This window comes from Streptomyces sp. JL2001, assembly GCF_050917515.1.
In the GTDB taxonomy this organism is placed as follows: domain Bacteria; phylum Actinomycetota; class Actinomycetes; order Streptomycetales; family Streptomycetaceae; genus Streptomyces.
On sequence record NZ_CP169421.1, the window covers coordinates 4,790,172 to 5,244,638 of the forward strand.

The following is a 454,467-nucleotide window of genomic DNA, read 5'->3' on the forward strand; positions in this document are numbered from 1 at the left end:
GCCGCCTCGGGGGTGCGGATCTTCGGGCAGGTCCAGCCGAGGGTCTGCTTGAACAGGCGGAAGGTGTGCTCGATGTCGAAACGCCGCAGGTATGCCTGCCAGAGACGGTCGGTGTCCGCTGCGTCTGCGTCGGTTCCCGACCACCACAGCCAGACCGGCTTCGGGGTGGCGCCGCTGGGCAGATGCTGGATGTCCAGACGGATCACCGTCCCTTCGACGATCGGGAGGGTGCCGTCGGCCGCGGCCCAGGACGAGCGGTGGGTGAGCTTGGGGTGGAGCCGGTTCCAGGAGCGTGCGAGGGCGGTGCCGTAGAGGCGTGTGTCGGTGACGGTGTCGGTGTCCGGGGTGCCCCAGGTGTCGGGCTGTCCGAAGACGAACTCGCCTCCGTGCCGGGGCGGCCGGCCCCTGGTGTGAGGCTGCCGGGGCGGTGCCGGGCGACGCAGGACACGGTCCGAGCGCATCCGGGCCAGCACCTGCACCGGCAGATCCTTGAGGAGGAAGGCGAGGCGGGGTGCGTCGTATCCGGCGTCCGCGATGATGAGGACGTCCGGGTCCCCGGCCTGCCACTGGCCTGCGGTGATGAGCCGCTCGACCAGGTCGCGCAGCTGTCGGGCGGTGACGGTGGCGGTGTCGTCCCCGGGCGCCAGACGCAACGCGTCGAGCGGCGCGGTCCATGAACTTCGGCCGGGTTCCAGTGCGCAGACGATCGAGTAGGGCCAGCCGGGAACGGGGATGTGCTGGTCCTTGCCGCGGCCGTAGGTGTGGCAGAGGATCCGCTGCGGTGAGGTGTGGGCGTCCGGCCGCAGCCAGCAGGTGACGTCGACGGCCAGGACGATTCGGCCGTCGACTGCTCGTGGCAGCGGCACCGAAGCCAGGGTGTGTCGCATCCGGTCGGCGTCGATGCGGCCCTGGGCGAGGGCGGCGTAGAGCCCTCCGTGCCCGCGTCGGTGTTCGCCCACCAGCGACAGTTCGGCCAGTGATCTCACCGGCCCGTCCCCGCACAGAACTGCATCCGTCAGCTCGAACAGAGCGTCCGAACGGGAGGTGAGACAGGAGTAGAACTCGCCCCGGAAGCGTGACAGATCCGCCAACGGCTCTCGCCGGGCATCGTGATGCTGCAGACTCATCCTCACGGCCTTCGTGCTGGACGTGTGTGTTCCTTGGTCGGAGCACATGTTCAGACGAAGGCCGCTTCCGTGTAAGGCGGTTACCGAACCGAGTGATCAAGTACGACCCACCGTTCGACAACGCACGTTAAAGATCAAGCTAAGGGCTGTCCCGTAATCCGCGGTGGGTTGGCGCACGGCGTCGGATGCGGTGCATCGCAAGGCGGAGGATCGCTCTCATACTGGGCGTATTCGGGCGATCCGACAACGCGGCGTGGGGGCACCCCCGGCCGAAGGCTGGGGGAGTGCCGTAGCCGGCGTCGTGCGCCCGCCGGGGATGACGGGACAGCCCTTAGGGCGTGTCCGGGCTCAGGGGGCAGCAGGAGGAGGGGCGTCGCACCCGCGGACGCCCTCCGCCCCACCGTCCTCCCGGCCCGTCAGCGCCGGCGCATCGCGCCGAGCAGGCAGCCGAGACCGGCCACCGTCAGGACCGCACGGACGAGGTTCCAGGCGACCCAGGGAGCCTCGAAGTCCGCGCGGGCCGTCGTCGGGTCACCGGCGGCGGCGAGCGCGTCGTTCAGGGGGACACTGGCGGCCGAGGTGACCACGAACACCGCCAGGCAGAGGACCAGCGCCGCGAGCACCGGGCCCCGCGCCCGCGTCCGACGCAGCTGCCAGGCCGAGACCGCCGTGAGGATCAGCGCCCCGAAGAACGCCGTGAAGAAGACCGGGTTCTGGATCACGTCGTTGATGTTCCGCATCACCTCGACGAAGACCAGGTCGTCGCTGCGCGCCAGCGCCGGCATCACGGAGCAGACGTACGCGAACCACACCCCCGCGACCAGCCCCGTGGCCCCCGTCGCCGCGGCCAGTACCGTGCCGGCCGCCGTTCCGGCCTTGCCGTGCGTCTCGTTCGTCGTCATGTCCCCAGTCAAGCGACGGCCCGCCGCCGTGGACATGGGTCAGCGTCCCGGTCCCATACGCCGGCGTCTACGGTGGCCCCCGTGACCACCGACGCCGTACGCATCCGGCCCGCCGAGCCCTCCGACGCCGCGGCGCTCGCGGCCGCCCTGCTGCGCAACCGCGCGCACATGCGCCCCCGGGAGCCGTACCGGACCGAGGCGTACTACACGGCCGAGGGCCAGGCGGAGCGGCTCGCCGACGGCGGCCGGCGGTGGTTCGCCGTGTCCACGGAGGCGGGGGAGGAGTCCGAGGTGATCGTCGGGTCCGCCATCCTCTCCGGCATCGTCCTCGGGCCCTTCCGCAGCGCCTCCCTCGGCTACTGGGTCGACGGGCGGTACACCGGCCGCGGTCTGGCGAGCGCGCTGGTCGAGGAGGTCTGCCGCGCCTCCCGCGAGGAACTCGGCCTGCACCGGATCGAGGCCTGCACCATGTTCGACAACCTCGCCTCCCAACGCGTCCTCGCCAAGAGCGGGTTCGAGCGGATCGGAACCGCGCCCCGCTACCTCCACATCGACGGGGAGTGGCGCGACCACCACATCTTCCAGCGCATCCTCCACGACGACCCTCCGCCCCGGGGCTGAGGGCCGGCCCCCCACCCCCGGCGTGCGCGCGACGCCCGCCGGCCCCCGCGCGTCTCGCCCTCTAGCCGGACCCGGCCCGCGCGGGCACTCTGGTCGGGAGCCCGACGCGGGCCCCGCCGGGCTCCCGACCGCGAGGTGGTGACAGGGGCATGACCGTACGGTTCGACTCCGGGCGGATCTGCCTGGACCTGGCCGCCCTGCCGCTCGACCGCGGGGACCATCTCGACCGCTTCCTCCACACCGCCGGACTCGTCCCGGCCGCCACTCCGTTGCGCTCCCTCGACGCCCTCTGGGTCGTCCACTTCCGCGAACTGCGCGACTGCGTCGCCGATGTCGTCCGCGCCCAGCTCGAAGGGCGGCGCGCCGACCCCGCCCTGGAGCGGCTCAACACCCTCGCCGCCGCCTCCGCGCCACCCGCCCCGCGCGCCGTCCGCGCCGAGACGGGTCTGCTCGTCCGGGTGCTGAGCGCCGAACCGGACTGCCGCTCCCTGCTCGCCGCCGTCGCCCGCGACGCCGTCGACCTGCTGACCGACCCGGCCGCCCGCGCACTGCTCAGGCAGTGCGAGGGCGACAACTGCCGCCGATTTTTTCTCGACACCTCGCGCGGACGCCGGCGCCGCTGGTGTTCCAGCGAACTGTGCGGCAACCGCGAGCGTGTTGCCCGGCATCGGGCAGCGCGACGTGGAAAGAGCGCCGCCTGAGTCCCTCCAGGACCCCGCGCCGGAACCCGCTCGAAAAAGTTCGCGCGCCATTGAGAAGAACCCGCGCCCGGTGCGTACCTCTGCACGACAAACAGGGTCTCGACCGGGAGGTTCAGGTGCGCAAGGATGCGGCCGTGGCCGATGACCGTCCGCATCGGGCCCGGCATCGCAACGAGGTGACCCGCATTCGACCCGCCGTCCCAGACGAAGAGTTGATGCGGGCCCTCTACCGCGAACATGCCGGACCGCTGCTCGCCTACGTACTCCGTCTCGTCGCCGGTGACCGCCAGCGCGCCGAGGACGTCGTACAGGAGACGCTCATCCGTGCCTGGAAGAACGCCGGCCAGCTCAACCGGGCTACCGGCTCTGTCAGACCCTGGCTGGTGACGGTCGCCCGGCGCATCGTCATCGACGGCCACCGAAGCCGGCAGGCCCGGCCTCAGGAGGTCGATCCGTCACCGCTCGAGGTCCTGCCCGCGGAGGACGAGATCGACAAGGCGCTGTGGCTGATGACGCTCTCTGACGCACTCGAAGATTTGACGCCCGCTCACCGGGAAGTGTTGGTCGAGACCTACTTCAAGGGGCGTACGGTCAACGAGGCGGCCGAGAGTCTTGGTATACCCGCCGGGACCGTGCGGTCCCGGGTGTTCTACGCACTGCGGTCCATGAAGCTCGCGTTGGAGGAGAGGGGGGTAACGGTATGACGTCGCCACATGATGCGGCGGGCGCGTATGTGCTCGGCATCTTGGACACCGACGATGCCGCCGCGTTCGAAGCTCATCTTGGGGGCTGTGAGGTGTGTGCCGCGCATCTCGAGGAGTTCGCCGGGATGGAGCCGATGCTGGCCATGCTCGCGGACACGCCGTCCCCGTCCTCCGGGGCCCGGCTCCGGGACGCCGGCCTCTCCGGCATCGACCCCTACGCGGACGGCGCCTTCGACGCCTTCGCCCCCCGCCCGCCCGTGCCCCTGGCCGCCCGCAGGAAGGGCGAGCCGCCGGTCGGTGCGCTGCCCGACCCGAAGCTCCTCGACCGGCTCGTCGACGAGGTCGGCGCCCACCGGGCCCGCACCCGCCGCCGCACCTTCTTCCTCGTCGCCGCCGCGGCCGTCCTCGTCATCGGCGGACCCGCCGTCGCCGTGGTCGCCACGTCCGGCGGGGGGACGAACAACGTCGCCGCCGACCCGCACCCCACCAGCCCCGCCGAGGACGCCTTCTTCCAGCACATGGAGGAGAAGTTCCAGGCCACCGACCCGACCACCCTGGTCAGCGCCACCGTCGGGGTGGAGAAGAAGGGCTGGGGCACCCACGCCGTCCTCGAACTCAAGAACGTCAAGGGTCCGCTGAAGTGCCGGCTCGTCGCCGTGTCCAAGAGCGGGGACGAGGAGGTCGTCACCTCCTGGGCCGTCCCGAAGTGGGGCTACGGCATCCCCGGCGCCGTCACCGAGGCCGCGAGGAACCCGCTCTACGTCCACGGCGGAGCGGCCATGAACCGCAACGACATCGACCATTTCGAGGTCCGCACCTTCGACGGCGAGCGCCTCGTGGAGGTCGACGCCTGACATAGGCCCCTTCTGTGGCATAAGCTCGACGGCTGCCCAGTGCACGTCAGAAGGGGGCCTCGGTGGCCGCGCAGGAAGCCGTCGGTGTGGTCGACACGGTCCGTGACCGCGAGATCGGCATCGAACAGGAACATCTGGACCAGGTCTATCGCCGCCTCGAGGAGAAGATCCACGAGGCGGAGTTCCTGATGAACGACGCGGCGAAACGAGGCCAGGTCGGCACGCCCGGCGCCCTCGCCGAACGCGACGCCCAGGTGTTCCGGGCCGGTGTCCACCTGAACCGGCTCAACAACGAGTTCGAGGACTTCCTGTTCGGCCGGATCGACCTGCTGAACGGCAAGGACGGCAAGAAGGGACCCGACGGCGCCTACACGTCCGTCGAGCCCGCCGAGGACGCGGTGCGGTCCGACGGGTCCCACCAGTACGCGGAGATCGGCGAGACCCTCCACATCGGCCGGATCGGCGTCCTCGACTCCGACTACGCGCCGCTCGTGATCGACTGGCGCGCGCCCGCCGCCGCGCCGTTCTACCGCTCGACCCCGGTCGACCCCGGCCGCGTGGTGCGCCGCCGCGTCATCCGCTCCAAGGGCCGCAAGGTCCTCGGCGTCGAGGACGACCTGATGCGCCCCGAGCTGCGTGCCACCCTCGACGGGCGCGAGCTCGCGGTGATCGGCGACGGCGCCCTGATGGCCGCCCTGGGCCAGGCCCGCAGCCACACGATGCGCGACATCGTCTCCAGCATCCAGGCCGAGCAGGACCTGGTCATCCGCGCGCCCGCCGCCTCCGTGACGTACGTGGAGGGCGGCCCGGGCACCGGCAAGACGGCGGTCGCCCTGCACCGGGCGGCCTACCTGCTCTACCAGGACCGGCGGCGCTACGCGGGCGGCATCCTGATCGTCTCCCCGACCCCGCTGCTCGTCTCGTACACCGAGGGCGTCCTGCCCTCCCTCGGCGAGGAGGGCCAGGTCGCGATCCGCGCGGTCGGCAGCCTCGTCGACGGCGCCGAGGCCACCGCCTACGACGAGCCGGCCGTGGCCCGCGTCAAGGGCTCCTCCCGCATGGTCGCGGTGCTGCGCAAGGCGGCCCGCGGCGCCCTGGAGACCCCCGCGCCCCTCGGCGGCGCGACCGGCCGGGGGAGGGACACCGACCAGCTCTCCTTCGACGAGGACGAGACCCCCGCCGCTCCCGCCGGCACCCCCACCCTCCTGCGCGTGGTCGCGTTCGGGCGCCGCATCGAGCTGGAGGCCGACGAGCTCCGGCGGATCCGGCACAACGTCCTCGGCGGCTCCGCCCCCGTCAACCTGCTGCGCCCCCGGGCCCGCCGGCTGCTGCTCGACGCGCTGTACTCCAAGTCCGGCTCCGCGGGCCGGCACAGCGACCCCGAGCTCGCCGCCGAACTGCGCTCCTCCTTCGACGAGGACGTCTCCACCGAGGACTCCTTCGTCGCGTTCCTCGACGCCTGGTGGCCCGAGCTCACGCCCCGCCAGGTCCTCGACGCGATGGCCGACGAGAAGCGCCTCGGCCGCTGGGCCCGGCGCGTCCTGAACCCGGGCGAGGTCCGGCGCCTGGCCCGCTCCCTGCGCCGCGAGGCCCTGTCCGTGCACGACGTGGCGCTGCTCGACGAGCTGCACACCCTGCTCGGCGCACCGGCGCGACCGCGCAGGAAGCGGGAGTACGACCCGCTGGACCAGCTGACGGGCCTGGAGGAGCTGATGCCCGTCCGCGAGGAGACGCAGCGCGAGCGGGCCGAGCGGCTCGCGGCGGAGCGCACCGAGTACGCGCACGTCATCGTCGACGAGGCCCAGGACCTCACGCCGATGCAGTGGCGGATGGTCGGCCGGCGCGGGCGCCACGCGACCTGGACGGTCGTCGGCGACCCGGCGCAGTCCTCCTGGTCCACCCCGGACGAGGCGGCCGAGGCGCGCGACGAGGCCCTGGGCAGCCGCCCGCGCCGCCGGTTCGAGCTGACCGTGAACTACCGCAACCCGGCGGAGATCGCCGAACTGGCCGCCAAGGTGCTCGCGCTGGCGATGCCCGGCAAGGAGTCGCCGCGGGCGGTCCGCTCCACGGGCGTCGAGCCGCGCTTCGTGGCGGTCCCGGACAAGGCCGACCTGGCCGGAATCGTCCGCTCCGAGGCGCACCGGCTGCTCGAACAGGTGGACGGTACGGTCGGTGTCGTCGTCGCCATGAACCGGCGCGAGCAGGCCGCCCGCTGGCTGGCCGACCTCGGCGACCGCGTGGTGGCGCTCGGCTCGCTGGAGGCCAAGGGCCTGGAGTACGACGCCACGGTGGTCGTCTCGCCCGCGGAGATCGCGGACGAGTCGCCGGCCGGCCTGCGGGTGCTGTACGTGGCCCTGACCCGGGCCACCCAGCAGCTGACGGTGGTGTCCGGGGCCCGGGACGTGCCGGACGCGGACGGCGTCCCGGACCTGCTCAGGGACTGAGCGGACGGCCCGCCCTGGGCCGTGAGGGGCTGATTTCAAGTCAACCTGCGCCGTAGGAATCACTTGCCAGGGTGGTTTGTTAGCCTTGTCGTGGCACCGGCTCGATCCAAGCCCCCGGGCCCAACCTTCGTCCCTCAGAGGGACCACTTGCCGCGAGGCGAGCATGGCGGGTCGGTGCCACTCAGGACACTCTTCGTGCGTATGTACGAAGAAGAGGCCCCTGTCACCACTGGTGACAGGGGCCTCTTCTGTTTCCGGTCGGCTTCTCGTATGGTGGAAACTACTTTCCGAAAACAAAATGACCGCATTACCTGCTACCGACAGGTAGGTGCGACCATCGGAGGGCGCCGCCGGGCAACCAGCCGAGGCGGCGTAGCAATGAAGCTAGGGAAAGCGAAGGAACTCGGCCATGGCAACGGCGCCCAGCGTCTCGTACTCGATGACGGTCCGGCTGGAGGTTCCCGCGAGCGGGACCGCGGTCTCCCAGCTCACCACGGCGGTGGAGTCCCACGGCGGTTCCGTCACCGGCCTCGACGTGACCGCCTCCGGCCACGAAAAGCTCCGGATCGACGTCACCATCGCCGCGACCTCCACCGGGCACGCCGACGAGATCGTCGAGCAACTGCGGGGCATCGAGGGCGTCGTCCTCGGCAAGGTCTCGGACCGTACGTTCCTGATGCACCTCGGCGGCAAGATCGAGATGGCGTCGAAGCATCCCATCCGCAACCGTGACGACCTCTCCATGATCTACACCCCGGGCGTGGCCCGGGTGTGCATGGCGATCGCCGAGAACCCCGAGGACGCCCGGCGCCTGACCATCAAGCGCAACTCCGTCGCGGTCGTGACGGACGGCTCCGCGGTCCTCGGCCTGGGCAACATCGGCCCCATGGCCGCGCTGCCCGTCATGGAGGGCAAGGCGGCCCTCTTCAAGCGCTTCGCCGGCATCGACGCCTGGCCGATCTGCCTCGACACGCAGGACACGGACGCCATCGTCGAGATCGTCAAGGCGATCGCCCCCGGCTTCGCCGGCATCAACCTCGAGGACATCTCGGCGCCCCGCTGCTTCGAGATCGAGGCGCGGCTGCGCGAGGCCCTGGACATCCCCGTCTTCCACGACGACCAGCACGGCACCGCGATCGTCGTCCTCGCCGCCCTGACCAACGCCCTGCGCGTGGTGGGCAAGGGCATCGGCGACGTACGGGTCGTCATGTCGGGCGCCGGAGCGGCCGGTACGGCGATCCTGAAGCTGCTGATCGCGGCGGGCGTCAAGCACGCCGTCGTCGCCGACATCCACGGCGTGGTCCACGCGGGCCGTACGGACCTGGTCGACGCGGCCCCCGGCACCCCGCTGCGCTGGATCGCCGACAACACCAACCCCGAGGGCGTCACCGGCACCCTCAAGGAGGCCGTGGTCGACGCGGACGTCTTCATCGGCGTCTCGGCCCCGAACCTCCTGGGCGCGGACGACGTCGCCGCCATGGCGGATGGCGCGATCGTGTTCGCGCTCGCGAACCCGGACCCCGAGGTCGACCCGGCGATCGCCCGTCAGACGGCCGCCGTGGTGGCCACCGGCCGTTCGGACTTCCCCAACCAGATCAACAACGTGCTGGTCTTCCCGGGCGTCTTCCGCGGTCTGTTGGACGCTCAGTCCCGGGCCGTCAACACGGACATGATGCTGGCGGCGGCCACCGCCCTCGCCGACGTCGTGACCGAGGGCGAACTGAACCCGAACTACATCATCCCCTCGGTGTTCAACGACAAGGTCGCGGGCGCCGTCGCGGGTGCCGTCCGCACGGCCGCGAAGGCGGCCGGCGCGGGTGGGGAGACCTCCTCGAACGGGCTGTGACAGGCCCCACGTCAGCCCGGTGGACGGCGCGTCGCGAGTCGCCGCGCCGTAAACCCGCCTTTAGGGTGGCTGTTCGGCTCCAAAGAGTTTCGGCGGAGTCGACGGAACGTCACCATGCCGGAGGCCGTGGCGCTTTTCGTGTGACCCCAGAGGGTGCCGGATTGGCGTTCCCGCCGCTGGTGGGGGCAGGATGCCTATTCGGGCGCGAGGGTCTGTACAGCAGACCCGGGTCCGGGGACTGTCCGAGGGCCCTGGCAGCATCGGCTTCGATCTCACGCCTCACAGGCAAGAAGAACACGGGAGTAACAACATGAACCGCAGTGAGCTGGTGGCCGCCCTGGCCGACCGTGCCGAGGTGACCCGCAAGGACGCCGACGCCGTGCTGGCCGCTCTCGCCGAGACCGTCGGCGAGGTCGTCGCCAAGGGCGACGAGAAGGTCACCATCCCCGGCTTCCTGACCTTCGAGCGCACCCACCGTGCCGCTCGCACCGCTCGTAACCCGCAGACCGGCGACCCGATCAACATCCCGGCCGGCTACAGCGTGAAGGTCTCCGCGGGCTCGAAGCTCAAGGAAGCCGCCAAGGGCAAGTAAGTGCCCGAGGGCCTCTGAGCGGGTCTGAAGGCGACGGAAGGGCGGCCACCCTGTCAGGGGGTGGCCGCCCTTCCGTTCGTCCGCGTACGGGCCCTACACCAGGGCGCTGCCCGGCAGCTCGACCTTGGCGCCGAGCTCGACGAGCTTCTCCATGAAGTTCTCGTAGCCGCGGTTGATCAGCTCGATGCCGTGGACGCGGCTCGTGCCCTGCGCCGCCAGGGCCGCGATCAGGTACGAGAAGCCGCCGCGCAGGTCCGGGATGACCAGGTCCGCGCCCTGGAGCTTGGTCGGTCCGGAGACGACCGCCGAGTGCAGGAAGTTGCGCTGGCCGAAGCGGCAGTCCGAACCGCCCAGGCACTCGCGGTACAGCTGGATGTGCGCACCCATCTGGTTGAGCGCCGAGGTGAAGCCGAGCCGGGACTCGTAGACCGTCTCGTGCACGATGGAGAGGCCGGACGCCTGGGTCAGGGCCACCACGAGCGGCTGCTGCCAGTCCGTCTGGAAACCGGGGTGCACGTCCGTCTCCAGGTGGATCGCGTTCAGCGAGCCGCCCGGGTGCCAGAAGCGGATGCCCTCGTCGTCGATCTCGAAGGCGCCACCCACCTTCCGGTAGGTGTTCAGGAAGGTCATCATCGAGCGCTGCTGAGCGCCGCGCACGTAGATGTTGCCCTCGGTGGCCAGCGCCGCCGACGCCCAGGACGCCGCCTCCAGGCGGTCCGGGAGCGCCCGGTGGGTGTAGCCGTCGAGGCGGTCGACACCGGTGATCCGGATCGTCCGGTCGGTGTCCATCGAGATGATGGCGCCCATCTTCTGCAGGACGCAGATCAGGTCCTCGATCTCCGGCTCCACCGCCGCGTTGGAGAGCTCGGTGACGCCCTCCGCGAGGACGGCCGTCAGCAGCACCTGCTCGGTCGAGCCGACCGAGGGGTACGGCAGACGGATCTTGGTGCCGCGCAGCCGCTGCGGGGCCTCCAGGTACTGGCCGTCCTCCCGCTTCTCGATCGTCGCGCCGAACTGGCGCAGCACGTCGAAGTGGAAGTCGATCGGCCGGCCGCCGATGTCGCAGCCGCCCAGGCCCGGGATGAAGGCGTGGCCGAGGCGGTGCAGCAGCGGGCCGCAGAAGAGGATCGGGATCCGCGAGGAACCCGCGTGGGCATCGATGTCAGCCACGTTGGCGGACTCGACGTGTGTCGGGTCGAGGACCAGTTCACCGGGCTCGTCGCCGGGGCGGACCGTGACGCCGTGCAACTGCAGCAGGCCGCGCACCACCCGGACGTCCCGGATGTCGGGCACGTTGCGCAGCCGGCTGGGACCGCTGCCGAGCAGGGCGGCGACCATTGCCTTGGGCACGAGGTTCTTCGCGCCGCGAACGCGGATCTCGCCCTCCAGCGGGGTTCCGCCGTGGACAAGCAGTACATCGTCTGTGCCGGTCATGGATCTCGCGTTCCGGAGTCGTCGGGCAGGGGCCAGGGAAATAGGGTAAGGGCCGATCACCCCCGTTCCGGTAGACCGAGGGGCCCCCGCAGATGTAATGAATTCGGCACAACACACTCTGTTCACGCGATCTTGCGGAGCGTCACCGTCCGTTTGTGGATCTTCGTGGCCGTCGCAGCCGCCCTGAGCTGCGCCGGGTGCGCGCCGTCCGCCCGTCGTGCCCGAGAAGCTCCGCGAACGCCGAAGATGCGGGATCATGTGTCGCATGACCGAGGTGTCCTCGCTCACAGGGCGACTGCTCGTCGCCACCCCCGCCCTGGCGGATCCGAATTTCGACCGCGCGGTGGTGCTCCTCCTCGACCACGACGACGAGGGGTCGCTCGGCGTGGTCCTGAACCGGCCCACTCCGATCACGGTCGGTGACATCCTCGCGTCCTGGGCCCCGCTCGCCGGGGACCCGGGAGTGGTCTTCCAGGGCGGCCCGGTCTCGCTCGACGCCGCGCTGGGTCTGGCGGTGATCCCCGGCGACGAGGGGCCGCTGGGCTGGCGCCGGGTGTACGGGGCCATCGGCCTGGTGGACCTGGAGACCCCGCCCGAGCTCCTCGGCCCCGCCCTCGGCTCCCTGCGGATCTTCGCCGGCTACGCGGGCTGGGGCCCCGGCCAGCTGGAGACGGAGCTCGGCGAGGGCGCCTGGTACGTCGTCGAGTCCGAGCCGGGCGACGTCTCCTCGCCCTCCCCGGAGACGCTCTGGCGCTCGGTGCTCCGCCGCCAGCGCGGGGAGCTCGCGATCGTGGCGACGTACCCGGACGATCCCTCGCTGAACTGAGCCGGCGCGGCCCTCCGGACCCGTCGGACCGGCCGGGCGCGGGTACCCGGGGAGCCCCAGTACCCTTGGCTGTTATGAGCACTCTCGAGCCCGAGCGCGGGGCAGGTACGGGAACCCTCGTCGAGCCGACGCCGCAGGTGTCCCACGGTGACGGCGACCACGAGCGCTACGCCCACTACGTCCAGAAGGACAAGATCATGGCGAGTGCCCTCGACGGCACTCCCGTGGTGGCACTGTGCGGCAAGGTCTGGGTACCGGGGCGCGACCCCAAGAAGTACCCGGTCTGCCCCATGTGCAAGGAGATCTACGAGTCCATGGGTCCCGGCGGGGACAAGGACAAGGACAAGGGCGGCAAGGACAAGTAGCACTTCCCTCCGCCACGGGGACGGCCCCCGGCACGCGTACTTCGGTACGTGTGCCGGGGGCCGTTCTCGTGGGGCCGGCGCCTGCCGCGCGTTGCACGGGGTGCGTCGGCTGGTCACAGAGTGGTTGAGACCACTTGTCGGGCAGGGGGCCCGGCTCTAACCTCCAGCGTGTTGTGCAGCACGAAACGCCCGTTGCGCATGCTGCAACGATGATTGGTGGGAGCCCCGTATGAAGCCTGCTGCCCGAATCGCCGCTCCGGTCACCGCACTTGTGCTGGCCGGCCTCACCGCCACCGCCTGCGCCCCGCAGACCTCCGACGGCAGGGCCGCCTCGGACGAGAAGTCCGGCACCCTGCGCGTCTGGCTCTTCCAGGAGGTCAACAACAAGCCCAAGGAGCAGGTCGTCGACGCGGCGATCGCCGCCTTCGAGGCGCGGCACGAGGGCACCGACGTCCAGGTCGAGTACATCCCCGTCGACACCCGCGCGCAGCGCATCAAGGCCGCCTTCAACGACCCCGGGTCCGCCCCCGACCTCGTCGAGTACGGCAACACCGACACCGCCGGCTACGTGAAGGACGGCGGACTCGCCGACATCACCGCCGAGTTCGGCGCCTGGGCCGACGCCAAGGACACCGACCCCACCGCCAGGTCCTCCGTCACCGTCGACGGCAAGGTCTACGGCGCCCCGCTCTTCGTCGGCGTCCGCGCGCTCTACTACCGCACCGACGTCCTCGGCGAGCTCGGCCTCGCCGCCCCGAAGTCGCAGGCCGAGCTGATCTCCACCGCCAAGAAGATCCGCAAGGCCAGGCCCGAGCTGTACGGCCTCGCCGTCGGCGGCGCCTACACCTACGGCGCCCTGCCCTTCGTGTGGGCCAACGGCGGCGAACTCGCCACCGGGAAGGACGGGTCGTACAAGGCCGCCGTCAACAGCGAGTCCGCGCGCAAGGGCATCGCCGCGTACACCTCCCTGTTCGGCGACGACAACTGCCCGGCCGCCAAGTGCGCCCAGATGGGCGGCAACGCGACCGTCACCGCCTTCGCCTCCGGCAAGGCCGCCATGGCCATCGGCGGCGACTTCAGCCACGCGGCCGTCGAGGCGGGCACCGTGAAGGGCAAGTACGCCGTGGTGCCGCTGCCCGGCGTCACGCCCGGCTCGATCGCCCCCGCCTTCGCCGGCGGCAACAACCTCGGCGTCCTGAAGAGCACCTCGCACCGCACCCTCGCCGTCGACCTCATGAAGTCCCTGAGCGGCAAGGAGACCCAGGGCAAGCTCTTCGACGCCATGGGCTTCCTGCCGACGTACACCGACGTCCGCGCGGACGCGGCCCGCAAGCAGCCCTTCGTGAAGCCGTTCATCGACACCCTCGGCGCGGGCGCCAAGTTCGTCCCCGCCTCGCCCGGCTGGGGCCGGATCGACGCCTCGCTGGTGCTCCCGACGATGTTCCAGGAGATCGTCAGCGGCCGTAAGGACGTCGCCGCGGCCTCGGACGACGCCGCCCGGAAGATGGACGCCGCGTTCACGGCCGCGGGCAGCTGACGATGAGCGCCCCGAACGGCACGAAGCCGGCCGCCGCGGCCGGGGACGACACCGCGTCCCGCGCGACCGTGACACCCCCCGCCGTCGCGGCGGGCGGCCCGGTCCCCGGCCCCCGCAAGGGCTCCGGGGGCCCGGCCGGCCGGCCCCGCACCACCGCCGGCCCCCGCTCCCGGTCCGGCTGGACCCCCTGGCTCTACCTGCTCCCCGCGCTCGTCGTCCTCGGCGGGCTCCTGGTCTACCCCATCTACCAGCTCGGGCTGATCTCCTTCCTGGAGTACACCCAGGCCCAGGTCAGCGGCGGCGCCCCGACCTCCTTCCAGGGCTTCGGCAACTACACGGCCCTCTTCTCCGACCCCCAGTTCTGGCAGGTCCTCCTCGCCACGGTCCTGTTCGCCGCCGCCTGCGTCGTCACCACGCTCGCCGTCGGCTGCGCCCTCGCGGTGCTCCTGACCCGCGTCCGGGCCGTGCCGCGCCTCACCCTGATGCTGGCCGCGCTCGGCGCCTGGGCCACCCCCGCCGTCACCGGCTCCACCGTCTGGGTCTTCCTCTTCGACCCCGACTTCGGACCGGTGAACCGGGTCCTCGGCCTCGGCGACTTCTCCTGGACGTACGGGCGCTACAGCGCCTTCGCGCTCGTCCTCCTCGAGGTCGTGTGGTGCTCGTTCCCGTTCGTCATGGTCACCGTCTACGCCGGCATCAAGGCCATCCCGTCCGAGGTCCTGGAGGCCGCCGCCCTCGACGGCGCCTCGCAGTGGCGGATCTGGCGCTCGGTCACGGCACCGATGCTCCGGCCCATCCTGGTCGTCGTCACGATCCAGTCGGTCATCTGGGACTTCAAGGTCTTCACCCAGATCTACGTGATGACGGGCGGCGGCGGCATCGCCGGCCAGAACCTCGTCCTCAACGTGTACGCGTACCAGAAGGCGTTCGCCTCGTCCCAGTACAGCCTGGGCTCCGCGATCGGCGTCGTCATGCTGCTGATCCTGCTCGCCGTCACGCTGGTCCACCTCCGCCTGATGCGACGCCAGGGAGAAGAACTGTGAGCGCACCGCACCTCCGGCTGCCCCGCCGCCCCGGACGGCTCGCGGCGGAGGCGGCCGCCCTGCTCGTCGCGGCCGCCGTGGCCTTCCCGCTCTACTGGATGGTGCTCTCGGCCCTCAAGCCCGCCGGCGAGATCCAGTCGACGCACCCGAGGCCGTGGACCCTGTCCCCGTCCCTCGACTCCTTCCGGCGCGTCTTCGAGCAGCAGGACCTCGGCCGGTACTTCCTCAACTCGCTCGTCGTCGCGAGCTCCGTCGTCCTCGCCTCCGCACTCATCGCCTTCCTGGCCGCCACGGCCGTGACCCGTTTCCGGTTCCGCTTCCGGACGACGCTCCTCATCATGTTCCTGGTCGCCCAGATGGTGCCGATCGAGGCGCTGACGATCCCGCTGTTCTTCCTGATGCGGGACCTCGGCCAGCTCAACACGCTGGGGTCGCTGATCCTGCCGCACATCGCGTTCTCCCTCCCGTTCGCGATCTGGATGCTGCGCGGTTTCGTGAAGGCCGTCCCGGAGGCCCTGGAGGAACAGGCCCAGATCGACGGGGCGAGCCGCACCCGGTTCCTGTGGCAGATCCTCTTCCCGCTGGTCTTCCCCGGGCTCGTGGCCACGAGCGTCTTCTCGTTCATCTCGACCTGGAACGACTTCCTCTTCGCCAAGTCGTTCCTCATCAGCGACACCTCGCAGTCCACGCTGCCGATGGCGCTGCTGGTCTTCTTCAAGCCCGACGAGAACGACTGGGGCGGAATCATGGCGGGATCGACCGTGATGACGATCCCGGTGCTCGTCTTCTTCGTCCTCGTCCAGCGCCGGCTGGTCTCGGGACTGGGCGGCGCCGTGAAGGACTGACAGGAAGGGACGCGTCCGCGTCCCCCGCCGTCCCCGCGCCCGTTCGCCCCCGCGCCCCGGCCGCCCCGTGGGCCACGCCCCGCCTCGAAAGGCCGATGCCATGCACGACGACCACCAGCCGCCCCTGATCCCCGCGCCCTCCCACGTCGGCACGCCCCGGACCGCGCCCGGCCGGATCGCGCTGGACGCCGGTACCCCGCTCGACGCCGGACCCGGCACCGAGGGCGTGGCCCGGTGGCTGCGCTCCGCCCTCGGCGCGGCCACCGGCCTGCCGTTCGCCCCCGGCGGCGGACCGCGCGCCGTCCGGCTGCGCGTCGACCCCGGGATCGAACGGGCCTCGGGACCCGAGGGCTACCGGCTGTCGACCGACGGCTCCGTCGAGGACGCCGCCGTCCTCGTCGAGGGCGGCAGCGCCGCCGGCGTGTTCTGGGGCGTCCAGACGCTCCGTCAACTGCTCGGGCCCGACGCGTACCGCAAGGCGCCGGCCGGCCCCCACGGGCGGGTCTGGGACCTGCCCCGGCTCACCGTCACCGACGCCCCCCGCTTCCGCTGGCGCGGGCTCATGCTCGACGTCTCCCGGCACTTCATGCCGAAGGACGACGTCCTGCGCCAGCTCGACCTCCTCGCCGCCCACAAGCTCAACGTCTTCCACTTCCACCTCACCGACGACCAGGGCTGGCGCATCGAGATCCGACGCCACCCCCGGCTCACCGAGATCGGCTCCTGGCGGGCGCGCACGAAATGGGGCCACCGGGCGTCGCCGCTGTGGAACGAGACGCCGCACGGCGGCTTCTACACCCAGGACGACATCCGCGAGATCGTCGCGTACGCCGCCGAGCGGCACATCTCCGTCGTCCCCGAGATCGACGTCCCCGGCCACTCGCAGGCCGCCATCGCCGCGTACCCCGAACTCGGCAACAGCGACGTCGTCGACACGGCCTCCCTCGCCGTCTGGGACACCTGGGGCGTCAACCCGAACGTCCTGGCCCCCTCCGAGACCACCCTGCGCTTCTACGAGGGCGTCTTCGAGGAGGTCCTCGACCTCTTCCCGTCGACCTTCGTCCACATCGGCGGCGACGAGTGCCCCAAGGACCAGTGGCGGCGGTCCCCGGCCGCCCAGGCCCGCATCGCCGAACTCGGGCTCGCCGACGAGGACGAGCTCCAGTCCTGGTTCGTCCGCCACTTCGACCGCTGGCTCGCCGACCGCGGCCGCCGCCTCATCGGCTGGGACGAGATCCTGGAGGGCGGCCTGGCCCCCGGCGCCGCGGTGTCCTCCTGGCGCGGCTACGCGGGCGGCATCGCCGCGGCCGAGGCCGGCCACGACGTCGTCATGTGCCCCGAGCAGCACGTGTACCTGGACCACCGGCAGGCGCCGGGCGACGACGAGCCGATGCCCATCGGGTACGTGCGCACCCTGGAGGACGTCTACCGCTTCGAGCCCGTACCGGCGGGCCTCTCGCCCGAGGCCGTCGCCCACGTCCTCGGCACCCAGGCCAACGTCTGGACCGAGGTCATGGAGAACCGGGCCCGCGTCGACTACCAGGTCTTCCCGCGCCTCGCCGCCTTCGCCGAGGTCGCCTGGTCGGCGCTGCCCGCGCCCGCCGACCGCGACTTCGCGGACTTCGAGCGGCGCATGGCCGCCCACTACCGGCGCCTGGACGCCCTCGGCGTGGACTACCGCCCGCCCGCCGGCCCCTCGCCCCGACAGCGGCGCCCCGGCGTGCCGGGGCGGCCCATCGACGGGGCGCCCCCGAACGTGTGAGGCTCCCCGGGCAGCCCTTCACCCAACGGCGGCAAAACGGATGTTCCACTCCCTGGCGGACGTCCTGGACGGAACCGTCCTTCGCGGACCCTCGCGTCGGACGGGTCGGAAGATGTGCCAGAGTTGCCACGTCCGGGCTGTGTGCACGTACGGTACGGCCACACAGGCGCGACAGCCGGGGACGAGTCGGGGACCGCCGGGGACACCGGGAAGGGGCAGCGGGTTGACCACGCACGCACCACAGACGGCGCAGTCCGTGACGCTGCCCGCCTCGCTCGACGAGGCCGTGGCGGCGCTCACCGCCATGCCCGCGGCCGTGCCCGTCGCGGGCGGCACGGACCTGATGGCGGCCGTCAACAAGGGCCAGCTCAGGCCGGCCGGACTCGTCGGCCTCAGCCGGATCAACGAGCTCCGCGGCTGGCAGTACCAGGACGGCCACGCCCTGCTCGGCGCGGGCCTCACCCACTCCCGGATGGGCCGGCCCGACTTCGCCGCCCTGATCCCCGCCCTGGCCGCCGCCGCGCGGGCCGCCGGCCCGCCCCAGATCCGCAACGCGGGCACCCTCGGCGGCAACATCGTCACCGCGGCCCCCGCCGGCGACTCGCTGCCCGTCCTGGCCGCCCTGGAGGCCGACCTGGTCGTCATGGGCCCGCTGGGCACGCGCGAGATCCCCGTCTCCCACCTGCTGGCCGGCCGCGACCTGCTGGCACCCGGCGAGCTGGTCGCCTTCGTGCGGGTGCCGCTGCTGCACGCCCCCCAGGTCTTCCTGAAGGCCACCGGCCGCACCGGCCCCGCCCGCGCCACCGCCTCCGTCGCCGTCGTGCTCGACCCCGCCCGACGCGGGGTGCGCTGCGCGGTGGGGGCGATCGCGCCGATGCCGCTGCGCCCGCTGGAGGCGGAGCACTGGATCGCCACCCTGGTGGACTGGGACGGGGACCGGGGCCTCGCACCGGAGGCGCTGACGGCGTTCGGCGAGTACGTCGCCGCCGCCTGCATCCCCGACCCGCCGGGCGACGAGCAGCTGCCGCCCGCCGTACTGCACCTGCGGCGCACGGTCGCCGCGCTGGCCCGACGGGCACTGGGGAGGGCGCTGTCGTGAGCAACGACCGGCACAGCAACGAGCACCACGACGGCGGGGACGAGTACGGGGGCGGCTGGCAGCCGATCCCGCAGAGCGAGGGCTACGACGGCGAGGCCACGGCCTTCGTGCAGCTGCCGCCCGACTTCATGCTCGACGGCGTCCCGCTGGAGGCGCCCGGCCACGGCTACGTACCGCCGATGATCACGCCGCTGGTGCCCCTGAACCCCGACCCGGGGGCGACGGGCCAGTGGAACTTCACCACCGACGCCCCCGAGGCGCCGTCCGAGCCGGAGCGTGACCCGCAGGCGACGGGTCAGTGGAACTTCACCACCGATGCCCCCGAGGCGCCGTCCGAGCCGGAGCGTGACCCGCAGGCGACGGGTCAGTGGAGCTTCCCCGAGGCGGCCGAGGCCGAGTCGGCGTCCACCGGACAGTGGCGCATCCCGGTCGTCTCGGACTCCTCGGACGAATCCGGCGAGTACACGGCGTCGATGCTCGCGCAGTACGCGAGCAGCGCGCCCGCGACCCTGCCGGGCGGCGCCCCCGCCCCCTGGGCCGTGCCGGACGCGGACGCGGCGGAGCCGGAGAACGCACCCGGACACGCGCCGGACCCCGCCCCCGAGCACGTCGAGGAGCACACCACCGACCCGGCGGAGCGCCCGGACGGCCCGGAGGGCCTCACGGTCGAGCCCGCGGCGGAGTTCGCACCCGAGCCCGCGGCCGAACCGTCGTACACCGAGGAGCCCGCCTTCCCGGACGACGCCACCGCCGCCCTCCCCACCACCAGCAGCGCGGACAGCGACGAGCACCCGCACACCTCGTACACCCTGCGCGTCAACGGCGCCGACCGGCCCGTCACGGACTCGTGGATCGGCGAGTCCCTGCTCTACGTCCTGCGCGAGCGCCTCGGCCTGGCCGGGGCCAAGGACGGCTGCTCGCAGGGCGAGTGCGGCGCGTGCAACGTGCAGGTCGACGGCCGGCTCGTCGCCTCCTGCCTCGTCCCCGCGGCGACCGCGGCCGGCAGCGAGGTGCGCACCGTCGAGGGCCTCGCCACCGACGGCGAACCCTCCGACGTCCAGCGCGCCCTGGCCCGCTGCGGCGCCGTCCAGTGCGGCTTCTGCATCCCCGGCATGGCCATGACCGTCCACGACCTGCTGGAGGGCAACCACGCCCCCACCGAGCTGGAGGCCCGCCAGGCCCTCTGCGGCAACCTGTGCCGCTGCTCGGGCTACCGCGGCGTCCTCGACGCCGTGCAGGAGGTCGTCGCCGAGCGCGGGGCCGCCGCGGCGGCCGAGTCGACCGACGAGGCGCGCATCCCGCACCAGATCCCCCACCCGCACGACGGAGGCATGGCGTGAGCATCGACGCGACCACCGCCACCACCACGGCGCCCGACCCCCAGCAGGAGCTCCCGCCGCACGGTCTCGGCGCCTCGCTCCCGCCGTCCGACGCCCGGGCCAAGGCCGAGGGCACGTTCCCGTACGCCTCGGACCTCTGGGCCGAGGGACTGCTGTGGGCCGCGCTGCTGCGCTCGCCCCACCCGCACGCCCGGATCATCTCCGTCGACACCACGGCCGCCGCCGAGATGCCCGGCGTCCGCGCCGTGGTCACCCACGCCGACGTCCCGGGAGCGGCGACCTACGGCCGCACCGTCGCGGACCGGCCGGTCTTCGCCTCCGACCTCGTACGCCACCACGGCGAGGCCATCGCCGCAGTCGCCGCCGACCACCCGGACACGGCACGCCTCGCCGCCGCCGCCATCGCCGTCGAGTACGAGGTCCTCGAACCCGTCACCGACCCCGAGAAGGCCTTCGCGGCCGAGGCGCTGCACCCGGACGGCAACCTCATCCGCCACATCCCGCTGCGCTTCGGCGACGCGGAGGCGGCCGGCGAGGTCGTCGTCGAGGGCCTGTACCGGATCGGCCGCCAGGACCCGGCACCGATCGGCGCCGAAGCCGGACTCGCCGTCCCGCGCCCCGACGGCGGCGTCGAGATCTACACCGCCTCCACCGACCCGCACACCGACCGCGACCTCGCCGCCGCCTGCTTCGGCCTCTCCCCGGACCAGGTCAAGGTCGTCGTCACCGGCGTCCCGGGCGCCACCGGCGACCGCGAGGACCCCGGCTTCCAGATCCCGCTCGGCCTGCTCGCCCTGCGCACCGGCTGCCCCGTCAAGCTCAGCGCTACGCGCGAGGAATCCTTCCTCGGCCACGCCCACCGCCACCCCACCCTGCTGCGCTACCGCCACCACGCCGACGCCGAAGGCCGGCTGGTGAAGGTCGAGGCACAGATCCTGCTCGACGCGGGCGCGTACGCCGACGCCTCGTCCGAGTCCCTGGCCGCCGCCGTCTCCTTCGCCTGCGGCCCCTACGTCGTCCCGCACGCCTTCATCGAGGGCTGGGCCGTCCGCACGAACAACCCGCCGTCCGGCCACGTCCGCGGCGAGGGCGCGCTGCAGGTCTGCGCCGCCTACGAGGCGCAGATGGACAAGCTCGCCTCGAAACTCGGCATGGACCCGGCCGACCTCCGCCTGCGCAACGCCCTGGCGACCGGCGACATCCTGCCCACCGGCCAGACCGTCACCTGCCCCGCACCCGTGGCCGAACTCCTCTCCGCCGTACGGGACTTCCCGCTCCCCGCCCTGCCCAAGGACTCTCCCGAGGACGACTGGCTGCTGCCGGGCGGCCCGGAGGGCGCGGGCGAACCGGGAGCGGTGCGCCGCGGCGTCGGCTACGCCCTGGGCATGGTCCACATGCTCGGCGCCGAAGGGACGGACGAGGTCTCGACCGCGACCGTCAAGGTCCACGACGGGGTCGCGACCGTCATCTGCGCGGCGGTCGAGACGGGTTCCGGCTTCTCGACCCTGGCGCGCCAGATCGTCCAGGAGACCCTCGGCATCGAGGAGGTCCACGTCGCCTCGGTCGACACGGACCAGCCCCCGGCCGGCCCCGCGACCCACGGCCGGCACACCTGGGTCTCGGGCGGCGCCGTCGAGCGCGCGGCGAAGATGGTCCGCACCCAGCTTCTCCAGCCGCTGGCCCACAAGTTCGGCATGTCCACCGAACTCCTCCAGATCACCGACGGCAAGATCACCTCGTACGACGGCATCCTGTCCATGACGGTCGCGGAGGCCATGGACGGCAAGGAACTCTGGGCCACCGCCCAGTGCCGCCCGCACCCCACCGAGCCGCTCGACGAGTCGGGCCAGGGCGACGCCTTCGTCGGCCTCGCCTTCTGCGCCATCCGCGCGGTGGTGGACGTCGACGTGGAGCTGGGCTCGATCCGCGTCGTGGAGATGGCGGTCGCCCAGGACGTCGGCCGCGTCCTCAACCCGGCCCAGCTCGCCACCCGCATCGAGGCCGGCGTCACCCAGGGCGTCGGCGCGGCCCTCACGGAGAACCTCCGCACGGCCCGCGGCCTGGTCCGTCACCCCGACCTGACGGGCTACGCACTCCCGACATCCCTGGACGCCCCGGACATTCGCATCGTGAAACTCGTCGAGGAGCGCGACGTCGTGGCCCCCTTCGGCGCCAAGGCGGCGAGCGCGGTCCCGGTGGTCACGGCCCCCGCGGCGGTGGCTTCAGCAGTGCGCGCCGCGACCGGACGCCCCGTCAACCGCCTCCCGATCAGGCCGCAGGCGGCGGTTGCCGTACCCAATTCGTAACCATGTGATCCGCGTTGCTTGTGCAACCGGGAGGTGCGTCCTGACACTCCTTCTCGGTACAGTGAACTCCTAGGCTCGACTCGGCCTTTGCTGGTTGTCGGTACACGGGGGAGGGTGGTGCACATGCTGGCACCGATGGCGGACGGAGGAGGCGGCGCGTACATGCGCGCCGTGGCCTACAACTCCGAATCCATGCTGGAGTTCAAGAAGGGGATCGACGAGCTGATCGTCTCGCTGACCGAATCCCCCGCGGGCACGAAGAACATGGCGGCGGACCCGGTCTCCCGCAGCCAGTTCGGTGGTGGCGGAGGCGCGTGGATCGAGGCGTCCGGCATCTTCTCCTCGTACGACAACGTGCTCAGGGAGCTGACCAAGCTCTCGGGTCTGCTGGGCGACTGCCTCGAAGGCATGGGGATCGCCGTGACGATGTCGAAGGACGGCTTCGAGCAGACGGACGACGACATCCGCCGGCGGATGCTGGCGATCAGTCAGCGCACGCAGACCGCAAAGGAAGAGGCCGACAAGGCCGCGGGCCGCACCACGGGCACGACGGACGGCTCCGGGACGGCGCAGCCGGGCAGCGAGACGACGACGGGCGACGGTTCGCTCGGCTAGTCCGCGGACACGGACTTCGAGGACGACGGGGACACGGGGAAGAGGCGACAGATGATCCCATCAGACGGCGGCGGAGGCGGCAGCGCGACCAACTTCCGTTCCATGTCACACGAGCAGATGCTGGCGTGGCTGGACGAGGCCAGCAGCTTCTACGTCCAGGACGCGGCCGACCGCCTGACGAAGGCGGCGACCAAGATGCGCGACATCGCCAAGACCCTTCGCGACCGCCCGGGCCGGGTGGAGTGGAAGGGCGAGGCGGAGAAGGCGTTCATGGAGTGGGCGGACAGCCTGGCCAGCAGCACGCACAGCCTCGCCGACTACAGCGACGACGCGTCGTTCTGGATGAGCCAGGCGTCGGACGCGATCGCCCTGGCGCAGAGCGCCATCCCCCGGTACACCTCCCACGCGCAGGCAAAGGAGAACCTGGAGGCGGCGCGGAAGTTCCACAACGACCCCGACTCCCAGCAGATCGCGGCCAACGCCCGCTCCCAGATGGCGGACGTCGAGGGGAAGGCCCTGACGCCGGAGGAGGTCGCACAGCGCCTCGCGGCGAAGGCGGAGGCGAACCGGCAGGCGGCCGCCGACGAGATGGAGAAGCTGTCGGGGTCGTACCAGTGGTCCGACCACCAGATGCAGAACCTGGTGGTGCCGACGCTGCCGCCGCCGCCGGCTGCGTTTGTGCCTGAGGACGTCGGCGCTAAGGACGGGCAGTCGACATACTTCGGGTCCACGTCAAGCGGCGATGGTCGACCTTCGGCGGACTCGGGCATTGCTACCACGCGCTCTCAGGACGGCCGAGCGACACCCGATGCGAGCATTGTTCCTCCGTCAGGTGACAAGACCGGACCGACTCATGTAGTCCGCCCCGAGGTTCCTGCTGATCTTGGGATCGACAGTGTCGGGACCCTGCCGCCTCCGACGACGACCGCTCCTCCGCAGACTTCGGTGACGCCGCCCGTCAGCAAGCCTGACGGCTTCACGCCTCCGATGACCACGCTGCCCGGGCAGATCCCGCCGGCAGTGACGGGTGGTACCCGGGCTAACACGCCTCCCATGGCCTCGCGTGCACCGGTGGGCCCTGGTCGCACGGGCCCCGGAACCACCGGACCTCTCGGGATGCCGCGCGAGGGCATCAGTGGCGGACGCGCGGTTCCTCCCAACAGTGGTCGGGCGACGACGGGCATCCCGCGCAGCACCGTGATCGGTACTGAGCGGGGCACGGGCCCGAACTCGGGCATGGGGCGCGGCCCCATGGGCGGAATGGGCGGTACTCATCCCATGGGCGGGCAGAACGGCATCAGCGGCGGACGTCGCCTCGCCGTCGAGACCGGCGGCGTCGTCGGCGCCCGTCCGCAGCAGCCCGGCGCTGCCGGCTCTCGTCCCTTCACGCCCGGAGGCTCCGGCCTGGTGCGTGGTGGTGCGCAGGGCGAGTCCGGCCATGGCGCCGGCCAGACCGGGCGAGGCGGCATGATGCACGGCGGCTCGCAGGCTGCCGGATCCCGCCGTGACGAACGTAATGGAGAGCGCCCGGACTACCTCGTCGAGGACGAGGAGACCTGGCAGCAGGGTGGCCGGCCTGTCGCCCCGCCCGTCATCGACTGAGTCAGAGGAAGTAAATGCGCGCCAGCAGTATTCGTTGGGGTAGTGGTCGGTCTGTCGCATCGGCCGCCTTGGGGATGCTGCTGGTGGGCATTGCATCCGTTCCTGCCCATGCCGAGTCCGTCCGGGCTCAGCAGTGGCACCTCGACACCATGAAGGCCGAAGAGATCTGGGCCATCAGCAAGGGCGAAGGCGTCACTGTCGCGGTTATCGACAGTGGTGTGGACAAGTCCAACCCTGACTTGCGTGGCAGGGTGCTGGCGGGCAAGAACCTTGCGCCCGACAAAGCTGGTGACGAGTTCACCGATTACACGGGGCACGGAACCGGTATGGCTGGCCTCATCGCCGGTACCGGCGAGAGGGACGGAGGGAACGGTGCCTTCGGGTTGGCCCCCTCTGTCAAGATTCTTCCGATTCGAGTGCCAGGCTCAGACCGGGGAAATCAGAATCAGCAGGATGCCAATGATGACTTCAACAGGTACATGCCTGAGGCGATCCGTTTCGCTGCAGATTCCGGTGCCAAGGTAATCAGCATCTCTCAGGGTGCCACGGCAGGCTCGCAGGAACTCACGGACGCCGTGAAGTACGCATTGGGCAAGGGTAAATTGGTCTTTGCCTCCGTAGGTAACAGTGCTGGTCAGGGCAATCTGGTTGAGTACCCAGGTGCGACCCCTGGTGTAGTCGGTGTCGGGTCTATCGACAAGAAGCTGACACGATCGAAAACCTCTCAGTACGGCTCTCAAGTCGACCTGGTGGCGCCTGGAGAGGACACGATCCACGCTTGCGGGGGAGGCACGGGGCTATGCAAGACGACCGGCACCAGTGACGCCACCGCCCTCGCCTCCGCCGCCGCCGCCCTCGTCTGGTCCAAGCACCCCGACTGGACCAACAACCAGGTGCTCAAGGCGATGCTCAACACCATCGCCGGTCCAAACACCGGCGAGAAGCGCAACGACTTCATCGGCTACGGCGCCATCCGGCCCCTCCGGGCGCTGAAGACCCCGGGTGACGTCGGGCCCGCCGACGTCCGGCCCATTCCCGACCTCGACGCCGCCGGCAGTGCGTCACCGTCCGCCGCGCCCTCCGCGTCCGCGTCGGCCTCGAAGGCTCCCGCGCCCGGGCCCGTTGCGCAGGCGGAGAGTGACGAGGGTGGGAACACCGGCCTCTGGATCGGTCTCGGGATCGGCGCCGCCGTCCTCATCGGCGCGGCCGTGGCCGTTCCGGTGATGCGTTCCCGGCGGAGCTGATCATCGGGTCATGGTCGGTGTCATAGCCCTCTTCTTCGTTCTCGCGGCCGTCTTCGTCGTCCTCGGGTGTGTCGACCAGCGGCGCCTGTACTGGCGCCTCAGCGCCTGGCGGTATCGCGATCCCGCGGCCAACGAGCCTTCGGACGCGGCGAATCGGGTGGGACGGTTCGCCGCGCTCCTCCTCGCCGGTGTGTGGGTCTTCGCCGGGTGCCGGGCGATGGACTTCGCCGACGGCGACTCGTGGACGCGGGAGGAGATGCGGACCGTCGTCGTGGCCGCCGCCGAGACGATCGAGGCCGACGCCCATCCGTCCGGTGCGACCGATTCGATGCTCACGGAGGCGCTGCGGGACGCCTCGGAGGGCGAAGGCCCGTACTACCGGCTTGACGTGAGCACGGCGGACGCCCGGGAGGGTGAGGGCGACCGTTTCCAAGTGAGCACCACCGACGGGGAGTTCCCCTTCTGTCTCGCCTTCACGAAGAAGGAGTCGGGCGGGTTCGCCGTGCCCGGGGCCGACGGTTCCACCACGGTCGTGCCCGAGTACGACCTCACCTCGTCGGTCGACGAGGGCACCTGCTGAGCGCCAACCGAAACGAATTCGCAGCGATCACCGGAACGGAAGATCATGTCGTTCGACGAAGAGTGGGCAAGCGCACGAGCCAGCGCGGTACAGCATCAGGAAACCCGCATGAGACTCAACGGGATCCCGCCCGAGGACGGTGCGACGGGCAAGAAGCTGCACGTCGACTCGTCGGAGCTGCGCGGCAGAGCGGGCAAGGCCGACATCGTGCGAACGGACTTCGCCAAGGCCGACAACGATGCAGCCAAGGAGACGGGGCAGATCCAGGCCGGTCTCAAGGGCTTCAGGTCCGGGCCCGCCTTCAAGACGTTCTCCACGCGGTGGGAATCGCAGATGAAGTACGTCGACGGTCTGCTGCTGAACGGTGTCGCGGGGAAGCTCCGCGAGTCCGCCGCCGAGTTCGACGCCCGTGAGCGGACCGAGAAGGCGCGGCACAGCAAGGACGACGGCAAGGCCGGCAACGACTCCAACCGCAATCTCGCCTGAGCGATCGAGGAGATCCTGGATCCATGCTCGACTACAAGACCCTTCTCGATGCCGATCTCGACGCGCTGTCGGAGGCGGTGGGGAAGTGGAGCAAGCTCCCGGAGGAGTTCCGGAAGGCCGGCAGACTCTACGACAACACGGTCGAGAAGGGGCTCGCCGAGTCCGACTGGAAGGGTGAGACCCGCGATGCCGCGCTTGAGCAGGTCTCCCTCGTCGGCAAGCAGATAACGGCCGCGTCCGACGAGGCGGCGGACGTGCACCGGCTGCTGAGGGACGCCTACGACGTCTTCTCCGAGGCGCAGTCCAAGCTCAAGACGATCAGGTCGGACGTCGAGAAGGACAAGAACCTCTCGATCAAGCCGGACGGCGAGGTCTGGTTCGACCCGCCGGCGGACACTCCGACCGAGCACCTGGCGTCCATGAACAAGGGGTACCAGGAGACGATCCAGGCGTACCGGACGAGCATCCGCAACCAGGTGACGGCCGCGCAGGAGGCGGACGACATCCTCTACTGGGCGCTGAGCCAGGACTACAACGGCCGCGGCAAGGGCTTCGACTCGAACACGTACGACAGCCTGAAGGGCGCCAGGGAGGGCAAGGCGCAGGCCGACAAGGACCGCGACGCGCTGACCGAGCTCGCCAACGTCAAGCGGCCGTACACCCTCGACGAGATCAAGAAGATCAACGGTCTCCTGTCGAAGCACGAGGGCGACCCGTACTTCGCCGAGCAGTTCGCCACCGGCCTGGGGCCGAAGAAGACGCTCGAGTTCTGGACCCGGATCGCCGATCGTCAGCAGTTCGGCGACGACATGACCAAGGAGTCGGCCAAGATCCAGAAGAGCCTGGGGTACACCCTGGCCACCGCCTCGCACTCCGACAGCAAGGCGATGGAGGAGTGGAAGAAGGGGATGATCGACCTCGGCGGCAAGCGCGTCGACATGGTCGACATGAACATGGGGACGATGACCAAGGGGCCGTACGGCTACCAGGTCATGAGCAGCCTCATGCGCAACGGCGAGTACGAGAAGGACTTCCTGCACGACTACGGCAAGAGCCTGATCGACTTCGAGAAGGACCACAAGGGCACCGATCCCAAGAAGCTCTGGCAGCCCGACGGCTACGAGACGTTCCTGAACTTCGGCGCCGGCACGGACCACGGTCTCGACCCCATGGCCGGCTACATGGAGGCGCTGGGGCACAATCCCGACGCCGCGAAGGAGTTCTTCGGCGCCAAGGGCTGGGAGAGCTCGGGCAAGGACCCGGACGACATGGATCCGGAGCTCAAGTACCTGATGGAGGACCGCAAGTGGCCGGACATGCCCAACAACAAGGGCAGTGACGACTTCGACGAGCTCGGGCACGCCATCGAGGCGGCGACCCTGGGCGTTCCGTACGACCAGCCGGACCTCGGTCTCCGCCGTGACGACATGACGGCGAACGTCGCCGAGCAGGTGATGGTGTACGTGGGCGACCAGCCGAAATACCTGGACGACCACAAGGGCATGGCCGACAGCCTCGCCAAGATGGGCGCGGGGTACATCGACGACCTCAACTGGGCCTCGTCCAACTTCGGCAACGCCTACACGGGCCAGGATCTGCGGGACTCCGCCTTCGGCCACGACGGGCCGGGGCACATCGACCTGTCGCACGACACGGCGGCCTCCTTCCTCGCCGTCGCGGGCGGGGACGAGGACGGGTACAAGATCCTCTCCATGGCCCAGCAGGAGTACACGGCCAGCGGCCTGCGCGCGCACCCCGAGCCGAACGGCGAGGTCGCACAGGTCATCGAGACGGGCGCCAAGATGCACGGCATGCTCGACCAGGCCCGGGCCAACGACATCCACGCCCACTACGGGGAGGCCACGAAGGCGGCGGAGCAGAAGCTCGCCGAGGCCGCGGAGTGGAAGAAGTTCGGCGTCGGCGCCGCCGTGGCGGTGGGCGTCGGGGCCGTGGCCCTCCCCTTCGCCGGCGCGGCGGCGGGCGGCGCGGCCGTGGCCGCCTTCGCCGTCCCCCAGGTGGCAGGGGCGGTCGCCGGTGCCGGCATGACCCAGTTCGGCATCGACATCAACCGGGAGCTGGAGAAGAACGGCCCCGACTTCTCGGTGCAGGAGCACATGAAGCTCCGGGAGTACGCGGAGCTGGGTTCGGCCCGCGCGGTGACGCCGATGGACGCCTACATCGCCGCCAACAACCTCGACGGCACCGAGTGGGCGCGGAAGATACACAGCGGCGTGGAGGGCAAGTACAACGACGGCGGGGACGCCGTCAACCGTGTCACCCCGGACCCGAAGGGATGACGGCGCGGCGGCACACCCCCCGGCGATCCCGTCTGCTCGTCGGGGGTCTCGTGCTCGTGCTCGCGTCGGCCGGTTGCGGAGGCGCCGGCGAGGAGGCCGGGTCCGGGAAGGACACCGTGCCCGCGGCCCGGGTGTGCGGGGGGCTGTCGGCCAGGTCCGCACAGGCGCTGGAGCAGATCTCCGAGACGAAGGCGTTCACGTACCGCTCCCACGGGACGGCGCCGACGCTCAAGGGTCTCCTCCACGATCCCGAGCGCCGGGGCGGCGGTGAGCTGACCGAGTGTGTGATCGAGCCGGACGTCGCCGACCCCGACGAGAGCCCGTCGAAGATGACCGTGCTCTTCGAGGAGGTCGAGAGCCTGCCGGCGCCGCAGCCCGCGGAGGTCGCGCTGGCCCGCCTTCCGGTCGGGCTGCGCGCCTACGGCGACTCCGGGAGCGCCGAGCTGTGGTTCGCCTGCGAGGTGCCCGGGGTCGGCAAGCCCCTCGTCCACGCGCAGCTCGTCTACGGACCGCGCCCGAGGGAGAAGAGCCCCAAGGAGGCGAACGTCCGGGTCCTGCAGGATCTCGCCCGCCGGTACGCCGTCGCGTTGGGCTGTCCCGACGCCGGTGGTGTGCCGGCCTACTGAGGCCGAGGGAACGCCGGCGGACGTGACCGGCGGTCACCCCGGGCGGGCGCGGTGCCCCCGCACCCGCCCGGGGAGCGCCGTCGGTCCGGCCGCGGTCCCCCGGCGCGAACGCCGTCAGGCCTTGCCGAACACCGGCATGGCGAGCACCCGGCCGCCGCGGTCCACGAAGACGCGGTTGCCGTCGCTCGCCATGGCGTACGGGCCCTCGCGCTTCATGGTCAGGGTGAAGAGCCAGTCATGGGTCTTCTTGTCGACGACCCGCACGTAGTCCTCGTCCGGGCCGGGGAGCCAGGCCGTCGTGCCCTCGACGGCCGGGGCCGTCACGGTGCTGCCCACGCCTTCCAGGACCTCGTACCAGTCCGTGGTCGGGGACTTGCTGTTGACGAGGGTGCCGTAGCGGTAGGCGTTGTAGCTGTCCACCGCGTAGACGCGATCCTCGTCGACCGTCGGGCTGCCCCAGCCCACGCCGGCGTTCCTGGAGCGCTCGTCGGCGCTCTCGGTCCACACGACGTCGCCCTTGTCCAGCTTGCGCGCGGTCAGGGAGGAGCCGCCGAGGTACACGGTGTCGTCCGAGATCGCCGGGACCGGGCCGTTCGTGCCCTGGCTCTTCACGCTCCACCTGGTCGTGCCCGTCGCGGTGTCCACGCAGGTCACCTGGCCGGTCCGGTCGTGCACGACCAGCCGGCCGCCGCCCGCCGCCGCCCGTGCCGGGATCGCCGAGCGGGGGGACGGCATCGGGCGGGACCAGGTGACGGCGGGGTTCCAGGCGTCGACGGCGCGCAGTTCGTTGCCGGCGGTGATCAGATAGACGTGGGTGGCGTCGGCCGCCAGCAGGTGGTCGGCGTCGGCGTCCGTCGACCAGACGTGCCGGCCCGTGGACGCGACGAAGGCGTGCACGGCCCGCTCGTCGTCCACGGCCACGACCAGCCGGTCGGCGACGGAGACGAATCCCGCGTCGGCGTCGATGTCCTTCGCCCGCCACCGCTCCTTGCCGTCCGTGACGGACAGGGCGAGCAGCCCGCCCGTCTTGGCCTGGACGATCACCACGTCGCGGACGGGCAGCGGGACCTGTCCGTTCGCCGCGGTCACGTCGAGCGGCCCCCACAACGCGGCCGGTGCCTCACCCGGCTTGACGTCGATCAGCGAGAGGAACGCGGCCGCGGGGGTCGGGACGGCCTGCGGCACGTCGTGCGTCGGGCTCCGCTCCTCCCGGGTCAGCCACCAGGCCGCGCCGCCGCCCCCCGCCGCGAGCACACCCGCGCCCGCCGCGGCCAGGCCCAGGAAGCGCCGCCGGGTCGGGGTGCCCGGCACGACCGTGTGCCCGGACGCGGTGAGCCGCTTGGTCGCGGCCTCGCGGCGGGCGATGTCCTCGGCGAGGGGGCCCTTGCGCCAGGCGCGGACGGCGCCCTTCGGCGGTGCGAAGGCGGCGGCGATCTGCGTCGGCGCCGGCCGCAGCGCCGGGTCCTTGGCCAGGCAGGGTCCGATCAGGTCCCGCAACGCCGGCGGGACCCCGTCCAGGTCGGGCGTCCCGTGCACGACCTCGTACTGGACGGCGGCCACGTGCGTCGCGTCGAAGGCGCGCCGGCCGCTCGCCGCGAAGACCAGGACAGCGCCGAGCGAGAAGACGTCCGACGCCGGGCCGACGCGTTGGCCGAGGACCTGCTCGGGGGCGCCGTAGCCGGGTGTGACGGGGATCTGGCCCGTCGTCGTCAGCGTCAGGCCGTGCTCCGGGCGGGCGATGCCGAAGTCGATGACGCGGGGGCCCGAGGACGTCAGCACGATGTTCGCGGGCTTGAGGTCGCGGTGGACCAGGCCGGCCGCGTGGATGTCGTGCAGCGTGCGGGAGAGGTAGTGGGCCAGGGCACGGACCGTGGGCTCGTCCATCGGCCCGTAGGTGCGGACCGCCTCGTCCAGGGTCGGGCCGGCCAGGAACTCGGCGGCGATCCAGGGCCGTCCGCCCTCGGTCTGCGCGTCCAGGACCCGCGCCACGCCCTTGCCGGTGACGGCGCGGGCCATCTCCGCCTCGCGGACGAAGCGTTGGGCGAGGTGCCGGTCGTGGGCGAGGTCGGGGCGGAGCACCTTCACGGCGGCGGGACGGCCGGAGCCGTCCCGGCCGAAGTACACCTTGCCCATGCCGCCCTCGCCGAGGACGCCGAGGAGGCGGTACGGGCCGAGCCGGAGCGGGTCGCCGGTGGCGAGGGACTGCATGGTCACTGCGTTGCCTTCTGCTTCGAAGTCGTCCGGTGGGGAAGTCGGCCGCCCGGCGTGGTCCGGCGGCCCGGGGGCGGGTCACGCCAGCGGCAACGCGACCACCGACGTCTCGCCGGCGCCGAAGATCCGCGTCCGCTGCCTGTCCACCAGATAGCGGGTGGCGTCGGTGGGGAAGACCCAGGCCGACTGCCGGGTGCCCAGGTCGATCGCGTTCAGGCCGCCGTTGACCGGGGCGTACACGTACGCCTTCCCCACCACCGGCCGGGCGCCGAGCACCGGAGTGAGGTCGCGGGTGGGCGGCTTCTCCTCCCACAGCCGCCGGCCGGTGCCGGCGTTCACGCAGATCAGGCCGCGGTCGCCCTCGGTGGCGTAGACGGCGTCGCCGGAGACGGCCGGCACGCCGTAGAGCGTCTTCGCCCTGCCGGTCTCCCAGGCGAGGCCGCCGTCGCCGATGCGCACGGCGCGCAGCTTCTGCCCCCCGAGGTACACGTGCCGGCCGTCCAGGGTGAGTTCACCCGGGATGAGGGAGTAGTCCTCGTCGGCCATGGGGAAGCTCCGCTGCCACAGCGGCCGGCCGGTCCGCAGGTCCAGGGCCTCCAGCCGGAAGGTGCTGAAGTCGCCGCTGCGCCGCCCGATGATCAGCCGGCTGCCGGAGATCTGCGCGAGGAACCGGCGCACCCCCTCGTGGGAGACGGGCCGCCGCCAGGCCTCCTTGGCGGTACGGAGATCGATGCCGACGAGGTGACGGTTCCGCTCCCGTTCGTCGAGGCTGTCGTCCCCCTTGCCCAGTCGGCTGTACGCGACGACCATTCCGGCGCCGGCCGTCAGCAGGTACGTGCTGAGCGCGGAGCCGTCGAATCCCTTGAGATGGACGGGGCGTGCGGCCTCGGCACCGTCCCGGGGGCGGAAGGTGCGGATCGCCAGCCCGTTCTCGAAGTCGATGTTCTGCGAGTCGTAGTAGTACGTGCCGTCGGTGGTCACCTGCTGCGGTTCGATGGCCAGGTTGTCCTCCCAGAGCTGCCGGCCGGTCTTCGGATCCAGCACCCGGAAGGAGGCCGTCTCCTCGAAGCCGACGACGTCGCCCGCGAGCATCGGGAAGGTCATCTGGTCGCGGTCGTAGGAGTCGACCTGCCAGAGCGGCCGCGGCGAACCGTCCGAGCCGTTCGGGGCCGGCGTGGTCGTCGTCGCCGTCGGGCCGGGCGTGCCCCCGCCCTGGCCTCCGCCGCCGTCACGGGACGACAGCCAGGCCCAGGCCCCGACGCCCGCTCCGGCCACGCCCAGCACGGAGCCGCCGGCCGTGGTGAGCAGGCGGCGGCGGGACGGGCCGGAGCCGGGCGCCGTCGGGGTGAGCGCCGAGTCCGCGGGGGGCGGCAGCCGGTACGGCTGGTGCAGCCAGACGTCCGTGGCACGGCGCGCGATGTCGGCCAGGACGAGCGGCGGGAGGTGGTCCGCGAAGTCGCCGTGGCCGTCGTGGAGACGCGCGGCCAGCTCGGCCGTGGTGGGGCGGGCCGCCGGGTCCTTGGCCAGGCAGTCCGCCAGCAGGGGCGCCAGGTCCGGCGGGACGCCGCCGAGGTCGGGATCGGCATAGCGGACGCGGTAGAGCAGGTCCGCCGGGGAGCCGGTGCCGAACGGGCCGTGGCCGGCGGCCGCGAACAGCAGGACGCCGGCGAGCGCGAAGACGTCGCCGGCCGGGGTGTGCTCCTGGCCGCCCGCCTGCTCGGGCGACATGAAGGCGGGGGTGCCGGCCGCCGCGCCCGTACGGGTCAGCCGGTCGTCGCCGGCCGCGCGGGCGATGCCGAAGTCGATGATCTTCGGCCCGTAGGCGGTGACCAGCACGTTGGACGGCTTCAGGTCACGGTGGACGACGTCCGAGGAGTGGAGCTGGCCGAGTGCCCCGGCCAGCGCCGCGCCCAGGGCGCGCACCGAGGGTTCCGGCAGCGGGCCGCACAGCGAGACGGCGTCGTCGAGCGGCGGCCCGAGGACGTACTCGGTGGCCAGCCAGGGCGTCTCGGCCCGCGGATCCGCGTCGAAGACGGCCGCGCCGTGCCGGGCGCCGATGATGCGGGCCGCGTCCGTCTCCAGTTGGAAGCGGGTGCGGAAGTCGGCCTCGGTGGCGAGCCGGGCGTGCATGGTCTTCAGCGCGACCGTGCGGCCGCCGGGCGAGCGGGCCAGGTAGACCGTGCCCATGCCGCCGGAGCCCAGGCGGGCGAGGAGGCGGTACGCGGCGATCGCGACCGGGTCGTCGTGGGTGAGGGGTGACAGCATCGGCTAGTTCCCGGGCAGTTCGGCGGCGAGTATCTCGGACGACTGGCGGGCGAGCGCCGCCACGAGCCGGCCGGGCAGCCAGCCGGGACTCAGCAGCGACGCCGCCGAGCCGAGGACCGTCTCGTGCGGGGTCGGCGGCGCCAGGTCGGCGAGCAGGGCCGCGGCGGTCGGTCGGGCCGCCGCGTCGCGGGTGAGACAGGCGGACACGAACGGGCGCAGGGCGGGCGGGAGTTCGGAGCGTTCCGGCACGGTGTGCCCGGTGGCGGCGTACGCGAGGACCGCGCCGAGCGCGTAGACGTCGCCCGCCGGCCGGGGCCGTCCGCCCGCCGTCTGTTCCGGTGCCAGGGTGCCGGGTTCGAGACCGGGCAGTCCGGCCCGCGGCTCTCCCTCCGGCGCCGCCGCGCGGACCGCGCCGAAGCAGCCGAGCCGCGGTCCGTCGGCCGCGAGGAGGACGGCGGAGGGCGAGACACCGGCGTGCGTGACGCCCTGCGCGTGGGCGGCGGCCAGGGTCTCGGCGAGCGCGGTGCCGACGGCCCGGACCGTTTCCTCCGGCAACGGCCCGCCGTGGACGGCGAGGGCGACGGGCAGCGGGAGCGCGGGCAGGTAGGGCGTCGCGTACCAGGGGGAGGCGTGGGTGTCGGACACCTCGGTCACCGGGGCGATCCAGGGGCCGAGCAGCCGCTGCCCCGCCTGTGCCTCCGCCAGGAAGCGCGCGGGATCGGCGCCGGGCAGCGGGGCGTTGAGCAGCACCGTACGGCCGCCGTCGGCGTTGCGGGCGACGAACCGGCGGCAGGGCGTGTGGCCTTGGGGCAGATCGAGACGGGTGATCAGCCGGTACGGGCCGATCCGCCGCGCGGACTCCTCGTGCGGGCGCGGCCGTTCCACGTGCGAAACCCCCCTGTCGTTCGCCCTGCCGGTTACGAGGGCAACAGGAGCCTACTCAAGGGGAAGGAGGGGACTGGCGGCGGTGGGGGAGGGGCCCTGTGGAGAGGGCGCGGGAACGCCCCGGCGCGTCCGCGGCGCGGGCCGGGAACGGCGGGTCCGGTCGTCCGCGCACGTCGGGCGCCGAGGGACCGGCGGCGGGTGCGGAGAGACCTGCGGCGGCCGGTTCGGGACGTACCGGCCGCCGCAGGGTCGTCGCGCGCCTGCCGGCGGGACTCCGGCACACGCGCAGCGGTCCTGCGCGGATCCTCCAGAGACCGTGATCGGAATCGAACCGACGTAACTCGAGTTGCAGTCGAGCCCCTGAACCACTCGGGCACACGGTCGTGTTGTGCTCTGGAACGACCGTAGGGCGGGGGCGGAAGGGGCTCAAGGGATCCGGGCGGGCCGCAACACGACTGCCACACGCCGTTCACGACCGTCCCGGCAGGGACGGGCCCGGCCTACGACCAAGGGACGAGGGGATCGCGACTCCCGACAGGGGCCATTTGCTCGTTCGGCCCTTACTCTGAAGGGCATGAGCGCCTTGGAACCCCGCGACGCCGACGTCGCCCCGTTCAGAGAAACCGCAGGTCCGGCCCTTGCGGACGGATCAGTGCTGGACCGGGGGCACCGGGCGCTCAGTATCGGCATCGTCTCCGTCGTCCTGCTCATCGCCTTCGAGGCGACCGCCGTGGGAACGGCCATGCCCGTCGCCGCGCGCGAGCTGCACGGCATCCCCCTCTACGCCTTCGCCTTCTCCGCGTACTTCACCACCAGCCTCTTCGGCATGGTCCTGGCCGGGCAGTGGTCCGACCGCGCCGGGCCGCTCGCGGCGCTCACCACCGGCATGTCCGCCTTCGCCGCCGGCCTCCTGCTCTCCGGCACCGCGGGCACCATGTGGCTGTTCATCCTCGGCCGCGCCGTACAGGGCCTCGGCGGGGGACTGGTGATCGTCGCGCTCTACGTGATCGTCAGCCGGGCGTACTCCGAACACCTGAGACCCGCGATCATGGCGGCGTTCGCGGCGGCCTGGGTCGTCCCCTCCGTCGTCGGACCCCTGGCCTCCGGGACGATCACCGAGCAGCTCGGCTGGCGCTGGGTCTTCCTCGGCATCCCGGCCCTGGTCGCCTTCCCGCTGGCCCTCGCCCTCCCGGCGATCCGCCGCACCGCCTCGGGCCCGGCCGATCCGGCCGCTCCGGTCCCGCCGTACGACCGGCGGCGCATCCGGCTCGCGCTCGCGCTGTCCGTGGGTGCCGGGCTGCTCCAGTACGCGGCGCAGGACCTGCGCTGGCTCTCGCTGCTCCCGGCCGCCGCCGGGGCCGCGCTCCTCGTCCCCGCCGCGCTCGGGCTGCTGCCGCGCGGCACGTACCGGGCGGCGCGCGGGCTGCCGTCCGTGGTGCTGCTGCGGGGCATCTCGGCGGGCTCCTTCATCGCCGCCGAGTCCTTCGTACCGCTGATGCTGGTCACCGAGCGCGGCTTGAGCCCGACGCTGGCCGGCCTGTCGCTCGCGGTCGGCGGCGCGACCTGGGCGCTGGGTTCGTACGTGCAGTCCCGGCCCTGGACGGAGCCGTACCGCGAACGGCTCGTGGTGATCGGCATGCTGCTCGTGGCCGCCGCGATCGCGACAGCGCCGACGGTCCTGATCCACTCGGTGCCGGTCTGGATCGTCGCGGTGGCCTGGGCCTTCGGCTGTCTCGGCATGGGACTGGTGATCGCGTCGACGAGCGTGCTGCTGCTGAAGCTGTCCGCCCCGGAGGAGGCGGGCGCGAACTCGGCGGCCCTCCAGATCTCGGACGGCCTGTCCAACGTGATCCTGCTGGCGGTGGGCGGCGCGGCGTTCGCGGCCCTCGGCGGCGGGGCGCTCGGGCACGGGGTGGCGGGCGAGCCGGGGGCGGCGTCCCACCCGGCGGCGTTCGCGGCCGTGTTCCTGCCGATGGCGGGCGTGGCGGCGGCCGGGGCATGGGTGGCGACCCGGTTGGGCGGCCCGGCCCCACGGCGGTGACGCCCGGCGGGGGCAGCCGCGGCGTGGCGAGGGCGTCGCCGTGGACGGGGGCCGAGAAACCGGTCGCTCGCGTGGCGCGCCGAAACTAGCCTGAGGCCCATGATCCGTCCGACCGTCACCCTTCCCGTCGGCGACGAGCTCGCCGACCTGGCCGATGCCCGCGGCATCGGAGTCGAGGAGCTCGCCGCCGAGGCACTCCGCCGCCACGTGGCCTCGGAGGCCGCCGTCGTCCGGGAGAACGCCGTACGGCTGGCGGTGCGGCACGCCCCGCTGCTGCGGAGGCTCGGCGAATGAACAGTCGCTTCCTCACGCTCGCCGAGGTGACCGAGATCGCCGGGATCGCCTTCGGCGGCGACGCGGAGCCCGAGCTCAGGGCGCCCGGGCTGCTGGAGTCCGCCGTGTACCGGCCGCGGGCGCGGATGTTCGGCCGGAGCGCCTACCAGGACCTCCACGAGCAGGCCGCCGCGCTGCTGCACGCCGTCGCCACGAACCACCCCTTCGTCGACGGCAACAAGCGCGCGGCCTGGCTCTCGGCCGCCGTCTTCCTGGCGGTCAACGGAGTCGATCTCGCCGACGTGGACCAGGACCGGGCGTATGCCCTGGTCATCGACGTGGCCGGTGGCGCGCTGGGGGACATTCCGGGCATCGCGGAGCGTCTGCGGGAGCTGTGAGGACGGTCTCACGACCCCCCGCCACGGCCTCGTCCGGGCGGGGTCGCGGTGGCCGCACCGGTAAGGTGGCCCGGTTGTCATATCTGGACGAGCGTCGAACCGGAGACCGTGACTACTACCGCCACCTCCTCCCATCACCTCTCTCCCGCCTTCCCCGGCCGCGCCCCCTGGGGCACCGCCAACAAGCTGCGAGCCTGGCAGCAGGGCGCCATGGAGAGATACATCCAGGAGCAGCCCCGGGACTTCCTCGCGGTCGCGACCCCCGGAGCCGGAAAGACCACCTTCGCGCTGACCCTCGCGTCCTGGCTGCTGCACCACCACGTCGTGCAGCAGATCACCGTCGTCGCACCCACCGAGCACCTGAAGAAGCAGTGGGCCGCGGCGGCCGCGCGGATAGGGATCAAGCTCGACCCCGACTACAGCGCCGGACCGCTCAGCAAGGAATACCAGGGCGTCGCCATCACCTACGCCGGTGTCGGCGTCCGCCCGATGCTGCACCGCAACCGCTGCGAGCAGCGCAAGACCCTCGTCATCCTCGACGAGATCCACCACGCCGGTGACTCCAAGTCCTGGGGCGAGGCGTGCCTGGAGGCGTTCGACCCGGCCACCCGCCGGCTCGCCCTGACCGGTACGCCCTTCCGCTCCGACACGAACCCGATCCCCTTCGTCACCTACGAGGAGGGCAACGACGGGATCCGGCGGTCCTCGGCGGACTACACCTACGGCTACGGCAACGCCCTCGGCGACGGCGTCGTGCGCCCCGTGATCTTCCTCAGCTACAGCGGCAACATGCGCTGGCGCACCAAGGCCGGCGACGAGATCGCGGCGCGCCTCGGCGAACCGATGACCAAAGACGCCATCTCCCAGGCCTGGCGCACCGCGCTCGACCCGCGCGGCGACTGGATGCCGAACGTCCTGCGCGCCGCCGACCGGCGACTCACCGAGGTCCGGAAGGGCATCCCGGACGCCGGCGGGCTCGTCATCGCCTCCGACCAGGACTCCGCCCGCGCCTACGCCAAGCTGATCCGCGAGATCACCGGTACCAAGGCCACGGTCGTCCTCTCCGACGAAGCCGCCGCGTCCAAACGGATCGACGAGTTCAGCGAGAACAACGACCGCTGGATGGTCGCCGTCCGCATGGTGTCCGAGGGCGTCGACGTGCCTCGCCTCGCCGTCGGCGTGTACGCCACCACCATCTCGACCCCGCTCTTCTTCGCCCAGGCCGTGGGACGTTTCGTGCGTTCCCGCAGGCGCGGCGAGACCGCGTCCGTGTTCCTTCCCACGATCCCCAACCTCCTCGGCTTCGCCAACGAGATGGAGGTCGAGCGCGACCACGTCCTCGACCGGCCGAAGAAGGACGGCGAGGAGGATCCCTACGCCGAGTCCGAGAAGGAACTGGCGGAGGCCGAGAAGCAGCAGGACGAGGACACCGGCGAACAGGACATGCTGCCCTTCGAGGCGCTGGAGTCCGACGCCGTCTTCGACCGCGTCCTCTACGACGGCGCCGAGTTCGGCATGCAGGCCCACCCGGGCAGCGAGGAGGAGCAGGACTACCTCGGCATCCCCGGGCTCCTCGAACCCGACCAGGTGCAGCTGCTCCTGCAGAAGCGCCAGGCCCGGCAGATCGCGCACAGCCGAAAGAAACCGGACACCGAAGCGGATCTCCTGGAGCTGCCCGCCGAGCGACGGCCTGTCGTTTCGCACAAGGAACTGCTGGAGTTGCGCAAGCAGCTCAACACGATGGTGGGCGCGTATGTCCACCAGAGCGGCAAACCGCACGGCGTCATCCACACCGAACTGCGCCGGGTCTGCGGCGGTCCGCCGAGCGCCGAGGCGACGGCCGGACAGATCCGGGAGCGGATCAAGAAGGTGCAGGAGTGGGCGACCCGCATGCGCTGACCTGCGGAAACTCTGAAAACTCCGGACAGGTGGGGCCCGTGCGCACGACTGCGCACGGGCCCCGTTCGTCACTCGGGTGAAAAGGTCCGGAGGGTCCGTGACACCGCTCGCGAGGGCGTTCGCGGGCGCCCGGAACACGGGACCGACATAGTCGATCTTGTCCGCCGAAGTCGTCGATCCGACCGACTTGGATCCCGAACCGTCTCTATCCGGTCGCCCGCGCCCGGATTCTGGACGAGGTCTTCCGCTGAGCGGAGTGGGTCGCTACTGTCCCCCGCAATGCAAACGCCCCGTGGCAGCGCCGCCGCGGAGCGCAGCCGGTGCGCATGGCCTGCCGGCGGCCTCTGACGTGCGTCGCCGACGGGACCGGTGTCGCAGCTTTCGTTTGAAGGACCGCCGTCACTCACTCCGAAGGAGAGGGCGTCGTGACCGCGGAAACCTCCCAGACGCTCGACCGGGGCCTCAGGGTCCTCAAACTGCTCGCCGACACCGACCACGGCCTGACCGTCACCGAGTTGTCCAACAAACTCGGTGTCAACAGGACCGTCGTCTACCGTCTGCTCGCCACACTCGAACAGCACGCCCTCGTACGACGCGACCTGGGCGGCCGGGCCCGCGTCGGCCTCGGCGTGCTCCGGCTGGGCCGCCAGGTCCATCCGCTGGTGCGCGAGGCGGCGCTGCCCGCGCTGCGCTCGCTCGCCGAGGACATAGGGGCGACGGCCCACCTGACCCTGGTCGACGGGGCGGAGGCGCTCGCGGTCGCGGTCGTCGAGCCGACCTGGACCGACTACCACGTGGCCTACCGGGCCGGATTCCGGCACCCGCTGGACCGGGGCGCGGCGGGCCGCGCCATCCTCGCGGCGCGCCAGGGCAGCCTGATCGACCCCGGCTTCACCCTCACCCACGGCGAGCTGGAGGCGGGCGCCAGCGGCGCCGCGGCGCCGCTGGTCGGGATCACCGGCATCGAGGGCAGCGTGGGCGTCGTGATGCTCGCGGACGCGGTGCCCGAGCGCGTGGGCCCCCGCGTCGTCGACGCCGCCCGCGAGGTCGCGGACGCCCTGCGCTAAGGGCTGTCCGGACCGCCTGGCACGGCCTCTCGGACAGGCCCTGCCAGGCCCCGGCCCGGATGAGGGATTCCGGCGCGCACCGCATGGACCCCGGCCGGTGGACTCCGGTACGCACGTGGTCTCCGGCCCGCCCGGGTCCGCGTCCGGATGCGGCCGGGCCCCGGCCGCCCGTGGCTCCCCGGCGACGGTCACGGGGCGCCCAGTAGATTGGTCGCGTGCTCTCCAGTCTCACGCGTCCCCGTGCTCTCGCGCTCTGCGCCCTGCCCGTCGCCGCGCTCTTCGCGGTCGCCGGTCTGGCGCCGCTGCCGTACGCCATCGCGCAGCCCGGCTCGACGGCCGATGTGCTCGGGGTGGACAAGGGCCGGCAGGTGATCACCATCAGCGGCGCGCCCGTCCGTCAGACGGAGGGCAAGCTCCTGATGACGACCATCGTCGCCACCGGGCCGAGCGTGGACAACGACCTCGCCGCGGTCGCCGACGCCTGGTTCCGCACCGACCGGGCCGTCCTGCCGCGCGACTCCGTCTACCCGCCGGGCAAGTCGGACGCCGAGGTGGAGAAGCACAACCTGGGCCAGATGAAGGAGTCGCAGGACGCCGCGATCCTCGCCGGCCTGGGCTATCTCAAGCTGGATCCCAAGGACGTCAAGGTGACCCTGCACCTCGCCGACATCGGCGGTCCGAGCGCCGGATTCCTGTTCTCGCTCGGCATCGTCGACAAGCTCGACGGCGACGGATCCGGCGGCGACCTCACCGGCGGCCGGACCATCGCTGGCACCGGGACGATCGAGCCCGACGGGACCGTCGGCGCGGTCGGCGGGGTCTCGCTGAAGACCCAGGCCGCCGGACGGGACGGCGCGACGGTCTTCCTCGTCCCCAAGGCCGAGTGCTCCGACGCGCAGGCGGAGCTGCCCCAGGGGATGCGGCTGATCCCCGTGTCCACGCTCAGCGACGCGGTGACGTCCCTGAAGGCGCTGGAGAAGGGTCTGGAAGACAAGGTTCCGAGCTGTTGACCGGGCCGGCGGCGGGCGGCGGGCTCGCGTCCATCCCGCGCCAGGACGGGAAGACCGCCGGGGCGAGCGTCGCGAGGAAGTAGATCCCGCCGACCGTGAGCAGCGCGGGGGCCGCCCCCACCCGTTCGATCAGGAAGCCGGCCGCGAGCCCGCCCAGCGGCGTCGTCAGGAGCACTCCGGCCGTGCTGGCACCGGAGACCCGGCTGCGCAGGGCGTCGGGGACCTGCTCGTAGACGATCGTCGTGAGGATCGGGTTCAGCACGCCGGCCCCGAACCCGGCCAGGGCCATGGTGACGAGCAGCGGCGGTGTGGTGTCGCTGACCGCCGCCACGACGAACGGCGGCGCGCCGCACAGCAGGAAGCCGGCGGTGAAGACGGGCCGACGCGGGAGTCGGTGCCCGACCGCGCCGTAGAGCAGGGCGCCGAGCAGCGCGCTGCCGGCGAAGACGGCGACGAGCAGCCCGAGCGCGGCGGAGCCGCCGAGCTCCTCCCGGGCGTGCACCGGCAGGAGGACCGAACTCCAGCTCTGGTTCAGGCCGTTGGTGACCATCACCATCAGCGTGATGCCGAGCAGCAGGCGGGAGCGGAACAGGAAGGCGTACCCCTCGCGCAGGTCCGCGCGGTAGCCGGAGAGCGAGAAGCCGGTGGCGTCGCGCCGTGGCTCGGCGGCGGCCACCTTCCGTATGCCCGCCAGGACGAGCGCGGCGGAGAGCGCGAAGGTCGCGGCGTCGACGAGCAGGACCGTGTCCGCCCCGATGAGGGCGACCAGGACGCCGGCGAGGGCGGCGCCGGTCATTCTGGCGCCGCGTGCCACGGCGTCGTACAGGCTGGCGGCACGGGGGAGCGGGGTCGCGGCGAGGCGGGCCAGGTCGGGGAGGAGGACGTACCGGGACATCTCGCCGGGAGCGTGGAACAGGCCGGTCACGGCCATCAGCGCGCACAGCATCCAGAACTCCAGCAGCCCCGTGTGGTGCAGGAGCGGGATCGCGGCGAGTGCGAGCGCGCAGACGAGGTCGGAGCCGGCGCTGACCCGGCGGCGGCCGATCCGGTCGACGACCGGGCCGCCGACGATGGCGGAGACCACGACGGGGACGGCCGCGCAGAACGCGACCAGACCCGCCTTCCCCGGGCTTCCCGTGAGGTCGAGCGCGAACCACGGGACACCGATCAGCGTGAGTGAGTTGCCCGTGATCGATATGGCGTTGGCGGCCAGGAGGGCCGTCAGCGGAGTGCGTCCCCCCGGCGCGTTCATGCCGCGACCGTGTATACCCCGGCGCCCTCGCGGGTGGGGGTCACGGCGAGCTTGAGCCCCCACTCGACGAGCTTCCAGCCCAGCTGGACACGGACGGGGGTGGACGGCAGCGAGACGGCCGCCTCGTGGTGCAGTGCGGTGGCGTTCAGGTGGTGCAGCTGGAGGTGAATGTCGGCGTGCATGACTCCGGGTCCTTCCGTGCATGACTGAGGTACCCGTGACCGCGCCGGCCACGGATCGGTACGCGTGCTGCGTGCTGCGTGCTGCGGTGCGAGGGCCGGGGGCTTCACGCCCCGCGGCCTGTCGCCGCGAGGCGCGTGATCGGCGCCCGGACCGCGCCGCGGGAGCGTGGCTCAGTGCTCCCGCTGGGGGAAGGCGTGCAGGTGCATCCGTACGCGGTGGGCGTCGGGGGCCTCCGCGTCGGCGTCGTCGCGGTAGCTGTCGATGAGCTCGTGCACCTTCTCGTTGAGCTCGCGCAGCTTCTCGGGCGCCAGCCGCAGCGTGAAGTCGCTCATGTCCGAGGCGCCGGCCCACGCGTCGTCCCAGTCGCGGCGCGTCCCGAGCCAGGTCGACAGCTCCTGCGTGTGGATCGTCGCTATCTCGTGCAGGAAGATCTCCACCGCGCCCTGCACCTCGGGATCGGGGTTCTTGTAGAGCGCCGCGTCGAAGGCCGTCCCCTGCTGGGCGGCCTTCCACCACCGCTCCCGGCCCTTCCCCTGGGACGGGTCGTCCTCGACGAAGCCGTGGGCGGCGAGCTGGCGCAGGTGGTAGCTCGTGGCGCCGCTGGACTCGCCCAGCCGATCGGCCAGTTGGGAAGCCGTGGCCGGCCCGTGGTGCCGGAGGGCGCGCAGCAGCTGTATGCGCAGGGGATGCGCCAGTCCGCGCAGGGATCGCGGATCCAGTGTGCGGCTCAGGAACTCTTCGGGCTTGGACATGACTCAAGACTAGAGTTGCAAAGAAGTAGTTGCAAGAGGTTCTTTGCATAGGATCTTTGCATGTTCCGCCGAGGCGTCCCGGCAGGCGTCGGCGCCCGTCCCGGACACCGCCCCGCCGCCCGGGCGACGGCCTACGGCGACTCGTCCCCGGCCGCCTGCTCGACCAGCGGGATGATCCGCAGCGGTACGGGGTTCTCCATGACGATCGCGGTGGACGCCCGCACGATCCCCTCGAAGCCCACGACCCGGTCGATCACCCGCTGCAGGTCCGCGTTGGAGCGGGCGACCAGCCGGCAGAGCATGTCCCCGTGCCCGGTGGTCGTGTGCAGTTCGAGCACCTCGGGCACGGTCGCCAGGTGCGCTCGCACGTCCTGTCCCTGACCCTGCTTGATCTCCAGCGTCGCGAACGCCGTCACGGGATAGCCGAGGGCGGCCGGATCGACCTGCGGTCCGAACCCGCGGACGACGCCGCTGGACTGCAGCCGGTCGAGACGGGCCTGGACCGTCCCGCGGGCGACGCCGAGCCGGCGCGACGCCTCCAGGACGCCGATCCTCGGTTCCTGCGCGAGCAGCACGATGAGACGGCCGTCCAGATGATCGATCGCCACGGCGACCTCCCGATGGTCATGATGTACAGATAGCCCGCCCATACTGACCAGTCGCTGTGCAGATTGCCCACCCCTGCGACGAACTATTGCGCAGCTTGTGGATCGGCGGGACTCTGCCGTTATGGCAGACAACTCGATGACCATCGACCCCACCCCTTCCACGGCGCGGCAGGCCGATCCCTTCCCCGTGAAGGGAATGGACGCGGTCGTCTTCGCCGTCGGCAACGCCAAGCAGGCCGCGCACTACTACTCGACGGCCTTCGGCATGAAGCTCGTGGCCTACTCCGGACCGGAGAACGGCAGCCGCGAGACCGCCAGCTACGTCCTCACGAACGGCTCCGCCCGCTTCGTGTTCACCTCCGTCATCAAGGCCTCGACCGACTGGGGCCGCTTCCTGGCCGAGCACGTCGCCGAGCACGGTGACGGCGTGGTCGACCTCGCGATCGAGGTGCCGGACGCGCGTGCCGCGTACGCCTACGCCGTCGAGCACGGCGCCACCGGCATCACCGAGCCGTACGAGCTCAAGGACGAGAACGGCACCGTCGTCCTCGCGGCCATCGCCACCTACGGCAAGACCCGCCACACCCTCGTCGAGCGCTCCGGCTACGACGGCCCGTACCTTCCCGGCTTCGTCTCGGCCGACCCGATCGTCGAGCCGCCGGCCAAGCGCACCTTCCAGGCCATCGACCACTGCGTGGGCAACGTCGAGCTCGGCCGGATGAACGAGTGGGTCGGCTTCTACAACCAGGTCATGGGCTTCACGAACATGAAGGAGTTCGTGGGCGACGACATCGCCACCGAGTACTCCGCCCTGATGTCGAAGGTCGTCGCCGACGGCACGCTGAAGGTCAAGTTCCCGATCAACGAGCCGGCGATCGCGAAGAAGAAGTCGCAGATCGACGAGTACCTCGAGTTCTACGGCGGCGCCGGCGTCCAGCACATCGCCCTCGCCACCAACGACATCGTCGCGACGGTCCGCGCGATGCGGGCCGCGGGCGTCGCGTTCCTCGACACCCCGGACTCGTACTACGACACCCTCGGCGAGTGGGCGGGCGAGACCCGCGTGCCCGTCGAGACCCTGCGCGAGCTGAAGATCCTCGTCGACCGCGACGAGGACGGCTACCTGCTGCAGATCTTCACCAAGCCGGTCCAGGACCGTCCGACCGTCTTCTTCGAGATGATCGAGCGCCACGGCTCCATGGGCTTCGGCAAGGGCAACTTCAAGGCCCTGTTCGAGGCGATCGAGCGCGAGCAGGAGAAGCGCGGCAACCTCTAGGGCTTTCGCCTGATCGGCAAGCCCTCAAGCACCTCGGCACAGCCGAAAGGGCGCCCGGCCTGGGACTCCAGGCCGGGCGCCCTTTTCGTCGGGGCGTGCGCGTCAGGACGCGGAGGCGCTGTTCGCCGCGGGCGTGCCGGCCAGGATCGTCTCCTCCACCGCTTCGTACCGCATGCGCTGGTCGGCCGGGTCCCGTTCGTGGAGCACCGTGCCGAGCCAGCCCGCGAGGAAGCCCAGCGGGGCCGAGAGGATGCCCGACGTGGTGAACGGGAACCAGTTGAAGTCCTGGTCCGGGAAGATCGCCTGGGGCGATCCGGACACCAGGTTGCTGCCGGTCATGAGGATGAACGCGGAGGCGCTGCCCACGATGAGGGTGCAGAGCAGTCCCGTACGGGAGTAGCGGCGCCAGAAGAGGCTGTAGATGAGGGCCGGTGCGACCGCGGACGCGCCGATGCAGAACGACAGGGTGAGCAGTGCCTGAAGGTTCAGATGCCGTGCACCGGCGGCGATCGCGATCGCCACGAGCCCGACGCCCGCCGCGGCGGTCCGGGCGATGGCCATCTCCGTGGAGCCCTTCAGCTGCGCCTTGCGGCGCAGCCCGTGCGTGACGAGGTCGTGCGCCAGGGTGTTGGCGCAGGCGAGGGTGATCCCGGCGACCGAGGCCAGCAGGGTCAGGAAGATGGCCGTCGCCACGGCCGTGAACAGCAGTGTCTCGACGGTCGTCTGGTCCGCGCCCATGACGGCCTGGCTGACCATGAGGAACGCCGTCTTGCCCTGCGGGTCGCCGGCGACGATCCCCTGGTGGCCGACGATCGCCGCCGCGCCGAAGCCGATGACGGCGATCAGCAGACAGGTCACGACGACGGTCGACACGGCCCAGGACATCGAGCGCCGCACGGCTGCCGCGCTGCGCGCGGTGAACATGCGCATGGTGATCTGCGGCAGCACCGCGGCGCCGAGCACGACCGTCAACTGCGTGCTGATCATGTCGAGTTCGTTGCCGCCGAACTGCAGACCGGAGGCGAGATAGGCGTCTCCCGCCCCGCTGCCGCGCTTGGCGGCGTCCAGCAGGGAGGGCAGGCTGAAGTCGAAGCGGTTGAGGATGAGCGCGGCGATCGCGAGGGACGCGCCGAGCAGGGCGACGGTCTTGACGATCTGGATGAAGGCGGTGCCCTTCATGCCGCCGATCGCCGCGTACGCGATCATCAGCAGGCCCAGGAACACGATCGCCCCGGTCTTGAAGCCGTCCGCGTCGAAGCCCAGGACGACGGAGAGGAGATCGCCGGCGCCCGCGAGCTGGAAGATCACCAGCGGCAGCAGTGCGGTCAGGGTGACCGCGGCCGTGGTGATCCGCACGGCGGGGCCGGGGAGGCGCCGGGTGAAGACGTCGCCGATCGTGAACCGGCCGGCGTTGCGCAGCGGTTCGGCGAGCAGGAACATCATCAGGACCAGCGAGAGCAGGGTGCTCAGGGCGAGCGTGACGCCGTCGTAGCCGACGAGCGCGATGATGCCGATGGTGCCGAGTACGGTGCCGGCGGAGATGTAGTCGCCGGCGATCGCGAGGCCGCTCTGCATGGGGGAGAGCGAGCGGTAGCCGGTGTAGAAGTCGCCCAGGTCGTCACGATCGGGGCCGGTCATCACGCACAGCAGCAGCGTGACGGTGATGACCGCGATGAACGCCATCAGCGACATGGTCTGGGCCTCGGAGCTGAAGCTGGTCATGCGCGCGCACCTCCGGTGGGCCGCTGCCACGCGGGACGACCGGAGCGGTTCTGGCGTTCCGGCCGGGGCGCGGCGGCCGCGGCCGCCTGCTCGGCGCGTTCACGGATCGCCGCGGCGAGAGGGTCGACGTTGTTGCGCGCGATCCGCTCGTACAGCGCGATCGCAGCCAGCGCCACGGGCAGCTGGAGGAGCCCCAGGACCAGACCGGTGGTCAGACCACCGGTGATGGTGCCGGTCATCAGCGAGGGGGCGTAGCCGGACAGGAAAAGGAAGAGGACGAAGTAGCCGAGCGCGGTGAAGGTGGCGACGCGGCGGAGCCTTCGGTAAGCCGACCCGAGCCGGTGCAGATCTTCACGATCGTCGGTGGCGGCGGGCGGCTGCGGCTGCGGGGACGTGTCCCAGGGCTGCTGCGCGGAGTCCCAGCCCTGCGGCGAGGAGTCCCACGCTCGCGGGGACGAGTCCCAGGCTGTCTGTGGATCGGTGTCCCAGGACGGCGATCCACCCTCCCAGGACTGCGACGCCGCGTCGTGGCGGTGCCGCCCGGCATTCGGGTGCTGGGGTACGGGCGGTGGGCCGGGGAAAGGCTGGTGGTACGACATCGATCTTGCTCCTTGGCGCCCCGGGGAACGGGCGGGTGGCGCTGGTGGTCCGCGTACGTTACTCATGGGTATAGCCCTTGCGTAAGGGGTTTCCGACCGTTCGGTATGTCGGTTCGGTGACGATCCTGTGCGCATGGCGACGGAACCCGTGGTAACCCCGGTTGTGGATCTTTCCGCAGGTCACGGGTGGGTCTCGGGCCGCCCCCGGGGCCGGGCAGGCCGCTCGGCACGACCGGTCCGGCGACAGCCCCCTTCCGTGCGGGCCGCTTCCGGGCCCGCGCGTGCCCGCGCGTCCCCGCGCCGTCGAGCTCGCGCCCTACGGCGCCTTCGGGCTCCGCTGCGGAGTGGCCGGCTCCGCCCCGGGCACCTTCCCGCCCGACGCCGCACCGCCCGCACCCCCGGACCCCGAGCGTCCACCGGACCCCGAGCCGCCCCCCGACCCCCTGGTGGACGGACTCCCGGCCGCCACCGTCGCCCCGGACAGCTTCGACGCGGACGGCTTCGGCGCCGGGCGCAGCTCCTCCGGCAGGTCGTCCGGCGGGTCGCCGAGCGCCGCCACCGCCTCCCGCGCCCGCGGCGCGAGCAGCGGCGAGAAGTACGGGTTGATGCGCATCGCCTCCTTCAGGTGCCGGCGGGCCGGCCCGTACTGCTCCACCTCCCGCTCGATCACACCTCGGTGGTACGCGAAGAGCGCGCTGCGCATGCCCTCGTCGGTCGCCCGCTTCGCGTACGGCAGGGCCTCCTGCGGCTGTCCCGCCCGGTACAGCGCCCAGCCCAGCGCGTCGGCCACGTGCATGGACCCGTGCCCGCGCGCCCACTCCGCCTTCAGCCGCCGCACCGCCGCCGCCGGGTCGCCGTGGTCCGCCTCGTACAGTCCGAGCACCACCAGGCCGTTGGCGCCGTTGCGCCAGGCCGTCGTCCGCAGCCGCTCGTACGTCGCCCGGGCGTCGCCGTCCAGGCCGATCGACTCGTACAGCTCGCCGGCCTCCAGGACGTACTCCGGCAGGGGAAGCTTCTCCAGCACCGTGCGGTAGTCGCGCACCGCCTCGTCGGTCCGGCCGAGAGCGGCGAGCGCCCGTGCCCGGCCGGCCAGCGCCGGCCCGTGGTCGGGCGCGAGCCGCAGCGCCACGCCGTACTCGGCGAGCGCCTCCTCCGGCTCGCCCCGCTCCCACGCCAGGTCGCCGAGCCGGGCGAGTGCCGCCGCCTTCTCCGGCACCGCGGCCGCCCGCGCCACCGCGTCCTCCCCGTCCGCCCAGGCGTCCTCGCGCCAGCCGTGGTTGCGGTGGACCTGGGAGGCGCGCGCGCTGACCGTCGCGCCGTGGTGCAGCTTCTCCAGCGTGTCCATGGCCTTCTGCGCGGACTTGTAGTCCCCGATGCCGTTGTACGCGTCGATCAGCACGGGGTACGTCGACCAGCGCTCGGGGTTCGCCGTGCGGACCTTCTCGGCCCAGGTCCGGGCGGTCTTCCACTCGCCCCGGGCGTTGGCCAGTGCTCCGAGGCCCAGCTGCGCGTCCAGGTTCCCGCTCGCGGCCGACCGCACGTCCAGCGAGCGCCGCAGGGCCCGCTCGGCCCGCGGATAGGACGCGGCGTCGCCGAGGCGGGCGGCCCGCTCCGTGTACGCCGCCCCGAGTACGGCCCACGAGGCGTCGTCGTCCTCGTGGTCCGACAGCCACTTCTCCCGGTCGGCGATCAGCGCGGTCAGATCGGGCAGGGCCGCGGGCGCCCCGGCCTGGGCCGCGATCATCGCCCGCCCGGCGGGGCTGGAGGCGGACGGCGGGCCGTCCTCGAACAGGTCCGACAGGAGTGCGGGGAGGTACATCAGTCCCGTGGCCGCGACCGCCGCGCCCAGCCCGGCGACGAGCACCGTCCTCGACAGGTTCTCCCTCTTCATGGCGCGCTTCATGGCGTCACTGTGGGGCAGTACGAAGAGCACACGAAGCGTCCACTCCGCTCGGTGAAGCCGAAGGCCCGCCGGGTTCACACCGATGGCCCCGGGTGCCAGGCTGGACGCATGGACGATCTTCTGACGCGGATCCACGAACGACTGCGCGCGGGCCTGCCGGCCGAGGCGCTGCACACCGACCCGGACGTGACCGGCTCCTACGCCCGGGACATGGCGAGCTTCTGCGACGCGGGCACTCCCGCCGCCGTCGTGCTCCCGCGCACCGTCGAGCAGGTGCAGCACGTCATGCGCGTCGCGACCGACCTGCGGGTGCCGGTCGTCCCGCAGGGCGCCCGCACCGGCCTGTCCGGGGCGGCGAACGCCTCCGAGGGCTGCATCGTGCTCTCGCTCGTCAAGATGGACCGGATCCTGGAGATCAACCCGGTCGACCGGATCGCGGTGGTGGAGCCGGGCGTGGTGAACGCCGTGCTGTCACGGGCCGTGAACGAGCACGGCCTCTACTACCCGCCGGACCCGTCCAGCTGGGAGACCTGCACGATCGGCGGCAACATCGGCACCGCGTCCGGCGGACTGTGCTGCGTGAAGTACGGGGTGACCGCGGAGTACGTCCTCGGCCTGGACGTCGTCCTCGCCGACGGCCGGCTGCTCACCACCGGCCGCCGGACCGCCAAGGGCGTCGCCGGATACGACCTGACCCGGCTGTTCGTCGGCTCCGAGGGCAGTCTCGGCATCGTTGTCAGGGCGGTCCTGTCGCTCCGGCCCCGGCCACCGCAACAGCTGGTGCTCGCCGCCGAGTTCCCCTCGGCGGGCGCCGCCTGCGAGGCGGTCTGCGCGATCATGGAGCGCGGCCACACTCCTTCGCTACTGGAGATCATGGACCGCACCACCGTGCGGGCGGTCAACAAGATGGCGAACATGGGGCTGCCGGACACGACCGAGGCGCTGCTCCTGTGCGCCTTCGACACTCCCGATCCGGGCGCGGACCTCGCCGCCGTCGGGGAGCTGTGCGCGGCGGCCGGCGCGACCGAGGTCGTACCGGCCGAGGACGCCGCGGAGTCGGAACTGCTGCTGCAGGCGCGCAGGCTGTCCCTCACCGCCCTGGAGACGATCAAGACGGCGACGATGATCGACGACGTGTGCGTGCCGCGGACGAAGCTGGCCGCGATGCTCGACGGCACGTCCGCCATCGCGCGCAAGTACGACCTGACCATCGGCGTCTGCGCGCACGCGGGCGACGGCAACACCCATCCGGTGGTCTGCTTCGACCACGCCGACGAGGACGAGTCGCGGCGGGCGCGGGAGTCCTTCGACGAGATCATGGCGCTGGGCCTGGAGCTGGGCGGCACGATCACCGGCGAACACGGCGTCGGCGTGCTGAAGAAGGAGTGGCTGGCCAGGGAGTTGGGGCCGGTGGGGCTCGAACTCCAGCGCGGCATCAAGCGGACCTTCGACCCGCTCGGCCTGCTGAACCCCGGCAAGCTCTTCTGAGGCGCTCGGCTCACTCCTCACCGTCCTGCGACTCGTCCGACGGCCACGGATCGCGCAGCCACAGCTCGTCGGCCACCACGGTCGTCGCGAGCAGTCCGGCGAGCCCCTCGTCCATGCCGAGGCGCTCGGACTCGGTGCCCGGCGGGACGGCGCGCAGGGTCCGCTCCAGCCAGGCGGACACCTGCGTGGCGGGGGCTTCGAGCAGCGCGTCGCCGTCGGGTGACGACAGGGCCATCAGCACGACGTTGCGGCCGTCCACCTTCGTGGGCCAGATCCGCACGTCCCCGTGACCGCAGGGCCGGAAGACGCCCTCGACGAGCAGCTCGCGGGCGAACGTCCAGCCGACGGGGTGGTCCGAGCCGATGTGGAAGACGACGTGGACGGCATAGGGGTCGTCGGTGCGGTAGGAGAGCCGGGCCGGTACGGGGATGCTGCGCTCGGGCGAGAGCACCAGCTTCAGCTCCAGCTCGCGCTCGACCACGGAGTGCCCGGTGGTGTCGGTCCGCTCGGCGGCCGCGGTGTCCTCGGCGCGCGTGACGTTCTCCGCGTGCGCGGCGTTCTCGGCCTGCCCGGCACGGTGCCCGCCGTTCTCGGCGTGCTTGTCGTTCTCGGTGTTCTGCACGGTGCGACGTCCTCTCCGGTACGGGGCCCCGCGTGGGCCCGTACCGGAAGAGACAGGGGTGGCCGCCGGCCATGACGCGACTTCGGGAACTTTTCTCGGGAACTTTCCCCGCGGCCCGCGACGCGGGATCCGCACAGGGTCCGCACGACCTCCGCACAGGGTCCGCACGCCGAGCGGGCGGGTCCGGGGCTGACTCGCCTCCCGCTTCCGCCACGCTGTGTGACGGGGCGTCGGCCGAGTCGGAGACCTACCGGAAAGCCCCGGCCCGAACGTGACGCTGAGTCGCGGGAATCGCGGTATGTCCCTCGAAGGCGGGCTTTCTCTCGGGCTCTATCTTCCCAGCGCCGCGTTCTTCGTTACTGTCCTCCTTGGGCCGGCGGCCCGATGGTCGAAGCAGCGTTGTAACGGAACGGAGTCGGGGCAGTGGCTACTCCTCCTGGAGGCGGCGGAGAGGTACCGCAGGCCGGGTACTACCCGGACCCGTCCATTCCCGGGTACATCCGGTACTGGAACGGGGCCGCCTGGGTGCCCGGGACGAGCCGGCCCGCGCCGGGGGACGGCGAGGCGCCGCCGACGGCGCCCGCGCCGTCGGCAGCGGGACCCGCACCGATGCCGAGCCCGGCACCCGCACCGGCACCCGCACCGGCACCCGTGCCGGCGGTCGAGGAGACCGGTCCCCACTTCTTCGACGAGGATCCGCTCGCCCCGGAGCGCCCGGCGCCCGAGCCGGCCTCCGCCTGGCAGGCGGACGTCAACCGCCAGACCGGTTTCGGCGGTGAGCGCGACCAGCGGGTCTCGTGGGGCTCCCCGGAGGCCGACCCCCGCCACCCGTCCGCGAACCCCGGCCCGGCGCAGGGCGACGACCCCCGGATCCCCGGTCAGGACCCGCGGGCGGCCGCGGAGCCCGAGGCACGCCCCGCGACCGGTCCGGCCGGGCACCGGGCACCCTCGTCGCCCGCCCGGCTGGGCGGCATGCCGGTGACCCCGGCGTCGGCCGACCCGACGGGCGGCGCGCTGCCCGGCGTACGGCAGGCGCAGCCCCGCCCCGCGGGCGAGGGCGCCATGACGATGCGTTCTCTCGGCTCCCAGGGCCGCCAGGGCGCCCAAGCGGCCCAGGGACTCCAGGGAGCGCAGGCACCTCAGGCGCCGGCGGCTCCCCAGCCGGCGCAGCCGTCGCCCCGCCCCGAGCAGGCGGCGCAGAGCCCGGCGGCGCAGGCCGGTCCGTCCCCGGCGCCCGTCACGACCGGCACCGGTGGCGGCGCCCCGTCCTGGCCCCAGCAGGTGCACCGGCTGGCCCAGCCCACGCCCCAGGCGTCCCCGGCGGCCGGCGCCCGGACGGCCGACCCCGAGCAGCCCGTCCTGCCCTGGAAGCCGCCCGTCGAGGACCCGTTCCTCCAGGCCGCGCGGGCCCAGGCCGCCGCCCGTCCCGCCGGTCTCGGCAAGCGGCTGGCCGCCCGGCTCGTCGACACGATCCTCTTCGGGGCGATCACCGGGGCGGCGGCGTTCCCCTTCGTCACCAAGGCGCTCGACCACATCGACGGCAAGATCGAGGCGGCCAAGCAGACCGGTACCACCGTCCAGGTGTGGCTCCTGGACGGCACCACCTCCCTGAACCTCGGGATCGCGCTCGCCCTCTTCCTCGTGCTGGGCGTGCTCTACGAGGCGCTGCCCACGGCCAAGTGGGGCCGCACGCCGGGCAAGAAGCTCTTCGGCCTCCAGGTGCGGGACATCGAGGCCCACGAGCCGCCGACCTTCGGCGGGGCCCTGCGCCGCTGGCTCGTCTACGGCGTCCTCGGGCTGCTCGTCCTCGGCGTGCTCAACGTCCTCTGGTGCCTCTTCGACCGCCCCTGGCGCCAGTGCTGGCACGACAAGGCGTCCCACACCTTCGTGGCCGCCTAAGGGCTGTCCGGGGCCCCTTCGGCGGTGTCCCGGACCGGGACGCGCACGACGGCCCGTTCGGCGGTCCCCCGGACGGGCGGCGAATCATTGCGGGGCCCCGGCCGGCGGGATGCACTGCCCCCATGAGCAACGACCAGCCGACGTCCGGCCAGCCGCCCGAGGACGACCCGTTCCTCAAGAAGCCGCAGGACCCCACGCCACCGTCGGCGGGGTCGGGTTCCCCCTACGGGAGCGGGCCGCCCGAGGGGCAGGGTGCCGAGGGCCCACCACCTGGAGGTCCGCCCCCGGAAGGCCCGCCTCCGGGTGGTCCGCCGCCCGGGGGCCCGCCGCCGGGCAGCCCGTACGGATCCCCGTACGACAACGCTCCGCCGCCCCCGCCGTACGGCTCCCAGCCCTACGGCGGCGGAGGAGGCTACGGCGGCGCCGATCCGCTCGCCGGGATGCCGCCGCTCGCCGACTCCGGCCGGCGCATCGTCGCCCGTCTCATCGACTGGCTGATCGTCGCCATCCCGCTCGCGATCATCGGCATCCCGTTCGACGTCTACAAGCGGGCGACCGACAACGACGCCGACTTCAGCGACACCGTCAACAGTTTCAACGGCGGAAGTCAGCTCGTCTTCCAACTCATCACCATCGTGGCGTATGTCGGCTACGACACATTGATGGTCGCCAAGGGTGGACAGACCCTCGGCAAGAAGTGGCTGAAGCTGCGGGTCGCGATGCTCAACGACGGTTCCACGCCGCCGACGAACGCCTCGCTGATCCGCGCCTCGGTCCTGTGGCTGCCCGCGCTGATCTGCTGCGCCTGCCTGTGGCCGCTGCTCCTGCTGATCCTGATCCTGGTCGACAAGCCCTACAAACAGGGCCTGCACGACAAGGCCGCCAAGACCGTGGTCGTCACCGTGCCGCAGTAGGCCGACGGCGGAGCTACGAACCGATCCGGGTATCGGCCCCCGCGCCCGCGTGGACGGCCGGCACCCGGATCTCGGCGTTCCGGGGGGTCCGCTGGGCGGGTACGGACGGCTGCGGCACCGCGGGCGCCTGGCGCCGCACCGGCACGGCCACCACCACGAGGACCCCGATGAGCAGTCCGGCCACGCTGATCGCGATGATCCCCAGGGTCGTCGTGGTCCTGGACAGCAGGAGCAGCGCGGCGGTCGAGAAGACGACGGTGGCCGAACCGTAGGCGAGCTGTGCGGTGTTCGGACGCGGCATGACGGGTACCGTCCCTCGAGGCATCGGGTGCGTCGGTTGCATCGGTGGTGGATCGCTCTCCCCGGCCACCGCAGGGCGGTGCCGTCGGTCGAGCGACTCTACGACGGTGGATGCCCGAGAGGAACCGTTGGTAAGCGTGACCTAACCCACGGTGCCGGTGCACGGGGGGCGCACGGAGTCACCGAATCCGCCAACCGGCCGCCAGGGTGCGCCGGTTGCCTGTTCGGATGGCGTTCGGATGGCGTTCGGTATCCGGAAAGGCGCTCCTGCATAGTGCAGTTGGCCTGTTCAAGTCAAGATCTGTCTTTTCTCTCTTAACTCCGGTCGAATGTCGTCACTTGTGACGCGCGACCCCGCCCGCGGACACCCCACCTCAGGTCCGCGGACATCGGGCGCCGGGGAGGACAACATCAAGTGACCAACAGACGACGGGCGATCAGAGCGTCCGCAGTCGTCGTGGCGCTCGCGGCTACCGCCGCCACCGCCTCGACCTTCACGACCGCCTGGGCGGGCAGCAACGCCCAGGCGAACCCTGCCGACGTGCGGCAGGACCCGGCACCGGGCAACGGTGCGGACAAGACCAAGGTCGACCACGACCTCGACGGTCCGTTCAGCAAGCAGCAGGAGGCGCAGCGCAAGGCCGCCCTCGAGCAGGTGCTGAGCGGCGAGTCCAAGGTCGAGCGCCGCGGCGGTTCCCAGGTCGTCAAGCTCGACAGCAAGAAGTACGTCGAGCTGGGCCGCGAGAAGACCGACAAGATCTTCACGATCCTGGTCGAGTTCGGCGACAAGGTCGACACCAGCACGCTGGTGAACCGCGCCGACGACGACACGGACGAGCTGAAGCCGAAGTTCGGCGGCACGCCCGGCCCCCTGCACAACCAGATAGCCGCGCCGGACCGTGCGAACGACAACTCCACGGCCTGGCAGAAGGACTACAACCAGAAGCACTTCCAGGACCTGTACTTCGGCACCGGCAAGGACGCCAAGGGACAGCCCAAGCAGTCGCTGAAGACCTACTACGAGAAGACCTCGTCCGGCCGGTACTCGGTCGACGGCGGCGTCTCCGACTGGGTCAAGGTCGAGTACAACGAGGCCCGCTACGGCTCGAACTACTGCGGCCAGAGCAACTGCGCCAACGTCTGGGACGCCGTCCGCGACGGTGTCACGGCGTGGACCGCGGACCAGAAGGCCAAGGGCCGTACCGACGCCCAGATCAAGGCCGACCTGGCGCAGTACGACCAGTGGGACCGGTACGACTTCGACGCCGACGGCAACTTCAACGAGGCCGACGGCTACATCGACCACTTCCAGATCGTCCACGCGGGCGAGGACGAGTCGGCGGGCGGCGGCGTCCAGGCGACCGACGCCCTGTGGGCCCACCGCTGGTACGCCTACGGCACCAACGCGGGCAAGACCGGTCCGGCGAACAACAAGGCCGGCGGTACCCAGATCGGTGACACCGGCATCTGGGTCGGCGACTACACGATGCAGCCCGAGAACGGCGGCCTCGGCGTCTTCGCCCACGAGTACGGTCACGACCTCGGTCTGCCGGACCACTACGACACCGCGGGCGGCGAGAACTCCACGGGCTTCTGGACGCTGATGTCGTCCGGTTCGTGGCTCGGCACCGGCAAGGACGCGATCGGCGACCTGCCCGGCGACATGAACGCCTGGGACAAGCTGCAGCTCGGCTGGCTCAACTACACCAAGGTGAGCAACACCCAGCGCGGCAAGAAGAGCACCCACACCCTGGGCGTCTCCGAGTACAACACCAAGAACCCGCAGGCGCTCGTCGTCGAGCTGCCGAAGAAGCAGGTCACCACCGAGGTCGTGCAGCCCGCCGAGGGCGCCACGCAGTGGTGGAGCAACATGGGTGACGACCTCAAGAACACCCTGACCCGCTCCGTCGACCTGACCGGCAAGACCTCGGCCTCCCTGGCGCTCCAGGGCTGGTACGACATCGAGCTGGACTACGACTACCTCTACACCGAGGTGTCGACGGACGGCGGCGCCAACTGGACGGCCCTCGACGGCACCGCCGACGGCAAGGCCATCCCGCGTGACGCGAGCGGCGCCCCGGCGCTGACCGACGTCTCGGGTGCGCACAAGAGCCTCGTCTACTCGCTGGACGCCTACGCGGGGAAGAAGTTCGACCTCCGCTTCCGCTACCAGACGGACGGCGGCGCGGGCGGCAAGGGCTTCACGGCCGACGCCATCACCCTCACCGCCGACGGTGCGCCCGTCTTCGCCGACAACGCCGAGAACGGTGACAACGGCTGGGTCGCCAAGGGCTTCTCGCGCGTCGGCAAGGGCTTCACGAAGGAGTACGAGCAGTACTACCTCGCGGAGAACCGCCAGTACGTCTCCTACGACGCGACCCTCAAGGTCGGCCCGTACAACTTCGGTTTCACGGGTGACAAGTCGAGCTGGGTCGAGCACTACCCGTACCAGAACGGCCTGCTGATCTGGCTGTGGGACACCTCGCAGAAGGACAACAACACCTCGGTCCACCCGGGCCAGGGTCTCGTCCTTCCGATCGACGCCCACCCGACGCCGCTGAAGTGGACGGACGGCACCCTGCTGCGCAACCGCATCCAGGCGTACGACTCCACCTTCGGCTTCGCCCGGACCGACGGCATCACGCTGCACAAGGCCGACGTCGCGGTGAAGATCAAGTCGCAGGCCGGCAACCCGGTCTTCGACGACCGCAAGGGCACGTACTGGTTCAAGGAGACCGAGCGGGCCGGTGTCCAGGTAACTGACACCAACACCAAGATCGCGGTCGTCAAGGAGCCGAAGAACGGCCAGACGATCACCGTCCAGGTGGGTCCGTCGACGAAGTAGTTCGTATCGTCGCAGGTCAAACCATGATCGGCCGTCGCCCTCTAGCGGGCGGCGGCCGATCGTGTTTAGGTGCGTCAGACGGATTTCTTATTGACAGTGGTTCACGGGGGAGTGGTCTCGGCATGCCCGGTGGAGGGTTCTGCAAGTTGCCAGGTGGGAGTGTCGTCGTCGCGATAGGGCTGCCCAGCCCGGCCGGCGACGGTGCCATGGTCCGCTTCCTGGTCCACGCCTCGAACCGGTCCCGCGCCCTGACCAGGCTGCGGAACCTGGGGCTGCGCGCGGTGTACCTCCGGGGGAACGCCGAGCCGCCGACCCCGGACGAGATCACGGCGGTGCTGCACCACCCGGAGGGCCTGCTCTGGAGATCCAACCCGGGCACGGCCCAGGAGCTGTGGCACCCGGTACGGTCCCTGCCGACCGCGAGCTGAGGGCCGTCCCGGAAGATCCCGCCCGGCTCGCGGGGCCCCGGTACGCACGAGCGCGGGACGCCCGGCGGTCAGACCGTCGGCGTCCCGGTCAGCCCGACCCCGGCGGCGCGCAGCTCGCCCAGCGCCTTCTCGGTCGTCTCCTTGGCCACCCCCGCGGTCAGGTCCAGCAGGACCTGCACCCGGAACCCCTCGCGCGCGGCGTCCAGCGCCGTGGCCCGCACACAGTGGTCGGTGGCGATCCCGACCACGTCGACCTCGCTCACCTCCCGCTCCCGCAGCCATTGCGCCAGCGTCATGCCGTTCTCGTCGCGCCCCTCGAAGCCGCTGTACGCCGCCTCGTACGCGCCCTTGTCGAACACCGCCTCGATGGCGCCGGAGGCGACCGCCGGAGCGAAGTTCGGATGGAAGCCGACGCCCTCCGTGCCCGCGACGCAGTGCACGGGCCAGGAGGTGACGTAGTCCGGCTCCTGGCCCGCCGGGGCGAAGTGGTCGCCCGGGTCCACGTGGTGGTCGCGGGTCGCCACCACGTGCTGGTACGCCGCACCCGCCGCCTCGCCGACCAGGTCGGTGATGGCGGCGGCGACGTCCGCGCCCCCCGTCACCGCGAGGCTGCCGCCCTCGCAGAAGTCGTTCTGAACGTCCACAACGATCAATGCGCGGTGCATGGCGGGTGTCCTTAGCCGGTGGGTGGGAGGAGGTGTCGGCGGGTGGGGCGAGGGGCGGGTTCGAGCCTAGAGACTTCCCCGCCCCTTCGGGAGGGGGCGTTCCGTCGCGGCGCGCGCGGATCGCTACACGTACTCCGTCGGGAGCACCGGCTCGCCGCGCGACAGCTGGATCGCCGACATCGGCAGCCCGGCCCGGGCCGCGATGTGCCGCGACCTGGCCGCCTCCAGCGGTTCGCGGGCCACCACGTCGCCGCCCTTGACCAGCTCCACCAGCAGCCGGTTGTCGGCGAGCTCCGGCGGGACCGCGCCGGTGCCGATGACCTCGGTCTCGGCGATCCCGTCCGCGTCCGTCCGCCGCGCCGCCCACTTGCGACCGCCGATGGACGACTTGCCGCCCACGGACTTCTTCGCGACGGCCGTCAGCGGCGCCTTCGGGTCGGCCGAGGTGGCACGGGCGACCAGCTTGTAGACCATCGAGCAGGTCGGGTGCCCGCTGCCGGTGACCAGCTGGGTGCCGACACCGTAGGCGTCGACCGGCGCGGCGGCCAGCGAGGCGATGGCGTACTCGTCCAGGTCGGAGGTCACCACGATCTTGGTGTCACGGGCCCCCAGCTCGTCGAGCTGCGCCCGCACCCGGTGCGCCACGAGGAGCAGGTCGCCGGAGTCGATCCGTACGGCCCCGAGCTCCGGCCCGGCGACCTCGACGGCGGTGCGGACGGCCTCGGCGACGTCGAAGGTGTCGACGAGCAGGGTCGTCCCCCGGCCGAGCGAGTCGACCTGGGCGCGGAAGGCGTCCCGCTCGCTGTCGTGCAGCAGGGTGAAGGCGTGCGCGGAGGTGCCGACGGTCGGGATGCCGTAGCGGAAGCCCGCCGCCAGGTCGGAGGTGGAGTCGAAACCGCCCACGTAGGCGGCCCGGGAGGAGGCGACGGCGGCCAGCTCGTGGGTGCGCCGCGCGCCCATCTCGATCAGCCGCCGGCCGCTCGCGGCCGCCGACATCCGGGAGGCCGCGGCCGCGATGGCCGAGTCGTGGTTGAGGATCGACAGGATCACGGTCTCCAGCAGCACGCACTCGGCGAAGCTGCCCTCGACCCGCAGGATCGGCGAGCCGGGGAAGTACACCTCGCCCTCGGGGTAGCCCCAGATGTCGCCGGAGAAGCGGTAGCCCGCGAGCCACTCGAGCGTGGGCTCGTCGACGATGCCCTGTTCGCGCAGGAAGCCGAGGACGGCCGGGTCGAACCGGAAGTTCTCGACGGCGTCCAGGACGCGTCCGGTGCCGGCCACCACCCCGTAGCGCCGCCCCTCGGGCAGCCGCCGGGTGAAGACCTCGAAGACGGAGCGCCGGTCGGCGGTGCCGGCCCGGAGGGCCGCCTGGAGCATGGTCAGCTCGTACTGGTCGGTGAAGAGCGCGGTCGACGGCACGTCCACCGGGAGCCCAAGGTCCGCAGCGTTCATGTCAGCGATGCTACCCCGAATACTCGTCAGAGTGACGATTTCTAGGGACGCGCCCCTGACCCGTTTGTGCGACAGGCCACGGAGAGTGGCAGCATGGGGTGAGTGAGCGTCGCGCCTATTGAGATCGAACAGACGGAATCGGCTGAAGAGACCTTCGCCGTCGTCGAGCCGGACGTCCCGTGGGTCACCCTCGTCCACAACGACCCGGTCAACCTGATGAGCTATGTGACCTACGTCTTCCAGACGTACTTCGGTTACTCCAAGGACAAGGCGCACAAGCTGATGCTCGACGTGCACCACAAGGGCCGCGCGGTGGTCTCCAGCGGCACCCGCGAGGAGATGGAACGGGACGTGCAGGCGATGCACGGCTACGGACTGTGGGCGACCCTCACCCAGGACCGCGGCTGATGGCCGGCCGGTTCGAGGCGCTGCCCGGCGGCGGCGCGGCCGTCGCGCTCGACGAGGTCGAGGTCTCCATCCTCCGCTCCCTCGCCGTCCAGCTCATGGAGCTGATCGGACCGGGCGACGAGCCCGTCGAGGGCGAGGACCCGCTCGCCGCGCTCTTCGCCGAGGGCCCGAGCGAGCCCCCGTCCGATCCCGCCCTCAAGCGGCTCTTCCCCGACGCCTACGGCGACGCGGACGAGGAGCAGCGGGCGGCGGCGGCCGACTTCCGCCGCTACACCGAGAACGACCTGCGGGCCCGCAAGCGCGAGGACGCCCTGAAGGTCGTCCGCAGCCTGGACACCCTCACCCCGGTCGGCGAGGGCGGGGCCGTCCTCAAGCTGACGGCTGACGAGTCGCGGGCCTGGCTCGGCGCGATCAACGACCTGCGGCTGACCATCGGGACCCGCCTGGAGGTCACCGACGAGGACGGGGGAGAGGGGCTGTACCGGCTCCCGGACTCCGACCCGCGCAAGCCGATGGTGATGGCGTACCTGTGGCTGGGCGCGCTCCAGGAGTCGCTCGTCGAGACGCTGATGCCGTAGGCGCCCCCGGGGGAGCCCGCCTGGCGCGGCGCTCCCGGGCGCTCCCCGGCGGTCCATGTCCTGCCCCGGCCGCCACCGGCCGTCCCGTCGGTCCGAAGCGGGGCCGACGGGACGCTTCCGGCCCCCCGCACGAGCCTCTTCCGTTCGCTCAGCGGACGCTCAAATCCGGATAACGAATACGTCACCAAAGTGTTCTAGCTTGCCGTGTTGAGTCCTCTTCGTCCGCTTCTTCCTGTGGCGTGCGCCACAGTAGTGCCCGTCGATCGACGTTTCACGCGTGATAAATCTTCACGACCGCCCGGGGACGCCACCCCTGTCCCCGGGGGCGCTCGAGCCGGCTGACCGCCGGTAGCACTCCATTCCACATCCGGGGGGATCAGGACCTGATCCGCGGCCAGACGCAGTCGGCGCGGATCAGCATGGAGAAAGGCGCACCACCATGACCTCAGTGCAGGTCGACAAGCAGCACGACGGCACCGACGGGGCCGTGGGCGGCGGCGAGGGCTACCAGCGTGGCCTCGGCGCCCGGCAGATCCAGATGATCGCCATCGGCGGTGCCATCGGCACCGGACTCTTCCTCGGCGCGGGCAAGGCCATCTCCAAGGCCGGCCCCAGCCTGATCCTGGCCTACGCCATCGCGGGCCTGGTCATCTTCTTCATCATGCGGGCCCTGGGCGAACTGCTCATGTACCGCCCGGTGTCGGGCTCCTTCTCGGAGTACGCCCGCGAGTTCGTCGGCCCCTTCTGGGGGTACGTGACCGGCTGGACGTACTGGCTCTTCTGGGTCGTCACCGGCATCACCGAGGTCACCGCGGCCGCCAAGTACATGGCGTTCTGGACACACGGGAGTTTCCCGCAGTGGGCCTTCGCGCTGATCTTCACCGTCATCCTCTACGGCGCGAACCTGATCTCCGTGAAGCTCTTCGGTGAGCTCGAGTTCTGGTTCTCGATGGTCAAGGTCACCGCGATCGTCGGCATGATCCTCATCTGCGCCGGCATCCTCACCATCGGCTTCTCCGACGCGGCCGAGACCGCCTCCGTGGCGAACCTCTGGAACGACGGCGGCTTCTTCCCCAAGGGCCTCGGCGGCACGCTGATGACCCTGCAGATCGTGATGTTCGCCTTCCTCGCGGTCGAGCTGGTCGGCGTCACCGCCGGCGAGTCCAAGGACCCCAAGACCGTCCTGCCCAAGGCGATCAACACCGTCCCGTGGCGCATCGCCGTCTTCTACGTCGGCGCCCTCATCATGATCCTCTCGGTCGTGCCGTGGTCGGAGTTCCAGCCGGGCGTCTCCCCGTTCGTCGCCGCCTTCGAGAAGATGGGCCTCGGCATCGGCGCCGCCATCGTCAACTTCGTGGTGCTGACCGCCGCCCTGTCGTCCTGCAACTCGGGCATGTACTCCACCGGCCGGATGCTGCGCGACCTCGCGCTGAACGGCCAGGGGCCGAAGTTCCTCACCAAGCTCACCGCCAACGGCGTCCCGCTGCTCGGCACGACGGTCTCCGCCGCGCTGATGCTGGTCGGCGTGTGGATCAACTACGTGGCGCCGGGCAAGGCCTTCGACTACGTCGTCTCCTTCGCCACCATCTCCGGCATGTGGGCCTGGATCATGATCCTGGTCTGCCAGATCCGCTACCGCGCCAAGGCGAACCGCGGCGAGCTGCCCGAGTCCGGCTTCAAGGCCCCGGGCGCCCCGTTCACCAGCTGGTTCGCGCTCGCCTTCATCGGCATGGTCATCGTGATGATGGGAATCGACCCCGACTCCCGCGTCGCGCTGTGGCCCGGCGCGCCGGTGTGGGCCCTGATCATGGGCGTCTCGTACCTCGTGCTGAAGGCCCGCAACCCGCAGGGCGCGGCGTTCGTCAAGCGCTCCTGATCTCCGCCGTCTCGGCATTCGGGCCGTCGCGTACCACTCCTCGGTACGCGGCGGCCCGCCCGCTTATCCTGTCGACCATGCTGACCATCACCCGGGCCCTGTACGACCAGATCGTGGAACACTCCCGCGCGGACCACCCCGACGAGGCCTGCGGCGTGGTCGCGGGCCCGGCCGGCACCGGCCGCCCCGAGCGCTTCATCCCGATGCTGAACGCCGCGCGCTCGCCCACGTTCTACGAGTTCGACTCGGCCGACCTGCTGAAGCTGTACCGCGAGATGGACGACCGGGACGAGGAGCCCGTGGTCATCTACCACTCGCACACGGCGACCGAGGCCTACCCGTCCCGCACGGACATCTCCTACGCGAACGAGCCCGCCGCCCACTACGTGCTCGTCTCCACCGCGGACACGGACGACGCCGGCCCCTTCCAGTTCCGCTCCTTCACCATCGTCGAAGGCGTCGTCACCGAGGAAGAGGTCCAGGTCGTCGAGGCGTACGCGCAGACCCCCGGAGCCTGAAGCGCCTCAGCCCTCCGCACGCCGACGACGTGATGAGAGACTGACCGGACATCAGGGCGGCAGGACCCAGGAAGCCGGTGCGAATCCGGCACGGTCCCGCCACTGTGACCGGCTCCCGCCCCGGGAGCCGGAAGCCAGGAACTGACCTGCCGCCTTCTCACCACCGACCGGGGACGTGGAAATCCCCGTCAGGAGGCACGTCCGTGTTGACCCGGCGCCGTTCACCGCTGCCCGCCCTCGTCCTTCTCCCGCTGCTCGCCGCCTGCTCCGCGCCCGCCGCGCAGCAGCCCCCGGACCCGAAGGCCGCCCCGGGATTCCCCTACACCGTCGCCAACTGCGGTGTGCAGACCACCTACCAGGCCCCGCCGCGACGTGCCGTGACGATGAACCAGCACGTCACCGAGGTCATGCTGGCCCTCGGCCTGGAGAAGTCCCTCGTCGGCACCGCCTACCTCGACGACCGCGTCCTGCCCGCCTACAAGAAGGCGTACGACTCCGTCCCGGTGCTCGCGAAGGAGTACCCGTCGAAGGAGGCGCTGCTCGCCGCCGGCCCCGACTTCGTGTACGGCGGCTACGCCTCCGCCTTCGACGCCAAGGCCGGCCGCGGCCGCGACGACCTCAAGGCCGCGGGCATCAGCACCCGGCTGAACACGGAGTACTGCCCCTCCGGCGCCTCCTCGCTCACCGACCTCTACCGGGAGGTCGACGAGGTCGCCCGCACCTTCGGCGTCCCCGAACGCGGCCGGAAGTGGACCGCCGAGGCCCGCAAGACCGTCGCCGCCACCGAACGCCGCCTGAAGGACGTGCCCCCCGTCTCCGTCTTCGTCTACGACAGCGGCGACAAGACCGCGTTCACGGCCGGCGGCACCGGCATCGGCAACGAACTGATCACCCGCGCCGGCGGCCGCAACGTCTTCGCCGACCTCGCCAAGCCCTTCGGCGACGCGACCTGGGAACAGGTCGTCGCCCGCCGGCCCGACGTGATCGTCATCTACGACTACGGCTCCACCACCGTCGAACAGAAGAAGAAGCGCCTGCTGGAGGACCCCGCCCTCCGCGACGTCCCGGCGATCAGGAACCAGCGCTTCGCCGTCATGCCGCTCTCGGACACGGTCCTCGGCGTCCGCGTCCCCGCCGCCGTCGACAAGCTCGCCGCCCAGCTCCACCCGGACCGGTGACCGCGCCCCCGAAGGGGGACGCCCGGCAGCCCGCGCACCCGCCCCTCCGGGTGGGCGCGCGGGCCGCCGCACGCCCACCCGCCGCCGCCCCCGTCCCGTACGGGCTCGTCGTCGCCGGCCTCCTCGCCGCCCTCGCGTGCGCCGTCGTCGCCGGGGTCGCGCTCGGATCCGTGACCATCCCCGTCGCCGAGGTCACCCGCATCCTCACCGGCGACGCCGCCCCGTCCCCGTTCCGCACCATCGTCCTCGACGTCCGGCTGCCCCGCGTCCTGCTCGGCGCGGTCGTCGGCGCCGGCCTCGCCGTCGTCGGCACCGTCCTGCAGGCACTGGTCCGCAACCGCCTCGCCGACCCCTTCCTCCTCGGGATCTCCTCCGGGGCGTCCACCGGCGCCGTCCTCGTCCTGGTCCTCGGCATCGGCAGCGGCGCCGGCATCACCTCGACGCTCGCCCTGCCCGCCGGCGCCTTCGCCGGCGCCCTGCTCGCCCTGGTCCTCGTCTACGCGCTGGCCCGCCGCGGCTCCACCATGACCGGAGCCCGGCTCGTCCTCGCCGGCGTCGCCGTCTCCTACATCCTGTCCGCGCTGACCACCCTGCTCCTGGTGCTCGCCGGGCGGCCCGAGCACTTCCAGGAGGCGATGTTCTGGTCCCTCGGCGGCCTCGGCAGCGCCCGCTGGGACACCCTCCTGCTGCCCGCCGCCGCCCTCGCCGTCGGCGTCGGCGCGCTGCTCACCCTCGCCCGCCCGCTCGACCTCCTCCTCGTCGGCGAGGAGGGCGCGACCGTCCTCGGCCTGGACACGGCCCGCTTCCGCGCCGCCGTCTTCGTCCTGGCCTCGCTCGTCACCGCCGTCATGGTCGCGGCCAGCGGAGCCGTCGGCTTCGTCGGGCTGATGGTCCCCCACGCCGCCCGGATGGCCGTCGGCGCCCCGCACCGCCGCCTCCTCCCGGTGGCCGCGCTCGGCGGCGCGCTCGCCCTGGTCCTCGCCGACCTCGCCGCCCGGACCGTCGCCGCGCCCCAGGACATCCCCGTCGGCGTCCTCACCGCCCTCACCGGCGGCCCGTTCTTCCTCTGGCTGATGCGCCGCCGCCCGGAAGGGAGCCCGCTGTGACCGAACTGCGCACCGAGGCACTGTCGTACGGGACACGGCTGCGGGCCGTCGACGTACACGCCCGCCCCGGCGAGACCGTCGGCCTCGTCGGCCCCAACGGCAGCGGCAAGACCACCCTCCTGCGCTGCGTCTACGGCACCCTGCGGCCCACCTCGGGCCGGGCGCTGCTCGACGGCGACGACCTGCACGCCCTCACCCCGAAGGCCCGCGCCCGCCGGATCGCCACCGTCCCGCAGGACGCCTCGACCGAGTTCGAGCTGACCGTCCGTGAACTCGTCGCCCTCGGCCGCTCCCCGCACAAGCGCTTCTGGGAGGGCGACACCGGCGACGACCTGGAACGGGCCGAGGCCGCCCTCGCCCGGGTCGGCATCGCGGACCTCGCGCAGCGCCCGTACCCCGGCCTCTCCGGCGGCGAACGCCAGCGGGCCCTGGTCGCCAGGGCCCTCGTCCAGGACCCCGCCCTGCTGGTCCTCGACGAGCCGACCAACCACCTCGACATCCGCTACCAGCTGGAAGTCCTCTCGCTCGTACGCGACTTGGGCACCACCAACCTGCTCGCCCTGCACGACCTCAACCTCGCCGCGGCCTACTGCGACCGGCTCTACGTCCTGCAGGACGGCCGGATCGTCACCCACGGGCCGCCCGCGGAGGTCCTCACCCCCGGCCTGCTCGCGGGCGTCTACGGCGTGGACGCCGAGGTCGTCCCGCACCCCGTCACCGGCACCCCGACCGTCCTCTACCTCCCGGCCGGGCACCCCGCGTCCACCAGCCGAGCATGAGATGTCCGTCATGTGAGATCACATTCCGGAACCCGGACCGGGAATCGATACGATGACCGCATGGTTTCCCATGACGTGAGCGAACAGACGCCGGGCACACACCTGCCCGCCCCGGTCGCTGACGCTCCCTTCGCCTCCGCGTTCCTCGGAGTCTTCGGAGGCGGAGCGGCGCGACTGCACGTCGACCTGTGCCGCGTCGCCGGCGCGACCTGTACGTCCCGCGCTGCGCTCTGACCCGACGAGAACCCGGCCCGAGCGCACATCCCCGCACCACCCCCTCCGCGCGGGGGCCCCAGCCGCGCGCCCACCACGCCCGTTCCCGACAGGAGCCCACGCCATGGCCATCGAGGTCCGCATCCCGACCATCCTCCGCACCTACACCGACGGCGCCAAGGCCGTCGAGGGCAGCGGTGAGACCCTCGCCGAGCTCTTCGCCGACCTGGAGTCCCGCCACACCGGGATCGAGGCCCGCATCGTGGACGGCGGCACCCTGCGCCGCTTCGTCAACGTCTACCTGAACGACGAGGACGTCCGCTTCCTGGACGGCATCGACACCAAGCTCACCGACGGCGACAACGTCACGATCCTGCCGGCCGTCGCCGGCGGCATGGTCTGATCCACATGCGTTACGACTCCCCGCTGGCGGCCGTCGGCAACACGCCGCTGGTCCGCCTGCCCCGGCTCTCGCCCTCGGACGACGTCCGCATCTGGGCGAAGCTGGAGGACCGCAACCCCACCGGCTCCGTCAAGGACCGCCCCGCGCTCCACATGATCGAGCAGGCGGAGAAGGCGGGCCGGCTCACCCCCGGCTGCACGATCCTCGAACCGACCTCGGGGAACACGGGGATCTCCCTGGCCATGGCGGCGAAGCTCAAGGGCTACAAGATCGTCTGCGTCATGCCGGAGAACACCAGCGAGGAGCGCCGACAGCTGCTCGCCATGTGGGGTGCCGAGATCATCTCGTCCCCCGCGGCGGGCGGGTCGAACACGGCGGTACGGGTCGCCAAGGAACTCGCGGCCGAGAACCCCACCTGGGTGATGCTCTACCAGTACGGGAACCCGGACAACGCGGGCGCCCACTACGCCACCACCGGCCCCGAGATCCTCGCCGACCTGCCGTCCATCACCCACTTCGTGGCCGGCCTCGGCACCACCGGCACCCTCATGGGCGTCGGCCGCTACCTCCGCGAACACAAGCCGGACGTCAAGATCGTCGCCGCCGAGCCGCGCTACGACGACCTGGTCTACGGCCTGCGGAACCTGGACGAGGGCTTCGTGCCGGAGCTCTACGACGCCTCCGTCCTCACCACCCGCTTCTCGGTCGGCTCGGCCGACGCCGTGACCCGGACCCGGGACCTCCTCCAGCAGGAGGGCATCTTCGCCGGCGTCTCGACCGGCGCCGCCCTCCACGCGGCCATCGGCGTCGGCCGCAAGGCGCTCAAGGCCGGCGAGAGCGCCGACATCGCCTTCGTCGTCGCGGACGGCGGCTGGAAGTACCTCTCGACCGGCCTCTACACGGCGGCGACGACCGAAGAGGCCATCGAGACCGTCCAGGGCCAGCTCTGGGCCTGAGCCCCACCCGCACCCCCCGTCACGAGAGATGGCGGACCTGGTCCCAGACCACCGGGTCCGCCGTTCCCACTCTCCGGCGGAAACCGCCCACCGCGACCTGACGCAGCTCGTCCGTCTCCAGGAAGCTCGGCCGCCCCCGCGCGTCACCCACCGCACCCGGCGGCAGCGCGATCACACCGGGCCGCTCGTCGTGGTACTTGCTCGTGATCTTCGCGACCAGCGCCCGGTCGCCCTTCAGCGACAGCACCAGACACGGCCGGTCCTTCGAACCGGGCCCGTCCTCGTAGGGCACCTCCGCCCACCAGATCTCCCCCGGCCGGGGAAGCGAACCGGGCCGGCGCCCCGGCGCCCTGCCCGGCGGCCGGCCCCGCCCACCGGGACCCCGCCCACCGGGACCCCGCGCACCGGGACCCCGCGCACCGGGACGCCGGGCCGCGCGCCTGCGGCCGTCCGCCAGCGCCACGGCCAGTCCGATCACCAGAACGGCGACCAGCGCCGGCCACCAGGACATGTCCATACCGCATGACGTTACCGGCGGCCCGTCTCCCGCGCCCTGCCGCCCCAGGTCCATCCGAACCGGTGACAGCGCCCGTGAGTTCGCACACAACGCACCACTGCGGAGGAGCGACGGGCACTCACGCACCGTACGCTCGACAGATCGCACGACCTCCCCCTCAGCGACTGTCCCGCACCCGTCCACGGACGCCCTTCCACGGAGGTTCACGCTCCATGAAGCTCACCGTCGTCGGCTGCTCCGGGTCGTTCCCGTCCGCGGATTCGGCCTGTTCGAGCTACCTCGTCGAGGCCGACGGCTTCCGGTTGCTTCTCGACATGGGCAACGGCGCCCTGGGCGAGCTGCAACGCCACATCGGTCTGTACGACCTCGACGCCATCTTCCTCAGCCACCTCCACGCCGACCACTGCATCGACATGTGCGGCTACTTCGTCGCCCGCTACTACCGCCACGACGGCGGCCGCTGCGACGCGATCCCGGTCTTCGCCCCCGAGGGCGCCGAGCAGCGCCTGACCACCGCGTACGCCGACACCCCCTCGGACAAGGCGATGAGCGAGGTCTTCGACTTCCGGACCCTGACCTCGGGCTCCTTCGACCTCGGCCCGTTCCGGGTGCGCACGGAGAAGGTCGTCCACCCCGTCGACGCGTTCGGCATCCGCCTGGAGCACGAGGGCCGCTCCCTCACCTACTCCGGTGACACGGGCGTCTGCGACGCGCTCCACGAACTCGCGGACGGCACGGACCTGTTCCTGTGCGAGGCCTCCTTCACCCACGGCAAGGAGGACATCCCGGCGCTCCACCTGAACGGCCGGGAAGCGGGCGCCGAGGCGGCCCGCTCCTCGGTGGGCCGGCTGGTGCTCACCCACATCCCGCCGTGGACGGACGGGGAGCTGAACCTGGCGGACGCGCGGGCGGTCTTCTCCGGCCCGGTGGAGCTGGCGCACCCGGGCGCGGTCTACGAGCTCTGATCCCGCGGCCCTCCGCGCCGGCCCCGCACACGGCCCGCGGCGGAGCGGCGGGTGCGGCGACCGGCGCGCACGGAACGGCGAGGCCGGGCACAGGACGGCGAAGGCCCCCGGGACCAGGACGGTTCCGGGGGCCTTCGTACGAGGTCACGCGAGGCCTACGCCTTGGTGAGGTCCTCGACCTCCTCGTCGGGCTCGCGGCCCGGCGTCGGCAGGTTGAACTTCTGGATCGCGAAGCGGAAGACCACGTAGTAGACCACCGCGAAGACCAGACCGATCGGGATGATCATCCACGGCTTGGTGGCGAGGTTCCAGTTCAGGCCGTAGTCGATGAGGCCGGCGGAGAAGGTGAAGCCGGCGTGCACGCCCAGGGCCCAGGTGACGGCCATCGATATCGCGGTCAGCACGGCGTGGATCGCGTAGAGGGCCGGCGCGATGAACATGAACGAGAACTCGATCGGCTCGGTCACACCGGTGACGAAGGAGGTCAGCGCGAGGGAGACCATCATGCCCATGACGGCCTTGCGGCGCTCCGGGCGGGCGGAGTGCGCGATGGCCAGGGCGGCGGCCGGGAGGCCGAACATCATGATCGGGAAGAAGCCGGACATGAACAGACCGGCGCTCGGGTCACCCGCGAAGAAGCGGTTCAGGTCGCCGTGGACGACCTCGCCGGCGGCGTTGGTGAAGTCGCCGATCTGGAACCAGGAGACGGTGTTCACGAACTGGTGCATGCCGACCGGGATCAGCGCGCGGTTGATGAGGCCGAAGAGGCCGGCGCCGCCGGAGCCGAGGCCCGTCATCCACTCGCCGAAGCTGGAGATGCCGTTGCCGATGGGCTCCCAGACCAGGCCGAACAGGACGCCGACGGCGGTGCCGACGAAGGCCATGATGATCGGGACGAGGCGGCGGCCGTTGAAGAAGCCGAGCCAGTCGACCAGCTTGGTGCGGTGGTACCGCTGCCACAGCACCGCGGCCAGCAGACCCATGAGGATGCCGCCGAGGACACCCGGGTTGTTGAAGGTCGCCGCGACGTCGACGCCCTTGTTCTCGGTCGTGTTGACCACGGCCTCGGTCACCGGGAACGCCTTCAGGACGTTCGCGTAGACGAGGAAGCCCACCAGCGCGGCGAGCGCGGTGGAGCCGTCGGCCTTCTTGGCGAAGCCGATGGCCACGCCGATGCAGAAGAGCATCGGCAGGTTGTCGAAGACCGCGCCGCCTGCGGTGGCGAACACCGAGGCGACCTTGTCCCAGCCGAGGCCGTCGGCGCCGAAGACGTCCGGCTGGCCGAGGCGGAGCAGCAGACCGGCAGCCGGCAGCACGGCGATCGGCAGCTGCAGGCTGCGACCGACCTTCTGCAGGCCCTGGAACAGGCCGGATCCGCGCTTCTTCGCGGGAGCGGCGGCCTGGGCGGTGGCCGTACTCATCAACTTCCTCCAGTAAGGCAAGGCGCCGCCAGAGGACAGTGAAAGGGGGCGACGGCGGCGTCTCGTGGAACGCGGTGGTCTGGACCGCGTGGTCTACACCAATGAGTGGTGTAGACCAGTTGTAGCACGTGTGACTTAGATAAGGAACCTTCGAATTTTGTGGGCTGAGCCATAGCCGGACATGGACGGCAAAAGGCCCCCGGACCATGAGGTCCGGGGGCCTGGCGCGGCTCCGCGAAAGGGGACGAAAGCCCCGGCTCCGCAGGGGGAGGCGGCCCCTACGCCTTGGTCACGTCCTGCTCCATCTGCTCCGCCACCTCATCCGGCTCGCGGCCGGGCGTCGGCAGGTCGAACTTGGTGATCGCGAAGCGGAAGATCACGTAGTACACGGCCGCGAACGCGAGACCGATCGGAATGATCAGCCAGGGCTTCGTCGCGAGATTCCAGTTGATCACGTAGTCGATCAGACCGGCCGAGAAGCTGAAGCCGTCCCTCACGCCGAACGCCCAGGTCACGGCCATCGAGACGCCCGTGAGGACGGCGTGGATCGCGTACAGCGCCGGCGCGATGAAGAGGAACGAGTACTCGATCGGCTCGGTGATGCCGGTGACGAACGACGTCAGCGCCACCGAGAGCATCAGGCCGCCGACCTCCTTGCGGCGGTGCGGCCGCGCGCAGTGCGTGATCGCCAGCGCCGCCGCCGGCAGGGCGAACATCATGATCGGGAAGAAGCCCGTCAGGAACTGACCGGCGTCCGGGTCGCCGGCCAGGAACATGGGGATGTCGCCGTGGACCGTCGTGCCGTCCGGCTTGGTGTACGTGCCGAACTGGAACCAGATCGGCACGTTGAGGAACTGGTGCAGGCCGATCACCAGCAGCGCGCGGTTCGCCAGACCGAAGATCCCCGAACCCCACGAACCGAGGCCCACCAGCCAGTCGCTGAAGTTCTCCAGCCCGTCGCCGATCGGCGGCCACACCCACAGACACAGCGACGCGAAGGCGATCGCCACGAACGTCATGATGATCGGCACCAGCCGGCGGCCGTTGAAGAAGCCCAGCCAGTCCACCAGCCTCACCCGGTGGTACCGCTGCCAGAACCACGCCGCGAGCAGTCCGATGACGATGCCGCCGAAGACACCCGGATTCTGGTACGTGTACCCGCTGAACGCCTGCTCGGGAGCGAGGCAGCCGCCGTTGATGTCCACCGTGCCCTCCGGGCACGTCTCGGGGAACTGGCGCAGCACGTTGTAGTAGACGAGGAAGCCGACCGTCGCCGCGAGCGCGGTCGAGCCGTCCGCCTTCTTGGCCATGCCGATCGCCACGCCGATGCAGAACAGCAGGGGCAGGCCCAGGTTGCCGTCGAGCAGCGCGCCGCCCGCGCCCGCCATCACCTTGGCGACGTTGTCCCAGCCCAGGCCGTCGGCGCCGAACACGTCGGGCTGACCGAGGCGGTTCAGGATGCCGGCCGCCGGGAGCACGGCGATGGGCAGCTGCAGGCTGCGGCCCATCTTCTGGAGCCCCTGGAAGGCGCTGCCCCAGAACGGCTTCCTCGCAGGTGCTGGTGCTGCGGCGCTGTCGCTGCTCATCCGCATCCTCCCTCGGCCGGAACCGGTCGCCCCGACGGTCGTTGCACACTGGTGTAGACCAGTTGCGATAGGCTCTCGGAGCCCGCTGCGGGCAGGGCGCCGGTGATCGTCATCATTCGGTAGAAGGCGGTTGCCCGCTCGCGAAGTTGGGCCAACCGTGGGTTACCGTGACAAAGCGGACCTTCGGTGCGCCGAGACTCACGTTCTCCGAACGGAACGGACAGGGAGAAACACATGGCCAGCAAGGCTGAGAAGATCGTCGCCGGGCTCGGCGGCATCGACAACATCGAAGAGGTCGAGGGCTGCATCACCCGACTCCGCACCGAGGTCATCGACCCCACCAAGGTCGACGAAGCCGCACTCAAGGCAGCCGGCGCCCACGGCGTCGTCAAGATGGGCACCGCGATCCAGGTCGTCATCGGCACCGACGCCGACCCCATCGCCGCCGACATCGAAGACATGATGTGACACCCGCTCACCACCGAGCCGAGCCCACCCGAGCCCAGCCCGCACCCCACGCCGGCCCCCCTCGCACCGCTCACCCGCTCACCTGAAAGAGGGCCCGCTCCCACACCGGAACGGGCCCTCCTTCCTGTGCGGCTAGGCTCCCCCCATGTCTCGAATCGACGGCCGTACCCCCGAACAGCTCCGCCCCGTCACCATCGAACGCGGATGGAGCAAGCACGCCGAGGGCTCCGTCCTCATCTCCTTCGGTGACACCAAGGTCTTCTGCACCGCCTCCGTCACCGAAGGCGTCCCGCGCTGGCGCAAGGGCAGCGGCGAAGGCTGGATCACCGGCGAGTACTCCATGCTCCCCCGCGCCACCAACACCCGCGGCGACCGCGAATCCGTCCGCGGCAAGATCGGCGGCCGCACCCACGAGATCTCCCGCCTCATCGGCCGCTCCCTGCGCGCCGTCGTCGACTACAAAGCCCTCGGCGAGAACACCATCGTCCTCGACTGCGACGTCCTCCAGGCCGACGGCGGCACCCGCACCGCCGCCATCACCGGCGCCTACGTCGCCCTCGCCGACGCCATCACCTGGGCCCAGGCCAAGAAGCTCGTCAAGCCCGGCCGCAAGCCCCTCACCGGCACCGTCGCCGCCGTCTCCGTCGGCATCGTCGACGGCACCCCCCTCCTCGACCTCCGCTACGAAGAGGACGTCCGCGCCGAGACCGACATGAACGTCGTCTGCACCGGCGACGGCCGCTTCGTCGAAGTCCAGGGCACCGCCGAAGCCGAGCCCTTCGACCGCAAGGAACTCAACGCCCTCCTCGACCTCGCCTCCGGCGGCTGCGCCGAACTCGCCGAGATCCAGCGCCAGGCACTCGAAGGAACTCTCTGAGCCACGAAGGCGTCATTGACAACACGGGCGCACGGCCAGAACCGTGCGCCCGTTCCGTACCCAGGGGAGGACCCGACTTGAAGCGCCGACTCGCACTCGCCGTGGCCACAGCCGCCGCACTCACCAGCCTCGTCGGCTGCGGAGCCCTCGACAAGGCACTGGACTGCGTCCAGACCGCCGACGCGATCGCCACCAGCGTCGACAAGCTCCAGCAGGCCGTCTCGAACGCCTCCAACGACCCCACCCAGCTCAACGAGGCGCTCAACGACATATCCACCGAACTCGGCAACCTCAAGGACACCACCGACAACGCCGACCTCTCCAAGGCCGTCGACGACCTCACCAAGGGCGTCGACTCCGTCCGCACCGCCGTCAACAACGGCGACACCACCCCGGACATCAAGCCCATCACCGACGCCGCCACCGAGATCGGCAAGGTCTGCACCCCCGGTTAGCCCACGAACCACCGCGGGCGGCCCGGACCCGATAATCGAGGACATGACCCGCCTCATCCTCGCCACCCGCAACGCCGGGAAGATCACCGAACTCCACGCGATCCTCGCCGACGCAGGACTCACCCACGAACTCGTCGGCGCGGACGCGTACCCGGAGATCCCCGACACCAAGGAGACCGGCGTCACCTTCGCCGAGAACGCCCTCCTCAAGGCCCACGCCCTCGCCCAGGCCACCGGCCTGCCCGCCGTCGCCGACGACTCCGGCCTCTGCGTCGACGTCCTCAACGGCGCCCCCGGCATCTTCTCCGCCCGCTGGGCCGGCACCCACGGCGACGACCGCGCCAACCTCGACCTGCTCCTCGCCCAGATCGCCGACATCGACACCCCCCACCGCGGCGCCCACTTCGCCTGCGCGGCCGCGCTCGCCCTCCCGGACGGCACGGAACGCGTCGTCGAGGGCACGATGCCCGGCACCCTGCGCTTCGCCCCGGTCGGCACGAACGGCTTCGGCTACGACCCGATCCTCCAGCCGGAGGGCCACGAGGTGACCTGCGCGCAGCTGACGCCGGCGGAGAAGAACGCGATCAGCCACCGCGGCAAGGCGTTCCGGGCGCTGGTGCCGGTGGTGCGGGAGTTGTTGGGCTGAGGGGGGTGCGGAAAAGGCCGCGACCTTCGAACCTGGGATTCGAAGGTCGCGATGGGTGCGGTCGGAGGGATTCGAACCCTCACGGGTGTTACCCCACTGGGACCTAAACCCAGAGTGTCTGCCATTCCACCACGACCGCTCGCCGCCTGCCATGGTAGCGGGCACCCGCCCGCGGCCGCCCGGGTGTTGTTACCGGGCGGTCCGCCGGCCGCCTCCCCGGCACCAGGTGCTCGTGATCGCGTGGCAGTTCGGGCAGAGGAGCCGCAGGTTGTCGGCGCGGTCGTCACTCCAGTCGCCGTTGATGTGGTCGACCTCCAGAGTCATCGGCCTTCCGTGCCACACCGGGCCGGTGCCGCAGTGCGCGCATCGCTCCGGGACCCCGAGCTCGGCAAGAGCGCGGCGCAGGTGGGACGACCGGGTCCTGCGCCTGCCCTCGTGCTTCACCAGCATGCTCCCGGCGCCGAGACGTGGCGTGGTGCCCGGCCCGCCGCGCCGGTGCGCCACCCCCAGGAAGTGCCCGGTGGCCAGGCCGTCTTCGGCGATCCACCGTTTCAGGGTCGCCCGCTGGTGGGTGTTGTCCGGTCGGCCGAGGAGCCGCAGAGCGCCCGCCAGAGAGACGGAGCGGGCGACGGCGTCGCGGAGTTCCTCCGCCGAGGGGCGGGATCCGCGCTTCCGGTAGCCGCTGCGGCGGAGGTGGGAGGCGTCGATGCCGTGGTATGCGAAACGGCGCCACAGGTAGCCGCGCAACTGTCCGTACGGACGGGTGCCGAAGAAGGCGATGACCTCGTCGATGTCCCGGCACCGCGCGGCGGCTTCGAGCAGCCGTTCACGGGTGTAGCGGATCGGCTCGCTCACGAAGTCACGCTCCGGGTCCGGCGCTTGCCTCGTCCTCGATAGGTGTCCGTCGTCGAGTGGCAGTTGGGGCAGAGCAGCCGCAGGTTCTCGACCCGGTTGTTGCGCCAGTCTCCGTCGGCGTGGTCGACCTCCAGGGGGAGCGGGTGTCCCTGCCACAGGGGCCCGGTTCCGCAGAGCGCGCAGCGCTCCGCGACGCCCAGCGCCGTGAGGGCGTGCTTGAGGCGCCTGCTCGACACCCGTCCCGCGTCCGGAGCCTGCTCCCCGAGCATCGGCTCCGGCACCCGGCGACGGGGCACGGGAGCCCCGGACGGAGTCCCGAAGTGCGAGGTGTCGATGCCGTACCGCTTGATCCGCCGACTGATGTGGGCGTGATGGCCGCCCACGACGTCGAGCCCCAGTCGCCGCAGCACGTCGCAGACGCTGGTCGACGCCGCGACCACCGGCTCCAGCACCTCCCGCGTCCACCGCACCCCCTCCCGCTCGAAGTGCGAGGTGTCGACCCCGAGTCGGCGCATGCGGTCGTGGACGTACCGGCGCGAGGTGCTCCCGGGGTCCACCCCCAGCTTCTCCAGCGCCTCCGACAGCGTGCGGGACGACGCGGCCGCCCTCGTCAGGCGCTCCCGTGTGTACGGACTCACCGGCATCCCGGCTCCCCTCCGGTGCTCCGGCCACCTGTTCGTGGCCTCGTACGGAGTAACGAGCCGAATATCGGACGGTCACGTCGGGAACGCGCCGCGGCCCGCCCCGCCGGGTGGGCGGTGCGGGCCGTCGGGTGGGGCGGTGGCCGGTGGCCGGGGTCAGATGCCGAGGTCCTTGATGATCTTGGCGACGTGGCCGGTGGCCTTCACGTTGTACAGCGCCCGCTCGACCTTGCCCTCCTCGTCGACGACGACCGTCGAGCGGATGACGCCCGTGACCGTCTTGCCGTACAGCTTCTTCTCGCCGAAGGCGCCGTACGCCTCCAGGACCGTCTTCTCCGGGTCGCCGACCAGCGTGACCTTGAGGGACTCCTGCTCGCGGAACTTCGCGAGCTTCGCCGGCTTGTCCGGGGACACGCCGATGACGTCGTAGCCGGCGCCGGCCAGCAGGTCGAGGTTGTCGGTGAAGTCGCAGGCCTGCTTCGTGCAGCCCGGGGTGAGCGCGGCCGGGTAGAAGTAGACGATCACCTTCCGGCCCTTGTGGTCCGCGAGCGAGACCTCGTTGCCGTCCGCGTCGGGCAGCGTGAAGGCGGGGGCGGTGTCACCGGGCTGAAGTCGCTCGCTCATGGCTCTCCTCGGAGTATGTACGCGTACACGACCGAGCCTAATGGGGGCCTGGGACGGACCAGGGGCCGCGAAGCTGAGAGACTGTCCGTCAACGACCGATTACGACTACGGAGGCAGCGCGGTGTCGGACGCCAGGACCCCTGCGCAGATCGAGGCGGACATCGTCCGCCGGCGCGACCAGCTTGCCGTCACTCTCGACGAGATCGGCATTCGGGTGCACCCGAAGACGATCATCGGCGACGCCAAGGCGAAGGTGACCTCCACGGTCGACCACACCGCCGGCCGCGCGTTCGCCGCCGTGAACCGGACGGTGTCCGGAGTGAAGGCCCGCTTCACCTACGAGGACGGTCAGCCGCGGCTGGAGCGGGTGGTGCCGGTGGCGCTGGTCGCCGTGGCACTCGTCGGCCTGCTCGCGGCCTCGTCCCGCAGGCACAAGGGATGACCCCTCCCGAGTACGGGCGACACGCCCGGGCGGGTAGGTTCGAGTCGTGAGCGAGAACACCCACGACAAGTTGCCCATCCGGATGCTCCATGACCGCGTCCTGGTCCGGACCGACTCTCCCGAGGGGGAGCGGCGGTCGGGCGGCGGCATCCTGATCCCGGCCACGGCCGCGGTCGGCCGCCGGCTGGCCTGGGCCGAGGTGGTCGCGGTCGGCCAGAACGTCCGTACGGTCGAGATCGGCGACCGGGTCCTGTACGACCCCGAGGACCGTGCCGAGGTCGAGGTGCGGGGCATCGCGTACGTCCTGATGCGGGAGCGCGACCTGCACGCGGTGGCCGCGGACCGGTTCGAGGGGTCCACGGACTCGACGGGCCTGTACCTGTAGGCCGGGCACCGCGGGCCGGCGTCCCGTCCGGGGGCCGGCTCCTCGCGGGCCGGTGCCGTGCGACCCGGGTCCTGCGGGGCCGGGGTCGGCTTCGCCGTAAGGCCTGGTGACCGTTGTCACCAGGCCTTTTGTCTGCTTCTTGCTAGGCTGGAGCCACCCGACGAGACGCGCCGTACCGGGCCTCGTGTGCTCTGTTCGCACGATACGCAAAGACGACGCACCCCTGTTGATACGTCTCGCGGAGGTTCGTCGTCATGGCCTGGGTCCTTCTCATCGTGGCCGGTCTGCTCGAGGTCGGCTGGTCGATCGGCATGAAGTACACCGACGGGTTCACGCGGCTGGGTCCCAGCCTGCTCACCGGCGCCGGGATCGTCGCCTCGATGGTGCTGCTGTCGCAGGCCGCCAAGACGCTGCCGATCGGTACGGCGTACGGCGTCTGGGTCGGTATCGGCGCGGCCGGTGCGGCGGTGCTCGGCATGGTGGTGCTGGGTGAGCCGGCGACCGCCGCCCGGATCTTCTTCGTCTGTCTGCTGCTGGTCGCCGTCGTGGGGCTGAAGGCGACCTCGGGACATTAGGTCCTGTCCGGGCGATCTTCTCGGGCCCGCGACGACGGCTGCGGCACCTCGCGGCGTTGTCGGAGTCGCCCGAGTACGCCCAGTACGAGGGCGATCCTCCGGCTTGCGATGCACCACATCCGACGCCGCGGCCGGTCCTCGAAGATCGCCCGGACAGGACCTAGGTCCGAACGGCTCCTCGGGCCTGCCCGGCCGGATGGTCCCGCCCGGTCGGGGGTTTCCGCGTGGTTCGGCCGTCACCCGCCCGGCGGTGCCGGGAGTGGGGGCGGTGGGGGTGCCTGGGGTGGCTGGAGCGTGTCCTGGGTGGAGCCGGCGGTGCGGGGCGGCCGGGTGTCCGTGTTCGTGGCGGGGGAGCCGGTCGTCCCGGTGCCGCCGCGGGTCCTGTCCGCCGGGCCGGCGCCGTCCTGGGTGCCCGGGTCGCGCGGGGGCTGACGGGGGCGTGCGGGGTGCGGCGGGCCCTGGGCCTGCTCGTCCGCCGCGCCCTCTTCCTCGTCCTCCGCGGGGTCGTCGGCCCGGCCGTCCGCGGGGTCGGGGCGCGTCGCGTCCGGGGCGGGCGGTTCCTCGGCGCCTTCGCCGAGTTGGAGCTCGAACTCCCTGGGTTCGGTGCCGGCCAGTGCCTCCCGGGTGAACTGGGCCCAGATCTCGGCGGGTGGGCCGCCGCCGTTGACGCGGGCCATGCCGAGTGCTCCGTACAGCGACTTCTGTTCGCCGGTGTCCGGGTCCTGGCCCATGATCGTGACGACGGTCGCCAGGTCGGGGGTGTACCCGGCGAACCAGGCGGCGCGGTCCTCCTCGGCGGTGCCGGTCTTGCCCGCGGCGGGGCGGCCGGCGGCGCGTGCCGCGGTCCCCGTGCCGGTCTCCACCACGCTGCGCAGGATCGCCGTCGTCGTGTCGGCGGCCTCGCGGGTGACGGCCTGGGTGCCCTCGGTGTCGGGCAGGTCGAGTTCGTGGCCGTTCCTGCTGATCGAGTCGACGAGGGTGTAGTCGCCGTGGCGGCCGTGGTTGGCGAGGGTGGCGTAGGCCTCGGCGAGGTCGAGGACGCTCGCGGTGGCGGGTCCCAGGGCGATGGAGGGGGAGGCGTTCAGGTCGGGTGTGGTGGCCGGCAGTCCGAGGGCGACGGCGGTGTCCCGGACTCTCCCGGGGCCGACGTCCACCGCCATCTGCGCGTACACGGCGTTCACCGACTGGTCGGTGGCGGTGCGGACGGTGATGTCGCCGTAGGAGGCGTCGTCCTCGTTGGCGGGGTCGTAGGGTTCGCCGGGCCAGCCGTCCACGAGGCGGCGGTTGGTGCCGTCGTAGTAGGTGTTCGGGGTGATCGGGCGGCCGTCCTGGGTCTGTGCGGCGGTCTCGACGGCCGCGGTGAAGACGAAGGGCTTGAAGGTGGAGCCGACCTGGTAGTCGCGGCGGGTGGCGTTGTTGACGTACTGGCGGGTGTAGTCGATGCCGCCGTAGAGGGCGAGGACGCGTCCGCTGGCCGGGTCGACGGCCGCTCCGCCGACGCGGACGTAGCGGTCGGTCGGGTTGCGTGCCGGGTCGAGCCGGGAGGTGACCTGTTCGTGGACGGCGGCGACGAAGGCGTCCTGCTTGGGCCGTTCCAGGGTGGTGGTGATCCGGTAGCCGCCGCCGGCCAGGGTCTTCTCGTCGATGGTGCGGGTGAGGTAGTCCTCGACGGCCTGGACGATGTAGCCGCGCTGGCCGGAGAGGCTGGTCGTGGGGCGGGCGGTGTGCGGGGTGGGGAAGGCGGCGGCGGTGCGGGCCGTGGGGCTCAGCCACTTCTCCTTGACCATGCCGTCCAGGACGTAGTTCCAGCGTGCGAGGGCCTTGGGCCGGTTCTCGGGGTGCGTGGCGATGTCGTAGGCGGTGGGGGCGTTGAGGAGTGAGGCGAGGTAGGCGCCTTCGGCGGTGTCGAGGGCGTGGGCGTCCTTGCCGTAGTAGGCGCGGGCGGCGGCCTGGATGCCGTAGGCGTTGCGGCCGAAGTAGCTGGTGTTGAGGTATCCCTCGAAGATCTCGTCCTTGCTCTTCTCGCGGTTGAGCTTGATGGCGATGAAGAACTCCTTGACCTTGCGGGTGACCGTCTGTTCCTGGCCGAGGTAGTAGTTCTTGACGTACTGCTGGGTCAGGGTGGAGCCGGACTGCTTGCCCTTGCCGTTGAGGGTGTTCCAGGCGGCGCGGACCATGGCTTTGGGGTCCACCGCCCGTTCGGAGTAGAAGTCGCGGTCCTCGGCGGCGAGTACGGCGTGCTGGACGCTGTGGGGGACCTGGTCCAGGCGGATGTTCTCGCGGTTGACCTCGCCGTCGCGGGCGATCTGGGTGCCGTCGCGGTAGAGGTAGATGTTGGACTGGGCGGTCGCGGCGGAGTTGGCGGGCGGGATGTGGACGAGCAGGTAGCCGGCGAGGAAGGCGCCGGTCAGCAGCAGGGTGCCGAGGAGGAACGTGCCGAGCAGGGTCCGCAGGACCCGTCGTCGCCGGGGTGGCCGGCGGGGCGGGGCCTTGGTGGCGGCCTTGGCCGGCGCTGTGGCGTGGGGGGGCCTGGTGGGGACCGTGGGGTCCTTTGGCTTCCAGCCGGGCCGCGGTGGCTGGCCGTCGCTCATGTGGGGAGCTCCCGTACCGGACGAAGGGGATGGCCTCCCCATACTGCACGCAACGTGACAGAAGCCAGGATTGCGACTCGAAAAGCACTCGCGGTGGCGGGGTGGGATCGCTAGGGTCGTGCGCTTTGGTGTCGCCGACGGGGCGTCAGGGAGGAGGCGGCATGCTGCGGCTGTACGCGACGGTCGCCCAGGGCGGGTTCCGGCGCCATGCCACGTACCGCTTGGCCACGGCGGCGGGGGTGTTCACCAACACCGTCTTCGGGATCGTCCTGTCGTACACCTACATCGCCCTGTGGGACGAGCGGCCGCATCTGGGCGGGTACGACATGGCCGAGGCGCTGGCCTACGTGTGGATCGGCCAGGGGCTGATCACGGTCTGCGGGCTGATGGGCGGCGGGTTCGAGGAGGAGCTGATCGAGCGGATCAGGACCGGGGACATCGCCGTCGACCTGTACCGTCCGGCAGATCTGCAGGCCTGGTGGTTCTCGGCCAACGCGGGCCGGGCGGCCTACCAGCTGCTCGGTCGGGGGGTGGCTCCGATGGTGGTGGGCGCGCTCGTGTTCGACATCGCTCTGCCGGAGCGTCCGGTGACCTGGATCGCCTTCGTGCTGGCCGTGGCGCTGGGCTCGGTCGTGAGCTTCGCGATCTGGTACCTGGTCGCGATGAGCGCCTTCTGGCTGATGGACGGTCAGGGGGTCGTGCAGGTGGTGTGGCTGGGCGGGCTGTTCTTCTCGGGGATGCTGCTGCCGCTGAACGTGTTCCCGGGGGCGCTGGGCGAGCTGGCCCGGACGCTGCCCTGGGCGTCGATGCTGCAGATCCCGGCGGACGTGTTCCTGGGGAAGTACGAGGGTCCGGAGCTGCTGGGGGCGTACGGCTTCCAGGCGGGCTGGGCGGTGGTGCTGCTGGCGGCCGGGCGGCTGGCGCAGCGGCTCGCGACGCGGAAGGTGGTGGTGCAGGGTGGCTGAGTCCCCGGCCCGTGGCGGGGCGGTGACCGGGTTCCCGGCCGGGGACCGCGGCCGGTGCGGGGTTCCGTGTGAGGAGGGGGCGGCCGTGTTCCCGCCTCGCGGTGGGGTCGTCGCCGAGTCGTGGCGTACGTACCGGATGGTCGCGGGGATGTGGATCCGGTCGACGACGACGTACCGTTCCTCGTTCGCGCTGACCCTGTTCAGCAGTTTCACGGTCACGCTGTTCGACTTCGTCGTCATCCTGCTGATGTTCGGCCAGGTGGAGGGGCTCGGCGGGTTCTCCTTCGGCGAGGTCGCCTTCCTGTACGGGACGACCGGTACGTCCTTCGGTCTCGCGGACCTGACGATGGGCTCGCTGCAGCGCATGGGCAAGCGGGTGCGCGACGGCTCGCTCGACACGTTCCTGATGCGGCCCGCGCCGGTGCTCGCGCAGGTCGCGGCGGACAAGTTCGCGCTGCGCCGGCTGGGCAGGGTGGCGCAGGGGGCGCTGGTGCTGGTCTGGTCGCTGGTGGTCCTGGACGTGGACTGGACGGCGGCGAAGGTGCTGCTGGTGCCGGCGATGGTGCTGTGCGGCACGGTGATCTTCTCGGCGGTGATGGTGGTGGGGGCGTCGGCGCTGTTCCTGGCGCAGGACGCGGCGGAGGTCACCAACTCCTTCACGTACGGGGGCAACACGCTCCTGCAGTACCCGCCGACGATCTTCGCGCAGGATCTGGTGAAGGGGGTGGTCTACGTCGTGCCGCTGGCGTTCGTGAACTGGCTGCCGGCGTTGTACGTCCTGGGGCGGCCGGCTCCGGCCGGGGTGCCCGGGTGGGCGGCGTTCCTGTCGCCGGTGGTCGCGGCCGTGTGCTGCGCCCTCGCGGGCCTGGCGTGGCGCGCGGGGCTTCGTTCGTACCGATCGACAGGGAGCTGAGGCATGGCCTTCATCGAGCTGGAGGACGTCGAGAAGGTCTTCACCGTCCGGCGCCGGGCGGGCCTGGTCCGCCGGGAGAAGCGGGAGGTGCGGGCGGTCGACGGGATCACCTTCGGGGTGGAGCGCGGGGAGATGGTCGGCTACATCGGGCCGAACGGTGCCGGCAAGTCGACGACGATCAAGATGCTGACCGGGATCCTGACGCCGAGCGGGGGCCGGCTGCGGGTCGCCGGGATCGATCCGTCGCGGGAGCGGACCCGGCTGGCGCAGCGTATCGGGGTGGTGTTCGGGCAGCGGACGACGCTGTGGTGGGATCTGCCGCTGCGGGATTCCTACCGTCTGGTGCACCGGATGTACCGGATCCCGGACGACCGTTTCGCCGCGAACCTGGGGCGGTGCGTGGAGCTGCTGGAGCTGGGCGAGCTGCTGGACGTGCCGGTGCGGCAGCTGTCGCTGGGGCAGCGGATGCGGGGCGACATCGCGGCGGCCCTGCTGCACGATCCGGACGTGCTGTACCTGGACGAGCCGACGATCGGCCTCGACGTGGTGTCGAAGGCGCGGGTACGGGAGTTCCTGCGCGAGCTGAACGCCTCGCGGGGGACGACGGTCCTGCTGACCACCCACGATCTGACGGACATCGAGCAGCTGTGCAAGCGGGTGATGGTGATCGACCACGGGCGGCTGATGTACGACGGGACGCTGGCCGGGCTGCACGCGGTGGGGGAGGGCGAGCGGCTGCTCGTGGTGGACCTGGAGCGGGAGTCGGCGCCGATCGAGGTGGCGGGGGCGCGGTTCGTCCGCGCGGAGGGCCCGCGGCAGGTCCTGGCGTTCCCGTCGTCGGCGTCGGCGGCGCCGATCGTGGCGGCGGTGGCGGCGGCGTATCCGTTGGTGGACCTGTCGGTGCGGGAGCCGGACATCGAGGCCGTGATCGCGAAGATGTACGGGGAGGGCGGCGGGGCACGGGAACTCGGGGTGCGCGCGGGGAGTCCCTGATGTAGGGAGGTCAGGTGATGAGCGAGACGAGGACCGAGGCGGGGGACGGGCCGCCGGGCGCGGCCGGCGGCGATGGCGGGCCGGCGGGCGCCTCCGTGTCGCGGAGGCCGCTGGCGGCGTTCGCGTACACGGCGGCGGACGCGGAGAAGAGTCGCGGCGTCCGCCGGATGAAGACGTTCGCGACCGGGCTGCTGCTGTTCGTGGCCGTCGTCTACGTCCTGGCGACCTGGGCGAAGAACGAGGGCTGGGGCGCCTGGACCGGGTACGTGGCGGCGGCGGCGGAGGCGGGCATGGTGGGCGCGCTCGCCGACTGGTTCGCGGTGACGGCGCTCTTCCGGCGTCCGCTGGGTCTGCCGATCCCGCACACCGCGATCATCCCGACGAAGAAGGACCAGCTGGGTGCTTCTCTCGGGTCGTTCGTGGGCGAGAACTTCCTGTCGGCGGACGTCGTCCGCGGCCGGCTGCACGGTCTGGGTGTCGCCGGCCGGCTGGGTGCCTGGCTGGCGGAGCCGGCGCACGCGGACCGGGTGACGAGGGAGCTGGCGACGGCGCTGCGCGGCGCGCTGACGGTGCTGCGGGACGCCGACGTGCAGGCGGTCGTCGGCGAGGCGATCACCCGGCGGGCGGAGGCGGCGGAGATCGCGCCGGGCCTCGGCAAGACGCTGGAGCGGATCGTCGCCGACGGTTCGCACCGCCGGGCGGTGGACCTGGTGTGCGCGAAGGCGTACGACTGGCTGGTGTTCCACGGGGACTCGGTGATGGACGCGGTCCAGGGCGGGGCGCCGGGCTGGACGCCGCGTTTCGTGGACCGCCGGGTGGGCGAGCGGGTCTACAGGGAGCTGCTCCGTTTCGTGACGGAGATGCGGGACATGCCGGGCCATCCGGCGCGGGCCGCGATCGACCGTTTCCTGAGGGACTTCGCCGCGGACCTCCAGGCGGACACGGACACGCGGGCGCGGGTGGAGCGCCTGAAGTCGGAGCTGCTGGCCCGGCCGGAGATCCAGGACGTCATCGCCTCGGCCTGGTCGTCCGTGCGCGGTCTGATCATCGCGGCGGCCGAGGACGACCGGAGCCAGCTGCGGCTGCGGGCCCGGGCCTCGCTGATGTCCCTGGGCGGCCGGCTGGTGACGGACGGCCGCCTCCAGGCGAAGGTGGAGGGCTGGGCGGAGGACGCGGCGGCCTATGTGGTCACCACGTACCGGGGTGAGATCACGTCCCTGATCAGCGACACGGTCGCCAGCTGGGACGCGACGCAGACCTCCCGGAAGATCGAGGCGAACATCGGCCGGGACCTGCAGTTCATCCGGATCAACGGCACGGTGGTCGGCGCGCTGGCGGGTCTGCTGATCTACACGGTGAGCCACGCGCTGGGCGGGTGAGTTCCGGCTCACCCGCCCGGCGACTGTGGGGAGGTGCCGTCCAGTACGGACGCGGGGTCCGGGGCGTTCAGCCGGGCGCCCGGTCTTTTTCCTCGGGGGGTGCGGCGGGCGGCCGCGGGCGGCTCTGCGGGGGTCCGGCGGGAGGTGGCTGGAGGCCCTGCGGGGTTCCGGCCGGAGGTTCCGGGGGTGGTGGGGCCGGGAGGCCCTCCGGGGTCCCGCGGGCGGTTGGCCGGGAGGCCCTTCGGGGTCCCGCGGGCGGTCAGCGCCGGCCGCGGGTGGCGCCGACGGAGGCGGCGGCGACGGCCCCGGCCACGCCGAACACGGCGGGCCAGGCGCCGACCTTCTTGGCGAGCGGATGGGAGCCGGCGAAGGCGGCGACGTAGGCGACGGTCAGGGCGGCCGCGGTCCGGCCCCCGGCGACCTGCCGCCACTCCCGCGCGGCGACGGCCCCGGCCCCGGCGAGGACGACACCTCCGAGGGGCCGCTTCCCGGTGTACCGGGCGACGGCGTAACCACCGACGAGGCCACTCGCCGCCACGACCGCCGCAGGAATCCTCGCCATGACGCCGTCCCTCTTCCTCATACGCTCGAACCGGTCCCGGCCACGCTACGCCCGCGGGTCGCCGTGACCGCGGGCGGGCTGCCGGAAGACGCGGGGGAGGGAGCCTGGGGGCACCGCGCCCGACGTCAGTCCTCCTCGCCCCCGTGGCACTCCCCGTACCCGCGCCCCGAGCCGCACCAGCAGGCCGCTCCGGTGGACGGGGGCCAGGCCGTCGCGCGGCCGCGGGCCGCGAGCGTCGTGGCGTACTGGGGGAGCAGGTCCGCGTTCGCCGGGGAGGAGGCCTCCGAGGCGGCGAAGGCCTCGTACGAGGGGACCGTCGCCGGGACGATGCCGAGGTTCGGGGTGCCCGCCGCGGCGAGTTCGCGCAGGGACGCCTCGATGTCCGTCAGGTGGGCGCGGTACGTGGGGTACTCGGCCTCCAGCTCCGGGTAGGCCGCGAGCAGTTCGTCGAGCTCCGCCTCCGGCCAGTGCAGCACGGCCACCGGGAACGGGCGGGACAACGCCGTGCGGTAGGAGCCCAGTTCGCTGCGGAGGCGGGCGATCTCGGCCTGGAGTTCGGCCGGGTCGGAGGAGCCCAGCGACCACAGGCGCTTCGGGTCGTGGAGTTCGTCCAGGGCCACGTCCGCCGTGTGCAGGGTGTCCGCCAGGGTGTCCCAGTCGTCGTGCGGCAGCGCCAGCATCCGGCGGACCCGGTGGCGGGACAGCAGCAGCGACTGGGTGGCGTACGGGAGGGTGTCGCCCGCCGCGCCCGCCGGGGCCAGCAGCCGGGCGGCCTGGGTGAAGGTCGCCTCCGACTCCTCCAGCTCGTCGTGGGCCTCCAGCGTCTCGGCGACGATCTCCCACGGGGAGGCGTCCGGCGGCGCCGCGGCCCGGACGCCGTCGATGATCGCGCGCGCCTCCGCCTCGTGGCCGTACTCCCACAGGTTGGCCGCCTTCAGGGCGCGGATCAGGTGCGCGTCCTGCGGGGCCGACGACAGGAGCGAGTCGTACAGGCTGGTCGCCTGTCCGCGGTCGCCCGCCAGTTCCAGGTGGGCCGCCGCGCGGAGCAGCAGCGGCTCCCGGTCCTCGGGGTACTGCGCGGCGGTGCGCAGCAGACGCTCGGCTTCGGTGGCGTGGTCGGCAGACGTGTCGGGGCGCATGAACAACACCGTACTGCTGTACGGCCCTGGAGAGTTGGTGCCTCAGCGCTTATCGTGCCCCGCGTGCGGGACAGGGTGCCGGTCGTCGTCCAGGCGCGCGGGGTGCGGAGCGCGCCCGCCCGCGCCCTGTGGGTCTGTGCCGAGGCGATCGTCACCTGCGGTGTCGTCCTGTTGCTGCTGGTCGTGCACCAGTTGTGGTGGACCAACCGGGAGGCCCGAGCCGAGGCGGGGGAGCGGGTGCGGCTCCTGGAGCGGGAGTGGGCAGGGCCACAGTCCGCCGTTCCGTCGCCCGCCGGACCCGCGCCGACGGTCGGCCCGGACGCACCCGCCCCGGTGCCGGACGCTTCCGCCGCGCCCCCGGCGACCGCGCCGGCCTCCTCCGCCGCGTACGCCGTGCTCCGCATCCCCCGCATCGGCCTCAGTGCCCCGGTCGCCCGGGGCGTCGACAAGAAGGGGGTCCTCGACAAGGGGTACGTCGGCCACTACCCGCGTACGGCGGCCCCCGGCCGTCCCGGCAACTTCGCGCTCGCCGGGCACCGCAACACCCACGGCGAGCCCTTCCGGTACGTCAACCGGCTGGAGCGGGGCGACGAGATCACGGTGCGGACCCGCACCGCCACGTACACCTACCGGGTCGACCAGGTGCTGCCGCGCACCGCGCCGCGGGACACCGGGGTGATCGCGCCCGTGCCGCGTTCGCTGGTCAGGCCGTCGTACGGGTACTCCGCGCCGGGCTCCTACCTGACGCTCACGACCTGCACGCCGGAGTTCAGCTCGGCGTACCGGCTCGTCGTGTGGGCGAGGCTAGTCTCGTCGGAGTGATCAGACGCAGGCCCCAGCTGTTGTGGCTCCTCCTCCCGTACGTGTTCTTCGCACTGGCCCTCCCGCTGGTGAACCGGGTGCCGCTGCTGCCGCTCTGGCTGCTGGGCGCGACCGTCCTCACGCCCGTCGCCGTCGGCCTGGCCTGGCGCGGGGACCGGGCCCGGCGCGCGGGCGCGGCCGTCGAAGGGGAAGGGCGAGGGGGCCGGGAGCGGTGAACGCCGTCGTCGCCACCTCGGTCCTCGGGTTCTTCATGGCCCTGACCGTCGTCCTCGGTCTGCTCGCCGTGCGCCGCGGGAGCGGGGCGGGCGGCCTCGCCGAGTGGTCGGTGGGCGGGCGTTCCCTCGGCCCGGTCTTCATCTGGGTCCTGATGGCCGGCGAGGGCTACACGAGCTTCAGCTACCTCGGCGCCGCCGGCTGGGGCTACGACTACGGCGCCCCGGTGCTGTACGTCGTCGCCTACATGTCCTGCGGCTACGCCGTCGGGTACGTGGTGGGCCCGATGCTCTGGGGCTACGCCCGCAAGCACGGCCTCGTCGCCCTCACCGACACGGTCGCCCACCGCTACCGGCGGGCCTGGCCGGGCGCGGCCGTCGCCGTCCTGGCGACGATCTTCCTGCTGCCGTACATCCAGCTCCAGATCACCGGCATGGGCGTGGTCGTCTCGACCGTCTCGTACGGGACCATCCCGCTGAACGCGGCCTACGCGCTGGCCTTCGCCGTCACCACGGGCTTCGTCGTCGTCAGCGGGCTGCGGGGCAGCGCCTGGGTGTCCGTCCTCAAGGACGCCCTGGTGATCCTCACCCTGGGGTTCCTCGCCGTGTACGTCCCGCTGCACTACTTCGACGGCTTCGGGGGGTTCTTCACCCGGCTCGTCGAGGAGCGCCGGGAGTGGCTGGCGCTGCCGGGGCACGGCGGCGAGCGGAGCGGGTACGGGGTCGGCTGGTTCGCCTCCACCACCGTGCTCAACAGCCTCACGGTCGTCATCTTCCCCACGACGGTGGCCGGCTACCTGGGCGCCCGCGACGCCGACACCCTGCGCCGCAACGCCGTCTGGCTGCCGGCCTACAACGTCCTGCTGTTCGTCCCCATGCTGCTCGGCATGGCGGCCCTCTTCGTGGTGCCCGGCCTGGTCGGCGCCGAGTCGAACCTCGCGCTCTTCGAACTGGTCGTGGACGCCCTGCCCGCTTGGGCGGTCGGGATCGTCGGGGTCGCCGCCGCGCTCTCGTCCATCGTGCCGATGGCGGTGTTCATGCTGGTCATCGGCACGATGTGGGGGCGGAGCGTGCTCTCCCTGGTGCCCCGGCTGAGGGAGCGCGAGAAGGGGCTCTCGCAGCTCGTGGTGGTACTGGCCGGGGGGCTCGCGCTGGTGATGACGTACACCGCCCCGAACACCCTCGTCCGGCTCTCCCTCATCTCCTACGAGGGGATGGCCCAGCTCCTGCCACTGGTGCTGCTGGGGCTTCTGTGGCGAAAGCTGACGCTGGCGGCGGGGGTGAGCGGGCTCGTGGTCGGGGTGGGCGTCGTCTGCGTGCTCGTGTTCGGCGGGAACGACCCCGTGTGGGGGGTGAACGCCGGTCTGGTCGCCCTCGTCGCCAACCTCGTCGTGACGGTCGCCGTCACCCTGCTGGGACCGGCCGACCGTGACGAGCGGCCCGACGAGGACGTCCTCGGCCACGAGGAGTTCACCGACGCCGCGCTGCCCGGACCACCCCGAGCGTGACCGCAGCCAGAGCGCCTTGCGAAAAGCAGCGTGCTCGTCCCTCTCGAACCCGGTCGTGTATAACGGCTGGGAGGCTGCCGGAATCCCGGAGGCCCTGAGAAGCCCCGAGGAAGCCCCGGCACCAGGCCGTGGGCGCCGGCGGGCGAACCGAGAGGAGGCGGTGGTGGTCCGAGACGTGTTCCCGCGTGTCATCGCCCCGCTCTTCTTCCTGCTCGCCCTCGCCGACCTGCTCCTCTCCGACGGCGCGAGCGTCTCCGCCGCCGTCGCCCTCGCCGCGACCACCGTCGTCTGCGCCCTCATCGGCGCCTCCGTCGCGCCCGCCGTGCCGCCCACCCGGGTCCGCACGGCCCTGCGCGACCGCGAGCAACGCACCGCCTTCCTGCCCCAACGCGACCCCGACGCCTCGGGTCGCCGCAGGCCCCGGGCACCCGGCCGTCCCCTCCCGACGGCCGCGTAGAGGTACCCGCAACGCCCGAGTACCCCGCGGTTCCGTCATGCCGACCACGCTCCACGTCCCGGCACGACGAGAGACCCCCGGAGGGCTCCCATGTCCGTTTTCGCCACCCTGGTCGAGCAGCTCGCCGACCTGCTGCAGCCGCTCTTCGCCACCACGGCGACCGCCGCCGCGATCGTGCTCTTCACCGCACTCGTACGACTCGCGATCCACCCCCTCTCCCGGGCCGCCGCCCGCGGCCAGAAGGCCCGCACCCGGCTCGCCCCGCAGCTCGCCGAACTCCGCAAGAAGCACGCCAAGAACCCCGAGCGCCTGCAGAAGGCGATGATGGAGCTGCACGCCGAGGAGAAGGTCTCACCGCTCGCCGGCTGCCTGCCCAGCCTGCTCCAGATGCCGGCGTTCTTCCTGATGTACCACCTCTTCTCCAGCGGCCGGATGACCGGGCACACCCTCTTCGCCGCCCCGCTCGGCGACCACTGGGCCGACGCCCTCTCCCACGGCGGCGTCCTCGGCCCGGCCGGCCGGGTCTACCTCGTCCTCTTCGCGATCGTCGCGGCCGTGGCCACCTTCACCTTCCGCCGCACGAAGCGGCAGCTGGCGGCCGCGCCGCCGGCCGCCGACGCGCAGGCACCCGGCGCCGGGGCCATGGCGGCCATGTCCAAGGTGATGCCGCTGTTCTCCTTCTTCACCCTGATCTCGGTGGCCGTCATGCCGCTCGCCGCCGCCCTCTACATCGTCACCAGCACCACCTGGACCGCGGTCGAGCGGGCCTTCCTCTACCGCGACATGCCGGCCGCGGGGGCGCTCGCTACCGCCGCGTAAGGGTCCAGGTTGTGAACGGGGTATTGCGGACTGGTCGGAAGTCTTGGAGGATCGACCAATCCTCCGATGGCCGCACTCCATCGGCCGGGGCTCGTACGGGCCCGCTCCGGGCCCACCTCGACCACAGGGAGAAGACCATGAAGCTGCTGCGTGTCGGCCCGGCAGGCGCCGAGCGTCCTGCCCTGCTCGACCAGGACGGGACGCTGCGCGACCTGTCCGCGCTGGTCGGCGACATCGACGGGGGAGTGCTCGCCGACGGCGCGGCACTCGACCGGATCCGCGCCGCGGCCGGCGCAGGGGTGCTGCCCGCGCTCGACGCGACCGGGCTGCGCGTCGGCCCGCCGGTCGGCCGGATCGGCAAGGTCGTGTGCATCGGGCTGAACTACCACGGCCACGCAGCCGAGACCGGCGCGGCGACCCCGGCGGAGCCGGTCGTCTTCCTCAAGGCCGCCGACACGGTCGTCGGCCCGGACGACACCGTGCTCGTACCGCGCCGCAGCACGAAGACCGACTGGGAGGTGGAGCTGGCGATCGTCATCGGCCGCACCGCCCGCTACCTGGAGTCCGCCGAGCAGGCGCAGGCCCACATCGCCGGCTACGCGGTCGCCCACGACGTCTCCGAGCGCGAGTTCCAGATCGAGCGCGGCGGCACCTGGGACAAGGGCAAGAACTGCGAGACCTTCAACCCGCTCGGCCCCTGGCTCGTGACCGCCGACGAGGTGCCCGACCCCCAGGCCCTCGGCCTGCGGCTCTGGGTCAACGGCGAGCTGAAGCAGGACGGCAGCACCGCCGACCAGATCTTCCCGGTCGCGGAGGTCGTCCACTACGTCAGCCAGTTCATGACGCTCCACCCGGGAGACGTCATCAACACCGGCACCCCGGCGGGCGTCGCGATGGGACAGCCCGAACCCAAGCCGTACCTGCGGGCCGGCGACGTGGTGGAGCTGGAGATCGACGGCCTCGGACGCCAGCGTCAGGAACTCAAGGACGCCTGACCGGACGCGGATGCGCCCGCGCGTGAGCCGGGGGGCTCACGCGCGGTCCGGACAGCCGGTGTGCGCCGGGGGTGTTCGCGTTCACTCCGCGGCGGCGCCGCCGGCCGAGGCCCTGAGCCGCCCCAGCGCCTCGACCACGAGCGCGTGGTCCTCCGCCTGGGGCAGGCCCGAGACGGTGACCGAGCCGATCACGCCCGCGCCCTCGACCACGACCGGGCACGAACCGCCGTGGGCGGCGTACCGGTCGGGGTCCAGACGCGAGGACTGCTCGAACGTCGTGCCCTTGGCGCGGAACCGGGCGCCGACCAGGTACGAGCTCTCGCCGTACCGCTCGACGACCCGCCGCTTCCGGTCGATCCAGGCGTCGTTGTCCGCGCTCGACCCGGGCAGCGCGCAGTGGAACAGCTGCTGCGCGCCGCGCCTGATGTCGATGGCCACCGGCGCGCGCCGTTCGCGGGCCAAGCCGACCAGCAGCGTGCCGAGCGCCCAGGCGTCCTCGTACGTGAAGCGGGACAGGGTCAGGCCGGCCTCCAGCGCCTCCAGCTCGGCGACCTCGCTCATGCGCCGACCTCCACGGTGACGCCTTCGCGGGCGGACCGCTTCGCCGCCTCCAGGACGTCGAGGGCCGCGGCGGCCTCGTGCGCCGGGACCGGGTTGTCGCCCGTACCGCGCAGCGCGGCGGCGATGGCCGCGTAGTACGCCGGGTAGTCGCCCGGCAGGGTCTCGACCGGGGTGCCGCCGCCCGTCAGCGGGGACTCCCCGGCGCCGATCGTGCCCCACATCGACTCCGGTTCCAGACCCCAGGGCGCGCCCGGGACCGGACGCAGCCCCTCGCGCAGCGCCGCCTCCTGCGGGTCCAGGCCGTACTTCACGTAGCCGGCGCTCTCGCCCAGCACCCGGAAGCGCGGACCGAGCTGGGCGGTCGTGGCGCTCATGTACAGGTGGGAGCGGACCCCGTTCGCGTGCGTGATCGCGAGGAAGGTGTCGTCGTCGGTCTCGGCGCCGGGACGGCGGACGTCCGACTCGGCGTACACGCGCACGGCCGGTCCGAAGAGGACCAGGGCCTGGTCGACGACGTGGCTGCCGAGGTCGTAGAGCAGGCCGCCGATCTCCTCCGGCGAGCCGGACTCGCGCCAGCCGCCCTTGAGCTGGGGCCGCCAGCGCTCGAAACGCGACTCGAACCGCTGGACCCGGCCGAGGGCGTTCTCCGCGAGGAGCGCGCGCAGGGTGCGGAAGTCGTTGTCCCAGCGACGGTTCTGGAAGACCGAGAGCAGCAGGCCCCGCTCCTCGGCGAGCGCGGCGAGCGCGCGCGCCTCCGCGGCGGTGCCGGCGACCGGCTTGTCCACGACGACGGGCAGGCCGGCTTCGAGGGCGGCGGTGGCGACCGGGACGTGGGTCTTGTTCGGGGAGGCGACGACGACCAGGTCGAGCTCCTCGGCCCGGGCCAGCAGGTCGTCGGGGGAGTCGGCGAACCGCACGCCGGGGTGCGCGGCGCGGGCCTGCTCCCGGCGCTCGGCGTTGCCGGTGGCGACCGTGTCGAGGACCAGGCCCTCGGTGGCGGCGATCAGCGGGGCGTGGAAGACGGAGCCCGCGAGGCCGTAGCCGACGAGTCCGACGCGGAGGGGGGTGCGGGGGTCGGTGCTGCCAGTCATGGACGCCACTTAAGCAACGCTGTTGCCAAAGTGCAAGCGCAGGAGACAATGGCGAGGTGAAGAACGACTTGGGTGGAGCGAACCTACCGGCGCTGCGCAGCCACAACGCGGCGCTGGTGCTCGATCTGCTGCGTGGCGCGGGGGAGGCGGGGATCAGCCGGCTGGAGCTGGCGGAGCGGACCGGGCTCACCCCGCAGGCGGTCAGCAAGATCACGGCGCGGCTGCGGGCGGAGGGCCTGGCCCGCGAGGCGGGCCGGCGCGCCTCGACCGGCGGCAAGCCCCGCACGGTGCTGCGGCTCGTCCCGTCGGCGGCGTACGCGGTGGGGCTGCACCTCGACCGCGACGAACTGACCTCCGTCCTCGTCGACCTCGCCGGCACGCCGGTCGTCACCCGCGACGCCCCGCTGGACCTGGGCGCGGGCGCCCCGGCCGTCCTGTCGGCGGCGGCACGGGAGGTACGGGAACTGCTGGCGGGAGCGGGACTCGCACCGGTACCGGGGGAGGGGGCCGGCGCACCGGGACCGGGCGGCGGGTCCGGCCCCGCGCCGGACGGCCCGGCCGCCGGCGCCGCCCGCGACACCGACGGCGACACCGACATCGCCCCCGCCCGCGACACCGACCCCGACGGCGACGCCCCTTCCGGCGGCCGGGCCGGGGGCGGTCCGTCCGTCGTGCTGGGGGTGGGGGTCGCCATGCCCGGTCCGCTCGATCACCCGGCCGGGGCGCCGGGCCGGATCACCGGCCATCCCGAATGGGACGGCTTCCCCGTCCGCGACGTACTGGCCCGCGAGCTCGGGCGGACCGTCGTCCTCGACAAGGACACGAACGCCGCCGCGCTCGGGCTCGCCCTGCGGTCGCCCGCGGCGGACTCGTTCGCGTACGTCCATCTCGGTACCGGCCTCGGTGCCGGGCTCGTGCTGGACGGCCGCCTGCTGCGGGGGGCCAGGACGGGGGCGGGCGAGCTGGGGCACCAGACGGTGCAGCTCGACGGACCCCCGTGCGACTGCGGCGGGCACGGCTGCCTGGAGGTCCTGTGCCTGGCGGCCGTCGCCCGCGGTGACCTCGCCGAGGCGGCCCGGGTCCTGGGCACCGGCGCCGCCGGGCTCGTCCGGCTCCTCGACATCGACCGCGTCCTCCTGGGCGGTCGGGCCGTCCTCGCCGCCCCCGACACGTTCGAGCGCGGCACCCGCGCGGTCCTCGCGGCACTGGGCCTGCCCACCGAGGTCGCCGTCACCCCGTACGCCGTCGCCGAGGGCGCCGCCCAGCTGGTGCTGGCTCCCGTCTTCGGCAAGTAGCCCCGACGGGGGCGTGCCCGGCCACGGACCGAGCGGCCCCGACCGGGCCCCGTGCCCCGGCGTTCCGAAGCCGCCCCCGCCGGCCGAGGATGCCGAGGCGTCGAAAATACGCTGATCAGGTGGAATGGCCGGGCCGTGCGAGGGGGTCCGCCGCGTCGCTCCCGTGCCCGCCCCGCGGCCCGTGGCAGCGTCGCGGCCGTCCCGTCCGCCCGCGAGCAGCAAAGGCACCCCGCCCATGCGACTGCGCAATGCCCTCGCCCTCGGCGTGACCGCTGCGACGGCCGGAACCGCCGTCCTCGCGCTCGCCGTCCTCCCCGCCGCGGCCGAGCCGGGCGCTGGCCCCGGTCCCAGCCCCCGATCCGACTCCGGCCCGGGTCCCGAAGCCGAACAGCGTGACCAGCCGCCCACCTGCGGCAAGGCCACCGACACCGAGTTCCCCCTCGACACCCGGATCCACGGCGGCCCCGCCGACTACGCCCCGGGTGGCGCCCCGGCCACCTGGAACATCGATCTCACCAACACCACGACGGAGGCCTGCGACGGCATCCATCCGGTCCTCGTCCTCGCCGACCGCCATCGGATGCTCCAACCCGCCCAGATCCGCCTCGACTTCTACGACGCGGCGGCCCGGCGCTGGCGGCCCGTCCCGTTCGAGGGGACCGAGGAGCACGAGAACATCGGCGTCCTCACCGGCTTCCCCGGCTTCGCCGTACCCGCAGGCGGCACCGTCACCGTGCCGGTCCGGCTCGCCTTCCGCGCCGACACCGCCCCCGACGAGGTCGTCGCCAACGCGGCGATCGTGCAACGCCGTGGCGACGACGGCGACTGGGTGGGCGAGTCCGAGGCCTACCGCCTCACCATCGACCCCGCCGCACCGTCCGCGGAACCCGGCCGCGCGGAACCCGGCACCCCCGTGCCCGCCCCGGCGACGGCCACCCCGTCCAGGGGTGCCGCCCGACCGTCGACCGCCCCGGGCGAACTCGCCCTGACCGGACGGGACGTCGTCGCCATCCTGGCCCCCGTGGCCGGCGCTCTCGTCCTCGGCGGCGCCGTCCTGGTGCTGGTGGCGCGCCGCGGCCGTCGCCCACGACGGGGCGTGCCCCGCCGCTGAGGAGGCCGCCCGCGGAGGGCCGGATCCTGCCGGCCCGAGGGGGACGGCCCCGTGCCGGGGGGAAGGCGGCCCCTGCCGCCCTCCGCCGCACCCGCGACGACCACCGGTACCGGATGATCGGCGGGGTCAGGATCAGGACATCCTGACTAGTCTGGGGACGTCGCCACAGCGCTGTCGCGGCGTTCCCAGCACCGCACGCATTCCGTACGGCAGGAGTTTCCCGCACATGGCAGAGCGCAAGCCGATCGAATCCTGGCTGACCGACATGGACGGCGTCCTCATCCACGAGGGTGTCCCGATCCCCGGCGCCGACGCGTTCATCAAGAGGCTGCGGGAGACCGGGAAGCCCTTCCTGGTCCTCACGAACAACTCGATCTACACCGCGCGCGACCTGCACGCCCGGCTGGCCCGCATGGGCCTGGACGTGCCCGTGGAGAACATCTGGACCTCCGCCCTCGCCACCGCGCAGTTCCTCGACGACCAGCGTCCCGGCGGCACGGCCTACGTCATCGGCGAGGCGGGGCTGACCACCGCCCTGCACGACATCGGTTACGTCCTGACCGACCACGACCCCGACTACGTCGTCCTCGGCGAGACCCGGACGTACTCCTTCGAGGCCATGACCAAGGCTGTCCGGCTGATCAACGCCGGCGCCCGGTTCATCTGCACCAACCCCGACGAGACCGGCCCCTCGCTGGAGGGACCGCTCCCCGCCACCGGCTCGGTCGCGGCCCTCATCACCAAGGCCACCGGCAAGGCCCCGTACTTCGCGGGCAAGCCGAACCCGCTGATGATGCGTACCGGACTCAACGCCATCGGCGCCCACTCCGAGTCCAGCGCCATGATCGGAGACCGGATGGACACCGACATCCTGGCCGGTCTGGAAGCGGGCATGCAGACCTTCCTGGTGCTCACCGGTCTGACGACCCAGGCCGAGGTGGACCGCTACCCGTTCCGGCCGTCCAAGATCGTCGACTCGATCGCGGACATCGTCGACCGCGTCTGACCGTCCGCCGGGGGAGCCGTCCATGGGCCGGAACCCCCTGTTCGGAGGCGTGCCGGGCCCCTGCGGATGCGAAAAGGCCGGAACCGGGTGAACCTGCCAGTACCAGGAGGTCACGATGCGTTCAGGTCCCATTGCTCTCCGTGCCGCAGGGGCGGCCGCCGTACTCGTGCTGGCGTCCACAGCCGGCACCGCGTACGCCCATGACGGCGTGAAGATCACCGTCACCCCGTCCACCGCCCGGCCGGGTGCCGATGTCGACGTCCGTGTCACGGGCTGCAAGGGCACCACGGGCGCCGCCAAGTCCCAGGCGTTCGTCGCCGACGCCGAACTCACCGGGCGGGACGGCGGCGACTACCCGCTGTTCGGCGACACCACCGTGAAGTCGGACCTGAAGGACGGCACCTATCGCGTGAGCGTGACCTGCGACGGTCACAGCCACCGCGACGTCGGCACGATCCAGGTCCAGGGCCACCACCAGCCCACGCACCACCCCACGCACGAGCCGACGTACTACCCCAGCCCCCTCGCGCCGGTCCGGGCCGGCGGCGGAGGCACCGCGGCGTTCGCCGTGCCGGCCGCGCCGGGTGTCGCCCAGACCGCCACCGGAAGCGGCCTCGGCACCCCGTACACCCTGGTGGGTCTCGCCGGCGCCGGGATCGCCGCGGTGGCCGTCGCCGTCCGCAGCGCGCGCCGCCGCCGCGCGGACGCGGCCTCGGCCGCGGACTGAGGATGTCCGCCGGAACGCGGACCGCGGGAACCGGCCGGCTGATCACCGGCGTGGCCTGGGCGCTCCTGGTCCTGGGGCTGTGGCTGTGGGGCCGGGAGGCGACCGACGGCCCGGGCGGCGCGGCGGCTCCGACCACCGGCGACATCGCCGCGGCCGGCCGCCCGCTCGGCGTCCCGCTCCCCCCGGCGCACGCCCCCGTGGGGCCCGCGACGCCGAGCCGGGTCGAGGTCCCCTCCCTCGGCATCGCGGCGCCGGTCGTCCCGCGCGGCCTCGACGACACGGGCGCGGTGGACCCGCCCCCGTACGAGATGCCGCAGTCGGTCGGCTGGTTCGACCGCGGCACCCGGCCGGGCGCGGACGGGTCCGCCGTCTTCGTCGGCCATGTCGACACCGAGACCCGGCCGGCCGTCTTCTACGGTCTGAGCTCCGCCCGCCCCGGCGCCGAGGTCCGCGTCACCCGGTCGGACGGCTCCGTCGCCGAGTTCACCGTCGACGACGTGCGGGTCGTCCCCCGCGACCACTTCGACGCGCACGAGGTGTACGGGCAGCGCCGCGCCGGCCGGGCCGAGCTGCGGCTGATCACCTGCGGCGGCAGCTTCGACCGCGCGGCGGGCGCCTACACCGCGAACGTGGTCGTCTCCGCGTACCTCACGGGTGTGACGAAGGGCTGAGCCGCTTCCGGAGCCGTGGTGCGTCCGTTCGTCCGCCGGCTCCGTGCCTGTCCGCCCGTCGCCGCCGGCCCCGCGCCCGTCCGTCGCGCGCCGGGCCGGGGGCCGGTCCCCAGCCTGGCCCGGGCCCGCTTCCTCGTCCGGGCCCGCTTCCTCGTCCGGGTCGCGGGCTCCCCGTCGCGCGCCGCCGAGCCCGGCCGGCGGCCCACGTCCCGTGCGTCCGCCGGCCGGGCCGGTCCTCGACCGCGGGCATCCGGAGTGCGGGAGGAATCCGGCGCCGCCGCGGGAGGTCGGGGTTCCGGACACTGTAGGGCGCTCGCCGCAGCCGGCCCAGACGTCGGCCGGTCGAATCGGGCCGTTATCCGTCTCGGGCCGGTCGATCGGCCCGTTACTCGTGTCGGCCGCTCGATCGAGCCCTCCTCCGGCCCGGCTGGTCGATCGGGCCCGGGCCGAGGGGGCGGTGGGGCTTCGCGGCAGGGAGGGGAGGCGCGGGAGACGTTCCAGGAGACAGGTCCTGCCCTCCGGGTCCGGGAGCGGGAGAACGACCGAGGCCCCCTCACCGATGGTGAGGGGGCCTCGACTGCGCGTGCGCCGCCAGGGACTCGAACCCCGGACCCGCTGATTAAGAGTCAGCTGCTCTAACCAACTGAGCTAGCGGCGCTTGCTGACCTGCGTAACTCTACCCGACGCTCGAGAGTGCTCCCGACCATTACCTGCCGCTTCCGGCCTGTCGGATGGTCGTTTTGTAGCTTCGATCCGTCAAAATGCGATTTGTCCAGACAGTTGAGACACTGGCGCCCGTGCAGGAGCGCCGGAGGATCTCGACGAGTGTGGAGGGGAATCGCATGAGTGTGCCGATCTTCGAGGAGTTCGAGCCCGCCGACGACTGCGCGTGCGCGGGCTGCGGCCGGCAACGGCGCGACCTGGCCCTCGCGCTGCCCGTCCGCGCGGGCGGTCACCCGGCGGCGCGCGGTGCGCGGCGCGCGCTGGTCCTGATGACGGCGGCCGGCGTGGTGCTCGGCGGCGGCGAGGCGAGCGCCCTCGCCCGGCCCTCGGGTCCCACCGTCCCGACCGCCCCCGCCGACGACGGCCCCGGACCCGACACCCCCCAGGGCGGCGCCGGTCCGCTGCACGGAGCGCCCGGCCCCGGCGGGAAGCCGGCGTCGCCCGCCGCCTACCCGACGACGGGTCAGGTCCCGGCCGCGTCGCTGCGCCGCTCCACCCGGACCGAGATCATCAACCGGGCGAAGCGGTGGGTGACGGCACAGGTCCCGTACTCGATGGAGAAGTACTGGACGGACGGATACCGGCAGGACTGCTCCGGCTACATCTCGATGGCCTGGAGCCTGAGCGCCAACGAGTGGACCGGCAGCCTCGACAAGTTCGGCGAGAAGATCGACCGCACGGAGCTCCAGCCCGGCGACATCCTGCTCTTCCACAACCCGGCCAATCCGACCGAGGGTTCGCACGTCACGATCTTCGGCGGCTGGACCGACTACACCCACACCTCGTACATCGCGTACGAGCAGACGAAGCCGCGCACGCGGCGGCAGGCCACGCCGCTGGCGTACTGGAACAACTCCGACCGCTACGTCGCCTACCGCTACAAGGGGATCACCGTGGGCGCCACCGCCGGAGGCGCCGCCTCCGCGACGGCGTACCCGGGCGCGGCGATGTTCGGGCCCGGCGCGAACAACGCCTACGTCACCCGGCTCGGGCGCCTGCTCGTGGCGCGCGGCGGCGCCCGGTTCTACGGCCAAGGCCCCGGCCCGCGCTGGTCCGAGGCGGACCGCCGGGCGACGCAGGCGTTCCAGCAGGCGCAGGGGTGGAAGGGCGTGGAGGCGGACGGTCTGCCGGGGGCTCAGACGTGGCGGCTGCTGGTGACCGGGCAGGGCCGCGCCATCGGCGGTTCGAGTGGTTCGGGGGGTTCGAACGCGAATGAGGCGGGGTTCCCCGGGCGTGGCTACTTCCGTCCGGGGCAATCCAGCGCATATGTGGAGAAGCTGGGCAAACAGCTGGTGAAGCGGGGCTACGGCAAGCACTACCTGTCGGGTCCCGGTCCGCGCTGGTCCGAGGCGGACCGTCGCAATGTCGAGGCGTTCCAGCGGGCGCAGGGATGGCTCGGCGGCGCGGCCGACGGCTACCCCGGCCCGGAGACCTGGCGGCGCTTGTTCCGATGACCCCAAGAGCATGAGGTGGACCGCATGACCGCATCGAACCCGAATCCCTTGGGCCCGCCCGGAGACTCCGGCCCCGCGGCCACGCGCGACGCGGCGCGCACGGCACGCCGTCTGACGGAGGAGCCCCGCACCCCGCGCGCGTCGGCCGGCCCGCCCGGCGGGGATACGGGTGCGGCCTCGCCGTCCGCCGTGACGACGGGTGCGGCTCCTGCGGATGCGGGACCTCGGCCCGCCCCGGTGACGGGCGGAACCGGTGCGGCGAGCGGTGGCGGGCCGGACGCGCCCGCATCCGGCGGCGGGGTGAGTGGCTCCGTGGGTACGCCCGTCGGGGCGGCGATGGCGGCGATGTCGGTGGGTGCGGCGCTCACGGTGGGGCGGCCGGTCGGTGCGGAGAGCGCGGATCGTGCGGCGAACGCGGCGAGCGCCGCGAGGCCGGGCGGCGAGGAGCCCACCGAACCGGGTGAGTCGGCCAGGACGGGTGAGCCGGCCAGGACAGGTGAGCCGGTCAAGACGGGCGACGATCGGAGCCGGAGCGCAGGTGGGCCGGTCGGAACGGAGACCCGGCCCGGCGTGGAACCGCGGGCGGCGGCCCGAGGCGTCGACGGAGCCGCGCCTGACGGGACGCCGGCGGACCCGGTCCGTCGTGCGGAGCCGATGACGGCCGGTGCGGAGCCCGGGTCGGACACGCCCCCGGGCGCGTCGGCCGATTCGGTACGGGCGGGCGGAACCGACGGGCCCCGGGGCGCGACGGGCGGATCGGCCGGCCGCCCGGCGCCCGGAGCTGTCGGCGGATCGGCCGGCCGCCCGGCGCCCGGAGCTGTCGGCGGATCGCGTGGCGTCGGCCCGGTGGCGGGTCCCGACGGCTCCGCGTCCGGGCCCGGCGGCGTTCCGGCGGCCGACCGTGAGCGGACCGCCCGCGCGGCGGCCACCACCGGCGCGGGCACCCCGCCCGGCGCCGACCGGCCGACCGGCTCCACCACTCCCGCCACTCCCACCGCCCCGGCCGACTCCCGTCAGCCGGCCGCGGGCCGCGCGCACGACGGTCCGGCGCCGGCCGTCCCGCCGGCCGTCCCGCCGGCCGCCCCCGCGGTCGCCAAGGCGCCGACGGGCGCGGTCGCCGACGCGACGGCGCGCCCGGCCACGCCCCCTTCTGACGCCGCGTCGACGCCGGTGTCCGGCCGGGAGCGTCCCGCCGCGGGGGAGGGCGCCGCCACTCCCGCCGAGAAGCCCGCCGCCGCGCCGGACCGACCGCTCACCGGTTCCCGTGCGGCCGCCGCGCCCCTGTCCGGCCGGACCCCGGCCCCGCCCCGTTCGACCGACCCGGCCCCCGCGGGCACGCCGGCCACGTCGCCCGCCCGGCCGGGCACGCCGGCCGAGGCGCCGGCCTCGTCCACCCCTGGCGCCCCGGCCGCGGCCCTCGCCGTCTCGTCGCCGACCGACCACGTCCGGGACGTCACCGCCGAGACGGCGCGCACCGCGGCCGACGCCGTCGCGGCCAAGGCCGACACGGCGACCGGCCCGTCCGCGCCGGCCACCCCCTCCGCCGACCGGTCCGGCACCACGCCGTCCACCCCGTCCACCCCGACCGCCCCGACCGCCACGTCCGGCGACCGGTCCGGCGGGCCGCGGACCGGCTCCCGCGAAGACGCCGCGTCCGGCCACGTGGCCTGCGGGCGGCGCGAGTTCATCCGGGTCTCCGACATCGGGCGGATCATCGACGCCCCCGGCGGGGTCATCGCCGTGCCCGTGGCCGCCGAGCAGGCCAAGGCGCCCGCGCCGGCGCCCGTGCGGACCGGACCCCGGCGGAAGAACGTGATCGGGACCGAGACGACCGGTTCGATCCCCGTGCACCTCCTCTTCCGGGACGAGCCCGATCCCTCCGCGGCGAGCGTCGGCGTGGCCGACGACGGCGGCCCCGCCACCGTCGCCATGGCCACGCTCGCGCCCTCCCCGGTCCCCGCCTCCGCCGCCCCGCCGGCCTCCGCGTCCCGGGCGAGGATCCCCAAGCCCGCCCGCGCCCGGTCCGCCCGCCCCGCGCCCCCCGCCGACCCCGGGCTCGTCGAGCGTCCCGGGCCCGCCCTGCCCGGCTGGATCGGGGTCGCCGCCGGGTTCCTGGCGCTCGCCGGGTGCGCGGCCGTCGTGTGGTGGGCCGGTGCCGTGCCCGATGCGCTGGGCCGGATGCTGCGGCTGCCGGTCCGGCCGTACCAGGGCATCCACCTCGGCCAGTGGGCCCTGCTCGCGCTCGGGGTGCTGGCCACCCTCTTCACGTTCGGGGGCCTCGGCCGCGGCCGGGTCGGCCACGCCTACGTCCTCACCCTCTTCGGCGACTACCGGGGTACCGTCCGCCGCACCGGGCTCCTGTGGATCAGCCCGCTGCTGCTGCGCCGCAGGGTCGACGTCCGGCTGCGGCACTGGCGCAGCGAGCCGCTCTCCGCGGTGGACGCGAAGGGCACCGCGCTCGACGTGGTCGTCCTCGTGGTCTGGCGCATCCGGGACACCGTCCGGGCCGCGCTGGGGGTCGACGGGCACGAGGCGTACCTGCGTGAGCAGGTCGAGGCGGCCATGGCGCGCGTGCTCTCGCAGCTTCCGGCGGACGCCTTCCACGAGGACGCCCCGACGCTGCGCGACGCGGAGGCGGTCGGCGAGGCGCTGACCCGGATGCTCTCGGCGGAGTGCGCCCCGGTCGGGGTCGACGTGTTCTCGGCGCAGCCGACCCGGATCGAGTACGCCCCCGAGATCGCGGCGGCCATGCAGCGCCGGCGGATCGCGGCGATCGACGCGAAGCACCGGGACAGCGTGCTGACCGCCGTCGTGGACGCGGTCGACGACGTGGTCCACCGCCTGACCGCGCGTGGTCTGGTCGAGCTGGACGACTACGAGCGCAAGGCGCTGGTCAAGGACCTGACGGTGGCGTTCTACACGGGCCGTACCGCGCCGGGGGACGGCGCGTGAATCCCGCGATTGGTATGGACATGTTCAACTTCCGTCAATACCTTGGTACTTGGTCTAGACCGGAATAGGTACCGCCGCACCACCCACGGCCGAATCATTCGCACGCGTGCAGCACGGGTCACAGAACTCCCCCACGTTCTCCTGGAGCGACAGCATGCGCAAAAAGACAGGTGTGGCCGCGGTGGCGCTCGGCGTCGCGGCCGCCTCCCTCTTCGCCACGAGCAGTGCCGGCAGTCACGGCTACACCGACTCCCCGATCAGCCGGCAGAAGCTCTGCGCCAACGGCACGGTGACCAACTGCGGTTCCATCCAGTGGGAGCCGCAGTCGGTCGAGGGTCCGAAGGGCTTCCCGTCCGCCGGACCCGCCGACGGCAGGATCTGTTCCGCCGGTCTCACCCAGTTCGCCCAGCTCGACGACCCGCGCGGCGGCAACTGGCCCGCCACGCAGGTCACCGCGGGCCAGAGCTACAGCTTCCGCTGGCAGTTCACCGCCCGCCACCGCACCACCGACTTCCGGTACTACATCACCAGGAACGGCTGGGACCGGACCAAGCCGCTCACCCGGGCGGCCCTCGACTCCCAGCCCTTCCTGACCGTCCCCTACAACAACCAGCAGCCGCCGGCCACGCTCTCACACTCCGGGACCATCCCGGCGGGCAAGACCGGCAAGCATCTGATCCTGGCCGTGTGGACGATCGCGGACACCGCGAACGCCTTCTACGCCTGCTCGGATGTTCAGTTCTGACGGCTAGTCAGCTACCGTCCGGCGCATGACCGTGGCGGAGCTCGTGCAGCGTCAGTGGGGCGATCACCGGATCGGGCTGAGGAGCCGGGCGTCGGTCCTCACCCACCACCAGGTCGCCGCCGGAGCCGCCGCGCGGGCCGCGCTGCTCGTCGAGCTGTTGCCCCGGGGTGCCGAGCCGCACCTCGGGGTACTCCTCGACAACACGCCGGAGTTCCCCCTGTGGCTGAGCGCGGCGGCCCTGGCCGGGGCCGCCGTCGCCGGCATCAACCCCACCCGGCGCGGAGCGGAACTGGCCCGCGACATCGTCCACACCGACTGCCGCGTCCTGGTCACCCAGCGGGCGTACCTTCCCCTGCTCGACGGGCTCGCCCTGCCGGGCGTACGCATCCTGGTGACCGACACCGACGCCTACCGCGCCCTGCTGCTGCCGTACGAGGGCGCCGAGCCGGGCGAGGCCGTCGTCCGCCCCGTGCACCCCGGCACCCGGATGCTCCTCTACTTCACCTCCGGCTCGACCGGCGCGCCGAAGGCCGCGATCTGCAGCCAGGGCAGGCTCGCCGCGGCCGGGCGCTCCCTCGTCTCCCACTTCGGGCTGGGCCCCGACGACGTCCACTACGTCTGCATGCCGATGTTCCACGGCAACGCGGTGATCGCCGACTGGGCGCCGGCGCTCGCGGCCGGCGCGGGCGTGGCGCTGCGGGACCGCTTCTCGGCCTCCGGCTTCCTGCCCGACGTCCGCGCGTTCGGAGCGACGTACTTCACCTACGTGGGGCGCGCGGTCCAGTACCTGCTGGCCACCCCGACCGGTCCGGACGACCGCGGCCACCGGCTGCGGCTCGGGTTCGGCACCGAGGCCGGGGCGGTGGACGCGGCCCGCTTCGAGGCGCGGTTCGGCGTACGGCTGGTCGAGGGGTACGGCTCCTCCGAGGGCGGTGCGGCGATCCAGCGGACCCCGGACACGCCGGCCGGCGCGATCGGGCGGGCGGCGCCGGGGGACGACCTGGCGGTGGTCGACGCCGCCTCCGGCAAGGAGTGCGAGGAGGCACGCTTCTCCGCCTCGGGCGCCCTGCTCAACGCCGGCTCGGCGATCGGCGAACTCGTCAACCGAGGCCGGAACCCGTTCGAGGGCTACTGGCGCAACCCCGAGGCGGAGGCCGCCCGGCTGCGGGACGGCTGGTACTGGACGGGCGACCTCTTCTACCGCGACGCGGAAGGCTTCCTCTACTTCGCCGGACGCACCGACGACCGGCTCCGCGTCGACAGCGAGAACCTCGCCGCGGCGGTGATCGAGCAGATCCTCGCGCGCTGGGAGCGCGCGGCGGGCGTCGCGGTCTACGCGATACCCGACCCGGTGGCCGGCGACCAGGTCATGACGGCGATCGCCCTGCGGCCGGGCGCCGCCTTCGCTCCCGAGGCGTTCGCCTCGTTCCTCGCCGCCCAGCCGGACCTGGGGACGAAGATGCCGCCCCGCTTCGTCCGCATCGTGCCGGAACTCCCGCTGACCGCCACGAACAAGATCCACCGCGTCGCCCTGCGCCGCGCCTCCTTCCTCTGCGAGGACCCCGTGTGGTGGCGCCCGGCCCCGGACGCCCCCTACGAACCGGTGACCCCGGCCGTCCTCGACACCCTGCGCGCGCGGTACGCCGCCCAGGGCCGCAGCCCGTCACCGACCGTGCCCGCTCCCGAGGGGTAGGGCCAGGCATACCCCCGCACGCCCGCCAGACCCATGGCCCGGGCCGCCGGCCGCCGCCTACGGTGGGCGCCATGGAGCCCCGTACCCCCTGGCAGGCCCTCACCCGGCCCCGGTATCCCCGCACCGCCTGGCCCTGGCGGTCCGCCGCGTACCTCGCGAGCGGGGTGGCCACCGGGCTGCCCGCCCTCCTGGTGCTCCTGCTCCTCCTCCTCTTCTCCCTCCTCCTCGTCGGACTGCCCCTGCTCCTGCTCGCCGGGATCGCCCTCGGCGGCATCGAGCGGCGGCGGATCCGGCTCGTCGAGCACGAGCCCGCCGCCGATCCGCACCGGACTCCCGACGCCCCGGGGCTCGGCGCCTGGCTGCGCCTCCGGGTGCGCGAGCAGGCCACCTGGCGGGAACTCGCGTACGCCGTCCTGCACGCCACCCTCCTGTGGCCGCTCGACCTGATCCTCCTGGCCGTCGCCCTCGGCCTGCCCGTCCTGCTGATGTGCGCCCCCCTGCAGCTCGCGCTCGACGGCGAGGAGGCCAAGGTCGTCAAGGCCTACCTCGTCACCTCGTATCCGCAGGCCTTCGCCGCGGCCCTGCTCGGCGCGGTGCTGCTGGTCGCCCTGCTCTACCCGCTCGCCGCCCTGGCAGGTGCCCGCGCCGCGGTCAGCCGCGCACTGCTCGCCCCCCGCGAGACCGAACTGAGGGACCGGATCAGCGAGGTCACCGCCTCGCGCGCCCGGCTCGTCGCCGCCTTCGAGGCCGAGCGCCGGCGGATCGAGCGCGATCTGCACGACGGCGCCCAGCAGCGCCTCGTCGCCCTCACCATGACCCTCGGCCTGGCCCGGCTGGACGCGCCGCCGGGGCCGCTCGCCGACCAGCTCGGCAAGGCCCACGCGGAGGCCGGCCTGGTCCTCACCGAGCTGCGTGAGCTGATCCACGGCATCCATCCGCAGGTCCTGGCCGACTACGGTCTGGACGCCGCCCTCACCGACGCCGCCGACCGCTCCGCCGTCCCCGTCACCACCGACATCCCGCCCGGCCTGCCCCGGCTGCCGACCGCCGTCGAGAGCGCCGGCTACTTCGCCGTCTGCGAGGCCCTCGCCAACATCGGCAAGCACAGCGGCGCGACCCGCGCCGGACTCTCCGTCCGGTACGCCGCCGAACGGCTCCGGATCGAGGTGACCGACGACGGCGCGGGCGGCGCCGACCCCGCGGGCGGCAGCGGCCTCACCGGACTCGCCGACCGGCTCGCGGTCCTCGATGGCACACTGACGATCATCAGCCCGACCGGCGGCCCCACCCTCCTGCGAGTGGAGATCCCTTGTCCCGCACCGACCGCTCCCTCCGCGTCGTCCTCGCCGAGGACAGCGTCCTCCTCCGTGAGGGCCTGATCGGTCTCCTGGCACGTTTCGGCCACGAGGTCGTCGCGGCGGTCGGCGACGCGGACGCGCTGGGCGAGGCGGTCGCCGCGCACCGGCCGGACATCGTCGTCACCGACGTCAGGATGCCGCCGGGTTTCCAGGACGAGGGGCTGCGCGCCGCCGTCGCCCTGCGCGCCGAACACCCCGCGCTGCCCGTCCTCGTCCTGAGCCAGTACGTGCAGCGGACCTACGCCGCCGACCTGCTGGACGCGGGCGACGGCACCGGCGTCGGCTATCTCCTCAAGGACCGCGTCGGCCAGGTCGAGGAGTTCCTCGACGCCCTGACCCGCGTCGCCGACGGCGGCACCGTCGTGGACCCCGAGGTCGTGCGGCAGCTGCTGCGCCGGCACCGCGATCCGCTGGAGGCGCTGACCCCTCGCGAGCGCGAGGTGCTCGCCCTGGTCGCGGAAGGGCACTCGAACGGGGAGATCGCCCGCCGCCTCGTCGTCACCGAGGCCGCCGTCGGCAAGCACATCGGCAACATCCTGGGGAAGCTGAACCTGCCGCCCGCCGAGGACACCCACCGGCGGGTCCTGGCGGTCCTCACCTACCTCCGCGCCTGAGGCGCGACCCGGGCCGGGCGCACGGGCCGGGCGCACGAAGAAGCCCCCCGCTTGCGCGAGGGGCTTCTTCCGTCTGTGCGCCGCCAGGGACTCGAACCCCGGACCCGCTGATTAAGAGTCAGCTGCTCTAACCAACTGAGCTAGCGGCGCCTGCTGACAGAGAAAATACTACCTGGTCCGCGGGGGTGCTCCCGACCACGCCGATGCGGCACCCTTTCGGCCGTTTCGGGCGGGATCCCGGGGCCCCGCCGGCCGGGGAAGGGCCCCTCGCGTCCCGATCCTGTCCGGGCGCCCGGACAGGGTTCAGATCGCCAGCGAGAGGACCACCGGAGCCGCCCTGCGGTTCAGGGTGTCCGCCGCCGAGCGCAGCCGGTGGGCGTGCTCGATCGGCAGGGAGAGCGCGAGGCAGCCCACGGACGCGCCCGCGGTCAGCGGCACCGCCGCGCAGACCGTGCCCACCGCGTATTCCTGGAGATCCAGTACCGGAACCGTCGGCGGCTGGCTGTCGAGCTTGGAGAAGAGCACCTTCTCGTTCGTGATCGTCCGCGAGGTCAGCCGGGCGATGCGGTGCCGGGACAGGTGGTCGCGGCGGCCGTTCTGGTCGAGCTGGGTCAGCAGGCACTTGCCGACCGCGCTGGCGTGCGCCGCCGAGCGGAAGTCGACCCACTCGTTGACCTTGGGCGTGCGCGGGCCGTCGGCGAACTGGGTGATCTTCACCTCGCCGTCGATGTACCGGCTGATGTAGACGGCCGCGCCGACCGAGTCGCGCAGTTCGGTCAGCGTCTCCTGGAGCTTGCGCTCCAGCGCCTCGCGCCGGGTTATGCCGGAACCCAGCAGGACCAGCGAGTCGCCGATCACGTAGGCGCCGTCGCTGACCTGCTCGACGTACCCCTCGCGCCGCAGCATGAGCAGCAGGGAGGCCAGATGGGCGGTCGGCAGACCCGTCTCCCGCGCGATCTGGACGTCCGTCACCCCGCCGCCGTGCCGTGAGACCGTCTCCAGCACACGCAGGGCGTATTGCACCGAGTGGAACGGCGCGGTGGGCTCGGGCTTCAGCGCCACGGTTTCCCCCTACCAGGTTGTGACCGCAAGCTTCCGTACTTCCGTACCACGATAGCCGTCAAGCGCCGTTTCCGGGGCGGCTGTTGGCGAGAATAATGCGCAGCTCCACGGCCCTAAGCTGGGCCTCGCCACCCTGGCATATGCCAGGGTCACACTTGTCGCACAGAGTGTCAGGTCAGGGCATCGCCCGAGCGGCCTCGGGCGGGCGTTCGAAGCCCGAAGTCGAGAAGATTTTTTTCGGAGAAACGGACTCGATCACCCCCGGAAGCCTCCCCGATCACCGCCGGGAGCCTCCCCGATCCCCTCCGGGGAATAACCGGAGACACCCTCCTGTTGTGCTCGGGCGTACGTATGTCACTGCGCAGAAGGGCCCACGGTGAGCGACGCGATTCGAGGCACGGGACACGGGGAGTCGGCCGTTCCGCTGTCCGTACTGGACCTGGTGACGGTCGGCAGGGGGAGGACCGCGACGCAGGCGCTCGCCACCGGCGTCGAGCTCGCCAAGCTCGCCGAGCGGCGTGGCTACCACCGCCTCTGGACGGCCGAGCACCACTCCATGCCCGGTGTCGCCTCCTCGTCGCCGGCCGTGATCCTTGCCCACCTCGCCGCCCACACGAGCCGCATCCGGCTCGGATCCGGCGGCGTCATGCTGCCCAACCACGCCCCGCTGGTGATCGCCGAGCAGTTCGGCACCCTGGAGGCCCTCGCGCCGGGCCGGATCGACCTCGGGCTCGGCCGCGCCCCCGGGACGGACGGGGCGACGGCCGCCGCACTGCGCCGGACCCGGACCCTGAACGAGGGCGCGGACGACTTCCCGCAGCAGCTGGCCGAGTTGACCAGCTTCCTGGACGACGACTTCCCCGACGGGCACCCGTACGCCCGGATCCACGCCGTACCGGGTCCGGTGCAGGGGCCGAAGGGCCGGCCCCCGGTCTGGCTGCTCGGCTCGTCCGGCTTCAGCGCGCGGCTGGCAGGGATGCTCGGTCTGCCGTTCGCCTTCGCCCATCACTTCTCGGCCCACAACACCATCCCGGCGCTGGACCTCTACCGCGACTCCTTCCGCCCCTCCGAGGTGCTCGATGCGCCGTACGCGCTGATCGGCGTCTCGGCGCTGGCCACCGACGACGCGCGGGAGGCCCGCCGCCAGGTCCGCACCGGCGCGCTGTCGATGCTCCAGCTGCGCACCGGCCGTCCCGGCCTGATCCCGACGCCCGAGGAGGCGGAGGCGTACGTCTTCAGTCCCGCCGAGCAGGACTTCGTGGACGGCTGGCTGGCGAACATCGTCCACGGCACGGCCGACGAGGTGCGCTCGGGTCTGGACGACCTGCGCAAGCGGACCGGCGCCGACGAGCTGATGATCACGGCCCACGCGCACGGCGGCGATGTGCGGCTGCGGAGCTACGAGTTGATCGCGGACGCCTACGGCCTGCCGGAGGACCTCGGGTAAAACCTGGGTTTCCGCGGGGTGTTGGTTCAGCCTCGAACGACCCGGCCGCGGAGTCCTAAGCGAACCTTAAACCGCTCGTCACATGTAGTGGCGGGCGGTTCCGCTTTGTGCTGCACCTCTCTGACAAGGGCTTTCACGCGCGAATTGGTCTAGTCCTCAATCTGGTTCAGACCATTGACGTGCTGTTCGTGCGGGGGCTATCACTGCTCCAGTTCCTGTACGGCACCACCCCCAGTACTCCCTCGGAGGCCGCACGTGCACCCCCGCAGACGACCCCTCATCGCCGCGCTGGTGAGCTCCGCGCTCGCCGCCGGCGCGCTCGCCGTGACCGCCGGGCTCGGCTCCGCCCAGGCGGCCGACGCCGCCGCCCCCTCGTCCGGGGGCGTGAAGATCGCGTACTACGACCAGTGGAGCGTGTACGGGAACGCCTTCTATCCCAAGCACCTCGACACCCGGGGCATCGCGGGCAAGCTCGACATCATCAACTACTCGTTCGGGAACATCCACCCGACCGACCTCACCTGTTTCGAGGCCAACAAGGCGGCCGGCGACGACGCCAACCCCAACGCCGGTGACGGCGCGGGCGACTCCTACGCCGACTACCAGCGCTCCTTCTCGGCCGCGGACAGCGTCGACGGCGTGGCCGACAAGTGGGACCAGCCGATCGTGGGCGTCTTCAACCAGTTCAAGGAGCTGAAGGCGAAGCACCCCAACCTGAAGATCAACATCTCGCTGGGCGGCTGGACGTACTCCAAGTACTTCCACGACGCGGCGCTCACCGACGCGAGCCGCAAGAAGCTCGTCGCCTCCTGCGTCAAGCAGTACATCGCGGGCGACCTGCCGGTCGAGGGCGGCTACGGCGGGCCGGGCACGGCGGCCGGCATCTTCGACGGCATCGACATCGACTGGGAGTACCCGGGCTCGCCCGACGGCCACCTGGGCAACCACTACGGTCCCGAGGACAAGGCCAACTTCACCCTGCTGCTCGCCGAGTTCCGCAAGCAGCTGGACGAGTACGGCGCGGCGCACGGCGGCAAGAAGTACCTGCTGACGGCGGCGCTCCCGGCCGGCCAGGACAAGATCAAGAACATCGAGACGGACAAGATCGGCGCGTACCTCGACTACGCGAACATCATGACGTACGACATGCACGGCGCCTGGGACGGCGACGGGCCGACGTACCACCAGTCCCCGCTGTACTCGGGCGCCAACGACCCGACGGACGCCATCAAGCCGGGCACCGAGAAGTACTCGATCGACAACGCCATCGACTCCTGGATCGACGGCAAGCCGGCCTACGGCATCGCGGGCGGCTTCCCGGCGAACAAGCTGACGCTGGGCTACGAGTTCTACTACCGCGGCTGGAAGGGCGTCCCGGCCGGGTCCGCCAACGGCCTCGCGCAGCCCGCGACCGGCGCCTCCGCGGCCCGTCCGGTCAGCCAGCAGGCGGGCATCGCCCACTACAAGGAGCTCGGCGGCATCGTCGACAACGCGGCCACGACCTTCTGGGACGACCAGGCCAAGTCGGCGTACTTCTACAAGGACGGCGAGTTCTTCACCGGCCTCGACCAGCGGACCATCCAGGCCCGTGCCGACTACGGGCACCAGCGCGGTCTGGCGGGCGCGATGATGTACTCGCTCCTCGGCCTGGACGCCAACGCCACCCTCTTCAACCAGATCGTGACCGCGGTCGGTTCCTCCCCGACGAACCCGACCACGCCGCCCACCACGCCTCCGACCACGCCGCCGACGACGCCTCCGACCACCCCGCCCACGACCCCGCCGACGACGCCGCCGACCACCGGCTGCACGTCCCCGGCGTACGTGGCCGGCACGGTCTACACCGGCGGCGCGCTGGTCTCCCACAAGGGCCACACCTGGAAGGCGCAGTGGTGGACCCAGAACGAGGAGCCGGGTACGACCGGCGAGTGGGGCGTCTGGAAGGACCAGGGCGCCTGCTGACCACCGGCTGACACCCCCTCATGACCGCTGCCCCCGCCCGGATGTCCCTCCGGCCGGGGGCAGCATCCATGTGCCGCCCGGGGCGGGCGGCCGGGTTCAGGCCGGCATGGGTGCGGCGCCGATCAGGGCCGCGATGCGGTCGGGGGTCACCGCCCGGGAGTACAGCCAGCCCTGGCCGGTGTCGCAGCCGATGCGGCGCAGCCGGGTCGCCTGGCCCGAGGTCTCCACGCACTCGGCGGTCACCGTCAGACCCAGCCGGTGCGCCAGCTGGACCAGCGCCTCCACGATGAGCTCGTCCGCGGGGTTGGGGTGCGCCTCGTCCTGGAAGCCGCGGACGAAGGAGCCGTCGAGTTTGAGGGCCGAGACCGGCAGCCGGCTCAGATAGGCCAGGTTCGAGTAGCCCGTTCCGAAGTCGTCGATCGCGATCTGCACGCCCATGTCGCTGAGCGCCTGGAGCGCCTGGAGCGGCCGGCCGGCGGAGCCCATCACCGCGGACTCGGTCAGCTCCAGCTGGAGCAGGTGCGGTGCCAGCCCTGTCTCCGCCAGGATGCCCGCCACGTCCGCCACCAGGTCGGAGTCCCAGACCTGGCGCACGGCCACGTTGACGCTCACGAAGAGCGGCCGTTCCCGGGGATGGTCCTGCTGCCACTGCCGGGCCTGGCGGCACGCGGTCCGCAGCACCCACCGGCCGAGCTCGACGATCGAGCCGTCCTCCTCGGCGATCCCGATGAACCGATTCGGCGGGAGGGGGCCGAACTGGGGGTGGTTCCACCGCACCAGCGCCTCCACACCGCGCACGGTCCCGTCCGACAGCCCCACCAGCGGCTGGTACTCGAGGGCGAACTCGTCGCGCTCCACGGCGGGGCGCAGGGTCGAGCTGAGCGCCTGGCGGGTCATCCGATGGGCGTTGCGCTCCGGGTCGAAGAGGGTCCAGCGGGCCTTGCCGTCGGCCTTCGCCCAGTACAGCGTCGTGTCCGCGGCCTGCATCAGCCCCGTCGCCGTCGTCCCCGAGGCGGCCCGCTCCACCACGCCGATCGAGGCGGAGACGGAGAGCCGCTGACCGGCCAGGTCGAAGGGCCGCTGGAGCGCGGTCAGGACGGACTGCGCGAGGTCCGCGAGCTGCTCCGTGCCCGCCGAGTCCTCGACCAGGATCGCGAACTCGTCGCCGCCGAGGCGTGCCACCAGGTGTCCGCCGCTGCGGGTGTACCCGTCGCTGTCCGCGCATTCCGTCAGCCGGGAGGCCACGGCGGCGAGGAGCCGGTCGCCGACCCGGTGCCCCAGCGTGTCGTTGACGGCCTTGAAGCCGTCCAGGTCGAGGTAGCAGAGACCGATCCGCCCTGTTCTGCCATGCCCGTACGACTCGTAGGACTCGTACGACTCGTACGACGATCCGCGGTCCGTGGGTTCGTCCGGGCAGGGGACGGCCTCCGGCTCTCCGTGCTCCGCGGCCCCGTCGAGGGCGGCCGCCAGCCGTTCGAAGAACAGCGTCCGGTTGGGCAGCCGGGTCACCGGGTCGTGCATCTGGAGGTGTCGCAGGCGGGCCTGGAGCTCGCGCCGGTCGCTGATGTCGGCGATCGAGAGCAGGACGCGCGGACTCTCGGGTACGGGGGCGACGGTGACCTCGGCCCACAGGGAGCGCCCGTCGGGGTGCTTGAGCCGGCGGGTGCAGCTGAGGCGGGAGCGACGGCCGCGCAGCACCTCGTGGTACGCGTGCCAGGTGCGGGCGTCGGAGGCGAGGTCGACGAGATCTGCGGCGGCCTGTTCCCGGAGCGCTCCGGCCTCGGTGCCGAGGAGGGTGCCGAACGCGTCGTTGGCGGAGATCACGAGGCCGTCCTCGTCGACGACGGCCATCGCCAGCTGGGCGGCCCGGAAGGCGGCGCGGTAGTCGCGCGCCTCGGCCTCGGCGCGGCACCCGGCGGTGGCACGGAGTCCTGTATCGGAGGTATGCCCCACCTCGGCGGGGAGCCCGGCGCCCGTGCGGCCTTCGGCGGTCGGGAGCGAGCCGGGACCCGCATCGGTCGAGGGGTGAGGATGACGCTCCGTGATCAGAGGCGTGTGCTCCCGTGCGGGCGAGAGCTGGGCGTGCACCGGTCCTTCGGGGGTTCCGCTCACCGCTCGCTCCCGTAGTGCAGTCGGGGCCGTACAGATGTGGTTCGGGATGGTCGGCCTTGAAAGTGTGCCGATCATAGAGGTAGCCCGGGGGGCCGTTCCAGCTCCGTGGGGCCCTCCCGTCCGGCGCGGGCCGCGAGCGGCTCGGCCGAGCAGCCCCGGCCGATCGTTTCTGCGCGGCTCTGACACGGGACGACGCCACCGTGACCGAATGTGACTTTCCGTGAGCTGGTGACGTGCCGTGTCGCGTCGACCCCGTGTCGCCCGCTCACCCGACTGGGGCAGCGGAAAAGTGCGAAACGCGGCAAAACGGCACAGGGTGGGTGGGGTGTCCCCTATTCCGGAGCCGGAGGTCCACGTGAGGGGTCAGCAGACACCCGGGGGAGTGGAACGACCGCGGCTGCGCGCCGTGTCGGCGGCGTTCACCTCCCTCGCCGCGCTGGCCGCGACCGGTCTCGTGGCGGGCCCTGCCGTGGGCGCCTCCTCGGCCGGGCCCTGTGCACTGCCCCGCACCTCCGCCCATCACTCCCTGGGCCTGGACACCTGGAACGGCTCCTACCCCAAGCCCGTCGACTCCCTCGACGCCGTCATGATCTTCCTGTCCTTCCCGGACTCCACCCCGCTGATCACCCCCGACGAGCTGGCGGCCGACTACTTCCCCGGCACCGACGACTTCTTCCGGCGCGCCTCCTACGGACGCTTCTCGCTGCTCCCGGACGTCCGCCGCGAGTGGACGCGGATGCCGCAGCCGTCCTCCGCGTACGACATAAGGCGTGACTGGGACGCGGGCCGGCGCACCGCGTACCTGCGCGACGCGATCGCCGCGGCGGACGACCGGGTGGACTTCTCGCGGTACGACATCGTCTACCTGGTCGCCGACCCGGACGCGCCGGGAGTGGACTCCGACGCCACGAAGGTCGTCAACCTGGACCACCCGATCGACGTCGACGGCACGGAGATCAAACGGGTGGTCACCGTCTTCGAGCGGCACCCGCCGGACCGCAACGTGCTGGCCCACGAGACCGGGCACGTCTTCGACCTGCCGGACCTCTACCACCGGCCGGTGGACGGCAAGGGGGACTGGGACACCCATGTGGGCGACTGGGACGTCATGGGCAGCCAGTTCGGCCTGGCCCCCGACCTCTTCGGCTGGCACAAGTGGAAGCTGGGCTGGCTGGAGCGGAACCAGGTGACCTGCGTCCAGGGTCCCGACGCGCGGCTGCTCAGCCTGGAGCCGATCGCGGCGGCGCCGGTGGCCGGCGGCACGGTCGGCAACCGGCTCGCGGTCGTGCGGACCGGCTCGGGCAGCGTCCTGGCGATCGAGGCGCGCGGTGCGACGGGCAACGACCGGGACACCTGCACCGAGGGCGTGCTGATCTACCGGGTGCGGAACGAGGCGGCGTCCGGCGACGGTCCGATCGAGGTCGTGGACACCCATCCGCACACCGAGGCCTGCTGGGACCGCTCGGTCTACCCGCCGCTCGCGGACGCGCCGCTCGGCGTGGGCGAGACCTTCACCGTGCCGGAGGACGGGACGCGGGTGGAGGTCGCCGACCGGACCCGGGCGGGGGTCTGGACCGTGAAGGTGACGGTGGGCGAGGAGGGTTCCTGAGCACGTCCGCGGAGGCTCGGGCCGGCTCCCTCCGGGAGGCGTGCCCGGTGCGGAGGGACACGACAAGAAGGCCCCCCGCTCGCGCGGGGGGCCTTCTTCGTCTGTGCGCCGCCAGGGACTCGAACCCCGGACCCGCTGATTAAGAGTCAGCTGCTCTAACCAACTGAGCTAGCGGCGCCTGCTGACGTCGTAGACCTTAGCATCCTGATCGGCGCGAGGAAAAATCGATACCCGCACGTCGGCGGCGGAGGCCGCGCGGACCGCCCGGACGCAGGCCCAGAGCATGACCTCGGGTCCCGGGAGCCAGGGGCTGCGCGTGTCGGGGGCGACGACCCAGCGGGGGCCGGCCGGGTCGAGCGGGGTGAGCGGCGGGATGGTGACCGCGTCCCCGACGCCGTGACACAGGGGGCGCGGGACGGCCTCCCCCCACTCCTCCCAGTCGAGCAGGGACGGCAGTCGCTGGGCGGTCCCCGGGGCGGCGAAGAGGAGCATCCGGCCGCGGTGGACGGCGACGGGGCCCGAGCCGGGGCCCTCCGCCCAGAGGCGTTCGAGCATCCGGCGCCCGAAGACCGTGTCCACGTTCACGACGTCGAAGACCGTGCCGCAGGGCAGCACCGCGGGGGCGGTGGGCCGGGCCTCCCACTGGGCGAGCGCCGAGCGCGGGTAGCCGGCGGCGGAGGCGAGCCAGCCGGCCCCGCAGGACGTGACGCGGGCGGTGTGGTGCCGTCCCTCGTCCCGGTCCCGCAGGAACCCGAAGACGTCGGACCGGTCGGTGCGGCGCTCGTCCGTGCCGTACGGGGCCGGGCTCAGGGGGGATTCGTCTCGCAGCCATGCGGTCATGCATCCAGATGTACCCGGAGTGACCGCTCCGTTCCCGAGGGTTGAAGAATCCCGGACAGGGCGGGGGTGAAGGGAGTATCTTTCGCCCCGGCATATGCCCGCTGTCATCGCCGCGGGCGTGCGCCGGGCGCGCCGCCGGGCGGTGGGGCACGCGGGTGGCGGCGAGTGGCGGCGAGCAGGTCCGGCTGGACGGACCTGGTGGGCGGACCCGCTGGACGGACCTGGTGGGCGACCGGCCCGGCGGACGGACCCGCTGGACGGGCCTGACGGGCCGGCCGGTGCGCGGGCCCCGTGCCCGGCTCAGTCCTCCGCGGGCCGCCCGCCCGCCCGGATCAGGTCCCGGCCGAACTCGATCATCTTCCGGGCGTAGTCCTCGGTCCACTCGGCCCGGGCGGCGACGTCGGCGGCCGTCAGCCGGTCGAACCGGCGCGGGTCGGCGAGCTGCGCCGCCGCGATCGCCTGGAACTCCACGGCCCGGTCCGTCGCCGCGCGGAAGGCCAGGGTCAGCTCGGTCGCCCGGGACAGCAGCTCCCTCGGGTCCTCCATCGACTCCAGGTCGAAGAAGTGCTCCGGGTCGGCGGTCGCCTCGGCAGGCTCGAAGATCAGCGGTGCGGGCCGTAGCCTCCGCTGGCCGTTGCGCTCCGCGGATTCCGCCATCGTTCGTCTCCTCCTCGCACGCACACGGCCCGGACACCCGGGCCGCTCTTCCATTGTGGCGCCTGCGCGCAAGAGGGCCTCGGGGACGGCCCGTGGACCGAGCCCGGATTCCGGCCCGGTCCCCGAGCCGGCTCTCAGGCGTCGAGTCCGCGGAGGAAGGCCGCGAGGCCGCCGAAGAACTCCCGCTCCGCGTCCACCTGCCGGGCGTGCCGGGCGGTGTCGGTCGTGTGGGGGAACTCCTCGGGCGGCAGTGCCGTTATGGCGGCCGTCCCCGCGCCGGACAGCGCCCCCAGGTGCTCGAGCTGGATCGCGCCGATGACGTACGCGAGGAGTCCGCGCAGGGCCACGACCCGCCGCTCGCCCGTGAGGCCGGCCTCGGCGAGGAGCGCGAGCACCGCCTCCGACCAGCGCAGGACGCCGGGCGAGCGGTGCCGGTGGGTGACCGTCAGCAGGACGACCCCGGGGTGGGCGCCGACCGTGTCGCGCAGCCGCCGCACCAGCACGGTGACCCGGTCCCGCCACGGCGTGTCCGGCGCGGGCGGGCTGGTGTCCACGGCCCCCAGGACCAGCTCGACGACGAGCCCCTCGAGCTCGTCGCGGTCCGCCACGTACCGGTAGAGCGCCATCGTGCTCGTCCCGAGCTCCTTGGCGACGGCGCGCATGGAGAGGCCGGCGAGCCCGTCGCGGTCGATGACGGCGAGGGCGGCGGAGGCCAGCTGGGCCTGGGTGAGCGAGCGGGGGCGCGGCATGGCTTGACAGCGTACGGCATACGCCTACGCTGTTGGTGTACGCCGTACTCCTACGCGAGAGGTGTCCCATGAACCTGCCCGGCAGGCTGCTGGAGCCCGGCTCCGCCGCCCCTGTCCGCGTGCTCGATCCCGTCCTCGGGCCCCGGCTGGCCGTCCCCGACCCGGAACGGCTGATCCACCTCCAGTTCCGGCGGTTCGCGGGCTGCCCCGTCTGCCACCTGCACCTGCGCTCGGTGGTCCGGCGGCACGAGGAGATCGAGGCCGCCGGGATCCGCGAGGTGGTGGTCTTCCACTCGCCGGAGGAGGAGCTGCTGCCGCACCTCGACGACCTGCCCTTCGCGGTCGTGGCCGATCCCGACAAGCGCCTGTACGCCGCCTTCGGCGTGGAGTCCTCGCCGCGGTCGCTGCTCGACCCGCGGGCGTGGTGGCCGGTGGCCCGCTCGGTGACCCTCGGCGTCGTGGCGCTGCTGCGCGGCCGGCAGAAGCCGCCGGTCGCTCGGCCGAACGGGGGACGGCTCGGTCTCCCCGCCGACTTCCTGATCACCGACGAGGGCCTCGTCGCGGCCGCGAAGTACGGCGAGCACGCCGACGACCAGTGGCCGGTCGACACGCTCCTCTCCCTCGCGGCCGCCGCCCCACGCCCGGCCGCCGCGACCCCCTGAGGACGCCCCGGGGCCGGACCCCCGGCGCGTCGGGCGGGTCAGGGGGTCCAGGTGACGCGGTGTTCGGACAGGTGGGAGAGCACCGCGTGGTTCGCCTCCCAGCCGTCCGGGAACTTCACCGTCACGCCCAGCTGCACCGGCTCCGTGGAGGGGTGCTCGTCGAGGAGGTCGGCCACGCCCTCGCGGCACACCACGATGCAGGCGTGGCGGTGGCGGGAGGCCAGGACGCAGAGCCGGCCCGTCTCCAGATGGAAGGCCGTGGCGTCGGGGCGGCCCGAGAGCGGGTGCAGGACGACCGTCACGTCGTACTCGCGGCCCTGCAGGCGGTTCGCCGTGTCCACGGTCACGCCCGCGACGCCCAGTTCCCCGAGCGCCGCCCGGACCGCCGCCGCCTGGTCGCGGTGGGCGGTGCCGACCGCGATCCGGTCCGCGGTGAGCGGTACGGGGTCGGGCCCCCGTTCCGAGACGGCGGCGCCGCCCCGGTCGAGCAGACGGCGCACCACGAGCGCGACCGCCCGCACCGCCTCCGGGTCCGTGCGCGGCGTGTGCCGGGCCGGCAGCTCCAGCAGCCCCCACCCCGACGCGGCCGCCTCGTCGAGGACCCGGTCCGGGCCCGAGCCGTCCGACGGCACGCCGAAGGAGAGCCGCCGGTCCCCGTGGTCCGTGCCGCTGCGGAACGGCGTGTACGGGTAGAAGGCGTCGGACACCAGCGGCGCCGCCGACGCCGGCAGCCGCCATGAGACGGGCAGCCGGTGCTGGGGCAGCTCCGGGTTGTGCGCGAGCAGCGTGGAGACCGCGCTGGCCGACGGGTCGTACGAGAGCCCCGCCCACTGGTCGGCGCCGACCACCGAGAACGGGTCCAGCTGACCCGGGTCGCCCACGAACAGCGCCCGCTCGAAGAGGCCCGCCACCGCGAGCAGCGCGTCCGAACGCATCTGGTACGCCTCGTCCACGATGGCGTGCGCCCACGGCTCGACGTTCTTCACGTGGGCCCACTTGGCGGCCGTCGAGATGACCACGTCCAGACCCGCGAGATCGCCCGCCTTCGCCGACTTGCGTACGTTGTCCAGGTCGTCGAGCGCCCGGTCGTAGGGGTCGCTGTCGTTGGAGTGCAGGCGGCCCACCGGCAGTTCCGGCTCCTTCTCCGCCAGTCGCAGCACGAGGTCGTCCACCTGCGCGTTCGTCTGCGCGACGACCATCAACGGACGTCCGGCCGCGGCCAGTTCGAGTGCGGCGCGCACCACCAGCGTCGATTTGCCGGCACCGGGCGGGGAGTCCACGACCACACCGCGGGCGTCCCCGTGCAGCGTGTCGGCGAGGATGTCCGCGGTCGCCCGGGTCGCCGCGGCCGACGGGTCGAAGGGCGCGGGGCTCACAGCAGGTCCTCCGTGGTGACGGTGTCGGGCGGTTCGGCGGCGTCGGACCGCGGCGGCCCGCCGTGCGTCCAGGGCGTCTCCTCCGGGTCCGGCAGCTTCGCCCCCACCCGCTGCTCGTGCTCGAACAGCGTCCAGGCGATCCGTTCGCCCTTCTGCGGCACCGAGCCCTCCGCGGGCTCCTTGGACCGTCCCATCCGGTCGGTGATCCGCAGGACCAGCGAGCCGTCGGCCTCGTACCGGACGAACTCCGCCGTCTGCGGCCTGCCTTCCAGCGAGCGGTAGACCTTCACCTTCGCGCCGCCCTCGGCCGGGGACGCGCCCGGTGCGCCCAGGTGCGGCCGGTCGTCCGTGCGGACCGTCAGCAGGGGCCGCGGCGACGGCCGCTTCGACTCGGACCAGGCCATCGTCACCTCCACCACCTCGGCGACGAACGCCTCACCCGACAGCCGCCGCCCGGCGAGCACCAGCGGATCGTCGAGGGCCTCCTGCGCCTCCAGCTGGCCCTGGGCCTGCTCGCGCGCCGCCAGCTTCCGGGCCGCCGTCACCGCGTCGTCCCGGCGCGGCTGGGGCGGCTCGCCGGCCGTCACCCGGTCGCGGTGCCCGGTGAAGGACCAGCGGTCGCGGGTCCAGCGGTCGGCCACCCGGGCGCCCTCCGGCAGCTCCCGCAGCAGGTCGAGGGCGCGCCACACCGCGTGCCACGTCGGCGCCAGCTGCGAGGCGATCAGCCGGCGGATCTCCCGCTCCGCGCCGTGCAGTTCGCCGAGCCGGTCGTCCGCCGTCTCACCGTCCTCGGCCGCGCCCAGGGCCTGCCGGGCGCGGTCGAAGCGCTCGACCGCGGGTGCCAGCAGCCGGTTGTCGAAGGCCGGGTCGGTCGCCGGACCCGCCGGCGGGCACACCAGCTGTCCGTCCCGGTCCCGGCCGAGTTCCGCCCGCAGCGCCGCCTGCGCGCCGGACTCGGACCCGTCCGTGTCGATCCACGCGAGCAGGGCGCCCAGGTGCTGGTCCTCCAGGGACGACTGACCGGTCGCCCAGTGCCGGTTGAGCAGGTCCGTCGCCGACAGCAGCAGGGACGAGCCGGGCACCCGGGCCCGCTCGCCGAAGTGCGTCAGCCAGCGGCCCAGCAGCGGCACCCGCGGCGGCGCGGGGAAGGGCGTCTCCGGGTCCTGCTCCACGGTGCGCCGGAAGCGCATGGACCGGCCGAGCAGCCGGACGTACTCGACGCCCGCGCGGCTCGGCACGATCAACTGGGGCGCGTCCGCGCACAGTTCCACCTCGACCTTGACCTTCTTGCCGGTCTCCGGGTCGGTCTCGTTGCGCTCGGCGGCCTCCACGCCGTCGGTGAACCCGTCGATGTACGGCAGGACCTCCTCGGCCAGGTCGGCGAGGAACGCGAACCGCAGGTCGCGGTCGCGCGGCTGGGCCACGACGAGGAGCCGCGGCTCCTCGCGGTCGGTGCCGACCAGCGCCCCGAGCGGTGCGCCCGCCTCGCCGGCGGTGGTCAGCGGGACGAGGACCAGCGGCCGCTCCGCCACGTGCCGGTGCCGGACGGTGGCGAGCGGCTGCGCCCGCCCCGACTCGACGGCCTCCAGCCGGGCGAGGGTGGAGATCAGCGACATGCCGGGCCCCCCGGGTCCTGTCCGGGCACACCGCACGCGGCCGCGGGCCGCGCCCCCGTGTCGGCCCGCAGGACGTGACGCCTCACCATCCGAGCGCCTCCTGTCCGGGGATCCGGGACGCGCCGGCCGCCGCCAGCGCCTCGCCGCGCAGGGCCTGCGCGCGGCGCAGGGCTCCGACGGTCGGGTCGTCCGCGTCGCCCGCCTCGCCGCGGGCCGCCGCCAGGACCTCGCCGATCGTGGTCAGACCGCCCAGTTCGCTGCGCGCCGACCGGCCGAGGGCCTCCACCGCGCCCGCGAGCCGGGCCCGCTCGCGACAGTGGAAGGCCAGCTCGCAGGCGGACAGGCACTCCGGCGCGTACGCGTGCGGGACCGACTCCACCGCGGCCCTCAGCTGTTCGGTCGAGCAGCCCTCCACGTCGAAGGTGACGCCCTCCGGCACCATCGCCGCGATCTCCTCGATCCGGGTCAGCCGGGCCAGTTGGCGCCGGGTGACCGACAACTGCTTGCGCACGTCCACGACCGAGGCGGTCGGCAGGTTGGAGAAGTCCTTGGGGCAGACGAGCAGCACCGAGTGGGCCACCTCCGCGCCCTCCGTCAGCGCCGCCACCCGCTCCAGCGCCAGCACGTACACCGCCGCCTGCCGGGCAGCCGCCCCCACCTTCGAGGCGTCCGCCGCGCCGTCGATCATCGGGAACGACTTGATCTCCACGACCGTCCACCGCCCGTCGGGGTGGACCACGACCGCGTCCGGCTCCAGGTAGGCGGCCGAGCCCGCCACCTCCAGGGCCAGCATCGGATGGTCGAGCAGGGCCCAGCCGCCGGCAGCGGTCGCCTCGCGCAGCGCCAGCGCCGTACGGGCCGCCCGCCCCTCGGGTCCGGCCGCCGCCAGGTCCGGTGCCCCGACCGCCCCCGGCTCGTCGATCCCGAGCAGTCGCAGCAGCTCGCGCCCGCCGTCGGCCTTGACCTTCGCCTCGAAGGCGTTCCCCCGCATGAAGGCGAACTGCGACTGACCGAAGGCCGCGGGCGAGCCGAGCTTCGACGCGAGCGCGGCCTTGTCGACCCCGGCGCCGTCGAGCAGCGCCCGCCGCTTGCAGCCCGGGTTGGCGGCCAGCGCCGCCAGCGCCCGCGCGTCCAGCGGGTGCGGCGCCGTCGCCGGCCCGCGCAGCTCAGCGAGCTTTCCCCACACTCGCGGCGTCGCCGGAGCTGGGGAGACCCCATGCGGTCGTGTCGTCTGCGGAGTCGGTGGAGCTCCGCTGCCCAGGGATGCGCTCACCCGCGGAAGTCTCGCATCCGCCACCGACAATCGGGGATGGTACGGGTGCCTCGCCGCCCGGGAGGGTGGTGCGGACCCGGTCCGCGAGCCGCAGCGCGGGTGCCGTCAGCAGCAGCCCGAGGCCCATCACGGCCGCCCCGGCGACCGCGTCGAGGAAGTAGTGGTTCGCCGTGCCCATCACCACGATCACGGTCAGCAGCGGGTAGGCGACACCGAGGGCCCTGAACAGCGGCGTGCGCCCGTGGCGCCACAGCATCACCCCGCACCACAGCGCCCAGCCGACGTGCAGGCTCGGCATCGCCGCGTACTGGTTAGTCATCCCGCCCATCCCGCGCGGGGCGCTGGCCTCGGCGCCCCACCAGCCGTACGCGCTGAACTGCGCCATGGTGTCGACGAATCCGTGGCCCGCGTCGAGCAGCCGCGGCGGGCAGGTCGGCAGGAGCGTGAAGCCGACCAGGCCGAGGAGGGTGGACAGCATCAGCCAGGTCCGGGCGGCCCGGTAGCGGCCGGGGCGGCGGCGGAAGAGCCAGACCAGGACGGCCGGGGTGACGAGGTAGTGCAGGGAGGCGTACGCGAAGTCGGCGGGTATCCCGAGGGCCGGGGTGCTCGTGAAGAGGCGGTTGAGGGGGTGCTCGGCGTTCAGGTGGAGCGCCTGCTCCAGCCGCAGGATCGCCAGACCGTGCTCGACGGCACCGCCCGTGTCCCCGCGGGCGAGCAGCCGGCCGCCCGAGTACGCGGCGTACACCACGGCGATCAGCGACAACTCGGCCCACCAGCGCGGCCGGCGCGCGGCTCTCTCGGTCATACGTGTGTTCCCCCTCGGCTCGGCCTAGGGGACGCCGTGCGGAGGCGGGAGGTTGCCCGGACGTCGACGCCGGTTCACGTGCGGGATGATGGAGGGGCACCTGCCACGTGACCCCCAGGAGAGCCTTCATGGCACCGCGCATCCTGCTCGCCCGGCACGGCCAGACCGAATGGTCGCTGAGTGGCCGCCACACCGGCAGGACCGACATCCCGCTGCTCGACGAGGGCCGACGCGGCGCGAAGCTCCTCGGGGAGCGCCTGCACCGGGCGCCGTGGAACGGCCTGCCGGACCTGGAGATCCGCACCAGCCCGCTGCTGCGCGCGCGGGAGACCTGCGACCTCGCGGGCTTCGGCGAGCGGGCCCGGGACTGGGACACCCTGATGGAGTGGGACTACGGGGCCTACGAGGGCCTCACCCCGGACGAGATCCAGGAGCGCCGGCCGGGCTGGCTGCTCTGGCGCGACGCGGTGCCGGAGGGCGAGAGCCTGGAGCAGGTCACGGCCCGGGCGGACGAGGTGGTGGACTGGGCGCGGTCGGCCGACCGGGACGTGCTGGTCTTCGCCCACGGCCACATCCTGCGCTCCATCGGGGCGCGCTGGCTCGGTGAGCCCGTCTCCTTCGGCTCGCGGATCCGCCTCGACCCGACGAGCCTGTCGGTGCTCGGCTGGGCGTACGGAGAGCCGGCGATCGAACGCTGGAACGACACGGGCCACATGGAGTAGGCGGGCCGGCCGCGACGGCCGGTCCCTCCCCGGGACCGGTCCGGCCGGCTCCGGTCATCCGGCTCGCGGGCCAACCGGTCGCCGTCCCGCCCCGGGTCAGAGCGTCCGCGCCCCGTGGCCCGCCAGCACCCGCCGGGTGTCCGCCAGCATCGCGCGGATGCGCGAGGACTGGACGTCGCCCAGCGCGTCCACCACCCGCCGCGCCTCCGCCGCCGCCTCGTCGTGCCGGCCCGCGTGGGCCAGGTCGCCCGCGAGCTGGGCCCGGTACAGGGCGAGGTTGCGCGCGAAATGCGGGTTCTGCAGGACCGTCGCGCGATGGGCGTGGCGGGCCGCGCGGCCCCGGTCGCCCAGCGCCGACCAGCACTGCGCCTCCAGCGCCTCCAGCTCGGGCTCGCCGAAGAAGGACATCCACTCCGGATCGCCGTCGGAGGAGCCCTTCGCGAAGTGGGCGTGCGCCCGGCCCAGCGCCTGCTCGCAGGCGGTCCGGTCGCCGAGACCCGCCCAGGCCCCCGCCTCCCGCAGGGAGAGCAGCGACAGCAGCCGCGCCGAGGACAGGGGCCGGGCGGCCCGCAGTCCCGCCTGGGCCGCCCGGACCGCCTCCCGGTACCGTCCCGCGTCCCTGGCCAGGAACGACGTGTTGCAGAAGGCGTGCGCCTCCAGGGCGGGGTCGCCGGCCACGCGCGCGGTGGCGAGCGCCTCGGCGTAGTGCGAGCGGGCGTCGTCGAAGCGACCCGAGTCGTGGGCCAGCCAGCCGACCGACAGGGAGAGCTCCCCGGCGCCCGCGTGCAGCCGGTCCTCGGTCGAGCGGCGGGCCGCCGTGCCCTTGTCGAGCAGGGCGTAGGCCGCCCGCAGCGGCTGGGCGGCCGACTGGTAGAGCCCGTCGGCGCCGTGCCGGTCGTCGAGCACGCGGATCTGCCGTACGGCGTCCTCGACGGCCTTCACCTCGGCCTCGCCGATCCGGTGCGCTCCGCGGGGGGCCGGGATCGCGGCGGCCGGTCCGCCGAGTCCCAGCGACGCGACCGCCACCGTGGCGGTACCGCTCGTCATGAATGCGCGACGCAGCACGTCGCTCTCCTCATCGTTCCGGGTCGTGATGGCGGGCGCCGTGGCCGGGCGCCGTCCGCGTACCGCCTCCCGTGCCGAGAAGCCCAGGTCCGCCAGGCTCAGGCCGGGGAACATGTGCAGGAACACCCGCTCGTACGCGTAGTTCGGGCAGCGGATCTCGCCCGCCTCCACCCGCCCGATGTAGCGGGCGTCGCAGGCGACCTGCTCGCCGATCTCCCGCGCGGCCCTGCGGACCGCCGCGGCGAACTCCGCCGGCGAGTGCTGTCCGCGGAGCCGGCGGAAGGCGAGATTGGGAACTGCCCGTGACAACGCCATGGCCGAGCCCTCTCCTGTGCAGCCGGTGTTCCGGCGGGGCAAGAACGTACCTGCTGTGACCGCCCGCACACGCAGAGTTTGGCTACAAATCGGATATCTCGCTCGCGATCTGCCATGAACTGCCATCCTTTGCGGCGGCGTGCCGCCGTAGCTGTTGACGCCCCCGGGCGTTGAACCATGCGGAGAGACGGAACGTGTCTCCTCAGGAGCGAGGAGGGGTCCCCTTGTTGGAGATCGGATCGCAGTCGACCGCGCGCCACGCGCCCACCCCGGACGCGAGCGCCTCGCACGGCGAGCCCTGTGACCTGGTGACCGTGCCGGCCCGTCAGGGCCTGGAGGCCGTCGACATCCTGCGCCGCGGCGGGGCCCCGGTGGTCGGCCCGGTCCTGCACGACGGAGCCTGCGACACCCTCGGCTTCCTGGTGCCGCCCGGCACGGCCGAGGGCTGGGACATGCCCGGCAGCGCCTGTACGCAGACCTCCGGGCGAGGTCTGCGCATCCCCGAACTCCCAGAGCTGCCCGATCCGGCGGCGGGTGGCGCGCCGCGGCCCGCGGGCTGGCTGCTGCCCCCCGAGGGCGCCGGTCAGGTCACCGACCCGGAGGTGCTGCGCGAGGCCCTCGGCCAGGCGGCCCGTCTGATCGAAGCGGCGGACGGCTGCCGCTGAGGGAGTCTCGCCGCGGCTCCCGGAGCCGTGCCCGGTCCCGCGGCGGGCTCGTCGGGCGGCGTACCGGCGCACGGGCCGATAATGGGGCTCGTGGCAAGAAACAAGCAGCGTGAACGGGCGGCGGGCGCCGTCGCCGTCGCCGTCGTCGAGACCGTCGACGGCGGACTCGCGGAGCTCATACCCGACCGGGAGCGCCCCCGCGGCTGGACGCTGCTGATCGACGGTGCCCCGCAGTCGCACGTCGACCTCGACGACCCGGCCCACCTCTCCTTCGAGTACCAGCGCCGGCTCGGCCACATCGCCGATCTCGCCGCCCCGCCGAACCGGCCGGTCCAGGCCGTGCACCTCGGCGGCGGAGCCTTCACCCTCGCCCGGTACGTGGCCGCCACCCGGCCCCGCTCCACCCAGCAGATCGTGGAGCTCGACGGCTCCCTGGTCCAGCTCGTACGCCGGGAACTCCCCCTCGACGCGGGCGCCCGGATCCGCGTCCGCTCCACCGACGCGCGCGCCGGGCTCGCCAAGGTGCAGGACGGCTGGGCGGACCTGATCATCGCCGACGTGTTCAGCGGAGCCCGCACGCCCGCGCACCTGACCAGCACGGAGTTCCTCACCGAGGTTCGCCGGGTGCTCCGGTCGGGCGGCTTCTACGCGGCCAACCTGGCCGACGGGCCGCCGCTGACCCACCTGCGCGGCCAGATCGCCACCGCCGCCACCGTCTTCCCCGAACTGGCGCTGGTCGCCGACCCGACCGTGCTGCGGGGCCGCCGCTTCGGCAACGCCGTCCTGCTCGCCTCCGACCGGGAGCTGCCGGTCGCGGAGCTGACCCGCCGCGTGGCGACCGACCCGCACGCCGGGAGGGTCGAACACGGCCGTGCGCTCGCCGACTTCACCGGGGGAGCGACGCCGGTGACCGACGCCAGCGCCAAGCCCTCGCCCGTGCCGCCGGCGTCCGTCTTCCGCTGAGGCCCGTGAGGCCCGTGAGGCCCGTGAGGCCCGTGAGGCGCGCGGGGCCCGCGAGGGTCAGCGTTCGTCGATCTCGACGCGCGGCGCGGTGTCGTGCCAGACGCAGAAGACGGACAGTTCGCGGCCGTCCCGGGTGAACGTCACCCGGATCCAGGTCGGCTGCTTCCAGACCTGCATCTGCCAGCCCGAGGCCGGGGTCGCCGACACCAGTTCCGCCGAGGTCGCGCCGATGTCGAAGACGACCCGGCCGCCGTCGACGGCGTAGCTCTTCACGTCGCCCGCGCCGCTGCCGCCGCCGTCCGGACCCGGGCCGTTCGACGACGCGGGTGCGCTCGGCCGGCGCGAGGGGGCCGCGGACGGCGAGGACGACGGGGTGCCGCTCCCGCCCGGCGAGGCCGTCGCCGTGGGGGTACCGGGCCGCCCGGTCGCGGAGGCGAGCGGCTCGCCGCCCCCGGTGTCCGGATCCTCGGAGTGACCGACGGGAATGGGCAGGGCGCGCGGCGGGTCGTAGACCGTGCCCGCCAGCACCGTGTGCACACCCCACCAGGAGAGGGTGACCGCCGCGCCCGTGGCGAGCGACCACGCCATGGCGTGAACAAGTCCTCTTCGCATCCGGGCCATAGTGCACCACCGCGTGCGCCGGCGTCCCGGAGGGTGGACCTTCCCTCGGCTTCCCCCGTATGGCGTACGGTGCGGCCCATGGCAAGTGTGCTCGTGGTCGAGGACGACCAGTTCGTGCGCTCCGCCCTCATCCGGCATCTGACCGAGGCCTCCCACACCGTACGGAGCGTCGGCACGGCCCTGGAGGCGTTGCGCGAGGTCGCCCATTTCCGTTTCGACGTGGTCATCCTGGACCTCGGACTCCCCGACCTGGACGGGGCCGAGGCGCTCAAGATGCTGCGCGGCATCACCGACGTCCCCGTGATCATCGCGACCGCGCGGGACGACGAGACGGAGATCGTCCGGCTCCTCAACGACGGGGCCGACGACTACCTCGTCAAGCCCTTCTCCGTGGAGCACCTCTCCGCGCGGATGGCCGCCGTGCTGCGCCGCTCGCGGGCGTCCGCGGGCGAGGCGCCGCCGTCGCGGGTGATCCAGGTCGGCGGTCTCTCGATCGATCCACTGCGGCGGCAGGCGGAACTCGACGGGACCACCCTGGACCTGACCCGGCGGGAGTTCGACCTGCTGGCCTTCCTCGCGGGACGGCCGGGCGTCGTCGTGCCGCGCAAGGAACTGCTCGCCGAGGTCTGGCAGCAGTCCTACGGGGACGACCAGACCATCGACGTGCATCTGTCCTGGCTGCGGCGGAAACTGGGTGAGACGGCGGCCCGTCCGCGCTATCTGCACACCCTGCGCGGGGTGGGCGTGAAGCTGGAGCCGCCGCGGGGGAACGCGCCGTGAGATGGGCCCTCGTCAAGGTGTCGCTCGCCGTCACCGCCATGGTCGTCGTCGCCTTCGCCGTCCCGCTCGGCCTCGTCGTCAAGGAGATGGCCCGCGACCGGGCGTTCTCCAACGCCGAGCGGCGCGCCGCCGGCCTCGCGCCCGTCCTCGCGATCACCACCGAACGCGAGGAACTGGACCGGGCCGTCGCCACCACCGAGGACGGCGCCGCCGGGCGGATGGCCGTCCATGTCCCCGCCGCCGACGAACCGGGCGGCAAGGCGCTGGAGATCGGCACCCGGCGCGCCGCCGAGGACGATCTGCGGATCACCCGCGAACTGGGTCGCGCCACCATCACCGAGGTGCCGGGCGGCTCCGTGCTGCTCCAGCCGACCGCGCTCGGCTCCGGCCAGGTCGCGATCGTCGAACTCTTCGTCCCCGAGGGCGAGGTCAGCAACGGCGTCGCCACCGCCTGGCTGGTGCTGGCCGGTGTCGGCATCGCCCTGATCGTCGGATCCGTCGCGGTCGCCGACCGGCTCGGCGTCCGGATGGTCCAGCCCGCCCAGCGCCTCGCGGGCGCCGCCCACGACCTGGGCGAGGGCCGGCTCGGCGCCCGGGTCCCCGAGGAGGGGCCGCCCGAGCTCAAGTCCGCGGCGATCGCCTTCAACTCCATGGCCGACCAGGTCGTCCAGCTCCTCGCCAACGAGCGGGAGCTGGCCGCCGACCTCTCCCACCGGCTGCGGACCCCGCTCACCGTGCTCCGGCTCAACGCCGCCTCGCTCGGCTCCGGTCCGGCCGCCGAGCAGACCCGCCACGCCGTCGAGCAGCTGGAGCGCGAGGTCGACACCATCATCCGTACCGCGCGCGAGGCCAAGCCCCAGACCCAGGCCACCGGTCCGGGCGCCGGTTGCGACGCCTCCGAGGTCGTCCGCGAGCGGATGGACTTCTGGTCCGCGCTCGCCGAGGACGAGGGCCGCAAGGTGCGGGTCGCGGGCGTCGACCGCCCGGTCCGGATCCCCGTCGCCCGCCCCGAACTGGTCGCCGCCCTCGACGCGCTGCTCGGCAACGTCTTCCGCCACACCCCCGAGGGCACCGCCTTCTCCGTCGACGTGCACAACGGCGACGACGCCGTCATCGTGCTCGTCTCCGACGCCGGCTCCGGCATCGCCGACCCGGCCGCCGCGCTGACCCGCGGCAACAACGGCCACCGGGACGGCTCCACCGGCCTCGGCCTGGACATCGTGCGCCGGATGGCCGAGTCCACCGGCGGCGACGTCCGCATCGGTCACTCGGTGCTCGGCGGCACCGAGGTCCGCATCTGGATCGGGCTCGACGGACGCGGAACCGGTGACCACGGCGGACGGCGCGGCCACCGCACGGCGCGCCGCAGACGAGGCAGCGGCACGGGCAGCCGGCGGGCCGACGCCTCCTGAGCCGCGACCCCGCCGCGGGCCCGAACCTTTCGTCCCCCCGATGCCTCCCTTAAGCGGAGCCTAAGAATCCCAACCACCGGGCCTGCAGGCGGATTTGTCCGTCTCCGGCTCGCTAGCGTGCTGCCGCACCCCACCCCCGCACACAGAGGCAGGCACGCGATGGGCACCAGCTCGCACCGGCGCAGGACGACCGGCAGGACCAAGGCCGTCGGAGCCGTCGTCGCCGCCGCGGTGATCGGCGGCGCGGTCTTCGCGCTCACCGGCACCGCCCAGGCGGCGTCCGTCGGCGCCGCCTACACCAAGACCAGCTCCTGGGAGGGCGGTTACACCGGCCAGTACGTCGTCACCAACGAGACCTCCGCGGTGCAGAAGGACTGGACCCTGGAGTTCGACCTGCCCGCCGGGACGAGGATCGGCTCGCTGTGGAACGGCGACCACACCGTCTCCGGGCAGCACGTCACGGTCCGGCCCGCGAGCTGGAACAAGGAGCTGGCCCCCGGCCAGTCCGTCACCGTCGGCTTCGTGACCTCGGCGAGCGGCCAGGCCGGCGACCCGACGCACTGCCTGATCAACAAGTCCGCCTGCTCCGCGGGCGGCGCCACCCCGACCCCGAGCGGCCGCCCCACCGGGCAGCCCACGGCCACCGTCGCCCCCACCGCCTCCGCGACGCCCAGCGCTCCCGCCACCCCGACCCCGACCCGGACGGCCACCGCGAGCCCCACCCCGACGGCGACCGCGACCGGTGCCCCGGGCACCGCCGCGAAGTACGCGCCGTACGTGGACACCTCGCTCTACCCGGCCTACGACCTGCTCGCCACCGCCGACGCCACCGGTGTGAAGGAGTTCAACCTCGCCTTCATCACCTCCGGCGGCTCCTGCGCGCCCCTTTGGGGCGGCGTCACCGACCTCGCGAGCGACCGGGTCGCCTCCCAGATCGGCGCCCTGCGCGCCAAGGGCGGTGACGTCCGGGTCTCCTTCGGCGGCGCCGCGGGCCACGAGCTGGCCCTGAACTGCTCCGGCTCCGCCGACCTCGCCGCGGCGTACGGCAAGGTCGTCGACCAGTACAAGCTCACCAAGGTCGACTTCGACATCGAGGGCGCGGCCCTGCCGGACACCGCCGCCAACACCCGCCGCGCCCAGGCGATCGCCCAGCTCCAGAAGACCCACCCCGGTCTGAACGTCTCCTTCACCCTGCCGGTCATGCCCGAGGGCCTGACCCAGCCGGGCGTGGACCTGCTCGCCGACGCGAAGAGGAACGGTGTCCGGATCGACGCCGTCAACATCATGGCGATGGACTACGGGCCCGCCTACAGCGGCGACATGGGCCAGTACGCGATCCAGGCCGCGACCGCCACCCAGGCGCAGATCAAGGGTGTCCTCGGGCTGTCCGACGCGGCAGCCTGGAAGGCCGTCGCCGTCACCCCGATGATCGGCGTCAACGACGTCACGACCGAGGTCTTCAAGGTCGACGACGCCACCCAGCTGGTCGACTTCGCCAAGTCCAAGGGGATCGGCTGGCTGTCCATGTGGTCCTCGACCCGCGACAAGCAGTGCGCGGCCGGCGCCGTGAACCACGCCGACGCCACCTGCTCCTCGATCCTGCAGCAGCCGCTGGCGTTCACCAAGGCGTTCGGCGCCTACCGGTAGCCACCACCCTCCCCCCACACCGCGCGCTCCGGCCGGACCACCCCACCCCCGGCCGGAGCGCGCCTCCGTGTCCCGAAGGCCCCCTCCGGACCCGTCAGCCCTTCACCGCGCCGCGCATGATCCCGCCCACGATGTGCCGTCCGAAGAGGACGAACACGACCAGCAGCGGCAGCGTCCCCAGGAGGGCGCCCGCCATGATCACCGCCTGGTCCGGGACGTAGCCCCGCCCGAGACCGGCCAGGGCCACCTGCACCGTCGGACTGCCGCTCTGCGTCAGGGCGATGACCGGCCAGAAGAAGTCGTTCCAGGCCGCCACGAAGGTCAGCATGCCGAGCACGGCCATCGCCGGACGGGCCGCCGGGAACACCACGTGCCAGACCGTCCGCAGCGCCCCCGCCCCGTCCACCCGGGCGGCCTCGACCAGTTCCGGGGGAAGGGCCTCGACCAGGTGCTGGCGCATGAAGAAGACTCCGAAGGCGGAGGCCAGCGCGGGCAGGATCACCGCCTGGAGGCGGTCCGTCCACGACAGCTCGGCGATCAGCATGTACAGCGGCACGGCGCCCAGTTGGGGCGGCACCGCCATCGTGCCGATCACGACCAGCAGCAGTCCGGTGCGGAACCTGAACCGCAGCCTGGCGAAGGCGAAGCCCGCCAGGGTGGAGAACAGCACCGTCCCCGCCGTCACCGTTCCCGCCACGACCGTCGTGTTCAGCAACGCCGTGCCCAGGTTGGCGTCGGTCCAGGCGATCGACAGGTTGTGCCCCAGGTTCCCGCCGAAGCGGAAGGGCGGCGGGGTCCGCGCGAGCCGGGTGGAGTCCGTCGAGGCGGCGACCGCCGTCCACACGAGCGGGAAGAGGGACCCGATCGTGACGGCCGCGAGCAGGGCGTACGTGAGCGGTCCGGCCCGCCGCGCGGTCACGAGGCGTCACCGCGCCAGGGGCCGTACCGGCGCACCGCCCCCGCCACCGCCCCGACCAGCAGCAGGATCAGGAGCATGGCCCAGGCGATCGCCGAGGCCCGTCCGAGATGCAGGTTCACCCAGCCCTGCTCGTACAGGTACAGCCCCAGCGTCTGGAACTGGTGGTCCGCCCCGCCGGTCGCCCCCGCCCCGCCGCTGAACAGCAGCGGCTCGCCGAAGAGCTGGGTCGCCCCGATCGTCGACACCACGACCGTGAACAGCAGCGTCGGCCGCAGTCCGGGCAACGTGACGTGGACGAACCGCCGTAGACGCGAGGCCCCGTCCAGCGCCGCCGACTCGTACAGCTCCCGCGGGATCGCCTGCATCGCCGCCAGGTAGATCAGCGCGTTGAAGCCCGTCCAGCGCCACACCACGATCGCCGACACCGCGCACCGGGACGACCAGGTTCCGTTCTGCCAGTCGACGGGCGGCACCCCGGCCAGCCCCAGGGCCCAGTTGACCATTCCGTAGTCCCGTCCGAAGAGGAGCACGAACACGAGGGTCGCGGCGGCCACCGACGTCGCGTACGGGGTGAGGGCAGCGACCCGGAAGAAGGCCCGGCCGCGCAGCCGCCGGTCGAGGAGTTCCGCGATCCCGAGCGCGAGCAGCAGCTGCGGGACGGTCGACATGACACCGAGGAGGACGGTGTTCTTCAGCGCGTTCCAGAAGAACTCGTCCCGCACGAGCCGGGAGTAGTTCCGCAGCCCCACCCACTCCATCTCGGTGGGCGCCGTCAACTCCACCCGGTGCAGCGAGGCCCAGCCGGTGTAGAGCAGCGGGAAGAGCCCGAAGGCCGCGAAGAACAGGAAGAAGGGGGCCACGAAGGCGTACGGGCTCCAGCTGCCGTCCCGGCGGCCCCGCCGGGCCGCGTGGGCGGCCCGCCCGGGGCTCTTCCGTGCCGGGGCGCCGGTCCCGTCCGCTGTCATCCGGGTCACCGGTCCAGGGCGTTGTCGATCGTCCTCACCGCCGCGTCCCACGCGGCCTGCGGGGACTTCCCCCGCTGGTCGACCTGGAGCATGCCGACGTCCGCCAGGTTCTGCGCGATGAGGCCGTCCTTCGGACCGAGGACGGTCACCGGGACGCCCCGGGCGGCCCGGGAGAAGATGGCGCCGATCGGGGCGTCGCCGAAGTACGGGAGTCGTGCCCGTGCGACGGCCGGCAGCGGGTAGGCGGCCGAGGCGCTGGGGAAGTTGCCGCGGCGCCGGAAGAGCGTCACCTGCTGCGCGGGGGCGGTCAGCCAGGCGGCGAGCCGGGCCGCCTCGGCCGGATGCCGGCCTGCCGACGGCACGACGAGGAAGGAGCCGCCCCAGTTGCCCGGCCGGGGCGCCTGGGCCACGTCCCACCGTCCGCGGCCGGCCGGCCCCGCCTTGTCCCGGATGTAGCCGAGCATCCAGGCGGGGCAGGAGACGGTGGCGAAGGCGCCGTTGGCGAACGCCTGGTCCCAGGCCGGGGTGAACTGCTGGAGCCGGGCGGTCAGGCCCTCGGTGGCGGAGGCGGCGGCGATGTCCCAGGCCTCGCGTACGGCGGGGCTGGTGTCGTAGACGACCTCGCCCCGCTCGTCGTAGAACCGGATGGTGCTGCCGCCGGTGATGGCGTTCATCACACCGGACGCCGAGTCCACGAAGGCGACGCCGGGGGGAGCGCTTTCCCGGAACCGGCGGCCGGTCTCCAGGAACCTCCGCCAGTCCCCGGCCCACAGCCGGCCGACGGCGGTGCGTTCGGTGGGCAGTCCGGCCCGGGCGAAGTGGTCCTTGCGGTAGCAGACGGCCTGCGGGCCGATGTCCGTGCCGAGGCCGAGCGTCCGGCCGTCCGGGGCGGTGCCCTGGGCCCACTTCCAGGGCAGGAACGCGCCGCGGTCCACGCCGGGCGCGGTGCCGAGGTCTTCGAGCCGGTCCCCCTGCGTGGCGGTGATCTCGGCGATGTTGTCGACCTCGACGGCCTGGATGTCCGCGAGGCCGGATCCGGAGCCGAGGTGGGTGAGGAGCTGCGGGTAGTAGTTGGCGTTGCGCTCGATCGAGGTCTGCCGGATGACGACGTCGGGATGCTCCCGGGTGTACGCGTCGTAGAGGCCGGCCTCCTGGAACCCGAAGGCGCCGAAGACCCCGACGGTCAGGACGGTCCGGCCGGCGGCCTCGTCGGGGTCCTCGGCGCAGCCGGCGAGCAGTGCCGCGCACAGGACGACGGCCAGGGCGGCGGCGATGCGGGTCCTGCGCAGGGCGGCCTCCTCGTGCGCGGCCTGGTGACCGACGCCACGTTAGGCGCCGGGCCGCCACCCGCGACGGGGGCGCCGCGTGTCTCACCCGAAGGGACCCGGAAACGACCGAGGCCCCGGTTCTCGCGAACCGGGGCCTCGACCTTCAGGGTGAGTAACGGGACTCGAACCCGCGACATCCTGGACCACAACCAGGTGCTCTACCAGCTGAGCTATACCCACCATGACCGGCGGTTTTCCCGAAGGTTTCCCCGACCGGCCGAGAAGAAGTCTACAGGGTCCCGACGGGTGCTCGCGCCCGCATTACGGCGAGCGCGAGCGGCGGCTCATTCCGCGGGCAGGACGTGCCGTGCCGCGATCTGCTTCGCCGTGTCGGAGTCGGGACCGGGCTGCGGGACGAAGATCGCCTCGCGGTAGTAGCGCAGCTCGGCGATGGACTCGCGGATGTCGGCGAGCGCGCGGTGGTTGCCGTTCTTCTCCGGACTGTTGAAGTACGCCCTCGGGTACCAGCGGCGGGCCAGCTCCTTGACCGAGGAGACATCGACGATCCGGTAGTGGAGGTACTCCTCCAGTGCGGACATGTCGCGCGCGAGGAAGCCGCGGTCGGTGCCGACCGAGTTCCCGCACAGGGGAGCCTTGCGGGGCTCCTTCACGTGCTCGCGTACGTACGCCAGGACCTGGGCCTCGGCGTCGGCGAGGGTGGTGCCCTCGGCGAGCGCGTCGAGCAGGCCCGAGTTCGTGTGCATCTGCCGCACGATCTCCGGCATGGTCTCCAGGGCGGCGTCCGGCGGACGGATCACGATGTCCACGCCTTCGCCGAGCACGTTCAGTTCCGAGTCGGTGACCAGCGCGGCCACCTCGATGAGTGCGTCGTCCGTCAGCGAGAGCCCGGTCATCTCGCAGTCGATCCACACCATGCGATCGTTCATGCGTCCTACCTTAGGGGGTGGCCTGCGGATCGGACCCTGCTCGCGCCGCGGGACGCCCGCCGGCCGGACCCGGGCGCGCGTCACCCCGGACGCCGACGGGCGCCCGGGGTGGTGTCCCCGGGCGCCCGTCGTGGGACGCGCCGCTCGTGGTGCGCGCCCTACGAGGTGCGCTGGCCCGGCAGGGCCGGGCGGCCGGGGGCGTACAGGTCCGACTGCGGCTTGCCCGGCTCCGGGCCGCGCCGCATTCCCGGCGCCACCTGGGCGGGCACGACCGGGTCCAGGACCGCGGTCACCGTGTCGCCCTGCGGGCGCCGGGCCCGGTAGGCGGCCCGGTAGGCGGCCGGCGAGGAGCCGAGCTGCCTCCGGAAGTGGCCGCGGAGCGCCACCGGGGAGCGGAAGCCGCACCGGCCCGCGACCTCGTCGACCGAGTAGTCGGAGGTCTCCAGCAGCCGCTGCGCCTGGAGCACCCGCTGGGTGATCAGCCACTGGAGCGGGGCCGAGCCCGTCAGGGAGCGGAACCGGCGGTCGAAGGTCCGCCGTGACATGTACGCGCGGGCGGCGAGCGTCTCCACGTCGAACTGCTCGTGCAGGTGCTCCAGCGCCCAGGCGACGACCTCCGCGAGCGGGTCGGCGCCGATCTCCTCGGGTAAAGACCTGTCGAGGTAGCGCTCCTGACCGCCGGTGCGCCGCGGCGGGACGACCAGCCGGCGCGCCAGGGCGCCCGCGGCCTCCGTGCCGTGGTCGGTCCGCACGATGTGCAGACAGAGGTCGATTCCGGCCGCGGTGCCCGCCGACGTCAGCACGTCCCCGTCGTCGACGAAGAGCTCCCGCGGGTCCACGTGGACCGACGGGTAGCGCTTGGCCAGCGTCGGCGCGTACATCCAGTGCGTGGTCGCGGGCCGGCCGTCCAGGAGTCCGGCGGCGGCCAGGACGAACGCCCCGGTGCACAGCCCGACGATCCTGGCGCCCTCCTCGTGTGCCCGGCGCAGCGCGTCCAGCGCCTCCGGCGGCGGCGGCGAGGTGATCGACCGCCAGGCCGGTACGACGACGGTGCCGGCCCGGCTGATCGCGTCCAGGCCGTACGGCGCGGTGAGTTCCAGCCCGCCGGTGGTGCGCAGCGGTCCGTCTTCGCCGGCGCAGACGAGCAGCCGGTAGCGGGGCACGCCGGCGTCCTGCCGGTCGATGCCGAACACGGAGAGCGGGATGGAGCTCTCGAAGATGGGGCCGCCACTGAACAGCAGCACCGCGACGACTTCGCGCCGGCGCCGCCCGGACAGTTTCCGTGCGGCCTCCGGTGCGGTGGAGTCCTGGCTCATGACGCTAAGCCCCCCTCGGTGTTCGCGTCTCCCTGGTCCTGTCGCTCCTGCACGTTTCCCCTCGGTTTTGCACGAGACCCCAGTCTTCGATACCCATGATCGAATCTACTGTGTCCGGCGCCGCCGGAGTGACAAGTTCTCCAACCGGCACATTGTCGACATGGCAACTTGGCGCGAAGCATTCGATCACGAAGCGTTCCACTCGCGCGTCGTGCGGGGAAGCGGGTGGCCTGCGACTGGCCCGTCCCCATGGGGCGTGTGCGCCTGCCGCAAGGCTTTCGTGCCTGGTGGTGCCGGGGTTGGGGGGACATTCCGCCAAGGACTCGCCGGGGTCGGGAAGTTGGCCGAAAACATACGGGTGCGTCTGTGCGAGCTTGTCAGCTCCAGGGGGAGGTCGTCAGTCTTGCCGGTCGTTCGGCCGACGGTTCCGCCGTGATCCCGTGCCGCCGCCGGAGCGCCGGCCGCCCGCGCCGGCCGCCTCGGCGCGCAGCCCCCGCTCCGAGCGCCGCAGCAGCAGCCGGCAGGCCGCCGTCACCGCTGCGAGGCCCAGGGCGGCGCCGGCCGCCCCGCCCAGCGAGGTGCCGTAGACGACGAGGACCACCGGAACGAGGACGCAGCAGAAGGCCGCCCACCTGACGACCTCCCCGGCCGATTCCGCGGCCGCGCCGCCCCCGCCCCCGGCGCCGCCCGTCCGTCCCGCCGGTCCGGGCGAGCGCGCCGGGTCCACGGGCCCGGCCGGCCCCGCGGGCGCAGGTCCCGTCCGGCGGCGGCTCCCGCGCCGGCCCGAGGAGGCGGGTCGGGCGGCGGACTGGTGGACGGTGGCCGAAGGTGCGTGCACGGGCGGGCTCCCTGCTGCGGTGGCTGGACCGGCGGGCCGGTGACTGGACCTGTGGCAACGAGGAACGGAACGTTCCGGTCACTGTCGGCGGCGTCCGTTCGGCCCCGTACGGGGACACCTGTAGGACACATCCGGCATTGCCATATCGGGACGGGCTCGTGCATGCTCCCTGCAACGCCGTGTGACGGCCGGGTGTGGCACGGCCACCCCTGGGCAGGAGGAGAGTGTCGCCGTACCCTTGGGGGTATGGGGTTGGGAAGATGATTCCCGGACACAGCTCCGCCGCCAACCGTTGTTCCGCACGTCGTACTTTCCCGTTCCTTCCCACGAGGACCTTCTTCGCCGAGACACCGATGGCCGGTCACGAAATCCCCGAACCCGCGGACCGCAAGCGCGTCGCCGACTCCACGGTCGACCCCCTCGCGGTGGAACAGCCACGCCACCCCTGTGATCCCGCCTTCCGGCACGGGGTGGTGGTCGGCTTCGACGGCTCCACCTCCAGTGAGAGAGCCCTCGCCTACGCCATCGGCATGGCCCGGCGCTCCGGATCCGGCCTGATCATCGTGCACGTGGCCAACCGGCTGCCGACCACCGTCTGGGCCGGCTGCGAGCCCCCGGTCTTCGTCGACGTGCCCGACCACCGCACCGAGGTGCTCGGCCTGGAGCTCGCCTGTGCCGACTACCTCGCCGAGGTGCCCTGGATCCTCGTCGAGCGGGGCGGCGACATCTGCCACGAGCTGGAGGAGGTCGGCCGGGAGTACTCGGCCGACGCGATCGTGGTCGGCTCCACGCACGGCATCGTCGGGCGGATCTTCGGCTCGGTGGCCGGCCGGCTCGCGAAGCGCGCCCAGCGGCCCGTGGTCGTCATCCCGTAGCTCCACAGCTCCGCAGCTCCGTGGCTTCACGGCCTTGTGGCTCCCTGGCTCCGAACTCCCTCTCCGCCGGACCGGCTTCGACCCGTCATCGGCCGACGATCTGTCAACTCCCGCTGTTCGGCCATAAATCTGGCCATCCTCAGGTGAATTGTGCGCTTGTGAAGGGTAGATAAGGCTCACCGGAACAAAGCAGCCCAAGCAGCACAACTGCGTACCTGAAGGGAGCCCGCCGTGGACAACGAAGTCGCCGCGGGAAACACCACCTCCACGCTCGGCCATCTCGCCCTCGGACTGACCCTGCTGGCCTTCGGCATCGGCAGCACGGGCGTGATCGACAACGTCGCGGCATCGGATGCCGCCGGCCTCGCCACCTGGGTCGGCGGGGTGGCGCTGTTCCTCGTCGGTCTGCTCGCCCTGCGGGCGGGCAACGGCGGCGAGGGAACGGCCTATTCGGCGCTCGGCGCCTTCTGGTTCACGTGGGGCACCGGAGTGGGAGGCGACGCCGGCTCGTCCGAAGCGGCCGGGCTCTTCCTGCTGCTGTGGGCGCTCCTCGCGCTCACCCTGACCGTGGCGGCGTCCGGCAGCGGACTGCTCGGGCAGGGCGTGTACGGGCTGCTGTGCGTCGCGCTGCTGCTGCTCGGCACCGGCGCGCTCATGGACAACGGCGGGCTCGCCAAGGCCGGCGGCTGGGTCGCCGCGGTCGCCGGTCTCGCCGCCTGGTACGGCGCGACGGCCGCGGTCGCCCACTGGCCGACCTCGGTGGGACGGCGTGCCGCGGGCCGGGGAGTGACGGCCACCGGCTGACGCGGCTCCGAAGGGCCCGGCGCCGCCGGGCGGTCCATCCGGCCTCGGGGTCGGCTCGGGTGGCCCGCGGGCGGACCGGGCCCGCGAAAGAAGCGGTCCCCGCGCACGGGTGGCGTGCGCGGGGACCGCTTCGTGTCCGGTCGGGCGTCCGGGGACAGGCCGGGCGCCCGACCGTGGCCGAGACTCCGGGGGACAGGCCCGGAGACCGCTACTCGACCGTGACGGACTTGGCCAGGTTGCGCGGCTTGTCGATGTCGCGGCCCATGGCGAGCGCCGTGTGGTAGGCGAGGAGCTGGAGCGGGATGCCCATGAGGATCGGGTCCAGCTCGTCCTCGTTCTTCGGGACGACGATGGTGTGGTCGGCCTTCTCCTGCGGCTGGTGCGCGACGGCGAGGATGCGGCCGCTGCGGGCCTTGATCTCCTCCAGGGCGGCGCGGTTCTTCTCCAGCAGGTCGTCGTCCGGGACGATCGCGACCGTCGGCAGGGCCGGCTCGATCAGCGCGAGCGGGCCGTGCTTCAGCTCGGAGGCCGGGTACGCCTCGGCGTGGATGTAGGAGATCTCCTTGAGCTTCAGGGAGGCCTCCAGCGCGACCGGGTAGCCGCGCACGCGCCCGATGAACATCATCGACTGGGCGCCCGCGTACTCCTGGGCGAGCTTCTTGATCTCGTCCTCGGACTCCAGGATCTCGCTGATCTGCGCGGGCAGCCGGCGCAGGCCCTCGATGATCCGCTTGCCGTCGGTCACCGACAGGTCGCGGATGCGGCCCAGGTGCAGGGCGAGCAGCGCGAAGGCGACGACGGTGTTGGTGAAGCACTTGGTGGAGACGACGCAGACCTCGGGCCCGGCGTGCACGTACATGCCGCCGTCGGCCTCGCGGGCGATCGCCGAACCGACGACGTTGACCACGCCGAGGACGCGGGCGCCCTTGCGCTTGAGCTCCTGGACGGCGGCCAGCACGTCGTACGTCTCGCCCGACTGGGAGACGGCGATGTACAGGGTGTCGGGGTCCACGACCGGGTTGCGGTAGCGGAACTCCGAGGCCGGCTCGGCGTCCGCGGGGATGCGGGCCATGGACTCGATCAGGCCGGCGCCGATGAGGCCGGCGTGGTACGAGGTGCCGCAGCCGAGGATCTTGATCCGGCGGATGCCGCGGGCCTCGCGCGCGTCCAGGTTGAGACCGCCCAGGTGGACGGTGGAGAAGCGGTCGTCGATCCGGCCGCGCAGCACGCGGTCGACCGCGTCGGGCTGCTCGGAGATCTCCTTGTGCATGTACGTGTCGTGGCCGCCCATGTCGTAGGAGGCGGCCTCCCACTCCACGGTCTCGGGCGTGGCGGTGGTGGACGCGCCGGAGGTCGTGTACGTGCGGAAGTCGTCGGCCTTGAGGGTGGCCATCTCGCCGTCGTCGAGGGTGACGACCTGGCGGGTGTGGGCGATCAGGGCGGCGACGTCGGAGGCGACGAACATCTCCTTCTCGCCGATGCCGAGGACGACCGGGGAGCCGTTGCGGGCCACCACGATGCGGTCGTTGAACTCGGCGTGCATGACGGCGATGCCGTACGTGCCCTCGATGACCTTGAGCGCCTCGCGGACCTTCTCCTCCAGCGTGGTGGCCTGGGAGCGCGCGATCAGGTGGGTGATGACCTCGGTGTCGGTCTCGGAGGCGAAGACGACGCCGTCGGCCTCCAGCTTGGCGCGCAGCTCGGCGGCGTTGTCCACGATGCCGTTGTGGACGACGGCGACCTTGTTCTCGGGGTCCAGGTGCGGGTGCGAGTTCACGTCGCTGGGGGCGCCGTGGGTGGCCCAGCGGGTGTGGGCGATGCCGGTGGTGCCGGTGAAGCGCTTGGGGACACGGGCCTCCAGGTCACGGACCCGGCCCTTGGCCTTCACCATCTTCAGGCCCGCGGCCTTGGGGCTGGTGATCACGATGCCCGCGGAGTCGTACCCCCGGTACTCCAGTCGCTGCAGGCCCTCCAGCAGCAGCGGGGCCACGTCACGCTTTCCGATGTAACCGACGATTCCGCACATAAAGTCTGAACCCCTCCAGGATTTGGGTATGTGCCCGGGTGTGGACGAACCGGCCCGCTCAGCCGTAGACGATGCGGCGCAACTGCCGGAGCGAGAGCTCCGGTGGCGCCACCGCGCGATGCGGCAGTTCCGCCGCGATGCGCTCGAAGATCTCGGCGTTCACCGCTCCACCGGACTGCAGTTCGCGGTGGCGGCGGCGGACGTAGTCCTCGGTCGACTCGTCGAAGTACGCCAGCACGTCGAGCACCACCCGGGCGGCCTCACCGCGCTGGAGCGCGGTGCTGCGCACCAGGTGGTCGATGAGGTCGTCATGCGACGGGCGGCGATCGAGCACCCGTGCATACTGCGGGGTGCCTCACCCCGTTCGCAAGAATTCTGCCCGATTTCGGGCAAGCGTGAGCGTGATCACGGGTCCGGACGGGCTAATTGGTCTACACCTTGACCGCTGCTGGGGTGCACGGTACGCATGGTGACTGTTCGGATACGTAAAGCCCGCAGTCGCAGCCCATCGAAAGGGACCACGCCCGTGCGACAGCTCAGAACGTTTCCGCGTCTTCTCGGTGCCCTGCTCCTCGCGGCGGCCGGCGTCTCGTCCGTCGGAGCCGTACCGGCCTCCTCCGCTCCTCCCGGCCCCTCCTCCGCGGCGCCCTTCGCCGAGCGGGACGCCGTCCCCCGGCCGCTCGGCCGGATCGTCCCGGTGCCCGCCTCCGTCACCCCGGGCGGGGCGCCGTACGCGCTCACCGCCGCCACCCGCATCCGGGTCGACAGGAGCTCCCGCGAGGCCCGCGCCGTCGGCGGCTACCTCGCCGGGCTCCTGCGGCCCTCCACCGGCTTCCCGCTGCCCGTCGTCGACGACTCCGCCGGGCGCGGCGGCATCCTGCTGCGCCTGCGCGGCGGTGAGACCGCGCTCGGTGCGGAGGGGTACCGGCTGGAGTCCGGCCCGGGCGGCGTGACCCTCACCGCCCACCGGCCCGCCGGCCTGTTCCGCGGAGTCCAGACGCTGCGCCAGCAGCTGCCCGCCGCCGTGGAGCGGGACACCGTGCAGCCGGGACCCTGGACCGTGGCCGGCGGCACCGTCACCGACACCCCGCGCTTCGCCCACCGGGGCGCGATGCTCGACGTGTCACGTCACTTCTTCACCGTCGACCAGGTCAAGCGCTACATCGACCAGCTCGCCCTCTACAAGATCAACACACTGCATCTGCACCTCTCCGACGACCAGGGCTGGCGGATCGCCGTCGACTCCTGGCCCCGCCTCGCCGCGCACGGCGGCTCCACCCAGGTCGGCGGCGGCCCCGGAGGCTTCTACACGAAGGACGACTACCGGGAGATCGTGCGCCACGCCGCCTCCCGCTACCAGGAGGTCGTCCCCGAGATCGACATGCCGGGACACACCAACGCGGCCCTCGCCTCCTACGCCGAGCTCAACTGCGACGGGATCGCCCCGCCGCTCTACACCGGCACCTCCGTCGGCTTCAGCTCGCTGTGCGTGGCGAAGCCCCGGACGTACGACTTCGTGGACGACGTGATCCGGGAGCTCGCCGCGCTCACCCCGGGGCGCTACCTCCACATCGGCGGCGACGAGGCGCACTCCACCAGCCACGCCGACTACGTCGCCTTCATGGACCGCGTGCAGCCGGTCGTCGCGAAGTACGGCAAGACCGTCATCGGCTGGCACCAGCTCACCGGCGCCACCCCCGCACCGGGGGCCCTCGCCCAGTACTGGGGCCTGGACCGCTCCTCGGCGGCCGAGAAGGCACAGGTGGCGCGGGCCGCGCAGAACGGCACCGGGCTGATCCTCTCCCCGGCCGACCGGGTCTACCTCGACATGAAGTACACCAAGGACACCCCGCTGGGCCTGTCCTGGGCCGGCTACGTCGAGGTCCGGCGCTCCTACGACTGGAACCCGGGGGCCTATCTGCCGGACGTGCCCGAGTCGGCGGTCCGGGGCGTCGAGGCGCCGCTGTGGACGGAGACGATCTCGCAGAGCGCGCACATCGACCGCATGGCCTTCCCGCGCCTGCCGGGCGTGGCGGAGCTCGGCTGGTCGCCCGCGGCCACGCACGACTGGGAGACCTACAAGGTGCGCCTCGCGGAACAGGGGCCGCGCATGACGGCGCTCGGGATCGACTACCACCGCTCGCCGCAGGTTCCCTGGCCGGCCGACTAGTCGGAAGCGGGGCAGCGGGGCAGGACAAAGCGCATGTCCGGCGGAGGACCGTACTCCGCCGGACATGCGCCGGTCTATCGGGCGAACCGCGCGATCGGGTTCACCAGGTCGCCGACCAGCTGGAGCGCCGCCGACGGGTCCGCCAGGTCCACCATCTGCCGGTTGTTGCGCAGCTGGAGCCGGTTCAGGGCGGAGAGCGCGAAGGTCTCGGCGAACACGTCGTACTGCGCGAACCTGTCCGCGAGCTCCGGCATCGACTCCTGGTAGCCGCGGACGCACTCCGCGACCGTCCGCCAGAAGTCGTCCTCGTCCAGGACGCCCTCCGCCGCCAGCGTGGCGCCGAGGAAGCGGAAGAAGCAGTCGAAGACGTCCGTGAAGACCGACAGCAGCTTCATGTCCTCGGGGACCTCGGCCCGGACCCGCTCCACGGCCGGCGGCAGCACCGCGTCCGGGTCCATGACGCAGATCTCCTCGGCGATGTCCTTGAACACCGCCCGCGCGACCGCGCCCCGCTCGTCGAGGACGAGGATGACGTTCTCGCCGTGCGGCATGTAGACCAGGTCGTACGCGTAGAAGCAGTGCAGCACCGGCAGCAGGTACGCGTCCAGGTAGCCGCGCAGCCACACGGTCGGGGCGAGCCCCGAGTCCTTGATCAGGGCGCCCGCGAAGGACGCGCCCGCGTGGTCGACGTGGAGGAGCGAGGCCATCGTCGCGAGGCGCTCGCCCGGCTCCAGGGACGCCACCGGGGACTCCCGCCAGAGCGCGGCGAGCATCTTGCGGTACGGCGAGTACCGGTCGGTGGCGGCCTCGTACTCCAGGTGCCGGTAGCCGATCGCGGCCCGCTCGCGGATGATCGAGAACCGCGCCGCCTTCAGGACGGAGTCGGCCTCGATCAGCCCGGCCAGCCAGTCGTTGATCGCCGGGGTGGCCTCCATGTACGCGGCCGACAGCCCGCGCATGAAGCCCATGTTGAGGACCGACAGCGCCGTCTTGACGTAGTGCTTGGCCGGGTCCGAGGTGTTGAAGAAGGTACGGATCGACTGCTGCGCGAGATAGGCGTCGTCGCCCTCGCCCAGGTAGACGAGACGCTCCTGCGCCACCTCGGCGGCGAAGGTCACCGACAGCTTGTTCCACCACTGCCAGGGGTGGGCCGGCATCAGCAGGTAGTCGGCCGGGTCCAGGCCCCGCTCGGCGAGGGTGGCGGCGAAGCCGTCGACCGCCCGGTCGCCCAGCTCGGCGCGGATGAAGCTGTCGTACGCGAGGCCGGCGCCCGCCGTGAAGGTGGTGCGGTCCCGGCGCGCGGCCAGCCAGATCAGGTGGATCTCGTTCGCCGCCTCCGGCGCGTAGGCGCGGAACTCGTCCACGCCGAAGCCGAGCCGGCCGTTGTTGGCGACGAAGCAGGGGTGACCCTCGGTCATCCCGGTCTCGATCTCCTGGAAGTCCGCCCGCGCCAGCTCGGCCGCGGTGACGAGCGGCTTGGTCGCCTTGAACGCGGTGCCGGCCAGGGTCGAGGAGATCTCCTCCAGGTACACCGGCAGGATCTCGTCGCTCAGGCCCAGCGCGCCGCGCAGCTCGGTGATGAACTGCAGGGCGTCCAGCGGCAGCCGCTCGCCGCCCCGGTGCCGGCTGATGGACTCGGGGAGGATCTGCCAGTGGTCGAGCGCGAAGCGGTCGGCGGTGAAGCGGTACTCGGTCGCGCCGTCGTCGCTGAGGACCGCGTAGCGGCTCTCGCCCAGCTCCCGCGGGTCGATCAGCCGCTCGTGGGCGAACTCGGCGAGACCCTTGCGGATCAGCGCGCGGTTGGCGTCGGCCCAGCGCTCGGGCGTGAGGTGTGCGACGGGGTTCACAGGGCGGCTCCCACGGCGGCGTCGAACTGCGCGCGCGTGCAGAAGCTGAGCAGCGCGTCCTTCTCGGGCTTCCGGATCTCCCGCTCCGGCACGAAGCCGACGGCCGCGTTGAGCGCGTGGACGGCGGTGTTGCGCACGTCCGGCTCCACGACGACACGGGCGGTCGCCGGGTCGTCGAACAGCTCGCGCATCACGGCGGTGATCACGAGGCGGGTGAAGCCGTGCACGGGCGTGTCGGTGGGCGCGACCAGGAAGTGCATGCCGACGTCGCCGGGCTGCGGCTCGTACAGGCCGACCAGCTCGACGTGGCGCGGGTCGTAGCGCTCCATGAGGACGGCGGGCTCGTCGTCGACCAGGCCGATGAAGACGTCGTGGTGCGGGTTCGCGGCTATCGCCATGTACTCGCGCTCCACGTCCTGGAGTTTCGCGTCCTGCATCATCCAGAAGGCGGCCTTGGGGTGGGTGACCCACGGGTGGATCAGCTCGGCGTCGGCCGGCGGGTCGAGCGGGCGGAAGCGGACGGTCATACGGAGAACTCCTGGAACGCGATGGTCTTCTCGACGGGGTAGTAGGCCGAACCCAGCATCTCCCCGATGATGTAGGCGTTGCGGTACGCGCCCATGCCCAGGTCCGGCGAGGTGATGGAGTGGGTGTGCACGCCGGCGTTCTGGAGGAAGATGCCCCGGCCCGTCGTGTCGATCGCGTAGTTGCGCGCCACGTCGAAGCGGCCCTGCCCGTCCCAGTTGATCCGGTCGCGGACCGGCTCCAGGAAGGCGGGGACGGCGTAGCGGTAGCCGGTGGCGAGGATCAGGCCCTCGGTCTCCACCGTGAAGTCCTTCTCCTGCTCCTCCTGGCGGAAGCCCAGGGTGTACGTGCCCGTCGCGTCGTCGTACGCGGCGGAGCTCAGGGCGGAGTTGGTGAGCAGCCGGGTGGGGACCGGGCCGGCCAGGTTCTTCTGGTAGAGCAGGTCGAAGATGGCGTCGATCAGCTCGCCGTCGATGCCCTTGAACAGGCCCTTCTGGCCGCTCTCCAGGCGGTAGCGGGTCTCCTCGGGGAGGGCGTGGAAGTAGTCCACGTACTCCGGGGAGGTCATCTCCAGGGTGAGCTTGGTGTACTCCAGCGGGAAGAAGCGCGGGGAGCGGGTCACCCAGTTCAGCCGGTAGCCGTGGACGTCGATCTCCGAGAGGAGGTCGTAGTAGATCTCGGCCGCGCTCTGGCCGCTGCCGACCAGGGTGATCGACTTCTTCGCCTGGAGGGCCTCCTTGTGGGGGAGGTAGCGCGAGTTGTGGATCAGGTCGCCGCCGAGCTCCCGGCAGGGCTCCGGGACGTAGGGCGGGGTGCCGGTGCCCAGCACGATCCGGCGGGCGCGGAACGTCTCGCCGGCCTCGGTCCGCACCACGTACACCTCGTCCGCCTCGTCGAACCCGACCGAGGCGACGGTCGTGGAGAAGCGGATGGAGGACAGCTTCCCGGCCGCCCAGCGGCAGTAGTCGTCGTACTCCGTGCGCAGCGGATAGAAGTTCTCGCGGATGTAGAACGAGTACAGCCGGCCCTTCTCCTTCAGGTAGTTGAGGAAGGAGTACGGAGAGGTCGGGTCGGCCATCGTGACCAGGTCGGACATGAAGGGCGTCTGGAGGTGCGCGCCCTCCAGGAACATGCCCGAGTGCCATTCGAAGTCCGGCTTGGACTCGAGGAAGAGGCCGTCCAGCTCGTCGATCGGCTCGGTCAGGCAGGCGAGTCCGAGGTTGAACGGACCGAGTCCGATGCCGATGAAATCAAGAGGCTGCGTGGACAAGGTTCTCTCCCAGGTACTGCTCGGCGTGGCCGGCTATCAGATCGAGGACGGCGGCGATGTCGGCCGGGGTCGTCTCGGGGTTGAGCAGGGTGAACTTCAGGTACTGGCGGCCGTCGACCTTCGTGCCGGCGACGACGGCCTCGCCCGAGGCGAACAGCGCCTTGCGGGCGTAGAGGTTGGCCCGGTCGATCTCGGCGGGGGAGGTGACGGCCTCGGGGATGTAGCGGTAGACGAGGGTGGACAGCTGGGGCTCGACGACGACGTCGTAGCGCGGGTCGGCGACCAGCAGGTCGAAGCCGGCCCCGGCCAGGTCGCAGACCTCGTCGAAGAGCTCGCCGACACCGTCGGCGCCCATCACGCGCAGGGTCATCCACAGCTTCAGCGCGTCGAAACGGCGCGTGGTCTGGAGGGACTTGTCGACCTGGTTGGGGATCAGCTCGGCGACGCTGCGGCGGGGGTTGAGGTAGTCCGCGTGGTAGGTCGCGTGGCGCAGGGTGGCGCCGTCGCGGACCAGGACGGCGGAGGAACTCACCGGCTGGAAGAAGGACTTGTGGTAGTCGACGGTGACCGAGTCGGCGTGCTCGATGCCGTCCAGGAGGTGGCGGCGGGTGCGCGAGGCGAGCAGGCCGCAGCCGTACGCGGCGTCCACGTGCATCCAGGCGCCGTACTCGGCGGCCAGCGCGGCGATCTCGGGCAGCGGGTCGATGGAGCCGAAGTCCGTGGTGCCGGCGGTGGCGACGATCGCCATCGGGATCAGGCCCTCGGCGCGGCAGGTCTCCAGCTCGGCGGCGAGGATGACCGACTGCATGCGCTTGTCGCGGTCGACGGGGACGGAGACGACGGCGTCGCGGCCGAGCCCGAGGAGCGTGGCGGACTTCTGGACGCTGAAGTGGCTGCACTCGGAGGCGAAGATCCGCAGGCGGCTCAGGTTGTCGGTGCCGGCCTCCTCGCGGGCGAGGAGCAGGGCCTGGAGGTTGGACTGGGTGCCGCCGCTGGTGAAGACGCCGTCCGCCGCCGGTCCCAGGCCGATGCGGCCGGTGGTCCAGTCGATCAGTTTGCGCTCGATGAGGGTGCCGCCCGCGCTCTGGTCCCAGGTGTCGAGCGAGGAGTTGACGGCCGAGAGGACCGCCTCGCCGAGGACGGCGGGGATGACGACCGGGCAGTTGAGGTGGCCCAGGTAGCGCGGGTGGTGGAAGTAGACGGCGTCGCGGAGGTAGACGTCCTCCAGCTCGTCGAGGGCCGCGGAGGCGTCGCCCAGGGGCCGGTCCAGGTCCACGGCGTCGATGACCGGGGCCAGCTCGGCCGGCGTGACACCCGTGAACGGGCGTCGCGTCGTGGCGAGTTTGTCGGCCACCCGCTCGACTCCTTCGGTGACGGAGCGTCGGTAGCTCTCCGCCGTGGCGTCATTGAGCAGGTGCGCGCGCATGCAGGGTCCTTCCCGGGTACGGGACTCGGTCGCTCCCTCCGGCATGGGGAGGGGCGAGAGGCGACAACAAGCTTAGGTTAGCCTAACCTAAATTGAGTTCGCAACGATCCCTCGCCCCTCTTGCGTCACAGCAGTTGGCGTCCCGGGGCGCCCGTCCGGGAAGGGCGGGGGACGCCCGCGACGGGACGTGCCGTGCCGGTCGTGCCGGATCGGGGTGGTGGCGCCTCGTGGCGCGCCGGAGCCGGCGGCCCGCGTGTGTTCGCGAGCCGGCGGGCGGGTGCCCCGGGGTGGGGCCTACGCCTCTTCCTGGGTCTCGTCCGGCACCTCGCGCAGGGCGTCCTCCGACAGCCCCTTGCGCCAGTAGCCGACGAACGTCACCCGGCGCCGGTCCAGTCCGCGCTCCCCGACGAAGTGGCGGCGCAGCGCCTTCACCGAACCCGACTCGCCCGCGATCCACACGTAGGGGGCGTCGCCGGGCAGCTCGGTGCCGCGCACCGCCTCCACGGCGGACGGCGCGCCCTCCTCGCGGACCAGCCAGGTGATCGTGGCGTCGGCCTCGGTCGTCAGCTCCATCCGGTCCCCGGCGTACGGCACTTCGAGATGGACGTGGGCCCGCGTGTCCGCGGGCAGCCACTCCAGGATCGCGGCGGCGGCCGGCAGGGCCGTCTCGTCCGCCCAGATGACGACGGAGTCGGCGTCGGCCGGAAGCTGGAAGCGGACGCCCGTGTTCGCCGGCACGGCCGGGCCCAGGACGACCACCCGGTCGCCCTTCGCGGCCTGCTGGGCCCAACGGCAGGCCGGGCCGCCGTCCTCGTGCAGCGCGAAGTCGATGTCGACCTCGTCGGGGGCGGTGCGCTGCTCCCTGACGGTGTACGAGCGCATCACGGCGCGCTCGTCGGCGGGCAGGGCGCGCCAGGCGCCGAGCACCGCGTACAGGTCGTCCGTGTCGAGCGGCGGCAGGACCGGCTCCGGCTGACCGGGGTGCGGCAGGAAGAGCGAGAGCGACTGGTCGCGGCCGCCCGAGGCGAAGCCCTTCAGGTCCTCCCCGGTGAAGGTGATCCGGACCAGTGAGGGGCCGAGCCGCCTCGTCCGGTCGACCTGCAGCGGGAAGAAGCGGAAGGGAACGGTCTCAGTGGTCGTCATCGGGGTCGGGCCACCTTCTGGGCGGGCTGGATCGATCGGGTGGGATCGACCCGACGGGAGAGATCGAAGGTAGGTTAGCCTAACCTCATGTGGATCTGAACGGGTGGGGTGCGGATTCCGTGGCCCCGGGAACGCGACCGTGCCCGCCACCCGGAGGGCGACGGGCACGGAGGACGGCCGGGCGGCGGGCACCGTCAGGCGGGCAGGCCCAACTCGCGGGCGATCAGCATGCGCTGGACCTCGCTGGTGCCCTCGCCGATCTCCAGGATCTTGGAGTCGCGCCACATCCGGGCCACCGGGTACTCGTTCATGAAGCCGTAGCCGCCGTGGATCTGGGTCGCCTCCCGGGCGTTGTCGACCGCCACCGTGGAGGAGTACAGCTTCGCGAGCGCCGCCTCCTTCTTGAACGGCTCGCCGAGCACCAGCCGCGACGCCGCGTCGCGCCAGCCGATGCGGGCCATGTGCGCGCGCATCTCCATGTCCGCGATCTTGAACTGGATGGCCTGGTTCTCGCCGATCGGACGGCCGAACGCCACCCGCTCCTTGGCGTACTTCACCGACTCGTCGACACAGCCCTGCGCGAGGCCCGTCGCGAGTGCCGAGATCGCCACCCGGCCCTCGTCCAGGATGCGGAGGAACTGCGCGTAGCCGCGGCCCTCCTCGCCGAGCAGGTTCGCCGCCGGGACCCGCACGTCGTCGAAGGACAGCTCGCGGGTGTCGGAGGCGTTCCAGCCGACCTTGGAGTACGGGGCGGCGACGGTGAAGCCCGGGGTGCCCGAGGGGACGATGATCGAGGAGATCAGCGGCCGGCCGTCGGCCTTGCGGCCGGTGACCGCCGTGACCGTCACCAGACCGGTGATGTCCGTACCGGAGTTGGTGATGAAGCACTTCGAGCCGTTGATGATCCACTCGCCGGTGGACTCGTCGCGCACGGCCGTGGTGCGGGTGCCGCCCGCGTCCGAGCCGGCGCCCGGCTCGGTCAGGCCGAACGCGCCCAGGATCTCGCCGGAGCACATCCGGGGGAGCCACTCGCGCTTCTGCTCCTCGGTGCCGAACAGGTGCAGCGGCATCGCGCCCAGCGAGACGCCCGCCTCCAGGGTGATGGCGACGGAGGAGTCGACGCGGGCCAACTCCTCGAGGGCGATGCCCAGGGCGAGGTAGTCGCCGCCCATGCCGCCGTACTCCTCGGGGAAGGGCAGGCCGAACAGGCCCATGCGGCCCATCTCGCGGACGATCTCGTACGGGAACTCGTGGCGCTCGTAGTAGTCGCCGATCTTCGGGGCGACGACGTCGTGGGCGAACTCCTCGACGGTGCGGCGGAGTTCCTCGTGCTCTTGGGAGAGCCGGTGGTCGAGCGACATTGCTAGGACTCCTTGTGGGAGAGCGCGCGGACGGTACGGGAAGGGCTCGGTCGGCCCAGTTGGTCGGCCATCCACACGCTCGTGGCGGTGAGGGCGGCCAGATCGACCCCGGTCTCGATGCCGAGGCCGTCGAGCATCCACACGAGGTCCTCGGTGGCGAGGTTGCCGGTGGCGCTCTTGGCGTACGGGCAGCCACCGAGGCCGCCCGCGGAGGCGTCGACGGTGGTGACGCCGCACCGGAGCGCGGCGAGGGTGTTCGAGAGCGCCTGGCCGTAGGTGTCGTGGAAGTGCACGGCGAGCCGTGAGGCGGGCACCCCCGCCTCGGCGAGCGCGGCCAGGAGCTGCTCCACGTGGCCGGGGGTGGCGACGCCGATGGTGTCGCCGAGGCTCAGCTCGTCGCAGCCCATGTCCGCGAGCGCCTTGGTGACCCGGACGACCTGCTCCACCGGGACGGCCCCCTCCCAGGGGTCGCCGAAGCACATCGAGAGATAGCCGCGGACCTTCAGGCCGTGCTCTATGGCCCGCGTGACGGTCGGCCGGAACATGGCCAGCGCCTCGTCGACGGTCCGGTTGAGATTGGCCCGGGCGAAGGACTCGGTGGCCGAGGCGAAGACGGCGATCTCCCGGGCACCGAGCGCCAGCGCGCGGTCGAGGCCGCGCTCGTTGGGCACCAGGACGGGCAGCCGGGCGGGCACGCCGGCCAGCAGCGGGAACAGCTCCTCGGCGTCGGCCAGCTGGGGCACCCACTTGGGGTGCACGAAGCTGGTCGCCTCGACGGTGCCGAGACCGGCGTCCGCGAGGCGGCGCACGAACTCGGCCTTGACCGCGGTCGGCACGACGTTCTTCTCGTTCTGCAGCCCGTCGCGGGGCCCGACCTCGTGGATCCGGACCCGGGCGGGGAGCCCGGGGGCGGGCACGCGCATGGGCAGGCCCGTGGTCATGATTCCTCCCTGGGGGTCACCACGGCGAGGATCTGGTCCATGGCGACGGTGTTGCCGGGTGTGACGTCCAGCTCGGTGACGGTGCCGGCGTGCGGGGCGGAGATGACGTGCTCCATCTTCATCGCCTCGACGACCAGCAGGCTCTGTCCGGCCTCGACCTCGTCCCCGACGGCCACCTTCACGACGGTGACCGTGCCGGGCATCGGCGCGGCCAGCGTGTCGGCCCCGCCGCGCGCGGCGCCGGACAGGGCGCTGGCGACCGGGTCGTGGTCGATGACGTGCCAGGCGTCGCCGTCCCGGCCGAGCCAGGTCCCCTCGGGGGAGTCGGCGCGGTGGAAGTGATGGGTGAGCCCGTCGAGGCGCACGGAGACGTGGTGCGCGGAGATCTGCCCGACCCCCGCCGCCGTCGGCTCCGCCGCGGACTCGCCGAGCGCGAGCTCCGCCTCCGCCGACGTGCCCCGCACCCGCATCGTCACCGGGTCCTGGCCCGGGACGCGGAAGGGACGCGGAGTCCAGGCCGGCCGGCCGCCGAGACGCCAGCCGCTGCCGGCGTCGAAGGGGTCCGTCCAGCCCGCGGGCGCGCCGGACGACGGCGGGAACTGCCGCAGCAGGGCGGCCGCGGCGTACACCTCGTCCGGTACGCCCTCGGGGACCAGGCCGTCCGCCTCGCGCTCCACCAGACCCGTGTCCAGGTCCCCGGCCACCACGTCCGGGTGTGCCAGCAGGCGGCGCAGGAAGCCCGCGTTGGTCGGCACGCCCAGGGTGACCGTGTCCGCCAGGGCCGCGCGCAGCCGGCGCAGCGCGGTGGCGCGGTCCGGCGCGTGCACGATGACCTTCGAGAGCATCGGGTCGTAGAGGCTGGAGACCTCCGTCCCCTCGCTCAGACCGGAGTCCGTCCGCACCCCGTCGCCCTGCGGCTCACGCAGGGACAGGACCGTGCCGCCGGACGGCAGGAAGCCGCGCGCCGGGTCCTCCGCGCAGATCCGGGCCTCGATCGCGTGGCCCGTCAGACGCACGTCGGACTGGCCGAAGGACAACGGCTCGCCCGCGGCGACCCGCAGCTGCCACTCCACCAGGTCCACGCCCGTGATCAGTTCGGTCACCGGGTGCTCGACCTGGAGGCGGGTGTTCATCTCCATGAAGTAGTACGAGGAGGGGTCCACGCCCGGGACGATGAACTCGACCGTGCCGGCGCCCACGTAGCCGCAGGAACGGGCCGCCTCGACCGCCGCCGCGCCCATCGCGGCGCGGGTCTCCTCGTCGAGCAGGACGCTGGGCGCCTCCTCGATGATCTTCTGGTGGCGCCGCTGGAGCGAGCACTCGCGCTCCCCGAGGTGCACCACGTTCCCGTGGGCGTCGGCGAGGACCTGGATCTCGATGTGCCGGGGACGGTCGATCCACCGCTCCACGAGCAGGGTGTCGTCGCCGAACGAGGACCGGGCCTCGCGCCGCGCCGCCGCGATCTCCTCCGTCAGCGTCGACAGGTCGCGCACCAGGCGCATGCCCTTGCCGCCGCCGCCCGCCGAGGGCTTCAGCAGGACCGGAGCGCCCAGTTCGCGGGCGGCTGCCTCCAGTTCGGGATCGGCCGCGCCCGGCACGACGGGCACGCCCGCCGCCTTCACGGTCTCCTTCGCCCGGATCTTGTCGCCCATCAGCGAGATCGCGGAGGCCGGCGGGCCGATGAAGGCCAGGCCGGCGTCCGCGCACGCCTGCGCGAAGGCCGCGTTCTCCGCGAGGAAGCCGTAGCCGGGGTGGACGGCCTGCGCGCCGGTGCGGCGGGCGGCGTCCAGCAGGCGCTCCACGGAGAGGTAGCTCTCCGAGGCGGGCGCCGGGCCGAGCCGGACCGCCGTGTCGGCCTCCCGCACGTGGCGCGCGTCCCGGTCCGCGTCGCTGAAGACGGCGACGGAACGGACGCCCATGGCCCGCAGGGTGCGGATGACCCGGACCGCGATCTCGCCTCGGTTGGCGACCAGGACTGTGTCGAACATGGTCATCTGTCACTCACATCCGGAAGACGCCGAAGGCGGGGTCGGCGAGCGGGGCGTTGGCGCACGCGGTGAGCGCGAGGCCCACCACCTGCCGGGTCTCCATCGGGTCGATGACGCCGTCGTCCCACAGCCGGGCACTCGCGTAGTAGGCGCTGCCCTGCTGCTCGTACTGTGCGCGGATCGGGTCCTTGAAGGCTTCCTCGTCCTCGGCGGGCCAGCTCTCGCCGCGCCCCTCCAGCTGGTCGCGCTTGACCGTCGCGAGCACGGAGGCGGCCTGCTCGCCGCCCATCACCGAGATCTTGGCGTTGGGCCACATCCACAGGAAGCGGGGCGAGTACGCCCGGCCGCACATCGAGTAGTTGCCGGCGCCGTAGGAGCCGCCGACGACGACCGTCAGCTTCGGCACGCGGGTGCACGCCACCGCGGTCACCATCTTGGCGCCGTGCTTGGCGATGCCGCCCGCCTCGTAGTCCCTGCCGACCATGAAGCCGGAGATGTTCTGGAGGAACAGCAGCGGGATGCCGCGCTGGTCGCACAGCTCGATGAAGTGCGCGCCCTTCTGGGCGGACTCGGAGAACAGGATGCCGTTGTTGGCGACGATGCCCACCGGGTGGCCGTGGATCCGGGCGAAGCCGGTGATCAGCGTCTGGCCGTACTCCGACTTGAACTCCTGGAAGCGCGAGCCGTCGGTGATCCGCGCGATGACCTCGCGGACGTCGTAGGGCGTGCGGGAGTCCACCGGTACCGCGCCGTAGAGCCCGGCCGGGTCGACCTTCGGCTCCTCGACCGGCTCGACCGACCACGGCAGCGGGCCGCGGTCGGGGAGCGTCGCGACGATGTTGCGGACGATCCGCAGGGCGTGGGCGTCGTCCTCGGCGAGGTGGTCGGTGACGCCGGAGGTGCGGGAGTGCACCTCGCCGCCGCCCAGCTCCTCGGCCGTCACGACCTCGCCGGTCGCCGCCTTCACCAGCGGGGGTCCGCCCAGGAAGATCGTGCCCTGGTTCCGCACGATCACGGCCTCGTCGCTCATCGCCGGCACGTAGGCGCCGCCGGCGGTGCAGGAGCCGAGGACCGCGGCGATCTGCGGGATGCGGGCGCCGGACATCCGCGCCTGGTTGTAGAAGATCCGGCCGAAGTGCTCGCGGTCGGGGAAGACCTCGTCCTGCATGGGCAGGAACGCGCCGCCCGAGTCGACCAGGTAGAGGCAGGGGAGACGATTCTCCAGCGCCACCTCCTGGGCCCGCAGGTGCTTCTTCACCGTCATCGGGTAATAGGTGCCGCCCTTGACGGTCGCGTCGTTGGCGACGATCACGCACTCGCGGCCCGAGACCCGGCCGATGCCGGCGATGACCCCGGCGGCGGGCGCCTGGTCGTCGTACATCCCGTTCGCCGCGAGCGGGGCCAGCTCCAGGAAGGGCGAGCCCGGATCCAGAAGCGTGTCCACACGGTCCCGCGGCAGCAGCTTGCCGCGCGCGGTGTGCCGGGCGCGGGCTTTCTCGCCGCCGCCGAGCGCGACCGCCGCGAGCTTGGCGCGCAGTGTCGCGGCCAGCTCGTGGTGGGCCGCCTCGTTGGCCTGCCAGGCCGGCGACGCGGGATCCGCCGCGCTCGTCAGCACAGGTGCCTGCTGCATCCCTCGAGCTCCCTTGCTCGGTTAATGAGCGTTAACGTATGCCCATCAGGTTAACGACCGCTAACCGCATTGTCTAGAATCGGACGCATGACCACCACCGCCAGGACCGACGCCCCGACGCGACGCGAGCAGATCCTCAAGGAGGCTGCCCGCCTCTTCGCCGAGCGCGGCTTCCACGGTGTCGGGGTCGACGAGATAGGGGCGGCCGTCGGCATCAGCGGCCCCGGGCTCTACCGGCACTTCGCGGGCAAGGACGCGATGCTCGCGGAACTGCTCGTCGGGATCAGCGAGCGGCTGCTCGACGGCGGACGGCTGCGGGCGGGCGAGGCGGCCGGCGACCCGCGCGCGCTGCTCGGCTCGCTCATCGACGGCCACATCGACTTCGCCCTCGACGACCGGCCGCTGATCACCCTGCACGACCGGGAGCTGGACCGGCTCAAGGACGAGGACCGCAAGCGGGTCCGCCAGCTCCAGCGGCAGTACGTGGAACTGTGGGTGGCGGTGGTCCGCGAGCTCTACCCGGCGGCGGGGGAGTCGGAGGTACGGGCCGCGGTGCACGCGGTGTTCGGCCTGCTGAACTCGACGCCGCACCTGGCCGCGCTCGGGCGCACGGCCATGGAGGAACTGCTGCGGCGCCTGGCGCACGGCGCCTTCGGCGCGCTGGCGGCCTGAGGGAGCGTCTCCCTGGGCGGAACCGACTGCCCATCGTGACCGCCGGTCGCGCAGAATGAGCACCATGCCGATACTCAGCCGCCCCGCCCTTGTCGAGCACCTCGTCCGGACCCGGATCGCGGGGAACGTCGCCACCCCGCGTGACAACAACCTCTCCCACTACCGCAAGCTCGCCAACGGCGACCGGCACTACTGGCTCGGCCTGGAGCTCGGCGACCGGTGGACCGACGAGCAGGACGTGCTCGCCGTCATGGCCGAGAGGTGCGGCGTCGACGACGACCCCGCCCACCGCGCGGGGCAGGACACGATCGACCCCGAGCTGACCGTCGACGCCCTCGACCGGGCGGCCGCCAGGCTGCGCAAGGCCGCCGCCGGCAAGGAGCGGGTGCTCTTCGCGACCGGTCACCCCGGTGCCCTGATCGACGCCCACAGCCGGGTCGCCGCCGCCCTGCGCGCCCGCGGCTGCGACATCGTCCGGATCCCCGGCGGGCTCGTCGCCGACGAGGGCTACGTCGTGCAGTTCGCCGACGTCGCCGTCTTCGAGCGGGGCGCCAGCCTCTGGCACACCCACTCCCCGGAGCCGATGAACGCGATCCTGGACGCGCTCGGCGAGGACGGCCGGCCCGATCTCGTCGTGGCCGACCACGGCTGGGCCGGCCGCGCGGGCCAGCGGGGCGTCGACTCCGTCGGGTACGCCGACTGCAACGACCCCGCCCTCTTCATCGGCGAGGCCGAGGGGACGATGCAGGTCACCATCCCGCTCGACGACCACGTGGTGGACCCGCGCTTCTACGAGCCGATGACGGCGTACCTCCTGGACGCGGCGGGCCTGGGCGACTGACGCCCGGGGCCGCGGGCCCGGACGCCGGCCACCGTCCCCGGGGGGCCGGCGGCGCGGACGCCCCGGGCCGGGGTCGTACGGCCGGGGTTCTCAGGCACCCGGGCTGCCGGGGCCGCCCGCCCCGCGGCGGGTCACCCCCGGGGTCGGGTCCAGATACACCCGTGCGATCGCCGGCATGCGTTCCCGGAGCTGTTCCTCGGCCTCCTCGCACGCCCACTCGACCTGTGCGGCCGAGGCCACGTCCCGGAAGTCGACCTTCGCCGCGATCATGACCTCGTCCGGGCCCTGGATGAGCGTGGTCAGCTCCAGGACGCCGATGATGTGCGGGACCGAGAGCAGCTCCTCGCGGACCGCCTCGCGCATCGGGCGAGGCAGCGGGCGGCCGATCAGCAGCGCCGCGTTGGAACGGCCGAGCTCCCAGGCCACGTACACGAGCAGGGCGCCGATGAGGATCGAGGCGACCCCGTCCCACACGCTCGAGCCGGTGATCTGGCCGCCGAGGAGGCCGCCCGCCGCCAGCATCAGCCCGGCGAGCGCGGCGGAGTCCTCCATCACCACGGCCTTCACGGTGGTGTCCGGAGTCAGCCGCAGATAGCGGCCCAGGGGTGCCCGCGCCTCCGCCGCCTCACCCCTGACCTGCCGCAACGCGGTCCGCAGCGAGAGGCCCTCCAGGACGAAGGCCACGCCGAGCACGAGGTAGGAGACGAGCGGATCGCCCAGCTCCTCGCCGTGGACGAGGGTGTGGACGCCGTCGTAGACGGAGAAGACCGCGCCGCCGACGAAGGTGGCGACGGCGGCGAGCAGGGCCCAGACGTACCGCTCGCCGGAGTGGCCGAGCGGATGGTCCTCGTCGGCCGGCTTCGCGCTCCGCTTGAGCGCCGCCAGCAGCATGACCTCGGTGACCGTGTCGGCGACCGAGTGGGCGGCCTCGGAGAGCATCGCGCTCGATCCGCTGATCAGCCCGGCGACGGCCTTGGCGGCGGCGATCCCGAGGTTCGCCGCCGCCGCCACGATCACCGTGAAGACACTCTCGCCCTGTTCCGCCATGCACCGGACGGTACGTCCGGGCGTCAGCGCGGGACGCGAACGACACCCTCCTGGATGACCGAGATGGCCAGCTTCCCGTCCTGGGTGTAGATCCGGGCCTGGCCGAGCCCGCGCCCGCCCGAGGCGGACGGCGACTCCTGGTCGTACAGCAGCCATTCGTCGGCGCGGAACGGCCGGTGGAACCACATCGCGTGGTCCAGCGAGGCCCCCACCACGTCGCCGACCGCCCAGCCGCCCCGCCCGTGGGCGAGCAGCACCGAGTCGAGCAGCGTCATGTCGGAGACGTAGGTGGCCAGGCAGACGTGCAGCAGCGGATCGTCGGCCAGCTTGCCGTTGGTGCGGAACCACACCTGCGAGCGCGGCTCGCGCGGCTCCCCGACACTGCCCCACGGGGGCACGTCGGCGTACCGCAGGTCCACCGCGGCCCGCGCGTCGACCAGCCGCTGGGCGATGTCCGCGGGCAGATGGCGCGGCAGCATCTCGGCGGCCGTCGGCAGACTCTCCGGATCCGGCGCGGCCGGCATGTCGTACTGGTGCTCCAGCCCCTCCTCGTACGCCTGGAACGACGCGGAGAGGTGGAAGATCGGCTGCCCGTGCTGGACGGCGACCACCCGGCGGGTGGTGAAGGAGCGGCCGTCACGGATGCGGTCGACCGTGTAGACGATCGGCGCGCCCGGGTCCCCGGCCCGCAGGAAGTAGGCGTGCAGGGAGTGGGCGAGCCGGTCCTCGGGGACGGTCCGCCCGGCCGCCACCAGCGCCTGGGCGGCCACCTGGCCGCCGAAGACGCGGGGGACGACGGCCGAGCGGGACTGGCCCCGGAAGAAGTTCTGCTCGATCTGCTCCAGATCGAGCAGATCGAGCAGGGCGTCGAGAGCCTCGGGCACTTAGAGACCCATCGACTTGGCGATGATCGACTTCATGATCTCGCTGGTGCCGCCGTAGATGCGGTTGACGCGGTTGTCGGCGTACAGGCGGGCGATCGGGTACTCGTTCATGTAGCCGTAGCCGCCGTGCAGCTGGAGGCAGCGGTCGATCACGCGGTGCGCGACCTCGGTGCAGAAGAGCTTGGCGCTCGCGGCCTCGGCCGGGGTCAGCTCGCCCGCGTCCAGGGCCTCCAGGGCGCGGTCGGCGACGGCCTCGGCGGCGTCCACCTCGGCCTTGCAGGCGGCCAGCTCGAACTTGGTGTTCTGGAAGTGGGCGACCGGCTTGCCGAAGACGGTGCGCTCCTGCACGTACTGCTGGGCGAACCGGACGGCGGCCTTGGCCTGCGCGTATGCGCCGAAGGCGATGCCCCAGCGCTCGGAGGCCAGGTTGTGGCCGAGGTACGAGAAGCCCTTGCCCTCCTCGCCGAGCAGGTCCTCGACCGGCACCTTCACGTCGACGAACGCCAGCTCGGCGGTGTCGGAGGTGCGCAGGCCGAGCTTGTCCAGCTTGCGGCCGATGGAGTAGCCCTCGGACTTGGTGTCCACGGCGAACAGGGAGATGCCGAAGCGGCGGTCCTGCTCGGTGGGGGCCGAGGTGCGGGCGCAGACGATCACACGGTCGGCGTGCACGCCGCCGGTGATGAAGGTCTTGGCGCCGTTGAGGACGTAGTGCGTGCCGTCCTCGGAGAGCTTCGCCGTGGTCTTCATGCCCGCGACGTCGGAGCCGGTGCCCGGCTCGGTCATCGCCAGCGCCCACATCTCCTCGCCGGAGACGAACTTCGGCAGGTAGCGCTTCTTCTGCTCGTCGGTGGCGAGCATCTTGATGTACGGGAGGGCGAGCAGCACGTGCACGCCGGAGCCGCCGAACTGCACGCCGGCGCGCGCGGTCTCCTCGTAGAGGACGCCCTCGAACTTGTGGGTGTCCAGGCCCGCGCCGCCGAACTCCTCGGGGACGTTGATGCCGAAGATGCCCAGCTCGCCGAGCTTGGCGTAGAAGTCTCGCGGCGCCTGGCCCGCGGCGAACCACTCGTCGTAGACGGGGACGACCTCGGCCTCGATGAAGGCGCGGATGGTCTCCCGGAACGCCTCGTGGTCCTCGTCGAATACGGTACGGCGCACGGTGCGACTCCTCCGGTGTGCGGGCCTTGTCTAAGCGCTTGCTCAGCCTGTCGTCAACGAAGTTACCCAGCGGTCACCCACCCTGTCCAGACTCCTCGGCTGTGATCCAGGCCCTCTCCACGGAGTCGTACGCGTGCAGGGGCCGCCCTTTCGCCCCGCTCGTCCGAAAGGGTGCGCCGTCCTCGTCCCCGATCCGGACCGTGCCCCGGCGCCCCTCCGAGCTCCACTCCAGCTCCAGGTACCAGCGGCAGTCGCACCCCGCCGCCCCCGCCGAGACCAGCAGCTCCTCCGGCTCGGCGGCGCTGACCGCGTACGGGAAGGAGACCGCCGGGAGCTTCCGGCCCTCCTCCCCGGTGGCGTCGTACCCGTCCAGCGCCCGCGCCACCGGCCGCGGCCGGTCAAGGTCCACCTCGAAACGGCGCGGCGTCACCGCCCCGCCGCACCCGTCGTCCGTCCGGTACGCCGCCCACGGCAGCGGCGCGCCCCGCTCCACCACCCGCACGTGCAGCGCCTGGAGCACCACCGCCGCCGCGCCCTTCCCCTGCACCGACACCCGCACCAGCGTCTCCCCGCCGTCCACGGCCCCCTGCGCCGCCGCCCAGCTCCGCGCGTCGGCCGCCTCCGGCGGGGGAGGGGGCGTCCGCTCCACGAGGTAGGTGTGCCCGCACCCGTTCTTCCAGAGGTGCGAGGCGACCGTCCACGTCAGCGGCGCCGGTGGTTCGGCGGCCCGCTCCCGGGTCTTCCCGGGCAGGAGTACGGCTCCGAGCGTCACCGTCCCCACGAGCGCCAGCGCCACTCCGACCACGCCCACCCACCCCCACCGGCGCCTCCGCCGCTCGGACGGGAGGCCCGGCACGCGCGCGTGCACGGGTTCCAGCTCGGGCGCGGGCTCCGGAGCCGGGGCGGGTTCGGGCTCCGGAGCCGGCTTCGCCGTCCGTTCCGGGCCGGGCTCGGGCTCCTCGTCGGGCTCGGGCGCCGCGTCGGGCTCGGGCGTCGGAGGGCGACGGGTGCGGTCCGCGCGGCTCCAGGCCACCTCCAGGGCCCGCCGCTCCTCCCCATCCGCCCCGCACAGCAGGGCGAGGCGGTCGACCACGGCGAACTCCTCCGGGACGGTCGCGCCCGAGCAGTAGCGGTGGAGGGTGGACGCGCTGACGCTCAGGCGCCGGCCCAGTGCCTCGTAACTGCGCCCGTCCCGCGCCTTCAGCGCCCGCACGAGCCGCGCGAACTCCTCGACGGCGGCGTCCTTCGGCATTCCATCCCCCTCGACCCTGCGTCCCACGCTTCATGTCCTTGCACGTCAGTGGGGGTGGGATGGTTCCGGGACGGGTGGAGGGCGCGTCGTCGTTGCCCGAGGCGGGTGGGGGCCCGACGCTGGTGGAAGCACTGACCGAACGACCCGACGGGGGATCCACCACCATGAACAAGCTCCGTACCGCATGCGCCGCCACCGCAGCTGCCGCCCTGGGCCTCGCCGCCCTCGCCACCGCCCCGGCGCAGGCCGCCGCCCTGCCCGCCTTCCTCGCCGCCTCCCAGATGCCGCCGTCGTCGACGCCGTGGACCGCCACTCAGGTCTTCAGCGGCGTTCCGGAGAACGGCGGCGCCCTCTGCGCCCCGTACAAGATCCCGGCGCAGAACACCCGCTACCGCGAGTTCACCACCGAGCTCGACACCAACGGCGTCCAGATCACCACCGTCGCCCGCACCGAGGCCGACGCCGTGAAGCTGGTCGACACCCTCCGCACGGCCCTCGCCGGCTGCGGGCCCCTGCTGGAGCGGCAGAACCCGGGCCTGCACGCCGTCAGTGCTTCCCACGGCAAGCTCGCCGTCGAGGAGGGTGCCTGGATCTACAGCCTGGACACCGCCGACCCGCAGATCGGCAGCACCGACATCCACCTCTTCTCCGTCGGCCGCGACGGACGCACCGTCACCCTCGTCCGCTGGGGTCAGATGGGCGACCTCAAGGACGCCCCGCTGACCGCCTTCCGCACCACGACGAAGACCGCCGTCAACAAGCTCTACTGACCCGGGGGCTCCCCCAGGGGCCGACCACGGCTCGACATCGCGCAGCTGCAAGCCGGGGGCCGCAGGCTGCGGATCCGGTTCGGGGCTACCCCGCGCTGAGGGCGAACCACAGCTCCATCCGTACGTCCGGGTCGTCCAGGTCCCGGTCCAGGAGCGCGGCGCAGCGGGTGATCCGCTGCCGGACGGTGTTGCGGTGGATGTCCATCGCGGTCGCCGTCCGATCCCAGCTGCCGTGCAGCGACAGCCACGTCCGCAGCGTCTCCCGGAGCGGCTCGGTCAGGGGAGCGAGCAGGGAGCGGGCGTGGGAGGCGGCCTCGGCCGGGTCCACCAGGGCGGCGATGCCTCCCGGCCGGTGCCGGACCAGCGGCGTCCGGGTGGCCTCCGCCCGGCGCAGGGCCCGCGCCGCCTGCGCGTCGGCGGCGGCGAGCTCCTCCGCCTCGGCGGGCGCGCCGACCCCGAGGGTCCAGCCGGGCTGCTCGGTGACGGGGGCGGAGGCGGGCAGCAGCAGGCGGACGGTCACGGGGGTGTCGTCACGCCGGCTGCCGTCCGCCTCCGCCCCGCCGTCGCTCGTGTCCACCAGCGGCGTCCCCAGGGCCGCCGCCAGTGAGGCCGCCGCGAACGGGGTGCCGTCGCCGCCCCGCGCGTGGACCACCGTCCACGGGCCGGCGCCCAGGCCGCCCACGACCCGCGCCGGTGCCGCGCCGAGCAGCAGCCGGACCAGGGCCCCGTCCCGTACCGTCGCGTCCGCGCCCCGGTGCGGGGCCGTGAGCAGGGAGAGCAGCACCACCGCGACGCCCACGATCGTGTGGTCGCCGGGGTCGCGCCGCTCCGTCGCCACCCCGAGCGACAGGCCGTCCCCGCCGCCCAGCGCGTACGCCGCCAGCCGGAGCCCGCCGCCGTCCCCGCCGGCCGAGGCCGGCCCTCCCGGATGCGGCCCGAGGACCCCCACCAGCTTGCGCAGGGCCCGTGCCGCCTCCGCCGGGACCTCCCGGCCGGCCGCCGTCGACTCCGTACCGTCCGCCCCGAACAGCACCGCCCGGCCGCCGAGCCGCGAGGCCAGCGCGCCGAGCACCGCGGGGACCGGCGACGGCCGGGCCGCGGCCGTCGCCAGCGACTGCTGGGCCTCCGTCACCCGGCGCAGCTCGTGCAGCCGGGCCTCCGCCATCAGCCGCCACAGCGCCCGCGCCACCGCCGTGAACGGGGTCTTCGGCGGCACCTCGACCAGCGGGAGACCCTGGCGCGCACAGGCCTCGACGAGCTCCGCGGGGACCGTGTCGTACACCGGCGTCACCCCGAAGCCGAGCGCCGCCGCCCCCGCCTCCACCACCCGCGCGACGTAGTGCGCCGGGTCGGTGAGCAGGACGCCCGCCGTCATGAGGAGCTCGCCGCCGAGGAGGTACGGATACGGGTCGGCCATCTCCGAGGTGTGCACCCAGTGCAGCGGGACGTCCTCGGACCCGGCGAGCAGCCGGAGACCGAGGTCCCGGCGGGCCAGCAGCGCGGCGAGCGGGACCGGGGGCGCCGGGGGAGTGGAGGCCGGCTCCGAGGGGGTCGTGGAGATCATGCGCGTCATGGGCCTTTCGTACATCCCCCGCCCGGACAGTGGAGGAAACGTACACTTCATCGTCGCTTTCCGGCCACCTACTGTCGTGCCATCCACAGGCCGCGGGTACGGGCGGATGTCCCCGTGATCAGCCTCTGGTCAGCCCCTCGGGCCTTCGAGGATTCGAGGTCACGAGGTCTCCCCGCACGACACGCCACCGAGGTGAACGAAGGAGGGCCCGCCCCATGGCCGTCGACTACTCAGTGATCGTCCTGTACTTGGCCGGCATGCTCGCGATGGGCTGGTGGGGCATGCGCCGCGCCAGGTCCAAGAGCGAGTTCCTGGTCGCGGGCCGCCGGCTCGGGCCCTGGATGTACTCGGGGACCATGGCCGCCATCGTCCTCGGCGGCGCCTCCACCATCGGCGGCGTCGGCCTCGGCTACAAGTACGGCCTCTCCGGCGCCTGGATGGTCTTCGCCATCGGTCTCGGCCTGCTGGCCCTCTCCGTCCTCTTCTCCGCGCGCATCGCGCGGCTGAAGGTCTACACCGTCTCCGAGATGCTCGACCTGCGCTACGGCGGCCGGGCCGGCGTCATCTCCGGCGTCGTCATGTGGGCGTACACGCTGATGCTGGCGGTCACCTCGACCATCGCCTACGCGACGATCTTCGACGTCCTCTTCGACCTGCCCCGCACCGTGGCGATCGTCCTGGGCGGCGCCATCGTCGTCGCCTACTCGACGCTCGGCGGCATGTGGTCGATCACGCTCACCGACATGGTGCAGTTCGTGGTGAAGACGATCGGCGTGCTGATCCTGCTGCTGCCGATCGCGGTGGTGAAGGCCGGCGGCTTCGCCGAGATGAAGGCCCAGCTGCCCACCGAGTACTTCGCGCCGCTGGGCATCGGCGGCGAGACGATCTTCACCTACGTGCTGATCTACACCTTCGGCATGCTCATCGGCCAGGACATCTGGCAGCGGGTCTTCACCGCGCGCACCGACAAGGTGGCCCGGTGGGGCGGCACCGTCGCCGGCACGTACTGCCTGCTGTACGCCCTCGCCGGCGCGGTCATCGGCACGGCGGCCAAGGTGCTCTACCCGAACCTGCCCAGCGCCGACGACGCCTTCGCCACCATCGTCAAGGACGAGCTCCCGATGGGCGTGCGCGGACTGGTGCTCGCCGCCGCCCTCGCCGCCGTCATGTCGACCTCCTCCGGCGCGCTGATCGCCTGCGCCACCGTCGCCAACAACGACATCTGGTCGCGGCTGCGCGGCGTGGGGCCGGCGCAGGGGGAGGACCACGACGAGGTGAAGGGCAACCGCCTCTTCATCCTGGTCATGGGAGTCGCGGTGATCGCCATCGCGATCGCGCTCAACGACGTCGTCCAGGCGCTGACCGTCGCGTACAACCTGCTGGTCGGCGGTCTGCTCGTGCCGATCCTCGGCGGCCTCCTGTGGCGCCGTGGCACCGTGCAGGGCGCGCTGGCCGCGGTCGCCGTCGGAGGGCTGTCGGTCATTGGCCTGATGTGGTCTTACGGAATCTTGGCAAATGAGCCTGTTTACTATGGATTGTTGGCATCGCTTGCCGCCTATGTGATCGTTTCTCTGGCGACCCGCCCGACGGACGCCGCCGTGCTCGCCCACTGGCGCGCCCGGCTGGCGGGCCAGGAACCGGACGCGGCCGAGCACACGGAGCCGGAGACCGTACCGGCGCCCGTGACCGGCTGACCCACGAACCACCGGACGGGATCCGTCCGGACGTCAACCCCCACCCCCAGGAGGACCCGACCATGAGCAGCAGCGACCAGAACGCCTTCCGCGGCCCGACCGACTCGTCCCGCATCCCGCGGTACGCCGGTCCCGCGACGTTCGCCCGGCTGCCGCGGCTCGACGAGGTCGGCACCGCCGACGTCGCCGTGGTCGGCGTCCCCTTCGACAGCGGCGTCTCCTACCGTCCCGGCGCCCGCTTCGGCGGCAACGCGATCCGCGAGGCGTCCCGCCTGCTCCGCCCGTACAACCCGGCGCAGGACGCCTCGCCGTTCGCCCTCGCGCAGGTCGCCGACGCCGGTGACATCGCCGCCAACCCGTTCAACATCAACGAGGCGGTCGAGACCGTCGAGGCCGCCGCCGACGAGCTGCTCGGCACCGGGGCGCGCATGATGACCCTGGGCGGCGACCACACCATCGCGCTGCCGCTGCTGCGCTCGGTCGCCAAGAAGCACGGCCCGGTCGCGCTCCTGCACTTCGACGCGCACCTCGACACCTGGGACACGTACTTCGGCGCCGAGTACACCCACGGCACGCCGTTCCGCCGCGCCGTGGAGGAGGGCATCCTCGACACCGAGGCGCTGTCCCACGTCGGCACCCGCGGCCCGCTCTACGGCAAGCAGGACCTCACCGACGACGAGAAGATGGGCTTCGGCATCGTCACCTCGGCGGACATCTACCGCCGCGGCGCCGACGAGGTCGCCGACCAGCTCCGCCAGCGCATCGGGAACCGCCCGCTGTACATCTCCATCGACATCGACTGCCTGGACCCGGCGCACGCGCCCGGCACCGGCACCCCCGAGGCGGGCGGCATGACCTCCCGCGAGCTGCTGGAGATCCTGCGCGGCCTGTCCTCCTGCAACCTGGTCTCGGCCGACGTCGTCGAGGTCGCCCCCGCGTACGACCACGCCGAGATCACCGCCGTCGCCGCCTCGCACACCGCGTACGAGCTGACGACGATCATGTCCCGCCAGATCGCCGCGAACCGCGCCGCCGGCGAGGAGCAGGCCGCCCGCTAGTCCGGCCCCGGCCCCCGGCCCCCGCCGCCCGGCGGCGCACCTCCCGGCTCCGCCGCGACCCGGTGGTGCGCCGACCGGGGACGGCGCACCGCACCCGGCGCACGCCGGGCGGTCGCGGGGCGGCCCGCCCGGCGTGCGACCGCCCGCCCCACGCCACCGGGCGCACCCCGCCCGCCGCACCCCGCCGCGGGACCCGGCATCGTGGGGTGCGCGGCCGCCTCGCCCGCCCACGCGCCGCACCCGACCGACCACGCCACCCCGAGGGGATGTCATGACCCACGACCACGACCTCGTGCTGCGGCCCTCCGCCGCGCAGACCGAGGCCGCGCTCAACCCGCCCGCCGGGCGGAACGGCGGCGACCTCGTCGTCGAGACCCTCTCCGGCCTCGGCGCGACCACGGTCTTCGGGCTGCCCGGGCAGCACGCGCTCGGCATGTTCGACGCACTGCGCCGCTCCTCGCTGAGCTACGTGGGTCTGCGCGTGGAGAACAACGCGGGCTTCGCCGCCGACGCGTACGGCCGGATCACCGGCGAGGCGGCCCCGCTGCTGCTCTCCACCGGTCCCGGCGCGCTGATGTCGCTGGCCGCGCTCCAGGAGGCCGCCGCGGCCTCCGCCCCGGTCCTGGCGATCGGCTCCCAGGTCCCCGTCGCGGGACTCGGCGGCGGCCGCCACGGCTACCTGCACGAGCTGCGCGACCAGCAGGCGTCCTTCCGGGACGTCGTGAAGTCCGTGCACACCGTCCGTACGCAGTCGCAGATCCCGTCGGCGATCGCGGCGGCCTGGGAGTCGGCGCTGACCGCCCCGCACGGGCCGGTGTGGGTGGAGATCCCGCAGGACGTGCTGCTCGCCGAGACGACCCTGCCGGTCGTCACGGCGATGGACGCGACGCCGGAGGAGGTCGTGCCCCGGCCCGAGCTGACGGCGGTGGCGGCCCACCTGCTGGCGCACGCCGAACGCCCCGCGATCATCGCCGGCGGCGGCGTCGTGCGCGCCGACGCCTCGGGGAAGCTGCTCGCGCTCGCCGAGCGGATCGACGCGCCCGTGGTCACCACCTTCGGCGGCAAGGGCGCCTTCCCGTGGGAGCACCCGCTCTCGCTCCAGTCCTGGCTGGAGGACCGGCACACCACCGACTTCCTGGAGGACGCGGACGTCCTCCTCGTGGTCGGCTCCGGCCTCGGCGAGCTGTCCTCGAACTACCACACCTTCGCCCCGCGCGGCCGGGTGATCCAGATCGAGGCCGACGCGGGGAAGCTGGAGTCCAACCACCCGGCCCTCGGCATCCACGCCGACGCCCGGCTCGGCCTCTCGGCGCTCCTGGAGACCGTCCCGGAGCGCACCGACGCCGGCGCGCCGCAGCGGGTGGCCTCCGTCCTGGCCAAGGTCCGGGACCGGATCGCCGCCCAGGACCTCGGCCTGGAGCAGCGGATCGTCGCCTCGGTCCGCGAGGCGCTGCCGGACACGTCCCCGAGCTTCTGGGACATGACGATCCTGGCCTACTGGGCCTGGTCCGCCTTCGACGCACGCCACCCGAACACCATGCACTCCGCCCAGGGCGCCGGCGGCCTCGGCTACGGCTTCCCGGCGGCGCTCGGCGCGGCGGCGGCCGACCCGACCCGCCCGGTCCTCGCGGTCTCCGGCGACGGCGGCGCGATGTACTCGATCGCGGAACTGGCGACGGCGAAGCAGTACGGCTCCGACGTGACCTGGCTGATCGTCGACGACGGCGGCTACGGCATCCTGCGCGAGTACATGACGGACGCCTTCGGCGAGGCCACGGCCACGGAGCTGGCCCGCCCGGACTTCGTCGCCCTGGCGGAGTCCTTCGGCGTCCCCGCGGTCCGCACGACGCCGGAGTCGCTGACGTCGGACCTCGCGAAGGCCCTGGCGACCCCGGGCCCGTCGGTCGTGGTCCTGCCGGCACTGCTGCGGATGTTCGAGCCGACGCACCTGTGACGGGGGCGGCGCCGTTCCCGGCCCCGGGGGGCGCCCCGCCGACCCTGCCGGGCTCGGGGCGCGACAGCGGGACACCCCGTGACCCGTCCGTGGACCTAGGTCTGCGGACCGGTCTTCGCCCCCGCTTTGTTGCGGCGGGATGAAATCACCGGCCGCCGTCGTTGGTGCCTTCCGGCAGACCAGGACGAACGGGAGGCGCCACGTGGCGGCGGTGGGGCACAAAGAGCAGGGCTGGGCGCGCAGACTGACCGGATACGCGTGGCGGTACCGCGCGAACGTGGTGCTCGCGCTCGGGTCCTCGCTGGTCGGCATGGCCGTGCTGGCCCTCGTACCGCTCATCACCAAGGTGATCATCGACGACGTGATCGGCAAGGGCACCCGCTCCCTCGCCGTCTGGACCGGGCTCCTGCTGGGCTCCGCCGTCCTCGTCTACCTCCTCACCTACGTCCGCCGGTACTACGGCGGACGCCTCGCCCTCGACGTCCAGCACGACCTCCGCACGGACATGTACGGGACGATCACCCGGCTGGACGGCCGCCGCCAGGACGAGTTGTCCACCGGCCAGGTCGTCGGCCGTGCCACCAGCGACCTCCAGCTGATCCAGGGCCTGCTCTTCATGCTCCCGATGACCATCGGGAACTTCCTGCTCTTCCTCATCTCCCTGGTCGTGATGGCCTGGCTGTCCCTCCCGCTCACCCTCGTCGCGCTCGCCGTCGCCCCCGCCCTCTGGTTCATCGCCCGGCGCAGCCGCACCCGCCTGCACCCCGCCACCTGGTACGCGCAGGCCCAGGCCGCCACCGTCGCCGGAGTCGTCGACGGATCCGTCACCGGCGTCCGGGTGGTCAAGGGATTCGGCCAGGAGGACCAGGAGACCGGCAAGATCCGGGACGCCAGCCGCAAGCTCTTCGCGGGCCGGCTGCGCACGATCCGGCTGAACGCGCGGTACACCCCGGCGCTCCAGGCCGTCCCCGCCTTCGGCCAGGTCGCCGTCCTCGCCCTCGGTGGCTGGCTCGCCACCCGCGGCCAGATCACCCTCGGCACCTTCGTCGCCTTCTCCTCCTACCTCGCCCAGCTCGTCGGCCCGGTCCGCATGCTCGCCATGGTCCTCACCGTCGGCCAGCAGGCCCGCGCCGGTGTCGAGCGCGTCCTGGAGCTCATCGACACCGAGCCCACGCTGCAGGACGGCTCGAAGGAGCTCCCGGCGGACGCCGAGGCCACGGTCGAGTTCGACGACGTGAGCTTCGCGTACGAGGACGGCCGGCCCGTCCTCGACGGCTTCTCCCTGGAGATCCGCTCCGGCGAGACCGTCGCCGTCGTCGGCGCCTCCGGCAGCGGCAAGTCCACCGTCTCGCTCCTGCTGCCGCGCTTCTACGACGTCACCCGCGGCGCCGTCCTCGTCGGCGGCCACGACGTCCGTGAACTCACCCTCGACTCGTTGCGGGCCGCCATCGGGCTGGTGCCGGAGGACAGCTTCCTGTTCTCCGACACGGTGCGCGCCAACATCGCGTACAGCCATCCGGACGCCACCCAGGAGCAGATCGAGACGGCCGCCCGCGCCGCCCAGGCGGACCGCTTCATCGCCGAGCTGCCCCACGGCTACGACACCAAGGTCGGCGAGCACGGCCTGACCCTCTCCGGCGGCCAGCGCCAGCGCGTCGCGCTGGCCCGCGCGATCCTCGCCGACCCGCGGCTGCTCCTGCTCGACGACGCCACCTCCGCGGTCGACGCCCGCGTCGAGCACGAGATCCACGAGGCCCTCGCCTCGGTGATGGCCGGCCGCACCACCCTCCTCATCGCCCACCGCCGCTCCACCCTCGGTCTCGCCGACCGGATCGCCGTCCTCGACGAAGGCCGGCTCGCCGACATCGGCACCCACGAGGAGCTGGAGAAGCGCTCCGCGCTCTACCGCAAGCTGCTCACCGACCCCGACGAGCTCGGCGGCGTCTCGCCCGGCCGGCTCACCCCCGTCGAGATCCCCGAGGACCGCAGGCTCCGCGAGGAGATGGAAGCCGAGTTCGACGTCGAGCGCGGCATCACCACCGCCCTGTGGATCCGTGAGGAGGAGGCCGAGGAGGCCGCCGCGCCCGGCGCCACCCCAGAGCTGCTCGCCGCCGTCGAGGCGCTCCCGCCGGCCACCGACACCCCCGACATCGACGAGGCCCGCGCCGTCACCCCCGAGGACTCCTACGGGCTGCGCCGGCTGCTGCGCGGCTTCGGGCTGCCGCTGCTCCTCAGCCTCGGTCTGGTCGCCGTCGACGCCGGCATGGGGCTGCTGCTGCCGATCCTGATCCGCCACGGCATCGACGACGGGGTCAACCGGCTCGCCCTGGGGGCCGTCTGGACCGCCTCCGTGCTCGCCCTGCTGGCCGTCCTCGTCCAGTGGGTCGCGCAGACCGCCGAGATCCGGATGACCGGCCGCACCGGCGAGCGGGTCCTCTACGCCCTGCGGCTGAAGATCTTCGCCCAGCTCCAGCGGCTCGGCCTCGACTACTACGAACGCGAGCTGACCGGCCGGATCATGACGCGGATGACCACGGACGTGGACGCGCTGTCCACGTTCCTGCAGACCGGTCTGGTCACCGCCTTCGTCTCCGTCGTCACCTTCTTCGGGATCATGGGCGCGCTGCTCGTGCTCGACGTCGAGCTCGCCCTCGTCGTCTTCGCGACGCTGCCCGTCCTCGCCGTCGGCACGTACTTCTTCCGCCGCTCCAGCGTGAAGGCGTACGAGCTCGCCCGCGAGCGGATCAGCGTCGTCAACGCCGACCTGCAGGAGTCGGTCTCCGGACTGCGGATCGTGCAGGCGTTCCGCCGCGAGCGCGACGGCGTGGCCCGCTTCACCGAGCGCAGCGACGACTACCGCGACGCGCGGGTCCGCGGGCAGTGGCTGATCTCGGTCTACTTCCCGTTCGTCACCCTGCTGTCGTCCGTCGCCGCCGCGGCCGTCATGATCGTCGGCGCGAACCGCATCGAGGCGGGCACACTGACCACCGGCGCCCTGGTCGCCTACCTGCTCTACATCGACCTGTTCTTCGCGCCGGTGCAGCAGCTCTCGCAGGTCTTCGACGGCTACCAGCAGGCCACCGTCTCACTGGGACGGATGCAGGAACTGCTCCGCGAGCCGACGTCCACGGCCGCGGCCGACGAACCCCTCGACGTGCTCTCGCTGCGCGGCGAGATCGCCTTCGAGGACGTCTCCTTCGCCTACGGCGACGAGGAGGAGGCCCTGACCGGGATCGACCTGCGCATCCCGGCCGGCCAGACCGTCGCCTTCGTCGGCGAGACCGGCGCCGGCAAGTCGACCCTGGTCAAGCTGGTCGCCCGGTTCTACGACCCGACCGGCGGCCGGGTCACCGCCGACGGCACCGACCTGCGCGACCTGGACCTCACCTCCTACCGCCACCGGCTCGGGGTCGTGCCGCAGGAGGCGTACCTCTTCGCCGGCACGGTCCGCGACGCGATCGCCTACGGCCGCCCCGACGCGACCGACGCCCAGGTCGAGGCCGCGGCCCGCGCGGTCGGCGCGCACGAGATGATCGCGACCCTGGACGGCGGCTACCTCCACGAGGTCGCCGAGCGGGGCCGCAACCTCTCGGCCGGGCAGCGCCAGCTGATCGCGCTGGCCCGCGCGGAACTGGTCGACCCGGACGTACTGCTCCTGGACGAGGCGACGGCGGCGCTCGATCTGGCCACCGAGGCCCAGGTCAACCAGGCCACCGACCGGCTCGTGGGCCGCCGCACGACCCTGGTCGTCGCCCACCGCCTCACCACGGCCGCCCGCGCGGACCGGGTCGTCGTCATGGCCGACGGCAAGGTGGCCGAGGACGGCACGCACGACGAACTGCTGGCCCGCGGCGGCATGTACGCGGAGCTGTGGCGGACCTTCATAGGCGAGGAGGAGCCGGAGCGGGTGTGAGTACCCGGACCCGGGGAGCTGAGTAGGCCGGCGCATGGCGGCCTCCCCGGGTACGGGATGGAATCGGCCCATGAGCACCGAGCACTCCGCCCCCGTCCCCGACGGCCCCGACCGCGCCCCGGCCGGCGCTGCCCCGGCCCCCTCGGCCGAGGCCGTCCGCCTGCGCACCCGCTCCCTCTGGGCCGGCCTCCTGCTGGTGCCCGCGACGGTCCTCGCCGGCATCCTCGCCCTCGCCTCCGAGAACGCCGCCCGTTGCGTCGGCTACCGCGAGGGCTGCTCCACGACCCCGTCGTGGTTCTACCTGGCGACCCTGGCGGTGGCCGCCGCGGCCTGGATCCACACCCTGTGCACCCCGGACACCACGCCCCCGGCCGCGTCCCGCAAGGCCGCGTTCTGGACCCTGATCGGCGCGGAGTGCGTCTTCCTGCTGCTGGTCCTCACGTCGACCGGCTGAGGGCCGTCCCGCCCTGTCCGCCGCTCCCTCCCGGCACGAGCGGCCGGTCGGGCCCGCCCGGCACGCCTGCGCCGCGCCGATCCCGCCGGGCGAGCCGCCGACGCCGGTTTCCGGACGGTTCACGGAGCGTGCCACCGGCACGATCCGCGCCGGAGGCAACCGCCTGAGGCTCCCGTGCGTCGTACGCACGTACGGCACAGAGGTGGGAGGGATACACGTGTTCGGTGAGACGAGAGCGGGAGCGCACGGTGTGCGGCTGCTCGGGCAGGTGACGGCGGTCCTGCTCACCGCGGGCGCCCTGGTGATCGGAGGGCCCGGCGCCGCGTCCGCGGAAGCCGCCTCCGTGTGCAGCGGGCGGCCCACCAAGACCGTGCCCTTCGCCACCGGCGAGCTGCGCCTCTACAAGACCCGGCAGTACGTCTGCGCGCTGACCGTCGCCAAGCGCCCCGGCGCGCGGCGCGCGATGGCCGTCTCGCTCCAGCCGCGGGGCGGCCGGCCCGTCGTCGACAGCGGGCGGTTCAGCCGCCAGGCCGGCCCGGTCACGGTGCACGCGCTCAACCGCTGCGTCCGGGCCTCGGGCACCGTCGCCGGGCGCACGGTGTCGACCGGGTGGATCCTGTGTTGAAGCATAGGTAAGGGCCAACTGGGTCTGGCGGCACACACGTTCGCCCCGCTAGGTTCGCGACACCGTTGTGAATCATGGGGAGGGTGAATGCGCAAGTCGCTGAGATGGCTGCTGTCGCTCACGGTGCTCATAGGCACCGTCGGGACGACCGGCGCGGCTACCGCCGCGGAGCCGGCCACCGGCGCGTCCGGCGCCACGACCGCCGGCACGTCCGCCACCACGGACATCAAGGACCGCATCCTGGCGATCCCCGGGATGACCCTGATCGAGGAGAAGCCCTACGCCGGGTACCGCTACTTCGTCCTGAACTACGAGCAGCCGATCGACCACCACCGCCCCTGGGCGGGCACGTTCCAGCAGCGGATCTCGGTCCTCCACAAGGACTCGGACCGCCCCACGGTCTTCCGCACCAGCGGCTACTCGCTGAGCACCACCCCCAGCCGGAGCGAGCCGACCCGGATCATCGACGGCAACCAGGTCTCCATGGAGTACCGGTTCTTCACGCCGTCCCGGCCGCAGCCCGCCGACTGGAGCAAGCTGGACATCTGGCAGGCCGCCAGCGACCAGCACCGCATCTTCACCGCCCTGAAGACGATCTACGGGAAGAAGTGGCTCTCCACCGGCGCCTCCAAGGGCGGCATGACGGCGACGTACTACGAGCGCTTCTACCCGCGTGACATGGACGGCGTGGTCGCCTACGTGGCGCCCAACGACGTGGTCAACAACGAGGACTCCGCGTACGACCGCTTCTTCGCGAACGTCGGGACGAAGGAGTGCCGCGACCGCCTCAACGCGATGCAGCGCGAGGCGCTCGTCCGCCGCGCGCCGCTGGAGGAGAAGTACAAGACGTGGGCGGCGTCGGAAGGCGCCACCTTCAACACGGTCGGCTCCCTCGACAAGGCGTACGAGGCCGTCGTCCTCGACTTCGTCTGGGGCTTCTGGCAGTACTACGGCCAGGACGTCTGCGACGAGATCCCGGACGCCGCCACGGCCACCGACGACACGGTGTACGAGACGATCGACGCCTACTCCGGCTTCTCGGCGTACACCGACCAGGGCCTGGAGGGGTACACCCCGTACTACTACCAGGCGGCGACCGAACTCGGCTCGCCCACCATCCAGCAGCCGCACCTCAAGGGCCTGAGCCGCTACGGCTACCAGCCGGCCCGGAACTTCGTGCCGCGCGAGATCCCGATGAAGTTCAAGCCGTGGGTCATGCGGGACGTCGACGACTGGGTCCGCAAGAACGCGAACCGGATGCTGTTCGTCTACGGCGGCAACGACCCGTGGGGTGCTGAACCGTTCCACCTCGGCAAGGGCGCGCGCGACAGCTACGTCTACTACGCGCCGGGCGCCAACCACGGTGCCACCGTCGCCGCGCTCGTCGAGGCCGAGCGGACGAAGGCCACCGCCCGCATCCTGGCCTGGGCCGGAGTCGACGCCCAGGCGACGGCCGCGGCCCGGCCGCTGGCCCGCTTCGACGCCCGCCTCGACACGGTGGACGACGAGCAGCTGAACCGGGAGCACGGCCTCCGGCCGTAGCCCCCGGCATCGGACGACGCGTGGCCGGAACCCCCTCGGGGTTCCGGCCACGCGGTCGTTCACGGCCGGTGGCGTCCCGCCGGACCGGCCCGGCGGGACACCCGCCGGGTCACCGGTACGGCAGGCCGAAGCCGACGGGGTGCAGCACCCGGGTCGGGTCGTCCGCGCGCAGCACGGGCACGGGCAGCCGTCCCCGCGGCCGCGCCCGGCCCGCCAGGACCCTGACGGCCGCCCGCAGTTCGACGTCGGTCCAGGAGTACGTGGCGACGGTCGCGCGCTGACCGGCGAGCTGGGCGATGTCGTACGGGTTGCGGATCGAGACCGTCACCACGGGGACCCCGGTCGCGGCGAGCCGGGAGACGAGGGTCCGCTGGGGGCTGGTCGCGGTCACGTTGTACGTGCCGACGACGATCACGTCCTTGCCGGCCGCCGCGGCCACCGCCTCGTCGATCTTCGCCGCGGTCGGTGTGATCCCGGTGGACAACGCCGTCGCGGTGTGACCGAGTTCGGTGAAGGCCGTGGCCAGGGTGGTGGTCGGCGGCCCGGTCGTCCCGGACGGCGAGGCCGGATCGGCGCCCACCACCAGGACGTTGCCGTGGCTCCGGCGCGAGAGCGGCAGCAGCCCGCCCTCGTTGAGGAGCAGGGTGGTGGTCTCCTCCGCGATGCGGTCGGCGTGCGCGAGGTGGGACGGGATGCCGACCGTGCGGTCCACGCCCGCCCGGCTCACGTAGGGCTCCTGGAAGAGTCCCAGCTTCGCCTTCAGGCGCAGGATCCGCAGGATCGATTCGTCGAGCCGGGCCTCGGTGAGCTCGCCTCCCTTGACCGCTTCGAGCACGGCGTTCCAGGCGACGTCCAGCTTCGGCGGGTTGAGCAGCTGGTCGACGCCGGCCTTGAGGGCCAGGACGGGGACCCGCGCGTCGCCGTACTTGGTCCGCACGCCCTCCATGCCGAGCGCGTCCGTCACCACCACGCCGTCGTAGCCGAGTTGCCCGCGCAGGATCCCGGTCAGGATCGGGTGGGAGAGCGTCGCGGGGTCCTCGCTCGGGTCGAGCGCGGGCACGACGATGTGCGCGGTCATGATCGAGTCGATCCCGGCGGCGATCGCCGCGCGGAACGGCGGTGCGTCGAGTTCGGCCCACTGCTCGCGCGTGTGGGTGATGGTCGGCAGGCCGTAGTGGCTGTCCACGGCCGTGTCGCCGTGGCCCGGGAAGTGCTTGGACGTCGCCGCGACACCGGCCCGCTGGTAGCCCTTGACCTGGGCCGCGACCAGTCCGGCGACGGCCTGCGGGTCGGAGCCGAAGGAGCGGACGCCGATGACGGGGTTGGCGGGGTTGACGTTGACGTCCGCGACCGGGGCGTAGTTCTGGCGGATTCCGACGGCGGCCAGTTCCGCGCCGGCGATCCGGGCTGCCCGGCGGGCGTCGGAGTGGGAGCCGCCGGCACCGAGCGCCATCGCACCGGGGAGCAGGGTGGCGGGCTCGCCGACCCGGCAGACGATGCCGTGCTCCTGGTCGGTGGAGATCAGCAGGGGGAGGGGGGTGCGCTGGGCGAGGCCGGCCCGCTGGATGCCGTTGGAGAGCTCGGCGATCTGGTGCGGGTCGCGGGTGTTGTGTGTCCAGGCGAAGTAGATGATCCCGCCGACGTGGTACCGGTCGACGAGCTCGGCGGCCGTGCGGACGCCGATCTCCGCGAGGTTCGCGTCGATGTCGGCCTGGTCGGGGGCGGTGGCGGAATGCCCGAACACCCGCATGACGAAGAGCTGGCCGACCTTCTCCTCCAGCGACATGCCGGAGATGAGCCGGCGCAGCCGGGCGTCGGGGAGGCCTGCCCCGGAACGGGAGTCGGATCCGGAGTCCGTCCCGGCGTGGGCGAGCGGGGTGGTCACGCCGGTGACGGCCGCCGCGGCGGCGGCGGCGGTGACGGTGAGGAGGGTGCGTCTGGAGGTGGCGCGGTGGTGCACTGATGCTCCTTCCGGCCGTGCAAGGGTGAAGGAAACTTCCAAGGTGCCACGGATAGCCCGAAAGTAACTGCCAGGTCAAGGATCTGCGCAAGAAACGCGTCGCGTGGTGTGTCCACGGGCCTCGCGCGCCGGGCCCGGTGCGGGCGGGAGCACGCGGGCGCGCGCGTACCAGTGCGTGCGTACGCGGCCCTGGGGACGGCGGGGCCGGCCGGACGGACCCGGGCAGGGCGGGACCGGTCGGGCGGGACCGAGGTGAGGCGGGGTCAGATCGCGGCCGCGACCGAGGGCCACAGCTCCTGGAGCGTACGGACCGTCTCGGTGATGGCCGGGCGGCGGGCCGCGCCCGTACGCCACAGGGCCCGCAGCCGACGGGTCGGGACCGGGTCCAGCCGGACCGGGGTCACCTCCGGCGGCAGGGCCCCGCGGCCCAGTCGCGGCACCAGCGCGACCCCGAGCCCGGCGGCGACGAGCGCGACCTGGGTGTGGTTCTCCTCGGCCTGGTGGACGATGTGCGGCTCGTACCCGGTGGCCCGCAGCGTCCGCATCAGCCAGTCGTGGCACACGGTCCCCGGCGGCTGCGAGATCCACCGTTCGCCCGCCAGCTCCTCCCGCCGCACCGACGCCCGCTCGGACAGCGGATGCGCACGCGGGACCAGCACGTCGCAGAGGTCGTCGCCGATCACCGCCTGCTCCACGCCCGGCGGGGTCGGCATCGGGGCGATGTCCCAGTCGTGGGCGACGGCCAGGTCGATCACACCGCGCGCCACCAGTTCGATCGACACGTGCGGGTCGACCTCGCTGAGCCGGGCGTCGAGCGACGGATGGCGCCGGGCCAGCTCGGCGAGCGCCCGGGGCATCAGACCGCGCGCCGCGCTCGCGAAGCACCCGATCGACAGCCGTCCGGCGGGCAGCCCGCGCCGCTCCTCGAGCCGTACCTCCGCCTCCTCGACGAGGGACAGCAGCTGTTCCGCCGTGGCGACCAGCTGGTGCGCCTCGTCGGTCAGCCGGATGCCGCGGCCCTGGCGTTCGAGCAGGGTCGTGCGGGTCTCCCGTTCCAGCTTGGCGATCTGCTGGGAGACCGCCGACGGCGTGTAGCCGAGGGCGGCGGCCGCCCCGCCCACCGTCCCGTGGACGGAGACGGCGTGCAGCGCCCGCAGGCGTCCGAGATCCAGCACGATGCCTCCTCGGCGACGGTACGGCGACAGCCCGGATGTAGCGCTGCTTCATCGAACCATAAAGGAATCCGTGCTGGTGCTACACGGTCGGGAGCGGCGATGCTCGATCGCATGCGCCCCGCCCACATCGCCCTCGCCGCGCTCGTCGCCGCCGTCTGGGGTGTCAACTTCGTCGTCGTCGAGATCGGCCTCGGCCACTTCCCCCCGCTGCTCTTCTCCGCCCTCCGCTTCCTCGTCGCCGCGCTGCCCGCCGTCTTCCTGGTCGGCCGCCCCAAGGTGGCCTGGAAGTGGATCGTGGGCGTCGGACTCGTCCTCGGCGTGGCCAAGTTCGGCCTGCTCTTCACCGGCATGGACCTGGGCGCCCCGGCCGGTCTCTCCTCGCTGGTCCTGCAGATCCAGGCGGTGTTCACGGCCCTCTTCGCCTTCGTCGCGCTCGGCGAGCGGCCGGGGCGGGCGAAGCTCGTCGGCATGGCGGTCGCGCTGGCCGGCATCGGCGTGGCCGCGGTCGACGAGGGCGCCTCGGGGCCGCTCGCCGGCTTCGCGCTCTGCGTCGCCGCGGCGGCCTGCTGGGGCGTCTCCAACGTGCTCACCCGCAAGGCCGCCCCGCCCGACGCCCTCAACTTCATGGTCTGGGTCAGCACCGTCCCCGTCCTGCCGCTGCTCGCCCTGTCCCTCGTCCTGGAGGGGCCGGAACGGGACCTCGCCGCGCTGCGCGGCCTGGACTGGGCCGGGGCCGGCGTCGTCCTCTACGTCGCCTGGGTCACCACGATCTTCGGCTTCGGTGCCTGGGGATGGCTGCTCCGGCGGCACCCGGCCTCGTCGGTCGCGCCGTTCTCCTTGCTCGTGCCGGTCTTCGGGATGTCCTCGGCGGCCCTCTTCCTGGGCGAGGGCGTCAGCCCGCTGCGCTGGTGCGCCGCGGCGCTGCTGGTCGGGGGAGTGGCGCTGACGTCGCTCTCGCCCGCCCGGGCGGCCACGGCCCCGTCCGCCACCGTGGCGGCGACGTCGTCCCCCGTCGTGCCGGCGGCCGGTTCCGGTGCCGGGCGACTCCCCTCCGGAGCGGCGGCCGGGGACCCCGCGGAGGCGTCCGGGGGCGTCGACCAAGATCCGGATATCGTCCTGTCCCATGGAACTCGTGCCGATCGACCGTGAGCCCGCGCCCGCGACCGTCCTCCTCAGCGGCATCCCCGGCAGCGGCAAGTCGACCGTTGCCGCGGCCCTCGCCGCGCGCTTCGCGCGGTCCGCGCACATCGAGGTGGACGGGCTCCAGGGCCTCATCGTCCGGGGCTGCCACTGGCCGACCCCGGACGGCGACCCGGAGGCCGACCGCCAGATCTTCCTGCGCGCCCGCAACGCCTGCCTGCTCGCCGACAGTTTCACCACGGCCGGCTTCCTGCCGGTGATCGACGACGTCGTCGTCCGCCGCAGCCACCTGGACTACTACCGCGCCGCTCTGCGGCACCGTCCCTTCCACGTCGTCTTCCTGGCCCCCGGCCCGGCGACGGCGTGGGAGCGCAACAACGCGCGCGACAAGCGCCTGACGACCGACTGGGCGCCGCTGGACGAGGTGATGCGGGCGGACCTCTCGGGCGACGGCGTCTGGATCGACAACGCCCGGCAGTCGGTGGAGGAGACCGTCGACGCGGTCCTGGCGGCGACGGGACTGACGCCCGGGGTCCCGACCGCGCGGCACTGAGCCGGCGGGGGGCCTGTGCCCGTCGCCGGGAGGAGCCCGTACCCCGTACGCGGGCCGGCACCGCGCCGCCACCGGCCACCGCGAGCCGTCAGCCCTCACCCCCCGTCAGCCCTCGACCTCCGTCAGGCCGTCCGCCCCCGGCCCGCCCGTTCCCGTGCGCCCGTCGCCGGCGGCGCCGTCGAGTCGCGCACCATCAGCTCGCCCGGCACCGTCGCGATGCCGCCCGCCGGGGGCTCCTCCGTGCCCATCGCCAGGCGGCCCGCCCGGGCCCCCGCCTCGTGGAGCGGCAGCCGTACGGTCGTCAGTGCCGGCACCGCGTCCACCGAGAACGGGAGGTCGTCGAAGCCGGCCACCGACACATCCCCCGGAATGCTCAGACCGCGGTCCCGCAGCGCCGCGCACGCACCCAGCGCCACCGTGTCGTTCGCCGCCACGATCGCCGTCAGCGACCCGTCCCTGCGCAGGAGTTCGAGCGTCGCGTCGTAGCCGGCGCGGCGGTCGTACGGGCCGTGCACCGTCAGTTCCTCCTGGCCGCCCGACAGACCCGCCGCGGCCATCGCGTCCCGGTGGCCCTCCAGCCGGTGCCGGGTCGTCGTCCGGTTCGCCGGCCCCGCCACGTAGCCGATCCGCCGGTGTCCGAGGGACAGCAGGTGCTCGGTCAGCCGCCGCGCCCCCGCCCGGTTGTCGAAGGCGAGCGCCGCCAGGCCGGCGTCCCCCGCCACCGGCGGCCGCCCGCACAGCACGATCCGGGTCCCCGCGTCCGCGAGCCGCGCCAGCTTGGCCGCCGTCGCCGCCAGGTGATCGGGGTCCTCCAGGGAGCCGCCGGTCAGGATGACCGCCGCGGCCCGCTGGCGCTGGAGCAGGGTCAGATAGGTGAGCTCGCGTTCCGGGGAGCCGCCGGTGTTGCAGACCACGGCCAGCTTCTCGCCGCCCGCCCGCCCCGACGCGCCCTCGCCGATGGCGCTCTGCGCCGCCCCCGCCATGATCCCGAAGAACGGGTCGGCGATGTCGTTGACCAGGATGCCGACCAGGTCCGAGGTGGCGGCGGCGAGTGAACTCGCCGGTCCGTTCAGGACGTAGTCCAGCTCGTCCACGGCTCGCAGCACCCGCTCCCGGGTCGACGCGGCCACCGGGTAGTTGCCGTTCAGGACACGGGAGACGGTGGCCGGGGACACCCGCGCCCGCGCAGCCACATCCGCCAGCGTGACGGTCATCGCGTTCCTCCGAGGTGACGGGGGCCGACCCCTTGTCCGGCGTGTTGTCGGCAGGCTAGCGTCATTGCCAGTAGAAAGCGCTTTCTATCAGCAGTGCGGACAGCGCTGATCCGTCGTGGGTGGAGGGAAGACTTCGTGACACGCAGGACAGTCCGGATCGCCATGAACGGCGTCACCGGACGGATGGGATACCGCCAGCACCTCGTCCGCTCGATCCTCGCCCTGCGCGAGCAGGGCGGACTCGACCTCGGCAACGGCGAGACCCTCTGGCCGGAGCCCGTCCTGGTCGGCCGCCGCGAGCACGCCCTGCGCACGCTCGCCGAGCGGCACGGCCTGACCGAGTGGTCCACCGACCTCGACGCCGTACTCGCGGACGAGACCGTCGACGTCTACTTCGACGCCCAGGTCACCTCCGCCCGCGTCGAAGCGATACGCAAGGCGATCGCGGCCGGCAAGCACATCTACACCGAGAAGCCCACGGCCGCCGACCTGGCGGGCGCGCTGGACCTGGCCCGCCTCGCACAGGCGGCCGGCGTCCGGCACGGCGTCGTCCAGGACAAGCTCTTCCTGCCCGGCCTGCTCAAGCTGAAGCGCCTCGTCGACGGAGGGTTCTTCGGCGAGATCCTCTCCGTCCGCGGGGAGTTCGGCTACTGGGTCTTCGAGGGCGACTGGCAGGACGCCCAGCGGCCGAGCTGGAACTACCGGGCCGAGGACGGCGGCGGCATCGTCGTCGACATGTTCCCGCACTGGGAGTACGTGCTCCACGAGCTGTTCGGCCGGGTCACCTCCGTCGCCGCGCACGTCGCCACCCACGTTCCGCGACGCTGGGACGAGCAGGGCAAGCCGTACGAGGCGACCGCCGACGACGCGGCCTACGGGATCTTCGAGCTGGAGGGCGGGGCGGTCGCCCAGATCAACTCCTCCTGGACGGTCCGCGTCCACCGTGACGAGCTGGTCGAGTTCCAGGTCGACGGCACCCACGGCTCCGCCGTCGCCGGCCTGCGCGGCTGCCGGGTCCAGCACCGCTCGGCCACCCCCAAGCCGGTCTGGAACCCGGACATCCCGGCCGTCGAGTCCTTCCGCGACCAGTGGCAGGAGGTCCCGGACAACACCGAGTTCGACAACGGCTTCAAGGCGCAGTGGGAGCTGTTCCTGCGGCACGTGGTGCTCGGCGAGGAGTACCACTGGGACCTGCTGGCCGGCGCGCGCGGGGTGCAGCTCGCCGAGCTGGGCCTGCGGTCGGCCGCCGAAGGCCGTCGCCTCGACGTGCCCGAGGTCGCGCTGTGATCCGCCTGCCCCAGGCCGGGGGAGGGGTCCGGGAGTACACCCCGCGTCCCGCCGCCGCCCGCCCCGCCGCGGGCGGCGCCCTGGCCTCCCGCACCGTCTTCTCCGCCGCGCACGTGGTCGCCGACCCCTACGCCGACACCACCCCCGACGGGCCCGCCGCCGTGGACTGGGACGCCACCCTCGCCTTCCGCCGCCACCTCTGGTCCCACGGCCTCGGCGTCGCCGAGGCGATGGACACCGCACAGCGCGGCATGGGCCTGGACTGGGCCGGCGCGGCGGAACTGATCCGGCGCTCGGCGGCCGAGGCGAAGGCGGTCGGCGGCCGGATCGCCTGCGGGGTCGGCACGGACCAGCTCGCCGCCGGCGGCCTGCCCGCCGGTCCCGCCGGCCTCGCGGCCGTCCGGTCGGCGTACGAGGAGCAGCTCGCCCTCGTCGAGGAGACCGGCTCGCAGGCCGTCCTCATGGCCTCCCGCGCCCTGGCGGCCACGGCCCGGAGTGCCGAGGACTACCTCGACACCTACACGCGGCTGCTCCGGCAGTCCGCCGAGCCGGTGATCCTGCACTGGCTCGGGCCGATGTTCGACCCGGCGCTCGACGGCTACTGGGGCTCGACCGATCTCGACACCGCGACCGAGACCTTCCTGGAGGTCGTCAAGGCCCACCCCGACAAGGTCGACGGCATCAAGGTCTCCCTCCTCGACGCCCGGCGCGAGATCGACCTGCGCCGCCGCCTGCCGGAGGGCGTCCGCTGCTACACGGGCGACGACTTCCACTACCCGGAGCTGATCGCCGGCGACGAGGCGGGCTTCAGCCACGCGCTGCTCGGCATCTTCGACCCGCTCGGCCCGCTCGCGGCCGAGGCGGTCCGGGTCCTCGACACCGGCGACGTGCGGGGGTTCCGGGAACTCCTGGACCCGACGGTGGAGCTGTCGCGGCACCTGTTCCGGGCGCCGACCCGCTTCTACAAGACGGGCGTGGTCCTCCTCGCCTGGCTGGCCGGTCACCAGGACCATTTCGCGATGGTCGGCGGCCTCCAGTCGGCCCGGTCGCTCCCGCACCTGGCGACGGCGTACGAACTGGCCGACGGACTCGGCCTGTTCCCCGATCCCGAGCGGGCGGAGGCCCGGATGGCGTCCCTGCTCACGGTGTACGGAGTACCGCGGTGAACGATCTCTCCCGTTTCGGGATCAACCAGATGACGGTGAAGCAGCTCGCCCTGCCCGAACTGGTCGAGCACTGCGTACGGCTGGGGATCCCGGGCGTCGGACTGTGGCGCGAGCCGGTCCGGTCGTACGGGGTCGAGGCCACCGCCGCACTGCTGCGGGACGCCGGGCTCGGCGTCACCACCCTGTGCCGGGGCGGCTTCTTCACCACGGCCGGCGACCTGGACGACAACCGCGCCGCGATCGACGAGGCGGCGGCGCTCGGCACGGACACCCTGGTGCTGGTCGCGGGCGGTCTCGCCCCCGGGAGCCGGGACCTGGCGGACGCCCGGTCCCGCATCACCGAGGCGATCGCGGAGCTCGCCCCGTACGCGGGGGAGCGGGGTGTCCGCCTGGCCATCGAGGCGCTGCATCCGATGTACGCCTCCGACCGCTGCGCGGTGTCCACGCTGGACCAGGCGCTGGAGATCGCGGAGCACTTCCCCGCGACACAGGTCGGCGTGGTCGTCGACACGTACCACGTGTGGTGGGACGACCGGGCTCCGGCGGCGGTGGAGCGGGCGGGCCGGGCGGGCCGCATCCACTCCTTCCAGCTCGCCGACTGGACCACCCCGCTGCCGGCCGGAGTCCTCGACGGCCGGGGCCAGTTGGGCGACGGCGTGATCGATCTCGGCCGCTGGTGCTCGCTGCTGGACGCGGCCGGTTACCGGGGCCCGATCGAGGTCGAGCTCTTCAACGAGGAGCTCTGGGCACGGGACGGCGTCGAGGTCCTGGAGGAGACGGTCGCGCGCTTCCGCGCGCACGCGGTCCGGGGCTGAGGGGGGCGAAGACAGGGCCGCCCGGTCGCGCACACGGCCGGGCGGTCCGGCCCGTCTACGGCACCTTGGCGTCGGCCAGCCGCAGACCGGCCTTCTGTGTGCAGTCGCGGAACTCGTACCACGGCGCCGTGCCCGTCCAGCGGAGGAAGCCCGAAGCGCCGGTCCCCGTCGTCATGCTGGCGAAGCGGCAGCCGTCGTAGAGCAGCTTGCCCGCCGTCGTCGCGTTGGCGGCCGCCACCGTGTGGGAGCCGAGCAGGGCGCAGTCCTGGTACCGGATCATCGGCCCGCGCGAGGGGTTGACGGCGTCGAAGCGGTACACGTGGGGGACCCCGTCCGTGGCCCACGCCTTGTACGCCCGGGCGGTGTCGTCGCACGAGACGAAGGTGATGGTGCCCTTGTACCAGGAGGAGTCGATCACCTTGTGTCCCGGGCCCCGCACCTCGAAGCGGATGCCCTGCGCGTACAGGCGCATGACCGAGTCGGAGCGCGGCGGGTTGGCGTTCAGCTTGAAGAAGGTGCCCGTGGAGTTGTCGTCGGTCAGGATGTAGGACCCGCCGATGAAGTTCATCGACCCGCCGTGCTCGTTGCGCACGAAGATCCCCGACTGGAACTCCACCTTGCAGTCGCGGAACCAGAAGTTGAGGAACTGGTCCTGCTGCTGCTCGGCCGGCTCGGTGCCCATGACCAGGAACGCGTCGGCGTAGGAACCGCCCACCTGGCAGTGGTCCCAGCCCATCTCGCTGTTGAGGTTGGACCGGGCCCCCGTCGGGCCGTCGAGGACGATGCCGGCCTTCCAGGTGCCGCGCCACTCGACGTCGGTGTACCAGGTGTCCTGCACGCCGAACGTGGCCGAGGAGTAGGAACGGCAGAACGTCGCGGTCGCGTCCTGGCTCTCGAAGGTCAGACCGCTGATCCGGATGTTCTTGTAGCGGTCCATGTTCCGCCAGAGCACGGTGTCGCGGACCGTCGGCGCGTACACGATGTGGGAGACGCGTTTGCCGAAACCGCTGATCGAGATGCCGTTGACGACACTCTGGCTCTGCGGGTCGGTGTTCTGCGTCGGCGGCAGCAGGTCGGGCTCGGTGAGCAGGTAGGTGCCCGGCGGGATCAGCAGCACCTTCCGGGGCGTGACGCCGGTCTCGGGGGCACCGCCGAGCACCTCGGCCACGGCGGCCTTGAAGGCGGCGTCGCTCGGGGTGGCGCCCGTGGGGTCGGCGCCCTTGGCGACGACGTCGACCACGTACGAACCCGCCCCGGCCTCCACGGCGGCGGGGACGGCGGCCGCGCTGCGGGTGCCGAGCGCGAGTCCGCCGACCACGGCGCCCGCCCCGGTCAGTCCGGCGAGCAGGGCCCGGCGGCCCGGGCGGCCGCCCGGTTCGGGGCCGCTCCCGGGCTCGGCGGCCCGTGCGGCCGGCAGGGAACTTGTCGCCGGTATGCGGTCTGCGGACTGTGAGGACATCGCCAACCCCCGTTGTGGAGAACGTCTCTTCAGCCGCGATCCATCGAAGATCACGACAAGGCGTGATCTTCCGTCATGTCCTGACCCCGCGCAAGGCGCGACCGCGCGCCGACCCGGCCCGGACGGCGTCCGGACGTGAACCGGCCCGTGGCGCACGACGGCGGGTGGGGGAGCTACCTGCGGCCGCCGCCCAGGATGTCGCCGAGGTCGGCGCCCCTCTTCGCGGCGGCGCGCCGTGTGACCACGGCGAGCACCGCGGGCACGAGCAGCTCGACCGCGCGGTGCACCGTCGCCGGCGGCAGCCCCGTCCGCCGCGCGACGGCGTTCGCCGCCGGCTTCGCGAGCCGGCCCAGGACCCCGGCCATGAGCCCGCCGGTCATCAGCCCGCCGAGCGTGGCGACGCCCTGGAGCTGCGGCTCGGCGGTGCCGGCCTCGGCCACCGCCTGGCGGACCTCGTCCGCGCTCTCCGGCTCGGCCGCCGCGAGGCGCAGCTCGCCGGAGAGTTCGGCCACCGAGGTGCCGACGAGCTGCCGGGCCCCGGCCGGGTCCGTGCCGAACAGGCCGGCGATCTCCTGGAAGCGGTCCTCGTCGAGCTCGTTCAGGACGTCGTCCTGGAAGCTTTGGTCGCTCATGCCGGACACGCTAGGGCCGGTCCGGCGGGTCGGCACGTCGAGTTCCCCCGGGTGCCCGGCGGGCTGTCGTACCCCTTCGCTACCGTCGGTGCATGTCCAATCTGGCGGTGCTCGAAGGGGTCCTGGAGCGGATCACCTATGCCAACGAGGAGAACGGCTACACCGTCGCCCGGGTCGACACCGGCCGCGGCGGCGGCGACCTCCTCACGGTGGTCGGCTCGCTGCTCGGGGCCCAGCCGGGCGAGTCGCTGCGCATGGAGGGGCGTTGGGGCTCCCACCCGCAGTTCGGGAAGCAGTTCCTCGTCGAGAACTACACGACGGTCCTGCCGGCCACCATCCAGGGCATCCGCCGCTACCTCGGCTCGGGACTCATCAAGGGCATCGGGCCCCGGATCGCCGAGCGGATCGTCGAGCACTTCGGCACCGACACGCTCGACGTCATCGAGCGGGAGCCGAAGCGGCTCGTCGAGGTGCCGGGGCTCGGGCCCAAGCGCACCCGGCTGATCGGCGCCGCCTGGGAGGAGCAGAAGGCGATCAAGGAGGTGATGGTCTTCCTCCAGGGGGTCGGCGTGTCCACCTCGATCGCCGTGCGGATCTACAAGAAGTACGCCGACGCCTCGATCTCCGTCGTCCGGAACCAGCCCTACCGACTGGCCGCCGACGTCTGGGGCATCGGCTTCCTCACCGCCGACCGGATCGCCCAGGCCGTCGGCATCCCGCACGACAGCCCCGACCGGGTCAAGGCGGGCCTGCAGTACGCCCTGTCGCAGTCCACCGACCAGGGGCACTGCTTCCTGCCCGAGGAGCAGCTCATCACCGACGCGGTGAAGCTGCTCCAGGTCGACACCGGGCTGGTCATCGAGTGCCTCGCCGAGCTCGCCGAGGACCCCGAGGGGGTCGTACGGGAATCCGTCCCGGGACCCGAGGGGCAGCCGGTCACCGCCGTCTACCTGATCCCGTTCCACCGGGCGGAGATCTCGCTCGCCGCCCAGCTCACCCGGTTGCTGCGCACCGAGGAGGACCGGATGCCGGCCTTCCGGGACGTCGCCTGGGACCGGGCGCTCGCCTGGCTCGCGACGCGCACGGGGGCCACGCTCGCGCCCGAGCAGGAGCAGGCCGTCCGGCTCGCGCTGACCCGGAAGGTCGCCGTGCTGACCGGCGGGCCGGGATGCGGGAAGTCCTTCACGGTCCGCTCGATCGTGGAACTGGCCCGCGCCAAGAAGGCCAAGGTGGTGCTCGCCGCGCCCACCGGGCGGGCCGCCAAGCGGCTCGCGGAGCTGACCGGTGCCGAGGCGTCCACGGTCCACCGGCTCCTGGAGCTCAAGCCCGGCGGGGACGCGGCCTACGACCGTGACCGGCCGCTGGACGCCGACCTGGTCGTGGTGGACGAGGCGTCCATGCTCGATCTGCTGCTGGCCAACAAGCTGGTCAAGGCGGTGGCGCCAGGCGCCCACCTGCTGCTCGTCGGGGACGTGGACCAGCTGCCCTCGGTCGGCGCGGGCGAGGTCCTGGGCGATCTGCTGGCCCCGGACAGCCCGGTGCCGGCCGTCCGGCTCACCAGGATCTTCCGGCAGGCCCAGGAATCCGGGGTCGTCACCAACGCCCACCGGATCAACGCCGGCGTGCCGCCGGTCACCACCGGCCTGACGGACTTCTTCCACTTCGTCGAGGACGAGACCGAGGACGCCGCCCGGGTGGCCGTCGAGGTCGCCTCCCGGCGCATCCCCGCGAAGTTCGGTCTCGACCCGCGCCGGGACATCCAGGTCCTCGCCCCGATGCACCGGGGCCCGGCGGGCGCGGGATCGCTCAACGGGCTCCTCCAGCAGGCCATCACCCCCGCCCGCCCGGGCCTGCCCGAGAAGCGCTTCGGCGGCCGGGTCTTCCGGGTCGGCGACAAGGTCACCCAGATCCGCAACAACTACGAGAAGGGCGCCAACGGCGTCTTCAACGGCACGGTGGGCGTCGTGACCTCGCTCGACGTCGACGAGCAGCGGCTGACCGTGCGCACCGACGAGGACGAGGAGGTGCCGTACGACTTCGACGAGCTGGACGAGCTGGCCCATGCCTACGCTGTCACCATCCACCGCTCGCAGGGCAGCGAGTATCCGGCGGTCGTGATCCCTGTCACCAACAGTGCCTGGATGATGCTCCAGCGCAATCTGCTCTACACGGCGGTCACGCGGGCCCGGAAGCTGGTGGTCCTGGTCGGCTCCCGCAAGGCCATCGGCCAGGCCGTCCGTACGGTTTCCGCAGGTCGGCGCTGTACCGCGCTGGCCCACCGGCTCGCCGGCGTCGCGTCCGCCCGACCGTGACGCCGACGGGGAGGGTCTCCGGGGCCGTCGGCGTCATGATCACGCGAACGGCGACCCCGGACTTCCGGAAGCGGGGCGAAGGGGGCAAGATGAGCAGGTTGGCGGCACTGAGTGCCGCCAAATGGCCCAATGGTCGACCCCGAGTGCACTCTCCTGAGCCAAATGGGGGATGGTAGAGACAGTCAGGGCACCTCGAAGAAGAGGCACTACGTCGGTGAGGGATGACGTGAGCGACAACTCTGTAGTACTGCGGTACGCGGACGGTGAATACACCTACCCGGTGGTCGAGAGCACCGTCGGCGACAAGGGCTTCGACATCGGGAAGCTCCGAGCCCAGACCGGTCTGGTCACCCTGGACAGCGGATACGGCAACACCGCCGCCTATAAATCCGCGATCACCTACCTCGACGGTGAGCAGGGCATTCTGCGGTACCGCGGCTACCCCATCGAGCAGCTGGCCGAGCGCTCCACCTTCCTCGAGGTGGCGTACCTGCTGATCAACGGTGAGCTTCCCAAGGTCGACGAGCTCTCGACCTTCAAGAACGAGATCACCCAGCACACGCTGCTGCACGAGGACGTCAAGCGGTTCTTCGACGGCTTCCCGCGTGACGCCCACCCGATGGCGATGCTGTCCTCGGTGGTCTCCGCGCTGTCCACCTTCTACCAGGACAGCCACAACCCGTTCGACGAGACGCAGCGTCACCTCTCCACGATCCGGCTGCTGGCCAAGCTGCCGACGATCGCGGCGTACGCCTACAAGAAGTCGATCGGCCACCCCTTCGTCTACCCGCGCAACGACCTCGGGTACGTCGAGAACTTCCTGCGCATGACCTTCTCGGTCCCGGCCCAGGAGTACGAGCTGGACCCGGTCGTGGTCTCCGCGCTCGACAAGCTGCTGATCCTGCACGCGGACCACGAGCAGAACTGTTCGACCTCCACCGTGCGTCTGGTCGGCTCCTCGCAGGCGAACATGTTCGCCTCGATCTCCGCCGGCATCTCGGCCCTGTGGGGCCCGCTGCACGGTGGCGCCAACCAGTCGGTGCTGGAGATGCTCGAGGGCATCCAGGCCAACGGCGGCGACGTCGACTCCTTCATCAGCAAGGTGAAGAACAAGGAGGACGGCGTCCGCCTGATGGGCTTCGGCCACCGGGTGTACAAGTCCTTCGACCCGCGCGCCAAGATCATCAAAGCCGCGGCGCACGACGTCCTCTCCGCGCTCGGCAAGTCCGACGAGCTGCTGGACATCGCGCTCAAGCTGGAGGAGCACGCGCTCTCCGACGACTACTTCGTCTCGCGCAACCTCTACCCGAACGTGGACTTCTACACGGGTCTCATCTACCGCGCGATGGGCTTCCCGACCGAGATGTTCACCGTGCTCTTCGCGCTCGGCCGTCTCCCCGGCTGGATCGCCCAGTGGCACGAGATGATCAAGGAGCCGGGTTCCCGCATCGGCCGCCCGCGCCAGATCTACACCGGCGAGGTCCTGCGCGACTTCGTCCCGGTCGAGGGCCGCTGAAGGTCCCGGACTCCCGCAGGCGCCGCCGGGTGAGACCCGTCGGCGCTCCGGAGCCGCAGAACGAAAAGCGCCCCGCCGCCGATCCCCCCACGGGTCGGCGAACGGGGCGCTTTCCATATCCCCGGTGCGGATTCCCCCCACGGGATCCGGGCCGGGCGCCTGCCGGTGTCAGCAGAGGCTTCGTGGGACTGCGCGGTCTGCCGGGGTACGTACGGGAGGGCCGCTCAAAGCTCCCCGAGCACGTGCCCCGGCCAACGCTTGCCTGAGACGTCCCCCAAGACATCTCATGAACGTCCCCCAAGACGTTCTTGGCATCGCCCACTTAGACTCGCGAACAGCCCGAATGGTTACCCCCAAATATCTGTGATCTAGGTCTCTTTGTGAAGGTCCTGTGCGTCACGTGTAGGTGAATTCACGTGAACCGCCGGAGACGCAGGCTGTTTGTCACGACAAAGACGGACGAAAAGGCCATCGCCAGGCCCGCGATCAGGGGATTGAGCAGACCGGCCGCCGCCAGCGGAATCGCCGCGACGTTGTAGCCGAACGCCCATACGAGGTTTCCCTTGATCGTCGCCAGCGTCCGGCGGGAGAGCCGGATGGCGTCCGCCGCGACCCTCAGGTCACCGCGCACCAGCGTCAGGTCGCTCGCCTCGATCGCCGCGTCCGTGCCCGTGCCCATGGCCAGGCCCAGGTCGGCCGTGGCGAGCGCCGCCGCGTCGTTGACGCCGTCCCCCACCATCGCGACCGTACGGCCCTCCGCCTGGAGGCGCCGGACCGCGGTGACCTTGTCCTCGGGCAGTACCTCGGCGAGGACCCGGTCCGCGTCGATGCCCACCTCCGCCGCCACCCGCTCGGCCACGGACCGGACGTCGCCGGTCAGCAGGACCGGTGTGAGCCCCAGGGCGCGCAGCCGCGCGACCGCCTCCGCGCTGCCGTCCTTGACCGTGTCCCCGACGGTGAGCGTGCCCCGGGCCCGCCCGTCCCACGCGACGTGCACCGCCCCGGGCGGGAGCGCCCCGGGTACCTCGATCTCCTCCGCCCGCAGCAGGGCGGCCCGTCCGACCAGGACCAGGTGGCCGTCGACCGAGCCGCGCACCCCGAGCCCGGGCACGTTCTCGAAGGACTTCGGCACGGGGAGCTCGTCCACGGACGTCCCCAGCCGCTCGGCGGCACCGGCGGCGACCGCGCGGGCGACCGGATGTTCCGAGGCGTGTTCCACGGCGCCGGCGAGGCGCAGCAGCTCGGCCTCGTCGACGCCCTCGTAGGCGGTCACCTCGCCCAGCGTCATCCGGCCGGTGGTGACGGTGCCGGTCTTGTCAAGGACGACCGTGTCGACCCGGTGGGTGGACTCCAGGACCTCGGGGCCCTTGATGAGGATGCCGAGCTGGGCGCCGCGGCCGGTGCCGACCATGAGGGCGGTGGGCGTGGCGAGCCCGAGGGCGCAGGGGCAGGCGATGATCAGGACGGCGACGGCCGCGGTGAACGCGGCCGTCACGTCGTCGGTCACGAGCAGCCACGTCACCAGGGTGCCGAGCGCCAGCAGCAGGACGACGGGGACGAAGACGGCCGAGATCCGGTCGGCGAGGCGCTGGGCCTCCGCCTTGCCGTTCTGGGCGTCCTCGACGAGCTCGGCCATCCGGGCCAGCTGGGTGTCGGACCCGATCCGGGTGGCCTCCACGACCAGGCGGCCGGAGGTGTTGACGCATCCGCCGGTGACGGGGTCGCCCGCCGTGACGTCGACCGGGACGGACTCGCCGGTGAGCAGCGACGCGTCCACGGCCGAGGCGCCGTCGGCGACGGTGCCGTCCGTGGCGATCTTCTCGCCGGGCCGTACGACGAAGCGGTCGCCGATCCGCAGCGCGGCCACCGGGATCCGTACCTCGCCGCCCGCCCGCAGGACGGCCACGTCCTTGGCGCCCAGCTCCATCAGTGCCCGCAGCGCCGCGCCGGCCCTGCGCTTGGCGCGCGCCTCCAGGTAGCGGCCGAGGAGGATGAAGGTGGTGACCCCGGCCGCCACCTCCAGGTACAGGGCGGAGGACGCGTCGGCGCGATCGGCGGTGAGGTCGAAGCCGTGGCGCATGCCGGGCATGCCGGCGTCGCCGAGGAACAGCGCCCAGAGGGACCAGCCGAAGGCGGCCAGGGTGCCGACCGAGACCAGGGTGTCCATGGTGGCGGCGCCGTGCCGCAGGTTCGTCCAGGCGGCGCGGTGGAAGGGGAGCGCGCCCCAGACGACGACCGGGGCGGCGAGGGTCAGGGAGAGCCACTGCCAGTTGTCGAACTGCAGGGCCGGCACCATCGCCAGCAGGACGACCGGCGCGGACAGCACGGCGGAGACCGTCAGCCGCAGCCGCAGCGCGGGATCGTCGTCGGCCGCCTCGGAGGGCCCGTCGGGCCCCTCCCCGGAGCGCTCGGGCTCCGGTTCGGGCTCCGGAGGCGGGGGCGGCTCCTCGGCCGTGTACCCGGTCTTCACGACCGTCGCGATCAGGTCGCCGATTCCGGTTCCCTCCGGGTACGTGATCCTCGCCTTCTCGGTCGCGTAGTTGACGGTCGCGGTGACGCCGTCCATGCGGTTGAGCTTCTTCTCGACGCGGGCCGCGCAGGAGGCGCAGGTCATCCCGCCGATGGTCAGCTCCGTGGTGAGCACGGAGGTGGTGCTGGAGGTCATGTGCGCGTCCAAAGGGAGCAGGGCCGTACCGGTGTAACGGTACGACCCTGCCGTGCTATGCCGGGACGCGTCCCCTGCCGGGCGGCCGGGCGTCCTCGGGGCCCGGGTGCCGGTGGGTCAGACCCGGCCGACCAGCTCGTAGCCGGCCTCGTCCACGGCGGCGCGCACGGCCTCCTCGTCGAGCGGGGCGTTGGAGGTGACGGTGACCCGGCCGGTGGCGGCGACGGCCGTGACGGAGGAGACGCCCGCGAGCTCGGAGAGCTCGCCGGAGACCGCGCCCTCGCAGTGCCCGCAGGTCATGCCCTTGACCTCGTAGACGGTGGTGACGCCGCCCGCCGGGGCGTCCGCCGCACCGTCGTGACACGAGCCGGACGGCGAGCAGCAGCTGCCGGTGACCTGGGGAAGTTCGGTCTTCGTCTCGGCGGTCATGACGTTCTCCTCTTCGAGGGTGGAGCTGGTTCAGGCTCGTACAGTGCCACAGCTTATACCCCTGGGGGGTATGAAATCCACCGGAGCCACGGACTCTCCGGCGCGGTGGCCGCGCATCGGGGGGTGGGCCGGCCGGTCTCGGTGGCGGGGCGGGCGGGGTGCACGGAAGGCGCCGGGCCGGTCGCGGGGCCGGTCCGGCGCGGAGGGGTGCGGTGGGGGTGGCTCGCGGCGACGGGTCGGAGGCGCGGTGGGGGTGGCTCGCGGCGACGGGCCGGAGGTGCGGCCGGCCGGCGGCGGGGCGGGTGACAGGGCGGCCCGGCGGCGGGTGGTGCGGCGGTGGGGCGTCAGCGTCGAGCGGTGCGGCCGTGGGGCGTCAGGGTCGGAGGCCCAGCGGTGCGGTGGTGGCCGGGGGGCCCGTGACGTTGGCGTCGCCGATCACCGGGTCGAGGTAGCGCAGCAGGACCCGCTTCAGCTCGACGATCATGGCGTCCCGCTCGGGACCTTCGGGCGCGGCGAGGACCAGGGCGAGGCCGCCCTTGAACACCGCGAAGGTCATGTCGGCGATCACCGCGCGCTCCGCGAGGGGGAGGTCGGGGAGGTAGTGGCCGAGCAGGTCGCGGACCCGGGCCAGCAGCGAGGCGTGCAGTTCGTCGTGCTCCTCCGCGATCTTGCCGGGGATGTCGGAGCCGTGCATGAGGGCGAGGAAGGCCGGGTTCTCGCAGTTGAACTCGATGAGCGGGTCGACGACCGCGTCGATCAGTTCGGGGAGGGGGAGTTCGAAGTTCTCCGGGGTGAAGGCCTGGCCGTGGGCCTCGCGCATCTCGTGCATCAGGCGCCCGCCGAGCTCGACGGCGATCGCCTCCTTGTTCGGGAAGTACTGGTAGAGCGTCCCCGGCGAGACGCTCGCCTCCCGGGCGATCGCGTTGGTGCTGCTCGCCGAGTAGCCGTGGGTGCAGAAGACGCTCGCGGCGGCCTGGAGCAGCTGCGCGATGCGCCGCTCACCGCGCGCCTGGCGGCGGCGCGGCTTCGGCTCGGCGGATTCCTCGGGCATGGCTGTCCCCAGCTTTCTGGACACGTTTGACAAACACGAGAGGTCGCTCGCATTCTTGGGAAACGCGAGCGAGGACTCGTGTTTGCCAGTCTATGGCAATGGGCGACCCATGCGGCCTGCCGGGAAGCGAGCGCACGGGTCACGGTGAAGGGGACACCGCGTCATGGCCGAAGTCAAGAATTCAGGGACCGCCCGCGGCGGGGGGTGGACCCGGTTCGTCACGGCCAGGCCGCGCCTGTCCCTCCTGGTGGCGCTGGTGATCACCGCGCTCGCCGTCGTCGCCGGGAGCGGGGTCGGCGATCGCATGGGGAGCGGCGGCTGGGAGGACCCGGACGCCGAGTCCACGTACGCGACCCAGGTGCTGGAGCGGGAGTTCCCCGCCTCCCAGCCCAACGTGCTGCTGCTCCTGGACGCGGGGGCGGCCGGGGTCGACGATCCCGCCGTCGCCGCCGAGGCCCGGCGGACGGCCGAGCGCCTCGACGCCGAGCCGGGCGTCAGCGGCGTCGGCTCGTACTGGGCGACCGGCTCGCCCGCCCTGCGCTCGAAGGACGGACGGCAGGCCGTCATCGCCGCCCGGATCGAGGGGGAGGAGAAGGAGGCCGGCGAGATCCTCCAGCGGATCGCGCCCGCCTACCGCGGCACGCACGGTCCGGTCGAGGTGTCCCTCGGCGGCCCGCTCGCCGTGCGGCACGAGATGCAGACGGTCATCCAGGAGGACCTGCTGCGTGCCGAGCTGATCGCCCTGCCGGTGACGCTCGTCCTGCTGGTCATGGTCTTCGGGAGCGCCGTCGCGGCCCTGCTGCCGCTGGGCATCGGCATCGTCGCCATCCTCGGCACGAACGCGGTGCTGCGCGGGCTCACCGAGTTCACCGACGTCTCCGTCTTCGCGCAGAACCTGACCACGGCGCTCGGCCTCGGACTCGCCATCGACTACGCGCTCTTCGTGGTCCGCCGCTTCCGCGAGGAGCTGGCGGCCGGCGCCGACACCCGGACCGCCGTGGGGACCACCCTGCGCACGGCGGGGCGGACGGTGCTCTTCTCCGCGCTCACCGTGGCCGTCTCGCTCGCCGCGATGCTGGTCTTCCCGCAGTACTTCCTCCGCTCCTTCGCCTACGCCGGGATCGCCGTCGTGCTGCTGGCCGCCGCGGCGGCGCTGATCCTGCTGCCCGCGGCGCTGATGCTGCTCGGCGACCGGGTCAACGCGCTCGACCTGCGACGGCTGTTCGCCCGCCGCCGGGCCGCGCGGGCCGGCGACGGGGCCGGACCGGCCGGGGCCGGCCGGGGCGACGGGGACGGTGCGGGCTGGGCCCGGACGGCGGCGCTCGTGATGCGGCGTGCTCCGGTCTTCGTCGTGGCGACCACCGCCGGCCTCGTCCTGCTCGGACTGCCCTTCCTGGGCGTGAAGTTCGGCACGGCCGACGACCGGCAGCTGCCCTCGACCTCGGAGTCGCGGGTGGTGCAGGACCAGCTGCGCGACGGCTTCCCCGGCACTCCGGGCGGCGGCCTGACCGTGCTCGCCGAGGGCGGCGCCACGCCGGCGCAGTACGCCGACTACCGCGAGCGGATCGCGGACCTGCCCGGGGTGGAGCGGGTGGACGGCCCGGTGACCTCCGGATCCGGGGCCCGCGCCCACGCCTACTTCACCGTCGTGCCCGAGGGTGAGGCCGTCGGCGAGGGCGCCCAGCGCGTGGTGGGCGAACTGCGGGCTCAGGAGGCCCCGTTCGACACCTCCGTGACCGGGGCGGCGGCCGTGCTGACCGACTCCAAGGACGCCATAGCCGACCGGCTCCCCTGGGCCGCGGCGATCATCGTCGTGATCACCCTGCTCCTGGTCTTCCTGCTCACCGGCAGCGTGCTGATCCCGCTCCAGGCCGTCGTCCTCAACGCCCTCAGCCTCACGGCGATGTTCGGCGCGGTCGTCTGGGTCTTCCAGGAGGGGCACCTGTCCGGGCTGCTCGGCTTCACCGCCACGGGCGACATCGAGACCACGCTGCCGGTCCTGATGTTCTGTGTCGCCTTCGGACTCTCCATGGACTACGGGGTCTTCCTGCTCTCCCGGATCAAGGAGGAGTACGACGCCACGGGCGACCACGAGCACTCCGTGCGGTTCGGTCTCCGGCGCACCGGCGGGCTGATCACCGCCGCCGCGGTGATCCTGGCCGTCGTGATGGTCGCCATCGGCACCTCCCGGGTGACCAACACCAAGATGCTGGGCCTCGGGGTCGCGCTCGCCGTGCTGATGGACGCCATGGTGGTGCGCAGCCTGCTCGTGCCGTCCGTGATGAAGCTGACGGGCCGGCTGACCTGGTGGGCCCCGGGACCGCTGCGCCGCTTCCACGACCGGTTCGGGATCAGCGAGGGCGGCGGCCCGGCGGCGGCGCCGGTCGCGGCGAGGGAGGAGGGGGCCGAGGAGGCCCCGCGGGACAGGGAGCCGGTGGGCTGAGACCGGCGCGCCGCCCTCGCCCGGCCCGGACGGCCTGTCCGGGCCGGGCGAGGGCCGAAGACGGCACGAGGACGGGTGGGCCCGGCGCGGCGGGGCCCTTCGGTGCGGGCGCGAGGTCAGTACCGGCGGCTGCGGTTGCCCGGACGGTTCGCGACCCAGGTGCGGATGGTGTCCGGGTCCCAGTAGGGCTTGCCCGACTCCACATGGTCGGGCGGCGGAAGCAGTCCGTGCTTCCGGTAGGAGCGGACGGTGTCCGGCTGCACCTTGATGTGCGCGGCAATGTCCTTGTAGGACCAGAGCATTCTGTCCGTCATGCGGGCACCTCCCTGCGCGTCACGCAGCGGCGGCGGGGGTGCCGTTCGGGGGAGCTGCGGGCGCGCGCTGGCGATCACTGAGCCTGTGCCCGGTGAACGACACCCCCCGACCGGAGGAGAACGGCTGTTGAACGCCTGTGACGGAAAGCCCGCGTAATGGAGATATGTGTGACAACGGGGGGACGGATGTGACGTACGTGACGCGCGGTCATGTCACGTACCGAAAAGGCTTGTTCGAACCCGGTCAGGCTCCGCAGGAACGCAGGAAGCGGCGGGTGCGCACGGCGATCGGATAGGGCCGGTCCGGCTCGCACGGGTACATGTCCTGTTCGACGATGGCGAAGAGCTCCACGCCCAGCCCCTGCGCCGCCGCCAGAACCGGTTCGAGGGCGGGCACCCCGGCGGGCGGCTCGCACATCACCCCCCTTGCGACGGCCGGCCCGAAGGGCAGTTCCTCCGCCACCACCCCGGCGAGGACCTCCGGGTCGACCTGCTTGAGGTGGAGGTAGCCGATCCGCTCCCCGTACGTCTCGATCAGCTTCACGCTGTCGCCGCCGCAGTAGGCGTAGTGCCCGGTGTCCAGACAGAGGGCGACCAGGTCGGGATCGGTGGCGTCCAGGAAGCGCGCCACGTTCTCCTCGCTGTCGATGTGCGTGTCGGCGTGCGGGTGGACCACGATCCGCAGGCCGTAGCGCTCCCGGACCTCCTGGCCGAGCCGCTCGGTGAGGCCCGTCAGCTGCCGCCACTGCTCGGTGTCGAGCGTCCGGTCCTCCAGGACCGCGCCGGTCTTGTCGTCTCGCCAGAAGGACGGGATCACGACCAGGTGCTCCGCGCCCATGGCCTGGGCGAGGGAGGCGTTCTCGGCCACATGCGCCCAGGTCCTCTCCCAGACCGCGGGGCCGCGGTGCAGCCCGGTGAACACCGTCGCCGCGGACACCTTCAGTCCGCGCCGGGCCGTCTCGTCGGCCAGAAGCGCGGGGTCGGTGGGCAGATAGCCGTACGGCCCGAGTTCGATCCACGTGTAGCCGGCCCCCGCCACCTCGTCGAGGAAGCGCTGCCAGGGCACCTGCCGGGGATCGTCGGGGAACCAGACGCCCCAGGAATCGGGAGCGGAGCCGATGCGGATACGGGACAGTGGTGACGGCTTCGTCATGCGAGCCACCTTGACCGGGTCCGCGGAGCACCGTCAAGACGGTCGTCCGAATGTAAGGACATGGCGTTGACAGCGTTCCCGGCGGACGGCTAGACCTGGGTGCGGGGCCGAGGCGAGAGGTGACGTGCATGGAGACGGAGCCGGGGACCGCGCCGCGCCGGGGGCCGGACACCGAGCCGTACGACCTGATCACCATGGGACGCATCGGCGTGGACCTGTACCCCCTTCAGGTCGGGGTACCGCTGGCCCGGGTCGAGAGCTTCGGCAAGTTCCTCGGCGGCTCGCCCTCGAACGTCGCCGTCGCGGCCGCCCGGCTCGGCCGCCGCACGGCCGTCATCACCCGTACGGGCGCCGACCCTTTCGGGGACTACCTGCACCGCGAACTGCGTGCGTTCGGCGTGGACGACCGCTGGGTGACGCCCGTGACGGCGTACCCGACGCCGGTCACCTTCTGCGAGATCTTCCCGCCCGACGACTTCCCCATCCACTTCTACCGGCAGCCCAAGGCCCCGGATCTGGAGATCCACCCGCACGAGCTCGACCTCGCGGCGATCCGCTCCGCGCGCGCCTTCTGGGTGACGGGCACGGGCCTGAGCGCCGAGCCGAGCCGGGCCGCCACCCTCGCGGCGCTCCGGGAACGCGACCGCGCCGGCCTGACCGTCCTCGACCTGGACTGGCGTCCGGCGCTCTGGTCCGACCCCGCCGAGGCCGCCCCGCTCTACCGTGCGGCGCTCGGCGGGGCGACGGTGGCCGTCGGCAACCTCGACGAGTGCGAGATCGCGACGGGGGAGCGGGAGCCCGACGCCGCCGCCCGCGCCCTGCTCGACACGGGGGTGCGGATCGCGGTCGTGAAGCAGGGCCCGAAAGGAGTCCTCGCGCTCGCCGCGGACGGCGAACGGGCGGAGGTCCCGCCCCTGCCGGTCGAGGTGGTCAACGGGCTGGGTGCGGGCGACGCGTTCGGCGGGGCGCTCGCGCACGGCCTGCTCGCCGGCTGGGACCTGGAACGCACGATCCGCTGGGCCAACGCGGCCGGCGCGATCGTCGCGGGCCGCCTCGCCTGCTCCCCCGCGATGCCGTACGAGGACGAGATCGCCCGGGCCCTGGCCGCGGGCACCGCCTCGATCCCGGAACGGACGCCCCCCGCGCCCCACCCGGCCCCGCCGGACCACCCGGGCGGCACGGACGACCCGGGCCGCACGGACCATCCGGCCCCACCGGACCGGACGCCCCGCCCCGCCGCCTCGGGCCGCCAGGACCACCCGGCCCCGGCGGACCGCCCCGGCCACGCCACCCGCCCCGGCCACGCGAGCGACCCCGGCCACCCGCCCCGCCCCGACGGCCCGGAGCAGCGCCATGGCCGGTGACGGCACCACCCCCGCCGCCCCCGCGGGCCCGGCGGACGAGCCCGACGGCCCGTACCACCTGGCCGCCGCGCCCCGCCCGCCCGGCGCGTACCGCACGCCCCTCCCCACCCCGCTGTCCCCGTCGCCGTCGCCCCGACCGCGCGACCGCCGAGCCCCCGGCACCCTCCCCGGTCCCGGCGCGCGCGGCGCGACCGGCGGAGGCGTACCCGACCTCGACCGGCTCGTCACCCTGCGGGCCCACCACCCCGAGGCCGTCGCCGAAGCCGCCGCCCGCCGCCGCACCCGTCCCCTCCTGCGGGGCCGCGACCGGCTGCTGATCGTCGCCGCCGACCATCCCGCCCGCGGCTCGCTGGCCGTCGGCGACCGGCCGTACGCCATGGCCAACCGCGCCGATCTGCTGCGCCGCCTCTGCCTCGCCCTGTCCCGGCCCGGCGTCGACGGAGTCCTCGCCTCCGCCGACGTCCTCGACGACCTGCTGCTGCTCGGCGCCCTGGACGACCGTCTCGCCATCGGCTCGATGAACCGCGGCGGCCTCGCAGGTGCGTCCTTCGAGCTCGACGACCGCTTCACCGGCCACCGTCCCCAGGACCTCGCCCGCCTCGGCTTCGACGCCGGCAAGCTGCTCCTGCGCATCGACCCCGACGATCCCGGCTCGCTGCGCACCCTCCACTCCGCCGCCCGCGCCGTCGACGAGATGGCCGCCCTGCGGCTGCCCGTCTTCGTCGAACCCTTCCTCTGCCGGCGCGACGCGGCCGGGCTGCTCCACAACGACCTCTCCGCCGAGGCGGTCACCACCTCGCTCGCCGTCGCCTCCGGGCTCGGCGGCACCTCCGCCTACACCTGGCTCAAGGTCCCCGTCACCGACGACCCCGATGCCATGGCCCGCGTCATGGAGACCACCACCCTCCCCGCCGTCCTCCTCGGCGGCGACCCCGGGCCGGGACGGGACGCCCAGGAACAGGCGTACGAGAAATGGCGCGGCGCTCTGCGGCTGCCCACCGTCCGGGGCCTGGTCGTCGGCCGCACCCTGCTGTACCCGGCGGACGGCGATGTGGCCGGAGCCGTCGATACCGCGGCGAGTCTGCTGTAAGAAGGGGTAGGCACCGACCATGAACTCCTTGCACCTGCCCGCCGGGACCGCCTCCCGCGGGCCGTACGCCCTCCACGTCGACCCCGAACGGGCCGGCTGGGGGTACTCCGCACTGCGCGTCCTCGAACTCGCCCCGGGAGGCACCCACCTCCTGGACGCCGGGGAAAGCGAGTGGATCGTGCTTCCGCTCACCGGCGGCTGTACGGTGCAGATCGACGACGAGATCCTTGAACTACTGGGCCGCGAGAGCGTGTTCGACGGAGTCTCCGACTTCGCGTACGTGCCCCGCGACGCCCGTGCCCAGATCGCCTCCGGTGCGGGAGGCCGCTTCGCTTTGGCAGGAGCGAAGTGCGAGCGACGACTCCCCGCACGCTACGGCCCCGCGCCGGAGGTTCCCGTCGAGGCCCGCGGCAGCGGCAACCAGGCCCGCCGGGTCCGCAACTTCGCGGCGGCGGACGCCTTCGACTGCGACCGGCTGATCGCCGTCGAGGTGATCACCCCCGGCGGCAACTGGTCGTCCTACCCGCCGCACAAGCACGACGAGCACCGCCCCGGCCGGGAGTCCGAGCTGGAGGAGATCTACTACTACGAGATCCGCCGGTCCGGCGTCGGCTACCAGCGGATCTCCCCCTCCCGGCCCGGCGGCGCCGAGCTGCTCGCCGAGGTCGGCAGCGGCGACGCCGTGCTCGTTCCCGACGGCTGGCACGGCCCGTCGATCGCCCAGCCGGGACACGACATGTACTACCTCAACGTCATGGCGGGACCAGGGCCCGAGCGCGAGTGGAAGATCTGCTTCCACCCCGACCACGCGGAGGGATACCGGTGACCGTCCTCACCGTCGCCCAGGCGCTCGTGCGTTTCCTCGCCGCCCAGTACACCGAACGCGACGGCGAGCGGCGGCGGTTGATCGCCGCGACCTGGGGCATCTTCGGGCACGGCAACGTCGCCGGGATCGGCCAGGCCCTCGTCGAGTACGCCGACGACCCCGCCTGCCGGATGCCCTTCCACCAGGGCCGCAACGAGCAGGCCATGGTGCACGCCGCCGTCGGACACGCCCGCCAGTCGAACCGGCTCTCCGCCCACGCCGTGACCACCTCCATCGGCCCGGGCGCCACCAACCTCGTCACCGGCGCGGCCCTGGCCACCGTCAACCGGCTTCCCGTGCTGCTCCTGCCCGGCGACACCTTCGCCACCCGGCCCGCCGACCCCGTCCTCCAGCAGCTCGAAGTCCCCCACGCGGGCGATGTCTCGGTCAACGACTGCCTGCGCCCCGTCTCGGCGTACTTCGACCGCGTCACCCGCCCCGAGGCGCTGATCCCGGCCGCGCTCGCCGCGGCGCGCGTCCTCACCGACCCCGTCGCCACCGGCGCGGTCACCCTCGCACTGCCGCAGGACGTCCAGGCGCAGGCGTACGACTGGCCCGAGGAGTTCTTCGCCGAGCGGACCTGGACGGTCCGCCGGCCCCGCCCCGACACGGCCGAACTGGAAGCGGCCGTACGGGCGGTCAGGGCTGCGGAACGGCCGCTCGTCATCGCCGGCGGCGGCGTCAGGTACAGCGGCGCCGAGAGCGCCCTCCGGGCCTTCGCGGAACGGGCCCGCATGCCCGTCGCCGTCACCCAGGCCGGCAAGGGCGTCCTGCCGTACGACCACGTCTGCGAGGTCGGCGGCATCGGCCACACCGGCACCGGTACGGCCGACGCGCTCGCCCGCACCGCCGACCTGGTCATCGGCGTCGGCACCCGCTACACCGACTTCACCACCGCCTCCGGCACCCTCTTCCGTGCGGACGCCCGCTTCCTCAACCTGAACATCACCGGCTTCGACGCCCACAAGCAGAGCGCGCTGCCCCTCGTCGGCGACGCCCGCGAGTCGCTCGCCGCCCTGACCGAGGCCCTCGGCGACCACCCGCCGGGCGAGGTCCGGTGGGAGTCCGCCAAGCGGGACTGGCAGCAGCGGACCGACGCCGCGTACGCCACCCCCGACGAGGACGCCCGGCCCACGCAGACCCAGGTCCTCGGCGTACTCGACACCCTGGTCACCGGGGACGACATCCTGATCAACGCGGCCGGTTCGCTCCCGGGGGACCTGCACAAGCTCTGGCGTGTCCGCTCCACGGACCAGTACCACGTGGAGTACGGGTACTCCTGCATGGGCTACGAGATCCCGGCGGCGATCGGGGTCTCGCTCGCCGCGCCCGGCCGGCCCGTGTGGGCACTCGTCGGTGACGGTACGTATCTGATGAACCCCACCGAAATCGTCACGGCGGTCCAGGAAGGAGTCCCGATCAAGGTGGTCATCCTGCAGAACCACGGGTACGCGTCCATCGGCGGGCTCTCCGAGGCCGTCGGCGCGGAGCGGTTCGGCACGGCCTACCGCTACCGGGCCCCCGACGGCCGCTTCACCGGAGCGCCCCTCCCCGTCGACCTGGCCGCCAACGCGGCCTCCCTCGGCATGCGGGTGCTGCGTGCACACACCGTGCGTGACCTGCGACAAGCCCTCGCCGACGCCCGCGCGGCGACCGTCCCCACATGTGTCTACGTCGAGACCGAAACGGCAGACACAGTGTCGGGCCCGCCCCCCGCCCAGGCGTGGTGGGATGTGCCCGTGGCCGAGACCTCGACCCGCTCGTCGGCGGTCAAGGCCCGGGAGGAGTACGCCCGGCACGTCACCGCCCGACGCCGCCATCTCTGAAGGAGCAATTCGTCATGACGAAGACCGTCAACCACTGGATCGGTGGCAAGACCGTCGAGGGCACGTCGGGCAACTGGGGCCCGGTCACCGACCCGGCCACCGGCGCCGTCACCACGCAGGTCGCGCTGGCCTCGGTGGAGGAGGTCGACGCGGCGGTGGCCACCGCCAAGGCCGCCTTCGAGACGTGGGGCACGGCGTCCCTGGCCCAGCGCACCACCGTCCTCTTCAAGTTCCGCGCGCTGCTGGACGCCAACCGCGACGCGATCGCCGAGCTGATCACCGCCGAGCACGGCAAGGTGCACTCGGACGCGCTGGGCGAGGTGGCCCGCGGCCTGGAGATCGTCGACCTGGCCTGCGGCATCACCACCCAGCTCAAGGGCGAGCTGTCCACCCAGGTGTCGAACCGGGTGGACGTGGCGGCGATCCGCCAGCCCGTGGGCGTCGTCGCCGGCATCACGCCGTTCAACTTCCCGGCCATGGTGCCGATGTGGATGTTCCCCCTGGCCATCGCCTGCGGCAACACCTTCATCCTCAAGCCGAGCGAGAAGGACCCGTCCGCCTCGCTGAAGATCGCCGAGCTGCTCGCCGAGGCGGGCCTGCCGGACGGCGTCTTCAACGTCGTGCACGGCGACAAGGTGGCCGTCGACCGGCTCCTGGAGCACCCGGACGTCTCGGCGATCTCCTTCGTCGGCTCGACCCCGATCGCCCGCCACATCCACACCACCGCCTCGGCGCGGGGCAAGCGCGTCCAGGCGCTGGGCGGCGCGAAGAACCACATGCTGGTGCTGCCCGACGCGGACCTCGACGCGGCGGCCGACGCCGCGGTCTCGGCGGCGTACGGCTCCGCCGGCGAGCGCTGCATGGCGATCTCGGCCGTCGTCGCCGTCGGCCACATCGCCGACGAGCTGGTGGAGAAGATCCGCGAGCGCGCCGAGAAGATCAAGATCGGTCCCGGCAACGACCCGGCCTCCGAGATGGGCCCGCTCATCACGGCCGTCCACCGCGACAAGGTCGCCTCGTACGTGAAGGGCGCGGCGGACGAGGGCTGCGAGGTCGTCCTCGACGGCACCGGCCACACGGTCGAGGGCTACGAGGACGGCCACTGGATCGGCCTCTCGCTCCTGGACCACGTCCCCACCACCGCCAAGGCCTACCAGGACGAGATCTTCGGCCCGGTGCTGTGCGTGCTGCGCACCGAGACCTACGAGGAGGGCCTCGCCCTCATCAACGCCTCGCCGTTCGGCAACGGCACCGCGATCTTCACCCGCGACGGCGGCGCCGCCCGCCGCTTCCAGATGGAGGTCGAGGCCGGCATGGTCGGCGTGAACGTCCCGATCCCGGTCCCCGTCGGCTACCACTCCTTCGGTGGCTGGAAGGACTCGCTCTTCGGCGACCACCACATCTACGGCAACGACGGCGTCCACTTCTACACCCGCGGCAAGGTCGTCACGACCCGCTGGCCGGACCCGTCCGAGGCGCCCTCCGGCGTGGACCTGGGCTTCCCGCGCAACCACTGACGGACTCCCGGCGGGCCGGGGTCCGGATCCGCAAAACGACTGGCCCCCAGGGCGCGCGACGGCGCATCCTGGGGGCCATGTCCGTCCCTCCGAAGTACCAGATCCGCGCCCTGCACACCGAGTCGACGGTGACCGTCTACCAGGCGTACGACCCGTCCCTCGGACTCCCGGCCGCGCGCGACGGGCGCTTCCCGGCCGCGTGGAAGCGGGAGCGGATGACGTGGATCAAGCCGTCGTTCCTGTGGATGATGTACCGCTGCGGCTGGGGCCTGAAGGAGGGCCAGCAGACCGTCCTCGCCGTCGAGATCACCCACGCCGGCTTCGCCTGGGCCCTGCGCAACGCCTCCCTCTCCCACTACGTCCGGGGCGTCCACCCCGATCGCGACGCCTGGAGCCGCGGGCTGCGGCGGTCGCCGGCCCGGGTCCAGTGGGACCCCGAGCGCGACCTGCGGCTGGCCGCCCTGCCGTACCGCTCCCTCCAGCTGGGGCTCGCGGGGGAGGCGTCGCGCCGCTACGCGGACGAGTGGACGGTCGGCATCCGGGACGTCACCCCCCTCGCCCACCGGATCCACGCCCTCGTGCGGGCCGGCGAGCTCGACGCCGCCCGGGCGGAGCTGCCCGAGGAACGGCCCTACCCGGCCGGCTCCGAGCTCCTCGCCCACCTCGTCGCCGAGGAGCGCGCGTCCGATCGGGCCTGATCGGCAGGACACCTCCCAGCCGCCCGCGCGCCCGCGCGCGTCCCGCCCCGTCCTGCCCCGGCCGCCCCGCACCTCCCCGTGCCGCCGTACCCCGCCCCGCATACCGCGCCTGGTGTACGCGCGACGTGCGGCGTACCTCTCGGGGAGGCCGCCGACTTCCGCCTTCCGGCGGCCGTACCACCCCGGACGTCCGCCTAGGCTCGGACCCATGAAGCTCCGACTTCCCCGGTGGGCCGCGGTCACCGCCGCCCTCGCCGTGCTCGCGGGCGCCGGCACCTGGACCGCCGTCGCCTCGGACGACCCGTCCCCCGTGGACCGCGCGGACCAGGTGCTCGACGTGCCCGGGGCGCGGCTCGACACCTCGTACTTCACGGACGGCGGCGGAGGCCGTCGTCCCGCCGTCCTGCTCGCGCACGGCTTCGGCGGCTCCAAGGACGACGTGCGGGCCCAGGCGGAGAGGCTCGCCCGCGACGGGTACGCCGTCCTGACCTGGTCCGCGCGCGGCTTCGGCGCCTCCACCGGACGGATCGGGCTCAACGACCCCACGCACGAGGTCGAGGACGTCCGCAAGCTCGTCGACTGGCTCGCGCGCCGGCCCGAGGTGCGGCTGGACAAGGACGGCGATCCGCGCGTCGGGGTCACCGGCGTGTCCTACGGCGGCGCGATCTCGCTGCTCGCCGCCGGGTACGACCCGCGGGTCGACGCGATCGCCCCCCAGATGACGTACTGGAACCTGGCCGACGCGCTCTTCCCGGACGGTGTCTTCAAGAAGCTCTGGGCCGGGATCTTCTTCACCACGGGTTCCGCGACCGGCGGCCCCGCGACGGCCGTCCGGCCGCCCGGCGGTCAGCGGCCCGGCGGGACCGACGGAGCCGCGGGCCCCGACGCCGGCGACTGCGGACGGTTCACCCCCGAACTCTGCGCGCTGTACGAGCGCGTCGCCGTCGCGGGGAAGCCCGACACGGCCGCCCGCGCCCTCCTCGAGGCCCGCAGCCCCTCCGCCGTCGGGGACCGCATCAAGGTGCCCACGCTCATCGTGCAGGGGCAGACCGACTCCCTCTTCCCGCTGTCCCACGCCGACTCCATGGCCCGGACGATCGCCGCGGGCGGCGCCCCCGTCTCCGTCGACTGGATCGCGGGCGGCCACGACGGCGGCAACCGCGAGAGCGACCGGATCCAGAACCGGGTCACCGCCTGGTTCGACCGCCATCTGAAGGGCGACACCGACGCCGACACCGGTCCGGCCTTCCGCGTCAGCCGTACCGGGGGAGTCGACTCCACCGACGGCCGGGCCACACTGCGCGGCGCGACCGCCGACCGCTACCCGGGCCTCTCGGCGGGCGGACGCACCCTCGCCCTCGACCCCGGCCGGCCGCAGTCCTTCCGCAACCCGGCCGGCGCGGCCCCGCCCGCCGTCTCGGCCGTCCCCGGCATCGGTGGCGGACTCTCCCAGCTGTCCTCCCTCGGCGTCGGGCTCTCCCTCGACTTCCCCGGCCAGTACGCCGCCTTCGAGACGAAGCCGCAGTCCGGCCCGCTGCGGATCACCGGTTCGCCCACGGTGCGCGTGAAGGTCACCTCGGACAGCGCCGACGGGTCCGCCGTCCTCTTCACCAAGGTGTACGACGTCGGCCCCGACGGGCAGCAGCAGGTGCTGCCCGCCCAGCTCGTCGCGCCCGTACGGGTCGAGGACGCCCGGCAGGGCAGGACCGTCGCGCTGACGCTGCCGGCCGTCGACCACGAGGTCGAGGCCGGGCACCGGCTGCGGCTGGTGCTCTCGGCCACCGACCTCGGCTACGCCTCCCCGGCCGCCCCCGCCACGTACACGGTCGCGGTCGAGAGCGGGCTGACCGTGCCGACCGCTCCCGCCGTGACCACGCAGGCGGCCGGACTGCCCTGGTGGGTCTGGGGCCTGCCGCTCGCCGGTGCGGTGATCGCCGCAGCCCTGCTGCTCACCGCCCGCCGCCGGACCTCCGCACCCGCGCCGGACCCCGAACTCCTCTCCGTACCGCTGGAGATCACCGGACTGAGCAAGAAGTACGCGGGCGGCGACCGCTACAGCGTGCGGGACCTCTCCTTCCGCGTCGAACAGGGCCAGGTCCTCGGGCTGCTCGGGCCCAACGGCGCCGGCAAGACCACCACCCTGCGGATGCTCATGGGACTGATCACGCCCGACGAGGGCGAGATCCGGGTCTTCGGCCAGGCCATCCGGCCCGGCGCCCCGGTCCTCTCCCGGGTCGGCGCCTTCGTCGAGGGCGCGGGATTCCTGCCGCACCTGTCCGGGCGGGAGAACCTGGAGCTGTACTGGAAGGCCACCGGCCGTCCCGCCGAGGACGCCCACCTGGACGAGGCCCTGCGGATCGCGAACCTGGGCGGCGCCCTGGAGCGCGCCGTGCGGACCTACTCCCAGGGCATGCGGCAGCGGCTCGCGATCGCCCAGGCCATGCTCGGCCTGCCGGACCTGCTGATCCTCGACGAACCGACCAACGGACTCGACCCGCCCCAGATCCGCGAGATGCGGGACGTGATGATCCGCTACGCGGCCGGCGGCCGGACCGTCATCGTCTCCAGCCACCTGCTCGCCGAGGTCGAGCAGTCCTGCACCCACCTCGTGGTCATGGACCGCGGGCGGCTGGTGCAGGCCGGACCCGTCGCGGAGATCATCGGCGCGGGCGACATCCTGCTGGTGACCCTCGGCGACACCGTCCCCGACCCGCTCGTCGAGAAGATCGGAGCCCTGCCCGGGATCGGCGGCGCGGAGCGCTCCGCCGGCGGAGTCCTCGTCCGCCTCGACGGGGCGGACGCGACGGCCCTGATCGGGGAACTCGTCCGCCTCGACGTGCCCGTGACCGGTGTGGGACCGCACCGGCGCCTGGAGGACGCGTTCCTCACCCTCATCTCGGAAGGCTCGGCATGAGCACACTGCTGGAGACCGCGCCGGGCTACCGCGCCCGGCACACCCTGCCCTTGCGCGTCGAGGCCGTCCGGCAGCTCAAGCGCCGCCGCACCCTCGTCATGGGGGCGGTGCTCGCCGCCCTGCCCTTCGTCCTGATCATCGCCTTCGCGATCGGCGGCGGCCCGGACGGCAACGGCAACGGCCGGATCACGCTGATGGACACGGCGACCGAGTCCGCCGCGAACTTCGCCGCCACCTGCCTCTTCGTCTCGGCCGGTTTCCTCCTCGTGATCCCGGTGGCGCTGTTCTGCGGGGACACCGTGGCCTCCGAGGCGGGCTGGTCCTCGCTGCGCTACCTCCTGGCCGCACCCGTGCCCCGGGCCCGGCTGCTGTGGTCCAAGCTCACCGTGGCCCTCGGGTTCAGCGCCGCTGCGATGGTCCTGCTGCCGCTGGTCGCGCTGGCCGCCGGCACGGTCGCCTACGGCTGGGGGCCGCTGCGCCTGCCCACCGGCGGGTCCCTGCCGGCGGGGGACTCGCTGCCCCGGCTCGCCCTCGCGGTCGCGTTCATCTTCGTCTCCCAACTGGTCACCGCCGGACTGGCGTTCTGGCTCTCCACCCGGACCGACGCCCCGCTCGGCGCGGTCGGCGGCGCCGTCGGCCTGACGATCGTCGGCAACGTCCTGGACGCCGTGACCGCGCTCGGCGACTGGCGCGACTTCCTGCCCGCCCACTGGCAGTTCGCCTGGGCGGACGCGCTCCAGCCCCAGCTGGAGTGGGGCGGCATGGCGAAGGGGGCGGCGATCTCGGTGACCTACGCGCTGATCCTCTTCGCCCTGGCCTTCCGGGGATTCGCCCGCAAGGACATCGTGTCGTAGACCTCCCGGCCGGGACCGCGTCACAACCACCCCCTTCGAGCCGCTTCCGCACCCGCGCGGAAGCGGCTCGTCGTTCCCAGGGCCGCCATCAGCTCGCCCACCCGGCGGCTGTACGTGCGGCCCGACATCCCGAGACGGGCGGCGGCCGTCTCGTCCGTGAGCCCGGCGAGCAGCGCCTCCAGGACCGGACGGAGCTGCGGGGACAACTCGCCCGTCGGGGCGACGGCGCTCGTCAGCTCCTCGCCCGCGTCCCAACTGGCCCGGTGGGCACGGACCAGGGCCTGCACGACGACCGGATCACGGATCAGCAGCAGCCCGTTGTAGAGCAGCTCCAGATCGAGCGGGACCGCCGCCACCGTCCGGTCGACCACGATCAGCTTGAAGGGGATCGCGTCCGTGAGCCGGGCCCGGCCCGGGACCCGCTCCAGGCCCACCACCTGGGACAGGGCATGCCGGGGCACGATCCGTCTGACCTCGCACGCCCGCTCCGTCGCGGCCCGCATGCACGCTCCCGCCAACTCCAGGAACGGCTCGGGGATCGCACGGCCCGCGGAGGTGGTCGGGTCGTCGAAGGTCAGCAACTCGTGCCGGGTCGAGGCGGCCAGCGCCGCCAGCGCCGCGCTGACGCGCCGCACGCCGCGGACCGGACGGCCCGGCGGACGCTGCGCCTCCGGCGCGCCCCGGCTCACCGCCGAACGGGCCAGCGTCACGGAGCCCACGCGTTCTGCCACCGCTGACCACCCCCGCCGATCGATGTGCCACTCCATGTACGCATGTGACTCCGTACCGTGACAACCCCTGTTGGGCAGGATGGCGAATCCATGCCATGACCGTGCGCGCCGTCCGCCGTTGCCGCATCGAGATCCATCCGCAACCCCTTCGTCTGCTCCTCCGGGGCCTCTGGCGCGTCACATTCACAAGTGCACGCGACAGAGGGGGAGATGACATGAAGCAGCGTCGACGGATGGGGCTGGCCGCCGGACTGGTGCTCGTCGCACTGGTGTCGACCGGGTGCGGAGGCGGTACCTCCGCGGACCGGAGCTCCACCCGGGAGGGCGGGAACCGGGCGCCCGCCGTGCCCGACGGAGGCGCCAGGACGGACGCCGACACGTCCGAGGGCGAGCAGCGTTCCCGCCCGCCCGCTCCCGACTACCTCTCCACCTTCGCCCTGGACGTGGACACCGCCTCGTACGGCTACGCCCGCCGGACCCTGTCCGAGGGGCGGCTGCCGGACCCGGCGACCGTGCGGCCCGAGGAGTTCGTCAACAGCTTCCGGCCGGACTACCCCCGGCCGAAGGGCGACGGCTTCAGCGTGACGCTCGACGGCGCGAAGACGGGGGAGGACGGCTGGTCCCTCGTGCGCGTCGGACTCGCCACCCGCGCCACGGACCGCACGGGCGAACGCCCGCCGGCCGCCCTCACCTTCGTCGTCGACATCTCCGGATCGATGGCCGAGCCCGGCCGGCTCGACCTCGTCAAGACCTCGCTCGGCACCCTCACCGACCAGCTCCGCGACGACGACTCGGTGGCCCTCGTCACCTTCAGCGACGAGGCCGAGACCCGGCTGCCCATGACGCGCGTCGGCACCGGCCGCGACCGGATCCACCAGGTCGTCTCCGCCCTGGAGACCACGTCGTCCACCAACGTCGAGGCCGGCGTGCGCACGGGCTACGACGTCGCCGTCCGGGGGCGCCGCGCAGGTGCCACGAACCGGGTCGTGCTCCTCTCCGACGCCCTCGCCAACACCGGTGACACCGAGGCCCGGTCGATCCTGAACCGGATCGACGAGGCGCGCCGCACCCACGGCATCACCCTCTTCGGGGTCGGCGTCGGCAGCGAGTACGGCGACGCCTTCATGGAGCAGCTCGCCGACAAGGGCGACGGCAACACCACGTACGTCTCCACTCCCGAGCAGGCACGCAAGGTCTTCGTCGAGCAGCTTCCGGTCAACGTCGAGCTGCGGGCGCGCGACGCCAAGGCGCAGGTCGCCTTCGACCGGGCGACGGTCGAGCGGTTCCGGCTGATCGGGTACGAGAACCGGGCGGTCGCGGACGAGGACTTCCGCGACGACCGGGTCGACGGCGGCGAGGTCGGGGCCGGGCACACCGTCACCGCGCTCTACGCCGTGAAGACCCGCCCCGGCCGGACGGGCCGGCTGGCCACGGCCACGGTCCGCTGGCTCGACCCCAGGAGCCGCGCCCCGCACGAGCAGTCCGGCACCGTGGACACCGGCGTGCTCACCTCCTCGGTCTGGTCCGCCGGGCACGACAGCCTCCAGCTGACCGCCGTCGCCGCCTACTTCGCCGACCGGCTGCGCGGCGGCGACCTGCCCGGCGCCCCGCGCCTGTCGGCGCTCGCCGAGTACTCCGGAGCGATCGCCGACCGGTCGGGCTCGAAGGTCGTCAGGGAGCTGACGGAGTCGATCCGGCAGGCCGAGAAGCTGGGTCTGCCGGCCGCCGGGCCCTCCCGTGGCGCGGAATCGGAGGATCCGTACAGCGGATGATCCACAACGCCCGCGAGGTGGCCGTGAGGCCCGTCATGATGGGCCCATGGCCACCTTGCTGCTCGCTCTCGCCGTCGCGTCCACCGGCCTCTACGCCGGATTCATGGTGATCTTCCGCACCGGGATCATGCCCGCCCTCGCCCGGCTCGGCGACGCCGCGTTCGTCGACGCCATGCGGCGGATCAACGAGTACGTGCCCAGGGCGGTGTTCCTGGCGGTCTTCCTGGGCATCCTGGTCTTCCCCGTCGCGGCGTTCCTCGTGCCGGTGGACGGACGCAGCGACACCCAGAAATGGCTGATCCTCGCCGGACTGGTCTGCGCCGCCCTGAACCACCTGGTCACCGTCGCCGGCAACATCCCGCTGAACACCGCGCTGGCCGCCTCGGAGACCACGGGCGAGGACCCGGCCGCCGTCCGCGCCGCCTTCGAGAAGCGCTGGAACGGCTTCCACCTGATCCGCACGCTGCTCGTCACCGCGTCCTTCGGGCTGTTGATCGCCGCGTCCCTCACCTGACGCGCCCGCGCCGCCCGTCGGACAGGAGCTACGCGGGCAGTTCCGCGACCGTCGTGATGGCGGTGAACACCACCTGCCCGTCCTGGCGGCCGGTCACCCGGATCAGCCGCTCCGGGCCGCCCGGGTCGACCGCCTGCTCGGCCTCGATCCAGCAGGGGCTGCCGAACTCGGCGTAGTGATGGAACGCGGAATCCATCGCCACCGGCAGCGCCGTCCGGCCTGCGGGCGTCTGACCGTGCACGGCCTGGCGGGCCGCCTCCAGCAGGACCATGCCGGGGATGTGGTCGCCGGGGTGGTCGAAGAGCACCGGGTGGCGGGTGTCCACGCGCAGCTGCCAGCGGTTCGCGTGCCCGGTCGGGCTCAGCACCACGTCGGCGATCCGGTCCCGGCCGACGGTGCCCGGCTCCACCGGCACGGCGGGCGACACGGTCCCGGGCCGCGGGTCGGTGAGCCGGTCGCCGCGCAGCCGGCGGTAGACCTCGGGGCTGGTGCAGGTGTAGCGGGCGCTGCCGGTGGCGAGGACGCGGCCGCCCTGGCGGGCGACGACCTCGTAGCGCAGACCCGTGAGGCGCCCGGCCCGGCGCCGGATGTCGGAGCAGGTGACGTCGAGGCGCAGCTCCGCGGGGGCGCCGCCGACCTCCGTCAGACGCGGTTCCACGCGGTAGTTGAGCTCCCACATCAGGAACTGGTGGCCCAGGGGGACCTCGAAGCCCACATGGGCGACGATCGCGCCCACCTGACGGATCGTCTCCGCGGCCATCATCGGGTCGTAGTGGGTTCCCCCGACGGGCACGAAGAAGGAGTGCCCGCGCGGCCACTGGGCGTGGAAGGTGAAGCGGGTCTCGTCCGTCCGGCACCAGTCGGCGGTCAGCAACACCTCGGCGAGGGCGGCCCGGTGGACGTACTCGCGAGGCGCGGTCGTGGTGAGCGGACGGAAGGCCCCGTCGGCCGCGATGTCGGTCGGAGCGGGCGACTGCAGCATGGGAACCCTCGATCGGGGGAGCTTCTGAGCGGTTGTGGGACGACAAGCACCGCGGAAGATACGAACCCACGAGTCTGTTTCGCAAGGATTTCCGTAGGTGTCTGTCAGGTCGCCCCGGTCAGGCCGGCACCGCGTACCGGACACCCGGTGGGCCCGGAGAGATCGCCAGAACGGCAGATGTCCGACTGTTGGGACACCAGGGTTCACGATGGGGACGGCTTCGGGTATCTTCGCGCTGCCGGAAAATCTGTACCGCCGGGTTTGTTTCTCGGACGCCCGAGACGCCGGTCCGGGCGAACACGCCAGCACGCGCGCGGTTCGACCCCTGCCAACCGGCCCCTCGTCGGTCGTCCCTGGGAGCTTTCGTGGAACACCTGCGCCGGATATCCCTGGCCGCCGTCAACATCGACGGCGTCCTCCTGAACGACACCTTCAGTCCGGTCATCCACCACTTCGTCACCAGCCGCGGCGGGCACTACGACGCCGAGGTCGAACGGGAGATCTTCTCCCAGACCCGGCTGACCGCCGCCGCCGCGCTCGGCGCCGCCGCCGGCCTCGACTGGAGCCCCGAGCAGGTGCTCGCCGCCTACTTCGAGGAGCGGGCCGCCCATCTCGCCGAACATCCGCTGCGGCTGCTGCCCGGCGCCGGCGAACTGCTGCTGCGGCTGCGCGGGCTGGGGCTGCGGACGGTCTGCTACGGCGGGCTCGACAAGAGCCACTTCGACCGCCACCTGCACGAGCAGGCCGGGCTCTTCGACGGCCCCGGGTACATCTGCACCGACGAGGTCCGTCCCGGAGTGCGCGAGATCGTCGAGGAGTTCGGCCTGCGCCACGACGAGGTCCTCTTCATCGACGACGTCGCCCGCGTCGCCGAGGCGGCCAGGGAGCTGGGCGTTCCCTTCATCGGCCACCCCAGCGACTTCGCCCACGGTTTCCAGGGCGAACTGATGCGGAAGGCGGGGGTGCGGCACGTCGTGCGCTCGCTGGACGAGATCGACGAACCCCTGCTGCGCACCCTGGACGCCGAGGCCGCCGACGGTCGGCTCTGGGGCGAGTGAGCCCCACGTGACCCCCGGACCCGGAACCATCCGCGGGTCCGACATCGTGTTCCTGCCGAGAACGACGCCCCGCCGTGCGGCGTCGCCCACCCGACCTCCGAGGGAGACCACATTTCCATGAGCGCCGACCACCGACTGCTGACCGACAAGGTCGCCCTCATCACCGGAGCCAGCAGCGGGATCGGGGCCGCCGCGGCCCGGGTCTTCGCCCGCGAGGGCGCCCGCGTGGTGCTCACCGCCCGCCGTGAGGACCGGCTCAAGGCCCTGGTGGCCGAGCTGCGCGAGCAGGGCGCCGAGGCCGAGTACGTCGTGGCGGACATGACCCGCCGCGAGGACACCCGCGCCGCCGTGGCGCACGCGGTGGAGTCGTACGGCCGGCTCGACGTCGCCTTCAACAACGCGGGGTGGGGCACGGGCCGCGAGCCCCTGCACGAGATGGGCGACGAGCTCTACGACCGGATCATGGACGTCAACGTGCGCGGGGTGTGGAACTGCCTGCGCGACGAGATCGCCGCGATGCTGCCCACCGGCGGCGGGGCGATCGTCAACAACAGCAGCGTCGGGGGACTCCTCGCCACCCCGGTCGCCGCGCCCTACGTGGCCGCCAAGCACGCGGTCATCGGCCTGACCCGGGCCGCCGCCGCCGAGTACGCGGCCCAGGGCATACGGGTCAACTCGGTGGCGCCCGGGACCACCCGTACCGAGGTCGTCGCCGAGTGGTTCGCCGCGGTGCCCGGGACCGAGGAGGCGCTGCACGCCGCCACCCCGCAGCCGCGCACGGCGGAGCCGGAGGAGATCGCGGAGGCCGCCGCCTGGCTCTGCAGCGACCGGGCGTCGTTCGTGACCGGCGCGGTCATGCCGGTGGACGGTGGCTTCACGATGGTGTGAGCCTCGTACCGGACCGCATCATGAGGGGGGCGGAACGGTCGGCGGGCGGCTTCTTGTGGCCTCTGCACGTATCCGTCCATACTTGGTTTTTTCGACCGTGACGTGCGCGCAGGCACGGAGCGAGCCCGAGGCTCCCGCGGGGGCCTCGGGCGATGAGAGGGACGTGACCCCCAATGGCGAAGCAGGATCGCGCGATTCGGACGCGCCAGGCGATCTTGGAAGCGGCCGCCACCGTCTTCGACGAGCGTGGTTACGAAGCCGCGAAACTCACCGACATCCTCCAGCTGGCCCAGGTCACCAAAGGCGCGCTCTACTTCCACTTCGACTCGAAGGAGGACCTCGCGCACGCGGTGATCGACGCGCAGGTCTCGGCCGCCCCGATGCCGATGCCGCAGGTCTCCAAGCTGCAGGAGTTCGTCGACGTCGGCATGGTCTTCGCGCACCGGCTGACCCATGACGGACTGCTGCGCGGCAGTGTGCGCCTCACCCTCGACCAGGGCGGTCACGAGCTCAACCGCGGGGGGCCGTACCGGGAGTGGACCGAGTTGAGCCTGCGCATCCTCAACGAGGCCAAGGCGCGCGGGGAGCTGCTGCCCCACGCCGACCCGGAGGAGGTGGCCCCACTCATCGTGGGCTCGTACGCCGGGCTGAACCTGATGACGCAGGCGCTGGGCCACAACCGCTCCGCGATGGACCGGTGGGCCTCGGTGCTCTACCGCCACGTGCTGCCCAGCATCGCGGTGCCCGCCGTCCTGGCGACCCTCGACATGAAGCCGGGCCGGGGCGCCCGCGCGCTCGGCGCGGCGGAGTCGGCGGCCGGCTAGCCGGACCGGCGATGTCCGGACCCCTTCTTTTTCGTTGAAAACCATACCTACTTGCTGGTTTCCGCGCGGGAGTACGACCTCGTCGCCCGCCTGATCGCGGAGGAGCCCGGTCGAAAGCGTACCCGTGAGTCGGAGTACGGTCGCGCCGGGTATGCTTCCTCTCACTCTTTGCCGAGCCTTGATGGAGTCAGATCCTCGCAAACCAGGCATATCCCCTGGTTGTCGCGTCCTGGCATTCCATACCCAGCGGTTTCTTATTGACATGCCCCCGGGTCTCTTTTCTAATCGTCCCGTGCATGCCGCGCGTAGACACTGAGGGGGCAAAGTGGACGTCCGCATCCTGGGGGGACTCTCGGTGGCCGAGAACGGGGTGTCGATCACCCCGACCGCCGCCGCGCCGCGCCAGCTCCTCGCCCTGCTCGCGGCCCACGCCGACCAGGTCGTGCCGGTGACCGTCCTGATGGAGGAACTCTGGCCGTCCGGCGCCCCCCGCGGGGCGCGGGTCGAACTCCAGTCCCACATCCAGGATCTGCGGGCCCTGATCACCATGGCGCTGCGCGACGCCGAGCCGCGGACCGCGGCCACCGGCTGGCCGGAACGGCACACCGCCGACTCCGTGCTCGTCTCGCTGCCCGGCGGCTACCGCCTCGACACCGGCGGCGGATCCCACGACGCCTGGCAGTTCGAACGGGCGGCGGGAGCCGGCTACCGGGCCATGGAGGCCGGTGACCTCCAGCGGGCCGTACGGCGCCTCTCCGAAGCCCTCGCCCTCTGGCGTGGCACCCCCTACGCGGGGGTGGCCGCCGGGCCCCGGCTGCGTACCGAGATCGAACGCCTGGAGACCTCCCGGCTGAGCGTCCTCGACCAGTGGGCCGAGGCCCAGCTGGCCCTCGGCCGCCACTTCGAGATCATCGGCGAACTCGCCGAACTCGTCGCCCAGTACCGCACCGACGAACCCCTGCACGGCCAGTTCATGGTCGCGCTGCTCCGCTGCGGCCGGCAGGACGAGGCGCTGGAGGTCTACCAGCGGCTCTGCGAGGGCCTGAAGAAGAAGGCGGGGCGGGAGCCCTCGGCGCGGCTGCGCCGCCTCCAGCGGTCGATCCTGGCCATCCGGGACACGGCGCGCGCGGCCCGACCCCTGTTCGTGCCCGGTCCCTCCGCCCGCCCCCGGCTCGTACCGGCGGGGTTCTCCCTCTGACGCGGCGCCGGGCCGCCGCGCCGGACGGACATCCCGGACTCGGCCCGGGACCAAGGGAGTTCCGCCCTGCCGGCCGCCTCCGCCGGGGGATGCCCGGCCGGCCGGCGGAGGAGATACTGCACAGTGCCCGGGGCGGGCCCGCTCGGCGGTCGACGGCCCGCCACGACCCCGGGCCGACGGCCGGATCACACCGCCCGTGACCACCATCGACCGCCATCCCGGAGCTCGACCGGCTCCGGACGGCAGTAAGGGCTCCCTCGCGGCGCCCGATTGGCTCGACAACGGGGGTTGGGGCACATGTCCTTGCACGGCACGGCCGGAGGCACGGGCGCGGACGACGAAGGGGAGACCGGCGGTACCGACGCGCTCGCCGTCCTGGAACTACTGGCCCGGCAGGCACCGCCGAGCCGCTTCGAGGCACTGCTCCACGAGGCGCGGCGCGCGGGCATGGACGGTGCCGAACTGGGCCGGCTCCGACGGGCCGTACGGCTCGCCGCCGACATCGGCGCCACCCTGGAGCGCCGGGAACAGCGCGAGGCCGGACTCGCCACCCTCGTCGACACCGCCCGGGACCTGACCCTCCCGTACGACCTCGACACGCTGCTGCGCGTCATCGCCCGTCGCGCCGCCCGCCTGCTCGCCTGCGACACGGCCTGCGTCAGCCTGCGCGACGCGCACGGCCTCTCGTCCCACGTGCACACCGCCGAGGGCGGCCGCACCGGGCTCGCCGACGGCATCCTCGTCCCCGACGGCAGGGGCCTCGGCGCCCGCGCCCACGCCCACGGCGAACCGGCCTGGACCGCCGACTACCGCGTCGACGAGAGCTTTCCGCACTCCGAGGAGGTCGACGAACTCGTCCGCGCCGAGGGGCTGCACGCGGTCATCGCCGCCCCCCTGCGGGTCGGCGACACGACCGTCGGCGTGCTGTACGGAGCCGACCGCCGGGTCCGCCACTACACCCACGACGAGGTCGCGCTGATGTCCTCGCTGGCCGATCTGGCCGCCGTCGCGATCGAGAAGGCCGGCCTGCTCGACCAGACCCGGGCGGAGGTCACCGAACTGGAGCGGGACAGCTCCCGCGCGCGGACCCGCCTCACCCGCATGCGGCACGTCAGCGAGGCGCACAGCCGGATCATGAACCTCGTCCTGGCGGGCGGGGACCTGTGCAACGTGGCCACGGCGGCGGGCGACGCGCTCGACGGCACCGTGATGATCCGCGACCCCGGCGGCCGCAGCCTCGCCACCTGCGGCGACATCCCCGGCCTCGACGAGGAGGCGGTGGCCAAGGCGTCCCTCGACGCGCACGCCGGCCGACGGCCGGTGCTCGCCGGCGACAACACCTGGGTGGCACCGGTCATCGCGGGCTCCGAGGACCTCGGCGTCCTGGTCATCCGGGCCTCGACCGGACTGACCGGCGAGGACGAGCGGCTCCTCGAACTGGCCGCCCAGTCCGTCGCCTTCCTGCTGCTGATGCAGCGGTCCACCGCCGTCGCCGAGGGCCCCGTCCGCGACGAACTCCTCGACGACCTGCTCGCCGACCCCCAGCACGCCCCCCAGCAGATCACCCAGCGCGCCCGCCGCCTCGGCATCGACCTGCGCAAGCCCCACGTGCTGGTCGTCGCACGGCCGGAGGGCGGTGAGCAGGGCCGGGCGGTCGTGTGGGCGTCGTCGTACGCGTACCGCATGGCCGGGCTGAAGACCGTCCAGGGCGGCTGCATCGTCCTGCTGCTGCCCGGCGACGACGCCTCGGCGGCGGCCCGCGCGGTGTCCGGCGAGTTGTCCCCGCTGCTCGGGCACCCGGTCTCGGTCGGCGCGGCCGGTCCCGGCCACGGCCCGGACGGGGCCGCCCGGATGTTCGCGGAGGCCATGCGCTGCCTGGACGCGATGAGCGCCCTCGGCGGCGCCGGCTCGGCCGCGTCCGTGCGGGACCTGGGATTCCTCGGGCTGCTGCTCTCCGACGACCATGACGTGGACGGCTTCATCGACTCCGCGATCGGACCCGTACTGCACTACGACGCCGAACGGTTCACCGATCTGACCCGCACGCTGGAGGCGTACTTCGCCTCGGGCGGCAGCCCCACCAACGCGGCGGAGGCCCTGCACGTCCACCCCAACACCGTCTCGCGCCGGCTGGAACGGATCGGGGAACTCCTCGGCCCGCAGTGGCAGAAGCCGGGCCAGATCCTGGAGGTCCAGCTGGCTCTGCGCCTCCAGCGCACCCGCGCCGTCCTCGCCGGGCAGCGCGGCACGGACGAGCGGCCGGCACCCTGAGCGGTCCCCCGGCGGCGTGCGCCCGCCGGGGGGGGCGACGGGGAAGCCCCCGACGTCCGCCTTCCCGGCCGGCCGACCGGACACCCCTGGGCCCCTCGACGACATCCGAGCGGCGGGCCCAGGGGAGCCGGGCCGGTGACCGGCCGTGGGGAGCCGGTCGGGGGGAGGCGCCGCCGGTCGTGGGGGACCGGCGGTCGGAGGGATCCGGTCGCGGGGGACCGGCCGGGCCGTCAGCCCGCGGTGCGCGAGCCGTACACCGAGTCCCAGTCCGTCGCCAGGACCGTCGCCGCGTGCGCGGCCGACGCGAGCGTGATGTGACGATGCCAGCCGCGGAACGAACGGCCCACGAAGTCCCGCAGGCCCGCGCCCTCGCCGACCTCCGTGAAGTCCCGGGCGACCCGGCGCGTCAGCTTGGTCAGCCGCAGCAGCGAGCCGACCGTGGCGCCGGGCACGTCACTGATCCACAGCCGGGCCGGCGGCTGCTGCGGGTCGTCCCACTCGCCGAGCAGCGTCATCGGACGCATCCGCTCCCCCGCGGGGGTCGGCAGGACGACCCGGACCGCGGTCGCCAGGGACGTCCGCGAGGTCCGGGTGCCGGCCGCGGCGTCCACCCAGCTCACCGGTCGGCGCAGACCCTTGAGCGACTCCAGGATGTGCTGGGCGGGCAGCGGACCGGCACCGAATCCGGGCAGCGCGCGGTCCGCGATCGTGAGCCGGCAGCCCGGGCCGATCCGGGCGACGACCGGCAGCTCCGCGGCGGCCAGCCGGCCCAGCGCCGCACGTCCCGCGCCGCCCCGGATGTCGAGCACCACCGGTTTGCGGGTGACACCCTGCCAGCGGGCGGTGTCGAGGGCCGCCGCGACCGCGCACTCCTCCTGCGTCTCCTCGTGCGCCTCCTCCGGGACCTCCGCCCGGTCCCGCCGGGTCCGGTCCTTCACCCACGGATCGGGCAGGAAGAGACGCCAGTTGACCGGCACGCTCAGCTCCTCGGCGGCGAACCACACGCCGAACGCCTGCTGGCCGCGGAAGACCTGCCCCCGCTCGGGGTCGAAGCGGCGGTCCACGCCCACCGAGTGCTGCCCGGCCTTGGGTATCGGCATCGATCGCACGACCCACGCCTGCGGGCAGCTGACCTGCTCCATGAACCCGGCGAGCGCGGAACGCATCGGCCGCCAGTCCCAGGTGGAACTGGAGATGAAGTGGTGCAGGCTCTGCTCGGCGGCCGCGCCGCCGACGTGCGCGGCGATGTTGCGGATCGACTTGCGGCCCTGCGCGTTCAGCAGCCCCTGCAGGTACTGCGCGGCCTTCATCCGCTGGTCCCGGCGCGGGAAGCCCGAGAAGAGCGTGGCGCAGAGCTCGTCGTAGACGTCGTGGACATCGTCGGCCACCGCGTTCAGGTACGGCGCGCACTGCGGTCCGTGCCCGGTGCGGTGCCGGGGGCCCAGCGGGTCGGTGACGGGCCTGCGTGTGGTTGCGACGGATGTACTCACGACACTCCTGCCTACGGTTTCACAGCTCCCTCCAGCTGCCCCTCCACATTCGCGCCTCCGCGCCCGGGGGACGAGGTGGACCCGGCACCGGTCTCGCCCCGTCGATGGTGGCCGGACCACCGGTGGCACCCCTGACCGGCCTGCGCGGCAGGGCGGCCGACATCCCGGCAGGGGGAAGGAGTGTGGCCCGACCACCAGGGGCCGGAAACCGGCCACCGGTGCGTCGGCGGCGTTTCGTCCCGTGTGCGAGGGAACTGACACACTCGGCGCGTCGCCTTTGACCCGGATGTCGCCCCGGCCGAACATCGCAGAACGAGGCGGCTCGGGCCGGCTCCTGGTTAATGCCCCAGGCCAGGAACCCCCTGGCCGCCTCGCTCCCTGCCCGCCCTCTAAGGGTTGTCCCGTAATCCGCGGTGGGTTGGCGCACGGCGTCGGATGCGGTGCATCGCAAGGCGGAGGGTCGTCCTCATACTGGGCGTATTCGGGCGATCCGACAACGCAGCGTGGGGGCACCCCCGGCCGAAGGCTGGGGGAGTGCCGTAGCCGACGTCGTGCGCCCGCCGGGGATTACGGGACAGCCCTTAGCCTGGGGACATGGGCTTTCGAGGGCAGCTTCCGTTCGTCGGGGTCGTCGCCGCGGGCGGGGCCCTCGGCGCCGCCGCCCGCTACGGCGCCGCGCTCGTCTGGCCCACTCCGGCGGGCGCCTTCCCGTGGACCACGTTCGGCGTCAACACCCTCGGCTGCGCGGCGATCGGCGCCCTCGTCGTCCTGGTGACCGAGACCGGTACGGCCCCCCATCCGCTCGTCCGCCCCTTCCTCGGCACCGGGATCCTCGGCGGCTTCACCACCTTCTCCACCTACGCCCTCGACACGCAGCGTCTGCTCGGCGCGGGGGACACGGCCCGGGGCCTGGCATACATGGGGGCGACGGTGGCGGCGGCGCTCGCCGCCGTCTGGGCCGCGACCGCGGCCACCCGCGGCGTACTGGCGAGGAGGACGGCATGACGAGACTGGCGGGCAGGGCCCTGAGGGTGACGATCCTGGTGGGCGAGAGCGACACGTGGCACCACCGCCCCCTCTCCTCCGAGATCGTCCACCGCGCGCACGCGGCCGGCCTCGCCGGAGCCTCCGTCTTCCGCGGGATCGAGGGCTTCGGCGCCTCCTCCCTGATCCACACCTCGCGGCTGCTGTCGCTGAGCGAGGACCTCCCGGTCGCGATCCTCATCGTGGACACCGAGGAACGGGTCCGGGCCTTCCTGCCCGAGCTGGAGGAGCTGGTGACGGAGGGTCTGGTCATCCTCGACGCCTGCGAGGTCGTCCGCTACGCCGGCCGGGAGACGACGGGGTGAACTGGCTGCTCGTGCTGGCCGGCGCGGCGGTCGGCGCGCCCCTGCGCTACCTGACGGACCGCGCCGTCCAGAGGCGCCACGACTCGGTGTTCCCCTGGGGCACGTTCACGGTCAACGTCGCCGGCTCGTTCGTGCTCGGTCTCCTCACCGGGGTCTCCTCCGCGCACACCTGGCTGCTGCTCGGCACCGGCCTGTGCGGGGCGCTGACGACGTACTCGACCTTCTCCTACGAGACGCTGAGGCTCTACGAGAGCGGGGCCCGCGGGTACGCCGCGGCCAACGTCGCCGGGAGCCTCGCGGCCGGACTCGGCGCCGTCTGGCTGGGCGTCGAGGCAGCCGTCCTGGTCTGAGGTCTCCGCAACCGGGCCGTTCGGTGGCAGTGTGCTGCCCACGATCTTCCGAGACGAGGGACGGGACGCATGGCCTGGGCGGACTTCCAGTACGAGATCTACCTCAACGGCATGACCGGGGCGGTGCCCCGGCTGCCCACCGACCTGACCCGGCTGGAGGAGCTGACCGCCCGGCGGCTCGGCCCCGGCCCGGTCGGCTACGTCGCCGGCAGCGCGGGCGACGGATCCACCGCCCGCGCCAACCGGGCCGCCCTGGCACGCCGCAGGATCGTCCCGCGCATGCTGCGCGACGTGCGCGAACGGGACCTCTCCTGCGAACTGCTCGGCAGGCCGGTCCCGGCACCGGTCGCCCTCGCGCCCGTCGGCGTCCTGTCGATCCTGCACCCGGGCGCCGAACCGGCGGCGGCCCGAGCCGCGGCGGCACGCGGTGTGCCGTACGTGCTGTCCTCCGCCTCCAGCACACCGATGGAAGCGGTCGCGGAGGCGATGGGGGAGGGCGAACGGTGGTTCCAGCTCTACTGGCCCAAGGACGTCGAGGTCGCCCGTTCCTTCCTGCGCCGTGCCGAGGCGGCCGGATTCACCGCCCTGTTCGTCACGCTCGACACCCCGCTGCTCTCCTGGCGCCCCCGTGACCTCGACCAGGCGTACCTGCCGTTCCTGCACGGGGTCGGCACCGCCAACTACTTCAGCGACCCGGCGTTCCGGGCGGGCCTGGCCAAGCCAGTCGAGGAGGACCCGAACGCGGCCGTCATGCACTTCGTGTCGATGTTCGCCGACCCGGGGAAGACCTGGCCGGATCTGGCGTTCCTGCGGGAGAACTGGGCCGGTCCGATCGTCCTGAAGGGCATCCTGCACCCCGACGACGCCCACGCGGCGGCCGAGGCCGGTATGGACGGCGTCGTCGTCTCCAACCACGGCGGCCGGCAGGTCGCCGGAGCCGTCGCCGCCGCGGACGCGCTGCCGGGCGTCGCCGACGCGGTCGGCGACCGGCTGACCGTCCTCTTCGACAGCGGCATCCGTACCGGGGACGACATCGCCAAGGCGCTGGCCCTCGGCGCGGACGGCGTGCTCGTCGGCCGCCCGTACGCCTACGGGCTGGCGCTGGACGGGGAGCAGGGCGTGGACCACGTGATCCGCTGCCTGCTCGCCGAACTCGACCTGACCCTGGCCCTGTCGGGGCACGCGACACCGGGGACGCTGAGCCGCGCCGACCTGACGGAGGGCCCGGAGGTCTGACGTACGGCGCCGACCGGGCACCGGGGCGGCACCCGGTCCCCCGGCTCCGCGCCCCGCCGTCAGAGCGCGACGAGCGTCGTCTCGGTCGCCTTGACGCTGGTCCACACGGGCGTGCCCTCGGCGAGGCCGAGTTCGGCGGCGGCCTGCGGGGTGATCTCGGCGACGAGGTCCGGCGCGTTCGGCGAGGTGACGAGGATCCGGAGGCGGCTGCCGCTCGCGGTGATCTCCCGCACAGTGCCCGGCCAGACGTTGCGGGGGCTGCCGCCCGGCTTCTCGCGGTGGAGCGCGACGGCCTCCGGCGCGATGACGGCGAGGGCGTCCGTGCCCGGCGGCAGCGGGTCGGCGGTGACGAGGGTGCCGCCGCCGGTCGGCGCCAGCCCGTCGGCGGTGGCGGTGCCGGGCCAGGCGTTGCGGCCCAGCATGCGCGCGACCCAGGGCGAGCGGGGATGGCGGCTGACCTCGGCCGGCGGGGCGTCCTGGAGGGCCCGGCCCTCGTCGAGTACGAGGACACGGTCCGCGAGGGAGACGGCCTCGACGGGGTCGTGGGTGACGATCAGGCAGACGCCGCCGAAACGCCGGAGATGGGTGCGCAGCGTGTGGCGGACGTGGGCGCGGGTGGTCTGGTCGAGCGCGGCGAGCGGTTCGTCGAGCACCAGGAGCCGGGGACGGGCGGCCAGCGCGCGGGCCAGGGCGACGCGTTGGGCCTGGCCGCCGGAGAGCTGGGCGGGCCGGCGGTGGGCCAGGTGACCCACGCCGAGCCGGTCGAGCCAGTCCTGTGCGGTCCGCCGGGCTTCTCCGCGGCGTACGCCCTGAACGCGCAGCCCGTACGCGGTGTTCGCCAGCGCCGTCATGTGGGGGAAGAGGGCGCCGTCCTGCGGCACCCACGCGACCCGACGGCGGTGCGGCGGCAGTTCGGTGACATCGGCGCCGCCGAGCCGCAGGACGGCGTGGGCGCGGGGGGTGAGGCCGAGCAGAGCGCGCAGCAGGGTGGTCTTGCCCGCGCCGTTGGGGCCGACGACGGCGATCGTCGTGCCCGGCTCGGCGTCCAGTGTCAGGCGGGTGAAGCCCGTGACCTCGGCGTGCAGCGGCCAGCGCGCCGCGGGCTCGGCGGGGCCGGCCGCCTCGACACCGCCCGTCTTCGCGAGGGGGATCCCGAGCGGTCCGGGAGCGCCCGGGGCTCCGCTCTCCGGGCCGCCCGCGCCGCCCGGGTCCGCCGGGTCCTTCGCGCGCCGCTCGCGACCGGCGGGGGTACCGGTCCACCGGCCGCGCAGGGCGATGAGCACGGCCATGGCGATCACCAGGAGCAGCAGGGAGACGGAGGTGGCGGCCTCCGGCTCCTCCTGGAGCAGCAGGTAGACCTGGAGCGGCAGGGTCTGTGTGGTGCCGGGCAGGTTCCCCGCGAAGGTGATCGTCGCGCCGAACTCGCCGAGGGCCCGGGCCCAGGTGAGCGCGGCGCCCGCGATCAGGCCGGGCGCGACCATGGGCAGGGTGACGGTGAAGAAGACCCGGACCGGTGAGGCTCCGAGCGAGGCCGCCGTCTCCTCGTACCGCGGGCGCAGTCCGCCGAGCGCCCCTTCGAGGCTGATGACGAGGAAGGGCATCGCCACGAAGGTCGCGGCGAGCACGGCGCCGGAGGTGTGGAACGGGAGCGTGACGCCGAAGGTGTCCTCCAGCCAGGGGCCGAGCAGCCCGCGCCGCCCGAAGGCCAGCAGCAGCGCGACACCGCCGACCGTGGGCGGCAGCACCATGGGCAGCAGGACGAGGGAGCGGACGACCGTCTTGCCCGGGAAGGACACCCGGGCCAGCAGCCAGGCCAGCGGCACGCCCAGGACCAGCGAGAGACCGAGCGCCCAGAACGACACCAGCAGCGACAGGCGCAGCGCCCGCAGCGTGCCCGGCGCGCCGAGATGGCCGGCCAGCTCGCTCCACTGGGTGCGTACGAGGATGCCGGCCAGCGGGAGCAGCAGGAACGCCACGGCCACCAGCGCGGGGAGCGCCAGCGTGACCGGCACGCGCGGGCCCGGCGTACGAACGCCTGCTCGTCTCATCGATGCTCCCTGGGTCGGGGGAGGTGGTGCGGGGGGCTGCCCATTCCCCCCGGGACGGGCAGCCGCCTGCGATCCGGGGGCTACGGGCGCTGGAAGCCGGCGTCCTGGAGGATCTTCTGCGCCTCCGGCGAGGACAGCCACGCCACGAAGGCGGCCGCCGCCTCGGCGTTCGCGGACTCCTTCAGTGTGGCGGCCGGGTAGGCGGCGATCGCGTTCTGCGCGTCCGGGATCTCCACCGCGTCGACCTTGTCCGCGGCGGACGCGGCGTCGGTCTTGTAGACGAGACCGGCGTCGGCCTCGCCGAGTTCGACCTTGCTGAGCACGGCGCGGACGTTCGGCTCCTGGGAGACCGGCTTCACCGTGATCTTCTGGGCGTCCAGGATCTTCTTGCTGTACTTGCCGGCGGGCACCTCGGGCGCGGCCAGGACGACCTTCAGCCTGGTGTCGGCCAGGTCCTTCAGCTCGTCGACCTTGTGCGGGTTGCCCTCGCCGGTGGCGATGACGAGCCGGTTCCTCGCGATGACGGTCGGGGTCCCGGTGTCCGCCTTCACCTTGTCCATGCTCTTGGTGTCGGCGGTGACCAGCGCGTCGGCCGGGGAGCCCTGCGCGACCTGGGCGACGAGCTCCTGGGAGCCGGCGAAGGAGAAGGTGATCCCCGTGCCGGGGTGCGTCTTCTCGTACGCGGCGCCCGCGGCCTTGAAGACGTCCGTCAGGGACGCGGCGGCGAGCACCGTGAGCTGCGCGGCGGGCGCTCCGCTCGCGGAGGCGGACGGCCGGGAGCCGGCGGCGTCCTCCTTGGTGTCGCCGTCGCCGCAGGCGGCCAGCGGCACGAGCAGGGCGGCCGTCAGGGCGGCGGCCGCGGCACGACGTCCGGTGAGGGTCGGGGTGAAGGGCATGGCGGCGGAACTCCTTGGGGACGTGGCCGGCGGATGCCGTCCGGCGCGGAAGAGATCGAGCCGCGTCGGTGACGGGCGCCGCCGCTCGTGGTGCGCGAGGGGTTCAGGTGCGGTCGATGTGCACGCTGGTCGACTTCACGCGGGCGGTGGCCTGCATGCCGACTTCGAGTCCCAGCTCCTCGACGGCCTCACGGGTGAGGAGCGAGACGAGGCGGTGGGGCCCGGCCTGGATCTCGACCTGTGCGGCGACGTCGCCGAGCTTGACCGCGGTGACGATGCCCGGGAAGGCGTTGCGCGCCGAGGTGTAGGACGCGTCCTCCTCGGTGCCGCTCTGGGCGATCTCCACGGAGAAGGCTGCCAGCGCCCGCCCGTCGATCAGCCGGCGGCCGCTCTCGTCGCGATGGGTCGCGACCCGGCCGGCGTCCGCCCAGCGACGAGCGGTGTCGGGGCTGACGCCGAGCAGACGGGCCGCCTGCCCGATGGTGTAGGACTGCATGTGCGTCACCGTAGAGCGATCCGGCTGGCATCTGCAACAAGTCTGTGCGTCCGTCCATCGTGGATGCGAGTTCTCTCGGAGGAACGGACGAAAGGCGGCACCGGGCGTCTCGACGGGTGGACGGAGCGGGGCTCCGGGCGCCCCCGGCCCGCGTCGCGTCCCGCACGGCGGCGGCCCCCGCTCGTGTCGCCGGAGCCCCCGTCCCGACCACCCCCCTTCCGGCGGGGTGACCGGGACCGTGCCACCTCGTTGCCCGGTCGTAACGATCAAGCTGTGGAGGTGGATGGTGAACGGACCGCGCACGAACACGGCGGCCGAGGTGCCGGCTCTGGGCGATGCCGGAGACGTACGGAGAGCGGTCGGGGGCCTGGCCGAGGGGTGCGCGGTGGCGCACGGGTTCGGCAACTTCTACGCCCTCACCGCGCGTGCCGACCGGGCCGTCGTCGAGCGGGTCAACCGGATGAAGGGCCGCCCGGCCGAGCAGGCCGCTAGCGTCACCACCGTCCGCGAGCAGGTCCGGTCCGTCTTCGACTGGAGCCTGCTGCCCCCGCAGCTGCCGCGCCGGCAGATCGAGGACCTCGTCGAAGAGCTCTTCCTGCTCGGTCCGTTCGGCTTCCGCGGCCCCGCGGCGACGCGCGTTCCGCCGCATCTGACGGTCGTCCGGGACGGGATGCCCACCGTTCAGCTGATCGGCCCCGGCTACCGGTGCCCGTCCAACGCGTTCCTCGCCGCGGCGCTGGAGCGGACGAGCACGCGGTTCCTCTCCATCACCTCGGTGAACCGCTCGCGGCACCTGACGGGGGCGGCGCACGAGCCGGCCCACTGGCGGGCCGCCGGGGTGCTCGCGGAGTTCGGCCACGAGTCGGGCGTCCGCGTCCTCGGCCACGACGACGAGGCGGCCGCCCGCCGCCGGCACCCCCATCACGCGCTGACGTCGACGACGGTGCTGTCCTTCCACCACGTGCCCGGGGACGGCGGCTCGAAGCCGCCCGCCCTGACCCTCGAACGGCACGGCTCCCTCTCCGCGGACCACACCCGGGCCGTCGCCGCGAACCACGGATTCTCCCTGCGCATCGCCCCGCAGGCCGCCCGCAGACTCGTGGCCCGGGCCTACGAGGACTGACCGGACGGCGGGACGCGCGCCCCGGGACATCGGGCCGAGTGCGGGGGGTCCGGCTTGGACTCCCCGCCCGGGCGAGGCCTACGCCACGTCGACGCCGTATCCGCGTACGAGAGCCTCCAGCCCGTGGTCGTAGCCCTGGCCGACGGCGCGGAAGCGCCACAGCGGGCCACGGCGGTAGATCTCTGCCAGGAGCAGAGTGCGTTCGCTGGTGGCGGCGTCCAGGGTGGCCTGGGCCGTGGGCGGAGCGTCGACGCCGGACGCGAGGGTGATCTGCACGGCTCCCACGCCACCGAAGGTGGCGGCTCCGTCGATCGCGGCGGCGACGGCGACCCGGCGGGCGCCGGGAGGGAGCGCGGCGAGATCGACGGCAATGGTCTGCTCGGTCGGGCCGTCGCAGAGCAGGCGGGCGGATCCGTCGGGGCTCTCCGGCGCGCCGTAGAAGACGAAGTCCCCATCGCTGGATACCTGCTCGTCCTCGTCGAGGACGAACGCGACGACGTCGATCTCGCAGTTCGTCTGCTGCGCCCAGGAGGCACCCACGTGCCAGTGGCCGCCGGCGGGGAGGGCGGGAAGGTCGACGACTCCGCCGCGCGGCAGGACGTCGGCCGTCGCGTCGTCCCGGGCGCCGACTCCGGGTTCCTCGGGGGTGGGGGCTCCGAGCCACACCGGCGCGTGGACCGGCAGCCCCAGCGTGGTGATGCGGGTCATGCGGCGGTCGCGGTCGCCCCCGGGGAAGAGCACGACGTCGGTGACGCTCGCCGACAGGTTGATGGCGGCGGCGCCGCCCAGCTCGACGACTCGGGCCCGGGCGGCGGACGCCTCCTCGTGGGTGCCGCCCAGGACGAGGATCCGTCGTCGCCCGAACGGGCGGGCGGAGCGTGCGGTCTCGGCCTGCCGGGGCGCCGGCACGCCCATGACGTGCCCGTCCACCGTCGCCGCAGGCGAGGTCGGGAGGGGTGCCGGCGACGCCTCTTCTGCCGGGGGCGCGACGGGCGCCTGCGGCGCCGCTGCCGCGGATGTCTGCGACGGCTGCTTCTCGTGAGGCGTACCAGGGCGTACGTCGCCCAGCAGATCGAGGAAGGCGCGTTCGTCGAGGACCGGGACGCCCTCGGCGAGGGCGCGTCGTGCCTTCGCCGAGCCGGAGGCAGTGTCGTTGGTGACGAGGGCGCTGGTGTGCCGGCTGACCGACGACATCACGTTCAGGCCGGCGGCGACGGCCCGGGCCACCAACTCGGCCCGGGAGGTCGTGGTCTCGCCCGTGATGGCGATCTTCATGCCCTGGACGAGCGGGCCGCCGGGCGCCGGGCGGCCCGGGTTGCGGTACGCGCACGGAGTCTTCGGCGGATTCGGCGCGAACCGCGGATCCTGCCGGGGCGGGCAGGGCACCAGCGGCAGCGGGAGGTCCAGCCGCGCGGCTTCCGAGAGGGAGGCCCGGAAGATCCCCGCGAGGACGCGCGTGTCGTCCAGGGCATCATGAGCCCTGGTCTGCGGCACGCCGTAGTGGGCGGCCAAGGACGCCAGGCTGAGGCCGGCGCCGGGCGGCTCGACACGCCGGTTCAAGGCAAGGGTGCACAGGCGCTGGGTGACGGGGAGATGGAGCCGGGCGCGGGCGAACTCGTGGGCGAGGAAGTCGTAGTCGAACTGCGCGTTGTGGGCCACCATCACGCGGTCCTGCAGGAGCGCGCCGATCCGCCCGGCGACCTGCTCGAACGTCGGGGCGCCGCGCAGCCGCTCCGCGGTCAGACCGTGGATGTGCACGGGGCCGGGGTCGCAGCCCGGGTCCAGCAGCGTGGAGTACTCGCCGGTCGGCGTCCCGTCCGGCCCGAAGGTCAGCACCGCGATCGAAAGGACCCGGTCACGCCGGGCTACCAGACCGGACGTCTCGACGTCGACCAAGGCCCAGTCGTACGCGTAGTCGGGCAGGTGTGACACGTCGAGCGCGAGGGCTACGGGAAGCATGACGGTAAGGATGATCCGGACGTGGTTGCCGGTTCAACCTGAATGCCGATTTGTCCCTGGTTCTCCGGAGAGTTCGCCCCCCGGGACTTCGGGCCGCCGACGCGTGCGATCCGGCCGGCGGCACGGGTTCTCGAAGTCCGCCGGAGATTTTCGCGAGGGGATGTCGAGAACCCGCGCGCGGCTCCGTCCCAGGAGCGGAACACGGCCACAATGGGCCGTACCTCAGCAAGGAGAAGACGATGGCCAAGTACCTGCTGCTCAAGCACTACCGGGGCGCGCCGGCATCGGTCAACGACGTGCCGATGGACCAGTGGGAGCCGGAGGAGGTCTCGGCCCACCTGCAGTACATGCGTGACTTCGCCGCTCGGCTCGAAGGCACCGGCGAGTTCGTCGACAGCCAGGCGCTCTCCCCGGAGGGCACGTTCGTCCGCTACGACGGCGAGGGCCGGCCGCCGGTCACCGACGGCCCGTTCGCGGAGACCAAGGACCTGATCGCCGGCTGGATGGTGATCGACGTCGAGACCTACGAGCGCGCGATCGAGCTGGCGGGCGAGCTGTCCGCGGCTCCGGGCGCGGGCGGGAAGCCGATCCACGAGTGGCTCGAACTGCGCCCGTTCTACGGCGTGCAGCCCACGGCCACCGAGTGAACGAGTCGCTGCTCCGGGAGCTGGTACCCGCGGTGATCGGTGTTCTCGTCCGTCGCGGAGCCGACTTCGCGGCGGCCGAGGACGCCGTGCAGGAAGCCCTGGTCGAGGCCGTGCGAGGGTGGCCGGACGACGCTCCGCGGGATCCCAAGGGCTGGCTGGTCACGGTGGCCTGGCGCAAGTTCCTCGACGCCGTCCGCGCCGACACCTCGCGGCGCCGGCGGGAGGAGCTGGTCGAGGCCGAGCCCACGCCCGACCCGGGCGAGGCGCTGGACGACACGCTGCAGCTGTACTTCCTGTGCGCGCACCCGTCCCTGACGCCGGCCTCGGCCGTCGCGCTCACGCTGCGCGCGGTCGGCGGTCTGACCACGCGCCAGATCGCGCAGGCCTACCTCGTGCCGGAGGCGACCATGGCCCAGCGGATCAGCAGGGCCAAGCGGACCGTCTCCGGCGTCCGGTTCGACCGGCCCGGTGACGTGGCCACGGTGCTGCGCGTGCTCTATCTGGTCTTCAACGAGGGCTACTCCGGCGACGTCGACCTGTCCGCCGAGGCGATCCGGCTCACTCGCCAACTGGCGGTCAGGTACCCCCACGAGGAGGTCGCGGGCCTGCTGGCCCTGATGCTGCTCCACCACGCCCGGCGCCCGGCCCGGACCGGCCCCGACGGCAGGCTCGTGCCGCTCGCCGAGCAGGACCGCGGTCTGTGGGACACCCGACTGATCACCGAGGGCGTCGAGGTGCTGCAGGCCGCCCTCGCCCGCGATCGCCTGGGCGAGTTCCAGGCCCAGGCGGCCGTCGCCGCGCTCCACGCCGACGCCCGTACGGCCGAGGAGACCGACTGGGTGCAGATCGTCGAGTGGTACGACGAACTGCTGCGTCTCACCGACAACCCGGTGGCCCGGCTCAACCGTGCCGTCGCGGTGGGCGAGGCCGACGGCCCGCGGGCCGGCCTCGCCGCGCTGGAGGGCCTCGACCCGTCCCTGCCACGGCACGCCGCCGTCGCGGCCCACCTGCACGAGCGGGACGGTGACGCGGTGACCGCGGCACGCCTCTACGCCCAGGCCGCCCGGTCCGCGCCCAACCTCCCGGAGCGCGACCACCTCACCCGGCAGGCGGCCCGGCTCAACGCGCGGCTGCGCGGTTGACCGGCGGGTCCTGTCCTCGAAGATCGCCCGGACAGACCGAGGGGGCGTCTTGCCGATCTTGCCGGGCTCGCGGTGTCCTGCGACGCCGTCTCCGGCGTTGTCGTCGGTCGTCATGGCTCCGCCATGCCTCTCTCCTCCGCCTTGGATCCGAAGCCCCAGGACACCGCTCACTGACCCGGCCTGATCGGCAAGACACCCCCTAGTCGACGCGATGGGCGCCGTGGCGGACTTCCCGGAGGGTGACCTTCGACGGAAGGAGGTCAAGGCCGGCCGAGTCCCGTGCCCGTGCGAGCGTTTCACGGCTGAGTCGTACCAGGGTCCGCTCGGGTTGCGCGTGAGGCTCCAGTCGCAGCCGCACTCGCGCGACGGGGGCAGTGCGGCTGCCCCTGAGCCGGACGTCGGCCCGCGAGACGCCGTCCAGGGCCTGCGCCTCCTCCTCGATCGCATCCTCCAGGGCGCGGCCGTCGAGTTGGGCCGCTGCACCGTCTCCGGTGTCGATGAGGACGTGGTCCAGCCGGTCTTTGCGCAGTTGCGCGACAAGCCAGCCCAGGAAGAGCAGCAACAGTACGGCGAGCGCCGCGATGACGGCCGGCCACCACCAGTCTTCCTCCCGCCAGCGGGTGCGCCCTTCGACGCCCAGCACGACGTCGGCCGGGCCGCGGAAGGGCCACCAGCCGGGCACGTCGAAATCCCAGTGGCGCTGCAGATCCAGGCCGCCCAGCAGCACGCCGCCGCCCAGGGCGAACAGCCCGAGGCCGAGCAGGCCCAGCAGGACCCGGTTCACCGTCTTGAGCATCGGGATCGACCTCACCGTTTCTTCGGGCGGCGGACGCGCACGGACAGCGTGGGCTGCCGGGCGAGACCCAGGGTCGTCACGGCTTCGCCCAGCGCGGCATCGAGGTCCGCGCGTACCTGGTCGAGATCACGGAAATGCACCTGCGCCTGGGCTTTGACCTTCCGGCGCCCCACATCGACCCGAGCCGACTGGACGCCGGACACCCGCATGGCTCGGTCACGCAGGAGCAGGGCGGCCGCGCGGCGGTCGAGGCCGGCGTGGACCTCCCCCGTTCCTTCGGTGTCGGGAAGCCTGCGCATGGGAAGCAGCCTGCGCAGCCCTGGCGTCACCGCCAGCAGGAACAGCCACAGTCCGAGGGCCATGGCCACCGCGGCTCCGACGATCACCCAGACGTCGTCCAAGGGCCGTGTGGCCAGCTCATCGGCGAGCTGCCGTCGCCAGGCCATCCCGGGTTGGCCGGCCCGCACCGACACCACGTCGTAGAGGAGCAGGCCCGTGGCTGCGACGGACACCAGGGCCACGATGATCGCGGGGATGCGCCGCGAGGACCAGAAGCGGCGCGGTGACCTGCCCGATTCCCGGCTGGGCTGTGCCGTGCCGGGGTCTTGTTCCGCCGTGGAGGAAGTCGGCTCTTCCGGATCGGGGGGAAGGGCGCTGTCGCCGTTCGGCTGCGTGTTCGCGCTCATGTCACCCGCTCCAGGTCTCCATGCCGCGAGTGAACCGAGTGCAGCCCCTCGACCGACACCACGAGGTGGGACACGTCCATGCCGGCCCATGCCGCGAGCCGTTCGGCGACCTCTCGGCGCACCGCAGCGCACTGAGCCCCGATGTCCGACGGATAGCCCAGCTCCACGGCGATCCGCGCCCGGACCTCGCCGAGCATCGGCCGACTCTCGGCAGGATCGCCTTCCCGCCCCTCCCCGTTCCGCTCCGGTGCCCGCCGTACGGACGCCGTCACGTGGGGCGTCCGGCGACCGGGAGGCACCTGGCCGGCCGACTCGGTGAACCGACTCAGCGCCTCGCGCGCCACCTGGGCGGCGATCTTCGCGACGACCCGGTCGGACACCGTGGTCGCTCCCCGCTCCCCGCGGGGGACGGCCGGGCGCCGATCGGCTTGCCTGGTCACTGCCGCCAGTCTCTCCGAGCCCGGCGCTGGTCATCGCGAATCCGTTCCTGGTCGTCCCGGCGGCGGACGAAGTAACCCGGTTCGAGATCACCCTCCGCCAGCAGTCCGACCACAAGTCCGACGGCACCCAGCGCCAGCACCAGCAGGAAGGCCCAGAAGCCACCGAAGTACGCGGCGAAACCCAGTGCCATTCCGGCGATCAGACCCACCACGGCTCTGCTCATCACGCGCTCCTTCACTCAGTCGCCGGGCTACTGCAGCCGCTGCCGCCCATCCCCTTCGTCCTCTTCGTCCTCCTCGTCGGGCAGTTTCACATCACTGACCGTGATGTTGACTTCCACGACCTCTCGCCCGGCCAACCGCTCCACTGCGGAGATCACGTTCTCCCGTACGGCACCGGCCACGTCCGTGATGGAGACGCCGTAGTCGACGACGATCTCCAGATCGATGGCCGCCTGCACCTCTCCCACCTCGACGCTGACCCCGCGGGTGACGGACTTGCCGCTACCGGCGCCGGGCATCCGCTCCCGCATGGACCCCATCGAGCGCGAGAATCCGCTGCCCAGAGCATGAACGCCGGGCACGTCCCGCGCCGCGATTCCGGCGATCTTCTCCACCACTACATCGGCGATGGTCGTCCGGCCACGAGAGCCGGGCGCGCCACCATGCTTGACGCCGGAGTTCTCACTCATCAGGCCATTCCTCCCTGAAGGGGTACACCTGGCAATCTTGGCTTTATCCTAATTTTATAGCTCTTTTTGGGTGAAATGGGACCGCGCGCCGAGGCGGCCGGACGGGCGCCACGAGCGTTCCGGCGCGGCTCCAGGAACGAGCGTGGGAGAGGGTGGACCGGTGAAGACCGAGGCGTGGACGCGGGCCGTACGCGGCCAGCTCGACCTGGGCCGACTGCTCCCGCTCGGAGGGCCCGACGACGGGACATGGATCACCGAGCAAGCGGCCGTCCGGGCCCTCTGGCCTACGGCCGGCGACATTCCCGGGGTCAGACTGGGTCGCATGCGCATCGGAGCGGCACCGCGCGAGCCCGTGGCCGAACCGGCCGTCCGCCCGCCGGCCAGCGCACTACCGCCGGGCCCGCTCAGGATCGAGGCCGCCTTCACCGCATCCCTGACGCAACCGGTACAGCAGGCCGCCGAACAGTTGAGGACGACGCTGCTCGACGGGGCCGCTGAACGGCTCGGCCTGACCGCCGTGGCAGTCGACCTGAGCCTCACCGATCTCCACGAAGGCCCGGAGGAGCCCCCGTCGAAAGCCCCGCCCGCGCGAAGCTCTGCCTCCTCGGCCGAAAGAGAACCCCTGCGGGGGCCTGGCGGGAAGCTGGCCGACGTCGCGTCGGCCGTGCCGGGCGTCGCCCGCCTCACGGCCCCGCTGGGAGGCCGCCCGGTCAGGGTGGAGGAACAGGACGATCCGCCGGGCCGGCACGTGCAGATCCAGCTCGCCGTAGCGCCCGGACACCATCCCCTGGAAGTCGCCCGTGCCGTCCGGACGGCCGTGACCGCCGTACCCACCGGTGACACCCGCGGGCCGGCGACCGTGGCCGTCCTCGTCACAGAAGTCGCCGCCTGAGGACTGTCCTGCGGTCCGCGCGGTCGTGCGCCCCCCGGAGACCGGGCGCAGCCGGATCGGCAGGGCCCGGTAGGTCGTGTTGCCCCGTCGATCGGCGTTGATCGCCGCACACTGAAGTTCTTCAGCGCGGCACGTCGAGGAGTGGAGTCCAGATGGCGAGCGAGCCGGTTCTGTTGTTCGACGGGGACTGCGGTTTCTGTGGCAGAACAGTCGAGATGGTTCGGCGCATCATCCAGCCGCGTGTGCAATTCGTCCCCTGGCAGTACGCCGACCTCGCCGCCTTGGACGTCACCGAAGCCAGAGCCGACCGCGAGGTCCTCTGGATCAGTCCTGCCGGCGGCAAGGTCCACGGTGGACCACGCGCCCTGTCCGCAGTGCTGATGTGCGGACGAAGGCGCTGGTGGTGGCTCGGCTTTGCTCTTCGGGTGCCGCCTGTCAACTGGATGGCACTGGGTGTCTACCGGGTAGTCGCGAGGAACCGCCATCGCATGCCGGGCGGCACAGCCACCTGCTCTCTTCCCGCCCACATGCGAGGGAACCCGGACCGCTGACCTCTACTCCGCCGAGGGCTGCGGCGGCACCGCAGCGGGCGCTGTCCCGACCGGGGCTTTCGCTCCCACGCCCCCCGCGCGCTGGAAAGTACGCCGTCCCAGCCTTCCCAGGGCTCGGTAGAAGCGGTCCGGCAGGAACGCGGCATCCGCGACGATCATCGCGCCGGAGAAGAGTGGCAGTCCCATGAGCACCGCGATATTCACGTGCATGCCCAACAGAAGGATCAGCACGGGGTATTTGATCCTGCCGAACAGGACGAACGGAAAGGCGACCTGCACCAGCACCGTCAGATAGCCGACGACGGCGATCAGCAGGTGCTGGCCGGCGACCACCTGAGACAGCTCGGGCCAGGGCCGGAACAGGTCGATGTTCAGGACGTAGTGGAGGGCGGTGCCATCTCCCCACCTGGGACCCTGGACCTTGTACAGGCCCGCGCATCCGTAGAGGAAGCAGACCTGGGCGGCGATGACGAACATCCCGCAGTTGTGCATCACCGTGGTCAAGACGACGCGGGCGTCCCCGAGATGGTGCCGGAGACGGCCGCCCCGCGGGTCTGACGTTTCGCCCGCCGACGCCTGGAGCCGGGCCCTGCGGGCGTCGAGGGACCAGCGCCGGCCGCACGCGGTGAACACCAGGTACACAGCCATGAGGACCATGAGATTGTCCCCGCCGTCCGCCATGAAGAGCGCCCTGGCGTGGAAGGACACCACCACGACCGCGAACAGCACGGACATCGCCCGCGTCCGCCAGCCCAGCAGGAACAGCGCACACGTGACCAGGGCCACGGCGTAGCAGACCTCGAAGTACACCCGGCTGTCGGACAGGGTGAGAATGCTGGCCCACCCGCTCTGGTCGAACAGCTGCCTGGCCAGCGTGGGCGTCCACGGTGACCCCGGGCCCCACATCTCGTCGCGGTGTGGGAACTCGCGGAGCAGGAAGACGAGATAGAGCAGCCCGTACCCGATGCGCAGCACGGCCGCCGCATACAGAGACACCGGCCGCTCGGTCAGGAGGACGAGGAACGCGTGGACCCGGCCGAGTACGCGCTGGGTCACGAGCACAGCGGCCCGCTCGGTGGTACGACCCGACGCTTTCGGCGCCGCGACCGGCTCTTGCTCAGTTCGTTGCATGCGAGGCCACCTTCCACCAGGGCAGATACCGGGTTTCGGCCCGCGTCGGTGTCGCCGCGGCCGGGCGGGATGCAGCCGCTGCGTCGGGCGCGGCGATGGGCCGCGAGATCACCCGCAGCTGGATGGAGTCGAAGGTGCCGCCGTGCTGGGCGGCGACGCGCTCTGCTGCGATGTTGCGCAGGTACTTCTCGATCATCAGAGCCCGCTCCGAGCGCGGCTTGTTGTCGCTGCCGTGCGTCTTGAGGTACGAATTCCAGGCCTGGCGCAGCATGTTCTGTGCCGTGTGGCTCGGGAAGACGTTGTGTTTGACGGCGGAGTCGTCCGCGGCGGTCAGATCGATCCAGCCACTCACCCGTGCGGTGCCGTCCGGTGCCGTCTGCTTGACCCTCGCCGAGATCTGCCGGTTGACGGACTGGGGATTCGGGGCGAAGAGCCGCCAGTTCTGCTCGAACACGGGCCGGACCCACGCGTTGACCTGCCGGCTGTACGCCCTCGAAATGGCATTCGGAGGCGCCACGTACAGAAACACCAGGAGTACGTGGACCAGGGTCACCGCCAGGCACAGGGCCACCGCGGCTCCTGTGGCAGCGCTCAACGGGCGGGGTGGCCCTGAGTTCTCACGGGTGCCACCCGGCCCCCCGCCGCCGTCCTGCGCTGCCGGCTCAGCGCCGGTCCGCTGCGGATACTTCACGTTTGTCGACTCAGCACCGCTCAGCACGGCCCCACCCGGTCCTTCCCATCCTGACTGTTCGCACCTGCTGCTCCCGCTTCCGCAGGCGGCGCGCGACGGAACTTGATGACGATCCGCCGCGCACCACCCGTCTCACACTCGGCGCGGAACGTGCGCCTCGTGCACGTTGTGCCTATCCGGCCTGTTGCGCCGGCCGGACTGCTACGGCTTGTGGTGGCCGGGCTTCCCCGGCTTCGCGGGGGAGTCGCAGGCGCAGTCGCCGTATCCGCCCGTGCCGTAGCCGGTGTCGTGGCCGCCCGTGTCGTGCCCGCCGGTGTCGTGCCCGCCCGTGGCGGCGTCGCCGGTGGCGGCGTCGCCCGTGGTCGCGGCGTCGCCCGTGGTCGCGGCGTCGCCGGTGGTGGCAGCGTCACCCGTGGTGGCGGCGTCACCCGTGGTTGCGGCGTCGCCGGTGGTGGCGGCGTCGCCGGTGGTCGTGGTGGTGGCGGCGTCGCCGGTGGTCGTGGTGGTGGCGGCGTCGCCCGTCGCGGCGTCGCCCGTGGTCGTGGTGGTGGCGGCGTCGCCCGTGGTCGTGGTGGTGGTGTTCTCACACACCGGCCTGGTGATCACGTTGTTGTTCAGCGTCACGGCCGCGGTGCGGGCCAGCACACGGCCCTGGATCGTCGCCCCACTGTTGACAGTGATCGAGGTGAGCGCCATGAGGGTGCCCACGAAGGTTGAACCGGACCCCAGCGTCGCCGATTCGTCGGTCACCCAGAACACGTTGCACGCCTGGGCGCCGTTCTGGAGGACGATGCTGCTCCCGGTTGCCGTGGTCAGTCCCGCGGGAACCTTGAACACCCAGACCGCGTCAGGATTGTTCTGGGCGTCCAGAGTCCAGGTCCCGTTGACCAGGAGGCCGGATTCGACGGCGTAGGTACCCGGGGCCAGCGTGGGAGTCACGGGTGCCGGGGAAAGGTTGAATTCCGTGGGCTGACCGAAGGCGTTGTCGTACGCCGTGCCAAGATCGGCCTTCGCTCCTGCGGCTGCCGCGCCTGCATAGATCGTCCCGCCCACCACCGTTCCGGGCGGGAAGCCCGTAACGGCGGTACCCGGAGATACACCGACATCGCCGGTGACCACAGAATTACCTTCGTTGGTGACCGTCGAACCGGCCAGTACCGCGAAGCTTGCCGCGGTACCCAACGGGACCGCAGTTGCCGCATTTGCTCGTGTGGGAGTCACTGCGACGACGGCAACAGCGACCAGCAGGGTGAGTACCCCCGCGATCTAGGCCGTCATTGTGCGCCGTTGTGGCGCATCGGGAATGTTCAGTGTCATCAAGGAGCCAACTCCTGTATGGGGTGGTGGCGTCCGGCGTTCCTCGTCGAAGGGAATCGCCTCTTGTGTCGGCGGCACCTTACGCAGGCCCTGATCTCGGCGATGCCTCGGTCGATCCATGTCGACGGAATCAACCGATACGGATCAAGGAACGTACGATAATGGTGAGCCGACTGGCCGCCCCGGCTGTGTGATGATTCGCCGCCGATGCAGTTAATCCCTCCCGTCGCACCTCTAATATGCAGACGTTCTGCGCCGAAACTCGGCGGCACGTTCTCGGCACTTTTGAATCCGTCCACAACGAAGCGAGAAATCTCAGCGCACGGAATTAACGATTCTTCCGCCAAGTGAATGTCGGCCTACCTGGAGTGGGGTCGACGAAGCCGTGCCCCGGCCTGGTGGCGCCGGAAGTGCACCAGCGGGCAGACGCTCGATGAGGCGGTGCCGGGTACGGGCTGCGGTCCTGGACCGGATCCTTGCGGGCAGGACCACGATCCACTTGTGTGCGATTGATCCGCCGAGCGTGGCGGCGCGCCCGGAGGGATGCGCTCACCCCGTACGAGTCCGGGTCTCCTGTCGGGCGCCGGTTCGACGACCGCCGGCACACCTGCCTGACGCACCGGCTCAACGCCGGCGTCCCGGCCGCGACCGTGGCGGAGTGGGCGGGCGACGGCGTCCCCCGTCGGCGGATCGAGGGGGCGGGGGAGCTGCCGGACCCGGCCGCGCCGGGCGGGCTGAGGAATTTCTCCGCGTACGCTCCGCGGCCACCTGCGGAAACCCGGTGCCGGCCGGCCACCGCCGGACGCACCCCGGCCCCGCCAGGGGCGCCTCCGGCCCCGTACGGATCACCGGACACTGCCCCTGACCAGCAAAAAGACCCTCCCGAAGGAGGGTCCCGATCTTGCGCCCCCGGCAGGACTCGAACCTGCGGCCAAGTGCTTAGAAGGCACCTGCTCTATCCACTGAGCTACGGGGGCCGGTTGGTGGCCGGGCGGCCGCAGCCCCCTGGTGGGTGGGGTGTGGCCTTGCCGGGACAAGGATAGGGCTCTGCTCACCTTGGCCCGGTTGCTTCACCTGCGTGGCACGATGTGGAGGTTCGGTGAAGCGGAACGATAATCGCAGGCAGGTGCGATTCTCGCAGCGCTTTTTGCGCCACTCGGCCCGGGTGTTGTGCACTCGTTATGCCTGAGTCTCGCGTCATCAGCCGTTCGGTCGGCGCGTAAGACCGCTATACGCTTCAAAATGGCTCCAAAATTGGGCATTCTTCGCATGTGGTGACCTTGGACGAACGGCCTCAGCTGATCGACGCACTCTCCGCCCTGCGCGACTGTGTCGCCGCCGTGCGTCTACCCCTCCCTCTCCCAGGCGCTCCACGCGCCCGCCAGACCAGGGTCGAGCTGCTCGCCCAGCTCGACGACTACCTGGTCCCCCGGCTCAAGGATCCCGACGCCCCGCTCCTCGCCGTCGTCGGCGGGTCCACCGGGGCCGGGAAGTCCACCCTCGTCAACTCCCTTGTGGGGCGGCGCGTCAGCGAGGCGGGGGTGCTCCGGCCCACCACGCGCACCCCCGTGCTGGTCTGCCACCCCGACGACCACCACTGGTTCGCCGGTCTGCGGGTCCTGCCGCAGCTCACCCGCGTCTGGCTGCCCCAGCAGGACGACGACGCGGCCGAGGAGCCCCCGGAGGACAACGCGCTGCGCGTCGAGACCTCCTCCGCCCTGCCCCGCGGCCTCGCGCTGCTCGACGCGCCGGACATCGACTCACTCGTCGTCGAGAACCGGCTGCTCGCCGCCGAGTTGATGTGCGCCGCCGACATCTGGGTGATGGTGACGACCGCCTCGCGGTACGCCGACGCGGTGCCCTGGCATCTGCTCCGTACCGCCAAGGAGTACGACGCCTCCCTCGTCACCGTCCTCGACCGGGTGCCCCATCAGGTCATCGGGGAGGTCTCCCGCCAGTACGAGGCACTCCTCGACAAGGCCGGCCTCGGGGAGGTGCCCCGGTTCACCATCCCCGAGCTGCCGGAGTCGGCCGGCGGCGGCAGCGGCCTGCTGCCCGACACCGCCGTCGCCCCGCTGCGCGCCTGGCTCGCCCACCGGGCCCTGGACCCCGCCGCCCGCCAGCAGGCCGTCGGCCGCACCGCGGCCGGGGTCATCGACTCCCTCGACTCCCGCCTGCCCGAACTCGCCGGCGCGGTCGCCGCCCAGTACGCCGCCGCCGTACGGCTCGGCGGCGCGGTCGAGGCCGCGTACCAGGACCAGGCCGAGCGCGTACGGAAGCAGCTCCGCCGCGGTTCCGTCCTCGCGGGCGACGCCCGGACCCGCTGGCGCGGCTATCCCCGGGACAGCTCCGCCGACGAGCTCCTCGACGCCCTCGTCGAATCACTCGGCGCCCTGGTGCAGTGCGCGGTCGCCGCGGCCGAGGAGCGGGTACGGGACGCCTGGCGGCGCGAGCCCGCCGCGGGTGCCCTCGGCGCCCACCCCGGCCACTCCGGACCCGCCGCGTCGGACCGTGAGGCGGGGGAGCGGATCGGCATCGCCGTACGGCGCTGGCGCCGGGTCCTCGAAGAGCTGGTGGAGGACGAGCTGCGCACCACCGACCGCACCGTTCCCGCACGTACCGTCGCCCCCGACGCGGACACCGTCGTCGCCCTGCTCGCCGCCGCGCTCCTGGGCGGCCGCCGCACCCGCGCCGCCGGCGAACGGCTCGCCGAGCTCCTCGGCGCGCAGACCGCCCTGCGCCTGCGCGACAAGGGCGGCGAGCTCGTCGTCGCGTGCGTCGACGGCGCCCTGCACGCCGAACGCGACCTGCGCATCGCTCCACTGGAAGCCCTCGACGTGACCCCCGAGCCGCAGGCGGCGCTGATCGCCGCGCTCTCCGTACTGCAGAAGGAGAAGTGAGGACCGGTGAGCAGCAGCACGGTGGACGACCGCTGGGACGACGGGCTGATCGCACGGCGGGCGGCCGAACGGGCCGGTCATCCGCTCCTTCCCCACGAGACGGAGCGTGACGCCGACGCGCCGGAGGACAACCTGCCGGCCCTCGGCGGCACGTACGGCGGCCCCCTGCGGGCCCGTCTCGACGCCCTGCACGAGCTCGTGGGCCTCTCCCGCACCCGGCTGGAGACCGACACCCTCGCCGAGGCCGGCCGGGTGCTCGACGAGGCGGCCGCCCGCCAGCGGCTGTCCTCGCGGCACACGGTCGTCGCCATCGCGGGCGCCACGGGCAGCGGCAAGTCGACCCTCTTCAACGCCCTCGCCGGCGTCCCGGTGTCCGAGACCGGCCTGCGCCGCCCGACCACCTCCGCGCCCATCGCACTCAGTTGGTCGGAGGGGTCGGCGGGGCTCCTGGACCGGCTCGCGGTCCCCGGCCGGCTGCGCCGCCGGCCGCTCGCGGGCGGTGCCGGTGACGAGGAGCTGCAGGGGCTCGTCCTGATCGACCTGCCCGACCACGATTCGGCCGTCACGGCCCACCGGGACCAGGTCGACCGGGTGCTCGGCCTGGTCGACGCCGTGATCTGGGTCGTCGATCCGGAGAAGTACGCCGACGCCGCCCTGCACGAGCGCTACCTGCGGCCGCTCGCGGGCCACGCCGAGGTCACCTTCGTCGTCCTCAACCAGATCGACCGGCTGGGCACCGAGGCGGCCGACCTGGTCCTGGACGACCTGCGCCGCCTCCTCGACGAGGACGGCATGGCGCTCGGCGAGCACGGCGAGCCCGGCGCGACCGTCCTGGCCCTCTCCGCCCTCACCGGGGAGGGGGTCGGCGACCTGCGCGAACTCCTCGGCCGCTTCGTCCAGGAGCGCACCGCGCCCGCCCGGCGGCTGTCGGCCGACGTCGACGCCGCGGCGGCACGGCTCCGCTCGGTGTACGTCGCCGACGGCCAGACCGGCCTGGGGGAGCGGGCGCGGGAGGACTTCGCCGCCCGGCTCGCGGTCGCGGTGGGCGCCTCTGCGGCCGGCGAGGCCGCCGAACGCGTCTGGCGCCGCAACGCCATCCGCGCCTGCGGCACGCCCTGGCTCCGGTTGTACCGCTGGTACGAGCGGGTGCGCGAGCACGGCAGCGCCGTGCCGCCTCCCGAGACACCGGCCGAGGAGGAGTTGACGGCACGTCAGCGGGTGGAGCAGGCGGTACGGATCGTGGCCGACGAGGCCTCACGCGGGCTGCCGGTGCCCTGGGCGCTGGCGGTCCGCGAGGCGGCCGTGCGCGGAGCCGCGGGTCTGCCCGAGGCGCTGGACGAGCTGACGGCGAGCGTCGGGGACCCGGCCGCGCGTCCGCCCCGGCCCGCCTGGTGGCCGGCCGCCGTGCTGGCGCAGGTGCTGATGACGTTCCTGCAGCTCTTCGGCGCGCTGTGGCTGGTCGGACAGATCGTCGGGGTCGTCGAGCCCGGGCTGCTGCCGCCCGTGCTGATCATGGTCGGCGGGATCGTCGGCGGGCCGCTGGTGGAGTGGGCGTGCGCGGCGGCGGTCAAGGGCCCGGCCCGGCGCTACGGGCAGGAGGCCGAGCGCAAGCTGCGGGAGGCGGCCGGCGGCTGCGGGCGGGCACGGGTGCTGGACCCGATCTCGGCCGAGCTGATGCGCTACCGGGAGGTGCGCGAGCAGTACGTGACGGTGTCGGGGACGCGGGCGGGCGCCCGGATCACCGCCGGTTCGCGGCTGGGGGCGACCCGCCGGGGGGCGCGCCTGAGGTGACGGCCCGACCCTGCGCAGGAGGTCCCCGCGCAGGGCTCGTTGCCGGGTCCATCCCCCGGAAGCGTGACGAGTCTGTCCACAAGTTGCTGGTTGTGCACAGCCGGCAGCAGCTTTCTCGCGACGGGTCCAGCATGGGGACAGCCGTGGGGGCGACGGGGTCCGGGGCGGCAGGGACACGGGGGAGGGGTCGTGAACGACACGATGGTCACGCTCGTCGGGAACGTGGCGACGGCGGTCGAGTACCGGGACACCGCTGCGGGCGGAGTGGCGAGGTTCCGCTTCGCGGTCACGGCGCGTCGCTGGGACCGGGAGCGGGGCACCTGGTCCGACGGACACACCAGCTTCTACACGGTCTTCGCCTGGCGGACCCTCGGCGCGCATCTCGCGGCGTCGGTCTCCGTCGGCGAACCTCTGCTGGTGCACGGCCGGCTGAAGGTGCGTGAGGAGGAGCGGGAGGGCCGGCGCCGCGTGTTCGTGGACGTCGAGGCGATGGCGGCGGGCCACGATCTGACGCGCGGCACGGCGGCGTTCAGACGGACGGTGACGGCCGAACCGCGGGCGAGGGAACGAGGAGAGGGCATCGTCCCCGCCTCGCCGGTCCGGCCGGACCGGGAACCACAGACCCTGGAAGCCGTCCCCTGAGCCCGAGTTGTCGGCGATTTGTCGATACGTTGACCTGCGATCTCGGGGTAACAGGCCCTTCTGATAACGATTATGAGTCGGAATGGTTATCAGACCGTACGAACGGGCACTCGGGCCTCCCCCATCCCTAGGATTCCCGGATACTCATGCGTCACTTGAGTAATCGGGTCTGTGAGTCTGCGGCGAAGCGCTCCCCCCACGTGTCTCGACCATGACGCGGAGCAGCTCGCCCGGAGGGGAAATCCATGTTTTCTGTTCGGAGGCGCGGCCTTGCCCGCCTTGCCGCTGCGACCGCCGTCACCGGCCTCGTCGCGGCCGGTGCGATAGCCGTCGCTGGACCGGCGGTGGCCGACGAGGCCCCGCAGGGCACCGGGGGCGCCACGGCCACGCTCGGTGACCTGAAGATCTATGACACGGTCAAGATCAAGGGTCGCGAGAAGGGCATCTCGGCCGGACTCTTCGAAATGAAGGTCACGCCGGGTGGGACGATCCAGACCTACTGCATCGACCTGTACACCGGCGCCAAGACGGGCGAGGAGTACAAGGAGGTCGGCTGGGACCAGTCCTCCCTGCACGACAACGAGGACGCCGGCAAGATCCGCTGGATCCTGCAGAACTCCTACCCGCAGGTGAACGACCTGGCCGCACTGGCCAGCAAGGTCGGCGCCAAGAAGCTGACCGAGAAGACCGCCGCCGCCGCCACGCAGGCCGCGATCTGGCACTTCTCGGACGACGTCGAGGCCATGCCGGTCAACAAGGACGCCAAGAAGCTGACGGAGTACCTGGAGAAGGAGGCGAAGAACCTGGAGGAGCCGAAGGCGTCCCTCAGCCTGAGCCCCTCCTCGGTCGCCGGCAAGGCCGGTGAGCGCCTCGGCCCGATCACGGTCAGCACCAACGCGGAGAAGGCCTCGGTCTCCCTCGCCCCGGGTGCCGCGGCCGGCGTGAAGATCGTCGACAAGGACGGCAAGGTCGTCACCGAGGCCGCCAACGGCGCGCAGCTCTTCCTCGACGTCCCGGCCGGCACCGCCGACGGCGCCGCCGAGATCGACGTGAAGGCCGACACCACGGTCCCGATCGGCCGCGCGTTCGTCAGCACCCGCGTCAAGAGCCAGACCCTGATCCTGGCCGGCACCAGCACCTCCACCGTCTCCGCCAAGGCCTCCGCGACCTGGGCGAAGAAGGGCCCGATCCCGGCCGTCTCGGCCGAGAAGAACTGCGCCAAGGGCGGCCTGGACATCACGGCCTCCAACGAGGGTGACGAGGACTTCTCCTTCGAGCTGCAGGGCAAGAAGTACACGATCGCCGCCGGCAAGTCGGAGACCGTGACGATCCCGGTCGCCGAGGACCAGGCGTACGACTTCACGATCACCGGCCCGAACGGCTTCGAGAAGAACTTCAAGGGCGTTCTGGACTGCAAGACGGCCACCCCCGGCCCGCTGCCGTCCGAGACCCCCTCGACGTCTCCCTCCCCGGCCACGGCCGGCGGCTCCACCACGGGCAACACCACCGGTGGCGACCTCGCCGAGACCGGTAGCTCCAACGCCACCCCGATGATCGCCGGCATCGCCGTCGTCCTCGTGGTGCTCGGTGGCGGCGCGGTGTTCTTCCTCCGCCGCAAGAAGGCCATGGGCCAGTAGTACCCCGCTGAACGGCAGGTGACGGGGGTTCGGCCCCCGTCACCGACGGCCCCGGTGCGCATCACGCGCACCGGGGCCGTCGCCGTTTCCGGACCGGGGCGGGCCGTGCCGCCACCGGCGCGGGCCGGGGTGGTGGGGCCTGGGCGCGGCCGGCCGTCGTGGGCGACGACCGGGGACAGGTCCTACGTCACCGAAGTCAGGCTCGCGTAGACGACGGTGTTGGCCTGGTAGCCGGTCTTCGCGGACCAGGTCCCGCCGCACGTGATCAGGCGCAGCTCCGGGCCGCCGGACCCGCCGTAGACCTTCTTGTCGGGGAAGCGGTTCTTCGCGTAGACCTCCACCGCGTCGACCGTGAAGCGGGCCGTGCGCCCGTCCTTGCGTACGACCGAGACCTGTGCGCCCGGTGTCAGGGCGCCCAGCCGGTAGAAGACGGCCGGGCCCTTCGGGGTGTCCACGTGGCCGGTCACGACGGCCGTTCCCGCGGCGCCGGGTGACGTCCCGTCGGCGTACCACCCGGCCAGGTCGGGCTTCGTCAGGGGCGGCGGCAGCAGCCTGCCGGTCGCGTCCAGTCCCAACCCGGTCAGGGGAGCGTCGATCGCGACGGCGGGGATCACGACCCGCACCGGGTCGGACGGCGGCAACGGGTCCGGGAGGAGCCGCGGGGCGGCCGGGGGAGCCGGCCGCGCGGCCGGGCGGGTCTGCGTCGCCGTGGGCTGCGGAGGCTCGGTCCCGCGCAGCGCGTTGGCCAGCAGCAGGGAGCCGAGGAGCCCGGTCCAGGCGAGCGTCTTGAACGAGGGGACACGGCGCGGCGCGGTGCCGCCACGGCGCTTTCTGCGGCCTCTTTCCATCGTGGTGGCGCCTTTGCTCGACGGCGGGCACGAGGCCCGCGGGGACACCGGCCTCCGGCGTCCGCCCGGGGGACGGGACACCGGAGGCCGGTCGGCGGACGAGCCGTCAGGCCGCGATGCCGGAGCCCGCGGACCGCCGGCGCATGCGGATCACCCCGCCGGTCACCGCTCCGGCAAGCAGCAGGCCGCCCAGGGCGAGCTGCGTCCCCTTCGAGGCGTCCCCGCCGAAGCCGGCGTCGACGGCCCCGTTGGGACGGCCGGAGATCTGGTACGTGGCGGTCAGCTTGATGCGCGGCGGGCACTTGAGCGTCACGGTGTCGGTCCCCGAGGGGGCGTCGGCCGGCAGCGTGAACTCGCCCACCAGCACGCCCTTCCGGTCACCGGCGAAGAGGTGGAACTTCCCGCCCGCCTCCGATTCGCCCTTGCCGTACGTCTCCTTGCCGCAGGCGGTGGTGCTGACGGTGACGGTGCTGCCGGGAGCGGCCTTGCGGGGGCTGATGCGGACGTCCCCGCTCCCCTCCCCCGCCGCGGCGACGGCGGCGGGGGCGGACAGGGCGAGGGCGCCCACGACCAGGGCGACCTGGAGACCGGTATGACGTGCGTGTGCGAGACGCATGCTTCTCTCCTTCTACGGAGCGTTCTCGGCCGGCCCGGGTGCGCGGCGCCTGTGCTGTGCTCCGAGCACGAGGCAATAACCGGCCCCCGGCCCTCGCAACGCGAGAGCCGGACGCCCGGGTCACCCGCTCGGCCGCAAGATCGTCTCCTCCGCCCTCGTCACCGCAGGTGGCGGTCGCGCCACACCCGCGCGGACCGCGCGACCCCGACGGGTACGAACGGGGTAGGGGCCGCCGCCGGACCGGGGGCGCGCCGGGGCCGCGGACCGGCCCCGACCGGGCGACCGGGAGCCGGCGGGACGGGGGAGCGCGCCTCGGTGATCGACGGGCCCGGCCGGGCGGTCACGGCCCCGGCCACCGGCCCGGCCGGGCGGTCACCGACCGCCAGGGGGCCCGGACGACCTGTTCCCGCCCGCTCCGGCGAGCGGCGCCGGGCCGCCCGCGGGCGGTACGAGAGGGGCAGAGGCGGTCCGCGGCGACCGGCAGTGACGGGGCGGCTACCGGGGTGACCGGAGAAGCCGCAGGTCAGGGGTCAGGGCAGGTACTGGTTCGCTCCCGGGGGTGGCGGTCAGGCAAGATGGGGTGTATCTGCCCACTCACTCTTTGCCGGACGGTTTCTCTTGGCTGAGTACATCTACACGATGCGCAAAACGCGCAAGGCGCACGGCGACAAGGTCATCCTCGATGACGTGACGCTGAGCTTCCTGCCCGGTGCGAAGATCGGTGTGGTCGGCCCTAACGGTGCCGGTAAGTCCACCGTCCTCAAGATCATGGCCGGGCTGGAGCAGCCGTCCAACGGCGACGCGTTCCTGTCCCCGGGCTTCACCGTCGGCATGCTCCTCCAGGAGCCCCCGCTCGACGAGTCGAAGACGGTCCTCGAGAACGTCCAGGACGGCGCCGCCGAGACCATGGGGAAGCTGAAGCGCTTCAACGAGGTCGCGGAGCTCATGGCGACCGACTACTCGGACGCGCTGATGGAGGAGATGGGCAAGCTCCAGGAGGACCTGGACCACGCCAACGCCTGGGACCTCGACGCGCAGCTCGAGCAGGCCATGGACGCCCTGGGCTGCCCGCCCGGCGACTGGGCCGTCACCAACCTCTCCGGCGGTGAGAAGCGCCGCGTCGCGCTCTGCAAGCTGCTCCTCGAGGCACCCGACCTGCTGCTCCTCGACGAGCCCACCAACCACCTGGACGCCGAGTCCGTGCAGTGGCTGGAGCAGCACCTCGCCAAGTACCCCGGCACCGTCGTCGCCGTCACCCACGACCGGTACTTCCTCGACAACGTCGCCGAGTGGATCCTCGAGCTCGACCGCGGTCGCGCCCACCCCTACGAGGGCAACTACTCCACCTACCTCGACACCAAGGCGACCCGCCTCAAGGTCGAGGGCCAGAAGGACGCCAAGCGTGCGAAGCGTCTGAAGGAGGAGCTGGAGTGGGTCCGCTCCAACGCCAAGGGCCGCCAGGCCAAGTCGAAGGCCCGTCTCGCCCGTTACGAGGAGATGGCGGCCGAGGCCGACAAGATGCGGAAGCTGGACTTCGAGGAGATCCAGATCCCGCCGGGCCCGCGTCTGGGCTCCATCGTCGTCGAGGTCGAGAACCTCTCGAAGGCCTTCGGCGAGAAGGTCCTCATCGACGACCTGTCCTTCACGCTGCCCCGTAACGGCATCGTCGGCGTCATCGGCCCGAACGGCGCCGGCAAGACCACGCTCTTCAAGATGCTCCAGGGTCTGGAGACCCCGGACAGCGGCAACATCAAGGTCGGCGAGACCGTCAAGATCTCGTACGTCGACCAGAGCCGCGCCAACATCGACCCGAAGAAGACGCTGTGGGCGGTCGTCTCCGACGAGCTGGACTACATCAACGTCGGCCACGTCGAGATGCCGTCCCGCGCCTACGTCTCCGCCTTCGGCTTCAAGGGCCCGGACCAGCAGAAGCCGGCCGGCGTCCTGTCGGGCGGTGAGCGCAACCGCCTCAACCTCGCGCTCACCCTCAAGCAGGGCGGCAACCTGCTGCTCCTCGACGAGCCGACCAACGACCTCGACGTCGAGACCCTCTCCTCGCTGGAGAACGCGCTCCTGGAGTTCCCGGGTGCGGCCGTGGTCGTCTCCCACGACCGCTGGTTCCTGGACCGGGTCGCCACGCACATCCTGGCGTACGAGGGCGACTCGAAGTGGTTCTGGTTCGAGGGCAACTTCGAGTCCTACGAGAAGAACAAGATCGAGCGTCTCGGCCCGGACGCGGCCCGTCCGCACCGTGCCACGTACAAGAAGCTGACCCGAGGCTGAGGTCTGTGACGAGGCACATCTACAGCTGCCCCCTGCGCTGGTCGGACATGGACGCCTTCGGGCACGTCAACAACGTCGTCTTCCTGCGGTACCTGGAAGAGGCGCGGATCGACTTCATGTTCCGGCTGGCGCCCGGGGACGGCTCTCCGTCCTTCTCGGGCGGGTCCGTCGTGGCCCGCCACGAGATCGACTACATACGGCCCCTGGTGCACCGGCACGAGCCGGTCACCATCGAGTCGTGGGTGACGAAGATGGGTGCGGCGTCGCTGACGATCGCGTACGAGATCAAGGACCCCGGGACGGTGTACGTCCGGGCCTCCACGGTCGTCGTGCCGTTCGACCTGGCCGCGCAGCGGCCGCGCCGCATCTCCGCCGAGGAGCGCATGTTCCTCGAGGAGTACATGGACGACGGGATGACGTCCGCCGCATGATCGCGCCGCTGCACTTCGACGACGCCAGGGAGGCGGCCGACCTCGCCGCCTTCCTGGGCCGGCTGCTCCGCTACGACCGGGCCGCCGCCGTCCGCCTCCAGGCGGGCGGCGGGGCGCTGGCCGTCTTCGGCAGGCCGCCGTCGTTCGAGGTGCTGGCCATCCGGACCGCGCGGCTCGTCGACGCGGTCGACCTGGACGTCACCGTTTCCGCCGGTGAACTCCTCGAAGGCATCGAGGAGTCGGCCGGCAAGGCCGTCGTCCCGGACGCCGTCACCGGACCGCCGTGGGCGGGGGTCCTGCCCCCGCGCGGCGGCTGGGAGCCGGTGGCCGGAGTGCCGGACGCGGCGGAGCTGCGGGCCGCGGTGGCCGCCGCCGTCGCCGAGTTCCGGGCGCGGGACGAGGAGCTGCCGCAGGAGCGGCGGACGCGGGCCGAGCGGGACCGCATCGGCCGCGAGATCTGGTCGCGGACGGTGGCGGGCACCGGCCTTCCGCTGCGAGGCGTCCACGCCGCGCAGTCGCTCGGCTTCCTGCCGCCCCTGCCGGACGTGCCCGTCGCGCTGCTCGCCGCCGGGCCCTGGCTCCGCCTGCGCACCCCCTACGGGTCGATCGCGCTCCGCACGGTCGCCCCGGCCCTCTCGGTCACCCCGACGGCCCGGCCGCACGGCCACTGACCGTCCGTTCCACCGAGCCCCGCTCCCCGTCCGTGGCACAGTGACGGGCATGACGATCACGCGCACCCCCGTCCTGGGCGTACGGGGCGCCCTCACCTCCGGCGAACTCGACGAGCTCTTCGCGGCCTCCTGGCCGGGACACCAGCCCACCGACTTCGCGCCCGTCCTCGCCCGCAGCCTCCTGTGGGTGACCGCGCGCCGCGGGGACAGGCTGGTGGGGTACGTGAACGTCGTCGGGGACGGCGGCGCGCACGCCTTCGTGCTGGACACGACCGTCCACCCCGACGAGCGGCGGCAGGGGCTCGGCGTCGCGCTCGTGCGGGCCGCCGCCGACGCCGCTCGCGAGGGCGGCGCGCACTGGCTGCACGTCGACTTCGAACCGCACCTCACCGCGTTCTACGAGCGGTGCGGCTTCCGGCCGACCAGCGCCGGACTGCTGGCCCTCGACGGCTGAGCGCCGCCGCGGATCCTCCCGCCCCGGCCCGCGTCACTCCCGCGCCTCCGGCGGGTGGCCGCGGCAGGCACCCGCCACCCCCGAGCCTGTGCCCCCTCCCCGGAGCGTCGACGTCCGGAGCCCCCCCCCGGAGCCCGCGCCGTCCTCAGCGTTCGGCTTCGTCCGGCCAGACCCCGATGTGGTCCTGCTCCAGTTCCAGCATCACGCGGTGCTCCATGCGCAACGCCTCCGTGTACTCCGCCGGCAACTGCAGCCGCCCCGCCCGGTCGAGCATCGCGTACTCCCGTGCCACCAGGGACTCCTGGCCCGCCTCGTCGACCTCCGTGCGGCGCAGCACCTCGGAGGACGTGCGGCCGTCGCGGATGGCGACCGTGCGGCGGACCTCGGAGGCGACCGTCTGGTCGTGGGTGACGATGACGATCGTCGTGCCCAGTTCCTCGTTCGCGCGCCGGAACGCCGCGAAGACCTGCTCGCCCGTCGCCGAGTCCAGCTCGCCCGTCGGCTCGTCCGCGAGCAGGACGGACGGCGAGTTGGCCAGGGCGACCGCGATCGCGACCCGCTGCTGCTGACCGCCGGACATCTGGAACGGGCGACGGTCCCGGCAGTCCGCGACCTCCAGCATGGTCAGCAGTTCCTCCGCCCGCTGCGTCTTCTTCGCGCGGCTCGACCGTCCCCGCAACTGCATCGGCAGCGCCACGTTCTGAGCGGCCGTCAGGTACGGCAGCAGGTTGCGCGCCGTCTGCTGCCAGACGAAGCCCACCACGTCCCGCCGGTAGCGCAGCCGGGCCTTCGCGTCCATCGCGAGCAGGTCGCAGCCCGCGACCTTGGCCGCGCCCGCCGTCGGTACGTCCAAGCCCGCCAGGATGTTCATCAGCGTCGACTTGCCGGAGCCGGAGGCGCCCACCAGGGCCATCAACTCGCCCTCCTTGACCAGGAGGTCGAGCCCCTGGAGTGCCTGCACCTCCACCCCGTCGGTGGTGAAGATGCGCACCAGCCGGTCGCAGGCGATCAGCGCGTCGTGGCCGTACGAGGGACGGTCGCGACGGGCCGTCGCCCGGCGCTCCAGCTCGGCCAGCGAGGTGTCGGTCGTCGTCATCGTGCGTCTCCTGCCCTGAGTTCCTTGATCGAGCCTCTGCGTGCCGCCCACGCCGCCTGCAGCAGCGCCGCCGCCCCCGTCAGCACCACGACGCCGACCGCGGGGAGGACCAGCGACCACGGGTCCGCGCGCAGGGGCGCGCTGTCGAGCGAGGCCAGCCCCGGTGTCGCCGAGAGGGCGAGCCGGACCAGGTCCACGCCCGGGGCGAGCAGCAGGATCGTCGCCCAGCCGACCAGCGTCCCGCCGACCGCCGCCAGCAGGGTCTGGGGAAGCGCCTCCAGTCCCAGCAGCCGTCGGCCCTGCCCGCGGGTCAGGCCCATCGTCCGCAGCCGGGCCAGCAGCGTGGCCCGCTCGGGCGAGGACTGCAGCAGCGAGAGGAGCACGGCGAGGACGGCGTAGCCGGCGCCCGCTCCGATCGCCGTCAGGTAGATCAGCTCGGCGCCGGTCTGCATCGGCGAGTCCACGTACGTGGCGAGCCGCTCCGTGCGCAGGACGACAGCGAAGTCGCGGGACTTCGCCGCCACCGCGGCCCGCAGCGCCCTGCCGTCCGCGGACGGGCCGGTGGCCAGCAGCGTGGTGTTCGCCCGGTGGGTCAGGTCCGCCCCGTTGACGAGCAGGAAGTCGGCGCCGGACAGGGCCGGAGTGGCGGCCCGTACGGCGACGATCCGGACCCGGAACTCGCCGGCCGCCGTCACCATGTCCCGCGGCTCCGTGCCCAGTCGCGCCGCGACGGCGGGCGAGGCGACGGCGGGCAGGACCCGGGAGTGGTCGACCTTGCCGCCGGTGCCGGTGGACCCCAGCAGGTCGGCGGGGAAGGGACCGAAGCCGGTCCGCCGGGCGAGGCGGGTGTACGACTCCGGGTCGACCCCGACCAGCGGGGCGCTCGTCGTCTCCGGCGACTGCCCGGTGCCGGTCGGCAGGGAGACGCCGTACTCGATCTGGACGGCGGTCACGTCCCGGACCCCCGGCGTGCCGCGCACGGCCTCCGCCAGGCCGTCGGGCAGTGGTACGGCGTCGGCGGCCCCGGAGATCCGCGCGTCCGCGCCGGTCTCCAGGAGCGCCGCCCGGTCGCGGGCGTCCGCGACGCCGGCCAGCACCGAACCGCCGAAGGCCGCCGTCGTCAGTGCCACGAGCAGGGCGAGCAGGGGCAGCGCCCCGATGGCCGAGGACCGGGCGGCCCGGGCGAGCGAGAGGTAGCCGACCGCGCCCCGCAGCCTGCGGGCGGGCCGGGCCGCCCAGCGCAGCGGCACCGGGTACAGCCGTACGAGCACCAGGGCGGCGATCAGCGCGACCAGCACCGGCGCCGCGCTGACCAGGTGGTCCCCGGCGTCGTCGGTGCCTCGCCGGCGCAGGGCGGCGACCGCGCCAGCGGCCAGCACGAGGAGGGTGAGTTCGGTGACCGTACGGCCCCGGGACGGGCGGGCGTCGACGAGGTCGTCGCGCCCGCCGTGGACGAGGGGCCTGCGGTGCAGGAACACGGCGCGCAGCGGGAGCGCCAGGCAGGCGAGCAGGGCGACGGCCCCGGCGGCGGCGAGCGCGGGCAGGAAGCGGGCCTCGGGCAGCAGCTGGGTGGCGGCCAGCAGGCCGAGTCCGGTGGCGGGCAGCGCCAGGACGGCCGTCTCGCCCAGCAGCCGGCCGCCGATCCCGGTCAGCGAGCCGCCGCGTGAGCGCAGCAGCCCCAGCTCGGCGGCGCGCCGGTTCGCGAAGAGGCCGCCCGTCATGGCGAGGACGACCGCGGCGACCGAGCCGATGCCGAAGGCGGCGACGGCCACGACCGGGGCGATCGCCGCGCGCATCCCGCCGTAGGCGCCGACGACCTCGTCGAGGTCGGTGGAGACGGCGCCGGTGGGGCCGACGGCCTGACGGACCTTCACCAGGTCGGGTCCGCCGGTGAGCGAGGCGATCGCCTCGCCGAGCCGTGTCTCGTCCTGTGCGGTGAGATGGCCGGCGGTGGGGGCGAACCGCCAGTACAGTTCCGGCTCCCCGGCGGTCGAGAGCAGGGTCGGGGCGCCGGCCGGGGGCAGGAGCAGCGCCGCCTGCCAGTAGTACAGCGGGTCCATGCCGCCGGGCTTCACCGCGAAGGAGGGGGTCCGCAGCAGCGGCTCGACGGACCAGAAGGCGCTCTGCGGACGCACGGGTTCGACGATGCCGGTGACGGTCACGGCGAGCGGCGGGCCGGCGTACAGGGCCGGCAGGTGGACGACCGAACCGACCTTCAGGTGCAGAGACTTCGCCGTCTCCGCGGTGACCGCGGCCTCGCTCCCCTTCCTCCCGTCCGCCGTCGCGGGCAGGCGTCCCTCCCGGACGGTCACGTGCCGGTCGAGGCCCGACGGCGTGCTGAGGACGAACTCGGGCGGCAGGCCGTACGGCTGCGGGAGCCAGCGGTCGAGTCCGGTGACCCGCTTGCTGGTCCGCACGCCGTGGACCGACTGCTCGGGGTCGATGCGCAGGGGGGCCGGGATCGTCTTCTCCAGCGCGGCCCGTCGGCGGGCCAGTGGCTCGGGGAGCACCGCGGCCTCGCGGCTCTCCGGCGGGAGGTCGGAGGCCGGCGGGCCGGTCGTGATGTCGAGGACGGTGGTGCGGGGCGGGGCCGTGCCGATGCCGTGGCGCAGCCCCTCGGTCTCGTAGCTGTCGACGGCCCGCGGGAGAGCCGCGGCGAGGAACGCGGTCACCAGGACGAGCAGCGCGAAGGCGCCGGCCGCTCCGGGGGCGGTCCGCAGCCGGGTCCGTACCCAGGGCGCCACGGCCCGGGTGGACGTGCGGGGCATCTCGATGGCCTTCCTGTCGGGCGTCCTGGCGGGTGCGGTGCTCGTCACTGGTCCCCCTGGTGGCGCAGGGTCACGACCGGGTCGGTACGGCGCAGCGCGATCGCGGAGACGATCAGCAGCGGCAGTACGGCGACCCCGGCGAGCAGCAGGGCCACCTGGCCGGCCGGCAGCTGGACCAGGACGGTGGGGACGGGCCGGGCGGCCTGGCCGGTCAGGACCACCAGCGGGACGACGGCCCGGGTCAGCAGCGCGCCGAGTGCCAGACCGACGGCCAGGCCGATGGCGACCAGCAGGCCCTGCTCGGCGGCGATCAGCCGGGCGAGCTGGCGGCGCGGGGCGCCGAGCGCCCGCAACACGCCGAACTCGGCGGAGCGTTCGCGGGTGGAGCCGGCGGCGCTGACGGCGAAGCCGACCGCGGCGAGGGCGGCCGCGGCGACGGCCACGGCCATCAGTGCCGCGTTCGGTCCCGCCCCGAGCGGATCGCCGAGCAGCTCGGCGGCGGCCTCGTCCCGCACCAGGACCTGCGCCGGATCGGCGTCGGGGCGGGCGCGCAGCGTCTTCGCGACCTCGCCGGAGCGGCCGGGCGCGGTCGTCAGCCACCACTCGGTGGGGGCCAGGGTCGCGGTGGGGACGCGGGAGAGGTACTGGTTGGCCGCGTGCAGGTCGACCAGGAGCGCGCCCCCGTCGTCGGGGGTGGCCGCGGGGGCGGTCGCGGACGGGGACGTGGCGCCGGCGCCGGTGGTCGGCAGCTCGCGGACGCTGCCCGCGATCGTCACGTCCAGCTTGAGGCCGCCGAGGGACACCTCGACCCGGTCGCCCTGCTTCGCCCCGGACGCCGCCAGGAAGGCGTCGCTGGCCAGGCCCCGCACGGTCCCTGGGGGAGCGGGCCGGGGGGCGGCCAGCCGCAGGCCGTAGTCCTCCTGCCCGGGGAAGGGGCCGGCCGGCGAGGTGGTGCCGGCCCGGAAGCCGAGCTCGTACGGCGTGGCGGCGGTGGCCCGCCCCGTCAGCCGGGCCGGGCTCTGCGGCTCGCCGTTCGACGTCTCGTGGTACTCGGTGGTCCAGGAGCCGAGCGCCGTTCCGGGGGCGAGGGGGCGCTCCGCGCCGTCGTGCAGGGACGCGAGGCGTGCGACGGTGAGGGTCTGGCCGCCGCCCCTGCCGTGGGTGACCTGCCCGTCCAGCTCCAGACCGGTCAGGGTCAGTCGTCCGGCGGATCCGGCGTCCGTCGTCCTCGCGGCGGCCCGGCGGGTCGTTCCCGCGCCGCCGCCGGCCTCCGCGGCGACGTCCGCCTGCGGACGCAGGTCGAGGGTGAGCCGGTGCGTCCTGCCGTCCGACGGCAGCGGACCGAGGAGCTGGCGGTAGGGGATGCCGTACCGGTCCTCCACGACGACGGTCACCCGGGTCGGGGGCGTGCCGGGCGGGGCCGTGCGCCGCAGGTCCAGGGCCAGTCCGGTGGCGCCGGCGGGCAGCGCGAGTCCCGGGCGCGGCCCCGCCTTCGGGGCCAGCGACCTCAGCAGTGCGGTGGCCGGGCGGTCCGTGAGGTCCTCGCGCAGCAGTACGCCGTCGGCGGCGTGCACGGTGTCGAGGGCGAGGACGGTGGCCGTGTGGTTGCCGGCGAAGTCCATGGTGCCGCGGTGCGCGGGGGCGACCGAGCGGACGGCCGGCAGCGCCGTGAACGCGCGCGCCTGCTCCGGGTCGGTGACGCCGTTGACCAGAACCCGGACGGCGGTGCCCGTGCGGAAGTCGGCCTGGTCGGCCTGCGAGCGGTCCCAGGACGCGCTCTGCCCGATGGCGAGCATGCCCATCGCGACCGCGAGGACGAGCAGCAGCACGGGACCCGCGCCGCGCAGCGGACGGCGGCTGAACTGCCAGCCGGCGAGCGCGGCGGGCAGCCCCCGTCCGCCCGCGGCGCGCCGCTCGGCGAGCCTGGCGGCGGGCGGCAGCAGGCGCAGGGTCAGCACGGTGCCGGCGAGGAGCGCGAGCGCGGGCGCGGTGACCAGCAGCGGGTCGATGCCGAGGTCGCCCTCGCGGTCGCCGCTCAGCGCGCCGCTGCCCCCGCCCGTGCCGGTCTGGCGGTCGAGCTGCCAGTACGCGACGGCCGCGACGACGAGGAGACCGATGTCGGCGCCGGCCCGCACCGGCCCGGGCAGGGCGGATGCCCGGCCCTTGCGGAGCGAGACGGTGCCCCCGTCCCCGGCGGCCAGGGCGGGGGCCACGACGGCGGCGGCGCAGCACACCGCGACCAGGACGGCGACCAGCCACACCTGTCCGGCCGCCGCGTCGTCGAGTCGCACGCCGAGCGAGCCGAGCGCCGAGCGGTCGGCGAGCAGCCGGGTCAGCGGGCCGGCGAGCAGCGGCGCGAGCACGGCCGCGGGCAGCGCGAGCAGCAGGGCCTCGACGGCGGCGAGCGAGGCGATCCGGCGCCGCGAGCCGCCGCGGGCGCGCAGCAGTTCGGTCTCCCCGGCACGCTCCGAGGAGAGCAGCCGGGCGACGAGGAGCAGGGCGTACGCGGCGAGCAGCACCAGCTGCACGGCGACGATCATCAGGGTGGAGCGGGAGACGAGCAGGGCCCGTCCGGTCTGTTCCAGGACCGTGGGCAGCGCGGTGCGCGCGGCGACCGCGCCGCCGAACGACGCGGTGTCGGCGGTGAGCGCCGCCGGCGTCCTCGTGGCGGCGTCGCGCAGCGCGTCCATCCGGCCGGTGCCGACGCCGCTGAAGTCGGCCGAGGCCAGCCAGGCCGTCTCGCCCACGGTGACGCGCCCGGAGCCGAGGACGGCGGGGTCGGCGAGCAGCGGACCGTAGGTGGTGAACACGACGGTCTTGACACCCCGGCCGCCGGCCTGGTCCAACTGCCAGTACGGGTCGTGGAGATCGAGCGGCCGGTAGACGCCGGTGATCCGGGCCTTCACCGGCTTCCCGCCGAGCCGGTCGGGCAGGTCGAGCACCGTGCCCGGGCCGGTCCGCAGGCGTGCGGCGGCCTCCTCGGGGAGCGCCACCTCGATCACGGGCCCCGCGCCGGCGGTGGGCCAGGCGCCCTTCACGAGGGCGAGCCGCGAGCGGTCGAGCGCGGCGAAGTGGGTGAGGTCCGGCTCGCCGAGCCGGGCGGCGGGCTCCTGGAGGGTCCGGGGCAGCGCGTACGGGCCCGACCGCTCCAGTTTCCGGACGGTCACGGGCAGCCCGTCGAAGGTCCGGCCGGCCGCCTTCCGGGTCGCCGCGTCGGCGGTCTCGCGCTGCGCCACCGGCACCTGTCCGGTGACGACCAGCGCGGCGGCGGGTGCGGACCGGCCCTGGAGCGTGCTCTGGAGGGCGGCGTCGCCGATGGACCCCGAGAAGGCGGCGAGCGTGGCCAGCACGGAGGTGGTCAGCAGGACGGCGAGGAGGGCCGCGGCGAGCAGCAGTCGGTGCGCCCTGACGCGCAGAAGTACGAACCCCGTCACCCATCCCCCTGAACCCACCGGACGCGTGGTCCGCACCGAACGCACGTTCCTCGGATGCTTTCAGAGGGCGGGTGGCCGGGGAAACCGCTTGCACCCCGACCTTGACTGGATCGTGACCGTTATCCGGGCCCGCGACACCGGAATGCGTCACTCCAACCCGCGGCGCCCGCGGCGCCCCCGGTGCGGGGGCGTCGCCGCCGCGTCAGTCGGCGGTGTTCACCATCGACGCCGCCGCGTACGTCAGGTACTTCCACAGCTGTTCCTCGTGCTCCGGCGCGAGGGCGAGTTCGTCCACGGCGTCGCGCATGTGCCGCAGCCAGGCGTCGTGCGCCGCCCGGTCCACCGCGAAGGGCGCGTGGCGCATCCGCAGCCGGGGGTGGCCGCGGTGGTCGCTGTAGGTGCGGGGGCCGCCCCAGTACTGGATCAGGAAGAGCACCAGGCGCTCCTCTGCGGGGCCGAGGTCCTCCTCGGGGTACATCGGGCGCAGCAGGGGGTCCTCCGCGACTCCCTGGTAGAAGCGGCGGACGAGGCGCCGGAAGGTCTCCTCGCCACCCACCTGCTCGTAGAAGGTCTGCTCCTGAAGCGTGCCGCGCGGAATCTCGTTCACCGTTCCATCGTCTCAGATGCCCGGTCCCCCTTGAGGAGGTCCGGAACCTCCCCGGCGGGCAGCCCGCCCCGCCGTGACGGTCGCCCCGCACGCCGCCGCGCAGGAGAGTGGAGGCATGGGCGCACAGCCGGACGTCTTCGCCGAGGCCGGCGAGCGGGCACGACGGGCACTCGTACGGGAGATGGAGACGTACGGCGTGCTGCGCGACCCCGCCTGGCGCGGTGCCTTCGCCGCGGTGCCGCGGCACCTGTTCGTTCCCTACTACTACGTCTCGGGCGTCCGCGGATACGAACGTGTCTGGTGCGGCGATCCCGACCCCGTCCGGCGGGACCGCTGGCTGCGCGGGGCCTACCGGGACGCGCCGCTGGCCACCCGGGTCAGGGACGGGGAGCTGATCTCCTCCGCCAGCCAGCCCTCCCTGATGGCGCGGATGCTGGAGGCCCTGGGGCCCCGGGACGGGGACGACGTCCTGGAGATCGGCGCCGGCACCGGGTACAACGCGGCCCTGCTCGCCCACCGGCTCGGGGACGGGCACGTCACCTCCGTCGACCTGGACGAGGAGATCACCGAGTCCGCCCGGACCCATCTGGCCGCCGCGGGACACCGGCCGGCTGTGATCACCGGGGACGGGGCACGGGGCTGCCCGGAGCGCGCGCCCTTCGACCGGATCGTGGCGACCTGCACGGTGCCGTCGGTGCCGTACGCCTGGCTCGCCCAGTGCCGCCCCGGCGCGCTCGTCCTGGCCCCGCTGTCGACCGGGCTGATCCTGCTGCGGGTGCGGGACGCCGACCACGCGGAGGGGCGGTTCCTGCCCACGTCGGCGTACTTCGTGGCGCTGCGCGGGGGCGGCACGCCCACCCGTCGCCCCCGGGGGCGGCCGATGGGACTGCCCCGGCAGGTCTTCGAGGACGAGGGGTTCCGCTTCCTGCGGACCCTGGCGGAGGAGAGCCTGGACACGCGCGAAGCGCTCTCGCTCTGGCAGCGCGAGAGGCGGCCGGAGCGGGAGCGCTTCGGTGTGACGGTGCGGGAGGCGCGGCAGTGGGCCTGGCTGGACGATCCGGAGGGACCGTACGCCTGGCCGCTGCCGGCCGGCTGACCGGCGGTCCGGGACCCCGCGGGCGGGATCCCGGACCGCGGCCGGGGTCGTCGGGCTCCGCTAGCCGCGGCGGATCGTGATCGTGGTCCAGGCGCCGACGTGCACCCGGTCGCCGTCCTGGAGCGGGACGGGGACGTAGGGCTGGATCGGTTCCTCGGCGCCGTTGATCGTGGTGCCGTTGGTGGAGTTCTGGTCCACCACCGCCCACGAGCCGTCCGGCTGCTGCACGAGCACCGCGTGCTGGTGCGAGACGCCCGGGTCTTCCGGCGGCACGGCCAGGTCGATGTCGGGCGACTCACCGGTGGAGTGCCGGCGGCGGCCGATGCTGATCTGGTTGCCCTGGAGGGTCAGCTGCTTCTCGGGGGAGTACGCGGGCAGGTTCAGGCCCGTGGCCTCCGGGCCGCTGCGCTGCATCATCGCCATGAAGTAGTCGCGGTCCGGACCGATGTACGCCGACCAGCCTGCGGGCGGCCGGGGCGGCTGGTACTGCTGCTGCGGAGGCTGCTGTACGTGCTGCTGGGGCATCGGGGCCGGCGGCGCCTGCTGCTGCGAGGGCGGCGGCAGCATCCAGTCGTCGCCCCCGCCGGACGTCTGGTGCTGCGGCGGGGCGGGCGGTGCCGGCTGCTGGTGCTGCGGCGGCGCCTGCGGGCTCTGGAAGAAGGACGGCGGGGGCGGCGGCGGTGCCTGCTGGTACCCCTGGGGCGGGCCGCCCTGCGGGGGCTGCTGCTGCATCGGCGGACGCTGCGGCGGTGCCTGGTGGTGCGTGGGGTCGGCCGACAGCGGCTCGGCGGGCCGGTTCATCTGCGACGGCCGCGAGCCCTGGTACTCGTACGGGTCCGGCTGGCGCGGCGGTGACTGGAAGCCCGGCGGCAGGTTCAGACCGGGCGGCGGGCTCTGCTGCTGCGAGGGGGGAGCCACCGGCGTGTAGGAGGTCGCCGTGTTCGTGAGGAAGTTCCAGCGGCACTCCTCGCAGAACGGCGCCATGTGCTCACGCGGCGTGCGGCACTGCGGGCAGAGCTCCGCCTGGGCCGTCGCGTTCGGATCGCCACCGGGGCCGAAGCCGCCGGAGGCCGGCGGCGGGAAGCCGGAACCCGGGCCGGGGTAGCCGTACGCGGGCGGTGGCGGCGGGGGAGGCGGCGGTACGGCACCCGCCGGCGCGCCCGCCCCGGCCATGCGGTGGCCGCAGACCTCGCACCAGTCGTCGGAGACCGACTGATGTCCGTTCGGGCAGGTCGGCATGTCGGTGCTTCCCCCTCTCGTCGTCCGGCCCCCTGGCCGGGCTACTTCTTGACGCGAACCGTCTTGGTGGAGCGGGTCTCGAGAGTCATCTCGTCCGCTTCCGCGACCTTCGCCTTCAAACGCACAGTACCGGTCGCCGCGTCCACGACGTCGACCACCTTCGAAAGGAGTTTCGCAGTGTCCGCGTTCCCGGAGGCCGCGGCCAGCTGCACCGCACGGCCCAGTTTGGCGGTCGCCCCGTCGTGGTCGCCGGACTTGCGGGCGTCCAGTCCCTGCTGGATGACCTGGGCCAGCTCGGCCTGGCCGGTGTAGTGCGCGACCTGCGGATTGATGGACGTGGACATGGCCATGTCGTCCGTCCAGACCGCCCGTACCAGCCCCTGCGACAGCGTCTGCGGGGCACCTCCCGCCGGGTCCGGGACGATCAGCGAGACCCGGGCGGCGAGCATCTCCTGGCCGACCGCGGCCTGGGGGACACGCACGCACACGTGGTAGTCGCGGGACTCGTCGCCCCACGATCCGGTCGGGTAGTCGCCGGCCCGCGGGCTCGCTTCGGTACGCCGGTCGGTCAGCGCCTCCACCGTCGGCGCCACCTGCTTCACGAACTGGATCTCCACGCCGACCGGGGTCCACAGGCGCAGCGAGACGTCCGCCACCTCCTTGCCCATGGCGTTCTCCATCATCGTGGTGAAGTCCGTGGCCAGGCCGCTGGGGTCGGCGACGATGTCGGCGGTGCCCAGCAGCGCCGAGGCGATGCCGGTGACCTCCTTGACCTCCCAGTCCGTCCCCACGCCGCGGGCGTCGCAGGTGAAGCGTCCCGCGCAGGCGTCCAGCGCGGCCCGCAGGGCCTCGGGCGACTCGTGCTCGTTGCGGCCGTCGGTCAGCAGGATGCCGTGCCGGATCGACACGTCCGCGGACGCGAGGAGCCGGTCCGCGAGCCGCAGCCAGGTCCCGATCGCCGTCCCGCCGCCCGCGGTCAGCCGCCGCAGCGCGTCCTTGGCCTGGGCGCGGGTCGCGGAGTCGGCGACGGCGAGGCGGCCGTTGCCGGGGTAGACCTCGGCGGCCACGTGCGTGCCGGCGACCACGGAGAAGGAGGTGCCGTCGCGCAGGGTGTCGATGGCGGCGGCGGTCGCGTCGCGCGCACCCCGCATCTTCGTCGCCGGGTAGTCCATCGAGCCGGAGCAGTCGACCATGATCACCACCGCGGCGTCGCTCCCGCCACCGGGGCGGGCGTCCGCGAGCGCGGCGCCGCCGGTCGTCCCGCCGCCGGTCGAGGTGACCGTGACGATGGCGCTGACCTCACGCCCGCCTTCCGGCAGGAACTCGTTCTGGTACACGTCCACCGAGAACTGCGGCACGTTCGACTTGGAGAAGTTCGCCATCTGATCGGGCTCCTCGGCAACAGCGTGACGACGCGCGTCGTCGGGACGGCGACGTGTCACGGGACAGCGGGACAAGAAAGGGAAGGGGCCGTGAGGCCCGCGGCGGAATCAGCGGGTCGAGGACGGGACGAGGGCGACCTTTCAGGCCGATCCTGCCCCTTGCGGCGCGAAGGTGAACGGCAGCAGCGCCACTGTTACGTTGTCGTGGCCCCCGCCGTCCAGGGCATGGCCGACCAGCACCTGGGCGCCGTGCAGCAGTCGGCCGGCGGAGTCCGCCGGCACGACCCGCGCCATGTCCTCGGCGGCCTCCGCGTAGTTCCACAGACCGTCGGTGCAGACCACCACCACACCGGAGCGGTCCGGCTTGAACGCGGCGGTGTGCGGCTCCAGTTCGTACGCGTCGGCGCCCAGCCAGCCGGTGATGGCGTGGGCCCGCTCGTCCGCGTACGCCTGGGCCTCGTTCATCAGGCCGGCGGCCACCATCTGGGCCGCCCAGGAGTCGTCCTGGGTGAGCCGGGCGGGTGCGGTGGTGCGGTCGTCGGGCACCCAGTAGGCGCGGCTGTCGCCGATCCAGCCGACGATCAGCAGGCCGTCGGCGACGATCGCTCCGACGATGGTGCACGCCGGGGCGTTCTGGTGGCGGTGCGGATCGTGTTCCATCGCGTCCTGCGCCGGGTCCTCGGCCAGGGCGTTGACCGCCTCGGCGGCGGCGACGATCGCCTCGTGCATGGCCTGCTGCGGGTTGGTGCCCCGGGGCAGGGCGGCGAGCAGCGAGCGGCCGGCCGTGTCCGCGGCGGTGGCGGACGCCTCGTCGGGGCGGGTCGCCGAGGAGACGCCGTCGCAGACGATCGCGAGCGTGGCGGGGGAGCCGCCGGGCAGCGTGGTGGCGGCGACGGCGAAGGCGTCCTCGTTGCGGTGGTGGCGGAGTCCGCGGTCGCTGACGGCGGCCACCGTGGCGAGTTCCTGCTCCATGTGGTCGCGCTCGCGCGGCTGCGCGTGCCCGCAGTTCTCGCAGTAGCCGTCGGGGTCGACGTGGCCGGCCCGGCAGGCGACGCAGACCCTGGAACCGGCGGGCGGGGCCGACGGAGCGGGCGGGGCCGACGGTACGGGCGGTGCCGACGGTACGGGCGGGGCCGACGGAGCGGGCGCGGCCGGTGGCTGCGCGGCGGCGGTGCGCGGGTCGGGCGCGGCGAGCCGGAAGTCGCCGTCGGCCGGGGGAGCCGCGGGCGCGGGCGCCTGGGCCGGGACGGCCGTCCCCCGGGCGGGGCCGTGCCCGCCGGCGGCCAGTGCCGCCAGGCCGTCGCCGGACGTGGCCGCCGCATGCGGCCCGTCCGTGCGGACGGGGATGGTGGGCAGGTCCCGGGCCGGCCGCCCGGCTTCGGGTGTGGCCGCCGCGGCCTCGGCTCCCGCCGCCCCCTGGGCGGGCGGCGTCGCGAGGTCGCGGCCTCCCGAGTCCGTGCCGGGGAGGTCGCCCGGGTGCTGGGTCGAGGTGGACAGTGAACCCGGCTCGCGGGCCGGCGCCTCCGGCCAGTCGACGGGGGTGCCGATCGCGATCGTCGGGCGGTCCGGCTCCGGCACGGCCGCGGCCGACAGGTCGTGGCCGCACGCCCCGCAGAACCGGTCGTTCGAATCCAGCGGTTCCGCGCAGCCGGGGCAGGCGGAGAGTTCGTGCTGGGGCATCTGGGACATACTCACACCCACGTCCGGGGGCGGAAACGGTTGGCCCGCTCCACCAGTTCGATCCTCTCCTCGCCCCGCTGCGCGAGCCGGGCGAGCACCCGGTACGAGCGTTCGAGGCCGAAGCGCAGTCCGCGCTCGTCCAGTTCACTGCCGAGCAGCAGCGTGCCGCCCGGCCCCGCACCGGGACTTCCGGAGAGTACCCAGTCGAGCGCGGTGCCGAGGACCTCCGTCGTCAACTGCTCGCGGCGGACCGCGTCCAGACCGAAGCCCTGGAGTGCGGAGACCTGTGCCGCGGCGGCCGTCAGATCGCCGTCGAGCGGGTCGTGCGCCGCGCGTCGCCGCAACCGCGCCCGCACCGCCGCGACCCGCGCCGCGGTGTAGTGGATGGACGCCTCCGGGACCGACTCCAGGGTGTGCACGGCCCCGGCCCGGTCGCCCGCGGCCAGTTGCACCCGGGCGAGCCCGAACGCGGCGCTGACGTAACTCGGATCGGTCGTCCACACCAGGCGGTAGTACTCCGCCGCGTTGTCGAGCTGGCCGAGCACCTCGGCGCAGATGCCCAGCGCCAGCTTGGGGGCGGGCTCCCCGGGGAAGGCGTCGTAGATCGCGTCGAAGGAGACCGCGGCGTTCTCGTGGTCGCCCGTCACCAGGGACGTGACGCCGCGGTACCAGACCACCCGCCAGTCGTCCGGATGCTGCTCCTCCAGGGTGACCAGGGCGCGCCCGGCCGAGCCGAGGTCGCCCATCTCCAGGCGGGCCCGCAGCTCGCGCAGCCGCAGTTCCAGGGAGGGTGTCGGCGCGGTGTGCAGGGCGCTGATGAGCTCGGCGGGGGCGGAGGCCATCAGACCGGCCAGGAAACCGGCGTTGGGGTCGCCCGGGTCGACCCGGGGCACGGGCAGCGCGAGCGAGGTGGACTTCCCGTCGACCGGCGTCAGGAAGGGACCCTCGGGGGCCCCGGGGCCGGGTGCGGCGGACGGGAGGGCCGGGGCGCCCGGCGGCAGCGCCGGAGCCGCCGGCCTGGCCCCGCGGCGGCCGCCGCGCGACTCCCGGGCGCCCAGCGCCGAGACGTCCTCCGTCAGCTCGGCGAACAACTGCGTGTCCGTCACCCGGAGTTCCGAGCCGAACAGCGTCGAGAGCGCCGGCCGCGGCCGGCCCGACTGCAGGGCGACGACCTCCCGGAGGACGCCCGTCAGCTGCTCGGCCATCTCCTGCGCGGACGCGAAGCGGCGCGCCGGATCGGGGTCCGTCGCGCGCACCAGGAGCCGGTAGAAGGACTCGTACGTCCGGAAGACCTCGATGTGGTCCGGGTCCGGCAGCGAGTCCACGAAGACGTTCGTGTAGCCCTGGAAGTCGAAGGTCAGGACGGCGAGGGTACGCGCCACCGTGTAGAGGTCGCTGGCAACCGACGGCCCGAGCTCGGCCACCTCCGGCGCCTGGTAGCCGACCGTGCCGTAGATGGCCGACTCGTCGTCGTCCATCCGCCGTACCGCGCCCATGTCGATCAGCTTGAGCTGGTCCTCGGTCTGGATCGCGTTGTCGACCTTGAAGTCGCAGTACAGCAGGTTCCGGCTGTGCAGGTGGCCGAGCGCCTCCAGGGCCTCGATCCCGTACGCGCACGCCTGCTCCACCGGCAGCGGGTCACGCCGCCCGTCCGGCGTCCGGCGGTCGTTGGCGATCTCCTTGAGGGCCTTGCCGCCGACGTACTCCATGACGATGTAGCCGTCCAGGGAGCCCGTGCGCTGGTCGAGGTGCTCGACGAAGTTGTAGATCCGCACGATGTTGGAGTGCTCGATCTCCGCGAGGAACCGGCGCTCGGAGATCGCCGCGGCCATCGCGTCCTGGTCGCCGGTGTCGAGCAGGCCCTTGAGGACCACCCAGCGGTCGGACACCGCCCGGTCGACGGCGAGGTAGATCCAGCCCAGACCGCCGTGGGCGAGGCAGCCCGCGACCTCGTACTGGCCGTGCACGACGTCCCCGCCGCGCAGCTTCGGCACGAAGGAGTAGGGGTGGCCGCACTTGGTGCAGAACCCCTCCGTCCGCCCGGGCCGTTCCCCGCGCGCGCGGCCCACCGGGGCACCGCAGTCGGAGCGGGAGCAGAATCGCTTCCGCTCGGGGACCTCGGGGTTCTCCATCACGGCGGCCCGCGGGTCGGGGCGCGGCACCTCCGGGATCGAGACCAGGCCGGCGCCGAGGCGGTTGCGCCCGGACTGGCCGGTCGACGCGCCGGAACTGCGCACCGAGACCGAACGCCCCGTGCTGCTGCCCGACAGGGCACGGGAGAGCCGCCCGGACACCGAACGCCTGGACGTGGCGGAACGCGACGAGCGCGACGAGCGGGACGAGGCGCCCGACGACGTGGCCGAGGAGGCGCGCGACGACGAACGGGCCGAGCCGGATCCCGAACCGCCCCTGCCGGCCACGGCCATCCCGGTCGGGGTGGACCGGAGCATGCCCCCGGGCGCCACCACCGGGGCCAGCCCGCAGGTGTCGCAGTACAGCTCGCCGTCGCCCATGTCCTCGTACGAGCCTTCGCACGAGGGGCGCTGACAGGTGCCCACCACTGCCTCTCCCGCTCCTCCGCTCACCACTGACTCCCCCTGCCGTCTCTCGGCCCGGACAGAACCTCTGCCGCCGCCTGCTGGTATCGCAGCACCGCCTGCTCGGCGACCCGCAGATCGCAGGGCGCGCTCCACAGCATCCGGCGCGCCGTGTCGTACCGCTCGATGAGCAGCGGATCCTCGGCCGCCCCGAGCCGCGCCACCTTCGCCTTGTACGCGTCGAGCCGGCCGCGCAGCTCGGCGCGGACGGCGAGCGGCGCGGTCACGGCGGTCAGGGACTCCCGGGCACGGTGCAGTTCGTCCTCCGCCTCCACCTCCAAGGACTCCAGGAGGGGGGAGAGGCGGTGCCACTGGGCGTGCCTGCGGTACTCGGCGGCCGTCGCGAGCCGTTCCTGGAGGACCGTCGGCGGGCCGCTGACGGCCGGCACCTCCGAGGCGGCGATCTTGGCGAGGACCTCCCCGCGCGCCGCCCGCGCCTCGGCGAGCGTCCGATCGGCCCGCGAGAGCACGTCCCGCAGCCGCAGGAGCCGCTCCTCGGAGTCCTTCCGGACGGTGAGGACCGCCTCGATCTCGCGCCGCACGTCCTCCAGCGCGCGCGCCGCCCGGTCGTAGCGGGCGGTGTCGGGCCGTCCTCCGCCGGGCGCCGAACTGCCCGCCGCGGGCTTCCAGAAGGCCAGCGGATCGGTCACCACCTCGGTGCGCAGCGAGCCCAGCTCCGCGGTGATCGCGTCCAGTTCGTCGCCGGCCGGGTGCTCACCGGGGCGCACCCCGACCGAGTGCGCGAGCGAACGCGTCCGCCCGAGCTCCGCGGCGAGCAGGTCTATCCGGGCGGGCAGCGCGGACCAGACCGCGTCGGCGGTCACGACGACGTCGAGCGAGGCGGCGTACAGCTCGTTCATCCGGTCCACCAGCCGCTCCAGCGTGAAGCGCTCGGTGAGCCGGGCCGGCCCGGTGAGGGACACGGCGGGCTGCTGGGTGCCGCCGGAGACCAGCACGCTCTCGCCCCGCAGCCGGTCGGTCAGCTCGACGAGGTCCTCGCGGCTGGACCAGCGCCGGCGCGCGCGGAGCTCACGTGCCGACGAGAGGGCCGCGGTGTAGGCGTCGAAATAGGTCCAGAGCAGGGTGATCGAGCTCTCGGTGGTGTGCCACCGCTCCCGGGTGGTCCCGGTCAGCTCGGCACCTTCGAGCAGCCTGCGGCCCGCGTGGTCCTGGAGGGCGAGGAGGGAGTCCTCGACGGCCTTGTGCTCCGCGCCGAGCCGCGCCAGCGCACGGTCCACCTCGTCCCGGTCCATCACCGGCCCGGGGGGTCCCGTGACGCCCATCGATCACCTCTCGCTCTACTTGTACTTGGGTGCGGGCGGCCCGGATATCCCGGGCAGGTCCGCCTTCAGCCACTTGTCGTACGCCGCCTGCCAGGGGCCCTGGCGGTACCGCACCAGGACCTGGTTGACCCGGCGGACCAGGTCGTCGTTGCCGAGCTTGGCGGCGACTCCGTAGTACTCCGTGGTGAACGGCTCGCCCTTGAGCTCGATCGCCGGGTCCTGCGCGGCCTGGCCGGCCGCCAGCGCGTTGTCCGTGACGACGGCGTCGACCTCGCCGAGCTGGAGCCGGGCCAGGCAGTCCAGCTGGTTGGGGACGGTGAGGAGGTCCTTGTCGTCCTTGGTGCCGTCGCCCTCGTCCTTGAAGACGGCGCCGAAGGAGTTCCTCTCCAGGGCCTCGTAGGCCGTCGAGCCCTCCGCCGTGCAGACCCGCTTGCCCTTCAGGGAGGGCCCGTACCCCTGGATCGTGGAGTCCTCCTTGGGCGCGAGGACCTGCTGGCCGGCCTGGAAGTAGGCCGTGGAGAAGGCGACCTGCCGGATCCGCTTGCAGTTGATCGTCATCGTGCGGACGACGAGGTCGACCTTGCCGCTCTCCAGGGCCGCGATCCGCTGGTTGGTCGGGATGGCGCGGAAGATGACGCTGTCCTCGCTGCCGAGGATGTCCTTGGCGATCGCCTTGGCCAGGTCGATGTCGAAGCCCTCGAGCGTGCGCTTGCCCGGATTCCGGTAGCCCCAGCGGTAGCTGGACTGGTCGACGCCCACGACGAGCTTGCCGCGCTTCTTGATCGCGGCGATCGACGGGCCGTCGGCGGCGGACGGGGTGAGCGAGGCCTCCGGGTTCTCGCAGGTGTCCGCCCGCACCGGCACGCCGATGCCGACGCCGGGGCCGCTCACCGTCGGTGCGGCCGAGGCACGGTGGCCGCCGCGGGCCAGCGGCAGCAGGGTCAGCGAGGCGGTCAGCCCGCAGGCCACGGCCATCGCCGCCACCCCGCCCCAGCCACGCAGCCGGGACAGGGGCCGCCGGCCGGGTCCGGCCGGGGCGCTCCTCCCCGCGTCGTCGACGCCGTAGTGCATCCCTCCCCCTCTCACCGGTACTCCGAGAGCCTGCGGTTGATCCCCATGACGGCGCCCGCCGCGCCGAGCACCGCGAGCACGCCCGCGCCCAGCGGCAGGGCCGTCAGCGCGCCCCGGCCGCTCTCGGCGGCCGCGGTGAACTCCGCCTGCTCGTGGTCCAGAGCCCGCTCCAGGGCCGCGTCGATCTGGTCGAAGGACTGCCCGGTGGACTCCTTCGGGCCGATGACCCGGCTCAGCGCGCCCTCGAAGTCTCCCGCGTCGTCCTTGGCGCGGGCGCCCTTGTGGCGCTGCTGCCACTCGCCGGTGCGGGAGGCCGCCTCGGCCAGCGGGCTGCGGCCCGCGTCGTCGTCGGCCAGTTCCCGGGCCTCGCCCAGCGCGTCGGTCAGCGCCGACATGCTCGTGGTGTAGTCGGTCTCGTACTTGTCGTTCTTGCCGTCGTCGGTGAGGACGGCGCCGCGCGCGACCAGGGTCAGGTTCTCGTTGGCCCGGGCCTTCAGGGAGCTGATGCGGGCGGTGTTGAGCACCTGGAGCGAGCTCTGACCGTGCTCCTGGGCGTCCGTCAGCCCGGCGCGCGCCAGCGTGTGGGCGGTGCCGAGCCACAGCAGCACGATCACGGACGCGGCCGTGGCGGCGAGCAGACCGTGGTTGAACACCCGGTTCGTCAGGCGGTAGTTGCGTCGCTGCGCCCAGAACAGGACCAGCAGCACGGCGATCCCGAGCAGCAGGGAGAGGTACGGCCGGTCGCGGGCGTCCTCGTCGTCCTGGTGGAGGCGCGCGGTCTCGGCGTCGTAGAGCCGCTCGGCCGCGGGCAGCAGCTCGGTGGTCATCTGCTGGTTCGCGTACCGGAGGTAGGCCCCGCCGAGCGGCAGGCCCTGCCGGTTGGCGGCCCGGGCGCGCTCGATGAGCCCGGTGTAGCGGGGGAGCTGCTCGTTGAGCGTGGCGATCTCGCGGCCCGACTCCGTCGAGCCCTCGGTGCTCGACGCCGCCCTGACCAGCAGTCGTGAGGCCGTGGAGATGTCCTGCGCGTACCGCTTCCGGATGTCCGCGGGCTCCTGCGCGCCGGAGAGGAACGCACTGGCGGCGGCGGTGTCGGCGTCGGCGAGCGAGCGGTAGATGTCGGCGGCGTCGGCGCTCAGCGGCTGGCTGCGGGTGACCACGTCGTCTGCGGAGCCGGCCCGGTCGGCGACCTCGAGTGCGGTGACCGCACCGAACGCGACGACCAGCAGGGCCAGTACGGCGCCGAGGATCTGCAGCCGGCCCGGCTCGGTGGTCGCGGCCCGGCGCAGCCGCTCCTTCACCTCCGACCAGGCTCCCGGCCCCGCGTCGGGCGCGGTGGCGGGCGGCGGCACCGACGGCTGGGCGGGCACGCCGACGGCGGCGCCCGGGTACGCGGGCGCCGTGCCCGTCGCCGAGGCGGCGGGCGCATTCGGCGGATATGTCACGGGACCTCCCCCTCGGTCGCTGACGTCGGCAGTCGCCCCTCCGCTGTCCGGAAGACGACCGCCCGGCCAGCAGTATGGCCTCAGAGGCCCACCCGCACACCGGGATTGACTCGATCTTGTTCCTATCGTGCCCCATGCCCCAGCCGCCCCGGCAGGCGATCCCCCACCTTGAATACGCCGGGCGGCGGGGTTCGGTTCCACCACGTACGGGTGAAGTCGAAACGGGGCGCCCCCTTTTGTCAGGGGACGCCCCGTCTCTCGCGCCCGTCGCGGGACCGCGTGCGGGCGCCCGGACTCAGGCGTAGTGCGCCCGCAGCCGGGCCGCCGCCTCGGGTCCGTCGCCCCACCGGTCGAGCGCGAGCAGCCCCGCGCCGAGCACCGGCGGCGAGGTCACGACCCCGACGACGGCCTTCGGCGCCCGCACGGCGAGGAGTTCCGCGATCCGCCCGTCGAGTTCGGGGTGGCGGGCGGCGAGCACGCTGCCGCCCAGGATCACCGGCGTCTCCTCGGCGAGCAGCCCGAGCCGGCCGAGCGCGACCGTGGCCAGCGCGACCACCTCCTCGGCCTGCCGGTGCACCAGGGACCGGGCGACCGGGTCGCCCGCCGCGCTCACCCGGAACAGCACGGGCGTCAGTTCGTGCCGCCCGGCCGCCGGGATCCGGCCCAGGTGCAGGGCCTCGATCAGCGCGTACATCGTCTCCAGACCGAAGTGCGCGGGCAGGGCTCGGGACAGGGCGGTCGGTTCGCCCCGCCCGTCCTCCGCGCGCGCGGCCCACCACAGGGCCTCGTCGGCGAGCCCGCCCCCGCCGCCCCAGTCGCCGGAGATCTTCCCGATCGCGGGGAAGCGGGCGGTCCGGCCGTCCGGCAGCATCCCCACGCAGTTGATCCCGGCACCGCAGACCACGGCGACCCCGCGCGGCTCGTCGACCCCGGCGCGCAGCAGCGCGAAGGTGTCGTTGCGCACGTGCACCGAGCGGCTCCACCCGCGCGCCTCGATCGCGGCCTGCAACTCCGCCTCCTCGACGGCGAGATCGGCGTTCGCCAGGCAGGCGGAGACGTGCGCGAGCACGGGCGCCGGCGCCCGGCCGCCGGCCGCGGCCCAGGCCCGGCCCACGATCTCCGCCAGCCCGTCCAGCGCCGCCTCCACACCGACCACCGGCGGCTGGAACCCGCCGCCGCGTGCCGCGCCGAGGACGCTGCCGTCCCTGCCGAGGACCGCGACGTCGGTCTTGCTGTTGCCGGCGTCGATCGCCAGCAGGCTTCCGTTCAGGCCCACTCGAGGTGCTCCCGGTTGTGCGCGATCAGCCGGTCGGTGAGCCCGTCGGCGTACGCGTACTGCCCGACCAGCGGATGGGCGAGCAGCGCCTTGAACACCCGGTCGCGCCCGCCGCGCAGGGCGGCCTCCAGCGCCAGGTCCTCGTACGCGGTCACGTGCGCGATCAGCCCCGCGTACAGCGGGTCGACCGGGGCGACCGGCAGCGGCGACGCCCCCTGCGCGCCCACCGCGGCCTGCACCTCGACGACGGCGTCGTCCGGCAGGAAGGGCAGGGTGCCGTTGTTGTACGTGTTGACCACCTGGTACGGCGAACCGCCGCCGCCCAGCAGCCCCGCGGCCAGGTCCACGGCCGCCTCGGAGTAGAACGCGCCGCCCCGCTTGCCGAGCAGCGCCGGCTTCTCGTCGAGCGCCGGGTCGCCGTACAGCGCGAGGAGTTCCTTCTCCATGGCGGCGACCTCGGCGGCCCGGGAGGGCTTGCTGCCGAGTTCCCGGACGACCTCGTCGTGGGCGTAGAAGTAGCGCAGGTAGTACGAGGGGACGACCCCGAGGCGGTCCACGACGGCGCGCGGCAGGCGCAGGTCGTCGGCGACCGCGTCGCCGTGCTCGGCGAGCAGCCGCGGCAGCACGTTCTCGCCCTCGGGTCCGCCGAGGCGTACGGCCGTCTCCCAGGTCAGGTGGTTGAGCCCCACGTGGTCGAGGTGGACGTCGGACGGGGCCACGTCGAGGAGCCTCGCGAACTTGCGCTGGAAGCCGATCGCGACGTTGCACAGACCCACGGCCTTGTGGCCGGCCTGCAGCAGGGCGCGGGTGACGATGCCGACGGGGTTGGTGAAGTCGATGATCCAGGCGTCCGGACTGGTGCGCCGGACCCGCTCGGCGATGTCCAGGACGACCGGGACGGTCCGCAGGGCCTTGGCGAGCCCGCCGGCCCCGGTGGTCTCCTGCCCGACGCAGCCGCACTCCAGCGGCCAGGTCTCGTCCTGTTCGCGGGCGGCCTGTCCGCCGACCCGCAGCTGGAGCAGGACGGCGTCGGCGCCCTCGACGCCCTCGTCGAGCGAGCCGGTGGTGACGATCCTGCCGTCGTGGCCCTGCTTGGCGAAGATCCGCCGGGCGAGTCCGCCGACCAGTTCGAGGCGGTCGGCCGCCGGGTCCACGAGGACGAGTTCGGTGATGGGCAGGGTGTCGCGCAAGCGCGCGAACCCGTCGATCAGTTCGGGGGTGTAGGTGGAGCCGCCCCCCACGACAGCGAGCTTCATATCGTCAGCTAGCCCTTCACTCCGGTCAGTGTGACTCCCTCGACGAACGCCTTCTGGGCGAAGAAGAACACGAGGATCACAGGGGCCATGACCAGGACGGTCGCGGCCATGGTCAGATTCCAGTCGGTGTGGTGGGCGCCCTTGAAGGACTCCAGGCCGTAGCTCAGGGTCCAGGCGCCGGGGTTCTCGGACGCGTAGATCTGCGGTCCGAAGTAGTCGTTCCAGCAGTAGAAGAACTGGAACAGCGCCACGGCGGCGATGCCGGGCCTGGCCATCGGGAGCACGATCCGCACGAGGGTGCGCAGTTCGCCGCAGCCGTCGATCCTGGCCGCCTCGACGTACTCGTCCGGAATCGTCAGCAGGAACTGGCGCAGCAGGAAGATGGCGAAGGCGTCGCCGAAGGCCATCGGGACGATCAGCGGCCACAGCGTGCCGGAGAGGTCCAGCTGCTTCGCCCAGAACAGGTACATCGGGATGATCACGACCTGCGGCGGCAGCATCATCATCGAGATGACGAGCAGCAGCGACAGGTGCCGGCCGCGGAAGCGGAACTTCGCCAGCGCGTAGGCGACCGGGACCGAGGACAGCACCACGAGCGCGGTGCCGAGCCCCGCGTACAGCAGGGAGTTGCGCCACCAGGTGAGGAAGCCGGGGGTGTCCAGCACGCGGACGTAGTTGTCCCAGTGCCAGGTGTTCGGTGTGAGGTCGCGGGTGAGCGCCTGCTGGTCGCTCATCAGGGACGTCAGGAAGACGAAGACGAACGGCAGCACGAAGAACAGGGCCGCGGCGATCCCGAGGGAGTGCACCGCGATCCAGTGCAGCAGCGACCGGCGGCGGGCCGCCTTCGCGACGGGGTCCGTCAGGGGGCGGTCGAGCGGGGAGGCAGTCGTCATGGATCAGTCACCCGAGCCGATCAGGCCGCCGCGCCGCCGCATGAGCAGCGCGGTGAAGGCCATGGAGAGCGCGAAGAGCACCAGCGCCACGACGCAGGCGGCGCCGTAGTCGAAGCGGCCGAAGCCCAGGTTGTAGACCAGCTGCGGGAGGGTGAGCGTCGAGTCGTCCGGGTAGCCCGGCTCGAAGGTGACGCCCGAGCCTCCCATCACCCCCGAGGCGACCTTGGAGGCCACGATCGGCTGGGTGTAGTACTGCATCGCGCCGATGACACCGGTCACGACGGCGAACAGGATGATCGGCGAGATGTTCGGCAGGGTCACGTACCGGAACCGCTGCCAGGCGGAGGCGCCGTCCAGCTCGGCGGCCTCGTACTGCTCCTTCGGCACGTCGAGCAGCGCGGCCATGAAGATGACCATGAGGTCCCCGACGCCCCACACGGCGAGGACGGTCAAGGCCGGCTTGGCCCAGTCCGCGTCGTTGAACCAGGAGGGGGCGGGGACCCCGACGGCCTCCAGGAGCGAGTTGACCGGTCCGGTGCCGGGGTTGAGCAGGAAGACGAAGGCGAGCGTCGCGGCCACCGGCGGGGCGAGGTAGGGCAGGTAGAAGAGGGTGCGGAAGACGCCGACGCCCGTCTTGATCCTGGTGATCAGCAGGCCGACGCCGAGGCCGAACACCACCCGGCAGGCGACCATGACGACGGCCAGCCAGAGGGTGTTCTGCATCGCCGGCCAGAACTTCGGCATGTCCTGGAAGACGTACGTCCAGTTGTCCAGGCCCCGCCAGGTCGGTGGGTTGAGGCCGTCGTACTTCATGAACGAGAAGTAGACGGTCGAGAGGAGCGGATAGGCGAAGAAGACGCCGAATCCGATCAGCCAGGGCGACATGAACGCCGCGGTGCGGAGCGCGTTGCGCGTGCGCCTCGACCGCAGCGTGCGACGCCCGTCCTGGGGCGCGGCGGCGGGTGCGGCCGGCCGCTTCGTGGGCAGGGTGTCGGTGCTCATGAGGGCGTGTCCCGGCCGCTACTTCGCCTGGGCGATGTCGCGGTCGATCTGGGCCGCGGTCTCCCCGAGGCCCTTGCGCAGGTCGGTGACCTGGCCCTTCTCGTACTTCTGGGCGAAGTCCTGGAGGGTGTCCTGGTAGGCCGAGCCGTTCACCGCGCCGTCCGAGGTGGAGGACCGCGGGTGCTGGGCGATGTCGAGGAAGGTCTTGAAGCGCGCGTCGAACTTCAGGTTCGGGGACTTGAGCGCCTCCAGCGTGGAGGGCACGTTGCCGATGCCGTTGGCGAAGTTCACCACGGCCTCCGTGTCCATGGTCATGTACTTGACCAGCTCCCAGGCGGCGTTCTGCTTCCTGCTCTGCGGAGCGATGCCCATGATCGTGCCGGAGAGGTAGCCCTTGCCGTACTCCGCGACCTCGTCGTCCGCGACCGGCAGCGGCGCGACGCCGACCTCGAAGCCGACCTTGGCGTCCTTGATGAAGTTCAGCCGCCACTCGCCGTCGAGCTGCATGGCGACCTGGCCGGTGTGGAAGGGGTGCTTGGCGCCCCACTCGTCGCCGAAGGTGGTGCGGTACTTGTCCAGCTTGGCGAACCCGCCGAGTCCGTCGACGAGCGACTTCTGGTACGTCATCATCTCGGCGAACGCCGGGTCGGCGGCGACGTTGGACTTGCCCTGGGCGTCGAAGTACCGGTGGTTCCACTGGGACATGTAGTGGCTCACGACGGTCTCGTAGCCGAGGTAGTTCGGCATGAAGCCGAGCTGCTCGTAGGAGTCGCCCTTCGGCTTCGTCAGCTTCTTCGCGACCTGCGCGAACTCCGTCCAGGTCCTGGGCGGCGCGGTGATGCCGGCCGCCTCGAAGGCGTCCTTGTTGTAGTAGAGCCCGTACGCGTCGGACAGCAGCGGCAGCGAACAGCGCTTGCCCTCGAACTGCGTGTACTCCTGGAGGACCTTCGGGAAGGTCTTGTCCAGGTCCACCTTGTCCTTCTCCAGGAAGGGCTTCAGGTCGGCGAGGGCGCCCGAGGCGCAGAACTTGCCGACGTTGGCGGTGGTGAAGGAGGAGACGACGTCGGGACCGTTCGAACCACCGGCGCGCAGCGCCTGGTTGAGCTTGTCGTCGTTGATGTTGCCGACGACCTTCACCGTGATGTTCGGGTGGGACTTCTCGAAGCGGTCGACGTTGTCCTGGATCGCCTTCACCTCGGCCGGGGCGGACCAGCCGTGCCAGAAGGTGATCGTCGTCTTGGCGGCGGGGTCGTCGGTCGCGCCGTTGCCGGCGGAGCCGGTGCACGCGGAGGCGAGGAGGGCCATGGAGGCGGTGGCGGCGAGCGCGATCGCGGCTCTGCGCGGACGGACGGGCATGACGGAGTCTCCCTGTGACGAAGGGGCGGCGGGGAAGGGGACGGAGGGTGTGGCGGTCGGACCCCAGGGCGCCGGGCGCCGGGGGTGGTCGGGGGCGGGGGCTACCGCGAGGTGTCGAAGACCTCGTCGCGGGTCGCCGCGAGGGCGCTCTCGAGGGCGCCGCGCAGTACGGGGTCGTGGTCCACGGTGCCGAGGACGAGCCGGGGGCGGGAGGCCGCGAGCTCGGCCAGTTCGGACTGGACGCGCTCGCGCAGGGGTTCGCCGCCGGCCACGTTCACCTGGCCGGACAGGACGAGAAGTTCGGGGTCGAGCACCGCGACGACGGAGGCGAGTCCGGTCGCCAGGCGCTCGGCGTACCGGTCGAGGAGCGCGGCGTGGCGCGGGTCGTCGCCGTGGTGGGCGGCGGCGTGCGCGAGGAGCCCGGACGCGGTGGCGACGTACGGCTGCTCGACGGTCTCGATGCCGAGGGAACGGGCGATCCGGGGTACGGACTGGACACCGGCGAGCTCCTGGTAGCCACCGGAGTTGGCCTTCGTGACCTGCCGCACGAGCGGGGTGCCGGGCACCGGCAGGAAGCCGACCTCGCCCGCGCCACCGGTGAAGCCGCGGTGCAGCCGGCCGCCGAGGACGACGGCGGCGCCGAGACCCTCCTCGTTCCAGAGCAGCACGAAGTTGTCGTGGCCGCGTGCGGCGCCCAGGCGCTGCTCGGCGATGGCGGCGAGGTTGACGTCGTTCTCGTACTCGAACGGCATCGGGAGCACCGCGGCCAGTTCCTCCAGGAGGGTGGGGGAGTGCCAGCCGGGCAGATGGGAGGCGTACCGCAGCCGGCCGGTGGCCGGGTCGAAGGCGCCGGGGGTGCCGATGACGAGGCGGTGCACCTCGGCCGCGGTGATCCCGGCCTCCTTGGCCGCCCCGTCGAGGGCGGTCGTGACCTGGCGGACGACGCCCTCGGCGGCGCGTCCCGGGGTCCTCAGCTCGAACTCGCCGACGACCTCGCCGGTGATGTCGGCGACGGCGGCGCGGATCCGGCCGGGGTTCACGTCGAGGCCGGCGGCGAAGGCGGCCCGGGCGTTGATGGCGTACAGCTGCGCGCTGGGTCCCGGCCGGCCCGCGGTGGTGCCGCCGGCGACGACGAGCCCGGCGGCCTCCAGGCGGGCGAGCAGCTGTGAGGCGGTCGGCTTGGAGAGCCCGGTGAGCTTGCCGATCCGGGTCCGGGAGAGCGTGCCGTGCTCCAGCAGCAGATCGAGGGCGGCGCGGTCGTTCATGGCCCGCAGGACACGAGGGGTGCCGGGGGTTCCCGGGGTCGTACCGGCCATGTCGGATGCACCTGCCCTTCGGCTCTGGACGGGGCCATTCTGCTGCCCGTCGGCCCGCTTCCCCAACTGCACTGTTAGGAAAGTTTCCTATTCGATGGGAGGACCGTAGGACGGGCGTCACCTGGGCGTCAATACCCGCGGACGCACGACGCCCCCGAAGGCAACCAAAGCGTTACCTGCGGGGGCGTCGGGGACGGGCGGGCGCGGGACCCTTCGCTGCCGGGGGCCGTCCTACTTCGAGAGGTTGGGCGAGGACGGCGGCAGCGGGGTGGCCGCGGCGGACTGCGGCGAGGTGGCCGAGGAGAAGGCCGAGGGCGCGGCCATGCCCGCGGTCGGGTCGGCTGCGGCCTCCTCCGCCTGCGCCGGGACACCGCCGACGATCCGGATGCCGGCCGCGTCGAGCGCGCGCTTGATGCGCCAGCGCAGCTCGCGCTCCACGCTCAGGGCCTTGCCCGGCATGGTCTTCGCGGACACGCGGACGGTCATCGAGTCGAGCAGCACCTCGTTGAGGCCGAGGATCTCGACCGGCCCCCACAGGCGCTCGTTCCACGGCTCTTCCTTCGCCATGGCCTCGGCGACCTCGGTGATCACCGTGCGGACCCGGTCCAGGTCCTCCGTCGGGCGGACCGTCACGTCGATGGCGGCCGTCGCCCAGCCCTGGCTGAGGTTGCCGATCCGCTTGATCTCGCCGTTGCGGACGTACCAGATCTCGCCGTTGTCGCCGCGCAGCTTCGTCACCCGCAGACCGACCTCGACGACCTCGCCGGACGCCACCCCCGCGTCGACCGAGTCGCCGACGCCGTACTGGTCCTCCAGGATCATGAAGACTCCGGAGAGGAAGTCCGTGACGAGGTTCCGGGCGCCGAAGCCGATCGCGACGCCGGCGACACCGGCCGAGGCGAGCAGCGGTGCCAGGTCGATCTTGAAGGCGCCCAGGATCATCAGGCCGGCCGTGCCCAGGATGAGGAAGGACGCGACCGAGCGCAGCACCGAACCGATCGCCTCCGAGCGCTGGCGGCGCCGCTCGGCGTTGACCAGCAGCCCGCCGAGGGCGGTGCCCTCCACGGCCTGGGCGGAGCGGTTCATCCGCTCTATCAGCCTGGTCAGGGCGCGGCGGATGGCCATCCGGAGCAGCAGCGCGACGACCAGGATGAGGACGATGCGCAGACCGGTGTTCAGCCAGGTGGACCAGTTCTCCTCCACCCAGCCGGCGGCGCTCGTCGCCCGCTCCGCCGCTTCGTCCAGAGTGACGGGGACGGACTGGGGATCGTCGGCGGCCACCGAGGCTGACCAGGACACGGGGAAACCTCCAGGCATTGCGACAGCAGAACAACCACACTAACGGGGCATCGGATGTGCTCCCGCCGCCCTGCCGAAGGGAGAGACGGACCTCACCCGGGGATGTATCCCGTGTCCGTGTGGATGTGGTCGAGAACACCCCAAGGCCGTTACCGCCACGTGGTGGCGCTTTGACCAGGCATGAGGGGAGACTGAGAGCAGATCGTCCCGGCGCGAGCCACGCGCCGCCGGCGTCATAGGAGGCATCACGTGCCGCATGTCCTGGTCCTCAACGCGTCGTACGAGCCCCTCGGCGTCGTACCGCTCCGCCGCGCGCTCGTCCTCGTCCTGGAGAACAAGGCCCTGTGCCTCGAGGAGTCCGGCGCCTTCCTGCACAGCGAGACCCGCGTCGTCCCCGCACCGAGTGTGGTCCGGCTGAAGCGGTTCGTGCGGGTCCCCTACCGGGGGCCCGTTCCTCTCACCCGCAGAGCGCTGTTCGCCCGCGACGGCGGACGCTGCATGTACTGCGGTGGCGTCGCAACCAGCGTCGACCACGTCGTTCCGCGCAGCCGCGGGGGTACCCACGCCTGGGACAACGTCGTGGCGGCCTGCCGCCGCTGCAACCACGTCAAGGCCGACCGCCATCTGCGCGAACTGGGCTGGCGGCTGCGCCACCAGCCGGCGCCGCCGTCCGGACTCGCCTGGCGGATCATCGGCACCGGTCACCGGGATCCGCGCTGGCTGCCCTACTTGCAGCCGTACGGCGCGGACGACGTGATGGCCCGGATCGACGCCGTCTCCCACGCCCCCACGGGGGCCGTGCGGACGGCGACCTGATCCGGGCCTTCGTCGTACCAGGGCCGGGCACGGGCCGCGGCACGGTGCGTGCCGCGGCCGTGCGGGGCGGGTCGGGGCGCGCGCCTCGGTGCGACGAGCGCGCACCTGCCGCCGGCCCGTCGTGCCCGCAGCGCCCACGGACCGGCGGCCCGGTGGGTCGCCTGCTGTGCTGTCACTCCTGGGGTGACTGTGGCTCCTGGGGCTGCTCGGGTTGCTGGGACGGCTGCTGCGCCGGGGGCGCGGGGCTCTCCGGGGGTGCGACCGCGTAGGTCTCCACCGTCCAGAGCGAGTAGCCGTACGGTGTCGCCCGCGCGTCGCCCTGGACCCGCAGGAAGCGGGTGTCCGCCGCGTCCATGCGCACCGCCTCGCGGCCGCCGCGGCCGTCGGCGACCGTGGCCGCCGTGCGCCAGGTGCGGCCGTCGGCGGAGACCTGGATGCGGTAGCGGGAGGCGTACGCGTCCTGCCAGTGCAGGACCACCTGCCCTATCCGGGTGGGCTGGGCCAGCTCCAGCTGCCACCAGGCGCCGTCCTCCGCCGGGGAGGACCAGCGCGTCGCCGGGTCGCCGTCCAGCGCCGAGGCCGCCGGGAAGTCGGGCGTCTCGTCGCCCGATGAGGACGCCGTCGCCGTGCGCGCCAGGTCCGGGCCGGCCGTGCGCGGGAAGGCGCGGACCGTCAGGACCCGTTCCTCGCCCGCGAACGAGACCGGCACCTGGTACGAGCCGGCCGGCACGTCCGGTGCCACCGAGACCTCCAGCGGCACCGTCGTCCGCGTCCCGCGCGGCACCAGGACCTCCTTCGGCAGCCGTACCGCGATCCCCTTCGGCGCCCGCGCCGTCAGGGCGCCGCGCACCTCGCCCGCCCGCTGTGCCAGCAGGTGCACGTCCACCCGCTGCGCCGCCCCGCCGATCTCCGCGTCGGTCTCGCCACGGGCCAGTTCCAGCTCCGCGTGCGGCTCGTCCGCGAACCACGGCACCAGCGAGCGCACCTCCGGGGCCGCGGCGCCGGTCCAGGCGATCCGCACCGCCTCGGCGCGCAGGCCCTTCGCGTCGGCCTGCGTCCAGCCGGAGGGGGACAGCGGGCCGAGCGGCCGCCAGCCCTCACCGGTCACGTACGCCTCCACCCGGGCGCCCTCGCCCGAGCCCGGCTCGGTCATCACGGTCAGCGTCTCGACGGGCCGCGAACGGTCCAGCCGGAGCACGTACGCGCTCTGCTCCCGCTCGGCCCGCCGCCCGGTGCGCCGTTCGCGGTCGGCGCCCGTCCAGGCGGCCGACTCGGTCACGGCGCGCGTGAGGAAGGGGCCGAGGACGCCCTTGCCCACCGTCACCTGGCCACCCTGTACGAGCGACGCGCGCAACGGCTCCAGCCGCAGCGACGCCTGCCAGGCCGCCGTGCCGTCGCCGCGGGTCTGGGCCAGCAGCATGTCGACCGCCGTCTCGCCCGCCAGTCCGTACTGCGACAGCCGCGCGAGCCAGGGCCGCGTCTCCTCCGCCAGGGCGCCGTCCGCCGTGGCGGCCAGCCGCTGCGGCGCCTCCCGCATCACCGTGAACGCCGCCCGCAGCTCGCGCGCCGCCTTCTCGCGGACCGCCGGCGACCCGGCAGTCCGGCTGCTCCAGAACGCCGCCATCAGGGGCTTGAGGTAGGCGGACTCGCCCGCCGGGTCGAGGAGCGAGGAGGCGTCGTTCCCGGCCAGCGCCCACAGCGCCTCGCGGGCCGCGGCGTCCGGCCCGGCCAGGTCGTCGACCGCCGCCCGCCAGGACTCCTGCGGCCGGTATCCCTTCGGGTTCCAGGCGTAGTCCGCCGCGGTGAAGAGCGGCACGCGCGAGGCCGTGGCCTGCTCCATCGCGTTGGCGAGGAACGCGGCCGAACCGGCGGCCACCGCCGGCTCCCGGCCCTGGTAGGCGCCGAGGAAGAGCCGGTCCTGGGCGTAGTCGTTCACCGGGTAGTTGTCCATGGTGACCAGCGGGTGCCGGAACGTCGCCCGCGCGCCCGCCAGTTCCCGTCCGGTGATGGTGCGCGGCACGACGCCCACACCCGTCCAGGCCACCTGGACCCGGTCGTCGAGCGCGGCGGCGAGCGCGGCGCGGTAGTCCGTCCTGCCGTCCTGGTAGTACTCCGTCGGCATCAGGGTCAGCGGCTCCGCGCCCGGGTGCCGCTCCGCCAGGTGCCGGGCCACCGCGCTCGCCACGCGCGCGTGGGCGGCGGCCGCTGCCTCGGGCCCGCGGCCGAAGACGTCCGCGTCCTTCGAGCAGTGCCACTCGCTGTAGCTGACGTCCTGGAACTGGAGCTGGAAGGAGCGCACCCCCAGCGCCCACATCGCGTCGATCTTCCGGTTCAGCGCCCGGACGTCGTCGTCCGAGGCCAGGCACATGGACTGGGCGGGGGCCACGGCCCAGGCGAGCGTCACGTGGTTGGCGCGGGCGCGCTCCGCGAGGGCGCGGAACGCGGCACGCTGCTCCGCCGGGTAGGGCTCGCGCCAGAGGGTCTGCCGGTACAGGTCGTCACCGGGCGCGTAGAGGAAGCGGTTCTGCTTGGTGCGGCCCATGAAGTCGAGCTGGGCGAGGCGCTGTTCCTGGCTCCAGGGGCGGCCGTAGAAGCCCTCGGTCAGTCCGCGCACGGCGCTGCCGGGCCAGTCGCGGATCGCGACGCCCCGGATCTCCCGCTGCGGGCCCACCAGTTGGCGCAGCGTCTGCACGGCGTGGAAGAGGCCGTCCTCGCCGACCCCGTCGAGCGCCACGGTGTCCCGGCCCTGGACCCGCCCCGTCGCCAGCCGGTATCCGCCCCGCGGCAGGTCGGTCCTCTCGTGGGCGCGCAGCGCCCGCAGGGCGTCGGAGGCGCCGGAGACTCCGGAACCGGCGGGTCCGCCGGCCCGGACGACGGTGCCCGCGCCGGGCAGCGAGGTGTGGACGGTCCGCACGCCGGCCGACCGCAGCACCTCCCGCAGCGCGGCGAGGGCGTACGGGTCGGCGTCGGCGTCGGCGAGCAGGGTCACCTCGTCGCCCAGCGGCACCGAGGGACCCGTGGCCGTCATGGACTGCGGGCGCGGCCATACGCCGGTGTCCGCGGCCGCGGCCCGCCGCGCGTCGGCCTGTTCGTCCGCGGTCGTGGCCGGCGGGACGGGCGCCGCCTGGGCGAGGCCGGGCATCGCGCCGCCGAGGAGACCGCCGATGACCGCGGCGGCCACGGCCGTCGCGGTCCGCTTCCTGCGCCCGAGGTGCACGGGGGACTCCTTTGGTCACGAGTGGATTACGACCCCACCACCCGGTCGGCCGAGGTGTCAATGCAGGTGGCCGATGTGTCGGCTTTGCCGGATGTTCTTTCGGCGAGGTGACGTCTCTCCGTCAACTTCCGCCGGTAAAACGGGGTGCGATGGGTAGTCCTGTTGCTGTTGTCCCACTTGTCGAGACGAACCGGGAGACCCCCGTGGCCGCGACCACCCGCACGATCACCCCTATACGGGTGCCTGAACAGGGCCCGCTCACCAGCGAACCGCCCCTCGCCGACACCGCCCCGCTCACCAGCGAACCGCCGATGACCGACGCGGCCCCCCTCACCAGCGAGCCCACCTCCCCCGGCACCGCGGGCGGCACGGAGTCCCCCGGAGTGTGACCGTCCCGGGCCGCCACCGTTCCCGACCCTCCCGGAGTGTGAAGTGACCCTGGCCCGTCTCGCCGCCCTTCATGGCGTCGCCACCACGTACGCGCCCTCCGAGGGCGTCACCGTCCCGGTGCCCGACGCCACGGTCGTGGCCGTGCTCGCCGCCCTGGACGTGGACGCCGGGACGCCCGAGGCCCTCGACGCCGCGCTCGAAGCGGCCCACCGGGCCGAGCGGGACCGCCTTCTGCCGCCGACCCTCGTCCGGTGGCAGGACGGCCGGGACGGCCCGGGCGGGCTGGGCGAGGGGCTGCCGCCCGGCACGCGGCTGCGCGTGACGACCGAGGCGGGCGGGACCGTCGAGATCGTCGACGGCGTGCTGACCCCGGACGCCGCGGACGGGGACGGTGCCGTGGGCGAAGGCCCGGGCGGCTCCGCGGGCCCGGCCGGCGACCGGCTGCCGCTCGGGGTCCACCGGGTCGACGCGGTCACCCCCGACGGCCGCGCCGGGGCGAGCACCCTGATCGTCGCCCCCGCGCGCGTACCCCGTCCCGAACGGCGCGCGTACGGCCTGCTCGTCCAGCTCTACTCCGTCCTGTCCGCGCGGTCCTGGGGCATGGGCGACCTCGGCGACCTGCGTGAACTCGCGGCCTGGGCGGGCCGTACGCACGGCGCCGGCTTCGTCCAGGTCAACCCGCTGCACGCGGCCGTGCCCGGAGCGCCCACCGATCCGTCGCCCTACCGCCCCTCGTCCCGCCGCTTCCCCGACCCGGTCCATCTGCGGATCGAGGACGTCCCCGAGTACGGCTACGTGGGCCCGGAGTACCGCGAGGCGCTGGAGGCGGTCCTCGCCGACGCCGCCGAGCTGCGCGAACGGGTGCTGCGCAAGGGGGCGTTGATCGACAGGGACGCGGTGTGGGAGGTCAAGCGGCGGGCCCTGGAGCTCGTCCGGACCGTCGAGCCCGGGCCCGGCAGACAGGCCGACTACCGGGACTTCCTCGCCGAGCGCGGCCGCGCCCTGGAGGACCACGCCACCTACTGCGCCCTCGCCGAGCGTCACGGCCACCACTGGCGGGCCTGGCCGGAGGAGCTGCGCGACCCGCGCTCCGCCGCCCCGCTCGTGGCGGCCGACGCCGAGCTGTCCGCCCGGGTCGACTTCCACTGCTGGCTGGCCTGGCTGACGGACCGGCAGCTCGCCGCCGCCGGGGCGACCGCCCGCGAGGCGGGGATGGCCGTGGGTGTCGTCCACGATCTCGCGGTCGGCGTCCACCCGGACGGCTCGGACGCCTGGGCCCAGCAGGACGCCTACGCCGCGGGCATGTCGGTCGGCGCGCCGCCCGACGCCTTCAACTCCCGCGGCCAGGACTGGGGCCTGCCGCCCTGGCGCCCCGACGCCCTCGCCGCCTCCGGCTACGCGCCCTTCCGCGGCCTGCTCCGGGAGCTGCTGCGGCACGCGGGCGCCCTGCGGATCGACCACGTGATGGGACTGTTCCGGCTCTGGTGGGTCCCGGAGGGGGGCGAGCCCACCGAGGGCACCTACGTCCGCTACGACGCCGAGGCCATGCTCGCCGTCCTCGCCCTGGAGGCCCACCGGGCCGGCGCCGTCGTCATCGGCGAGGATCTCGGCACCGTCGAGCCCGGCGTGCGCGAGGCGCTGTCACGGCGGGGGGTGCTGGGCACCTCCGTGCTGTGGTTCGAGCGGGACTGGTCGGGCTCCCGGCAGCCGCTGCCCCCGGAGGCGTGGCGCACCGACTGCGTGGCCACCGCCACCACGCACGACCTGCCGTCCACGGCCGCCCGGCTCTCCGGCGACCACGTCTCCCTGCGGCACCGCCTCGGGCTGCTGTCCGGGGACCTGGCGCGCGAGCGGGCGGAGGACGCCGCCGAGACCGGCGAATGGCTCGGTGTCCTGGAGCGGCTGGGACTGCTGCCGGAGGGGCCGGGCGACGAGGAGGCCGAGATCAGGGCCGTCCACCGGTTCCTGCTCCGCACCCCGGCCCGCATGGTCGGGGTGTGGCTGCCGGACACGGTCGGGGACCGCCGGCCGCAGAACCTGCCGGGCACCTGGGACGAGTACCCCAACTGGCGGCTGCCGGTCGCCGGACCGGAGGGGCAGCCGCTGACCCTGGAAGCCCTTGCCGCCTCGCCGCGGGCGCACCGCCTGCTGGCCCTGTTCGACCTCTTCGGGACGCGTACGGCACCCCCGGGCGCGCGGCCCGTTTAGGTGTTCGCTACGTTTGCACCGTGGACAAGAAGAACGCCCTGCGCGCCGGTGCTGTCGCGGCCGGTACGACGCTGATGATGCTGCTCATGTCGTCCCCGGCGCTCGCGCTGACCCGCGACGACGGTGACGACCCGGCCCCCAAGCTGAGTGTCGTCGAGACCCTCGGTCTCTTCGTCTTCACCCCGATCGTGCTGTTCCTGGTGATCTGCGGTCTGGTGATGGTGCTCGACAAGTCCAAGAAGGCCTGAGACACCGGCCTCTGTCGCATCCTGACGAGGGCGCCGCACGGTACGTGGGTACCGTGCGGCGCCCTCGCGTGTGTTCCGCGGCACCGGACGCCGCTCCCGGGTCCGCGGTGACCGGGGGACGCCCCCTCAGGCCGTCGTCGCCAGCAGCTTGCGCAGCAGCCCGGCCAGCTGCTCCTGCTCGCCGGCGTCGAGGGCCGACTCCAGCGCCGCCCGCTGCTGTTCCAGGCCGGCCGCCACGGCTCGGTCCACCAGCTCACGCCCGCGCTCGCTCAGCGTCACCCGTAGCCCCCGCCGGTCGTTCGGATCGGGGCTGCGGCGGAGCAGTCCGGCCTTCTCCAGCTTGTCCAGGCGGCCCGTCATCCCGCCGGTGGTGATCATCAGCGTGGCCGTGAGCTCGCGCGGCGACAGCGTGTAGGGCTCACCCGAACGGCGCAGCGTCGCCAGGACGTCGAACTCCCCGAGTGCCATCCCGTAGGGCGCGTACGCCTTGTCCACCCGGCCGCGCATGGCGTTCGCGAGCCGGTAGATCCGTCCGAAGACGGCCATCGGGACCGTGTCCAGGTCGGGGCGGACGGCGGCCCACTGGTCGGTGATGGCGTCGACGGCGTCGTGGGCGGGGCCGGGGCCCGGGGTGTTCGTCTCCATGTCCGAAGTCTCCTGTCCGGTCGACTCGATGGCAAGAAAGCCACTTGCGATTAAGTAGCTTAGAACTAAGCTACTTAATGCCAAGCCATCTGGCTCCGCACGTCCGAACCGGGGGAACCTGCCATGTCCCGCAAGGCCGCCGTCGTCGCCCTGACCGCGCTCGCCCCGATCTCCTGGGGCTCCACCTACGTCGTCACCACCGAGCTCCTGCCGCCTGACCGACCGCTCTTCACCGGTCTCATGCGCGCCCTGCCCGCCGGGCTCCTGCTCCTCGCGCTGACCCGGAAGCTCCCCCGGGGCGCCTGGTGGGGGAAGGCGGCGCTCCTGGGCGTGCTCAACATCGGCGCCTTCTTCCCGCTGCTGTTCCTCGCCGCCTACCGGCTGCCCGGGGGCGTCGCCGCCGTGGTCGGATCGGCGGGCCCGCTCTTCGTCGTCGGCCTGGCGGCCCTGTTCCTGGGGGACAGGCCCACGGTCCGCACCCTGCTCACGGCGATCGCCGCCGCCTTCGGCGTCAGCCTGGTCGTCCTGAAGGCGGGGGCCGCGCTCGACCTGGTGGGGGTGCTCGCCGGACTGCTCTCCGCGCTGTCGATGTCGGCCGGCACGGTCCTCACCAAGCGCTGGGGCCGTCCCGAGGGGGTGGGCGCGCTGGCGCTGACGGGCTGGCAGCTCACCGCCGGCGGCCTCGTCCTGCTGCCCGTCGCCTTCCTGCTCGAAGGCGCCCCGCCGGCGCTGGACTCCACCCACCTGCTCGGCTACGCCTACCTCGCCCTCGGCAACACCGCGGTCTCGTACTTCCTCTGGTTCCGCGGCATCGAGCGCCTGAGCGCCTCCTCGGTCACCCTCCTCGGTCCGCTGTCGCCGATCACCGCGGCCGTCATCGGCTGGGCGGCGCTCGGCCAGGCGCTCGGTCCGGTGCAGCTGGTGGGCATGGCGATCGCCTTCGGCGCCACACTCGCCGGCCAGTGGACCCCGAAGGAGCCCCGCCGGTACCGCGCCGCGAAAACGTTCGGCGCGGCTGAAGACATGAGTCTGAACGTTTCGATGGATCTGAAGTCTCCCGCGGCGCGACCCTAAGCCCCGCCCGCACCCGATGGTCGGCACCGGGCCGCCCGGTAGGTTGCGCCCCATGACCGAGTGGGACATCAAGAAGCTCCGCATCCTCCGCACCCTCCGCGACCGCGGCACCGTCACCGCGACCGCGGAGGCGCTGCTCATGACCCCTTCGGCCGTCTCCCAGCAGCTCACCAACCTCGCCCGGCAGCTCAAGGTGCCGCTCCTGGAGGCCCAGGGCCGCAGGGTCCGGCTGACCGACGCCGCCCATCTGGTGCTCCGCCACGCCGAGGTGGTCTTCGCCCAGCTGGAGCGAGCCGACGCCGAGCTCGACGACCACCTCCGCGGCGACGCGGGCCAGGTCCGGGTGGCGGCCTTCTCCACGGCCGTGCCCGCGCTCGTCGTGCCCGCCGTGCAGCAACTCCGCGGCACCCACCCCGGGCTCGACGTCCGGGTGCGCGAGGCCGAGGCGGCGGAGGCGTACGAGCTGCTCACGGACGGCGCGGTCGAGCTGGCGCTGTCCCTGGCCGCCCACGCGCCGCCCGTGCGCGACCCCAAGTTCAGCCGTGTGCCGCTGCTCGCCGACCCCCTCGACGTCGCGCTGCCCGCCGCCCATCCGCTCGCCGACGCGCCCGGTCTGCGCCTGGCCGACCTGTCCGCCGAGCCGTGGATCTTCGGCGGCTCGGGCCCCTGGTCCGAGATCACCACCGCCGCCTGCGAGGCTGCCGGCTTCGTGCCCGAGCAGGCCCACAGCGCCGCCGGCTGGACCGCGATCCTCGCCATGGTCGAGGCCGGCATGGGGATCGCGCTCGTCCCCCGGATGGCGACCGCCGAGCGCCGCACCGGCGTCGTGATGCGGGTCCTCTCCGCCGACCAGCCCCGCCGCCACGTCGTCGCGGCCGTGCGGCGCGGGGCGGAGGAGGGACCCGCGGTCGCCCGGGTCCTGGCCGCGCTCCGGCAGGCCGCCGCCGCGCGCGAGACCGTCCGATAGCCGGCACCGACCTTTCAGTTCCGCTGAAAAGGATCGTCGAAAACATTCGATGGACCCGGCCCGGACGGGCCGGGCAGAGTCGGGGCATGACCTTCGAGACGAGCACGGAACAGGATCCGCACGCCAACGACGCCGCCCCCTACGGCGGAGGCGACCCTTACGCCGACTACCGCACCGGTGACTTCGCCTTCACCGAACTCGTCGACCTGGCCGACCGCCGGCTCGGCGCCGGAGTGATCGCCGCGAACGACGAGTTCTTCGCCGAGCGCGAGAACCTCCTCGTCCGGGAGCGCGCCGTCTTCGACCCGGAGCGCTTCGGCCACAAGGGCAAGATCATGGACGGCTGGGAGACCCGCCGCCGCCGCGGCACCGGCTCCGGGGACGTCTTCCCCGCCCCCGAGGACCACGACTGGGCGATCGTCCGCCTCGGTGCCCCCGGCGTCATCCGGGGCATCGTCGTCGACACCGCCCACTTCCGCGGCAACTACCCGCAGCGGGTGAGCGTCCAGGCCACCGCGGTCGAGGGAACCCCGAGCCCCGATCGGCTGCTCGCCGACGACGTGAAGTGGGAGGAGATCGTCCCGCCCACCCCCGTCCGCGGCCACGCCGCCAACGGCTTCACCGTCACCTCCGGGCGACGCTGGACCCACGTCCGCCTCTGCCAGCACCCCGACGGCGGCATCGCCCGCCTCCGCGTCCACGGCGAGGTCGTGCCCGACCCCGCGTGGCTGGAGCTGCTCGGCACGATCGACCTGCTCTCCGTGCTCAACGGAGGCGTGTACGAGGACGCGTCGGACCGGTTCTACTCCTCGCCGACCCAGATCATCCTGCCCGGCACCTCCCGCAAGATGGACGACGGCTGGGAGAACCGCCGCCGCCGGGTCCGCGGCACCAACGACTGGGTCCGCTTCCGGCTCGCCGCCCAGGGCGCCGTCCGGGCCGTGGAGATCGACACCGCCTACCTCAAGGGCAACTCGGCGGGCTGGATCGCCCTCCAGGGACGCAACGGCGAGACGGGCGAGTGGTTCGAGATCATCCCGCGGACCCGGCTCCAGCCCGACACCCCGCACCGCTTCGAGCTCGCCGCGCAGGCGGTCGTCACCCACGTCCGGCTCGACGCCTTCCCCGACGGCGGCGTCGCCCGGATGCGCCTGCACGGCACCCTCACCGAACAGGGCGTCGCGGCCCTGCGCCGCCGCCACGAGGAGCTCGGCGGCTGACCGGCCTCCGCCCGGCGGAGCGGCCGCGCGCCGACGCCCGCCCGCCGGGCGGACCCCATCACGGCGAAGGGGCACCTCCACCGGGGAGGTGCCCCTTCGCCGTTCACCGGACGGTCAGGCCGCGGCGGCGTCCGCCGCCTGTGCCTTGAGCGCGCGTTCCACGCCCGCGCGGGACTCGGTCACCATGCGCCGCAGCGCCGGAGCCGGGTCGTTCGCCGCGATCCAGGCGTCCGTCGCGTCCAGGGTCTCCTGCGAGACCTGGAGCGTCGGGTAGAGGCCCACCACGATCTGCTGGATCATCTCGTGGCTGCGGGTCTCCGAGACGCCCTTGATCGACGCGAAGTACTTCGCCGTGTACGGGGCCAGCAGCTCGCGCTGGTCGGTCTGGACGAAGCCGCCGATCACCGCCTCCTGCACCGCGTTCGCGAGCTTGTCGGACTCCACGACCGAGGCCCATGCCTCCGCCTTGGCCGCCTCGGTCGGGCGCGCCGCCCGCGCGGTGGCCGCGTGGCGTTCGCCCGCCGCCGTCCGGTCGCGCTCCAGCTCGGCCGCGATCTCCGTCTCGTCGTAGACGCCGGTCGCCGCCAGCCGCTGCACGAACGCCCAGCGCAGCTCCGTGTCCACCGCGAGGCCCTCGATCGACTCGCGGCCCTCCAGCAGCGCGGACAGCAGGTCCAGCTGCTGCGGGGTGCGGGCGGTGGCCGCGAACGCGCGCGCCCACGCCAGCTGGTGGTCGCCGGCCGGCTCGGCCGCGCGCAGGTGCGCCAGCGTCGCGTCCGTCCAGCGGGTCAGCCCCGTCTCACGCCACTCCGGCGCCGCGTACAGCTCCAGGGCCGCCTTCACCTGGCCCTGGAGCGACTGCACCACGCCGATGTCGGACTCCTTGGCGATGCCGGAGAGCACCAGCTCCAGGTAGTCCCGGGTGGCCAGTTCACCGTCGCGCGTCATGTCCCAGGCCGAGGCCCAGCACAGCGCACGCGGCAGCGACTCGGCGAAGTCGCCCAGGTGCGCGGTGACGTTCTTCAGCGACACCTCGTCGAGCCGGACCTTGGCGTACGACAGGTCGTCGTCGTTGAGCAGGACGACCGCCGGGCGGGCCTTGCCCTCCAGCTGCGCGACCGGGGTCGACTCGGCGGCCCGGACGTCCAGCTCGACACGGTCGGTGCGAACCAGCTTGCCGGCCTCGTCGAGGTCGTAGAAGCCGATCGCGATCCGGTGCGGACGCAGGATCGACTCGCCCTTGGCCCCGGCGGGCAGCGCCGGCGCCTCCTGCCGGACGGCGAAGGAGGTGATGACCCCGTTCGCGTCGGTCTCGATCTCCGGCCGCAGGATGTTGATGCCGGCCGTCTCCAGCCACGCCTTCGACCAGGTCCGCAGGTCACGGCCGCTGGTCTTCTCCAGCGCGTCGAGCAGGTCGGACAGCCGCGTGTTCCCGAAGGCGTGCGCCTTGAAGTACGCCTGCACGCCCTTGAAGAACTCGTCCTGGCCGACGTACGCCACGAGCTGCTTGAGGACCGACGCGCCCTTGGCGTAGGTGATGCCGTCGAAGTTGACCTGCACGTCCTCCAGGTCGTTGATCTCCGCCATGATCGGGTGCGTGGACGGCAGCTGGTCCTGGCGGTAGGCCCAGGTCTTCTCCGCGTTGGCGAAGGTCGTCCAGGCGTTCGGCCAGCGGGTGCCCGGCACGGAGGCCTGGCAGGCGACCGAGGTGAAGGTGGCGAACGACTCGTTCAGCCACAGGTCGTTCCACCACTCCATGGTCACGAGGTCGCCGAACCACATGTGGGCGAGCTCGTGCAGGATCGTCTCGGCCCGGCGCTCGTACGCCGCGTCCGTCACCTTCGAGCGGAAGACGTACTGGTCGCGGATGGTGACCGCGCCCGCGTTCTCCATCGCGCCCGCGTTGAACTCCGGGACGAAGAGCTGGTCGTACTTCGCGAACGGGTAGTCGTAGTCGAACTTCTCCTGGAACCAGTCGAAGCCCTGACGGGTGACGTCGAAGATGTGGTCCGCGTCCAGGAACTCGGCCAGCGACGGACGGCAGTAGATGCCGAGCGGGACGGTCTGCCCGTCCTTCTCGTACGAGGAGTGGACCGAGTGGTACGGGCCGACGATCAGGGCCGTGATGTAGGTCGAGATGCGCGGGGTCGGCTCGAAGCGCCAGACCGTCGCGTCGGGGCCCTCGGGCTCGGGCGTCGGCGAGTTGGAGATCACCGACCAGCCCTGCGGGGCCTTCACGGTGAACCGGAAGGTCGCCTTCAGGTCGGGCTGCTCGAACGCGGCGAACACGCGGCGCGCGTCCGGGACCTCGAACTGGGTGTACAGATAGGCCTGGTCGTCGACCGGGTCGACGAAGCGGTGCAGGCCCTCGCCGGTGTTGGTGTACGCGCAGTCGGCGACGACCTTCAGCTCGTTCGGCCCCTCCTTGAGATGGGCCAGGGCGATCCGCGAGTCACGGAAGACGGCGGCCACGTCGAGCGCGTGACCGTTGAGCACCACCTCATGGACGGCGGGGGCGACGAGATCGATGAAGGTCTCCGCACCTGCCTCGGCGGAATTGAAGCGGACGGTGGTGACGGACCGGTAGGTGCCGCCCTCCTGCGCACCGGTGAGGTCGAGGTCGACCTCGTACGCGTCCACGGTCAGCAGCTTCGCCCGCTGCTGCGCCTCTTCACGGGTCAGGTTTGTGCCAGGCACCCGGTCAACTCCTCGGTTTCGTGACGTTTGGGCCATCCTTCCACGGCGTGCGTCAGCGGCGCACGGCACATTTCCAAGGCCCGTCGCCGCTGATCCGCAGCAGGCCGGGACCGGGTACGCGGGCGCTCACCCGGACCTCGCCGATCTCGTTCACCAGCAGGTCCCGGTCCTCCGCGTCGTACTCGGGCTCACGCGGCGGAGTGTGCCGGTGGACCGTGAAGGGGGACGCGCCGTGGTGCAGGAAGTCGAGGACGCCGGGCGGCCCGTCGTAGATCACGAGGTCGTGCGCCGTGCCCTCGATGTGGCTGTCGAAGCGGCGGGCATGGGTGAGCGGAAGCACCCGCAGCGTCCAGGGCGTGTCGGCCTCCACCCGCAGGACCAGCGGCCGGCCGTGGGGGACCGGGGCGACGGTGCGGGCCCGGACGTCGTCCTCGTAGGCCGTCAGCAGGTAGTCCTCGGCCCTGCCGTGCTCGTCGCAGGACTCGATGGTGGTGGAGATCGAGTGGTACGACTCGATCTCCAGGAGCGCCCAGCCCGGCGGCAGCGCGGGGTCGCAGCGCACGGTCTCCTTGCCGCGGCCCTGGTGGACGGACGGCCGGAAGTCGGTGGCGAAGGGGTCCGCCGGCCCGGGATGTCCGGCGGGCACCTCGTACCCGGGTGCGGGGCCGTACGGCGGGAACCCCTGGCCCGCCGGTGCGGGGCCGTACGGGAACCCCTGGCCCGCCGGTGCGGGACGCCCGTACCCCGCCGGGGCAGGCGGCACGTAGCCGGGACCCGGGATCGGCGGCGGCGGGCTCTCCACCACGATGCCGAAGTACGTCGCCAGGCCCGCGAGCCCCGAGGCGTGGCCCTGGCCCACCGCACGGAACCGCCAGCCGCCCTGCCGGCGGTGGAACTCCCCGAAGACGAAAGCCGTCTCCGTCGTCGCGTCCTCGATCGCGAACCAGGCCGCCTCCCCGCCCTCCAGGTCCACGACCGTGATGTCCAGCGACGGGAGCCGGCCGAGGGGGCCGCCGTCCGCCGAGGCCGCGATCACCACCCGCTCGACGCCCGGCTCGACCCGCGCGAGGTCCAGCCACAGCCAGTCGGCCGCCGCGGAACCCGGCGCCCCGGGCGCCGATCTGCCCAGATGCCGCACGGCCCCCGACGGGTGCTCGCCGTGGTTGTAGAAGACGAGGTCCGCGTCCCCCCGCACCCGGCCGCCCGCGTCCAGGAGCAGCGCGGAGACGTCCACGTCGGGCACTCCCGGGCCGGTCCGCCAGGCGACCGCGACCTGGAGCGCCTGCGTGGGAACCGCGACGTCGGCGCCCTTCGGTATCTGGGTCATGGTCGGATCCTGTCACCGGAAGGCCCGGCTTCGAACGCGTTGTCCGAATTCCGCCAGCGGCTGATTCCCCACCCGCGTGAAGCTGGTCCCATGACCGCTTACGCCCCGCGGGCCATCGAGCCCGCCGCACTCGCCGAACTTCGCGTCACCGACGACGCGGGCCGCCCCTGCCGTCCGTTCGCCGACCCGGAGGGCGACGCCCCGCTGCGCTGCTGCCTGCGCCCCTCCCGCCCGGGCGAGCGCATCGCCCTCGTCTCGTACGCCCCGCTGCGCCGCTGGGCGGCCCGGACCGGCGCCGAGCCCGGCGCCTACGACGAGCAGGGGCCCGTCTTCCTGCACGCCGAGGAGTGCGAGGGGCCCCGGGAGACCGGCGGCTACCCCTTCGCCCGCCCCGGCGCGCTGCGCACCCTGCGCCGCTACGCGACCGGCGGCCACATCGCCGGTGGCCGCCTCCTGGAGATCCCGGAGACGGCCACCGAAGCCTTCGACGAGGCGCTGGCGGAAGCCTTCGCCGACCCGGAGGTGGCCCTGGTGCACGTCAGGGCCGTCGAGTACGGCTGCTTCCAGTACGAGGTCAGGCGCCCGTGAGCTCCTGCGCCACCAGCTCCGCGATCTGCACCGCGTTCAGCGCGGCACCCTTGCGGAGGTTGTCGTTGGAGAGGAAGAGCGCGAGACCGTGCTCGACGGTCTCGTCGACGCGGATGCGGCCCACGTAGGAGGCGTCCTTGCCGGCCGCCTGCAGCGGGGTCGGGATCTCGGAGAGCTCGACGCCCTCCGCGTCCTTCAGCAGCTCGTAGGCGCGCTCGACGCTGACCGGGCGCTCGAAGCGGGCGTTGACCTGGAGCGAGTGGCCGGAGAAGACCGGGACGCGCACGCAGGTGCCGGAGACCTTCAGCTCGGGGATCTCCAGGATCTTGCGGGACTCGTGGCGGAGCTTCTGCTCCTCGTCGGTCTCGAAGCTGCCGTCGTCGACGATCGAGCCGGCGAGCGGGACGACGTTGAAGGCGATCGGACGCTTGTAGACGCCCGGCTCGGGGAACTCCACGGCCTCGCCGTCGAAGGCGAGCTGGTCCGCGTTCTCGGCCACCGCGCACGCCTGGGTGCGCAGCTCGGCGACGCCGGCCACGCCCGAGCCGGAGACGGCCTGGTAGGTGGTGGCGACGAGGGCGGTCAGGCCGGCCTCCTGGTGGAGCGGCTTGAGGACGGGCATCGCGGCCATCGTGGTGCAGTTCGGGTTGGCGATGATCCCCTTGGGGCGGTCCTTGACCGCGTGCGGGTTGACCTCGGAGACGACCAGCGGGACCTCGGGGTCGCGGCGCCAGGCGGAGGAGTTGTCGATCACGACGGCGCCCTGGGCGGCGACCTTCTCGGCGAGCGCCTTGGAGGTGGCGCCACCGGCGGAGAAGAGCACGATGTCCAGGCCCGTGTAGTCCGCGGTGGCCGCGTCCTCCACCGTGATCCCGTCGACGACCGAGCCCGCGGAGCGGGCCGAGGCGAAGAGCCGCAGCTCGTCCACCGGGAAGTTCCGCTCGGCCAGGATCCTGCGCATGACTGTGCCGACCTGACCGGTGGCTCCGACGATTCCGACCTTCACGGGGACTCCTCCGTACGTACGTGCAGGGTGCTGCCTGTCCATGATGCGTGTGCTCCGGGGCGGCTTGTCCAATCCATTGTCCAAGGGTCGGGACACGGACCGGAGGCGGGCCGGGACGTGCGGAGGGCGGACGCCGGGTTCCGGCGCCCGCCCCTGTGCGATCAGCGGTACTGCGTGGGTGCTGCGGGTGTTACGGCGTGACCGTGCCGATCACGACGCTGCCCGAGCCCGCGACCGTGCCGCGCGCGTTCACGAGCTGGACCTCGCCGAAGAACTGCCGGCCCTCGGGCGCGGCACCGGCGACCAGCACCTCGGCGCCGACCTTGGCGCTCGCGCCGTTGGCCAGCGTGACCGTCTTGGCGGGGTCGACCTGCACGCTGCCGAGCGAGGCCGAGTAGTACACGTCCTTGTAGTCGAAGGTCGTGCCCCCCTGCGCCTGGACCGAGTACCCGTCGATGACGATGGTGTACGTGCCCGGGGCCGGCTTGACGAGCGAGACGGCCTCCTCCGAGTCGCCGTCCGCCGACTGGCCGACCTGCTTGCCGTTCAGCAGGACGGTCAGGTCGAGGTCGGCGGCCTTGTCGGAGGTGTTGCCGATGGCCACGTCCAGCCGCTCCACACCCTCACCGATGGTGACGGTCTTCGTCTGCTGCTCGTGGTGCTGGATGGTCGGGGTCTCGACCTTGGCCGAGCCCAGCGGGCCGCCCTTCAGCTTGCCGTCGATGGCGGCGAACTTGTTGGTGACCGTCCACTCGACGGCGGCCGGCGTACCGACCTTCGCCTCGGCGACCGTCTGGACGGCCGGGTCGAAGTCGGCGCCGAGCACCTGGACGTCCAGCTTGTACGGGTTGTCCAGGTCGGGCGAGGTGCGGCGCGCCTCGACCTCGATCTCCCAGACGCCCGGCGTCGGGTTGGCGTACGAACGCAGGTCCGGACGGCAGGTGTTGGCCGGGTTGTAGTGCGGGTAGCACACGTTGGACGCGGTGGACTCGATGGCCACGCCGTACGGGTGGATCGCGATGAACCGGGTCTGGCTCTGCGCCTTCAGGCCGCCGAGGGCGACCTCGAGGGTCTTGGCGCCCTCCGGCACGTTCACGAAGTACGACTTGTGGCTGTTGCGCTGCACCGAGCCGGTGCCGGTGAAGCCGAAGCCCGGGGCGGCGAGGTCGCTCGCGACGACGACGGTCGACAGGATCTGCTTGTCGACGCCCTCGGTGCGCTCGTCGTCGGCCTCCAGGATCACGCTGTGCACACCGGCCGTGGTGGGCCGGGCCTGGATCTTGACGGTGACCGGCTTGTTCAGCGGCAGGTCGATCTCGTCGTCGCCCAGGATCCGGAAGGTCCCGTCGTTGTACTTGAGGTCCAGCTCGTGCTCGATGGTCCGGTTCGGGCCGCTCGTGCGCGTGATGGTGACGTCGTAGACCTTCTTCTGGCCGACCTTGAGGCCGCCCTCGCGGTCGTACACACCGGTGCCGACGTGCGGGGCCGGGAAGATCACGGTGTCGACCGGGGCCTCGACCTTGTAGTCGTGGGCGGTCGCGCCGTCCTTGATCGCGTCCCAGGCGTCGTTGATGTCGATCAGGCCCGCGCCCTGCTCGTGCGCCGCGACGCCGGAGATCCGGTGCGCGGTCGAGGTGAGCGCGGTGCGCAGGGTGAGCGGCGAGAGGGCGATGCCCTTCTGCTTCGCGGCGGAGAGCAGCAGCGCGCTCGCGCCCGCGACCTGCGGCGAGGACATCGAGGTGCCGTTGAGCATCCCGTAGCCCGCGGGCAGCGCGTAGCCGGACTCGGGCACGCCGGCGCCGGCCTGCCAGGTCGGGATGGTGTTCACGGCCGAGCCCGGACCGGTGATGGTCGGGGTGAAGCCGCCGTCCTCACGCGGGCCGCGCGAGGAGAAGGGGAACATGGCGTAGGACTTCTCCACGGCCGAGCCGTAGTTGGCGGCCCAGGTCGACTTGGAGATGGCCGCGCCGACCGAGAGGACCTTGTCGGCCAGGCCGGGGTCGCCGATCGTGTTGATGCCGGGGCCCGAGTTGCCGGCCGAGATGACCAGCTGGACACCGTGCTCGTCGATGAGGCGGGTGTAGAGACGGGCGCGGACGTTGTCGCCGTCGTTCTGCGCGGGCAGGCCGCCGATCGACATGTTGACGATGTCGACGCCGCGGTTGACGACGAGGTCCGTCATGCCCTCCATGAGGGCGGTGTTGGTGCAGCCGCCGGTCCACGTGCAGGCACGCGAGGAGACGATCTTCGCGCCCGGGGCGGCGCCGTTCATCCGGCCGCCGAAGAGGCCCTTGGCGGCGGTGATGCCGGCGACGTGGGTGCCGTGCGAGGACTCGACGACGCCGATGTTGACGAAGTCGGCCTTCTTGCCCACCCAGGTGCCGCCGAGCGGGTCCATCGCGACGTCCTTGCGGATCTCGACGACGAACGGGGTCTTCTCGACGACCTCGGTGGCCGGGTTGTCGGTACCGAAGTAGCCGACCTGGTACCCGTCCTTGTACGGCTTCATCGGCGCGTTGTCCGTGAAGTCGTTGTTCTGGTCGGTGTCCACGCGGACGGTGCCGGCGGCCGGGTCGTACAGCATGCCGAACAGGTCGGCCGTGTCGCCGTCGCGGTTGATGTCACCGGCCGGGTCGCCGCCCGCGGTGATCGCCTCGTTGAAGCGGCTGAACTGGTAGCTGCCCTCGGGCGCCTTCCAGCTCTGCGACGCGGCGCTGAAGACCGGGCCCGCGACGGGGGTGATCTGGGCGCGCCAGGTGCCGTCGCTCTCGGTCAGCGGGTCGGTGGCGGTGATCCAGTCGACGATCTTGCGCTCGCCGGTCGTGGTCTTCTGCAGCGCCGGGTGACCGAGGTCGACACCGGAGTCGAGGATGCCGATGGTCACGCCGCGGCCGTCGGCCTTGGGGTGGTCCTCGACGAACTCGACCGCACCGGTCTCGTGCGAGGGGTTGTACGGGTTGCGCGCCGGCGTCTTGGCGTTCGGAGCCGGGTACGTGGTGGAGACGGTGGTGCCCTCGACGGCGCCCGTCGTCCCGGAGTCCGGGGTCGGGTCGTCCAGCTTGATCTCGGCCTGGAGGTCGATCGACTGCACCGAGGACAGCTTGGTGGCCGCCTTGATGGCCGCGTCCGCCTTGGCGGTGGGCAGGGTGGCGCGGACGTAGCCGAGCTTGTCGTCCTGCTTGCCGACCGAGGCGCCCTGGACGGCGTCGAGCTGGCCCGCGACCTGCTCGGTGGCGCCGGGGGCGGTGGCGACGAGGATGGTGACGTTCTGCGCGCCGGTGGCCTCGGCCTCGGAGAGGCGCTGGGCGTCGGTCGCGCCGAGCTTGTCGGCGGCGTCGGCGGACTTGACCGGGGGAGTGGTCGCCGGGTCCTCGGCGGCCAGGACCGGAGCGGCACCTGCCGCGATGAGCGCGGTCACCAGGCCGGCCGCGGCGGCGATGCGCGCCGCGCGTCTGTGCCCGGGGTTCGAGCGCCCGGGTATGGAGCTCTGAGATTCGGGGGTGGTCATTTACATCCCTGTTTTGTGAAAGAGAGGGTCCGGATTTCGGTACCGGATGACCGCTCACACTTTCGCAAGTGACAGGGGTTTGTGGAGAGTTGCCGGGTGGCGGGATGTGCCGATGGCGTACATCCGCCACCGCGGGACATACGCCATCGGGAATCAACCGCCCGCAACCGGGGCGTACCGGCCGGGGTATGAGCCCCGACTAGTTGTCCTTTGTACGGGCATAGTGCCGTGAGGCCTTCGCCCGGTTGCCGCAGACGGCCATCGAGCACCAGCGGCGGGTCCCGTTCCGCGAGGTGTCGAAGAAGTGCAGGATGCAGGCCTCGTGCGCGCAGGACCGGATGCGGTCGGGGGCGGTGCGCAGCAGGTCGAGGTAGTTCCGGGCGGCGCTCCAGCCGGGCCCCCACGCGGCGTCCGCGAACTCCGCCTCCTCGCCCGGCCCCTCGGCCGTGAGCGTGGCGCGGATGCGTCCGTGCCCGAGGACGGCGTCCACCCGGGCGGTGGCGCCGGGGTCGCCGGGGCGGTCGACCAGGCCGGCGAGGGCGTCGCGGGCTGCGACGGTGTGGCGCAGGGTGGCCGCGTCGGCGGCGAAGCGGCCGTCGAGCCCGTTGGCGCGCAGCCAGATGCCCAGTCCCTCCTCGTCCGTGAGCAGGTCCTGGCGCACGCCCTCCAGCATCCACCGGGTGTTGAGCAGGTCGAGCGCGACGGGCTCGCCGGTGAGCGGCCGCGGGTCGGAAACGGTCATCGTCGACGCCTTCCTCGGTGGACTAACCTCTCAAGATTACGTGACCGGTTGCGCCGGATCGCATCTAACCTCTAAAGTCGTAGTGAAAGGTTAGCCCGTCCGGGCTTGCCGTCGATCAGAGGGGAACCGCCATGTCGGCGATCGGCACACTGCGCACCGGCCACATCGGCCTCAACGTGACGGACCTGGAGCGCTCGCTCGGCTTCTACCGGGACGTCCTCGGGTTCGAACCGCTCGCCGAAGGCAAGGAGGAGGGCAGCAGGTTCGCGCTGCTGGGCCAGGGAGGGCAGCTCGTCCTCACCCTCTGGCAGCAGTCGGACGGCGCGTACGACTCCGGCCGGCCCGGCCTGCACCACCTCGCCTTCGAGGCCGAGTCGATCGAGCAGGTGCGGGCGGCCGAGACCGCGCTCAAGGCGCGCGACGTCTCCTTCGCCTACGAGGGCGTCGTCGCCCACCGCGAAGGGTCGGACTCGGGCGGCATCTTCTTCCACGACCCGGACGGCATCCGGCTGGAGATCTTCACGCCCTCGGGCGCGGAGGGCGCGCAGGCGCCGTCCGGAGCGGCTCCCACCTGCGGCTTCTTCTAGCTCCTGCCCGCCCGGAAGGAACCCGCACCCCACCTCCCGCCCCCGTCACCGCCTCCCCGCCCTCCCGGCCCCCGCGGCCGGCTCCGGAAGGATCTCCCGTGGACCCCGTGAACGCCTTCCACTCCGGCTCCCTCGCCGTGCAGCGGCGCCTCGGCGTCCGCGACCTCGCCGCGCACGTCGGCCGCTCCATCGGCCCCGGCATCCGGCCCGTCGCCGCCGCCTTCCTGGAGGCCCAGCCGATGCTGGTGCTCGGGGCGGCGGACGCCGACGGGCGGGTGTGGAGCACGCTGCTGACCGGCACCCCCGGATTCGTCCGGGCGACGGGCCCGCACACCGTCTCCGTCGCCGGGGGCGTGCCGGACCGCGATCCGCTGGCCGGGGCCGTGACCCCCGCGGGCACCCCGGTCGGCACGATCGCCCTCGACCCGCGCACCCGCCGCCGGATGCGGCTCAACGGGATCGCCCGGCCCAGCCCGCGCGGTCTCGTCGTCGAGGCGGAGCAGGTCTTCTCCAACTGCCCGAAGTACCTGCAGAAGCGGGAGCTGTACGCGCCCGACACCGGCACCCCGGCCGGTGCCGTGCGGCGCGGCGAGGCGCTCGACCCCGACCAGGAACGCCTCGTCCGCGCCGCCGACACCTTCTTCGTCGCCACCACCGCCCCCGACGGCGTCGACGCGAGCCACCGGGGCGGCAACCCCGGCTTCGTCGGCGTCGACTCGCCCACCGAGCTCAGCTGGCAGGACTACCCCGGCAACGCGATGTTCCTGACGCTCGGCAACCTGGAGTCCGACGGCAGGGCCGGCCTGCTCTTCACCGACTGGCGGAACGGCACCACGCTCCAGCTGACCGGCGTCGCGACCACCGCGTACGACCCCGCCGGCCGTACGACCCGGTTCCACGTCGACCGGGTCGTCGAGACCCCGTCGGCCAGCCCGCTGCGCTGGTCGGCCCCCGAGTACTCCCCGGCCAACCCGCCGCTCTCCTGACCGCGGGCGGTCCGCCCGGCCCCGGCGGCCGGCCGGCGCCCCCGCCCCGGGAAGCAGACGAAGGAACCCCATGACGACCGTCCCCGCACCCCGCCGGCCGCCTCTACGCCCCCGCCTGCGGGTCGTCGCCCTGTCCACCGCGGTCAGCGTCGCCGCGCTGCTCGTCCTCGTCGCCGTCGGCGGCGTCCTCGACCAGCCGCTCCTCATCCCGCCCCTGGCCGCCAGCATGGCGCTCGTCGCCGGAGCGCCCGAGCTGCCGCTGGCACAACCCCGCTCCGTCGTCGGCGGGCAGTTGCTCTCGGCGCTCACGGGCTTCGCCGTGCTCACCGTCGCCGGCCCCGGGCTCTGGGGCGCCGCCGTCGCCGGCGGACTCGCGCTCGGCGTCATGGCGGTCGCCCGCACCCCGCACTCGCCCGCCGCCGCGACGGCCGTCATCGTCGCCCTCCAGGACCCGCCCTTTCCGGCCTTCCTCGGGCTGCTCCTGCTCGCCTCCGTCCTGCTCGTCGCCCTCGGCCTCGCCGGCGCCCGCGCGGCGGGCCGCCCGTATCCGGCCTACTGGTTCTAGTTCCTGTCCGGGCGGACAGGACCTGGAAGGCGCCCTCCTGTGCCCTCGTCCGCCCGCCGGTGATGCCGGGACAGCCCTTAACCTCGGTCCATGAAGCAGGAGTTGCGGGTGGCGGCCTACGCCGTGTGCGTGCGGGACGACGAGATGCTGCTCGCCCGCTGGGTGGACCGCGAGGGCACCCGGCGATGGACCCTGCCCGGCGGGGGCATGGACCACGGCGAGGAACCGGTCCAGACCGTCGTCCGTGAGGTCGAGGAGGAGACCGGGTACCTCGCCGAACCCACCGCGCTGCTCGGCATCGACTCCATCCGCCGCGGCTGGCTGCGCCGTCTCGCGGGTCCCGGCGACTTCCAGGGCCTCCGGATCGTCTACGAGGTCCGGATCACCGGCGGCGCCCTTCGCCCGGAGACCGGTGGCTCCACCGACCTCGCCGCCTGGCACCCGCTCGCCGCCGTCCCCACCCTCGACCGGGTCGAACTCGTCGACATCGGGCTCCAGTTGTGGCGCGAACGGCCGCCGGTCGGCCGCTCCCGCCTGACCGACCCGGCGAACGGCTGAAACTCGCTCAACCCTCGTGAACCCGATCAACCCGGCCCACCCGCCCACGGGTCCCCCTCCGTGACCGCAGCACGCACACCAGGGGAGCCCGCACATGACCGCCGCACGCACGGCAGCCCGTACCGTCCTCGCCGCCACCGCCGTGGCCGCCCTCACCGCCACCGCGCTGGCCGCACCCGCCGCCGCGGCGGGCACGGCGGCGGGGCAGGACCACCGCGCCACCCGGGACGCCCTCCGGGCGGCCGTCGCCTCCGGCGTCCCCGGAGCCACCGCCCAGGCCCGCGTCGGCGGTGCGACCTGGACCGGCACGGCCGGCGAACGCGGGGGCAGGGACCACTACCGGGTCGGATCCATCACCAAGACCTTCGTCGCCACCGTCCTGCTCCAGCTCCAGGCCGAGGGCCGCCTCGACCTCGACGACCCGGTCGAGAAGTGGCTGCCCGGCGTCGTCCGGGGCAACGGCCACGACGGCCGGAAGATCACCGTCCGCCAGCTGCTCAACCACACCAGCGGCATCTACAACGTCACCGCCGATCCCGGCTTCCAGGAGAAGGTCTTCGGACCCGCGTTCCTGGAGAACCGCTACGACACGTGGACCCCGCGCGAACTCGTCGCCGTCGCCATGACGCACGCCCCCGACTTCGCGCCCGGCACGTCCTGGAACTACTCCAACACCAACTTCGTCCTGGCGGGCCTGGTGATAGAGGAGGTCACCGGCCGCCCCTACGACAAGGAGGTCGAACGCCGCATCCTGAAGCCGCTCAAGCTGCGCGGCACCAGCGTCCCCGGCACCGACGCGACGATGCCGAAGCCCAGTTCGCGCGCCTACTCGAAGCTCTCCTTCGAACCGGACGCGACCCGGGTCCACGACGTCACCGAACTCAACCCGAGCCTCGCGTACGCGGCTGGCGAGATGATCTCGAACTCCGCCGACCTGCAGACCTTCTACCGCGCCCTGCTCAAGGGCCGGCTGCTGCCGAAGGCGGAGCAGCGCGAGCTCACCCGCACCGTCGCCACCGACCCGCGCCTGCCCGAACTGCGCTACGGCCTCGGGCTGATGCAGGCCAAGCTGAGCTGCGGCAAGGAGGTCTGGGGCCATGGCGGCGGCATCCACGGCTCCTCGTCCGAGGCCCAGGTCACCCGGGACGGCGAGCACTCCCTCGCGATGAACTTCAACGCCGACTGGGCCGGCGACAGCGCGACCGTCGTCGAGGCGGAGTTCTGCGGCACGGCCCCCAAGAAGTAGACCTCAGCGGGGCAGGACGACGACGTAGGCGGCCGGCTGCCGGTCCGTCGCGGCCATCAGCGCCGTACGGACCACGGTGGCCTGCTGCTCCCGCGCCTCACGCAGCTTGCGCGGGGTGATGTGGACGACCGTGATGCCGAGCCGCTCCAGGTGCTCGCGCTTGCGGGTGTACTCGGACCACAGCGCGTCGTCGTCCTGCCGCGGGGCGCGGGTGTCCAGCTCCACCGCCACCGCCTGGTCGGGCCAGTACGCGTCGAGGCCGCCGAGGTGCGGTCCGCCGGGCAGCCGGAGGTCCACGTTCCACAGCGGGTCCGGCAGGCCGTGCTCCCGCACCATCGCGTACAGCCGCTCCTCGGCGATCGCCCGCCCCTCGGCGAGCAGCGAGTCCACGGCGTCCACGACGTGCGGCCGGGTCAGCAGCCGGGCCCGGTTCAGCTCCCGGACCACCGCACCGGGTTCGCAGTGGCCGTCGCGCACGGCCTCGGTGAGCAGCCGGCGCACCAGGCCCGGATCGGTCAGGCCGGAGACCGCGTCGGCGAGCGCCCGCGTGACCGGGGCGACCGGCACCCCGGACAGGTACGGCGCCTCGGGCATCTCCTGGGCGCGCACCACCCGGACCCAGCCGGTCGACCGCAGCCGCCGGGTACGCGGCACCAGCACCTCGATCCGCTCCAGCTCGGCCGGCGAGGAGACGGACGAGAAGCCGTGGAGGGCGAGCGCGGCCTGCCCGGTGATCACGGCGTCCGGCCCCTGCCGCGGCACGGCCCCGCTTCGGCGGGCGTACAGCAGCGCCCCCTCGACCCGGTCCTCGCCGGTCGGGCGGCCCGGGTGCAGCAGGAAGATCCCGGGCAGGAGCTGCTGCCAGCCCCCGCCCGGCCGGCAGTACGCGCCGATCTCCGTTCCGGACACGCCGAGCGACCTCAACTGCGCGGTGGACAGGACACGTCGGGCATCGACCGCCGGCAGGGGGAGCGGGCGGGGGGAGGCCGGGGGGTTGTGGTTCATGCCGGGGGTCTTCCGCCGCCCGGGGCCCGGCTAACCGCTGTTACAAGCTCGTCGACATTCCGGGACAAGCCCGTCCTAAAGTACGCGCGTTCGAGTGCCGAAAAGCACCCCGCACGCGGACGGCCCCCGGCAGGAGCCGGGGGCCGTCCGTGGGTGCGTGACCTGGGGTCCCGCTCGGCGGGTCCTAGCGCGCCCGACCGTCGCACGCCTGTGCGCGCAGCGCCCGGGCCAGGTCGTCGCGCGCCTCCAGGACCAGCCGGCGAAGCGCCGGAGCGGCCGACTCGTGCGCCGCCAGCCACGCGTCCGTGGCCGCCAGCGTCTCCTCGCTGTCCTGGAGCGCCGGGAACAGGCCGCGGACGACGTCCATGCCGATCTGGATCGAGCGGTCCGCCCACAGCCGCTCGATCGCCGCGAAGTAGCGCGGCGCGTACGGCGCGATCAGCTCGCGCTGCGAGGGCTGGACGAAGCCCGCGATGGTGGCCTCCACCAGCGCGTTCGACAGCGTGTCCGACTCCACGACCTGCGCCCACGCCTGCGCCTTGACCGCGGCCGAGGGCCGCGCGGCCAGGCACCGGACCTGGTGACGCTTGCCGGTCGCGGTGTCGTCGAGCGCCAGCTCTTCGCCGATCCGGTCCTCGTCGGCCCGGCCGTGCGAGGCCAGCGGCTCCAGGAACGCCCAGCGCAGCTCCTGGTCGACGTCGAGCCCGTCGATCTTCGCCGTGCCGTCGAGCAGCCCCTCCAGCAGCTGGAGGTCCTCGTCCGCCGACGCGGTGGCGGCGAAGAACCGCGCCCAGGTGAGCTGGCTCTCGCTGCCCGGTTCGGCCAGCCGCAGCTCGCGCAGCCCGCCCTCGGCCAGCAGCCGGCCGCCCTCGGCGCGCCAGGCGTGCGCCGCGTAGTGCGTGACGGCGGACCGGGACCAGGCGTGCACCATCTGCAGCACGCCGATGTCGGTCTCGCGGCCCGCGAACTCCAGCGCGATCGCCACGAAGTCCCGGGCCGGCATCAGGCCGTCCCGCGTGAGGTTCCACAGTGCCGACCAGCACAGGGCGCGGGCCAGCGGGTCCGTGATGTCGCCGAGGTGCGCCCGCAGCGTCGCCAGGGAGCCCTCGTCGAAGCGGATCTTGCAGTAGGTCAGGTCGTCGTCGTTGACCAGGACGAGCGCCGGCCGCTCCTCGCCCGCCAGCTCCTCGACCACCGTGCGGGCGCCGGTGACGTCCGTCTCGGCGCGCGCGTACCGCACCAGCGCGCCCTCGGCCGACAGCCGGTACAGGCCCACCGCGGCCCGGTGCGGGCGCAGCTCGTCGCCGTCCTGGACGACGGCCAGCTCGGTGATCCGGCCCTCCGCGTCGTACGTCACCTCGGGCGTCAGCGCGTTGACGCCGGAGGTCTGCAGCCAGGAGCGCGCCCACGACTTCATGTCGCGGCCGGAGGTCTCCTCCAGGACCGACAGCAGGTCGGCCAGGCGCGTGTTCCCGTAGGCGAAGCGCTTGAAGTAGCGGCGCGCGCCCTCCAGGAACGCGTCCCGTCCCGCGTAGGCCACCAGCTGCTTGAGGACCGAGGCGCCCTTGGCGTAGGTGATGCCGTCGAAGTTCAGCTTGGCGTCCTCCAGGTCACGGATGTCGGCCGTGATCGGGTGGGTGGACGGCAGCTGGTCGGCGCGGTAGGCCCACGCCTTGCGGCTGTTGGCGAAGGTCACCCAGCCGTTGGTGAAGCGGGTCGCCTCGGTCAGCGAGAACGAGCCCATGAAGTCGGCGTAGGACTCCTTCAGCCACAGGTCGTCCCACCACACCATGGTGACCAGGTCGCCGAACCACATGTGCGCCATCTCGTGCAGGATGACGTTCGCCCGGCGCTCGTACGCCGCCTGCGTGACCTTGCCCCGGTAGACGTACTCCTCGCGGAACGTCACCATGCCCGGGTTCTCCATCGCGCCGAGGTTGTACTCGGGGACGAATGCCTGGTCGTACTTCCCGAAGGGGTACGGGTAGTCGAAGTTGTCGTGGAAGAAGTCGAGGCCCTGCTTCGTGATCAGGAAGACGTCGTCCGCGTCGAAGTGCTTGGCCAGGCTCCTGCGGCACATCGCGCCGAGCGGGATCTCCAGCTCGCCGCGCCGGTAGGTGTCCGTCACGTAGTGGTACGGCCCGGCGACGACGCAGGTGACGTACGTCGAGATCGGCGCGGTCTCCGCGAACCGCCACACCCCGTCGTCGGCCCGCTCCCCGGCGCCGTTGCTCCAGACGGTCCAGCCCTCGGGCGCGGTCACCTCGAAGCGGAAGGGTGCCTTGAGGTCCGGCTGCTCGAAGTTCGCGTGGACCCGGCGGGAGTCGGCCGGCTCGTACTGCGTGTAGAGGTAGACCTCGCCGTCCTCGGGGTCGACGAAGCGGTGCATGCCCTCGCCGGTCCGGCTGTAGGCGCACTGCGCGTCCACCACCAGCACGTTCTCGTCGGCGAGGGAGTCCAGCGTGATGCGTGCGCCGTCGAAGACGACGGCCGGGTCGAGCGCGCGGCCGTTCAGCTCCACCGAGGTCACGGCGGGGGCGATCAGGTCCACGAAGGTGGCCGAGCCCGTGCCCGTGCGACGGAAGCGGATCGTCGTCACCGAGCGGAAGGTCCGCACGGCGTCGGCGGAGTCGCCGACGGCCGAGCGCAGATCGAGGGACACCTCGTACCCGTCGACGGTCAGCAGCTCGGCCCGCTCGCGGGCCTCGTCGCGGGACAGATTCTCTCCGGGCACGGTCACTCCTTCGTGGCTCGTTCGAAACAGCACCGATCCTCCCATGTGCGGCTGTCAGGCGGCACCAGGGGAATGCCCGCGCCGTCCCGTGACGTTGGCTCCCACGGCGCACAGATGTCCATCGCGTATCCGTCCATGAGGAGTGACATGTCCGAGAGCAGGACCACCGCCGACTTCTGGTTCGACCCGCTGTGCCCCTGGGCCTGGATGACGTCCCGGTGGATGCTGGAGGTGGAGAAGGTCCGCCCGGTGGACGTGCGGTGGAAGGTGATGAGCCTGGCCGTCCTCAACGAGAACCGGCTGGACGAGGTCCCGCCGGAGTACCGCGAGATGCTGGAGACCAAGGCCTGGGGCCCGGTCCGCGTGGTCGTCGCGGCCCAGCAGCTGCACGGCGACGAGGTCGTCGGCAAGCTCTACACCGCGCTCGGCACCCGCTTCCACAACAACAACGAGGGCCCCACGCGTGAGGCCATAGCCGGCGCGCTCGCCGACGTGGGCCTGCCGGCCGAGCTGGCCGACTACGCCGACAAGGACGTCTACGACACCGAGCTGCGCGCCTCCCACAAGGAGGGCATCGAGAAGGTCGGCCAGGACGTCGGCACGCCGGTCATCTCCGTGCCGGGTGCGGACGGGGACGAGGTCGCCTTCTTCGGTCCGGTCGTCACGCCCACCCCGCGCGGCGAGGCCGCCGCCCGGCTGTGGGACGGCACGCTGCTCGTGGCGGCGACGCCCGGCTTCTACGAGATCAAGCGCACCCGCACCGCGGCGCCCAGCTTCGAGTAGTCCCCGCCCGGCCGGCCCTGCCTCGCCGGTCGTGGCACAGGGAAGAACCCCCGTGATTCACTTCATCACGGGGGTTCTTCGTCATTCCGTCCGCACGCGAAGGCTGAGAAGACGATCACGAGCAGGACGACGGGGGGCCGATCAGAAGGAGATCAGCGGGACGGAGGCCCTGGCCGCCTGGTAGCGCTTGTTCACGTCCTGCCAGTTGACGACCTGCCACATGGCCTCGATGAAGTCCACCTTCTGGTTCTTGTACTGCAGGTAGAAGGCGTGCTCCCAGGCGTCGAAGACGAGGAGGGGGACGGAGCCCTGGCCGACGTTGCCCTGGTGGTCGTAGACCTGCTCGACGATCAATCGGCCGCTGATCGGCTCGTAGGCGAGGACGCCCCAGCCCGAGCCCTGCGTGGTGGCCGCCGCCTTGGTCAGCTGGGCCTTGAACTTCGCGAACGAGCCGAAGGACTCGGTGAGCGCGTCGGCGAGCTCGCCGACCCCGTCGGCGGCCAGCGGCTCGCCGCCGCCGCCGTCCTTCGGGCTGTTCATGTTGTTCCAGTAGATGCTGTGCAGGATGTGGCCCGAGAGGTGGAACGCGAGGTTCTTCTCCAGGCCGTTGATCGCACCCCACGCGTCCTTCTCGCGGGCCTCCTCCAGCTGCTCCAGGGTGTCGTTCGCACCCTTGACGTAGGCGGCGTGGTGCTTGTCGTGGTGCAGCTCGATGATCTGCGGGTTGATCACCGGCTCCAGCGCCGCGTAGTCGTAGGGCAGTTCCGGAAGTGTGTAGATCGCCATGTGCCGAGCCTCTCGCCTGCTTCTGCTTATTGCAATCTATATGCAGGTGCAGGCTAACAGCATTAGTGCCACGCAGATGATCGGCCCTTCGGTCTGGGGGTGTCGTGTCGATCGGGCCGGATCAGGCCTCGGACATGGCGGAACCCCCGAACCGTGGGCGGTCCGGGGGTTCCGTGCGGCAGGGGGCCGGGGTCAGGCGGCGGAGCGAGCCGCCGCCCGCTGGCGTACGTAGCCGGCCACCGCGAGCAGCAGGGTCAGCCCGCCCGTCCAGTACAGCTGCACACGCGTGCCCTCCTCGCGGGCCATCAGGAAGAAGATGGCGGCCATGCCGGCCAGCGCCACCCAGGTCAGCGCCGGGTAGGCCCACATCTTCACCACCAGCTTCTCCGGCGCCTCGCGCTCCGTGCGGCGGCGCAGCAGCAGCTGCGAGACGGCGATGAAGAACCAGACGACGAGGATGATCGCGCCGATGGTGTTCAGCAGCCAGACGAAGATGTCGTCGGGACGCCAGTAGCTCAGCAGCACGCAGGCGAAGCCGAAGACCGAGGAGACGAGGACCGCCGGGCGCGGCACCCCGCCGAACTTCCGGCCCAGCGCCTTCGGGCCCTGACCGCGGTCCACCAGCGAGCAGGCCATCCGGGAGGCGCCGTAGACGTTGGCGTTCATCGCCGAGAGCAGGGCGATCAGCACGACCACGTTCATGATCTGGCCGGCCGCGGGGATGCCCAGGTGGTCGAGCGTGGCGACGTACGGGCCCTTCTCGACGACCGCCTCGTCGCCCCAGGGGACGAGGGTGACGATGACGGCCATCGAGCCGATGTAGAAGATCGCGATGCGCCACATCGCCGTCCGGACCGCCTTGGCGACGCCCGCCACGGGGTGCTCGGACTCGGCCGCCGCGATGGTGACCGTCTCCAGTCCGCCGTACGCGAAGACCGAGGCGAGCAGACCGACGATCAGCCCCTCGGAGCCGTGCGGGAAGAAGCCGCCGTCGCCGGTGAGGTTCGAGGTGCCCGGGGCGTCGGTGCCCGGCAGCACGCCGACGATGGCGAGCACGCCGACGCCGAGGAAGAGGACGATCGCGCCGACCTTGAGGGCGGCGAACCAGAACTCGAACTCGCCGAAGTTCTTCACGGCCGCCAGGTTGGTCACGCAGAACACCAGCATGAAGAGGGCCACCCAGGCCCACTCGGGGGTGCCCGGGAACCAGCCGGTCATGATCTTGGCCGCGCCGATGCCCTCCAGGCCGACCGCCACGCAGAGCAGGAACCAGAAGGACCAGCCCGCCGTGAAGCCGGCCCACGGGCCGATCGCGCGTTCGGCGTGGACGGAGAACGACCCGGAGGCCGGGTTCGCCGCCGACATCTCGCCGAGCATCCGCATCACGAGCATGACGAGCAGGCCGGAGATCGCGTAGGCCACCACGATCGAGGGACCGGCGGCGGCGATGCCGGCACCGGAGCCCACGAAGAGCCCGGCGCCGATCACGCCGCCGAGGGCGATCATCGAGAGATGGCGCTGCTTGAGGCCGTGGGAGAGACCGTTCGGGGAGGTCGCGCCGTCGTCCTTGCGGTCGACGGGCGCGGGCGCGGTGGTCCGTGACATGGGCCGCCCTGTTCGTTGGCTGAGACGGGGGAACGCGCCAGTCTGGGCAGGTGAACCGCTGACAGGGAACAGACGTCCGCTATACGGGCACGACCTTCACACAACGTGAAGGATCATGACCGTTTCGTGCGCAGCTCCCGCACCCAGGCGACCAGCAGGACGGCCCCGGTGGCCGCGCTCGACCACAGCACCTGCGGCCGCGTCCCGTCGTCGGTCAGCATCAGGACCAGCACGGCGGCCATGGCGGCCAGCGCCACCCAGGTCAGCCACGGGAATCCCCACATCCGCAGGGTCGGTGGCTGCGGCGCCTCGCGCTCGATCCTGCGCCGCAGCCGCAGCTGCGAGACCGCGATCAGAGCCCAGACGAAGAGCAGGACCGCGCCGACCGCGTTGAGGAGGTAGAGGAAGACCGAGTCCGGCCACTTCAGATTGAGCAGGACGGACACGAACCCGAAGGCCACCGAGGCGAGGACCGCCCGCCGCGGCACCCCGCCGCGCGTCACCTTCAGCAGCCCTCGCGGTCCCTCGCCCCGCTCGGCGAGGGAGAAGACCATCCGGGACGAGCCGTACAGGTTGGCGTTCAGCGCCGACAGCAGGGCCACGAAGACCACGACGTTCATGATCTGGCCCGCCGCCGGCACGCCGATCGAGTCGAGCACGGCGACGTACGGCGACTGTCCCGGGCGCATGGCGGTCCACGGCAGCAGGGTCACGATGACCACCATCGAGCCGACGTAGAAGAGCAGGATCCGCCACACCGCGCTGCGCACCGCGCGGGCCACGTTGCGGGCCGGGTCGTCCGACTCGGCGGCGGCGATGGTGACCACCTCCAGGCCGCCGAAGGCGAACACGACCGCGAGCACGCCGGAGACGACGCCCGACCAGCCGTGCGGCAGGAACCCGCCCTGCCCGGTCAGGTTCGTCAGGCCGACCGGGTCCGTGTCGGGAAGCACGCCGACGATCGCCAGCGCACCCAGGACCAGGAAGGCCACGATCGCGCCGACCTTGAGGGCCGCGAACCAGAACTCGAACTCGCCGAAGTTCTTCACTGCGGTGAGGTTGGCCACGGTGAACACCACCATGAACACCAGCACCCAGGCCCACTGCGGCACTCCGGGCGCCCAGCCGTGGGCGATCGTCGCCGCGCCGGTCGCCTCGACCGCCAGCACGACGACCAGCAGGAACCAGTACAGCCAGCCCACCGCGAAGCCCGCCCAGCGGCCGAGGGCCCGCTCCGCGTGCACGGAGAAGGCTCCGGAGGCGGGCATCGCCGCGGCCATCTCGCCCAGCATCCGCATGATCAGCATCGCGAGCGCGCCCGCGATCAGATAGGACAGCACGATGCCGGGCCCGGCGACGGCGATGCCCGCGCCGGAGCCGACGAACAGCCCGGCGCCGATCACCCCGCCCAGCCCCAGCATCGTCAGATGACGTTGCTTCAGGCCATGGGAGAGGGGCTCCGGTTCGGGGCCGAGGGGAACCGGCGGGGAAGCCGGCGAGACGGGCGACGCGTCGTGCATGGGGGCTCGTGCTCTCGAAAGCGTTTTATGGAGACCCCACAGTCTCTCCGTCGACCCGGCGTTGGCGCAAAAGGGACCTCTCGTCGAGCGGTACCCGTGACGAGCGTCACGTGGCGCGCGGCCGCGCGACCGGTGTTTGTTCGATCTCCACGAAGGGTCCAACCCGCGCTTTGTGGACGGCTGATGGTGATCGGGCGCTCACTCCTCGACTACGGTCGATCCGTCCGGCCCTCTCCCCGGCCCTTCGGGCAGGGGACCCCCCTCGACCTCGCGGAGAACCGATGACCACCGCCGTCACCCCCGTCCGTCCCCTCCGTGCCGGCACGGTCCTCGCCGACCTGCTGCCCGTCGGCCGCACGCGCGACATCGCCCTGGTCGTCGGCGGCGCCGCCCTCACCGGCATCGCCGCGCAGATAGCCGTCCCGGTCCCGGGCTCGCCCGTCCCCGTCTCCGGTCAGACCTTCGCGGCGCTCCTCGTCGGCACGGCGCTCGGCGCCCGCCGCGGCTTCCTCTCCCTGGCCCTGTACGCGCTGGCCGGCATGGCGGGCGTGCCGTGGTTCGCGCAGGCGTCCTCCGGATGGGCGATGCCGTCCTTCGGCTACATCCTCGGCATGCTGCTCGCCGGCACCGTCGTCGGCGCCCTCGCGCGCCGCGGCGCGGACCGCTCGGTGCTGCGCACCGCCGGGACGATGGCGCTCGGCTCCCTCGTCATCTACGCGGTGGGTGTCCCGTACCTCGCCCTCGCCACCGGTATGACGCTGTCGCAGGCGATCGCCGCCGGCCTGACCCCGTTCCTGATCGGCGACGCGCTCAAGGCCGCGCTGGCGATGGGCCTGCTGCCGACCGCCTGGAAGCTCGTCGGCCGCAAGGGCTGACACCCCGCACGCATCTCCGGAGAGGTCCGCCGGGTCGAGGTCCGTCCTCGGCCCGGCGGACCTCTTCCGTGCGTCCGGGCGCGCCCGTGTGTCCGGACGCTTTCGCGGGGTCCGCGCGCCCGTGCGTTCGGTGCGTCCGTGCGGCCGGGCCCGGAGGCCCGGAGGCCCGGGGGCCGCGGGGTTCCCGGGGCGGGGAAAGACGACGGGAGGCCCTCCGGTTCGGAGGGCCTCCCGCTCATGTCCTGTCCGGCGTCACCGCCGGCCGGGGGTCACGCCTCGGGCGTCACGTCCGCGCGGCTCTTCGAGAACCGGTCGCGGACCACGGCGATGACCAGCACCAGGGCGGCCACCAGCAGGGACAGCACGACCTGCTCACGGGCGCTGCCGCCGTCGTACAGCATGTAGCCGAGAACGAAGACGATCATGGCGATCGTCGCCCACGTCAGGTAGGGGAAGAGCCACATCTTCACGACCAGCTTCTCCGGCGACTCGCGCAGGATGATCCCGCGCATGCGCAGCTGGGTCACGCAGATGACCAGCCAGACGAAGAGGGCGACCGCTCCGGAGGAGTTCAGCAGGAAGGCGAAGACGGTGTCGGGCCACTTGTAGTTGAAGAAGACCGCGACGAAGCCGAAGAGCACCGAGGACAGGATCGCCGCCTGCGGCACGCCCCGCTTGTTGGTGCGGGCGAAGGCCTTGGGCGCGTCGCCTCGCCGGCCGAGGGAGAAGGCCATGCGGGAGGCGGTGTAGAGGCCCGAGTTCAGGCAGGAGAGCACGGCGGTCAGCACGATGACGTTCATGACCTGGCCGGCGTGCGGGATGCCGATGGAGTCCAGGGCGGCGACGTACGAGCCCTTGTCGACGATCGACTTGTCGTTCCAGGGCAGCAGCGTCAGGACGACGAAGATCGAGCCCAGGTAGAAGACGCCGATGCGCCAGATCACGCTGTTGGTGGCCTTGGTCACGGCGCGCTGCGGGTCCTCGGACTCGCCGGCGGCCAGGGTGACGATCTCGCTGCCCATGAAGGAGAAGACGACCATCAGCACGCCGGTGAGGATCGCCCCCGCGCCCATCGGGAAGAAGCCCCCGGTGTCGGTGAGGTGGGCGAAGCCCGCGCCGGGGTTGTCCGAGCCCGGGAGCACGCCGAAGACGGCGAGCAGTCCGACGACGACGAACGCGGCGATCGCGACGACCTTGATGCCGGCGAACCAGAACTCGAACTCGCCGTAGGAGGAGACCGAGGCCAGGTTGGTCGCGGTGAGCACGACCATCACGATGAGGGCCCAGCCCCACTGCGGCACCGCGGGTATCCAGCTCTCGAGGATCTTCGCGCCGGCGGTCGCCTCGACGGCGAGCACGACGACCCAGAAGAACCAGTACAGCCAGCCGATGGAGAAACCGGCCCAGCGGCCCAGGGCCGTGTCGGCGTAGGCGGAGAAGGAGCCGGAGGACGGCCGTGCGGCGGCCATCTCTCCGAGCATCCGCATGACGAAGACGACCATCGCGCCAACGAGGGCGTACGAGAGGAGGATGGCGGGACCGGCCGCGGCGATGCCGGAGCCGGAACCGACGAACAGGCCGGCGCCGATGACGCCACCGATCGCGATCATCGAGAGGTGGCGGTTCTTGAGACCGGCCTTGAGTCCGTCGGAAGACTGGGAATCACCGGTGGTTCCGGTGTCGCCGCCTTCCTTCGCAAGGGTCGGCTGCGTGTTCATGGACGCTTCCTTACGTGTGGGGAGGGCTCGGGTCGCGAGCCCGAGCATTGAACACTGTGACCCGGGTAGATCGGAAGAGCCGATTCCGGATCGTTGCGCGAGGGTCGAAGGTCCAGACCGGAAGGGGTGAAGGTCCCGACCCCGCTGACGGCTACCCCGCTCCCCGCGTGCCACACTCGGAACCATGCGCGTGTACCTCGGCTCCGACCATGCCGGCCTCGAACTCAAGAACCACCTCGTCGAGTGGCTGAAGGCCCATGGCCACGAGCCCGTCGACTGTGGTCCCCACATCTACGACGCCCTGGACGACTACCCGCCGTTCTGCCTGCGCGCCGCCCAGAAGACGGCCGCGGACCCGGACAGCCTCGGCATCGTCATCGGCGGCTCGGGCAACGGCGAGCAGATCGCCGCGAACAAGGTGAAGGGGGTGCGCGCGGCCCTCGCCTGGAGCGAGCAGACCGCCGCCCTCGGCCGCGAGCACAACAACGCCAACGTCGTCTCCATCGGCGGCCGGATGCACACCCAGGAAGAGGCGACGAAGTTCGTCGAGATCTTCCTGAACACCCCGTACTCGGGTGACGAGCGTCACACCCGCCGGATCAACATGCTCACCGCCTACGAGACGACCGGCGAGCTCCCCCCGATCCCGGCCCACCACCCGCAGAACGAGGCCTGATCCCTCCATGCCCGAAGGGCACACGATCCACCGACTGGCCGCCGACTACCGAGAACGGTTCGGCGGCCGGTCCGTGCGTGTCTCCAGCCCGCAGGGCAAGTTCGCCGATTCCGCGGCCCTCCTCGACGGCGCCGTGCTCGAGGACACCGAGGCGCACGGCAAGCACCTCTTCCTCGCCTTCCCCGGCCGGGAGTGGGTGCACATCCACCTCGGGCTGTTCGGCAAGGTCGCCTTCGGCGACGCCCCCGCGCCGCCGCCCACGGACACCGTGCGACTGCGCCTCGCCCATGCCGACGCGTACGTCGACCTGCGCGGCCCGACGACCTGCGCGCTGATCACCGACGGCGAGAAGCGGGCGATACACGACCGGCTGGGGCCGGACCCGCTCCGCCCCGGCGACGACCCCGCCCGGGCCTGGCGCCGGATCTCCGCCTCGCGGACCACGATCGCCGCCCTGCTCATGGACCAGAAGATCGTCGCCGGCGTCGGCAACGTCTACCGCGCCGAAGTGCTCTTCCGGCACGGCATCGACCCCTACCGCGCCGGCCGGGACCTGACGGCGGGGGAGTGGGACGCCGTCTGGACCGACCTCGTCGCCCTGATGCGCGAGGGGGTCCGCCTCAACCGCATCGACACGGTCCGCCCCGAGCACACCCCCGAGGCGATGGGCCGCCCGCCGCGCGTCGACGACCACGGCGGCGAGGTCTACGTCTACCGCCGGGCCCACCAGCCCTGCCACATCTGCGGCGGCGAGATCCGCACCGCCGATCTCGCCGCCCGCAACCTCTTCTGGTGCCCCGGCTGCCAGCGGGGCCGGGCCGCCGCCGGAACGTAGCGCCGCCTCCGCGCGGGCCGGGGCGCTGACGTCTCCGGTGCGCGCACGCGCAGCCCCGGCCGCCACCCGGCGGGGCCGGATCAGAAACCGTGCGGAAGCCAGGGCGCCACCGGCCAGCCGAAGGCCACCGACGCCTCCGTCAGCGCGCCCGTCCGCAGCTCCCGTACGCGCCCGGCCGCGGCCAGCGACACGAGCGAGATCCCGCCCAGATACGCCGCGCCCAACTCCCGTACGGACAAGGAGAGATCGGCCGGATCGGCGGTGCGGACGCAGACCGCACCCTTCGCGTCACCGGTCAGCCGCCAACGCCCCTCGTTCCAGGGGCAGAACGCGTCCTCCACCTCGAACACCACATCCACCGGCGCCTGGTAGGCGCGGGCCTCCAGTGCCGCGCCCACCTCCACCAGCCGCAGGTGCAGCTGGTCACGCTGCGTCGGCGTGCAGCGCCGGATGTCACTCACCAGGTGCTGCCAGGCGTCGTCCACCGGCCGGGTGTGGATCTGCACCTTCGACGTCAGGTCCACGGAACACAGGAACCGCCACAGCGCCGCCTCCGCCGCCGGGTCCAGCGCCTCCAGATCCCGCAGCAACACGGAACCCTCGGCCCCCGCGGGGGACCACTCCGGCTTGATCGCGTACAGCGTGTACCCGACCACCTCCCCGTCCCGCTCCGCCAGCACGCACTGGAGCGGCGAGGCGCCGGCGCGCTCGCCCGGCGGGTCGAGCCGCGGCAACCGCTCCCACTTCGCCTGCCGCTCCATCATCCCCGGCCGGTGCGCGACCCGGCGCGCGTACACCCCCTCGCACCGGTCGGCCGCCTCCGCCGGATCCACCTGGCGCAGCGTCACCTCGTCCGTGCCCCGCGGCACCGTCAGCCGTACCCGGTTCGTGTCGATCGTCGCCCGGGTCGTGTACGCGGCGATCCCGTACCCGAAGCGCCCGTAGATCTCCGGCTCCGAGGCCGTCAGCACCGCGAGCGCCTCCCCCCACGCCCGCACGTCGTCCAGCTGGCGCCGCATCATCGACGTCAGGACGCCCCGCCGCCGGTGCGTCGCGGCCACCCCCACCATCGTGACGCCGGCCGTCGGCACGATCGCGCCGCCCGGCACGGACATCCGGAACCGGAACGCTCCCGCCGACCCCACACAGCGCCCGCCGTCCCAGACACCGAGGGACCGCTCGCACTCGGTCAGCTCCCGCCAGAGCTCGCGCTCCTCCGCGGCCTCCGGGACGCCGCCGAAGGCGAGCTCCAGCATCGCGTACCAGTCGTCCCACTCGGCCGGGTCGAGTACCCGCAGCTCAGTCGTCATATGCCATCGATATCAGCGCCCCCGGACCACGGGCGACCCGATTTCGCGTGCAATGTCTCCGGGGTCCCCCTGCACGAGGTCCGATCGGGTGGATAGGGTCCAGCCCAATGGGACGTCGCACGGGTGTCGATTCGTACTCGGCCCGGCTGCGCAAGAGCGCACACCGGGTCCGCATCGCGCTGCGCAAGTCCGGCGTCGACTACTTCCGCGGCGACGGCTCCGACTGGGTCGCGCTGGCCGGACTCCTCCTCACCGTCCCCGCGATCACCTGGGGCACCCTCGCCAACCCGGTGTGGTGCGCACCGGCCGCCCTCGTCCTGCCGATCGTGGCGGGCGGACTGCTCCTGCGGCCCGCCAGCCTCCTCGGTCTGTACGCGGCCTCCGCCGGCGCCCTCATCGTCGAGTCCCTCGTCCTCGGCCCCTACCTGGAGGGCCCTGCCCGGGTCACCCCGGGCACGGTCCTCGTGGTGGCCGCGTGCGGACTCTTCGGACTGCTCATCGCCCAGTTCCGGGCCCGGGTCGGCGTGCCCTGGCGGCGCGGCGGCACCATGCTCTTCGACCTGCGCGAACGCATCCGGGTCCAGAGCGCCCTGCCCCGGCTCCCCCAGGGCTGGCACCGCGAGATGGCCCTGCGCCCGGCCGGCGGCCAGTCCTTCTCCGGCGACTTCGTCGTGGCGGCCCGCACCCACGGCGGCCGGACCCTCGAGGTGCTCCTCACCGACGTCTCCGGCAAGGGCATGGACGCCGGCTCCCGCGCGCTGCTGCTCTCCGGCGCCTTCGGCGGACTGCTCGGCTCGCTGCCCCCGCACGGCTTCCTGCCCGCCGCCAACGGCTACCTCCTGCGCCAGGACTGGGACGAGGGCTTCGCCACCTCCATCCACCTCGTCCTCGACCTGGAGTCGGGGGACTACGAGCTGCTGTCCGCCGGTCACCTCCCCGCCCTCCAGCTGCACGCCGGCAGCGGACGCTGGGAGGAGAAGGCCGCCGAGGGCCCCCTCCTCGGCGTCTACGACGGCGCCGAGTTCCACCCCGTCAAGGGCTCCCTGCGGCCGGGCGACGTCCTGATGCTCTTCACCGACGGACTCGTCGAGGCCGCGGACCGCGACATCGCCGAGGGCATCGACCGGCTCACCGGCGAGGCCGACCGCTACGTCGCCTCCGGCTTCGAGGGCGCGGCCTGGCACCTCATCGAGGCCTGCGCCAAGGACGTGAACGACGACCGCGCCCTGCTGCTCATCAGCCGCCAGGCGTGACACAGGGGGTGGGGGTCAAACCCCCGTGACACAGAGGGTGGGGCCGGTCACCGCGCTGCCGGCCCGGGCGGCGCTCCGCGCCCGCTGACGTGCCGGCCCCCGGCCCGTAGAGTCGGCGCATGCCGTACCTGACCCTCGCCGAGATCGAGCGCCTCGCCCGCGACGCCCACCAGGGGCAGACCGACAAGGCGGGGCGCCCGTACGCCGAACACCTCCAGGCGGTCGCCGAGGGGGTCCGGGTGCGCGGCGGCAGCGACGAGCAGATCGCGGCGGCCTGGCTGCACGACTCCGTCGAGGACGACGCGCTCTCCGCCGGCCGGCTCGCGGCCCTCGCCCTGCCGCGCACGGTCAAGGACATGGTCCTCGCGCTCAGCAAGCGCCCCGGCGAGGAGACGGAGGACTACACCCGGCGGATCCTGGACACCCCCGGCGCGCTGCTGGTGAAGGAGGCCGATCTCGCGCACAACGCCGATCCGGCCCGGCTCGCCGTCCTCGACGAGCCCACCCGGATCCGGCTGACGGCCAAGTACGCCCGGGTGCGCGCCCTGCTCGGACTGACCGCGGGCTGACGGCCCGGCTGCCCGGCCGGGCCACGGGTCAGGACTCGCGCCGGAAGGCCCACGCGAGGCGGGGCTCGGTCACCCCGCGCATCGCCCGCCGTACCGGCGGGGTGCACAGGAGGGTCACCGCCGCCGCGGCGCCCAGCGTCACCAGGACCTCGCCGGCGGGCGAGCGCAGCCACGGGTACAGCTCCGGCAGCCGGGCGTACGCGAAGCCCTTCACCAGGAAGCCGTGCAGGAGGTAGCCGCAGAGCGTTCCTCCGCCCAGCACGGTGAACCAGGTCCGCCGGCGGGGCACCCAGGCCAGGAACGCCGCCGTCAGCAGCAGCGCACAGCCGAACAGCAGCAGGGTCATCACCGGGCCGGTCCAGCCGGCCGCGCCCATCTCCTGGGCGCTGTCCGCCCGGTAGAACCAGCCGTTCTTCATGCGGGGCGCCGCCCAGTAGGCGACGACGAGCGCCACGAGCACCACCACCGGCGCGAGCACGCGCACGGCCTTCCGGCGCAGCAGCTCGATGTGTTCGCGGCGCAGCACCAGACCGAGCACGAAGAAGGGCAGGAACTGCAGAACCCGCTGGAGGTCCAGGTCGCCGCCGATGCCCGGGGTGAGGGAGGCGAGCGCCGCGACCGTGAGGGCCACCGCCACCGGGTGGCGCAGCGTGAGCCACAGCGGGGCCGACAGCCGCCAGACGAACAGGGCCAGCAGGAACCACGTCAGATAGAAGGGGTCGGTCAGGCTGAGCGGCTGGTCCGGTTCGCCCCCGGCCCACCGCAGGTAGAGCGAGTAGGCGGTCTCGAAGACGAGATAGGGGACCAGCACCCCGGTCACCAGACGCCGGAGCTGATCGGGCCGGGCGGTGAAGCTCTTCGAGAAGTAGCCCGAGACCAGGATGAAGGCCGGCATGTGGAAGGTGTACACGATCATGTACAGCGCCTGGGTGGCGCGGCTGCCGCCCAGCAGCGGCTCCCAGGCGTGGCCCACGGCGACGAGCACGATCGCGAGGTACTTCACGTTGTCGAAGTACGCCTCGCGTCGCGCGGCCGGGGGCGGGCCGGAGCCGATCGGTCCGGGCGTCCGCTCGTGAGGGGATCGGACACGTTCGGACACGCCGTGGGGGGAGGACATCTGCCGCACCCTAACGGCGTGAAATCGCAGACGTAAAGCCCTCTTCGGCTCTGTCCCGTCCTGTCGGACACGCGGCGACAACACCCGCTATGGACCGATTAATCCGGCTTAAAGAGGGCGCTGCCCGATGATCTCGGTCACCCTGTCCGCTCCTGCGTATTTGCTGTGGAGAAGGAGTGTGACCCGTGCGTCGATCCCGGCGGGATCCGGTGGGTTGGCTCGAATCCGACCGCGACGATTGCTCACCCGGCGTTCAGGGGGCGGCAGTTGGTGGCACGATGGATACAGCGGGGGTGTTCTGTGACGTGCGCTCCCGGGCGGCAAGGTGGGACCGACCGAGGGTGTGATCAGTTGTGGCCATTTCACTGTCTGTGGTGCTGCTGTTGGCGATCATCCTGGTGGTGCTGATCCGCGGCGGGAACCTGAAGGCCGGACCGGCCGTCGTCGCGGTGCTCTTCGGCTTCTTCCTTGCCTCCACGGGCATGGCCGACGACATCCAGCGCTTCCTCGACTCGATAACGCAGACCGTCAGCTCCATCAAGTTCTGAGCCGGCCGTTCCCGGCCGGCTGCTGCCCGCCGGCCCTCAGGCCGACTTCGAGGCGGCCCGCTTCGTCTTCCTCGCCCCGCCGGCGGCCTTCGGCGCGGGCCTCGCGGCCGTGCTCTTCCGGCTGCGCGCCGGCTTCGCGACGGCCTGCTCCCCGGACTCGGCCTCGGGAGCCTTGGGGGCCGCCTTGCGCGGCCGTCGCGTCGGCCATTTGAACTCGATCTCCAGCTCGATCTCGCCGTCGCCGACCTCGAACTCCACCTCGCTGCGGAGCTCCTCGGGGATCCGCATGCTCAGCGTCCCGGAGCCCAGTTCCAGCTCGGCCTCCCCGCCCTGCCGCAGCGCCTCGGCCAGCGCCGAGAGCTGATCGGCCGCCTCCAGACGGGACAACGAGCGCTTCTGCTCGAACTTCAGGTCCTTCATGACTGCCTCCGATGCGGCGGAGAGGGGGAGGAGGGAAAGCAGACGAGGAAAGTGGAGAGAGGGACTGAGTTCATTCTGCGGGCGCCCGCCGGACCCGGCATCCCGCGCGATGCATCCGCGCGCCCCCCGATGCCCGCAGGCGCCCCGGAAACGCCTCAGGGCCGGTCCGGAGAGTGATCTCCGGACCGGCCCTGAGCAGTGGAGCGGGCGACGGGAATCGAACCCGCGTAGCTAGTTTGGAAGACTAGGGCTCTACCATTGAGCTACGCCCGCACAGATCGCGCCGCAGGTCACGAGGGCCGCGGCACGGACAGCATCGTAGCGGGTCCCGGGCGGTCCCCGCACGCCCCTTGAAACGGTGGCGTCGCACTGTCTCCGTCCATGTACCCTACGTGTCGCACCGACGGGGTGTGGCGCAGCTTGGTAGCGCGTCCGCTTTGGGAGCGGAAGGCCGTGGGTTCAAATCCCGCCACCCCGACCATCACGATCGGCGAGCGTCACCACGCACTCAGCGGCGGACGGCGGCGGGCGGGACCGGATCCGCCCGCATGATCGCGTTGTGGGCGTCATCCCGCTTGCGGTTACTATGCAAGCTGCGTGCCCGTGTGTCTCTCTGACCGGGCCGATCGGCCGGAACCGCCACCAAGCGGCATCGGCAGAATCCAAGAATCAGCCACCAAGGAGACCGAACCGTGAAGAGCGCCGTGGAGACCCTGAACCCGACTCGGGTTCGGCTCACTGTCGAGGTGCCCTTCGAGGAGCTCAAGGACAGCCTCGACGCGGCGTACAAGAAGATCAACCAGCAGGTCACGGTCAAGGGCTTCCGTAAGGGCAAGATCCCGGCTCGTGTGATCGACCAGCGGTTCGGCCGTGGTGCGGTGCTGGAGGAGGCCGTCAACGACGCGCTCCCGAAGTTCTACACCGAGGCCGTCAACGAGGCCGAGGTCAACCCGCTGGGTCAGCCCGAGGTCGACATCACGGAGCTGAAGGACGGCGAGCTGCTGGCCTTCACCGCCGAGGTCGACATCCGTCCGGTCCTCGAGATCCCGGACTACTCGGGCATCGAGGTCACCGTCGACGCCGTCGAGGTCACCGACGAGGACGTCGAGAAGTCCGTGGAGCAGCTGCGCGAGCGCTTCGCCTCCACCAACCCCGTCGAGCGCGCCGCGGCCGAGGGTGACGTCGTCACCATCGACCTCGAGGCCAAGGTCGACGGCGAGGTCCTGCCCGACGGTGTCGCCGAGGGTGTCTCGTACACCATCGGTTCCGGCGAGCTCCTCGACGGCATCGACGAGGCCGTCACCGGCCTGGAGGCCGGCGGCGACGCCACCTTCACCTCGCAGCTGAAGGGCGGCTCCGCCGAGGGCAAGGACGCGGAGGTCTCCGTCAAGGTCACCGCCGTCGCCGCCCGCGAGCTCCCCGAGCTGGACGACGAGTTCGCGCAGATGGCGTCGGAGTTCGACACCCTCGACGAGCTCAAGGCCGACAGCCGCAAGCGCCTCGAGAACATGAAGCAGTTCGACCAGGCCACCCAGGCCCAGGAGCGCGTCCTCGACGAGCTCCTCAAGCTGGTCGAGGTCCCGATGCCCGAGAAGCTTCTCGAGGACGAGATCAACACCCGCAAGCACAACCTGGAGCACCACCAGCTCGGCCAGATGGGCCTGACCCTCGAGAAGTACCTGGAGATCCAGGGCAAGACCGAGGACGAGTTCCTGGCGGAGACCAAGGAGCAGGCCGAGAAGGGCATCAAGACGCAGTTCATCCTCGATGAGCTCGTCAACAAGGAGAAGCTGAACGTCAGCCAGGAGGAGCTCACCGAGCACCTCATGCGCCGCGCCGCCTCCTCCGGCATGAGCCCCGACCAGTTCGCCCAGGCCGTCGTCGAGGGTGGCCAGGTGCCGATGCTCGTCGGCGAGGTCGCCCGCGGAAAGGCCCTCGCGGTCGTCGTCGAGGCCGCCAAGGTCGTCGACACCAACGGTGAGACCGTCGACCTCGAGGACGACGAGGACGAGACCGCCGCCGAGACGGTCGAGGCCGTCACCGGCGAGACCGAGGTCGCCGAGGAGAAGAACGAGGCCTGAGCCTCGCGCTGAACCGCTCCACGGGCTCGGACGCACTGCGGTGCGCCCGGGCCCGTGGACGTATGCGCAGGACCCCCAACTACCTTGCGCTCCCAGCGAACAGTTCGGGAAGCGGGATGGCGTTGTCCTACCTGCGCGTTAGGGTCCATGAATACGAGGGCAGGGTCGTACCCCGTCCCCAGTACGAGAGACGCTGAGACGGCCGGAGCCGTCAGAGACGAGCAGGTGGATACGTGACGAATCTGATGCCTTACGCCGCGGGTGAGCCGTCCATCGGTGGTGGCCTCGGCGACCATGTCTACAACCGGCTGCTCGGCGAGCGCATCGTCTTCCTCGGCCAGCAGGTCGACGACGAGATCGCCAACAAGATCACGGCGCAGATGCTCCTCCTGGCAGCAGACCCGGAGAAGGACATCTTCCTGTACATCAACAGCCCCGGTGGCTCGGTGACGGCCGGCATGGCCATCTACGACACCATGCAGTACATCCCCAACGACGTCGTCACGATCGGTATGGGCATGGCGGCCTCGATGGGCCAGTTCCTGCTCACCGGCGGCACCGCCGGCAAGCGCTTCGCGCTGCCGAACACCGACGTCCTGATGCACCAGGGCTCCGCCGGCATCGGCGGCACCGCCTCGGACATCAAGATCCAGGCCGAGTACCTCCTTCGCACGAAGAAGCGCATGGCCGAGATCACCGCGCACCACTCCGGCCAGACCGTCGAGACGATCATCCGTGACGGCGACCGCGACCGCTGGTTCACCGCGGACGAGGCCAAGGCGTACGGCCTCATCGACGACATCATCACCCACGCCGCGGGCGTTCCCGGCGGCGGCGGCACGGGCGCCTGAGCCCGGCAGTCCGCTGAAGAGCCCCAGCCCACCGAACGCCACCAGGATGGTGAACACCCCAATGACCCCCAACTTCTCCGCGAGCGGCCTCTACACCGGCGCTCAGGTGGACAACCGGTACGTCGTCCCGCGCTTCGTGGAGCGCACCTCCCAGGGCATCCGCGAGTACGACCCGTACGCGAAGCTCTTCGAGGAGCGCGTGATCTTCCTCGGCGTGCAGATCGACGACGCGTCCGCCAACGACGTCATGGCACAGCTCCTCTGCCTGGAGTCGATGGACCCGGACCGCGACATCTCGATCTACATCAACAGCCCCGGTGGCTCCTTCACCGCGCTGACGGCGATCTACGACACGATGCAGTTCGTGAAGCCGGACATCCAGACGGTCTGCATGGGCCAGGCGGCCTCCGCCGCGGCCGTGCTGCTCGCCGCCGGCACCCCCGGCAAGCGGATGGCCCTGCCGAACGCCCGTGTGCTGATCCACCAGCCGTCCGGCGGCACCGGCCGTGAGCAGCTCTCCGACCTGGAGATCGCGGCCAAGGAGATCCTGCGCATGCGTACCCAGCTCGAGGACATGCTGGCCAAGCACTCCTCGACGCCGATCGAGAAGATCCGCGACGACATCGAGCGCGACAAGATCCTGACCGCCGAGGACGCCCTCGCGTACGGCCTTGTCGACCAGATCGTCTCGACCCGCAAGAGCACGGCCGCCTCGGCAGCCTGACCCTCGGCCTCCCCCCTGACACGGGCACGCGGACCGTTCCCGTTCATGTGAACCGTGTCAAGGGGGGCCCGAACGGGGGGTCCGGCAAGGTACCGTCGAATATGAGGCACCAGGAGTGCTGAACCAAGCACTCCCAGGCGAAGGGGAAGCACCTCGTGGCACGCATCGGTGATGGCGGCGACCTGCTCAAGTGCTCGTTCTGCGGAAAGAGCCAGAAGCAGGTGAAGAAGCTCATCGCGGGGCCCGGTGTGTACATCTGCGATGAGTGCATCGACCTCTGCAACGAGATCATCGAGGAAGAACTCGCCGAGACGAGCGAGGTGCGGTGGGAGGAGCTCCCCAAGCCCCGCGAGATCTACGAGTTCCTCGAGGGGTACGTCGTCGGGCAGGAGCCCGCGAAGAAGGCCCTCTCGGTCGCGGTGTACAACCACTACAAGCGCGTCCAGGCCGGCGAGAACGGCGGAGCGCAGGGCCGTGACGACGCCATCGAGCTGGCGAAGTCCAACATCCTCCTGCTGGGCCCCACCGGGTCCGGCAAGACGCTGCTCGCGCAGACCCTGGCCCGGATGCTCAACGTCCCGTTCGCCATCGCCGACGCGACGGCGCTCACGGAGGCCGGCTACGTCGGCGAGGACGTCGAGAACATCCTGCTCAAGCTGATCCAGGCGGCCGACTACGACGTCAAGAAGGCCGAGACCGGGATCATCTACATCGACGAGATCGACAAGGTCGCTCGGAAGAGTGAAAACCCGTCGATCACCCGTGATGTGAGCGGCGAGGGCGTCCAGCAGGCCCTCCTCAAGATCCTGGAGGGCACCACGGCCTCCGTGCCGCCGCAGGGCGGCCGCAAGCACCCGCACCAGGAGTTCATCCAGATCGACACGACGAACGTGCTCTTCATCGTGGGCGGCGCCTTCGCCGGCCTGGAGAAGATCATCGAGTCGCGTGCGGGCGCCAAGGGCATCGGCTTCGGGGCGACCATCCGCTCCAAGCGCGAGATCGAGGCGAGCGACCAGTTCCAGGAGGTCATGCCGGAGGACCTGGTGAAGTTCGGGATGATCCCGGAGTTCATCGGCCGTCTGCCCGTGCTGACGTCGGTGCACAACCTGGACCGCGAGGCGCTGCTGCAGATCCTCGTCGAGCCGCGCAACGCGCTGGTGAAGCAGTACCAGCGGCTCTTCGAACTGGACGGCGTGGAGCTGGACTTCGACCGCCCCGCCCTGGAGGCCATCGCCGACCAGGCGATCCTGCGCGGCACGGGCGCGCGTGGCCTGCGGGCCATCATGGAAGAGGTCCTGATGTCGGTGATGTACGAGGTCCCGTCCCGCAAGGACGTGGCCCGCGTGGTCATCACGGCGGACGTCGTGCACAACAACGTGAACCCGACGCTGGTGCCGCGGATCGTGAAGAACGACGGGCGCCACGAGAAGTCGGCGTAGCAGGTCACCACACAGGGGCGCCCGGCCGGTTGACGACAACCGGCCGGGCGCCCCTGTGTCGTGCGTCAGGCCTTGACGCGGACTTCCTTGCGGAGCTTGGCCGAGATGGTGGCCGCCTCCTCGGGCGAACCGGCCTTGCCCGCGGCGACGGAGGCCATGTCCATCGGGGTCACGAAGCCCACCGTGCTGTGGTCGGCCCACACGCAGAAGGTCATGGTGAACGCCGGCGCGGACGTGGCGGCGTCGGCCTTGGTCTTGGCCTGCTGGCACTTGAGGATCGCGCCGTCGAGTTCCGCCGGCTCGTACTCCTTCGGGCTGCCGAGCAGTTCGGGCTCGTCGGCCTTCCCCTTGTCCTTGTCGGCCTCCGTCTTGATGCTGGCGAAGACGCTGTCGACGACCTTCTCGGGGTCGTCGATCTCCCCGTACAGGCCGTTGAAGGAGATCATCTTGGTGCCGAGCGGGTTGGCCGGGTCCTTCACCTGATAGAGCGCGCTGACGTTCTTGGCGTTCTTGACGCCGTTCTGCTGCGCGTCCTTGAGGGAGTCCTTGTCACCCGCACCGTCGCTGCCCGGCGCCTTCTTGTACTCGCCGAGCACCGTCTCCGGTGTGACCAGCTTGTGCGGGCCGTCGTCGGCCACCGACGAACCGCCGCCCCCGGCGGTGAAGTACCACGCACCACCGGCGATCAGCGCGAGCGCGACGACGGCACCGCCGATGATCAGGCCGGTCTTCTTCTTCGGGGCACCCGGCGGGGGCGGCGGGTAGCCGCCCGGGGCCTGGCCGTACGGAGGCTGCTGAGGGGGCTGGCCGTAAGGGCCGGGCTGCTGCTGGGGGTACCCGTACGGCTGCTGCTGCGGCGGCACGCCCTGCGGCGCCTGCTGCGGGTAGCCGTAGCCGGGCTGGGGCTGACCGTGCGGCGGCTGCGGGGGCTGCTGACCGTACGGGCCCGGCTGGCCGTACGGCCCGGGCTGCTGAGGCTGGCCGCCGTACGGGCCCGGCTGGTTGTAACTCATGGACAGGTTCCCCTCACAGGATGTTTATGCGTAACGAACATCCTGTCGGAACCGTGTCGCCACCGGGGCGGCGGGGGTCACACCGTTACGGAACAATCGCGTTTCAGGACCACCCGGTGACACCCCTAAACTGGGCCCGTGACCGACAACACTCAGCAGCAGCCAGCAGCCAACCCCGAACTGCCGACCCAGTACGCGCCGGCCGAAGTAGAGGGGAAGCTGTACGAGCGCTGGGTAGAGCGTGGTTACTTCGAGGCCGACGCGAACAGCGACAAGCCTCCGTACACCATCGTCATTCCGCCGCCGAACGTCACGGGCTCGCTGCACCTGGGGCACGCCTTCGAGCACACGCTGATCGACGCCCTCACCCGCCGCAAGCGGATGCAGGGTTACGAGACGCTGTGGCAGCCGGGCATGGACCACGCCGGCATCGCCACCCAGAACGTCGTCGAGCGCGAGCTCGCCAAGGAGGGCAAGTCCCGCCACGATCTGGGCCGCGAGGCGTTCGTCGAGCGTGTCTGGCAGTGGAAGGCCGAGTCCGGTGGGCAGATCTCCGGCCAGATGCGCCGCCTCGGTGACGGCGTCGACTGGTCGCGTGAGCGCTTCACCATGGACGAGGGCCTGTCCCAGGCCGTCCAGACCATCTTCAAGAAGCTCTACGACGACGAGCTGATCTACCGCGCCGAGCGCATCATCAACTGGTGCCCGCGCTGTCTGACGGCCATCTCCGACATCGAGGTCGAGTACCAGGACGACGACGGTGAGCTCGTCTCGATCCGGTACGGCTCCGGGGACACGGAGATCGTCGTCGCGACGACCCGCGCCGAGACGATGCTGGGTGACACGGCCGTCGCCGTCCACCCCGAGGACGAGCGCTACCAGCACCTCGTCGGCACCGAGATCGAACTCCCGCTCACCGGCCGCCGGATCCCGGTCGTCGCCGACGAGCACGTCGACCCCGAGTTCGGCACCGGCGCCGTCAAGGTGACGCCGGCGCACGACCCGAACGACTTCGAGATCGGCCAGCGGCACAACCTGCCGAACCTCGCCGTCATGGACGAGCGCGCGGTCATCACCGCCCACGGCCCCTTCCAGGGCCTGGACCGGCTGGAGGCCCGCTCGGCCATCGTCGCCGCGCTGCGCGCCGAGGGCCGGATCGTCGCCGAGAAGCGTCCGTACGTCCACTCCGTCGGCCACTGCTCGCGCTGCAAGACCACCATCGAACCGCGCCTGTCGATGCAGTGGTGGGTCAAGGTCGGCCCGCTCGCCCAGGCCGCCGGTGACGCGGTCCGTGACGGCAAGGTCAAGATCCACCCGCAGGAGATGGAGAAGCGGTACTTCGACTGGGTCGACAACCTGCACGACTGGTGCATCTCGCGCCAGCTCTGGTGGGGTCACCGCATCCCCGTCTGGTACGGCCCGAACGGCGAGATCGTCTGCGTCGGACCGGACGACGAGGTTCCCACGGGCGAGGGCTGGCACCAGGACACCGATGTCCTCGACACCTGGTTCTCCTCCGGCCTGTGGCCGTTCTCCACACTGGGCTGGCCCGAGCAGACCGACAGCCTGGCGAAGTTCTACCCGAACTCCGTCCTGGTCACCGGCTACGACATCCTCTTCTTCTGGGTCGCCCGGATGATGATGTTCGGCCTCTACGCGATGGACGGGACCCCGCCGTTCCACACCATCGCCCTGCACGGCATGGTCCGCGACCAGTTCGGCAAGAAGATGTCGAAGTCCTTCGGCAACGCGGTCAACCCGCTGGACTGGATGGACACCTACGGCTCCGACGCCGTCCGCTTCACCCTGGCCCGCGGGGCCAACCCCGGTGTCGACGTCCCGATCGGCGAGGACTGGGTCCAGGCGTCCCGGAACTTCGCCAACAAGATCTGGAACGCCACGCGCTTCGCGCTGATGAACGGCGCCACGGTCGAGGGTCCGCTGCCGGACCCGTCGCAGATGTCCGCCACGGACCGCTGGATCCTCTCCCGTCTCAACAAGACGGTCGCCGAGGTCGACGCGTTCTACGACGACTACCAGTTCTCGAAGCTGTCGGACTCCCTGTACCACTTCGCGTGGGACGAGGTCTTCGACTGGTTCGTCGAGCTGTCGAAGACGACCTTCTTCGCCGGCGGCGAGCAGGCCAAGGTCTCCGGCCGCGTCCTGGGCGAGGTCCTGGACGTCACGCTGCGGCTGCTCCACCCGGTCGTCCCGTTCGTCACCGAGACGCTCTGGACGACCCTGACGGGTCAGGAGTCGGTCGTCATCGCCGACTGGCCCCAGGACTCCGGCTTCCGCGACGACGCCGCCGAGGCCGAGATCGAGCTCGTCCAGCGCGTGGTCACCGAGGTCCGCCGGTTCCGTTCGGACCAGGGTCTGCAGCCCGGTCAGAAGGTCCCGGCCCGCCTGGAGCTGGACGGCACCGCGCTCGCCCCGCACGAGGCCGCCATCCGGCAGCTGCTCCGCCTCCAGCCGGAGGGCGAGGGCTTCTCCGCCACCGCCTCCCTGCCGGTCGCCGGGGCGACCGTCGCGCTCGACCTGTCCGGCACCATCGACGTCGCGGCGGAGCGCAAGCGCCTCGCCAAGGACCTCGCGGCGGCCGAGAAGGAGAAGGCGCAGGCCAACGGCAAGCTCGGCAACGAGGCGTTCCTGGCGAAGGCGCCGGACAACGTGGTCGAGAAGATCCGGACGCGCCTCGCCAAGGCGGACGAGGACATCGCCCGGATCCAGACGCAGCTGGACCGGCTGCCGCAGGCCTGACGGCCGGCGCGGACGCCTGAGCGGATCGATCGACGCGGGCCCGGAACCCTCTGGTTCCGGGCCCGCCCGTCTGTCCGAAGTGCCGGACATCACGCCACTTGTGACCAAGGTCCGTCCCTCCGGGTCCAAGGACCTTGGATGATGGAGGGCATGTTCCGCTTTTCCGCCGCCCACGCGCTGCGCCATCGCGTGGACCGGTGGGCGGGCTCACCGCGCGCCCTCGACGTCGTCACCGCGCTGAGCGCCTTCGCGCTGATGTCCCTCGACGTGCCGGGCCTCGCGCGCGCCGACAACTCGCTGACGGGTGTGACCGCCTCCCTGGTCCTGGCGGCCGGGGCCGGAACGCTGGTGCTGCGGCGCCGGCTGCCCTGGGTGCCGTACCTCGTGGCGCTCGTCCTGATGGGCTGGCTCCACGAGGTCACGATGGTCCAGTTCGCGCTCTACTCGCTCGGCCGCTTCCGCGGCCGACGGGTCGCGATCACCGCGACCGCGCTCTACGTGCTCGCGGCCTACGGGCTCTTCCTCACCCCCGGCTGGCCCGCCCGGCACGGCGACACGCTGAGCGACTTCCTGAGCCTCGTCGTCCCGATCGGCGTCCTGGCGGCGGGCGTCGGCATCGCCGCCTACCGCCAGGACCTGGTGCGCGCCCTGGAGGCCCAGCGCTCCGAGGCCGCCGCCCGGCAGGCGGTGCAGGAGGAGCGGATCTCGGTCGGGCGGGACGTGCACGACCTGGTCGGCCGGGAGCTGACGGTGCTCGCGGTGCGGGCCGAGGTGCTGTCCGTGCGCGCCCGGGGAGAGGCCCACCAGAAGGACTTCGAGGAGCTCGCCGACACCGCGCGGCGGGCGCACCACATGCTCAACGAGACCGTCGTCCGGCGCGCGGACGGGGCGGCGCAGACCCCCGGCCTGGACGGCCTCGCCGTGCTCGCCGAGGAGAGCGAGCGGATGGGCGGCCCGGTCGACCTGACCGTCACCGAGGAGGCGAAGGCGCTGTCCCCGCTCCGGCAGACGGCCGTGCACCGGGTCGTCCAGGAGTGTCTGACCAACGCCGCCAAGCACGCCCCCGGGCTGCCGGTGGCCGTCTCGATCACGGTCGCCGGACCCGATCTGCGCATCGAGGTCGCCAACCCGCTGCCCCGGACGCCGCCGGACCGCGCCCCGGTCTCGACCGGCACCGGCCTGTTCTCGATGGAGGAACGGGTCACCAGCATGGGCGGCACGCTCACGGCCGGCCCGGACGGCGACACCTACCGGGTGACCGCCCTGCTGCCGACGGGCTTCCGCCGGGACAGGACCTAAGGGCTCGTCTTGCCGATCCTGCCCGGACGGTTCGGCGGGCGGTGGACCGAAAGTCCCGAAAGGGGTGGGTCCATGGTCCCGCCGGTACCCCTCCGTAGACTGGGCGCGTGAGTGAGCCCCGCGACCAGTTCGACGAGTCCGACCCCTTCGACGAGATCGTCGACGCCGAGACCGACCGTGACCCCGACCTGGCGGTGATCGAGGCCGGCAGCCGCACGCTGCGCGCGCAGTCCGGTCCGCCCCAGGGCGACCCCGTGCCCGCCCGGCCCGCCGACCCGGAGGTGGACCGGGCACTGCGTGACGTCGAGACCGATCTGGCGACGCGCTGGGGCGAGACGAAGCTGGAGCCGTCGGTCCGCCGGATCGCCGCGCTGATGGACGTGCTGGGCGAGCCGCAGCGCGCGTACCCCTCGATCCACATCACCGGCACCAACGGCAAGACGTCCACGGCGCGGATGATCGAGGCCCTGCTCGGCGCCTTCGACCTGCGCACCGGCCGCTACACCTCGCCGCACGTGCAGACGATCACCGAGCGGATCAGCCTGGACGGCGCGCCGATCTCCGCCGAGCGGTTCATCGAGACGTACCAGGACATCAAGCCGTACGTGGAGATGGTGGACGCGCGCGAGGAGTTCCGGCTCTCCTTCTTCGAGGTCATCACCGCGATGGCCTACGCGGCGTTCGCGGACGCCCCGGTGGACGTGGCGGTCGTCGAGGTCGGCATGGGCGGCACCTGGGACGCCACGAACGTCATCGACGGCTCGGTCGCCGTCGTCACCCCCATCGACCTGGACCACACCGACCGGCTCGGCAACACGCCCGGCGAGATCGCGGGCGAGAAGTCCGGGATCGTGAAGCAGGGCGCGACCGTGGTCCTGGCGCAGCAGCCGGTGGACGCGGCGCAGGTCATGCTGAAGAAGGCCGTCGAGGTGGACGCGACGGTGGCGCGCGAGGGCATGGAGTTCGGCGTCGTCCGGCGCGAGATCGCGGTCGGCGGCCAGCTGCTGACCCTGCGCGGCCTCGGCGGCGAGTACGAGGAGATCTTCCTGCCGCTCTACGGCGCGCACCAGGCGCACAACGCCGCGGTGGCGCTCGCGGCGGTCGAGGCGTTCTTCGGCGTCGGCGCGAACCAGGCCCGGATCCTGGACATCGACACGGTCCGCCGGGCCTTCGGCTCGGTCTTCTCGCCGGGCCGCCTGGAGGTCGTGCGCAGCTCCCCGACGGTCATCCTGGACGCGGCGCACAACCCGGCCGGCGCACGGGCGACGGCGGACGGCATCGCCGAGTCGTTCGGGTTCTCCCGGCTCATCGGCGTGGTGAGCACCAGCTCCGACAAGGACGCCAGGGGACTCCTGGAGGCCTTCGAGCCGATCTTCGCGGAGATCGTGATCACGGCGAACTCCAGCCCGCGCGCCACCGACGTCGACGCGCTCGCCGCGCTCGCCGTGGAGGTCTTCGGCGACGAGCGGGTGGTCGTCGAGCCGCGGCTGGACGACGCGATCGAGGCGGCGATCACGCTCGCCGAGGAAGAGGACGAGTACGCCGGGGCCGGTGTGCTGGTGACCGGTTCGATCTTCACGGTCGGGGATGCCCGGCTGCTGCTGGGAAGGCGCTGAATCCGATGCGTACGCTCTGTGCCTCGACCCTGATCGGCGAGGTCTTCGTGATCGGCTTCGCCGGTCTGGTCGCCATGAAGGACGACAGCCTGTCGATGGCGGCGGTCTGGTCGGTCTGCGGTGTCGCGATGCTGCTGTCGGTCCTGCTGTGCGGGATGATCACCCGCCCGGGCGGCCTCCAGCTCGGCTGGGTCCTGCAGATCGCCCTGATCGCGAGCGGCGTCGTGGTGCCGGTGATGTTCTTCCTGGGCGCCGTCTTCGCGGTGCTGTGGTGGGCGTCCATCCACTACGGCCGCAAGATCGACGAGGCGAAGGCCCGCTGGGCCGCCCAGGCGGAGGCGGCGGACGCCGCGGACGCCGCCGCCTCGGCGTCCTAGGAGCGTCTCCCGAGGGCCTGACGCTGCGTAATCGCGCGCCGGGTCCGCCCTGTAGCCTCTGAGGTCCCCGCACACTGCATTACGAAGGAGTCCCCACCGTGAGCCAGCGCAGCCTCGTCCTGCTCAAGCCCGACGCCGTCCGCCGTGGCCTGGTCGGCGAGATCATCGGCCGCATCGAGCGGAAGGCCGGCTGGACCCTGGCCGCTCTGGAACTGCGCGAGCTGGACCAGGAGACGCTGGAGCAGCACTACGGCGAGCACAAGGGCAAGCCCTTCTACGAGCCGCTGATGGGCTTCATGCAGTCCGGCCCGGTCGTCGCCCTGGTCGTCGAGGGCGAGCGCGTCATCGAGGGGCTGCGGGCCCTCGCCGGCCCGACGGACCCGATCGCCGCCGCGCCCGGCTCCATCCGCGGGGACTACGGCACCATCGTCCGCGAGAACCTGATCCACGCCTCGGACTCCGAGGAGTCCGCCATTCGGGAGCTGAAGATCTTCTTCCCGGGTCTCGTCTGACCCGTTCACTGACTCGACGTCAGCCGAACACCGCAACGACCTGGGGCGACCGAAGGAATTTCGGTCGCCCCCGGGCATATGAACGGCACAATCGGGAACGCATCGCAGCGTCCTACCGTCACCTCAAACAGAGGTGGACCGCCGCGCGGGATCCGTGGGGGCGGCACTACGATGGAAAACTCCAGCCGCAGTACCCACTCACCCACCATCTCGCCGACCTGAGAAGCCGTCAACGCTCCGATAGGGAAGGCCCGACGCATCCTCATGGGAAACAAGGGGAACTCAATGTCGTTCATCGGCCGTGACATGGCTGTCGACCTCGGGACCGCCAACACGCTGGTGTACGTCAGGGGTCGAGGCATCGTTCTGAACGAGCCGTCCGTCGTCGCGATCAACACCAACACCGGTGGCATCCTCGCCGTCGGTGCCGAGGCGAAGAAGATGATCGGGCGGACGCCCGGCAACATCGTCGCGGTCCGGCCTCTGAAGGACGGCGTGATCGCCGACTTCGAGATCACCGAGCGGATGCTCCGCTACTTCATCCTCAAGATCCACAAGCGTCGCTACCTGGCCCGCCCCCGGGTCGTCGTCTGTGTGCCCTCGGGCATCACGGGAGTCGAGCGCCGCGCCGTCATCGAGGCCTCGACGCAGGCCGGCGCCCGCCAGGTGCACATCATCGAGGAGCCCATGGCCGCGGCCATCGGCTCGGGCCTGCCGGTGCACGAGGCGACCGGCAACATGGTCGTCGACATCGGCGGCGGCACCACCGAGGTGGCCGTCATCTCGCTCGGCGGAATCGTCACGGCACAGTCGATCCGGGTCGCCGGCGACGAGCTGGACAACGCGATCATCCAGCACATCAAGAAGGAGTACTCGCTGCTCCTCGGTGAGCGCACCGCCGAGCAGATCAAGATCACCATCGGCTCGGCCTACGACCTCGACAAGGACGAGCACACCGAGATCCGGGGTCGCGACCTCGTCTCCGGTCTGCCCAAGACCGTGGTCATCTCCGCCGCCGAGGTCCGCAAGGCCATCGAGGAGCCGGTCAACGCCATCGTCGACGCCGTGAAGACGACGCTCGACAAGTGCCCGCCCGAGCTCTCCGGTGACGTGATGGACCGCGGCATCGTTCTCACGGGTGGCGGCGCCCTGCTGCGTGGCCTCGACGAGCGACTCCGCCGGGAGACCGGCATGCCGATCCACATCGCCGAGGACCCGCTGGACTCGGTGGCGCTCGGCGCGGGCAAGTGCGTGGAGGAGTTCGAAGCCCTCCAGCAGGTCCTGGACGCACAGCCCCGCCGATAACGGACCGATGACGATCCGCTGCACGGGTGGCAAGGTCCCCCGGGCGGCGGATCGTTGATATAACGGCATGATTCGGACAGAACAACCGAACCAAGAGGAAAGGCACGGCCGCCGCACGTGAGGGACACACGAGAGAGCCGGCTGCTCCTGGTGCTGCTGATCGCCATCGCGTTCGCACTGATCACGGTGGACATCCGCGGCGGCGAGGAGTCACCGGTGGACGGTGCCCGGCAAGCCGCCGCCACGGTCTTCGGGCCGGTGGAGAACGGCGTCGCGGCGGCCGTGGACCCGATCGGCAACGCCATAGGGGCAGTACGCGACTCCGGAGAGCGCCACACCCGGATCGCCGCCCTGGAACGCGAGAACGCCGCCCTCAAGGCCAAGCTCGGCAGCGACGACCGCAACCGCAGCCGGATCCGCGAACTCGACACCATGCTGAAGACGGCCGGCGCCGGACAGTACGGGATCAAGGCGGCAGAGGTCATCGCCATAGGAGCGGCCCAGGGCTTCTCCTGGACCGTCACCATCGACGCCGGCGCCAACGACGGCATCACCCGCGACATGACCGTGCTCAACGGCTCCGGCCTCGTCGGCCGCGTCACGACCGTCGGCCCCTCCACCTCGACCGTCCTCCTCGCCAACGACCCCGACTTCACCGTCGGCACCCGCATGGAGAAGACGGACGAGCTCGGCTTCGCCACCGGCCAGGGGGACCGCCCGCTGCTCGTCCAGCTGCTCAACGGCAAGGCCAAGGTGAAGGCCGGCGACCGGCTCGTCACCTTCGGCTCGCAGGCCGACAAGCCCTTCGTGCCCGGCGTCCCGGTCGGCGAGGTCGTCCGCGTCGACCCGGCCGGCGGCGGCCTGACCCGCAACATCTACGTCCGCCCGTACGTCGGCTTCACCAAGCTGGACATCGTCGGCATCGTGGTCCAGGCCCCGCGCACCGACCCCCGCGACACGGTCCTGCCGGCCAAGCCCAAGCCCGCGCCGACCGTCACCGTCACGGTCAGCCCGCCACCACCGGACGGGCAGCAGCCGGGACAGCCGCAGACCCAGGGCAGGACCCAGGGCACCGCACAGGACGAAGAGGACGGAGTGACGCCGTGAAGTTCAACCGCATCCTTCTCTCCGTCACACTCGTCGTGGTCGCCCTGGTCGTCCAGGTCTCCGTCCTCGCCCGCCTCCAGCTCCCGGGCGCCGTCCCCGACCTCGTCCTGCTGACCGTCGTCGGTCTCGCACTCGTGTACGGGCCGGTCAGCGGCTCGCTCATCGGCTTCGGCGCCGGCCTCCTCGCGGACCTCGCCCCGCCCGCCGACCACGCCGCCGGCCGCTACGCCCTGGTCCTCTGCGTCATCGGCTACCTCGCCGGACTGGCCCGCCCCGACAACGGCCGGCTCAAGTCCGCCACCGGCCCGATGGCCGTGGTCGTCGCCGCCGCGATCGGCTCCACCCTGCTCTACGCGGGCGTCGGCGCCCTCGTCGGCGACACCGCCGCCCGCCATGTCGGCCTCGGTTCGCTGCTGTTCACCGCGGCCGTCTACGACCTCCTCCTCGCGCCCTTCACCGTGCCGCTGATCATGGCCCTGGCCCGGCGCGCGGAGAACGACCCGCTCGCCGAGTCCGGCGGCGGCGGCGCCGACGTCGCCTCCGGCTGGCTCTCCTCGGGGACCGGCCTGCGGATCGGCAGCCAGCGCAGCGGCCTGCGCGTGAAGGCCGCCCGCAGCAGAGCCTCACGCGCCGGACGCATCAAGGGAGTCAAGCGACTGTGACCGAGGGGACCACCGCAGTATGAGCAACATCCCCGAGACCGGGCGGACACCCAGGGTCCAGATCCGGCTCGTCGTCATCCAGGTCCTCGTCTTCTCCCTCCTGCTCACCCTCGGCGGACGCCTCTGGTACCTCCAGATCCGCAACGGCCAGGAGTACACCGACGAGGCCAAGAACAACGGCGTCCAGCGGGTCGTCCAGCCCGCCGTCCGCGGCTCCATCCTCGACGCCCGCGGCGTCCCGCTCGCCGACAACGAGACCCGGCTCGTGGTCTCCGCTTCGCGCACCGAGCTGATGAAGATGAAGGACGACGGCCAGGGCGTCCTCACCCGCCTCGCCGCCGTCCTGGGCATGAAGCCCAAGGACGTCATGGACAAGGTCCGGCTCTGCGACTCCAAGACGCCGCAGCCCTGCTGGAACGGCTCCCCCTACCAGCCGATCCCGGTCACCGCCGAGGCCACCACCCAGCAGGCCCTGCAGATCCGCGAGCGCGCCGAGGACTTCCCCGGCATCACCGCCGAACCGACCGCGGTCCGCCGCTACCCGGCCCCCGGCAAGTCCAGGACCTCACAGGTCCTCGGCTACCTCTCGCCCGTCACCGACGCCGAGATCGAGAAGGCCAAGGACAGCGACTCGCCCTTCCTCCGCTCCGACCAGGTCGGCCGCTCCGGCCTGGAGCGCACCTACGACAAGGAGCTGCGCGGCAAGGCGGGGGTCACCCGCTACGAGGTCGACAACCTCGGCCGGGTCATCGGCGAGGCCAAGAGCGACAAGGCCGTGCCCGGCGCCAACGTGGTCACCTCCATCGACGCCCGCGTCCAGGCGGTCGCCGAGTGGGAGCTCCACAACGCGATGCTGGAAGCCCGCAAGACGTTCGACAAGAACACCAGCGAGAACTACAAGGCCGACTCCGGCGCCGTCGTCGTCATGGAGGCGAAGACCGGCCGGATCGTCGCCATGGCCTCGCTCCCCGACTACGACCCCAACGCCTGGGTCGGCGGCATCTCCGGCAAGGACTACGCGGCCCTCACCAGCAAGGCGTCCAACCTCCCGCTGCTCAACCGGGCCATCCAGGGCCAGGCCGCACCCGGCTCGATCTTCAAGGTCATCCCGACCACGGCCGCGGTCAACGCCGGATACGAGTTCAACGGCCGCTACCCGTGCCCCTCCTCGTACTCCATCGGCAACCAGGTCTTCAAGAACTTCGAGTCCCAGGGCCACGGCTCCATCACGCTCGGCCAGGCCCTCGAGGTCTCCTGCGACACCGTCTACTACGCCCTCTCCCACCAGCAGTGGCAGAAGGACGGCGGCATGAAGCCGAAGAAGAACGCGAAGGACTGGTTCTACAAGACCGCGCATCAGTTCGGCCTCGGCGCCGAGACCGGCATCGACCTCCCCAACGAGGTCTCCGGCCGCGTCCCCGACCGGAAGTGGAAGCAGGACTTCTGGGCGGCCAACAAGGACTACTGGTGCAAGGTCGGCAAGCGCGGCGGCACCTACGTCCAGCAGCTCAGCTACGAGAACTGCCTCGAAGGCAACCTGATGCGCGCCGGTGACTCGGTCAACTACTCCATCGGCCAGGGCGACACCCTCGTCACCCCCATCCAGATGGCCACCATCTACGCCGCCATCTCCAACGGCGGCACGATGTACAACCCCACCGTCGGCAAGGCCGTCATCAGCCCCGACGGCAAGAAGGTCACCGAGATCAAGCCCAAGTCCCACGGCCGCCTGCCGATGGACACCAAGACCCAGGCGTTGATAGAGGAGGCCCTCGCGGGAGTCGCGACCCGCGGTACGGCCGCCTGGCGATTCGGCGGCTGGCCGCAGGACAAGATCCCGATGCACGCCAAGACGGGTACGGCGGAGGTCTACGGCAAGCAGACGACCTCCTGGTTCGCCACGTACACCAAGGAGTACGCGATCGTCATGACGATCTCCCAGGGTGGTACGGGCTCCGGCGCCTCCGGCCCCGCCGTGCGCAACATCTACGACGCGCTCTACGGACTCGACGACTCCGGCCACCAGGACCTCAAGCGGGCCCTGCTGCCGCAGCCGCAGAAGGGCCTGCCCAAGATCGAGGCCGACGGCTCCATCGACGCCCCGAAGGTGACGCCGTACGACCCCGAGTCGCAGAAGGTCGACCCCCTCAAGCAGGCCGGCGGGCAGACGGACGCGACCCCGCCGGACGACGGGACCGCGGACCCGGCCAAACCGGACGACGCGCAGGACCTCGCGGGCCCGCCCGCCACCTGGCGGAGGGACTGAACCGATGAGCGCACCCCACGGCTTCTCCGTCTCCCGGTACGCCCCCGAACGCGGCGCGTTCGCGAAGCTCACCGCCCGCGACTCGCTGCTGCGCCGGCTCGACTGGCCGATGCTGCTCGCCGCGCTCGCCCTGTCCTTCATGGGCGCGCTGCTCGTCTGGTCCGCCACCCGCGGCCGCACCGAGCTCAACAACGGCGACCCGTACTACTTCCTGTTTCGGCACGTCCTGAACACCGGAATCGGCCTCGCCCTGATGATCGGCACCGTCTGGCTCGGCCACCGCACCCTGCGCGGCGCCGTGCCGGTCCTCTACGGCATCTCGATCCTGCTGATCCTCGCCGTCCTCACCCCGCTGGGCGCCACCATCAACGGCGCCCACGCCTGGATCGTCATCGGCGGCGGCTTCTCGCTCCAGCCCAGCGAGTTCGTGAAGATCACGATCATCCTGGTGATGGCGATGCTGCTGGCCGCCAAGGTCGACGCGGGCGACCAGCTCCACCCCGACCACCGCACCGTGGCCAAGGCGCTCGCACTGGCCGCCCTGCCCATGGCCATCGTCATGCTGATGCCCGACCTCGGCTCCGTCATGGTGATGGCGGTCATCGTGCTCGGCGTCCTCCTGGCCTCCGGCGCCTCCAACCGCTGGGTCCTCGGCCTGATCGGCGCCGGCGTCCTCGGCGCCGTCCTCGTCACCACCCTCGGCATGCTGGACGAGTACCAGATCAACCGCTTCGCCGCCTTCGCCAACCCGGAACTCGACCCGGCCGGCGTCGGATACAACACCAACCAGGCCCGCATCGCCATCGGCTCCGGCGGACTGACCGGCGCCGGGCTCTTCCAGGGCTCCCAGACCACCGGCCAGTTCGTGCCCGAGCAGCAGACCGACTTCGTCTTCACCGTGGCCGGCGAGGAGCTCGGCTTCCTCGGGGCCGGACTCATCCTGGTCCTGCTCGGCGTGGTCCTCTGGCGGGCCTGCCGCATCGCCCGCGAGACCACCGAGCTCTACGGCACCGTCGTCGCCGGCGGGATCATCGCCTGGTTCGCCTTCCAGTCCTTCGAGAACATCGGCATGACCCTCGGGATCATGCCCGTCGCCGGTCTCCCGCTGCCGTTCGTCTCCTACGGCGGCTCGTCCATGTTCGCGGTCTGGGTGGCGATCGGACTGCTCCAGTCCATCAGGGTGCAACGACCGATGACGGCCTGACCGCCCCTGCCGTTCCGCGCCCATCGCGTCTAGATTCGATGCATGGCGGAGACGAAGCGCGAGATCGAGCGGAAGTACGAGGCCACACCCGGCACAGGACTCCCGGACCTCACCCGAGCTCCGGGAGTCTTCGCCGTCCTGGACCGCGGCGTCACCGAACTCGACGCCGTCTACTACGACACCCCCGGGCTGCTGCTGGCCGCCGACTCCCTCACCCTGCGCCGCCGCACCGGCGGCGAGGACGCGGGCTGGCACCTCAAGTTCCCCGTCGCCTCCGGCATCCGCGACGAGATCCGGGCGCCGCTGGCCGACACCCTGCCCCGCACCCTGGCCAAGCTCCTGCGCTCCCGCGTCCGCGACGAACAGGTCGTCCCCGTCGTCCGCCTCCGGTCCGCCCGCGACGTCCACCACCTCCTCGACGCCTCCGGAACGCTCCTCGCCGAACTCTCCGTCGACACCGTCCGCGCCGAACGCCTGGGCGCCGGCGGCACCGGCGAGACCACCTGGACCGAGATCGAGGTCGAACTCGCCGACGACGCCGACCCGGCCGTCCTCGACGCCGTCGAGAAACGCCTGAAGAAGGCCGGCGTGCACCCCTCGGAGTCCGCCTCGAAACTGGCCCGGGCGCTGGCGGAGACCGGCGGCGGCCCGCCCACCCCGTCCGGCCCCCCGACGGACGGCGCCCCGGACGGCACCACCGCCGCCGGCCGGATCCTCGCCTACGCGCGCGAACAGCGCGACGCCCTCGTCGCCCTCGACCCCGCCGTACGCCGCGACCTGCCCGACGCCGTCCACCAGATGAGGGTCGCCACCCGCCGACTCCGCAGCGCCCTCAAGAGCTACCGCAAGGTCCTGGACCGCCGGGTCACCGACCCCCTCGGCGACGAGCTGAAGTGGCTCGCCGGCGAACTCGGCGTCGCCCGCGACCAGGAGGTCCTCGCCGCCCGGCTCCGCGCCCGCGTCGACGAACTGCCCCGGACCCTCGTCCTCGGCCCCGTCCCCGCCCGGCTGCGGATCCGGAACGCGCAGAGCGCCGCCACCGCCCGCGACCGGGTCCTCACCGCCCTCGACTCGGCCCGCCACCTCGCCCTCCTCACCGCCCTCGACGCGCTCCTCGCCGACCCGCCCCTGCGCAAGGCCGCCCACCGGGACGCCGGACCCGTCCTCGCCGCCGCCGTCCGCAAGGACCACGCCCGGCTCTCGGCCCGGGCCGAACACGCCCTCGCCCTGCCCGCCGGCCACGACCGCGACCTCGCGATGCACGAGGCCCGCAAGGCCGCCAAACGCGCCCGCTACGCCGCCGAGGCCGCCACCCCCGCCCTCGGGAAGCCCGCCAAGAAGTTCGCCAAGAGGGTGAAGGCCGTCCAGAGCCTCCTCGGCGAACACCAGGACGGCGTCGTCGCCCGCGACGCCCTGCGCACCCTGGCCGTCCAGGCCCACGCGGCGGGGGAGTCCGCCTTCACCTGGGGACTCCTCTACGGCCGGGAGGAGGCGGACTGCGCGGCCCGCGAACGGGAGTTCCCGCAGGTCTGGGCGAAGGCGTCCCGGCCCGGACCAGGGGCGCGGGGGACCCGCTGAGCACCGGGTACGCTTGAGAGTCGCCCCCTGCCAGCTCACGAAGGTTCGAGATGTCTGCTGCCGAGTCTGTCTTCCCGCAGCTCGAAGCCCTGCTCCCGCACGTGCAGAAGCCGATCCAGTACGTCGGTGGAGAGCTGAACTCCACGGTCAAGCCGTGGGAGTCCGCCGACGTCCGCTGGGCGCTCATGTACCCGGACGCGTACGAGGTCGGTCTCCCCAACCAGGGCGTCATGATCCTCTACGAGGTCCTGAACGAGCGCGAGGGCGTTCTCGCCGAGCGGACCTACAGCGTCTGGCCGGACCTCGAGGAACTGATGCGCGAGCACGACGTGCCCCAGTTCACCGTGGACAGCCACCGCCCCGTCGGCGCCTTCGACGTCTTCGGCCTGAGCTTCTCCACCGAGCTCGGCTACACCAACATGCTCACGGCCCTGGACCTGGCGGGCATCCCGCTGGAGGCCAAGGACCGGACCGTCGACCACCCGATCGTGCTCGCCGGCGGCCACGCCGCCTTCAACCCCGAGCCGATCGCGGACTTCATCGACGCCGCGATCATCGGTGACGGCGAGCAGGCCGTGCTGGACATGACCGAGATCATCCGGGCCTGGAAGGCCGAGGGCCGCCCGGGCGGGCGCGAGGAGGTCCTCCTCCGCCTCGCCAAGACCGGCTCGGTCTACATCCCCGGCTTCTACGACGTCGAGTACCTGCCGGACGGCCGGATCGCCCGCGTCGTCCCCAACCGCTCCGGCGTGCCGTGGCGCGTGTCCAAGCACACCGTCATGGACCTGGACGAGTGGCCGTACCCGAAGCAGCCGCTGGTCCCGCTCGCCGAGACCGTCCACGAGCGGATGTCCGTCGAGATCTTCCGCGGCTGCACCCGCGGCTGCCGTTTCTGCCAGGCCGGCATGATCACGCGCCCCGTGCGGGAGCGAAGCATCACCGGCATCGGCGAGATGGTCGAGAAGGGCCTCGAGGCGACCGGCTTCGAGGAGGTCGGCCTGCTCTCCCTGTCGAGCGCCGACCACACCGAGATCGGTGACATCGCCAAGGGCCTCGCCGACCGCTACGAGGACGACAAGGTCGGTCTGTCCCTCCCCTCGACCCGCGTGGACGCGTTCAACGTCGACCTCGCGAACGAGCTGACGAGGAACGGCCGCCGCTCCGGCCTCACCTTCGCCCCCGAGGGCGGCTCCGAGCGCATGCGCAAGGTCATCAACAAGATGGTCTCGGAGGAGGACCTGATCCGGACCGTCTCCACGGCCTACGGCAACGGCTGGCGCCAGGTGAAGCTGTACTTCATGTGCGGCCTGCCGACGGAGACCGACGAGGACGTCCTCCAGATCGGCGACATGGCGGTCAACGTGATCGCCGAGGGCCGCAAGGTCTCGGGCCAGAACGACATCCGCTGCACGGTGTCGATCGGCGGTTTCGTGCCGAAGCCGCACACGCCGTTCCAGTGGGCGCCGCAGCTCTCCGCCGAGGAGACCGACGCGCGCCTGACGAAGCTGCGCGACAAGATCCGCGGCGACAAGAAGTACGGCCGCTCCATCGGCTTCCGCTACCACGATGGCAAGCCCGGCATCGTCGAGGGCCTGCTGTCGCGCGGCGACCGCCGCATCGGCGCGGTCATCCGCGCGGTGTACGAGGACGGCGGCCGGTTCGACGGCTGGCGCGAGCACTTCTCGTACGACCGCTGGATGGCGTGCGCCGAGAAGACGCTGCCCGAGAAGGGCGTCGACGTCGACTGGTACACGACGCGCGAGCGCACCTACGAGGAGGTCCTGCCCTGGGACCACCTGGACTCCGGTCTGGACAAGGACTGGCTCTGGGAGGACTGGCAGGACGCGCTGGACGAGACCGAGGTCGAGGACTGCCGCTGGACGCCGTGCTTCGACTGCGGGGTCTGTCCGCAGCTGGGCCTCGACATCCAGATCGGCCCGACGGGGCAGAAGCTGCTGCCGCTGTCGGTCGTCAACAAGTAGCAGTGCCTGCGCCGTCGGCCCCGTCCACTCCGGACGGGGCCGACGGCGTCAGCGGCCGACCTCCGGGAAGGCGGCCTGCTTGATGATCAGGCGCTCCTCCACATCGGCTGGGACATCGAGCCGCAGCTCGATCTCGGGTGCTCTGGTTCCGGGAATCTTCGTGCGACTCACCCGGCAGGTGACGCCGGCCCGCCGCAGGTCCTCGGTCATCACCGGCCGGCCCTCACGCTTCCAGCGGTCACCGAAGGTCTCACCGCTCGTCGACACGCTCCAACGAGGCGTGGACCGCCGACGCTCCACCGGGTCGTCCACGTACTCCCGCATGCGTACCGGTTGCGCGCCCAGTGCGGCCATGGCGTGGCTGTGCAGCGTTCGGTACACGGCATCCGGGTCAGGAGCGCCCAAGCCTCCGCTCCGGCAGCTCCTGCAGCGCAAGTAGGCGTACGTCCGGTCCTCCACGGCGGTCCGCTGGACGGTCATGTTCGTCCCGCAGTCCGCACAGACCAGAATCCCCAGGAACGCGGTCGCGCCGCCTGGGTTCCGACGGGGCTGCGACCGGCTCCGCTGGTCGAGGGCGGTCTGAAGGGTCTCCCACTCGGCCTCGGTGAAGATCGGGTCGGCCACGCGGACGGGGACGCCGTCCTTGTCGCGGACGATCCTCGAGCGGCGGACACCGCCCTCCTTGTCCTCCACGACCCGCAGGCCCATCAGTGCCGGGTTCCGTAGTCTCCTCAGCAGCGTACTGGCCGTCCACTGGCCGCCACCGCCGGTCGGGATCCGACCACGGATGAGCACACTGGCCATGCGGCGGGCCGAGACTCCCCGCACCGCCGCCCGATGACACCACCGCAGCACTCGGCGGGCTCGAGGCTCGATGACCAACCTCCCGCCTCCGTCGGTCGTGTATCCGTAGGGCGGCTTGCCCACGAGCCAGTCCGACTGAGTCCTCGTGTAGTCCCAGAGGCTCGTCACCCTGACGCTTGTGCTTCCCGTCTCGATCTCCGACAGAGCTCCGATGAGCTCTGCCGCCGCCTTTCCGAGCGGTGTGGACAGGTCGATGACATCGTGCTTCGAGATCAGGTTCTTCCTGTGCGCCGAGCACCAATCGATCATCGTGCTGAGATCCGTCAAGCGTCGGACGAAGCGGTCCATCTTCCAGAAGAGGATCACGTCGAAGTCCGGCACCCGGTCGTTCAGCCAGCGCCCCAGTTCTCTGCGCCGCCAAGGCGGGACCCGCGTGGCCGAGACGTTCAGATCTCTTGCGACGCCCACGACACGCAACCCCCGTTCCCGGGCCAGGGTCCGTAGTTCGAGCTCCTGGCGCGCGGGCGAGGTGGTGTCCGCGGTGAGGGCCGAGAGCCTCACCGAGATCAAGGCACGCGGGGCGTCCACGGGAAGTGTGCTCTCGGCCCGCCGGAGCTCATCGAGTAATGCCAGATCGCCTTCCCTCCAGTGAACCCCGGTGGCGAACGCGCCCAGTTCTTCGTTCAAGGGTGTCATCACGTCCTGACAACGGCGTGCCCCGGCTCTGGTTGTGGGTGTGTGGGTCTCTCACAGATGGACACCCAGATCCAGCTCGGCCCCAAGGGTGCAGAAGCTGCTGCCGCTGTCGGTCGTGAAGTAGCCCGTTCCGGTAACACTCCGGCGACGGCCCGGTGCGAGGGGAAACCCTCCACCGGGCCGTCGCGTCATTTCCGGCATGAGCATGGAGAACGCGCAGCCCCGGCCCGAACCGGAGGGCTGTCTGACGGCGGCCGTGAGGATTCCGGTCCGGATCGTGGTCCTGGTCGTCGTCGTCCCGGTCCGGATGGTCTGGGACCTCCTCGTCGTCACCGCGAAGGCCCTCGACCGGGTGCTGCTGCGCCCCCTGGCGCGGGCCGCCGCCTGGCTGTTCCGGTACACCGTCACCGTCCCGCTGGGATGGCTCGCCGAACACGTCCTCGTACCCGTCCTCCGCGGCCTCGTCATGACCGTGGAGTGGCTGGCGAGGGCGTTGTTCGTGTGGCCGTGGGTGGGGCTGTGGCGGTATGTGGTCGTGCCGGTGTGGCGTTACGGCGTGGTGGTGCCCGCCGGATGGCTGTACCGGGTGGTGCTTGCGCCGGTGGGGCGCGGCCTGGGTCGGTTCTTCGGGGTGCTGGGCCGGGGTGCGGCCGTGGCCGGGGTGTGGCTGGCGAGGGCGTTGTTCGTGTGGCCGTGGGTGGGGCTGTGGCGGTATGTGGTCGTGCCGGTGTGGCGTTACGGCGTGGTGGTGCCCGCCGGATGGCTGTACCGGGTGGTGCTTGCGCCGGTGGGGCGCGGCCTGGGTCGGTTCTTCGGGGTGCTGGGCCGGGGTGCGGCCGTGGCCGGGGTGTGGCTGGCGAGGGCGTTGTTCGTGTGGCCGTGGGTGGGGCTGTGGCGGTACGTCGTCGTCCCCGTCTGCCGCTACGGCGTCGGAGTGCCCGCCGGATGGCTGTACCGCGCGGTCCTCGTGCCGCTCGGTACCGGCCTCGGCCAGCTGGCCCGCTGGACGCGCCGATGGGTGATCGCCCCCGCCGGACGTGCGCTGGCCCTGGGACTCACCGGCCTCGGTCACGCCCTGACCTGGCTCGGCAAGGCGCTCTTCGTCTGGCCCTGGGTCGGCGCGTGGCGGTACCTCCTCGTGCCCGTGGTCCGCTACGGCGTCGTCGTCCCGCTCGGCTGGGTCGGGCGGCACGTGCTCGTCCCCCTCGCCCGCGAACTCCTCGACGCGCTCATGTTCTGCTGGCGGATCGCGGGGTTCGTCTCCCGGGCCGTCTGGCGCGCCCTCGGCCGTGCCGCCTGGAACCTCGTCGGGAGGCCCGCCGCCTGGTTCTACCGGAGCGTGTGCACCCCCCTCGGCCACTGGACCCGCGACCGGATCTGGGCGCCGGCCCGTACGGCGGCCGTCGAGGCGGGCCGCGTCGCCCGTGACGCGCTCGCCACCGCACGTGCGACCGTCCGGCAGGCCCGCCGCGACGCCTGGCACGCTCTGGTCGGCGGACCCCGGGTGACCGAGCCTGTGGAACCGGTGGTGGCCCCGGCGCGTACTCTGGGTAGTACAACGAACGCCTCCGGCGCGGTGCCCGCACCCGAGATCTCCCTGCGAAAGCGGGGGTGAGCCGGTCACGGGCCCCCCAGAGGCCACCCGCATTCCGTGGGCGGCGCGCCACCGCGCCCGCTCCGCACCGAGGAGAAGAACCACTGGGCAAGCGACAGCCCGAAGGCCCGCCGCCCGCACCGGCGGTGCAGCGCATCCGACTGCGCTACACCAAGCGCGGCCGCCTCCGGTTCACCAGCCACCGTGACTTCCAGCGCGCGTTCGAGCGTGCGCTGCGCCGCGCCGAGGTGCCCATGGCGTACTCGGCCGGATTCACCCCGCACCCCAAGGTGTCGTACGCCAACGCCGCCCCCACGGGTACGGGCTCCGAGGCCGAGTACCTGGAGATCGCCCTCACCGAACAGCGGGACCCGCAGATGCTGCGGACGCTGCTCGACGAGTCGCTCCCCGACGGCCTCGACATCACCGACGCCGTCGAGGCCCGGACCTCCGGACTCGCCGACCGGCTCACCGCCTCCGTGTGGGAGCTGCGGCTCGACGGCGTCACCGTCGAGGACGCGGAGAAGGCCGTCGCGGCCTTCCTCGCGGCCGAGACCGTGGAGGTGCAGCGCAAGACGAAGAACGGCATCCGCACCTTCGACGCCCGTTCCGCCGTCGCCGACCTCGTCGCCGACCGTCCACAGGCTCGTTCCGAGGCTGATAGGCCGCTGGACAGTGCCTGTGCGATACTGCGGCTGGTTGTTCGGCACGTGACACCTGCCGTGCGACCCGACGACGTCCTGTCCGGTCTCCGAGCTGTGGCCGACCTGGCGCCGCCGGTCCCCGCTGCGGTGACCAGGCTGGCGCAGGGGCTCTTCGACGAGGAGTCCGGCACGGTGACCGACCCGCTCGCGCCCGACCGCGAGGCAGTCACGGCCGCTCCACCCACGGCCGCCGCGACCTCCTCAGCGACGGCGCCGGGTACCGGTACCGCGTAGGGAGCGGTCGTTGTAGCGCAGCCCTGGTACTCGGGAGCCACCTGGGTCGGGCCGCGCACTGACACAGGAGACTTTCGCCAGGCCGTGCGCAAGAGGCGTACGGAACCGGCGAGCCAGACATCAGCTCCCGTGCGGCGCCCGCGCCCCGGACGGCGGCACCGCGCACTGCGCGCGGCCGTGCCGCCGGACCGGAACCAGGCGCGGCGCCCGGGAGCGTGACGGGAGAACCGCCCGCATGCTCGAGCCGAACGAAGAGAACAACACCGCACCTGGTGACAAGCTGCCGCCGCGCCGCAGGCGCCGCGCCGCTTCCCGCCCGGCCGGCCCCCCGGTCGCCGCGGACACCACCGCCGAGGTCGTCGTGGACACCCCGGCCACCGAGGCCCCGGCCGCCGTGGAGGCGCCCGCTGAGGAGGCCGCTCCGGCGCCGCGTACGCGTCGTCGTGCGACCCGTAAGGCCACCACGCCCGAGCCCGTCGCCGAGACGGTCGAGGCTCCTGAGGCTCCGGCCACCGAGGCTCCGGCCGCCGTGGAGGCGCCTGCCGAGGAGGCTGCTCCGGCGCCGCGTACGCGTCGTCGTGCCACTCGTAAGGCTACGACCCCTGAGCCCGTCGCCGAGGCGGTGGAGGCTCCTGAGGCCCCGGCCGCCGAGGCCCCGGCCGCCGTGGAGGCGCCCGCTGAGGAGGCTGCTCCGGCGCCGCGTACGCGTCGTCGTGCCACCCGTAAGGCGACCACTCCTGAGCCCGTCGCCGAGACGGTCGAGGCTCCTGAGGCTCCGGCCACCGAGGCCCCGGCCGCGGTCGAGGCGCCCGCCGAGGAGGCTGCTCCGGCGCCGCGTACGCGTCGTCGTGCCACCCGCAAGGCCACCACGCCCGAGCCGGCCGGCGAGAGCCTGCCGCAGGAGACCGTCGCGCAGATCACCGCCGCCGAGGCCGAGCCCGAGGTCGCCGCCGCCGAGCAGGCCGCCACCCGCGGCCGTACGCGCCGCCGCGCCGGCTCGCCGCAGTTCACCTCCGAGCCGGTCGTCGCGCCCAAGGCGGAGGAGACCCCGCGGGGTCGTCGCGCCGCCCGCCCCGCCGTCGCCGTGTTCCAGGCCCCGGTCTTCACCGAGCCGATGTTCCAGACCCCGGAGACCGCCGCGGCCGCCGCCGCCGTGGCCGCCGAGACCACGGAGCCGGAGGAGGAGGTCGACGAGACCGCCGAGACCGCCGAGGCCGTCGTGGAGACGCCGGTCGCCGAGGAGCGCCCCGAGCCGGCCGGCCGTCGCCGTCGCCGCCGCCGTGGTGAGCCCGTCGAGCCCGTCGTCGAGCCCGTGCCCTCCACCGTCGCCGAGGAGCCCGAGGTCGAGGCGGAGGAGCCCGAGGCGGAGGTCGAGGACGCCGACGACCACGAGGACCGACCGTCCCGCCGTCGCCGTCGTGGCGGCCGACGCCGCCGTCGCGGCGAGCTCGCCGACGCCGATGAGGCCGAGGAGGGCGACGAGGCCCACGCCGAGGACGACTCCGACCAGGCCGACGAGGAGTCCGAGGACGAGGAGTCCGAGGACGAGGGCGGCACCCCGTCCGCCGCCGGCACCAGCAGCTCCCGCCGTCGTCGCCGTCGTCGCCGCCGCAGCGGTGACGCCTCCGACTCCGAGGCGGGCGACGAGGACGGCGTCCGTACGGTCGTCAAGGTCCGCGAGCCCCGCCCGGCCCGGGAGAAGCCTGAGGCCGGCACCTCCTCGGACGAGGTGCAGTCCATCAAGGGCTCCACCCGTCTGGAGGCGAAGAAGCAGCGCCGCCGCGAGGGACGCGAGCAGGGCCGCCGCCGCGTGCCGATCATCACCGAGGCCGAGTTCCTGGCCCGCCGTGAGGCCGTCGAGCGCGTCATGGTCGTCCGCCAGAACGGCGAGCGCACCCAGATCGGCGTCCTCGAGGACAACGTGCTCGTCGAGCACTACGTCAACAAGGAGCAGGCCACCTCGTACGTCGGCAACGTCTACCTGGGCAAGGTGCAGAACGTCCTGCCGTCCATGGAGGCCGCCTTCGTCGACATCGGCAAGGGCCGCAACGCCGTCCTGTACGCCGGTGAGGTCAACTTCGAGGCGCTCGGCATGGCCAACGGGCCGCGCCGCATCGAGACCGCCCTCAAGTCCGGCCAGTCGGTCCTCGTCCAGGTGACGAAGGACCCGATCGGCCACAAGGGCGCGCGTCTGACCAGCCAGGTCTCCCTGCCGGGCCGCTACCTCGTGTACGTCCCCGAGGGCTCGATGACCGGCATCAGCCGCAAGCTCCCGGACACCGAGCGCGCCCGTCTGAAGACCATCCTCAAGAAGATCGTCCCCGAGGACGCGGGCGTCATCGTGCGCACCGCCGCCGAGGGCGCGAGCGAGGACGAGCTGCGCCGCGACGTCGAGCGGCTCCAGGCGCAGTGGGAGGAGATCCAGAAGAAGTCCAGGATGTCCACGACCTCCTCGCCGAGCCTGCTGTACGGCGAGCCGGACATGACCGTCCGCGTCGTCCGCGACATCTTCAACGAGGACTTCTCCAAGGTCATCGTCAGCGGTGACGACGCCTGGGAGACCATCCACGGCTACGTCAACCACGTGGCGCCCGACCTGGGCGACCGCCTCCAGCGGTGGACGAGCGAGGTCGACGTCTTCGCGACCTACCGGATCGACGAGCAGCTGATGAAGGCGCTGGACCGCAAGGTCTGGCTGCCGAGCGGCGGTTCGCTGGTGATCGACAAGACCGAGGCGATGATCGTCGTCGACGTCAACACCGGCAAGTTCACCGGCCAGGGCGGCAACCTCGAAGAGACCGTGACGAGGAACAACCTCGAGGCGGCCGAGGAGATCGTCCGCCAGCTGCGCCTGCGGGACCTCGGCGGCATCGTGGTCATCGACTTCATCGACATGGTCCTGGAGTCCAACCGCGACCTGGTGCTGCGCCGCCTCCTGGAGTGCCTGGGCCGTGACCGGACCAAGCACCAGGTGGCCGAGGTCACCTCGCTGGGCCTGGTCCAGATGACCCGCAAGCGCGTCGGCCAGGGCCTGCTGGAGTCCTTCTCGGAGACCTGCGTCCACTGCAACGGCCGTGGCGTGATCGTGCACATGGAGCAGCCGGCCGGTCAGGGCGGCGGCGGCAGCGGCAAGCGCTCGAAGAAGCGCGGTCGCGGCGGTGCCGAGCACCACGAGCACGAGCACGTCGAGGCCGCGGAGACCGAGACCGTCGAGACCGAGGCGGAGATCGCCGCGGAGATCGCCGAGCCGGTCGCCGTGGAGGAGCCCATCGCCGCTGACGAGGAGCTGTACGGCAGCGCCGCCGAGGCCGAGGCCGCCGCCACCCGTGGCCGCGGCCGTCGCCGGGCGACCCGCAAGGCCACCGCGCCGGCCGGTTCGCCGGTGTCCGCACCCGCCCCGGAGCCCGTGGTCGAGGCCGCGCCGGAGCCGCAGGTCGTGGCCGAGGCGCCCGTCGTCGAGGCCCCGGTCGCCGAGGAGGCCGCCCCGGCTCCCCGGACCCGTCGCCGGGCGACCCGCAAGGCCACCGCGCCGGCCGGGTCCCCCGCGCCGGCCCCGGAGGCGGTCGTCGCCCCGGAGCCGGTCGCCGAGGCCGCGCCGGAGCCGGTCGTCGAGGCGCCCGTCGTCGAGGAGGCCCCCGTGGCCGCCCCGCCGCGGGCCCGCCGCCGGGTGGTCCGCAAGGTCACCGCTCCCGCCGGTTCGCCGAGCGGCGCGGAGGAGGCCGCCGTCGTGGTGGTCGACGCCCCGGCCGCGGCCCCTGCCGCGGTCGAGGACCCGGTCGTCGCCGCGGAGCCCGAGGCCGAGGCAGCCGCCCCGGCCAAGAAGACGGTCCGCAAGACCGCCAAGAAGGCCACCGCGAAGAAGGCCGCCGCCAAGAAGACGACGGTGGCCAAGAAGACCGCGGCCAAGAAGACGACCACCAAGAAGGCCGCCGCCAAGAAGACGGCCGCCCCCGCGCAGGACTGACGCAGTACCGACAGAGCCCGTGTGGGCCGTTCTCGCAAGGGGACGGCCCACACGGCTTTGAAAGCAAAGCGACTCGGAACCAGGAACCAGCTCGATGAACAACACCCCCACCGGGCCCGCGCGGCCCGTCACCGTCCGTAAGGCCGTCATTCCTGCCGCCGGTCTGGGCACCAGGTTCTTGCCGGCGACGAAGGCGACTCCCAAGGAGATGCTTCCGGTCGTCGACAAGCCGGCGATCCAGTACGTGGTCGAGGAGGCGGTGTCGGCGGGTCTCCCGGACGTCCTGATGGTCACGGGCCGCAACAAGCGCCCGCTGGAGGACCACTTCGACCGGAACTACGAGCTGGAGTCCGCGCTCACCCGCAAGGGCGACGAGGAGCGGCTGGCGAAGGTCCAGGAGTCGAGCGAGCTCGCGACGATGCACTACGTCCGTCAGGGCGACCCGCGCGGCCTCGGCCACGCGGTCCTGTGCGCGGCCCCGCACGTCGGCGACGAGCCCTTCGCGGTCCTCCTCGGGGACGACCTGATCGACCCGCGCGACCCGCTGCTCGCCCGGATGCTGGAGGTCCTCGCACAGCGTGGCGGCAGTGTCATCGCGCTGATGGAGGTCGACCCGGCGCAGATCCACCTGTACGGGTGCGCCGCCGTGGCGCCGACCGACGACGCCGACGTCGTCCGGATCACCGGCCTGGTGGAGAAGCCGGACCCGGCCGAGGCGCCGAGCAGCTACGCGGTGATCGGCCGCTACGTCCTGGACCCGGCCGTCTTCGGGATCCTGAAGGAGACCGAGCCGGGCCGCGGCGGCGAGATCCAGCTCACCGACGCCCTGCAGCAGATGGCGCAGGACGAGGACCTCGGCGGGCCGGTGCACGGCGTGGTCTTCAAGGGCCGCCGCTACGACACCGGGGACCGCGGCGACTACCTGCGGGCCATCGTGCGCCTCGCGTGCGAGCGGGAGGACCTGGGCCCCGAGTTCCGGGAGTGGCTGCGCGGGTTCGTCGCCGAGTCCGGCGACGCGTGACCTTCCGCCGAATTTGACCCCCTACGGCACCGGCCCGTAACCTTGACCGTCGGCGTGTCGTATGGCGCGCCACCACCCCTGAGCACCCTCCTCCCGGTCTGCCGGGAGAGGCCGCTCGTCCACTTCCGGATCGTCGCGGGCCCCGGCCCGTGTGAGCGGCTGGCATCAGGGGTTCGTTCCCGAGTGAGAGAGAGATCCGCGTGTACGCCATCGTGCGCAGCGGTGGTCGCCAGCACAAGGTTGCTGTCGGCGACATCGTTGAGGTTGACAAGATTTCCACTGCCAAGGTTGGCGACACGGTCGAGCTCTCGACCCTGCTCGTTGTCGACGGCGACGCCGTGACCAGCGACCCCTGGGTCCTGGCCGGCATCAAGGTCACGGCCGAGGTCGTGGACCACCACAAGGGCGCGAAGATCGACATCCTTCGCTACAAGAACAAGACCGGTTACCGCCGTCGCCAGGGCCACCGCCAGCAGTACACGGCGATCAAGGTCACCGGCATCCCCGCGGCTGCGAAGTAAGGGACTGAGGAGAGATGGCACACAAGAAGGGCGCATCGTCCACTCGGAACGGTCGCGACTCCAACGCTCAGCGGCTCGGCGTGAAGCGCTTCGGCGGTCAGGTCGTCAGCGCCGGTGAGATCCTGATCCGCCAGCGCGGCACCCACTTCCACCCGGGCTCGGGCGTCGGCCGCGGCGGCGACGACACCCTGTTCGCCCTGCAGGCCGGTTCGGTGCAGTTCGGCACCCACCGTGGCCGCAAGGTCGTGAACATCGTTCCGGTCGCCTGATCGGTTCTCTGCGGAGGCGGACCTCACTTCCCCTTGGGGAAGCGGGTCCGCCTTTCGCGTGTTACTAGATAGACATTCCGCACGTTTGCCTCCAGCCGGCCGGCCGGGGGGACCCCCCAACTGGAGGCACAGAACATGACCACCTTCGTGGACCGCGTCGAGCTGCACGTCGCCGCGGGTAACGGAGGCCACGGCTGCGCCTCCGTCCATCGCGAGAAGTTCAAGCCGCTCGGTGGCCCCGACGGCGGCAACGGCGGCCGTGGCGGTGACGTGATCCTGGTCGTCGACCAGTCCGTCACCACGCTCCTCGAGTACCACCACTCTCCCCACCGCAAGGCGACCAACGGCCAGCCCGGCGCCGGCGACAACCGCTCCGGCAAGGACGGCCAGGACCTCGTCCTGACCGTGCCGGACGGCACCGTCGTCCTCGACAAGCAGGGCAACGTGCTCGCCGACCTGGTCGGCGAGGGCACCACCTTCGTCGCGGGCCAGGGCGGCCGAGGCGGCCTCGGGAACGCCGCACTGGCCTCCGCGCGCCGCAAGGCCCCCGGTTTCGCGCTGCTCGGCGAGCCCGGCGAGTCACGGGACATCGTCCTGGAGCTGAAGACCGTCGCCGACGTGGCCCTGGTGGGCTACCCGAGCGCCGGCAAGTCCTCGCTGATCTCGGTGCTGAGCGCCGCCAAGCCGAAGATCGCGGACTACCCGTTCACGACGCTGGTCCCCAATCTGGGGGTCGTCACCGCCGGCTCGACCGTGTACACGATCGCCGACGTCCCCGGCCTCATCCCGGGCGCGAGCCAGGGCCGCGGCCTGGGCCTGGAGTTCCTGCGCCACGTGGAGCGCTGCTCCGTCCTGGTGCACGTCCTGGACACCGCGACGCTGGAGTCCGACCGTGACCCGATCTCCGACCTCGACGTCATCGAGGAGGAGCTGCGGCAGTACGGCGGCCTCGACGACCGGCCCCGGATCGTCGTCCTCAACAAGATCGACATCCCGGACGGCCAGGACCTCGCGGACATGATCCGCCCGGACCTGGAGGAGCGCGGATACCAGGTCTACGAGGCGTCGGCGGTGGCCCGCACGGGCCTGAAGGAGCTGTCCTTCGCACTGGCCGGCATCGTGGCCGAGGCGCGCGCGGCCAAGCCGAAGGAGGAGGCGACCCGCATCGTCATCCGCCCGAAGGCCGTCGACGACGCCGGGTTCACCGTCACGTACGAGGAGAGCGAGGACCTCTACCGCGTGCGCGGCGAGAAGCCGGAGCGCTGGGTCCGCCAGACCGACTTCAACAACGACGAGGCCGTCGGCTACCTGGCCGACCGCCTCAACCGCCTGGGCGTCGAGGACCAGCTGATGAAGGCCGGTGCCCGCGCCGGCGACGGCGTCGCCATCGGTGCCGAGGACAACGCGGTCGTGTTCGACTGGGAGCCCACGATGATGGCCGGCGCCGAGATGCTCGGCCGCCGTGGCGAGGACCACCGTCTGGAGGCGCCGCGCCCCGCGGCGCAGCGCCGCCGGGACCGCGACGCCGAGCGCGACGAGGCGCAGCGCGAGTACGACGAGTTCGACCCCTTCTAGGGCGTGTTGCGAAAGTACCGGCGTCCGCCCGAAGGGCGGGCCTCGCGGCGTCTGGTGCGTGCGATCGCAAGGCGGAGGGTCGCCCTCGTACTGGGCGTACTCGGACGATCCCGACAACGCGGCGAGCGTGCGTGCCAGGCGTCGCGAGGCAGGCGGGACTTTGGCAACACGCCCTAGGTGTATTGACTCGCAGGGTTGTTCACACGGGTGATGGGCGGTTTGCCGCCGAGTGCGGTGTGGCAGCGGTGGTGGTTGTAGGTGTGGAGGAAGTCTGCCAGGGCTTCGGTGCGCTCGTTGTTTGAGGTGTAGGGCTTCAGGTAGGCCCATTCGTCGAGCAGGGTGCGGTTGAAGCGTTCGACCTTGCCGTTGGTCTGCGGCCGGTAGGCACGGGTCAGCTTTCCGGTCGCACCGAGCTCGGCGAGGGCGTTTTTCCAGGCCAGGCCCTTGCGGTAGGCCCAGGCGTTGTCGGTCAGGACTCGCTCGATGTGGTCGATGCCGTGGCTGTGGAAGAAGGCGGCCGCGCGGGTCAGGAAGCCTGCGCAGGTCGCGACCTTCTCGTCGGCGTGGATCTCGCTGTAGGCGAGGCGGGAGTGGTCGTCGACGGCGGAGTGCACGTAGTCGAAGCCCATGCCGCGGATCGGCCGGCCGGCCTCGCGGCCGTTGGTCTTGTGGCCGCCGCCGTCGGGGATCCGGCCGAGTTTCTTCACGTCCACGTGGATCAGTTCGCCGGGCCGGTCGCGTTCGTATCGGCGGATCACCGTGCCGGTCGGCCGGTCCAGCCATGTGAGCCGGTGCAGGTGGTGGCGGGTGAGGATGCGGTGGACGGTGGAGGCGGGCAGGCCCAGGATCGGGCCGATCCGGGCGGGTCCGAGTTTGCGGTCCCGGCGCAGGTCGCAGACCCGGGCCTCGATCGCCGGCGGGGTTCGGTGCGGTGTCGAGTGCGGGCGGCTGGAACGGTCGTGCAGCCCGGCCTGTCCCTCGGCTCGCCAACGGCGGATCCATTTGTGGGCGGTGGCCCGGGAGATGCCCATCTCGGCCGCGACATGAGCGACCGGACGGCCCGATTCGACACGTTCGACCAGCAGTCGTCTCCCGAAGACGGTCAGTCGGGCATTACGGTGGGACACGAAGGCCTCCGTGCGGTGAAGATTCGACACCTCCACCACACACGGGGGCCTTCGCCATGTTCAAGACCCAACCGTGTCAACAACGTCCGTGATCAATACACCTAGGGCGCCCGGGGCCGCACCGGCCCCCGTCCGTCCACGCTGCCGCGCCGGACTCCTCACGGGGTCCGGCGCGGCGGCGTTTACACGGCGCTCTCAGGTCCTCGCACGGACCGAAGAGGGGCCCGCCCCCAGCCGCTGACGCGGCCGGGGGCGGGCCCCTCTTCGTACGGTGTGACGGTCAGTGCACCGGTTCGGGCTCCGGCTCGGGCTCCCGGTCCGACTTCGGGTCGGTCTTCGCCGACGCCTCGTCGTTCCGCTTGGCGAACCGCGGGTTGGCCTTGATCAGCGGGAGCGTCAGGACGCCGATGAAGATCGGGCCGATCATGTAGCGCCAGAGCGGCGCCGGGTTGGCCGCGAGGACGGTCAGCTGGAGGCCCAGCGTCACCGCCAGCAGCGCCGGCACGCCGGCCAGCTTCGTGCGGCGGCGGAACAGCAGCACGATCGCGTAGGTGGCGTAGCACCAGATCGCGCCGCGGAACAGCAGCCACTGCAGCTGCGGGACCTTGCTCGCACGCCACGAGAAGTCGGCCAGGGTGTGGAGCGACTCGTTCAGCGGGCGGATCTTGAGGATCGGCCGGTACTCGCTGTGCTTGATGTCGTCGTTCCACTTGAGGTAGCTGAACAGCGTCTTCGACGTCTGCGGGTCGCTGAGCAGCGTGTTCGCCCGGAGCTCCTTGGGCCCGGGGAAGACCGCCCACGCGATGTGCGCGCGGCACACCCGGGCACCGACGACGAGGTCCGGCGTCCGGTTCAGCACCCGGCGCCACAGGGCCATCAGCTCGTCGTTGCGCTCGGCCGCGAGCGGCCGGTTCATCGGAGGCGACTCCATCGCCCAGTCGGCGTTGTAGCAGTTGCCGGCCCGTCCGCCCCAGTGGGACAGCGGCGCGATGTCCTTCATCAGGGCCTTGTCCTGCTTGGTGAAGAAGCCCGGGCGCTGCTTGTACGCCACCGCGATGTCCGCGTAGAAGAACGCGTAGACCGCGTCCTTCGGCGGCGTCTTCACACCCGCGGCCGGATAGATCACCGCGGTGAGCAGCATGAAGACCGCAACCGGCACGGCCGTCGCCGCCAGCAGCCACCGCCGCATCTTCGGCAGCGAGAGCAGCAGCACGGGGGCGGCGACGACGGCGACGAGCATGCCGTTGTTGCGGAAGACCGCCAGGGACAGGAAGCCCAGGAAGAGCAGCCCCATGTCGCGGTAGAACACCCGGTCGCGCTCGGCCTGCCGGCCCCGCGCCCGGCGGGCGGCGAGCCGGCCCGCCGCTCCGAAGGCCAGGATGCCGCCGATGACGAACGGCACGTCCTTCCACACGAAGATGATGAAGACGGCCGTCGGCGGCGCCACGGCGAGGACCACCGCGACGAGCGCAGCCCAGCGGCCCCGGACACCCCACTCCCGAAGGGTGCCGGCGCAGTAGGCGAGCACCGCCGACATGGCGATGGTCTGAGCCAGCGTCAGGACCGCCAGGTCACCCGTCGTGTTGAGCGACAGCCACACCAGGGCGTCGTACGCCACCGAGTGGTTCGACTCCCAGTGCCCCGTGGTGACGTGCCACACGTAGGTGATCGAGTCGTAGCTCAGGGCGCCGGGGTAGAACGCGGCCCACCACAGCAGGAACAGCACCTGGGTGGTCGCGTAGACCGCCAGCGGCAGTCGGCGACGCTCCGGGACTTTCGCCCACTGCTCGCTGAGGTAGGGGATGCGCGGGAGATTCAACTCGGCTCCGCTGGCTGGTCGAGGACGGACGAAGGATCAGTCGAACAGACTAGCCGGTTCAGACGGTCTCTCGGTCACGCGGGCGAGGCGGCGTCGCCGGCTCCTCATCCGGACGGGGCACCACCGGGCGGTCGCCGATCGGCAGCACCGCCGGCACGTTGTCCTGACCCAGGAACACCTTGCGCACCACGCGCTCCGCGGCGTGACCGTCGTCGAACTCGCAGAACCGCTTGCGGAACTCGGCGCGGGCCCGGTCGGACTCCTCGCTCTTCCAGCGGCCGGAGGCGAACGCCTCGGTAAGCTCCTCCTCCGTCTGCAGCGTCAGACCGGGGGAGTCGACGGTGATGTCGAAGTAGCTGCCGCGGGTGGCGCGGTACACGTCCCAGTCGTTCGCGTAGATCACGATCGGGCGGTCGAGGTTCGCGTAGTCGAACATCACCGACGAGTAGTCCGTCAGCAGGCAGTCGGACGCGAGGTACAGCTCCTCCACGGAGGGGTACGCGCTGACGTCGACGAGACGGGCGCTGCCGCTCGTGCCGCCCGCGAGCAGGCTCCCCTGCGCGTAGAAGTAGTGCGCCCGGACGAGCACGGTCCACTCCTCGCCCAGCGCCTCCGCGAACCGGTCCAGGTCCAGCATCTGCTGGGGACCCTCGTGGTAGTCGCGGTGCGTCGGCGTGTACAGGACCGCCTTGGTGCCCTCGGCGAGGCCGACCTTGCGGCGGGCCGTGGCCACGTCCTGCGCGGTGGCGTTCACGAGGACGTCGTTGCGCGGGTAGCCGTAGCCGAGCGGCTCGTAGTACGACGGGTACGCGCGGTCCCAGATCGCGGTGGAGAAGCTGTTGGACGTCAGGCTGTAGTCCCAGCGGTCCACACGGTCCATCAGGCGCTGCAGGTTCATCCCGCGGCGGCCGACCGGGTACTCCGCCAGGTCGACGCCCATCCGCTTCAGCGGCGTGCCGTGGTGGGTCTGCAGGTGGACCTGGCCCGGACGCTTGACCACGTTCGGCGCGAAGTTGACGTTGTTGACGAAGTACTTGCCGCGGGCCATCGCCTTCCAGAACCCGAGCGAGCCCGGGTGGACGGTGACGGTGCCCTTCGGCGGGAGGGCGTCGGCGCCGTCCTTGATGATCCACACGGCACGCATGCCGGGAGCGAGCTCCCGCATCTTCTCGTCGATCGCCGCCGGGTTGCAGGCGTAGCGGGCGCCCCAGTACGCGGAGAAGACCGCGACGTCCTTCTGGACGGGCAGCATCCGCTGGGCGCGGTAGTACGCCGACAGGACGCGCTTGCGGAGCTTCTTCTTCAGGCGGGCGCCCAGCGACTTCTGCTTGCGCAGCGCGTGGACGGTCTTGCGGGCCTTGGAGCGGTGCTTGCTCGGGACCAGCGCGCCCTTGGGCTTGATCTCCGTCTGCCCCTGCGGACGGTGGGCCTTGTCGGCCACCTGCCAGCGCTCGCGGAACTCGGCGCGGGAGTCGTCGGGCAGCCGGCCGGGGGAGGACTCGACCGCGCGGAAGTGGTTGACCATCCGCTCGTACATCGTCCCGCGCCACTCGTCGAACTGCGGGTTCTCGGCGAGGAAGGCGAAGACCAGGTCGTACTGGTCGAACACGTCGAAGTGCTTGCGGCTGGTGGAGTGCAGGATGCTGCCCTGGCGCCGCTGGCGGTAGTAGACGCAGACCCGGTCGAGGACGGAGATCGACTCCGCCGCGATCATCACCGGGTAGGTCCAGGGGGTGTCCTCGTAGTAGCCCGTCGGGTACTGGAAGCCCCACTGCTCGATGAAGTCGCGGCGGTACGCCTTGTTCCACGCGACCTGGAGCAGCATCAGCAGGTCGGGCTGCTCCTTCAGCGAGAAGGAGCCGTGCTGCGCTGCCTTGGCCAGCACGTGCGCCAGGCTGTTGGGCGCGATGCGGCCGTCCCAGTGCGTACGGGAGTAGTCGAAGACCACCAGGTCCGGGCGCGAGGTCTCCTCGATGCGCGCGGCGATCGCGGCGAGCGAGCCGGGCAGCATCGTGTCGTCACTGTCCAGGAACAGCAGGTACGTGCCCTTGGCGCGGGCCATGCCGGCGTTCCGCGCACGGCCGAGACCGACGTTCTGCTCCAGGTGTATCGGGACGACGCGGGCATCGGCCTTCGCGTAGTCGTCGATGATCTCGCCGCATCCGTCCGGCGAGCAGTCGTTCACCACGAGGAGCTCGTAGTCCTGGAAAGACTGCTCCAGCACGGAGTCCAGGCAGTCCCGCAGGAACGCCTCCACCTTGAAGGTGGGAACGATGATGCTGAACAGGGGAGCTTCGGAAGCGGAGGATTGCGTCTGTGTCATCTCAATACCGTGGAATCTGACGTGGGAGACAGGGGCTTGGCTGTCTGATCAGCGCTGACTCGTGGACAAGGCGTAACCGAGAAGAGTGCGTATGGTCCCCGACCGGCGCCGGCGAAGCGCTCCGGGAACCATGCTCAGCGCGTGCAGTCTCATGGAGAGGTGGCGTCGTGCCGCCCGGGCGGCCTTGGGCCAGCCGTGGCGGTCGAGCTGGTCGGCGACGTCGAGGAAGAAGCGGCGGGCCTCGCCGAAGCGGGCGCCGGACACGGCTTCCCCGGAGGAGAGGCTGGCGGAGTGCCTGCGGTACTGGAACGCCGTCGTCGGCTCGACGACGAGCTTCTCGCCCCGCCGGACGATCTCGATGATCAGCGCGAGGTCCTGGATGACCGACAGGTCCTCCCGGAAGCTGATCTCCTTGACGATGTCCGCGCGCCAGCAGATCGAGGGGAAGTACAGCCAGTTGCCGCTGAGCAGGTTCGCGGCGAGCGGCTCGCCGGACAGCACCTGACGGCTGGTGGCCTTGGGCGCGTACAGCCGCCGCTTGACCTCGTCGATGAGGGTGGTCGACGGCGCGCCGTTCTCGTCGATGACCTGGACGCCGGGCTGGTAGATCGCCGCGTCGGGGACGGCGGCCACCGCCTTGCGGATGGTCGCCACGTAGTCCGGGAGCAGGATGTCGTCGCTGCCCAGCATGGTGAAGTGCGAGGACTCCACCAGGTCCACGCACTTGCGGAAGTTCTTGGTGATGCCGAGGTTCTGCTCGTTGCGCAGGTAGCGGACGCGGCTGTCGCCGAGGGAGGCGAACCACTCGGGGACACCCTCCTCCTTGCCGTCGTCGACGACGGTCAGCCGCCAGTCCTTGTCGGTCTGGTCGAGCACGCTGCGTACGGCGGCCTGGAGCAGCCCGGTGTCGCCGTAGTGCGGCAGCATGATGTCGAGGGTGTCCACCGCCGTCACTTGCCCTTCCCCTTGGGGCCGAGCGCCGAGCGCCGGCTGAGGGCGAGCAGCAGGATCATGCCGATGCGGCCGAGGTAGAGCGTCGCCTTCCAGGGCGACTGGCTCGGGGTGCCGGTGGCACGGGGGCGCATCGCGACGGGCACCTGCTCGATGCGGTAGCCGGCCCGGACCACGGCGATCGTGGACTCCACGGTGTCGCCCAGGTACTCGACCGGGTACCAGTGCGCGAAGACGTCGATCAGGTCGCGGTTGGAGGCGCGGAAGCCCGAGGTGACGTCGGTGAGCTTGGTCTTCGCCATCCGGGAGAGCCAGAAGGCGAGCACCAGCATCGCCCACTTGCGCGGGCCGCGGGTCTCGTAGTCCCCGGTGCCGGCGAAGCGCGCGCCCATCACCAGGTCGGCGCCGGCGTCCAGGCGCTCGAGCAGCTGGGGCACGTTGCGCGGGTCGTGCTGACCGTCCGCGTCGACCTGGATGGCCACGTCGTAGCCGCGGTCGTGCGCGTAGCGGTAGCCGGCGCGCATCGCGCCGCCCACGCCGAGGTTGTAAGGGAGCTTCATCACGGTCGCGCCGGCGCCGCGGGCCACGACGGCGGTGTCGTCGGCCGAGCCGTCGTCCACGACGAGGACGTCGACGCCGGGGAGGGTCGTGTGGACCTCCTTGACGACGTCGGCGACGCCCTCGGCCTCGTTCCACGCCGGCATGATGATCAATACGCGCTTGCCGTCGATCACTTGTGGCCCCCCTGGCCGGCCGCGTCGGCCTTCTCCCCGGACGGCGCGTGCTTCGCGGCCTGCGCCCGCAGTTCCTGTACGTCGATGCGGAGCAGAGCCACTTCCTCCGAAAGGGTGCGGCCCTCCTCTTCGAGGTGACCCACCTCCCAGCTCAGCTGGAGGCAGACGATGAAGAGGAACGCGACGCTCAGGAAGAGGATGAGGCTGACGCCCGAGGCGACCCCCACCGCGCGGGCGATGGAGTCGAGACCCGTCGGGAAGAAGCCGAGCGGGATGATCACCAGTCCGGTGAGCACCCAGAGGAACGCGTACTTCTCCTTGAGCTTGCGGCGGCGCAACAGCTCGATGATGCACGCGACGAGAAAGACTCCGGTGACCGAAGTCAGCATCCACAACTTCACGCCAGGCTCCGGTGTATCGGACGACTCATGGAAAGGGCCTGTCTACTCTTCCAGGGTGGGCGGCTGGCGAAGAAGCCGCCGGATTGCAGTCCACTGTCCGCCGCGATGGTCACGGAGAGTGAGGGAATGGTGATCATTCCTATGAGTGCACCGAACGGTAGCCTACACGAGAGCGTAGAACGAGAGTCATGCTGGTGACCACCGCCAGCGACCCCACCGCGTAGGCGATCTCGACCCTCGTCCGCAGCTCCAGCGGACTGAGAGTAATCGCACCGAGGACGACCGTTCCCACGACCCACGCCAGCAGTTGCTGCCGTGCGGCACCACTCGTGAGGAGCGCCTGGCCGAGCACCATCGCCAGCATGTAGAACGTCGTGCCGAGCGACAGCCAGGCGAAGTCGACCGGCCCCAGCACGTCCGGGGCGCCGAACAGCATCGGCAGCAGCACCGGCCCCAGCGCGACCGCGCCGATGCCGAAGGCCGCGCCGAGACCCAGCGTGATCGCCGAGGCGCGCAGCAGCATCCGGCGGTAGCCGCGGGTGTCACCCTCCGCCTGCGCCGTCGACAGACCGGCGAGCAGCGACGCCTGGAAGGCGCCGAAGGCGAACAGCGGCACCCGGGCCAGGACCAGCGCCGAGAGCAGCGCGGCCACCAGGGCGTTGTCGTCCGTCGCGATCAACTTGGTGCTGATCACCGCGATGTTGACGAGCACCTGCGCCAGCAGCGTCGAACCGACCAGCAGCCCGAGGTGCTCGATCAGCTCCCGCCACCGCGCCGTCGAACCCGCACGTGCCCCGCGGAACACGGACGGCAGCGTGACGAGCACCGAGATCACCGGGGCCACCGTCATCACCATGGCGAAGGCGAAGACGGAGGTCACCCCGGCCATCGCCATGGCCGCGGACAGCCCGATCCGGAGCAGACCGTCGAGACCGAGCTGCAGCCCGTACGCCTCGAAACGGCCGAGTCCGGCGAGCATGCCCCGCGTCACATGGGCGCAGGCCAGCGCCGCGAAGGCGCCGCCGAGCGCGAGGACCAGGCTGCGGTCCCCGTGGAAGAACAGGTCGGCGAGCTGCCCGGCGAACAGCCCGAGCGGCACGAGCACGGCCGCGAGCAGCGCGAAGGCGAGCGCCGCGCCGCGCCGCAGCACGGGCAGCGCCCCGTCGCCGGCGACCACCCGGGCGGCGACCACCCGGGTGATCTCCTGCTCGACCGGGAAGAACAGACCCAGTCCTATGGAGGCCACGACGGTCCACAGGACCGAGAAGCTCGCCATGTCGTCGACGGAGAGCGAGTGGCCCGCCGCCGCGAGATGGACGTAGTTGGCCCCGCCGAGCACCGCGGTGCCGACACCGACGAAAGCGGTGCCTCGCGGCAGGGCGGTGGTGATGCGGTCGAGCAGACTCACTGGGAAGGCCGTCCGCCCTCGGTCATGAAACGGAGCGCCTCGGTGAGCTGGTCACGCCAGTGCGGCTGCACGGCGATGCCCGCCTCGGCCCAGCGCTCGTGCGCCAGGACGCTGTACGAGGGACGCCGGGCCGGCCGGACGAACTTCTCCGACGTGGTCGGACGCACCCGCTCCGGGTCGAGACCCGAGAGCTCGAACGCCGCCCGCGCGAGATCGAACCAGGTCGCCGTCTCGCTCGCGGTCCCGTGGTAGACGCCGGCCGGGGCCGTACCCGCCACCGCCGCCTCGCCGAGGTCCCGCAGCTGGCGGGCGAGCGCCCGGGTCCAGGTCGGCTGACCGCGCTGGTCGTCGACCACGTCGAGGGTCTCGCGCTGCTCGGCCAGGCCCAGCATCGTGGAGACGAAGTTGCGGCCGTGGGCGCCGTACAGCCAGGCCGTCCGCACCACGTAGCCGCGCTCGGGCAGCAGCTCGGCGACGGCGAGCTCGCCGACCAGCTTGCTGCGGCCGTAGGCGTTCACCGGAGCGGTCGGGGCGTCGTGCGGGTACGGCCGGTCGGCGTCCCCGGGGAAGACGTAGTCCGTGGAGACCTGCAGCAGCACCGCGCCCTGCTCGGCGCAGGCCTGCGCGAGGACCCGTACGGCGTCGCCGTTCACCCGGGTCGCCGCTGCCTCCTCGGCCTCCGCGCCGTCGACGTCGGTCCAGGCCGCCGCGTTGACCACGACGTCCTGTCCGGCGACCGCGGCCCGGACGGCCTCCAGGTCGGTGATGTCCAGGTCCTTGCGGGTGAGCGCGGTGACGGCGTGCGCCCCGCCCTCCCGGAGGACCTCGTGCAGGTCACGGCCGAGCATGCCGCCCGCGCCGGTGATCAGCCAGCGGCTCATGCGGAGAGCGCCGCCTTCGCCTTGAGCGGCTCCCACCACGAGCGGTTGTCGCGGTACCAGTCCACGGTCGTGGCGAGACCCTGCTCGAAGGTGACGAGCGGGGTGTAGCCCAGCTCCTCCTGGATCTTGGCGATCGACAGGGAGTAGCGCAGGTCGTGGCCCTTGCGGTCGGCCACGTGCTCGACCATGTCCCAGCCGGCGCCGCAGGCGTCGAGGAGCATGCCGGTCAGTTCCTTGTTGGTCACCTCGGTGCCGCCGCCGATGTGGTAGACCTCACCGGCGCGGCCGCCGCGCAGCGCCATCTCGATGCCACGGCAGTGGTCCGAGACGTGCAGCCAGTCGCGGATGTTCAGGCCCTCGCCGTACAGCGGCACCTTCTTCCCGTCCAGCAGGTTCGTCACGAACAGCGGGATCATCTTCTCGGGGAAGTGGTACTGCCCGTAGTTGTTGGAGCAGCGCGTCACGACGACGTCCATGCCGTGCGTGCGGTGGTACGACAGCGCCAGCAGGTCGGAGCCCGCCTTGGAGGCCGAGTACGGGGAGTTCGGGGCCAGCGGCCAGTCCTCGGTCCAGGAGCCCTCGGAGATGGAGCCGTACACCTCGTCCGTGGAGACGTGCACGAAGCGGCCCACGCCGTGGCGCTTCGCGGCGTCCAGCAGCACCTGCGTACCCAGCACGTTCGTGGTCACGAACGGCGACGCGTCCATGATCGAACGGTCCACGTGGGACTCGGCCGCGAAGTGCACGACCGCGTCCTGGCCGCGCATGACGTCGTCGACGACCGCGGCGTCGCGGATGTCGCCGTGGACGAACGTGTAGCCCGCCTTGTCGGCCACCGGCGCGAGGTTCGCCTCGTTGCCCGAGTAGGTCAGGTTGTCCAGGACCGTGACATGGGCACCCTCGCCCGAAGGCAGCTCCCCGGAGAGGAGAGCGCGCACGAATTGAGAACCGATGAAGCCGGCGCCGCCGGTGACGAGAATCTTCATAAGGGACGCCATTCTATGGGCTCCCCGATGGGCGCCGTTCAGTGGCGGGTGTCACCGGCATCGTGGCGGCCGGTCCCCGGCGGCTGTCGTAGGCTGCGGGACCATGCGTGGAATTTTGCTTGCCGGTGGTACCGGCTCCCGGCTCTGGCCGATCACCCGAGCCGTGTCGAAGCAGCTGATGCCGGTCTTCGACAAGCCGATGATCTACTACCCGCTGTCGACGCTCGTGATGGCCGGCCTGCGGGACATCCTGGTCATCACCGGGCCCGAGGAGCGCCCGCAGTTCGAGCGGCTGCTCGGCGACGGTTCGGACTGGGGCCTGAACATCGAGTTCGCCACCCAGGACCGCCCCGCCGGCATCGCCGAGGCCTTCGTGATCGGCGAGGAGTTCATCGGCGACGAGCCCGTCGCCCTCATCCTCGGCGACAACATCTTCCACGGCGTCGGCCTCGGCCGGCAGCTGGCCACGTTCCAGCAGCCCGAGGGCGGTGTGGTCTTCGCCCACGCCGTGTCCGACCCCACCGCCTACGGCGTGGTCGACTTCGACGAGGAGGGCCGCGCCCGCTCCATCGAGGAGAAGCCGGCGAACCCCAAGTCCCGCTACGCCGTCCCCGGTCTGTACTTCTACGACAGCCGTGTCGTCGAGGTCGCCAAGGGCCTCAAGCCCAGCGACCGCGGCGAGCTGGAGATCACGGACGTCAACAAGTACTACCTCGACCGCGGTGAGCTGCAGGTCTCCGTCCTCGACCGCGGCACCGTCTGGCTCGACACCGGCACCTTCCAGTCCCTGGTCCAGGCGTCCGAGTACGTCCGGGTCGTCGAGGAGCGCCAGGGCATGAAGATCGGCTGCCTCGAGGAGGCCGCCTGGCGTGCCGGGTTCATCGACGACGCGCAGCTGCGCGCCCTCGCCGAGCCGCTGACCAAGAGCGGCTACGGCGACTATCTGCTGAACCTTCTCGCTTACGAGGCGTAGTCGCTTTCGTCGTTTTCGTATTCGTGGCGTCACCGCACTGATATCGCACCGATATAAGGACTTCGCAATGAAGGTCAATCCCCTCGGTATCGAGGGCGCCTGGGAATTCGTTCCGCAGCAGCACGGGGACGCCCGCGGCCTCTTCCTCGAGTGGTACAAGGCGGACAGGCTCGCCGAGGTCGTCGGCCACCCGCTCGGTCTCAAGCAGGCCAACATGTCGGTCTCCGCGGCCGGTGTCCTGCGCGGCATCCACTTCGCCGACGTCCCGCCGGGGCAGGCGAAGTACGTGACCTGCGTCCGCGGCGCCGTGCTCGACGTGATCGTCGACGTGCGGGTCGGCTCGCCGACCTTCGGCCGGTGGGAGGCCGTGCGCCTCGACGACACCCAGCGCAACGCGGTCTACCTCTCCGAGGGTCTCGGTCACGGCTTCTGCGCCCTGACGGACGACGCGACGGTCACCTACCTCTGCTCCGAGGGCTACGCCCCCGAGCGCGAGCGGACCGTGCACCCGCTGGACCCCGAGATCGGCATCGCCTGGCCGGTCACCGGTGAGCCCGAGCTGTCCGCCAAGGACGCGCAGGGCCCGACGCTGGCCCAGGCCCGCGAGGCCGGCATCCTGCCGCGCTACGAGGACTGCCTGGCGTTCCGCGCCTCGCTCGGCACGGTCTGAGGCCGAGCGGACCCGTCCGGCGGCCACGGCCGTACGCCGACGGCCCCGCCACCCCTCCCGGGGCGGCGGGGCCGTCCGCGTACCGGGGGACGCGGCACGGGAGGGCCGGGGGTGCGAGGCGCGGGGCGCCGAGGTCCGGGGGCGTGCGGCCCCGATCGACGGGCGCCGGGGCGGGGCGCCGCGCAACGGGTCGCCTGCCGGAGCGCCGGGCGCCGGGCCGCCGGGGCCGACGCACCGGTTAGGCTGCCCGGATGACGTGGCTCATCACCGGCGGTGCCGGATACATCGGTTCCCATGTCGTCAAGTCCATGACCGAGGCCGGTGAGCGGGTGGTCGTCGTGGACGACCTCAGCGGCGGCGACGCGGCCCGTGTCCCCGCGGGCGTCCCGCTGGAACGCGGCACGGTCCTCGACCGGGCGTTCCTCGACCGCGTGCTGCGCGAGCACGCCGTGCGGGGCATCGTCCACCTCGCCGCCAAGAAGGCCGTCGGCGAGTCCGTCGAGCGCCCGCTCTTCTACTACCACGAGAACGTGACGGGCCTTCAGATCCTGCTGCAGGCCGCCGCCGACGCGGACGTCCGCCGCTTCGTCTTCTCCTCCTCGGCCTCCGTCTACGGCATGCCCGACGTCGAACTCGTCACCGAGGAGACGCCCTGCTCGCCGCTCAGCCCCTACGGCGAGACGAAGCTGACCGGTGAGTGGCTGGTGCGCGCCGCCGGCCGCGCGCACGGCATCTCCACGGCCTGCCTGCGGTACTTCAACGTCGCGGGCACGGCCACGCCCGAGCTCGCCGACACCGGTGTCTTCAACCTGCTGCCGATGGTCTTCGAGCGGCTGGACGCCGGACTGCCGCCGCGGATCTTCGGCGACGACTACGCGACCGCCGACGGCACCTGCATCCGCGACTACGTCCACGTCGCCGACCTCGCCGACGCGCACCTGGTCGTGGCCCGCCGCCTCGACGCGTACGCGGAGGCCGGCGAGACCCGCGACCTCACGCTCAACGTGGGCCGCGGCGAGGGCGTCTCGGTCCGGGAGATCATCGATCTCGTCGGCGAGGTCACCGGCCTCGACGTCACCCCCGAGATCGTCGCCCGCAGGGCCGGCGACCCCGCCAAGGTGGTCGCCTCGGCCGAGCGGATCTCCGCCGAACTCGGCTGGAAGGCCGAGTACGACGTCCGCGACATGATCACTTCCGCGTGGCGGGCGAAGCACGGCGCCGGCCCGGACGGCGCGCGCGAGGACGCCTGAACGGCGCCCGACCGACGCCCGGGACGGCACCGGACCGGGCCCGCCGGCCCGTTCCGGCACGGCCCGGGACGCCGTCCACCCAGCGAAATGCGCGGGCGGCCCGCGTCGCCGCTCGCGTAGATTGCCTGGCAGCCGCGGCGGGGCGTGCGCGGCTGCCAGGGGACATCCGAGTGAGGACGACGCAGGTGACAGTGGCAAGGCAGTACGTGACGGAAGCCCGACGGATCGTCGTCAAGGTCGGTTCGTCCTCACTGACCACCGCCTCCGGAGGCCTCGACGCCGACCGCGTCGACGCCCTCGTCGACGTCCTCGCCAAGGTCCGCAGCGGCGGCGAGAAGGAGATCGTGCTGGTCTCCTCCGGCGCCATCGCCGCCGGCCTCGCCCCTCTGGGCCTCGCCCGCCGCCCCAAGGACCTGGCCCGCCAGCAGGCCGCGGCCAGCGTCGGGCAGGGTCTGCTCGTCGCCCGCTACACCGCCTCCTTCGCGCGCTACGGCGTCCGGGTCGGCCAGGTGCTCCTCACCACCGACGACACCAGCCGCCGCGCCCACTACCGCAACGCGTACCGGACCCTGGACCAGCTCCTCACCATGGGGGCCCTGCCGATCGTCAACGAGAACGACACCGTCGCCACCGACGAGATCCGCTTCGGCGACAACGACCGCCTCGCCGCCCTCGTCGCCCACCTCGTCCGCGCCGACCTGCTCGTGCTGCTCTCGGACGTCGACGGTCTCTACGACGGCGACCCGGCCAAGCCCGGCACGTCACGGATCGCCGAGGTCGCCGGCCCCGCCGACATCGCCCACGTCGAGATCGGCTCGGCCGGCAAGGCGGGCGTCGGCACGGGAGGCATGGTCACCAAGGTCGAGGCCGCCCGGATCGCCGCAGCCGCCGGCATCCCCGTCGTCCTCACCTCGGCCAGCCGCGCCGCCGACGCCCTCGCGGGCCGCGACACCGGCACCTGCTTCCACCGCACCGGCCGCCGCTCCGCGGACCGGCTCCTCTGGCTCGCCCACGCGTCCACCCCGCAGGGCTCCCTGACCCTGGACGACGGCGCCGTGCGCGCCGTCGTCGACGGCAAGAAGTCCCTGCTCGCGGCCGGGATCGCCGCCGTCGAGGGCGAGTTCGTCGCGGGCGACCCGGTCGAGCTGCGGGACACCGAGGGCCGCGCCGTCGCCCGCGGGCTCGTCAACTTCGACGCCAAGGAGGTCCCCCGGATGCTCGGCCGCTCCACCCGCGAACTCGCCAAGGAGCTCGGACCGGAGTACGAACGCGAGGTCGTCCACCGCGACGACCTGGTGGTCCTCCCCTCCTGACCGAGTGGTGATCCACGGTCGATTCCGTGGTGATCCGTCTCCGATTCCGTGGTGATCCGGGGTGGAAACGGCCGAAAGACCGGCCATCCGACAGAGACCTTCACCAAAACCGCCCCATGCACCGCCTCGGGCTGGTCAACTTTGTCTCGGGGACAAGACAGGGCGGGGTACAGCACCACACGCATCACAACAGGAGGCCGCCGGTGAGACGAGCGCGCCCAGGGGCACCGCCCCGCGGGGCTGCCGAACGCGCCCTGACCAGTGTCGAGGCCGGAGCCGACTTCGACGCCGGGCAGGCGACCGAGACACGTGAGGCACGCGGCGAGGAGCGGGTGGTGTCCAAGCTCTGGCACATCACCCTCAGCGTCTCGGGGGCGGAAGCCCCGCTGAAGGAGGTCCGGCGCGGCCTCGAGCAGCTGGCCCACGACCATCCCTTCCTGCTGACCAGCCGCTACGCCAACGATCACGCCGAGATCCGGTACTGGGAAGAGGCCCGCGACCTGCACGACGCCGCCGCCGTCGCGCTGAGGCTGTGGGGCGAGCACCGGCAGAGCGCCAAGCTGCCGCCCTGGGAGATCGTCGGCCTCGAGGTCATCGACCGCGAGACCTACCACCTGCGGATCGCCGAGGGCTACGGACCGCCGCCGGCAGCCCCGGTGGGTGTCCACCCCTACTGAGCCGGGCCCCCACGGCTACTGAGCCGGGCCGCCACGGCCGGGACCTGCTCCGTCCACGGAGATGTCTCGGAGTACGGGATACGTGAGGGATGTCCGCAGGGCTGCCAGTACCCTGCGGACATGACCTCGCTCACGCCCCTCGACAACCTCTCCCCGGTCGCCCAGGCCGCTTACCGGGCCCGCGCCGCCGCCGCCGAAATCGCGCCACTTCCGCGCGCGGCCAAGGACGACGCCCTGCTGGCGATCGCCGACGCCCTCGAGGTCCGTGCCGCCGAGATCGTCGAGGCCAACGCCGAGGACGTCGCCCGCGCCCGCGAGGCCGGCACCAGCGAGTCCATCATCGACCGGCTCACCCTCACCCCGGAGCGGGTGCGGGCCATCGCCGCGGACGTCCGCGACGTCGCGGCCCTGCCCGACCCGGTCGGTGAGGTCGTCCGCGGCTCCACCCTGCCCAACGGCATCGACCTCCGCCAGGTCCGCGTCCCGCTCGGCGTCGTCGGCATCATCTACGAGGCCCGCCCGAACGTGACCGTCGACGCGGCGGCCCTGTGCCTGAAGTCCGGCAACGCCGTCCTGCTGCGCGGCTCCTCCTCCGCCTACTCCTCCAACACCGCCCTGGTGAAGGTCCTGCGCGACGCGATCGGCGGCGCCGGCCTGCCCGCCGCCGCCATCCAGCTCGTGCCCGGCGAGTCCCGCGAGTCCGTCCGCGAGCTGATGCGGGCCCGCGGCCTGGTCGACGTCCTGATCCCGCGCGGCGGCGCCTCCCTGATCCGCACGGTCGTCGAGGAGTCCACCGTCCCGGTCATCGAGACCGGCACCGGCAACTGCCACGTCTACGTCGACGCCCAGACCGACCTCGACATGGCCGTCGACATCCTGATCAACTCCAAGGCCCAGCGCCCCAGCGTCTGCAACGCCGCCGAGACCCTCCTGGTCCACCAGGACGTCGCCGCGGCCTTCCTGCCGCGGGCCCTCGACGCCCTCGCCGACGCCGGCGTCACCGTCCACGCGGACGAGCGCGTCCTCGCCCACGCCGAGGGTTCCAAGGCCACCGTCGTCCCCGCGACCGCCGAGGACTGGGAGACCGAGTACCTCTCCTACGACATCGCCGCCGCCGTGGTCGACTCGCTCGACAAGGCCGTCGAGCACATCCGGCTCTGGTCCTCCGGGCACACCGAGGCCATCGTCACCACCTCGCAGGCCGCGGCCCGCCGCTTCACCCAGCTGGTCGACTCGACCACCGTCGCCGTCAACGCGTCCACCCGATTCACCGACGGCGGTCAGTTCGGATTCGGCGCCGAGATCGGCATCTCGACGCAGAAGCTCCATGCCCGCGGCCCGATGGGCCTGCCGGAGCTGACCTCGACGAAGTACATCGTGACCGGCGACGGTCACACGCGGTAAGCCCCGATTCCCCCGTTCGGCGTCGCCCGTGCGACGCCCACGGGGGACCGGACGGGTGGGGATGCTTGCCACTCTCCCTGCCCAAACCCACCTCTCCGGTCTACTCTGACAAACGTGCCGGACGACGTGGGGGGCAAGCCGTTCCAGGACGGCTGGGAGCCCGACGACGACCGCGGGGGCGCGGACGACGACTTCGCCACCGTGGTCTTCGACGAGGACTTCGTACGAGCCGCCGAGGTGCACGAGCCCACCGCGGTGGAGCGGCTGCTGGCCGCCGCGCAGGCCCGTGCCGAGGCCGAGGCCGCCCGGGCCAGGGCCGGCCGGGGATCCGCCGAGGACGACCTCTACGAGGACGGCCACGACCCCTCCGGCGCCTTCGGGAGCCGCTACGGCGACGAAGACGACCCGTACGGCGAATCCGGGCCCTACGGCCGCCACGGCGGCGCCCTGCGCCCCTACCGGCCCTCCGCCCGCTGGCACCGCCCCGTCGCCTGGGTCCTCGCGCTCGTCATGGGCGTCGGCATGGTCGCCCTCGCCTTCTCGGCGGTCTACCGGGGCGCCTCGGCCAACCGCCAGGACCGGATCCCCGCTCCCGCGACCAGCGGCATCGACAAGCCGCGCGCCGAGCCTCCCGCGGGCGCCGCCCCCTCCGCCTCGGGGGCACCGGTCCCGGCGGTTCCCCGCACCCCCTGAGCCCCCGGTGCGGCGCCCGGCCCGGTGACCGGTCCGACCGTGTGAATTATTCGGAAGTTGTCGTGTACCTCGGCGTTTACCGGGGCTTTATCGGACCTACTCTGAAGGTATGGCAGGGCGTGGCGACCCGCCTGAGGGGAACTCCGAAGGAGTCTCCGGCGGTGGTGAGGACGAGTACCGATCCGTCGTCTTCGACGAGTCGTTCGTCCGTGCTGCCCGGCTCCAGGAATTCTCCGCACAGGAGCGGATGGGCGAACACGCCCAGGCCGTGCGCGACCGCCCCGGCTGGGAGTCCAGAGGCGGTGGCTCCCGGCAGGCCGTGATGCTGGTCCTCCTGATCCTCCTCGCCTTCGGAACCGCCATCTATCTCGGCGTCCGCAACCCGTACCAGCCGCCCGCCGACCGCCGGGCCGAGACGACGCGTACCACCCTGATCCGCCTGGCCCCCCAGGGCCGGGTACCCGGCGGCGAGCCCGCCCAGCTCTTCGCGCACAGCCCGGCCGCCGAGTACCGCACCGGTGCCTCCGGCATCAACCTCCCGTCCGTGGGACGCACCACCCACTTCTCCGAAGGTCAGGTGGTCACCGCGCTGTCCATCGCCAAGGACTACCTGGTCGCGTCGTCCCTGGAGCCCGACGTGCTGTTTGGACAGACCGTCCGCCCGGCCCGGCTGCTGATCGACCCCGACCATCTGGAGCAGTTCGACCGGAGTGTCGAGTCGCCGCTGGACGACGGCCGGCACGCGGTCGCCGGCTGGCTCGTCCGCTTCGACCCGGCCAAGGTGGTCCTCGCGGACCCGGCGCCACGGGTCCAGGGCACCCTCCACTTCGCGGAGACGGACACGGACACCCTGGACGTCACGGCGGACCACACCTTCACCTACGCCCTGCGCCCCGCTTCCTCGGGCGCCGGCCCCACGGCCCAGGCCTCGCTCTTCACCGTGCACCGTCAGATGCACTTCCGCTTCGACCGGGAGGACCTGCGGATGCATCGTGCCGAACTGCTGACCAGCACCGTCCAGGCGGGCCCGCAGGCGTGCGGTGCCGACACCTCCGGAGCCCTCCGGCCGATGCTGGCCGGCGAGCTGACCTCCGAGACGGGCGGTCCGGCGGTCACCGACCCGTACGCCTCGGGCCGGGACGCCGTCTCACCGCTCTGCGGAACCCTGGCCCCGCACGCGCAACCCGCTCTCTGACCCCGAGCCCCGACCGCCGCCAGGCGCCCTCGCCGGAGCCGTGAGGCTCCCGGACCGGCGGCGCCGCCCACCCGCTCGGGCCGTGCGCGCCGCGATCGCCGGCACCACGTCGCCCGGGCCGTCAGGGCCAGCCCCGCCGGCACCCCGCCCGGCTCGCGCCGAGGGTGGGGGAGGCCCGCACCGCCGGTGCTCGGCCCGTCCCTCCGGGGGCAGGCTCAGCCCTCGGCCCTGCCCGCCTCACCCTTGCCCGCGTCCCCGTCCTGGCCCCCGGCGTCGGCGCTGCTTCCGCCGGAGCCGCCGCCGAAGCGGCTGCGCAGCTTGCCGCCCAGGTCGCCCGCGAGGTCGCCCGCGCCGCCGGCTATGTCGCCGACCAGCTTCATCAGCGGATCCTTGCTCGTGCGCACCGACTCGGCGTAGTGCCCGGCCGACTCCCGGAAGGAGTCGGTCACCGAGGCGTCCTTGTCCTCCGTGCGGCGCGGGTAGTGGCCGTCCATGATCCGCTGGTAGTCGCGGCTCTCGGACCACTTCTTCAGCTCGGCCGCCCGGACCGTGGTGAAGGGGTGCGTCCGGGGCAGCACGTTGAGGATCTTCAGGACGGAGTCGCGCAGGTCCCCGCCCTTCTCGTACTCGTCCGCCTGCGCGAGGAACGCGTCCACGTTCATCTCGTGCAGGTGGTTGCCGCCGGCTATCTTCATCAGCCCCCGCATCGACGCCTGGATGTCCTGGCCGGCCAGCAGCCCGGCCCGGTCGGCGGACAGCTCCGACTTGCGGAACCACTCCCGCAGCGCCGTCACGATCGCGAGGATCGCGACATTGCCCAGCGGGATCCAGGCGATCTTCACCGCGAGGCTGGTGAGGAACAGCAGGATGGTGCGGTACACCGCGTGGCCGGAGAGGGCGTGGCCGACCTCGTGGCCGACGACCGCCCGCATCTCCTCCTCGTCGAGCAGCTCCACCAGCCCGGTGGTCACCACGATGATCGGCTCGTCCAGGCCGATGCACATGGCGTTCGGCTTCGGGTCCTGCGTGACGTACATCGGCGGGACCTTCTCCAGGTCCAGGATGTAACAGGCGTCCCTCAGCATGTCGTTGAGGTGCGAGAACTGGGCGTCGCTCACCCGAACGGAGTCGGAGAGGAAGAGCAGCCGCAGGCTGCGCTCGGGAAGCAGTCCGCTCAGCGCCTTGAAGACGGTGTCGAAGCCGCTCAGCTTGCGCAGCGCGACCAGCGCGGAGCGGTCCGCGGGGTGTTCGTAGGCCCGCGAGGAGATGCCGGCGAACCGCCTGCGCTGCCTGCTCGGCACGTTCTCCTGATGGTTCTCGGTCATGGGTGCCCCCTGTTCGTACGAGACCTGCTCGTCCCCCTGCCGAATCCCAGACTAGGTGCTGGGGCTACGGTGTGCGGGAGCCTGTGGATAACTCCGGGCAAGTGGACGACCGAGGAGCACAACCGACATGCCGGACGCCGCCGTACTGCTCTCCGCCGCCACCGAACAGCAGGGGACGGGCGACACGCTCCGGATCGTCCTGCTCGTCTCGATCGTCGGTGCGGTGCTGCTCGCCTGGTTCCTGCTGCGCGGCTACCGCAACAACGAGGACGACAACGCCAACGACTGAGTCGGCGTGAGCGTGCCCGGACCGCCCGCATACGATGTCCGCGAAGTCTCCGCTCCCATCCCCGATCGATAGGTCCTGTTGAAGATGAGCCTCCACAGCACCGCCGCCAACCTGGTCACGCTCGCCGAGGGCGCCGAGCACGGTGGCAACCACGAAAGCCTCAGCCCCTACCTCACCGGTTTCGGCGCCTTCGGCGCGCTGCTCCTGCTGCTGTGGATCACCACCCGCTTCAACCGCGACCGCTGAGCCGTCGACCTCGGATCCGGGGCTCCGCCGCCGTGCCAGTAGGCTCTGCACGCATGGGAGAGCAGGAAGTGCCTACTGGCAGCCGCGGCAAGCGCCGACTCGGGGTGATGGGCGGGACGTTCGACCCGATCCATCACGGACACCTGGTGGCCGCCAGCGAGGTGGCCGCCCTGTTCCACCTCGACGAGGTGGTGTTCGTGCCGACCGGGCAGCCGTGGCAGAAGAGCCACAAGGCGGTGTCGGCCGCCGAGGACCGCTACCTGATGACGGTCATCGCCACGGCGTCAAACCCGCAGTTCTCGGTCAGCCGTATCGACATCGACCGGGGCGGGCCGACGTACACCATCGACACGCTGCGGGATCTGAGCTCTCTCAACAGCGACTCGGACCTGTTCTTCATCACGGGGGCCGACGCGCTGTCCCAGATCCTCACCTGGCGGGACGCCGAGGAGCTCTTCTCGCTCGCCCACTTCATCGGCGTCACCCGCCCGGGCCACGACCTCACGGACGACGGCCTGCCCAAGGGCGGGGTCTCGCTGGTCGAGATCCCGGCACTCGCGATCTCCTCCACCGACTGCCGGTTGAGAGTCGCGCAGGACGATCCCGTCTGGTATCTGGTCCCGGACGGCGTGGTGCGCTACATCGACAAGCGCCAGTTGTACCGCGGCGAGTGAGCGGAGAGGGCCACCGGTGAACGACCGACAGAACCCGTACGACCCGTACTACCCGCAGCCGCAGATCGTCGGCTACGACGAGTACGGGCAGCCGGTGTACCAGCAGGTCCCGCAGCAGGCCCAGCCACCGCAGCAGCACTACGACCCGTACGCCCAGCAGCAGGGCTACGGGTACGACGCCTACGGCCGGCCGGTCCAGCAGCCGCAGCCGCAGCAGCAGCCCCACCAGCCCCAGCAGCAGCCGTACGACCCCTACGGGCAGGCGCAGCAGCAGCACGCGCAGCAGCCCCGGCAGGACTACGGCCACACCGGGTACGACACCGGGCAGCAGTACGACACCGGGCAGCAGTGGGCCGTGCAGGCCGAGGCTCCGGCCGCACCGCCCCAGACCCCGCGTCCGGCCGCACCGGTCGCCGCACCCGCCGGGGTGCCGGGCCAGCGCCCCGCGCCCGAGCAGGACGGCGACGGGCGCGACTACCGCACCGAGCAGTTCTCCTTCATCGAGGAGCCCGACGAGGACTCCGAAGACGTCATCGACTGGCTGAAGTTCACCGAGAGCCGCTCGGAGCGGCGCGAGGAGGCCAGGCGCAAGGGCCGCAACCGGGTCGTCGCCCTGGTCGTCGTCCTCGCGCTGGTCGTCGTCGGCGGCGTCGGCTACCTGTGGTCCGAGGGCAAGCTCCCCGGCATGTCCGGCGAGGAGCAGAAGCAGAACACCGCGACCGGCCCGCAGAAGCGCGACACGATCGTCGTCCACCTGCACGACACGAAGGGCGGCGGCACCTCCACCGCCCTCCTGGTGGACAACGCCACCACCAAGCAGGGCACCACCGTCCTGCTGCCGAACGCCCTCTCGGTCGCCGACGACGAGGGCTCCGCCACCACCCTCGGCAAGTCCGTCGAGGACGACGGCTCCAGTGGCACGCGCGAGGCGATCGGCAACCTCCTCGGCGCCAGGATCACCGGCACGTGGCGGCTCGACACCCCGTACCTGGAGAACCTGGTCGAGCTGGTCAGCAACATCGACATCACCACCGACGCCGAGGTGCCCGCCGCCAAGAAGGGCGAGGAGCCGCTCGTCCCCAAGGGCGAGAACCAGACGCTCAACGGTCGCGCCGCCGTCGCCTACGCCACCTACCGGGCGCCCGGCGAGGCCGACGCCAAGCAGCTCCAGCGCTTCGGCCAGGTCCTCTACGGCGTGCTGCGGAAGATGTCGGACGACCCGAAGGCGGCCACGGTCACCATCGAGACGCTCGCCCAGATCCTCGACCCCTCGCTCCCGGAGAAGGACCTCGGCGCCTCGCTGGCCAAGCTGGCCGAGCACGCCAAGGGCGGCGACTACAAGACGGCGCTGCTGCCGGTCGCCCAGGACGGCTCGCTGGCCGACGGGACCGGCGACAGCGTGGTGAAGGACATCCTGGGCGGCAAGGTCAGCGCGCCCGAGCAGGGCGCCGCGCCCCGGGTCTCGCTGCGCAACGCCACCGGCAAGGAGGACGCGACCGAGGCGGCCCGCATCGTGCTGATCAACGGAGGCTTCTCCTTCGTCGGCGCCGCGAAGGCGGGGACCGAGGCGAGGTCGCAGGTCGTGTACGGCGACGACGCCCGCAAGGCGACCGCCGCCGAGGTGGCCAAGACCCTGGGCCTGCCGGCCGGTGCCGTGAAGAAGGGCAAGGCCGCCGGAAGCGCCGACGTGACCGTGGTGCTGGGCGAGGACTACAAGATCCCGAAGCGGCCCTCGTAGCGTCCGGACGGACGACGCGAGGGGCGCCCGGGTAATGGTTTGCGGGGCGGTCGGCGGTACGTGAGACCCTTGGGGTGACTCAGACCGCCGACGAAAGCCTGCTTGTGACCGCTACGGATCGCTCCATCGAGCTCGTCAACGCCGCCGCCCAGGCGGCGGCCGACCGGCTCGCGCACGACATCATCGCGTACGACGTCAGTGATGTGCTGTCGATCACCGACGCCTTCCTGCTCGCCTCCGCGCCCAACGACCGCCAGGTCAAGTCGATCGTCGACGAGATCGAGGAGCGCCTGAACAAGGAGCTCGGCGCCAAGCCGGTGCGCCGCGAGGGCGACCGCGACGCCCGCTGGATCCTCCTGGATTACGTCGACATCGTCGTCCACGTCCAGCACAGCGAGGAGCGCGTCTTCTACGCCCTGGAGCGGCTCTGGAAGGACTGCCCCGAGCTCCCGCTGCCCGAGGACGCCCTGAAGACCCGCGGCAAGGCCGAGGAGCACGCCCGCCTCACCGGTGCCGACGGAGCGGACGGTGAGCTGAGCTGAACGGCACCAAGGGCGGCACGGGCCGCCGGATCGTCCTGTGGCGGCACGGCCAGACCTCCTGGAACCTGGAGCGCCGCTTCCAGGGCTCCACGGACATCGAGCTGACCGAGACCGGCGTGGCCCAGGCCCGCAGGTCCGCCCGGCTGCTGGCCTCGCTGAAGCCGGACGCGATCATCGCCTCGGACCTGCAGCGCGCGGCCGCCACCGCCGGGGAGCTCGCCTCCCTCACCGGCCACACCGTCGCGTACGACTCCGCCCTGCGCGAGACGTACGCGGGGGAGTGGCAGGGGCTGACCCACGAAGAGATCGTGACACGCCACGGGGAGCAGTACGCCGCCTGGAAGCGGGGTGAGCCCGTGCGCCGGGGCGGCGGGGAGCTGGAGACCGAGGTCGCCGACCGTGCCGCTCCGGTGGTCCTGGAGCACGCGGACAAGCTGCCGGAGGGCGGCACGCTCGTCGTGGTGAGCCACGGCGGCACGATCCGCACCACCATCGGCCGGCTGCTGGGTCTGGAGGCCCATCACTGGGAGGGCCTGGGTGGCCTCTCCAACTGCTGCTGGTCCGTCCTCGGCGAGGGCGCCCGTGGCTGGCGGCTCCTGGAGCACAACGCCGGCACGCTGCCCGAACCGGTGCTCGGCGACGACGACTGAGCCCCGCCCACCCCGGATTTCACTTTCCGGCAGGTCACAGGCTAGAGTTCTTCTTGTTCGCAGCGCGGAGCGCGAAGAACACGAGGGGCTATAGCTCAGTTGGTAGAGCGCCTGCATGGCATGCAGGAGGTCAGGAGTTCAATTCTCCTTAGCTCCACAGTCACCGAATCCCGTCCCCATCAGGGGGCGGGATTCGTCGTTTCCCCACGTCCCCGGCCGTTCCCTCCTTCGCGGCCCGCAGGATCTCGATCGCGTGGCGGCTCTCCTCGTCGTTCGGGGTGTACGTGACGATGCGGCACTCCGGCATCCCGTTGATCGACAGGGAGACCGACGTCATCCTGACCTCGCCCACGAGGTCGTGGCGGAAGGTCTTCACCCGGGTCCCGGGCGGGACGACGTCGCCGCTGCGCCAGAGCCGGGCGAAGTCCGGACTGGCCTCCGAGAGCAGCCGGACGAACGTCTCCCAGGCCGGCTCGCCGACGTGACGGCCGTAGGCCCCGCGCATCTGGGCCACCATCACGGGGAGTTCGACCCGTTTGTCGACCACCGGGCAGGCCGGCTCGGGGATGGTGAAGAGCGTCCACAGCACGTTGCGGACGCCGAGGGGGTTGCCCAGCGGGTCGCGGCCGTCCGGCAGGAACAGCGCGTCGTACGTGGAGTTGGTCGCCAGTACGTCGTACCGGCTGTTGTAGACGACCGCGGGGTGCGGGACCAGGGCGTCGAGGATGCCCTGGATCTCGGGGCTGACGACCTCGACGTCCTCGGGGGAGCGGTCGGGGGCGTACGGCACCTCGGCCAGGTGGTAGAGGTGTTCGCGCTCGGGCCGGTCCAGCCGGAGCGTACGGGCCACCGCGTCGAGCACCTGCGCCGAGGCGTTGATCGGGCGGCCCTGCTCCAGCCAGGTGTACCAGGTGACGCCGACGCCGGAGAGCTGGGCGACCTCCTCACGGCGCAGGCCGGGCGTGCGGCGGCGGAGCCCCGGCGGCATGCCGACGTCCTCGGGGGTCACACGGGCCCTGCGGCTGCGCAGGAAGGCCGCGAGTTCGGGCCTGCGGTGATGCCGTGCCGGTGCTGTCAAAGTCGTCACACCCCCATGGTCGAGTCCCCGTGCCGCCGTTGCCAGGTGCTGCCAGTACCAGCATCAGCGGGCTCTCGTTACCCGTATCGCGGTGCCTTCAGGCTTCTCGGCATGACGACGACCACGACACGTCCCGTACTCAGTAAAGACGGTGGCACCGACAGACGACCCGGGCTGCTGCTCGGTGTGGTGCTCGCCGCCCAGTTCATGGCCCTGCTCGACGTCTTCATCGTCAACGTCGCCGCGCCCACGATCCGCGGCGAACTCTCCGCCTCCGGAGCCGGACTCCAGCTCGTCATCGCCGGATACACCATCTCCTACGCGGTGTTGCTCATCACCGGGGCGCGTCTCGGCGCCCTGCTCGGCCACCGCAGGACGTACCTCGGCGGGCTCGCCCTCTTCACCGCCGCCTCGCTCGCCTGCGGACTGGCCGCGGGAACCGGCCAGTTGATCGGCTTCCGGCTCGTCCAGGGCGCGGCGGCGGCCCTGATGATCCCGCAGGTGCTCAGCCTCATCCAGCGGAACTTCACCGGCGAGGGCCGGGTGCGCGCCCTCGGCGCCTACGCCGCGGTCCTGGCCACCGGCGCCGCGGCCGGGCAGGTGCTCGGCGGCATCCTGGTCAGCGCCGACCTGTTCGGCACGAGCTGGCGGCCGGTCTTCCTGGTCAACGTGCCCATCGGGCTGGTGCTGCTGGTCCTGGGCGCCAGGGTGCTGCCCCGCGACACCCACGCCGCCGCCGGGCGCCCGCGCGCCCGCTCCCTCGACCTGCCCGGGCTGCTCCTGCTCGCCGCCGCCGTGACGCTGCTCACGGTCCCGCTGGTCCTCGGTCAGGAGCAGGACTGGCCGCTGTGGTCCTGGCTCTCCCTCGGGGCCTCCGGGGCCGTCCTCGCGGTCTTCCTCGGCCACGAGTCGAGGCTGGCCCGGCGCGGCGGCGCCCCGCTCGTCGCCCCGCGCGTCCTCCGCCTGCCCGGCATGGGCCGGGCCGTCGTCCGGATCGCCGCGGCGATGGCGGTCAACGCCGGGTTCCTCTTCACTCTCACCCTGCACCTCCAGGGCGGCCTGGGACACAGCGCGCTGCGGGCCGGTCTCACCTTCGCGCCGGCCGCCGTGGTCTTCGGCGTGGTGGGGCTCACCTGGCGGCGCTGGCCGGCATGGGGGCAGCGCTTCCTGGTCACCGGCGGCTTCCTGCTCGCCGCGGCCGCCGCGCTGGGCCTGGGGGCCTCCCTCGGCGGTGGTGCCGAGGGAGGCTGGGGGCTCCACCTCTCCCTGGGCGCCATGGGCGCCGGGCTCGCGCTGGCGTTCAGCCCGGCCCTGACGGGGGCCCTGGCCGCCGTGGCCCCGGAGGACGCGGCCGACGCCAGCGGTCTGCTCGCCACCGTGACCCAGCTCGGGCAGTTGATCGGCGTCGCGACCTTCGGCACGCTCTTCCTCGGGCGCGTGCATACGCCGGGGGCGCATGCCTCCGCCGACGCGCTCTGGGTGTGCGCCCTCGCGCTGGCCGCGGCTTCGATCTTGGGCGCGTCGACGGCCCTGGTCCGCCGAGCCCGCTGACCCCCTTGCGGGGCCATGGCAGAATCGGGACGGCCGGAGGGGGACGAGGGTCCGGACGGGAGGGAGTGTGCGTTGGCCGCGAGCGGTGCCGAGGATTCCGAGGCCCATGCCGTCGCAGATCCCGTCGAGGACCGTACCGGGGCCGAAGGTGCGCAGGCCCTGCTCGGCTGTCCCGCCTGCGGGTCGGCCCGGATCGCCCACGTGCTCGGCGACGACGGCGGAGAGTCCTTCGTGTGCACGTCCTGCGGCCACAGCTGGAGCTGAGTGATGGGTGCACACAGGCGGAAGTGCGACTGGTGCGGCAGCGGTACGCCCATCGTCCGGGACATGGACCCGATCAACACCGAGTACCAGTACTGGTGCGAGGAGTGCGCACGGGCGCTGATCATAAAAGGCGACCCGATCGAGACCTACCGCGAGCTGGAGGGCGAGCCGATCTACGGCCGGCTCCTGGAGGAGCACTGCACCCTCAAGCGCTTCTACTCCTTCGCGACGGCCTGACGCCACCACGCCAGGCCGTAGCCCACGAGGAGCGCCGTCATGGTCAGCGGGTAGACCCCCGACAGCAGCATCTGGCCGGCGGTCTGGTCGAGTTCGGGGCGACCGGGGTCGTGCGGCACCCACCACAGCGCGAACGACGCGAACACCAGCGCCACCGCGGGCACCGTCCACCCGGGCCGTATCAGCGCACGCCGGTCCACCAGCAGGATCAGCAGCGGGACGCACCACACCCAGTGGTGGGACCAGGAGATGGGGCTGATCATAAGGGCGGTGACCGCGCAGACCACCACGGCCAGCGCCGTGTCCCCGCGCAGCGCCGCCCGGACCGCGAGCGTCATCGCCACGGCGCCCAGGACCGCCGCGGTCGCCGCCCACCACATGCCCGGATCGTCGGTGTGCATCAGCCGGGCCAGAACCCCGCGCAGCGACTGGTTCGCGGTCTCCTCGGCGAAACCGACCCGGCCCGTCTCGAAGAGCGTCTCGGTCCAGAACCGCTTCGCGTCGTGCGGCAGGGCCAGCGCGCTGGCCAGCGTGATCCCGAGGAAGGCGCCGGTCGCCGTGACCCCCGTGCGGAGCCACTGGTTCCAGCCGCGCTCGCCGCGCCATCGCAGGAAGCCGGCGACGAGCAGGAGGACCACGAAGAGACCCGGTGTGAGCTTCACCGCAGTGGCGAGCCCGATCCCGAGCCCGGCCCAGCGGCTGCCCTCACGCCGGGTGAAGTCCCACAGCACGGCGACCGCGATGAGCAGGTTGATCTGCCCGTACCGCAGCGTCGTCCACACCGGCTCCGACCAGACCACGACCGCGGCCACCAGGAACGTCGCCCGCCACAGGGCCGTCCGCGACAGGGACGGCCGGACCAGTCGCAGCGAGAGCTGGACCAGCGCGACCACCAGCAGGAGGTTTCCCGCGGTCGTCAGGGTCCGCATCAGCGGGACGCCGACCAGCGTCAACGGGACGAACAGCAGGCCGGCGAACGGCGGATAGGTCATGGCGAGGTTCGCCGAGGTGGCGCGCATCGCGTAGAGGTCGCCGCCCGCCCGGACCGTCTCCCCCTCGGCCCGGTAGACCATCACGTCGAGCATGTTCACGTGGGCCAGGCGCTGGGCCACCCAGAAGGCGGCGAAGGAGAACAGGCACACCGCCGCGGCGGTGGCGAGGGGCCACCGACGGGCACGGGTTCGGGTGAGGACGGACGCGGTCACAGAGGGGGACCCTACCCGCCGCCCCCCGGGTCCCGTCCGGGCGATCCTCCCGGGCCCGCGGCCCCGGGCGGCGCCGCCCGACGGGGCCCGGCGGACCGGACACCCCGAGGGCCCCGGGAAACGATTTGTAGTTCCCCCGGGAGGCCGGTTAATGTTCTGTCTGTCGCCGCGGGGGAAACCCGGAACGGGGCGGCGGACAGCAAGGGGCTATAGCTCAGTTGGTAGAGCGCCTGCATGGCATGCAGGAGGTCAGGAGTTCAATTCTCCTTAGCTCCACAGTGAAGAAGAAGCGGGTCATCCGAATCGGATGACCCGCTTCTTCGTGTTCCGGGCCGGCGGCTCAGCCCTTGCCGCTCCCCAGCGCCTTGCGGCCGGTGCCCGGCGGCAGGGCGGGGCGCTCGGCCGGGGCCGCCTCCACGCGCAGCGCGAGCGCCGGGCAGCGGCGTACGGCCCGCTGGGCGCGGCCGCGCAGGTGCATCGGCACCGACGCGTCGGCGAGCGCCGGGTAGCCGTCCGGGCCCAGTCTGATCAGTTCCGGCACGATGTCCGCGCACAGCCCGTGGCCCTGGCACAGCGTCCAGTCGACGGCGAGCTTCTCACCGCTCGGAATCGACTCCTCCGCGTCCTGGTAGCCGGGCGCCGGCAGGGGCAGCACCCCGATCGTCGGCCGGCCGCAGCCGCCGTCGAGGACGTGGGCGGCCAGATCGTCGGTGAACGCCGAGAGCGTCGAGTTGAAGAAGCGGGCCGAGCCGTCCGGGTGCTTGCACGCTCCGCGGCCCTTCACCGCCTGCGTGACCTCCCGCAGGGCCTCCAGTGCGGCCGGGCCGCCACCGTTCAGCAGGTCCGACAGGCCGCCGGCCGCGGCGGGCAGGCCCAGGCGGCAGGGCCCGCACTGGCCGGCCGTCTCCGCCGCCAGCCAGTTGGCGACGCGCAGGGACTCGCCGAGCGGGCAGGTCTCCGGGCCGATGGGCAGGATCGCACCGGCCCCCAGGGCGCCGCCGACGGCGGACAGCGACGCGCGCGAGACGGTGGCGTTGTGAACGGCGACCGAGTCGATCCAGTTGCCGTGGTAGCCGCCGGTGAGGACGCCCTGGGGGAGCGGCGGGGCGCCGGCCAGCTGCAGCACGTAGCGCAGCGGGACACCCGTCGGGACCTCGACCACCATCGGGCGCGCGACCGCCCCGGAGATCGTCAGCATGACCGTGCCGGGCTCGCTGTCGAGCCCGCTGTGGCCGTAGCGGCGCGGGCCGATCCGCGCGGCGATGGCCAGCTGCGCGAACGTCTCGGCGTTCGACAGCAGCGTCGGCGCGCCGCCGACGCCCGACTCCGCGGCGCGCTCCCGGCGCCCCGCCGGCAGGGCCGGGCCGCCGGACGCCGCCCGGATGACCGACGAGGCCTCGCCGGAGACCATCCGCTCGGGGGTGCGGACGACCCGCGCGCGCAGCGCCTGGCCGCGCCGGTCGGAGAGGCCGCGCTCCGCCAGGGCGGAGCGGATGGAGATCTCCGTGGAGTTGCGGGTGACGGCGACGATCAGCGTCCGGGCGCCCAGCGCCTCGGCCGCCAGCAGCGCCCCGTCCAGGATCAGGTGCGGGGCCCGGTTCAGCAGCACCGTGTCCTTGCGGCAGGCGGGCTCGCCCTCGCTGCCGTTGACCACCACCACGGGGCGTACCCCGCGGCGGATCGCCGCCTTGCCGACGGCCCTCAGCTTGCGCCCGAACGGAAAGGCGGCGCCCCCGCGCCCGGTCAGGGATATGTCGTCGGCGAGCTGCGCGAGCTGGTCACCGCCCATCGGCTCCAGCGGCCCGTGCACCTTCAGGTGCATGTCGAGTCCCAGCCGCTCGACCAGGTCGAAGCCCTGGGTGAGCTGTGGCAGACCGACCACGCGGACCTCGGGGACATCGGGGAGCGGGACGTTCACGGGCGGTCTCCTGCGGGTGCGTTCCAGGGTTCACCCGCCGGAGGCGGGCTGGAGTACGTCGGCATAGGCGGCGACGGAGCGGGCCAGTAGCCGGGGCGGGGCGTGGGATCGGGGATGACGGGGAGCTCCTCGGTCATGGGTATGCGCTCGGCGTACGGGACGCCGGGGTCGGTCGGGTACGAGGCGGTGTCCGGCGCCGGGGTGGTGGCCCGCGACACTGCGCGGTACGCGGCCGAGAAGCCGGCACCGGCAGGGGGGACCGGGGCAGCCGGGGCCACCGGCGGCGCGGAAACCGCCTCGTACAACTGCGGTACGGGAGGAGAGACGGCTGTGTTCAAAAACGGCTGAGAAACAGGTCGATCCAGCCACTCGGCGGACAGCGTGGGCGGCTCCTCGCGCAGGCTCTGCTCCCGTTCCGGCCGGACGGGAGGGCCGCTGGGGGCCTCGGCCACGCGCGGGCGGCCCTCCACCGACGCGAGGAGGCCGGCGAGCCGCTCGACCAGCGCACGCTGGGTCGGGGCGGGCAGCAGGCGCAGCGAGACGGCCGCGCCGACGGAGGCCAGCGCCAGGCAGTACATGGTGACGACCCAGGTGGCCGCCGGCCGGCCCGTGTACAGGCCGTGCATCAGGGCGAAGCACCAGGCCGGGTACGCCAGCATGTGCAGGGGCCGCCAGCGGGCGGCGAAGCGGCCGCGGCCCGCCAGGGTGCTGCGCAGCGCGCCGGTCGCGGCGGCGATCACCATCAGCAGCCCGGCGAGCGAACCGAGACCGATGAGACCGCCGGTCCCGGCGACGCCGAGACCGAAGGGGACGAAAGCGCCGATCGCCTCCACGTGACCGAGCGAGACCTTCACGGTGGCGTGCAGCAGCAGGAAGCCGAGCGAGGCGGTGGCCGTCGCGCGGTGGATGCCCTGGGCCAGCAGCCGGTGGCGGGTGGAGAGCAGCAGCCGGTCGGTGGCGGTCAGGCCCCAGGCCACCGACGCGGTCAGGGAGACCAGCGACAGGACGCCGGTGGTGAAGTCGAGCGCGGCCCGGAAGCTGTCGCTGCCTCCGACGGCGAGCAGCGGCAGGACGACCAGCGCCGCGACAGACAGCCCGCCCTGCACCGGCCGGCTCATACCGGGGCGCTGGGCGGGCGACGAACGGATCTTGCGATGAGGGTTCATGGGGGCGACTCCGAATGGTGCGGATAAGCGGTCCCGTTGCCGCATGCTAAGTCGCTGCATACCGACCGGTAGATGGTTTGCAGCGTTTACAGGGCGTGCGAACGGCAACTGACTCTGGGGTTGCCCCGGATAAGGGCGATACGCGGAGTAACCCGGGCGGCCCGGACGACCCGGCCACGGTGTGGAACGTCGGTGCGGCCTGCGCGGGCCCTGCGGTACCCTGACGCCATGCGTGCCGTACGCCTTCTGCTTAGCGAGCCGCGCTGATCAGTCCCGACGGATGAGAGTTCCGGTCGGAATCGGCGCGGCGTCCCCTCCTGTGCGAGGGGATTTTTCATTTCGTGGCAGTGGGCAGAGACGATCGATGGAGCTTCAAGGATCATGAGCGAGATGAATTCGGCTGCCGAGACGGCGGCCCCGCATCGTTATACGGCGGCGATGGCCGCCGACATCGAGGCACGCTGGCAGGACTTCTGGGACGCCGAGGGAACCTACGAGGCGCCCAACCCCACCGGTGACCTGGCGGGCGACCCCGAGATCGCCGCCCGGCCCAAGAAGTTCATCATGGACATGTTCCCGTACCCCTCGGGTGCGGGCCTGCACGTCGGCCACCCGCTGGGCTACATCGCCACCGACGTCTACGCCCGCCACGCGCGCATGTCCGGGCACAACGTCCTGCACACCCTGGGCTTCGACGCCTTCGGCCTGCCCGCCGAGCAGTACGCCGTGCAGACGGGCACGCACCCGCGCGTGTCCACCGAGGCCAACATGGAGAACATGAAGGTCCAGCTGCGCCGGCTGGGCCTGGGCCACGACAAGCGCCGGTCGTTCGCCACGATCGACCCGGAGTACTACAAGTGGACGCAGTGGATCTTCCTGCAGATCTTCAACTCCTGGTACGACGACGAGGCCCGGAAGGCCCGTCCGATCGCCGAGCTGGTCGAGCAGTTCGAGAACGGCACCCGTGAGGTCCCCGGCACGCGTGCGTGGAGCGGGCTGACCGCCGCCGAGCGCGCCGACGTGCTGAGCGAGTACCGCCTGGCCTACGCCTCCGACGCGCCCGTGAACTGGTGCCCCGGACTGGGCACGGTGCTGGCCAACGAGGAGGTCACCGCCGACGGCCGCTCCGAGCGCGGCAACTTCCCCGTCTTCAAGTCCAAGCTGCGCCAGTGGAACATGCGGATCACCGCCTACGCGGACCGCCTGCTGGACGACCTGGACGCGCTGGACTGGCCCGAGGCCATCAAGCTGCAGCAGCGCAACTGGATCGGCCGCTCCGAGGGCGCCCGCGTCGACTTCCAGGTCGGCGACACCGGCGCGATCACCGTCTTCACCACCCGCCAGGACACCCTGTTCGGCGCCACCTACATGGTCCTGGCGCCGGAGCACGACCTGGTCGAGAAGATCGTCCCGGCCGCGTGGCCCGAGGGCACCCACGACGTGTGGACCGGCGGTCACGCCACCCCGGCCGAGGCCGTCGACGCGTACCGCAAGCAGGCCGCCTCCAAGTCCGACGTCGAGCGGCAGGCCGAGGCCAAGGACAAGACCGGCGTCTTCACCGGCGCGTACGCGACCAACCCGGTCAGCGGCGAGCAGGTCCCCGTCTTCATCGCCGACTACGTCCTGATGGGCTACGGCACCGGCGCGATCATGGCCGTCCCGGCCCACGACTCCCGTGACTTCGCCTTCGCGCGCGCCTTCGAGCTGCCGATGCGCTGCGTCGTGGAGCCCAACGACGACCGCGGCACCGACCCGGCGACCTGGGACGACGCCTTCTCCTCCTACGAGGCGAAGCTGGTCAACTCCTCGAACGAGGACGTGGCTCTGGACGGACTGGGCGTGGTCGACGCCAAGGCGCGGATCACCGCCTGGCTGGCCGACCGCGGCATCGGCGAGGGCACCGTCAACTTCCGCCTGCGCGACTGGCTGTTCAGCCGCCAGCGCTACTGGGGCGAGCCCTTCCCGATCGTTTACGACGAGGACGGCGTGGCGCACTCGCTGCCCGAGTCGATGCTGCCGCTGGAGCTGCCGGAGGTCGAGGACTACTCGCCGCGCACCTTCGACCCGGACGACGCGGACACCCAGCCGGAGACCCCGCTGTCCCGCAACGAGGACTGGGTCAACGTCACCCTGGACCTGGGCGACGGCCCCAGGAAGTACCGCCGCGAGACCAACACCATGCCCAACTGGGCCGGCTCCTGCTGGTACGAGCTGCGCTACCTGGACCCGAACAACTCCGAGAAGCTGGTCGACCCGGCCATCGAGCAGTACTGGATGGGGCCGCGCGAGGGCATGCCCACCGGTGGCGTCGACCTGTACGTCGGCGGCGCCGAGCACGCGGTGCTGCACCTGCTGTACGCGCGCTTCTGGTCCAAGATGCTGTTCGACCTGGGCCACATCTCCTCGGCCGAGCCGTTCCACAAGCTGTACAACCAGGGCATGATCCAGGCCTTCGTCTACCGGGACGCGCGCGGCATCGCCGTGCCGGCGGCCGAGGTCGAGGAGCGCGACGGCGCCTTCTTCCACGAGGGCGAGAAGGTCAGCCGCGTCCTGGGCAAGATGGGCAAGTCCCTGAAGAACGCCGTCACGCCCGACGAGATCTGCGCCGAGTACGGCGCCGACACCCTGCGCCTGTACGAGATGGCGATGGGCCCGCTGGACGTCTCCCGCCCCTGGGACACGCGCGCGGTGGTCGGCCAGTACCGCCTGCTGCAGCGCCTGTGGCGCAACATCGTCGACGAGTCGACCGGCGAGGTCACGGTCGTCGACACCGCGCCCGACGAGGAGACCCTGCGCGCGCTGCACAAGGCGATCGACGGGGTCGGGCAGGACATGGCGGCGATGCGCTTCAACACCGCCATCGCCAAGATCACCGAGCTGAACAACCACCTGACGAAGTCGGGCGGCGCGCTCTCCCGGTCGGTCGCCGAGCAGCTGGTGCTGCTGGTCGCCCCGCTGGCCCCGCACATCGCCGAGGAGCTGTGGCGCAAGCTGGGCCACACCGGCTCGGTCGTCCACCGGGACTTCCCGGTCGCGGACCCGGCCTACGTCGTGGACGAGACCGTGACCTGCGTCGTGCAGATCAAGGGCAAGGTCAAGGCCCGCCTGGAGGTCTCCCCGTCCATCACCGACGCGGAGCTGGAGGCGTTGGCGCTGGCCGACGCGCACGTGGTCGCCGCCCTGGGCGGCGCGGAGATCCGCAAGGTGATCGTCCGCGCACCGAAGCTGGTCAACATCGTCGCCTGATCGCGGCACCGGGGTTTTCCCCTACGGGCAGGTTGGGGGTTCCGATGGAACCCCCGGCCTGCCCTTTCCGTTTACGGTGGAGGAAGCGACAACCGAGGGAAACCGACGGACGCCGGAGGGGCGCACATGGAAGCCGCGATTGTGATCATGGCGCTGCTCTTCTTCGCCTTCGTGGCGCTGGGGGTGTACGCGACCGTCAAGGTGGCCAAGGCGGCCAAGCGCGGCGTCGACCGCACTCTCACCCAGGCCAAGCGCACGGTCGAGGACACCACGCTGCGCGCCAAGAGCTACGGGCAGGGCGGGGTCGCGGGCGAGCTGGCCCAACTGCGGCTCTCCCTGCGTACGTCGATGCGCGCCACGCAGGACGCGCTCCAGGCGGCCGCGCCCGAGGACGCCTCCCTCCAGGAGTCCCTGCTCCTGTTCCAGCGGCTCAGCGGCCACGGGCGGGAGCTTGACGAGGACCTGAAGCGGCTGGAGCGGGAGCCGGACCGGGCCAGGGTGGCCGGCGCGCTCGGTGAGCTGCGCGAGCGCACGGAGCGGATCACGCACTCCGCCGAGTCGCTGCGCTGGGCCGCCCGGGACCGGGCGCGGAAGTTCGCGGAGGACGACCTGTCCTCGCTCAGTGCCCAGATCGACGTGGAGGCGGGCGCACTGCGCCACTGGTCGACCGTCGACGACACCCCGGGCTCGCAGCAGGCGGACTTCTCCTGGCCCGAGGCGGACCCTGCCGCGGGAGCCGGGCACGAGCAGGTGTGGCCGGCGGACGGGGCGGCCCAGGACGCGGGCGGGACGCCCGAAGGTCCCGCCCAGGGGCAGCAGCCGCCGCAGGCCATCACGGCACGCGACCCGAGGGTCACGGGCTTCCCGTGGGAGAAGGCTCCCCGGCCGGAGACCACCAACTGACGTCGGGTGGCGCGGTGTCGACGTCGTCCGAGGCAGACGGGGTGAGCGGCCGCACGGCGCGCCCGCGCCGCGGGGGCGGGGTGCGCCCGGCACGTCGGTCGTGGTGCGCGTGGGGGCGGAGTGTCCGGCGGGGCGACGCGGACGGCCCGTGGACGGGGCCCGGGCTGCCGTCGACCGGCTCCTGCGGGTAACCTCCCGCTCATGTCCCGGCATGTCGCGATCGTCACCGATTCCACGGCCTACCTGCCACCCCAGACGATGGAGCGGCACGCCATCACAGCGGTACCGCTGACCGTCGTCGTCGACGACCAGGCCCATGAGGAAGGGACCGAGATCTCGGCCCGTTCGCTGGCGCAGGCGCTGCAGAAGCGCCGGCCGGTGACCACCTCCCGGCCGAGCCCCGAGGTCTTCGCGGCGACCTATCGCGCGGCGGCCGAGGCCGGCGCGAAGGGGGTCGTCTCGCTCCACCTGTCCGCGGAGTTCTCCGGGACGTACGACGCCGCCGTGCTGGCGGCCAAGGACGCGCCCGTGCCCGTGCGGGTCGTGGACACGCGCATGGTGGGGATGGCGCTCGGCTTCTGCGCGCTCGCCGCGGCCGAGGTCGTCGACGCGGGCGGTTCGCTCGACGAAGCGGTGGCCGCGGCGGAGAAGCGCGCCGCCGGGACCTCCGCCTTCTTCTACGTCGACACGCTGGACTACCTCCGCCGCGGCGGACGCATCGGAGCCGCGCAGGCGCTGCTCGGCTCCGCGCTGGCGGTCAAGCCGCTGCTGGAGCTGGACGGCGGCCGGATCGAACTCCGGGAGAAGGTGCGGACCGCGTCGAAGGCCATCGCCCGCTTGGAGGAGATCGCCGTGGAGCGGGCGGCTTCCGGGCCGGTGGACGTCGCCGTGCACCATCTCTCCGCGCCCGAGCGTGCCGCGGCGCTGGCCGACCGGCTGCGGGAGCGCCTGCCCGGCATGAAGGAGCTGCAGGTCAGCGAGGTGGGCGCGGTGATCGGGGCGCACACGGGGCCGGGGCTGCTCGCGGTCGTCGTCTCGCCACGCTGAACGGGGTGGGTGCCCGGGCCGGCGAGAGGCTCTGCGGTGGCGGGCAGCGGGATGCGTCGCGGGCACCGGCTGTGTGAGGCCCCGGAGTCTTGCTTCGGGGCTGGCGGCCGGGCGCCGGGTGGCGCCGTCTGTCCCTCGTGTGAGTGAGGGAATTTTCCACAACCGGGCCTTCATCCACGGATATCGAGGCGTCTCGGCACGATCCCGGTGATCTCCCTACCGTCTGACGCATGGCACTTCGTACACGTATCGCAGGCACGACGACAGCAGCGACCAGCGGCCCGGGACGCGCACCGGGATCGGACGGGCGCGCCCGCTCCGGCGGGCGCGGCTCGCCTCCTGAGCGGGTCCGGCGCGGGACCCGCACCCGACCCCCGGTGCCGGCGGGCGGCGCCGCCACGAGGCGCCGTGGGGAGGCGCTCTTCCCTCCGGCCTCCGGTGTCCCGCTTCCCGTGACCGCCGGAGACGGCGCGGACGAACCGCCGGTGGACCGGGGCGGACCGGAGACGGACACGCCCCGAGGGACCCGGGAGGAGCGCGCGGGACCCACGCTGGGCGAGCGGCTCGCTCTCGCGCTGCGCGAGCGGTTACCGGTGTGGGCGCAGGTGCGCTGCGGACTCGAACCGAGGACGCTGGCCGCGCTGACCGTGATCCTGGTCGTGGCGGCCGGGGTGGCCGGACGGTACTTCTGGACCGGCCGGCCGGAGGCCGTGCGCGCTCCGGAGATCGTGCGTGCGGTGTCGTCTCCCGGGGGTGGGGGGTCGACGGCGGCTCCGGCCGTCCCGATGGCCCTGGAGGGTCCCGCCGGGCCCGTGACGGGGGCACCGTCGGCGGCGGTCGTCGTCGACGTGAACGGCAAGGTGCGACGGCCGGGGGTGCTGACCCTGCCGGCCGGGTCACGGGTCGCGGACGCGCTGAGGGCGGCCGGCGGGGTACGGCCGGGCGCCGACCTCACCGGCCTCAACCGGGCCCGGGTGCTCATGGACGGGGAGCAGGTCGTGGTCGGCCTGCCGGCGGCGGCGCTTCCCGGCGGGAGTCCCGGCTCGGGCATCGGCTCGGGCCTGGGCCCGGCCGGCGGTGTCGCCGGGGCGCGGGCGGCTCCCCTGAGTCTCAACGCGGCCACCGTCGAGCAGCTCGACGCCCTGCCCGGGGTGGGCCCGGTGCTCGCACGGCACATCGTCGACCACCGCACGGAGCACGGGGGCTTCCGGACGGTCGCCGAACTGCGCGAGGTCAACGGCATCGGCGAACGCCGGTTCGCGGATCTCGCACCGCTGGTGCGGCCGTGAACGCGGCCGGCGCGGTCCGTGAGCGCCGTTCTCGTGATCGTGATCGTGATCGTGCTCGTGCCGACGGGCTGGACGGGACCTGCGACGACGGGGGAGAAGGGCGGGACGACGCGCGCGACGGCCACGTGGAAGGACCTGCCGACCTTCGGCTCGTGCCGCCGGCGTTGGCCGCCTGGGGGGCGGCGGCGGTCGCCGTGGGCGTCCCGGGTTGGTGGACGGTCGCGGGCGTGCTGGTCTGTGTGGGCGGCGCGGCCCTGCTGCTGATCCCGGTGGTGGCAGGGCCCGGCGGACCGGGGTGGGGACTCACGGCGACGGCGGGGGCGGCGGTCCTGCTCTGTGCGGCGGCCGGCGCCGCGTCGGGCGGTCTGCACGCCGCGGACCTGCGGCGCGGCCCGGTGCCGGGACTCGCGGAGAGACACGCCCGAGCCGCTGCGGAGGTGACGATCCTGTCCGATCCACGGCTCACCCGTCCCCGGGTCCGCGGCGACCGGACGGCACCCGTCTCCGTCGTCGCGAGGGCCGAGGTGACGCGGATCGAGCCGGCCGACGGCTCGGTCCACCACGCCAGGACGCCTGTGCTGTTGGTCGTGCCCGCGGGGAAGGGGCAGCGGGAGTGGCTGAGGGTGCTGCCGTCGACCCGCCTGCGGATCCAGGCGCGGCTGGCACCCCCACTACGCTCCGGCGAACCGTTCGCCGCGGTGATGCGGGTCGACGCCACGGGGCCGCCGCGGATCACCGGGCCGCCGAGCGTCCCGCAACGCACCGCGGGGGAGCTCCGGGCCGGCCTGCGACGGGCGACCGACGGACTGTCCCCGGACGCGCGGGCGTTGCTGCCGGGGCTGGTCGTCGGGGACACCGCCCGGATCGGGCCCGATCTCGCCGAGGCCTTCGAGGCCACCGACCTCACCCACCTGCTGGCGGTGTCGGGCTCGAACCTCACCGTCGTTCTGCTGCTTCTCGTCGGGCGGCCGGGGACCGCCCTTCGGGCCGAACGCGGAGGGCTCGCGCCCCGGCTCGGCATCCCCCTGCGGTCCACCGCGCTCGCCGGGGGCGGCCTGACGATGGCCTTCGTCGTCGTGTGCCGGCCCGATCCCAGCGTCCTTCGGGCCGCGGCCTGTGGTCTCGTCGCCCTGCTGGCCATCGCGACCGGCCGCCGCAGGTCGATGATCCCGGCACTGGCCGCGGCGGTGATGGCGCTGGTGCTGTACGACCCGTGGCTGGCGCGGAGTTACGGCTTCCTGCTCTCCGTCCTGGCCACCGGAGCGCTGCTCACGCTCGCGCCGCGCTGGAGCGGGGCGCTGAGGCGGCGCCGGGTACCGGACCGGCTCGCCGAGGCGGTCGCCGCTGCCCTGGCGGCCCAGGCGGTCTGCGCTCCGGTGGTGGCGGTGTTCGCCGCCCGGGTCAGCCTGGTCGCCATCCCCGCCAACCTGCTCGCCGAGCCGGCCGTCGCGCCGGCCACGGTGCTCGGCTTCACCGTTCTCGCCCTGGCACCGGTCGCGCCCTCGGCCGCCGCATGGGTGGCGCGGATCGCGGCCTGGCCCGTCGAGTGGATCGCGGGAGTGGCCCGGTGGGGTGCGGCGCTGCCGGGGGCGGAGGCGGCCTGGCCCGGCGGCTGGTGGGGCGGACTGCTGCTGGCGGGGATCTTTGGGGTGGCGGTGCCAGCCGCCAGGAAGGTGCCGTACCGGCGCGGGATCGCCGCCTGCTGCGCGGTGTTGCTGTTCCTCGTCGTCGTGCGTCCGGCGCCGCTGGCGCGGCTGGCCACCGGTTGGCCGCCGCCGGGCTGGGTGTTCGCGATGTGCCAGGTCGGGCAGGGGGACGCGACGGTGCTGGCGGCGGGCGGGGACACGGCTGTCGTGGTCGACGCCGGACCGGATCCGGCGCTGGTGGACCGCTGTCTGGGCGAACTCGGGGTACGCCGGATCCCGTTGCTGGTGCTCACGCACTTCCACGCGGACCACGTCGCCGGACTGCCCGGGGTGCTGCGTGGCCGGTCGGTCGGCGCCGTCCAGACCACGGGGCTCGAAGAACCGGCAGGACAGGCGGCGTTCGTGCACCGGACGGCCTCGGCGGCCGGGGTTCCGGTGGTCCGGGCCGTGGCCGGGGAGCGGCGGCGCCTCGGGCCGCTGGAGTGGCACGTGCTCTGGCCCCGGGAGCGGTTCGCGGGGAGGGGACCGGAGGAGTCCGAACCGAACGACGCGAGCGTCACCCTGCTCGTCCGGACCGTGGGAGGGCTGAGCCTGCTCCTGCTGGGCGACCTCGAACCACCCGCCCAGCAGGGCCTGTTGCGTGCCCACCCGGCGCTTGCGCCGGTGGATGTCCTCAAGGTCGCCCACCATGGCTCCCCCTACCAGGACCCCGGGCTGATACGGGCGGTGCGGCCGAGGCTGGCGCTGGTCTCGACCGGGCGCGACAACCCGTACGGCCATCCCTCGCCACGGACCGTCGGGGCGCTGCGCGCGGGAGGTGCGGAGGTGCTCAGAACGGATCGGGACGGGGCCGTCGCGGTCGTGGGGGCGGGCCGGGAACTGCGCGCCGTGCCGAGAGGAGCCGAGTGAGGGGAGATCTTCTTGTAAAGAAGTCTTTCTAAAGATAGCTTTACATCATGCCGGAGAACGAGCCCGCAGCCGCGCCCCCGGGCGACGAGCAGCCCCGCAGCATCCATCTCACCGACCCCCGGGCCCTGCGCGCCTACGCCCACCCGACGCGGATGACCCTGGTGGGGCTGCTGCGGCGGAGTGGGCCGTTCACGGCGACCCGGGCCGCCGAGCTGACCGGGGAATCGGTGGCCAGCTGCTCGTACCACCTGCGGATACTCGCGAAGTACGGGCTGGTGGAGGAGGCGCCGGGCGGCCGGGGGAGGGAGAAGCCGTGGCGGGCCACAGCCCTGTACACGGACTGGCCCGGAGCCAGTGAGGACGCGGCCGTCGCGCAAGCGGCGGACGCGTTGACCGCGGCGGCCGCCGAGCGGTACTTCGCACGGGTCCTGGAGGCCATGAAAGACCGGAGCGGGCTGCCGCGGGAATGGCGGGAGGCCGAGCAGTTCGGCGACTCCCTGCTGTACCTCACGCCGGCCGAGCTCGCGGACTTCGGCCGGCGGGTCGAGGAGCTGCTGCTGCCCTACGAGGCGCGCGGATCCGACCCGTCGCTGCGGCCCGACGGCGCCCGGCCGGTGAGCATCCTGCGGATCGCCTACCTGGACCGCGAACTCCCGGACGAGACCGGCCTGGAGAGCGCGGCGAACGGTGCGGCCGACGAAGTCGACGCGGCGGACGTGACCGACGAGACCAGCGCGGCCGACGGTGGCGACACGACCGACGACGACACGGGCGCGACCGACGGCGTCGACACGGACAACGACGACACGAACATCGTCGACACGAACATCGACGACACCGGCACGACCGGTGGCATCGACGAGGGGGAGAGATGAGACTGGCCGGGCGTATACCCGAACTCCTGCGCGAGCGCAGCTTCCGGCGTTACTGGGCCGGCCAGACCGTGTCCCTCGTGGGGGACCAGATCTCGCTCATCGCGATCCCGCTCGCCGCGGTGCTCGTCCTCGGTGCCGACGCCGCCGAGATGGGCTGGCTCAAGACCGCCGAACTGCTGCCCGCGCTCCTCCTCAACATGCCCCTCGGTGCCTGGTCCGACCGGCAGGCGCGGCGACGGCGCGCGATGATCGCCGCCGACCTCGGCCGGGCCGTACTGCTGTTGACGCTTCCGGCCGCGTACCTCCTCGACGCCCTCACCCTCGGTCAGCTCTACCTGGTGGCGTTCGGGGTCGGCGCGCTGACCGTGCTCTTCGAGGTCTGCAACACCACGCTGTTCGTCGCACTGGTCCCCACCGGGCGTTACGTCCAGGCGAACTCGCTCGTCAACGGCAGCCGTTCGATGGCCTGGCTCGCGGGGCCCGGGGTGGGAGGCGTGCTGGTCCAGGTCCTCACCGCGCCCTTCGCCCTGCTCGCCGACGCCCTCACCTACCTCGTGTCGGCCGGCTACCTCTGCCGGATCGACCCGGTGGAACCCCCGCCGTCGCCGGTCGCCAAGGGCCACTTCACCGAGGGGCTGCGCTGGGTCGTGCGCAACGCCTCGATGCGGGCGCTGTTCGCCGCGTCCGGGACGATCCAGTTCTTCAACTACATGTTCCACACGCTGTTCGTGCTGTACGCGACGACCGAACTCGGGCTGAGCCCCGGTGTTCTCGGCGCAGTGCTCGGCGCGGGAGCCGTCGGTGGCCTGATCGGGGCCGCGTGCAGTGGAGCGGTCGTACGGCGCTTCGGGATAGGCCGCTCCATCGTCGCCGGCTTCCTCGGCTTCACCCTGCCCCTGCTGCTGATCCCGCTGGCCGAGGGGCCGACGCTTCTGGTCGTCATCCTGCTGTTCGTCGCCGAGTTCCTCTCCTGCGCGGCGGTCATGGTCGTCGACATCGCCGCGGGCTCCTTCCAGATGGCGCTGATACCCGACGCCGTCCGGGCCCGGGTGATGGGCGCCTACCGCACCCTGAACCACGGATTCCGCCCGCTCGGCGCACTCGTCGGCGGTCTCCTCGGCACGGCGCTGGGGCTGCGCCCGACCCTGTGGATCGCCACCGCCGGTGCCGTGCTCAGCGTGTTCTGGCTGCTGCCGTCCCCGCTTCCCCGCGTTCGCGAACTGCCCGCGCCGGCGGTGAATCCGGCCCAGGTGGAGGAGCCGACGTCGGCCTGAGCGGCGGCTCACCTCATACGAGCCAGACGCCGTCACGCATCAGTTCGCGCTCGGCCAGCTCGTTCTCCTCGCGCCACGCCTTCATCGTCCTGGGTGTCACGCGAAGGTAGACCCAGGCGGGCCGGTCGCGGGGATCCCAGGCCAGTTTCGCCGCGAACGCGTCGGCCGAGGCGGTCGGCAGGCGATGGCCCTCGACCACCTCGGCCGTCCCGTCCACGAGCACGACGTCGCGGGTGTGCCCCAGACTGAGCCGGACCCTGCCGCCCGGTGTGAGATTGCGGGCGGTGGGATTGGTCCGGCGGGTGCACAGCAGCACGGTGCCCCGGTCGGGTGCCGTCCCTGTCTCCGTGCCCGCACCCGCACCCGCACCCGCGTCAGTGCTCGTGCCAGTGCCACTGCCACTGCCACTGCCACTGCCACTGCCACTGCCAGTGTCCGCGTCCGCGTCGGCGCCGGTGTTCGCGGCGAAGTGTCCGTCGCGGGCCCGGGAGTCGCCGGTGGTGTCCCACACGAAGGACAGCGGGACGAGACAGGGCTCGCCGTCCGCCGACGCGGTCGCCACCCAGAGGTCCTCGTCGTGCTCCAGCCGGGCCAGCACGTCCTGCTTGCGTCGCGAACGGGAGCGCGGCGGTTCGTGATCGGTCATGGCCGCACCGTAGCCAGGCTCGCGGTCGACCACCTCGGCCCACGGTCCTAGGTCCTGTCGGCAAAATCCCGCCCCCGGCACGGCGGTTGGGCCTACGACCGAAGCCGCATGGCGGTTCGTCGGGGGGCCCGGCAGACTGCGGGCATGACCAGTTCCGCCACCGCCGAACGACCGGACACCGACGCCTACCTGGAGCGCATCGGGGCCACCCGCCCCGCTCGGCCCGACGCCGCCGCGCTGCGCGAACTCCACCTGCGGCATCTGCGGAGCGTCCCCTTCGAGAACCTCTCGATCCATCTCGGCGAGAACATCGTGCTGGACGAGAAGGCTCTCCTGGACAAGGTCGTCGCCGCCCGGCGGGGCGGGTTCTGCTACGAGGTCAACGCCACGTTCGCCGCGCTCCTGCGTGCGCTCGGCTTCCGCGTCGCCCTCCTCCAGGGGCGTTGCTTCGGCAAGGAGGGGCGCCTCGGCATCCCGTACGACCACATGGCGCTGCTGGTGGAGACGCGGGACGAGGGGCGGTGGCTCGCCGACGTGGGGTTCGGCAACCACAGCCACTTCCCGCTGGCCCTCGACGAGCGCGAGGAGCAGCGGGATCCGGGGGGCGTCTTCCGTATCGCGCCCACCGCGGACGGAGACCTCGACGTGCTGCGGGACGGCCGACCGCAGTACCGCCTCGAAACGCGGCCGCGCGAGCTCGCCGACTTCACGGCGGGCGCCTGGTACCACCGCACCTCGCCGGAGTCCCACTTCCCGCGCTCCCTCATCTGCTCCCGTCTCACGGAGGAGGGCCGGATCACGCTCAGCGGCCACAAGCTGGTGACCACGGTGGGCGAGCAGCGGGACGAGCGGCTGCTGGAGACGGACGACGAGGTGAGGGCCGCGTACCGGGACCTGTTCGGCGTCGTGCTCGACGAGCTGCCGGTGATCCGCGCGCACGCTTAGGTCCTGTCCGGAAGGGCCGGGACGCAGGGTCCGAGTCCGGTGGACGGCCGGCGTCAGGGGGCCTCCAGCCAGCCCTCGTACTCCGCGGCCAGCGCGTCGAGCGCCGCCGCGTCCAGGCGGGCGTCCGGGTCCTCCACCACGACCAGCCACTGGGCGTCCTCGGCGTCGTCCTCGCCCGCCAGGGCGTCCCGGACCAACTGCGGCTCCTCGGCGAGGCCGAAGCGGTCGGGCAGCTCCTCGGCGACCTCCTCCGCGGCATCACGGTCGGGCAGCACCAGTACGTGTCTCACATCGCTCACGGGGACATTCTCCGGCACCGGGGCATCGGTCCGGCCGGGGGTGTCAGCGGCCCGTGGGATGCTGGGACGCGATGGCACCCAGGAAGAATTCCACCGACGACCTCCTCGCCCCCGTGACGCTCGCCGTGGGCCAGGAGGACCTCCTCCTCGACCGCGCGGTCCAGCAGGTGGTGGCGGCCGCGCGGGCCGCCGACGCCGACACGGACGTGCGCGACCTCGGCCCCGAGCAGCTGCAGCCGGGCACCCTGGCCGAACTGACCAGCCCCTCGCTCTTCGCCGAGCGCAAGGTCCTGGTCGTCCGGAACGCCCAGGACCTGTCCGCGGACACGATCAAGGAGATCAAGGCCTACCTCGACGCGCCCTTCGAGGAGATCACGCTCGTGCTGCTCCACGCGGGCGGCGTCAAGGGCAAGGGTCTGCTCGACGCGGCGCGCAAGGCCGGCGCCCGCGAGGTGGCCTGCCCGAAGACGACGAAGCCGGCGGAACGCCTGACGTTCGTGCGGCAGGAGTTCCGGACGCTGGGACGGTCCGCCACCCCGGAGGCGTGCCAGGCACTGGTCGACGCGATCGGAAGCGACCTGCGGGAGCTGGCGTCTGCGGCGTCCCAGCTGACCGCGGACGTCGAGGGCACGATCGACGAGGCCATCGTCGGGCGGTACTACACGGGGCGGGCCGAGGCGTCGTCGTTCAACGTCGCGGACCGCGCCGTCGAGGGGCGGGCGGCGGAGGCGCTGGAGGCGCTGCGCTGGTCGCTCTCCACGGGTGTTCCGGCGGTGCTCATCACCAGCGCGCTGGCCCAGGGCGTCCGGGCGATCGGCAAGCTCTCGTCGGCGCGCGGCGGCCGGCCGGCGGACCTGGCGCGGGAGCTCGGCATGCCGCCGTGGAAGATCGACCGGGTCCGGCAGCAGATGAGGGGCTGGACACCGGACGGGGTGTCGCTCGCGCTGCGGGCGGTGGCGGAGGCCGACGCCGGCGTCAAGGGCGGGGGAGACGACCCGGAGTACGCGCTGGAGAAGGCGGTCGTCGCGGTGGCCAGGGCGGCGAGACTGCGCCGCTAGCGAGGTGACGGGCCCGCGGCCCGTCACGCGCTCGGTGCCGGGCCCGCGGCCGCCGGGCCACCCCCGTGCCTCACCGGTCTCCGTCACGATCCGGCCCCGCCTCCCGACCGGGCCCAGGCGTACGGGCGCGCCCGCCGGCCGGGTGCGCCGGCCGGCCCCGCACGCCGCGGGCGCACGGGCGGCCCCGCAACTGATCCGCTGCGGCGTCACACGCCCCGGTGAAGGCGCCAGACGTTGTCCACGCGGGTGCCCGGCGCGCCCTCGGGGGACGGGGTGGCGCTTTCCACTCCGTCCAGCGTCTCGACGCTCCACCCGGACGGCAGGTCGAGCACGTCCAGCACGCCCCGCAGCGTCGGGAAGACGACGCCGGCCGGGTGGTCGTCCGGGCCGTGCCAGGACGGCCAGCCCCCGTGCATGACCACGAGGAGGTGTCCGCCCGGGGCCACCGCCGCGGCCGCCCGCCGCAGGACGCCGTCCTGGTCCAGGGCGACCGGCGACTGCAGGAACTGGGCGCTGACCAGGTCGAACGTGCCCTCGGGGAAGGTCGCGCCGAGTTCGTGGCGCTCCCAGGAGACACGCTCGCCCACGCCCTCCCGCTCGGCGTGCTCGGCGGCGCGCGCGAGAGCCGTGGCGGAGATGTCCACGCCGGTGACCCGCCAGCCCTGCTCCGCCAGCCATACGGCGTCGGCGCCCTCGCCGCACCCCAGGTCCAGCGCGGTACCCGGGCGCAGCGCGGCCACCTCACGCACCAGCAGCGGGTTGGGCCGGCCGCTCCAGACGCGGTCGCTGCCCCGGTAGCGCTCCTCCCAGAACGCACGGGGGTCGGTGGTCTGCGCCGGCGCGCCCGACCCGCACGGCGCGGAGGACGGGGACGGCGCGGTGGACGAAGACGGGACGGAGGACGGGGGCGGTACGGAAGACATGGCGGCTCCTCGTGGCGGACGGGTGGCGGCCGGCTGCCCGGACTGCTGGGCGGCGCGAGGCGGAACCGGTCCGCGTGGACGGGACGGGGCGGACGGTCCCGCCGGGACCGTCCGCGGGTCACCCTGACCCACTGGCGGCGAGGAGGCGATTTTCTTTGAGGAAACGGCAAAAACGCCGGGCGCCGGGCCGTCCGGGCCCGAACGCACCGAAGGCCCCGCTCCTCCTGGGGAAGGAGGACGCGGGGCCTTCGGTGTGAAGACGGTGGGCCCGTGCACGCGTGGCGAACGCGTATCGCGCACGAGTCCGGGTTGCCGGGTGGGAGCGGGAGAGAGGGCCCGCTGATTCCCGTCCGGCGGTTACATCAGAGCTCAGCCCTGGAGGGCGGCAACCTTGGTGGCCAGCGCCGACTTCTTGTTGGCGGCGGCGTTCTTGTGGATGACGCCCTTCGAGACAGCCTTGTCGAGCGCGCGGGAGGCGGCGCGAGAGGCCACGACGGCCTTCTCGACGTCACCCGCGGCGACGGCCTCGCGGGCCTTGCGGATCGCGGTCTTGAGCGAGGACTTGACGGCCTTGTTGCGCAGGCGCGCCTTCTCGTTCGTCTTGTTCCGCTTGATCTGGGACTTGATGTTCGCCACGAAAGAGCCTTTTCAGGTTCGATGTTGTTTCTGAGAGGGTGACCCGTAGCTGAGAGGGCATACGAGACACAGCTGTCCACGGTATCAGCAGCCCTCCGGCCCGCCCAAACCGAGCGTCGCATCCCAGTCGTGGGACCATGGAGCCTACGTATCGATCCGACATCGCCCCGAGACGAGACCCTGCGTGCCCGCGACTCCTACCAACGTGCCCGAGCCGAGCCGTACCGACCCGGCTCTGATCCGCAACTTCTGCATCATCGCGCACATCGACCACGGCAAGTCGACCCTTGCCGACCGGATGCTCCAGCTGACCGGAGTGGTCGACCAGCGGCAGATGCGCGCCCAGTACCTCGACCGGATGGACATCGAGCGCGAGCGCGGCATCACGATCAAGTCCCAGGCCGTCCGTCTTCCCTGGGCGCCCACGGAGGGCGAGGGCCAGGGGAAGACCCACATCCTGAACATGATCGACACCCCCGGGCACGTCGACTTCACCTACGAGGTCTCGCGGTCGCTCGCCGCCTGCGAGGGCACGGTCCTCCTGGTCGACGCGGCGCAGGGCATCGAGGCGCAGACCCTGGCGAACCTCTACCTGGCGATGGAGAACGACCTCACCATCGTCCCGGTGCTGAACAAGATCGACCTGCCGGCCGCGCAGCCGGAGAAGTTCTCCGAGGAGCTGGCGAACCTCATCGGCTGCCAGCCCGAGGACGTGCTGAAGGTCTCCGCCAAGACCGGTCTGGGCGTCGAGGCGCTGCTCGACCGCGTGGTGGAGCGCGTCCCGGCCCCCGTCGGCGTCGCCGACGCCCCCGCCCGCGCGATGATCTTCGACTCGGTCTACGACTCCTACCGCGGTGTCGTGACCTACGTCCGTGTGGTGGACGGCCAGCTCAACAAGCGTGAGCGCATCAGGATGATGTCCACCGGCGCCACCCACGAGCTGCTGGAGATCGGCGTCTCCTCCCCGGAGATGACGCCCTCCGACGGTCTGGGCGTCGGCGAGGTCGGCTACCTCATCACCGGTGTGAAGGACGTCCGGCAGTCCAAGGTCGGTGACACGATCACCTCCCTGAGCAAGGGCGCCACCGAGCCGCTCGGCGGCTACAAGGACCCCAAGCCGATGGTGTTCTCCGGCCTCTACCCGCTGGACGGCTCGGAGTACCCGGACCTGCGTGACGCGCTCGACAAGCTCCAGCTCAACGACGCCGCCCTGGTCTACGAGCCGGAGACCTCCGCGGCCCTCGGCTTCGGCTTCCGCGTCGGCTTCCTCGGCCTGCTGCACCTGGACGTGATCCGGGAGCGCCTGGAGCGCGAGTTCGGCCTCGACCTGATCGCCACCGCCCCCAACGTGGTCTACCGCGTGGTCATGGAGGACGGGAGCGAGCACACGGTCACCAACCCGAGCGAGTTCCCCGAGGGCAAGATCAACGACGTGTTCGAGCCCGTCGTGCGCGCCACGATCCTCGCCCCCAGCGAGTTCATCGGCGCGATCATGGAGCTCTGCCAGACCCGTCGCGGCACCCTCCTGGGCATGGACTACCTCTCCGAGGACCGGGTGGAGATCCGCTACACCCTGCCCCTCGCCGAGATCGTCTTCGACTTCTTCGACCAGCTGAAGTCCAAGACGCGCGGCTACGCCTCCCTCGACTACGAGCCCACGGGCGAGCAGGCGTCCAGCCTGGTCAAGGTCGACATCCTGCTGCACGGCGACAAGGTCGACGCCTTCTCCGCCGTCACCCACAAGGACGCGGCGTACGCGTACGGCGTGCGGCTCGTCGCCAAGCTGCGCGAGCTCATCCCGCGGCAGGCCTTCGAGGTGCCGATCCAGGCCGCCATCGGCTCCCGGGTGATCGCCCGCGAGACCATCCGCGCCATCCGCAAGGACGTCCTCGCCAAGTGCTACGGCGGTGACATCTCCCGTAAGCGGAAGCTGCTGGAGAAGCAGAAGGAAGGCAAGAAGCGGATGAAGATGGTCGGTTCCGTGGAGGTCCCGCAGGAGGCGTTCATCGCCGTCCTGTCGAGTGACGACTCCGCGGGCAAGAAGAAGTAGGACGCCTCGGCCGGCCGGAGGGACTTCGGCCGATCGGCTGACTGATGCATCGAACGGGCTCACGCACTGAACAGTGCGGGGGCCCGTTCGTTATGAAGCGGGTATGAAGCGGCGGGCCGCAGGCTCTTACGCGGGCGGTCTTCGGCCATCTACTCTGATCCCGGCTCGAAGGTTACTCGCCAGTTAGAACGCGTAGAACACCAAGAACGCACCGCCTGAACGCACCGCCGCCGCCCGGAGGACGTCGTGAGCGACACACTGACCCAGATCGAGAACCGGCCGCCCTCCGTGGCGACCCTCTTCCTTGAGCGCGTCGCGCGGACTCCGGATGCGGAGGCCTATCGCTACCCGGTCCCGGCCGCCTCCGGCCAGGGGCCCGACGACTGGAAGTCGCTCACCTGGGAACAGGCCGCCGAGCGCGTCTACGCCATCGCCGCCGGACTGGTCGACCTGGGTGTCCAGCCCGAGGAGCGGGTCGCGCTCGCCTCCGCCACCCGGGTGGAGTGGATCCTCTCCGACCTCGGCGTCATGTGCGCGGGCGCCGCCACCACCACGGTCTACCCCCAGACGAACGCCGAGGAGTCGGCGTTCATCCTCTCCGACTCCGAGTCCCGGGTCCTGATCGCGGAGGACGCGGCCCAGGTGGCCAAGGCCGTCGAGCGCCGCGCCGAACTGCCGAACCTGCACCACGTGGTCGTCCTGGACGCCACGGACGTGGAGACGGACGACTGGGTCATCTCGCTCGCCGATCTGGAGGCGCGCGGCAAGGCGTACCTGGAGAAGCACCCCGAGGCGGTCAAGGAGCGGGTCGCCGCGATCACCGCGGACCAGCTCGCCACGCTGATCTACACGTCGGGCACCACCGGCCGCCCCAAGGGCGTCCGCCTCCCGCACGACAACTGGTCGTACATGGCCAAGGCCATCGCCGCCACCGGCCTGGTCACCCAGGACGACGTCCAGTACCTCTGGCTGCCGCTCGCGCACGTCTTCGGCAAGGTGCTGACCTCCGGCCAGATCGAGGTCGGCCACGTCACCGCCGTCGACGGCCGGATCGACAAGATCATCGTGAACCTGCCGGTGGTCCAGCCGACCTACATGGCGGCCGTGCCCCGCATCTTCGAGAAGGTCTACAACGGCGTCGCGGCCAAGGCCCGCGAGGGCGGCGGCGCCAAGTACAAGATCTTCCAGTGGGCGGCCGGCGTGTCCCGCGAGTACGCCAAGGTCACCCAGGACAACTTCCGCCGCACCGGCACCGCCTCCGCGCCCTTCGGTCTCACGGCCAAGCACAAGGTCGCCGACGCGCTCGTCTACAAGAAGCTGCGCGAGGCCTTCGGCGGCCGGCTGCGCGCCGCCGTCTCCGGCTCGGTCGCGCTCGCGCCCGAGATCGGCTACTTCTTCTCCGGCGCCGGCATCCACATCCTGGAGGGCTACGGCCTGACGGAGTCCAGCGCGGCCAGCTTCGTCAACCCGGGCGAGGCGTACCGCACCGGCACCGTCGGCAAGCCGCTGCCCGGCACCGAGGTCCGGATCGCCGACGACGGCGAGATCCTGCTGCGCGGCCCCGGCATCATGGAGGGCTACCACGGGCTGCCGGAGAAGACCGCCGAGGTCCTGGAGGCGGACGGCTGGTTCCACACCGGCGACATCGGCGAGCTGTCCGCCGACGGCTACCTGCGGATCACCGACCGCAAGAAGGACCTCTTCAAGACCTCCGGCGGCAAGTACATCGCCCCGACGGAGATCGAGGGCCAGTTCAAGGCCGTCTGCCCGTTCGTCTCGAACATCGTGGTCCTCGGCGCCGACCGGAACTACTGCTCCGCGCTCATCGCGCTCGACGAGCCCGCCATCCTCGGCTGGGCCGCCGAGAACGGCCTCGGCGGGAAGACGTACGCGGAGGTCGTCGGCTCCCCGGAGACCGAGAAGCTCGTGCAGGGCTACATCGAGCGCCTCAACGAGGGCCTCCAGCGCTGGCAGACGATCAAGAAGTTCCGGCTGCTGCCGCGCGACCTCGACGTCGAGCACGGCGAGCTCACCCCGAGCCTCAAGATGAAGCGTCCGGTCGTGGAGCGCACCTACCAGCACCTCATCGACGAGATGTACGCGGGAGCGCGCGAGGCCTGATCCGGGGTTTTCCACAGGCCGGAGGCTCACCTCGGGCAGTACGGGACAATGGGCTCATGCCTTCCGTACTGCCCGATGGTGAGCCCATGCCCGAGGACGGGGCGCTGCCCGCACACGCCCTGGAAGGGGCCGGGGCGCGACCGCTCGGGTTCTACCTGCACGTGCCCTACTGCGCGACCCGCTGCGGGTACTGCGACTTCAACACCTACACCGCGAGCGAGCTCCGCGGTGCCGGCGGGGTGCTCGCCTCCCGGGACAACTACGCGGGACAGGTCGTCGAGGAGATCCGGCTGGCCCGGAAGGTGCTCGGCGACGACCCGCGTCCGGTGCGGACCGTCTTCGTGGGCGGCGGCACACCCACGCTGCTCGCCGCCGGCGATCTCGTCCGGATGCTCGGCGCGATCCGCGACGAGTTCGGCCTCGCGGACGACGCCGAGGTGACCACCGAGGCCAACCCGGAGTCCGTGGACCCGGCCTACCTGGCGGAGCTGCGCGCGGGCGGCTTCAACCGCATCTCCTTCGGCATGCAGAGCGCGCGGCAGCACGTCCTGAAGGTCCTCGACCGGACCCACACCCCCGGCCGGCCCGAGGCCTGCGTGGCCGAGGCGCGGGCCGCGGGCTTCGAGCACGTCAACCTCGACCTGATCTACGGCACCCCCGGCGAGAGCGACGACGACTGGCGGGCCTCGCTCGACGCGGCGATCGGCGCCGGGCCCGACCACGTCAGCGCCTACGCGCTGATCGTCGAGGAGGGCACGCAGCTGGCCCGGCGGATCCGCCGCGGCGAGGTGCCGATGACCGACGACGACGTCCACGCGGACCGCTACCTGATCGCCGACTCCGTCTTCGCCGAGGCCGGCTTCGACTGGTACGAGGTCTCCAACTGGGCCACCTCCGAGGCGGGCCGCTGCCTGCACAACGAGCTGTACTGGCGCGGGGCCGACTGGTGGGGCGCCGGTCCGGGCGCGCACAGCCACGTCGGCGGCGTCCGGTGGTGGAACGTGAAGCACCCCGGCGCGTACGCGGCGGCCCTGGGCGAGGGGCGCTCGCCCGGCGCGGGCCGGGAGGTCCTGACGGCGGAGGACCGCCGCGTGGAGCGGATCCTGCTGGAGCTCCGGCTGCGGGAGGGCGTGGAGCTGGGGCTGCTGGCCCCGGCGGGTCTCACGGCCTCGCGCAAGGCCCTGGCGGACGGGCTCCTGGCACCGGACGCCTACGAGGCGGGCCGGGCCGCCCTGACCCTGCGCGGGCGGCTCCTGGCGGACGCGGTGGTCCGCGACCTGGTCGACTAGGTCCTGTCCGGGCGGGGGCCCGGGAGGTGCGGCCCGGGGGCGGCGGCCACCGCCCCCGGGCGTCTCCCTATGCCTCCGGCGCCGTCACGAAGTCGATCAGCTCCTCGACCCGGCCCAGCAGCGCCGGTTCCAGGTCCTTGTAGCTGTGGACCTTCGACAGGATGTGGCGCCAGGCCGCGCCCGTGTTCTCGGGCCAGCCCAGGGCCCGGCAGACGCCGGTCTTCCAGTCCAGCCCGCGCGGAACCGCCGGCCACGCCGGGATGCCCACGGAGGACGGCTTCACCGCCTCCCAGACATCGATGTACGGGTGGCCGACGATCAGCACGTCGTCGCCCGTGACCGACGCGGCCAGGCGGGACTCCTTCGACCCGGGGACCAGGTGGTCCACCAGCACGCCCAGCCGCGCGTCGGGCGCCGGCCCGAACTCCGCGACGATCGCCGGGAGGTCGTCGACGCCCTCCAGGTACTCCACGACGACTCCCTCCACGCGCAGGTCGTCGCCCCAGACCCGCTCGACGAGCTCGGCGTCGTGACGGCCCTCCACGTAGATGCGGCCCGCCCGCGCGACCCGCGCCCGGGCGCCGGGCACCGCGATCGACCCCGACGCCGTCCGGCTGGGACGCGCCGGCCCCGCGGGCGGCCGGACCAGCGTCACCACGCGGCCCTCCAGCAGGAAGCCGCGTGGTTCCATCGGGAAGACGCGGTGCTTGCCGAAGCGGTCCTCCAGGGTCACCGTGCCCGCCTCGCAGCGGATCACCGCCCCGCAGAACCCCGTCGCGACCTCCTCGACGACGAGGTCCGGCTCGGCGGGGACCTCCGGGACGGGGGCCGATCGCTTCCAAGGGGGCGTCAGATCCGGGTTGTAGCTGCGCATTCGCGCGACGTTATGACACTCCGAAGCGCCGTGCCAGCTCATCGCGCTGCGTCCGCACGAACGCGGCGTCGACGACGGCCCCGTGCCCCGGCACGTACACCGCCTCCTCGCCGCCCAGCGCCAGCAGCCGGTCGAGCGCCGCCGGCCAGCGCGCGGGGATCGCGTCACTCCCGGCCTGCGGCTCACCCGACTCCTCCACCAGGTCGCCGCAGAAGACGACCTCGGGGCCGCCGTCCGGATCCGGGACGAGCAGCGCCAGGTCGTGGCCCGAGTGGCCGGGTCCGACGTTGGCCAGGAGCACCTGCCGCCCGCCCAGGTCGAGGGTCCACTCGCCGGACACCGTGTGGCGCGGGGTCACCAGGACGTCGACGGCCTCCTCCGCCGCATGTTCGTCCACCCCCTGGCGCACCGCGTCCGTCCGCAGTGCGTCCGCCTCCCGCCGCAGCAGCTCGTCGAGACCCACCGCGCCGTACACCTCCGCCCCGGCGAACACCGCGGTGCCCAGCACGTGGTCGAAATGCGGGTGGCTCAGTGCGATGTGCGTCACTCTCCGGCCCCCCGTCAGGGCCTCCACCTGGGCCCGCAGCTCGGCCCCCTCGCGGAGCGTGGAGCCCGTGTCGTACAGCAGAACGGCCGCCTCGCCGAGCACCAGGCCCACCGTGGCGTCCCAGCCCGGCAGCCGCCGGCGGCCCACGCCGTCACCGAGTCGTTCCCAGCCGGACTCTTCCCAAGCGACATTCATGCGGCGACGCTATCCGCTACGACGCGGCAGGGACGCGGCCTCCTTGCCAGGAGCGACGCCCGCCGCCGTACACTGGCCGGGGGATTCCTGGCACTCGGACAGGGCGAGTGCCAAACACGGAGCAACCGGAACGACGACAGCTGGAGGTGTGCGCCATGCTCAGCGAACGCAGGCTCGAGGTGCTGCGCGCGATCGTCCAGGACTACGTCGGGACGGAGGAGCCGGTCGGTTCCAAGGCCCTCACGGAGCGTCACAAGCTCGGCGTCTCGCCGGCCACCGTGCGCAACGACATGGCGGTCCTGGAGGAGGAGGGCTTCATCGCCCAGCCCCACACCAGCGCCGGGCGCATCCCCACGGACAAGGGCTACCGGCTCTTCGTCGACCGGCTCGCCGGCGTCAAGCCGCTGTCGACGCCGGAGCGGCGGGCCATCCACAACTTCCTGGACGGCGCCGTCGACCTCGACGACGTCGTCGGGCGCACCGTCCGGCTGCTCGCGCAGCTGACCCGGCAGGTCGCCGTGGTGCAGTACCCCTCGCTGACCCGTTCGACGGTCCGGCACGTGGAGCTGCTCTCGCTGGCCCCCGCCCGGCTGATGCTCGTCCTGATCACGGACACCGGACGGGTCGAGCAGCGGATGATCGACTGCCCGGCGCCGTTCGGCGAGAGCTCGCTGGCCGACCTGCGGGCCCGGCTCAACAGCCGGGTCGTCGGCCGCCGCTTCGCGGATGTGCCGCAGTTGGTGCAGGATCTTCCGGAGTCCTTCGAGGAGACGGAGGACCGCGGCACGGTCACGGCGGTGCTCGCGACCCTGCTGGAAACCCTGGTGGAAGAGCACGAGGAACGGCTGATGATCGGCGGCACCGCCAATCTCACCCGCTTCGGGCACGACTTCCCCCTCACGATCAGGCCGGTGCTGGAGGCGCTGGAGGAGCAGGTCGTGCTCCTCAAGCTGCTCGGCGAGGCCAAGGACTCGGGCATGACCGTACGGATCGGGCACGAGATCGCCCACGAGGGCCTCACGTCCACGTCCGTCGTCGCGGTCGGCTACGGTTCGGGCGACGAGGCAGTCGCCAAACTCGGCGTGGTCGGACCGACCCGCATGGACTACCCCGGAACGATGGGAGCGGTACGCGCAGTGGCACGTTACGTCGGACAGATCCTGGCGGAGTCGTAAGTGGCCACGGACTACTACGCCGTACTCGGCGTGCGCCGCGACGCGTCCCAGGACGAGATCAAGAAGGCATTCCGGCGGCTCGCCCGCGAGCTGCACCCGGATGTCAATCCCGATCCGAAGACGCAGGAGCGCTTCAAGGAGATCAACGCCGCTTACGAGGTGCTGTCGGACCCGCAGAAGAAGCAGGTCTACGACCTCGGCGGCGACCCGCTCTCGCAGGCCGGCGGCGGTGGCGCGGGCGGCTTCGGCGCGGGTGGCTTCGGGAACTTCTCGGACATCATGGACGCCTTCTTCGGCACGGCGTCGCAGCGCGGACCGCGCTCGCGCACCCGCCGCGGCCAGGACGCCATGATCCGGCTGGAGATCGACCTCAACGAGGCCGCCTTCGGCACGACCAAGGACATCCAGGTCGACACCGCGGTCGTGTGCACGACCTGTTCCGGCGAGGGCGCCGCGCCCGGCACCTCCGCGCAGACCTGTGACATGTGTCGCGGTCGCGGCGAGGTCTCCCAGGTCACCCGGTCCTTCCTGGGCCAGGTCATGACCTCCCGCCCCTGCCCGCAGTGCCAGGGCTTCGGCACGGTCGTCCCCACGCCGTGCCCGGAGTGCGCCGGCGACGGACGCGTCCGCTCGCGCCGCACCCTCACGGTCAAGATCCCGGCCGGTGTCGACAACGGCACCCGGATCCAGCTCGCCGGCGAGGGCGAGGTCGGCCCCGGCGGCGGTCCCGCCGGTGACCTGTACGTCGAGATCCACGAGGTCCCGCACGAGGTCTTCCAGCGGCGCGGCGACGACCTGCACTGCACGGTCACGATCCCGATGACGGCGGGCGCGCTCGGCACGAAGGTGCCGCTGCAGACGCTCGACGGCATGGAGGAGGTCGACATCCGTCCGGGCACCCAGTCCGGCCAGTCGATCCCGCTGCACGGGCGAGGCATCACGCACCTGCGGGGCGGCGGCCGCGGCGACCTGATCGTGCACGTCGAGGTCATGACCCCGTCGAAGCTCGACCCGGAGCAGGAGCGGCTGCTGCGCGAGCTGGCGAAGCTGCGTGGCGAGGAGCGGCCCACGGGCCAGTTCCAGCCGGGCCAGCAGGGCCTGTTCTCGCGGCTCAAGGACGCGTTCAACGGCCGCTGAGAACGATCGGCCCGGCTCCTCGTGAGCCGGGTCCCGACACCGTCCGCCGGGGCGGCACGCGCAGCCGGCGCGTGCCGCCCCGGCGTTTTCGGCCGTGGCCTGCGGCCATGGCACGATGCCTGCATGTCCACCGCACTGAGCGATCTATGCCGTTACCCGATCGTGCAGGCCCCCATGGCGGGTGGCGCGTCCTGTCCGCAGCTGGTCGGAGCGGTCTGCGAGGCCGGCGGCCTGGGGTTCCTGGCCGGCGGGTACAAGACGGCCGGCGGCATGTACCAGGAGATCAAGCAGGTCCGCGGGCTGACCGCGCAGCCCTTCGGGGTCAACCTCTTCATGCCGCAGGGCGGGCAGGCCGCCGATCCCGCCGCGGTCGAGATGTACCGGCACCAGCTGGCCGGCGAGGCCACCTGGTACGACACCGAGCTCGGTGACGCGGACACCGGCCGCGACGACGCCTTCGACGCCAAGCTGGCCATCCTGCTCGACGACCCGGTCCCGGTCGTCTCCTTCACCTTCGGCTGCCCCGCCCGGGACACGCTCGACGCCTTCGGCCGCGCCGGTACGTTCACGATCGTCACCGTCACCTCGGCGGAGGAGGCCAGGACCGCGCAGCGGGCCGGCGCCGACGCGGTCTGCGTCCAGGGCGCCGAGGCCGGCGGGCACCAGGGCACCCACCGCGACGACCCGGACGTCGACCTGTCCGCCGGGACCGGCCTGCTGGCCCTCGTCACGCAGGTCCGCGAGACCGTCCAGCTGCCGATCATCGCGAGCGGCGGGCTGATGCGCGGGGCGCAGATCGCCGCCGTGCTCGCCGCCGGGGCGGACGCGGCGCAGCTCGGCACCGCGTTCCTCGTCTGTCCCGAATCGGCCGCGCACCCGCTGCACAAGCAGGCGCTGACCAACCCCCTCTTCTGCCGCACCGAGCTGACCCGGGCCTTCTCCGGACGCCCGGCGCGCGGGCTCGTGAACCGCTTCGTGCGCGAGCACGGGCCGTACGCCCCCGCCGCCTACCCCGAGGTGCACCACCTCACCGCGCCGCTGCGCAAGGCCGCCGCCACCGCCGGCGACGCCCAGGGCATGGCCCTGTGGGCCGGCCAGGGGCACCGGCTCGCCCGTGAACTCCCGGCCGGCCAGCTCGTCGAGGTGCTGGCCGCCGAACTCGACACCGCCTACTCCGCGCTGGCCCACAGGAGCGCCTCATGACCGCACCCGTCTTCGTCGTCGACGCCGTCCCCGGCGCCGGCACCTTCCTCCTGGACGGCCCCGAGGGCCGCCACGCCGTCGCCGTGAAGCGGCTGCGGGCGGGGGAGGAGCTCGTCCTCACGGACGGGCGGGGCGGCTGGGCCGCGTGCGTGGTGACGGCCGCCGAGGGCCGGGACCAGCTGACCGTGGAGGTCCGGGAGGCGCAGGTGGATCCCGAGCCCACGCCCCGCATCACCGTGATCCAGGCACTGCCCAAGGGCGACCGGGGCGAACTCGCCGTCGAGATCATGACCGAGACGGGTGTCGACGCGATCGTGCCGTGGGCGGCGTCGCGCTGCATCACCCAGTGGAAGGGCGACCGGGGCCTCAAGGCGCTCGCCAAGTGGCGGGCCACCGCCCGGGAGGCGGGCAAGCAGTCCCGCCGCACCCGCTTCCCCGAGGTCGCCGACGCGATGAGCACCAAGCAGGCGGCGGCACTCCTGGCGCGCGCCGACTTCGCCGCCGTCCTGCACGAGGACCGCGACCACCCGAGCGGCGCGCTGGCCGACGCCCCGCTTCCCGCCGAGGGCGAGATCGTGCTCGTCGTCGGCCCCGAGGGAGGCGTCTCCCCGGAGGAGCTCGCCGCCTTCGAGGAGGCCGGGGCGAAGCCGTACCGCCTGGGGCACAGCGTCCTGCGCACCTCCACCGCCGGAACCGCCGCCACGGCCCTGCTGCTGGGCCGCACGGGCCGCTGGAGCTGAGGGCCGTCGCGCGGGCGTGGTCGACGGCGCCCGGTCAGGGTGAGGACGGATCCGGCGCCACCGCGTCGAAGAGCGGCCAGCCGTCGACCTCGGTCACCCCGTGGGCGTCCGGCAGCAGGTCGCGCGCCGCGGCCTCGTCGAGCAACCGGCGGACGGCGCCCGGCTCGTGGAGGTTGAGGTCGCGGTCCCTGGTCCCGACACCGCCGTCGGCCCCCGTCCCGTCCGACGCGAAGCGCCCGTCGCCCGACCTGAACACCAGCCGCAGCTGGGCGTGCCGGTCGTCCGCGCGCCGCAGCGTCAGCAGCTCCCGGCAGTCCGGATGGACCCGGCGGCCCTCGGCGTCCCGTACCGCGGTGTGGGCGTGCGCCACCGACCACAGCCACACCGTCTCGCCCACCACCAGCCTGCGCGGCACCCGTTCGCGTCTCATCCGGGCACTCTAGGTCCCGCCCCGGCGGTCCTCCCCGGAATTTCCCGGCCCGCGGATTGCCCGAACCCGGTGGACGGCCAAGCCGGGTCGCTCCCTAGGCTGGCCGCATGTCCGACGAGTCCCCCCTCATCCGTAGTCTGCGCGCCGCCGTCGCCGCCGCGCCGGAAGACGTCCCCCTGCGGCTGCACTTCGCCGAACTGCTCCTCGCGGAGGGGCGCGGCGACGAGGCCGTCACGGAGGCGGCCGTCGCGCTCCAGCACGCCCCCGGCGACGAGGCGGCCCGCGCCCTGATGGTCCGCGCGATGGGGCTGCCCGCGGCCCCGCCGGCCCCGCCGTCCGCGCCGAGGGCCACCGAGCCGCCGGCCGCGCCCCGGACCGAGACCCCCGAAACCCCCGCCGAAACGGCCGCGTTCGACTGGGCGGCCGCCGAGCAGGAGATCGGGGACCTCGTCGGACCCCGCTTCGTCACCGGTGACGGGGACGGCCTGGAGCAGCCGCTGACCGCCGACGGCAGCGGCGACGCCGGGGACACGTCCGCCTGGGACGTCGACGGCCCCGGCGCCGTACGGCTGGCCGACGTCGGCGGCATGCAGGACGTCAAGGACCGCCTGGAGGCCGCCTTCCTCGCCCCCATGCGCAACCCCGAACTGCGCAGGCTCTACGGCAAGTCGCTGCGCGGCGGCCTGCTCCTGTACGGTCCGCCCGGCTGCGGCAAGACCTTCATCGCCCGCGCCGTCGCCGGCGAGCTCGGGGCGAGCTTCATGTCGATCTCGCTCTCCGACATCCTCGACATGTACATCGGCACGTCCGAGAAGAACGTCCACGACATCTTCGAGACCGCCCGTCGCCAGGCCCCCTGCGTCGTCTTCCTCGACGAGCTGGACGCGCTCGGTGCCAAGCGCTCCCGCACCCACCACAGCGGCCTGCGCAACGTCGTCAACCAGCTGCTCACCGAGCTCGACGGCATCGACAGCGCCGACAACGACGGCGTCTTCGTGCTCGCCGCCACCAACGTGCCCTGGGACGTGGACCTCGCCCTGCGCCGGCCCGGCCGTCTGGACCGCACCCTGCTCGTCCTGCCGCCCGACGCCGCGGCCCGGGACGCGATCCTCCGCTACCACCTGCGCGACCGTCCCATCGAGTCCGTCGACCTGGGCAAGCTCGTCAAGGTCACCGAGGACTTCTCCGGAGCCGACCTCGCCCACCTCTGCGAGACCGCCGCGGAGTCCGCGCTCCTCGACTCCGCCCGCACCGGCCGCGTACGGATGATCGACATGAAGGACCTGCTGGGCGCGGCGAAGCAGATCAAGCCGTCCAGCGAGTCCTGGTTCGCCTCCGCCCGGAACGTCGCGATGTTCGCCAACGACGGCGGGATGTACGACGACCTGGTCGCCTACCTCAAGAAGAAGCGGAAGCTGTGACCACGCATCCGCAGGTTCTCCAGGCCCGCCTGCTCTACGAGATGTGGCGCCCGCAGGAGGGCCACGAGCTGCTCGGCCGCCGCCTCGCGGAGGACCCGGACGACCACGAGGCGTGGGCGGTGCTCGGCCAGTGCCTCATGAGCCTGGAGCGGCCGTCGGAGGCCCTCGCCGCCGCGCGGGAATCCCTGCGGCTCGAACCGCAGTACCTCGACGCCCACTTCGTCCGCGGCTGGGTGCTGCGCCGCATGGGCCGGCTGGAGGAGGCCGAGGCGGCGCAGCGCCAGGCGATACGCATCGACCCGCACGCCTGGGGACCCCGCCGCCAGCTCGCCGAGCTGCTGCTCGAACGCGCGCCGGACCGCCCCGAGGAGGCGTTCGAGCACGCCGAGGAGGCGGTACGGATCGGGCCGGAGGAGGCGCAGCCCTGGGAGACGATGTACAAGGTCGCCGCCTTCCACGGCCGGACCGGGCGGGCCGAGGAGGCCCTCCGGCAGCTGCTGCGGATCGACCCCACGCACACCCTCGCCGTCACGGTGAGCACGGAGCGCGAGGCGGCGCGCCCCGGGACCTCCGCCGCGAAGGCCGCCGACGTGTACGCGGGCGGTCTCGCCGCGGCCCCCGAGTCCGGCGCCCTGCGGGAGAACCTCGACAAGGCCGTCTACCGGATGCTGCGCGGCACCCGCTGGCTCGCCCTGCTCTGCCTGGTCATGGCCGCCCTCACCGTCGACGTCTTCCCCACCGACGGCGAGGCGAAGGACCTGCCGGTCCACCTCGGCACCCGGCTCTGGGCGCTGTGCCTGATGGCGGCGGTGTGGGGCTTCGGTGCCTGGCGCCGCTACCGCCGGATGCGCACCGGAGCGCGCCTCACGGCGGCCGCCCTGGTCCGCCGCGCGTTCTGGCCCCGGGTCGTCCTCGGCCAGGCCGTCCTCGCCACCCTGTGCGCGCTGCTGCTCGTGACGGTGCCGTGGAGCGAGCGCACGATCCCCCAGGTCCTGTTCTGGCTGGGTCTCGTACCGAATCTGCTCAGCATCACGCACGACAGGGACAAGGTCTGATGAGCCAGGTACTGGAGCGCGCCGACGCGCTCTTCGACGTCGGCCGGTACGAACAGGCCGCCACGCTCGCCGCCCAGCACCTGGCGAGCGATCCGGAGGACGCCACCGGCCTCGTACTGCTCGCCCGCTGCCAGCACCGCCTCGGCCGGGAGCAGGAGGCGCTCGCCTCCGTCGAGCGGGCGCTGACCGCCGAACCCGGCTCGCTGCCGGCCTGGTTGATGCGCACCCACGTCCTGCTCGCGCTCCGCCGGTACGAGGAGGCCGAGGCCGCCGCCCGGCACGCGGTGGAACTCGCCCCGCAGTACTGGGGCGGCCACTACGCGCTGGGCACCGTCCTCGACCGGTCCAGCCGCCCCGAACGCAGGCGCGCCGCCTACGAGGCGGCCCGAACCGCCGTGGCCCTCGCCCCCGACGAGAGCGACGCGCACTTCCTGGTCGGGCTCACCGCCCAGCGCAACGGCGACCACCGGGTCGCCCAGCAGGCGTACGAGACGGCGCTGCGGCTCGACCCGGAGAGCAGCGAGGCCCACAACAACCTCTCCCTGCTCCATCTGCGCCGCCGCTGGTTCCGGCGCGGCGCGTGGACCAAGGCCGCCGAGGGCTTCGTCGAGTCCGCGGCTCTCGACATCAACGACCGGCAGGCCCGCTACAACCTGGAGACGATGGCCTGGAGCACCGCCGCCGGCGCCCGCTGGGTGGCCCTGCTCGGCTGCGTGGCGGCCACCTTCGGATCGGCCCAGCTGCGCGGCGGGGGCTCCGGCGCCGACGCCGTCGTGCCCTTCCTGATCGGTGTGGCGGTCCTCGTCGGCGGCTGGGGCGGCTGGGCGCTGCTGATGACCCGGCGCGTCCCGTCCCGGCTCCGCCGCCCCCTGCTCCTGGTGGCACGCGGCTGCGGTCCGGTCCTCGCGATGGCCGTCGCGGTGGGACTGCTCGGCCTGCAGGCGGTGCTGACGCTCGCGCTGTGGCGGGTGGAGGTCTTCGCGGCGCTGGCCTATCCGCTGTTCTGGGGCACGGTGATCACCTACTGGGTGAGCCGCTCCGCCCTCCAGCGCCGCGCCCCCAAGCCGTAGGAGCTGCCGGAACGGAGCCGGGACCCGTCCACGAGCCCCGGGCCCCGCTCCCCGCGCGGCCGATACGATGCAGCTGTATCGATCATCGACAGGGTGAGGAGCCCGGGCCATGGCCGGAGAGCCGCAGAGCGACTGCCTGTTCTGCAAGATCGCCGACGGGGAGGTGCCGGCGACGATCGTCCGCGAGACGGAGACCACCCTCGCCTTCCGCGACATCAACCCGCAGGCGCCCACGCACGTGCTCGTCATTCCGCGCGTCCACTACCCGGACGCCGCGTCCCTCGCCGCCGCCGCGCCGGCCATCGCCGCCGACATGCTGCGCGAGGCCGGGGAGATCGCCGCCCAGGAGAAGGTCGACGGCAGCGGCTTCCGGATCGTCTTCAACACCGGCTCCGGAGCCGGCCAGACGGTGTTCCACGCCCACGCGCACGTCCTCGGCGGCCGCGGCCTCAACTGGCCCCCCGGATAGGGAGCGCCTCGTCGATCCCGCCGGCCCCGGCCTGATCGACACGACACCCCCTCGGGCCCGGGCACCGTCCGGGCCCGCCCCCGCCCCGGAGAGAAAGCCCCGCCGTGTCCGTACGTGAACTCGTCGTGCTCGGGACCGCCAGCCAGGTCCCGACCCGGCACCGCAACCACAACGGCTACCTGCTGCGCTGGGACGGGCAGGGCGTTCTCTTCGACCCGGGCGAGGGCACCCAGCGGCAGATGCTGCGGGCCGGGGTCGCCGCCCACGACATCGACCGGATCTGTGTCACGCACTTCCACGGCGACCATTCGCTGGGCCTGGCGGGAGTGATCCAGCGGATCAACCTGGACCAGGTCCCGCACCCGGTCGCCGCGCACTTTCCGGCGAGCGGGCAGCGGTACTTCGACCGGCTGCGCCACGCCACCGCCTACCGCGAGACCGTGCCACTGACCGAGGTGCCCGTCCTGGCCGACGGCCCGCTCGCCGTCACGGAGGGGTACACCCTCGACGCGTACAAGCTCTCCCACCCCGTCGAGTCCTACGGCTACCGCCTCACCGAGCCCGACGGGCGCCGCCTGCTGCCGGCCCTCCTCGCCGAGCACGGCATCAAGGGACCGGACGTCGGACGGCTCCAGCGCGAGGGCGTCCTCGACGGCGTCACCCTCGACGAGGTCAGCGAGGTCCGTCGCGGCCAGCGCTTCGCCTTCGTCATGGACACCCGGCTCTGCGACGGCGTGCACACCCTCGCCGAGGGCGCCGACATGCTCGTCATCGAGTCGACCTTCCTCGACGAGGACGTCCGGCTCGCCACCGACCACGGGCACCTGACGGCCGGCCAGGCGGCCCGGGTCGCGCGCGAGGCGGGCGTACGGCACCTCGTCCTCACCCACTTCTCGCAGCGCTACAACGATCCGGCCGACTTCGAACGCCAGGCCCGCGCGGCCGGGTTCGAGGGAGAGCTGAGCATCGCCCAGGACCTGATGAGGGTCCCCCTCCCCAAGAGATAGACGAAACACCCATGCACCTCCCCCTCCCCAAGGCCGAACTCCACCTCCACATCGAGGGCACCCTCGAACCGGAGCTGGCCTTCGCGCTCGCCGCCCGCAACGGCGTGACGCTGCCCTACGCCGACACCGAGGAGCTGCGCAAGGCGTACCTCTTCAGCGACCTGCAGTCCTTCCTCGACCTGTACTACGAGCTGATGGCCGTGCTGCACACGGCCGACGACTTCGCCGAACTCGCCGACGCCTACCTGGCGCGGGCCGCCGCCCAGGGCGTGCGGCACGCGGAGATCTTCTTCGACCCGCAGGCGCACACGGCGCGCGGCGTGCCGATCGGCACCGTGATCGAGGGCCTCTCCAGGGCGCTGGACGGAGCCGAGGAGCGGCACGGCGTGTCCACCCGGCTGATCATGTGCTTCCTGCGGGACGAGTCCGCCGAGTCGGCGATGGAGACGCTGGAGGCGGCGAAGCCGTACCTGCACCGGATCACGGGCGTCGGCCTGGACTCGGCGGAGGTCGGCCACCCGCCGTCGAAGTTCCGCGAGGTGTACGCGGCCGCCGAGGCACTCGGCCTGCGCAAGGTCGCCCACGCCGGCGAGGAGGGCCCGCCGGCCTACATCCGCGAGGCGCTGGACGTCCTGGGCGTGGAGCGCGTCGACCACGGCCTGCGGTCGATGGAGGACCCGGAGCTCGTGGAGCGGCTCGTCCGCGAGCGGGTGCCGCTGACGCTCTGCCCGCTGTCGAACGTACGGCTGCGCGCGATCGACGTCCTGGAGGACCACCCGCTCGCCGCGATGATGGACGCCGGGCTGATGGTGACCGTGAACTCCGACGACCCGGCGTACTTCGGCGGGTACGTGGGCGACACCTTCGACGCGGTCCGCGGGGCGCTCGGCCTGGACCGCGACAGCCTGCGGACGCTGGCCCGCAACTCCTTCGAGGCGTCCTTCCTGGACGACGACGAGGAGCGCCGGGCGCGCTACCTCGCCGAGGTCGAGGCGTACGAGTTCGACGCAGGGTGATCCGCGCCCGCCGGGGGACCGGGGGTCAGCCCCGGTCGCTCGGGCGGGCGAGCCGGAACGAGCGCTGGGCGGGCCGGCGGCGGCCCGCCGGGACCGGGATCGCGGCGACCTCCTGCTCCGGCGCTCCCATCTGCGGGACCAAGGCCGTGGCCGCCGCGCTCGTCGTACCGGCGACCACCGCGGCCGGTGCGCCGCCGCGCCGCCGCACCGAGCCCGGGACCAGCGGGCGGCCCGAGGTGTGCAGGGCGACCGCCGTCATCGGGACGGCGACCAGCAGGAGCAGCACGCACAGCACCAGTCCCATGCCCGGGTATCCGGCCCGCTCGGACAGGACGCTGCCGGTCACCGGGCCGCAGGCCACACCGAGCGAGGAGGCCGAGCCGACCAGGACCGCCCAGCGTCCCCGCGGGTCCAGCGAGGCCGCCAGGCCCAGCAGGTAGGACAGGACGACCGGGTAGAAGACGTTCCAGAGGATCTCGCCGGTCGCGAAGGACGTCAGGCCGTCGGCGGCGGAGCTGACCAGCACGCAGCAGGCGATGAGCGCCGTTCCGGCGCCGATCGGCACGGCCCGGCCGAGCCGGGAGCCCAGCGCGCCCGCCGCGGTGACGCCGGCCAGGCCGGCCCCCAGGGCGACGGCGAAGACGGCGCCGACGGTGACCTCGCCGAGCCCGGCCTGGGTCAGTCCGATCCGCCCGCTCACGCCCCACAGCGCGTTCTGCGCCAGGGACCAGAAGAGGATCGCGGCGGCGAGGACCGCCCCGGAGCGCCGGTGCGGGAGCGGTGACGACGGGGCGGCGGAGGGGGCTCCGACGGGACCCGCGGCCGCCCGGCCCGTCGCGCCCGGCAGGAGGGCCGTCAACGGCCACACCAGGGCCGCGGTCAGGGCGATCGCCGCGAACGGCAGCGCGTGGCCGCCGCCCAGGTGCGGCAGGGTCAGGTAGAGGGCTCCCGCGGTCGCCGAGACCGAGAGGAGGCCGAGGGTCGAGGCGCGGTGCGGATCGCGCTGGGCGGCGAAGCCGGCCGCGGCCACCGCCGTCGCCGTGCCCGAGCCGAAGCCGCCGGCGACGGCCCCGCCCACCACCAGCGGAGCCGTGCCGGCGAGGGCCGCCGTGCCGTAGCCGACGCACATGGCCAGCAGGCCGCCCCGGGCCGCCCGGCGCGGCCCGATCCGCTCCACGCGGGAGGCGAGCGTGAATCCCGCCGAGGCGGAGGCCAGCAGGAGCACCGAACCCACCAGGCCCGCCCGGGCCGGGGTGAGACCCAGTCCCGCGGAGAGGCGGCCGACGACGGTCGGCAGGAGGTACGGGGCGAGGTAACCGGCGGTGAACAGGGCGACGAGTGGCCCCAGGGCACGCGGGCGCGACGACATGGGCGTTCCAGGCGACAAGGACGGGCGGGGGTCCCACCACGCCGGATGCGGCGCGGGGAGGGGGAGGTGGGGCGCCCGGTGTTGCACGGGATCGCGGGGACATTCGTATCAAGCGGACGAGGGCCGGGAGAAGGTACTGTGCCCCGATTCGGACAGTGATCCGGGTCACTTTGCGTTTGGGGTCGGAGGCGACGGGTAATGGCGTGCTCCCGCAGGCGGCGCCACCTCCGTCACGGGGCCCCCATCGGGCACACTGGGCTGAACCGCACCACGACCGGGGAGCCTGCCGTGACCACACCAGAGGGAGACCAGCAACACGAGGCCGGAGTCGACCCGTTGGTGTGCCTGCGGGAGCCGACCGACCCCGACTGCGACGTCTTCCTCACCGGCACGGTCTTCCTCGACATCATCTTCACCGGCCTCGACAGCGCGCCCGTCCGCGGCACCGAGTCCTGGGCCCGCGGCATGGGCTCCAGCCCCGGCGGGGTGGCCAACATGGCCACCGCGCTCGCCCGCCTCGGCCTGCGCACCTCCCTCGCCGCCGCCTTCGGCGACGACCACTACGGGGAGTACTGCTGGGACGCCCTGGAGCAGGGCGAGGGCATCGACCTGTCCCTCTCGCGGACGGTGCCCGGCTGGCACTCCCCGGTCACCGTCTCCATGGCCTACGAGGGCGAGCGCACGATGGTCTCGCACGGCCACGAGGCCCCGCCGCTGGACGGGGCCCTGCCCGCCTACCCGCCCCACGCGCGCGCCGCGGTCGCCTCCCTGGTGCCCGGCCGCGAGGATGGCTGGGTGGCCCAGGCCGCCCGGGGCGGGGCCACGGTCTTCGCCGACGTCGGCTGGGACGACACCGGCCGCTGGGACCTGGCCGGACTCCCCGACCTGGAGCATTGCGAGGCCTTCCTGCCCAACGCGCAGGAGGCCATGCGGTACACCCGCACCGACTGCCCGCGCGCCGCGGCCCGCGCACTGGCGGACAAGGTCCGCTACGCCGTGGTCACCCTCGGTGCCGAAGGCGCCTACGCCGTCGACGGGGCCACCGGCGAGACCGCGGAGGTCCCCGCCATCCAGGTCTCCGCCCTCGACCCCACCGGGGCCGGTGACGTCTTCGTCGCCGGCTTCGTCACCGGCACGCTCGCGGACTGGCCGCTCGCCGACCGCCTGGCCTTCGCCGGCCTGACCGCCGCCCTGTCGGTGCAGGAGTTCGGCGGCTCGCTCTCCGCCCCCACCTGGGGCGAGATCGCCGCCTGGTGGCAGCACGTCCAGGGCCACGCCCACCAGGACCCCGCGGCCCTGAGCAGCCGCTACGCCTTCCTGGAGCGCCTCCTCCCGGCTCCCACCCGCCCCTGGCCGCTGCGGCGCGCGGTGCCGACCATCGGCTTCCGGCGGAGCGCCTGAGCCGGTAAAAGGCTTCGGTCTTGTCGGCGCCAAGTCGTAGGCTTGGTATCCGAGAGGTTGTCGAGCAGCGAGAACCCTTCAACGGGAGGTATGCGCAGGCCACAGTGCCGGCCCATGACTCAGACACCCACAGCCCGCAATGGCGAGACGGGCGAGACCCGCGCCCACTTCACCGTCCCCGCCAAGCACCCGATGGTGACGGTCCTCGGCTCCGGTGACGCGCTGCTCCGTGTGATCGAGAAGGCGTTCCCGGAAGCCGACATCCATGTCCGGGGCAACCAGGTCAGCGCGGTGGGCGAGGCGGCGGAAGTCGCTCTCATCCAGCGCCTGTTCGACGAGATGATGCTGGTGCTCCGCACCGGGCAGCCGATGACGGAGGACGCAGTGGAACGCTCGATCGCCATGCTCAGGGCGAGCGAGAACGGCAAGGGGGAGGAAGGCCAGGAGACCCCGGCCGAGGTGCTCACGCAGAACATCCTCTCCAGCCGCGGCCGGACCATCCGCCCCAAGACCCTGAACCAGAAGCGGTACGTCGACGCGATCGACAAGCACACGATCGTCTTCGGCATCGGCCCCGCCGGCACCGGCAAGACGTACCTGGCCATGGCCAAGGCGGTCCAGGCCCTGCAGTCCAAGCAGGTCACCCGGATCATCCTGACCCGGCCGGCCGTCGAGGCGGGCGAGCGGCTCGGCTTCCTGCCCGGCACGCTCTACGAGAAGATCGACCCGTACCTGCGGCCGCTCTACGACGCGCTGCACGACATGCTCGACCCCGACTCGATCCCGAAGCTGATGGCCTCGGGCACGATCGAGGTCGCGCCGCTGGCGTACATGCGAGGCCGGACGCTCAACGACGCGTTCATCATCCTCGACGAGGCGCAGAACACGAACCCCGAGCAGATGAAGATGTTCCTCACCCGCCTCGGCTTCGACTCGAAGATCGTCATCACCGGTGACATCACCCAGGTCGACCTGCCGGGCGGCACGAAGAGCGGTCTGCGCCAGGTCCGCGACATCCTGGACGGCGTCCAGGACGTCCACTTCTCGATGCTCACGTCGCAGGATGTCGTCCGGCACAAGCTCGTCGGCCGTATCGTCGACGCGTACGAGTTGTACGACAGCCGCAACGGGAAGTAGCACACGAGCACCATGTCGATCGACGTCAACAACGAGTCCGGTACCGAGGTCGACGAGCAGGCGATCCTCGACATCGCCCGCTACGCGCTCGCGCGGATGCGCATCCACCCCCTCTCCGAGCTCTCGGTGATCGTCGTGGACACGGAGGCGATGGAGCAGCTCCACATCCAGTGGATGGACCTGCCCGGTCCCACGGACGTCATGTCCTTCCCGATGGACGAGCTGCGCCCGCCGACGAAGGACGACGAGGAGCCCCCGCAGGGGCTCCTCGGGGACATCGTGCTCTGCCCCGAGGTCGCCACCCAGCAGGGCAAGGACGCCCCGACGCAGCACTCCATGGACGAGGAGCTCCAGCTCCTCACCGTCCACGGAGTGCTGCACCTGCTGGGCTACGACCACGAGGAGCCCGACGAGAAGGCCGAGATGTTCGGCCTCCAGGCGGCGATCGTCGACGGCTGGCGTGCGGACAAGGGCCTGACCGGCCCGTCCCCCGCGCCGACCGTCTCCTGAGCCCCCGATGGACGCCTCGCTGATCCTCGGTGCGGTCGCCCTGGTCGTCGTCGCCTGGCTCGCCGCCTGCGCCGAGGCCGGTCTCGCCCGCGTCTCCACCTTCCGGGCGGCCGAGGCCGTGCGTTCGGGGCGGCGCGGCGCCGAGAAGCTGGCCCAGGTCGCCGCCGACCCCACCCGCTATCTCAACGTGGCGCTGCTCGTCCGCGTCTCCTGCGAGATGGCGGCGGGGGTCCTCGTCACGTACGCCTGCCTGGAGGCGTTCCCCGAGACCTGGGAGGCACTGCTCGTCGCCATCGTCGTGATGGTGCTCGTCAGTTATGTCGCCGTCGGCGTCTCGCCGCGCACCATCGGCCGCCAGCACCCGCTGAACACGGCGACCGCCGCCGCGTACGTGCTGCTGCCGCTCGCCCGGATCATGGGCCCGATCCCGCAGCTCCTCATCCTCATCGGCAACGCGCTGACGCCCGGCAAGGGCTTCCGCAAGGGCCCGTTCGCCTCCGAGGCCGAGCTGCGCGCCATGGTCGACCTGGCCGAGCAGGAGTCGCTGATCGAGGACGAGGAGCGCCGGATGGTGCACTCCGTCTTCGAGCTCGGCGACACCCTGGTGCGGGAGGTCATGGTGCCCCGCACCGACCTCGTCTGCATCGAGCGGTACAAGACCATCCGCCAGGCCCTCACGCTGGCCCTGCGCTCCGGTTTCTCCCGGATCCCGGTCACCGGCGAGAACGAGGACGACATCGTCGGCATCGTGTACCTGAAGGACCTGGCCCGCAAGACGCACATCAACCGGGAGTCCGAGGCCGACCTGGTCTCCACCGCGATGCGCTCGGCGGCGTTCGTCCCGGACACCAAGAACGCCGGGGACCTCCTGCGCGAGATGCAGCAGGAGCGCAACCACGTCGCGGTCGTCATCGACGAGTACGGCGGCACGGCGGGGATCGTCACCATCGAGGACATCCTGGAGGAGATCGTCGGTGAGATCACCGACGAGTACGACCGCGAACTCCCCCCGGTCCAGGACCTGGGCGAGGACCGCCACCGGGTCACCGCCCGCCTCGACATCGGGGACCTCGGCGAGCTCTACGGGCTGGGCCCGGACGAGTACGACGACGAGGACGTCGAGACCGTCGGCGGCCTGCTGGCCAAGGCGCTGGGCCGGGTGCCCATCGCCGGCGCCACCTCCGTGGTGGAGCTGCCGGACGGACGATCGCTGCGCCTGACGGCCGAGTCCCCGGCGGGCCGGCGCAACAAGATCGTGACGGTCCTGGTGGAGCCGGAGCGAGTACCGGAGGAGGAAGCGGAATGACGCCGGAACAGCTGCGGGCCTTCTGCCTGGACTTCAACGACGCGACGGAGGAGTTCCCGTTCACCCCGGAGACCTCCGTCTTCAAGGTCGCCGGGAAGATGTTCGCGCTGTCCGCGCTGGACGCGGAGCCGCTGCGGGTCAACCTCAAGTGCGACCCGGAGGAGGCGGTACGGCTCCGTGAGGAGCACCCGGCCATCGCCCCCGGCTACCACATGAACAAGCGCCACTGGAACACGGTGACCGTCGGCGAACTCCCGGACCGGATGGTCCGGGAGCTCGTCGAGGACTCGTACGACCTGGTGGTCGCCGGCCTCCCGCGCGCGGTCCGACTCCGCCTCGACCGGGCGTAGTTCACGCCCTGCGGCCGCGCAGCCCGACCGCCACCAGCAGGGCGGCCCCCACCACGACGGCCGCGTCCACGGCCAGCACCGTCCGGACCCCGCCGAAGAGGTCGCCGCCCGTCGTGGCCAGGACGCCCAGCAGCGGGATGCCGACGGTGATCCCGACCTGCTGCGTCGTGGTGACCAGCCCGGTCGCCAGACCCTGCTCCTCGTCCGGGACGCCGGAGGTGACGGTCAGTCCGTACGAGATGATCGCGACGAGGTGGCACATGCTCGCCAGCGAGACGGCGACCGTCGCCAGCAGCGCACCCGACTCCCTGCCCAGGCCCAGCAGCAGCGCGACGAACGCGCCCTGGCCCGACAGGGAGCCGACCAGGGCGCGACGCGGGCCGAAGCGCCCGATCAGCCTCGGCGCCAGCGTCCCGGCGAGGACCGAGAACAGCCCCTGCACACCGAAGACCACGCCGGTGCCGAAGGCGGACAGCCCGAGGGTGTCCTGCAGGTAGAGGGTCAGGACGAAGATGACCGTCGACATCATCGAGAAGGTCACCAGTCCGCCCAGGTTGCCGAAGGCCACGGTCCGGCGCCGCAGCATCGGCAGCGAGACCAGCGGTGCGGCGTGCCGTGACTCGACGACCACGAACGCGCCGAGCAGCAGCACCCCGGACACCAGAGTGACCAGCACGTCGGCGCCGCCGAAACCGCGCTCCGCCGCCGTGGACAGGGCGTAGATCAGGGCGAGCAGGCCGCCGGTCACCGTCACGGCCCCGGGCACGTCGAGCCGCGGCCGGTCCGGAGTGCGCGACTCGGGCAGCAGCCCCGGCGCCAGCGGCAGCACGACCAGCGTGAAGGCGGTCAGCAGACCCATCGTCGAGCGCCAGCCCAGCGTGTCCGTCATGACACCGCCCAGCAGCATGCCGATCGTGAAGCCGAGCGAGAGCAGGGTGCCCGAGATGCCGAGCGCCCGGTCCCGCTGCGGGCCTTCGGGGAAGGTGGTGGTCAGCAGGGACATGCCGGTCGGCACGATGGCCGCCGCGCCGAGTCCCTGCAGGGCGCGGGCCGCGAGGAACGACGTGGGGTCCCAGGCGAAGGTGGCGAGCAGGGAGGCCGCGCCGAAGAGCGCGAGACCGGCGAGGAAGACCTTCCTGCGGCCGTACAGGTCTCCGGTCCGGCCGAAGAGCAGCAGGAAGCCGCCGGACGGGAGCGCGAAGGCCGTCACCGCCCACTGCAGCGCCGACCGGTCGAGACCGAGGTCCGCGCCGAGGACCGGCAGCGCGACGTTCAGCACGGAGAAGTCGAGCGCCACCATGAACTGGGCCGCGCACAGCACGAAGAGGATGAGCCGGGAGCGGGAGGTCAGGGGCGGGGCGGGTGCGGGGGGAGCGGATGCGGTCGTGGTGTCGGTTGCCATGACCACCACACTCGGCGCACGGGAACAACCGTGGGGAGCGGGAACTTATCCTGTTGGTGGTACCACCAGGCAGCCCAGGGGGAGGACGCACGTGGTCACTGCGGTCGAGGGCGAAGCCGCCAAGACGCGCCGACTCGCCGAACTGCGCGAGTTCCTGATGAGCCGTCGGGCCCGGGTCACGCCGGCCGAGGCCGGGCTGCCCGACGGCGGCGCCCGTCGCCGCACCCCGGGTCTGCGCCGCGAGGAGGTCGCCGTCCTCGCGGGCGTCGGGGTCTCCTGGTACCAGTGGCTGGAGCAGGGCCGGGACATCACCGTCTCGCCGCAGGTCCTGGACTCCGTCGCCCGGGTGCTGCGGCTCAGCCCCGCCGAGCGCCGCCACCTGTACGTCCTCGCGGGGCTCAACCCGCCCGCCCCGGAGGTCGATCCGCGGGCCCGCGACATGTGCGCGGGGCTCCAGCGGCTCATCGACGCGTGGATGCCGTTCCCGGCGCACATCATCGACGCGTACTGGAACACGGTGATGTACAACGACTCGGCCGCGATCGTCCTCGGGATGCGTCCGGAGATCTCCCAGAACTGCCTCATCGCCTTCTTCACCGACCCCCTCTACCGCTCCCGGGCGGGTGGCTGGGACCAGCTGGCCCCGCAGGTCGTCGCGCAGTTCCGGGCCGCGTGCTCGGAGTGCCCGGACGACGAGGGGTTCGGGGCGGTGGTCGAGGAGGCGAAGGAGGCGAGCGCGGAGTTCGCCGCGCTGTGGGAGCGGCGGGACATCATGCCCGGCGGCCAGATCCGCAAGGAGCTGGAGCATCCGCTGGTCGGCTCGCTGATCCTCGAGTCCACCCAGCTCAGGGTCCCGGCCCGGCCCGACCTGTCGATCGTGATGCACACGCCCCTGCCGGAGGCGGACACCGCGGCGAAGCTGGAGTGGCTGGTCTCGCCGGAGGGCCGCCGCGGGGCGATGTTCCCGGTCGCGGGCTGACGGCGAGGCCGGGTCGCCGGAGGGTCGGCAGGGCGTCGCCGCCCGGTCCCGGTGATGTCACCGGTGCCGTATATCCTCCTGCCGTTCCGCCGTCCCCACGCGACGGCGGGCGCTCCCGATCCCGTCACCTCACGTCCTGAAGAGGTTCCTTCAGCATGCGCACGCCCATACGTCACGGCCTGGTCGCCGTGCTCGCCGTCTCGGCGCTCTCCCTCACCGCCGCCTGCGGCGGCTCCTCCGACGGCGACGCCGCGCAGGGCGCCGACAAGCCCGCCACCGCGACGACCGCCGCCGAGCCGACCTCGGCCGCGCCCGCCGTGCCCCTGACGGCCGACGCGATGAAGGCCGCGGTGCTGGAGGCGAAGGACCTGCCGTCCGGTTGGAAGGCCGGCAAGGCCGGGTCGGATCAGGCCACCTACAAGACGGACAAGCCGGCGTGCGAACCGCTCACGACCTTGCTCGCGAACAAGGTCGCCGGCGCCACGACCGGCGCCTCGGCCCACTTCGAGCGCGGGAACGGCGACTCCACGCTCGACCAGCAGGTCCTGACCTTCCCGGGCACCGGCGCAGCCGACCACGTGAAGGCGATCGGCACCGCGCTGGACACCTGCACCGGCTTCACCGGGGAGATGGAGGGAATGAAGATGAAGATCACCCTGCAGAAGCTCACCGCTCCCCAGGGCGCCGAGCAGGTGCAGGCCTTCCGCATGAAGCTGAACATCGCCGAGTACGACATCACGGCCGAGTCCAACGTGCTCGTCGCGGCCCAGGGCACCGGCCTGACCCGGTTCGCGCACGTCCCTGCCAACGCCTCCGGCCACAAGGACTTCGACGGCGTGGCCAAGGTCGTCGTCGAGAAGTTCGCCAAGGCCGCGCAGGGCTGAACGCAGCCCCGACCTATGCTCATGGCATGACACTCAGCAGCGACCACGGCGACCTCGGCGCCGAGGACCTCAAGATCATCACGCTGGCGCGCAGCGCCCGCGCCCGCAACGGTGTGCCCGAGGGCGCGGCGGTGCGCGACGAGACCGGCCGCACGTACGTGGCGGGCACCGTGGCCCTGGAGTCGCTCCGGCTCAGCGCGCTGCAGACCGCGGTCGCGATGGCCGTGGCCAGTGGCGCCCGGTCCCTGGAGGCCGCGGCCGTCGTCTCGACCGCCGACGCCGCCTCGGACGCCGACCGCGCGGCGGTCCGCGACCTCGGCGGCCCGGAGACCCCGGTGCTGCTCGCCGGCCCCGACGGGCAGCTGCGCGCGGCGGTCACGGCCGGCTGAGAGACGGAACGGCATCGAAGGGGGGCCCGGCGAGGACGCCGGCCCCCCTTCCTCGTCGCCCCGGTCCGCGCCTCCGCGAGGAACCGGCGGAGATTCTCTTGCCATCCCCGGTCCGGTGCGCGTCAATGGCAGCGGTTCGTCCGACGGGCCGTCAGATCCACGCCTCACGCAGCGTCCGCACCCCTGCGTGCCTCACCGGAAGGGGTACGACCCATGGGAGGCGTCACCTCGGGAACCGGCGCGGCCCTCGCCGCGACCGGAACCGCCACCCTCAGGGCCGCGCGGAGCGGTCCCGCGGCCGCCCTCGCCGTCGCCGCCGGGACGGCGGCCCGGTGACCGCCCCGGCCGGCGCCGGCCTCTCGCGGCCCCCCGCCGCCCCGTAGGCCCCCCGAGTGCTCTTCGCGTGACCGTCCGGCGTCGCCCCAGGCGACGCCGGTATCCGTGCTGACCTGGGCGAACGCGCTCCCATGAGGTGATCTTGACAGTATCTGATGGGTCATCAGTCGATGGATTTCGACGGCATTGACTTCTTCTGGCGAGCAGCCGTCAATGGCGCCCTCTCATCCCTCAGGAGGGGCACACATGGCACTGTTCCGAACCCCACCGCGAAGACGGCGTCTGACCGCCGCCCTCGGTGTCGCCGCGCTCGCGGTCGCCACCGGCGGCGCCCTGGCCGGCCCGGCCGGCGCGGCCACGACCGCCTCCCAGGCGGTGGACTTCCCCACGCACTGCGTGCCGCCGCCGATCGCGGGCATCCCGCCGATCGACGGCACCACGACGGCCCAGATCACCGTGGACAAGCCCACCCCGAAGGTCGGCGAGACGGTCACCGTCACCTACAAGGTCACCAAGCCGGCCGCCTCCAACCCGGTCGACCTGGCGCTGCCGGCCGACATCATGACCCCGAGCGGCAAGGTCGTCCTCGGCGGCGCCCAGTCCGGCGCGGTCACCGTCACCGGGCCCAAGAAGAACGACCCGGTCCCCGGCAAGGGCGCCTTCCCGCCGTTCTCGATGACCGGCACGTTCACGGTCACGTCGCCCGGCGCGATCACCCTGTCGCCGGGCGACTACAACATCCACACCAGCTACCTCATGGAGCTGGACACCCCCTGTACGGTCACCAACCCGCCCGCACCGGTCTCCGAGACGGTCACGGCGAGCCCGCAGCCGGGGGCGAACGAGCGGAACATCTCGCTCGGCACGGCCTCCGGCGCACCCGGCGTCCGGGTCACCGTCACCGGCGCCAAGTTCACCCCGCTCGCCGAGGTCACCGTCGTCGGCCGGTCCGGAGCGGCGGAGACCGCCGACCGGATGACCGTGACGACCGACAGCGAGGGCGGGTTCGCCGCCCGGCTGATGGTCAACGACAAGGCGACCACGGGCGTCGTGGCGTACGAGGGCACGGCCTGGGACCCGGACAAGGGCGCCGGACCGGTCGCGTACACCGTCGTCGACGACACCCCGCAGCCGCCGAACAGCCAGAAGCTCAGCACGGCCGTGAAGGCGGGCGCGCTGTCGATGACCCAGGCCGGCGACGCCGTGCAGCTGTCGTCCGTCGACTTCGGTCAGGGCGGCGCCGTGACCGGCGACCTGAAGACGGTGACGGTGAAGGACTTCCGCGGCGGCCCCGCGGGCTGGTCCCTGACCGGCAAGGTCACCGACTTCACCGGCGCGGGCGGCTCCATCGGCGCGGGCGGGCTCAGCTGGACGCCGTCCTGCACCACCAAAGCGGGCAGCCCCAGCACCTGCGTACCCGGCTCGGCCGGAACGGTGGGCAGCGGCGGGGCCACCCTCGCCACGACCCCGAACGGCACGGTCACCGGCGGCGAGTTCACCGTCGACGCGAAGGTCTCCCTCGACGTGCCGGCGTTCACCGCCCCCGGTACGTACGCGGGTGTCCTGACCCTGACCCTGAGCTGACGCCCACCCGGTAGGAACCGGGCCACATCCCACAACAGAACGGCGGGCCGGGCGCGCACCCGGTCGGCCCGCCCCGACCCCAGGGATCCCGCACCGTGCGCAAGCTCCGCGTCCTCGTCCTCGCCGCCGCCCTGCTGCTGCTCGGCGCGCCCTCCGCCGACGCCGCCGACAACGGGGAGTGGGCCGTCTACCCGGCCGCCTCCGAGCTCGGCAGCCGTCCCTACTTCTACCTGTCCGCCGATCCCGGCACGACCGTGACCGACCAGGTCACCGTCGCCAACAAGACCGGCGCGCCCCTCACCTTCCTGGTCTACGGAGCCGATGCCTACAACACCGAGCGGGACGGCGGCTTCGCCGTCCGCAGCCGCCAGGAGAAGCAGACCGGCGCCGGGGCATGGATCACTCCGGAGCGCACCCGCGTCACCGTCCCCGCCCGCTCCGTCGTGACCGTCCCCTACACCCTCGCCGTCCCCGCCGACGCCGAGCCGGGCGACCATCCCGGTGCCGTCGTCGCCCTCGACGAGCGGGTCGCCGCCGGCGGCGCCGGGGCGGTCGCCGTCGGTGTGCAGCGCGCCGTCGGGGCCCGGGTCTACCTCCGGGTCAACGGTCCGACCATGCCCGCACTCGCCGTCGAGGACGTGACCCTCGACCAGGACAGGCCCCTCGTGCCCGGTGCCGGCGAGAGCAGCGCCCTCATCTCGTACACGCTGCACAACCGCGGGAACGTCACCCTCAACCCCCGCGTCGCCCTCCGGGCGGAGGGCCTCTTCGGCCGCACCCTCCTCGAGCGCGCGTCGGCGGGGGTCCCGTCCGAGCTGCTGCCCCGCCAGAAGATCCGCCTCACCGAGCGCTGGGCGGGATCGCCGCAGTTCGACCGGGGGGAGGTGACCCTGACGGCGACGGCCACCGACGTGCGGGAATCCGGCCGCGTGTCGTTCCTCGCCGTGCCGTGGGCCGCCGCCGGGCTCGTCGTACTCGGCGCCGCGGCGGGCCTGACGGGCCTCCGGGTACGGCGGCGCAGGGCGGCCGCCGGGCCCCGATGACCCCTCTGGGTACGTGAGGCCGCCGCGCATCGGGGAGAATGGCCCCCATGAGCGCTCGCAACCAAGAATCCGAAGCCGTCCACCGGGCCGGTTTCGCCTGCTTCGTCGGCCGTCCCAACGCCGGCAAGTCCACCCTCACGAACGCTCTGGTCGGCCAGAAGGTGGCGATCACCTCCAACCGGCCGCAGACCACCCGGCACACCGTCCGCGGCATCGTGCACCGCCCGGACGCGCAGCTGATCCTGGTCGACACGCCCGGCCTCCACAAGCCGCGGACCCTCCTCGGCGAGCGGCTGAACGACATCGTGCGCACGACGTGGGCCGAGGTCGACGTGATCGGCTTCTGCCTGCCCGCCGACCAGAAGCTCGGCCCCGGCGACCGCTTCATCGCCAAGGAGCTCGCCGGGATCAAGAAGACCCCGAAGGTCGCGATCGTCACCAAGACCGACCTGGTGGACTCCAAGACGCTCGCCGAGCAGCTCATCGCCATCGACCAGCTCGGCAAGGAGCTGGGCTTCGAGTGGCAGCAGATCGTCCCGGTCTCCGCCCTCGGCAACAAGCAGGTCGACCTCGTCGCCGACCTGCTGATCCCGCTGCTGCCGGAGTCCCCGCCGCTCTACCCCGAAGGCGACCTGACGGACGAGCCGGAGCAGGTGATGGTGGCCGAGCTGATCCGCGAGGCGGCGCTGGAGGGCGTCCGCGACGAGCTGCCGCACTCGATCGCGGTGGTCGTCGAGGAGATGATCCCGCGCGAGGACCGTCCCGCGGACAAGCCGCTGCTCGACATCCACGCCAACGTCTACATCGAGCGCCCCAGCCAGAAGGGCATCATCATCGGCCCGAAGGGCAGCCGCCTCAAGGAGGTCGGCATGAAGTCCCGCAAGCACATCGAGGCGCTCCTGGGCACTCCGGTCTTCCTCGACCTGCACGTCAAGGTCGCGAAGGACTGGCAGCGGGACCCCAAGCAGCTGCGGAAGCTGGGTTTCTAGGGGGCCGGCGTACGGATCGGCCCGCGTCCGGCCCCGACGGGCCGGAAGCGGGTCAGGCGCCCTCCTTGAGGACGCGCGCGATCAGGGACCGCTGGGCCTCCGTCAGCCGGGGGTCGCCGCAGCGGACCGTCCGGTCGTCCACCGTGATCTCGTACCGGAAGCCGTCCGGCACCCCCCGGCCGTCACCGTCGCCCTGTTCCAGGACCGTGACCGCCAGGGTGTGCCACTCCGCCGCGTCCGGCAGGGCCGAGGTGTCCACCTCGGCCGACCGCTCGATGCCCGCGAAACCGCCGGTGCGCCGCACTCGAATCCGCATGGGCCCTGTCTACCAGCCGGCGGCTCAGTCCGTCGGGACACCGACGGCCGACCAGGCCTTCAGCACGGCCTGGATCTCCTCCCCGTCGCCGTACCGCGCCCGCGCCGCGGTCACCGTCGCGGCGGCGAACTCGGCGAAGCGGGTCTCGGGGGTGAGGCCGCCGCCGGTCATCACGTCGTACCAGATCTGCCCGGCCCGCTCCCAGGCCCTGCCGCCCAGCTCGGTCGCGACCAGGTAGAAGGCGTGGTTGGGGATGCCGGAGTTGATGTGCACCCCGCCGTTGTCGCGGCTGGTGCGGACGTAGTCGTCCATGTGCCCCGGCTGCGGGTCCTTGCCGAGGACGTCGTCGTCGTAGGCCGTGCCCGGCGCCTTCATCGAGCGCAGCGCCGTCCCCTCGACGTTCGGGTGGAACAGTCCCTCGCCGATCAGCCAGTCGGCCTCCCCGGCGCTGTGGCCCAGCGTGTACTGCTTCACCAGCGAGCCGAAGACGTCCGAGACGGACTCGTTGAGCGCGCCGGACTGGCTGAAGTACTCCAGGTTCGCGGTGTACTGCGTGAAGCCGTGGGCCAGCTCGTGGCCGATGACGTCGACCGGGAGGGTGAAGTCCAGGAAGATCTCGTCGTCGCCGTCCCCGAACACCATCTGCTCGCCGTTCCAGAAGGCGTTGCCGTAGTTCCGGTCGTAGTGGACGGTCGCGAGGAGCGGGAGGCCCGCGCCGTCGATCGAGTCGCGGCCGAAGCCCTTCAGGAAGAGGTCGAAGGTGGCGCCGAGCCCGGCGTAGGCCCGGTTCACGGTGGCGTCGGCGGTCGCCTCCTGCCCCTCGGCCCGGACCTCGGTGCCCGGCAGGTCGGTGCCGTGTCCCGCGTCGTACACGGTGCGCCGGGGGCGGGCGGGCTCCGTGGGTCCCGGGCCCGTCGCGGTGGCGGCGGGCGGCAGCACGCGGGCCGTGCGGGCCGCCGCGTCGGCGACGAGGGTCCGCCGGGCGGCCGCCGCGACCGCCGGGTTCCCGGACCGGGCCAGGTGCTCCAGGAGGTGCGGGGGCACGATCGTGCAGAAGACGGGGTGGTGGGCGTGACGGCACGCGTGGGAGGTCATGCCGAAAATGTGGCACTGAGTCACGCCGCTGTCACTAGCGGCGACCATGATCCGCGAAATGGAGTGATCCGTCACTCTTCGTCCTTGACGCGCCGGCCGTCCCGCATACTGGAACGGGACGTCCGGATCCACCGTCCCTGAGCTAGGCTGCGGCACATCATGCGTTTCGGGCTGCTTCTCCTTAGCTGCCGCGGCGAGGGCCTGTAGTCGTAGGCCGACCCCCTCCCCGCGGGACCTGGTGTTGCGTTCGACAGTCGGCCGTCCCTCCCGTTGGACCCGAGGAGCCCTACGCGATGTCCCAGCCTGTCGGCCGCCCCACGCCCATCACGAACGCCACCCAGATGCAGAAGCCGTCCGGGATGCCGATCCACAAGTACGGCCGCTACGAGGCCGTTCACATCCCCGACCGCACCTGGCCCGAGCAGCGGATCACCAAGGCCCCCCGCTGGCTGTCCACGGATCTGCGCGACGGCAACCAGGCGCTGATCGACCCGATGTCGCCCGCCCGCAAGCGCGAGATGTTCGACCTGCTGGTGCGCATGGGCTACAAGGAGATCGAGGTCGGCTTCCCGTCCTCCGGCGACACCGACTTCAACTTCGTACGGTCGATCATCGAAGAGGGCGCGATCCCGGACGACGTCACCATCTCCGTCCTGACCCAGGCCCGCGAGGACCTGATCGAGCGGACCGTGGAGTCCCTGGTCGGCGCCAAGCGCGCCACCGTGCACCTGTACAACGCCACCGCGCCCACCTTCCGCCGGGTCGTCTTCCGCGGCTCGAAGGAGGACATCAAGCAGATCGCCGTCGACGGCACGCGGCTGGTCATGGAGTACGCCGACAAGCTGCTGGGCGACGACACGGTCTTCGGCTACCAGTACAGCCCCGAGATCTTCACCGACACCGAGCTGGACTTCGCCCTGGAGGTCTGCGAGGCGGTCTGTGACGTCTGGCAGCCCGAGGAGGGCCGCGAGATCATCCTGAACCTGCCCGCCACCGTGGAGCGTTCGACGCCGTCCACGCACGCGGACCGGTTCGAGTGGATGTCCCGGAACCTGACCCGTCGCCCGTACGTCTGCCTGTCCGTCCACCCGCACAACGACCGCGGCACCGCGGTGGCGGCGGCCGAGCTGGCCATCATGGCCGGCGCCGACCGCATCGAGGGCTGCCTGTTCGGCCAGGGTGAGCGCACCGGCAACGTCGACCTGGTGACCCTGGGCATGAACCTGTTCTCGCAGGGCGTCGACCCGCAGATCGACTTCTCGCAGATCGACGAGATCCGTCGCACCTCCGAGTACTGCAACCAGATGGAGGTCCACCCGCGCCACCCCTACGCGGGCGACCTGGTCTACACCGCCTTCTCCGGCTCCCACCAGGACGCCATCAAGAAGGGCTTCGACGCCATGGAGGCCGACGCGGCCGCCGCCGGCAAGACCGTGGACGAGATCGAGTGGGCGGTGCCGTACCTGCCCATCGACCCGAAGGACGTCGGCCGTTCCTACGAGGCCGTGATCCGGGTCAACTCGCAGTCCGGCAAGGGCGGTATCGCGTACGTCCTGAAGAACGAACACAAGCTGGACCTGCCGCGCCGGATGCAGATCGAGTTCTCGAAGATCATCCAGCAGAAGACGGACTCCGAGGGCGGCGAGGTCACCCCGGCCGCGATCTGGTCGGTCTTCCAGGACGAGTACCTGCCGAGCACGGACAGCGCCGCCCAGCGCTGGGGCCGGATCCAGCTGCGCTCCGGCCAGACCACCTCGGACACGGACGGCACCGACACCCTGACCGTCGAGGCGGTCGTCGACGGGGCCGACACCGTCCTGACGGGCTCCGGCAACGGCCCGATCTCGGCCTTCTTCGCCGCCCTGCAGGCGATCGGCGTGGACGCCCGACTGCTGGACTACCAGGAGCACACGATGAGCGAGGGCGCGTCCGCGCAGGCCGCCTCGTACATCGAGTGTGCCATCGACGGCAAGGTCCTGTGGGGCATCGGCATCGACGCCAACACGACCCGCGCCTCGCTGAAGGCCGTCATCTCGGCGGTCAACCGCGCCGCGCGCTGACGCTCCGTACCGGCGGCCCCGCACTCCTCCGGGAGTGCGGGGCCGCCGCCGTACGTCACCCGCGTCACCCTTTCAGGTCGTGCTCGGCGGCTCCGTCGCCCGGGCCGCCACCCCCACCCCCGCGGGGTGAACCTCCGGGACGAGACCGCGGACCGCTGCGTGCGGGACGACCAGGCCCCTGTCCGGCGGCGCGGCTTTCCGCCAGATCCGGTCCCACGACGGCACCGGCCGCCGGCCCGGGCCCACCCCTGAGGGCTACCACCGGGCCGGCGTCCGGGCCGGGTGTGGCGGGCGTCGTGGGGGCAGCCTTCCTGATCGGCGGCGGCCTCGTCGCGTACGCGGCGCACCGCCGCCGCGCCCGCACCTCCTGACGTGCCACGGAGCACGCCCGGCGGGTGATCCGCAGGTGTCGTGTCTCGGCCATGTCGGTTGCGTTCTGCTGACGAGGTGCTGACGCCACATCATGGATGTGGCTAACATCACGCCAACGCCGGCAGTGCTGCCGGACCGTGGAGGAGGTGCGACGTGCGAGCTGCCCGAGGATCACGCGGGAGAAAAGTGGGCGTCTGCGGCATTCGTACCTCCTGGAACACCGTCGGGGACGGCGAGTTCTTCTGCGAGGAGTGCGGTGGCGACCGCAACTACCGCCGCCGGACCGGCCGTCGTCGTTTCGCCGTGCTGGGCGTCCCGGTGCTGCCGCGCGGCCAGGCCGGACCGGTCGTCGAGTGCACCGCGTGCCAGACCCACTTCGGTACGGAAGTGCTCGACCACCCGACGACGAGCCGCTTCTCCGCGATGCTGCGGGACGCCGTGCACACCGTCGCCCTCGCCGTGCTCGCCGCGGGCGGCGCCTCCTCCCGCACGGCCGTGGACACCGCGGTCGCGGCGGTGCGCGCGGCCGGGTTCGCCGAGTGCACCGGCACCCAGCTCACCGACCTGGTCGAGGCCCTGGCCGCCGACACCGGCCGCTTCCTGCCGGACGTGGGCGGCGGGGGCGCCGCCCTGGCCATCGAACTCCACGAGGCCCTGGAGCCGCTCTCCCCGCACCTGGCCGCCTCCGGGCGCGAGTCGATCCTGCTCCAGGGAGCCCGGATCGCGCTGGCGGACGGCGCGTACAGCCCGGCGGAGCGGGACGTCCTGAGCACCGTCGGCAACGCGCTGGCACTGTGTGCCGACGACACCGCCCGGCTGCTCGCCACCGCCAGGACGCTGCTCTAGGGCCTGTCGGCCTGTCTTCAAAGTAGCGCCGGTAGGGCTCGCGGTGTCCGGTGCCGTGCATCGCAAGGCGGAGGGGCGTCCGCGTACCGGGCGTACTCGGGCGCTTCGACAACGCAGCGTGGGGGCACCTCCCGTGCCCGAAGGGCCACGGGGGAGTGCGGTGCCGGGCGCCGCGAGCTGGGGGCACCTCCCGGGCGAAGCCCAGGGGGAGGGACTCTGAAGACAGGTCCTAAGGGCCTGGACGCTCCCGGCGCGTACTCCCGGGGGAGTAACGCCGGCCCGGCACCGCCCCCGGCAGTACACCGCGTCTCGCTCCCCGGGCCGACGAAAGCGGCCCGCACCGGCGGGAGTCTGGGAACGACCCAGACGACCGTGCCGGAGGGAGGCCCGAGATGGGGGCCCCGAACAGGACCATCAGCGAGCGGCGCGGACGGCGCGCCATCCCCTGGGGGATGCTCGCGCTGTGGGTGATCGTGCTCGCGATCGCCGCGCCCTTCGCCGGCGAACTCGGCGCCGTGCAACGCGACCGGGCCGTCGACTACCTGCCCGCGAGCGCCGACTCCACCCAGGTCGCCACCCTGGGGGAACTGCTCCCCGGCGGCGACTCCACGGACCTCGTCCTCGTGTACCACCGCGACGGCGGACTCACCCCCGGCGACCGCGACACCGCCGCCCGCGAGGTCGCCCGGGTCGCCGCCGAGCACCGCCTCACCTCGCCGCCGCGGCCCGTGCCCTCGAAGGACGGGACCACCCTCCTCTACGCCGTCTCCAGCACCGAGCCGGGGACGGACGAGAAGGCCAGGGACGCCCTCGTCCAGGACATCCGCGCCGACGTCAGCGGACAGGTCGGCGGCCCGGGCGCCCTTGCCACCGACGCCGGGGAGGTCTACGAGTCCCTGGACGGACCGCTCCTCTACACGACCGTCGCCGTCGTCGCGATCCTGCTGATCGTCATCTACCGCAGCCCGTTCCTCTGGCTCGTGCCCCTGCTCGTCGCCGGCGCCGCCGACTTCCTCTCCATGGCCGTGACCTACGCCCTCCACCAGGGCTTCGACATCAGCGTCTCCGGCCAGAGCACCGGCGTCATGACGATCCTCGTCTTCGGCGCCGGCACCGACTACGCCCTGCTCCTCGTCTCGCGCTACCGCGAGGAGCTGCGCCGCACGCCACGCCCCTACGACGCGATGCTCACCGCCCTGCGCGGCTGCGGTCCCGCCGTGCTCGCCTCCTCCGGCACCGTCGCCGCCGGCCTGCTCTGCCTGCTCGCCGCCGACCTCAACAGCAGCCGGGGCATGGGCCCGACGGCCGCCGTCGGGGTGCTGTGCGCCCTGGTCGCCATGACGACCCTGCTCCCGGCGCTCCTCGTCGTCCTCGGCCGGCGGGTCTTCTGGCCGCTGATCCCGGCCCACGGCAGTGCGCCGAAGACCGGGCGCCGTTCCTTCTTCGCGGCCGTCGGCGGCTCCGCGGGCCGCCGCCCCGTCGCCGTGCTGCTGACCGGGGCCGCCGCGCTCGCCGCCCTCGCCCTCGGCACCCTCGCCCTGCCCGGCGCGCTGAAGCAGGAGGACTCGTTCACCTCCACCCCCGAGGCCGTCGCCGCGATGAAGACGCTGGCCGCCGCCTACCCGGAGGCGGGCACCCAGCCGATCACCGTCATCGCCCCGACCACCGGCGCGGCCCGGGCGCTGGAGGCCGCCCGGGCCACCGACGGGGTCGAGAGCGCCGAGCCCGGCCGCAGCGGCGCGGGCTGGACCGAGATCTCCGTACTCGCCGACCACCCGCCCCAGTCCGCCGCCGAGACGGCCACCATCAAGGAACTGCGCGCCGGGCTCGGCGAGGGCGTGTACGTCGGCGGGCCCAGCGCCGAACAGCTGGACCTCACCGAGACCAGCCGCAGCGACAGCATGGTGATCGTGCCGCTCGTCCTCGTCGCGGTCCTGCTCATCCTGGTCGTCCTGCTGCGCAGCCTGATCGCCCCGCTGCTCCTGGTCGGCGCGGTCGTCGCCGTCTGGGGCGCGTCACTCGGCATCGGCGGCCTGCTCTTCGAACCCCTCTTCGGCTTCGAGGGCACCGATCCCGGACTGCCCCTCCTCTCCTTCGTCTTCCTCGTCGCCCTCGGCGTCGACTACGGCATCTTCGTGATGCACCGGATGCGCGAGGAGTGCCTGGACGGGGCGGAGCCCGGCGCGGCGGCGCTGACCGCGCTGCGCACCACCGGCGGCGTGATCGCCTCCGCCGGCCTCGTGCTCGCCGCCACCTTCGCGGTGCTGGTCAACATGCCCCTGGTGCAGCTGGCCGAACTCGGCTTCGTGATCGCGGTCGGCGTGCTGCTCGACACCTTCCTCGTCCGCACCTACCTCGTCACCAGCGCGAGCGTGCTGCTCGGCCGGAAGGTGTGGTGGCCCGGACCGCTCGCCCGCCGTCCGGCCGCCGTGCCCGCGACGCCGGCCGAACGGACGCCCGCCGGCGTCTGACACCGACCACGGGCGGGCGGGGGCTCCCGGAGCGCCTGCCCGCCCGGGAGGATGAACCCCGTGGACTTCGCAGCCGCCTTCACCCGTGACCCGCAGGCCGCCCCGTACCCGGTGCGGTGCGACGCGACGGCCGCCGCCTGCTTCGCCGTCGTCGCCGCCGTGCTGGCGGTCGCCGTGGACGACGGCCGACGCCCCGACGCGCTCGGCTGGGCGCTGCTGCTCGCCGCCCACGTGCCGCTGGCCTGGCGGCGGCGCGCCCCCCTGCCGGTGCTGATCGGGGTGGTCGCCGTGGTCGCGCCCTACCACGCGCTCGACTACATGCACCTGGCGCCGATCCCCGCCTCGATGACCGCGCTCTACACGGTCGCCTCCACCGGCCGGCCACGCCGCACGCTGCTTGTCGGCGCCCTGGTCGTCGGCGTCACCCTCACCATCCAGGTCCTCGTCAATCCGCACGAGGTGGTGGAACTGCTGCGGGTCTCCGGCTGGGTGACCGCGATGCTCGTCTTCGGCGCCAGCGTCCGGCTCTACCGGCAGCTGGTGCAGAGCGTCGTGGAGAAGGCCGCCCGCGAGGGGGAGCGGAGGGTCGTCGAGGAGCGGCTGCGGATCGCGCGCGACCTGCACGATCTGCTCGCCCACTCGATCACCCTCATCGGCGTCCAGACCTCCGTCGCCGCGCACGTCCTGGTCGCCGATCCGGACCGGCTGGACCGGGAGGCACTGGCGAAGGCCCTCGACGGCATCGCGCAGACCTGCCGGGAGGCGCGGACCGAGGTGCGTACGACGCTGGACGTGCTGCGGGCTGCGCCGGAGGGGCCGCTGCCGGACCTGGCCGGTCTGCCCGATCTCGCCCGGGCCTCGGGCGCGGCGCTGACGGTGCGGACGGGGCCGGCCCGGGTGCCGGCGGCGGTCGGGGCCGCCGCCTACCGGATCGTGCAGGAGTCCCTGACCAACGCCGTCCGGCACGGGGGACCGGACGCGGTCGTGCGGGTCGACGTCGGCCTGGCGGACGAGGTGCTGACCGTGCGGGTCACGGACGACGGCACGGCGTCCGGCGCCGCGGGCGGGTCCGGCTACGGAATCCTCGGGATGCGGGAGCGGGCCCGGAGCGTGGGCGGCACACTGAGTGCGGGCCCGCGCGCGTCCGGGGGCTTCGAGGTGGCGGCGGCCCTGCCGCTGCAGGGGCGGGAGGTCCTGGCATGAGCGCGATCAGGGTGCTGCTCGCGGACGATCAGACGCTGGTGCGGGCCTCGTTCGCCATGCTCGTCGACTCGGCGCCCGACATGGAGGTCGTCGGTCAGGCCGGGACCGGCCGGGAGGCCGTGGAGCTGGCCCGTTCGGCCCGGGCGGACCTGGTCGTCATGGACGTCCGCATGCCCGAACTCGACGGGATCGGCGCGACCCGGCTGATCGCCGCCGACGAGGATCTGGCCGGGGTGCGGGTCCTGGTGCTGACGACGTACGACACGGACGAGCACGTGGTGGAGGCGCTGCGGGCGGGGGCGTCGGGCTTCGTGGTGAAGGACATCCGCCCGGCGGAGCTGCTCGACGCGATCCGCACGGTGGCGGCCGGGGAGGCGCTGCTCTCGCCGGGGCCGACGGCCCGGCTGATCGCCCGGGTCCTGGCGGCCCCGGAGGCTCCCGCGGCTCGGTCGGCGGGCGGCCCGGACGAACTGTCCGAGCGGGAGCGCCAGGTGCTCGCGCTGGTCGCCCGGGGGCTGAACAACGCCGAGATCGCGGAGGCGCTCGGCCTGAGCCCGCTCACCGCGAAGACCCATGTCAGCCGCATCATGGGCAAGCTCGCGGCCCGGGACCGGGCCCAACTCGTCATCATCGCCTACGAGTCGGGCCTGGTCCGGGCGGGTGCTACCGGGGGGTGACGGCGTCGCTGGCGCGGAGCATGTCCTCGCGCTCGACGATCTTCACGCGCTCACGGCCCTCGGCCGCGCCGAGCGCCTTCTCGGCGGCGTCCAGGGCGTACCAGCCCTCCCACGTGGTGTACGTGAGGCCCTTGCCCTCCAGGAAGGCGACGACCGCGTCCGTCTCCGGGCTCTCCGGCGTGAGGAGCCGGCCGTTGGCGAAGTCGTCGAGCAGGTTCGCGACCGTCTCGTTGGCGTCGCCCTTGGTGTGGCCGATGAGGCCGACGGGACCGCGGCGGATCCAGCCGGTGACGTAGGTCGACGCCATGTGCGCGCCGCTCTCCTCGACGACCCGGCCGCCCTCGTCCGGAACGGTGCCGGAGGCGGTGTCCCAGGGCAGCTTGGGCAGCTCGTCGGAGAGGTAGCCGACCGCGCGGTACACGGCCTGGACGTCCCAGTCGGTGGTCGCGCCGGTGCCCTTGACGTTGCCGGTGCCGTCGAGTTCCGTGCGCTCGGTGCGCAGGCCGACGACCTTGCCGTCCTCGCCGAGGATCTCCACCGGGGACTCGAAGAAGTGCAGGAACAGCTTGTGCGGGCGGTCGCCGGCGTCGCGGATCGCCCAGTTCTCCAGGGTCTTGGCGACCATGTCGGTCTGCTTGTTCTTGCGGCGCTCGGCGATCGAGCCCTCGTCGTAGTCGATGTCCTCGGGGTTGACGATGACCTCGATGTTGGGGGAGTGGTCCAGCTCGCGCAGCTCCATCGGGCTGAACTTCGCCTGCGCCGGGCCGCGGCGGCCGAAGACGTGGACCTCCAGCGCCTTGTTCGCCTTCAGGCCCTCGTGGACGTTCGGCGGGATCTCCGTCGGCAGCAGCTCCTCGGCGGTCTTCGCGAGGATGCGGGCGATGTCGAGGGCCACGTTGCCGACACCGAGCACCGCGACCTTCTCGGCCTCCAGGGGCCAGGTGCGCGGCACGTCCGGGTGCCCGTCGTACCAGGAGGCGAAGTCGGCGGCACCGAAGGAGCCGTCCAGCTCGACGCCCGGGATGCGGAGCTCACGGTCGGCCATGGCGCCCGTGGAGAAGACCACGGCGTCGTAGAAGGCGCGCAGGTCGTCCAGGTGGACGTCGGTGCCGTAGTCGATGTTGCCGAAGAGGCGCACCTGCGGCTTGTCGAGGACCTGGTGCAGGGCGGTGATGATGCCCTTGATCCGCGGGTGGTCGGGGGCGACGCCGTAGCGGATGAGGCCGAAGGGAGCGGGCATCCGCTCGAAGATGTCGATCGACACGCCCGGCTCGGCGGCGGCCTCGGACTTCAGCAGCGCATCGGCGGCGTAGATCCCGGCGGGGCCGGCGCCGACGATCGCGACCCGGAGAGGGCGGGGCATGTCTGGGTTCCCTTCGCAAGCGGCGTGACGGCGAGAAGTGCCGTCACTTAGGTCACCCTAAATAATCGACTCCGCGGACCGGTACCCGCCCCCCGTCTATGACCCCATAAGGCAGGCTTATGGGGTCCATAAGCTCGATCGAGTCCCGGCGGGCCAGTGGCGAGTCCGCGGGACGCCCGTTCGGAATGCGAAAGCGTGAGCGCTGCACGACCCCGGATGAAGCGCCGCCCCCTGCTTCGGTCGCGGCTTTCGCATCGCCTGCCCTGTCCGGTCGCGTGTCCGCCGCGGCTTTCGCGCATTCGCCTTTCCGGCCGGATCCGGAGAGGGAACGGCCGACTCACCGAGTTCTTCCGGTGTTTTTCCGAGGGCTCTCCGGGCGCCCTGACGTCGACCTTTGGCCATGGATCGACTCCCCTGTCCGGCAAGGGGTTTGGGGAGCGCGCGAATCCGCAGATTGTACGGATCCGGCGCCACCCAGGTGGTGGAACGCTGGAATCGGATTCGGAAAGGGGTGCGTGGGTGAAGGAAGAACAGGAGCGGCCGGAAAACGGGAACCGTACGGGAGGGGAAGGAAATGGCGGTGGCGCGGCGGGACGGAATCGGGCGGGCGGGACTTGTTCCGCCCTCGCCCGGCGGGGCGTCCCCGCCCCCGCCGCCGATCCCCGGGAGGCCGCTCGTCGGACGCGGACATCGCACGCAGGGCGCGGCGCGCCGGTCGGCCGCCGTGCCCCCGGGAGAAGAGAGCCGGCCATGCATCTGCCCATCGGGTCGTACGTCGTCGACATCCACACCGGGAAGGTCGGCACGGTCATGGGGCACGAGGGGCCGTATCTCCAGCTGAGACCCCTGGGTGGCGGGCGCGAGTGGGACTGCGACCCGGAGGGCGTCCGGGTCGCCACCACCGCCGAGCGGCTGAGCGCGGCCACCGCGCTCGCGAACGCGCGCAGCCGCGGCGAGGTGCCGTGATCCTCCGGGAACCGTCCTGCCGGTCACCCGGCTCGCGGAGTCCGGTGCCGTCATGGGCATGCACTGCCGAAGGCGCGTACGGGAGCCCCGTCGCGTACGCGAGAATGGGCCCATGAGTCTGTTCCGCGACGACGGCATCGTGCTGCGCACCCAGAAGCTGGGCGAAGCGGACCGCATCATCACGCTCCTCACGCGCGGTCACGGCCGCGTACGCGCCGTGGCCCGCGGGGTGCGGCGCACCAAGTCGAAGTTCGGTGCCCGGCTGGAACCCTTCTCGCACGTGGACGTGCAGTTCTTCGCGCGGGGCAGCGAACTCGTCGGCCGGGGGCTGCCCCTGTGCACGCAGAGCGAGACCATCGCCGCGTACGGCAGCGGGATCGTCACCGACTACGCCCGCTACACGGCCGGCACCGCGATGCTGGAGACCGCGGAGCGGTTCACGGACCACGAGGGCGAGCCGGCCGTCCAGCAGTACCTGCTGCTGGTGGGCGGGCTGCGGACGCTCGCGCGGGGCGAGCACGCGCCGCACCTCATCCTCGACGCCTTCCTCCTCCGCTCGCTCGCCGTCAACGGCTACGCGCCCAGCTTCGAGGACTGCGCGAAGTGCGGCATGCACGGTCCCAACCGGTTCTTCTCGGTCGCGGCGGGCGGAGTCATATGCGGCGACTGCCGGGTGCCCGGCAGCGTCGTACCCTCTCCGGAGGCCATCGGCCTGCTCAGCGCGCTCCTCACCGGCGACTGGGCGACGGCGGACGCGTGCGAGCCGCGTCACGTCAGGGAGGGCAGCGGGCTGGTGTCCGCCTATCTGCACTGGCACCTGGAGCGCGGCCTGCGCTCGCTGCGGTACGTAGAGAAGAGCTAGACGCTCGAAGCTAGGAGAGTTGACCTCATGGCCATGGCACGAATCCTCGGACGGAACCGGCGGGAGTACAAGGTTCCCGAGCCGCACCCGTCCGGCGCGCGCCCGCCGAAGATCCCCGGCGAGCTGGTGCCGAACCACGTGGCCTGCGTGATGGACGGCAACGGCCGCTGGGCGCAGGAGCGCGGCCTGCCGCGCACCGAGGGCCACAAGGTCGGCGAGGGCGTCGTCCTGGACGTGCTCAAGGGCTGCCTGGAGATGGGCGTCAAGAACCTCTCCCTCTACGCCTTCTCCACGGAGAACTGGAAGCGGTCCCCGGACGAGGTCCGCTTCCTCATGAACTTCAACCGGGACGTCATCCGCCGCCGCCGCGACGAGATGGACGAGCTCGGCATCCGGATCCGCTGGGTCGGCCGCATGCCGAAGATGTGGAAGTCGGTGGTCCAGGAGCTGCAGGTCGCCCAGGAGCAGACCAAGGGCAACGACGCCATGACCCTGTACTTCTGCGTGAACTACGGCGGCCGGGCCGAGGTCGCGGACGCGGCGCAGGCGATCGCGCGGGACGTGGCGGCCGGCAAGCTCGACCCGGGCAAGGTCAACGAGAAGACCTTCCAGAAGTACCTGTACTACCCGGACATGCCGGACGTGGACCTCTTCCTGCGCCCCAGCGGCGAGCAGCGGACCTCGAACTACCTCATCTGGCAGAGCAGTTACGCGGAGATGGTCTTCCAGGACGTCCTGTGGCCGGACTTCGACCGCCGTGACCTGTGGCGCGCGTGCGTGGAGTACGCCTCCCGCGACCGGCGCTTCGGCGGCGTCTCGGCCGAGGACCTCGCCGGACTGGACAAGGCGTAGCGGCGACCGGGCAGACGAAGGGGCCCGCACCGGATCGTCCGGTGCGGGCCCCTTCGCGTACGTCCTACTCGGCCGCGCACTCCGCGCACGTCCCGAAGATCTCGACCGTGTGCGCCACGTTCACGAAGCCGTGCTCCGAGGCGATCGTCTCGGCCCACTGCTCCACCGCAGGGCCCTCGACCTCGACGGCCTTGCCGCATACGCGGCAGACCAGGTGATGGTGGTGGTCGCCCGACGAGCAGCGGCGGTAGACGGTCTCGCCCTCGCTCGTGCGCAGCGCGTCCACCTCGCCCGCGTCCGCGAGGGACTGGAGCGTGCGGTAGACCGTGGTCAGGCCGACCGAGTCGCCGCGGTGCTTGAGCATGTCGTGCAGCTCCTGGGCGCTGCGGAACTCGTCCACCTCGTTGAGCGCCGCGGACACCGCGGCCCGCTGCTTCGTCGAGCGCCCGCGTACGGGGGGTCCTGCCGTCGCCACGGGGGCCTCCTTGTGAGTCGTCTGCCCCCGCCATTCTGCCAGGCTGCTAGAGCGTGGCATCGTCGGTCGCGCGCCGTGTGGCCGGAACCGCCACGTCGCACGCCGCCGCCGGTGACGCCGCACCCGCCGCCTCCGCCGCCCGGGCCCGGCGCTTCGCCAGCGGGGTGGCCAGCGCGGTGAGCACGACGAAGACGGCGATGGCGAGCAGCACGATCGTCGCGCCGGGCGGCAGGTCCTGGTAGTACGAGGTGATCGTCCCGGACAGGGTGACGCCGGTGCCGATCAGCACCGCGAGCACGAAGGTCGTCCGGAAGGACCGGGACAGCTGCTGGGCCGCGGCCACCGGGACCACCATCAGGGCGCTGACGAGCAGCAGGCCCACCACCCGCATCGCGACCGTCACGGTCACCGCGGCGGTGATCGCGATCAGCAGGTTCATCGCCCGGACCGGCAGTCCGGTTACGCGGGCGAACTCCTCGTCCTGGCTGACCGCGAAGAGCTGGCGGCGCAGCCCGACCGTGACGAGGACCACGAAGGCGGCCAGCACGGCGATCGCGGTGACGTCCTCGGAGGAGACCGTCGACAGGGAGCCGAAGAGGTACGAGTTCAGGTTGGCGTTGGAGCCGGTGTCCGAGAGGTTGATCAGCAGGACGCCGCCGGCCATGCCGCCGTAGAAGAGCAGCGCGAGCGCTAGGTCGCCGCGGGTCTTGCCGTACGCGCGGATGAGCTCCATCGCCACCGAGCCGGCGACGGCGACCAGCGTCGCCATCCAGATGGGGCTGGAGTTCAGCAGGAAGCCGAGACCGACTCCGGTCATGGCGACGTGGCCGATCCCGTCGCCCATGAGGGCCTGGCGGCGCTGGACGAGGTAGATGCCGACGGCGGGGCCGGTGATGCCGACGAGTACGGCCGCGAGGAGCGCTCGCTGCATGAAGGCAGGCTCGAGGAAGTCCATGATCAGGTCAGCAGTCCCGTGCGGAGCGGCTCGCCGGCCGCGTGCGGATGTACGTGGTCGTGGCCGGGCAGCGCGTGCTGTCCGACGGCCTGCGGCGGCGGGCCGTCGTGGACGACGCAGCCGTCGCGCAGGACGACGGCGCGGTCGATCAGCGGCTCCAGCGGGCCCAGTTCGTGCAGGACGAGCAGGACGGAGGTGCCGCCGGCGACCTGCTCGCGCAGGGTCGAGGCGAGGATCTCCTGGCTGGCCAGGTCGACTCCCGCCATGGGCTCGTCCATGATCAGCAGCTCGGGCTCGGAGGCGAGCGCGCGGGCGATGAGGACGCGCTGGTGCTGGCCGCCGGAGAGGGCGCTCACCGAGTCCCCGGCCCGGTCGGTGAGGCCGACCAGCGCGATGGCGCGGTCGACGGCGGCGCGGTCGGCACGGGTCAGCCAGCCGAAGGCGCGGCGGGAGAGCCGGCCGGAGGCGACGACCTCGCGGATCGTCGCGGGCACGCCGCTGGCGGCGGTGGTGCGCTGCGGCACGTAGCCGACGCGGGCCCAGTCGCGGAACCGCTTCTGCTCGGTGCCGAAGAGGGAGATCGTGCCGCCGGTCAGCGGCACCTGACCGATGACGGAGCGCACGGCGGTCGACTTGCCGGAGCCGTTGGCGCCGAGCAGGGCGACGACCTCGCCGCGGTGCACGGTGAGGTCGACGCCGCGCAGCACCGGGCGCGCGCCGAGGGCCGCCGTGGCGCCGCGGACGGAGATGACGGGTTCCAGGGCCATGACGCGTGCCTCCGATGCTTGCGTGCCGTGCGTGGGTGTCACTTGGCGCCGAGGGCCTTCTTCAGCGCGGCGAGGTTGGACTGCATGACCTCGATGTAGTCATCGCCCCGGGACTTGTCGGTGATTCCCTCCAGCGGGTCGAGGACGTCGGTCTTCAGCCCCGTGTCGCCCGCGAGGGTCTTCGCGGTCTTGTCGCTGGCGAGGGTCTCGAAGAAGACGGTGGACACCTTGTCCTTCTTCGCGATGTCCTGGAGTTCCTTGACGCGGGCGGGGCTCGGCTCCGACTCGGGGTCGATGCCGGTGATGCCCTCCTGGTCCAGGCCGTAGCGCTCGGCGAGGTAGCCGAAGGCGGAGTGGGTGGTGATGAAGGTCTTCGTGGCCGTGTTCCGCAGGCCCGACGCGAAGGCGGTGTCCAGATCACCGAGCTTCTTCACCAGCGCGTCGGTGTTCTTCCGGTAGTCGGCGGCGTTGGCCGGGTCGGCCTTCTCCAGGGAGGCGCCGACGCCCTTGGCGACCTCGGCGTACTTCACCGGGTCGAGCCAGATGTGCGGGTCGGTGCCGGCCTCGCCGTGGTCGTGGCCCTCCTCGGCGCCGTGTTCCTCGCCGTGCTCGTGGCCGACCGCGGTGCCGTGCGCCTCGAGCTCGGTGAGGGTGGCGGCGTCGACGGTGTGCTCGACGCCGGCCTGCTTGATCGCGTCGTCGACGGCGGGCTGCACGCCCTTGAGGTAGAGGATGTAGCCGGCCTCGCCCAGCTCGCCGATCTGCCGCGGCTTGAGGTCCAGGTCGTGCGGCTCGACGCCCGGCTTGGTGAGGGTGGTGACGGCGACGTGGTCGCCGCCTATCTGCTCGGCCAGGTACTGCATGGGGTAGAACGACGCCACCACGTCCAGCTTGCCGTCGCTGTTCTTGCCCGCGGCGCCGGAGGTTCCGGAGCAGGCGGAGAGCGAGACGAGGCCGAGCGCGACGGCTCCGGCGACGGCGGTGGCGGGTATGAGGCGGCGTACGTTCATGACACTCATTTTCAACAAAACTGGAAACGATTGTCAATTGTGCTTCCTGTGGGCCCGGCCACGGCGTCCCCGGCCCGCCCGCGAGCGGGCCCGGTGCCGAACCGATTTGATACGGGGGGTGCGGGCGCCGGTAATCTGAAGCATTCGCACTTCGTCGTCGTAATGAAGAGAGCACCGTGGCCGCCGACAAGATCGACACCATCGTCAGCCTGAGCAAGCGCCGTGGCTTCGTCTACCCCTGCAGTGAGATCTACGGCGGCCAGAAGGCCGCCTGGGACTACGGGCCGCTGGGTGTCGAGCTCAAGGAGAACATCAAGCGTCAGTGGTGGCGTTACATGGTCACCTCGCGCGAGGACGTCGTCGGTATCGACTCGTCGGTGATCCTGGCCACCGAGGTCTGGGAGGCCTCCGGCCACGTCGCCACCTTCACCGACCCGCTGACCGAGTGCACCTCCTGTCACAAGCGCTACCGCGCGGACCACCTGGAGGAGGCGTACGAGGAGAAGCACGGCCGTCTCCCCGAGAACGGTCTCACCGACCTCAACTGCCCCAACTGCGGCAACAAGGGCACCTTCACGGAGCCCAAGCAGTTCTCCGGCCTGCTCTCCACGCACCTCGGCCCGACGCAGGACTCCGGTTCCGTCGCCTACCTGCGTCCCGAGACCGCGCAGGGCATCTTCACCAACTTCGGTCAGGTGCTTCAGACCTCGCGCAAGAAGCCGCCGTTCGGCATCGCGCAGATGGGCAAGTCGTTCCGGAACGAGATCACTCCGGGCAACTTCATCTTCCGCACCCGCGAGTTCGAGCAGATGGAGATGGAGTTCTTCGTCAAGCCGGGCGAGGACGAGCAGTGGCACGAGTACTGGATGGAGCAGCGCTGGAACTGGTACACGGGCCTGGGTCTCCGTGAGGAGAACATGCGCTGGTTCGAGCACCCGAAGGAGAAGCTCTCCCACTACTCCAAGCGCACCGCCGACATCGAGTACCGCTTCCAGTTCGGCGGCAGCGAGTGGGGCGAGCTCGAGGGTGTCGCCAACCGCACCGACTACGACCTGAACGCGCACTCCAAGGCGTCGGGCAACGACCTGCAGTTCTTCGACCAGGAGGCCGGCGAGCGCTGGACGCCGTACGTCATCGAGCCGGCCGCCGGTGTCGGCCGCACGATGCTGGCGTTCATGCTCGACGCGTTCAACGAGGACGAGGCCCCGAACGCCAAGGGCG

The 454,467-nt window shown here is 72.5% G+C and carries 393 protein-coding genes, 11 tRNA genes, 3 pseudogenes and 2 riboswitches (2 of these 409 running past the window's edge); of the genes and pseudogenes, 244 read left to right on the plus strand and 163 right to left on the minus strand.

Translation table 11 applies throughout. The features are described 5' to 3' along the window. Both ACE1OA_RS21335 and ACE1OA_RS21340 read right to left on the minus strand, forming a co-directional pair. Window positions 1-1,127 carry the 5' portion of an NF041680 family putative transposase gene (locus ACE1OA_RS21335; RefSeq protein ID WP_432752769.1) on the minus strand. The gene continues 331 nt to the left of window position 1, outside the view, so only the first 1,127 of its 1,458 coding nucleotides appear in the window; it begins with the start codon at window positions 1,125-1,127; its stop codon lies off the left edge, out of view. A gap of 416 nt (window positions 1,128-1,543) precedes the next feature. Next, window positions 1,544-2,029, minus strand: a complete 486-nt coding sequence (locus tag ACE1OA_RS21340; RefSeq protein ID WP_356775790.1) for a DUF1772 domain-containing protein — start codon at window positions 2,027-2,029, stop codon at window positions 1,544-1,546. A gap of 81 nt (window positions 2,030-2,110) precedes the next feature. Here ACE1OA_RS21340 and ACE1OA_RS21345 point away from each other — a divergent pair, with 81 nt between their 5' ends. The 7 genes from ACE1OA_RS21345 to ACE1OA_RS21375 all read left to right on the plus strand — a co-directional run bounded on the left by ACE1OA_RS21345 (window position 2,111) and on the right by ACE1OA_RS21375 (window position 9,791). Then, on the plus strand, window positions 2,111-2,650 hold the full coding sequence (locus ACE1OA_RS21345) for a GNAT family N-acetyltransferase (protein ID WP_356604996.1): 540 nt from the start codon (window positions 2,111-2,113) through the stop codon (window positions 2,648-2,650). Window positions 2,651-2,799: 149 nt separating this feature from the next. Then, window positions 2,800-3,351 (plus strand): CGNR zinc finger domain-containing protein, encoded by a 552-nt coding sequence (locus ACE1OA_RS21350; RefSeq protein WP_356604994.1) that lies wholly within the window; start codon window positions 2,800-2,802, stop codon window positions 3,349-3,351. Window positions 3,352-3,467: 116 nt separating this feature from the next. Then, a complete protein-coding gene (locus ACE1OA_RS21355) occupies window positions 3,468-4,055 on the plus strand; it encodes a sigma-70 family RNA polymerase sigma factor (RefSeq protein WP_147978199.1) in 588 nt (195 codons plus the stop codon). Then, the gene (locus ACE1OA_RS21360; protein ID WP_356604992.1) at window positions 4,052-4,909 is read left to right on the plus strand and encodes an anti-sigma factor family protein; all 858 of its coding nucleotides are present in this window, start codon (window positions 4,052-4,054) and stop codon (window positions 4,907-4,909) included. Before ACE1OA_RS21355 ends, ACE1OA_RS21360 begins: the two co-directional genes overlap by 4 nt. Window positions 4,910-4,971: 62 nt before the next feature. Further along, the gene (locus ACE1OA_RS21365; protein ID WP_384866877.1) at window positions 4,972-7,353 is read left to right on the plus strand and encodes a HelD family protein; all 2,382 of its coding nucleotides are present in this window, start codon (window positions 4,972-4,974) and stop codon (window positions 7,351-7,353) included. Between the two features lie 409 nt (window positions 7,354-7,762). Then, entirely contained in the window at window positions 7,763-9,199 is a 1,437-nt protein-coding gene (locus tag ACE1OA_RS21370) for an NAD-dependent malic enzyme (RefSeq protein ID WP_384866875.1), read from the plus strand. 310 nt (window positions 9,200-9,509) lie between these two features. Next, complete coding sequence (locus tag ACE1OA_RS21375) at window positions 9,510-9,791, plus strand: HU family DNA-binding protein (protein ID WP_017237029.1); 282 nt, start codon at window positions 9,510-9,512, stop codon at window positions 9,789-9,791. Window positions 9,792-9,884: 93 nt separating this feature from the next. Here ACE1OA_RS21375 and murA read toward each other — a convergent pair whose 3' ends face one another. Continuing rightward, complete coding sequence (gene murA, locus ACE1OA_RS21380) at window positions 9,885-11,225, minus strand: UDP-N-acetylglucosamine 1-carboxyvinyltransferase (protein ID WP_356604986.1); 1,341 nt, start codon at window positions 11,223-11,225, stop codon at window positions 9,885-9,887. Between the two features lie 265 nt (window positions 11,226-11,490). On the opposite strand from murA, the gene ACE1OA_RS21385 reads away from it, so the two are divergent. The 16 genes from ACE1OA_RS21385 (at window position 11,491) to ACE1OA_RS21460 (ending at window position 29,798) form a co-directional block, all read left to right on the plus strand. Beyond that, complete coding sequence (locus tag ACE1OA_RS21385) at window positions 11,491-12,051, plus strand: YqgE/AlgH family protein (protein WP_356604984.1); 561 nt, start codon at window positions 11,491-11,493, stop codon at window positions 12,049-12,051. A 74-nt stretch (window positions 12,052-12,125) separates the two neighbouring features. Further along, window positions 12,126-12,416: a DUF3039 domain-containing protein gene (locus ACE1OA_RS21390; RefSeq protein ID WP_147978194.1), complete on the plus strand. Its 291-nt coding sequence runs from the start codon at window positions 12,126-12,128 to the stop codon at window positions 12,414-12,416. 229 nt (window positions 12,417-12,645) lie between these two features. Continuing rightward, window positions 12,646-13,953 (plus strand): extracellular solute-binding protein, encoded by a 1,308-nt coding sequence (locus ACE1OA_RS21395; protein ID WP_384866872.1) that lies wholly within the window; start codon window positions 12,646-12,648, stop codon window positions 13,951-13,953. Window positions 13,954-13,955: 2 nt separating this feature from the next. After that, the gene (locus ACE1OA_RS21400) at window positions 13,956-14,996 is read left to right on the plus strand and encodes a carbohydrate ABC transporter permease (protein WP_384866870.1); all 1,041 of its coding nucleotides are present in this window, start codon (window positions 13,956-13,958) and stop codon (window positions 14,994-14,996) included. Then, window positions 14,993-15,841, plus strand: coding sequence for a carbohydrate ABC transporter permease (locus ACE1OA_RS21405; RefSeq protein WP_356604978.1), 849 nt, complete (start codon window positions 14,993-14,995; stop codon window positions 15,839-15,841). The genes ACE1OA_RS21400 and ACE1OA_RS21405 overlap by 4 nt, the downstream gene beginning before the upstream one ends. Before the next feature lie 100 nt (window positions 15,842-15,941). Further along, on the plus strand, window positions 15,942-17,603 hold the full coding sequence (locus ACE1OA_RS21410) for a beta-N-acetylhexosaminidase (RefSeq protein WP_432753222.1): 1,662 nt from the start codon (window positions 15,942-15,944) through the stop codon (window positions 17,601-17,603). Window positions 17,604-17,826: 223 nt separating this feature from the next. Further along, window positions 17,827-18,702 carry an FAD binding domain-containing protein gene (locus ACE1OA_RS21415; RefSeq protein ID WP_356604974.1) on the plus strand — a complete coding sequence of 292 codons (876 nt, stop codon included), beginning with the start codon at window positions 17,827-17,829 and terminating at the stop codon, window positions 18,700-18,702. After that, the gene (locus ACE1OA_RS21420; RefSeq protein WP_432753223.1) at window positions 18,699-20,042 is read left to right on the plus strand and encodes a 2Fe-2S iron-sulfur cluster-binding protein; all 1,344 of its coding nucleotides are present in this window, start codon (window positions 18,699-18,701) and stop codon (window positions 20,040-20,042) included. The genes ACE1OA_RS21415 and ACE1OA_RS21420 overlap by 4 nt, the downstream gene beginning before the upstream one ends. Next, window positions 20,039-22,348 carry a xanthine dehydrogenase family protein molybdopterin-binding subunit gene (locus tag ACE1OA_RS21425; RefSeq protein WP_384866862.1) on the plus strand — a complete coding sequence of 770 codons (2,310 nt, stop codon included), beginning with the start codon at window positions 20,039-20,041 and terminating at the stop codon, window positions 22,346-22,348. The genes ACE1OA_RS21420 and ACE1OA_RS21425 overlap by 4 nt, the downstream gene beginning before the upstream one ends. Before the next feature lie 135 nt (window positions 22,349-22,483). Beyond that, window positions 22,484-22,963, plus strand: a complete 480-nt coding sequence (locus ACE1OA_RS21430) for a hypothetical protein (RefSeq protein ID WP_356604970.1) — start codon at window positions 22,484-22,486, stop codon at window positions 22,961-22,963. A gap of 102 nt (window positions 22,964-23,065) precedes the next feature. Next, the gene (locus ACE1OA_RS21435; protein ID WP_386543373.1) at window positions 23,066-24,565 is read left to right on the plus strand and encodes a hypothetical protein; all 1,500 of its coding nucleotides are present in this window, start codon (window positions 23,066-23,068) and stop codon (window positions 24,563-24,565) included. A 14-nt stretch (window positions 24,566-24,579) separates the two neighbouring features. Continuing rightward, entirely contained in the window at window positions 24,580-25,809 is a 1,230-nt protein-coding gene (gene mycP / locus ACE1OA_RS21440; protein WP_432753224.1) for a type VII secretion-associated serine protease mycosin, read from the plus strand. A 10-nt stretch (window positions 25,810-25,819) separates the two neighbouring features. Then, window positions 25,820-26,389, plus strand: coding sequence for a hypothetical protein (locus ACE1OA_RS21445; RefSeq protein WP_356604964.1), 570 nt, complete (start codon window positions 25,820-25,822; stop codon window positions 26,387-26,389). A gap of 108 nt (window positions 26,390-26,497) precedes the next feature. After that, entirely contained in the window at window positions 26,498-26,875 is a 378-nt protein-coding gene (locus ACE1OA_RS21450; RefSeq protein WP_356604962.1) for a hypothetical protein, read from the plus strand. Window positions 26,876-26,898: 23 nt separating this feature from the next. Then, a complete protein-coding gene (locus tag ACE1OA_RS21455; protein ID WP_432753225.1) occupies window positions 26,899-29,172 on the plus strand; it encodes a DUF6571 family protein in 2,274 nt (757 codons plus the stop codon). A 50-nt stretch (window positions 29,173-29,222) separates the two neighbouring features. Then, complete coding sequence (locus tag ACE1OA_RS21460) at window positions 29,223-29,798, plus strand: hypothetical protein (RefSeq protein WP_432753226.1); 576 nt, start codon at window positions 29,223-29,225, stop codon at window positions 29,796-29,798. A gap of 114 nt (window positions 29,799-29,912) precedes the next feature. On the opposite strand, the gene ACE1OA_RS21465 is transcribed toward ACE1OA_RS21460, so the two are convergent. The 4 genes from ACE1OA_RS21465 to ACE1OA_RS21480 all read right to left on the minus strand — a co-directional run bounded on the left by ACE1OA_RS21465 (window position 29,913) and on the right by ACE1OA_RS21480 (window position 35,542). Beyond that, window positions 29,913-32,006 carry a protein kinase domain-containing protein gene (locus tag ACE1OA_RS21465; RefSeq protein ID WP_386543389.1) on the minus strand — a complete coding sequence of 698 codons (2,094 nt, stop codon included), beginning with the start codon at window positions 32,004-32,006 and terminating at the stop codon, window positions 29,913-29,915. Between the two features lie 81 nt (window positions 32,007-32,087). Next, window positions 32,088-34,274, minus strand: a complete 2,187-nt coding sequence (locus tag ACE1OA_RS21470) for a protein kinase domain-containing protein (RefSeq protein ID WP_432753227.1) — start codon at window positions 34,272-34,274, stop codon at window positions 32,088-32,090. 3 nt (window positions 34,275-34,277) lie between these two features. Continuing rightward, the gene (locus tag ACE1OA_RS21475; protein WP_432753228.1) at window positions 34,278-35,159 is read right to left on the minus strand and encodes a serine/threonine protein kinase; all 882 of its coding nucleotides are present in this window, start codon (window positions 35,157-35,159) and stop codon (window positions 34,278-34,280) included. Window positions 35,160-35,470: 311 nt separating this feature from the next. Then, window positions 35,471-35,542, minus strand: a tRNA-Cys gene (locus tag ACE1OA_RS21480). A gap of 191 nt (window positions 35,543-35,733) precedes the next feature. Between ACE1OA_RS21480 and ACE1OA_RS21485 the strand changes: the two genes are divergently transcribed. From ACE1OA_RS21485 to ACE1OA_RS21510, 6 genes are all read left to right on the plus strand, one after another. After that, window positions 35,734-37,200, plus strand: coding sequence for an MFS transporter (locus tag ACE1OA_RS21485; RefSeq protein WP_432753229.1), 1,467 nt, complete (start codon window positions 35,734-35,736; stop codon window positions 37,198-37,200). Between the two features lie 99 nt (window positions 37,201-37,299). Continuing rightward, complete coding sequence (locus ACE1OA_RS21490; RefSeq protein ID WP_356604951.1) at window positions 37,300-37,494, plus strand: hypothetical protein; 195 nt, start codon at window positions 37,300-37,302, stop codon at window positions 37,492-37,494. Then, a complete protein-coding gene (locus ACE1OA_RS21495) occupies window positions 37,491-37,871 on the plus strand; it encodes a type II toxin-antitoxin system death-on-curing family toxin (RefSeq protein ID WP_432753230.1) in 381 nt (126 codons plus the stop codon). The genes ACE1OA_RS21490 and ACE1OA_RS21495 overlap by 4 nt, the downstream gene beginning before the upstream one ends. 108 nt (window positions 37,872-37,979) lie before the next feature. After that, complete coding sequence (locus ACE1OA_RS21500) at window positions 37,980-39,770, plus strand: DEAD/DEAH box helicase (RefSeq protein ID WP_356604947.1); 1,791 nt, start codon at window positions 37,980-37,982, stop codon at window positions 39,768-39,770. 425 nt (window positions 39,771-40,195) lie between these two features. After that, entirely contained in the window at window positions 40,196-40,837 is a 642-nt protein-coding gene (locus ACE1OA_RS21505; protein WP_356604945.1) for an IclR family transcriptional regulator, read from the plus strand. A 215-nt stretch (window positions 40,838-41,052) separates the two neighbouring features. Then, window positions 41,053-41,847: a S16 family serine protease gene (locus tag ACE1OA_RS21510; protein WP_356604943.1), complete on the plus strand. Its 795-nt coding sequence runs from the start codon at window positions 41,053-41,055 to the stop codon at window positions 41,845-41,847. On the opposite strand, the gene ACE1OA_RS21515 is transcribed toward ACE1OA_RS21510, so the two are convergent. The 4 genes from ACE1OA_RS21515 to ACE1OA_RS21530 all read right to left on the minus strand — a co-directional run bounded on the left by ACE1OA_RS21515 (window position 41,780) and on the right by ACE1OA_RS21530 (window position 44,642). Continuing rightward, on the minus strand, window positions 41,780-43,099 hold the full coding sequence (locus ACE1OA_RS21515; RefSeq protein ID WP_432753231.1) for an MFS transporter: 1,320 nt from the start codon (window positions 43,097-43,099) through the stop codon (window positions 41,780-41,782). The genes ACE1OA_RS21510 and ACE1OA_RS21515 overlap by 68 nt on opposite strands. Beyond that, window positions 43,096-43,281 carry a hypothetical protein gene (locus ACE1OA_RS21520; RefSeq protein WP_356604938.1) on the minus strand — a complete coding sequence of 62 codons (186 nt, stop codon included), beginning with the start codon at window positions 43,279-43,281 and terminating at the stop codon, window positions 43,096-43,098. Before ACE1OA_RS21520 ends, ACE1OA_RS21515 begins: the two co-directional genes overlap by 4 nt. Window positions 43,282-43,452: 171 nt before the next feature. Beyond that, the gene (locus tag ACE1OA_RS21525) at window positions 43,453-44,034 is read right to left on the minus strand and encodes an ArsR/SmtB family transcription factor (protein WP_356604936.1); all 582 of its coding nucleotides are present in this window, start codon (window positions 44,032-44,034) and stop codon (window positions 43,453-43,455) included. Between the two features lie 131 nt (window positions 44,035-44,165). Then, window positions 44,166-44,642, minus strand: a complete 477-nt coding sequence (locus tag ACE1OA_RS21530) for an Lrp/AsnC family transcriptional regulator (RefSeq protein ID WP_356604934.1) — start codon at window positions 44,640-44,642, stop codon at window positions 44,166-44,168. A gap of 136 nt (window positions 44,643-44,778) precedes the next feature. Between ACE1OA_RS21530 and hppD the strand changes: the two genes are divergently transcribed. Next, window positions 44,779-45,918 (plus strand): 4-hydroxyphenylpyruvate dioxygenase, encoded by a 1,140-nt coding sequence (hppD, locus tag ACE1OA_RS21535; protein WP_356605066.1) that lies wholly within the window; start codon window positions 44,779-44,781, stop codon window positions 45,916-45,918. A 102-nt stretch (window positions 45,919-46,020) separates the two neighbouring features. Here the strand turns inward: hppD and ACE1OA_RS21540 are convergent, their stop codons facing one another. The 3 genes from ACE1OA_RS21540 to ACE1OA_RS21550 form a co-directional block, all read right to left on the minus strand. Next, the gene (locus tag ACE1OA_RS21540; RefSeq protein ID WP_432753232.1) at window positions 46,021-47,640 is read right to left on the minus strand and encodes a cation acetate symporter; all 1,620 of its coding nucleotides are present in this window, start codon (window positions 47,638-47,640) and stop codon (window positions 46,021-46,023) included. Next, window positions 47,637-48,239: a DUF485 domain-containing protein gene (locus tag ACE1OA_RS21545; protein ID WP_432753233.1), complete on the minus strand. Its 603-nt coding sequence runs from the start codon at window positions 48,237-48,239 to the stop codon at window positions 47,637-47,639. The genes ACE1OA_RS21540 and ACE1OA_RS21545 overlap by 4 nt, the downstream gene beginning before the upstream one ends. 316 nt (window positions 48,240-48,555) lie before the next feature. Continuing rightward, a complete protein-coding gene (locus ACE1OA_RS21550) occupies window positions 48,556-50,142 on the minus strand; it encodes a tetratricopeptide repeat protein (protein ID WP_432753234.1) in 1,587 nt (528 codons plus the stop codon). A gap of 108 nt (window positions 50,143-50,250) precedes the next feature. Between ACE1OA_RS21550 and ACE1OA_RS21555 the strand changes: the two genes are divergently transcribed. Beyond that, window positions 50,251-51,630: an FAD-binding oxidoreductase gene (locus ACE1OA_RS21555; protein WP_432753235.1), complete on the plus strand. Its 1,380-nt coding sequence runs from the start codon at window positions 50,251-50,253 to the stop codon at window positions 51,628-51,630. 10 nt (window positions 51,631-51,640) lie between these two features. On the opposite strand, the gene ACE1OA_RS21560 is transcribed toward ACE1OA_RS21555, so the two are convergent. Further along, window positions 51,641-52,111: an SsgA family sporulation/cell division regulator gene (locus ACE1OA_RS21560; RefSeq protein ID WP_147979306.1), complete on the minus strand. Its 471-nt coding sequence runs from the start codon at window positions 52,109-52,111 to the stop codon at window positions 51,641-51,643. A gap of 564 nt (window positions 52,112-52,675) precedes the next feature. Between ACE1OA_RS21560 and ACE1OA_RS21565 the strand changes: the two genes are divergently transcribed. Further along, a complete protein-coding gene (locus ACE1OA_RS21565; RefSeq protein WP_432753236.1) occupies window positions 52,676-54,151 on the plus strand; it encodes an RDD family protein in 1,476 nt (491 codons plus the stop codon). A gap of 122 nt (window positions 54,152-54,273) precedes the next feature. After that, window positions 54,274-55,065 (plus strand): RDD family protein, encoded by a 792-nt coding sequence (locus ACE1OA_RS21570; protein ID WP_384866837.1) that lies wholly within the window; start codon window positions 54,274-54,276, stop codon window positions 55,063-55,065. A gap of 13 nt (window positions 55,066-55,078) precedes the next feature. Here the strand turns inward: ACE1OA_RS21570 and ACE1OA_RS21575 are convergent, their stop codons facing one another. Next, window positions 55,079-55,366, minus strand: a complete 288-nt coding sequence (locus ACE1OA_RS21575) for a hypothetical protein (RefSeq protein WP_356604920.1) — start codon at window positions 55,364-55,366, stop codon at window positions 55,079-55,081. A gap of 414 nt (window positions 55,367-55,780) precedes the next feature. Here ACE1OA_RS21575 and ACE1OA_RS21580 point away from each other — a divergent pair, with 414 nt between their 5' ends. Both ACE1OA_RS21580 and ACE1OA_RS21585 read left to right on the plus strand, forming a co-directional pair. Beyond that, a complete protein-coding gene (locus ACE1OA_RS21580) occupies window positions 55,781-58,210 on the plus strand; it encodes an immune inhibitor A domain-containing protein (protein WP_384866835.1) in 2,430 nt (809 codons plus the stop codon). Between the two features lie 122 nt (window positions 58,211-58,332). Beyond that, window positions 58,333-58,638: a hypothetical protein gene (locus ACE1OA_RS21585; RefSeq protein ID WP_356775838.1), complete on the plus strand. Its 306-nt coding sequence runs from the start codon at window positions 58,333-58,335 to the stop codon at window positions 58,636-58,638. Window positions 58,639-58,706: 68 nt separating this feature from the next. Here ACE1OA_RS21585 and ACE1OA_RS21590 read toward each other — a convergent pair whose 3' ends face one another. Together ACE1OA_RS21590 and ACE1OA_RS21595 are read right to left on the minus strand one after the other, a co-directional pair. Then, the gene (locus ACE1OA_RS21590) at window positions 58,707-59,303 is read right to left on the minus strand and encodes an isochorismatase family protein (RefSeq protein ID WP_356604914.1); all 597 of its coding nucleotides are present in this window, start codon (window positions 59,301-59,303) and stop codon (window positions 58,707-58,709) included. 123 nt (window positions 59,304-59,426) lie between these two features. Then, entirely contained in the window at window positions 59,427-60,755 is a 1,329-nt protein-coding gene (locus ACE1OA_RS21595; protein ID WP_356775840.1) for a nicotinate phosphoribosyltransferase, read from the minus strand. A gap of 102 nt (window positions 60,756-60,857) precedes the next feature. Between ACE1OA_RS21595 and clpS the strand changes: the two genes are divergently transcribed. The 10 genes from clpS (at window position 60,858) to ACE1OA_RS21645 (ending at window position 68,770) form a co-directional block, all read left to right on the plus strand. Beyond that, window positions 60,858-61,163, plus strand: coding sequence for an ATP-dependent Clp protease adapter ClpS (clpS, locus tag ACE1OA_RS21600; RefSeq protein ID WP_147978168.1), 306 nt, complete (start codon window positions 60,858-60,860; stop codon window positions 61,161-61,163). After that, complete coding sequence (locus ACE1OA_RS21605; RefSeq protein WP_432753237.1) at window positions 61,163-61,741, plus strand: DUF2017 domain-containing protein; 579 nt, start codon at window positions 61,163-61,165, stop codon at window positions 61,739-61,741. Before clpS ends, ACE1OA_RS21605 begins: the two co-directional genes overlap by 1 nt. Before the next feature lie 439 nt (window positions 61,742-62,180). Next, window positions 62,181-63,617, plus strand: coding sequence for an amino acid permease (locus tag ACE1OA_RS21610; RefSeq protein WP_356775842.1), 1,437 nt, complete (start codon window positions 62,181-62,183; stop codon window positions 63,615-63,617). Window positions 63,618-63,694: 77 nt separating this feature from the next. Next, window positions 63,695-64,135: a Mov34/MPN/PAD-1 family protein gene (locus ACE1OA_RS21615; RefSeq protein WP_147978165.1), complete on the plus strand. Its 441-nt coding sequence runs from the start codon at window positions 63,695-63,697 to the stop codon at window positions 64,133-64,135. Window positions 64,136-64,179: 44 nt separating this feature from the next. Beyond that, a riboswitch (cobalamin riboswitch) is annotated at window positions 64,180-64,299 on the plus strand. Window positions 64,300-64,338: 39 nt separating this feature from the next. Then, a complete protein-coding gene (locus tag ACE1OA_RS21620) occupies window positions 64,339-65,313 on the plus strand; it encodes an ABC transporter substrate-binding protein (RefSeq protein WP_432753238.1) in 975 nt (324 codons plus the stop codon). A 50-nt stretch (window positions 65,314-65,363) separates the two neighbouring features. After that, window positions 65,364-66,419 carry a FecCD family ABC transporter permease gene (locus ACE1OA_RS21625; protein WP_432754085.1) on the plus strand — a complete coding sequence of 352 codons (1,056 nt, stop codon included), beginning with the start codon at window positions 65,364-65,366 and terminating at the stop codon, window positions 66,417-66,419. After that, window positions 66,416-67,198 (plus strand): ABC transporter ATP-binding protein, encoded by a 783-nt coding sequence (locus tag ACE1OA_RS21630; RefSeq protein ID WP_356604903.1) that lies wholly within the window; start codon window positions 66,416-66,418, stop codon window positions 67,196-67,198. The genes ACE1OA_RS21625 and ACE1OA_RS21630 overlap by 4 nt, the downstream gene beginning before the upstream one ends. Window positions 67,199-67,258: 60 nt before the next feature. Further along, window positions 67,259-67,432, plus strand: a complete 174-nt coding sequence (locus ACE1OA_RS21635) for a putative leader peptide (protein ID WP_356604901.1) — start codon at window positions 67,259-67,261, stop codon at window positions 67,430-67,432. Between the two features lie 103 nt (window positions 67,433-67,535). Then, entirely contained in the window at window positions 67,536-67,814 is a 279-nt protein-coding gene (locus ACE1OA_RS21640) for a MoaD/ThiS family protein (RefSeq protein WP_147978162.1), read from the plus strand. 5 nt (window positions 67,815-67,819) lie between these two features. After that, window positions 67,820-68,770: a PLP-dependent cysteine synthase family protein gene (locus ACE1OA_RS21645; protein WP_147978161.1), complete on the plus strand. Its 951-nt coding sequence runs from the start codon at window positions 67,820-67,822 to the stop codon at window positions 68,768-68,770. Between the two features lie 19 nt (window positions 68,771-68,789). Here the strand turns inward: ACE1OA_RS21645 and ACE1OA_RS21650 are convergent, their stop codons facing one another. Then, entirely contained in the window at window positions 68,790-69,287 is a 498-nt protein-coding gene (locus ACE1OA_RS21650) for a type II toxin-antitoxin system PemK/MazF family toxin (protein ID WP_432753239.1), read from the minus strand. Window positions 69,288-69,499: 212 nt separating this feature from the next. Here ACE1OA_RS21650 and ACE1OA_RS21655 point away from each other — a divergent pair, with 212 nt between their 5' ends. Continuing rightward, window positions 69,500-70,252 (plus strand): MBL fold metallo-hydrolase, encoded by a 753-nt coding sequence (locus ACE1OA_RS21655; protein ID WP_384866822.1) that lies wholly within the window; start codon window positions 69,500-69,502, stop codon window positions 70,250-70,252. 155 nt (window positions 70,253-70,407) lie between these two features. On the opposite strand, the gene ACE1OA_RS21660 is transcribed toward ACE1OA_RS21655, so the two are convergent. Together ACE1OA_RS21660 and ACE1OA_RS21665 are read right to left on the minus strand one after the other, a co-directional pair. Next, window positions 70,408-71,673, minus strand: coding sequence for a PTS transporter subunit EIIC (locus ACE1OA_RS21660; RefSeq protein ID WP_356604893.1), 1,266 nt, complete (start codon window positions 71,671-71,673; stop codon window positions 70,408-70,410). A gap of 278 nt (window positions 71,674-71,951) precedes the next feature. Further along, window positions 71,952-73,259: a PTS transporter subunit EIIC gene (locus ACE1OA_RS21665; RefSeq protein WP_356775852.1), complete on the minus strand. Its 1,308-nt coding sequence runs from the start codon at window positions 73,257-73,259 to the stop codon at window positions 71,952-71,954. 234 nt (window positions 73,260-73,493) lie between these two features. Here ACE1OA_RS21665 and ACE1OA_RS21670 point away from each other — a divergent pair, with 234 nt between their 5' ends. The 4 genes from ACE1OA_RS21670 (at window position 73,494) to rdgB (ending at window position 75,705) form a co-directional block, all read left to right on the plus strand. Then, complete coding sequence (locus tag ACE1OA_RS21670) at window positions 73,494-73,727, plus strand: PTS glucose/sucrose transporter subunit IIB (RefSeq protein WP_356604889.1); 234 nt, start codon at window positions 73,494-73,496, stop codon at window positions 73,725-73,727. Between the two features lie 145 nt (window positions 73,728-73,872). After that, complete coding sequence (gene rph, locus ACE1OA_RS21675) at window positions 73,873-74,604, plus strand: ribonuclease PH (protein WP_356604888.1); 732 nt, start codon at window positions 73,873-73,875, stop codon at window positions 74,602-74,604. A gap of 77 nt (window positions 74,605-74,681) precedes the next feature. Further along, window positions 74,682-75,059 carry a hypothetical protein gene (locus ACE1OA_RS21680; RefSeq protein ID WP_147978155.1) on the plus strand — a complete coding sequence of 126 codons (378 nt, stop codon included), beginning with the start codon at window positions 74,682-74,684 and terminating at the stop codon, window positions 75,057-75,059. A 43-nt stretch (window positions 75,060-75,102) separates the two neighbouring features. Continuing rightward, window positions 75,103-75,705 carry an RdgB/HAM1 family non-canonical purine NTP pyrophosphatase gene (rdgB, locus tag ACE1OA_RS21685; RefSeq protein ID WP_356604884.1) on the plus strand — a complete coding sequence of 201 codons (603 nt, stop codon included), beginning with the start codon at window positions 75,103-75,105 and terminating at the stop codon, window positions 75,703-75,705. Window positions 75,706-75,761: 56 nt separating this feature from the next. Here rdgB and ACE1OA_RS21690 read toward each other — a convergent pair. The 4 genes from ACE1OA_RS21690 to bcp form a co-directional block, all read right to left on the minus strand. Beyond that, window positions 75,762-75,844: transfer RNA gene (locus ACE1OA_RS21690), tRNA-Leu, on the minus strand. Window positions 75,845-75,894: 50 nt separating this feature from the next. After that, window positions 75,895-76,560: an HNH endonuclease gene (locus tag ACE1OA_RS21695; protein WP_384866819.1), complete on the minus strand. Its 666-nt coding sequence runs from the start codon at window positions 76,558-76,560 to the stop codon at window positions 75,895-75,897. Then, window positions 76,557-77,204: an HNH endonuclease signature motif containing protein gene (locus ACE1OA_RS21700; RefSeq protein WP_432753240.1), complete on the minus strand. Its 648-nt coding sequence runs from the start codon at window positions 77,202-77,204 to the stop codon at window positions 76,557-76,559. Before ACE1OA_RS21700 ends, ACE1OA_RS21695 begins: the two co-directional genes overlap by 4 nt. A gap of 153 nt (window positions 77,205-77,357) precedes the next feature. Then, window positions 77,358-77,825: a thioredoxin-dependent thiol peroxidase gene (gene bcp, locus ACE1OA_RS21705; protein WP_356604878.1), complete on the minus strand. Its 468-nt coding sequence runs from the start codon at window positions 77,823-77,825 to the stop codon at window positions 77,358-77,360. 121 nt (window positions 77,826-77,946) lie between these two features. On the opposite strand from bcp, the gene ACE1OA_RS21710 reads away from it, so the two are divergent. The 3 genes from ACE1OA_RS21710 to ACE1OA_RS21720 all read left to right on the plus strand — a co-directional run bounded on the left by ACE1OA_RS21710 (window position 77,947) and on the right by ACE1OA_RS21720 (window position 79,227). Further along, window positions 77,947-78,267: a DUF3618 domain-containing protein gene (locus ACE1OA_RS21710; protein ID WP_356604876.1), complete on the plus strand. Its 321-nt coding sequence runs from the start codon at window positions 77,947-77,949 to the stop codon at window positions 78,265-78,267. A gap of 46 nt (window positions 78,268-78,313) precedes the next feature. After that, the gene (locus ACE1OA_RS21715) at window positions 78,314-78,652 is read left to right on the plus strand and encodes a GroES family chaperonin (protein ID WP_147978149.1); all 339 of its coding nucleotides are present in this window, start codon (window positions 78,314-78,316) and stop codon (window positions 78,650-78,652) included. Between the two features lie 129 nt (window positions 78,653-78,781). Then, window positions 78,782-78,874: riboswitch (guanidine-III (ykkC-III) riboswitch) on the plus strand. 32 nt (window positions 78,875-78,906) lie between these two features. Further along, window positions 78,907-79,227, plus strand: a complete 321-nt coding sequence (locus ACE1OA_RS21720; RefSeq protein ID WP_356604872.1) for a DMT family transporter — start codon at window positions 78,907-78,909, stop codon at window positions 79,225-79,227. A gap of 236 nt (window positions 79,228-79,463) precedes the next feature. Here the strand turns inward: ACE1OA_RS21720 and ACE1OA_RS21725 are convergent, their stop codons facing one another. Further along, a complete protein-coding gene (locus ACE1OA_RS21725; protein ID WP_432753241.1) occupies window positions 79,464-81,818 on the minus strand; it encodes a transglycosylase domain-containing protein in 2,355 nt (784 codons plus the stop codon). A gap of 164 nt (window positions 81,819-81,982) precedes the next feature. Here ACE1OA_RS21725 and ACE1OA_RS21730 point away from each other — a divergent pair, with 164 nt between their 5' ends. From ACE1OA_RS21730 to ACE1OA_RS21745, 4 genes are all read left to right on the plus strand, one after another. After that, window positions 81,983-82,783, plus strand: a complete 801-nt coding sequence (locus ACE1OA_RS21730; protein WP_356599195.1) for an ABC transporter permease — start codon at window positions 81,983-81,985, stop codon at window positions 82,781-82,783. 136 nt (window positions 82,784-82,919) lie between these two features. After that, complete coding sequence (locus tag ACE1OA_RS21735) at window positions 82,920-83,696, plus strand: ABC transporter permease (RefSeq protein ID WP_361310711.1); 777 nt, start codon at window positions 82,920-82,922, stop codon at window positions 83,694-83,696. Window positions 83,697-83,699: 3 nt separating this feature from the next. Then, entirely contained in the window at window positions 83,700-84,689 is a 990-nt protein-coding gene (locus ACE1OA_RS21740; protein WP_356599148.1) for an ABC transporter ATP-binding protein, read from the plus strand. Window positions 84,690-84,706: 17 nt separating this feature from the next. After that, on the plus strand, window positions 84,707-86,068 hold the full coding sequence (locus ACE1OA_RS21745; protein WP_432753242.1) for a DUF445 domain-containing protein: 1,362 nt from the start codon (window positions 84,707-84,709) through the stop codon (window positions 86,066-86,068). Window positions 86,069-86,327: 259 nt separating this feature from the next. On the opposite strand, the gene ACE1OA_RS21750 is transcribed toward ACE1OA_RS21745, so the two are convergent. Further along, window positions 86,328-86,630 (minus strand): hypothetical protein, encoded by a 303-nt coding sequence (locus ACE1OA_RS21750; protein WP_361310608.1) that lies wholly within the window; start codon window positions 86,628-86,630, stop codon window positions 86,328-86,330. A gap of 125 nt (window positions 86,631-86,755) precedes the next feature. Beyond that, window positions 86,756-87,769: an SEC-C domain-containing protein gene (locus ACE1OA_RS21755; protein ID WP_356775865.1), complete on the minus strand. Its 1,014-nt coding sequence runs from the start codon at window positions 87,767-87,769 to the stop codon at window positions 86,756-86,758. 63 nt (window positions 87,770-87,832) lie between these two features. Here ACE1OA_RS21755 and ACE1OA_RS21760 point away from each other — a divergent pair, with 63 nt between their 5' ends. The 6 genes from ACE1OA_RS21760 (at window position 87,833) to ACE1OA_RS21785 (ending at window position 92,582) form a co-directional block, all read left to right on the plus strand. After that, window positions 87,833-88,591, plus strand: a complete 759-nt coding sequence (locus ACE1OA_RS21760) for a class E sortase (RefSeq protein WP_356775867.1) — start codon at window positions 87,833-87,835, stop codon at window positions 88,589-88,591. Beyond that, complete coding sequence (locus ACE1OA_RS21765) at window positions 88,588-88,806, plus strand: hypothetical protein (protein ID WP_432753243.1); 219 nt, start codon at window positions 88,588-88,590, stop codon at window positions 88,804-88,806. Before ACE1OA_RS21760 ends, ACE1OA_RS21765 begins: the two co-directional genes overlap by 4 nt. Next, window positions 88,803-90,311, plus strand: coding sequence for a sodium:solute symporter family protein (locus tag ACE1OA_RS21770; protein ID WP_432753244.1), 1,509 nt, complete (start codon window positions 88,803-88,805; stop codon window positions 90,309-90,311). Before ACE1OA_RS21765 ends, ACE1OA_RS21770 begins: the two co-directional genes overlap by 4 nt. A 163-nt stretch (window positions 90,312-90,474) precedes the next feature. Beyond that, window positions 90,475-90,768 (plus strand): DUF6412 domain-containing protein, encoded by a 294-nt coding sequence (locus ACE1OA_RS21775; protein ID WP_356599136.1) that lies wholly within the window; start codon window positions 90,475-90,477, stop codon window positions 90,766-90,768. Between the two features lie 90 nt (window positions 90,769-90,858). Further along, window positions 90,859-91,587 carry a YidC/Oxa1 family membrane protein insertase gene (locus ACE1OA_RS21780; RefSeq protein WP_356775871.1) on the plus strand — a complete coding sequence of 243 codons (729 nt, stop codon included), beginning with the start codon at window positions 90,859-90,861 and terminating at the stop codon, window positions 91,585-91,587. A gap of 137 nt (window positions 91,588-91,724) precedes the next feature. Next, window positions 91,725-92,582, plus strand: a complete 858-nt coding sequence (locus ACE1OA_RS21785) for a fumarylacetoacetate hydrolase family protein (protein ID WP_356599132.1) — start codon at window positions 91,725-91,727, stop codon at window positions 92,580-92,582. A gap of 81 nt (window positions 92,583-92,663) precedes the next feature. Here ACE1OA_RS21785 and ACE1OA_RS21790 read toward each other — a convergent pair whose 3' ends face one another. After that, window positions 92,664-93,143: a heme-degrading domain-containing protein gene (locus ACE1OA_RS21790; protein WP_356775875.1), complete on the minus strand. Its 480-nt coding sequence runs from the start codon at window positions 93,141-93,143 to the stop codon at window positions 92,664-92,666. Further along, window positions 93,140-94,234 carry a Gfo/Idh/MocA family oxidoreductase gene (locus ACE1OA_RS21795; RefSeq protein ID WP_356599128.1) on the minus strand — a complete coding sequence of 365 codons (1,095 nt, stop codon included), beginning with the start codon at window positions 94,232-94,234 and terminating at the stop codon, window positions 93,140-93,142. The genes ACE1OA_RS21790 and ACE1OA_RS21795 overlap by 4 nt, the downstream gene beginning before the upstream one ends. Window positions 94,235-94,290: 56 nt before the next feature. Here ACE1OA_RS21795 and ACE1OA_RS21800 point away from each other — a divergent pair, with 56 nt between their 5' ends. The 5 genes from ACE1OA_RS21800 (at window position 94,291) to ACE1OA_RS21820 (ending at window position 99,044) form a co-directional block, all read left to right on the plus strand. Beyond that, complete coding sequence (locus tag ACE1OA_RS21800; protein WP_432753245.1) at window positions 94,291-95,529, plus strand: ROK family transcriptional regulator; 1,239 nt, start codon at window positions 94,291-94,293, stop codon at window positions 95,527-95,529. A gap of 235 nt (window positions 95,530-95,764) precedes the next feature. Next, a complete protein-coding gene (locus ACE1OA_RS21805) occupies window positions 95,765-96,640 on the plus strand; it encodes a hypothetical protein (protein ID WP_356599124.1) in 876 nt (291 codons plus the stop codon). 226 nt (window positions 96,641-96,866) lie between these two features. Next, entirely contained in the window at window positions 96,867-97,646 is a 780-nt protein-coding gene (locus ACE1OA_RS21810; RefSeq protein WP_386540432.1) for an HAD-IIA family hydrolase, read from the plus strand. A 115-nt stretch (window positions 97,647-97,761) separates the two neighbouring features. Then, entirely contained in the window at window positions 97,762-98,373 is a 612-nt protein-coding gene (locus ACE1OA_RS21815; protein ID WP_361310634.1) for a hypothetical protein, read from the plus strand. Between the two features lie 2 nt (window positions 98,374-98,375). Beyond that, window positions 98,376-99,044: a class F sortase gene (locus ACE1OA_RS21820; protein WP_356599118.1), complete on the plus strand. Its 669-nt coding sequence runs from the start codon at window positions 98,376-98,378 to the stop codon at window positions 99,042-99,044. A gap of 584 nt (window positions 99,045-99,628) precedes the next feature. Here the strand turns inward: ACE1OA_RS21820 and ACE1OA_RS21825 are convergent. Further along, window positions 99,629-99,702: transfer RNA gene (locus tag ACE1OA_RS21825), tRNA-Lys, on the minus strand. A 184-nt stretch (window positions 99,703-99,886) separates the two neighbouring features. On the opposite strand from ACE1OA_RS21825, the gene ACE1OA_RS21830 reads away from it, so the two are divergent. The 6 genes from ACE1OA_RS21830 to ACE1OA_RS21855 all read left to right on the plus strand — a co-directional run bounded on the left by ACE1OA_RS21830 (window position 99,887) and on the right by ACE1OA_RS21855 (window position 108,583). Continuing rightward, window positions 99,887-101,221, plus strand: coding sequence for a peptidoglycan-binding protein (locus ACE1OA_RS21830; RefSeq protein WP_432753246.1), 1,335 nt, complete (start codon window positions 99,887-99,889; stop codon window positions 101,219-101,221). Window positions 101,222-102,067: 846 nt separating this feature from the next. Further along, window positions 102,068-104,173, plus strand: coding sequence for an SPFH domain-containing protein (locus ACE1OA_RS21835; RefSeq protein ID WP_432753247.1), 2,106 nt, complete (start codon window positions 102,068-102,070; stop codon window positions 104,171-104,173). Between the two features lie 154 nt (window positions 104,174-104,327). After that, window positions 104,328-104,918 (plus strand): lytic polysaccharide monooxygenase auxiliary activity family 9 protein, encoded by a 591-nt coding sequence (locus tag ACE1OA_RS21840; RefSeq protein ID WP_384866798.1) that lies wholly within the window; start codon window positions 104,328-104,330, stop codon window positions 104,916-104,918. A 25-nt stretch (window positions 104,919-104,943) separates the two neighbouring features. Next, complete coding sequence (locus ACE1OA_RS21845; RefSeq protein ID WP_432753248.1) at window positions 104,944-106,611, plus strand: AMP-binding protein; 1,668 nt, start codon at window positions 104,944-104,946, stop codon at window positions 106,609-106,611. Window positions 106,612-106,682: 71 nt separating this feature from the next. After that, window positions 106,683-107,990: a sensor domain-containing protein gene (locus ACE1OA_RS21850; RefSeq protein ID WP_432753249.1), complete on the plus strand. Its 1,308-nt coding sequence runs from the start codon at window positions 106,683-106,685 to the stop codon at window positions 107,988-107,990. After that, window positions 107,921-108,583, plus strand: a complete 663-nt coding sequence (locus tag ACE1OA_RS21855) for a response regulator transcription factor (protein WP_356599106.1) — start codon at window positions 107,921-107,923, stop codon at window positions 108,581-108,583. Before ACE1OA_RS21850 ends, ACE1OA_RS21855 begins: the two co-directional genes overlap by 70 nt. Window positions 108,584-108,659: 76 nt before the next feature. On the opposite strand, the gene ACE1OA_RS21860 is transcribed toward ACE1OA_RS21855, so the two are convergent. Both ACE1OA_RS21860 and ACE1OA_RS21865 read right to left on the minus strand, forming a co-directional pair. After that, a tRNA-Lys gene (locus ACE1OA_RS21860) sits at window positions 108,660-108,733 on the minus strand. A gap of 153 nt (window positions 108,734-108,886) precedes the next feature. Next, a complete protein-coding gene (locus ACE1OA_RS21865; RefSeq protein ID WP_147978129.1) occupies window positions 108,887-109,645 on the minus strand; it encodes an IclR family transcriptional regulator in 759 nt (252 codons plus the stop codon). A gap of 376 nt (window positions 109,646-110,021) precedes the next feature. On the opposite strand from ACE1OA_RS21865, the gene ACE1OA_RS21870 reads away from it, so the two are divergent. Beyond that, window positions 110,022-111,092 (plus strand): LLM class flavin-dependent oxidoreductase, encoded by a 1,071-nt coding sequence (locus ACE1OA_RS21870; protein ID WP_432753250.1) that lies wholly within the window; start codon window positions 110,022-110,024, stop codon window positions 111,090-111,092. Window positions 111,093-111,347: 255 nt separating this feature from the next. Beyond that, window positions 111,348-113,054 (plus strand): glycosyl hydrolase family 18 protein, encoded by a 1,707-nt coding sequence (locus ACE1OA_RS21875; RefSeq protein WP_356599102.1) that lies wholly within the window; start codon window positions 111,348-111,350, stop codon window positions 113,052-113,054. A gap of 96 nt (window positions 113,055-113,150) precedes the next feature. Here ACE1OA_RS21875 and ACE1OA_RS21880 read toward each other — a convergent pair whose 3' ends face one another. Beyond that, on the minus strand, window positions 113,151-115,166 hold the full coding sequence (locus ACE1OA_RS21880) for a putative bifunctional diguanylate cyclase/phosphodiesterase (RefSeq protein WP_432753251.1): 2,016 nt from the start codon (window positions 115,164-115,166) through the stop codon (window positions 113,151-113,153). A 355-nt stretch (window positions 115,167-115,521) separates the two neighbouring features. Here ACE1OA_RS21880 and ACE1OA_RS21885 point away from each other — a divergent pair, with 355 nt between their 5' ends. Beyond that, window positions 115,522-116,775, plus strand: coding sequence for a M6 family metalloprotease domain-containing protein (locus ACE1OA_RS21885; RefSeq protein WP_384866790.1), 1,254 nt, complete (start codon window positions 115,522-115,524; stop codon window positions 116,773-116,775). A 104-nt stretch (window positions 116,776-116,879) separates the two neighbouring features. Here ACE1OA_RS21885 and ACE1OA_RS21890 read toward each other — a convergent pair. The 4 genes from ACE1OA_RS21890 to ACE1OA_RS21905 all read right to left on the minus strand — a co-directional run bounded on the left by ACE1OA_RS21890 (window position 116,880) and on the right by ACE1OA_RS21905 (window position 119,021). Further along, window positions 116,880-116,953: transfer RNA gene (locus tag ACE1OA_RS21890), tRNA-Lys, on the minus strand. Next, a complete protein-coding gene (locus ACE1OA_RS21895) occupies window positions 116,944-117,615 on the minus strand; it encodes a bifunctional DNA primase/polymerase (protein WP_356599096.1) in 672 nt (223 codons plus the stop codon). The genes ACE1OA_RS21890 and ACE1OA_RS21895 overlap by 10 nt, the downstream gene beginning before the upstream one ends. Before the next feature lie 300 nt (window positions 117,616-117,915). Further along, window positions 117,916-118,272 carry a hypothetical protein gene (locus ACE1OA_RS21900; RefSeq protein ID WP_356599094.1) on the minus strand — a complete coding sequence of 119 codons (357 nt, stop codon included), beginning with the start codon at window positions 118,270-118,272 and terminating at the stop codon, window positions 117,916-117,918. Between the two features lie 134 nt (window positions 118,273-118,406). Continuing rightward, window positions 118,407-119,021 carry a TetR/AcrR family transcriptional regulator C-terminal domain-containing protein gene (locus ACE1OA_RS21905; RefSeq protein WP_356599092.1) on the minus strand — a complete coding sequence of 205 codons (615 nt, stop codon included), beginning with the start codon at window positions 119,019-119,021 and terminating at the stop codon, window positions 118,407-118,409. 68 nt (window positions 119,022-119,089) lie between these two features. Between ACE1OA_RS21905 and ACE1OA_RS21910 the strand changes: the two genes are divergently transcribed. Then, window positions 119,090-119,683, plus strand: coding sequence for a peroxiredoxin-like family protein (locus tag ACE1OA_RS21910; protein WP_356599090.1), 594 nt, complete (start codon window positions 119,090-119,092; stop codon window positions 119,681-119,683). Between the two features lie 38 nt (window positions 119,684-119,721). On the opposite strand, the gene ACE1OA_RS21915 is transcribed toward ACE1OA_RS21910, so the two are convergent. The 4 genes from ACE1OA_RS21915 to ACE1OA_RS21930 form a co-directional block, all read right to left on the minus strand. Next, window positions 119,722-121,059, minus strand: coding sequence for an AAA domain-containing protein (locus ACE1OA_RS21915; protein WP_384866787.1), 1,338 nt, complete (start codon window positions 121,057-121,059; stop codon window positions 119,722-119,724). Then, window positions 121,056-122,675 (minus strand): hypothetical protein, encoded by a 1,620-nt coding sequence (locus tag ACE1OA_RS21920; protein WP_432753252.1) that lies wholly within the window; start codon window positions 122,673-122,675, stop codon window positions 121,056-121,058. The genes ACE1OA_RS21915 and ACE1OA_RS21920 overlap by 4 nt, the downstream gene beginning before the upstream one ends. A gap of 82 nt (window positions 122,676-122,757) precedes the next feature. Beyond that, window positions 122,758-123,948: a hypothetical protein gene (locus ACE1OA_RS21925; RefSeq protein ID WP_432753253.1), complete on the minus strand. Its 1,191-nt coding sequence runs from the start codon at window positions 123,946-123,948 to the stop codon at window positions 122,758-122,760. Further along, a complete protein-coding gene (locus tag ACE1OA_RS21930) occupies window positions 123,842-124,753 on the minus strand; it encodes a phosphatase PAP2 family protein (protein ID WP_356599082.1) in 912 nt (303 codons plus the stop codon). The genes ACE1OA_RS21925 and ACE1OA_RS21930 overlap by 107 nt, the downstream gene beginning before the upstream one ends. Before the next feature lie 128 nt (window positions 124,754-124,881). Between ACE1OA_RS21930 and ACE1OA_RS21935 the strand changes: the two genes are divergently transcribed. After that, complete coding sequence (locus tag ACE1OA_RS21935) at window positions 124,882-125,475, plus strand: histidine phosphatase family protein (RefSeq protein ID WP_356599080.1); 594 nt, start codon at window positions 124,882-124,884, stop codon at window positions 125,473-125,475. A gap of 96 nt (window positions 125,476-125,571) precedes the next feature. Here the strand turns inward: ACE1OA_RS21935 and ACE1OA_RS21940 are convergent, their stop codons facing one another. Further along, the gene (locus ACE1OA_RS21940) at window positions 125,572-126,855 is read right to left on the minus strand and encodes a tetratricopeptide repeat protein (RefSeq protein WP_432753254.1); all 1,284 of its coding nucleotides are present in this window, start codon (window positions 126,853-126,855) and stop codon (window positions 125,572-125,574) included. 224 nt (window positions 126,856-127,079) lie between these two features. On the opposite strand from ACE1OA_RS21940, the gene ACE1OA_RS21945 reads away from it, so the two are divergent. Both ACE1OA_RS21945 and ACE1OA_RS21950 read left to right on the plus strand, forming a co-directional pair. Next, complete coding sequence (locus ACE1OA_RS21945) at window positions 127,080-127,520, plus strand: hypothetical protein (protein WP_386540453.1); 441 nt, start codon at window positions 127,080-127,082, stop codon at window positions 127,518-127,520. 81 nt (window positions 127,521-127,601) lie between these two features. Beyond that, window positions 127,602-128,483, plus strand: coding sequence for a spermidine synthase (locus ACE1OA_RS21950; RefSeq protein ID WP_432753255.1), 882 nt, complete (start codon window positions 127,602-127,604; stop codon window positions 128,481-128,483). Window positions 128,484-128,540: 57 nt separating this feature from the next. Here ACE1OA_RS21950 and ACE1OA_RS21955 read toward each other — a convergent pair whose 3' ends face one another. Beyond that, a complete protein-coding gene (locus tag ACE1OA_RS21955; protein ID WP_432753256.1) occupies window positions 128,541-129,104 on the minus strand; it encodes a hypothetical protein in 564 nt (187 codons plus the stop codon). A gap of 78 nt (window positions 129,105-129,182) precedes the next feature. Here ACE1OA_RS21955 and ACE1OA_RS21960 point away from each other — a divergent pair, with 78 nt between their 5' ends. From ACE1OA_RS21960 to ACE1OA_RS21970, 3 genes are all read left to right on the plus strand, one after another. Continuing rightward, on the plus strand, window positions 129,183-129,884 hold the full coding sequence (locus ACE1OA_RS21960) for a response regulator transcription factor (protein ID WP_432753257.1): 702 nt from the start codon (window positions 129,183-129,185) through the stop codon (window positions 129,882-129,884). After that, on the plus strand, window positions 129,881-131,296 hold the full coding sequence (locus ACE1OA_RS21965; RefSeq protein ID WP_356599070.1) for a HAMP domain-containing sensor histidine kinase: 1,416 nt from the start codon (window positions 129,881-129,883) through the stop codon (window positions 131,294-131,296). Before ACE1OA_RS21960 ends, ACE1OA_RS21965 begins: the two co-directional genes overlap by 4 nt. A 159-nt stretch (window positions 131,297-131,455) precedes the next feature. Then, window positions 131,456-132,943 (plus strand): cellulose binding domain-containing protein, encoded by a 1,488-nt coding sequence (locus tag ACE1OA_RS21970; RefSeq protein WP_386540456.1) that lies wholly within the window; start codon window positions 131,456-131,458, stop codon window positions 132,941-132,943. A 94-nt stretch (window positions 132,944-133,037) separates the two neighbouring features. Here ACE1OA_RS21970 and ACE1OA_RS21975 read toward each other — a convergent pair whose 3' ends face one another. The 7 genes from ACE1OA_RS21975 to ACE1OA_RS22005 form a co-directional block, all read right to left on the minus strand. Continuing rightward, on the minus strand, window positions 133,038-133,862 hold the full coding sequence (locus tag ACE1OA_RS21975) for a carbohydrate ABC transporter permease (protein WP_384866774.1): 825 nt from the start codon (window positions 133,860-133,862) through the stop codon (window positions 133,038-133,040). Further along, on the minus strand, window positions 133,859-134,827 hold the full coding sequence (locus ACE1OA_RS21980) for a carbohydrate ABC transporter permease (protein ID WP_384866773.1): 969 nt from the start codon (window positions 134,825-134,827) through the stop codon (window positions 133,859-133,861). The genes ACE1OA_RS21975 and ACE1OA_RS21980 overlap by 4 nt, the downstream gene beginning before the upstream one ends. 5 nt (window positions 134,828-134,832) lie before the next feature. Next, complete coding sequence (locus ACE1OA_RS21985; protein WP_384866940.1) at window positions 134,833-136,116, minus strand: ABC transporter substrate-binding protein; 1,284 nt, start codon at window positions 136,114-136,116, stop codon at window positions 134,833-134,835. Between the two features lie 146 nt (window positions 136,117-136,262). Beyond that, window positions 136,263-136,335, minus strand: a tRNA-His gene (locus tag ACE1OA_RS21990). A gap of 104 nt (window positions 136,336-136,439) precedes the next feature. Then, on the minus strand, window positions 136,440-137,042 hold the full coding sequence (gene orn, locus ACE1OA_RS21995) for an oligoribonuclease (protein ID WP_147978110.1): 603 nt from the start codon (window positions 137,040-137,042) through the stop codon (window positions 136,440-136,442). Between the two features lie 158 nt (window positions 137,043-137,200). Then, window positions 137,201-138,358, minus strand: coding sequence for a helix-turn-helix domain-containing protein (locus tag ACE1OA_RS22000; RefSeq protein WP_356599060.1), 1,158 nt, complete (start codon window positions 138,356-138,358; stop codon window positions 137,201-137,203). 397 nt (window positions 138,359-138,755) lie between these two features. Continuing rightward, window positions 138,756-139,196, minus strand: a complete 441-nt coding sequence (locus ACE1OA_RS22005) for a hypothetical protein (RefSeq protein ID WP_356775920.1) — start codon at window positions 139,194-139,196, stop codon at window positions 138,756-138,758. Window positions 139,197-139,549: 353 nt separating this feature from the next. Here ACE1OA_RS22005 and ACE1OA_RS22010 point away from each other — a divergent pair, with 353 nt between their 5' ends. Further along, complete coding sequence (locus ACE1OA_RS22010) at window positions 139,550-140,071, plus strand: universal stress protein (RefSeq protein ID WP_147978108.1); 522 nt, start codon at window positions 139,550-139,552, stop codon at window positions 140,069-140,071. A 231-nt stretch (window positions 140,072-140,302) separates the two neighbouring features. After that, on the plus strand, window positions 140,303-140,875 hold the full coding sequence (locus ACE1OA_RS22015; protein ID WP_384866768.1) for a GPR1/FUN34/YaaH family transporter: 573 nt from the start codon (window positions 140,303-140,305) through the stop codon (window positions 140,873-140,875). Between the two features lie 208 nt (window positions 140,876-141,083). Here the strand turns inward: ACE1OA_RS22015 and glmS are convergent, their stop codons facing one another. Both glmS and ACE1OA_RS22025 read right to left on the minus strand, forming a co-directional pair. Then, on the minus strand, window positions 141,084-142,901 hold the full coding sequence (gene glmS, locus ACE1OA_RS22020) for a glutamine--fructose-6-phosphate transaminase (isomerizing) (protein WP_147978106.1): 1,818 nt from the start codon (window positions 142,899-142,901) through the stop codon (window positions 141,084-141,086). A 58-nt stretch (window positions 142,902-142,959) separates the two neighbouring features. Further along, on the minus strand, window positions 142,960-143,235 hold the full coding sequence (locus ACE1OA_RS22025) for a hypothetical protein (protein WP_356599054.1): 276 nt from the start codon (window positions 143,233-143,235) through the stop codon (window positions 142,960-142,962). 192 nt (window positions 143,236-143,427) lie between these two features. Between ACE1OA_RS22025 and ACE1OA_RS22030 the strand changes: the two genes are divergently transcribed. Then, window positions 143,428-145,071, plus strand: a complete 1,644-nt coding sequence (locus ACE1OA_RS22030) for a beta-N-acetylhexosaminidase (RefSeq protein ID WP_386543481.1) — start codon at window positions 143,428-143,430, stop codon at window positions 145,069-145,071. 74 nt (window positions 145,072-145,145) lie between these two features. Here ACE1OA_RS22030 and ACE1OA_RS22035 read toward each other — a convergent pair whose 3' ends face one another. The 9 genes from ACE1OA_RS22035 to ACE1OA_RS22075 all read right to left on the minus strand — a co-directional run bounded on the left by ACE1OA_RS22035 (window position 145,146) and on the right by ACE1OA_RS22075 (window position 157,202). Next, complete coding sequence (locus ACE1OA_RS22035; RefSeq protein ID WP_384866762.1) at window positions 145,146-146,918, minus strand: IucA/IucC family protein; 1,773 nt, start codon at window positions 146,916-146,918, stop codon at window positions 145,146-145,148. Beyond that, complete coding sequence (locus ACE1OA_RS22040; protein ID WP_356599048.1) at window positions 146,915-147,445, minus strand: GNAT family N-acetyltransferase; 531 nt, start codon at window positions 147,443-147,445, stop codon at window positions 146,915-146,917. The genes ACE1OA_RS22035 and ACE1OA_RS22040 overlap by 4 nt, the downstream gene beginning before the upstream one ends. Then, window positions 147,442-148,713, minus strand: coding sequence for a lysine N(6)-hydroxylase/L-ornithine N(5)-oxygenase family protein (locus tag ACE1OA_RS22045; RefSeq protein ID WP_386543485.1), 1,272 nt, complete (start codon window positions 148,711-148,713; stop codon window positions 147,442-147,444). The genes ACE1OA_RS22040 and ACE1OA_RS22045 overlap by 4 nt, the downstream gene beginning before the upstream one ends. Continuing rightward, window positions 148,694-150,139: a pyridoxal phosphate-dependent decarboxylase family protein gene (locus ACE1OA_RS22050; RefSeq protein WP_356599045.1), complete on the minus strand. Its 1,446-nt coding sequence runs from the start codon at window positions 150,137-150,139 to the stop codon at window positions 148,694-148,696. Before ACE1OA_RS22050 ends, ACE1OA_RS22045 begins: the two co-directional genes overlap by 20 nt. A 294-nt stretch (window positions 150,140-150,433) precedes the next feature. Then, the gene (locus tag ACE1OA_RS22055; RefSeq protein ID WP_356775932.1) at window positions 150,434-151,282 is read right to left on the minus strand and encodes a siderophore-interacting protein; all 849 of its coding nucleotides are present in this window, start codon (window positions 151,280-151,282) and stop codon (window positions 150,434-150,436) included. Between the two features lie 194 nt (window positions 151,283-151,476). Beyond that, window positions 151,477-152,643 (minus strand): acyl-CoA dehydrogenase family protein, encoded by a 1,167-nt coding sequence (locus ACE1OA_RS22060; RefSeq protein ID WP_356599041.1) that lies wholly within the window; start codon window positions 152,641-152,643, stop codon window positions 151,477-151,479. 2 nt (window positions 152,644-152,645) lie between these two features. Next, window positions 152,646-153,584: a hydroxymethylglutaryl-CoA lyase gene (locus tag ACE1OA_RS22065; protein ID WP_356599039.1), complete on the minus strand. Its 939-nt coding sequence runs from the start codon at window positions 153,582-153,584 to the stop codon at window positions 152,646-152,648. Beyond that, on the minus strand, window positions 153,581-155,572 hold the full coding sequence (locus ACE1OA_RS22070; RefSeq protein ID WP_356599187.1) for a biotin carboxylase N-terminal domain-containing protein: 1,992 nt from the start codon (window positions 155,570-155,572) through the stop codon (window positions 153,581-153,583). Before ACE1OA_RS22070 ends, ACE1OA_RS22065 begins: the two co-directional genes overlap by 4 nt. Before the next feature lie 13 nt (window positions 155,573-155,585). After that, window positions 155,586-157,202, minus strand: a complete 1,617-nt coding sequence (locus ACE1OA_RS22075; RefSeq protein ID WP_432753258.1) for a carboxyl transferase domain-containing protein — start codon at window positions 157,200-157,202, stop codon at window positions 155,586-155,588. An 87-nt stretch (window positions 157,203-157,289) separates the two neighbouring features. Between ACE1OA_RS22075 and ACE1OA_RS22080 the strand changes: the two genes are divergently transcribed. Together ACE1OA_RS22080 and ACE1OA_RS22085 are read left to right on the plus strand one after the other, a co-directional pair. Further along, on the plus strand, window positions 157,290-157,874 hold the full coding sequence (locus tag ACE1OA_RS22080; RefSeq protein WP_356599037.1) for an SACE_7040 family transcriptional regulator: 585 nt from the start codon (window positions 157,290-157,292) through the stop codon (window positions 157,872-157,874). A 64-nt stretch (window positions 157,875-157,938) separates the two neighbouring features. Beyond that, window positions 157,939-158,715 carry a phosphatase gene (locus ACE1OA_RS22085; RefSeq protein WP_356599035.1) on the plus strand — a complete coding sequence of 259 codons (777 nt, stop codon included), beginning with the start codon at window positions 157,939-157,941 and terminating at the stop codon, window positions 158,713-158,715. A gap of 90 nt (window positions 158,716-158,805) precedes the next feature. Here the strand turns inward: ACE1OA_RS22085 and ACE1OA_RS22090 are convergent, their stop codons facing one another. The 4 genes from ACE1OA_RS22090 to ACE1OA_RS22105 form a co-directional block, all read right to left on the minus strand. Beyond that, entirely contained in the window at window positions 158,806-159,762 is a 957-nt protein-coding gene (locus ACE1OA_RS22090; RefSeq protein WP_356775938.1) for a cation diffusion facilitator family transporter, read from the minus strand. A 23-nt stretch (window positions 159,763-159,785) separates the two neighbouring features. Then, window positions 159,786-160,646: an acyl-CoA thioesterase II gene (tesB, locus tag ACE1OA_RS22095; RefSeq protein ID WP_356599031.1), complete on the minus strand. Its 861-nt coding sequence runs from the start codon at window positions 160,644-160,646 to the stop codon at window positions 159,786-159,788. Beyond that, window positions 160,647-161,804, minus strand: coding sequence for an acyl-CoA dehydrogenase family protein (locus ACE1OA_RS22100; RefSeq protein ID WP_147978092.1), 1,158 nt, complete (start codon window positions 161,802-161,804; stop codon window positions 160,647-160,649). A gap of 73 nt (window positions 161,805-161,877) precedes the next feature. Next, window positions 161,878-163,056, minus strand: a complete 1,179-nt coding sequence (locus ACE1OA_RS22105) for a helix-turn-helix domain-containing protein (RefSeq protein ID WP_432753259.1) — start codon at window positions 163,054-163,056, stop codon at window positions 161,878-161,880. A gap of 164 nt (window positions 163,057-163,220) precedes the next feature. Here ACE1OA_RS22105 and ACE1OA_RS22110 point away from each other — a divergent pair, with 164 nt between their 5' ends. Next, window positions 163,221-163,826 (plus strand): hypothetical protein, encoded by a 606-nt coding sequence (locus tag ACE1OA_RS22110; RefSeq protein ID WP_384866753.1) that lies wholly within the window; start codon window positions 163,221-163,223, stop codon window positions 163,824-163,826. A gap of 85 nt (window positions 163,827-163,911) precedes the next feature. Here the strand turns inward: ACE1OA_RS22110 and ACE1OA_RS22115 are convergent, their stop codons facing one another. Then, complete coding sequence (locus tag ACE1OA_RS22115) at window positions 163,912-165,399, minus strand: PucR family transcriptional regulator ligand-binding domain-containing protein (RefSeq protein ID WP_386543495.1); 1,488 nt, start codon at window positions 165,397-165,399, stop codon at window positions 163,912-163,914. A 215-nt stretch (window positions 165,400-165,614) separates the two neighbouring features. On the opposite strand from ACE1OA_RS22115, the gene ACE1OA_RS22120 reads away from it, so the two are divergent. The 7 genes from ACE1OA_RS22120 to ACE1OA_RS22150 all read left to right on the plus strand — a co-directional run bounded on the left by ACE1OA_RS22120 (window position 165,615) and on the right by ACE1OA_RS22150 (window position 176,639). Continuing rightward, window positions 165,615-167,093 carry a sodium:solute symporter gene (locus tag ACE1OA_RS22120; RefSeq protein WP_386543498.1) on the plus strand — a complete coding sequence of 493 codons (1,479 nt, stop codon included), beginning with the start codon at window positions 165,615-165,617 and terminating at the stop codon, window positions 167,091-167,093. A gap of 62 nt (window positions 167,094-167,155) precedes the next feature. After that, window positions 167,156-168,151 (plus strand): agmatinase, encoded by a 996-nt coding sequence (gene speB, locus ACE1OA_RS22125; RefSeq protein ID WP_356599021.1) that lies wholly within the window; start codon window positions 167,156-167,158, stop codon window positions 168,149-168,151. A gap of 271 nt (window positions 168,152-168,422) precedes the next feature. Then, window positions 168,423-170,105 (plus strand): thiamine pyrophosphate-binding protein, encoded by a 1,683-nt coding sequence (locus tag ACE1OA_RS22130; RefSeq protein ID WP_356599019.1) that lies wholly within the window; start codon window positions 168,423-168,425, stop codon window positions 170,103-170,105. 202 nt (window positions 170,106-170,307) lie between these two features. Then, window positions 170,308-174,018, plus strand: coding sequence for an ABC transporter ATP-binding protein (locus ACE1OA_RS22135; RefSeq protein ID WP_432753260.1), 3,711 nt, complete (start codon window positions 170,308-170,310; stop codon window positions 174,016-174,018). A gap of 70 nt (window positions 174,019-174,088) precedes the next feature. Beyond that, the gene (locus ACE1OA_RS22140) at window positions 174,089-174,472 is read left to right on the plus strand and encodes a hypothetical protein (protein ID WP_356599016.1); all 384 of its coding nucleotides are present in this window, start codon (window positions 174,089-174,091) and stop codon (window positions 174,470-174,472) included. A 217-nt stretch (window positions 174,473-174,689) separates the two neighbouring features. After that, window positions 174,690-175,097, plus strand: a complete 408-nt coding sequence (locus ACE1OA_RS22145) for a hypothetical protein (protein WP_432753261.1) — start codon at window positions 174,690-174,692, stop codon at window positions 175,095-175,097. Window positions 175,098-175,184: 87 nt separating this feature from the next. Continuing rightward, window positions 175,185-176,639: an aminopeptidase gene (locus tag ACE1OA_RS22150; RefSeq protein WP_356599012.1), complete on the plus strand. Its 1,455-nt coding sequence runs from the start codon at window positions 175,185-175,187 to the stop codon at window positions 176,637-176,639. Window positions 176,640-176,748: 109 nt separating this feature from the next. On the opposite strand, the gene ACE1OA_RS22155 is transcribed toward ACE1OA_RS22150, so the two are convergent. Both ACE1OA_RS22155 and ACE1OA_RS22160 read right to left on the minus strand, forming a co-directional pair. Then, complete coding sequence (locus tag ACE1OA_RS22155; protein WP_432753262.1) at window positions 176,749-178,599, minus strand: glycoside hydrolase family 3 protein; 1,851 nt, start codon at window positions 178,597-178,599, stop codon at window positions 176,749-176,751. 263 nt (window positions 178,600-178,862) lie between these two features. Beyond that, window positions 178,863-179,774, minus strand: coding sequence for a LysR family transcriptional regulator (locus ACE1OA_RS22160; RefSeq protein WP_356599008.1), 912 nt, complete (start codon window positions 179,772-179,774; stop codon window positions 178,863-178,865). 111 nt (window positions 179,775-179,885) lie between these two features. Between ACE1OA_RS22160 and ACE1OA_RS22165 the strand changes: the two genes are divergently transcribed. Next, window positions 179,886-180,923, plus strand: coding sequence for an EamA family transporter (locus tag ACE1OA_RS22165; RefSeq protein ID WP_432754086.1), 1,038 nt, complete (start codon window positions 179,886-179,888; stop codon window positions 180,921-180,923). After that, the gene (locus tag ACE1OA_RS22170; RefSeq protein ID WP_356599004.1) at window positions 180,898-181,467 is read left to right on the plus strand and encodes an AAA family ATPase; all 570 of its coding nucleotides are present in this window, start codon (window positions 180,898-180,900) and stop codon (window positions 181,465-181,467) included. The genes ACE1OA_RS22165 and ACE1OA_RS22170 overlap by 26 nt, the downstream gene beginning before the upstream one ends. A gap of 122 nt (window positions 181,468-181,589) precedes the next feature. Here the strand turns inward: ACE1OA_RS22170 and ACE1OA_RS22175 are convergent, their stop codons facing one another. Further along, complete coding sequence (locus ACE1OA_RS22175) at window positions 181,590-182,681, minus strand: LacI family DNA-binding transcriptional regulator (protein WP_356599002.1); 1,092 nt, start codon at window positions 182,679-182,681, stop codon at window positions 181,590-181,592. 135 nt (window positions 182,682-182,816) lie between these two features. On the opposite strand from ACE1OA_RS22175, the gene ACE1OA_RS22180 reads away from it, so the two are divergent. From ACE1OA_RS22180 to ACE1OA_RS22190, 3 genes are read left to right on the plus strand one after another with little or no spacing between them, the layout of a single operon-like run. Then, window positions 182,817-183,968, plus strand: a complete 1,152-nt coding sequence (locus ACE1OA_RS22180; protein WP_356599000.1) for a Gfo/Idh/MocA family protein — start codon at window positions 182,817-182,819, stop codon at window positions 183,966-183,968. Continuing rightward, complete coding sequence (locus ACE1OA_RS22185) at window positions 183,965-185,134, plus strand: dihydrodipicolinate synthase family protein (protein ID WP_356777652.1); 1,170 nt, start codon at window positions 183,965-183,967, stop codon at window positions 185,132-185,134. Before ACE1OA_RS22180 ends, ACE1OA_RS22185 begins: the two co-directional genes overlap by 4 nt. Before the next feature lie 29 nt (window positions 185,135-185,163). Beyond that, the gene (locus ACE1OA_RS22190; RefSeq protein WP_384866935.1) at window positions 185,164-185,949 is read left to right on the plus strand and encodes a sugar phosphate isomerase/epimerase family protein; all 786 of its coding nucleotides are present in this window, start codon (window positions 185,164-185,166) and stop codon (window positions 185,947-185,949) included. A 55-nt stretch (window positions 185,950-186,004) separates the two neighbouring features. On the opposite strand, the gene ACE1OA_RS22195 is transcribed toward ACE1OA_RS22190, so the two are convergent. Further along, entirely contained in the window at window positions 186,005-187,408 is a 1,404-nt protein-coding gene (locus ACE1OA_RS22195; protein WP_432753263.1) for a hypothetical protein, read from the minus strand. Window positions 187,409-187,581: 173 nt separating this feature from the next. Further along, window positions 187,582-188,040, minus strand: a complete 459-nt coding sequence (locus ACE1OA_RS22200) for a DUF937 domain-containing protein (protein WP_356598994.1) — start codon at window positions 188,038-188,040, stop codon at window positions 187,582-187,584. A gap of 92 nt (window positions 188,041-188,132) precedes the next feature. On the opposite strand from ACE1OA_RS22200, the gene recD2 reads away from it, so the two are divergent. After that, window positions 188,133-190,352: an SF1B family DNA helicase RecD2 gene (gene recD2 / locus ACE1OA_RS22205; RefSeq protein WP_356777646.1), complete on the plus strand. Its 2,220-nt coding sequence runs from the start codon at window positions 188,133-188,135 to the stop codon at window positions 190,350-190,352. Window positions 190,353-190,578: 226 nt separating this feature from the next. Next, window positions 190,579-191,868, plus strand: coding sequence for a citrate synthase (locus ACE1OA_RS22210; protein ID WP_386545006.1), 1,290 nt, complete (start codon window positions 190,579-190,581; stop codon window positions 191,866-191,868). A gap of 412 nt (window positions 191,869-192,280) precedes the next feature. Here ACE1OA_RS22210 and ACE1OA_RS22215 read toward each other — a convergent pair whose 3' ends face one another. The 3 genes from ACE1OA_RS22215 to ACE1OA_RS22225 form a co-directional block, all read right to left on the minus strand. Further along, window positions 192,281-194,533: a heavy metal translocating P-type ATPase gene (locus ACE1OA_RS22215; protein WP_386545003.1), complete on the minus strand. Its 2,253-nt coding sequence runs from the start codon at window positions 194,531-194,533 to the stop codon at window positions 192,281-192,283. 117 nt (window positions 194,534-194,650) lie between these two features. After that, a complete protein-coding gene (locus ACE1OA_RS22220; protein WP_432753264.1) occupies window positions 194,651-194,962 on the minus strand; it encodes a heavy-metal-associated domain-containing protein in 312 nt (103 codons plus the stop codon). A 373-nt stretch (window positions 194,963-195,335) separates the two neighbouring features. Further along, the gene (locus tag ACE1OA_RS22225) at window positions 195,336-196,013 is read right to left on the minus strand and encodes a TetR/AcrR family transcriptional regulator (RefSeq protein ID WP_384866726.1); all 678 of its coding nucleotides are present in this window, start codon (window positions 196,011-196,013) and stop codon (window positions 195,336-195,338) included. Between the two features lie 163 nt (window positions 196,014-196,176). Between ACE1OA_RS22225 and ACE1OA_RS22230 the strand changes: the two genes are divergently transcribed. Beyond that, complete coding sequence (locus ACE1OA_RS22230) at window positions 196,177-198,456, plus strand: MMPL family transporter (protein ID WP_432753265.1); 2,280 nt, start codon at window positions 196,177-196,179, stop codon at window positions 198,454-198,456. 116 nt (window positions 198,457-198,572) lie between these two features. Here the strand turns inward: ACE1OA_RS22230 and ACE1OA_RS22235 are convergent, their stop codons facing one another. Both ACE1OA_RS22235 and ACE1OA_RS22240 read right to left on the minus strand, forming a co-directional pair. Further along, window positions 198,573-198,770 (minus strand): helix-turn-helix transcriptional regulator, encoded by a 198-nt coding sequence (locus ACE1OA_RS22235; RefSeq protein ID WP_384866722.1) that lies wholly within the window; start codon window positions 198,768-198,770, stop codon window positions 198,573-198,575. A gap of 244 nt (window positions 198,771-199,014) precedes the next feature. Further along, entirely contained in the window at window positions 199,015-199,923 is a 909-nt protein-coding gene (locus ACE1OA_RS22240; protein WP_356598980.1) for a sugar phosphate isomerase/epimerase family protein, read from the minus strand. Window positions 199,924-200,051: 128 nt separating this feature from the next. Between ACE1OA_RS22240 and iolC the strand changes: the two are divergent. From iolC to ACE1OA_RS22280, 8 genes and pseudogenes are all read left to right on the plus strand, one after another. Continuing rightward, window positions 200,052-201,044: pseudogene (gene iolC, locus ACE1OA_RS22245) on the plus strand (5-dehydro-2-deoxygluconokinase); the annotation flags it as partial. Between the two features lie 472 nt (window positions 201,045-201,516). Then, a complete protein-coding gene (locus tag ACE1OA_RS22250; protein ID WP_384866933.1) occupies window positions 201,517-202,377 on the plus strand; it encodes a Cgl0159 family (beta/alpha)8-fold protein in 861 nt (286 codons plus the stop codon). A gap of 19 nt (window positions 202,378-202,396) precedes the next feature. Next, window positions 202,397-203,203, plus strand: coding sequence for a 5-deoxy-glucuronate isomerase (gene iolB, locus ACE1OA_RS22255; RefSeq protein ID WP_356598974.1), 807 nt, complete (start codon window positions 202,397-202,399; stop codon window positions 203,201-203,203). After that, window positions 203,167-205,068: a 3D-(3,5/4)-trihydroxycyclohexane-1,2-dione acylhydrolase (decyclizing) gene (iolD, locus tag ACE1OA_RS22260; protein ID WP_432754087.1), complete on the plus strand. Its 1,902-nt coding sequence runs from the start codon at window positions 203,167-203,169 to the stop codon at window positions 205,066-205,068. Before iolB ends, iolD begins: the two co-directional genes overlap by 37 nt. Before the next feature lie 14 nt (window positions 205,069-205,082). Next, window positions 205,083-206,585: a CoA-acylating methylmalonate-semialdehyde dehydrogenase gene (gene mmsA / locus ACE1OA_RS22265; RefSeq protein ID WP_356598970.1), complete on the plus strand. Its 1,503-nt coding sequence runs from the start codon at window positions 205,083-205,085 to the stop codon at window positions 206,583-206,585. A 77-nt stretch (window positions 206,586-206,662) separates the two neighbouring features. Then, window positions 206,663-207,283, plus strand: a complete 621-nt coding sequence (locus ACE1OA_RS22270; protein WP_384866718.1) for a DUF4291 domain-containing protein — start codon at window positions 206,663-206,665, stop codon at window positions 207,281-207,283. Window positions 207,284-207,491: 208 nt separating this feature from the next. Further along, window positions 207,492-210,197, plus strand: a complete 2,706-nt coding sequence (locus ACE1OA_RS22275) for an alpha/beta fold hydrolase (protein WP_384866716.1) — start codon at window positions 207,492-207,494, stop codon at window positions 210,195-210,197. Then, complete coding sequence (locus ACE1OA_RS22280; RefSeq protein ID WP_147978070.1) at window positions 210,194-211,051, plus strand: ABC transporter permease; 858 nt, start codon at window positions 210,194-210,196, stop codon at window positions 211,049-211,051. The genes ACE1OA_RS22275 and ACE1OA_RS22280 overlap by 4 nt, the downstream gene beginning before the upstream one ends. Before the next feature lie 20 nt (window positions 211,052-211,071). Here ACE1OA_RS22280 and ACE1OA_RS22285 read toward each other — a convergent pair whose 3' ends face one another. Continuing rightward, entirely contained in the window at window positions 211,072-211,782 is a 711-nt protein-coding gene (locus ACE1OA_RS22285; protein ID WP_384866714.1) for a helix-turn-helix transcriptional regulator, read from the minus strand. Between the two features lie 215 nt (window positions 211,783-211,997). Here ACE1OA_RS22285 and ACE1OA_RS22290 point away from each other — a divergent pair, with 215 nt between their 5' ends. Together ACE1OA_RS22290 and ACE1OA_RS22295 are read left to right on the plus strand one after the other, a co-directional pair. Beyond that, a complete protein-coding gene (locus ACE1OA_RS22290; RefSeq protein WP_384866712.1) occupies window positions 211,998-213,554 on the plus strand; it encodes a vWA domain-containing protein in 1,557 nt (518 codons plus the stop codon). 46 nt (window positions 213,555-213,600) lie between these two features. Beyond that, on the plus strand, window positions 213,601-214,068 hold the full coding sequence (locus ACE1OA_RS22295) for a DUF1772 domain-containing protein (protein ID WP_384866710.1): 468 nt from the start codon (window positions 213,601-213,603) through the stop codon (window positions 214,066-214,068). 28 nt (window positions 214,069-214,096) lie between these two features. Here ACE1OA_RS22295 and ACE1OA_RS22300 read toward each other — a convergent pair whose 3' ends face one another. After that, window positions 214,097-215,050 (minus strand): ScbA/BarX family gamma-butyrolactone biosynthesis protein, encoded by a 954-nt coding sequence (locus ACE1OA_RS22300; protein ID WP_384866708.1) that lies wholly within the window; start codon window positions 215,048-215,050, stop codon window positions 214,097-214,099. 365 nt (window positions 215,051-215,415) lie between these two features. Here ACE1OA_RS22300 and ACE1OA_RS22305 point away from each other — a divergent pair, with 365 nt between their 5' ends. From ACE1OA_RS22305 to ACE1OA_RS22325, 5 genes are all read left to right on the plus strand, one after another. After that, a complete protein-coding gene (locus ACE1OA_RS22305) occupies window positions 215,416-216,108 on the plus strand; it encodes an HAD family hydrolase (protein ID WP_384866706.1) in 693 nt (230 codons plus the stop codon). A 117-nt stretch (window positions 216,109-216,225) separates the two neighbouring features. Further along, window positions 216,226-216,996, plus strand: a complete 771-nt coding sequence (locus ACE1OA_RS22310) for a glucose 1-dehydrogenase (RefSeq protein WP_356598954.1) — start codon at window positions 216,226-216,228, stop codon at window positions 216,994-216,996. A gap of 173 nt (window positions 216,997-217,169) precedes the next feature. After that, a complete protein-coding gene (locus tag ACE1OA_RS22315) occupies window positions 217,170-217,820 on the plus strand; it encodes a ScbR family autoregulator-binding transcription factor (RefSeq protein ID WP_356598952.1) in 651 nt (216 codons plus the stop codon). A 325-nt stretch (window positions 217,821-218,145) separates the two neighbouring features. Then, complete coding sequence (locus tag ACE1OA_RS22320) at window positions 218,146-219,018, plus strand: AfsR/SARP family transcriptional regulator (protein WP_356598950.1); 873 nt, start codon at window positions 218,146-218,148, stop codon at window positions 219,016-219,018. A gap of 297 nt (window positions 219,019-219,315) precedes the next feature. After that, on the plus strand, window positions 219,316-221,289 hold the full coding sequence (locus ACE1OA_RS22325; protein ID WP_432753266.1) for a helix-turn-helix domain-containing protein: 1,974 nt from the start codon (window positions 219,316-219,318) through the stop codon (window positions 221,287-221,289). A 230-nt stretch (window positions 221,290-221,519) separates the two neighbouring features. On the opposite strand, the gene ACE1OA_RS22330 is transcribed toward ACE1OA_RS22325, so the two are convergent. After that, on the minus strand, window positions 221,520-222,686 hold the full coding sequence (locus ACE1OA_RS22330) for an IS701 family transposase (protein ID WP_432754088.1): 1,167 nt from the start codon (window positions 222,684-222,686) through the stop codon (window positions 221,520-221,522). Window positions 222,687-223,373: 687 nt separating this feature from the next. Between ACE1OA_RS22330 and ACE1OA_RS22335 the strand changes: the two genes are divergently transcribed. The 4 genes from ACE1OA_RS22335 (at window position 223,374) to ACE1OA_RS22350 (ending at window position 225,714) form a co-directional block, all read left to right on the plus strand. Next, window positions 223,374-223,784 carry a FluC/FEX family fluoride channel gene (locus ACE1OA_RS22335; RefSeq protein WP_356777612.1) on the plus strand — a complete coding sequence of 137 codons (411 nt, stop codon included), beginning with the start codon at window positions 223,374-223,376 and terminating at the stop codon, window positions 223,782-223,784. Next, on the plus strand, window positions 223,781-224,128 hold the full coding sequence (locus ACE1OA_RS22340) for a DUF190 domain-containing protein (protein ID WP_356598942.1): 348 nt from the start codon (window positions 223,781-223,783) through the stop codon (window positions 224,126-224,128). The genes ACE1OA_RS22335 and ACE1OA_RS22340 overlap by 4 nt, the downstream gene beginning before the upstream one ends. Further along, window positions 224,125-224,478 (plus strand): fluoride efflux transporter CrcB, encoded by a 354-nt coding sequence (gene crcB, locus ACE1OA_RS22345; protein ID WP_147976153.1) that lies wholly within the window; start codon window positions 224,125-224,127, stop codon window positions 224,476-224,478. Before ACE1OA_RS22340 ends, crcB begins: the two co-directional genes overlap by 4 nt. Window positions 224,479-224,547: 69 nt before the next feature. Next, entirely contained in the window at window positions 224,548-225,714 is a 1,167-nt protein-coding gene (locus ACE1OA_RS22350; protein WP_356598940.1) for a lactate 2-monooxygenase, read from the plus strand. A 59-nt stretch (window positions 225,715-225,773) separates the two neighbouring features. Here the strand turns inward: ACE1OA_RS22350 and ACE1OA_RS22355 are convergent, their stop codons facing one another. The 3 genes from ACE1OA_RS22355 to ACE1OA_RS22365 all read right to left on the minus strand — a co-directional run bounded on the left by ACE1OA_RS22355 (window position 225,774) and on the right by ACE1OA_RS22365 (window position 229,154). Further along, window positions 225,774-227,762 carry an ABC transporter permease gene (locus ACE1OA_RS22355; protein WP_432753267.1) on the minus strand — a complete coding sequence of 663 codons (1,989 nt, stop codon included), beginning with the start codon at window positions 227,760-227,762 and terminating at the stop codon, window positions 225,774-225,776. Between the two features lie 80 nt (window positions 227,763-227,842). Further along, a complete protein-coding gene (modA, locus tag ACE1OA_RS22360; RefSeq protein ID WP_432753268.1) occupies window positions 227,843-228,658 on the minus strand; it encodes a molybdate ABC transporter substrate-binding protein in 816 nt (271 codons plus the stop codon). A 103-nt stretch (window positions 228,659-228,761) separates the two neighbouring features. Then, window positions 228,762-229,154: a TOBE domain-containing protein gene (locus ACE1OA_RS22365; RefSeq protein WP_356598934.1), complete on the minus strand. Its 393-nt coding sequence runs from the start codon at window positions 229,152-229,154 to the stop codon at window positions 228,762-228,764. A gap of 286 nt (window positions 229,155-229,440) precedes the next feature. On the opposite strand from ACE1OA_RS22365, the gene ACE1OA_RS22370 reads away from it, so the two are divergent. Continuing rightward, window positions 229,441-230,277 carry a hypothetical protein gene (locus ACE1OA_RS22370; protein WP_432753269.1) on the plus strand — a complete coding sequence of 279 codons (837 nt, stop codon included), beginning with the start codon at window positions 229,441-229,443 and terminating at the stop codon, window positions 230,275-230,277. A 78-nt stretch (window positions 230,278-230,355) separates the two neighbouring features. Here the strand turns inward: ACE1OA_RS22370 and ACE1OA_RS22375 are convergent, their stop codons facing one another. Beyond that, window positions 230,356-232,236, minus strand: a complete 1,881-nt coding sequence (locus tag ACE1OA_RS22375; RefSeq protein ID WP_384866696.1) for a TerD family protein — start codon at window positions 232,234-232,236, stop codon at window positions 230,356-230,358. 239 nt (window positions 232,237-232,475) lie between these two features. Between ACE1OA_RS22375 and ACE1OA_RS22380 the strand changes: the two genes are divergently transcribed. Together ACE1OA_RS22380 and ACE1OA_RS22385 are read left to right on the plus strand one after the other, a co-directional pair. After that, window positions 232,476-232,883, plus strand: coding sequence for a YciI family protein (locus ACE1OA_RS22380; RefSeq protein ID WP_384866694.1), 408 nt, complete (start codon window positions 232,476-232,478; stop codon window positions 232,881-232,883). After that, window positions 232,880-234,025, plus strand: coding sequence for an RNA polymerase sigma factor (locus ACE1OA_RS22385; protein WP_356598928.1), 1,146 nt, complete (start codon window positions 232,880-232,882; stop codon window positions 234,023-234,025). The genes ACE1OA_RS22380 and ACE1OA_RS22385 overlap by 4 nt, the downstream gene beginning before the upstream one ends. 199 nt (window positions 234,026-234,224) lie before the next feature. Here ACE1OA_RS22385 and amaP read toward each other — a convergent pair whose 3' ends face one another. From amaP to ACE1OA_RS22410, 5 genes are read right to left on the minus strand one after another with little or no spacing between them, the layout of a single operon-like run. Beyond that, complete coding sequence (gene amaP / locus ACE1OA_RS22390) at window positions 234,225-234,821, minus strand: alkaline shock response membrane anchor protein AmaP (protein ID WP_356777598.1); 597 nt, start codon at window positions 234,819-234,821, stop codon at window positions 234,225-234,227. Between the two features lie 11 nt (window positions 234,822-234,832). Further along, complete coding sequence (locus tag ACE1OA_RS22395; protein WP_432753270.1) at window positions 234,833-235,507, minus strand: DUF6286 domain-containing protein; 675 nt, start codon at window positions 235,505-235,507, stop codon at window positions 234,833-234,835. After that, entirely contained in the window at window positions 235,504-235,947 is a 444-nt protein-coding gene (locus ACE1OA_RS22400; RefSeq protein WP_432753271.1) for an Asp23/Gls24 family envelope stress response protein, read from the minus strand. Before ACE1OA_RS22400 ends, ACE1OA_RS22395 begins: the two co-directional genes overlap by 4 nt. Next, complete coding sequence (locus tag ACE1OA_RS22405; RefSeq protein WP_356598918.1) at window positions 235,944-236,171, minus strand: hypothetical protein; 228 nt, start codon at window positions 236,169-236,171, stop codon at window positions 235,944-235,946. The genes ACE1OA_RS22400 and ACE1OA_RS22405 overlap by 4 nt, the downstream gene beginning before the upstream one ends. Before the next feature lie 27 nt (window positions 236,172-236,198). After that, entirely contained in the window at window positions 236,199-236,639 is a 441-nt protein-coding gene (locus ACE1OA_RS22410; protein WP_386542716.1) for an Asp23/Gls24 family envelope stress response protein, read from the minus strand. A gap of 322 nt (window positions 236,640-236,961) precedes the next feature. Between ACE1OA_RS22410 and ACE1OA_RS22415 the strand changes: the two genes are divergently transcribed. Together ACE1OA_RS22415 and ACE1OA_RS22420 are read left to right on the plus strand one after the other, a co-directional pair. Beyond that, on the plus strand, window positions 236,962-237,531 hold the full coding sequence (locus ACE1OA_RS22415; RefSeq protein WP_386542718.1) for a hypothetical protein: 570 nt from the start codon (window positions 236,962-236,964) through the stop codon (window positions 237,529-237,531). 152 nt (window positions 237,532-237,683) lie between these two features. Beyond that, entirely contained in the window at window positions 237,684-238,082 is a 399-nt protein-coding gene (locus ACE1OA_RS22420) for a thiol-disulfide oxidoreductase DCC family protein (RefSeq protein WP_356598912.1), read from the plus strand. A gap of 3 nt (window positions 238,083-238,085) precedes the next feature. Here ACE1OA_RS22420 and ACE1OA_RS22425 read toward each other — a convergent pair whose 3' ends face one another. From ACE1OA_RS22425 to ACE1OA_RS22440, 4 genes are all read right to left on the minus strand, one after another. Then, the gene (locus ACE1OA_RS22425) at window positions 238,086-239,213 is read right to left on the minus strand and encodes an HTTM domain-containing protein (protein WP_432753272.1); all 1,128 of its coding nucleotides are present in this window, start codon (window positions 239,211-239,213) and stop codon (window positions 238,086-238,088) included. Continuing rightward, window positions 239,200-239,784, minus strand: a complete 585-nt coding sequence (locus tag ACE1OA_RS22430; RefSeq protein WP_356598908.1) for a DUF5819 family protein — start codon at window positions 239,782-239,784, stop codon at window positions 239,200-239,202. Before ACE1OA_RS22430 ends, ACE1OA_RS22425 begins: the two co-directional genes overlap by 14 nt. 321 nt (window positions 239,785-240,105) lie before the next feature. After that, window positions 240,106-241,125: an ice-binding family protein gene (locus ACE1OA_RS22435; RefSeq protein ID WP_432753273.1), complete on the minus strand. Its 1,020-nt coding sequence runs from the start codon at window positions 241,123-241,125 to the stop codon at window positions 240,106-240,108. 1,000 nt (window positions 241,126-242,125) lie between these two features. Further along, window positions 242,126-242,198 (minus strand) — tRNA-Arg (locus tag ACE1OA_RS22440). A 303-nt stretch (window positions 242,199-242,501) separates the two neighbouring features. On the opposite strand from ACE1OA_RS22440, the gene ACE1OA_RS22445 reads away from it, so the two are divergent. The 4 genes from ACE1OA_RS22445 (at window position 242,502) to ACE1OA_RS22460 (ending at window position 248,191) form a co-directional block, all read left to right on the plus strand. Further along, window positions 242,502-244,121: a dynamin family protein gene (locus tag ACE1OA_RS22445; protein ID WP_356598906.1), complete on the plus strand. Its 1,620-nt coding sequence runs from the start codon at window positions 242,502-242,504 to the stop codon at window positions 244,119-244,121. A gap of 6 nt (window positions 244,122-244,127) precedes the next feature. Continuing rightward, window positions 244,128-245,912 (plus strand): GTPase, encoded by a 1,785-nt coding sequence (locus ACE1OA_RS22450; RefSeq protein WP_432753274.1) that lies wholly within the window; start codon window positions 244,128-244,130, stop codon window positions 245,910-245,912. A gap of 189 nt (window positions 245,913-246,101) precedes the next feature. Continuing rightward, complete coding sequence (locus ACE1OA_RS22455; protein WP_432753275.1) at window positions 246,102-246,554, plus strand: single-stranded DNA-binding protein; 453 nt, start codon at window positions 246,102-246,104, stop codon at window positions 246,552-246,554. Window positions 246,555-246,799: 245 nt separating this feature from the next. Then, a complete protein-coding gene (locus ACE1OA_RS22460; RefSeq protein ID WP_356598900.1) occupies window positions 246,800-248,191 on the plus strand; it encodes a Cys-Gln thioester bond-forming surface protein in 1,392 nt (463 codons plus the stop codon). A 182-nt stretch (window positions 248,192-248,373) separates the two neighbouring features. Here the strand turns inward: ACE1OA_RS22460 and ACE1OA_RS22465 are convergent, their stop codons facing one another. Next, window positions 248,374-249,039, minus strand: a complete 666-nt coding sequence (locus ACE1OA_RS22465) for a class F sortase (RefSeq protein WP_386543066.1) — start codon at window positions 249,037-249,039, stop codon at window positions 248,374-248,376. Window positions 249,040-249,145: 106 nt separating this feature from the next. Continuing rightward, a complete protein-coding gene (locus ACE1OA_RS22470) occupies window positions 249,146-249,655 on the minus strand; it encodes a sortase (protein ID WP_356598896.1) in 510 nt (169 codons plus the stop codon). A gap of 618 nt (window positions 249,656-250,273) precedes the next feature. Here ACE1OA_RS22470 and ettA point away from each other — a divergent pair. Genes ettA through ACE1OA_RS22490 form a run of 4 tightly spaced genes read left to right on the plus strand, consistent with a single transcriptional unit; the run spans window position 250,274 to window position 253,494 of the window. Continuing rightward, entirely contained in the window at window positions 250,274-251,938 is a 1,665-nt protein-coding gene (ettA, locus tag ACE1OA_RS22475) for an energy-dependent translational throttle protein EttA (protein WP_356598894.1), read from the plus strand. Between the two features lie 5 nt (window positions 251,939-251,943). Further along, a complete protein-coding gene (locus ACE1OA_RS22480; protein WP_147978065.1) occupies window positions 251,944-252,369 on the plus strand; it encodes an acyl-CoA thioesterase in 426 nt (141 codons plus the stop codon). After that, the gene (locus ACE1OA_RS22485; protein ID WP_356598892.1) at window positions 252,366-253,040 is read left to right on the plus strand and encodes a hypothetical protein; all 675 of its coding nucleotides are present in this window, start codon (window positions 252,366-252,368) and stop codon (window positions 253,038-253,040) included. The genes ACE1OA_RS22480 and ACE1OA_RS22485 overlap by 4 nt, the downstream gene beginning before the upstream one ends. 49 nt (window positions 253,041-253,089) lie before the next feature. Beyond that, complete coding sequence (locus ACE1OA_RS22490) at window positions 253,090-253,494, plus strand: GNAT family N-acetyltransferase (protein ID WP_356598890.1); 405 nt, start codon at window positions 253,090-253,092, stop codon at window positions 253,492-253,494. Window positions 253,495-253,639: 145 nt separating this feature from the next. On the opposite strand, the gene ACE1OA_RS22495 is transcribed toward ACE1OA_RS22490, so the two are convergent. From ACE1OA_RS22495 to ACE1OA_RS22510, 4 genes are all read right to left on the minus strand, one after another. Continuing rightward, window positions 253,640-254,590, minus strand: a complete 951-nt coding sequence (locus ACE1OA_RS22495; protein ID WP_384866669.1) for an ABC transporter ATP-binding protein — start codon at window positions 254,588-254,590, stop codon at window positions 253,640-253,642. Further along, window positions 254,587-257,358: an FtsX-like permease family protein gene (locus tag ACE1OA_RS22500; protein WP_432754089.1), complete on the minus strand. Its 2,772-nt coding sequence runs from the start codon at window positions 257,356-257,358 to the stop codon at window positions 254,587-254,589. The genes ACE1OA_RS22495 and ACE1OA_RS22500 overlap by 4 nt, the downstream gene beginning before the upstream one ends. 44 nt (window positions 257,359-257,402) lie before the next feature. Continuing rightward, window positions 257,403-260,792: an ABC transporter permease gene (locus ACE1OA_RS22505; RefSeq protein ID WP_386543068.1), complete on the minus strand. Its 3,390-nt coding sequence runs from the start codon at window positions 260,790-260,792 to the stop codon at window positions 257,403-257,405. Window positions 260,793-260,994: 202 nt separating this feature from the next. After that, entirely contained in the window at window positions 260,995-261,399 is a 405-nt protein-coding gene (locus ACE1OA_RS22510) for a globin (RefSeq protein WP_356598884.1), read from the minus strand. 115 nt (window positions 261,400-261,514) lie between these two features. On the opposite strand from ACE1OA_RS22510, the gene ACE1OA_RS22515 reads away from it, so the two are divergent. After that, window positions 261,515-262,495: a methyltransferase domain-containing protein gene (locus ACE1OA_RS22515; protein ID WP_384866665.1), complete on the plus strand. Its 981-nt coding sequence runs from the start codon at window positions 261,515-261,517 to the stop codon at window positions 262,493-262,495. Window positions 262,496-262,555: 60 nt separating this feature from the next. On the opposite strand, the gene ACE1OA_RS22520 is transcribed toward ACE1OA_RS22515, so the two are convergent. The 14 genes from ACE1OA_RS22520 to ACE1OA_RS22585 form a co-directional block, all read right to left on the minus strand. Then, window positions 262,556-263,734 carry an FHA domain-containing protein gene (locus ACE1OA_RS22520; protein ID WP_356598880.1) on the minus strand — a complete coding sequence of 393 codons (1,179 nt, stop codon included), beginning with the start codon at window positions 263,732-263,734 and terminating at the stop codon, window positions 262,556-262,558. A gap of 41 nt (window positions 263,735-263,775) precedes the next feature. Beyond that, on the minus strand, window positions 263,776-265,116 hold the full coding sequence (locus ACE1OA_RS22525; protein WP_386543069.1) for a vWA domain-containing protein: 1,341 nt from the start codon (window positions 265,114-265,116) through the stop codon (window positions 263,776-263,778). A 141-nt stretch (window positions 265,117-265,257) separates the two neighbouring features. Beyond that, on the minus strand, window positions 265,258-266,796 hold the full coding sequence (locus ACE1OA_RS22530) for a protein phosphatase 2C domain-containing protein (protein WP_432753276.1): 1,539 nt from the start codon (window positions 266,794-266,796) through the stop codon (window positions 265,258-265,260). A gap of 11 nt (window positions 266,797-266,807) precedes the next feature. Continuing rightward, a complete protein-coding gene (locus ACE1OA_RS22535) occupies window positions 266,808-269,309 on the minus strand; it encodes a tetratricopeptide repeat protein (RefSeq protein ID WP_384866927.1) in 2,502 nt (833 codons plus the stop codon). A gap of 68 nt (window positions 269,310-269,377) precedes the next feature. After that, window positions 269,378-270,676, minus strand: coding sequence for a hypothetical protein (locus ACE1OA_RS22540; protein ID WP_356598875.1), 1,299 nt, complete (start codon window positions 270,674-270,676; stop codon window positions 269,378-269,380). Window positions 270,677-270,691: 15 nt separating this feature from the next. Next, window positions 270,692-271,747 (minus strand): glutamate ABC transporter substrate-binding protein, encoded by a 1,056-nt coding sequence (locus ACE1OA_RS22545; RefSeq protein WP_356777562.1) that lies wholly within the window; start codon window positions 271,745-271,747, stop codon window positions 270,692-270,694. A gap of 11 nt (window positions 271,748-271,758) precedes the next feature. After that, complete coding sequence (locus ACE1OA_RS22550) at window positions 271,759-273,189, minus strand: hypothetical protein (RefSeq protein ID WP_386543072.1); 1,431 nt, start codon at window positions 273,187-273,189, stop codon at window positions 271,759-271,761. Between the two features lie 295 nt (window positions 273,190-273,484). After that, a complete protein-coding gene (locus ACE1OA_RS22555) occupies window positions 273,485-274,465 on the minus strand; it encodes an N-acetylglucosamine kinase (protein WP_432753277.1) in 981 nt (326 codons plus the stop codon). Further along, the gene (locus ACE1OA_RS22560; RefSeq protein WP_356777560.1) at window positions 274,456-275,721 is read right to left on the minus strand and encodes a 6-phospho-beta-glucosidase; all 1,266 of its coding nucleotides are present in this window, start codon (window positions 275,719-275,721) and stop codon (window positions 274,456-274,458) included. Before ACE1OA_RS22560 ends, ACE1OA_RS22555 begins: the two co-directional genes overlap by 10 nt. 8 nt (window positions 275,722-275,729) lie before the next feature. Then, on the minus strand, window positions 275,730-276,614 hold the full coding sequence (locus ACE1OA_RS22565; RefSeq protein ID WP_356598867.1) for a carbohydrate ABC transporter permease: 885 nt from the start codon (window positions 276,612-276,614) through the stop codon (window positions 275,730-275,732). 3 nt (window positions 276,615-276,617) lie between these two features. Further along, entirely contained in the window at window positions 276,618-277,499 is an 882-nt protein-coding gene (locus tag ACE1OA_RS22570) for a carbohydrate ABC transporter permease (protein WP_356599175.1), read from the minus strand. A gap of 135 nt (window positions 277,500-277,634) precedes the next feature. Beyond that, window positions 277,635-278,972: an ABC transporter substrate-binding protein gene (locus ACE1OA_RS22575; protein WP_356598865.1), complete on the minus strand. Its 1,338-nt coding sequence runs from the start codon at window positions 278,970-278,972 to the stop codon at window positions 277,635-277,637. A 101-nt stretch (window positions 278,973-279,073) separates the two neighbouring features. Next, on the minus strand, window positions 279,074-280,288 hold the full coding sequence (locus tag ACE1OA_RS22580; protein WP_356598863.1) for an ROK family transcriptional regulator: 1,215 nt from the start codon (window positions 280,286-280,288) through the stop codon (window positions 279,074-279,076). 231 nt (window positions 280,289-280,519) lie between these two features. Continuing rightward, window positions 280,520-281,605, minus strand: a complete 1,086-nt coding sequence (locus ACE1OA_RS22585; protein WP_356598861.1) for a mechanosensitive ion channel family protein — start codon at window positions 281,603-281,605, stop codon at window positions 280,520-280,522. A gap of 231 nt (window positions 281,606-281,836) precedes the next feature. Between ACE1OA_RS22585 and ACE1OA_RS22590 the strand changes: the two genes are divergently transcribed. Further along, window positions 281,837-282,403 carry an HNH endonuclease gene (locus ACE1OA_RS22590; RefSeq protein ID WP_147978048.1) on the plus strand — a complete coding sequence of 189 codons (567 nt, stop codon included), beginning with the start codon at window positions 281,837-281,839 and terminating at the stop codon, window positions 282,401-282,403. A 172-nt stretch (window positions 282,404-282,575) separates the two neighbouring features. Here ACE1OA_RS22590 and ACE1OA_RS22595 read toward each other — a convergent pair whose 3' ends face one another. Further along, window positions 282,576-285,620, minus strand: coding sequence for a beta-N-acetylglucosaminidase domain-containing protein (locus tag ACE1OA_RS22595; RefSeq protein ID WP_432753278.1), 3,045 nt, complete (start codon window positions 285,618-285,620; stop codon window positions 282,576-282,578). 239 nt (window positions 285,621-285,859) lie between these two features. On the opposite strand from ACE1OA_RS22595, the gene ACE1OA_RS22600 reads away from it, so the two are divergent. The 3 genes from ACE1OA_RS22600 to ACE1OA_RS22610 are packed head-to-tail and all read left to right on the plus strand — an operon-like array spanning window position 285,860 to window position 288,466. Then, the gene (locus ACE1OA_RS22600) at window positions 285,860-286,009 is read left to right on the plus strand and encodes a hypothetical protein (protein ID WP_356777686.1); all 150 of its coding nucleotides are present in this window, start codon (window positions 285,860-285,862) and stop codon (window positions 286,007-286,009) included. A gap of 43 nt (window positions 286,010-286,052) precedes the next feature. Beyond that, the gene (malQ, locus tag ACE1OA_RS22605; protein ID WP_384866652.1) at window positions 286,053-288,218 is read left to right on the plus strand and encodes a 4-alpha-glucanotransferase; all 2,166 of its coding nucleotides are present in this window, start codon (window positions 286,053-286,055) and stop codon (window positions 288,216-288,218) included. A gap of 20 nt (window positions 288,219-288,238) precedes the next feature. Further along, window positions 288,239-288,466, plus strand: a complete 228-nt coding sequence (locus tag ACE1OA_RS22610) for a hypothetical protein (protein ID WP_147978046.1) — start codon at window positions 288,239-288,241, stop codon at window positions 288,464-288,466. A gap of 126 nt (window positions 288,467-288,592) precedes the next feature. On the opposite strand, the gene ACE1OA_RS22615 is transcribed toward ACE1OA_RS22610, so the two are convergent. Further along, entirely contained in the window at window positions 288,593-289,111 is a 519-nt protein-coding gene (locus ACE1OA_RS22615) for a MarR family winged helix-turn-helix transcriptional regulator (RefSeq protein ID WP_356777548.1), read from the minus strand. Window positions 289,112-289,234: 123 nt separating this feature from the next. Here ACE1OA_RS22615 and ACE1OA_RS22620 point away from each other — a divergent pair, with 123 nt between their 5' ends. The 3 genes from ACE1OA_RS22620 to alc all read left to right on the plus strand — a co-directional run bounded on the left by ACE1OA_RS22620 (window position 289,235) and on the right by alc (window position 292,372). Further along, the gene (locus tag ACE1OA_RS22620) at window positions 289,235-290,185 is read left to right on the plus strand and encodes an EamA family transporter (protein WP_432753279.1); all 951 of its coding nucleotides are present in this window, start codon (window positions 289,235-289,237) and stop codon (window positions 290,183-290,185) included. Between the two features lie 52 nt (window positions 290,186-290,237). After that, entirely contained in the window at window positions 290,238-291,152 is a 915-nt protein-coding gene (locus ACE1OA_RS22625) for a LysR family transcriptional regulator (RefSeq protein WP_432753280.1), read from the plus strand. Window positions 291,153-291,238: 86 nt separating this feature from the next. Next, window positions 291,239-292,372 (plus strand): allantoicase, encoded by a 1,134-nt coding sequence (alc, locus tag ACE1OA_RS22630; protein ID WP_432753281.1) that lies wholly within the window; start codon window positions 291,239-291,241, stop codon window positions 292,370-292,372. Between the two features lie 114 nt (window positions 292,373-292,486). On the opposite strand, the gene pepN (ACE1OA_RS22635) is transcribed toward alc, so the two are convergent. Then, window positions 292,487-295,069, minus strand: coding sequence for an aminopeptidase N (gene pepN / locus ACE1OA_RS22635; RefSeq protein ID WP_356777540.1), 2,583 nt, complete (start codon window positions 295,067-295,069; stop codon window positions 292,487-292,489). A gap of 52 nt (window positions 295,070-295,121) precedes the next feature. Further along, a complete protein-coding gene (locus ACE1OA_RS22640) occupies window positions 295,122-296,396 on the minus strand; it encodes a TerD family protein (RefSeq protein ID WP_384866643.1) in 1,275 nt (424 codons plus the stop codon). Window positions 296,397-296,486: 90 nt separating this feature from the next. Between ACE1OA_RS22640 and ACE1OA_RS22645 the strand changes: the two genes are divergently transcribed. Next, the gene (locus tag ACE1OA_RS22645; RefSeq protein WP_356598843.1) at window positions 296,487-296,984 is read left to right on the plus strand and encodes a DUF1203 domain-containing protein; all 498 of its coding nucleotides are present in this window, start codon (window positions 296,487-296,489) and stop codon (window positions 296,982-296,984) included. On the opposite strand, the gene ACE1OA_RS22650 is transcribed toward ACE1OA_RS22645, so the two are convergent. From ACE1OA_RS22650 to ACE1OA_RS22660, 3 genes are all read right to left on the minus strand, one after another. Continuing rightward, window positions 296,971-297,990: an aspartate-semialdehyde dehydrogenase gene (locus ACE1OA_RS22650; RefSeq protein WP_356598841.1), complete on the minus strand. Its 1,020-nt coding sequence runs from the start codon at window positions 297,988-297,990 to the stop codon at window positions 296,971-296,973. The genes ACE1OA_RS22645 and ACE1OA_RS22650 overlap by 14 nt on opposite strands. Before the next feature lie 190 nt (window positions 297,991-298,180). Then, window positions 298,181-301,498, minus strand: a complete 3,318-nt coding sequence (locus tag ACE1OA_RS22655) for a S8 family serine peptidase (RefSeq protein ID WP_356598839.1) — start codon at window positions 301,496-301,498, stop codon at window positions 298,181-298,183. 199 nt (window positions 301,499-301,697) lie between these two features. Next, window positions 301,698-302,240: a CGNR zinc finger domain-containing protein gene (locus tag ACE1OA_RS22660; protein WP_356598837.1), complete on the minus strand. Its 543-nt coding sequence runs from the start codon at window positions 302,238-302,240 to the stop codon at window positions 301,698-301,700. A gap of 131 nt (window positions 302,241-302,371) precedes the next feature. On the opposite strand from ACE1OA_RS22660, the gene ACE1OA_RS22665 reads away from it, so the two are divergent. From ACE1OA_RS22665 to ACE1OA_RS22685, 5 genes are all read left to right on the plus strand, one after another. After that, window positions 302,372-302,827, plus strand: coding sequence for a VOC family protein (locus ACE1OA_RS22665; protein WP_432753282.1), 456 nt, complete (start codon window positions 302,372-302,374; stop codon window positions 302,825-302,827). Between the two features lie 107 nt (window positions 302,828-302,934). Then, complete coding sequence (locus ACE1OA_RS22670; RefSeq protein ID WP_361310953.1) at window positions 302,935-303,813, plus strand: pyridoxamine 5'-phosphate oxidase family protein; 879 nt, start codon at window positions 302,935-302,937, stop codon at window positions 303,811-303,813. A gap of 70 nt (window positions 303,814-303,883) precedes the next feature. After that, window positions 303,884-304,378 carry an HPP family protein gene (locus tag ACE1OA_RS22675; RefSeq protein WP_432753283.1) on the plus strand — a complete coding sequence of 165 codons (495 nt, stop codon included), beginning with the start codon at window positions 303,884-303,886 and terminating at the stop codon, window positions 304,376-304,378. 90 nt (window positions 304,379-304,468) lie between these two features. After that, window positions 304,469-304,936, plus strand: coding sequence for an NUDIX hydrolase (locus ACE1OA_RS22680; protein WP_356598831.1), 468 nt, complete (start codon window positions 304,469-304,471; stop codon window positions 304,934-304,936). Between the two features lie 94 nt (window positions 304,937-305,030). Then, window positions 305,031-306,182 carry a serine hydrolase domain-containing protein gene (locus tag ACE1OA_RS22685; protein WP_432753284.1) on the plus strand — a complete coding sequence of 384 codons (1,152 nt, stop codon included), beginning with the start codon at window positions 305,031-305,033 and terminating at the stop codon, window positions 306,180-306,182. A 3-nt stretch (window positions 306,183-306,185) separates the two neighbouring features. Here ACE1OA_RS22685 and ACE1OA_RS22690 read toward each other — a convergent pair whose 3' ends face one another. Together ACE1OA_RS22690 and pepN (ACE1OA_RS22695) are read right to left on the minus strand one after the other, a co-directional pair. Further along, complete coding sequence (locus ACE1OA_RS22690) at window positions 306,186-307,187, minus strand: hypothetical protein (RefSeq protein WP_432753285.1); 1,002 nt, start codon at window positions 307,185-307,187, stop codon at window positions 306,186-306,188. 184 nt (window positions 307,188-307,371) lie between these two features. Next, complete coding sequence (gene pepN, locus ACE1OA_RS22695) at window positions 307,372-309,921, minus strand: aminopeptidase N (protein ID WP_386544802.1); 2,550 nt, start codon at window positions 309,919-309,921, stop codon at window positions 307,372-307,374. Between the two features lie 147 nt (window positions 309,922-310,068). Between pepN (ACE1OA_RS22695) and ACE1OA_RS22700 the strand changes: the two genes are divergently transcribed. Beyond that, entirely contained in the window at window positions 310,069-310,704 is a 636-nt protein-coding gene (locus ACE1OA_RS22700) for a DsbA family protein (RefSeq protein WP_147978035.1), read from the plus strand. A gap of 141 nt (window positions 310,705-310,845) precedes the next feature. On the opposite strand, the gene ACE1OA_RS22705 is transcribed toward ACE1OA_RS22700, so the two are convergent. The 3 genes from ACE1OA_RS22705 to ACE1OA_RS22715 form a co-directional block, all read right to left on the minus strand. Further along, window positions 310,846-311,490 (minus strand): superoxide dismutase, encoded by a 645-nt coding sequence (locus ACE1OA_RS22705; protein ID WP_356598823.1) that lies wholly within the window; start codon window positions 311,488-311,490, stop codon window positions 310,846-310,848. A gap of 192 nt (window positions 311,491-311,682) precedes the next feature. Next, window positions 311,683-313,095, minus strand: a complete 1,413-nt coding sequence (locus ACE1OA_RS22710) for an amino acid permease (protein ID WP_384866626.1) — start codon at window positions 313,093-313,095, stop codon at window positions 311,683-311,685. Window positions 313,096-313,208: 113 nt separating this feature from the next. Next, window positions 313,209-314,615, minus strand: coding sequence for an amino acid permease (locus ACE1OA_RS22715; protein WP_356598820.1), 1,407 nt, complete (start codon window positions 314,613-314,615; stop codon window positions 313,209-313,211). Window positions 314,616-314,896: 281 nt separating this feature from the next. On the opposite strand from ACE1OA_RS22715, the gene ACE1OA_RS22720 reads away from it, so the two are divergent. Further along, a complete protein-coding gene (locus tag ACE1OA_RS22720; RefSeq protein WP_356777522.1) occupies window positions 314,897-315,490 on the plus strand; it encodes a biotin transporter BioY in 594 nt (197 codons plus the stop codon). A gap of 269 nt (window positions 315,491-315,759) precedes the next feature. On the opposite strand, the gene ACE1OA_RS22725 is transcribed toward ACE1OA_RS22720, so the two are convergent. Then, on the minus strand, window positions 315,760-317,208 hold the full coding sequence (locus tag ACE1OA_RS22725; RefSeq protein WP_356598816.1) for an amino acid permease: 1,449 nt from the start codon (window positions 317,206-317,208) through the stop codon (window positions 315,760-315,762). 184 nt (window positions 317,209-317,392) lie between these two features. Between ACE1OA_RS22725 and ACE1OA_RS22730 the strand changes: the two genes are divergently transcribed. Together ACE1OA_RS22730 and ACE1OA_RS22735 are read left to right on the plus strand one after the other, a co-directional pair. Further along, window positions 317,393-317,884, plus strand: a complete 492-nt coding sequence (locus ACE1OA_RS22730) for a ribose-5-phosphate isomerase (protein ID WP_356598814.1) — start codon at window positions 317,393-317,395, stop codon at window positions 317,882-317,884. 7 nt (window positions 317,885-317,891) lie between these two features. Beyond that, a complete protein-coding gene (locus ACE1OA_RS22735) occupies window positions 317,892-318,719 on the plus strand; it encodes an Fpg/Nei family DNA glycosylase (protein WP_356598812.1) in 828 nt (275 codons plus the stop codon). 80 nt (window positions 318,720-318,799) lie between these two features. Here ACE1OA_RS22735 and ACE1OA_RS22740 read toward each other — a convergent pair whose 3' ends face one another. Then, complete coding sequence (locus ACE1OA_RS22740; RefSeq protein ID WP_432753286.1) at window positions 318,800-320,029, minus strand: GNAT family N-acetyltransferase; 1,230 nt, start codon at window positions 320,027-320,029, stop codon at window positions 318,800-318,802. Between the two features lie 107 nt (window positions 320,030-320,136). On the opposite strand from ACE1OA_RS22740, the gene ACE1OA_RS22745 reads away from it, so the two are divergent. Continuing rightward, window positions 320,137-321,282, plus strand: coding sequence for a PP2C family protein-serine/threonine phosphatase (locus tag ACE1OA_RS22745; RefSeq protein WP_356598808.1), 1,146 nt, complete (start codon window positions 320,137-320,139; stop codon window positions 321,280-321,282). 119 nt (window positions 321,283-321,401) lie between these two features. After that, the gene (locus ACE1OA_RS22750; RefSeq protein ID WP_356598806.1) at window positions 321,402-321,851 is read left to right on the plus strand and encodes an HD domain-containing protein; all 450 of its coding nucleotides are present in this window, start codon (window positions 321,402-321,404) and stop codon (window positions 321,849-321,851) included. 28 nt (window positions 321,852-321,879) lie between these two features. Here the strand turns inward: ACE1OA_RS22750 and ACE1OA_RS22755 are convergent, their stop codons facing one another. Further along, window positions 321,880-322,968 carry an acyltransferase family protein gene (locus ACE1OA_RS22755; protein ID WP_356598804.1) on the minus strand — a complete coding sequence of 363 codons (1,089 nt, stop codon included), beginning with the start codon at window positions 322,966-322,968 and terminating at the stop codon, window positions 321,880-321,882. A 353-nt stretch (window positions 322,969-323,321) separates the two neighbouring features. On the opposite strand from ACE1OA_RS22755, the gene ACE1OA_RS22760 reads away from it, so the two are divergent. Then, window positions 323,322-323,516 carry a hypothetical protein gene (locus ACE1OA_RS22760; RefSeq protein WP_147978023.1) on the plus strand — a complete coding sequence of 65 codons (195 nt, stop codon included), beginning with the start codon at window positions 323,322-323,324 and terminating at the stop codon, window positions 323,514-323,516. 36 nt (window positions 323,517-323,552) lie between these two features. On the opposite strand, the gene ACE1OA_RS22765 is transcribed toward ACE1OA_RS22760, so the two are convergent. Continuing rightward, window positions 323,553-323,936, minus strand: coding sequence for an amphi-Trp domain-containing protein (locus ACE1OA_RS22765; protein WP_356598802.1), 384 nt, complete (start codon window positions 323,934-323,936; stop codon window positions 323,553-323,555). A 199-nt stretch (window positions 323,937-324,135) separates the two neighbouring features. After that, window positions 324,136-324,209, minus strand: a tRNA-Gly gene (locus tag ACE1OA_RS22770). Between the two features lie 131 nt (window positions 324,210-324,340). Between ACE1OA_RS22770 and ACE1OA_RS22775 the strand changes: the two genes are divergently transcribed. From ACE1OA_RS22775 to clpX, 5 genes are all read left to right on the plus strand, one after another. Next, window positions 324,341-324,417 (plus strand) — tRNA-Pro (locus ACE1OA_RS22775). A 211-nt stretch (window positions 324,418-324,628) separates the two neighbouring features. After that, entirely contained in the window at window positions 324,629-326,017 is a 1,389-nt protein-coding gene (tig, locus tag ACE1OA_RS22780) for a trigger factor (protein WP_356598800.1), read from the plus strand. A gap of 233 nt (window positions 326,018-326,250) precedes the next feature. Next, window positions 326,251-326,868: an ATP-dependent Clp protease proteolytic subunit gene (locus ACE1OA_RS22785; protein WP_356598798.1), complete on the plus strand. Its 618-nt coding sequence runs from the start codon at window positions 326,251-326,253 to the stop codon at window positions 326,866-326,868. Between the two features lie 46 nt (window positions 326,869-326,914). Continuing rightward, window positions 326,915-327,592: an ATP-dependent Clp protease proteolytic subunit gene (locus tag ACE1OA_RS22790; RefSeq protein ID WP_356598796.1), complete on the plus strand. Its 678-nt coding sequence runs from the start codon at window positions 326,915-326,917 to the stop codon at window positions 327,590-327,592. 155 nt (window positions 327,593-327,747) lie between these two features. Further along, window positions 327,748-329,031: an ATP-dependent Clp protease ATP-binding subunit ClpX gene (gene clpX, locus ACE1OA_RS22795; RefSeq protein WP_147978018.1), complete on the plus strand. Its 1,284-nt coding sequence runs from the start codon at window positions 327,748-327,750 to the stop codon at window positions 329,029-329,031. 65 nt (window positions 329,032-329,096) lie between these two features. On the opposite strand, the gene ACE1OA_RS22800 is transcribed toward clpX, so the two are convergent. Then, window positions 329,097-330,044 (minus strand): hypothetical protein, encoded by a 948-nt coding sequence (locus tag ACE1OA_RS22800; RefSeq protein ID WP_356598794.1) that lies wholly within the window; start codon window positions 330,042-330,044, stop codon window positions 329,097-329,099. Between the two features lie 138 nt (window positions 330,045-330,182). On the opposite strand from ACE1OA_RS22800, the gene ACE1OA_RS22805 reads away from it, so the two are divergent. The 12 genes from ACE1OA_RS22805 to ACE1OA_RS22860 all read left to right on the plus strand — a co-directional run bounded on the left by ACE1OA_RS22805 (window position 330,183) and on the right by ACE1OA_RS22860 (window position 346,712). After that, a complete protein-coding gene (locus tag ACE1OA_RS22805; protein WP_384866615.1) occupies window positions 330,183-332,804 on the plus strand; it encodes a valine--tRNA ligase in 2,622 nt (873 codons plus the stop codon). Between the two features lie 150 nt (window positions 332,805-332,954). Next, window positions 332,955-334,103, plus strand: coding sequence for a sensor histidine kinase (locus ACE1OA_RS22810; RefSeq protein WP_361310916.1), 1,149 nt, complete (start codon window positions 332,955-332,957; stop codon window positions 334,101-334,103). Window positions 334,104-334,210: 107 nt separating this feature from the next. Further along, window positions 334,211-335,719, plus strand: a complete 1,509-nt coding sequence (gene folC, locus ACE1OA_RS22815; RefSeq protein ID WP_432753287.1) for a bifunctional tetrahydrofolate synthase/dihydrofolate synthase — start codon at window positions 334,211-334,213, stop codon at window positions 335,717-335,719. A 5-nt stretch (window positions 335,720-335,724) separates the two neighbouring features. Next, complete coding sequence (locus tag ACE1OA_RS22820; protein WP_432753288.1) at window positions 335,725-336,096, plus strand: DUF4233 domain-containing protein; 372 nt, start codon at window positions 335,725-335,727, stop codon at window positions 336,094-336,096. Between the two features lie 98 nt (window positions 336,097-336,194). Then, complete coding sequence (gene ndk / locus ACE1OA_RS22825; RefSeq protein ID WP_356598784.1) at window positions 336,195-336,608, plus strand: nucleoside-diphosphate kinase; 414 nt, start codon at window positions 336,195-336,197, stop codon at window positions 336,606-336,608. Between the two features lie 285 nt (window positions 336,609-336,893). Continuing rightward, window positions 336,894-337,913, plus strand: a complete 1,020-nt coding sequence (locus tag ACE1OA_RS22830; protein WP_125753625.1) for a rod shape-determining protein — start codon at window positions 336,894-336,896, stop codon at window positions 337,911-337,913. 117 nt (window positions 337,914-338,030) lie between these two features. Continuing rightward, window positions 338,031-339,020, plus strand: a complete 990-nt coding sequence (mreC, locus tag ACE1OA_RS22835) for a rod shape-determining protein MreC (RefSeq protein WP_356598782.1) — start codon at window positions 338,031-338,033, stop codon at window positions 339,018-339,020. Beyond that, window positions 339,017-339,682 carry a rod shape-determining protein MreD gene (mreD, locus tag ACE1OA_RS22840; protein ID WP_356598780.1) on the plus strand — a complete coding sequence of 222 codons (666 nt, stop codon included), beginning with the start codon at window positions 339,017-339,019 and terminating at the stop codon, window positions 339,680-339,682. Before mreC ends, mreD begins: the two co-directional genes overlap by 4 nt. A gap of 19 nt (window positions 339,683-339,701) precedes the next feature. Then, the gene (gene mrdA, locus ACE1OA_RS22845) at window positions 339,702-341,948 is read left to right on the plus strand and encodes a penicillin-binding protein 2 (RefSeq protein WP_356598778.1); all 2,247 of its coding nucleotides are present in this window, start codon (window positions 339,702-339,704) and stop codon (window positions 341,946-341,948) included. Between the two features lie 4 nt (window positions 341,949-341,952). After that, window positions 341,953-343,152, plus strand: coding sequence for a rod shape-determining protein RodA (gene rodA, locus ACE1OA_RS22850; protein ID WP_356598776.1), 1,200 nt, complete (start codon window positions 341,953-341,955; stop codon window positions 343,150-343,152). 42 nt (window positions 343,153-343,194) lie between these two features. Continuing rightward, window positions 343,195-344,730: a CYTH and CHAD domain-containing protein gene (locus tag ACE1OA_RS22855; protein ID WP_356598774.1), complete on the plus strand. Its 1,536-nt coding sequence runs from the start codon at window positions 343,195-343,197 to the stop codon at window positions 344,728-344,730. Window positions 344,731-344,780: 50 nt separating this feature from the next. Continuing rightward, entirely contained in the window at window positions 344,781-346,712 is a 1,932-nt protein-coding gene (locus tag ACE1OA_RS22860) for a TIGR03960 family B12-binding radical SAM protein (protein WP_432753289.1), read from the plus strand. Window positions 346,713-346,760: 48 nt separating this feature from the next. Here ACE1OA_RS22860 and ACE1OA_RS22865 read toward each other — a convergent pair whose 3' ends face one another. Beyond that, window positions 346,761-348,203: a recombinase family protein gene (locus tag ACE1OA_RS22865; RefSeq protein WP_432753290.1), complete on the minus strand. Its 1,443-nt coding sequence runs from the start codon at window positions 348,201-348,203 to the stop codon at window positions 346,761-346,763. Between the two features lie 208 nt (window positions 348,204-348,411). On the opposite strand from ACE1OA_RS22865, the gene ACE1OA_RS22870 reads away from it, so the two are divergent. The 7 genes from ACE1OA_RS22870 (at window position 348,412) to obgE (ending at window position 358,094) form a co-directional block, all read left to right on the plus strand. Next, window positions 348,412-349,827, plus strand: a complete 1,416-nt coding sequence (locus ACE1OA_RS22870) for a hypothetical protein (protein ID WP_432753291.1) — start codon at window positions 348,412-348,414, stop codon at window positions 349,825-349,827. Window positions 349,828-349,952: 125 nt separating this feature from the next. Further along, the gene (locus ACE1OA_RS22875) at window positions 349,953-350,744 is read left to right on the plus strand and encodes a TIGR03936 family radical SAM-associated protein (RefSeq protein ID WP_356598768.1); all 792 of its coding nucleotides are present in this window, start codon (window positions 349,953-349,955) and stop codon (window positions 350,742-350,744) included. A 235-nt stretch (window positions 350,745-350,979) separates the two neighbouring features. Then, window positions 350,980-354,708: an Rne/Rng family ribonuclease gene (locus ACE1OA_RS22880; RefSeq protein ID WP_432753292.1), complete on the plus strand. Its 3,729-nt coding sequence runs from the start codon at window positions 350,980-350,982 to the stop codon at window positions 354,706-354,708. Between the two features lie 94 nt (window positions 354,709-354,802). Further along, window positions 354,803-355,729, plus strand: coding sequence for a UTP--glucose-1-phosphate uridylyltransferase GalU (gene galU / locus ACE1OA_RS22885; RefSeq protein ID WP_432753293.1), 927 nt, complete (start codon window positions 354,803-354,805; stop codon window positions 355,727-355,729). Window positions 355,730-355,929: 200 nt separating this feature from the next. After that, the gene (gene rplU / locus ACE1OA_RS22890) at window positions 355,930-356,250 is read left to right on the plus strand and encodes a 50S ribosomal protein L21 (RefSeq protein WP_015033583.1); all 321 of its coding nucleotides are present in this window, start codon (window positions 355,930-355,932) and stop codon (window positions 356,248-356,250) included. A gap of 14 nt (window positions 356,251-356,264) precedes the next feature. Further along, the gene (gene rpmA, locus ACE1OA_RS22895; RefSeq protein ID WP_073914109.1) at window positions 356,265-356,519 is read left to right on the plus strand and encodes a 50S ribosomal protein L27; all 255 of its coding nucleotides are present in this window, start codon (window positions 356,265-356,267) and stop codon (window positions 356,517-356,519) included. A 135-nt stretch (window positions 356,520-356,654) separates the two neighbouring features. Next, the gene (gene obgE / locus ACE1OA_RS22900; protein ID WP_147978000.1) at window positions 356,655-358,094 is read left to right on the plus strand and encodes a GTPase ObgE; all 1,440 of its coding nucleotides are present in this window, start codon (window positions 356,655-356,657) and stop codon (window positions 358,092-358,094) included. A gap of 173 nt (window positions 358,095-358,267) precedes the next feature. On the opposite strand, the gene ACE1OA_RS22905 is transcribed toward obgE, so the two are convergent. From ACE1OA_RS22905 to rfbB, 9 genes are all read right to left on the minus strand, one after another. Beyond that, complete coding sequence (locus tag ACE1OA_RS22905) at window positions 358,268-359,221, minus strand: IS481 family transposase (protein ID WP_432752836.1); 954 nt, start codon at window positions 359,219-359,221, stop codon at window positions 358,268-358,270. Between the two features lie 280 nt (window positions 359,222-359,501). After that, entirely contained in the window at window positions 359,502-361,040 is a 1,539-nt protein-coding gene (locus ACE1OA_RS22910) for a DUF6020 family protein (protein WP_356598761.1), read from the minus strand. 58 nt (window positions 361,041-361,098) lie between these two features. After that, window positions 361,099-363,363, minus strand: a complete 2,265-nt coding sequence (locus tag ACE1OA_RS22915) for a bifunctional glycosyltransferase/CDP-glycerol:glycerophosphate glycerophosphotransferase (protein ID WP_432753294.1) — start codon at window positions 363,361-363,363, stop codon at window positions 361,099-361,101. Between the two features lie 48 nt (window positions 363,364-363,411). After that, the gene (locus tag ACE1OA_RS22920) at window positions 363,412-364,317 is read right to left on the minus strand and encodes a glycosyltransferase family 2 protein (RefSeq protein ID WP_356598757.1); all 906 of its coding nucleotides are present in this window, start codon (window positions 364,315-364,317) and stop codon (window positions 363,412-363,414) included. Continuing rightward, window positions 364,314-365,048: a glycosyltransferase family 2 protein gene (locus tag ACE1OA_RS22925; RefSeq protein WP_356598755.1), complete on the minus strand. Its 735-nt coding sequence runs from the start codon at window positions 365,046-365,048 to the stop codon at window positions 364,314-364,316. Before ACE1OA_RS22925 ends, ACE1OA_RS22920 begins: the two co-directional genes overlap by 4 nt. Further along, window positions 365,045-365,437, minus strand: a complete 393-nt coding sequence (locus tag ACE1OA_RS22930; RefSeq protein WP_356598753.1) for a DUF2304 domain-containing protein — start codon at window positions 365,435-365,437, stop codon at window positions 365,045-365,047. Before ACE1OA_RS22930 ends, ACE1OA_RS22925 begins: the two co-directional genes overlap by 4 nt. 151 nt (window positions 365,438-365,588) lie before the next feature. Then, entirely contained in the window at window positions 365,589-366,857 is a 1,269-nt protein-coding gene (locus tag ACE1OA_RS22935) for a lipopolysaccharide biosynthesis protein (RefSeq protein WP_356773809.1), read from the minus strand. After that, window positions 366,854-367,738 (minus strand): dTDP-4-dehydrorhamnose reductase, encoded by an 885-nt coding sequence (gene rfbD, locus ACE1OA_RS22940; RefSeq protein WP_361316800.1) that lies wholly within the window; start codon window positions 367,736-367,738, stop codon window positions 366,854-366,856. Before rfbD ends, ACE1OA_RS22935 begins: the two co-directional genes overlap by 4 nt. Further along, entirely contained in the window at window positions 367,735-368,724 is a 990-nt protein-coding gene (gene rfbB, locus ACE1OA_RS22945) for a dTDP-glucose 4,6-dehydratase (RefSeq protein WP_147977994.1), read from the minus strand. Before rfbB ends, rfbD begins: the two co-directional genes overlap by 4 nt. Before the next feature lie 103 nt (window positions 368,725-368,827). Between rfbB and rfbA the strand changes: the two genes are divergently transcribed. From rfbA to ACE1OA_RS22985, 8 genes are all read left to right on the plus strand, one after another. Further along, entirely contained in the window at window positions 368,828-369,697 is an 870-nt protein-coding gene (rfbA, locus tag ACE1OA_RS22950) for a glucose-1-phosphate thymidylyltransferase RfbA (RefSeq protein ID WP_356598746.1), read from the plus strand. A gap of 67 nt (window positions 369,698-369,764) precedes the next feature. Then, window positions 369,765-370,367 (plus strand): dTDP-4-dehydrorhamnose 3,5-epimerase, encoded by a 603-nt coding sequence (gene rfbC / locus ACE1OA_RS22955; protein WP_432753295.1) that lies wholly within the window; start codon window positions 369,765-369,767, stop codon window positions 370,365-370,367. Between the two features lie 251 nt (window positions 370,368-370,618). Then, window positions 370,619-371,617 carry a UDP-glucose 4-epimerase GalE gene (gene galE / locus ACE1OA_RS22960; protein WP_432753296.1) on the plus strand — a complete coding sequence of 333 codons (999 nt, stop codon included), beginning with the start codon at window positions 370,619-370,621 and terminating at the stop codon, window positions 371,615-371,617. Between the two features lie 185 nt (window positions 371,618-371,802). Then, the gene (proB, locus tag ACE1OA_RS22965; RefSeq protein ID WP_356598740.1) at window positions 371,803-372,930 is read left to right on the plus strand and encodes a glutamate 5-kinase; all 1,128 of its coding nucleotides are present in this window, start codon (window positions 371,803-371,805) and stop codon (window positions 372,928-372,930) included. A gap of 203 nt (window positions 372,931-373,133) precedes the next feature. Beyond that, window positions 373,134-373,607, plus strand: a complete 474-nt coding sequence (locus ACE1OA_RS22970) for a hypothetical protein (RefSeq protein WP_147977990.1) — start codon at window positions 373,134-373,136, stop codon at window positions 373,605-373,607. A 120-nt stretch (window positions 373,608-373,727) separates the two neighbouring features. Continuing rightward, window positions 373,728-375,011 (plus strand): glutamate-5-semialdehyde dehydrogenase, encoded by a 1,284-nt coding sequence (locus ACE1OA_RS22975; protein ID WP_356598738.1) that lies wholly within the window; start codon window positions 373,728-373,730, stop codon window positions 375,009-375,011. A gap of 114 nt (window positions 375,012-375,125) precedes the next feature. Next, window positions 375,126-375,704, plus strand: a complete 579-nt coding sequence (locus ACE1OA_RS22980; protein ID WP_356598736.1) for a hypothetical protein — start codon at window positions 375,126-375,128, stop codon at window positions 375,702-375,704. 109 nt (window positions 375,705-375,813) lie between these two features. Beyond that, complete coding sequence (locus ACE1OA_RS22985) at window positions 375,814-376,899, plus strand: hypothetical protein (protein WP_384870537.1); 1,086 nt, start codon at window positions 375,814-375,816, stop codon at window positions 376,897-376,899. A 215-nt stretch (window positions 376,900-377,114) separates the two neighbouring features. Here ACE1OA_RS22985 and ACE1OA_RS22990 read toward each other — a convergent pair whose 3' ends face one another. Beyond that, window positions 377,115-378,224 carry a M48 family metallopeptidase gene (locus ACE1OA_RS22990; protein WP_384870536.1) on the minus strand — a complete coding sequence of 370 codons (1,110 nt, stop codon included), beginning with the start codon at window positions 378,222-378,224 and terminating at the stop codon, window positions 377,115-377,117. 127 nt (window positions 378,225-378,351) lie between these two features. Between ACE1OA_RS22990 and ACE1OA_RS22995 the strand changes: the two genes are divergently transcribed. From ACE1OA_RS22995 to ACE1OA_RS23025, 7 genes are all read left to right on the plus strand, one after another. Beyond that, a complete protein-coding gene (locus ACE1OA_RS22995) occupies window positions 378,352-378,513 on the plus strand; it encodes a hypothetical protein (protein ID WP_356598730.1) in 162 nt (53 codons plus the stop codon). Between the two features lie 84 nt (window positions 378,514-378,597). Next, the gene (locus tag ACE1OA_RS23000) at window positions 378,598-378,759 is read left to right on the plus strand and encodes a hypothetical protein (protein WP_187282665.1); all 162 of its coding nucleotides are present in this window, start codon (window positions 378,598-378,600) and stop codon (window positions 378,757-378,759) included. A gap of 53 nt (window positions 378,760-378,812) precedes the next feature. Beyond that, entirely contained in the window at window positions 378,813-379,433 is a 621-nt protein-coding gene (nadD, locus tag ACE1OA_RS23005) for a nicotinate-nucleotide adenylyltransferase (RefSeq protein ID WP_356598728.1), read from the plus strand. Between the two features lie 16 nt (window positions 379,434-379,449). Next, on the plus strand, window positions 379,450-381,171 hold the full coding sequence (locus tag ACE1OA_RS23010) for an LCP family protein (RefSeq protein ID WP_432753297.1): 1,722 nt from the start codon (window positions 379,450-379,452) through the stop codon (window positions 381,169-381,171). A 104-nt stretch (window positions 381,172-381,275) separates the two neighbouring features. Further along, window positions 381,276-381,713 (plus strand): ribosome silencing factor, encoded by a 438-nt coding sequence (gene rsfS / locus ACE1OA_RS23015; protein ID WP_147977985.1) that lies wholly within the window; start codon window positions 381,276-381,278, stop codon window positions 381,711-381,713. Beyond that, on the plus strand, window positions 381,710-382,363 hold the full coding sequence (locus ACE1OA_RS23020) for a histidine phosphatase family protein (RefSeq protein ID WP_356599171.1): 654 nt from the start codon (window positions 381,710-381,712) through the stop codon (window positions 382,361-382,363). The genes rsfS and ACE1OA_RS23020 overlap by 4 nt, the downstream gene beginning before the upstream one ends. An 84-nt stretch (window positions 382,364-382,447) precedes the next feature. Then, window positions 382,448-382,520, plus strand: a tRNA-Ala gene (locus ACE1OA_RS23025). 3 nt (window positions 382,521-382,523) lie between these two features. On the opposite strand, the gene ACE1OA_RS23030 is transcribed toward ACE1OA_RS23025, so the two are convergent. Further along, window positions 382,524-383,450, minus strand: a complete 927-nt coding sequence (locus ACE1OA_RS23030; RefSeq protein ID WP_356773823.1) for a helix-turn-helix transcriptional regulator — start codon at window positions 383,448-383,450, stop codon at window positions 382,524-382,526. A 102-nt stretch (window positions 383,451-383,552) separates the two neighbouring features. On the opposite strand from ACE1OA_RS23030, the gene ACE1OA_RS23035 reads away from it, so the two are divergent. From ACE1OA_RS23035 to ACE1OA_RS23045, 3 genes are all read left to right on the plus strand, one after another. After that, on the plus strand, window positions 383,553-384,992 hold the full coding sequence (locus tag ACE1OA_RS23035; protein WP_356598721.1) for an MFS transporter: 1,440 nt from the start codon (window positions 383,553-383,555) through the stop codon (window positions 384,990-384,992). A gap of 72 nt (window positions 384,993-385,064) precedes the next feature. Further along, a complete protein-coding gene (locus ACE1OA_RS23040) occupies window positions 385,065-385,256 on the plus strand; it encodes a hypothetical protein (RefSeq protein ID WP_356598719.1) in 192 nt (63 codons plus the stop codon). Between the two features lie 3 nt (window positions 385,257-385,259). Beyond that, window positions 385,260-385,493, plus strand: a complete 234-nt coding sequence (locus tag ACE1OA_RS23045) for a hypothetical protein (RefSeq protein ID WP_147977981.1) — start codon at window positions 385,260-385,262, stop codon at window positions 385,491-385,493. Here the strand turns inward: ACE1OA_RS23045 and ACE1OA_RS23050 are convergent. After that, window positions 385,472-386,698: a glycosyltransferase 87 family protein gene (locus ACE1OA_RS23050; RefSeq protein ID WP_432753298.1), complete on the minus strand. Its 1,227-nt coding sequence runs from the start codon at window positions 386,696-386,698 to the stop codon at window positions 385,472-385,474. The two genes, ACE1OA_RS23045 and ACE1OA_RS23050, sit on opposite strands and share 22 nt — an antisense overlap. A gap of 203 nt (window positions 386,699-386,901) precedes the next feature. Between ACE1OA_RS23050 and ACE1OA_RS23055 the strand changes: the two genes are divergently transcribed. Then, window positions 386,902-386,974, plus strand: a tRNA-Ala gene (locus ACE1OA_RS23055). A gap of 64 nt (window positions 386,975-387,038) precedes the next feature. On the opposite strand, the gene ACE1OA_RS23060 is transcribed toward ACE1OA_RS23055, so the two are convergent. After that, entirely contained in the window at window positions 387,039-388,616 is a 1,578-nt protein-coding gene (locus ACE1OA_RS23060; protein ID WP_356598715.1) for an NADH-ubiquinone oxidoreductase-F iron-sulfur binding region domain-containing protein, read from the minus strand. Then, window positions 388,613-389,782, minus strand: coding sequence for a hypothetical protein (locus ACE1OA_RS23065; protein ID WP_356598713.1), 1,170 nt, complete (start codon window positions 389,780-389,782; stop codon window positions 388,613-388,615). The genes ACE1OA_RS23060 and ACE1OA_RS23065 overlap by 4 nt, the downstream gene beginning before the upstream one ends. Window positions 389,783-390,163: 381 nt before the next feature. Here ACE1OA_RS23065 and leuS point away from each other — a divergent pair, with 381 nt between their 5' ends. From leuS to ACE1OA_RS23100, 7 genes are all read left to right on the plus strand, one after another. Then, window positions 390,164-393,028, plus strand: a complete 2,865-nt coding sequence (gene leuS, locus ACE1OA_RS23070) for a leucine--tRNA ligase (protein ID WP_384870524.1) — start codon at window positions 390,164-390,166, stop codon at window positions 393,026-393,028. A gap of 126 nt (window positions 393,029-393,154) precedes the next feature. Next, window positions 393,155-393,931 (plus strand): hypothetical protein, encoded by a 777-nt coding sequence (locus tag ACE1OA_RS23075; protein ID WP_384870522.1) that lies wholly within the window; start codon window positions 393,155-393,157, stop codon window positions 393,929-393,931. 201 nt (window positions 393,932-394,132) lie between these two features. Beyond that, window positions 394,133-394,978 carry a DegV family protein gene (locus ACE1OA_RS23080; RefSeq protein ID WP_432753299.1) on the plus strand — a complete coding sequence of 282 codons (846 nt, stop codon included), beginning with the start codon at window positions 394,133-394,135 and terminating at the stop codon, window positions 394,976-394,978. A 452-nt stretch (window positions 394,979-395,430) separates the two neighbouring features. Beyond that, complete coding sequence (locus ACE1OA_RS23085) at window positions 395,431-396,267, plus strand: helix-hairpin-helix domain-containing protein (RefSeq protein ID WP_432753300.1); 837 nt, start codon at window positions 395,431-395,433, stop codon at window positions 396,265-396,267. Between the two features lie 68 nt (window positions 396,268-396,335). Then, window positions 396,336-398,822, plus strand: a complete 2,487-nt coding sequence (locus ACE1OA_RS23090; RefSeq protein ID WP_432754090.1) for a ComEC/Rec2 family competence protein — start codon at window positions 396,336-396,338, stop codon at window positions 398,820-398,822. Window positions 398,823-398,869: 47 nt separating this feature from the next. After that, window positions 398,870-399,697 carry a winged helix-turn-helix domain-containing protein gene (locus tag ACE1OA_RS23095; protein ID WP_384870516.1) on the plus strand — a complete coding sequence of 276 codons (828 nt, stop codon included), beginning with the start codon at window positions 398,870-398,872 and terminating at the stop codon, window positions 399,695-399,697. Further along, window positions 399,694-400,971, plus strand: a complete 1,278-nt coding sequence (locus tag ACE1OA_RS23100; RefSeq protein ID WP_432753301.1) for an MFS transporter — start codon at window positions 399,694-399,696, stop codon at window positions 400,969-400,971. Before ACE1OA_RS23095 ends, ACE1OA_RS23100 begins: the two co-directional genes overlap by 4 nt. Window positions 400,972-400,984: 13 nt before the next feature. On the opposite strand, the pseudogene ACE1OA_RS23105 reads toward ACE1OA_RS23100, so the two are convergent. Together ACE1OA_RS23105 and ACE1OA_RS23110 are read right to left on the minus strand one after the other, a co-directional pair. Next, window positions 400,985-401,299, minus strand: a pseudogene (locus ACE1OA_RS23105) (pyridoxamine 5'-phosphate oxidase family protein); the annotation flags it as partial. A gap of 174 nt (window positions 401,300-401,473) precedes the next feature. Beyond that, window positions 401,474-401,617 (minus strand): annotated as a pseudogene (locus tag ACE1OA_RS23110) (pyridoxamine 5'-phosphate oxidase family protein); the annotation flags it as partial. Window positions 401,618-401,761: 144 nt separating this feature from the next. Here ACE1OA_RS23110 and ACE1OA_RS23115 point away from each other — a divergent pair. Further along, on the plus strand, window positions 401,762-402,562 hold the full coding sequence (locus tag ACE1OA_RS23115) for an arylamine N-acetyltransferase family protein (RefSeq protein ID WP_384870512.1): 801 nt from the start codon (window positions 401,762-401,764) through the stop codon (window positions 402,560-402,562). 53 nt (window positions 402,563-402,615) lie between these two features. On the opposite strand, the gene ACE1OA_RS23120 is transcribed toward ACE1OA_RS23115, so the two are convergent. Then, the gene (locus ACE1OA_RS23120; protein ID WP_147977970.1) at window positions 402,616-402,861 is read right to left on the minus strand and encodes a hypothetical protein; all 246 of its coding nucleotides are present in this window, start codon (window positions 402,859-402,861) and stop codon (window positions 402,616-402,618) included. Between the two features lie 71 nt (window positions 402,862-402,932). Between ACE1OA_RS23120 and holA the strand changes: the two genes are divergently transcribed. Continuing rightward, a complete protein-coding gene (gene holA / locus ACE1OA_RS23125; protein ID WP_356598694.1) occupies window positions 402,933-403,919 on the plus strand; it encodes a DNA polymerase III subunit delta in 987 nt (328 codons plus the stop codon). A gap of 206 nt (window positions 403,920-404,125) precedes the next feature. Here the strand turns inward: holA and ACE1OA_RS23130 are convergent, their stop codons facing one another. Together ACE1OA_RS23130 and rpsT are read right to left on the minus strand one after the other, a co-directional pair. After that, window positions 404,126-404,842 carry a class I SAM-dependent methyltransferase gene (locus tag ACE1OA_RS23130; RefSeq protein WP_432753302.1) on the minus strand — a complete coding sequence of 239 codons (717 nt, stop codon included), beginning with the start codon at window positions 404,840-404,842 and terminating at the stop codon, window positions 404,126-404,128. A 369-nt stretch (window positions 404,843-405,211) separates the two neighbouring features. After that, window positions 405,212-405,478 carry a 30S ribosomal protein S20 gene (gene rpsT, locus ACE1OA_RS23135; RefSeq protein WP_137989361.1) on the minus strand — a complete coding sequence of 89 codons (267 nt, stop codon included), beginning with the start codon at window positions 405,476-405,478 and terminating at the stop codon, window positions 405,212-405,214. 184 nt (window positions 405,479-405,662) lie between these two features. Here rpsT and lepA point away from each other — a divergent pair, with 184 nt between their 5' ends. The 3 genes from lepA to hemW all read left to right on the plus strand — a co-directional run bounded on the left by lepA (window position 405,663) and on the right by hemW (window position 410,938). Continuing rightward, entirely contained in the window at window positions 405,663-407,528 is a 1,866-nt protein-coding gene (gene lepA, locus ACE1OA_RS23140; protein WP_356598689.1) for a translation elongation factor 4, read from the plus strand. Window positions 407,529-407,774: 246 nt separating this feature from the next. Further along, the gene (locus ACE1OA_RS23145) at window positions 407,775-409,649 is read left to right on the plus strand and encodes an AMP-dependent synthetase/ligase (RefSeq protein WP_356598687.1); all 1,875 of its coding nucleotides are present in this window, start codon (window positions 407,775-407,777) and stop codon (window positions 409,647-409,649) included. 56 nt (window positions 409,650-409,705) lie between these two features. Then, entirely contained in the window at window positions 409,706-410,938 is a 1,233-nt protein-coding gene (hemW, locus tag ACE1OA_RS23150; RefSeq protein WP_356598685.1) for a radical SAM family heme chaperone HemW, read from the plus strand. 67 nt (window positions 410,939-411,005) lie between these two features. Here the strand turns inward: hemW and ACE1OA_RS23155 are convergent, their stop codons facing one another. After that, the gene (locus tag ACE1OA_RS23155; protein ID WP_386546589.1) at window positions 411,006-411,812 is read right to left on the minus strand and encodes a DUF3097 domain-containing protein; all 807 of its coding nucleotides are present in this window, start codon (window positions 411,810-411,812) and stop codon (window positions 411,006-411,008) included. A 10-nt stretch (window positions 411,813-411,822) separates the two neighbouring features. Next, window positions 411,823-412,554 carry an MBL fold metallo-hydrolase gene (locus ACE1OA_RS23160; protein WP_356598681.1) on the minus strand — a complete coding sequence of 244 codons (732 nt, stop codon included), beginning with the start codon at window positions 412,552-412,554 and terminating at the stop codon, window positions 411,823-411,825. A 155-nt stretch (window positions 412,555-412,709) separates the two neighbouring features. On the opposite strand from ACE1OA_RS23160, the gene hrcA reads away from it, so the two are divergent. The 4 genes from hrcA (at window position 412,710) to ACE1OA_RS23180 (ending at window position 416,809) form a co-directional block, all read left to right on the plus strand. After that, on the plus strand, window positions 412,710-413,729 hold the full coding sequence (gene hrcA, locus ACE1OA_RS23165) for a heat-inducible transcriptional repressor HrcA (protein WP_356598679.1): 1,020 nt from the start codon (window positions 412,710-412,712) through the stop codon (window positions 413,727-413,729). Further along, complete coding sequence (gene dnaJ / locus ACE1OA_RS23170) at window positions 413,730-414,866, plus strand: molecular chaperone DnaJ (protein ID WP_147977962.1); 1,137 nt, start codon at window positions 413,730-413,732, stop codon at window positions 414,864-414,866. Window positions 414,867-414,989: 123 nt separating this feature from the next. Further along, window positions 414,990-416,069 (plus strand): nitronate monooxygenase, encoded by a 1,080-nt coding sequence (locus tag ACE1OA_RS23175; protein ID WP_356773847.1) that lies wholly within the window; start codon window positions 414,990-414,992, stop codon window positions 416,067-416,069. After that, complete coding sequence (locus ACE1OA_RS23180; RefSeq protein WP_356598675.1) at window positions 416,066-416,809, plus strand: 16S rRNA (uracil(1498)-N(3))-methyltransferase; 744 nt, start codon at window positions 416,066-416,068, stop codon at window positions 416,807-416,809. The genes ACE1OA_RS23175 and ACE1OA_RS23180 overlap by 4 nt, the downstream gene beginning before the upstream one ends. A gap of 34 nt (window positions 416,810-416,843) precedes the next feature. On the opposite strand, the gene ACE1OA_RS23185 is transcribed toward ACE1OA_RS23180, so the two are convergent. Next, the gene (locus ACE1OA_RS23185) at window positions 416,844-417,239 is read right to left on the minus strand and encodes a hypothetical protein (protein ID WP_356773849.1); all 396 of its coding nucleotides are present in this window, start codon (window positions 417,237-417,239) and stop codon (window positions 416,844-416,846) included. 107 nt (window positions 417,240-417,346) lie between these two features. On the opposite strand from ACE1OA_RS23185, the gene ACE1OA_RS23190 reads away from it, so the two are divergent. The 6 genes from ACE1OA_RS23190 to ACE1OA_RS23215 all read left to right on the plus strand — a co-directional run bounded on the left by ACE1OA_RS23190 (window position 417,347) and on the right by ACE1OA_RS23215 (window position 423,277). After that, a complete protein-coding gene (locus tag ACE1OA_RS23190) occupies window positions 417,347-418,660 on the plus strand; it encodes an AAA family ATPase (protein ID WP_356773851.1) in 1,314 nt (437 codons plus the stop codon). Next, window positions 418,657-419,715 (plus strand): tetratricopeptide repeat protein, encoded by a 1,059-nt coding sequence (locus ACE1OA_RS23195; protein WP_384867308.1) that lies wholly within the window; start codon window positions 418,657-418,659, stop codon window positions 419,713-419,715. The genes ACE1OA_RS23190 and ACE1OA_RS23195 overlap by 4 nt, the downstream gene beginning before the upstream one ends. Beyond that, complete coding sequence (locus ACE1OA_RS23200) at window positions 419,625-420,785, plus strand: tetratricopeptide repeat protein (RefSeq protein WP_432753303.1); 1,161 nt, start codon at window positions 419,625-419,627, stop codon at window positions 420,783-420,785. The genes ACE1OA_RS23195 and ACE1OA_RS23200 overlap by 91 nt, the downstream gene beginning before the upstream one ends. A gap of 109 nt (window positions 420,786-420,894) precedes the next feature. After that, window positions 420,895-421,254 carry a histidine triad nucleotide-binding protein gene (locus ACE1OA_RS23205; protein WP_432753304.1) on the plus strand — a complete coding sequence of 120 codons (360 nt, stop codon included), beginning with the start codon at window positions 420,895-420,897 and terminating at the stop codon, window positions 421,252-421,254. A 104-nt stretch (window positions 421,255-421,358) separates the two neighbouring features. Beyond that, window positions 421,359-422,261 carry a ribonuclease Z gene (locus ACE1OA_RS23210; RefSeq protein WP_356598663.1) on the plus strand — a complete coding sequence of 301 codons (903 nt, stop codon included), beginning with the start codon at window positions 421,359-421,361 and terminating at the stop codon, window positions 422,259-422,261. 11 nt (window positions 422,262-422,272) lie between these two features. Beyond that, window positions 422,273-423,277, plus strand: a complete 1,005-nt coding sequence (locus tag ACE1OA_RS23215) for an adenosine deaminase (RefSeq protein WP_356598661.1) — start codon at window positions 422,273-422,275, stop codon at window positions 423,275-423,277. 25 nt (window positions 423,278-423,302) lie between these two features. Here ACE1OA_RS23215 and ACE1OA_RS23220 read toward each other — a convergent pair whose 3' ends face one another. Then, window positions 423,303-424,646: an MFS transporter gene (locus ACE1OA_RS23220; RefSeq protein WP_432753305.1), complete on the minus strand. Its 1,344-nt coding sequence runs from the start codon at window positions 424,644-424,646 to the stop codon at window positions 423,303-423,305. A 288-nt stretch (window positions 424,647-424,934) separates the two neighbouring features. Between ACE1OA_RS23220 and ACE1OA_RS23225 the strand changes: the two genes are divergently transcribed. From ACE1OA_RS23225 to ACE1OA_RS23245, 5 genes are all read left to right on the plus strand, one after another. Then, window positions 424,935-426,047 (plus strand): carbohydrate kinase family protein, encoded by a 1,113-nt coding sequence (locus ACE1OA_RS23225; RefSeq protein ID WP_356598659.1) that lies wholly within the window; start codon window positions 424,935-424,937, stop codon window positions 426,045-426,047. A gap of 114 nt (window positions 426,048-426,161) precedes the next feature. Then, window positions 426,162-427,184 carry a PhoH family protein gene (locus tag ACE1OA_RS23230; RefSeq protein WP_356598657.1) on the plus strand — a complete coding sequence of 341 codons (1,023 nt, stop codon included), beginning with the start codon at window positions 426,162-426,164 and terminating at the stop codon, window positions 427,182-427,184. A gap of 12 nt (window positions 427,185-427,196) precedes the next feature. Then, window positions 427,197-427,694 carry an rRNA maturation RNase YbeY gene (gene ybeY, locus ACE1OA_RS23235; protein ID WP_356598655.1) on the plus strand — a complete coding sequence of 166 codons (498 nt, stop codon included), beginning with the start codon at window positions 427,197-427,199 and terminating at the stop codon, window positions 427,692-427,694. 7 nt (window positions 427,695-427,701) lie between these two features. Beyond that, a complete protein-coding gene (locus ACE1OA_RS23240) occupies window positions 427,702-429,000 on the plus strand; it encodes a hemolysin family protein (RefSeq protein WP_384867318.1) in 1,299 nt (432 codons plus the stop codon). Then, window positions 428,997-429,350, plus strand: coding sequence for an MmcQ/YjbR family DNA-binding protein (locus tag ACE1OA_RS23245; protein ID WP_384867320.1), 354 nt, complete (start codon window positions 428,997-428,999; stop codon window positions 429,348-429,350). The genes ACE1OA_RS23240 and ACE1OA_RS23245 overlap by 4 nt, the downstream gene beginning before the upstream one ends. Window position 429,351: 1 nt before the next feature. On the opposite strand, the gene ACE1OA_RS23250 is transcribed toward ACE1OA_RS23245, so the two are convergent. Then, complete coding sequence (locus ACE1OA_RS23250) at window positions 429,352-430,752, minus strand: MFS transporter (RefSeq protein ID WP_356598649.1); 1,401 nt, start codon at window positions 430,750-430,752, stop codon at window positions 429,352-429,354. Between the two features lie 157 nt (window positions 430,753-430,909). On the opposite strand from ACE1OA_RS23250, the gene ACE1OA_RS23255 reads away from it, so the two are divergent. The 7 genes from ACE1OA_RS23255 to era all read left to right on the plus strand — a co-directional run bounded on the left by ACE1OA_RS23255 (window position 430,910) and on the right by era (window position 436,956). After that, window positions 430,910-431,731: a helix-turn-helix transcriptional regulator gene (locus ACE1OA_RS23255; protein ID WP_356599169.1), complete on the plus strand. Its 822-nt coding sequence runs from the start codon at window positions 430,910-430,912 to the stop codon at window positions 431,729-431,731. A 155-nt stretch (window positions 431,732-431,886) separates the two neighbouring features. Continuing rightward, window positions 431,887-432,615, plus strand: a complete 729-nt coding sequence (locus ACE1OA_RS23260) for a hypothetical protein (RefSeq protein ID WP_432753306.1) — start codon at window positions 431,887-431,889, stop codon at window positions 432,613-432,615. Between the two features lie 26 nt (window positions 432,616-432,641). Further along, window positions 432,642-433,004, plus strand: a complete 363-nt coding sequence (locus ACE1OA_RS23265; protein WP_356598645.1) for a cytidine deaminase — start codon at window positions 432,642-432,644, stop codon at window positions 433,002-433,004. A gap of 213 nt (window positions 433,005-433,217) precedes the next feature. Continuing rightward, the gene (locus ACE1OA_RS23270) at window positions 433,218-433,340 is read left to right on the plus strand and encodes a hypothetical protein (protein ID WP_432753307.1); all 123 of its coding nucleotides are present in this window, start codon (window positions 433,218-433,220) and stop codon (window positions 433,338-433,340) included. A gap of 246 nt (window positions 433,341-433,586) precedes the next feature. Beyond that, entirely contained in the window at window positions 433,587-434,924 is a 1,338-nt protein-coding gene (locus ACE1OA_RS23275) for a beta-xylosidase (protein WP_432753308.1), read from the plus strand. 95 nt (window positions 434,925-435,019) lie between these two features. Further along, entirely contained in the window at window positions 435,020-435,967 is a 948-nt protein-coding gene (locus tag ACE1OA_RS23280) for a WxL protein peptidoglycan domain-containing protein (RefSeq protein ID WP_356598639.1), read from the plus strand. 38 nt (window positions 435,968-436,005) lie between these two features. Further along, window positions 436,006-436,956, plus strand: coding sequence for a GTPase Era (era, locus tag ACE1OA_RS23285; RefSeq protein ID WP_384867331.1), 951 nt, complete (start codon window positions 436,006-436,008; stop codon window positions 436,954-436,956). A 52-nt stretch (window positions 436,957-437,008) separates the two neighbouring features. Here era and ACE1OA_RS23290 read toward each other — a convergent pair whose 3' ends face one another. Next, window positions 437,009-437,272: a protealysin inhibitor emfourin gene (locus ACE1OA_RS23290; protein WP_384867333.1), complete on the minus strand. Its 264-nt coding sequence runs from the start codon at window positions 437,270-437,272 to the stop codon at window positions 437,009-437,011. 24 nt (window positions 437,273-437,296) lie between these two features. Continuing rightward, a complete protein-coding gene (locus tag ACE1OA_RS23295) occupies window positions 437,297-438,367 on the minus strand; it encodes a M4 family metallopeptidase (protein ID WP_356598633.1) in 1,071 nt (356 codons plus the stop codon). A 293-nt stretch (window positions 438,368-438,660) separates the two neighbouring features. Here ACE1OA_RS23295 and leuA point away from each other — a divergent pair, with 293 nt between their 5' ends. The 5 genes from leuA to ACE1OA_RS23320 all read left to right on the plus strand — a co-directional run bounded on the left by leuA (window position 438,661) and on the right by ACE1OA_RS23320 (window position 445,996). Then, complete coding sequence (gene leuA, locus ACE1OA_RS23300; RefSeq protein ID WP_384867336.1) at window positions 438,661-440,427, plus strand: 2-isopropylmalate synthase; 1,767 nt, start codon at window positions 438,661-438,663, stop codon at window positions 440,425-440,427. Between the two features lie 525 nt (window positions 440,428-440,952). Next, window positions 440,953-441,645, plus strand: a complete 693-nt coding sequence (locus tag ACE1OA_RS23305) for a TerB family tellurite resistance protein (protein WP_356598629.1) — start codon at window positions 440,953-440,955, stop codon at window positions 441,643-441,645. 392 nt (window positions 441,646-442,037) lie between these two features. Next, on the plus strand, window positions 442,038-444,116 hold the full coding sequence (locus tag ACE1OA_RS23310; protein WP_432753309.1) for an MMPL family transporter: 2,079 nt from the start codon (window positions 442,038-442,040) through the stop codon (window positions 444,114-444,116). A gap of 51 nt (window positions 444,117-444,167) precedes the next feature. Continuing rightward, entirely contained in the window at window positions 444,168-445,319 is a 1,152-nt protein-coding gene (locus ACE1OA_RS23315; RefSeq protein WP_432753310.1) for a sensor histidine kinase, read from the plus strand. After that, a complete protein-coding gene (locus ACE1OA_RS23320) occupies window positions 445,316-445,996 on the plus strand; it encodes a response regulator transcription factor (protein WP_356598623.1) in 681 nt (226 codons plus the stop codon). Before ACE1OA_RS23315 ends, ACE1OA_RS23320 begins: the two co-directional genes overlap by 4 nt. On the opposite strand, the gene ACE1OA_RS23325 is transcribed toward ACE1OA_RS23320, so the two are convergent. After that, window positions 445,983-447,359 (minus strand): FAD-dependent oxidoreductase, encoded by a 1,377-nt coding sequence (locus ACE1OA_RS23325; RefSeq protein ID WP_356598621.1) that lies wholly within the window; start codon window positions 447,357-447,359, stop codon window positions 445,983-445,985. The genes ACE1OA_RS23320 and ACE1OA_RS23325 overlap by 14 nt on opposite strands. Window positions 447,360-448,109: 750 nt before the next feature. Here ACE1OA_RS23325 and ACE1OA_RS23330 point away from each other — a divergent pair. The 3 genes from ACE1OA_RS23330 (at window position 448,110) to ACE1OA_RS23340 (ending at window position 450,039) form a co-directional block, all read left to right on the plus strand. Further along, window positions 448,110-448,325, plus strand: coding sequence for a hypothetical protein (locus ACE1OA_RS23330; protein ID WP_356598619.1), 216 nt, complete (start codon window positions 448,110-448,112; stop codon window positions 448,323-448,325). 112 nt (window positions 448,326-448,437) lie between these two features. Further along, a complete protein-coding gene (gene recO / locus ACE1OA_RS23335; protein WP_147977933.1) occupies window positions 448,438-449,187 on the plus strand; it encodes a DNA repair protein RecO in 750 nt (249 codons plus the stop codon). Window positions 449,188-449,214: 27 nt separating this feature from the next. Beyond that, a complete protein-coding gene (locus ACE1OA_RS23340) occupies window positions 449,215-450,039 on the plus strand; it encodes an isoprenyl transferase (RefSeq protein WP_356598617.1) in 825 nt (274 codons plus the stop codon). Between the two features lie 64 nt (window positions 450,040-450,103). Here the strand turns inward: ACE1OA_RS23340 and ACE1OA_RS23345 are convergent, their stop codons facing one another. The 4 genes from ACE1OA_RS23345 to ACE1OA_RS23360 are packed head-to-tail and all read right to left on the minus strand — an operon-like array spanning window position 450,104 to window position 453,246. Further along, entirely contained in the window at window positions 450,104-450,514 is a 411-nt protein-coding gene (locus ACE1OA_RS23345; RefSeq protein ID WP_356598615.1) for a Fur family transcriptional regulator, read from the minus strand. Between the two features lie 46 nt (window positions 450,515-450,560). Next, window positions 450,561-451,469 (minus strand): metal ABC transporter permease, encoded by a 909-nt coding sequence (locus ACE1OA_RS23350; RefSeq protein WP_386545501.1) that lies wholly within the window; start codon window positions 451,467-451,469, stop codon window positions 450,561-450,563. 2 nt (window positions 451,470-451,471) lie between these two features. Then, on the minus strand, window positions 451,472-452,236 hold the full coding sequence (locus ACE1OA_RS23355) for a metal ABC transporter ATP-binding protein (RefSeq protein ID WP_356598613.1): 765 nt from the start codon (window positions 452,234-452,236) through the stop codon (window positions 451,472-451,474). Window positions 452,237-452,274: 38 nt separating this feature from the next. After that, a complete protein-coding gene (locus ACE1OA_RS23360) occupies window positions 452,275-453,246 on the minus strand; it encodes a metal ABC transporter substrate-binding protein (RefSeq protein WP_386545505.1) in 972 nt (323 codons plus the stop codon). 176 nt (window positions 453,247-453,422) lie between these two features. Between ACE1OA_RS23360 and ACE1OA_RS23365 the strand changes: the two genes are divergently transcribed. Next, on the plus strand, window positions 453,423-454,467 hold the 5' portion of the coding sequence (locus ACE1OA_RS23365; protein ID WP_356598609.1) for a glycine--tRNA ligase. It continues 338 nt past the right edge of the window; the window shows 1,045 of its 1,383 coding nt (coding positions 1-1,045); its start codon is at window positions 453,423-453,425; its stop codon lies beyond the right edge, outside the window.

What these genes read in the sequence shown, in the direction of transcription:
- ACE1OA_RS22420 (WP_356598912.1), top strand. Translation starts at nt 237,684, where the DNA reads ATGGCGAGCGAGCCGGTTCTGTTGTTCGACGGGGACTGCGGTTTCTGT.
- ACE1OA_RS22120 (WP_386543498.1), top strand. Translation starts at nt 165,615, where the DNA reads ATGGCCGTCGACTACTCAGTGATCGTCCTGTACTTGGCCGGCATGCTC.
- ACE1OA_RS23290 (WP_384867333.1), bottom strand. Translation starts at nt 437,272, where the DNA reads ATGCGGATTCGAGTGCGGCGCACCGGCGGTTTCGCGGGCATCGAGCGG.
- ACE1OA_RS23325 (WP_356598621.1), bottom strand. Translation starts at nt 447,359, where the DNA reads ATGCCCCGCCCTCTCCGGGTCGCGATCGTCGGCGCCGGCCCCGCCGGG.
- rfbB (WP_147977994.1), bottom strand. Translation starts at nt 368,724, where the DNA reads ATGAAGATTCTCGTCACCGGCGGCGCCGGCTTCATCGGTTCTCAATTC.
- ACE1OA_RS22270 (WP_384866718.1), top strand. Translation starts at nt 206,663, where the DNA reads ATGTCCGTCCCTCCGAAGTACCAGATCCGCGCCCTGCACACCGAGTCG.
- ACE1OA_RS21745 (WP_432753242.1), top strand. Translation starts at nt 84,707, where the DNA reads ATGAGCGAGACGAGGACCGAGGCGGGGGACGGGCCGCCGGGCGCGGCC.
- ACE1OA_RS22080 (WP_356599037.1), top strand. Translation starts at nt 157,290, where the DNA reads ATGACCACCACCGCCAGGACCGACGCCCCGACGCGACGCGAGCAGATC.
- ACE1OA_RS21485 (WP_432753229.1), top strand. Translation starts at nt 35,734, where the DNA reads ATGAGCGCCTTGGAACCCCGCGACGCCGACGTCGCCCCGTTCAGAGAA.
- ACE1OA_RS22340 (WP_356598942.1), top strand. Translation starts at nt 223,781, where the DNA reads ATGACGAGACTGGCGGGCAGGGCCCTGAGGGTGACGATCCTGGTGGGC.
- ACE1OA_RS22310 (WP_356598954.1), top strand. Translation starts at nt 216,226, where the DNA reads ATGAGCGCCGACCACCGACTGCTGACCGACAAGGTCGCCCTCATCACC.
- ACE1OA_RS22860 (WP_432753289.1), top strand. Translation starts at nt 344,781, where the DNA reads ATGTCTGCTGCCGAGTCTGTCTTCCCGCAGCTCGAAGCCCTGCTCCCG.
- ACE1OA_RS22745 (WP_356598808.1), top strand. Translation starts at nt 320,137, where the DNA reads ATGGGACGTCGCACGGGTGTCGATTCGTACTCGGCCCGGCTGCGCAAG.
- ACE1OA_RS22565 (WP_356598867.1), bottom strand. Translation starts at nt 276,614, where the DNA reads ATGACGACTGCCTCCCCGCTCGACCGCCCCCTGACGGACCCCGTCGCG.
- ACE1OA_RS22915 (WP_432753294.1), bottom strand. Translation starts at nt 363,363, where the DNA reads ATGACACAGACGCAATCCTCCGCTTCCGAAGCTCCCCTGTTCAGCATC.
- speB (WP_356599021.1), top strand. Translation starts at nt 167,156, where the DNA reads ATGAGCAGCAGCGACCAGAACGCCTTCCGCGGCCCGACCGACTCGTCC.
- ACE1OA_RS21795 (WP_356599128.1), bottom strand. Translation starts at nt 94,234, where the DNA reads ATGACTGGCAGCACCGACCCCCGCACCCCCCTCCGCGTCGGACTCGTC.
- ACE1OA_RS23130 (WP_432753302.1), bottom strand. Translation starts at nt 404,842, where the DNA reads ATGTCTTCCGTACCGCCCCCGTCCTCCGTCCCGTCTTCGTCCACCGCG.
- ACE1OA_RS22690 (WP_432753285.1), bottom strand. Translation starts at nt 307,187, where the DNA reads ATGAACCACAACCCCCCGGCCTCCCCCCGCCCGCTCCCCCTGCCGGCG.
- ACE1OA_RS23190 (WP_356773851.1), top strand. Translation starts at nt 417,347, where the DNA reads ATGTCCGACGAGTCCCCCCTCATCCGTAGTCTGCGCGCCGCCGTCGCC.
- ACE1OA_RS22575 (WP_356598865.1), bottom strand. Translation starts at nt 278,972, where the DNA reads ATGCCCGTCCGTCCGCGCAGAGCCGCGATCGCGCTCGCCGCCACCGCC.
- ACE1OA_RS21955 (WP_432753256.1), bottom strand. Translation starts at nt 129,104, where the DNA reads ATGGCCCGGATGCGAAGAGGACTTGTTCACGCCATGGCGTGGTCGCTC.
- ACE1OA_RS22295 (WP_384866710.1), top strand. Translation starts at nt 213,601, where the DNA reads ATGGCCACCTTGCTGCTCGCTCTCGCCGTCGCGTCCACCGGCCTCTAC.
- hemW (WP_356598685.1), top strand. Translation starts at nt 409,706, where the DNA reads ATGCCTTCCGTACTGCCCGATGGTGAGCCCATGCCCGAGGACGGGGCG.
- ACE1OA_RS22800 (WP_356598794.1), bottom strand. Translation starts at nt 330,044, where the DNA reads ATGAGTTACAACCAGCCGGGCCCGTACGGCGGCCAGCCTCAGCAGCCC.
- ACE1OA_RS23320 (WP_356598623.1), top strand. Translation starts at nt 445,316, where the DNA reads ATGAGCGCGATCAGGGTGCTGCTCGCGGACGATCAGACGCTGGTGCGG.
- ACE1OA_RS22730 (WP_356598814.1), top strand. Translation starts at nt 317,393, where the DNA reads ATGCGCGTGTACCTCGGCTCCGACCATGCCGGCCTCGAACTCAAGAAC.
- ACE1OA_RS23270 (WP_432753307.1), top strand. Translation starts at nt 433,218, where the DNA reads ATGGGAGGCGTCACCTCGGGAACCGGCGCGGCCCTCGCCGCGACCGGA.
- ACE1OA_RS21515 (WP_432753231.1), bottom strand. Translation starts at nt 43,099, where the DNA reads ATGAACGCGCCGGGGGGACGCACTCCGCTGACGGCCCTCCTGGCCGCC.
- mrdA (WP_356598778.1), top strand. Translation starts at nt 339,702, where the DNA reads ATGAGCAACATCCCCGAGACCGGGCGGACACCCAGGGTCCAGATCCGG.
- ACE1OA_RS21595 (WP_356775840.1), bottom strand. Translation starts at nt 60,755, where the DNA reads ATGAACGCTGCGGACCTTGGGCTCCCGGTGGACGTGCCGTCGACCGCG.
- ACE1OA_RS23095 (WP_384870516.1), top strand. Translation starts at nt 398,870, where the DNA reads ATGCCGGAGAACGAGCCCGCAGCCGCGCCCCCGGGCGACGAGCAGCCC.
- ACE1OA_RS21610 (WP_356775842.1), top strand. Translation starts at nt 62,181, where the DNA reads ATGACCTCAGTGCAGGTCGACAAGCAGCACGACGGCACCGACGGGGCC.
- orn (WP_147978110.1), bottom strand. Translation starts at nt 137,042, where the DNA reads ATGAACGATCGCATGGTGTGGATCGACTGCGAGATGACCGGGCTCTCG.
- ACE1OA_RS22710 (WP_384866626.1), bottom strand. Translation starts at nt 313,095, where the DNA reads ATGTCACGGACCACCGCGCCCGCGCCCGTCGACCGCAAGGACGACGGC.
- ACE1OA_RS22350 (WP_356598940.1), top strand. Translation starts at nt 224,548, where the DNA reads ATGGCCTGGGCGGACTTCCAGTACGAGATCTACCTCAACGGCATGACC.
- holA (WP_356598694.1), top strand. Translation starts at nt 402,933, where the DNA reads ATGGCACCCAGGAAGAATTCCACCGACGACCTCCTCGCCCCCGTGACG.
- ACE1OA_RS22985 (WP_384870537.1), top strand. Translation starts at nt 375,814, where the DNA reads ATGGCAGGGCGTGGCGACCCGCCTGAGGGGAACTCCGAAGGAGTCTCC.
- ACE1OA_RS22725 (WP_356598816.1), bottom strand. Translation starts at nt 317,208, where the DNA reads ATGAACACGCAGCCGACCCTTGCGAAGGAAGGCGGCGACACCGGAACC.
- ACE1OA_RS21555 (WP_432753235.1), top strand. Translation starts at nt 50,251, where the DNA reads ATGGACGATCTTCTGACGCGGATCCACGAACGACTGCGCGCGGGCCTG.
- ACE1OA_RS22990 (WP_384870536.1), bottom strand. Translation starts at nt 378,224, where the DNA reads ATGACCGAGAACCATCAGGAGAACGTGCCGAGCAGGCAGCGCAGGCGG.
- ACE1OA_RS22220 (WP_432753264.1), bottom strand. Translation starts at nt 194,962, where the DNA reads ATGACCGCCGAGACGAAGACCGAACTTCCCCAGGTCACCGGCAGCTGC.
- ACE1OA_RS21650 (WP_432753239.1), bottom strand. Translation starts at nt 69,287, where the DNA reads ATGGACATGTCCTGGTGGCCGGCGCTGGTCGCCGTTCTGGTGATCGGA.
- rpmA (WP_073914109.1), top strand. Translation starts at nt 356,265, where the DNA reads ATGGCACACAAGAAGGGCGCATCGTCCACTCGGAACGGTCGCGACTCC.
- ACE1OA_RS23215 (WP_356598661.1), top strand. Translation starts at nt 422,273, where the DNA reads ATGCACCTCCCCCTCCCCAAGGCCGAACTCCACCTCCACATCGAGGGC.
- ACE1OA_RS22870 (WP_432753291.1), top strand. Translation starts at nt 348,412, where the DNA reads ATGAGCATGGAGAACGCGCAGCCCCGGCCCGAACCGGAGGGCTGTCTG.
- ACE1OA_RS21400 (WP_384866870.1), top strand. Translation starts at nt 13,956, where the DNA reads ATGAGCGCCCCGAACGGCACGAAGCCGGCCGCCGCGGCCGGGGACGAC.
- ACE1OA_RS22810 (WP_361310916.1), top strand. Translation starts at nt 332,955, where the DNA reads ATGTTCCGCTTTTCCGCCGCCCACGCGCTGCGCCATCGCGTGGACCGG.
- ACE1OA_RS22830 (WP_125753625.1), top strand. Translation starts at nt 336,894, where the DNA reads ATGTCGTTCATCGGCCGTGACATGGCTGTCGACCTCGGGACCGCCAAC.
- ACE1OA_RS22765 (WP_356598802.1), bottom strand. Translation starts at nt 323,936, where the DNA reads ATGAAGGACCTGAAGTTCGAGCAGAAGCGCTCGTTGTCCCGTCTGGAG.
- ACE1OA_RS22520 (WP_356598880.1), bottom strand. Translation starts at nt 263,734, where the DNA reads ATGCCGACCTGCCCGAACGGACATCAGTCGGTCTCCGACGACTGGTGC.
- ACE1OA_RS21665 (WP_356775852.1), bottom strand. Translation starts at nt 73,259, where the DNA reads ATGAGCAGCGACAGCGCCGCAGCACCAGCACCTGCGAGGAAGCCGTTC.
- ACE1OA_RS21970 (WP_386540456.1), top strand. Translation starts at nt 131,456, where the DNA reads ATGGGCACCAGCTCGCACCGGCGCAGGACGACCGGCAGGACCAAGGCC.
- ACE1OA_RS22655 (WP_356598839.1), bottom strand. Translation starts at nt 301,498, where the DNA reads ATGACCACCCCCGAATCTCAGAGCTCCATACCCGGGCGCTCGAACCCC.
- ACE1OA_RS22055 (WP_356775932.1), bottom strand. Translation starts at nt 151,282, where the DNA reads ATGACGACCACTGAGACCGTTCCCTTCCGCTTCTTCCCGCTGCAGGTC.
- ACE1OA_RS22470 (WP_356598896.1), bottom strand. Translation starts at nt 249,655, where the DNA reads ATGCGTCTCGCACACGCACGTCATACCGGTCTCCAGGTCGCCCTGGTC.
- ACE1OA_RS22645 (WP_356598843.1), top strand. Translation starts at nt 296,487, where the DNA reads ATGACCGCTTACGCCCCGCGGGCCATCGAGCCCGCCGCACTCGCCGAA.
- ACE1OA_RS21780 (WP_356775871.1), top strand. Translation starts at nt 90,859, where the DNA reads ATGTCCGTTTTCGCCACCCTGGTCGAGCAGCTCGCCGACCTGCTGCAG.
- ACE1OA_RS21850 (WP_432753249.1), top strand. Translation starts at nt 106,683, where the DNA reads ATGGAGCCCCGTACCCCCTGGCAGGCCCTCACCCGGCCCCGGTATCCC.
- ACE1OA_RS21540 (WP_432753232.1), bottom strand. Translation starts at nt 47,640, where the DNA reads ATGACCAGCTTCAGCTCCGAGGCCCAGACCATGTCGCTGATGGCGTTC.
- ACE1OA_RS22615 (WP_356777548.1), bottom strand. Translation starts at nt 289,111, where the DNA reads ATGGAGACGAACACCCCGGGCCCCGGCCCCGCCCACGACGCCGTCGAC.
- ACE1OA_RS22675 (WP_432753283.1), top strand. Translation starts at nt 303,884, where the DNA reads ATGACGACCGTCCCCGCACCCCGCCGGCCGCCTCTACGCCCCCGCCTG.
- ACE1OA_RS23080 (WP_432753299.1), top strand. Translation starts at nt 394,133, where the DNA reads ATGTCCCGGCATGTCGCGATCGTCACCGATTCCACGGCCTACCTGCCA.
- ACE1OA_RS21930 (WP_356599082.1), bottom strand. Translation starts at nt 124,753, where the DNA reads ATGACCGAGAGAGCCGCGCGCCGGCCGCGCTGGTGGGCCGAGTTGTCG.
- hrcA (WP_356598679.1), top strand. Translation starts at nt 412,710, where the DNA reads ATGCTCAGCGAACGCAGGCTCGAGGTGCTGCGCGCGATCGTCCAGGAC.
- ACE1OA_RS21900 (WP_356599094.1), bottom strand. Translation starts at nt 118,272, where the DNA reads ATGGCGGAATCCGCGGAGCGCAACGGCCAGCGGAGGCTACGGCCCGCA.
- ACE1OA_RS22065 (WP_356599039.1), bottom strand. Translation starts at nt 153,584, where the DNA reads ATGACCACGGGCCTGCCCATGCGCGTGCCCGCCCCCGGGCTCCCCGCC.
- ACE1OA_RS22130 (WP_356599019.1), top strand. Translation starts at nt 168,423, where the DNA reads ATGACCCACGACCACGACCTCGTGCTGCGGCCCTCCGCCGCGCAGACC.
- ybeY (WP_356598655.1), top strand. Translation starts at nt 427,197, where the DNA reads ATGTCGATCGACGTCAACAACGAGTCCGGTACCGAGGTCGACGAGCAG.
- rfbD (WP_361316800.1), bottom strand. Translation starts at nt 367,738, where the DNA reads ATGAGCCGCTGGCTGATCACCGGCGCGGGCGGCATGCTCGGCCGTGAC.
- ACE1OA_RS23275 (WP_432753308.1), top strand. Translation starts at nt 433,587, where the DNA reads ATGGCACTGTTCCGAACCCCACCGCGAAGACGGCGTCTGACCGCCGCC.
- ACE1OA_RS22355 (WP_432753267.1), bottom strand. Translation starts at nt 227,762, where the DNA reads ATGAGACGAGCAGGCGTTCGTACGCCGGGCCCGCGCGTGCCGGTCACG.
- rodA (WP_356598776.1), top strand. Translation starts at nt 341,953, where the DNA reads ATGAGCGCACCCCACGGCTTCTCCGTCTCCCGGTACGCCCCCGAACGC.
- ACE1OA_RS22070 (WP_356599187.1), bottom strand. Translation starts at nt 155,572, where the DNA reads ATGTTCGACACAGTCCTGGTCGCCAACCGAGGCGAGATCGCGGTCCGG.
- ACE1OA_RS22290 (WP_384866712.1), top strand. Translation starts at nt 211,998, where the DNA reads ATGAAGCAGCGTCGACGGATGGGGCTGGCCGCCGGACTGGTGCTCGTC.
- ACE1OA_RS23220 (WP_432753305.1), bottom strand. Translation starts at nt 424,646, where the DNA reads ATGTCGTCGCGCCCGCGTGCCCTGGGGCCACTCGTCGCCCTGTTCACC.
- recO (WP_147977933.1), top strand. Translation starts at nt 448,438, where the DNA reads ATGAGTCTGTTCCGCGACGACGGCATCGTGCTGCGCACCCAGAAGCTG.
- ACE1OA_RS21980 (WP_384866773.1), bottom strand. Translation starts at nt 134,827, where the DNA reads ATGACAGCGGACGGGACCGGCGCCCCGGCACGGAAGAGCCCCGGGCGG.
- ACE1OA_RS22700 (WP_147978035.1), top strand. Translation starts at nt 310,069, where the DNA reads ATGTCCGAGAGCAGGACCACCGCCGACTTCTGGTTCGACCCGCTGTGC.
- ACE1OA_RS22050 (WP_356599045.1), bottom strand. Translation starts at nt 150,139, where the DNA reads ATGCGCGCGCACCTGCTCAATGACGCCACGGCGGAGAGCTACCGACGC.
- ACE1OA_RS22395 (WP_432753270.1), bottom strand. Translation starts at nt 235,507, where the DNA reads ATGAGCGCGAACACGCAGCCGAACGGCGACAGCGCCCTTCCCCCCGAT.
- ACE1OA_RS22540 (WP_356598875.1), bottom strand. Translation starts at nt 270,676, where the DNA reads ATGGGCGTCACGGGACCCCCCGGGCCGGTGATGGACCGGGACGAGGTG.
- ACE1OA_RS22375 (WP_384866696.1), bottom strand. Translation starts at nt 232,236, where the DNA reads ATGCTTCCCGTAGCCCTCGCGCTCGACGTGTCACACCTGCCCGACTAC.
- ACE1OA_RS22000 (WP_356599060.1), bottom strand. Translation starts at nt 138,358, where the DNA reads ATGAGCCAGGACTCCACCGCACCGGAGGCCGCACGGAAACTGTCCGGG.
- ACE1OA_RS22560 (WP_356777560.1), bottom strand. Translation starts at nt 275,721, where the DNA reads ATGAAGCTCGCTGTCGTGGGGGGCGGCTCCACCTACACCCCCGAACTG.
- ACE1OA_RS22705 (WP_356598823.1), bottom strand. Translation starts at nt 311,490, where the DNA reads ATGGCGATCTACACACTTCCGGAACTGCCCTACGACTACGCGGCGCTG.
- ACE1OA_RS21465 (WP_386543389.1), bottom strand. Translation starts at nt 32,006, where the DNA reads ATGCAGTCCCTCGCCACCGGCGACCCGCTCCGGCTCGGCCCGTACCGC.
- ACE1OA_RS22500 (WP_432754089.1), bottom strand. Translation starts at nt 257,358, where the DNA reads ATGCCCCGCACGTCCACCCGGGCCGTGGCGCCCTGGGTACGGACCCGG.
- ACE1OA_RS22620 (WP_432753279.1), top strand. Translation starts at nt 289,235, where the DNA reads ATGTCCCGCAAGGCCGCCGTCGTCGCCCTGACCGCGCTCGCCCCGATC.
- ACE1OA_RS21740 (WP_356599148.1), top strand. Translation starts at nt 83,700, where the DNA reads ATGGCCTTCATCGAGCTGGAGGACGTCGAGAAGGTCTTCACCGTCCGG.
- ACE1OA_RS21450 (WP_356604962.1), top strand. Translation starts at nt 26,498, where the DNA reads ATGAGACTCAACGGGATCCCGCCCGAGGACGGTGCGACGGGCAAGAAG.
- ACE1OA_RS23310 (WP_432753309.1), top strand. Translation starts at nt 442,038, where the DNA reads ATGGGGGCCCCGAACAGGACCATCAGCGAGCGGCGCGGACGGCGCGCC.
- ACE1OA_RS22410 (WP_386542716.1), bottom strand. Translation starts at nt 236,639, where the DNA reads ATGAGTGAGAACTCCGGCGTCAAGCATGGTGGCGCGCCCGGCTCTCGT.
- ACE1OA_RS22325 (WP_432753266.1), top strand. Translation starts at nt 219,316, where the DNA reads ATGTCCTTGCACGGCACGGCCGGAGGCACGGGCGCGGACGACGAAGGG.
- ACE1OA_RS21370 (WP_384866875.1), top strand. Translation starts at nt 7,763, where the DNA reads ATGGCAACGGCGCCCAGCGTCTCGTACTCGATGACGGTCCGGCTGGAG.
- ACE1OA_RS22530 (WP_432753276.1), bottom strand. Translation starts at nt 266,796, where the DNA reads ATGCCCCAGCACGAACTCTCCGCCTGCCCCGGCTGCGCGGAACCGCTG.
- ACE1OA_RS22855 (WP_356598774.1), top strand. Translation starts at nt 343,195, where the DNA reads ATGGCGGAGACGAAGCGCGAGATCGAGCGGAAGTACGAGGCCACACCC.
- ACE1OA_RS22625 (WP_432753280.1), top strand. Translation starts at nt 290,238, where the DNA reads ATGACCGAGTGGGACATCAAGAAGCTCCGCATCCTCCGCACCCTCCGC.
- ACE1OA_RS23175 (WP_356773847.1), top strand. Translation starts at nt 414,990, where the DNA reads ATGTCCACCGCACTGAGCGATCTATGCCGTTACCCGATCGTGCAGGCC.
- ACE1OA_RS21525 (WP_356604936.1), bottom strand. Translation starts at nt 44,034, where the DNA reads ATGTCCAAGCCCGAAGAGTTCCTGAGCCGCACACTGGATCCGCGATCC.
- ACE1OA_RS22790 (WP_356598796.1), top strand. Translation starts at nt 326,915, where the DNA reads ATGGTGAACACCCCAATGACCCCCAACTTCTCCGCGAGCGGCCTCTAC.
- ACE1OA_RS22075 (WP_432753258.1), bottom strand. Translation starts at nt 157,202, where the DNA reads ATGCAGCAGGCACCTGTGCTGACGAGCGCGGCGGATCCCGCGTCGCCG.
- rdgB (WP_356604884.1), top strand. Translation starts at nt 75,103, where the DNA reads ATGACCCGCCTCATCCTCGCCACCCGCAACGCCGGGAAGATCACCGAA.
- ACE1OA_RS22660 (WP_356598837.1), bottom strand. Translation starts at nt 302,240, where the DNA reads ATGACCGTTTCCGACCCGCGGCCGCTCACCGGCGAGCCCGTCGCGCTC.
- ACE1OA_RS22570 (WP_356599175.1), bottom strand. Translation starts at nt 277,499, where the DNA reads ATGTCGCCCTGGCTGATCGGATTCGGCGTCTTCTTCGCCTATCCGCTC.
- ACE1OA_RS21950 (WP_432753255.1), top strand. Translation starts at nt 127,602, where the DNA reads ATGGGGCTCGTGGCAAGAAACAAGCAGCGTGAACGGGCGGCGGGCGCC.
- ACE1OA_RS22115 (WP_386543495.1), bottom strand. Translation starts at nt 165,399, where the DNA reads ATGACGCGCATGATCTCCACGACCCCCTCGGAGCCGGCCTCCACTCCC.
- ACE1OA_RS22580 (WP_356598863.1), bottom strand. Translation starts at nt 280,288, where the DNA reads ATGGCCGGTACGACCCCGGGAACCCCCGGCACCCCTCGTGTCCTGCGG.
- recD2 (WP_356777646.1), top strand. Translation starts at nt 188,133, where the DNA reads ATGTCCAATCTGGCGGTGCTCGAAGGGGTCCTGGAGCGGATCACCTAT.
- ACE1OA_RS21410 (WP_432753222.1), top strand. Translation starts at nt 15,942, where the DNA reads ATGCACGACGACCACCAGCCGCCCCTGATCCCCGCGCCCTCCCACGTC.
- bcp (WP_356604878.1), bottom strand. Translation starts at nt 77,825, where the DNA reads ATGAGCGAGCGACTTCAGCCCGGTGACACCGCCCCCGCCTTCACGCTG.
- ACE1OA_RS21910 (WP_356599090.1), top strand. Translation starts at nt 119,090, where the DNA reads ATGAACCTGCCCGGCAGGCTGCTGGAGCCCGGCTCCGCCGCCCCTGTC.
- rfbA (WP_356598746.1), top strand. Translation starts at nt 368,828, where the DNA reads ATGCGTGGAATTTTGCTTGCCGGTGGTACCGGCTCCCGGCTCTGGCCG.
- ACE1OA_RS21390 (WP_147978194.1), top strand. Translation starts at nt 12,126, where the DNA reads ATGAGCACTCTCGAGCCCGAGCGCGGGGCAGGTACGGGAACCCTCGTC.
- ACE1OA_RS22975 (WP_356598738.1), top strand. Translation starts at nt 373,728, where the DNA reads ATGACCTCGCTCACGCCCCTCGACAACCTCTCCCCGGTCGCCCAGGCC.
- ACE1OA_RS22315 (WP_356598952.1), top strand. Translation starts at nt 217,170, where the DNA reads ATGGCGAAGCAGGATCGCGCGATTCGGACGCGCCAGGCGATCTTGGAA.
- ACE1OA_RS21960 (WP_432753257.1), top strand. Translation starts at nt 129,183, where the DNA reads ATGGCAAGTGTGCTCGTGGTCGAGGACGACCAGTTCGTGCGCTCCGCC.
- ACE1OA_RS23045 (WP_147977981.1), top strand. Translation starts at nt 385,260, where the DNA reads ATGGGTGCACACAGGCGGAAGTGCGACTGGTGCGGCAGCGGTACGCCC.
- ACE1OA_RS22485 (WP_356598892.1), top strand. Translation starts at nt 252,366, where the DNA reads ATGATCGCGCCGCTGCACTTCGACGACGCCAGGGAGGCGGCCGACCTC.
- ACE1OA_RS21810 (WP_386540432.1), top strand. Translation starts at nt 96,867, where the DNA reads ATGGCAGAGCGCAAGCCGATCGAATCCTGGCTGACCGACATGGACGGC.
- ACE1OA_RS21700 (WP_432753240.1), bottom strand. Translation starts at nt 77,204, where the DNA reads ATGCCGGTGAGTCCGTACACACGGGAGCGCCTGACGAGGGCGGCCGCG.
- ACE1OA_RS23255 (WP_356599169.1), top strand. Translation starts at nt 430,910, where the DNA reads ATGAGCCGTCGGGCCCGGGTCACGCCGGCCGAGGCCGGGCTGCCCGAC.
- ACE1OA_RS21940 (WP_432753254.1), bottom strand. Translation starts at nt 126,855, where the DNA reads ATGGCGTTGTCACGGGCAGTTCCCAATCTCGCCTTCCGCCGGCTCCGC.
- ACE1OA_RS21755 (WP_356775865.1), bottom strand. Translation starts at nt 87,769, where the DNA reads ATGCGCCCCGACACGTCTGCCGACCACGCCACCGAAGCCGAGCGTCTG.
- era (WP_384867331.1), top strand. Translation starts at nt 436,006, where the DNA reads ATGGCCCCCATGAGCGCTCGCAACCAAGAATCCGAAGCCGTCCACCGG.
- ACE1OA_RS22140 (WP_356599016.1), top strand. Translation starts at nt 174,089, where the DNA reads ATGAGCACCGAGCACTCCGCCCCCGTCCCCGACGGCCCCGACCGCGCC.
- ACE1OA_RS22110 (WP_384866753.1), top strand. Translation starts at nt 163,221, where the DNA reads ATGAACAAGCTCCGTACCGCATGCGCCGCCACCGCAGCTGCCGCCCTG.
- ACE1OA_RS21430 (WP_356604970.1), top strand. Translation starts at nt 22,484, where the DNA reads ATGGCGGACGGAGGAGGCGGCGCGTACATGCGCGCCGTGGCCTACAAC.
- ACE1OA_RS21575 (WP_356604920.1), bottom strand. Translation starts at nt 55,366, where the DNA reads ATGCCGCGTCCGAACACCGCACAGCTCGCCTACGGTTCGGCCACCGTC.
- ACE1OA_RS21385 (WP_356604984.1), top strand. Translation starts at nt 11,491, where the DNA reads ATGACCGAGGTGTCCTCGCTCACAGGGCGACTGCTCGTCGCCACCCCC.
- ACE1OA_RS22820 (WP_432753288.1), top strand. Translation starts at nt 335,725, where the DNA reads ATGCGTACGCTCTGTGCCTCGACCCTGATCGGCGAGGTCTTCGTGATC.
- ACE1OA_RS23350 (WP_386545501.1), bottom strand. Translation starts at nt 451,469, where the DNA reads ATGGACTTCCTCGAGCCTGCCTTCATGCAGCGAGCGCTCCTCGCGGCC.
- ACE1OA_RS21840 (WP_384866798.1), top strand. Translation starts at nt 104,328, where the DNA reads ATGCGCAAAAAGACAGGTGTGGCCGCGGTGGCGCTCGGCGTCGCGGCC.
- galU (WP_432753293.1), top strand. Translation starts at nt 354,803, where the DNA reads ATGAACAACACCCCCACCGGGCCCGCGCGGCCCGTCACCGTCCGTAAG.
- rfbC (WP_432753295.1), top strand. Translation starts at nt 369,765, where the DNA reads ATGAAGGTCAATCCCCTCGGTATCGAGGGCGCCTGGGAATTCGTTCCG.
- ACE1OA_RS21655 (WP_384866822.1), top strand. Translation starts at nt 69,500, where the DNA reads ATGAAGCTCACCGTCGTCGGCTGCTCCGGGTCGTTCCCGTCCGCGGAT.
- ACE1OA_RS22090 (WP_356775938.1), bottom strand. Translation starts at nt 159,762, where the DNA reads ATGGCGGAACAGGGCGAGAGTGTCTTCACGGTGATCGTGGCGGCGGCG.
- ACE1OA_RS23065 (WP_356598713.1), bottom strand. Translation starts at nt 389,782, where the DNA reads ATGAACCCTCATCGCAAGATCCGTTCGTCGCCCGCCCAGCGCCCCGGT.
- ACE1OA_RS22735 (WP_356598812.1), top strand. Translation starts at nt 317,892, where the DNA reads ATGCCCGAAGGGCACACGATCCACCGACTGGCCGCCGACTACCGAGAA.
- ACE1OA_RS22300 (WP_384866708.1), bottom strand. Translation starts at nt 215,050, where the DNA reads ATGCTGCAGTCGCCCGCTCCGACCGACATCGCGGCCGACGGGGCCTTC.
- ACE1OA_RS22165 (WP_432754086.1), top strand. Translation starts at nt 179,886, where the DNA reads ATGCGCCCCGCCCACATCGCCCTCGCCGCGCTCGTCGCCGCCGTCTGG.
- ACE1OA_RS21815 (WP_361310634.1), top strand. Translation starts at nt 97,762, where the DNA reads ATGCGTTCAGGTCCCATTGCTCTCCGTGCCGCAGGGGCGGCCGCCGTA.
- ACE1OA_RS22545 (WP_356777562.1), bottom strand. Translation starts at nt 271,747, where the DNA reads ATGCACTACGGCGTCGACGACGCGGGGAGGAGCGCCCCGGCCGGACCC.
- amaP (WP_356777598.1), bottom strand. Translation starts at nt 234,821, where the DNA reads ATGCTCAAGACGGTGAACCGGGTCCTGCTGGGCCTGCTCGGCCTCGGG.
- ACE1OA_RS21895 (WP_356599096.1), bottom strand. Translation starts at nt 117,615, where the DNA reads ATGACCGCATGGCTGCGAGACGAATCCCCCCTGAGCCCGGCCCCGTAC.
- ACE1OA_RS22225 (WP_384866726.1), bottom strand. Translation starts at nt 196,013, where the DNA reads ATGCCCGAGGAATCCGCCGAGCCGAAGCCGCGCCGCCGCCAGGCGCGC.
- ACE1OA_RS22490 (WP_356598890.1), top strand. Translation starts at nt 253,090, where the DNA reads ATGACGATCACGCGCACCCCCGTCCTGGGCGTACGGGGCGCCCTCACC.
- ACE1OA_RS23155 (WP_386546589.1), bottom strand. Translation starts at nt 411,812, where the DNA reads ATGCGCAGCTACAACCCGGATCTGACGCCCCCTTGGAAGCGATCGGCC.
- ACE1OA_RS22235 (WP_384866722.1), bottom strand. Translation starts at nt 198,770, where the DNA reads ATGACGGACAGAATGCTCTGGTCCTACAAGGACATTGCCGCGCACATC.
- ACE1OA_RS21455 (WP_432753225.1), top strand. Translation starts at nt 26,899, where the DNA reads ATGCTCGACTACAAGACCCTTCTCGATGCCGATCTCGACGCGCTGTCG.
- ACE1OA_RS21375 (WP_017237029.1), top strand. Translation starts at nt 9,510, where the DNA reads ATGAACCGCAGTGAGCTGGTGGCCGCCCTGGCCGACCGTGCCGAGGTG.
- ACE1OA_RS23245 (WP_384867320.1), top strand. Translation starts at nt 428,997, where the DNA reads ATGACGCCGGAACAGCTGCGGGCCTTCTGCCTGGACTTCAACGACGCG.
- ACE1OA_RS21725 (WP_432753241.1), bottom strand. Translation starts at nt 81,818, where the DNA reads ATGAGCGACGGCCAGCCACCGCGGCCCGGCTGGAAGCCAAAGGACCCC.
- ACE1OA_RS22680 (WP_356598831.1), top strand. Translation starts at nt 304,469, where the DNA reads ATGAAGCAGGAGTTGCGGGTGGCGGCCTACGCCGTGTGCGTGCGGGAC.
- ACE1OA_RS21520 (WP_356604938.1), bottom strand. Translation starts at nt 43,281, where the DNA reads ATGCACGCCGACATTCACCTCCAGCTGCACCACCTGAACGCCACCGCA.
- ACE1OA_RS22085 (WP_356599035.1), top strand. Translation starts at nt 157,939, where the DNA reads ATGCCGATACTCAGCCGCCCCGCCCTTGTCGAGCACCTCGTCCGGACC.
- modA (WP_432753268.1), bottom strand. Translation starts at nt 228,658, where the DNA reads ATGCCCTTCACCCCGACCCTCACCGGACGTCGTGCCGCGGCCGCCGCC.
- ACE1OA_RS22685 (WP_432753284.1), top strand. Translation starts at nt 305,031, where the DNA reads ATGACCGCCGCACGCACGGCAGCCCGTACCGTCCTCGCCGCCACCGCC.
- ACE1OA_RS22720 (WP_356777522.1), top strand. Translation starts at nt 314,897, where the DNA reads ATGACCACCGCCGTCACCCCCGTCCGTCCCCTCCGTGCCGGCACGGTC.
- ACE1OA_RS21660 (WP_356604893.1), bottom strand. Translation starts at nt 71,673, where the DNA reads ATGAGTACGGCCACCGCCCAGGCCGCCGCTCCCGCGAAGAAGCGCGGA.
- ACE1OA_RS22010 (WP_147978108.1), top strand. Translation starts at nt 139,550, where the DNA reads ATGGCCGGTCACGAAATCCCCGAACCCGCGGACCGCAAGCGCGTCGCC.
- mmsA (WP_356598970.1), top strand. Translation starts at nt 205,083, where the DNA reads ATGACGAAGACCGTCAACCACTGGATCGGTGGCAAGACCGTCGAGGGC.
- ACE1OA_RS21735 (WP_361310711.1), top strand. Translation starts at nt 82,920, where the DNA reads ATGGTCGCGGGGATGTGGATCCGGTCGACGACGACGTACCGTTCCTCG.
- ACE1OA_RS22715 (WP_356598820.1), bottom strand. Translation starts at nt 314,615, where the DNA reads ATGCACGACGCGTCGCCCGTCTCGCCGGCTTCCCCGCCGGTTCCCCTC.
- leuA (WP_384867336.1), top strand. Translation starts at nt 438,661, where the DNA reads ATGTCCCAGCCTGTCGGCCGCCCCACGCCCATCACGAACGCCACCCAG.
- murA (WP_356604986.1), bottom strand. Translation starts at nt 11,225, where the DNA reads ATGACCGGCACAGACGATGTACTGCTTGTCCACGGCGGAACCCCGCTG.
- ACE1OA_RS22495 (WP_384866669.1), bottom strand. Translation starts at nt 254,590, where the DNA reads ATGACGACGACCGACACCTCGCTGGCCGAGCTGGAGCGCCGGGCGACG.
- ACE1OA_RS21635 (WP_356604901.1), top strand. Translation starts at nt 67,259, where the DNA reads ATGGTTTCCCATGACGTGAGCGAACAGACGCCGGGCACACACCTGCCC.
- ACE1OA_RS21360 (WP_356604992.1), top strand. Translation starts at nt 4,052, where the DNA reads ATGACGTCGCCACATGATGCGGCGGGCGCGTATGTGCTCGGCATCTTG.
- ACE1OA_RS22665 (WP_432753282.1), top strand. Translation starts at nt 302,372, where the DNA reads ATGTCGGCGATCGGCACACTGCGCACCGGCCACATCGGCCTCAACGTG.
- ACE1OA_RS22515 (WP_384866665.1), top strand. Translation starts at nt 261,515, where the DNA reads ATGGGCGCACAGCCGGACGTCTTCGCCGAGGCCGGCGAGCGGGCACGA.
- ACE1OA_RS23000 (WP_187282665.1), top strand. Translation starts at nt 378,598, where the DNA reads ATGAGCCTCCACAGCACCGCCGCCAACCTGGTCACGCTCGCCGAGGGC.
- ACE1OA_RS21590 (WP_356604914.1), bottom strand. Translation starts at nt 59,303, where the DNA reads ATGCACCGCGCATTGATCGTTGTGGACGTTCAGAACGACTTCTGCGAG.
- ACE1OA_RS22195 (WP_432753263.1), bottom strand. Translation starts at nt 187,408, where the DNA reads ATGTCCTCACAGTCCGCAGACCGCATACCGGCGACAAGTTCCCTGCCG.
- ACE1OA_RS23160 (WP_356598681.1), bottom strand. Translation starts at nt 412,554, where the DNA reads ATGAATGTCGCTTGGGAAGAGTCCGGCTGGGAACGACTCGGTGACGGC.
- ACE1OA_RS22105 (WP_432753259.1), bottom strand. Translation starts at nt 163,056, where the DNA reads ATGCCGAAGGACGCCGCCGTCGAGGAGTTCGCGCGGCTCGTGCGGGCG.
- ACE1OA_RS21790 (WP_356775875.1), bottom strand. Translation starts at nt 93,143, where the DNA reads ATGAGCGAGGTCGCCGAGCTGGAGGCGCTGGAGGCCGGCCTGACCCTG.
- ACE1OA_RS23230 (WP_356598657.1), top strand. Translation starts at nt 426,162, where the DNA reads ATGACTCAGACACCCACAGCCCGCAATGGCGAGACGGGCGAGACCCGC.
- ACE1OA_RS22640 (WP_384866643.1), bottom strand. Translation starts at nt 296,396, where the DNA reads ATGACCCAGATACCGAAGGGCGCCGACGTCGCGGTTCCCACGCAGGCG.
- ACE1OA_RS22750 (WP_356598806.1), top strand. Translation starts at nt 321,402, where the DNA reads ATGCCGTACCTGACCCTCGCCGAGATCGAGCGCCTCGCCCGCGACGCC.
- ACE1OA_RS23340 (WP_356598617.1), top strand. Translation starts at nt 449,215, where the DNA reads ATGGCCATGGCACGAATCCTCGGACGGAACCGGCGGGAGTACAAGGTT.
- alc (WP_432753281.1), top strand. Translation starts at nt 291,239, where the DNA reads ATGACCTTCGAGACGAGCACGGAACAGGATCCGCACGCCAACGACGCC.
- ACE1OA_RS23315 (WP_432753310.1), top strand. Translation starts at nt 444,168, where the DNA reads ATGAACCCCGTGGACTTCGCAGCCGCCTTCACCCGTGACCCGCAGGCC.
- ACE1OA_RS21495 (WP_432753230.1), top strand. Translation starts at nt 37,491, where the DNA reads ATGAACAGTCGCTTCCTCACGCTCGCCGAGGTGACCGAGATCGCCGGG.
- ACE1OA_RS21720 (WP_356604872.1), top strand. Translation starts at nt 78,907, where the DNA reads ATGGCCTGGGTCCTTCTCATCGTGGCCGGTCTGCTCGAGGTCGGCTGG.
- ACE1OA_RS23260 (WP_432753306.1), top strand. Translation starts at nt 431,887, where the DNA reads ATGCGCACGCCCATACGTCACGGCCTGGTCGCCGTGCTCGCCGTCTCG.
- ACE1OA_RS23360 (WP_386545505.1), bottom strand. Translation starts at nt 453,246, where the DNA reads ATGAACGTACGCCGCCTCATACCCGCCACCGCCGTCGCCGGAGCCGTC.
- hppD (WP_356605066.1), top strand. Translation starts at nt 44,779, where the DNA reads ATGACCATCGACCCCACCCCTTCCACGGCGCGGCAGGCCGATCCCTTC.
- ACE1OA_RS22175 (WP_356599002.1), bottom strand. Translation starts at nt 182,681, where the DNA reads ATGACCGTCACGCTGGCGGATGTGGCTGCGCGGGCGCGGGTGTCCCCG.
- ACE1OA_RS22425 (WP_432753272.1), bottom strand. Translation starts at nt 239,213, where the DNA reads ATGCAACGAACTGAGCAAGAGCCGGTCGCGGCGCCGAAAGCGTCGGGT.
- ACE1OA_RS21445 (WP_356604964.1), top strand. Translation starts at nt 25,820, where the DNA reads ATGGTCGGTGTCATAGCCCTCTTCTTCGTTCTCGCGGCCGTCTTCGTC.
- ACE1OA_RS22460 (WP_356598900.1), top strand. Translation starts at nt 246,800, where the DNA reads ATGTTTTCTGTTCGGAGGCGCGGCCTTGCCCGCCTTGCCGCTGCGACC.
- galE (WP_432753296.1), top strand. Translation starts at nt 370,619, where the DNA reads ATGACGTGGCTCATCACCGGCGGTGCCGGATACATCGGTTCCCATGTC.
- ACE1OA_RS21935 (WP_356599080.1), top strand. Translation starts at nt 124,882, where the DNA reads ATGGCACCGCGCATCCTGCTCGCCCGGCACGGCCAGACCGAATGGTCG.
- ACE1OA_RS21550 (WP_432753234.1), bottom strand. Translation starts at nt 50,142, where the DNA reads ATGAAGCGCGCCATGAAGAGGGAGAACCTGTCGAGGACGGTGCTCGTC.
- ACE1OA_RS22060 (WP_356599041.1), bottom strand. Translation starts at nt 152,643, where the DNA reads ATGTCGCTCGACCACCGGCTCTCCCAAGAGCACGAGGAACTCCGCCGC.
- iolB (WP_356598974.1), top strand. Translation starts at nt 202,397, where the DNA reads ATGAACTCCTTGCACCTGCCCGCCGGGACCGCCTCCCGCGGGCCGTAC.
- ACE1OA_RS21750 (WP_361310608.1), bottom strand. Translation starts at nt 86,630, where the DNA reads ATGGCGAGGATTCCTGCGGCGGTCGTGGCGGCGAGTGGCCTCGTCGGT.
- ACE1OA_RS21820 (WP_356599118.1), top strand. Translation starts at nt 98,376, where the DNA reads ATGTCCGCCGGAACGCGGACCGCGGGAACCGGCCGGCTGATCACCGGC.
- ACE1OA_RS21395 (WP_384866872.1), top strand. Translation starts at nt 12,646, where the DNA reads ATGAAGCCTGCTGCCCGAATCGCCGCTCCGGTCACCGCACTTGTGCTG.
- ACE1OA_RS22585 (WP_356598861.1), bottom strand. Translation starts at nt 281,605, where the DNA reads ATGCCTGGAGGTTTCCCCGTGTCCTGGTCAGCCTCGGTGGCCGCCGAC.
- ACE1OA_RS21545 (WP_432753233.1), bottom strand. Translation starts at nt 48,239, where the DNA reads ATGTCGTACCACCAGCCTTTCCCCGGCCCACCGCCCGTACCCCAGCAC.
- ACE1OA_RS22535 (WP_384866927.1), bottom strand. Translation starts at nt 269,309, where the DNA reads ATGGGCGACGGCGAGCTGTACTGCGACACCTGCGGGCTGGCCCCGGTG.
- ACE1OA_RS21905 (WP_356599092.1), bottom strand. Translation starts at nt 119,021, where the DNA reads ATGCCGCGCCCCCGCTCGCTCACCCAGGCCCAGCTGGCCTCCGCCGCC.
- ACE1OA_RS23240 (WP_384867318.1), top strand. Translation starts at nt 427,702, where the DNA reads ATGGACGCCTCGCTGATCCTCGGTGCGGTCGCCCTGGTCGTCGTCGCC.
- ACE1OA_RS21350 (WP_356604994.1), top strand. Translation starts at nt 2,800, where the DNA reads ATGACCGTACGGTTCGACTCCGGGCGGATCTGCCTGGACCTGGCCGCC.
- ACE1OA_RS21435 (WP_386543373.1), top strand. Translation starts at nt 23,066, where the DNA reads ATGTCACACGAGCAGATGCTGGCGTGGCTGGACGAGGCCAGCAGCTTC.
- ACE1OA_RS23115 (WP_384870512.1), top strand. Translation starts at nt 401,762, where the DNA reads ATGACCAGTTCCGCCACCGCCGAACGACCGGACACCGACGCCTACCTG.
- ACE1OA_RS23265 (WP_356598645.1), top strand. Translation starts at nt 432,642, where the DNA reads ATGACACTCAGCAGCGACCACGGCGACCTCGGCGCCGAGGACCTCAAG.
- ACE1OA_RS22275 (WP_384866716.1), top strand. Translation starts at nt 207,492, where the DNA reads ATGAAGCTCCGACTTCCCCGGTGGGCCGCGGTCACCGCCGCCCTCGCC.
- ACE1OA_RS21920 (WP_432753252.1), bottom strand. Translation starts at nt 122,675, where the DNA reads ATGTCGCTGATCTCCACCCTCGCCCGGCTGGAGGCCGTCGAGTCGGGG.
- ACE1OA_RS23075 (WP_384870522.1), top strand. Translation starts at nt 393,155, where the DNA reads ATGGAAGCCGCGATTGTGATCATGGCGCTGCTCTTCTTCGCCTTCGTG.
- ACE1OA_RS23185 (WP_356773849.1), bottom strand. Translation starts at nt 417,239, where the DNA reads ATGAGACGCGAACGGGTGCCGCGCAGGCTGGTGGTGGGCGAGACGGTG.
- ACE1OA_RS22880 (WP_432753292.1), top strand. Translation starts at nt 350,980, where the DNA reads ATGCTCGAGCCGAACGAAGAGAACAACACCGCACCTGGTGACAAGCTG.
- leuS (WP_384870524.1), top strand. Translation starts at nt 390,164, where the DNA reads ATGAGCGAGATGAATTCGGCTGCCGAGACGGCGGCCCCGCATCGTTAT.
- ACE1OA_RS21470 (WP_432753227.1), bottom strand. Translation starts at nt 34,274, where the DNA reads ATGCTGTCACCCCTCACCCACGACGACCCGGTCGCGATCGCCGCGTAC.
- ACE1OA_RS21785 (WP_356599132.1), top strand. Translation starts at nt 91,725, where the DNA reads ATGAAGCTGCTGCGTGTCGGCCCGGCAGGCGCCGAGCGTCCTGCCCTG.
- ACE1OA_RS22215 (WP_386545003.1), bottom strand. Translation starts at nt 194,533, where the DNA reads ATGACCTCCAGCACCACCTCCGTGCTCACCACGGAGCTGACCATCGGC.
- rph (WP_356604888.1), top strand. Translation starts at nt 73,873, where the DNA reads ATGTCTCGAATCGACGGCCGTACCCCCGAACAGCTCCGCCCCGTCACC.
- ACE1OA_RS22740 (WP_432753286.1), bottom strand. Translation starts at nt 320,029, where the DNA reads ATGACGACTGAGCTGCGGGTACTCGACCCGGCCGAGTGGGACGACTGG.
- ACE1OA_RS22280 (WP_147978070.1), top strand. Translation starts at nt 210,194, where the DNA reads ATGAGCACACTGCTGGAGACCGCGCCGGGCTACCGCGCCCGGCACACC.
- ACE1OA_RS22755 (WP_356598804.1), bottom strand. Translation starts at nt 322,968, where the DNA reads ATGTCCTCCCCCCACGGCGTGTCCGAACGTGTCCGATCCCCTCACGAG.
- ACE1OA_RS22240 (WP_356598980.1), bottom strand. Translation starts at nt 199,923, where the DNA reads ATGACGAAGCCGTCACCACTGTCCCGTATCCGCATCGGCTCCGCTCCC.
- ACE1OA_RS22335 (WP_356777612.1), top strand. Translation starts at nt 223,374, where the DNA reads ATGGGCTTTCGAGGGCAGCTTCCGTTCGTCGGGGTCGTCGCCGCGGGC.
- ACE1OA_RS23180 (WP_356598675.1), top strand. Translation starts at nt 416,066, where the DNA reads ATGACCGCACCCGTCTTCGTCGTCGACGCCGTCCCCGGCGCCGGCACC.
- ACE1OA_RS21830 (WP_432753246.1), top strand. Translation starts at nt 99,887, where the DNA reads ATGAGTGTGCCGATCTTCGAGGAGTTCGAGCCCGCCGACGACTGCGCG.
- ACE1OA_RS23295 (WP_356598633.1), bottom strand. Translation starts at nt 438,367, where the DNA reads ATGACCTCCCACGCGTGCCGTCACGCCCACCACCCCGTCTTCTGCACG.
- nadD (WP_356598728.1), top strand. Translation starts at nt 378,813, where the DNA reads ATGGGAGAGCAGGAAGTGCCTACTGGCAGCCGCGGCAAGCGCCGACTC.
- ACE1OA_RS23250 (WP_356598649.1), bottom strand. Translation starts at nt 430,752, where the DNA reads ATGGCAACCGACACCACGACCGCATCCGCTCCCCCCGCACCCGCCCCG.
- ACE1OA_RS23205 (WP_432753304.1), top strand. Translation starts at nt 420,895, where the DNA reads ATGGCCGGAGAGCCGCAGAGCGACTGCCTGTTCTGCAAGATCGCCGAC.
- ACE1OA_RS21805 (WP_356599124.1), top strand. Translation starts at nt 95,765, where the DNA reads ATGCGACTGCGCAATGCCCTCGCCCTCGGCGTGACCGCTGCGACGGCC.
- ACE1OA_RS21670 (WP_356604889.1), top strand. Translation starts at nt 73,494, where the DNA reads ATGGCCAGCAAGGCTGAGAAGATCGTCGCCGGGCTCGGCGGCATCGAC.
- mycP (WP_432753224.1), top strand. Translation starts at nt 24,580, where the DNA reads ATGCGCGCCAGCAGTATTCGTTGGGGTAGTGGTCGGTCTGTCGCATCG.
- ACE1OA_RS22200 (WP_356598994.1), bottom strand. Translation starts at nt 188,040, where the DNA reads ATGAGCGACCAAAGCTTCCAGGACGACGTCCTGAACGAGCTCGACGAG.
- ACE1OA_RS21585 (WP_356775838.1), top strand. Translation starts at nt 58,333, where the DNA reads ATGCCCGGTGGAGGGTTCTGCAAGTTGCCAGGTGGGAGTGTCGTCGTC.
- ACE1OA_RS22190 (WP_384866935.1), top strand. Translation starts at nt 185,164, where the DNA reads ATGACGGTGAAGCAGCTCGCCCTGCCCGAACTGGTCGAGCACTGCGTA.
- ACE1OA_RS23355 (WP_356598613.1), bottom strand. Translation starts at nt 452,236, where the DNA reads ATGGCCCTGGAACCCGTCATCTCCGTCCGCGGCGCCACGGCGGCCCTC.
- obgE (WP_147978000.1), top strand. Translation starts at nt 356,655, where the DNA reads ATGACCACCTTCGTGGACCGCGTCGAGCTGCACGTCGCCGCGGGTAAC.
- glmS (WP_147978106.1), bottom strand. Translation starts at nt 142,901, where the DNA reads ATGTGCGGAATCGTCGGTTACATCGGAAAGCGTGACGTGGCCCCGCTG.
- ACE1OA_RS22365 (WP_356598934.1), bottom strand. Translation starts at nt 229,154, where the DNA reads ATGCAGTCCTACACCATCGGGCAGGCGGCCCGTCTGCTCGGCGTCAGC.
- ACE1OA_RS21490 (WP_356604951.1), top strand. Translation starts at nt 37,300, where the DNA reads ATGATCCGTCCGACCGTCACCCTTCCCGTCGGCGACGAGCTCGCCGAC.
- ACE1OA_RS23100 (WP_432753301.1), top strand. Translation starts at nt 399,694, where the DNA reads ATGAGACTGGCCGGGCGTATACCCGAACTCCTGCGCGAGCGCAGCTTC.
- ACE1OA_RS22380 (WP_384866694.1), top strand. Translation starts at nt 232,476, where the DNA reads ATGGCCAAGTACCTGCTGCTCAAGCACTACCGGGGCGCGCCGGCATCG.
- ACE1OA_RS21570 (WP_384866837.1), top strand. Translation starts at nt 54,274, where the DNA reads ATGAGCAACGACCAGCCGACGTCCGGCCAGCCGCCCGAGGACGACCCG.
- ACE1OA_RS22995 (WP_356598730.1), top strand. Translation starts at nt 378,352, where the DNA reads ATGCCGGACGCCGCCGTACTGCTCTCCGCCGCCACCGAACAGCAGGGG.
- ACE1OA_RS23330 (WP_356598619.1), top strand. Translation starts at nt 448,110, where the DNA reads ATGCATCTGCCCATCGGGTCGTACGTCGTCGACATCCACACCGGGAAG.
- ACE1OA_RS22150 (WP_356599012.1), top strand. Translation starts at nt 175,185, where the DNA reads ATGCGCAAGTCGCTGAGATGGCTGCTGTCGCTCACGGTGCTCATAGGC.
- ACE1OA_RS22415 (WP_386542718.1), top strand. Translation starts at nt 236,962, where the DNA reads ATGCGCATCGGAGCGGCACCGCGCGAGCCCGTGGCCGAACCGGCCGTC.
- ACE1OA_RS22230 (WP_432753265.1), top strand. Translation starts at nt 196,177, where the DNA reads ATGGCCGAAGTCAAGAATTCAGGGACCGCCCGCGGCGGGGGGTGGACC.
- ACE1OA_RS21845 (WP_432753248.1), top strand. Translation starts at nt 104,944, where the DNA reads ATGACCGTGGCGGAGCTCGTGCAGCGTCAGTGGGGCGATCACCGGATC.
- ACE1OA_RS22170 (WP_356599004.1), top strand. Translation starts at nt 180,898, where the DNA reads ATGGAACTCGTGCCGATCGACCGTGAGCCCGCGCCCGCGACCGTCCTC.
- ACE1OA_RS22930 (WP_356598753.1), bottom strand. Translation starts at nt 365,437, where the DNA reads ATGCTGACTTCGGTCACCGGAGTCTTTCTCGTCGCGTGCATCATCGAG.
- ACE1OA_RS22405 (WP_356598918.1), bottom strand. Translation starts at nt 236,171, where the DNA reads ATGAGCAGAGCCGTGGTGGGTCTGATCGCCGGAATGGCACTGGGTTTC.
- ACE1OA_RS21645 (WP_147978161.1), top strand. Translation starts at nt 67,820, where the DNA reads ATGCGTTACGACTCCCCGCTGGCGGCCGTCGGCAACACGCCGCTGGTC.
- ACE1OA_RS23035 (WP_356598721.1), top strand. Translation starts at nt 383,553, where the DNA reads ATGACGACGACCACGACACGTCCCGTACTCAGTAAAGACGGTGGCACC.
- ACE1OA_RS22465 (WP_386543066.1), bottom strand. Translation starts at nt 249,039, where the DNA reads ATGGAAAGAGGCCGCAGAAAGCGCCGTGGCGGCACCGCGCCGCGCCGT.
- ACE1OA_RS21340 (WP_356775790.1), bottom strand. Translation starts at nt 2,029, where the DNA reads ATGACGACGAACGAGACGCACGGCAAGGCCGGAACGGCGGCCGGCACG.
- ACE1OA_RS22525 (WP_386543069.1), bottom strand. Translation starts at nt 265,116, where the DNA reads ATGGCGAACTTCTCCAAGTCGAACGTGCCGCAGTTCTCGGTGGACGTG.
- ACE1OA_RS21605 (WP_432753237.1), top strand. Translation starts at nt 61,163, where the DNA reads ATGGCCGGCCGGTTCGAGGCGCTGCCCGGCGGCGGCGCGGCCGTCGCG.
- ACE1OA_RS21615 (WP_147978165.1), top strand. Translation starts at nt 63,695, where the DNA reads ATGCTGACCATCACCCGGGCCCTGTACGACCAGATCGTGGAACACTCC.
- ACE1OA_RS22040 (WP_356599048.1), bottom strand. Translation starts at nt 147,445, where the DNA reads ATGACCGTCCGCTTCCGCCCGCTCGACCCGCCGGCCGACGCCGAGCTG.
- ACE1OA_RS21640 (WP_147978162.1), top strand. Translation starts at nt 67,536, where the DNA reads ATGGCCATCGAGGTCCGCATCCCGACCATCCTCCGCACCTACACCGAC.